Annotated in this window: 398 protein-coding genes, 13 tRNA genes, 2 other RNA genes, 3 pseudogenes, 2 riboswitches and 2 other annotated features (2 of these 420 only partly in view); of the genes and pseudogenes, 276 read left to right on the top strand and 140 right to left on the bottom strand. The window is 50.2% G+C overall.

Annotation, left to right across the window (positions count from 1 at the left end; translation table 11 throughout):
- From pxpB to BSPA111_RS04635, 4 genes are all read left to right on the top strand, one after another.
- Window positions 1-37, top strand: partial view of a 5-oxoprolinase subunit PxpB gene (pxpB, locus tag BSPA111_RS04650; RefSeq protein WP_183269997.1) — the 3' portion only. It extends 620 nt beyond the left edge of the window; only the last 37 of its 657 coding nucleotides appear in the window; the start codon falls outside the window, past its left edge; it ends in the stop codon at window positions 35-37.
- Window positions 31-963, top strand: a complete 933-nt coding sequence (gene pxpC / locus BSPA111_RS04645; protein WP_183269996.1) for a 5-oxoprolinase subunit PxpC — start codon at window positions 31-33, stop codon at window positions 961-963. Before pxpB ends, pxpC begins: the two co-directional genes overlap by 7 nt.
- A gap of 18 nt (window positions 964-981) precedes the next feature.
- Entirely contained in the window at window positions 982-1,773 is a 792-nt protein-coding gene (gene nei / locus BSPA111_RS04640; protein ID WP_183269995.1) for an endonuclease VIII, read from the top strand.
- A 182-nt stretch (window positions 1,774-1,955) separates the two neighbouring features.
- On the top strand, window positions 1,956-2,612 hold the full coding sequence (locus BSPA111_RS04635) for a hypothetical protein (RefSeq protein WP_183269994.1): 657 nt from the start codon (window positions 1,956-1,958) through the stop codon (window positions 2,610-2,612).
- A gap of 93 nt (window positions 2,613-2,705) precedes the next feature.
- Here BSPA111_RS04635 and gltA read toward each other — a convergent pair whose 3' ends face one another.
- Window positions 2,706-3,992 carry a citrate synthase gene (gltA, locus tag BSPA111_RS04630; protein ID WP_183269993.1) on the bottom strand — a complete coding sequence of 429 codons (1,287 nt, stop codon included), beginning with the start codon at window positions 3,990-3,992 and terminating at the stop codon, window positions 2,706-2,708.
- A gap of 645 nt (window positions 3,993-4,637) precedes the next feature.
- Here gltA and sdhC point away from each other — a divergent pair.
- From sdhC to pnuC, 28 genes are all read left to right on the top strand, one after another.
- On the top strand, window positions 4,638-5,042 hold the full coding sequence (gene sdhC / locus BSPA111_RS04625) for a succinate dehydrogenase cytochrome b556 subunit (RefSeq protein WP_183269992.1): 405 nt from the start codon (window positions 4,638-4,640) through the stop codon (window positions 5,040-5,042).
- Window positions 5,036-5,383, top strand: a complete 348-nt coding sequence (gene sdhD / locus BSPA111_RS04620; protein WP_183269991.1) for a succinate dehydrogenase membrane anchor subunit — start codon at window positions 5,036-5,038, stop codon at window positions 5,381-5,383. Before sdhC ends, sdhD begins: the two co-directional genes overlap by 7 nt.
- Window positions 5,383-7,149, top strand: a complete 1,767-nt coding sequence (gene sdhA, locus BSPA111_RS04615; protein ID WP_183269990.1) for a succinate dehydrogenase flavoprotein subunit — start codon at window positions 5,383-5,385, stop codon at window positions 7,147-7,149. The genes sdhD and sdhA overlap by 1 nt, the downstream gene beginning before the upstream one ends.
- A gap of 15 nt (window positions 7,150-7,164) precedes the next feature.
- A complete protein-coding gene (locus BSPA111_RS04610; RefSeq protein ID WP_034497183.1) occupies window positions 7,165-7,881 on the top strand; it encodes a succinate dehydrogenase iron-sulfur subunit in 717 nt (238 codons plus the stop codon).
- 275 nt (window positions 7,882-8,156) lie between these two features.
- Window positions 8,157-10,964: a 2-oxoglutarate dehydrogenase E1 component gene (gene sucA, locus BSPA111_RS04605; protein ID WP_183269989.1), complete on the top strand. Its 2,808-nt coding sequence runs from the start codon at window positions 8,157-8,159 to the stop codon at window positions 10,962-10,964.
- A 14-nt stretch (window positions 10,965-10,978) separates the two neighbouring features.
- Window positions 10,979-12,205 carry a 2-oxoglutarate dehydrogenase complex dihydrolipoyllysine-residue succinyltransferase gene (gene odhB / locus BSPA111_RS04600; protein WP_183269988.1) on the top strand — a complete coding sequence of 409 codons (1,227 nt, stop codon included), beginning with the start codon at window positions 10,979-10,981 and terminating at the stop codon, window positions 12,203-12,205.
- Between the two features lie 121 nt (window positions 12,206-12,326).
- Window positions 12,327-13,493 (top strand): ADP-forming succinate--CoA ligase subunit beta, encoded by a 1,167-nt coding sequence (sucC, locus tag BSPA111_RS04595; protein ID WP_034458764.1) that lies wholly within the window; start codon window positions 12,327-12,329, stop codon window positions 13,491-13,493.
- Window positions 13,493-14,365 (top strand): succinate--CoA ligase subunit alpha, encoded by an 873-nt coding sequence (sucD, locus tag BSPA111_RS04590; RefSeq protein WP_183269987.1) that lies wholly within the window; start codon window positions 13,493-13,495, stop codon window positions 14,363-14,365. The genes sucC and sucD overlap by 1 nt, the downstream gene beginning before the upstream one ends.
- Window positions 14,366-15,318: 953 nt before the next feature.
- On the top strand, window positions 15,319-16,887 hold the full coding sequence (gene cydA, locus BSPA111_RS04585; RefSeq protein WP_183269986.1) for a cytochrome ubiquinol oxidase subunit I: 1,569 nt from the start codon (window positions 15,319-15,321) through the stop codon (window positions 16,885-16,887).
- A 15-nt stretch (window positions 16,888-16,902) separates the two neighbouring features.
- Entirely contained in the window at window positions 16,903-18,042 is a 1,140-nt protein-coding gene (gene cydB / locus BSPA111_RS04580; RefSeq protein WP_183269985.1) for a cytochrome d ubiquinol oxidase subunit II, read from the top strand.
- A gap of 14 nt (window positions 18,043-18,056) precedes the next feature.
- Window positions 18,057-18,170, top strand: coding sequence for a cytochrome bd-I oxidase subunit CydX (gene cydX, locus BSPA111_RS04575; RefSeq protein ID WP_064512614.1), 114 nt, complete (start codon window positions 18,057-18,059; stop codon window positions 18,168-18,170).
- Complete coding sequence (gene ybgE, locus BSPA111_RS04570; RefSeq protein ID WP_183269984.1) at window positions 18,170-18,463, top strand: cyd operon protein YbgE; 294 nt, start codon at window positions 18,170-18,172, stop codon at window positions 18,461-18,463. Before cydX ends, ybgE begins: the two co-directional genes overlap by 1 nt.
- A 147-nt stretch (window positions 18,464-18,610) precedes the next feature.
- Complete coding sequence (ybgC, locus tag BSPA111_RS04565) at window positions 18,611-19,015, top strand: tol-pal system-associated acyl-CoA thioesterase (RefSeq protein WP_183269983.1); 405 nt, start codon at window positions 18,611-18,613, stop codon at window positions 19,013-19,015.
- Window positions 19,012-19,698 carry a Tol-Pal system protein TolQ gene (tolQ, locus tag BSPA111_RS04560; protein ID WP_072009447.1) on the top strand — a complete coding sequence of 229 codons (687 nt, stop codon included), beginning with the start codon at window positions 19,012-19,014 and terminating at the stop codon, window positions 19,696-19,698. Before ybgC ends, tolQ begins: the two co-directional genes overlap by 4 nt.
- A 10-nt stretch (window positions 19,699-19,708) precedes the next feature.
- Window positions 19,709-20,140: a colicin uptake protein TolR gene (tolR, locus tag BSPA111_RS04555; RefSeq protein WP_064544880.1), complete on the top strand. Its 432-nt coding sequence runs from the start codon at window positions 19,709-19,711 to the stop codon at window positions 20,138-20,140.
- 28 nt (window positions 20,141-20,168) lie between these two features.
- Window positions 20,169-21,446: a cell envelope integrity protein TolA gene (tolA, locus tag BSPA111_RS04550; RefSeq protein ID WP_183269982.1), complete on the top strand. Its 1,278-nt coding sequence runs from the start codon at window positions 20,169-20,171 to the stop codon at window positions 21,444-21,446.
- A 128-nt stretch (window positions 21,447-21,574) separates the two neighbouring features.
- Window positions 21,575-22,867 carry a Tol-Pal system beta propeller repeat protein TolB gene (tolB, locus tag BSPA111_RS04545; RefSeq protein ID WP_064544885.1) on the top strand — a complete coding sequence of 431 codons (1,293 nt, stop codon included), beginning with the start codon at window positions 21,575-21,577 and terminating at the stop codon, window positions 22,865-22,867.
- Window positions 22,868-22,893: 26 nt separating this feature from the next.
- Window positions 22,894-23,415: a peptidoglycan-associated lipoprotein Pal gene (gene pal, locus BSPA111_RS04540; protein WP_064544887.1), complete on the top strand. Its 522-nt coding sequence runs from the start codon at window positions 22,894-22,896 to the stop codon at window positions 23,413-23,415.
- A gap of 9 nt (window positions 23,416-23,424) precedes the next feature.
- Window positions 23,425-24,222: a cell division protein CpoB gene (gene cpoB, locus BSPA111_RS04535; RefSeq protein ID WP_183269981.1), complete on the top strand. Its 798-nt coding sequence runs from the start codon at window positions 23,425-23,427 to the stop codon at window positions 24,220-24,222.
- A 164-nt stretch (window positions 24,223-24,386) separates the two neighbouring features.
- Window positions 24,387-24,462, top strand: a tRNA-Lys gene (locus BSPA111_RS04530).
- A gap of 44 nt (window positions 24,463-24,506) precedes the next feature.
- Window positions 24,507-24,582: transfer RNA gene (locus tag BSPA111_RS04525), tRNA-Lys, on the top strand.
- A gap of 44 nt (window positions 24,583-24,626) precedes the next feature.
- Window positions 24,627-24,702: transfer RNA gene (locus tag BSPA111_RS04520), tRNA-Lys, on the top strand.
- 15 nt (window positions 24,703-24,717) lie between these two features.
- Window positions 24,718-24,843, top strand: a non-coding RNA gene (locus tag BSPA111_RS04515) — RtT sRNA.
- A gap of 24 nt (window positions 24,844-24,867) precedes the next feature.
- Window positions 24,868-24,943 (top strand) — tRNA-Val (locus BSPA111_RS04510).
- A 3-nt stretch (window positions 24,944-24,946) separates the two neighbouring features.
- Window positions 24,947-25,022: transfer RNA gene (locus BSPA111_RS04505), tRNA-Lys, on the top strand.
- 15 nt (window positions 25,023-25,037) lie between these two features.
- A non-coding RNA gene (locus tag BSPA111_RS04500) (RtT sRNA) lies at window positions 25,038-25,163 on the top strand.
- 185 nt (window positions 25,164-25,348) lie between these two features.
- On the top strand, window positions 25,349-26,410 hold the full coding sequence (gene nadA, locus BSPA111_RS04495; protein ID WP_183269980.1) for a quinolinate synthase NadA: 1,062 nt from the start codon (window positions 25,349-25,351) through the stop codon (window positions 26,408-26,410).
- A gap of 43 nt (window positions 26,411-26,453) precedes the next feature.
- Complete coding sequence (gene pnuC / locus BSPA111_RS04490) at window positions 26,454-27,170, top strand: nicotinamide riboside transporter PnuC (RefSeq protein ID WP_183269979.1); 717 nt, start codon at window positions 26,454-26,456, stop codon at window positions 27,168-27,170.
- Here the strand turns inward: pnuC and zitB are convergent, their stop codons facing one another.
- Window positions 27,171-28,103: a CDF family zinc transporter ZitB gene (gene zitB / locus BSPA111_RS04485; RefSeq protein ID WP_183269978.1), complete on the bottom strand. Its 933-nt coding sequence runs from the start codon at window positions 28,101-28,103 to the stop codon at window positions 27,171-27,173.
- 123 nt (window positions 28,104-28,226) lie between these two features.
- Window positions 28,227-28,604: a YbgS-like family protein gene (locus BSPA111_RS04480; protein ID WP_183270291.1), complete on the bottom strand. Its 378-nt coding sequence runs from the start codon at window positions 28,602-28,604 to the stop codon at window positions 28,227-28,229.
- A gap of 320 nt (window positions 28,605-28,924) precedes the next feature.
- On the opposite strand from BSPA111_RS04480, the gene aroG reads away from it, so the two are divergent.
- Window positions 28,925-29,977 carry a 3-deoxy-7-phosphoheptulonate synthase AroG gene (gene aroG / locus BSPA111_RS04475; RefSeq protein WP_183269977.1) on the top strand — a complete coding sequence of 351 codons (1,053 nt, stop codon included), beginning with the start codon at window positions 28,925-28,927 and terminating at the stop codon, window positions 29,975-29,977.
- A 63-nt stretch (window positions 29,978-30,040) separates the two neighbouring features.
- Here aroG and gpmA read toward each other — a convergent pair whose 3' ends face one another.
- From gpmA to modE, 7 genes are all read right to left on the bottom strand, one after another.
- Window positions 30,041-30,793 carry a 2,3-diphosphoglycerate-dependent phosphoglycerate mutase gene (gene gpmA, locus BSPA111_RS04470; RefSeq protein ID WP_183269976.1) on the bottom strand — a complete coding sequence of 251 codons (753 nt, stop codon included), beginning with the start codon at window positions 30,791-30,793 and terminating at the stop codon, window positions 30,041-30,043.
- A gap of 209 nt (window positions 30,794-31,002) precedes the next feature.
- Entirely contained in the window at window positions 31,003-32,043 is a 1,041-nt protein-coding gene (gene galM, locus BSPA111_RS04465) for a galactose-1-epimerase (RefSeq protein ID WP_183269975.1), read from the bottom strand.
- On the bottom strand, window positions 32,037-33,185 hold the full coding sequence (gene galK, locus BSPA111_RS04460; RefSeq protein ID WP_183269974.1) for a galactokinase: 1,149 nt from the start codon (window positions 33,183-33,185) through the stop codon (window positions 32,037-32,039). Before galK ends, galM begins: the two co-directional genes overlap by 7 nt.
- Window positions 33,186-33,188: 3 nt before the next feature.
- A complete protein-coding gene (gene galT / locus BSPA111_RS04455) occupies window positions 33,189-34,235 on the bottom strand; it encodes a galactose-1-phosphate uridylyltransferase (protein WP_183269973.1) in 1,047 nt (348 codons plus the stop codon).
- Window positions 34,236-34,244: 9 nt separating this feature from the next.
- Window positions 34,245-35,261 carry a UDP-glucose 4-epimerase GalE gene (galE, locus tag BSPA111_RS04450; RefSeq protein ID WP_183269972.1) on the bottom strand — a complete coding sequence of 339 codons (1,017 nt, stop codon included), beginning with the start codon at window positions 35,259-35,261 and terminating at the stop codon, window positions 34,245-34,247.
- Between the two features lie 223 nt (window positions 35,262-35,484).
- A complete protein-coding gene (modF, locus tag BSPA111_RS04445; RefSeq protein ID WP_183269971.1) occupies window positions 35,485-36,966 on the bottom strand; it encodes a molybdate ABC transporter ATP-binding protein ModF in 1,482 nt (493 codons plus the stop codon).
- A gap of 76 nt (window positions 36,967-37,042) precedes the next feature.
- Complete coding sequence (gene modE, locus BSPA111_RS04440) at window positions 37,043-37,834, bottom strand: molybdenum-dependent transcriptional regulator (protein WP_183269970.1); 792 nt, start codon at window positions 37,832-37,834, stop codon at window positions 37,043-37,045.
- Window positions 37,835-37,962: 128 nt separating this feature from the next.
- On the opposite strand from modE, the gene BSPA111_RS04435 reads away from it, so the two are divergent.
- Window positions 37,963-38,112, top strand: a complete 150-nt coding sequence (locus tag BSPA111_RS04435; protein WP_064544922.1) for an AcrZ family multidrug efflux pump-associated protein — start codon at window positions 37,963-37,965, stop codon at window positions 38,110-38,112.
- 74 nt (window positions 38,113-38,186) lie between these two features.
- Here BSPA111_RS04435 and BSPA111_RS04430 read toward each other — a convergent pair whose 3' ends face one another.
- A complete protein-coding gene (locus BSPA111_RS04430; RefSeq protein WP_183269969.1) occupies window positions 38,187-39,467 on the bottom strand; it encodes a DUF445 domain-containing protein in 1,281 nt (426 codons plus the stop codon).
- A gap of 208 nt (window positions 39,468-39,675) precedes the next feature.
- On the opposite strand from BSPA111_RS04430, the gene umuD reads away from it, so the two are divergent.
- Both umuD and BSPA111_RS04420 read left to right on the top strand, forming a co-directional pair.
- Window positions 39,676-40,047, top strand: coding sequence for a translesion error-prone DNA polymerase V autoproteolytic subunit (gene umuD, locus BSPA111_RS04425; RefSeq protein WP_255459226.1), 372 nt, complete (start codon window positions 39,676-39,678; stop codon window positions 40,045-40,047).
- Entirely contained in the window at window positions 40,032-41,342 is a 1,311-nt protein-coding gene (locus BSPA111_RS04420) for a Y-family DNA polymerase (RefSeq protein WP_183269967.1), read from the top strand. Before umuD ends, BSPA111_RS04420 begins: the two co-directional genes overlap by 16 nt.
- A gap of 46 nt (window positions 41,343-41,388) precedes the next feature.
- Here the strand turns inward: BSPA111_RS04420 and BSPA111_RS04415 are convergent.
- The 3 genes from BSPA111_RS04415 to BSPA111_RS04405 form a co-directional block, all read right to left on the bottom strand.
- Window positions 41,389-41,465 (bottom strand) — tRNA-Pro (locus BSPA111_RS04415).
- 74 nt (window positions 41,466-41,539) lie between these two features.
- A complete protein-coding gene (gene yejM, locus BSPA111_RS04410) occupies window positions 41,540-43,303 on the bottom strand; it encodes an LPS biosynthesis-modulating metalloenzyme YejM (RefSeq protein ID WP_183269966.1) in 1,764 nt (587 codons plus the stop codon).
- Window positions 43,304-43,322: 19 nt separating this feature from the next.
- Entirely contained in the window at window positions 43,323-43,550 is a 228-nt protein-coding gene (locus tag BSPA111_RS04405) for a YejL family protein (protein WP_034458713.1), read from the bottom strand.
- Window positions 43,551-43,885: 335 nt separating this feature from the next.
- Here BSPA111_RS04405 and yejK point away from each other — a divergent pair, with 335 nt between their 5' ends.
- Window positions 43,886-44,893 carry a nucleoid-associated protein YejK gene (gene yejK, locus BSPA111_RS04400; RefSeq protein WP_183269965.1) on the top strand — a complete coding sequence of 336 codons (1,008 nt, stop codon included), beginning with the start codon at window positions 43,886-43,888 and terminating at the stop codon, window positions 44,891-44,893.
- A gap of 49 nt (window positions 44,894-44,942) precedes the next feature.
- Here the strand turns inward: yejK and rplY are convergent, their stop codons facing one another.
- Together rplY and BSPA111_RS04390 are read right to left on the bottom strand one after the other, a co-directional pair.
- Entirely contained in the window at window positions 44,943-45,227 is a 285-nt protein-coding gene (rplY, locus tag BSPA111_RS04395) for a 50S ribosomal protein L25 (RefSeq protein WP_183269964.1), read from the bottom strand.
- A 126-nt stretch (window positions 45,228-45,353) separates the two neighbouring features.
- On the bottom strand, window positions 45,354-47,114 hold the full coding sequence (locus BSPA111_RS04390) for a DEAD/DEAH box helicase (protein ID WP_183269963.1): 1,761 nt from the start codon (window positions 47,112-47,114) through the stop codon (window positions 45,354-45,356).
- A 188-nt stretch (window positions 47,115-47,302) separates the two neighbouring features.
- Here BSPA111_RS04390 and rsuA point away from each other — a divergent pair, with 188 nt between their 5' ends.
- From rsuA to BSPA111_RS04375, 3 genes are all read left to right on the top strand, one after another.
- The gene (rsuA, locus tag BSPA111_RS04385; protein ID WP_183269962.1) at window positions 47,303-48,010 is read left to right on the top strand and encodes a 16S rRNA pseudouridine(516) synthase RsuA; all 708 of its coding nucleotides are present in this window, start codon (window positions 47,303-47,305) and stop codon (window positions 48,008-48,010) included.
- Window positions 48,011-48,025: 15 nt separating this feature from the next.
- Window positions 48,026-49,222, top strand: a complete 1,197-nt coding sequence (locus tag BSPA111_RS04380; RefSeq protein ID WP_183269961.1) for a Bcr/CflA family multidrug efflux MFS transporter — start codon at window positions 48,026-48,028, stop codon at window positions 49,220-49,222.
- A 349-nt stretch (window positions 49,223-49,571) separates the two neighbouring features.
- Window positions 49,572-49,916, top strand: coding sequence for a YejG family protein (locus tag BSPA111_RS04375; protein ID WP_183269960.1), 345 nt, complete (start codon window positions 49,572-49,574; stop codon window positions 49,914-49,916).
- A gap of 16 nt (window positions 49,917-49,932) precedes the next feature.
- Here the strand turns inward: BSPA111_RS04375 and yejF are convergent, their stop codons facing one another.
- The 9 genes from yejF to BSPA111_RS04330 form a co-directional block, all read right to left on the bottom strand.
- Complete coding sequence (gene yejF / locus BSPA111_RS04370; RefSeq protein ID WP_183269959.1) at window positions 49,933-51,522, bottom strand: microcin C ABC transporter ATP-binding protein YejF; 1,590 nt, start codon at window positions 51,520-51,522, stop codon at window positions 49,933-49,935.
- Between the two features lies 1 nt (window position 51,523).
- A complete protein-coding gene (locus BSPA111_RS04365; RefSeq protein ID WP_183269958.1) occupies window positions 51,524-52,549 on the bottom strand; it encodes a microcin C ABC transporter permease in 1,026 nt (341 codons plus the stop codon).
- Entirely contained in the window at window positions 52,546-53,643 is a 1,098-nt protein-coding gene (locus BSPA111_RS04360; RefSeq protein WP_183269957.1) for a microcin C ABC transporter permease YejB, read from the bottom strand. The genes BSPA111_RS04365 and BSPA111_RS04360 overlap by 4 nt, the downstream gene beginning before the upstream one ends.
- Window positions 53,644-53,651: 8 nt before the next feature.
- Window positions 53,652-55,460, bottom strand: a complete 1,809-nt coding sequence (locus BSPA111_RS04355) for an extracellular solute-binding protein (RefSeq protein ID WP_183269956.1) — start codon at window positions 55,458-55,460, stop codon at window positions 53,652-53,654.
- A 179-nt stretch (window positions 55,461-55,639) separates the two neighbouring features.
- Entirely contained in the window at window positions 55,640-57,226 is a 1,587-nt protein-coding gene (locus tag BSPA111_RS04350; RefSeq protein ID WP_183269955.1) for a cyclic di-GMP phosphodiesterase, read from the bottom strand.
- A 243-nt stretch (window positions 57,227-57,469) separates the two neighbouring features.
- The gene (mepS, locus tag BSPA111_RS04345; protein ID WP_183269953.1) at window positions 57,470-58,036 is read right to left on the bottom strand and encodes a bifunctional murein DD-endopeptidase/murein LD-carboxypeptidase; all 567 of its coding nucleotides are present in this window, start codon (window positions 58,034-58,036) and stop codon (window positions 57,470-57,472) included.
- A 421-nt stretch (window positions 58,037-58,457) separates the two neighbouring features.
- Window positions 58,458-59,165, bottom strand: a complete 708-nt coding sequence (locus BSPA111_RS04340) for a phosphatase PAP2 family protein (RefSeq protein WP_183269952.1) — start codon at window positions 59,163-59,165, stop codon at window positions 58,458-58,460.
- 42 nt (window positions 59,166-59,207) lie between these two features.
- On the bottom strand, window positions 59,208-60,188 hold the full coding sequence (locus tag BSPA111_RS04335; protein WP_183269951.1) for a GTP-binding protein: 981 nt from the start codon (window positions 60,186-60,188) through the stop codon (window positions 59,208-59,210).
- 131 nt (window positions 60,189-60,319) lie between these two features.
- Entirely contained in the window at window positions 60,320-61,783 is a 1,464-nt protein-coding gene (locus tag BSPA111_RS04330) for a mannitol dehydrogenase family protein (RefSeq protein WP_183269950.1), read from the bottom strand.
- A 208-nt stretch (window positions 61,784-61,991) separates the two neighbouring features.
- Between BSPA111_RS04330 and uxuA the strand changes: the two genes are divergently transcribed.
- Entirely contained in the window at window positions 61,992-63,185 is a 1,194-nt protein-coding gene (gene uxuA / locus BSPA111_RS04325; RefSeq protein ID WP_183269949.1) for a mannonate dehydratase, read from the top strand.
- 130 nt (window positions 63,186-63,315) lie between these two features.
- Here uxuA and yeiP read toward each other — a convergent pair whose 3' ends face one another.
- Entirely contained in the window at window positions 63,316-63,888 is a 573-nt protein-coding gene (yeiP, locus tag BSPA111_RS04320) for an elongation factor P-like protein YeiP (protein WP_183269948.1), read from the bottom strand.
- 285 nt (window positions 63,889-64,173) lie between these two features.
- Between yeiP and BSPA111_RS04315 the strand changes: the two genes are divergently transcribed.
- Window positions 64,174-64,428 carry a YkgJ family cysteine cluster protein gene (locus BSPA111_RS04315; RefSeq protein WP_183269947.1) on the top strand — a complete coding sequence of 85 codons (255 nt, stop codon included), beginning with the start codon at window positions 64,174-64,176 and terminating at the stop codon, window positions 64,426-64,428.
- Here BSPA111_RS04315 and setB read toward each other — a convergent pair.
- Window positions 64,425-65,606, bottom strand: coding sequence for a sugar efflux transporter SetB (gene setB / locus BSPA111_RS04310; RefSeq protein ID WP_183269946.1), 1,182 nt, complete (start codon window positions 65,604-65,606; stop codon window positions 64,425-64,427). The genes BSPA111_RS04315 and setB overlap by 4 nt on opposite strands.
- Window positions 65,607-66,010: 404 nt before the next feature.
- Here setB and fruB point away from each other — a divergent pair, with 404 nt between their 5' ends.
- From fruB to fruA, 3 genes are read left to right on the top strand one after another with little or no spacing between them, the layout of a single operon-like run.
- Window positions 66,011-67,144 carry a fused PTS fructose transporter subunit IIA/HPr protein gene (gene fruB / locus BSPA111_RS04305; RefSeq protein WP_183269945.1) on the top strand — a complete coding sequence of 378 codons (1,134 nt, stop codon included), beginning with the start codon at window positions 66,011-66,013 and terminating at the stop codon, window positions 67,142-67,144.
- Window positions 67,141-68,079: a 1-phosphofructokinase gene (gene fruK, locus BSPA111_RS04300; protein ID WP_183269944.1), complete on the top strand. Its 939-nt coding sequence runs from the start codon at window positions 67,141-67,143 to the stop codon at window positions 68,077-68,079. Before fruB ends, fruK begins: the two co-directional genes overlap by 4 nt.
- Before the next feature lie 16 nt (window positions 68,080-68,095).
- Entirely contained in the window at window positions 68,096-69,787 is a 1,692-nt protein-coding gene (gene fruA / locus BSPA111_RS04295) for a PTS fructose transporter subunit IIBC (protein ID WP_183269943.1), read from the top strand.
- Window positions 69,788-69,837: 50 nt separating this feature from the next.
- Here fruA and nfo read toward each other — a convergent pair whose 3' ends face one another.
- Window positions 69,838-70,695, bottom strand: coding sequence for a deoxyribonuclease IV (gene nfo / locus BSPA111_RS04290; protein ID WP_183270290.1), 858 nt, complete (start codon window positions 70,693-70,695; stop codon window positions 69,838-69,840).
- A 65-nt stretch (window positions 70,696-70,760) separates the two neighbouring features.
- On the bottom strand, window positions 70,761-71,810 hold the full coding sequence (locus BSPA111_RS04285; RefSeq protein ID WP_183269942.1) for a YeiH family protein: 1,050 nt from the start codon (window positions 71,808-71,810) through the stop codon (window positions 70,761-70,763).
- 104 nt (window positions 71,811-71,914) lie between these two features.
- Here BSPA111_RS04285 and yieE point away from each other — a divergent pair, with 104 nt between their 5' ends.
- The 3 genes from yieE to BSPA111_RS04270 all read left to right on the top strand — a co-directional run bounded on the left by yieE (window position 71,915) and on the right by BSPA111_RS04270 (window position 75,917).
- Window positions 71,915-72,781: a DNA-binding transcriptional regulator YeiE gene (gene yieE, locus BSPA111_RS04280; RefSeq protein ID WP_183269941.1), complete on the top strand. Its 867-nt coding sequence runs from the start codon at window positions 71,915-71,917 to the stop codon at window positions 72,779-72,781.
- Window positions 72,782-73,133: 352 nt separating this feature from the next.
- Complete coding sequence (locus BSPA111_RS04275) at window positions 73,134-74,243, top strand: SDR family oxidoreductase (protein WP_183269940.1); 1,110 nt, start codon at window positions 73,134-73,136, stop codon at window positions 74,241-74,243.
- A gap of 204 nt (window positions 74,244-74,447) precedes the next feature.
- Entirely contained in the window at window positions 74,448-75,917 is a 1,470-nt protein-coding gene (locus BSPA111_RS04270; protein WP_183269939.1) for an amino acid permease, read from the top strand.
- 65 nt (window positions 75,918-75,982) lie between these two features.
- On the opposite strand, the gene BSPA111_RS04265 is transcribed toward BSPA111_RS04270, so the two are convergent.
- Window positions 75,983-76,792: an IclR family transcriptional regulator gene (locus BSPA111_RS04265; RefSeq protein WP_183269938.1), complete on the bottom strand. Its 810-nt coding sequence runs from the start codon at window positions 76,790-76,792 to the stop codon at window positions 75,983-75,985.
- Window positions 76,793-77,020: 228 nt separating this feature from the next.
- On the opposite strand from BSPA111_RS04265, the gene yiaK reads away from it, so the two are divergent.
- The 9 genes from yiaK to cirA all read left to right on the top strand — a co-directional run bounded on the left by yiaK (window position 77,021) and on the right by cirA (window position 87,085).
- A complete protein-coding gene (gene yiaK / locus BSPA111_RS04260; RefSeq protein ID WP_183269937.1) occupies window positions 77,021-78,019 on the top strand; it encodes a 3-dehydro-L-gulonate 2-dehydrogenase in 999 nt (332 codons plus the stop codon).
- 12 nt (window positions 78,020-78,031) lie between these two features.
- Complete coding sequence (locus BSPA111_RS04255) at window positions 78,032-78,499, top strand: YhcH/YjgK/YiaL family protein (protein WP_183269936.1); 468 nt, start codon at window positions 78,032-78,034, stop codon at window positions 78,497-78,499.
- Between the two features lie 112 nt (window positions 78,500-78,611).
- On the top strand, window positions 78,612-79,577 hold the full coding sequence (locus tag BSPA111_RS04250) for a DUF4862 family protein (protein ID WP_183269935.1): 966 nt from the start codon (window positions 78,612-78,614) through the stop codon (window positions 79,575-79,577).
- Window positions 79,578-79,669: 92 nt separating this feature from the next.
- Window positions 79,670-80,998 (top strand): MFS transporter, encoded by a 1,329-nt coding sequence (locus BSPA111_RS04245; protein WP_183269934.1) that lies wholly within the window; start codon window positions 79,670-79,672, stop codon window positions 80,996-80,998.
- 110 nt (window positions 80,999-81,108) lie between these two features.
- On the top strand, window positions 81,109-82,626 hold the full coding sequence (locus tag BSPA111_RS04240) for an FGGY-family carbohydrate kinase (protein ID WP_183269933.1): 1,518 nt from the start codon (window positions 81,109-81,111) through the stop codon (window positions 82,624-82,626).
- Window positions 82,623-83,276 (top strand): 3-keto-L-gulonate-6-phosphate decarboxylase UlaD, encoded by a 654-nt coding sequence (gene ulaD, locus BSPA111_RS04235; RefSeq protein WP_183269932.1) that lies wholly within the window; start codon window positions 82,623-82,625, stop codon window positions 83,274-83,276. The genes BSPA111_RS04240 and ulaD overlap by 4 nt, the downstream gene beginning before the upstream one ends.
- A gap of 2 nt (window positions 83,277-83,278) precedes the next feature.
- Window positions 83,279-84,139: an L-ribulose-5-phosphate 3-epimerase gene (locus BSPA111_RS04230; protein ID WP_183269931.1), complete on the top strand. Its 861-nt coding sequence runs from the start codon at window positions 83,279-83,281 to the stop codon at window positions 84,137-84,139.
- Window positions 84,133-84,828 (top strand): L-ribulose-5-phosphate 4-epimerase, encoded by a 696-nt coding sequence (araD, locus tag BSPA111_RS04225; RefSeq protein ID WP_183269930.1) that lies wholly within the window; start codon window positions 84,133-84,135, stop codon window positions 84,826-84,828. The genes BSPA111_RS04230 and araD overlap by 7 nt, the downstream gene beginning before the upstream one ends.
- Window positions 84,829-85,114: 286 nt before the next feature.
- Window positions 85,115-87,085, top strand: a complete 1,971-nt coding sequence (gene cirA / locus BSPA111_RS04220) for a catecholate siderophore receptor CirA (protein ID WP_183269929.1) — start codon at window positions 85,115-85,117, stop codon at window positions 87,083-87,085.
- 97 nt (window positions 87,086-87,182) lie between these two features.
- On the opposite strand, the gene fghA is transcribed toward cirA, so the two are convergent.
- Complete coding sequence (gene fghA, locus BSPA111_RS04215; RefSeq protein WP_183269928.1) at window positions 87,183-88,013, bottom strand: S-formylglutathione hydrolase; 831 nt, start codon at window positions 88,011-88,013, stop codon at window positions 87,183-87,185.
- Window positions 88,014-88,245: 232 nt separating this feature from the next.
- On the opposite strand from fghA, the gene BSPA111_RS04210 reads away from it, so the two are divergent.
- The 7 genes from BSPA111_RS04210 (at window position 88,246) to mglC (ending at window position 96,430) form a co-directional block, all read left to right on the top strand.
- Window positions 88,246-89,367 carry a YbfB/YjiJ family MFS transporter gene (locus tag BSPA111_RS04210; protein ID WP_183269927.1) on the top strand — a complete coding sequence of 374 codons (1,122 nt, stop codon included), beginning with the start codon at window positions 88,246-88,248 and terminating at the stop codon, window positions 89,365-89,367.
- A gap of 128 nt (window positions 89,368-89,495) precedes the next feature.
- Entirely contained in the window at window positions 89,496-90,161 is a 666-nt protein-coding gene (gene folE, locus BSPA111_RS04205) for a GTP cyclohydrolase I FolE (RefSeq protein WP_064545000.1), read from the top strand.
- 19 nt (window positions 90,162-90,180) lie between these two features.
- Window positions 90,181-91,338: a DUF418 domain-containing protein YeiB gene (yeiB, locus tag BSPA111_RS04200; protein ID WP_183269926.1), complete on the top strand. Its 1,158-nt coding sequence runs from the start codon at window positions 90,181-90,183 to the stop codon at window positions 91,336-91,338.
- A 155-nt stretch (window positions 91,339-91,493) separates the two neighbouring features.
- Window positions 91,494-92,516, top strand: a complete 1,023-nt coding sequence (gene galS / locus BSPA111_RS04195; RefSeq protein ID WP_183269925.1) for an HTH-type transcriptional regulator GalS — start codon at window positions 91,494-91,496, stop codon at window positions 92,514-92,516.
- A gap of 289 nt (window positions 92,517-92,805) precedes the next feature.
- Window positions 92,806-93,804 carry a galactose/glucose ABC transporter substrate-binding protein MglB gene (gene mglB, locus BSPA111_RS04190; protein WP_183269924.1) on the top strand — a complete coding sequence of 333 codons (999 nt, stop codon included), beginning with the start codon at window positions 92,806-92,808 and terminating at the stop codon, window positions 93,802-93,804.
- Window positions 93,805-93,879: 75 nt separating this feature from the next.
- A complete protein-coding gene (mglA, locus tag BSPA111_RS04185) occupies window positions 93,880-95,400 on the top strand; it encodes a galactose/methyl galactoside ABC transporter ATP-binding protein MglA (RefSeq protein ID WP_183269923.1) in 1,521 nt (506 codons plus the stop codon).
- Between the two features lie 19 nt (window positions 95,401-95,419).
- Window positions 95,420-96,430, top strand: a complete 1,011-nt coding sequence (gene mglC, locus BSPA111_RS04180; RefSeq protein ID WP_183269922.1) for a galactose/methyl galactoside ABC transporter permease MglC — start codon at window positions 95,420-95,422, stop codon at window positions 96,428-96,430.
- 156 nt (window positions 96,431-96,586) lie between these two features.
- Here mglC and sanA read toward each other — a convergent pair whose 3' ends face one another.
- The 5 genes from sanA to ldtB form a co-directional block, all read right to left on the bottom strand.
- Window positions 96,587-97,306, bottom strand: coding sequence for an outer membrane permeability protein SanA (sanA, locus tag BSPA111_RS04175; RefSeq protein WP_183269921.1), 720 nt, complete (start codon window positions 97,304-97,306; stop codon window positions 96,587-96,589).
- A 234-nt stretch (window positions 97,307-97,540) separates the two neighbouring features.
- Window positions 97,541-98,425 (bottom strand): cytidine deaminase, encoded by an 885-nt coding sequence (cdd, locus tag BSPA111_RS04170; RefSeq protein ID WP_183269920.1) that lies wholly within the window; start codon window positions 98,423-98,425, stop codon window positions 97,541-97,543.
- Between the two features lie 143 nt (window positions 98,426-98,568).
- On the bottom strand, window positions 98,569-99,264 hold the full coding sequence (locus tag BSPA111_RS04165) for a CidB/LrgB family autolysis modulator (RefSeq protein ID WP_183269919.1): 696 nt from the start codon (window positions 99,262-99,264) through the stop codon (window positions 98,569-98,571).
- Window positions 99,261-99,662, bottom strand: a complete 402-nt coding sequence (locus BSPA111_RS04160) for a CidA/LrgA family protein (RefSeq protein WP_183269918.1) — start codon at window positions 99,660-99,662, stop codon at window positions 99,261-99,263. The genes BSPA111_RS04165 and BSPA111_RS04160 overlap by 4 nt, the downstream gene beginning before the upstream one ends.
- A gap of 197 nt (window positions 99,663-99,859) precedes the next feature.
- The gene (ldtB, locus tag BSPA111_RS04155; protein ID WP_183269917.1) at window positions 99,860-100,780 is read right to left on the bottom strand and encodes a L,D-transpeptidase; all 921 of its coding nucleotides are present in this window, start codon (window positions 100,778-100,780) and stop codon (window positions 99,860-99,862) included.
- A gap of 233 nt (window positions 100,781-101,013) precedes the next feature.
- Between ldtB and BSPA111_RS04150 the strand changes: the two genes are divergently transcribed.
- The gene (locus BSPA111_RS04150; RefSeq protein WP_183269916.1) at window positions 101,014-102,609 is read left to right on the top strand and encodes an ABC-F family ATPase; all 1,596 of its coding nucleotides are present in this window, start codon (window positions 101,014-101,016) and stop codon (window positions 102,607-102,609) included.
- A gap of 98 nt (window positions 102,610-102,707) precedes the next feature.
- On the opposite strand, the gene BSPA111_RS04145 is transcribed toward BSPA111_RS04150, so the two are convergent.
- Both BSPA111_RS04145 and BSPA111_RS04140 read right to left on the bottom strand, forming a co-directional pair.
- Window positions 102,708-105,071, bottom strand: coding sequence for a TIM-barrel domain-containing protein (locus tag BSPA111_RS04145; RefSeq protein WP_183269915.1), 2,364 nt, complete (start codon window positions 105,069-105,071; stop codon window positions 102,708-102,710).
- Window positions 105,072-105,088: 17 nt separating this feature from the next.
- Entirely contained in the window at window positions 105,089-106,390 is a 1,302-nt protein-coding gene (locus tag BSPA111_RS04140) for an MFS transporter (RefSeq protein WP_183269914.1), read from the bottom strand.
- A 296-nt stretch (window positions 106,391-106,686) separates the two neighbouring features.
- On the opposite strand from BSPA111_RS04140, the gene BSPA111_RS04135 reads away from it, so the two are divergent.
- A complete protein-coding gene (locus tag BSPA111_RS04135; RefSeq protein WP_183269913.1) occupies window positions 106,687-107,760 on the top strand; it encodes a LacI family DNA-binding transcriptional regulator in 1,074 nt (357 codons plus the stop codon).
- Here the strand turns inward: BSPA111_RS04135 and moeB are convergent.
- Window positions 107,748-108,509, bottom strand: a complete 762-nt coding sequence (gene moeB / locus BSPA111_RS04130; protein WP_183269912.1) for a molybdopterin-synthase adenylyltransferase MoeB — start codon at window positions 108,507-108,509, stop codon at window positions 107,748-107,750. The two genes, BSPA111_RS04135 and moeB, sit on opposite strands and share 13 nt — an antisense overlap.
- A gap of 2 nt (window positions 108,510-108,511) precedes the next feature.
- The gene (moeA, locus tag BSPA111_RS04125) at window positions 108,512-109,744 is read right to left on the bottom strand and encodes a molybdopterin molybdotransferase MoeA (protein ID WP_183269911.1); all 1,233 of its coding nucleotides are present in this window, start codon (window positions 109,742-109,744) and stop codon (window positions 108,512-108,514) included.
- 223 nt (window positions 109,745-109,967) lie between these two features.
- On the opposite strand from moeA, the gene BSPA111_RS04120 reads away from it, so the two are divergent.
- From BSPA111_RS04120 to gsiD, 5 genes are all read left to right on the top strand, one after another.
- A complete protein-coding gene (locus BSPA111_RS04120; RefSeq protein ID WP_183269910.1) occupies window positions 109,968-110,921 on the top strand; it encodes an isoaspartyl peptidase/L-asparaginase in 954 nt (317 codons plus the stop codon).
- Window positions 110,921-112,774 carry a glutathione ABC transporter ATP-binding protein GsiA gene (gene gsiA, locus BSPA111_RS04115; protein WP_183269909.1) on the top strand — a complete coding sequence of 618 codons (1,854 nt, stop codon included), beginning with the start codon at window positions 110,921-110,923 and terminating at the stop codon, window positions 112,772-112,774. Before BSPA111_RS04120 ends, gsiA begins: the two co-directional genes overlap by 1 nt.
- Before the next feature lie 34 nt (window positions 112,775-112,808).
- Entirely contained in the window at window positions 112,809-114,347 is a 1,539-nt protein-coding gene (gene gsiB / locus BSPA111_RS04110; RefSeq protein WP_183269908.1) for a glutathione ABC transporter substrate-binding protein GsiB, read from the top strand.
- Between the two features lie 137 nt (window positions 114,348-114,484).
- The gene (gsiC, locus tag BSPA111_RS04105) at window positions 114,485-115,405 is read left to right on the top strand and encodes a glutathione ABC transporter permease GsiC (RefSeq protein ID WP_183269907.1); all 921 of its coding nucleotides are present in this window, start codon (window positions 114,485-114,487) and stop codon (window positions 115,403-115,405) included.
- Window positions 115,406-115,407: 2 nt separating this feature from the next.
- Entirely contained in the window at window positions 115,408-116,319 is a 912-nt protein-coding gene (gene gsiD, locus BSPA111_RS04100) for a glutathione ABC transporter permease GsiD (protein WP_183269906.1), read from the top strand.
- Between the two features lie 713 nt (window positions 116,320-117,032).
- On the opposite strand, the gene rimO is transcribed toward gsiD, so the two are convergent.
- Window positions 117,033-118,346, bottom strand: a complete 1,314-nt coding sequence (rimO, locus tag BSPA111_RS04095) for a 30S ribosomal protein S12 methylthiotransferase RimO (RefSeq protein ID WP_183269905.1) — start codon at window positions 118,344-118,346, stop codon at window positions 117,033-117,035.
- A 210-nt stretch (window positions 118,347-118,556) separates the two neighbouring features.
- Here rimO and BSPA111_RS04090 point away from each other — a divergent pair, with 210 nt between their 5' ends.
- From BSPA111_RS04090 to BSPA111_RS04075, 4 genes are all read left to right on the top strand, one after another.
- Window positions 118,557-118,865, top strand: a complete 309-nt coding sequence (locus BSPA111_RS04090; protein WP_183269904.1) for a hypothetical protein — start codon at window positions 118,557-118,559, stop codon at window positions 118,863-118,865.
- Window positions 118,866-118,868: 3 nt separating this feature from the next.
- Complete coding sequence (locus BSPA111_RS04085; protein WP_183269903.1) at window positions 118,869-120,077, top strand: serine hydrolase; 1,209 nt, start codon at window positions 118,869-118,871, stop codon at window positions 120,075-120,077.
- A gap of 143 nt (window positions 120,078-120,220) precedes the next feature.
- A complete protein-coding gene (locus tag BSPA111_RS04080) occupies window positions 120,221-120,604 on the top strand; it encodes a biofilm formation regulator BssR (protein WP_183269902.1) in 384 nt (127 codons plus the stop codon).
- 106 nt (window positions 120,605-120,710) lie between these two features.
- Complete coding sequence (locus BSPA111_RS04075) at window positions 120,711-121,829, top strand: PQQ-dependent sugar dehydrogenase (protein ID WP_183269901.1); 1,119 nt, start codon at window positions 120,711-120,713, stop codon at window positions 121,827-121,829.
- Window positions 121,830-121,832: 3 nt separating this feature from the next.
- On the opposite strand, the gene BSPA111_RS04070 is transcribed toward BSPA111_RS04075, so the two are convergent.
- Window positions 121,833-122,459, bottom strand: a complete 627-nt coding sequence (locus BSPA111_RS04070; RefSeq protein WP_183269900.1) for a glutathione S-transferase family protein — start codon at window positions 122,457-122,459, stop codon at window positions 121,833-121,835.
- A gap of 248 nt (window positions 122,460-122,707) precedes the next feature.
- Here BSPA111_RS04070 and dacC point away from each other — a divergent pair, with 248 nt between their 5' ends.
- Window positions 122,708-123,913 (top strand): serine-type D-Ala-D-Ala carboxypeptidase, encoded by a 1,206-nt coding sequence (dacC, locus tag BSPA111_RS04065; protein ID WP_183269899.1) that lies wholly within the window; start codon window positions 122,708-122,710, stop codon window positions 123,911-123,913.
- 3 nt (window positions 123,914-123,916) lie between these two features.
- On the opposite strand, the gene deoR is transcribed toward dacC, so the two are convergent.
- Entirely contained in the window at window positions 123,917-124,681 is a 765-nt protein-coding gene (deoR, locus tag BSPA111_RS04060) for a DNA-binding transcriptional repressor DeoR (RefSeq protein ID WP_183269898.1), read from the bottom strand.
- A gap of 90 nt (window positions 124,682-124,771) precedes the next feature.
- Window positions 124,772-125,380, bottom strand: a complete 609-nt coding sequence (gene ybjG, locus BSPA111_RS04055) for an undecaprenyl-diphosphate phosphatase (RefSeq protein ID WP_183269897.1) — start codon at window positions 125,378-125,380, stop codon at window positions 124,772-124,774.
- A 199-nt stretch (window positions 125,381-125,579) separates the two neighbouring features.
- On the opposite strand from ybjG, the gene BSPA111_RS04050 reads away from it, so the two are divergent.
- Complete coding sequence (locus BSPA111_RS04050) at window positions 125,580-126,800, top strand: MFS transporter (RefSeq protein WP_183269896.1); 1,221 nt, start codon at window positions 125,580-125,582, stop codon at window positions 126,798-126,800.
- Between the two features lie 89 nt (window positions 126,801-126,889).
- Here BSPA111_RS04050 and BSPA111_RS04045 read toward each other — a convergent pair whose 3' ends face one another.
- From BSPA111_RS04045 to metG, 4 genes are all read right to left on the bottom strand, one after another.
- Window positions 126,890-129,478 (bottom strand): autotransporter outer membrane beta-barrel domain-containing protein, encoded by a 2,589-nt coding sequence (locus BSPA111_RS04045; RefSeq protein ID WP_183269895.1) that lies wholly within the window; start codon window positions 129,476-129,478, stop codon window positions 126,890-126,892.
- Window positions 129,479-129,884: 406 nt separating this feature from the next.
- The gene (locus tag BSPA111_RS04040; RefSeq protein WP_183269894.1) at window positions 129,885-132,230 is read right to left on the bottom strand and encodes an autotransporter outer membrane beta-barrel domain-containing protein; all 2,346 of its coding nucleotides are present in this window, start codon (window positions 132,228-132,230) and stop codon (window positions 129,885-129,887) included.
- 447 nt (window positions 132,231-132,677) lie between these two features.
- Window positions 132,678-133,352 carry a helix-turn-helix domain-containing protein gene (locus BSPA111_RS04035; protein WP_183269893.1) on the bottom strand — a complete coding sequence of 225 codons (675 nt, stop codon included), beginning with the start codon at window positions 133,350-133,352 and terminating at the stop codon, window positions 132,678-132,680.
- Between the two features lie 262 nt (window positions 133,353-133,614).
- A complete protein-coding gene (gene metG, locus BSPA111_RS04030) occupies window positions 133,615-135,648 on the bottom strand; it encodes a methionine--tRNA ligase (protein WP_183269892.1) in 2,034 nt (677 codons plus the stop codon).
- 271 nt (window positions 135,649-135,919) lie between these two features.
- Here metG and apbC point away from each other — a divergent pair, with 271 nt between their 5' ends.
- Complete coding sequence (gene apbC / locus BSPA111_RS04025; RefSeq protein ID WP_183269891.1) at window positions 135,920-137,032, top strand: iron-sulfur cluster carrier protein ApbC; 1,113 nt, start codon at window positions 135,920-135,922, stop codon at window positions 137,030-137,032.
- A 161-nt stretch (window positions 137,033-137,193) separates the two neighbouring features.
- On the opposite strand, the gene BSPA111_RS04020 is transcribed toward apbC, so the two are convergent.
- Window positions 137,194-137,616 carry a GNAT family N-acetyltransferase gene (locus BSPA111_RS04020; RefSeq protein WP_373925615.1) on the bottom strand — a complete coding sequence of 141 codons (423 nt, stop codon included), beginning with the start codon at window positions 137,614-137,616 and terminating at the stop codon, window positions 137,194-137,196.
- A gap of 138 nt (window positions 137,617-137,754) precedes the next feature.
- On the opposite strand from BSPA111_RS04020, the gene BSPA111_RS04015 reads away from it, so the two are divergent.
- The 5 genes from BSPA111_RS04015 to BSPA111_RS03995 all read left to right on the top strand — a co-directional run bounded on the left by BSPA111_RS04015 (window position 137,755) and on the right by BSPA111_RS03995 (window position 141,283).
- On the top strand, window positions 137,755-139,443 hold the full coding sequence (locus BSPA111_RS04015) for a sensor histidine kinase (RefSeq protein WP_183269889.1): 1,689 nt from the start codon (window positions 137,755-137,757) through the stop codon (window positions 139,441-139,443).
- Entirely contained in the window at window positions 139,437-140,165 is a 729-nt protein-coding gene (gene btsR, locus BSPA111_RS04010) for a two-component system response regulator BtsR (protein WP_183269888.1), read from the top strand. The genes BSPA111_RS04015 and btsR overlap by 7 nt, the downstream gene beginning before the upstream one ends.
- 56 nt (window positions 140,166-140,221) lie before the next feature.
- Entirely contained in the window at window positions 140,222-140,485 is a 264-nt protein-coding gene (locus tag BSPA111_RS04005) for a type II toxin-antitoxin system Phd/YefM family antitoxin (RefSeq protein WP_183269887.1), read from the top strand.
- Window positions 140,469-140,738 (top strand): Txe/YoeB family addiction module toxin, encoded by a 270-nt coding sequence (locus tag BSPA111_RS04000; RefSeq protein ID WP_183269886.1) that lies wholly within the window; start codon window positions 140,469-140,471, stop codon window positions 140,736-140,738. Before BSPA111_RS04005 ends, BSPA111_RS04000 begins: the two co-directional genes overlap by 17 nt.
- Before the next feature lie 68 nt (window positions 140,739-140,806).
- The gene (locus tag BSPA111_RS03995; protein WP_183269885.1) at window positions 140,807-141,283 is read left to right on the top strand and encodes a DUF1456 family protein; all 477 of its coding nucleotides are present in this window, start codon (window positions 140,807-140,809) and stop codon (window positions 141,281-141,283) included.
- Window positions 141,284-141,322: 39 nt separating this feature from the next.
- Here the strand turns inward: BSPA111_RS03995 and BSPA111_RS03990 are convergent, their stop codons facing one another.
- Window positions 141,323-142,291 carry an XdhC family protein gene (locus BSPA111_RS03990; protein ID WP_183269884.1) on the bottom strand — a complete coding sequence of 323 codons (969 nt, stop codon included), beginning with the start codon at window positions 142,289-142,291 and terminating at the stop codon, window positions 141,323-141,325.
- Entirely contained in the window at window positions 142,278-142,868 is a 591-nt protein-coding gene (locus BSPA111_RS03985) for an NTP transferase domain-containing protein (RefSeq protein WP_183270289.1), read from the bottom strand. Before BSPA111_RS03985 ends, BSPA111_RS03990 begins: the two co-directional genes overlap by 14 nt.
- 202 nt (window positions 142,869-143,070) lie before the next feature.
- Here BSPA111_RS03985 and BSPA111_RS03980 point away from each other — a divergent pair, with 202 nt between their 5' ends.
- The 4 genes from BSPA111_RS03980 to BSPA111_RS03965 all read left to right on the top strand — a co-directional run bounded on the left by BSPA111_RS03980 (window position 143,071) and on the right by BSPA111_RS03965 (window position 149,719).
- A complete protein-coding gene (locus BSPA111_RS03980) occupies window positions 143,071-145,860 on the top strand; it encodes a xanthine dehydrogenase family protein molybdopterin-binding subunit (RefSeq protein ID WP_183269883.1) in 2,790 nt (929 codons plus the stop codon).
- Window positions 145,857-146,411, top strand: coding sequence for a (2Fe-2S)-binding protein (locus tag BSPA111_RS03975; RefSeq protein ID WP_183269882.1), 555 nt, complete (start codon window positions 145,857-145,859; stop codon window positions 146,409-146,411). The genes BSPA111_RS03980 and BSPA111_RS03975 overlap by 4 nt, the downstream gene beginning before the upstream one ends.
- Entirely contained in the window at window positions 146,408-147,649 is a 1,242-nt protein-coding gene (locus tag BSPA111_RS03970; RefSeq protein ID WP_183269881.1) for a cytochrome c, read from the top strand. The genes BSPA111_RS03975 and BSPA111_RS03970 overlap by 4 nt, the downstream gene beginning before the upstream one ends.
- A gap of 270 nt (window positions 147,650-147,919) precedes the next feature.
- Entirely contained in the window at window positions 147,920-149,719 is a 1,800-nt protein-coding gene (locus BSPA111_RS03965; RefSeq protein WP_183269880.1) for a carbon starvation protein A, read from the top strand.
- A 42-nt stretch (window positions 149,720-149,761) separates the two neighbouring features.
- Here BSPA111_RS03965 and BSPA111_RS03960 read toward each other — a convergent pair whose 3' ends face one another.
- From BSPA111_RS03960 to BSPA111_RS03950, 3 genes are all read right to left on the bottom strand, one after another.
- Window positions 149,762-150,142, bottom strand: coding sequence for a hypothetical protein (locus BSPA111_RS03960; protein ID WP_221200554.1), 381 nt, complete (start codon window positions 150,140-150,142; stop codon window positions 149,762-149,764).
- Between the two features lie 237 nt (window positions 150,143-150,379).
- A complete protein-coding gene (locus tag BSPA111_RS03955) occupies window positions 150,380-152,803 on the bottom strand; it encodes a DUF3772 domain-containing protein (protein ID WP_183270288.1) in 2,424 nt (807 codons plus the stop codon).
- Window positions 152,804-153,157: 354 nt separating this feature from the next.
- The gene (locus BSPA111_RS03950; RefSeq protein ID WP_255459241.1) at window positions 153,158-153,565 is read right to left on the bottom strand and encodes a RidA family protein; all 408 of its coding nucleotides are present in this window, start codon (window positions 153,563-153,565) and stop codon (window positions 153,158-153,160) included.
- A gap of 635 nt (window positions 153,566-154,200) precedes the next feature.
- Window positions 154,201-154,310, top strand: a sequence feature (AL1L pseudoknot).
- Here BSPA111_RS03950 and BSPA111_RS22620 point away from each other — a divergent pair.
- A pseudogene (locus BSPA111_RS22620) lies at window positions 154,205-155,125 on the top strand (IS3 family transposase); the annotation flags it as partial. (Overlaps the previous feature by 106 nt.)
- Before the next feature lie 38 nt (window positions 155,126-155,163).
- Here the strand turns inward: BSPA111_RS22620 and BSPA111_RS03935 are convergent.
- Window positions 155,164-156,056 (bottom strand): annotated as a pseudogene (locus tag BSPA111_RS03935) (IS5 family transposase).
- A 453-nt stretch (window positions 156,057-156,509) separates the two neighbouring features.
- On the opposite strand from BSPA111_RS03935, the gene BSPA111_RS03930 reads away from it, so the two are divergent.
- The 7 genes from BSPA111_RS03930 (at window position 156,510) to BSPA111_RS03900 (ending at window position 168,211) form a co-directional block, all read left to right on the top strand.
- Window positions 156,510-158,582 (top strand): CHAT domain-containing protein, encoded by a 2,073-nt coding sequence (locus BSPA111_RS03930; RefSeq protein WP_183269879.1) that lies wholly within the window; start codon window positions 156,510-156,512, stop codon window positions 158,580-158,582.
- Complete coding sequence (locus BSPA111_RS03925) at window positions 158,579-162,430, top strand: hypothetical protein (protein WP_183269878.1); 3,852 nt, start codon at window positions 158,579-158,581, stop codon at window positions 162,428-162,430. Before BSPA111_RS03930 ends, BSPA111_RS03925 begins: the two co-directional genes overlap by 4 nt.
- Window positions 162,408-163,727 (top strand): hypothetical protein, encoded by a 1,320-nt coding sequence (locus BSPA111_RS03920; RefSeq protein ID WP_183269877.1) that lies wholly within the window; start codon window positions 162,408-162,410, stop codon window positions 163,725-163,727. Before BSPA111_RS03925 ends, BSPA111_RS03920 begins: the two co-directional genes overlap by 23 nt.
- Window positions 163,724-165,181 (top strand): C25 family cysteine peptidase, encoded by a 1,458-nt coding sequence (locus BSPA111_RS03915; RefSeq protein ID WP_183269876.1) that lies wholly within the window; start codon window positions 163,724-163,726, stop codon window positions 165,179-165,181. Before BSPA111_RS03920 ends, BSPA111_RS03915 begins: the two co-directional genes overlap by 4 nt.
- 506 nt (window positions 165,182-165,687) lie before the next feature.
- A riboswitch (TPP riboswitch) is annotated at window positions 165,688-165,784 on the top strand.
- 34 nt (window positions 165,785-165,818) lie between these two features.
- Window positions 165,819-166,607 (top strand): hydroxyethylthiazole kinase, encoded by a 789-nt coding sequence (thiM, locus tag BSPA111_RS03910; RefSeq protein WP_183270286.1) that lies wholly within the window; start codon window positions 165,819-165,821, stop codon window positions 166,605-166,607.
- Window positions 166,604-167,413: a bifunctional hydroxymethylpyrimidine kinase/phosphomethylpyrimidine kinase gene (gene thiD, locus BSPA111_RS03905; protein ID WP_183269875.1), complete on the top strand. Its 810-nt coding sequence runs from the start codon at window positions 166,604-166,606 to the stop codon at window positions 167,411-167,413. The genes thiM and thiD overlap by 4 nt, the downstream gene beginning before the upstream one ends.
- Window positions 167,414-167,464: 51 nt before the next feature.
- A complete protein-coding gene (locus BSPA111_RS03900) occupies window positions 167,465-168,211 on the top strand; it encodes a GntR family transcriptional regulator (protein ID WP_183269874.1) in 747 nt (248 codons plus the stop codon).
- Here BSPA111_RS03900 and BSPA111_RS03895 read toward each other — a convergent pair.
- From BSPA111_RS03895 to BSPA111_RS03885, 3 genes are read right to left on the bottom strand one after another with little or no spacing between them, the layout of a single operon-like run.
- Window positions 168,185-169,165, bottom strand: a complete 981-nt coding sequence (locus tag BSPA111_RS03895) for a PfkB family carbohydrate kinase (protein ID WP_183269873.1) — start codon at window positions 169,163-169,165, stop codon at window positions 168,185-168,187. The genes BSPA111_RS03900 and BSPA111_RS03895 overlap by 27 nt on opposite strands.
- Entirely contained in the window at window positions 169,152-170,168 is a 1,017-nt protein-coding gene (locus tag BSPA111_RS03890) for an ADP-ribosylglycohydrolase family protein (RefSeq protein WP_183269872.1), read from the bottom strand. The genes BSPA111_RS03895 and BSPA111_RS03890 overlap by 14 nt, the downstream gene beginning before the upstream one ends.
- Complete coding sequence (locus BSPA111_RS03885) at window positions 170,168-171,445, bottom strand: nucleoside permease (protein ID WP_183269871.1); 1,278 nt, start codon at window positions 171,443-171,445, stop codon at window positions 170,168-170,170. Before BSPA111_RS03885 ends, BSPA111_RS03890 begins: the two co-directional genes overlap by 1 nt.
- A gap of 278 nt (window positions 171,446-171,723) precedes the next feature.
- On the opposite strand from BSPA111_RS03885, the gene fbaB reads away from it, so the two are divergent.
- Window positions 171,724-172,776, top strand: a complete 1,053-nt coding sequence (gene fbaB, locus BSPA111_RS03880; RefSeq protein ID WP_183269870.1) for a class I fructose-bisphosphate aldolase — start codon at window positions 171,724-171,726, stop codon at window positions 172,774-172,776.
- A gap of 213 nt (window positions 172,777-172,989) precedes the next feature.
- Here the strand turns inward: fbaB and yegS are convergent, their stop codons facing one another.
- The gene (gene yegS / locus BSPA111_RS03875) at window positions 172,990-173,889 is read right to left on the bottom strand and encodes a lipid kinase YegS (protein WP_183269869.1); all 900 of its coding nucleotides are present in this window, start codon (window positions 173,887-173,889) and stop codon (window positions 172,990-172,992) included.
- Between the two features lie 260 nt (window positions 173,890-174,149).
- Entirely contained in the window at window positions 174,150-175,511 is a 1,362-nt protein-coding gene (yegQ, locus tag BSPA111_RS03870) for a tRNA 5-hydroxyuridine modification protein YegQ (protein WP_064545158.1), read from the bottom strand.
- Window positions 175,512-175,707: 196 nt separating this feature from the next.
- Between yegQ and BSPA111_RS03865 the strand changes: the two genes are divergently transcribed.
- The 4 genes from BSPA111_RS03865 to BSPA111_RS03850 all read left to right on the top strand — a co-directional run bounded on the left by BSPA111_RS03865 (window position 175,708) and on the right by BSPA111_RS03850 (window position 181,104).
- Window positions 175,708-176,355 carry a helix-turn-helix domain-containing protein gene (locus tag BSPA111_RS03865; RefSeq protein ID WP_183269868.1) on the top strand — a complete coding sequence of 216 codons (648 nt, stop codon included), beginning with the start codon at window positions 175,708-175,710 and terminating at the stop codon, window positions 176,353-176,355.
- Between the two features lie 374 nt (window positions 176,356-176,729).
- Entirely contained in the window at window positions 176,730-178,985 is a 2,256-nt protein-coding gene (locus BSPA111_RS03860) for an inverse autotransporter beta domain-containing protein (RefSeq protein ID WP_183269867.1), read from the top strand.
- A 52-nt stretch (window positions 178,986-179,037) separates the two neighbouring features.
- Complete coding sequence (locus BSPA111_RS03855; RefSeq protein ID WP_183269866.1) at window positions 179,038-179,925, top strand: SinI family autotransporter-associated protein; 888 nt, start codon at window positions 179,038-179,040, stop codon at window positions 179,923-179,925.
- Window positions 179,926-180,015: 90 nt separating this feature from the next.
- A complete protein-coding gene (locus BSPA111_RS03850; RefSeq protein WP_183269865.1) occupies window positions 180,016-181,104 on the top strand; it encodes an Ig-like domain-containing protein in 1,089 nt (362 codons plus the stop codon).
- 30 nt (window positions 181,105-181,134) lie between these two features.
- Here the strand turns inward: BSPA111_RS03850 and baeR are convergent, their stop codons facing one another.
- The 7 genes from baeR to yegD form a co-directional block, all read right to left on the bottom strand.
- Window positions 181,135-181,857: a two-component system response regulator BaeR gene (gene baeR / locus BSPA111_RS03845; protein ID WP_183269864.1), complete on the bottom strand. Its 723-nt coding sequence runs from the start codon at window positions 181,855-181,857 to the stop codon at window positions 181,135-181,137.
- Window positions 181,854-183,248, bottom strand: a complete 1,395-nt coding sequence (baeS, locus tag BSPA111_RS03840; protein ID WP_183269863.1) for a two-component system sensor histidine kinase BaeS — start codon at window positions 183,246-183,248, stop codon at window positions 181,854-181,856. Before baeS ends, baeR begins: the two co-directional genes overlap by 4 nt.
- Complete coding sequence (locus BSPA111_RS03835) at window positions 183,245-184,660, bottom strand: MFS transporter (RefSeq protein ID WP_183269862.1); 1,416 nt, start codon at window positions 184,658-184,660, stop codon at window positions 183,245-183,247. The genes baeS and BSPA111_RS03835 overlap by 4 nt, the downstream gene beginning before the upstream one ends.
- Window positions 184,657-187,740, bottom strand: a complete 3,084-nt coding sequence (gene mdtC / locus BSPA111_RS03830; protein WP_183269861.1) for a multidrug efflux RND transporter permease subunit MdtC — start codon at window positions 187,738-187,740, stop codon at window positions 184,657-184,659. The genes BSPA111_RS03835 and mdtC overlap by 4 nt, the downstream gene beginning before the upstream one ends.
- The gene (locus tag BSPA111_RS03825) at window positions 187,741-190,875 is read right to left on the bottom strand and encodes an MdtB/MuxB family multidrug efflux RND transporter permease subunit (protein ID WP_183269860.1); all 3,135 of its coding nucleotides are present in this window, start codon (window positions 190,873-190,875) and stop codon (window positions 187,741-187,743) included.
- Window positions 190,875-192,125 carry an MdtA/MuxA family multidrug efflux RND transporter periplasmic adaptor subunit gene (locus BSPA111_RS03820; RefSeq protein WP_183269859.1) on the bottom strand — a complete coding sequence of 417 codons (1,251 nt, stop codon included), beginning with the start codon at window positions 192,123-192,125 and terminating at the stop codon, window positions 190,875-190,877. The genes BSPA111_RS03825 and BSPA111_RS03820 overlap by 1 nt, the downstream gene beginning before the upstream one ends.
- A 457-nt stretch (window positions 192,126-192,582) precedes the next feature.
- Window positions 192,583-193,941 (bottom strand): molecular chaperone, encoded by a 1,359-nt coding sequence (gene yegD, locus BSPA111_RS03815; RefSeq protein ID WP_183269858.1) that lies wholly within the window; start codon window positions 193,939-193,941, stop codon window positions 192,583-192,585.
- A gap of 121 nt (window positions 193,942-194,062) precedes the next feature.
- On the opposite strand from yegD, the gene alkA reads away from it, so the two are divergent.
- Window positions 194,063-194,953: a DNA-3-methyladenine glycosylase 2 gene (gene alkA / locus BSPA111_RS03810; protein WP_183269857.1), complete on the top strand. Its 891-nt coding sequence runs from the start codon at window positions 194,063-194,065 to the stop codon at window positions 194,951-194,953.
- Here the strand turns inward: alkA and BSPA111_RS03805 are convergent.
- A complete protein-coding gene (locus tag BSPA111_RS03805) occupies window positions 194,921-198,253 on the bottom strand; it encodes a diguanylate cyclase (RefSeq protein WP_183269856.1) in 3,333 nt (1,110 codons plus the stop codon). The genes alkA and BSPA111_RS03805 overlap by 33 nt on opposite strands.
- Before the next feature lie 355 nt (window positions 198,254-198,608).
- Between BSPA111_RS03805 and udk the strand changes: the two genes are divergently transcribed.
- The 3 genes from udk to asmA all read left to right on the top strand — a co-directional run bounded on the left by udk (window position 198,609) and on the right by asmA (window position 201,852).
- Window positions 198,609-199,250: a uridine kinase gene (udk, locus tag BSPA111_RS03800; RefSeq protein ID WP_064545187.1), complete on the top strand. Its 642-nt coding sequence runs from the start codon at window positions 198,609-198,611 to the stop codon at window positions 199,248-199,250.
- A 152-nt stretch (window positions 199,251-199,402) separates the two neighbouring features.
- Window positions 199,403-199,984, top strand: a complete 582-nt coding sequence (dcd, locus tag BSPA111_RS03795) for a dCTP deaminase (protein ID WP_183269855.1) — start codon at window positions 199,403-199,405, stop codon at window positions 199,982-199,984.
- Between the two features lie 23 nt (window positions 199,985-200,007).
- On the top strand, window positions 200,008-201,852 hold the full coding sequence (gene asmA / locus BSPA111_RS03790) for an outer membrane assembly protein AsmA (protein WP_183269854.1): 1,845 nt from the start codon (window positions 200,008-200,010) through the stop codon (window positions 201,850-201,852).
- A gap of 110 nt (window positions 201,853-201,962) precedes the next feature.
- Here the strand turns inward: asmA and BSPA111_RS03785 are convergent, their stop codons facing one another.
- Window positions 201,963-203,543 (bottom strand): TerC family protein, encoded by a 1,581-nt coding sequence (locus BSPA111_RS03785; protein WP_183269853.1) that lies wholly within the window; start codon window positions 203,541-203,543, stop codon window positions 201,963-201,965.
- Between the two features lie 736 nt (window positions 203,544-204,279).
- Between BSPA111_RS03785 and BSPA111_RS03780 the strand changes: the two genes are divergently transcribed.
- The 32 genes from BSPA111_RS03780 (at window position 204,280) to BSPA111_RS03625 (ending at window position 241,904) form a co-directional block, all read left to right on the top strand.
- A complete protein-coding gene (locus BSPA111_RS03780) occupies window positions 204,280-205,413 on the top strand; it encodes a polysaccharide export protein (RefSeq protein ID WP_183269852.1) in 1,134 nt (377 codons plus the stop codon).
- Between the two features lie 6 nt (window positions 205,414-205,419).
- Entirely contained in the window at window positions 205,420-205,863 is a 444-nt protein-coding gene (wzb, locus tag BSPA111_RS03775; RefSeq protein WP_183269851.1) for a low molecular weight protein-tyrosine-phosphatase Wzb, read from the top strand.
- Window positions 205,864-205,865: 2 nt separating this feature from the next.
- Complete coding sequence (gene wzc, locus BSPA111_RS03770) at window positions 205,866-208,034, top strand: tyrosine-protein kinase Wzc (protein ID WP_183269850.1); 2,169 nt, start codon at window positions 205,866-205,868, stop codon at window positions 208,032-208,034.
- A gap of 187 nt (window positions 208,035-208,221) precedes the next feature.
- Complete coding sequence (gene wcaA / locus BSPA111_RS03765) at window positions 208,222-209,058, top strand: colanic acid biosynthesis glycosyltransferase WcaA (protein WP_183269849.1); 837 nt, start codon at window positions 208,222-208,224, stop codon at window positions 209,056-209,058.
- Window positions 209,059-209,060: 2 nt separating this feature from the next.
- Window positions 209,061-209,546 carry a colanic acid biosynthesis acetyltransferase WcaB gene (gene wcaB, locus BSPA111_RS03760; protein ID WP_183269848.1) on the top strand — a complete coding sequence of 162 codons (486 nt, stop codon included), beginning with the start codon at window positions 209,061-209,063 and terminating at the stop codon, window positions 209,544-209,546.
- Window positions 209,543-210,760, top strand: coding sequence for a glycosyltransferase (locus BSPA111_RS03755; protein WP_183269847.1), 1,218 nt, complete (start codon window positions 209,543-209,545; stop codon window positions 210,758-210,760). The genes wcaB and BSPA111_RS03755 overlap by 4 nt, the downstream gene beginning before the upstream one ends.
- Window positions 210,735-211,955, top strand: a complete 1,221-nt coding sequence (gene wcaD, locus BSPA111_RS03750) for a colanic acid polymerase WcaD (RefSeq protein WP_183269846.1) — start codon at window positions 210,735-210,737, stop codon at window positions 211,953-211,955. The genes BSPA111_RS03755 and wcaD overlap by 26 nt, the downstream gene beginning before the upstream one ends.
- 10 nt (window positions 211,956-211,965) lie before the next feature.
- Complete coding sequence (gene wcaE / locus BSPA111_RS03745; protein WP_183269845.1) at window positions 211,966-212,718, top strand: colanic acid biosynthesis glycosyltransferase WcaE; 753 nt, start codon at window positions 211,966-211,968, stop codon at window positions 212,716-212,718.
- Between the two features lie 67 nt (window positions 212,719-212,785).
- Entirely contained in the window at window positions 212,786-213,325 is a 540-nt protein-coding gene (gene wcaF, locus BSPA111_RS03740) for a colanic acid biosynthesis acetyltransferase WcaF (RefSeq protein WP_183269844.1), read from the top strand.
- Window positions 213,326-213,520: 195 nt separating this feature from the next.
- On the top strand, window positions 213,521-214,642 hold the full coding sequence (gene gmd, locus BSPA111_RS03735; protein ID WP_183269843.1) for a GDP-mannose 4,6-dehydratase: 1,122 nt from the start codon (window positions 213,521-213,523) through the stop codon (window positions 214,640-214,642).
- A 2-nt stretch (window positions 214,643-214,644) separates the two neighbouring features.
- A complete protein-coding gene (locus BSPA111_RS03730) occupies window positions 214,645-215,610 on the top strand; it encodes a GDP-L-fucose synthase (RefSeq protein WP_183269842.1) in 966 nt (321 codons plus the stop codon).
- 2 nt (window positions 215,611-215,612) lie between these two features.
- A complete protein-coding gene (locus BSPA111_RS03725) occupies window positions 215,613-216,092 on the top strand; it encodes a GDP-mannose mannosyl hydrolase (RefSeq protein WP_183269841.1) in 480 nt (159 codons plus the stop codon).
- Window positions 216,089-217,309, top strand: a complete 1,221-nt coding sequence (gene wcaI / locus BSPA111_RS03720; protein WP_183269840.1) for a colanic acid biosynthesis fucosyltransferase WcaI — start codon at window positions 216,089-216,091, stop codon at window positions 217,307-217,309. The genes BSPA111_RS03725 and wcaI overlap by 4 nt, the downstream gene beginning before the upstream one ends.
- Before the next feature lie 2 nt (window positions 217,310-217,311).
- Window positions 217,312-218,751 (top strand): mannose-1-phosphate guanyltransferase, encoded by a 1,440-nt coding sequence (gene cpsB / locus BSPA111_RS03715; protein WP_183269839.1) that lies wholly within the window; start codon window positions 217,312-217,314, stop codon window positions 218,749-218,751.
- A gap of 73 nt (window positions 218,752-218,824) precedes the next feature.
- Window positions 218,825-220,198: a colanic acid biosynthesis phosphomannomutase CpsG gene (cpsG, locus tag BSPA111_RS03710; protein WP_183269838.1), complete on the top strand. Its 1,374-nt coding sequence runs from the start codon at window positions 218,825-218,827 to the stop codon at window positions 220,196-220,198.
- Between the two features lie 124 nt (window positions 220,199-220,322).
- On the top strand, window positions 220,323-221,717 hold the full coding sequence (wcaJ, locus tag BSPA111_RS03705; RefSeq protein WP_183269837.1) for an undecaprenyl-phosphate glucose phosphotransferase: 1,395 nt from the start codon (window positions 220,323-220,325) through the stop codon (window positions 221,715-221,717).
- A gap of 11 nt (window positions 221,718-221,728) precedes the next feature.
- Window positions 221,729-223,216, top strand: a complete 1,488-nt coding sequence (locus tag BSPA111_RS03700) for an MOP flippase family protein (protein ID WP_183269836.1) — start codon at window positions 221,729-221,731, stop codon at window positions 223,214-223,216.
- Between the two features lie 171 nt (window positions 223,217-223,387).
- A complete protein-coding gene (gene wcaK, locus BSPA111_RS03695; protein ID WP_183269835.1) occupies window positions 223,388-224,668 on the top strand; it encodes a colanic acid biosynthesis pyruvyl transferase WcaK in 1,281 nt (426 codons plus the stop codon).
- Window positions 224,665-225,885 (top strand): colanic acid biosynthesis glycosyltransferase WcaL, encoded by a 1,221-nt coding sequence (wcaL, locus tag BSPA111_RS03690; protein WP_183269834.1) that lies wholly within the window; start codon window positions 224,665-224,667, stop codon window positions 225,883-225,885. Before wcaK ends, wcaL begins: the two co-directional genes overlap by 4 nt.
- A 29-nt stretch (window positions 225,886-225,914) precedes the next feature.
- The gene (gene wcaM, locus BSPA111_RS03685; RefSeq protein WP_183269833.1) at window positions 225,915-227,342 is read left to right on the top strand and encodes a colanic acid biosynthesis protein WcaM; all 1,428 of its coding nucleotides are present in this window, start codon (window positions 225,915-225,917) and stop codon (window positions 227,340-227,342) included.
- Window positions 227,343-227,516: 174 nt separating this feature from the next.
- A complete protein-coding gene (gene galF / locus BSPA111_RS03680) occupies window positions 227,517-228,413 on the top strand; it encodes a UTP--glucose-1-phosphate uridylyltransferase GalF (protein ID WP_183269832.1) in 897 nt (298 codons plus the stop codon).
- Window positions 228,414-229,031: 618 nt separating this feature from the next.
- Window positions 229,032-229,859, top strand: a complete 828-nt coding sequence (locus BSPA111_RS03675) for an NAD(P)-dependent oxidoreductase (protein WP_183269831.1) — start codon at window positions 229,032-229,034, stop codon at window positions 229,857-229,859.
- The gene (locus tag BSPA111_RS03670; RefSeq protein WP_183269830.1) at window positions 229,849-230,853 is read left to right on the top strand and encodes a hypothetical protein; all 1,005 of its coding nucleotides are present in this window, start codon (window positions 229,849-229,851) and stop codon (window positions 230,851-230,853) included. The genes BSPA111_RS03675 and BSPA111_RS03670 overlap by 11 nt, the downstream gene beginning before the upstream one ends.
- The gene (locus BSPA111_RS03665) at window positions 230,846-232,102 is read left to right on the top strand and encodes a lipopolysaccharide biosynthesis protein (protein ID WP_304502613.1); all 1,257 of its coding nucleotides are present in this window, start codon (window positions 230,846-230,848) and stop codon (window positions 232,100-232,102) included. Before BSPA111_RS03670 ends, BSPA111_RS03665 begins: the two co-directional genes overlap by 8 nt.
- On the top strand, window positions 232,095-233,063 hold the full coding sequence (locus tag BSPA111_RS03660; protein WP_183269828.1) for a glycosyltransferase family 2 protein: 969 nt from the start codon (window positions 232,095-232,097) through the stop codon (window positions 233,061-233,063). Before BSPA111_RS03665 ends, BSPA111_RS03660 begins: the two co-directional genes overlap by 8 nt.
- Window positions 233,056-234,126, top strand: a complete 1,071-nt coding sequence (locus BSPA111_RS03655) for a polymerase (protein WP_183269827.1) — start codon at window positions 233,056-233,058, stop codon at window positions 234,124-234,126. The genes BSPA111_RS03660 and BSPA111_RS03655 overlap by 8 nt, the downstream gene beginning before the upstream one ends.
- The gene (locus BSPA111_RS03650; RefSeq protein ID WP_183269826.1) at window positions 234,113-234,640 is read left to right on the top strand and encodes a serine O-acetyltransferase; all 528 of its coding nucleotides are present in this window, start codon (window positions 234,113-234,115) and stop codon (window positions 234,638-234,640) included. The genes BSPA111_RS03655 and BSPA111_RS03650 overlap by 14 nt, the downstream gene beginning before the upstream one ends.
- 166 nt (window positions 234,641-234,806) lie before the next feature.
- Window positions 234,807-236,216, top strand: coding sequence for an NADP-dependent phosphogluconate dehydrogenase (gndA, locus tag BSPA111_RS03645; RefSeq protein WP_183269825.1), 1,410 nt, complete (start codon window positions 234,807-234,809; stop codon window positions 236,214-236,216).
- A gap of 141 nt (window positions 236,217-236,357) precedes the next feature.
- Window positions 236,358-237,425, top strand: a complete 1,068-nt coding sequence (gene rfbB / locus BSPA111_RS03640; protein WP_183269824.1) for a dTDP-glucose 4,6-dehydratase — start codon at window positions 236,358-236,360, stop codon at window positions 237,423-237,425.
- 14 nt (window positions 237,426-237,439) lie between these two features.
- Window positions 237,440-238,309: a glucose-1-phosphate thymidylyltransferase RfbA gene (gene rfbA / locus BSPA111_RS03635; protein ID WP_183269823.1), complete on the top strand. Its 870-nt coding sequence runs from the start codon at window positions 237,440-237,442 to the stop codon at window positions 238,307-238,309.
- Between the two features lie 166 nt (window positions 238,310-238,475).
- Window positions 238,476-239,465: an LPS O-antigen chain length determinant protein WzzB gene (gene wzzB / locus BSPA111_RS03630; protein ID WP_183269822.1), complete on the top strand. Its 990-nt coding sequence runs from the start codon at window positions 238,476-238,478 to the stop codon at window positions 239,463-239,465.
- Window positions 239,466-239,693: 228 nt separating this feature from the next.
- Window positions 239,694-241,904 carry a phosphoglycerol transferase I gene (locus tag BSPA111_RS03625; protein ID WP_183269821.1) on the top strand — a complete coding sequence of 737 codons (2,211 nt, stop codon included), beginning with the start codon at window positions 239,694-239,696 and terminating at the stop codon, window positions 241,902-241,904.
- A gap of 56 nt (window positions 241,905-241,960) precedes the next feature.
- On the opposite strand, the gene hisIE is transcribed toward BSPA111_RS03625, so the two are convergent.
- From hisIE to hisL, 9 genes are all read right to left on the bottom strand, one after another.
- Window positions 241,961-242,572, bottom strand: a complete 612-nt coding sequence (hisIE, locus tag BSPA111_RS03620) for a bifunctional phosphoribosyl-AMP cyclohydrolase/phosphoribosyl-ATP diphosphatase HisIE (protein ID WP_183269820.1) — start codon at window positions 242,570-242,572, stop codon at window positions 241,961-241,963.
- Window positions 242,566-243,342 carry an imidazole glycerol phosphate synthase subunit HisF gene (gene hisF, locus BSPA111_RS03615; protein ID WP_183269819.1) on the bottom strand — a complete coding sequence of 259 codons (777 nt, stop codon included), beginning with the start codon at window positions 243,340-243,342 and terminating at the stop codon, window positions 242,566-242,568. The genes hisIE and hisF overlap by 7 nt, the downstream gene beginning before the upstream one ends.
- Window positions 243,324-244,061, bottom strand: coding sequence for a 1-(5-phosphoribosyl)-5-[(5-phosphoribosylamino)methylideneamino]imidazole-4-carboxamide isomerase (gene hisA / locus BSPA111_RS03610; protein WP_183269818.1), 738 nt, complete (start codon window positions 244,059-244,061; stop codon window positions 243,324-243,326). Before hisA ends, hisF begins: the two co-directional genes overlap by 19 nt.
- A 5-nt stretch (window positions 244,062-244,066) precedes the next feature.
- Window positions 244,067-244,657: an imidazole glycerol phosphate synthase subunit HisH gene (gene hisH, locus BSPA111_RS03605; RefSeq protein ID WP_183269817.1), complete on the bottom strand. Its 591-nt coding sequence runs from the start codon at window positions 244,655-244,657 to the stop codon at window positions 244,067-244,069.
- On the bottom strand, window positions 244,657-245,724 hold the full coding sequence (hisB, locus tag BSPA111_RS03600; protein WP_183269816.1) for a bifunctional histidinol-phosphatase/imidazoleglycerol-phosphate dehydratase HisB: 1,068 nt from the start codon (window positions 245,722-245,724) through the stop codon (window positions 244,657-244,659). Before hisB ends, hisH begins: the two co-directional genes overlap by 1 nt.
- On the bottom strand, window positions 245,721-246,803 hold the full coding sequence (gene hisC, locus BSPA111_RS03595; RefSeq protein WP_183269815.1) for a histidinol-phosphate transaminase: 1,083 nt from the start codon (window positions 246,801-246,803) through the stop codon (window positions 245,721-245,723). Before hisC ends, hisB begins: the two co-directional genes overlap by 4 nt.
- On the bottom strand, window positions 246,800-248,107 hold the full coding sequence (gene hisD / locus BSPA111_RS03590; protein ID WP_183269814.1) for a histidinol dehydrogenase: 1,308 nt from the start codon (window positions 248,105-248,107) through the stop codon (window positions 246,800-246,802). The genes hisC and hisD overlap by 4 nt, the downstream gene beginning before the upstream one ends.
- A gap of 4 nt (window positions 248,108-248,111) precedes the next feature.
- Entirely contained in the window at window positions 248,112-249,011 is a 900-nt protein-coding gene (gene hisG, locus BSPA111_RS03585) for an ATP phosphoribosyltransferase (protein WP_183269813.1), read from the bottom strand.
- Window positions 249,012-249,047: 36 nt separating this feature from the next.
- Window positions 249,048-249,170, bottom strand: a sequence feature (His leader region).
- A complete protein-coding gene (gene hisL / locus BSPA111_RS03580; protein ID WP_139881539.1) occupies window positions 249,146-249,196 on the bottom strand; it encodes a his operon leader peptide in 51 nt (16 codons plus the stop codon). It overlaps the preceding feature by 25 nt.
- A gap of 199 nt (window positions 249,197-249,395) precedes the next feature.
- Between hisL and BSPA111_RS03575 the strand changes: the two genes are divergently transcribed.
- The 5 genes from BSPA111_RS03575 (at window position 249,396) to BSPA111_RS03555 (ending at window position 254,184) form a co-directional block, all read left to right on the top strand.
- Window positions 249,396-250,223: an SDR family oxidoreductase gene (locus tag BSPA111_RS03575; protein WP_183269812.1), complete on the top strand. Its 828-nt coding sequence runs from the start codon at window positions 249,396-249,398 to the stop codon at window positions 250,221-250,223.
- A 38-nt stretch (window positions 250,224-250,261) separates the two neighbouring features.
- On the top strand, window positions 250,262-251,188 hold the full coding sequence (locus BSPA111_RS03570) for a LysR substrate-binding domain-containing protein (RefSeq protein WP_183269811.1): 927 nt from the start codon (window positions 250,262-250,264) through the stop codon (window positions 251,186-251,188).
- A 126-nt stretch (window positions 251,189-251,314) separates the two neighbouring features.
- A complete protein-coding gene (gene gabT, locus BSPA111_RS03565) occupies window positions 251,315-252,613 on the top strand; it encodes a 4-aminobutyrate--2-oxoglutarate transaminase (RefSeq protein ID WP_183269810.1) in 1,299 nt (432 codons plus the stop codon).
- A gap of 154 nt (window positions 252,614-252,767) precedes the next feature.
- Window positions 252,768-252,830, top strand: a complete 63-nt coding sequence (gene yoeI / locus BSPA111_RS22785; protein WP_120063352.1) for a membrane protein YoeI — start codon at window positions 252,768-252,770, stop codon at window positions 252,828-252,830.
- Complete coding sequence (locus tag BSPA111_RS03555) at window positions 252,820-254,184, top strand: APC family permease (RefSeq protein WP_183269809.1); 1,365 nt, start codon at window positions 252,820-252,822, stop codon at window positions 254,182-254,184. The genes yoeI and BSPA111_RS03555 overlap by 11 nt, the downstream gene beginning before the upstream one ends.
- Window positions 254,185-254,250: 66 nt before the next feature.
- Here the strand turns inward: BSPA111_RS03555 and sbcB are convergent, their stop codons facing one another.
- Window positions 254,251-255,678: an exodeoxyribonuclease I gene (sbcB, locus tag BSPA111_RS03550; protein WP_183269808.1), complete on the bottom strand. Its 1,428-nt coding sequence runs from the start codon at window positions 255,676-255,678 to the stop codon at window positions 254,251-254,253.
- A gap of 276 nt (window positions 255,679-255,954) precedes the next feature.
- Here sbcB and dacD point away from each other — a divergent pair, with 276 nt between their 5' ends.
- The 24 genes from dacD (at window position 255,955) to cobT (ending at window position 276,756) form a co-directional block, all read left to right on the top strand.
- Window positions 255,955-257,121 carry a serine-type D-Ala-D-Ala carboxypeptidase DacD gene (gene dacD, locus BSPA111_RS03545; protein WP_183269807.1) on the top strand — a complete coding sequence of 389 codons (1,167 nt, stop codon included), beginning with the start codon at window positions 255,955-255,957 and terminating at the stop codon, window positions 257,119-257,121.
- A 237-nt stretch (window positions 257,122-257,358) separates the two neighbouring features.
- Window positions 257,359-257,829, top strand: coding sequence for a DNA gyrase inhibitor SbmC (sbmC, locus tag BSPA111_RS03540; RefSeq protein ID WP_183269806.1), 471 nt, complete (start codon window positions 257,359-257,361; stop codon window positions 257,827-257,829).
- A gap of 89 nt (window positions 257,830-257,918) precedes the next feature.
- Window positions 257,919-258,977 (top strand): FUSC family protein, encoded by a 1,059-nt coding sequence (locus tag BSPA111_RS03535; RefSeq protein WP_183269805.1) that lies wholly within the window; start codon window positions 257,919-257,921, stop codon window positions 258,975-258,977.
- A gap of 240 nt (window positions 258,978-259,217) precedes the next feature.
- Window positions 259,218-259,538 carry a DUF496 family protein gene (locus BSPA111_RS03530; protein WP_034496514.1) on the top strand — a complete coding sequence of 107 codons (321 nt, stop codon included), beginning with the start codon at window positions 259,218-259,220 and terminating at the stop codon, window positions 259,536-259,538.
- Window positions 259,539-259,915: 377 nt separating this feature from the next.
- Window positions 259,916-260,093, top strand: a riboswitch (cobalamin riboswitch).
- A 157-nt stretch (window positions 260,094-260,250) separates the two neighbouring features.
- Complete coding sequence (locus BSPA111_RS03525; RefSeq protein ID WP_183269804.1) at window positions 260,251-261,633, top strand: cobyrinate a,c-diamide synthase; 1,383 nt, start codon at window positions 260,251-260,253, stop codon at window positions 261,631-261,633.
- A complete protein-coding gene (gene cbiB / locus BSPA111_RS03520) occupies window positions 261,630-262,592 on the top strand; it encodes an adenosylcobinamide-phosphate synthase CbiB (protein ID WP_183269803.1) in 963 nt (320 codons plus the stop codon). Before BSPA111_RS03525 ends, cbiB begins: the two co-directional genes overlap by 4 nt.
- Before the next feature lie 9 nt (window positions 262,593-262,601).
- Window positions 262,602-263,234: a cobalt-precorrin-8 methylmutase gene (locus BSPA111_RS03515; protein ID WP_183269802.1), complete on the top strand. Its 633-nt coding sequence runs from the start codon at window positions 262,602-262,604 to the stop codon at window positions 263,232-263,234.
- Window positions 263,231-264,367, top strand: coding sequence for a cobalt-precorrin-5B (C(1))-methyltransferase CbiD (gene cbiD, locus BSPA111_RS03510; protein ID WP_183269801.1), 1,137 nt, complete (start codon window positions 263,231-263,233; stop codon window positions 264,365-264,367). Before BSPA111_RS03515 ends, cbiD begins: the two co-directional genes overlap by 4 nt.
- Window positions 264,361-264,963 carry a cobalt-precorrin-7 (C(5))-methyltransferase gene (locus BSPA111_RS03505; protein WP_183269800.1) on the top strand — a complete coding sequence of 201 codons (603 nt, stop codon included), beginning with the start codon at window positions 264,361-264,363 and terminating at the stop codon, window positions 264,961-264,963. Before cbiD ends, BSPA111_RS03505 begins: the two co-directional genes overlap by 7 nt.
- A complete protein-coding gene (locus tag BSPA111_RS03500; RefSeq protein ID WP_183269799.1) occupies window positions 264,953-265,531 on the top strand; it encodes a decarboxylating cobalt-precorrin-6B (C(15))-methyltransferase in 579 nt (192 codons plus the stop codon). Before BSPA111_RS03505 ends, BSPA111_RS03500 begins: the two co-directional genes overlap by 11 nt.
- On the top strand, window positions 265,515-266,288 hold the full coding sequence (locus tag BSPA111_RS03495; RefSeq protein ID WP_183269798.1) for a cobalt-precorrin-4 methyltransferase: 774 nt from the start codon (window positions 265,515-265,517) through the stop codon (window positions 266,286-266,288). The genes BSPA111_RS03500 and BSPA111_RS03495 overlap by 17 nt, the downstream gene beginning before the upstream one ends.
- Entirely contained in the window at window positions 266,269-267,330 is a 1,062-nt protein-coding gene (gene cbiG / locus BSPA111_RS03490; RefSeq protein ID WP_183269797.1) for a cobalt-precorrin 5A hydrolase, read from the top strand. The genes BSPA111_RS03495 and cbiG overlap by 20 nt, the downstream gene beginning before the upstream one ends.
- Window positions 267,324-268,049 (top strand): precorrin-3B C(17)-methyltransferase, encoded by a 726-nt coding sequence (locus tag BSPA111_RS03485; RefSeq protein ID WP_183269796.1) that lies wholly within the window; start codon window positions 267,324-267,326, stop codon window positions 268,047-268,049. The genes cbiG and BSPA111_RS03485 overlap by 7 nt, the downstream gene beginning before the upstream one ends.
- Window positions 268,046-268,837, top strand: coding sequence for a cobalt-precorrin-6A reductase (locus BSPA111_RS03480; RefSeq protein ID WP_183269795.1), 792 nt, complete (start codon window positions 268,046-268,048; stop codon window positions 268,835-268,837). Before BSPA111_RS03485 ends, BSPA111_RS03480 begins: the two co-directional genes overlap by 4 nt.
- A complete protein-coding gene (locus tag BSPA111_RS03475; protein WP_183269794.1) occupies window positions 268,834-269,631 on the top strand; it encodes a sirohydrochlorin cobaltochelatase in 798 nt (265 codons plus the stop codon). The genes BSPA111_RS03480 and BSPA111_RS03475 overlap by 4 nt, the downstream gene beginning before the upstream one ends.
- Window positions 269,628-270,341 carry a cobalt-factor II C(20)-methyltransferase gene (locus BSPA111_RS03470; RefSeq protein ID WP_183269793.1) on the top strand — a complete coding sequence of 238 codons (714 nt, stop codon included), beginning with the start codon at window positions 269,628-269,630 and terminating at the stop codon, window positions 270,339-270,341. The genes BSPA111_RS03475 and BSPA111_RS03470 overlap by 4 nt, the downstream gene beginning before the upstream one ends.
- A gap of 13 nt (window positions 270,342-270,354) precedes the next feature.
- Window positions 270,355-271,086: a cobalt ECF transporter S component CbiM gene (gene cbiM / locus BSPA111_RS03465; RefSeq protein WP_183269792.1), complete on the top strand. Its 732-nt coding sequence runs from the start codon at window positions 270,355-270,357 to the stop codon at window positions 271,084-271,086.
- Window position 271,087: 1 nt separating this feature from the next.
- Window positions 271,088-271,369 carry an energy-coupling factor ABC transporter substrate-binding protein gene (locus BSPA111_RS03460; RefSeq protein WP_183269791.1) on the top strand — a complete coding sequence of 94 codons (282 nt, stop codon included), beginning with the start codon at window positions 271,088-271,090 and terminating at the stop codon, window positions 271,367-271,369.
- Window positions 271,356-272,033: an energy-coupling factor ABC transporter transmembrane protein gene (locus BSPA111_RS03455; RefSeq protein ID WP_183269790.1), complete on the top strand. Its 678-nt coding sequence runs from the start codon at window positions 271,356-271,358 to the stop codon at window positions 272,031-272,033. Before BSPA111_RS03460 ends, BSPA111_RS03455 begins: the two co-directional genes overlap by 14 nt.
- Window positions 272,034-272,044: 11 nt before the next feature.
- A complete protein-coding gene (locus BSPA111_RS03450) occupies window positions 272,045-272,854 on the top strand; it encodes an ATP-binding cassette domain-containing protein (protein ID WP_183270285.1) in 810 nt (269 codons plus the stop codon).
- Entirely contained in the window at window positions 272,851-274,386 is a 1,536-nt protein-coding gene (locus BSPA111_RS03445) for a cobyric acid synthase (RefSeq protein WP_183269789.1), read from the top strand. The genes BSPA111_RS03450 and BSPA111_RS03445 overlap by 4 nt, the downstream gene beginning before the upstream one ends.
- Window positions 274,383-274,925, top strand: a complete 543-nt coding sequence (gene cobU, locus BSPA111_RS03440; RefSeq protein ID WP_183269788.1) for a bifunctional adenosylcobinamide kinase/adenosylcobinamide-phosphate guanylyltransferase — start codon at window positions 274,383-274,385, stop codon at window positions 274,923-274,925. The genes BSPA111_RS03445 and cobU overlap by 4 nt, the downstream gene beginning before the upstream one ends.
- Window positions 274,925-275,668 carry an adenosylcobinamide-GDP ribazoletransferase gene (cobS, locus tag BSPA111_RS03435; protein ID WP_183270284.1) on the top strand — a complete coding sequence of 248 codons (744 nt, stop codon included), beginning with the start codon at window positions 274,925-274,927 and terminating at the stop codon, window positions 275,666-275,668. Before cobU ends, cobS begins: the two co-directional genes overlap by 1 nt.
- A 35-nt stretch (window positions 275,669-275,703) precedes the next feature.
- The gene (cobT, locus tag BSPA111_RS03430; protein WP_183269787.1) at window positions 275,704-276,756 is read left to right on the top strand and encodes a nicotinate-nucleotide--dimethylbenzimidazole phosphoribosyltransferase; all 1,053 of its coding nucleotides are present in this window, start codon (window positions 275,704-275,706) and stop codon (window positions 276,754-276,756) included.
- A gap of 640 nt (window positions 276,757-277,396) precedes the next feature.
- On the opposite strand, the gene BSPA111_RS03425 is transcribed toward cobT, so the two are convergent.
- The 4 genes from BSPA111_RS03425 to BSPA111_RS03410 all read right to left on the bottom strand — a co-directional run bounded on the left by BSPA111_RS03425 (window position 277,397) and on the right by BSPA111_RS03410 (window position 281,165).
- Entirely contained in the window at window positions 277,397-278,371 is a 975-nt protein-coding gene (locus BSPA111_RS03425; RefSeq protein WP_183269786.1) for an MDR family oxidoreductase, read from the bottom strand.
- 221 nt (window positions 278,372-278,592) lie between these two features.
- On the bottom strand, window positions 278,593-279,135 hold the full coding sequence (gene cueP / locus BSPA111_RS03420; protein WP_183269785.1) for a copper-binding periplasmic metallochaperone CueP: 543 nt from the start codon (window positions 279,133-279,135) through the stop codon (window positions 278,593-278,595).
- A 111-nt stretch (window positions 279,136-279,246) separates the two neighbouring features.
- Window positions 279,247-280,764, bottom strand: coding sequence for a diguanylate cyclase DgcJ (gene dgcJ / locus BSPA111_RS03415; protein ID WP_183269784.1), 1,518 nt, complete (start codon window positions 280,762-280,764; stop codon window positions 279,247-279,249).
- 325 nt (window positions 280,765-281,089) lie between these two features.
- A tRNA-Asn gene (locus BSPA111_RS03410) sits at window positions 281,090-281,165 on the bottom strand.
- Between the two features lie 515 nt (window positions 281,166-281,680).
- On the opposite strand from BSPA111_RS03410, the gene BSPA111_RS03405 reads away from it, so the two are divergent.
- From BSPA111_RS03405 to BSPA111_RS03375, 7 genes are all read left to right on the top strand, one after another.
- A complete protein-coding gene (locus BSPA111_RS03405; protein ID WP_183269783.1) occupies window positions 281,681-282,802 on the top strand; it encodes a branched-chain amino acid ABC transporter substrate-binding protein in 1,122 nt (373 codons plus the stop codon).
- A gap of 175 nt (window positions 282,803-282,977) precedes the next feature.
- Window positions 282,978-283,892: a branched-chain amino acid ABC transporter permease LivH gene (locus tag BSPA111_RS03400; protein WP_183269782.1), complete on the top strand. Its 915-nt coding sequence runs from the start codon at window positions 282,978-282,980 to the stop codon at window positions 283,890-283,892.
- Window positions 283,893-283,903: 11 nt separating this feature from the next.
- The gene (livM, locus tag BSPA111_RS03395; protein WP_183269781.1) at window positions 283,904-285,196 is read left to right on the top strand and encodes a high-affinity branched-chain amino acid ABC transporter permease LivM; all 1,293 of its coding nucleotides are present in this window, start codon (window positions 283,904-283,906) and stop codon (window positions 285,194-285,196) included.
- Window positions 285,193-286,083, top strand: a complete 891-nt coding sequence (locus BSPA111_RS03390) for an ABC transporter ATP-binding protein (RefSeq protein ID WP_183269780.1) — start codon at window positions 285,193-285,195, stop codon at window positions 286,081-286,083. Before livM ends, BSPA111_RS03390 begins: the two co-directional genes overlap by 4 nt.
- A complete protein-coding gene (locus tag BSPA111_RS03385; RefSeq protein ID WP_183269779.1) occupies window positions 286,080-286,796 on the top strand; it encodes an ABC transporter ATP-binding protein in 717 nt (238 codons plus the stop codon). Before BSPA111_RS03390 ends, BSPA111_RS03385 begins: the two co-directional genes overlap by 4 nt.
- Before the next feature lie 94 nt (window positions 286,797-286,890).
- The gene (locus BSPA111_RS03380; RefSeq protein ID WP_183269778.1) at window positions 286,891-288,330 is read left to right on the top strand and encodes an EmmdR/YeeO family multidrug/toxin efflux MATE transporter; all 1,440 of its coding nucleotides are present in this window, start codon (window positions 286,891-286,893) and stop codon (window positions 288,328-288,330) included.
- Between the two features lie 296 nt (window positions 288,331-288,626).
- A complete protein-coding gene (locus BSPA111_RS03375; RefSeq protein ID WP_183269777.1) occupies window positions 288,627-290,141 on the top strand; it encodes an AbgT family transporter in 1,515 nt (504 codons plus the stop codon).
- A 41-nt stretch (window positions 290,142-290,182) separates the two neighbouring features.
- Here the strand turns inward: BSPA111_RS03375 and BSPA111_RS03370 are convergent, their stop codons facing one another.
- On the bottom strand, window positions 290,183-291,094 hold the full coding sequence (locus BSPA111_RS03370; RefSeq protein WP_183269776.1) for a LysR family transcriptional regulator: 912 nt from the start codon (window positions 291,092-291,094) through the stop codon (window positions 290,183-290,185).
- A 99-nt stretch (window positions 291,095-291,193) separates the two neighbouring features.
- Between BSPA111_RS03370 and BSPA111_RS03365 the strand changes: the two genes are divergently transcribed.
- Genes BSPA111_RS03365 through BSPA111_RS03355 form a run of 3 tightly spaced genes read left to right on the top strand, consistent with a single transcriptional unit; the run spans window position 291,194 to window position 293,205 of the window.
- Window positions 291,194-292,201 (top strand): zinc-binding alcohol dehydrogenase family protein, encoded by a 1,008-nt coding sequence (locus tag BSPA111_RS03365; protein WP_183269775.1) that lies wholly within the window; start codon window positions 291,194-291,196, stop codon window positions 292,199-292,201.
- A 39-nt stretch (window positions 292,202-292,240) separates the two neighbouring features.
- On the top strand, window positions 292,241-292,894 hold the full coding sequence (nfsB, locus tag BSPA111_RS03360; protein WP_183269774.1) for an oxygen-insensitive NAD(P)H nitroreductase: 654 nt from the start codon (window positions 292,241-292,243) through the stop codon (window positions 292,892-292,894).
- A gap of 2 nt (window positions 292,895-292,896) precedes the next feature.
- Window positions 292,897-293,205 (top strand): putative quinol monooxygenase, encoded by a 309-nt coding sequence (locus BSPA111_RS03355; RefSeq protein ID WP_183269773.1) that lies wholly within the window; start codon window positions 292,897-292,899, stop codon window positions 293,203-293,205.
- Between the two features lie 57 nt (window positions 293,206-293,262).
- Here the strand turns inward: BSPA111_RS03355 and BSPA111_RS03350 are convergent, their stop codons facing one another.
- The 6 genes from BSPA111_RS03350 to ompC form a co-directional block, all read right to left on the bottom strand.
- Window positions 293,263-293,973 carry an ABC transporter ATP-binding protein gene (locus tag BSPA111_RS03350; RefSeq protein WP_183269772.1) on the bottom strand — a complete coding sequence of 237 codons (711 nt, stop codon included), beginning with the start codon at window positions 293,971-293,973 and terminating at the stop codon, window positions 293,263-293,265.
- Between the two features lie 11 nt (window positions 293,974-293,984).
- Window positions 293,985-295,673: an iron ABC transporter permease gene (locus BSPA111_RS03345; protein WP_183269771.1), complete on the bottom strand. Its 1,689-nt coding sequence runs from the start codon at window positions 295,671-295,673 to the stop codon at window positions 293,985-293,987.
- Window positions 295,657-296,700 carry an extracellular solute-binding protein gene (locus BSPA111_RS03340; protein WP_183269770.1) on the bottom strand — a complete coding sequence of 348 codons (1,044 nt, stop codon included), beginning with the start codon at window positions 296,698-296,700 and terminating at the stop codon, window positions 295,657-295,659. The genes BSPA111_RS03345 and BSPA111_RS03340 overlap by 17 nt, the downstream gene beginning before the upstream one ends.
- A gap of 274 nt (window positions 296,701-296,974) precedes the next feature.
- Window positions 296,975-297,050, bottom strand: a tRNA-Asn gene (locus tag BSPA111_RS03335).
- Between the two features lie 100 nt (window positions 297,051-297,150).
- The gene (mtfA, locus tag BSPA111_RS03330) at window positions 297,151-297,948 is read right to left on the bottom strand and encodes a DgsA anti-repressor MtfA (RefSeq protein ID WP_183269769.1); all 798 of its coding nucleotides are present in this window, start codon (window positions 297,946-297,948) and stop codon (window positions 297,151-297,153) included.
- 330 nt (window positions 297,949-298,278) lie between these two features.
- Complete coding sequence (ompC, locus tag BSPA111_RS03325; protein WP_183269768.1) at window positions 298,279-299,418, bottom strand: porin OmpC; 1,140 nt, start codon at window positions 299,416-299,418, stop codon at window positions 298,279-298,281.
- Window positions 299,419-300,021: 603 nt separating this feature from the next.
- Here ompC and drpB point away from each other — a divergent pair.
- From drpB to BSPA111_RS03305, 4 genes are all read left to right on the top strand, one after another.
- Window positions 300,022-300,258 (top strand): cell division protein DrpB, encoded by a 237-nt coding sequence (drpB, locus tag BSPA111_RS03320; protein ID WP_183270283.1) that lies wholly within the window; start codon window positions 300,022-300,024, stop codon window positions 300,256-300,258.
- Window positions 300,259-300,402: 144 nt separating this feature from the next.
- Entirely contained in the window at window positions 300,403-301,107 is a 705-nt protein-coding gene (locus BSPA111_RS03315) for a phosphohydrolase (protein WP_183269767.1), read from the top strand.
- Between the two features lie 126 nt (window positions 301,108-301,233).
- The gene (locus BSPA111_RS03310) at window positions 301,234-302,652 is read left to right on the top strand and encodes a DNA cytosine methyltransferase (RefSeq protein WP_183270282.1); all 1,419 of its coding nucleotides are present in this window, start codon (window positions 301,234-301,236) and stop codon (window positions 302,650-302,652) included.
- Window positions 302,653-302,698: 46 nt separating this feature from the next.
- A complete protein-coding gene (locus BSPA111_RS03305) occupies window positions 302,699-303,199 on the top strand; it encodes a very short patch repair endonuclease (RefSeq protein ID WP_183269766.1) in 501 nt (166 codons plus the stop codon).
- Here BSPA111_RS03305 and yedA read toward each other — a convergent pair whose 3' ends face one another.
- The gene (gene yedA / locus BSPA111_RS03300; protein WP_183269765.1) at window positions 303,200-304,117 is read right to left on the bottom strand and encodes a drug/metabolite exporter YedA; all 918 of its coding nucleotides are present in this window, start codon (window positions 304,115-304,117) and stop codon (window positions 303,200-303,202) included.
- Between the two features lie 172 nt (window positions 304,118-304,289).
- Between yedA and BSPA111_RS03295 the strand changes: the two genes are divergently transcribed.
- The 3 genes from BSPA111_RS03295 (at window position 304,290) to dgcQ (ending at window position 307,367) form a co-directional block, all read left to right on the top strand.
- Window positions 304,290-305,204: a DUF808 domain-containing protein gene (locus tag BSPA111_RS03295; protein WP_183269764.1), complete on the top strand. Its 915-nt coding sequence runs from the start codon at window positions 304,290-304,292 to the stop codon at window positions 305,202-305,204.
- A gap of 92 nt (window positions 305,205-305,296) precedes the next feature.
- Entirely contained in the window at window positions 305,297-305,476 is a 180-nt protein-coding gene (locus BSPA111_RS03290) for a YodC family protein (protein WP_183269763.1), read from the top strand.
- Window positions 305,477-305,690: 214 nt separating this feature from the next.
- Entirely contained in the window at window positions 305,691-307,367 is a 1,677-nt protein-coding gene (dgcQ, locus tag BSPA111_RS03285; RefSeq protein WP_183269762.1) for a cellulose biosynthesis regulator diguanylate cyclase DgcQ, read from the top strand.
- Between the two features lies 1 nt (window position 307,368).
- On the opposite strand, the gene BSPA111_RS03280 is transcribed toward dgcQ, so the two are convergent.
- Window positions 307,369-308,190: a mannosyl-3-phosphoglycerate phosphatase-related protein gene (locus BSPA111_RS03280; protein WP_183269761.1), complete on the bottom strand. Its 822-nt coding sequence runs from the start codon at window positions 308,188-308,190 to the stop codon at window positions 307,369-307,371.
- Window positions 308,191-308,506: 316 nt separating this feature from the next.
- Window positions 308,507-308,728, bottom strand: coding sequence for a YodD family peroxide/acid resistance protein (gene yodD / locus BSPA111_RS03275; RefSeq protein ID WP_183269760.1), 222 nt, complete (start codon window positions 308,726-308,728; stop codon window positions 308,507-308,509).
- A gap of 132 nt (window positions 308,729-308,860) precedes the next feature.
- Between yodD and dsrB the strand changes: the two genes are divergently transcribed.
- Window positions 308,861-309,049 (top strand): protein DsrB, encoded by a 189-nt coding sequence (dsrB, locus tag BSPA111_RS03270; protein WP_183269759.1) that lies wholly within the window; start codon window positions 308,861-308,863, stop codon window positions 309,047-309,049.
- A gap of 167 nt (window positions 309,050-309,216) precedes the next feature.
- On the opposite strand, the gene rcsA is transcribed toward dsrB, so the two are convergent.
- The 14 genes from rcsA to fliF all read right to left on the bottom strand — a co-directional run bounded on the left by rcsA (window position 309,217) and on the right by fliF (window position 321,532).
- A complete protein-coding gene (gene rcsA / locus BSPA111_RS03265) occupies window positions 309,217-309,840 on the bottom strand; it encodes a transcriptional regulator RcsA (RefSeq protein ID WP_183269758.1) in 624 nt (207 codons plus the stop codon).
- Between the two features lie 212 nt (window positions 309,841-310,052).
- Window positions 310,053-310,838, bottom strand: a complete 786-nt coding sequence (gene fliR, locus BSPA111_RS03260) for a flagellar biosynthetic protein FliR (protein WP_183269757.1) — start codon at window positions 310,836-310,838, stop codon at window positions 310,053-310,055.
- Entirely contained in the window at window positions 310,835-311,104 is a 270-nt protein-coding gene (gene fliQ / locus BSPA111_RS03255) for a flagellar biosynthesis protein FliQ (RefSeq protein ID WP_064545507.1), read from the bottom strand. The genes fliR and fliQ overlap by 4 nt, the downstream gene beginning before the upstream one ends.
- A gap of 11 nt (window positions 311,105-311,115) precedes the next feature.
- Complete coding sequence (gene fliP, locus BSPA111_RS03250; RefSeq protein WP_183269756.1) at window positions 311,116-311,853, bottom strand: flagellar type III secretion system pore protein FliP; 738 nt, start codon at window positions 311,851-311,853, stop codon at window positions 311,116-311,118.
- On the bottom strand, window positions 311,853-312,245 hold the full coding sequence (fliO, locus tag BSPA111_RS03245; protein WP_183269755.1) for a flagellar biosynthetic protein FliO: 393 nt from the start codon (window positions 312,243-312,245) through the stop codon (window positions 311,853-311,855). The genes fliP and fliO overlap by 1 nt, the downstream gene beginning before the upstream one ends.
- A gap of 20 nt (window positions 312,246-312,265) precedes the next feature.
- Window positions 312,266-312,679 (bottom strand): flagellar motor switch protein FliN, encoded by a 414-nt coding sequence (gene fliN / locus BSPA111_RS03240; RefSeq protein WP_183269754.1) that lies wholly within the window; start codon window positions 312,677-312,679, stop codon window positions 312,266-312,268.
- On the bottom strand, window positions 312,676-313,680 hold the full coding sequence (gene fliM / locus BSPA111_RS03235; RefSeq protein ID WP_183269753.1) for a flagellar motor switch protein FliM: 1,005 nt from the start codon (window positions 313,678-313,680) through the stop codon (window positions 312,676-312,678). The genes fliN and fliM overlap by 4 nt, the downstream gene beginning before the upstream one ends.
- 4 nt (window positions 313,681-313,684) lie before the next feature.
- Window positions 313,685-314,152, bottom strand: coding sequence for a flagellar basal body-associated protein FliL (fliL, locus tag BSPA111_RS03230; RefSeq protein ID WP_183269752.1), 468 nt, complete (start codon window positions 314,150-314,152; stop codon window positions 313,685-313,687).
- 124 nt (window positions 314,153-314,276) lie between these two features.
- A complete protein-coding gene (locus BSPA111_RS03225) occupies window positions 314,277-315,491 on the bottom strand; it encodes a flagellar hook-length control protein FliK (RefSeq protein WP_183269751.1) in 1,215 nt (404 codons plus the stop codon).
- Window positions 315,488-315,931 carry a flagellar export protein FliJ gene (gene fliJ / locus BSPA111_RS03220; RefSeq protein WP_183269750.1) on the bottom strand — a complete coding sequence of 148 codons (444 nt, stop codon included), beginning with the start codon at window positions 315,929-315,931 and terminating at the stop codon, window positions 315,488-315,490. The genes BSPA111_RS03225 and fliJ overlap by 4 nt, the downstream gene beginning before the upstream one ends.
- A gap of 874 nt (window positions 315,932-316,805) precedes the next feature.
- Window positions 316,806-318,164, bottom strand: a complete 1,359-nt coding sequence (gene fliI / locus BSPA111_RS03215; protein WP_183269749.1) for a flagellar protein export ATPase FliI — start codon at window positions 318,162-318,164, stop codon at window positions 316,806-316,808.
- Window positions 318,164-318,868, bottom strand: a complete 705-nt coding sequence (fliH, locus tag BSPA111_RS03210) for a flagellar assembly protein FliH (protein WP_183269748.1) — start codon at window positions 318,866-318,868, stop codon at window positions 318,164-318,166. The genes fliI and fliH overlap by 1 nt, the downstream gene beginning before the upstream one ends.
- Entirely contained in the window at window positions 318,861-319,853 is a 993-nt protein-coding gene (gene fliG / locus BSPA111_RS03205) for a flagellar motor switch protein FliG (RefSeq protein ID WP_183269747.1), read from the bottom strand. The genes fliH and fliG overlap by 8 nt, the downstream gene beginning before the upstream one ends.
- Window positions 319,850-321,532, bottom strand: a complete 1,683-nt coding sequence (gene fliF, locus BSPA111_RS03200) for a flagellar basal-body MS-ring/collar protein FliF (protein WP_183269746.1) — start codon at window positions 321,530-321,532, stop codon at window positions 319,850-319,852. The genes fliG and fliF overlap by 4 nt, the downstream gene beginning before the upstream one ends.
- 218 nt (window positions 321,533-321,750) lie before the next feature.
- Between fliF and fliE the strand changes: the two genes are divergently transcribed.
- Window positions 321,751-322,062 (top strand): flagellar hook-basal body complex protein FliE, encoded by a 312-nt coding sequence (fliE, locus tag BSPA111_RS03195; protein ID WP_183269745.1) that lies wholly within the window; start codon window positions 321,751-321,753, stop codon window positions 322,060-322,062.
- 152 nt (window positions 322,063-322,214) lie between these two features.
- On the opposite strand, the gene BSPA111_RS03190 is transcribed toward fliE, so the two are convergent.
- The 3 genes from BSPA111_RS03190 to yedE all read right to left on the bottom strand — a co-directional run bounded on the left by BSPA111_RS03190 (window position 322,215) and on the right by yedE (window position 324,391).
- On the bottom strand, window positions 322,215-322,727 hold the full coding sequence (locus BSPA111_RS03190; protein ID WP_183269744.1) for a serine acetyltransferase: 513 nt from the start codon (window positions 322,725-322,727) through the stop codon (window positions 322,215-322,217).
- Between the two features lie 216 nt (window positions 322,728-322,943).
- Window positions 322,944-323,180, bottom strand: coding sequence for a sulfurtransferase-like selenium metabolism protein YedF (yedF, locus tag BSPA111_RS03185; RefSeq protein ID WP_183269743.1), 237 nt, complete (start codon window positions 323,178-323,180; stop codon window positions 322,944-322,946).
- Complete coding sequence (gene yedE / locus BSPA111_RS03180; RefSeq protein ID WP_183269742.1) at window positions 323,177-324,391, bottom strand: selenium metabolism membrane protein YedE/FdhT; 1,215 nt, start codon at window positions 324,389-324,391, stop codon at window positions 323,177-323,179. Before yedE ends, yedF begins: the two co-directional genes overlap by 4 nt.
- A gap of 236 nt (window positions 324,392-324,627) precedes the next feature.
- Here yedE and yedD point away from each other — a divergent pair, with 236 nt between their 5' ends.
- Window positions 324,628-325,041 (top strand): lipoprotein YedD, encoded by a 414-nt coding sequence (yedD, locus tag BSPA111_RS03175; protein WP_183269741.1) that lies wholly within the window; start codon window positions 324,628-324,630, stop codon window positions 325,039-325,041.
- A 691-nt stretch (window positions 325,042-325,732) separates the two neighbouring features.
- Here the strand turns inward: yedD and amyA are convergent.
- From amyA to fliD, 4 genes are all read right to left on the bottom strand, one after another.
- Window positions 325,733-327,220, bottom strand: a complete 1,488-nt coding sequence (gene amyA / locus BSPA111_RS03170; RefSeq protein ID WP_183269740.1) for an alpha-amylase — start codon at window positions 327,218-327,220, stop codon at window positions 325,733-325,735.
- Between the two features lie 103 nt (window positions 327,221-327,323).
- Window positions 327,324-327,686 carry a flagella biosynthesis regulatory protein FliT gene (fliT, locus tag BSPA111_RS03165; protein WP_183269739.1) on the bottom strand — a complete coding sequence of 121 codons (363 nt, stop codon included), beginning with the start codon at window positions 327,684-327,686 and terminating at the stop codon, window positions 327,324-327,326.
- On the bottom strand, window positions 327,686-328,093 hold the full coding sequence (gene fliS, locus BSPA111_RS03160; protein ID WP_183269738.1) for a flagellar export chaperone FliS: 408 nt from the start codon (window positions 328,091-328,093) through the stop codon (window positions 327,686-327,688). Before fliS ends, fliT begins: the two co-directional genes overlap by 1 nt.
- Window positions 328,094-328,108: 15 nt before the next feature.
- Entirely contained in the window at window positions 328,109-329,509 is a 1,401-nt protein-coding gene (gene fliD / locus BSPA111_RS03155) for a flagellar filament capping protein FliD (RefSeq protein ID WP_183269737.1), read from the bottom strand.
- A gap of 245 nt (window positions 329,510-329,754) precedes the next feature.
- Here fliD and BSPA111_RS03150 point away from each other — a divergent pair, with 245 nt between their 5' ends.
- The 8 genes from BSPA111_RS03150 to sdiA all read left to right on the top strand — a co-directional run bounded on the left by BSPA111_RS03150 (window position 329,755) and on the right by sdiA (window position 337,406).
- Window positions 329,755-331,425 carry a FliC/FljB family flagellin gene (locus BSPA111_RS03150; RefSeq protein ID WP_183269736.1) on the top strand — a complete coding sequence of 557 codons (1,671 nt, stop codon included), beginning with the start codon at window positions 329,755-329,757 and terminating at the stop codon, window positions 331,423-331,425.
- A gap of 174 nt (window positions 331,426-331,599) precedes the next feature.
- Window positions 331,600-332,319, top strand: a complete 720-nt coding sequence (locus BSPA111_RS03145) for an RNA polymerase sigma factor FliA (RefSeq protein WP_183269735.1) — start codon at window positions 331,600-331,602, stop codon at window positions 332,317-332,319.
- 37 nt (window positions 332,320-332,356) lie between these two features.
- A complete protein-coding gene (fliZ, locus tag BSPA111_RS03140) occupies window positions 332,357-332,908 on the top strand; it encodes a flagella biosynthesis regulatory protein FliZ (RefSeq protein ID WP_183269734.1) in 552 nt (183 codons plus the stop codon).
- An 85-nt stretch (window positions 332,909-332,993) separates the two neighbouring features.
- Entirely contained in the window at window positions 332,994-333,794 is an 801-nt protein-coding gene (gene tcyJ, locus BSPA111_RS03135; RefSeq protein ID WP_183269733.1) for a cystine ABC transporter substrate-binding protein, read from the top strand.
- Window positions 333,795-333,916: 122 nt separating this feature from the next.
- Window positions 333,917-334,903: a D-cysteine desulfhydrase gene (gene dcyD / locus BSPA111_RS03130; protein WP_183269732.1), complete on the top strand. Its 987-nt coding sequence runs from the start codon at window positions 333,917-333,919 to the stop codon at window positions 334,901-334,903.
- Between the two features lie 157 nt (window positions 334,904-335,060).
- Entirely contained in the window at window positions 335,061-335,729 is a 669-nt protein-coding gene (gene tcyL, locus BSPA111_RS03125) for a cystine ABC transporter permease (RefSeq protein ID WP_183269731.1), read from the top strand.
- Window positions 335,726-336,478, top strand: a complete 753-nt coding sequence (tcyN, locus tag BSPA111_RS03120; RefSeq protein ID WP_183269730.1) for an L-cystine ABC transporter ATP-binding protein TcyN — start codon at window positions 335,726-335,728, stop codon at window positions 336,476-336,478. The genes tcyL and tcyN overlap by 4 nt, the downstream gene beginning before the upstream one ends.
- A 205-nt stretch (window positions 336,479-336,683) precedes the next feature.
- Window positions 336,684-337,406, top strand: coding sequence for a transcriptional regulator SdiA (gene sdiA, locus BSPA111_RS03115; RefSeq protein ID WP_183269729.1), 723 nt, complete (start codon window positions 336,684-336,686; stop codon window positions 337,404-337,406).
- Window positions 337,407-337,517: 111 nt separating this feature from the next.
- On the opposite strand, the gene BSPA111_RS03110 is transcribed toward sdiA, so the two are convergent.
- Window positions 337,518-337,742 carry a DUF2594 family protein gene (locus BSPA111_RS03110; RefSeq protein WP_183269728.1) on the bottom strand — a complete coding sequence of 75 codons (225 nt, stop codon included), beginning with the start codon at window positions 337,740-337,742 and terminating at the stop codon, window positions 337,518-337,520.
- A 421-nt stretch (window positions 337,743-338,163) separates the two neighbouring features.
- Between BSPA111_RS03110 and uvrY the strand changes: the two genes are divergently transcribed.
- The 3 genes from uvrY to pgsA are packed head-to-tail and all read left to right on the top strand — an operon-like array spanning window position 338,164 to window position 341,263.
- Window positions 338,164-338,823, top strand: a complete 660-nt coding sequence (gene uvrY, locus BSPA111_RS03105) for a UvrY/SirA/GacA family response regulator transcription factor (protein ID WP_183269727.1) — start codon at window positions 338,164-338,166, stop codon at window positions 338,821-338,823.
- Window positions 338,816-340,648, top strand: coding sequence for an excinuclease ABC subunit UvrC (uvrC, locus tag BSPA111_RS03100; RefSeq protein ID WP_183269726.1), 1,833 nt, complete (start codon window positions 338,816-338,818; stop codon window positions 340,646-340,648). Before uvrY ends, uvrC begins: the two co-directional genes overlap by 8 nt.
- Before the next feature lie 57 nt (window positions 340,649-340,705).
- The gene (gene pgsA, locus BSPA111_RS03095; RefSeq protein ID WP_183269725.1) at window positions 340,706-341,263 is read left to right on the top strand and encodes a CDP-diacylglycerol--glycerol-3-phosphate 3-phosphatidyltransferase; all 558 of its coding nucleotides are present in this window, start codon (window positions 340,706-340,708) and stop codon (window positions 341,261-341,263) included.
- Window positions 341,264-341,663: 400 nt separating this feature from the next.
- On the opposite strand, the gene BSPA111_RS03090 is transcribed toward pgsA, so the two are convergent.
- Window positions 341,664-342,890 carry an anaerobic sulfatase maturase gene (locus BSPA111_RS03090; protein ID WP_183269724.1) on the bottom strand — a complete coding sequence of 409 codons (1,227 nt, stop codon included), beginning with the start codon at window positions 342,888-342,890 and terminating at the stop codon, window positions 341,664-341,666.
- Window positions 342,891-343,048: 158 nt separating this feature from the next.
- Between BSPA111_RS03090 and BSPA111_RS03085 the strand changes: the two genes are divergently transcribed.
- Genes BSPA111_RS03085 through BSPA111_RS03060 form a run of 6 tightly spaced genes read left to right on the top strand, consistent with a single transcriptional unit; the run spans window position 343,049 to window position 348,835 of the window.
- Window positions 343,049-344,590: a PTS transporter subunit EIIC gene (locus tag BSPA111_RS03085; protein WP_183269723.1), complete on the top strand. Its 1,542-nt coding sequence runs from the start codon at window positions 343,049-343,051 to the stop codon at window positions 344,588-344,590.
- A gap of 15 nt (window positions 344,591-344,605) precedes the next feature.
- Window positions 344,606-346,366 (top strand): sulfatase, encoded by a 1,761-nt coding sequence (locus tag BSPA111_RS03080; RefSeq protein ID WP_183269722.1) that lies wholly within the window; start codon window positions 344,606-344,608, stop codon window positions 346,364-346,366.
- A 2-nt stretch (window positions 346,367-346,368) separates the two neighbouring features.
- Entirely contained in the window at window positions 346,369-347,235 is an 867-nt protein-coding gene (locus BSPA111_RS03075; RefSeq protein WP_183269721.1) for an aldose epimerase, read from the top strand.
- Window positions 347,236-347,290: 55 nt separating this feature from the next.
- Window positions 347,291-348,172, top strand: a complete 882-nt coding sequence (locus BSPA111_RS03070; RefSeq protein WP_183269720.1) for a MurR/RpiR family transcriptional regulator — start codon at window positions 347,291-347,293, stop codon at window positions 348,170-348,172.
- Entirely contained in the window at window positions 348,156-348,545 is a 390-nt protein-coding gene (locus tag BSPA111_RS03065) for a YidH family protein (protein WP_183269719.1), read from the top strand. Before BSPA111_RS03070 ends, BSPA111_RS03065 begins: the two co-directional genes overlap by 17 nt.
- Complete coding sequence (locus BSPA111_RS03060; protein ID WP_183269718.1) at window positions 348,545-348,835, top strand: DUF202 domain-containing protein; 291 nt, start codon at window positions 348,545-348,547, stop codon at window positions 348,833-348,835. Before BSPA111_RS03065 ends, BSPA111_RS03060 begins: the two co-directional genes overlap by 1 nt.
- 137 nt (window positions 348,836-348,972) lie before the next feature.
- Here BSPA111_RS03060 and BSPA111_RS03055 read toward each other — a convergent pair whose 3' ends face one another.
- Together BSPA111_RS03055 and lysM are read right to left on the bottom strand one after the other, a co-directional pair.
- Complete coding sequence (locus BSPA111_RS03055) at window positions 348,973-349,368, bottom strand: YidB family protein (protein WP_183269717.1); 396 nt, start codon at window positions 349,366-349,368, stop codon at window positions 348,973-348,975.
- A gap of 85 nt (window positions 349,369-349,453) precedes the next feature.
- Window positions 349,454-349,897 carry a peptidoglycan-binding protein LysM gene (lysM, locus tag BSPA111_RS03050; protein WP_183269716.1) on the bottom strand — a complete coding sequence of 148 codons (444 nt, stop codon included), beginning with the start codon at window positions 349,895-349,897 and terminating at the stop codon, window positions 349,454-349,456.
- A 152-nt stretch (window positions 349,898-350,049) separates the two neighbouring features.
- Between lysM and BSPA111_RS03045 the strand changes: the two genes are divergently transcribed.
- Window positions 350,050-350,220, top strand: a complete 171-nt coding sequence (locus BSPA111_RS03045) for a hypothetical protein (RefSeq protein ID WP_183269715.1) — start codon at window positions 350,050-350,052, stop codon at window positions 350,218-350,220.
- A gap of 26 nt (window positions 350,221-350,246) precedes the next feature.
- On the opposite strand, the gene BSPA111_RS03040 is transcribed toward BSPA111_RS03045, so the two are convergent.
- Window positions 350,247-353,126: an autotransporter outer membrane beta-barrel domain-containing protein gene (locus BSPA111_RS03040; RefSeq protein ID WP_183269714.1), complete on the bottom strand. Its 2,880-nt coding sequence runs from the start codon at window positions 353,124-353,126 to the stop codon at window positions 350,247-350,249.
- A 621-nt stretch (window positions 353,127-353,747) separates the two neighbouring features.
- Between BSPA111_RS03040 and tssB the strand changes: the two genes are divergently transcribed.
- From tssB to BSPA111_RS02860, 36 genes and pseudogenes are all read left to right on the top strand, one after another.
- A complete protein-coding gene (tssB, locus tag BSPA111_RS03035; RefSeq protein ID WP_183269713.1) occupies window positions 353,748-354,242 on the top strand; it encodes a type VI secretion system contractile sheath small subunit in 495 nt (164 codons plus the stop codon).
- 29 nt (window positions 354,243-354,271) lie between these two features.
- Entirely contained in the window at window positions 354,272-355,825 is a 1,554-nt protein-coding gene (gene tssC, locus BSPA111_RS03030) for a type VI secretion system contractile sheath large subunit (RefSeq protein ID WP_183269712.1), read from the top strand.
- A 12-nt stretch (window positions 355,826-355,837) separates the two neighbouring features.
- Window positions 355,838-357,175 (top strand): type VI secretion system baseplate subunit TssK, encoded by a 1,338-nt coding sequence (tssK, locus tag BSPA111_RS03025; RefSeq protein ID WP_183269711.1) that lies wholly within the window; start codon window positions 355,838-355,840, stop codon window positions 357,173-357,175.
- Window positions 357,172-357,825, top strand: a complete 654-nt coding sequence (tssL, locus tag BSPA111_RS03020) for a type VI secretion system protein TssL, short form (protein WP_183269710.1) — start codon at window positions 357,172-357,174, stop codon at window positions 357,823-357,825. The genes tssK and tssL overlap by 4 nt, the downstream gene beginning before the upstream one ends.
- A gap of 3 nt (window positions 357,826-357,828) precedes the next feature.
- On the top strand, window positions 357,829-359,565 hold the full coding sequence (locus BSPA111_RS03015; RefSeq protein WP_183269709.1) for an OmpA family protein: 1,737 nt from the start codon (window positions 357,829-357,831) through the stop codon (window positions 359,563-359,565).
- A 2-nt stretch (window positions 359,566-359,567) separates the two neighbouring features.
- Window positions 359,568-360,059 (top strand): Hcp family type VI secretion system effector, encoded by a 492-nt coding sequence (locus BSPA111_RS03010; protein WP_183269708.1) that lies wholly within the window; start codon window positions 359,568-359,570, stop codon window positions 360,057-360,059.
- A gap of 361 nt (window positions 360,060-360,420) precedes the next feature.
- Window positions 360,421-363,060 carry a type VI secretion system ATPase TssH gene (tssH, locus tag BSPA111_RS03005; protein WP_183269707.1) on the top strand — a complete coding sequence of 880 codons (2,640 nt, stop codon included), beginning with the start codon at window positions 360,421-360,423 and terminating at the stop codon, window positions 363,058-363,060.
- Window positions 363,061-363,144: 84 nt separating this feature from the next.
- Window positions 363,145-363,597: an STM2901 family protein gene (locus tag BSPA111_RS03000; protein ID WP_183269706.1), complete on the top strand. Its 453-nt coding sequence runs from the start codon at window positions 363,145-363,147 to the stop codon at window positions 363,595-363,597.
- Window positions 363,597-363,917 carry a DUF1493 family protein gene (locus BSPA111_RS02995; protein WP_183269705.1) on the top strand — a complete coding sequence of 107 codons (321 nt, stop codon included), beginning with the start codon at window positions 363,597-363,599 and terminating at the stop codon, window positions 363,915-363,917. Before BSPA111_RS03000 ends, BSPA111_RS02995 begins: the two co-directional genes overlap by 1 nt.
- 102 nt (window positions 363,918-364,019) lie before the next feature.
- The gene (locus tag BSPA111_RS02990) at window positions 364,020-366,530 is read left to right on the top strand and encodes a type VI secretion system tip protein VgrG (protein ID WP_183269704.1); all 2,511 of its coding nucleotides are present in this window, start codon (window positions 364,020-364,022) and stop codon (window positions 366,528-366,530) included.
- Window positions 366,531-366,555: 25 nt separating this feature from the next.
- Window positions 366,556-368,841, top strand: coding sequence for a hypothetical protein (locus BSPA111_RS22615; protein WP_255459224.1), 2,286 nt, complete (start codon window positions 366,556-366,558; stop codon window positions 368,839-368,841).
- Between the two features lie 14 nt (window positions 368,842-368,855).
- Window positions 368,856-369,740 (top strand): SUMF1/EgtB/PvdO family nonheme iron enzyme, encoded by an 885-nt coding sequence (locus BSPA111_RS02980; RefSeq protein WP_183269703.1) that lies wholly within the window; start codon window positions 368,856-368,858, stop codon window positions 369,738-369,740.
- Between the two features lie 14 nt (window positions 369,741-369,754).
- Complete coding sequence (locus BSPA111_RS02975) at window positions 369,755-370,648, top strand: SUMF1/EgtB/PvdO family nonheme iron enzyme (RefSeq protein WP_183269702.1); 894 nt, start codon at window positions 369,755-369,757, stop codon at window positions 370,646-370,648.
- A gap of 63 nt (window positions 370,649-370,711) precedes the next feature.
- A pseudogene (locus BSPA111_RS02970) lies at window positions 370,712-371,592 on the top strand (formylglycine-generating enzyme family protein).
- Between the two features lie 20 nt (window positions 371,593-371,612).
- The gene (locus tag BSPA111_RS02965) at window positions 371,613-372,509 is read left to right on the top strand and encodes an SUMF1/EgtB/PvdO family nonheme iron enzyme (RefSeq protein ID WP_183269701.1); all 897 of its coding nucleotides are present in this window, start codon (window positions 371,613-371,615) and stop codon (window positions 372,507-372,509) included.
- A gap of 47 nt (window positions 372,510-372,556) precedes the next feature.
- Window positions 372,557-372,823 carry a PAAR domain-containing protein gene (locus BSPA111_RS02960; RefSeq protein WP_183269700.1) on the top strand — a complete coding sequence of 89 codons (267 nt, stop codon included), beginning with the start codon at window positions 372,557-372,559 and terminating at the stop codon, window positions 372,821-372,823.
- 3 nt (window positions 372,824-372,826) lie between these two features.
- On the top strand, window positions 372,827-374,002 hold the full coding sequence (locus tag BSPA111_RS02955) for a type VI secretion protein (protein WP_183269699.1): 1,176 nt from the start codon (window positions 372,827-372,829) through the stop codon (window positions 374,000-374,002).
- A complete protein-coding gene (locus BSPA111_RS02950) occupies window positions 373,986-377,396 on the top strand; it encodes an ImcF-related family protein (protein WP_183269698.1) in 3,411 nt (1,136 codons plus the stop codon). The genes BSPA111_RS02955 and BSPA111_RS02950 overlap by 17 nt, the downstream gene beginning before the upstream one ends.
- Window positions 377,396-378,991 (top strand): type VI secretion system protein TssA, encoded by a 1,596-nt coding sequence (tssA, locus tag BSPA111_RS02945; RefSeq protein WP_183269697.1) that lies wholly within the window; start codon window positions 377,396-377,398, stop codon window positions 378,989-378,991. The genes BSPA111_RS02950 and tssA overlap by 1 nt, the downstream gene beginning before the upstream one ends.
- A 22-nt stretch (window positions 378,992-379,013) precedes the next feature.
- Complete coding sequence (locus BSPA111_RS02940) at window positions 379,014-381,746, top strand: type VI secretion system Vgr family protein (RefSeq protein ID WP_183269696.1); 2,733 nt, start codon at window positions 379,014-379,016, stop codon at window positions 381,744-381,746.
- Window positions 381,746-383,614, top strand: coding sequence for a phosphatidylserine/phosphatidylglycerophosphate/cardiolipin synthase family protein (locus tag BSPA111_RS02935; RefSeq protein WP_183269695.1), 1,869 nt, complete (start codon window positions 381,746-381,748; stop codon window positions 383,612-383,614). Before BSPA111_RS02940 ends, BSPA111_RS02935 begins: the two co-directional genes overlap by 1 nt.
- An 86-nt stretch (window positions 383,615-383,700) precedes the next feature.
- Window positions 383,701-384,894, top strand: a complete 1,194-nt coding sequence (locus tag BSPA111_RS02930) for a sel1 repeat family protein (protein WP_255459223.1) — start codon at window positions 383,701-383,703, stop codon at window positions 384,892-384,894.
- Between the two features lie 90 nt (window positions 384,895-384,984).
- Window positions 384,985-386,034 carry a DUF6396 domain-containing protein gene (locus BSPA111_RS02925; RefSeq protein ID WP_183270281.1) on the top strand — a complete coding sequence of 350 codons (1,050 nt, stop codon included), beginning with the start codon at window positions 384,985-384,987 and terminating at the stop codon, window positions 386,032-386,034.
- A gap of 26 nt (window positions 386,035-386,060) precedes the next feature.
- A complete protein-coding gene (locus BSPA111_RS02920) occupies window positions 386,061-387,239 on the top strand; it encodes a tetratricopeptide repeat protein (protein WP_183269693.1) in 1,179 nt (392 codons plus the stop codon).
- Between the two features lie 169 nt (window positions 387,240-387,408).
- Complete coding sequence (gene tssF / locus BSPA111_RS02915; protein ID WP_183269692.1) at window positions 387,409-389,172, top strand: type VI secretion system baseplate subunit TssF; 1,764 nt, start codon at window positions 387,409-387,411, stop codon at window positions 389,170-389,172.
- Window positions 389,136-390,233 carry a type VI secretion system baseplate subunit TssG gene (tssG, locus tag BSPA111_RS02910; RefSeq protein ID WP_183269691.1) on the top strand — a complete coding sequence of 366 codons (1,098 nt, stop codon included), beginning with the start codon at window positions 389,136-389,138 and terminating at the stop codon, window positions 390,231-390,233. The genes tssF and tssG overlap by 37 nt, the downstream gene beginning before the upstream one ends.
- The gene (tssJ, locus tag BSPA111_RS02905) at window positions 390,214-390,750 is read left to right on the top strand and encodes a type VI secretion system lipoprotein TssJ (protein ID WP_183269690.1); all 537 of its coding nucleotides are present in this window, start codon (window positions 390,214-390,216) and stop codon (window positions 390,748-390,750) included. Before tssG ends, tssJ begins: the two co-directional genes overlap by 20 nt.
- A gap of 1 nt (window position 390,751) precedes the next feature.
- Window positions 390,752-391,189 (top strand): type VI secretion system baseplate subunit TssE, encoded by a 438-nt coding sequence (gene tssE, locus BSPA111_RS02900; RefSeq protein WP_373925614.1) that lies wholly within the window; start codon window positions 390,752-390,754, stop codon window positions 391,187-391,189.
- Window positions 391,190-391,270: 81 nt separating this feature from the next.
- Window positions 391,271-391,954 carry a CDP-alcohol phosphatidyltransferase family protein gene (locus BSPA111_RS02895; RefSeq protein WP_183269689.1) on the top strand — a complete coding sequence of 228 codons (684 nt, stop codon included), beginning with the start codon at window positions 391,271-391,273 and terminating at the stop codon, window positions 391,952-391,954.
- Complete coding sequence (locus BSPA111_RS02890) at window positions 391,947-392,600, top strand: 1-acyl-sn-glycerol-3-phosphate acyltransferase (RefSeq protein ID WP_183269688.1); 654 nt, start codon at window positions 391,947-391,949, stop codon at window positions 392,598-392,600. The genes BSPA111_RS02895 and BSPA111_RS02890 overlap by 8 nt, the downstream gene beginning before the upstream one ends.
- Entirely contained in the window at window positions 392,597-393,532 is a 936-nt protein-coding gene (locus tag BSPA111_RS02885; RefSeq protein ID WP_183269687.1) for a phosphatidate cytidylyltransferase, read from the top strand. The genes BSPA111_RS02890 and BSPA111_RS02885 overlap by 4 nt, the downstream gene beginning before the upstream one ends.
- 66 nt (window positions 393,533-393,598) lie before the next feature.
- Window positions 393,599-394,210 carry a LemA family protein gene (locus BSPA111_RS02880; RefSeq protein WP_183270279.1) on the top strand — a complete coding sequence of 204 codons (612 nt, stop codon included), beginning with the start codon at window positions 393,599-393,601 and terminating at the stop codon, window positions 394,208-394,210.
- Entirely contained in the window at window positions 394,207-395,262 is a 1,056-nt protein-coding gene (locus BSPA111_RS02875) for a YgcG family protein (protein ID WP_221200552.1), read from the top strand. The genes BSPA111_RS02880 and BSPA111_RS02875 overlap by 4 nt, the downstream gene beginning before the upstream one ends.
- A 65-nt stretch (window positions 395,263-395,327) precedes the next feature.
- On the top strand, window positions 395,328-396,584 hold the full coding sequence (locus tag BSPA111_RS02870; RefSeq protein WP_255459222.1) for a VasL domain-containing protein: 1,257 nt from the start codon (window positions 395,328-395,330) through the stop codon (window positions 396,582-396,584).
- A gap of 123 nt (window positions 396,585-396,707) precedes the next feature.
- Complete coding sequence (locus tag BSPA111_RS02865; RefSeq protein ID WP_183269686.1) at window positions 396,708-396,905, top strand: ANR family transcriptional regulator; 198 nt, start codon at window positions 396,708-396,710, stop codon at window positions 396,903-396,905.
- 34 nt (window positions 396,906-396,939) lie between these two features.
- Window positions 396,940-397,830, top strand: coding sequence for a DUF417 family protein (locus tag BSPA111_RS02860; protein WP_183269685.1), 891 nt, complete (start codon window positions 396,940-396,942; stop codon window positions 397,828-397,830).
- A 66-nt stretch (window positions 397,831-397,896) separates the two neighbouring features.
- Here BSPA111_RS02860 and BSPA111_RS02855 read toward each other — a convergent pair.
- From BSPA111_RS02855 to ttrB, 6 genes are all read right to left on the bottom strand, one after another.
- A tRNA-Asn gene (locus tag BSPA111_RS02855) sits at window positions 397,897-397,972 on the bottom strand.
- 132 nt (window positions 397,973-398,104) lie between these two features.
- Complete coding sequence (locus BSPA111_RS02850; protein ID WP_183269684.1) at window positions 398,105-399,883, bottom strand: aminopeptidase P family protein; 1,779 nt, start codon at window positions 399,881-399,883, stop codon at window positions 398,105-398,107.
- A gap of 10 nt (window positions 399,884-399,893) precedes the next feature.
- A complete protein-coding gene (locus BSPA111_RS02845) occupies window positions 399,894-401,354 on the bottom strand; it encodes an AMP nucleosidase (RefSeq protein ID WP_183269683.1) in 1,461 nt (486 codons plus the stop codon).
- Between the two features lie 177 nt (window positions 401,355-401,531).
- Window positions 401,532-404,597, bottom strand: a complete 3,066-nt coding sequence (gene ttrA, locus BSPA111_RS02840) for a tetrathionate reductase subunit TtrA (RefSeq protein ID WP_183269682.1) — start codon at window positions 404,595-404,597, stop codon at window positions 401,532-401,534.
- Window positions 404,590-405,612 (bottom strand): tetrathionate reductase subunit TtrC, encoded by a 1,023-nt coding sequence (ttrC, locus tag BSPA111_RS02835; protein ID WP_183269681.1) that lies wholly within the window; start codon window positions 405,610-405,612, stop codon window positions 404,590-404,592. The genes ttrA and ttrC overlap by 8 nt, the downstream gene beginning before the upstream one ends.
- Window positions 405,613-406,347 (bottom strand): tetrathionate reductase subunit TtrB, encoded by a 735-nt coding sequence (ttrB, locus tag BSPA111_RS02830; RefSeq protein WP_373925613.1) that lies wholly within the window; start codon window positions 406,345-406,347, stop codon window positions 405,613-405,615.
- 190 nt (window positions 406,348-406,537) lie between these two features.
- On the opposite strand from ttrB, the gene ttrS reads away from it, so the two are divergent.
- Window positions 406,538-408,304 (top strand): tetrathionate respiration histidine kinase TtrS, encoded by a 1,767-nt coding sequence (gene ttrS, locus BSPA111_RS02825; protein WP_373925624.1) that lies wholly within the window; start codon window positions 406,538-406,540, stop codon window positions 408,302-408,304.
- Window positions 408,279-408,884: a tetrathionate respiration response regulator TtrR gene (gene ttrR, locus BSPA111_RS02820; RefSeq protein WP_183269679.1), complete on the top strand. Its 606-nt coding sequence runs from the start codon at window positions 408,279-408,281 to the stop codon at window positions 408,882-408,884. The genes ttrS and ttrR overlap by 26 nt, the downstream gene beginning before the upstream one ends.
- A 167-nt stretch (window positions 408,885-409,051) precedes the next feature.
- Here ttrR and BSPA111_RS02815 read toward each other — a convergent pair whose 3' ends face one another.
- From BSPA111_RS02815 to puuD, 4 genes are all read right to left on the bottom strand, one after another.
- A complete protein-coding gene (locus BSPA111_RS02815) occupies window positions 409,052-410,332 on the bottom strand; it encodes an FAD-binding oxidoreductase (RefSeq protein WP_183269678.1) in 1,281 nt (426 codons plus the stop codon).
- 2 nt (window positions 410,333-410,334) lie between these two features.
- A complete protein-coding gene (gene puuC, locus BSPA111_RS02810; protein ID WP_183269677.1) occupies window positions 410,335-411,822 on the bottom strand; it encodes an aldehyde dehydrogenase PuuC in 1,488 nt (495 codons plus the stop codon).
- A gap of 152 nt (window positions 411,823-411,974) precedes the next feature.
- A complete protein-coding gene (gene puuR, locus BSPA111_RS02805; protein ID WP_183269676.1) occupies window positions 411,975-412,532 on the bottom strand; it encodes an HTH-type transcriptional regulator PuuR in 558 nt (185 codons plus the stop codon).
- A 25-nt stretch (window positions 412,533-412,557) separates the two neighbouring features.
- Window positions 412,558-413,322 (bottom strand): gamma-glutamyl-gamma-aminobutyrate hydrolase, encoded by a 765-nt coding sequence (puuD, locus tag BSPA111_RS02800; protein WP_183269675.1) that lies wholly within the window; start codon window positions 413,320-413,322, stop codon window positions 412,558-412,560.
- 222 nt (window positions 413,323-413,544) lie between these two features.
- Between puuD and BSPA111_RS02795 the strand changes: the two genes are divergently transcribed.
- The 3 genes from BSPA111_RS02795 (at window position 413,545) to BSPA111_RS22610 (ending at window position 416,969) form a co-directional block, all read left to right on the top strand.
- Window positions 413,545-414,963, top strand: a complete 1,419-nt coding sequence (locus BSPA111_RS02795; protein ID WP_183269674.1) for a glutamine synthetase family protein — start codon at window positions 413,545-413,547, stop codon at window positions 414,961-414,963.
- A 358-nt stretch (window positions 414,964-415,321) separates the two neighbouring features.
- Window positions 415,322-416,710, top strand: a complete 1,389-nt coding sequence (locus tag BSPA111_RS02790; RefSeq protein ID WP_183269673.1) for an APC family permease — start codon at window positions 415,322-415,324, stop codon at window positions 416,708-416,710.
- A 91-nt stretch (window positions 416,711-416,801) separates the two neighbouring features.
- A complete protein-coding gene (locus tag BSPA111_RS22610) occupies window positions 416,802-416,969 on the top strand; it encodes a hypothetical protein (RefSeq protein ID WP_255459221.1) in 168 nt (55 codons plus the stop codon).
- A 166-nt stretch (window positions 416,970-417,135) separates the two neighbouring features.
- On the opposite strand, the gene BSPA111_RS02780 is transcribed toward BSPA111_RS22610, so the two are convergent.
- Window positions 417,136-417,993, bottom strand: coding sequence for an SIS domain-containing protein (locus tag BSPA111_RS02780; protein WP_255459220.1), 858 nt, complete (start codon window positions 417,991-417,993; stop codon window positions 417,136-417,138).
- Between the two features lie 248 nt (window positions 417,994-418,241).
- On the opposite strand from BSPA111_RS02780, the gene murQ reads away from it, so the two are divergent.
- Window positions 418,242-419,150, top strand: coding sequence for an N-acetylmuramic acid 6-phosphate etherase (gene murQ / locus BSPA111_RS02775; RefSeq protein ID WP_183270274.1), 909 nt, complete (start codon window positions 418,242-418,244; stop codon window positions 419,148-419,150).
- A 2-nt stretch (window positions 419,151-419,152) separates the two neighbouring features.
- Window positions 419,153-420,595, top strand: a complete 1,443-nt coding sequence (gene murP, locus BSPA111_RS02770; protein WP_183269672.1) for a PTS N-acetylmuramic acid transporter subunit IIBC — start codon at window positions 419,153-419,155, stop codon at window positions 420,593-420,595.
- A gap of 191 nt (window positions 420,596-420,786) precedes the next feature.
- Here the strand turns inward: murP and BSPA111_RS02765 are convergent.
- Window positions 420,787-420,862 (bottom strand) — tRNA-Asn (locus BSPA111_RS02765).
- A 190-nt stretch (window positions 420,863-421,052) separates the two neighbouring features.
- On the opposite strand from BSPA111_RS02765, the gene BSPA111_RS02760 reads away from it, so the two are divergent.
- From BSPA111_RS02760 to BSPA111_RS02710, 11 genes are all read left to right on the top strand, one after another.
- Window positions 421,053-421,418, top strand: coding sequence for a copper resistance protein (locus BSPA111_RS02760; RefSeq protein WP_183269671.1), 366 nt, complete (start codon window positions 421,053-421,055; stop codon window positions 421,416-421,418).
- 47 nt (window positions 421,419-421,465) lie between these two features.
- Window positions 421,466-423,349: a protein-disulfide reductase DsbD gene (locus tag BSPA111_RS02755; RefSeq protein WP_183269670.1), complete on the top strand. Its 1,884-nt coding sequence runs from the start codon at window positions 421,466-421,468 to the stop codon at window positions 423,347-423,349.
- Window positions 423,349-423,960, top strand: a complete 612-nt coding sequence (locus BSPA111_RS02750; protein WP_183269669.1) for a DsbA family protein — start codon at window positions 423,349-423,351, stop codon at window positions 423,958-423,960. Before BSPA111_RS02755 ends, BSPA111_RS02750 begins: the two co-directional genes overlap by 1 nt.
- The gene (locus BSPA111_RS02745; protein WP_183269668.1) at window positions 423,950-424,453 is read left to right on the top strand and encodes a protein disulfide oxidoreductase; all 504 of its coding nucleotides are present in this window, start codon (window positions 423,950-423,952) and stop codon (window positions 424,451-424,453) included. Before BSPA111_RS02750 ends, BSPA111_RS02745 begins: the two co-directional genes overlap by 11 nt.
- Window positions 424,454-424,688: 235 nt before the next feature.
- Window positions 424,689-425,606, top strand: coding sequence for a nitrogen assimilation transcriptional regulator NAC (gene nac, locus BSPA111_RS02740; protein WP_183269667.1), 918 nt, complete (start codon window positions 424,689-424,691; stop codon window positions 425,604-425,606).
- Between the two features lie 118 nt (window positions 425,607-425,724).
- Entirely contained in the window at window positions 425,725-426,672 is a 948-nt protein-coding gene (gene cbl / locus BSPA111_RS02735) for an HTH-type transcriptional regulator Cbl (protein WP_183269666.1), read from the top strand.
- Window positions 426,673-426,895: 223 nt separating this feature from the next.
- Window positions 426,896-426,971, top strand: a tRNA-Gly gene (locus BSPA111_RS02730).
- A 49-nt stretch (window positions 426,972-427,020) separates the two neighbouring features.
- A tRNA-Cys gene (locus BSPA111_RS02725) sits at window positions 427,021-427,094 on the top strand.
- 12 nt (window positions 427,095-427,106) lie between these two features.
- Window positions 427,107-427,193, top strand: a tRNA-Leu gene (locus BSPA111_RS02720).
- Window positions 427,194-427,468: 275 nt separating this feature from the next.
- Window positions 427,469-427,606, top strand: a complete 138-nt coding sequence (locus BSPA111_RS02715) for a hypothetical protein (RefSeq protein ID WP_183270307.1) — start codon at window positions 427,469-427,471, stop codon at window positions 427,604-427,606.
- Between the two features lie 97 nt (window positions 427,607-427,703).
- A complete protein-coding gene (locus BSPA111_RS02710; RefSeq protein WP_183269665.1) occupies window positions 427,704-428,615 on the top strand; it encodes a manganese-dependent inorganic pyrophosphatase in 912 nt (303 codons plus the stop codon).
- 168 nt (window positions 428,616-428,783) lie between these two features.
- Here BSPA111_RS02710 and BSPA111_RS02705 read toward each other — a convergent pair whose 3' ends face one another.
- Window positions 428,784-428,987: a hypothetical protein gene (locus tag BSPA111_RS02705; RefSeq protein WP_183269664.1), complete on the bottom strand. Its 204-nt coding sequence runs from the start codon at window positions 428,985-428,987 to the stop codon at window positions 428,784-428,786.
- A 353-nt stretch (window positions 428,988-429,340) separates the two neighbouring features.
- Window positions 429,341-429,619 carry a DUF1471 domain-containing protein gene (locus BSPA111_RS02700; RefSeq protein ID WP_183269663.1) on the bottom strand — a complete coding sequence of 93 codons (279 nt, stop codon included), beginning with the start codon at window positions 429,617-429,619 and terminating at the stop codon, window positions 429,341-429,343.
- A 77-nt stretch (window positions 429,620-429,696) separates the two neighbouring features.
- Here BSPA111_RS02700 and BSPA111_RS02695 point away from each other — a divergent pair, with 77 nt between their 5' ends.
- Entirely contained in the window at window positions 429,697-429,894 is a 198-nt protein-coding gene (locus BSPA111_RS02695) for a hypothetical protein (protein ID WP_183269662.1), read from the top strand.
- Window positions 429,895-430,488: 594 nt separating this feature from the next.
- Window positions 430,489-435,252, top strand: coding sequence for an autotransporter outer membrane beta-barrel domain-containing protein (locus BSPA111_RS02690; RefSeq protein WP_183269661.1), 4,764 nt, complete (start codon window positions 430,489-430,491; stop codon window positions 435,250-435,252).
- A 53-nt stretch (window positions 435,253-435,305) separates the two neighbouring features.
- On the opposite strand, the gene BSPA111_RS02685 is transcribed toward BSPA111_RS02690, so the two are convergent.
- Window positions 435,306-436,841, bottom strand: a complete 1,536-nt coding sequence (locus BSPA111_RS02685; protein ID WP_183269660.1) for an EAL domain-containing protein — start codon at window positions 436,839-436,841, stop codon at window positions 435,306-435,308.
- 473 nt (window positions 436,842-437,314) lie between these two features.
- Here BSPA111_RS02685 and gntT point away from each other — a divergent pair, with 473 nt between their 5' ends.
- From gntT to BSPA111_RS02620, 13 genes are all read left to right on the top strand, one after another.
- Window positions 437,315-438,631: a gluconate transporter gene (gntT, locus tag BSPA111_RS02680; protein ID WP_183269659.1), complete on the top strand. Its 1,317-nt coding sequence runs from the start codon at window positions 437,315-437,317 to the stop codon at window positions 438,629-438,631.
- Window positions 438,632-438,865: 234 nt separating this feature from the next.
- Complete coding sequence (locus tag BSPA111_RS02675; RefSeq protein WP_183269658.1) at window positions 438,866-439,450, top strand: YecA family protein; 585 nt, start codon at window positions 438,866-438,868, stop codon at window positions 439,448-439,450.
- 322 nt (window positions 439,451-439,772) lie between these two features.
- The gene (locus BSPA111_RS02670) at window positions 439,773-441,188 is read left to right on the top strand and encodes an undecaprenyl-phosphate glucose phosphotransferase (RefSeq protein WP_183269657.1); all 1,416 of its coding nucleotides are present in this window, start codon (window positions 439,773-439,775) and stop codon (window positions 441,186-441,188) included.
- Window positions 441,178-442,464, top strand: coding sequence for an outer membrane beta-barrel protein (locus BSPA111_RS02665; RefSeq protein WP_183269656.1), 1,287 nt, complete (start codon window positions 441,178-441,180; stop codon window positions 442,462-442,464). Before BSPA111_RS02670 ends, BSPA111_RS02665 begins: the two co-directional genes overlap by 11 nt.
- Window position 442,465: 1 nt before the next feature.
- Complete coding sequence (locus BSPA111_RS02660) at window positions 442,466-443,023, top strand: polysaccharide biosynthesis/export family protein (protein WP_183269655.1); 558 nt, start codon at window positions 442,466-442,468, stop codon at window positions 443,021-443,023.
- A gap of 2 nt (window positions 443,024-443,025) precedes the next feature.
- Window positions 443,026-445,161 (top strand): polysaccharide biosynthesis tyrosine autokinase, encoded by a 2,136-nt coding sequence (locus tag BSPA111_RS02655; RefSeq protein WP_183269654.1) that lies wholly within the window; start codon window positions 443,026-443,028, stop codon window positions 445,159-445,161.
- A complete protein-coding gene (locus BSPA111_RS02650) occupies window positions 445,158-446,369 on the top strand; it encodes a lipopolysaccharide biosynthesis protein (RefSeq protein ID WP_183269653.1) in 1,212 nt (403 codons plus the stop codon). Before BSPA111_RS02655 ends, BSPA111_RS02650 begins: the two co-directional genes overlap by 4 nt.
- Window positions 446,366-447,739, top strand: coding sequence for a capsular biosynthesis protein (locus tag BSPA111_RS02645; protein WP_183269652.1), 1,374 nt, complete (start codon window positions 446,366-446,368; stop codon window positions 447,737-447,739). Before BSPA111_RS02650 ends, BSPA111_RS02645 begins: the two co-directional genes overlap by 4 nt.
- 1 nt (window position 447,740) lies before the next feature.
- A complete protein-coding gene (locus BSPA111_RS02640) occupies window positions 447,741-448,730 on the top strand; it encodes a glycosyltransferase family 2 protein (RefSeq protein WP_183269651.1) in 990 nt (329 codons plus the stop codon).
- Between the two features lie 9 nt (window positions 448,731-448,739).
- The gene (locus BSPA111_RS02635) at window positions 448,740-449,951 is read left to right on the top strand and encodes a glycosyltransferase family 4 protein (RefSeq protein ID WP_183270273.1); all 1,212 of its coding nucleotides are present in this window, start codon (window positions 448,740-448,742) and stop codon (window positions 449,949-449,951) included.
- Window position 449,952: 1 nt separating this feature from the next.
- Entirely contained in the window at window positions 449,953-451,065 is a 1,113-nt protein-coding gene (locus tag BSPA111_RS02630; RefSeq protein ID WP_183269650.1) for a glycosyltransferase family 4 protein, read from the top strand.
- A 2-nt stretch (window positions 451,066-451,067) separates the two neighbouring features.
- On the top strand, window positions 451,068-451,475 hold the full coding sequence (locus BSPA111_RS02625) for a hypothetical protein (protein ID WP_183269649.1): 408 nt from the start codon (window positions 451,068-451,070) through the stop codon (window positions 451,473-451,475).
- A 40-nt stretch (window positions 451,476-451,515) separates the two neighbouring features.
- The gene (locus BSPA111_RS02620) at window positions 451,516-452,910 is read left to right on the top strand and encodes a DUF4832 domain-containing protein (protein WP_183269648.1); all 1,395 of its coding nucleotides are present in this window, start codon (window positions 451,516-451,518) and stop codon (window positions 452,908-452,910) included.
- Between the two features lie 69 nt (window positions 452,911-452,979).
- On the opposite strand, the gene galE (BSPA111_RS02615) is transcribed toward BSPA111_RS02620, so the two are convergent.
- The 4 genes from galE (BSPA111_RS02615) to yecR form a co-directional block, all read right to left on the bottom strand.
- Window positions 452,980-453,996, bottom strand: coding sequence for a UDP-glucose 4-epimerase GalE (gene galE, locus BSPA111_RS02615; RefSeq protein ID WP_183269647.1), 1,017 nt, complete (start codon window positions 453,994-453,996; stop codon window positions 452,980-452,982).
- 110 nt (window positions 453,997-454,106) lie between these two features.
- Window positions 454,107-455,030 carry a hypothetical protein gene (locus BSPA111_RS02610; protein WP_183269646.1) on the bottom strand — a complete coding sequence of 308 codons (924 nt, stop codon included), beginning with the start codon at window positions 455,028-455,030 and terminating at the stop codon, window positions 454,107-454,109.
- A 461-nt stretch (window positions 455,031-455,491) separates the two neighbouring features.
- Complete coding sequence (ftnA, locus tag BSPA111_RS02605) at window positions 455,492-455,989, bottom strand: non-heme ferritin (RefSeq protein ID WP_183269645.1); 498 nt, start codon at window positions 455,987-455,989, stop codon at window positions 455,492-455,494.
- A gap of 218 nt (window positions 455,990-456,207) precedes the next feature.
- A complete protein-coding gene (gene yecR / locus BSPA111_RS02600; RefSeq protein ID WP_255459217.1) occupies window positions 456,208-456,501 on the bottom strand; it encodes a YecR family lipoprotein in 294 nt (97 codons plus the stop codon).
- Between the two features lie 212 nt (window positions 456,502-456,713).
- On the opposite strand from yecR, the gene BSPA111_RS02595 reads away from it, so the two are divergent.
- Both BSPA111_RS02595 and BSPA111_RS02590 read left to right on the top strand, forming a co-directional pair.
- Window positions 456,714-456,872 carry a hypothetical protein gene (locus BSPA111_RS02595; protein ID WP_183269643.1) on the top strand — a complete coding sequence of 53 codons (159 nt, stop codon included), beginning with the start codon at window positions 456,714-456,716 and terminating at the stop codon, window positions 456,870-456,872.
- A gap of 105 nt (window positions 456,873-456,977) precedes the next feature.
- A complete protein-coding gene (locus BSPA111_RS02590) occupies window positions 456,978-457,616 on the top strand; it encodes an RpiB/LacA/LacB family sugar-phosphate isomerase (RefSeq protein ID WP_183269642.1) in 639 nt (212 codons plus the stop codon).
- A 64-nt stretch (window positions 457,617-457,680) separates the two neighbouring features.
- Here the strand turns inward: BSPA111_RS02590 and BSPA111_RS02585 are convergent, their stop codons facing one another.
- Entirely contained in the window at window positions 457,681-457,908 is a 228-nt protein-coding gene (locus BSPA111_RS02585) for a hypothetical protein (protein ID WP_183269641.1), read from the bottom strand.
- Window positions 457,909-457,990: 82 nt separating this feature from the next.
- A complete protein-coding gene (locus tag BSPA111_RS02580; protein WP_183269640.1) occupies window positions 457,991-459,409 on the bottom strand; it encodes an MFS transporter in 1,419 nt (472 codons plus the stop codon).
- A 216-nt stretch (window positions 459,410-459,625) separates the two neighbouring features.
- Here BSPA111_RS02580 and azuC point away from each other — a divergent pair, with 216 nt between their 5' ends.
- Entirely contained in the window at window positions 459,626-459,709 is an 84-nt protein-coding gene (gene azuC / locus BSPA111_RS02575; RefSeq protein WP_115628089.1) for a stress response protein AzuC, read from the top strand.
- Between the two features lie 201 nt (window positions 459,710-459,910).
- Window positions 459,911-461,373, top strand: partial view of an ABC transporter substrate-binding protein gene (locus BSPA111_RS02570; RefSeq protein WP_183269639.1) — the 5' portion only. Its footprint extends 133 nt past the window's final position; 1,463 of the gene's 1,596 nt are visible here — the first part of the coding sequence; it begins with the start codon at window positions 459,911-459,913; its stop codon lies beyond the right edge, outside the window.

The following is a 461,373-nucleotide window of genomic DNA, read 5'->3' as shown; positions in this document are numbered from 1 at the left end:
CGTCCGTTTCGTACCTCAAAAGGAGGGCGTGTGCTGAAAATTATTCGTGCAGGAATGCACATGTCGGTGCAGGACACCGGGCGTTATGGATACCGGCAGTTAGGCGTGAGCCGTTGCGGTGCGCTTGATGCTCCTGCACTGCAAATGGCGAATTTGCTGGTAGGTAATGCGCCAGAAAGTGCTGCGCTAGAAATCACATTGGGAAATTGTGTCGTCGAGTTTACGCAGGATGGGTGGTTTGCGTTAACGGGAGCGGGCTGTCATGCGGAACTGGATGGCCATGCCGTATGGACAGGCTGGCGATTGCCGGTTAAAGCGGGTCAGCAATTACGCCTGAAAGTGCCTGAGCGCGGGATGCGCAGCTATCTTGCTGTTGCAGGCGGGTTGGATGTTCCTGAAGTCCTGGGGTCTTACAGCACCGATGTGAAAGCGCAAGTCGGTGGTATCGAAGGGCGGTTGCTCAAAGATGGCGATGAAATCGCTCAACTGCCTGCTACGCGACATTTCCGCGAAGCGCGTGGTGTGAAGCAACTTTTATGGGGAAATCGCATTCGTGCGTTGGAGGGGCCGGAGTATCACGAGTTTACTCAACACGCTCAGGATGCGTTCTGGCGTTTGCCGTGGCAGTTAAGTCCGCAAAGTAACCGGATGGGTTATCGCTTGCAGGGGCAACGCCTGGAGCGCACAACTGACCGCGAGTTACTCTCGCATGGATTGCTGCCGGGTGTTGTGCAGGTGCCACACAACGGTCAGCCTATTGTGCTGATGAATGATGCGCAGACCACGGGCGGGTATCCCCGGATTGCCTGCGTTATCGAAGCGGATATGTTTCATCTGGCGCAGCTACGGTTAGGTGAACCGATCCATTTCGTACACTGCACTCTGGAAGAGGCGCTTAAAGCGCGACGCGATCAGCAAATCTATCTTGAGCAGTTGGCCTGGCAATTGAATAACGAAGACTGATTTTTTAGGGATGATGTGATGCCTGAAGGCCCTGAAATTAGGCGAGCGGCGGATAAGCTTGAAGCCGCCGTTTTAGACAAACCGTTAACCGATGTCTGGTTTGCTTTTACTGAGTTGAAACCGTTTGAACCCACGTTGATCGGGCAAAAAGTCGTGCGTATAGAAACTCGTGGCAAAGCCTTGCTGACGCATTTCTCCAACGGGAAAATCCTGTATAGCCACAACCAACTTTACGGTGTGTGGCGGGTGGTTAATAGCGGCGAAATCCCGCAAACAACACGGATACTGCGTGTAAAACTGCAAACGGCTGACAAAGCGATTCTGCTCTATAGCGCGTCAGATATTGAGATGCTCGATTCGAAGAAACTGGCGGAGCATCCATTTCTAAAGCGAGTGGGGCCGGATGTGCTGGATATGACGTTGACGGCGCAACAGGTTAAAGAACGTTTATTGTCAGCCAGATTTCGCAAGCGTCAGTTCAGTGGCTTGTTGCTGGATCAGGCATTTCTCGCTGGGTTGGGTAACTATCTGCGCGTTGAGATCCTCTGGGCGGTTGAATTACTTGGTCATCATAAAGCGCAGGATTTAACGGCGACACAGCTCGATAAACTGTCACACGCACTGCTGGATATTCCACGGTTTTCGTATAACACGCGTGGCAATGTGGATGAAAATAAACATCATGGGGCGATTTTTAGCTTCAAGGTGTTTCATCGGGCAGGTGAAAAGTGCGAGCGTTGCGGTGGTGTGATTGAGAAGACGATGCTCTCATCAAGGCCATTTTACTGGTGTCCGGGTTGTCAGCTTTAAATAATCTTGAGGATAACGTTTGTCTCATTGGGTGGGGATCAATCAGGGGGGGGTTATCGAAAAATGGATAAAAGTGGATAACAGACTCCTCTGAGTCCGCTGACAGTGCATTCATCTCTCACAGGAGATCGAGTATATTGCGCCACAGATCACAAAAATCCCTTAAAGGAAGACCTCGCATTATGAGTTATCGTTTCACCCTGGCTGCCGTAGCAGCTGCTTTAGCCCTGACCGGATGCGCAAAATCAAAAAACGCCGACCAGGCACCGGCTTTCGATTTCGGCTCCTCGCGGGTGACCGTAACGCATATCCCGACCAAAACCGACGATGGCACCCAAATCTATGTGACCGTTGATGACAAAGATGCCGGCGCGCTGGGAACGGGTGAGAATATTGAGGTGCAACTGCCAGAGGGCAAACATAAAGTCGGCGGCTATGCCCGCTCGCTCATTGGCCGTGTGACCATATCGCCTGTCGAAGTGACAACATCGCGCGATGTTATTAGCCATGTGACCTATTCTGTTGCGAAGGGCAAACCGACATTTATCGTCCGTGCGTCAACTCCGGTTCCGAAACCGAAAGCAGAATCGATTCCGGCAGAACCCGTTCCAGTCATGCCGAACCAAATTGAAGAGCCCGCTACGGTCGAACAGACGCAGCCTGCAACACCTGATGTGCCAGCAGCCACTCAGCAAACGCAAACTATAGCGCCTGACGCGCCAATCGCAACGCCGGAAACGCAGACGCCAAAAGTGACAGAGCTGACGCCAACTGAAGCGCAAACAGCAGCACCGCAAGGCGTGAGCATCACGAATCTGACGGATGACCCGCAGGCCTAAAATGACAAAACCCCGCATTGTGAAGGCGGGGTTTGTGTCTTTTCGTAGGTCGGATAAGCGAAGCGCCATCCGACACAATTACAATCTTAAAAATTACTTCTTCAAATCTGATTTGAAATCACGCTGTGCATAGCCGGTATACAACTGGCGTGGACGGGCAATTTTAATGCCGTCGTCGTGCATTTCGTTCCAGTGAGCAATCCAACCAACCGTACGCGCCATCGCGAAGATAACGGTAAACATGGAAGAAGGAATCCCCATCGCTTTCAGGATGATACCGGAATAGAAGTCCACGTTCGGGTAGAGTTTCTTCTCGATGAAGTACGGGTCGTTAAGCGCGATATGCTCAAGTTCCATCGCCACTTCCAGCAGGCTGTTATCTTTCAGATTCAGCTCTTTCAGAACTTCATGGCAAGTTTCACGCATCACAGTGGCACGCGGGTCGTAGTTTTTGTACACGCGGTGGCCAAAGCCCATCAGGCGGAAAGAGTCATTCTTGTCTTTCGCACGACGGATGAATTCCGGAATGTGTTCAACGCTGCTGATTTCTTCGAGCATCTTCAGAGCGGCTTCGTTAGCGCCACCGTGTGCGGGTCCCCACAGGGATGCGATACCGGCAGCGATACAGGCGAACGGGTTAGCGCCGGAAGAGCCTGCGGTACGAACGGTAGAGGTAGAGGCGTTTTGCTCGTGGTCAGCGTGCAGGATCAGAATTCGGTCCATTGCGCGTTCAAGAATCGGGTTAACTTCGTATTTCTCACACGGTGTGGAGAACATCATGTTCAGGAAGTTACCGGCGTAGGACAGGTCGTTGCGCGGGTAAACGAACGGCTGACCAATGGAATATTTGTAGCTCATTGCTGCCACGGTCGGCATTTTTGACAGCAGGCGGAATGCTGCAATCTCGCGGTGGCGCGGATTATTGACGTCCATTGCGTCGTGGTAAAACGCCGCCAGTGCGCCAGTCACACCACACATGACTGCCATTGGGTGTGAGTCACGACGGAAACCATGGAACAAACGGGTAATTTGTTCGTGGATCATGGTGTGACGGGTGACGATGGTTTTAAACTCTTCGTATTGTTCCTGAGTCGGTTTTTCGCCGTTCAGCAGGATATAGCAGACTTCAAGATAGCTGGAGTGGGTTGCCAGTTGATCGATTGGGAAACCACGGTGCAACAAGATGCCTTCATCACCATCGATAAAGGTAATTTTTGATTCACATGATGCAGTAGATGTGAAACCTGGGTCAAAAGTAAACACACCTTTAGAACCAAGACTACGGATATCAATTACATCCTGACCGAGCGTGCCTTTAAGCACATCCAGTTCCAGAGCATCATCACCGTTATAGGTGAGAGTTGCTTTTTTATCAGCCATTTACGGTCTCCTTAGCGCCTCATTTCATAAGACTGCGGGATACCTGATTTGCATTCAAACACAACCGTGTTCGTTACCCGTTTTTTATTTGCTCGTGGCTCTGTTTTGATTGTGTACAGCCAGGGTACAGAGCGATGGGCGCTTGCAGGTAACATATTCCACGCAGGCGAAAAAATCAGCAAATCAAGGTGTTAGCAGTCCATATCATTCAAACCTGTTTACCACTAATAACTGTCCTAATCGACCGGGTCAATACCGACACACTGTTACATAACTTATTCTCAGGTGAAAGGCTGACCCTATAACTTTTGCGAATTATACGGCTTTTCTGGCTCAGGTTGTAACAAGAATGTTTAACTTTTGTCAAATCAGATGATTAAAATTTAAAATAATGTTGTTATCGTGATCCTGCTCACTGTTCCGACTAAAACCCTTCAAACTATATGTAGGTTAATTGTAATGAATTTGTGAAGCGCCTATACTGCCGCCAGGTCTCCGGAATACCCTGCCACCGGGCGCCACCCAGCGTTGTAGCCAGTTTTTTGGCATCTGGATGTAGCTGTTTTTGCATGACGCACAGTTATAGAAAGTTCACGCTGTCTGACCCCGCCTACAGATCCGGAGGAAGGAAACTATAAGAACAGCATGTGGGCGCTATTCATGATAAAAAATGCGAAAAAACAAAGACCTGTAAACCTCGATCTCACAACGATGAGGTTCCCCGTCACTGCAATCGCTTCCATCCTCCATCGTGTATCCGGCGTGATCACCTTTGTGGCTGTCGGCATCCTACTTTGGTTATTGGGTCAGTCACTCTCATCCCCAGAAGGCTTCCTTGTTGCATCAGCAATAATGGGCAGCTTCTTTGTTAAATTCATTATGTGGGGCATCCTCACCGCGCTGGCTTATCACGTTGTTGTGGGTATTCGCCACATCATGATGGACACCGGTTTGTTGGAAGAAACCCTAATAGCGGGCAAACGATCCGCGATGATCTCTTTTGTTATCACTGTCGTGCTTTCACTTCTCGCAGGAGTCCTCGTATGGTAAGCAATGCCTCCGCATTAGGTCGCAATGGTGTGCATGACTATATTTTAGTCCGTGCCTCCGCCATCGTAATCACCCTGTACATCATCTATATGATCGGGTTCTTCGCTGTTACTGGCGATTTAACCTACGAGGTCTGGAGTGGGTTCTTTGCCTCCGCCTTCACCAAAGTGTTCACCCTGCTGACATTGTTCTCAATTTTGATCCATGCCTGGATTGGCATGTGGCAGGTGTTGACCGACTACGTTAAACCAGTGGCGATTCGTCTTGGTCTGCAACTCGTGATTGTTGTTGCCCTGTTGGTTTACGTCATTTATGGATTCGTTGTGGTGTGGGGTGTGTAATGAGCTTACCAGTCAGAGAGTTTGATGCAGTCGTCATCGGTGCGGGTGGTGCAGGTATGCGCGCTGCGCTACAAATTTCCCAGTCAGGCCAGACTTGTGCCTTGCTGTCTAAAGTTTTCCCAACCCGTTCCCACACCGTGTCTGCGCAGGGGGGGATTACCGTCGCACTGGGTAACACCCACGAAGACAACTGGGAATGGCATATGTATGACACGGTAAAAGGTTCCGACTATATCGGTGACCAGGACGCCATTGAATATATGTGTAAAACCGGCCCGGAAGCGATTCTGGAACTGGAACACATGGGTCTGCCGTTCTCCCGTCTTGAAGACGGTTCCATTTATCAACGTCCGTTTGGCGGCCAGTCGAAGAACTTTGGCGGTGAACAAGCGGCACGTACTGCGGCTGCGGCCGACCGTACTGGTCACGCATTGCTGCACACCCTTTATCAGCAAAACCTGAAAAACAAAACCACCATTTTCTCTGAATGGTACGCGCTGGATCTGGTGAAAAACGCTGATGGCGCAGTGGTCGGTACGACCGCTCTGTGTATCGAAACCGGTGAAGTGGTTTACTTCAAAGCGAAAGCGACTGTACTGGCAACGGGCGGTGCTGGCCGTATTTACCAGTCAACGACCAATGCGCACATTAATACCGGCGACGGTGTTGGCATGGCGCTGCGTGCCGGTGTTCCGGTTCAAGATATGGAAATGTGGCAGTTTCACCCAACGGGTATCGCGGGTGCGGGTGTACTCGTCACCGAAGGCTGCCGTGGTGAAGGTGGCTATCTGCTGAACAAACACGGCGAGCGCTTCATGGAGCGTTACGCGCCAAACGCCAAAGACCTGGCAGGTCGTGACGTTGTGGCTCGTTCCATCATGATCGAAATCCGCGAAGGTCGCGGCTGCGATGGCCCATGGGGCCCACACGCGAAGCTGAAACTTGACCATTTGGGCAAAGACGTTCTGGAATCCCGCCTGCCGGGCATTCTCGAACTGTCTCGCACTTTTGCGCACGTTGACCCGGTTAAAGAGCCAATTCCTGTTATCCCAACTTGCCACTACATGATGGGCGGCATTCCGACCAAAGTGACCGGTCAGGCTTTAACGGTGAATGAGCAGGGTGAAGATGTTCTGATTCCAGGTCTGTTTGCGGTAGGCGAAATTGCCTGTGTATCGGTTCACGGTGCTAACCGTCTGGGTGGTAACTCACTGCTTGACCTGGTGGTCTTTGGCCGCGCTGCGGGTCTGCATCTGCTGGAATCAATCGCTGAGCAAGGCGAACTACGCGATGCAACTGAAGATGAAATCAATGCCGCACTTGAGCGTTTGAATCGCTGGAATGGCAACCGTAATGGTGAAGATCCAGTACAAATCCGCAAAGCCCTTCAGGAATGTATGCAGCATAACTTCTCGGTCTTCCGTGAAGGTGACGCCATGGCGAAAGGCCTTGAGCAGCTGAAACAAATCCGTGAGCGCCTGAAAAATGCCCGTCTGGATGACACTTCAAGCGAATTCAACACCCAGCGCGTTGAGTGCCTGGAACTGGATAACCTGATGGAAACCGCCTACGCGACCGCGGTATCCGCTAACTTCCGCACCGAAAGCCGTGGCGCGCATAGCCGCTTCGACTATCCGGAACGTGACGATGCAAACTGGCTGTGCCACAGCCTGTATTTGCCTGAGTCGGAAAGCATGACTCGCCGTGAGGTGAACATGCAGCCGAAACTGCGTCCGGCATTCCCGCCGAAAGTGCGTACTTATTAATAGCGGAGCAAAGTGATGAAACTCGAATTCTCTATTTATCGCTACAACCCGGATGTTGACGATGCTCCGCGTATGCAGGAGTACACCCTGGAAGGGGAAGAAGGGCGCGACATGATGTTGCTTGACGCGCTAATGCAACTGAAAGAAAAAGATCCGACGCTGTCGTTTCGTCGTTCGTGCCGTGAAGGGGTTTGTGGCTCCGATGGCGTGAACATGAACGGTAAAAATGGTCTGGCTTGCATCACGCCAATCTCTGCGTTGGGCAATGGAAAACAGAAGATTGTGATCCGTCCCCTACCTGGATTACCGGTTGTGCGGGATCTGGTGGTAGACATGGGGCAATTCTATGCTCAATATGAGAAGATTAAGCCTTACCTGTTGAATAATGGACAGAATCCGCCAGCTCGTGAGCATTTACAGTCACCTGAGCAGCGTGAAAAACTGGATGGCCTGTATGAGTGTATTCTTTGCGCTTGCTGCTCGACATCTTGTCCGTCCTTCTGGTGGAATCCAGATAAGTTCATCGGGCCTGCGGGTTTACTGGCTGCGTACCGTTTCTTAATCGACAGCCGCGATACTGAAACGGCCAGTCGTCTTGACGGTATCAGTGATGCTTTCAGTGTATTCCGCTGCCATGGCATCATGAATTGCGTCAGTGTTTGTCCTAAGGGGCTAAACCCGACGAAAGCCATCGGTCATATTAAGTCGATGTTGCTGCAAAAGAGTGCCTAGCTTCTAATTCCCTCTCCTGGGGGAGAGGGTTAGGGTGAGGGCGTCCGAAGTGACACAACCCTCACCCCGACCCTCTCCCTGAGGGAGAGGGGGTAAAATTGCAGGAAATCTTTAAAAACTGCCCTACGTAATTTGATACAGCGACAGTTTTTAAAGGTTCCTTCGCGGGCCACCTGAAAAGGTACCCGTAGTTGTGAACCCCGGTAATGTGTACCACATGTGTACGCAATAGTTATTCACGGCGAAATAAGCATATAAATGCTTAAGGGATCACGATGCAGAACGGCGAAATGAAAGCCTGGCTGGATTCCTCTTACCTGGCAGGTGCAAACCAGTCCTGGATAGAGCAGCTCTATGAAGACTTCTTAACCGATCCTGACTCTGTTGATGCGCACTGGCGCTCAATGTTCCAGCAATTACCTGGAACCGGGGCCAAACCGGATCAATTCCATTCCAAAACACGTGATTATTTCCGTCGTCTGGCGAAGGATGCCTCACGTTATTCCACCGCAATTACCGACCCTGACACTGACGTTAAGCAAGTCAAAGTCCTGCAGCTGATCAACGCCTGGCGTTTCCGTGGTCATCAAGCTGCAAATCTTGACCCGCTTGGCCTGTGGAAACAGGACGCGGTTCCCGATCTGGACCCTGCTTTCCACAATCTGACTGATGCCGATCTTCAGGAAACTTTCAACGTGGGTTCGTTTGCCAGCGGCAAAGAAACCATGAAGCTTGCTGACCTGATTGAAGCGCTCAAACAGACTTACGGCGGTTCGATTGGTGCGGAATATATGCACATCACCAGCACCGAAGAAAAACGCTGGATTCAGCAGCGCATTGAATCGGTGGTGGGTCACTCAACATTTACGGTTGGAGAGAAAAAACGCTTCCTGAGCGAACTGACCGCAGCTGAAGGGCTTGAGCGTTATCTGGGGGCAAAATTCCCGGGCGCTAAACGCTTCTCGCTGGAAGGCGGTGACGCACTGGTGCCAATGCTCAAAGAGATGATCCGCCATGCGGGCAAGAGCGGCACACGTGAAGTGGTTCTGGGAATGGCACACCGTGGCCGCCTGAACGTACTGATCAACGTACTGGGTAAAAAACCGCAGGAATTGTTCGACGAATTTGCCGGCAAGCATAAAGAGCACCTCGGCACGGGTGATGTGAAGTACCACATGGGCTTCTCATCTGACGTTGAAACTGAAGGCGGCCTGGTACACCTGGCGCTGGCGTTTAACCCGTCGCACCTTGAAATCGTAAGCCCAGTGGTTATCGGTTCTGTGCGTGCTCGTTTAGACCGTCTGGATAAACCAGGCAGTAATCAAGTTCTGCCAATCACCATTCACGGTGACGCAGCGGTTGCTGGTCAGGGTGTGGTTCAGGAAACCCTGAACATGTCCAAAGCACGTGGCTACGAAGTGGGCGGAACCGTTCGCATCGTTATCAACAACCAGATTGGTTTCACCACTTCTAACCCGCTGGATGCGCGTTCTACACCGTACTGTACCGATATCGGTAAGATGGTGATGGCACCGATTTTCCACGTTAATGCGGATGACCCGGAAGCGGTGGCGTTTGTGACCCGCCTGGCGCTGGACTTCCGTAACACCTTTAAGCGTGACGTGTTTATCGACCTGGTTTGCTACCGTCGCCATGGTCATAACGAAGCTGATGAGCCAAGTGCAACTCAGCCAGTGATGTACCAGAAAATTAAGAAACACCCGACGCCGCGTAAGATCTACGCCGACCGTCTGGAGCAGCAAAAGCTGGCCACGCTAGAAGATGCCACTGAAATGGTAAACCTCTACCGTGATGCGCTGGATGCCGGTGAATGCGTGGTGAAAGAATACCGCCCAATGAACATGCATTCCTTTACCTGGTCGCCGTACCTCAATCACGAGTGGGATGAGAGTTACCCGAACAAGGTAGAAATGAAGCGTTTGCAGGAACTGGCTAAACGCATCAGCAGCGCACCTGAAACCGTTGAAATGCAGTCACGCGTAGCAAAAATCTACAGCGACCGCATGGAAATGGCGAACGGCGCGAAGAAATTCGACTGGGGCGCGGCAGAAAACCTGGCGTATGCAACCCTGGTTGATGAAGGTGTTTCTGTGCGTCTGTCTGGTGAAGACGTGGGCCGTGGTACGTTCTTCCACCGTCACGCTGTGATTCACAACCAAACCAACGGTTCCACTTACACCCCGCTGCAACACGTTCATAACAGTCAGGGCGAGTTCAAAGTTTGGGACTCCGTACTGTCTGAAGAAGCGGTTCTGGCGTTTGAATACGGTTATGCCACTGCGGAACCTCGTACGCTGACTATCTGGGAAGCTCAGTTCGGCGACTTCGCCAACGGTGCTCAGGTTGTTATCGACCAGTTCATCAGCTCCGGCGAGCAGAAATGGGGCCGTATGTGTGGCCTGGTGATGTTGCTGCCGCACGGTTACGAAGGCCAGGGCCCAGAGCACTCATCCGCACGTCTGGAACGTTATCTCCAGCTGTGTGCTGAGCAGAACATGCAGGTTTGCGTACCTTCTACTCCAGCGCAGGTTTACCACATGCTGCGTCGTCAGGCGCTGCGCGGTATGCGTCGCCCACTGGTCGTCATGTCACCGAAATCCCTGCTGCGTCATCCGCTGGCGGTTTCTTCACTTGATGAACTGGCTAACGGCAGCTTCCTGCCAGCGATTGGCGAAGTTGACGAGTTAGATCCGGCAGGCGTGAAACGCGTGGTAATGTGTTCTGGTAAGGTTTATTACGATTTGCTGGAACAGCGTCGTAAGAACGATCAAAAAGATGTGGCGATTGTGCGCATCGAACAGTTGTATCCATTCCCGCACCAGGCGGTGCAGGAAGCATTGAAACCATTTGCTCACGTACACGATTTTGTGTGGTGTCAGGAAGAGCCGCTTAACCAGGGCGCTTGGTACTGCAGCCAGCACCACTTCCGTGAAGTGGTTCCATTTGGATCAGGCCTGAGTTATGCAGGCCGTCCAGCCTCCGCATCACCTGCGGTAGGGTACTTGTCCGTTCACCAGAAACAGCAGCAAGATCTGGTTAATGACGCGCTGAACGTCGATTAATTAAAGGATAAAAAATGAGTAGCGTAGATATTCTAGTTCCTGACCTGCCTGAGTCCGTTGCCGATGCGACAGTTGCTACCTGGCATAAAAAACCGGGTGATACCGTTACCCGTGACGAAGTGCTGGTGGAAATCGAAACTGACAAAGTGGTACTGGAAGTACCGGCGTCTGCAGATGGTGTTCTGGATGCTGTACTGGAAGATGAAGGTACAACGGTGACATCTCGCCAAATCCTCGGCCGCCTGCGTGAAGGCAATAGCTCTGGCAAAGAGACTTCTGCGAAAGCGGAAAGCAAAGAGTCTACTCCGGCACAGCGCCAGCAGGCTTCTTTGGAAGAGCAGAGCAATGATGCACTCAGCCCGGCGATCCGCCGCCTGATTGCCGAGCATTCTCTGGACGCTAATGCCATTAAAGGCAGCGGTGTGGGTGGTCGTATCACCCGTGAAGATGTTGATAAACATCTGACTCAGGCGAAAGCGGCTCAGCCTGCGACAGCGAAAGCTGCGGCAGAGACTAAAGCACCGGTTGCTCCACTGGCTGGTCGCAGTGAAAAACGCGTACCGATGACACGTCTGCGTAAGCGTGTTGCCGAGCGTCTGCTGGAAGCGAAAAACTCCACCGCCATGCTCACCACGTTTAACGAAGTGAACATGAAGCCGATTATGGAACTGCGTAAGCAGTACGGTGAATCCTTCGAGAAACGTCACGGTGTGCGTCTGGGCTTCATGTCCTTCTACATCAAAGCGGTTGTTGAAGCGCTGAAACGCTATCCAGAAGTGAACGCTTCTATCGATGGCGAAGATGTGGTTTATCACAACTACTTCGACGTTAGCATCGCGGTTTCTACTCCGCGTGGTCTGGTAACGCCAGTACTGCGTGATGTTGATACCCTCGGTATGGCTGACATCGAAAAACGTATTAAAGAACTGGCTGTGAAAGGCCGTGACGGCAAGCTGACCGTGGAAGACTTGACCGGCGGTAACTTCACCATCACCAACGGTGGTGTGTTTGGTTCACTGATGTCTACGCCGATCATTAACCCGCCGCAGAGCGCGATCCTCGGCATGCACGCTATTAAAGACCGACCAATGGCGGTCGACGGTAAAGTTGAGATCTTGCCAATGATGTATCTGGCACTGTCTTACGATCACCGTTTGATCGATGGCCGCGAGTCTGTGGGCTACCTGGTGGCAATTAAAGAGCTGCTGGAAGACCCAACTCGTCTGCTGCTGGACGTGTAGTACCCTACGCCCGGTGGCTAAAGCTATCGGGCCTACAATTATCACCTGCCTTGTAGGTTGGCTTTGCGGCGACAGTTGCGACAACTGACCTACATGTTTTTATGAAGGATGGATAGAACTCATGAACTTACACGAGTATCAGGCGAAACAGTTGTTTGCTCGATATGGCTTGCCGGCTCCCGTCGGTTATGCCTGTAACACGCCGCGTGAAGCGGAAGAAGCCGCGTCCAAAATTGGCGCAGGTCCGTGGGTGGTAAAATGTCAGGTTCATGCTGGTGGCCGCGGTAAAGCGGGCGGCGTGAAAGTGGTAAACAGCAAAGAAGACATCCGTGCTTTTGCTGAACACTGGCTGGGTAAACGCCTGGTGACCTACCAAACTGACGCCAATGGCCAGCCGGTTCACCAGATTCTGGTTGAAGCTGCGACTGACATTGATAAAGAACTGTATCTTGGCGCGGTGGTTGATCGTAGCTCCCGTCGCGTTGTGTTCATGGCGTCCACCGAAGGTGGCGTAGAAATTGAAAAAGTAGCGGAAGAAACCCCGCACCTGATCCACAAAGTTGCACTGGATCCGCTGGCAGGCCCAATGCCTTACCAGGGCCGTGAACTGGCGTTCAAACTGGGTCTGGAAGGTAAACAAGTTCAGCAGTTCACTAAGATCTTTATGGGTCTGGCGAACATCTTCCTTGAGCGCGACCTTGCTCTTATCGAAATCAACCCGCTGGTCATCACTAAGCAGGGTGATCTGGTGTGCCTTGATGGCAAACTGGGTGCTGATGGCAACGCACTGTTCCGCCAGCCAGAGCTGCGCGAAATGCGTGACCCAAGCCAGGAAGATGCACGTGAATCTCAGGCTGCACAATGGGAACTGAACTACGTTGCACTTGATGGCAACATCGGTTGCATGGTTAACGGTGCGGGCCTGGCAATGGGCACCATGGACATCGTTAAACTGCACGGCGGCGAACCTGCTAACTTCCTGGATGTGGGCGGTGGCGCAACCAAAGAACGCGTAACCGAAGCCTTCAAAATCATTCTGTCTGACGACAAAGTGAAAGCCGTTCTGGTTAACATCTTCGGTGGTATCGTGCGCTGCGACCTGATTGCAGACGGTATTATCGGCGCTGTGGCAGAAGTGGGTGTTAACGTTCCAGTGGTTGTCCGTCTGGAAGGTAACAACGCGGAACTGGGTGCGAAGAAACTGGCAGATAGTGGCCTGAATATTATTGCAGCGAAAAGTCTGACGGATGCAGCACAGCAGGTTGTTGCTGCCGTGGAGGGGAAATAATGTCCATTTTGATCGATAAAAACACCAAGGTGATTTGCCAGGGTTTCACCGGCAGCCAGGGGACTTTCCACTCCGAGCAGGCGATTGCATACGGTACGCAAATGGTTGGCGGTGTTACGCCAGGCAAAGGCGGCACCGAACATTTGGGTCTGCCAGTGTTCAACACCGTGCGTGAAGCTGTAGAAGCAACGGGCGCAACAGCGACTGTTATCTACGTTCCAGCACCGTTCTGCAAAGACTCCATTCTGGAAGCTATCGATGCAGGCATTAAGCTGATTATCACTATTACCGAAGGTATCCCGACGCTGGATATGCTGACAGTGAAAGTGAAACTGGACGAAGCTGGCGTGCGCATGATTGGGCCAAACTGCCCAGGCGTTATCACCCCAGGCGAGTGCAAAATCGGCATCATGCCAGGTCATATTCACTTGCCAGGTAAAGTGGGTATCGTTTCCCGCTCTGGTACGCTGACGTATGAAGCGGTTAAACAGACTACCGATATCGGTCTGGGCCAGTCCACCTGTGTGGGCATCGGTGGTGATCCGATCCCTGGCTCTAACTTCATCGACATTCTGAAAATGTTCCAGGAAGATCCGAAAACTGAAGCTATCGTGATGATCGGTGAGATCGGCGGCAGCGCAGAAGAAGAAGCTGCAGCCTACATCAAAGAGCATGTGACCAAGCCAGTTGTGGGTTACATCGCAGGTGTGACTGCGCCGAAAGGCAAGCGTATGGGTCACGCGGGCGCAATCATTGCAGGTGGTAAAGGTACAGCGGATGAGAAATTCGCAGCACTGGAAGCCGCTGGTGTGAAAACCGTTCGCAGCCTGGCTGATATCGGTGAAGCGCTGAAGGCGATTTTGCCTCAATAAATAGTACTAATAATATTGTTCGACATGGTTGGCCGCTCTTGAGCGGCCTTTTTTTGTTCCTGCAATTCCATTTGGCGGTAAGAATCTAAACCGGATGCTTGTGATACGCCGTGGCAACCAGACCGCTTACGATGCTTTCAGCAGGATGCGTACGCAGTACCCTTAAAAAGCTGAGGATTGTGATGTGTTGCAAATCCGCATCTGCACCCCAGATGCGTCTTGCGGCAGGGCTCTCAAGATAGTTTTAATTTTTTCTTAAAGCGGTTCATTCACGTAGCCTTTCTGTTTTTTCACACCAGACCCAACATTGTTAACCTTATCAAAAATAATGAATTGTTGAATAGTGTGGAATAAAAAGTAAATTAATTGTTAATTACGAGCAAGAAAAGAAATAAACCCGATAAATACCGCAAAGTGATTAATACCAGCAGCGACAAAGTCGAAGGAATTTAATTTTTGAATCTCGCTTCAAATAAATAGCTTTTGTTTATAGTTATCATCCTTGTATTAACGATTACGCTTTTTGTAAAACATATCTTTAACAACAAATTCACTACTCATTGTGATGGGAAACTAAATTAACAAACTAAGAATAAATTGCGCTAGATCAATATCTAAAACTAGCAAATGGTATGCGAAACCGCGTAAATTGTTGCAGATCAAGATGGCGGGATGACGACATTTTCGCTATAAATTGATCACTGTCGAGAAACGTAAATAACTCTAAGCAATTACCTGTTTATTGTAGGGAAATTGCAGGGTAATATATTTGCGGATTATTTTTTGTTTTTATTAACGTGTTTGTAACCTTTCATCTTTCTTTGTTACATGTAAATAAAGTCAACGAAGGGATGAAGTCTGGAAGCTAATGTTTTTGTATTAGGGCATGCGTTGTGGCGCACCCTCCGGGTGAGCCATGGTCGAAGTCTTCATGCGAAGAGCAAGGAGTCAAGATGTTGGATATTGTCGAACTGTCGCGCTTACAGTTTGCCTTGACCGCGATGTACCACTTCCTGTTTGTGCCACTAACGCTCGGTATGGCGTTCTTGCTGGCCATTATGGAAACGGTTTACGTCTTATCAGGTAAACAAATTTATAAAGATATGACCAAGTTCTGGGGCAAGTTGTTTGGTATCAACTTTGCTCTGGGTGTGGCCACAGGTTTAACCATGGAGTTCCAGTTTGGTACAAACTGGTCTTATTATTCACACTACGTGGGTGACATTTTTGGTGCCCCTCTGGCCATCGAAGGCCTGATGGCGTTCTTCCTTGAATCCACTTTTGTTGGTTTATTCTTCTTTGGTTGGGATCGCCTCGGTAAAGTTCAACACATGGCGGTGACCTGGCTGGTAGCGCTTGGCTCCAACCTCTCTGCTCTGTGGATTCTGGTCGCGAACGGTTGGATGCAAAACCCAATTGCTTCCGATTTCAACTTCGAAACCATGCGTATGGAGATGGTGAGCTTCTCCGAACTGGTATTGAACCCGGTTGCTCAGGTTAAATTCGTTCACACCGTGGCTTCTGGCTATGTGTGCGGTGCGATGTTCATCCTTGGCGTCAGCTCTTACTACTTGCTAAAAGGCCGCGACGTTGCATTCGCTAAGCGTTCTTTCGCAATCGCTGCAAGCTTCGGTATGGCAGCAATCCTGTCTGTCATCGTGCTGGGTGATGAATCCGGTTACGAGATGGGTGACGTGCAGAAAACCAAGCTGGCCGCAATTGAAGCCGAGTGGGAAACTCAACCCGCTCCGGCAGCCTTTACGCTGTTTGGTATTCCTGATCAGGACAAGCAAGAAAACCACTTCGCAATTCAAATTCCTTACGCGTTGGGCATCATTGCCACCCGTTCAGTGGATACGCCAGTTATCGGTCTGAAAGACCTGATGGTGCAACACGAAGAACGTATTCGTAACGGGATGAAGGCTTATAGCCTGCTGGAACAGTTACGCGCAGGTTCTAATGACCAGGCCGTACGCGATGACTTTAATGCTATCAAGAAAGACCTGGGTTACGGTCTGCTGCTGAAACGCTATACCCCGAACGTCTCCGACGCGACGGAAGAGCAGATTCAGAAAGCAACGAAAGACTCTATCCCTCGCGTTGCTCCGCTGTACTTTGCATTCCGTATCATGGTGGGTTGTGGCTTCCTGATGTTATTCATCATTGCTGCCTCGTTCTGGACTGTGACACGTAACGCTATCGGTACGAAAACATGGCTGCTGCGTGCGGCGCTCTATGGCATCCCGTTGCCGTGGATTGCGATTGAATCCGGCTGGTTTGTTGCCGAATACGGTCGTCAACCATGGGCAGTTGGTGAGGTATTGCCGACTGCGGTTGCTAACTCCTCTCTGACCGTGGGCGATCTGATCTTCTCCATGGTATTGATTTGCGGCCTTTACACGCTGTTTATGGTGGCGGAACTGTTCCTGATGTTCAAATTTGCTCGCCTTGGGCCGAGCAGTCTGAAAACAGGTCGCTATCACTTTGAGCAGTCCAATGTGGCTTCTCAGCCGGCACGCTAAGACAGGAGTCGTCAAATGATCGATTATGAAGTATTACGTTTTATATGGTGGCTGCTGATTGGCGTTCTGCTGATTGGTTTTGCAGTCACTGATGGCTTTGATATGGGCGTAGGTATGCTGTCCCGCATCATTGGCCGTACAGACGTTGAACGCCGCATTATGGTTAACTCCATCGCCCCTCACTGGGATGGTAACCAGGTCTGGCTTATCACCGCAGGTGGCGCATTATTCGCCGCCTGGCCGATGGTTTACGCGGCTGCGTTCTCCGGCTTCTATGTGGCGATGATTCTGGTACTGGCTTCATTGTTCTTCCGTCCGGTAGGCTTTGACTACCGTTCGAAGATTGAAGACATGCGCTGGCGTAACATGTGGGACTGGGGCATTTTCATCGGTAGCTTCGTTCCACCGTTAGTCATTGGTGTTGCTTTCGGTAACCTGTTGCAGGGTGTCCCGTTCAACGTTGATGAATATCTGCGTCTGTACTACACCGGTAACTTCTTCCAGTTGCTGAATCCGTTTGGCCTGTTGGCAGGTATCGTGAGTGTCTCGATGATCCTGGCTCAGGGGGCGACTTACCTGCAAATGCGTACTGTGGGTGAATTGCACCTGCGCGCCAAAGCTGCGACACAAATATCAGCGCTGGTAATGATGGTGTGCTTCGCACTGGCCGGTGTTTGGGTGATGTACGGCATTGATGGTTACGTTGTGACTTCAGAGTTGAATCACCACGCTGCATCGAATCCGCTGACTAAAGAAGTTGCACGTCAGGCGGGTGCCTGGATGGTGAACTTCAACAATATGCCGATTCTGTGGCTTATCCCGGCTCTGGGTGTGGTTCTGCCACTGTTGACTGTGCTGATGTCCCGCATGGAAAAAGGTGCGATGGCATTTGTGTTCTCTTCACTGACTCTGGCGTGTGTCATCCTGACTGCTGGTGTGGCTATGTTCCCGTTCGTGATGCCTTCAAGCACCATGTTGAACGCTAGCCTGACAATGTGGGATGCGACATCCAGTCAGCTGACGCTGAACGTGATGACCTTTGTTGCTGCGGTCTTCGTGCCGATCGTTCTTGCTTACACCATCTGGTGTTACTGGAAAATGTTCGGTCGAATCACCAAAGAACATATCGAAAGCAACACCCACTCTCTGTACTAAGTAAGGAGCTGATTATGTGGTACTTTGCATGGATTCTGGGGACGCTTCTTGCCTGTGCTTTCGGCATCATCACCGCCCTGGCACTTGAGCACGTAGAAGCTGCTAAAGCCGGTAAAGAAGAAATTTGATGGAAGGAATTATCGCAAAGCTGTATGCGGTAATGGATAAGAGCCCTTTAAGGGCTCTTTCCTTGATCATGGCATTAATTCTGGCCGGGTGTATGTTTTGGGACCCGTCTCGCTTTGCAGCGAAAACCAGTGACCTGGCAATCTGGCACGGTTTTTTGCTGATGTGGGCGGTGTGCGCCGGTGTGATACATGGGGTGGGTTTCCGCCCTCGTAAGGTGCTGTGGCAGGGCGTTTTTAGTCCGTTGCCCGCGCAATTAGTCCTCTTAGCTGGACTGGCAATTTTTTTCTTCTGATGATTCTTTAACCTCAAAGTTTTTACACATATTTTATGGGCTTTAACAAGCCCATAAAATATTTACCTAACGTTTAGTGCTACCCATTCCCAACCCCCATCCTCTTGCGTATAGTAGCAACGTTTAATTGCATTACCGGGATGTAAAGTGAGTACAACGCTGTTTCGATGGCCGGTTCGTGTCTACTACGAAGATACCGACGCCGGTGGTGTGGTTTACCACGCCAGTTATGTTGCTTTTTATGAAAGAGCACGCACTGAGATGCTGCGCCATCACAACTTTAATCAACAAGATTTGTTGGCGGATCGCGTCGCTTTTGTCGTTCGCAGGATGACAGTCGACTACCTTGCGCCTGCCCGACTTGACGATTTACTCGAAATCCAAAGTGAAATTACATCGATGCGTGGTACCTCTATGGTATTTACACAGCGAATCGTCAATGCCGATAATCAGGCACTCAACGAAGCTGAGGTTCTGATCGTCTGTGTTGATCCACATCTAATGAAGCCTCGTGCGCTTCCCAAGTCTATTGTCGCGGAGTTCAAGCAGTGACTGACATGAATATCCTTGATTTGTTCCTGAAGGCTAGCCTTCTGGTCAAATTTATCATGTTGATTTTGATTGGTTTTTCCATTGCATCATGGGCAATCATTATTCAGCGAACGCGAATCCTCAATGCTGCTACTCGTGAAGCAGAAGCGTTTGAAGATAAGTTCTGGTCGGGCATTGAATTGTCCCGTCTCTATCAAGAAAGCCAGGGCCGCCGTGACAATCTTGCTGGCTCTGAACAAATCTTCTATTCAGGCTTTAAAGAGTTTGCCCGACTGCACCGTGCTAATACACATGCACCTGAAGCAGTCGTCGAAGGGGCATCTCGTGCCATGCGTATTTCCATGAGCCGTGAGCTGGAAACGCTGGAAACACATATTCCATTCCTCGGAACGGTCGGTTCCATCAGCCCGTATATCGGTCTGTTTGGTACGGTTTGGGGGATCATGCATGCCTTTATCGCACTGGGTGCGGTAAAACAAGCAACCCTACAGATGGTTGCGCCAGGTATCGCAGAAGCACTGATTGCAACCGCAATTGGTTTGTTCGCTGCAATCCCTGCGGTTATGGCGTATAACCGCCTGAACCAACGTGTGAACAAACTGGAATTGAATTACGACAACTTCATGGAAGAGTTCACGGCTATCCTGCACCGTCAGGCTTTTACCAGCAGCGATAAGCAGTAAGGGGTAATTCATGGCCAGACGTGGACGTGGGCGTGGTCGTCGGGAATTAAAGTCCGAAATTAACATCGTTCCTCTGCTAGACGTACTGTTGGTGCTGTTGCTAATTTTCATGGCAACGGCTCCTATTATTACGCAAAGCGTTGAGGTTGATTTACCGGATGCGACAGATTCGCAAACGGTGAGCAGTAACGATGAACCGCCGGTCATTATTGAAGTGTCCGGGGTAGGGCAGTACAGCGTGGTGGTTGAGAAAGACCGTATGGACCAGTTGCCGTCTGAGCAGGTTGTTGCGGAAGCACAGCGTCGTTTGCAGGCAAATCCAAAAACGGTCTTTTTGATCGGTGGTGCTAAAGATGTTCCTTATGAGGAAATTATTAAGGCACTTAACCTACTGCATAGTGCAGGGGTGAAATCCGTCGGTCTGATGACGCAGCCAATCTGATCCATCTCGCTATATTTGGGAACCGATAGTGTCAAAGGCAACCATAGAAAACGATAAGCTCAAGCGCGCGATAATCGTCTCAGTGATCCTGCATATCCTCTTGATTGCAGTCCTGATTTGGAGTTCGTTTGACGAGCACATCGACGCCAGTGCTGGCGGCGGTGGAGGTTCGGCTATTGACGCGGTCATGGTCGACCCAGGTGCTGTTGTTCAGCAGTACAATCGCGAGCAACAACAGCAGGCGAGTAGCAAACGTGCGGCAGAGCAGCGCGAGAAACAAGCGCAACAACAGGCTGAAGAGCTTCAGGAAAAACAGGCTGCTGAACAACAGCGTCTGAAGCAGCTGGAGAAAGAACGCCTCGAAGCGCAGGAACAAGCGAAGCAACAAGCGGAGCAGCAGAAACAAGCGCAAGAAGCAGCTAAAGAAGCGCAAGAGCAACAGAAACAAGCAGAAGCCGCAGCGGCGAAAGCCAAAGCAGACGCAAAAGCTCAAGCTGATGCCCAGGCGAAGGCTGCGGAAGAAGCCGCGAAGAAAGCTGCTGCGGATGCGCAGAAGAAAGCAACTGAAGAGGCGGCTAAACAGGCCGCTGATGCAGAGAAGAAAGCCGCAGCCGTCGCTCTTGCTGCGGCTAAAAAAGCGCAACAAGAAGCTGAGAAGAAAGCTGCGGAAGAAGCCGCTAAGAAAGCTCAACAAGATGCTGAGAAGAAAGCGACTGCTGAAGCTGCTAAAAAAGCAGCTGCCGCAGAAAAGGCTGCTGCTGCGAAAGAGGCTGCGGCAGAAAAAGCAGCTTCTGATAAAGCCGCAGCTGATAAGGCTGCCGCTGCAAAAGCTGCCGCTGATAAAAAAGCGGCTGCAGATGCTAAGAAAAAAGCTGCTGCTGATAAAGCCGCGGCCGATAAGGCAGCAGCTGCAGGTGTTGACGATCTATTCGGCGATTTAAGCTCAGGTAAGAATGCGCCGAAATCTGGGGCAGGGGCGAAAGGTAATAGCGCAGCTGCCGCAGGGAAAGGGAATAATAAAAATAGTGGCGCTTCTGGTGCTGAAATCAATGGTTACGCAGGGCAGATAAAAGCAGCAATTGAGAGCAAGTTTTACCAGGACCCTGCCTTTAGCGGCAAGACCTGCTCATTGCGCATAAAACTAGCTCCTGATGGCCTGTTACTTGATATCAAATCAGAAGGCGGTGACCCGGCTCTTTGTCAGGCTGCCATCGCGGCAGCGCGTCTGGCGAAGATTCCGAAGCCGCCTAGCCAGGACGTTTATGAAGTTTTCAAAAACGCGCCTATCGACTTTAAGCCACAGTAAAATTTTCCTCGCGAAAGTGAGGAAAACTAACCAGGCTGTGTCACAGGGTTTTGGTAGTTTTGTGTATTTGAGTTTGTTAACATTCTGCTAAATTATCGTGGGCTTTGGGTCCAGATAAGGGAGATATGATGAAGCAGGCATTTCGAGTAGCTTTAAGTTTCTTAATGCTGTGGGCAGCAGTACTGCACGCAGAAGTTCGTATTGAAATCACCCAAGGGGTGGATTCAGCACGTCCAATTGGTGTGGCGCCATTCAAATGGGCAGGCCCAGGTGCAGCACCAGAAGATATCGGCGGCATCGTTGCTGCTGACTTACGTAACAGTGGTAAATTCAATCCATTGGATCGTTCACGTTTACCGCAGCAACCTGGCTCTGCTCAGGAAGTGCAACCGGCCGCGTGGACAGCTCTGGGTATTGATGCCGTTGTCGTCGGTCAGGTCACACCAAACGGTGATGGCAGCTATACCGTTGCGTACCAGTTGGTTGATACCTCTGGAGCGCCAGGTACTGTACTGGCACAGAACTCCTACAAAGTGAACAAACAATGGCTTCGTTATGCCGGTCATACCGCAAGCGATGAAGTGTTTGAGAAGCTGTCTGGTATCAAAGGCGCATTCCGTACGCGTATTGCTTACGTAGTGCAGACTAACGGCGGCCAGTTCCCGTATGAACTGCGTGTTTCTGATTACGATGGCTACAACCAGTTTGTTGTTCATCGTTCTCCGCAGCCGTTGATGTCACCAGCCTGGTCTCCTGATGGTAGCAAATTGGCTTACGTCACGTTTGAAAGTGGTCGCTCAGCGCTGGTTATCCAGACTCTGGCGAATGGCGCAGTGCGTCAGGTAGCTTCTTTCCCACGTCATAACGGTGCGCCAGCCTTCTCTCCAGACGGCAGCAAACTGGCGTTCGCATTGTCGAAAACCGGCAGTTTGAACCTGTATGTGATGGATATTGGTTCAGGCCAAATTCGTCAGGTGACTGATGGACGTAGCAACAACACCGAACCAACCTGGTTCCCGGATAGCCAGAACCTGGCTTACACCTCCGATCAGGCTGGTCGACCACAGATTTATAAAGTGAATGTTAATGGCGGTGCTCCACAACGTATTTCTTGGGAAGGTTCTCAGAACCAGGATTCCGATGTGAGTTCCGACGGCAAGTTTATGGTGATGGTGAGCTCCAATGGTGGGCAACAACATATCGCCAAACAGGATCTGGTAGCGGGTGGCGTACAAACATTGTCGTCAACGTTCCTGGATGAAACGCCAAGTCTGGCACCTAACGGCACGATGGTAATCTACAGCTCTTCTCAGGGGATGGGATCTGTGCTGAATCTGGTCTCAACAGATGGGCGTTTCAAAGCGCGTCTTCCGGCAACCGATGGTCAGGTTAAATTCCCTGCCTGGTCGCCGTATCTGTGATAATAAAATATTAAAGGATCAAAGAAATGCAACTGAACAAAGTGCTGAAAGGGCTGATGCTGGCACTGCCTGTAATGGCAATCGCTGCGTGTAGTTCTAACAAGAGCGCCAACAACGAGAGCGGCGAAGGTATGCTGGGCGCCGGCACTGGTATGGACGCTAACGGTAGCAATGGCAACATGTCATCTGAAGAACAGGCTCGCCTGCAGATGCAACAACTGCAACAGAACAACATCGTATACTTCGGTCTGGACAAATATGATGTGAGCTCTGAATTTGCTGCAATGCTGGATGCACACGCAAACTTCCTGCGTAGCAACCCATCTTACAAAGTGACCGTAGAAGGTCATGCGGACGAACGTGGTACCCCGGAATACAACATCTCCCTGGGTGAGCGTCGTGCTAGCGCTGTTAAGATGTACCTGCAAGGTAAAGGCGTTTCTGCAGACCAGATCTCCATCGTTTCTTACGGTAAAGAAAAACCAGCAGTTCTGGGTCATGACGAAGCGGCTTACGCTAAAAACCGTCGTGCCGTACTGGTTTACTAAGAGAACAGCATGAACAGTAACCTCAGACATCACTTGTTGAGTCTGTCGTTACTGGTTGGCATAGCGGCCCCTTGGGCCGCTACTGCTCAGGCGCCAATCAGTAGTGTCGGCTCAGGCTCGGTCGAAGACCGTGTCACTCAACTCGAGCGTATTTCTAACGCTCACAGTCAGCTTTTAACCCAACTCCAGCAGCAACTCTCTGATAACCAAAATGATATTGATTCCCTGCGTGGCCAAATTCAGGAAAGCCAATACCAATTGAATCAAGTTGTTGAGCGTCAGAAGCAAATTTTATTGCAGATTGACAGTCTCGGCAGTGGTGCTGCGGCAGGGCAAACAGCGGGTGCCGCTGATCAAGGTGCAGCAACTACCGCTGCACCGGATGCTGGTGCGGCGGCTAGCGCACCGGCAGCAGCTGCCCCTGCGCAGGGTGGTGACGCTAACAGTGACTACAATGCGGCTATTGCCATGGTGCAGGATAAGTCCCGTCAGGACGAAGCCATTGCAGCATTTCAAAGTTTCATTAAGCAGTACCCGGATTCAACCTATCAGCCAAATGCCAATTACTGGCTCGGTCAGTTGAATTACAACAAAGGTAAAAAGGATGATGCGGCGTTTTATTTTGCCTCCGTGGTGAAAAATTACCCAAAATCACCTAAAGCTCCAGATGCAATGTTTAAAGTCGGTGTGATCATGCAAGACAAAGGCGATACCGCCAAAGCGAAAGCTGTCTATCAACAAGTGATCAAACAGTTCCCAAATACCGATGGCGCAAAGCAGGCACAAAAACGTCTGAATGCGATGTAGTGTGTGCGGCCTGACCAGATATCGCTGCTTTTCTGGTCAAGCCGGACGAAACTCGAGCCATTAGGTGATCTTGATCGAAATTCTTGTTGCGTCAAAATCTTAAATCAGTAATATATGCCGCCGTTGCCAAGGGATATCAAACAAACCCGAAGTGACTCGAAATTGGGTCGTTAGCTCAGTTGGTAGAGCAGTTGACTTTTAATCAATTGGTCGCAGGTTCGAATCCTGCACGACCCACCAATTTCGAAGCTGTCAGTATTTGAAGAAGCAGTAAACCGCATTGCGGGGCGTTAGCTCAGTTGGTAGAGCAGTTGACTTTTAATCAATTGGTCGCAGGTTCGAATCCTGCACGCCCCACCAATTTCAATGCAGTCAGTGTTTGAAGAAGCAGTAAACCGCACAGCGGGTCGTTAGCTCAGTTGGTAGAGCAGTTGACTTTTAATCAATTGGTCGCAGGTTCGAATCCTGCACGACCCACCACTTTTAAAGTGGAACGCAGTAAGTGAATCGTGAAGGGTTTGAACCTGCAGCAGGTTCGAGTGGAGCGTAAGTGACACAGCGTTGCAAAGCAACGACCCGAAGGGTGAGGCCAAAGGCCGAATCATCCTGCACGACCCACCAATTTTTAAAGTAGTACCGAAGTTTGGGTGATTAGCTCAGTTGGTAGAGCACCTCCTTTACACGGAGGGGGTCGGCGGTTCGAGCCCGTCATCACCCACCATTTGGGTCGTTAGCTCAGTTGGTAGAGCAGTTGACTTTTAATCAATTGGTCGCAGGTTCGAATCCTGCACGACCCACCACTTTAAAAGTGGAATGCAGTAAGTTAATCGTGAAGGGTTTGAACCTACAGCAGGTTCGAGTGAAGCGTAAGCGACACAGCGTTGCAAAGCAACGACCCGAAGGGTGAGGCCAAAGGCCGAATCATCCTGCACGACCCACCAATGTAGAAAGGCGCCCTAAAGGCGCCTTTTTGCTATCTGTCATTCAGTATTGAAATTAAATTCCTCACGACAATCCAGTCATAATTCGCTATCTTGTTTAGCATACAAAACAACCTTAGCCGTTTCTGGTCGGTCTTCATCAGAAAAGTGCTAATTTGGTTAAGTCAGTCAAACGAGAAAGCACTATGAGCGTAATGTTCGATCCAGAAACAGCGATTTATCCATTCCCACCTAAACCACAGCCTTTGAGCTCGGACGAAAAGCAATTTTATCGCGAGAAAATCAAGCGTCTACTGAAAGAGCGGAATGCTGTGATGGTGGCTCACTACTATACCGACCCTGAAATCCAGGCTCTGGCAGAAGAGACGGGTGGCTGTATCTCTGATTCCCTCGAGATGGCACGCTTTGGGGCAAATCATCCTGCAACCACGCTGTTGGTGGCAGGGGTTCGCTTCATGGGGGAAACGGCGAAAATCCTGAGCCCGGAAAAAACCATTCTGATGCCCACTCTGCACGCAGAATGTTCTTTGGATCTCGGTTGCCCAATTGAAGAATTTAACGCCTTCTGCGATCAACACCCCGACCGCACGGTGGTCGTCTATGCTAATACTTCTGCAGCGGTAAAAGCGCGCGCTGATTGGGTTGTGACTTCCAGTATTGCGGTTGAATTAATTGAACATCTCGACAGTCTTGGCGAGAAAATCATTTGGGCGCCTGATAAGCACCTTGGCAGTTATGTACAAAAGCAAACAGGCGCAGATGTATTGTGCTGGCAGGGCGCATGTATTGTGCATGACGAATTTAAAACTCAGGCGTTAACGCGCATGAAAGCGCTCTATCCGGATGCCGCAGTTCTGGTACACCCTGAATCGCCGCAAGCCGTAGTAGATTTGGCAGATGCTGTCGGCTCAACCAGCCAGCTGATTGCGGCGGCGCAAACGTTGCCGAATAAACAACTGATTGTGGCGACCGATCGCGGCATTTTCTACAAGATGCAGCAGGCGTGTCCGGATAAAGAATTGTTTGAAGCACCGACGGCGGGCGAAGGTGCCACTTGCCGCACCTGTGCTCATTGTCCGTGGATGGCGATGAACGGCCTTAAAGCTATCGCTGAGGGACTGGAGCAGGGCGGAGAGGAGCATGAGATTCATGTTGATGCTGCACTGCGTGAGGGCGCGCTGGTGCCTTTAAATCGAATGCTCGATTTTGCAGCCGAGTTGCGACGCAATATTAAGGGTAACGCGTAAGTATTTTATCCCCGTTATGTTGGGTATACGTTCAGGAGCGAATATGGATTTTTTAAGCACACAGAACATTTTGGTACACATACCCATCGGGACTGGTGGATATGATTTATCGTGGATTGAAGCGATTGGTACCCTGGCGGGTTTACTGTGTATCTGGTTGGCGAGTTTAGAAAAAATCAGTAATTACGCGTTTGGTTTAATCAACGTCACGTTATTTGCGATTATTTTCTTCCAAATCCAGCTCTATGCGAGCCTTTTGCTTCAGCTGTTTTTCTTTGTGGCCAATATTTACGGTTGGTATGCATGGTCAAGGCAGACGAGCGACAATCAGGCCGCACTCCATATTCGTTGGTTACCTTTGCCCAAAGCATTTGCCTGGATTGCAATCTGTGTGGGTGCGATTGGGTTGATGACAGTGTTTATCGATCCCGTCTTTGCATTTCTGACCCGGGCAGCTGTTTCCGTGATGCAGGCACTGGGCCTGAATGTGACGATGCCGGAGCTTCAGCCCGATGCGTTCCCGTTCTGGGACTCCTGCATGATGGTGTTGTCGATTGTGGCGATGATATTGATGACTCGCAAATACGTCGAAAACTGGTTGCTGTGGGTTGTCGTTAACGTTATCAGCGTGGTGATTTTTGCCTTACAGGGAGTCTACGCAATGTCACTCGAATATTTGCTCCTCACGTTTATTGCGCTCAACGGTAGTCGCATGTGGATCAACAGTGCGCGTGAGCGTGGCTCACGCGCCTTGTCTTAATCAGTGATGATGATGAGCATGATCGTGGTGGTCATGCTCATTTAAATCACAATCCTGGCCGTGGCAAAGCTGATATTCCATTTGCACTGTGGCATGTTCAATCTGATATTCATCTTTTAGAAAATGGTGGATGCGTTCTAGCAGAGCGTCGTGATCGTGCGGTGGCACTACCTGGACATGCAGTGTCATTAGCGGTTTCTCGCCTACGAGCCAGATATGCACGTGATGAACGTTGCGGACTTCAGGAATCGTTCTAATCAGCTTGCGTTGCAAAACGGCAATATCAATGGCGTTAGGCGCGCCTTCGAGAAGTTCATTCACGCTCTCTTTGAGTAAATTCCACGCGCTGCGTAACACCAGACATGAAACCAGAATTGAAAGAATAGGGTCAATAGGTGTCCAGCCTGTCCACAAAATAATGAGCGCCGCGGCGATGGCACCCACTGAACCTAGCAAATCCCCTAGCACGTGCAGAGCCGCAGCACGCACGTTGATATTTTTTTCTTCATTTCCGCGATGCAATATCCAGAACGAAAACAGATTTGCCAGTAACCCTGCAAACGCAATGATCAGCATCGTCCAACCAGCGATAGGCTGCGGGTGATAAAAACGCACGATCGCTTCCCAGACAATCAAAACCGTAATCACTACCAGAGCAATGGCATTCACGAAGGCTGCAAGTGTGGTCAACCGGAGCCAGCCGAAAGTATGGCGGGCATTAGGTGGTCGACGAGCAAACTGCACCGCCATTAACGCGACCAACAAGGCTGCTGCATCAGTCAACATATGTCCGGCATCAGCAAGTAAGGCAAGCGACCCTGAAATCACCCCTCCGATGACTTCTGCCACCATAAATAGCGCCGTGACAATAAACGCCCAGAACAGGCGTTTGGAGTTGGAATTCTCTGAGGAATGTTGATGTGAATGCGCCATGGTTTCTCTGTTTTTGATAAGCAACAATGTGCTAATTATAACCACTAAAGCTGTTTAACTTATTGAATAAAACTCATAAAAAAGGAGAGCCTAAGCTCCCCCTGTTTTTTTACCGGGATGATTTTACTGTGACGTTCCATCCACTTTGGTATTCACGTCATCACCGCTACCGGTTTCAACTTTTTGGTTGGTGTCCGGGCACTTACCGTCTTTACACATCGAATTTTTATGAATTTCATCTTTGGTCATGCCATCGTGGGTCATACCACTATTGCTGGTTGAGCCATTTGGATGGAGCATAGTACCGCCGTCGTTGATATTGCTGTTATCAACACCTTTGGGCGCGATGTTCTGATTCGCATCAGGAGCGACCTGGCCTGCTTCAGCGCTTGCATTCGCCTGGCCGTTATTCATGCCGCTTGTTTCGGCAGACAAAGCTGCACCGCTGGCAAGGGTGAGTGTTGCTGTCAGGAATAAAGTCGTTAATTTGTTCATCATGATGCTCCTGTTATGGTCGTTATTGCTGGATAACTTCTTCCAACAGTGCATGGGTTTTATTCTGATTAAATTATTTCTATCGGCGATACTTGCCGACATTGAGTATCTAATCAGAATACAATTTTGCTAAATTGCAAATTTCTAGTGTTTACAATTAAAAATTGTAGTGGAAAACCGAGTTTTTACCATTTATTGACCGCTTTTAGGTCATTTCCAGGAATATTCCGCCTGAAGTGTAAAAGCCCGTTTACACTTCAGGCTTGAAGCGATAGATTGAAGGGATTGCAACTAAGCTAAATCTAAAGGCCATTCCCGGAAATATCATGAATTATCAGAACGACGACTTACGCATCAAAGAAATCAACGAACTTCTGCCTCCAGTAGCGCTGCTCGAAAAATTCCCTGCCACTGAAAATGCAGCCGCAACGGTAGCTGGCGCTCGCAAAGCGATTCATAAAATTCTGAAAGGAAATGATGATCGTCTGCTGGTTGTCATCGGCCCTTGCTCAATTCACGACGTCAAAGCGGCGAAAGAGTATGGTGCACGCTTGCTGACACTGCGTGAAGAACTGCAAGACGAGCTGGAAATCGTTATGCGTGTTTACTTTGAAAAACCACGCACGACAGTGGGCTGGAAAGGCCTTATCAACGATCCTCAAATGGATAACAGCTTCCAAATCAACGATGGCCTGCGCATTGCACGTAAGTTGTTGTTAGATATCAACGACTCCGGCCTTCCGGCTGCGGGCGAGTTCTTAGATATGATTACCCCGCAGTATCTGGCGGACTTGATGAGCTGGGGTGCCATTGGTGCACGTACTACAGAATCTCAGGTTCACCGTGAACTGGCATCAGGTTTGTCATGTCCGGTTGGTTTCAAAAATGGCACAGATGGCACAATGAAAGTGGCGATTGACGCAATCAACGCTGCTGGTGCGCCACACTGCTTCCTGTCTGTGACCAAATGGGGACACTCGGCCATCGTTAACACCAGCGGTAATGGCGACTGCCATATCATTCTGCGTGGCGGTAAAGAGCCAAACTACAGTGCAGCACACGTTGCTCAAGTTAAAACTGATCTGCAAAAAGCGGGGCTGCCTGCACAGGTCATGATCGACTTCAGTCATGCCAACAGCAGCAAGCAGTTCAAAAAGCAAATTGAAGTCTGTGCCGATGTTTGCCAGCAAATCTCGGGTGGCGATAAAGCCATTACCGGCGTGATGATTGAAAGTCACCTGGTTGAAGGCAATCAGAGCCTGGAAAGCGGCGAGCCGTTGGTTTACGGCAAGAGTGTTACCGATGCATGTATCGGTTGGGAAGACACTGAAACTGTGTTGCGCCAGCTGGCGGATGCCGTTAAAGCCCGTCGCGGATAATCTGCGCGTGGTGCCATAAAAAAAGGCGTGGTTTTTTACCACGCCTTTTTCACATCTTACGAATTACTTCGCTTTACCCTGGTTTGCTACCGCAGCGGCTTTTGCTGCGATTTCATCAGCATTACCCAGATAGTAGCGCTTCAACGGTTTGAAGTTCTCGTCGAACTCATACACCAATGGCACGCCAGTTGGGATATTCAGCTCAAGAATTTCTTCTTCGCTCAGGTTATCAAGGAATTTCACCAGCGCACGCAGGGAGTTACCGTGAGCCGCAACAATGACGCGCTCGCCGCTTTTCATGCGTGGCAGAATGGATTCGTTCCAGTAAGGGATAACGCGATCGATAGTCAGTGCCAGGCTTTCAGTTACCGGCAACTCTTTATCGGTCAGGCTTGCATAACGTGGGTCATGGCCTGGGAAACGTTCGTCATCACGAGTCAGCTCTGGAGGCGTGATCGCAAAGCCACGACGCCATTGTTTAACTTGCTCATCACCGTATTTTTCTGCGGTTTCTGCTTTGTTCAGACCCTGTAATGCACCGTAGTGACGCTCATTGAGCTTCCAGGATTTTTCAACCGGCAGCCAGGCCTGGTCCAGTTCATCGAGGATGTTCCACAGTGTATGGATGGCACGTTTCAGCACAGAAGTGTAAGCAAAGTCGAAGGAGTAGCCTTCGTCTTTCAGTAATTTACCTGCCGCTTTCGCTTCAGATTCACCTTTCTCAGACAGATCAACGTCATACCAACCGGTGAAACGGTTTTCGTTGTTCCACTGGCTTTCACCGTGACGAACCAGAACCAGCTTAGTAACAGCCATAGTTTACTCCTTAATAAGCCTGCGATTAATGATAACGATTATCATTATATTGCCGCAAAGGGGCGAGCGGCAATGCTAATCGTTTAACATAGCGAAAAAGAGTGCGGAGTGTAAGTTGGATGTGAACGGTTGTTATATTTTTGTCGCTAAATGGCGGGAAATCCAGCGATTCGAAGAAGAATCACCCTCCCTGGGGGAGGGTGGGGAACTTATAGCGGAATGAATTCGTATTCCGTAATACTCAGATATTCTTCATTAGGCTGTAACCAACAATCGGGTTGTGGCCATTCAGGATGATTTGGGCTGTCAGGCAGGAACTCGCTTTCCAGCGCCAGGCCTTGATATGCGCGGTAAGTCCCTTGCTCCCGAGCAGGCGTCCCATCCAGATAATTACCGCTGTAAAACTGTAATGCAGGTGCAGTCGTGTAGACCGTCATTTGCAGTTTATTATCGCTCGACCAGAGGTGTGCTGCCGGTTGGCTGGCATCGCCCTGTGCCTGCAACAAGAACGCATGATCGTAACCTTTCACCAGCACCTGATCGTTATCACTCAGGAAATCATCAGCGATGGTTTTCACCGTGCGGAAATCAAAACTGGTGCCTTCCACGTTCTTAAGCCCAGCCTGCGGAATGCCGTTGCTGTCGACGGGTAAATAGCTATCAGCCAGAAGTTGCAGACGATGCTGACGAATATCGTTTTGCTGACCATCAAGGTTGAAGTAGGCATGGTTGGTCAGATTCACCGGGCACGCTTTGCTGGTTTTGGCGCGAAACTCAACGGTGATGCAGTTATCTTCGGTGAGCGCATAGCGTGCCGTTGCACGTAGCTCGCCGGGATAACCCTGGTCGCCATCCTGGGAATCCAGGGTGTACAGCACTTCGTGTTCGTTCTGACGCACAATACGCCAGCGACGTTTGTCGAAGCCGTCAGGCCCACCATGTAGCTGATGTGCGCCCTGGTTAGCCGTCACGCTAACGGTTACGCCATCGCGGCTAAACGTGCTGTTTGCAATCCTGTTGGCATAGCGCCCAACCGTTGCTCCCAGATAAGCCGACTGCTTTAAATAATCTTCCGGTGTTTCACAACCGAGCAACGTTTCGCGCACGGAACCGTCTTTCATCGGCACACGACATGACAGCAAAGTCGCGCCCCAGTCCATGACCGAGACCACTAATCCCGCACTATTGCGCAGGGTGGAGATGCGGAATGGCTGCCCGTCAGGAGCGAGCTGTGGCGTTTCTTTTAGCATTGACCCGCGCCCTCCGAAGCTTTGCAGACATAAAAGGTTTCTTTGATACCCGTTTTCGCTTCGTACTGTTTTGCGACGGCTTGTTGCACCGCTGGAACCAAATCTTCCGGGATCAGCGCAACAATACAGCCACCGAAACCGCCGCCGGTCATACGTACACCGCCTTTATCGCCTATAGTGGCTTTGACGATTTCAACTAACGTGTCGATTTGCGGTACGGTAATTTCGAAATCGTCGCGCATAGAAGCGTGAGATTCAGCCATTAGCTCGCCCATACGGTGAAGATCGCCTTTTGCCAGTGCATCAGCGGCTTCAACGGTGCGGATATTTTCGGTCAGTACGTGGCGCACACGCTTAGCGACGATAGGGTCAAGTTCATGGGCTACAGCGTTGAATTTGGACAATTCCACATCACGCAACGCTTTCTGAGTAAAGAAGCGCGCGCCGGTTTCGCATTGCTGACGGCGGGTGTTGTATTCGCTGCCCACCAGCGTGCGTTTGAAGTTACTGTTGATGATGACAACGGCCACGCCTTTTGGCATTGAAACCGCTTTGGTGCCAAGCGTGCGGCAATCGATCAGCAGCGCGTGATCTTTTTTGCCTAACGCGGAGATCAGCTGATCCATGATCCCACAGTTACAGCCAACAAACTGGTTCTCTGCTTCCTGGCCATTTAACGCAATTTGTGAACCATCAAGTGACAGGTGATAAAGCTTCTGGAACACCGTACCCACAGCCACTTCAAGAGATGCCGATGAGCTAAGTCCCGCACCTTGTGGCACGTTACCGCTGATCACCAAATCAGCGCCGCCAAAGTTTTTATCACGCTTTTGTAGATGTTTAACCACACCGCGAACATAGTTGGACCACTGTTGCGTGTCATGGCTCAGAATCGGTTTATCGAGAGAAAACTCATCGGTTTGGTTGTCGTAATCGGCTGCGATCACGCGCACCATGCGGTCGTCACGTTTTGCACAACTGATAACGGTTTGGTAGTCGATCGCACAAGGCAGCACAAAACCGTCGTTATAATCGGTGTGTTCGCCAATCAGGTTAACGCGGCCCGGAGCCTGAATCGCATGGGTCGCCGGATAACCAAATTTTTCGGCGAAGATGTGTTGGGTATTATCTTTCAGACTCATTTTTTATTCTCCGGATTGGCGAAAGTGGATATCGGAAACGGCACGCAAGCGTTCTGCGGCTTGCTCTGCGGTTAAATCACGTTGGGTTTCAGCCAGCATTTCGTAGCCGACCATAAATTTACGCACTGTTGCGCTACGCAGCAGCGGTGGATAGAAGTGAGCATGCAACTGCCAGTGGCCATTTTCCTCGTCGTTAAACGGAGCGCCGTGCCAGCCCATGGAATAGGGGAATGAGCACTGGAAAAGGTTGTCGTAACGGCTGGTCAGTTTTTTCAGCGCGAGCGCTAAATCACTGCTTTGTTCGGCACTTAAGTCGGTGATGCGCAGGATATGCGTTTTTGGTAACAGCAAGGTTTCGAACGGCCAGGCGGCCCAATAAGGCACCACGGCAATCCAGTGTTCCGTTTCGACCACCGTACGGCTACCGTCTTTCAACTCGCGCTGCGCGTAATCGACCAGCATCGGCGAGCCATTTTTGGCAAAGTATTCGCGTTGCAACACATCTTCACGCGCCACTTCATTTGGCAGGAAGCTGTTTGCCCAAACCTGGCCGTGGGGATGCGGGTTGGAGCAGCCCATAGCCGCACCCTTATTCTCAAAAACCTGTACCCACGGATAGGTTTTTCCTAAATCCGCTGTCTGTTCTTGCCAGGTTTTTACCACTTCTTCCAGCGCAGTCACTGAAAGCTGTGGCAATGTTTTACTGTGATCTGGTGAGAAACAGATAACCCGGCTGGTGCCGCGTGCGCTTTCACAACGTAATAGCGGATCGCTGCTTTCTGGTGCATCGGGGGTATCCGTCATCAATGCAGCAAAATCATTAGTAAAAACAAATGTGCCGGTATATTGCGGATTTTTATCGCCGGTGACACGCGTATTGCCAGGACACAAGAAACAATCCGGATCGTGATCGGGTAATGTTTCATTTGATGGCGTTTCCTGCGCCCCTTGCCATGGGCGCTTAGCGCGATGCGGGGACACCAGAATCCATTGTCCGGTCAGTGGGTTATAGCGGCGATGTGGATGATCCACCGGGTTAAACTGCTCCATCACATTTCCTTAGTCTGGATAACCTTGAGGATGGCGAGACTGCCAGCGCCAGGTATCATCTGCCATTTCTTGCAGAGTCCGGCTGACACGCCAGTTAAGTTCTTGATCGGCTTTGGTGGCATCAGCCCAATAAGCGGGAAGGTCACCATCACGACGCGGCGCGAAGTGATAATTCACCGGTTTACCGCAAGCGGTGCTGAAGGCGTTGATCACGTCCAGCACGCTGCTGCCGATACCGGCGCCGAGGTTGTAAATATGCACGCCTGGTTTACCTTGCAGCGTTTGCATTGCTGCAACGTGGCCATCGGCGAGATCCATCACGTGAATATAGTCGCGCACGCCGGTACCGTCTTCGGTTGGATAATCGTTACCAAAGACGGCCAGTGAATCACGACGCCCAACGGCAACCTGCGCGATGTAAGGCATCAGGTTGTTTGGAATGCCTTGCGGATCTTCCCCCATATCCCCTGATGGATGCGCACCCACCGGGTTGAAGTAACGCAGCAGGGCCACGCTCCAGTTCGGCTGGGCTTTTTGCAGGTCAGCCAGAATCTGTTCAACCATTAACTTACTGCGGCCATAAGGGCTTGCAGGTGTGCCGGTTGGGAAGCTTTCAACGTAAGGGATTTGTGGTTGATCGCCATAAACCGTGGCGGAAGAGCTGAAGATGAAGTTGGTGACATTGGCTGCGCGCATGGCAGAAATCAGACGCAATGTGCCGGTCACGTTGTTGTCGTAGTATTCCAGCGGTTTGCTAACCGATTCGCCAACGGCTTTCAGCCCGGCAAAATGAATAACGGCATCAATCTGGTGATCGTGGAAAATTTCAGCCAGCAGCGCTTCATCGCGAATATCGCCATCGATGAACAGAGGATGCTTACCACCCAGACGTTCAATCACTGGCAGAACGCTACGCTTGCTGTTGCACAAATTATCCAGAATGACGACATCGTGGCCATTTTGTAGCAGTTGCACGCAGGTATGACTGCCAATGTAACCGCTACCACCTGTTACCAATACTCTCATTTTTCGCTCCATTACGCGTATGGTATGTAATAAACATAGCATAACAGAGATGTCAAAAGTGTGACATGTGCTAAATTAGTGGAATCGCTTACACTAATGTTTTAAACACAATCCCCTTCGGAGAAAATGATTATAAAACAAAGAGTCACTACCATGATGCTGCGGGTTGTCTGAAATTAGGGCGGATAAGCGAAACCGCTCTCCGCCTTGTAAGGAAGGGGTGTTATCGTGCAGGCGACACGTCTTCAATCTGATAGCGGTACATCTCGCCATCGGCGACGAAGGTCAGTCGTTTAGTGATGCACTCCGGCGCATCTTCAGCATGGTGAGAGACAAACAGTAACTGGGTTTCTCCTTCACCAATCAAAATATCAATGAAGCGGCGTACTAGCTGGCGATTCAACGGATCCAGACCTTGCAGCGGTTCATCCAGAATCAGCAGGGTTGGGTGTTTAACCAATGCACGTGCAATAAGCGCGAGACGTTGTTGGCCCCATGAAAGGCTATGGAACGGCGCATCGGCGATGGCGTTGTCCATACCGAGCATGTTCAGCCATTGGCGAGCCAGTTTTTGCTGGCGGTCAGATACGGCCTGATAAATCCCAATCGAGTCAAAATAGCCGGAAAGAACCACATTTCGTACCGTGGTGCTGACGCGGTAATCCAGATGCAAATTACTGCTCACGTAACCGATATGCTTTTTGATATCCCAAATGGTTTCGCCGCTGCCACGACGACGGCCAAATAGCGTCAGATCGTTGCTATAGCCTTGCGGATGATCGCCAGTAACCAGACTGAGTAATGTCGATTTACCTGCGCCGTTTGGACCCACGATTTGCCAGTGCTCGCCGGGATTTACCGTCCAGGAGAGCTTATGCAGAATAGGGCGGTCGTTATATTCCACGACACCATCACGCAGAATGATACGCGGCTGGTTTTCTGGAAGTGTATAGCGCGCACTTGGGTCGTCTGCTTCAGGCAGCGCCACGCCCGCCAGTTTTTCGCTGTGAGCCAGTTGTGCAATCAGCGCCTGATCGAGCAATGTTTGTTTCTCACCAACTTCAATCAGCGCGCAATCGGCCAGCACGCCTGCGTGTTGTACAAAGTCCGGAATTTCATCGAAGCGGTTAAGCACCAATATCACGGTGTAACCCTGCATGCTCAGCTCGCCCAATAACCTGGCGAGTTGCTCACGAGATTTCACATCCAACCCGTCAAACGGCTCATCAAAAATGAGCAAATCAGGCTGTGGCATAAGCGCCTGACAGAGCAGCGCTTTGCGAGTTTCACCTGTTGAAAGGTATTTAAAGCGGCGGGTTAATAAGGGTGTGATACCAAAAAGCTCAGCTAATTGCTGACAGCGGGCTGTATCTTTGACTTCTTCCTGAATGATTTCCGCTGTGGTACGGCCGGTATCGTCTTCGTCAGGGCTCAATAAATCGGTGTTATTACGCTGCCATTCATCACTGACCAACTTTTGCAGTTGCTCAAATGAAAGGTGGGCAACGCGTGTAAACGTGCATTGGCGCTCACCTTTTTGCAGAGGTAGAGATCCTGCGAGTGCGCGGGCAAGCGCGGATTTTCCGCTGCCGTTCACACCCACAAACGCCCAGCTTTCACCGGCGTTAATGGTTAAATCATTGAGGTTTAGAGTTCGGATGTCGCTTAGGTGAAATATACCTTGCGAGATGTGCAACACAGACATGTTTTATCCCATGTTTTGCAGTGATAAGTTTCAGATTTACGGATTGCACACTTCGTTGTCAATTCACCGGACGGATTTAGCACAGAGTGGCGATAATCACACGATCGGCATTAAAAAATGCTATGGCTTCAGAACCTTCTACCAGTTTCTGGGTTTCTACCACGTGATTAGGAACCGTTGCACACAGCGTTTGTCCGTCAGGCAGTTGCACCAGAACTTCACTTTGTTCGGCATCTTGTTGAATATTGGTGATAGTGCCGGTGAGCTGGTTGTCTGCGCCGCTGGCGCGTTGGGCGTCAGTGGTAATTTCCACCCATGGCGCTTTAATTAACACCAGTACTTCTTTGCCTTCGCTTAGCCCCAGACGTTCGGCACTTTGGCGTGTAATCGCTGCCCGCAGACGTGTGGTGCCATCAGCCAGTAGAATATCAACGTGCTGTTGTACTTGTTCGCTATCGCGATGCAGAACCGTGCCGAAAAGCTGGTTACGGGCGCTCGTTTGCAGTGAAAAACGGGAGATAGCGGCGAGCAGGCTATCAAGTGGCAGTGCGTCATCACGCAGCACATCGAAAGCTTTTTGTTGGATTTGCGCGAGCAATTCATACAGCTGAATCAGGCGTTCGCCATAGCGCGTAATCACCGCACCGCCGCCGCCTTTGCCGCCCGTCGCTCGCTCAACCAGGGTCTCGTCGCTTAGCTGATTCATCTCATTGATGGCATCCCAGGCACTTTTGTAGCTAATACCTGCGAGTTTTGCGCCCTGGCTAATTGAGCCGGTATGTTGTATTTGTTTAAGTAGCGCGATACGACGTGGATCGGCGAACAGCCGCTGCTGGAGTTTCAGCGTCAGTAAAATTTCAGCTTGCATAACCTCTCCGCAATAGTAAAAAAGTCATTTTCACCTATTGCGAGGGGTTGGGCAAATCGCACAAAAGGAGAGTGCGTTTTTCTGTCAGGTCGTTAGAATACTCGTTCTCACTTTTGTTGGAGGCATCCATGTTAGAGTTATTGAAAAGCTTGGTGTTTGCCGTGGTCATGGTGCCAATCGTAATGGCGGTGATCCTCGGTCTTATCTATGGATTGGGTGAAGTCTTTAACGTCTTCTCAAAAGTCGGTCATAACGACCAACCGAAACAACACCATTGATTTCCTGACGCCCGCTTATGCGGGCGTTGCTTTATTCTTCTCTCAAGAATATTCCCGCCAGTTTCATCTCATCTTCATAGATTCAGTAACGGTAGCGCCGCAGGTATCTGTGATAGCAGGTACAACACCAGCCCGATGGAGCCCCCAACCAGCGTGCCGTTAATGCGGATAAACTGTAAATCCTTACCAATATTCAGTTCAATTTGCCGCGACATATCTTGTGCATCCCAACTTTTGACCGTATCGCTAATGTGGTGAGTGAGGAATGTGGCGAATTCTGGTGCCATTTTTTGCACAGCTTGCTCCAGATGCTCATTCAGTGAAGCGCGCAACGCGCTGTCAGCAACCAACGTTTCCCCCAACCAAAGTCCTGCTTCTGCAATACGCTGTTTCAAGCGTGAGTCTTCAGAGTTAACGTCTGTTTTCAGCCATTGCCGTAAATCCCCCCACAGTTCACCCAGATAGCGATTGAATGCCTCATCTTCTTTTAAATAATTTTTAATGCTGTCAGCTTTTTCAGCCATTTGCGGTGAGTGTTTAAGATTCTCGATGAGTTTTAACGTCGCCCGATCAAACGCCTGCCGGATCTGATGCCCCTGGTCGTGGCTGACGTCATCTAAAAATGAATTTACCGCACTGGAAACCCATTCCGCACTGTGTTCCCCCAGCCACTCTGTTGGCAGCATTTTGGCTTTGCGCGGATGCTCTGTTTCCAGCCAACGCACAATCTGGCGGGCTATAAAAGCACGCGTGTTTTCACGTTTAATCAGCGTGATCATTTGGGCGATAACTGAATCGAGCAGTTCCTGATGGCGGTTATTTTTCGTCAGACTTTCCAGCAGTAGGGCGCTTGAATGCGTCAAATCGACTTTATCAATGGCCTTATGCACGGCCTGGCGGATCAAGCGCTGGATCCGCGCATCGTCGGTCATATCCAAAAAAGCGCTCATCACCTGCAGTAGATGCTGGCCAACCCGCTGAGCATTGTCGGGTTTGCTGAACCATTGGCCAATCATGTGTGCCGGCTCGTGGCGACGAATCAGGGCAATCAGGGATTGAGTATCGAGAAACTTCTCTTGCACAAAAATGCCAAGATTTTCGCCGATCCTGTCTTTATTTCGCGGAATAATCGCCGTATGGCGAGAAATAAAGGGAATGGGTACGCGACGAAACAGCGCCACAATGGCAAACCAGTCCGCGAGAGCCCCCACCATCGCGGCTTCAGCAATCGCTTTTAAGCCGCTAACCCAGAAGTTAGGTGGCAAAAAGAGGGTGGTCACAAACGTTACAGCAGCAATCAACAGTAAGGAAAGCGCAAGGCGCTTGGTACGTTTTAGTTCAGCTATTTTCTCCATCAGATAAGCATAGAACGGTGAAGGCTGAATCGGTAGAACAAATTTGACCCGCGATTAGCTCCACTCATTAACATGTGTATTCCTGCCAACTAAATTTTCCGCCACTTCAAATCGTTATAAGAATCTTCCTGTAAGCGGCTTGATCGGGATGTTTATTTAACGATACTGTATATATGTACAGTTATTAATTGAACCAGGGATCATGAATATGGGAGCATTTCCATCACCGGCTCAGGACTATGCAGAGCAAAGCATCGATCTTCATCAACTGTTGGTTAAGCATCCCACCGCGACCTATTTCGTCCGCGCGTCTGATGATTCGATGATTGAAGGGGGAATTGGTCATGGCGATTTACTGGTCGTCGACAGTGCCAGAACAGCAGCGCATGGCGATATTGTGATTGCGCCAGTTAACGGTGAATTCATCGTCAGGCAATTGCAAACCAGACCCACCATTCAATTAAAGCCACTCAATTGTGCTTATAAACCTATATCCCTTGCTCTTGATGAGGCGCTAGAGGTATTTGGTGTGGTCACTTACATCGTGAAATCGACGAGCCAGTTATGTTCGCCCTGGTAGATGTAAATTCATTTTACGCCAGCTGCGAAACCATTTTCAGGCCAGACCTGAAAGGTAGGCCGGTGGTCGTTTTAAGTAACAACGATGGATGCGTGGTCGCCTGCAATGCTGAGGCTAAGAGATGTGGGGTCAAAATGGGCGGCCCTTACTTCAAGCAGAAAGATCTCTTCCGCCATCATGGCGTTATCGCTTTCAGCAGTAATTACGAGCTGTACGCCGATATGTCGCACCGCGTGATGACAACACTGGAAGAAATATGCCCTCGCGTTGAGAAGTACTCTATTGACGAAGCATTCTGTGATTTTTCTGGTGTGCGTCATTGCCGCAATCTGGAGGATTTAGGACGGGAAATTTGCGCAACTCTTTTGCTGCGAACACATTTAACGGTGGGAGTCGGGGTAGCACAAACCAAAACGTTAGCGAAGCTCGCTAATCACGCCGCTAAAAAATGGCCGCAGCAAACAGGCGGTGTGGTTGACCTTTCGAACATCGAAAAACAACGCAAGCTGATGGCTTATTTCCCGGTGAGTGAAGTGTGGGGTATTGGTCGGCGTATCAGTAAAAAGCTTGATGCGATGGGGATCAAAACCACGCTGCAACTTGCAGATACTGATACGCGTTTTATACGTAAGCACTTCAGCGTGGTGCTCGAACGCACGGTGCGTGAGCTGCGCGGTGAATCTTGTCTGGGATTTGAAGAGTTTGTGCCGACGAAACAGGAAATCATCTGTTCTCGCTCATTTGGGGAGCGTCTTACAGAGTATGAAAACATGCGGCAGGCTGTTTGCAGCTACGCGGTGCGTGCCGCAGAAAAGCTTAGAGCTGAGCATCAGTATTGCCGCCATATTTCCGTATTCGTCAAAACATCACCTTTCTGTGTGAATGAGCCTTACTATGGCAACCAGGCAATGGTGAAACTCCTGACACCTACGCAGGACTCCCGAGACATTATCAGCGCTGCAATGCGTTGCCTGTGTGCTATCTGGAGAGATGGGCACCACTATCAAAAAGCCGGAGTGATGCTCGGCGACTTTTTTAGCCAGGGTGTGGCTCAACTCAATCTCTTTGATGAGAACTCGCCACGACTGAATAGTGAGGCGCTAATGCAGGCGATGGACGGCATTAATAAGAAAAGGGGAAAAGGGACGCTTTACTTTGCAGGGCAAGGCATCCAACAACCGTGGCAGATGAAAAGGGAAATGTTGTCACCACGATATACCACCCGTTTTTCAGATTTGTTGATGGTGGGGTCGCTGGCGAATATGCCTGGAGAATTTCATCATTCGAAAAATTAGCGATATAAAAAAAGCAGCCATAACAGGCTGCTTTCTAAAGTATTTTTGGTCGGCACGGAGAGATTTGAACTCTCGACCCTCGCCACCCCATGACGATGCGCTACCAGGCTGCGCTACGTGCCGACTGAAAAATAATAGTACCTATTTTGCCATTGTTTGCAAGATAATGCGTTGCTAACTGGTTCATAAATAAACAATCAATTGGCGATGAAGCGTTTCTCGTCGGTCAGGACTTGCAGCAATAAACCCAGCTGTGGCTTGGTTTCTTTGATGGTTTCGCCTTTCAAATCGTACATCCGATAGTTGCCGTTGTTATCGAGCACCAACGTCATGGTCGGCAAAGTAATCGCAAGGCTGTTATTGTCTGCACCCACTACCCAGTTATTACGTCGAGTTGCAGCAAACAGGTCTTCACCCTGTGAATACTCATTCGCTGGGTTTTTGACGTGCAGCAGACGTTGCATCAACGTGGTCATCACATCCTGATGATCGGTGAGTTTTGCGATATTTTGCGCTGGAGTGCCAGGCCAATGAATAACCAGCGGCACCTGAATACGCGAGCGCGACCAGGCGAAAGAATCCTGCTCTTTACCCAGCGGTACACCGTGACCAGCGGTAATAATCACCACCGTATTCTGGAGCTTCCCGGAAGCTTCCAACGCATCCAGCACGCGTTTAATTTGCTCATCAACGTTGCCTGCCGCACGGGTATAGCGACGGGTGAAGGCTTGCTGATTGCTGTCTGCTGTGATGTTGGTGCCATTAAAGGCAACCCAGGAGAACCAGCGGTTATCGTCAGATGCGTATTGCGTCAGCCAGTTAATCCATTGTGAGGCCGTTTGTGCGTCAGACTGGCTTTGCGCGGAAGGCAAAGAGAAGTCAGATAACAAAGCCTGGCGATACATTGAAGAATCGAAGCCATCGGAAGCAAAAAGCCCCAATTGATAGCCTTGCTGGTTCAATGCCGTAATCAATGCCGCAGGGGTGCGGGAGGATAAAACACCGTCCATGTAGGCCGGCGAAATACCATAGAACAGGCCAAAGATGCCGTTATCAGTACCATTACCCGCGCTCATATGCTGCGTGAAGTTAATGTTGTTGCTCGCGAATTGGCTCAGGTTCGGCAGATCTTTCTGTGCATGTTCGGCATTCAGACCATCGACAGTAATCAGCAATACATTACTGCCCGTTCCCATATCGCGGAATTGCAGGTCACTCAGTGGATACTGCACCGAAACGGCTTCAGGATTACCCTGTTCCACGAGGCGGCGCTGGTACTCTTTCGCATCCAGCAGGCCATGTTTTTCGAGGAAGCGGCGGGCCGTCATCGGGTAGGAAAGTGGGAGGTTCGCGCGCTGCATGGTAATCGGGCGATAGAAATTCGCATCTGCCCAGATATACATAATGTGGCTGCTGAAGAAGGCGACAAAGAACAGCACGACGACCGGTTTTGCATAGTGCTTGCGACGCCCGAGGCTGCGCAGTTTCTGCCAACTCCAGGTCGCAAACAGCATTTCAATCAGTAAAATCACCGGCACGCTGATAAACATCAGCTGCCAGTCTCGCGCCATCTCACTCTGGTCTGGGTTAATCACCAGTTCCCAGACAATCGGATTAAGATGGAGATGGAAACGAGTAAAGACTTCACTGTCGATAAGCAGCAGCGTCATACCTGCGGTGGCAAGCGCTGCAGAGACAAAACGCATCAAACGTTGTGACATCACAACAAACGTCAGCGGGAAGAGGATCAGCAAATACGTGGCGAAAACCACAAAGCTGAAATGGCCGATAACCGTCAGCCAGGAATAAATACGACCCGTGAGCGTTGTCGGCCAGTCGGCGACAAACAGATAGCGGCTACCCAGCAGCGTTGCCAGCAGGATATTGAACAGGGCGAACCAATGTCCCCAACTGACCATCTGGGAAACTTTTTCGCGGTAGCGCTGACGGTTAGTCACCATAACGTGTAACTACGATCCCTTAATGAGCTTTGTCTTCGCTCACGGAGGCTTGTAACGCCTCAGCGAAAGAGCGAGCCAGCGAGCGGCGCTGAGCAGAAGCTACGCTGGTATTAATCAGGTTGGTGACCATATTTCCCAGTACCATCAGGGAAAGATCGGTTGGCGTTTGGTGCTTTTCCAGCACGCTTGCCAGTTCACTCAACAGTTCTTCGACGCGTTCGTCACTATAACGGGATATTTGTGGCATAAATTAACAATCAATTAGAATCGGGAAAGGGCGTTATCTTACCGTAGCAGGCGCGATTTTTCTGCTTTTTTATCTCCCCGTCATACTTTGAGTCACAGGTGCGTTGGCTGCTCTCTTATTCGGCCCATCGTGGGCCTCACCCCTTCGGGGCCGCTGCAAGCAGCGTTCAAATCTGTTCCTGACAGATTTGTCACCCGAATCACTTACTAAGGTAAGCTCATCGGGATTTACTCAATTGCCGCCTTCCTGAGCCTCAAATTATTTAGGGGATGGAGATGTTGCAGAAGGCTTCTGGCAATGGTTGAATACCGCCGAGTCTAAAAGGAGAGTTTATCATGAGTCTGGATATCAACCAGATTGCCTTACACCAGTTGATCAAACGCGGCGAACAGACACTTGAAGTTGTGCTGCGCGATTCTCTGTTGGCAACGAACGGCGCCGTAGAAGAAATGATGGCCGAATTGCACCGCGTCTACAGTGCAAAAAATAAAGCATATGGTCTGTTCAGCGAAGAGAGTGAATTAGCAGAAGCGTTGCGCTCGCAGCGTAAAGGCGATGAGGATTTCCTGGCGTTCAGTCGTGCTGCGACGGGTCGCTTACGTGATGAGCTGGCGAAGTATCCTTTTGCTGACGGCGGCATCGTGCTGTTTTGCCAATACCGTTATTTGGCCGTGGAATATTTGCTGGTGGCGGTGCTGAATAATTTAAGCAGCATGCGTGTCAACGAAGAGCTGGATATCAGTTCCACCCATTATCTGGACATCAACCACGCAGATATCGTGGCGCGTATTGATTTGACCGAATGGGAAACCAATCCTGAGTCCACTCGTTACCTGACTTTCCTGAAAGGGCGAGTAGGGCGCAAAGTTGCCGATTTCTTTATGGATTTCCTGGGTGCCAGCGAAGGTTTGAACGCCAAAGCGCAAAACAAGGGCCTGTTGCAGGCGTTAGATGATTTCACTAACGAAGCGCAACTGGATAAAAACGAGCGTCAGGCTGCACGTCAGCAGGTTTATGCGTATTGCAATGAGCAGCTCCAGGCGGGAGAAGAGATCGAGCTTTCTTCACTTGCGGATGAGTTGCCGTGGGCAGTCGATGATAAAAACTTCCAGCAGTTCACTGCTGATAAAGGCTATGAGCTGGAAGAGAGTTTCCCGGCTGACCGTAGCACGTTGCGTCAGTTAACCAAATTTGCCGGTAGCGGCGGTGGGTTGACGATTAACTTTGATTCGATGTTATTAGGCGAACGCATTTTCTGGGATCCCGCGACCGATACGCTGACCATTAAAGGCACACCGCCGAATCTGCGCGATCAGTTGCAGCGCCGGAGCTCTGGTAAGTAACCATAAAAAAACCCGCCGAGGCGGGTTTTTTTTCGAGCTAAATTCGCGATTAAGCGCGAACGAAGTCGATGTGGCTCAGTTTTGGCTTGAACGGGTGACGCTGAACAGCCTGAACTTTAACCTTAACTTCTTTACCGTCTACAACCAGAGTCAGAACTTCTTCGTAGAAACCTGGTTTAGTTTGCAGGTTCATTACGTTGTCGTGATCCAGTTCGATAGAGATCGCAGCTTCGGAACCACCATAGATGATTGCCGGGAATTTGTTAGCTGCACGCAGGCGGCGGCTCGCACCCTTGCCCTGCTCTTTGCGTTCTACTGCATTGATAGTAAACATTAACTGTTTCTCTCTTAAATAATCCTGTTACAGGCGACCCAGCAACAGGTAAGTGATCTGCCTTGCGGATGCAAAAGCGGGCGGGATTATAGCCATATCTGCCCCAGGCTTCAATGAAAAGTACCTTTAGCCGCGCAATTCATTCGCACGGCGGAAGCGGCCTTCGTAATCAAATACCTTTTCCCGCACGTTCCAGAAGTTGCCGTTCTTACGCGCAACGACAAAATCTGGATGACGGAGAGCGGACTGTTGTGCCACGACATCAGCGGCGTTTATCCAGCGTAGCGGTACGCCGGGGGTACGGCTGTGTGGCCGAATAAAGATCTGTTCAAACGCCATTCGCTGGGCGGGCGTTTGCAGGCGGAATCGCTCGCTGACATCCGCGCCATCTTCATCAAAGTAGGTAATCTTTAGCCACTCGCCTTTGTCATCACCGCCATGTTGCAGCGTCATGCCACCACAGCGCAGCACCAGTGCATCTTTTAATTTCAATGCGGCTTTCAACATATCATCAGGATCGACCAGAACCTGGTCGCACTGGTGGCAGCGGCGCGCAGCAATATCATTTTCAGCATTACATTGTGGGCAATTTTTAAAGCGGAAGCGGAAATCGCATTGTTCACGCGTACCTTCGTCATCTTCAAACCACCCCTGGCAGCGGCGGCCAAAATGTTCAATCAATGTGCCATCGCTGGTGGTTTTGCCCCAGAACGTGTTGGCAAAACCACAGGATGGACAGAATACCTGCACTGGCACATTGTCGCTTTTGCCTTTCGCTGCCCCGACTTCAGGGGTGAATAAATCATGAGGATTACCCGCGTAATCCAGAATCAAACAATCTTTTTTCCCCGGTGCCAGACGCAACCCACGACCCACAATTTGCTGATACAGACTCACGGACTCGGTCGGTCGTAAAATAGCAATCAAATCGACATGAGGAGCGTCAAAACCGGTGGTGAGCACCGAAACGTTGACCAGAAAACGGAATTGCTGGTTCTTAAATGCTTCTATTAATGTATCGCGCGCAGGGCCTGGGGTATCGGCGGTAATCAGTGCTGCATCGGTTGCGGGCAGCAGAGCGGTGACTTCTTTGGCATGTTCAACCGTCGAGGCAAAAATCATTACGCCGCGTCTGTCGGTCGCAAATTCAACAATCTGACTGATGATGTGCGGCGTTATGCGCTTTTGCTGTTTTAACTCGCGATTAAGATCCGCTTCGCTGAACAAGCCGTTAGATTGCGCCTGCAAACGGCTGAAATCGTACTGCACGACGGGCATATCGAGCCTTTCGGGCGGCGTTAAATAGCCGTGCTTAATCATGTAGCGCAGCGGGAGCTCATATATGCAGTCACGGAACAGGGCATTTTCGTTACCCCGGACCATGCCGTGATAGTGAAAATGGTAAATCCAGCCTTTCCCAAGGCGATAAGGCGTGGCGGTTAGCCCTAGCAGACGCAGCTTAGGATTTGCCGTGCGTAAATGGGCAAGGATTTGCTGATACTGGCTGTCGTCGGAGTCGCCGATGCGGTGGCATTCGTCAACAATCAGTAAGGAAAACTCACCGTGGAACTGCTCCAGATTACGCGCCACCGACTGTACACTGCCAAAAACCACTTTGCCGTGGCTCTCTTTGCGTTGCAGACCCGCTGCAAAAATGTCGGCTTCCAGTCCAAGCGCACAATATTTAGCGTGGTTTTGTGCGACCAACTCTTTGACATGCGCCAGGACCAGTACGCGCCCACGAGCCACTCGGGCGAGTTCGGCAATCACCAGGCTTTTTCCGGCACCCGTCGGCAACACAATGACCGCAGGCGTAGTGTGTTTGCGGAAATAGTGCAGGGTGGCGTCCACAGCTTCTTGTTGGTAGGGGCGTAAGGTAAAAGACATTGTCACTCAATCTGAAGAAAAATAACGCGTTCAATTATGCCATGGTAAGCGTTTTACCTTGAGAGAGTTTTTGTTGCCGCTATACTGGCAAACTAATTAACAGGCGAACGATTTTTACCACTTGAAAACGGGCTTACGCCCTGTCGGCTATTTCGTGCTGGCACCTCTTTGAAACAGGCAATATTTTAATGCGACTCGATAAATTTATCTCTCAGCAGCTTGGCGTGAGCCGTGCTATTTCTGGCCGTGAAATCCGTGCGAGCCGTGTCACCATTGATGGTGAAGTTGTGCGTGACGCTTCTTTCAAACTGAACCCTGAACATCAGGTTGAGTTTGATGGCCGTTCGTTGACTCAGCAAAATGGCCCTCGCTACTTTATGCTTAATAAGCCGCAGGGGTATGTTTGCTCCACCGAAGACCCGGATCATCCAACCGTGCTGTATTTCCTGGATGAGCCGATGGCGCATAAATTGCACGCTGCCGGGCGTCTGGATATCGACACTACAGGCCTTGTGCTGATGACCGATGATGGCCAATGGTCACACCGTATTACTTCTCCGCGCCATCATTGCGAAAAAACCTATTTAGTGTCGCTTGAGAATCCGATCTCCGATGACACGGCAGAACAATTCGCTGCTGGAGTTCAACTGCATAATGAAAAAGATCTGACGCTGCCTGCGGTACTTGAAGTCATTACCCCGCAGGAAGTCCGTCTGACCATCAGCGAAGGGCGTTATCACCAGGTAAAACGCATGTTCGCGGCAGTGGGCAACCATGTGGTGGGTTTACATCGTGAGCGTATTGGCGCCATTGCCATGGATGCGGATCTCGCGCCGGGTGAATACCGTCCATTAACTGAAGAAGAAATTGCCAGCGTAGGCTTACCGCCGCGTTGATTCCAGGAGGATGTGTTGAGCAGTAAGCAAAACTCGTCAATCGGTATTGTGGTGATACTTGGCCTGCTGGCCATGTTGATGCCGTTATCAATAGATATGTACCTGCCAGCGTTACCGGTCATCGCCTCGGAATTTGGCGTGCCAGCAGGCAGCGCACAAATGACGCTAAGTACATATATTCTTGGCTTTGCTATTGGTCAGCTCTTTTATGGCCCGATGGCAGACAGCATTGGCCGTAAACCGGTTGTGCTGGGAGGTACGTTAGTCTTTGCGGCGGCGGCGATTGCTTGTGCACTCTCACAAACGATTGATCATTTGATCGCGATGCGCTTCCTGCATGGTCTTGCTGCGGCTGCCGCAAGTGTCGTTATAAACGCTTTGATGCGCGATATTTATCCAAAAGAAGAGTTTTCACGCATGATGTCGTTTGTCATGCTGATTACGACGATTGCGCCACTGGTGGCACCCATGGTCGGTGGGGCGGTGCTGGTGTGGTTTAGCTGGCATGCCATCTTTTGGATTCTGGCGTTGGCAGCACTGCTTGCCTCAGCGATGATTTTCTTCCTGATCCATGAAACGCTACCGGTAGAACGGCGGCAGAAGTTTCATTTGCGCACGACGATAGGCAACTTCGCAACACTGTTCCGCCACAAACGTGTGCTGAGCTATATGTTGGCGAGTGGCTTTAGCTTTGCGGCGATGTTCTCATTTTTGAGCGCCGGGCCATTTGTTTACATCGAGCTCAATCACGTCGCGCCGCAGCATTTTGGTTACTACTTTGCGCTTAACATCGTGTTTTTGATCGTGATGACACTGATCAATAGCCGCTTCGTGCGCCGCTTTGGTCCACTGGCGATGTTCCGCTTTGGGTTGTTTGTGCAATTTGCTATGGCAATCTGGCTGGTTGTGAGCACAGGACTGGGGTTAGGTTTTTGGTCAATGGTGCTGGGAGTGGCCGTATTTGTTGGCTGTGTGTCGATGGTGTCGTCAAATGCGATGGCGGTCATTCTTGATGAATTTCCCCATATGGCAGGGACGGCGTCTTCGCTGGCGGGCACGTTCCGCTTTGGTATCGGTGCATTAACCGGCGCGCTTTTATCTATCGCAACCTTTAACTCCGCGTGGCCAATGATTTGGTCGATTGCGGTGTGCGCAACATGCTCGATCGTTTTCTATCTCTACGCCAGCCGTCCCCGACTCGCCACTAATTAGTCCTAAAGTGTAAAAACGGGTATCGCCAGATACCCGTTCTTTAATCTAAATCAACGAAAATTCCCTTCGAATGCCTACAATTTGTTTCTCAAATGTAAACGCATCAACAACAAAAAGTCATATTCTTGTAGTTAAAAAGGTTGAGTTAGATCGAAGAAAGCGTTACATATAGCGCCGAAACGTGTGCAGCACCACAAAAGTAAAACGTTAAAAATGAAATGGTAGACAAATAATTACAACGGATGTAAGCGGTTTTCAACTGTGTTTACACACAAGTAATCAACATTGTGTTAACCTTTATGTAAATCGTTTGTGAAAATATTTTGAGTTTTTCCAGGGGAATACCATAGTGAATACGTTACAACTTTCCATCGTTCATCGTTTACCGCACAGGTATCGTTGGCTGGCGGGTTTTGCAGGGTCCAGAGTTGAACCGATTCCGCAAAATGGGCCGAATGCTGAAAATTGCCTGATTGGTCTAAAATTGCTGAGCGACACCAGCGATGCCGCATGGCCGACGATGCACAAGCTAAGCCTGGCCTTGCGAGATATTGAAGTGGATTGTTCTGTTGTGGAATGTGAAGGCGAGCCGTGCTTGTTTGTAAATCGCCAGGATGAACTTGCCGCAACGTGCCGACTGAAAAATTTTGGCGTCGCCATCGCGGAGTCTTTCTCCAGCGCGAATCCTTTTTAACTGTAAAACCTGCGTGTCAGGCAAGCGCAAGTAACTGGCGTGTGTATTCCGCCTGAGGTGCAGCGAAAATCTGCTGACATGCCCCTTGCTCGACCACTTCTCCCTGCCGCAGTACCACAATCTGATGGCACAACGACTTCACCACGCGCAGATCATGGCTGATAAAAATGTAGGCCAGCTGATGCTTTTCTTGTAACGATTTCAGCAATGCCAGAATTTGCGCTTGCACGGAACGGTCAAGAGATGACGTCGGCTCATCCAGAATAATCAATTCCGGTTGCAAAATGAGTGCGCGGGCTATGGCGATGCGCTGTCTTTGCCCGCCTGAAAATTCAGCCGGATAGCGGTGCATTGTTTGCGGATCTAACCCCACTTCTTGCATAGCGACGATCACTTTCTGCTCACGTTCAGCCGCACTTAACGCAGGCTGATGGACGCGCAAACCCTCTTCAATGATCTGCAAAACATCAAGCCGCGGATTGAGCGACGAATTGGGATCCTGGAAGACCACTTGTATACGGTTGCGCAGCGGCAGCAGTTTTTTGCGATTAAGGTCGTGCAACGGTTTACCGTCAAACCAAATCTCTCCGCTGGAGTGAATAAGGCGTAACAGTGCAAGTCCCGTCGTGCTTTTCCCGGAGCCTGACTCTCCAACCAACCCGATGCTTTCACCCGCACGCAGCGCAAAACTCAGATTTTTTATCCCATAGTTAAAGCCGACTGTTTTCCTGAGCAGCCCGCGGCGAATCGGGAAAGCGACCTGTAAATCATGAACCGTTAATAGCGGCGTGTTGGTTTCATCGACCGGGCGCGGAGTCCCCACTGGTTCTGCTGCCAACAATTGTTGGGTATAAGGGTGCTGCGGTGCCGCTAACAATATGGTCGTCGAGTTTTGTTCAACACACTTTCCGTTACGCATCACGGCAACGTTATCAGCCAACTTTTTGACGATATTCAGGTTATGAGTGATAAAGAGCAGGCCCATATTCAGCTCTTGCTTGAGTTCTTTCAGCAATTGCAGGATCTGCGCCTGAACCGTGACATCCAGTGCCGTTGTGGGCTCGTCGGCAATCAGTAATTCCGGGCGCGTCAGCAACGCCATAGCAATCATCACGCGTTGGCGTTCCCCCCCAGAAAGCTGATGCGGAAAGTCAGTTAAACGGCTTGCCGCGTTGCGAACACCGACTCGATCAAGACAGGTCAGCATTTCAGCGCGAGCGGCTTCCCGGCGCATCCCCCGATGGAGCGATAACACTTCGTAAAGCTGCTTTTCGATATTGTGCAGTGGATTAAGCGAAACCATCGGTTCCTGAAAAATCATGGCAATTTTATTACCACGCACGCTGCGCAGGGTGCGCTCAGGCGCATGCAACAGCTCCTGGCCTTTAAAAAAAATCTCCCCTGACGGATAAATCACCGGCGGAGCAGGCAACAAACGCAGCACTGATAGCGCAGTAACGCTTTTCCCGGAACCCGATTCCCCGACTAATGCCAGCGTTTCACCGGCATTCACTTCAAGGGATAAATCGTCCACCACTTGCCGGACGATATTACCGCTACGGAAGGCGACAGACAGATGATTGATGGACAGCAATGGAGTTGTCATCTCAGTACACCTTGCTTGGGTCGAAGGCGTCGCGCACGGCTTCACCAATAAAAATGAGGAGTGTCAGTAAGATGGCCAGCGAGAGGAACGCGGTGATGCCAAGCCACGGAGCCTGAAGATTATTTTTGCCTTGCAACAGCAGTTCACCCAGTGACGGTGAGCCGAGCGGTAAGCCGAAACCGAGGAAATCCAGCGAGGTGAGGGTGGTAATCGAACCGCAAAGGATAAATGGCAAAAATGTCAGCGTAGCGACCATGGCGTTGGGTAGCATATGGCGGATAATTATCGATCCGTCACTCACGCCCATCGCCTGGGCTGCCCGAATGTAATCGAAGTTGCGGGTACGCAAAAACTCAGCGCGCACCACACCGACCAGACCCATCCAGCCAAACAGAACCGTAATACCGAGTAGCCACCAGAAATTCGGCTGGATGACGCTTGAAAGCAGAATGATGAGGAAGAGTGTCGGCATCCCCGACCACACTTCAATAAATCGCTGGCCCCACAAATCCACTCGTCCGCCGTAATAACCTTGTACTGCGCCAGCCAGTATTCCAATGACGCTGGATAAAATCGTCAACATCAGGCCGAACAGAATGGAAATACGCGTGCCATACAAAATCCGCGCCAGCACATCGCCGCCGTTGGCATCAGTCCCAAGCCAGTTTTGACTGCTCGGGGGGGAAGGGAAGGGGACAGTGGTGGCAAAGTTAATCGCATTGTAGCCAAAGCGGATCGGTGCCCACACCACCCATCCTTTTTGGTTCAGGCGTTCTGCAAGCCAGGGATCCTGATAATCCGCAGGTGTCGCCAGAGGGCCACCAAAATCACTTTCGCTGTAATTGGCAATAAACGGAAAATAGAGACGTTCCTGATAATGCACGACCAACGGGCGATCATTCGCAATCAGTTCTGAACCCAGAGTGAGTAAAAAAAGAATGGCGAAAACCCACAACGACCAATAGCCGCGCTTATTATGCCGAAACCGTGCCCAGCGGGCTTGATTAACAGGACTTAAATGGCTCATCCACGGCCCTCGAAATCAATACGTGGATCAACCAGCGTATAAGTAATGTCGCTCAGAATATTCAGCAGCAAGCCAATCAGGGTGAAAATGTACAAGGTCCCAAACATCACCGGATAGTCGCGAGAAAGGGTCGAGTCATATCCCAGCAAGCCCAGTCCGTTTAGCGAAAACATCACTTCGATAAGCAACGAGCCGGTAAAAAACATACTGATGAACGTGGCAGGAAAACCGGCAATCACTAACAGCATTGCGTTGCGGAATACATGGCGATAGAGAATTTTACTTTCATCCAACCCTTTGGCTCGCGCAGTGACCACGTATTGCTTGCGAATTTCATCCAGAAACGAGTTTTTGGTCAACATCGTCAAGGTCGCAAAGCCCCCGACCACGGTCGCCAGCACCGGTAATGTAATGTGCCAGAGATAATCCATGATTTTGCCGTACCACGGCAGGGTATCGAAATTCGTTGATACCAGGCCACGCAGCGGGAACCAGTCCAGATAACTGCCGCCAGCAAACAACACAATCAGCAAGATAGCGAACAAGAATGCAGGGATCGCGTAGCCGATGATAATAAACGTGCTGCTCCAGACATCAAAAGCACTGCCATTGCTGACGGCTTTTCGGATTCCGAGCGGGATCGACACCATGTAGATAATTAAGGTGCTCCACAAACCAATTGAGATAGACACCGGCAAGCTGTCTTTAATCAGATGCAGAACGGAAGCGCTGCGGAACAGGCTGTTGCCAAAATCAAAACGTAGATAATCCCCGAGCATTTTGAAATAGCGTTCATGAATCGGTTTATCGAAACCGTAGCGGTGAGTAATTTCGGCAATGACTTCCGGGTCAAGGCCACGAGCGCCGCGGTACTGGCTGTCGCCAACATTTCCGACACCGACTCGGGCATGACCGCTTCCCATAGAATCCGTCGTTAAACCGGGGACTCCTGCGCCGTGGCCAAATTGAATCGCCGCGATCGCCTGATCTACAGGGCCACCAGGTGCAATCTGTACGATGAAAAAATTGATGGTGATAATTGCCCACAGTGTCGGGATTATCAGCAGCAAACGACGTAACAGATAGCTTCCCATAGATACCCTTAACGCCGGTTTGCCGGTAATTGAGCGGCTTTGTTAACGTCATACCACCAGGTGTCAAAGCCTGTGGTGTATAACGGATGAATGGCCGGTTTAGAGAATTTACTCCACCAGGCGAAGCGGTCTGCTGCCATGTACCACATCGGAATCATGTAATTATTCCATGTCAGTACCCGGTCTAGCGCGCGCCCCAGTGGTAGCAGTTTTTGTTTGTCACCCTGATGAGCCACAATCTGAGAAATCAGTTTATCGACCACCGGGCTTTTCACTCCCGGTGCATTGTAAGTCGAGTCGACGTATTCCGAAGCCCACGAAATTTGCACATCCGCACTGGGATAAGGCATGGCGCTGTACAGTGTTGGCATCATGTCATAGTCGCGGGAACGCAGGCGGTTGGTAAGCTGCGAGTTATCCACCTGACGAACCTCCATCGTGATACCCAGTCGTTGCAAATTATGCTGGAACGGTAAAACCCACTGTGTGTTGCCGGTGGAGCCAATCAACAACTCGAAACTCAACGGTTTACCTGTTTTAACATTGACGAGTTTTTGGTCTTTTAGTTCCCACCCCGCATCTTTCAACAAGTTCAGGGCTTTGAGCAGATTGTTGCGGTCAAACCCATCCCCGCGCGATTTTGGTGGGTTGTAGATAGTGGTAAATACCTCTGGCGGTAAATCTTTCTTCATGGGGGCAAGGATTGTCAGCTCATCAGCATTTGGATAATCCCGCGCGGCATATTCCGTGTTCTGGAAATAACTGTTCGCCCGATTGTATGCGCCATAAAACAGCGCTTTGTTCATCCATTCAAAATCGAACGCCAGGCCAATTGCTTCACGTACTTTTCGGTCTTCAAAGATGGGACGCTGGATGTTAAACGCCAGCCAGCGTGTGTCCTGAGCGGCATCGTTGGGCTGCTCTTCTTTTACAATAAAACGATTCGAAAAGTTCTTTCCGGTATAACGCGTCGCCCAGTTCTTTGCGCTGACTTCGAGACGATAATCGTAGGCACCAGCCTTAAAGGCTTCAAAAGCGACATTGTCATCGAGATAGTAATCGTAACGGATAGAATCAAAATTCCAGCGGCCACGGTTTACCGGTAAATTGGCGGCCCAATATTCACTGACACGGGTGTAAGTAATATATTGCCCCATGCGCCATGCCGTTATTTTATACGGGCCGCTGGCTGGAGGAGGTGCAGACAGTGGGTCGCTGAGCTTATGATCTTTCCAGAATTTTTCAGGAAATACCGGAAGCGAGAATAACCCTAACATCCGTTCTTTACTGGGTTCCGCCAGTTCGATACGTACCGTTAAAGGCGAGATGCTTCGCACCTTTGCACCTTTATAAACCAGGCGAAACTGCGGCACACCTTCAGTCATGAATTTATTAAAAGTGAAAGCGACATCACTGGCTTTGATGGGCGCCCCATCATGAAAACGGGCACGCGGATTAATTTCGATTTCAGCCCAGGCAAAATTGGCAGGATAGCGCGCCATTTCGCCGATCAGTGGGTAATAGCTGCCAGGCTCATCATCTGAGGTGGTAAAAAGCGTGTCATACAATGCTTCGGTACGTACACCGGGATTGCCACGTAGCGCATAACGGTTGAAGTTATCAAAGGTGCCAATCGCCGACAGGGTGATGTTCCCACCCTTTGGTGCTGCAGGGTTGACGTAATCAAACTGCGTGAAGTTGACGGCGTATTTAGGTTCACCTAAAACGGCAAAGGAATAACTTTCCTTGATGTTTTCAGCCTGACTTGACGCAGCAATCAGGCAAAGGCTCAGTAGGGCGAGGGTGCGGGAAAACATCGTATAGGTCATTCCTTGTCAGGGAGGAGATTACCTTATTGTTTCATCCCGAAACAATATCAATATCCAGGTAATGTACCACCGCATTATAACGTCATGATGGTAAATCATAAGTTAAGCACGTGATACTTCAAGCTGCATCTTTGCAGGCAGTGGATATTGGTTGTCAGACAGAGAAATTAACGGCGGATAACCAACTCATCGTAATCTTTTTGCTGGTTTTCCCATTCCTGCAATTGCACAAGAGTAAGAGGGCGGGCGAAATAGTAACCCTGTAAATAATTCACGCCCTGGTCAATCAACCATTTGGCTTGCTCGCGGGTTTCAACGCCTTCCGCAACGGTGGTCATGCTGAGTTTGCGTGCCAGCGTAAGCACGGCATCGAGCACCGGAGAGGTGACTGTCTCAAAGCCAATCGAGTTAACAAAGCCACGATCAATCTTGAGATAGTCCAGCTTAAAGCGTTCGAGATAGATAAGCGCACTGTGCCCGGTACCAAAATCATCGACAGCAATTTCATACCCTTGCTCGTGCATCCAGGAAAACAGGCAGCTGGCTTCGTTTTCCTTAATCATATCGCGTTCGGTAATTTCAAAAATGAGTTGGAAATGATGGGGCGACAACGAGGTGGCAAAAGCTTGAATATCTTCTTTGAAAGTTGGGGAGTGCAAATGGCTGGGCGCCAGGTTAACACCAAGTCGTGCACCTGGCGGTAAAACATGCTGGAGCTTTTTGGCATCACGCGCAATCAGTTCAAACAAGTGGCGGGTGAGGGGAACAATCAATTGCTGGGCTTCTGCAAAGGCGATAAACGCATCCGGAGGAATAGGGCCTGCAATAGGATGATTCCAACGCATCAACACTTCGACACCAGACATTTTTAGCTCTTTGGCATTCACTACCGGTTGATACACCACATAGAACTGCCCGCGTTTAATACCGGTCAGGATCTCTTTGCCTGAGCGTAAGCGTACCGTCAAAAAATAGGCGCACAATGCCCCGCAGAGAATGCCGAAAACTAAACCTGTAAGAATGGAAATTTGAATGTCTTCCACAGGCCAGGTTTCACCGTACAGCTCTATCTTAATGGGATAACCCGGAATAGAGATGACGCGAGTAGGGTGAGTGGGGAGCTCTGACACATTCATCACGCTGTTGGATATCGTTGTTAGCGCTTTATCGCCCGCGATAATGGCCATCGACACCCGATCATTCTGGCGTGTGGTGAATAATAAATAGGGGGTGAGATTGACATTCAGGGTGGCGAAAACACCCCGGCCTTCCATTACGGGATTTTTAAACCACGCGGCAATAGTCGGCTTGCCTGGCACCATCGGCGTGCCTTGCATAATAGTCAGGTCGATATTTTCATTGATGTTGATATCAGGCACCAACTGGTCCATGCCCATCAACATGCTTCCGGTCGCCGATGAACAGTAGGCTTCATCGTTACGGACTAATACAAAGGCGCGGATATTGGCATTAAAGGCAGCGCGCGAAGTCAGTTCACTTGAGACTTGATGGCAATCAGAGAGAGTTAACGGTTGAATGCTGGTGGCGGTGGACTCAAGTTCATCGAAAAAGGCATTGAGATAATTGCGTACGTCATCAGTGAGTGTGTCATAACCCGTCTCACGCTTACTGTGCAATGTCAGGCTGGTCATACCACTAATCAGTAGCGCGGCAAGGATGCCCGCCAAAATACTGAAGGTGGTTATTTGCCGGACTGAGGTAAAGTAACGTGAAAATATATTTTTAGAAAACATGGATAACGGGTTCCTGCAGGCGCAAGAGACTTATTGTTTATTTGTATTTTTTTGGACTATAACGCAAAAACTACCATTGAGTCATAAAGTTTCGAACGAAAGTTATAATCATTGTGGAATCGTTTATTTATTGCACTCAATGAAATTCAGGCAATAAAAAAACGCTGTATAAACAGCGTTTCTTGTCTCGTCGAAGTGTTGTCTTGCAAACAGCCAAGGGAGTAACTGTTTGCAAGAACCGCATTAACTGCGGCTCAGTACGCGTCGTGCTTCGTTATAGCGCTTCTTCCAGTACGGCTCGTCCATGCTTGAAATCGTCACACCACTGCTGGTGGAAGCATGTACAAACTGATTATTGCCGATATAAATACCAACATGTCGACCGGTTGAACCTGCGCGGAACAGAACTAAATCGCCAGTACGTAATTTATTGCGTGAAATCGATTTACCTGAATCCTGTTGTTCAGAAGTTGAACGAGGCAACTCTAAACCAAATTGTTCACGGAATGTACGCTGCACGAATGCAGAACAATCAATACCGCTTTTATTGCTGCCACCAAGACGATAACGAACGCCTTTCCAGCTTGCATATTGATCCATGAGACGTGATTTCACATCTACATTACGGACCATCTCTTCGAATTCATCCTGAGAAGCTTGCAGTAAAAAACCATCTTTATTGCCGACTGCATGCGTCTCAGAATGCATATTTGCGGTGTTTGTCGAACTACATGCTGACAGCATCACTGCCACAGCAACGGCGGGAATTACCCGCAAGATATATCTCAAAATAGGCTGAGATGTGACCATTATGTTTGTTATCCCTTGATGTCCTTAACGATAAATATCGTTATACAAAATGCCAACGTGACGAGACTAATTACCTGAGCGTCATGAAACAATTGCTTATGCACAAAACTGTGGTATGACGCACAAATTTATTCACACTGCGAATGATTTGGCTTTAAGCACAAAACGTATTCGAGGGTACCCTATCAGCACTGGCGTGGCGAGAGCTTTTATCTGATTTTTTATAATAAATTGTGATGTTAAGGAATGATAAGAAATATTGCGTATTTGTTAATCGAAATTGCTGCTTAAATGTGCAAATGCTTCTTTTGTCTGGAGAAGCGGAAAGGTTAAATATTAGGCGGTTTTGGCGAGGAAATGAAAAATCACCAGAGATCATTCCGTTCTCTGATGATTAAAATTTAATCGTGTTTATCAGATGTTAATCATTTGCTTTGTGCAGTTGAGGTAAATAGCGGTCCAGGAGGTTAATTAACCCGTCACTTATTGGGGTTAAAAGCACCCATGGCAAGCAAACAAGCGCAATAGATAGTGAACCGACAAAAATATCAGTAAACCAATGTGCGCCTATCATCATGCGCGGCATCATGAAAATCAGGAAAATAATAACGGCAATGGCGAACGCTTTTTTGCCGAAATATCGCAGCATGAAGCCGGTGTAAATCAGTAGCATTAATCCATGGTCGCCAGGGAAGCTGTCTTTAGAAGCATCCTTTGTCGGAAAATGCAACAGGTCGCTGACCCGATAAATATCGGTGAAATACAGCGTAGGGCTGACGTGAGATTCCGGAATCAGATGGCCGAGTTGATTAATAATAATTGCGCAAAATAACATCACGATGCCCATGATAACCATGCGGCGGCGACCGGTTGCTTGCTCTTTGTGCCAGTAGAAGAAAAACAGCGAACCCATCGCTAATAACGAAATGCCATCAAACACCCGATTATTGGTCACAGCGACAAGTACCAGGAAGGCATGGCTCTTAACCAGTTCACGGTTAAAGAAATTGAAGATGTTGGAATCAATAACGAACCAATAGCCGTGCCCTGAAGGCAGATACCAGCTAAAAAAGAGTGCAAATCCCAGTGCGTTCAGCACCAGGATAAGAGGAAGTCGAATAATATTCATACAATGTCACGAGATTTTTTAACAAAGGGCGAAAGGGTAGGCTTACAAACTTAAACGTAACTTCAACAACGATGATTGCAACGTATTCCAGTCAACTTCACCGCTATGGATCAACTCAATACGGCTATCTGGAGGCGCAACGTTTTGTGTTTCGATATGGAAATCAAGACCCTGACGATTAACTCGTACTAAGCCTTCCGCAATACGCAGGACACCTTTAACGCGGTCGACTGGGGCAAGCCTGGCCCATTCCAGAATCCCAACGGTGTCAAAGACAGTGTCTGCATCAAAAATCCAGCCGCAACCGACATAACCCTGGCCACTATTAATGCTGCGTCTCCAGCGTTGATGCTCGGGCAGACTTAATGCAGCAAGCCCCTTAGATACGGCGTGGCTATGATTATGATCGGGGCTGGAAGGTAGTTCGCGTAGATTTTGACGCGGTTTATCGAGGAGACTGCTGTCGATGTTGCCGTTATGAGCGGGAATAATTTCACGGCCCGCGGCTTCGCGCTGTTGCCATTCGGCCAATGCACGGCGGCTTTCATCGCTGGCACGGTCTTCTTTGTTCGCAATGATAATATCGGCAGCGGCGAGCTGATCGCGGAAATTATCATTATTCACAGCCCGTTCATCAAGCAACTGGCGCGGGTCGAGCAAACAAATCGTGGCGTTGAGTTCTATCCACGGTTGGTAAACCTCGGCGGTCAGCATGTCGAGAATTTGTTTAGGATGACCCAGACCGGTAGGTTCGATGAGCAAGCGGTCGGGTTTACCCTGGCGCAGAAGCGTGTTCAGGCCAACTTGCATCGGCAGCCCATTCACACAACACATACAGCCACCGGGGATTTCTTTCAATAATGCACCACTGTCAGCTAATAACGCGCCGTCGATACCGACTTCACCAAATTCATTGACCAGCACAGCCCATTTTTCATGCTCGGGTTTATTGGCCAGCAAATGTAAAATGGTGGTGGTTTTTCCGCTACCGAGAAAACCGGTAATGAGGTTGGTTTTAGTCACAGGCGCTCCGGACAGGTTAAGTGAACCTTACGTGATTGATTATCACAATCCTGAACAACATTTGCGAGAAAAGGAAGCCTGAGTGGGCATCACATCCTTGTGAAGCACGCTTAAAGGCATTGATTGTTAAATTAACCGACCCGTTTAGCGACGGCTGCGCGTGCGCCATTGCTACATAATTCGTTCCATGCGGCACAGATGTTTTCGACAAATTGTTCATCAGCAGGAAGGTCACTACCGAATATTTCTTGCAGGCTGAGCAAAGCGTGAACACGTTCTTCAGGAGCGCTGCCTTCAACCAACGCTTTTATCTTCCCGGCCAACGGATCGCGAATATCAATCTCGTTGCCAGCGTCATCGGTGCCGCTGACATAGCGCATCCATCCGGCAATACCCAATGCCAGGCATGGCCATTCATCACCTTGTTGCAAGTGCCAGCGTACACTTTCCAACATGCGCTGCGGCAGCTTCTGGCTACCATCCATCGCGATTTGCCAGGTACGGTGTTTTAGCGCCGGGTTTTCGAAACGCTCAAGTAAGTTATGCGCATATCGCTGCAAATCAACGCCCGCAACGCGGAGTGTTGGCGCTTGTTCGTGCATCATTAAACGATGCGCGGCCTGGCGGAAATTTTCATCAGCCATGCAATCATTGACGTGCTGATAGCCCGCGAGGTAGCCGAGATACGCGAGGAAGGAGTGACTACCGTTAAGCATGCGCAGCTTCATCTGTTCCCACGGCATCACGTCGTCGACCATTTCAACGCCCACTTCTTCCCATGCCGGACGGCCAGCAACAAAGTTATCTTCAATAACCCATTGGATAAACGGTTCACCTGAAATCGCACACGGATCCTCAACGCCTAGCGTTTCAGTGATTTCGCGTAAAGATTCTGGCGTTGCAGCAGGGACAATTCTGTCAACCATAGTGCTTGGGAAGGTCACGTGCTCTCGGATCCAGTCGGCTAATTCCTGGCTGCGGGTTTCTGCCATGCCAATTACCGCATTGCGTACCACATGGCCGTTGTCAGGAATGTTGTCGCACGAAAGCACGGTAAAGTGGCGTAATCCTCGTTCGCGGCGGCGATTGAGGGCTTCCACCAAAATACCGGGCGCTGAATGTGGCTCGGTGGGATGCTGTAGATCGTGAATAATCCGTTCGTTATTGCTGTCGAGTTTTCCGGTCGCGGGGTCGATGCAATAACCCTTTTCGGTCACGGTCAGGGAAACAATCGCCACCTGCGGCTCGCAGAATTTCTCAATAATTGCATCAAGGCCATCGAGTTTTGCATTCAGGCATTCGTTAACTGCACCGACAACAATCGCCTGATTACCCTCGCGACCTTTTTCCAGCACGGTATAAAGGTGGTCCTGGTCTCGCAACGCGCTCATCAACTTGTCGCCGCTAAACAGGCTTATCTCACAAATGCCCCAATCACCCCCCAATTTATTGAGCACCCGATCGGTCAACAATGCCTGGTGCGCGCGGTGAAACGCCCCAAAGCCAAAATGGACGATGCGGGTTTTTAACGCCTGGCGATCATAGCGTGGTTGCTGAACATCGGCAGGGAGCGTGACCGAAGCAATTGTATTCATAAATGTAAATCCTGATTAACGAATTAGTAACATTGCGCAGTCTAAAGTTATATGACAGCAAATTAAATTGGTGTGCCGTCTTTATCCATTTAATGTGAGCTGGATCAACCAATGTAACCGCAAAATTTGACCGAAAAGAAGAATTCAGTATGGTAGTAGTCAATGTGGTAAAAAGAATTGGTATGACAACTTAACTGAGGAACTGTCGATGGAACAAACATGGCGTTGGTACGGCCCAAAAGACCCGGTATCTCTGGATGATGTGCGTCAGGCGGGCGCGACCGGTGTCGTTACTGCTTTGCATCACATCCCAAATGGTGAAGTGTGGCCAGTTGCTGACATTAAAGAGCGTCAAGCCGTGTTGGCAGCGAAAGGACTGACCTGGTCAGTAGTTGAAAGTATTCCGGTGCATGAAGAAATTAAAACTCACACCGGTGAATACGATAAGCATATCGCAAACTACCAGCAAAGCATTCGTAACCTGGCAGAATGCGGCATCGACACCGTGTGCTACAACTTCATGCCAATTCTGGACTGGACGCGTACCGATCTTGAGTATGAATTGCCAGATGGTTCAAAAGCGTTGCGCTTTGACCAGATTGCTTTTGCAGCATTTGAGTTGCACATCCTTAAGCGCAAAGGCGCTGAGGCAGATTACAGCGAAGAAGAGCAGCGTCAGGCGCTGGACTACTTCAACAGCATGTCAGATGCCCAAAAAGAAAAACTGACGCGCAATATCATCGCGGGTTTGCCGGGCGCGGAAGAGGGTTACACCCTGGACCAGTTCCGTGCGCGCCTTGCTGAATACGACGGCATTAATAAAGAGCAACTGCGCGAGAACATGGCGTACTTCTTACGTGCGATTGTTGCGGTAGCGGAAGAAGTCGGTGTGCGTCTGGCGGTTCACCCGGACGATCCACCGCGTCCTATCCTCGGTCTGCCACGCATCGTATCGACTATTGAAGATATGCAATGGCTGAAAGAAACCGTCGATAGCATTTATAACGGCTTCACTATGTGTACCGGTTCTTATGGCGTTCGCGCGGACAACGACCTGGTACGTATGATTGAAACCTTTGGCGATCGTATTCACTTCACCCATCTGCGTGCAACATGCCGCGAAGAAAACCCGAAAACCTTCCATGAAGGCGCGCACCTGCAAGGTGATGTGAACATGGTTGCGGTGGTAAAAGCGATTCTGACTGAAGAACAGCGTCGTAAAAACAGAGGGGATGTGCGTCCGATTCCAATGCGCCCGGACCACGGACACCAGATGCTTGACGATCTGCACAAGAAAACCAACCCAGGTTATTCAGCGATTGGTCGCCTGAAAGGTCTGGCTGAAGTTCGCGGTGTGGAACTGGCTCTGAAGCAGACGTTATTCCCGGATTTGCTGAAGTAACGTTAAGTTATTGCTGGATGGGCGAGCGTTGTGCAGCCCGTCTTAACCGCAGATCGGTGTGTTTGCTTAAACAGTAAAACACCATAAAAAAACGCGCCTTCCGGCGCGTTTTTACATTCTTAGTGGCAGATTAGTCTGCACGACCCATAGAACGCTTTTCAGCGATATGAATACGGATCTTCTCACCCGTAACCATATATTCTGGAACCTGAATCACAAGCCCAGTAGACATGGTTGCAGGTTTGGTGCGGGAGCTTGCTGACGCGCCTTTGATGCCAGGTGCGGTTTCAATGATTTCTAAATCCACAGTCTGTGGCAATTCCAGCGCCAGCAATTGGCCATCCCAGGTCAGGACCTGCATGTCAGGCATGCCACCTTCAGGAATGAATTGCAGCTCTTCTTCAATCTGATCTTTGGTGAAGATATACGGGGTGTAATCTTCTTTATCCATGAACACGTATTCGTTGCCATCGATGTAAGAGAAATCAACGTAACGGCGGGTCAGAGTAATGGTGTCGACGATATCGTCGCCTTTGAAGCGCTCTTCAACTTTCTGACCAGTACGGACATCAGAAAAACGCATTTTGTAAAGCGTTGCTGCGCCACGTGCGCTGGGTGCCTGAATATCAATATCTTTAACAATCAGCAGCTTGCCGTTGTAATTCAGTACCATACCTTTTTTGACTTCGTTAGCTCTTGCCATCGATGTTTCCTGTAAAAAATTGAGGAGCGAAAATATTGCGTCAAATTACTCGCGGGGCGCTGTTCAGGCAAGCAGATTTCGCTACCCTTCATACTTCAAGCTGCCTCTTTGTTGGCTGCGTTCACTTACCCGAATCACTTACTTTAGTAAGCTCATCGGGATGCGTTCACTTGCCGCCGCGATGCAACCTGAATTATTTTGGGCTGGAGTAATGTAGTTAACGTAGTAAAGCCGCGTTGCTACTGCTACAGTCCAGATCCTTGTCAGCCCACCGGAGCATTGCAGATGGACTGTCGTCCCGATTGCGGCGCATGTTGCACCGCGCCTTCCGTATCCAGCCCAATCCCCGGCATGCCAAATGGCAAACCGGCTAATACGTCATGCGTTCAGCTTGGTACCGACATGCGTTGTAAAATCTTCCTTTCACCGCTAAGACCCAAGGTCTGTGCAAGCCTGCAAGCCTCGCGTGAAATGTGTGGCACGACGCGCCAACAAGCCATGGATTACCTGATTTATCTCGAAGCGGCGACCGCCCCTTAGATGTCTTTGATTTTCACCATGCAAAAAGCGGTGATGGCTATCATTCCTAACGCGATATAAAACACGGTGTGGTAATTCCAGATTTCAGCCACGACACCGGCCATCGACCCCGCGATAATCCAGCCGACACGCGTGGTATTGGTATATAGCGTGGTTGCCGCTCCCGCCTGGCCTGGCATTAAATCCTGAAAATAGAGCATGCCGATACCCGCCAAAATACCGATGAAAATCGCGTTCAGCAGTTGTAACCCCAGCAGCATGATTTCGTTGTGCAGCGTCAGCATCCCAATGTAGAACATCAGACCCGCAACTGCGGCAATACGCATCAGGAAACGCTTACCGAAGCGTTTGGCGTAATAACCGGCGATCAGCATGGTGGGGATCTCAAGGCCGGCAGCCGTCCCCATCATCACGCCCGCCAGTTTCTCCGGCAGATGTAATTCATGAATGATGTAGAGCGGCATATTAATGATATAGAGACTATTACAGCCCCACATCATGGTGCAGGCGACAAACAACAGCAGAGCGTCACGGCGATTACGGCGGGGAGCCTCAAGGGTGGTTGTTTTCGTCACCACCTCTTTTCGCATCGATGGTAACAACATCCGTACCATCACACTGCAAACCACAAACGCCAGCGCGGCGCTAAGATACATCGTGGTAAATCCAAAACCTAACGCAAGGGCGTAAGCGATAGGTGGGCCAATCACCCAGGCAAGCGATACCTGCGCACGCAGAATCGAGCTGAACATGACGGCCTCGCGACCGGTACGGTCGGCGTGTTCACGCGCCAGGGCAAACATTTGCGGGTTAGCGGTTGAGCCAAAACTGCTGAGAAAAACCCCGACGAACAGCAACACAAAATAGTTACGGTTCCAGGCAAATAGCACGCAAGCGAGCGCGCCTAATAAGCAGCAGACAAAAATGAGTGCTTTCCGATCGCCTTTCCGGTCAGAGCGGCCCGCAAGAAACTGGCTGACAGCAATGCCAATAATTGCGCTGCCGGTGAAAAAGAAACCCACCATTGCTGGACGAACATGAACTTCTTCGGTCAGAAACAGGCTCAGCGTTGGAGTTTGTAATGCACCTGCAATCCCGGTTAGAAAAGCGACAATCAAAAAGGCGGAAGACGTTAAATCAAGGGGCTTACGGGTTGCTGCTATGGGGGAGTTTTGCATGCTCTCGGCGTCGCTAATCAATGAACGCGCGGAGTTTACGCGCCTTGTTAGTAAATAAACAGTTGATCAAATCAAAGGCGGCACGAAAAGCCCCTTCGGATCACCATCACAGTGGGGAACTGCCGTTTAGCTTTTTATGAAACTGCCGCCATACTTAGTAAAAGAGAAAACGGTTCAATAGACGAATCCGCTTTAACTCGTTCAGCTTTTACATCCTGGTTTGAGTGAAATGTGCGGAAGCTCTAAATTTCAGTAACGAAACATCAACATGTCTTGCCTGAATCATGATGAATATGCACACTAATTGAAACGTTTCAGCGTCGTCTTATTTGGTTTCAGGAGTGGGATGGCGCATTTTTTCTCATTACAGCTGAATCGTTTCAATTCAGCAGGAGAGGAGACCCATGTTCCAGTTATCTGTGCAGGACATTCATCCGGGGGCGAGCGCCGGAAATAAAGAAGAAGCCATACGTCAGGTTGCCGCAGCACTCGCGCAAGCGGGCAACGTCAGCATTGGCTACGTGGAAGGTATGCTGGCTCGCGAGCTGCAAACTTCCACTTACCTGGGTAATGGTATTGCCATTCCACACGGCACCACCGATACCCGCGATCTGGTGCTGAAAACGGGTGTTCAGGTATTTCAGTTTCCGCAGGGAATTGAGTGGGGCGAAGGCCAAACCGCCTATGTTGCTATTGGCATCGCCGCGAGCTCTGACGAGCACCTTGGTTTACTGCGTCAGCTGACGCATGTGCTTAGTGATGACGACGTTGCTGAACAACTCAAAAACGCAACTTCAGCAGAAGAGCTCCGTGCGTTGCTGATGGGCGAAAAACAGTCTGCATCGTTGCTTTTTGACAACTCATTACTGGCACTTGATGTGACTGCCACCGACCTGATGACGCTTCAGGCATTAAATGCCGGGCGCATCAAACAGGCAGGTGCGGCAAACACGGCGTTTGTAAGCAATGTCATTTCCAACAAACCACTTTACTTAGGACAGGGTATTTGGCTAAACGACAGCACTGAAGGCAACCTTGCCAGTGCTGTGGCAATCAGCCGTCCTGTTAGCGCGTTTGAAACTGAAGGCCAACCGGTATCGCTTTTGATGACGGTTGCAGTGGCCGACGATCAACCATTACAGGTGCTTAACCGTCTGAGCGACATGCTGATCAACAATACAGCTGACCGCTTGCTGAATGCGGATGCGCCCGCGTTGCTGACGATGCTGACCAGCGACGTTGCACCAGAGCAGAACAGCCTGAGCGCAGATTTCCAGATTCGTAATGAACACGGTTTACATGCTCGTCCTGGCACCGTGCTGGTGAACACCATCAAACAATTTAATAGTGAGATTACCGTGACCAACCTTGATGGCACAGGCAAACCTGCCAATGGACGCAGTTTGATGAAAGTGGTGGCACTTGGCGTGAAGAAAGGCCACCACCTGCGCTTTACTGCACAGGGCGACGATGCTGAACTTGCGCTGAAAGCGATTGGTGAAGCTGTTGCAGCCGGTCTGGGCGAGGGGGCAGCATGAGTCGTCGCGTCGCAACCATTACGCTAAACCCGGCGTACGACCTGGTCGGTTACACACCGGAAATTGAACGTGGTGAAGTTAATCTGGTGCGTACCACCGGCTTACACGCTGCTGGTAAAGGCATTAACGTTGCTAAGGTTCTGAAAGATCTCGGTATCGATGTCACTGTTGGCGGCTTCCTTGGGAAAGACAACCAGGATGGCTTCCAGCAACTGTTCAGCGAGTTGGGAATTGCCAACCGCTTCCAGGTTGTACAGGGCCGTACTCGTATCAACGTAAAACTGACAGAAAAAGACGGTGAAGTCACCGACCTGAATTTCTCCGGTTTTGAAGTGACTCAGTCGGACTGGGATCGTTTTGTTGCAGATTCACTTAGTTGGCTTGGTCAGTTTGACATGGTCTGCGTCAGTGGCAGCTTACCGGCAGGTGTCTCCCCGGAAGCGTTTACCGACTGGATGACCCGTCTACGTAGCCTGTGCCCGTGCATCATCTTCGACAGCAGCCGTGAAGCGTTAGTTGCGGGTCTGAAAGCGGCGCCGTGGTTGGTGAAACCGAATCGCCGCGAGCTGGAAATTTGGGCTGGCCGTAAGCTTCCGGATATGAAAGATGTGATTGATGCCGCCCATGCGCTGCGTGAACAGGGTATTGCTCATGTAGTTATCTCTCTGGGTGCCGAAGGCGCACTTTGGGTTAACGCCTCCGGTGAATGGATAGCGAAGCCGCCAACGTGTGAAGTCGTCAGCACCGTCGGTGCCGGGGATTCCATGGTGGGTGGGCTTATCTACGGCCTGTTAATGCGTGAATCCAGTGAACATACTTTACGTCTGGCGACGGCAGTTGCGGCGCTGGCGGTAAGTCAGAGCAACGTCGGTATCACCGATCGTACTCAACTGGCGGCCATGATGGCTCGTGTTGATCTGAAACCTTTTAACTGACAGCAGGAGAGGAACAATGAAAACGCTGCTGATTATCGAACCTGGTCTGGGGCAAGCTCGCGCATACCTTGCGAAAACGTTGCTCGGCTCCGCGGCGCAGAAAGCGCACTTGCAGATTATCGACAATCCGAACGAAGCTGACATGGCGATTGTGGTGGGTACCGCGATTCCTGCTGATAACTCGCTGAATGGCAAAAATGTATTCCTCGGTGATATCGACCGTGCGGTACAACATCCAGAACTGTTTTTAAGTGAAGCAAAAAGCAAAGCCAAACCTTACAAGGCACCGGTAAATATAGCGCCAGTGGCTGCAGCTAAAGGTCCAAAACGCGTCGTTGCGGTGACAGCGTGTCCGACAGGTGTCGCGCATACCTTTATGGCGGCTGAAGCGATTGAAACCGAAGCTAAAAAACGTGGCTGGTGGGTAAAAGTCGAAACACGTGGTTCAGTTGGTGCGGGTAATGCGATTACACCAGAAGAAGTGGCTGAAGCTGATTTAGTGATTGTCGCTGCGGATATCGAAGTGGATCTGGCTAAATTTGCTGGTAAGCCGATGTACCGCACTTCAACAGGTTTGGCGCTGAAGAAAACCGCACAAGAGCTGGATAAAGCGGTCGTTGAAGCAACGCCTTTCGTTGCGAACGCCCAGAGTGCTTCGAACGCTAAAGAAGGCAAGAAAGAGGCGGCGGGTGCTTATCGTCACCTGTTAACCGGTGTTTCATACATGCTGCCGATGGTTGTTGCGGGCGGCTTGTGTATCGCACTGTCATTTGCTTTCGGTATTGAAGCGTTTAAAGAACCCGGCACGCTGGCAGCAGCACTGATGCAAATCGGTGGCGGTTCGGCCTTTGCGTTGATGGTGCCAGTTCTTGCGGGTTACATTGCGTTTTCCATAGCAGACCGTCCTGGCTTAACTCCTGGTCTTATCGGCGGCATGTTAGCCGTTAGCACCGGATCTGGTTTTATCGGCGGTATTATTGCGGGCTTCCTCGCAGGTTACATCGCGAAGCTGATTAGCACTAAGCTGAAACTGCCAGCCAGTATGGAAGCGTTGAAGCCAATTCTGATCATCCCGCTGTTCTCAAGCCTGATTGTTGGCCTGGCGATGATTTACCTGATTGGTACGCCGGTTGCGAAAATCCTCGAAGGTTTGACTCACTGGCTGCAAACTATGGGCACCGCGAATGCGGTACTGCTGGGTGCAATTCTTGGCGGCATGATGTGTACCGACATGGGTGGCCCAGTGAACAAAGCAGCTTACGCATTTGGTGTCGGTCTGCTGAGTACCCAAACCTACGCACCTATGGCCGCGATTATGGCCGCAGGGATGGTTCCACCGTTAGCCATGGGCCTGGCAACATTTGTCGCGCGTCGTAAATTCGACAAGGCGCAGCAAGAGGGCGGTAAAGCGGCGATGGTTCTGGGTCTGTGCTTTATCACCGAAGGGGCAATCCCGTTCGCTGCCCGTGACCCGATGCGTGTACTGCCGTGCTGTATCGTAGGCGGAGCGGTAACTGGCGCAATCTCGATGGCGGTAGGCGCAAAACTGATGGCTCCGCATGGCGGTCTGTTTGTTCTGCTGATCCCAGGTGCGATTACCCCGGTTGTGGGTTACCTGATTGCGATTGTGGCGGGTACGTTGCTGGCGGGTCTGTCTTATGCCTTCCTGAAGCGTCCGGAGACAGAGTTAGCGGTTAAAACTGCATAATTTATCGGTCATTCGCTAAGCTCCCTGCATTGCAGGGAGCTTTTTTTTGTTTAAGCCGTGGCTTCTTCATGTTGCTGAGCTTTTAGCCAGGCAATCTCTTCGGCCCAAATATCCGGGTTAGTCGTTTCCAGAATCATTGGGATCCCGTCAAAGCGACTATCGCGCATGATCCAGGCAAACGGCGTATGGCCGATATTGCCTTCACCCAGGCTGTTATGGCGGTCGACACGACTCCCAAAGGCACTTTTCGCGTCATTCAGGTGCATACCGCGCAAATATTTAAATCCAACAATACGGTCGAATTCAGCAAAGGTTTTTTCGCAATCGGCTTCAGTACGTAGATCGTATCCCGCTGCAAAGGCGTGGCAGGTATCGATACAAACGCCGACGCGAGATTTATCTTCTACGCCCTCAATGATCGCTGCCAAATGCTCAAAGCGGAAACCGAGATTACTGCCCTGGCCCGCAGTGTTTTCAATCACCGCCGTCACGCCTTCAGTCTTATCCAGTGCAATGTTTATCGACTGCGCGATACGCGCCAGGCACTCTTCTTCAGGGATTTGCATCAGGTGGCTGCCAGGATGGAAGTTCAGCAGGGACAGACCCAGCTTCATGCAGCGTTCCAGCTCATCAATAAAGGCTTCGCGGGATTTTTCCAGCGCTTCTTCGACGGGATGGCCGAGGTTAATCAGGTAGCTATCGTGTGGAAGGATTTGGCCTGGACCGTAATTGTACTTTTCACAGGCACGTTTGAATTGACTGATAACTTCTTCACTCAGCGGCGCGGCGCGCCACTGGCGTTGGTTTTTGGTGAACAGGGCAAAAGCAGTGGCTTCAAGCTCATGCGCGCGAATCGCAGCATTTTCCAGACCACCAGCGGCACTGACGTGTGCGCCAATAAACTTCATCATTCTTCTCCTGTCGTAACCCGCTACCGGGAAACCGTCAATGATAGCGGGTTAGACAGTAAATATCAGGCCATTAAATGATGTATGCCGAGGTTAATCGCGCCACCACCGACGATAAGCCAGATAAACAGCACCAGAGCCATCAACAGTGGACGCACACCGGCTTTTTTCAGCGCGCTGATGTGAGTCGTTAAACCCAGCGCCGCCATCGCCATGGCTAGCATGAAAGTATCCAGGGTTATCAGGCCATTAACCGCCCAGGTTGGCAGCAGGTGCAATGAGTTAAACATCGCCACAACAATGAACAGCACTGCAAACCATGGAATCGTAATTTTACTTTTCTGTGCCTGACCTGCAGGAGCCATCTGTTTAACGCGCGCTGCCAGGAAAATCAGGAACGGTGCCAGCATCATGACGCGCAGCATTTTCGCAATCACCGCAGCATTTTCAGTCTCAGGGCTAATGGCATGCCCAGCAGCCACGACTTGCGCCACTTCATGCATGGTCGAACCGGTATAAATCCCAAACGTTTCCGGCGTGAACCACTGCGCGACATACGGATACATCATCGGATAAATGAAGATAGCCAGCGTACCGAAAATCACTACCGTTGCGACGGCCACGGTCACTTTGCTGGCTTCAGCTTTGACAACCGGTTCCGTCGCCAGAATCGCCGCGGCACCACAAATACTGCTACCCGCACCAATTAACCAACTGGTCTGTTTATCCAGACCAAATACTTTTTGACCCAGCCAGCAGGCGAGGGCAAAGGTGCTGCTTAATGTCAGAATGTCGATAATGACGCCGCTGACACCGACATCTGCAATTTGCGAAAACGTCAGTCGAAAGCCATAAAGAATAATGCCAAGACGCAATAAGTGTTGCTTGGCAAACAGCACGCCGCCATCACAGTGCTGCCAGATTTTCGGGTACAGCGTATTGCCGATGACCATCCCGCACAGAATGGCGAGCGTCAATGCTCCCAGTCCAAGGCCGGCAACGGAAGGAATGTTACCCAACCACAGAGCCAGTGCAGTAATGCTCCCTGCCAGCGCAAGGCCAGGCAGAAAATGCCACAATGAATGTCGATGAGTGGGAATTGATAACGTAGCCATAACCTTCTCCTTTGTGTTGGCGAAAGTGTAGGGTCTGCTGGTTTAAAAATAAAATTGATTATATATTTATAACCAATCTGAATAAGTGTTAAGGCGTAACCACCATGCATATCACACTGCGGCAGCTTGAAGTTTTTGCCGAAGTCCTCAAAAGCGGCTCCACTACCCAGGCATCCCAAATGCTGTCGCTGTCGCAATCAGCGGTGAGTGCCGCACTGTCCGATCTCGAAGGGCAATTGGGGGTGCAGTTGTTCGACCGCGTCGGTAAGCGACTGGTGGTCAACGAACATGGCCGCTTGTTATATCCACGCGTCGTGGGTTTGCTGGAACAGGCTGCGGAAGTCGAACAGCTTTTTAAAGAAGATAACGGCGCCATTCGTGTTTTCGCCAGTAGCACCATTGGTAACTATATTCTGCCGGAAATGATTGCCCATTATCGCCGCGATTTCCCGACACTCCCCCTGGAAATGAGCGTCGGCAATAGTCAGGATGTGATAAACGCGGTGGCGGATTTCCGTGTCGATATCGGCTTGATTGAAGGGCCAAGCCATATGACCGAATTGGTCACAGAACCCTGGCTTGAAGACGAGCTGGTTGTCTTTGCACCGCCCAGCGCACCTTTCTTGCAACAGCCGATTACCCTGGAAATCCTGGCAGAACAACCGTGGATCCTGCGTGAAAAAGGCTCTGGTACCCGTGAAATTGTTGATTACTTGCTGCTTTCGCATTTGCCGCAGTTCCAGCTCTGCATGGAGTTAGGTAATTCGGAAGCGATTAAACACGCAGTGCGTCATGGTCTGGGCATTAGCTGCTTGTCACGTCGCGTGATTGAAGAACAGTTAGAAGCGGGGTCGCTGGTGGAAGTGCCTGTGCCATTGCCGCGACTGGTGAGGACTCTGTACCGCATTCATCATCGCCAGAAGCATATTTCGAACGCATTACAGCGCTTTTTAAAATATTGCGACGAGTAAGGCCCATGTTTGCAGGAAGCCCAACACGCAGCAGTGGTGCTGGGTTTCCAGACGTGATTGACTCCCTTCAGGCCGTATCAACGCCTGGCTGTCGAACAACGAATTTAATAATCGGGAAGACATTATATTTAATTCGTTAATTTAATGTTGCCCATTGGGTTACGCATAGTATTAATGATAAATAAACTCAATACACCGTCTCTAAACGGATGTTAATTTATTTTTCTATTATTTTTGCGAAATGTAATTAACTTCAAATAATAATCATCATTTCTTTTTTCTGTCCGGTTTATTGACGCGGTGTTTAAAAATCGCCCCTTAATATGGCATTTTTAAATTCAGAGTATTTCTAATGAGCAAACTACTGATTACCGGTGCAACAGGCTTTCTGGGCGGTGCTGTGTTAGCGCGGGCGCTTTCTGATACCTCTATTGAATCAATTCTGCTGTTAGTAAGAGCAGACAGCGCTAATGAAGGTGTCGCTCGAATCAAAAATAATCTGGCTAACTTTGGTTGTAGTGAAGCATTACTCTCTAAAATTAATGAAAATAATATATTACTGGGAGATCTGGCTTATTCAGAAAACTTTTTGAATGACGAAAGACTTTCCTCTGTGACGCATGTGATTAACTCCGCCGCCGTCGCGTCATTTGGTGATAATGCGTTAATCTGGAAAGTGAATGTTGAAGGGACACTGAAGTTTGTAAAACGTATGGCTGATGTTTCTGGTTTAGTGCGTTTTGTGCATGTGGGAACCGCCATGTCGTGCGTGCCAGAAGCTGGAACCTTAGTCACTGAGAGCATGGCGCGCAAACCGGAAGAAGAACATTTAGTTCAATACACCTGGTCTAAATCCACCATTGAGCAATTAATGATGGAACACTGCCCGCAGCTGCCATTGGTGATTGCACGCCCATCGATTGTCGTCGGACACAGCGAAGAAGGGTGTCGCCCGTCGAGCAGTATTTTTTGGGTCTTCCGAATGGCGTTAATGCTCGGGAAATTCATGTGCTCGATGGAAGATAAGATTGATGTTATTCCGGTCGATTATTGCGCTGAAGCTCTTCTGCTACTCGCCAGGCGTTCTGAACTGACCGAAAAGGTCTACCACATTTCCGCTGGAGACGCCGGGAGTACCCAGTTTGTTGAAATAGACCGAGCGATGGCATCTGCATTGAATCAAAACCCTATTTATGCAACTTATCAGCAGGTTGATTACAGCGAGTTGGTAAGAAATCGTAGAAATTTCAAAGAGATTTATGGCCCGTGCAACGAGCGCCTGATGCTAAGAGCGATGCGTTTGTACGGTGAATTCTCCATGCTAAATGTGCGTTTTTCCAATAAAAAACTGCTGGATTTAGGCATGTCGCCGCCGCCGCGTTTTGTTGACTACATTAGTCGCTGTGTAGAGACGACCCGCGATTTCAGTATCCCTGAATTAATGAAGGTGGATTTTAAGTAGCAGATCCTACCAGACCGCGTGGGGAAAGGATTCCCGCACATCACGGCAGATTTACCCACTCCCGCCAGCTCCCCCTATCATAAGTGCCTTACTTATAATTCTTCCCCGATCATGAAGCTCTCTTATATTTTCGTATTTCTACTATATGTATAAGACTGTTTTGCTACAATCTCGCCTCATTTTTTGGAAGGACCGCAATTTTCTATGGTTTCTCAAGATAAAACAACACAAGCGCCTGGCTTACGACGTGAGCTAAAAGCGCGCCACCTAACGATGATCGCCATTGGCGGATCCATCGGAACCGGGCTATTTGTTGCCTCTGGTGCAACCATTTCTCAGGCGGGCCCTGGCGGTGCGCTACTCTCCTATATGCTGATTGGTCTGATGGTGTACTTCCTGATGACAAGCCTGGGTGAGCTTGCGGCATACATGCCGGTTTCTGGTTCTTTTGCCACCTACGGGCAACAATACGTTGAAGAAGGCTTTGGCTTCGCGCTGGGCTGGAACTACTGGTACAACTGGGCGGTCACTATCGCAGTTGACCTGGTCGCCGCACAGTTGGTGATGAACTACTGGTTCCCTGATACCCCAGGCTGGATCTGGAGTGCGTTGTTCCTCGGCATCATGTTCCTGCTGAACTACATCTCCGTTAAAGGCTTTGGTGAAGCAGAATACTGGTTCTCACTGATTAAAGTGACGACGGTTATCATCTTTATCATTGTCGGCGTGATGATGATTATGGGTATCTTCAAAGGTGCGCAACCTGCGGGCTGGAGCAACTGGACGATTGGTGATGCACCCTTCGCTGGTGGATTCTCCGCCATGATAGGCGTGGCGATGATAGTCGGCTTCTCCTTCCAGGGGACTGAGCTTATCGGTGTCGCTGCGGGTGAATCGGAAGATCCAGGTAAGAACATTCCACGTGCTGTGCGTCAGGTGTTCTGGCGTATCCTGCTGTTCTATGTGTTCGCGATTCTGATTATCAGCCTGATCATTCCGTATACCGATCCGAGCTTGCTGCGTAATGATGTGAAAGACATCGGCGTAAGCCCGTTCACCCTGGTATTTGAGCACGCAGGTTTACTGTCTGCAGCGGCTGTCATGAACGCCGTAATCCTGACTGCGGTACTGTCTGCGGGTAACTCCGGGATGTACGCATCAACGCGTATGCTTTACACCCTGGCCTGTGATGGCAAAGCGCCACGCATTTTCTCTAAGCTGTCTGTGGGCGGCGTGCCGCGTTATGCGCTGATCGCGACAACAGTCGTTGCGGGTTTGTGCTTCCTTACATCGATGTATGGCAACCAGACCGTTTACCTGTGGCTGCTGAACACCTCCGGTATGACGGGCTTCATCGCGTGGTTAGGTATTGCGATTAGCCACTACCGCTTCCGTCGTGGCTATGTGAAACAAGGGCTTGATCTCAACGATTTGCCGTACGTTTCAGGCTTCTTCCCTGTGGGCCCAATCTTTGCCTTCATTCTGTGCCTGATTATCACACTGGGTCAGAACTACGAAGCCTTCCTGGCCGATAGAATTGACTGGGCTGGCGTAACCGCAACCTACATCGGTATTCCATTGTTCCTGGCGATTTGGTTCGGCTACAAGATAACTAAAGGTTCTCGTTTCGTGAAATACAGCGAAATGACGTTCCCAAAAACGTTTAAAAAGTAAGATTGAAAAGGGCGCGATTATCGCGCCCTTTTTTTATTGTTATGCCTCGTCCTGATGACCGCACATTAACCGTTCAATCCCAATTCCCGCGAAATAGCGGCAGCGGTTTCCTGTAACGGCTTCAACAACTTCTTCTCTCCCACCTGGCGCAACTTGGCCGTTGAAAGCGAAATCGAAATCGAATAACTCACGCGATGGTGAATATCAAACACCGGCACCGCAATACATGAAACGCCCAACTCGTTCTCTTCCCGATCCATCGCCATTTTCTGCTCGCGGATCTGCTCTAACTCCTGATACATCTGCTCAACGTTGGTGATGGTATTGCGGGTTAAAGGCTGGATCTCCTGCTGATGGCTCTCCCAGTATTGCTCGACATACTCTGGGTGGCCAAAGGCCATATAAATTTTCCCCATTGCCGAGCAGTACAGCGGCATATGCTGGCCGATATAGGCTCTGGTACGCAGCATTCCCGTGGTGGGCTCGAGCTTATAGATCAGAATGGCATGATCGTCTTCGCGACTGGAAAAGTTTACCGTCTCGCCGGTGACGATATTCAGCGTTTCCAGATGCGGAGCTGCGACGTGAATGATATTTAACGACGAAAGTGCTTTTTGCCCAACCGAGATAAACTTGGTCGTCAGGCGATAGCTCCCCGCTGCGGGCGCTGGTGTCACGTATCCGCAGGACTGTAACCCCTGTAACAGGCGGTGCACGGTACTTTTATTCAATTCTGCCAACTCAGATAAATGCGCCAGCGGGCAACCGTTGGGGTAATTACTGAGGATCTCAATGAGCTGCAGCCCTCGGAATAAACTCTGGCTGCCAGCCGGTCTGTCCTTTTCTTTGGTCACATCACTTTCTTTATCGCTCATCTCTCATTTCCCTAAATGTCACCGCGCTCTGATGGTAGCGCAAAGTGTGGCTTAGTTCACGATCTCAACAGACAAATATTAACACATTGATTTAAATGATTTTTAAAAAATGCTCATGCTTTGACTTGTTAAAAATTGAACTGTATATTTTTGAAATCAGATTTCGCATAGTGAAATTTAAGGTTCTAAATTCACTCACGTCACCCGTGAGTAAACCAGGAGTCAGGCATGAAAGTGACCTTTGAGCAGTTGAAGAAAGAGTTCGAAAGAGTATTGCTTGCACGTGGCGTAGCCGCAGAAACGGCGAGTGACTGCGCACAGATGTTTGCCCAAACAACCGAATCTGGCGTGTATTCACATGGCGTAAACCGTTTCCCTCGATTCATCCAGCAACTGGAAGCGGGCGACATTATTCCGGATGCCCAACCAACGTGCGTCACTCGCCTGGGCGCAATTGAGCAGTGGGATGCTCATCGTTCAATCGGCAACCTGACCGCGAAAAAGATGATGGATCGCGCGATTTCGCTGGCTTCGGATCATGGCATTGGCCTTGTGGCGCTGCGTAATGCGAACCACTGGATGCGTGGCGGAAGCTACGGTTGGCAGGCGGCAGAGCAGGGCTACATCGGTATTTGCTGGACTAACTCGATTGCGGTGATGCCACCGTGGGGTGCCAAAGAGTGTCGCATCGGGACGAACCCGTTGATTGTGGCCATTCCAGGCAAACCTATCACTATGGTTGATATGTCGATGTCGATGTTCTCCTACGGAATGCTTGAAGTGAACCGTCTGGCGGGGCGTCAGCTTCCGGTCGATGGCGGCTTTGATGATGAAGGCAATCTCACGCGTGAGCCGGGTATTGTTGAGAAAAACCGACGTATCTTGCCAATGGGATACTGGAAAGGATCAGGGTTGTCGATTGTGTTGGATATGATTGCGACGCTGCTTTCTAACGGCGCATCCGTGGCTGAAGTCACGGAAGATAATAGCGATGAGTACGGCATCTCGCAGGTCTTTATTGCCATTGAAGTTGATAAGCTCATCGACGGTCCAACACGAGACGCCAAATTGCAGCGCATTGTTGATTATGTCGTTAGCGCTGAACGTGCAAATCCCGACGAAGCGGTGCGCCTGCCAGGCCATGAGTTTACCCGGTTGCTGGCTGAAAACCGCAAAAATGGTATCACCATTGACGACAGCGTATGGGCAAGAATTCAGGCGCTATAGCGGAGAAATACCATGATTTTTGGACATATCGCGGATCAAAATCCATGTGTTTTCCCGGCGGCTATTACGCAGGCACTGGACTTTTTGCGCACGACTGATTTTAGGACCGTTCAGCCGGGAGTGATTGAAATAAAAGGTCGTGATATTTACGCACAGGTGTTGGATTTAACAACCCGTCCGGCTCACGAAAATTCTCCAGAAGTGCATCGCCGTTATATTGATATTCAGTTTCTGGCATGGGGTGAAGAGATAATTGGTGTAGCGGCAGACAATGTCCAGAATGTTATTTCAATACCCTATCAAGAACAGCGCGATATTACTTTTTACCAGCAAATGGAAAATGAGTCTTTTTTAACCATGGTGCCGGGAAGTTATGCCGTATTTTTCCCGAAGGATGTCCACCGCCCAGCCTGTAATAAAAATAAAGAAACGCCAATAAGAAAAGTTGTTGTTAAGGTGGCGTTAACGGAACTGAATTAAATATACACATCGCTCTTCTATATGCAGGGGTATTGGCTGCTCTCATTCATCTGATTGCCACCTGGCTGCATATAGAAGTTGCTCTGTATATCAAAAGGATAAAGGACACACAATGAAAGAGAACAACGCCGGTTTTATTATTGGCGCGTATCCTTGCGCACCTTCGTTTCATCAACAAGGAGAAGAACAAGAAACGCTATTCTGGCGCAGATTAGCGGATGTCCCAGGGATTCGCGGTCTTGAGCAACCTTGCCTTGAGAATTTACACCCTTATGGCGATGAATATCTGTTTAAACATACGCCGGATGACTGGCAAATCGTCGTTACCGCCATTATGGAAACGATGCGGCGACGCGGTGCAAATGGCGGATTTGGCCTGGCATCGAGCGATGAAGCACAGCGTAAAAGTTGTGTGGATTACTATCGCCATATATGGGAAAAAATTAACCGTACTAACGATCGCTTCGGTAAACAAAAGGTGATCGCACTGGAATTGCAGGCCGCGCCGCTGGCGGGGGAAACCGATGTTTCGTCTATGGCTGAGTGTTTCGCTCGATCGCTTGCTGAACTACAAAGTTGGGACTGGTCGTGCGAATTGGTTGTTGAACATTGCGATGCCATGACACAACCAGCAGCACGCAAGGGTTTTCTCCCGCTGGAAGAAGAGCTCAAAGCAATCACTGACCGAAATGTGGGAATGTGCATCAACTGGGCCCGCTCCGCCATTGAAGGCCGCAACACAACACTTCCACTGGCACACGCAAAACAGTGCCAGCAAGCCGGGAAGCTTTCCGCACTGATGTTTTCAGGCACTGCACCTCGTGGTGAGTACGGTGAATGGCAGGATTCGCATGCCCCTTTCGCCCCATTTAATGGCAGCGAAGCGGGTTGCATTGAAAGTCTATTAACAGTGGAACGTGCCAGAGAAATGCTGAAAGATATTTCGCCTGCATCGTTGAGTTTTATCGGCATTAAACTACTGGAAATAAATCCAATTGCTTCTGTGGAACACCGTGTAGCTATTTTAAAAGATGGTGTCGCGGCATTGCGTTCTGCATTAAATAGCACGTTAACATAATAATAAAAGTCATTATTCGCAGATGTAAAAAACATTCTTTTCCTATATGGAAAGGCGTGCCAGGTTCTGTTTATTTTAATCGAGAATAAATTATGAATACTCACTCTGTTACCCAAAAAAATGACATCCCGCGCCAGCGTTGGCTAAGGATTATTCCGCCAATCTTAATCACTTGTATTATTTCTTACATGGACAGGGTGAATATTGCCTTTGCTATGCCGGGAGGAATGGACAGTGATTTAGGTATTTCTGCCACTATGGCGGGGCTTGCTGGCGGTATCTTTTTCATCGGTTATTTATTTTTGCAGGTGCCCGGCGGGAAAATTGCCGTTCACGGTAGCGGCAAAAAATTTATTGGCTGGTCGCTGGTGGCCTGGGTCATTATTTCGATTCTTACAGGATTAATTACAAACCAGTACCAGTTGTTGTTTTTACGCTTCGCGTTAGGTGTTGCTGAAGGGGGGATGTTGCCTGTGGTGCTGACAATGATCAGCAACTGGTTCCCGGACGCTGAACGTGGGCGTGCTAATGCCATTGTTATCATGTTTGTGCCGATCGCCGGGATTATCACTGCACCGCTTTCCGGCTGGATTATCTCGGCAATGGACTGGCGCTGGCTGTTCATTATCGAAGGTTTGCTTTCAGCTGTCGTATTAGTGCTGTGGTCGTTGACGGTCTGTGACCGCCCACAAGAGGCACGCTGGATAGATGAAAGAGAGAAAAAATGGCTGATTGCCACGCTCAGTGCTGAGCAAAAACAACTCGCCACGACCGCCGTCAAAAATGCTTCGTTACGTACCGTGCTTTCAGACAGAACCATGTGGCAACTCATCGCACTCAATTTCTTCTATCAGACCGGGATTTACGGCTACACCCTGTGGTTGCCGACCATTCTCAAAGAGTTAACCCATAGCACCATGGGGCAGGTGGGGATGTTAGCCATTCTGCCGTATGTCGGAGCGATGGGCGGCATGTTCCTGTTCTCCTCACTTTCTGACCGTACCGGTAAACGCAAACTGTTTGTCGCGCTGCCGCTGATGGGCTTCGCACTGTGCATGTTCATGTCTGTTGTGCTCAAAGAACACATTTGGCTCTCCTATGCGGCGCTGGTCGGCTGCGGTGTGTTCTTACAGTCTGCTGCTGGGGTGTTCTGGACGATCCCGGCTCGTCTGTTTAGCGCAGAAATGGCCGGTGGTGCGCGAGGCGTAATCAACGCGCTGGGTAATCTCGGTGGGTTCTGTGGGCCTTATGCCGTTGGTGTATTGATTACCTTCTACAGCAAAGATGCGGGTGTTTACTGCCTGGCGATTTCACTGGCGATAGCTTCGCTGCTGGCGCTGTTGTTGCCTGCGAAATGTGATGCTCCGAACAGCATTAACCTGGCTGAACCTGATGCACCGCTAACCCGCACCGCACACTGAGTTTTTATCTGATGACGCTTCGCTTATCTGACCGGGAATGGGGTCGTTCTTGTCAGGGAATAAGCGTTAGCGTCATCCACCAGCAGGTTTGTACTGAAAAGAGAAAAACAATGAAACAACTATTCTGGCTGGGCATCGACTGCGGAGGAACCTATCTCAAAGCAGGGTTGTACGACCAGCAGGGCCGGGAATATGCCATCCATCGTCAGGCTTTAGCGACTCTCTGCGAGCAACCCGGCTGGGCAGAACGCGATATGCACGCGCTGTGGCAATGTTGTGCCGACACGATTGCCACATTGCTCAAGCGCTGTGGGATCGGTGGCGAACAGATCAAAGGTATTGGCATTTCGGCTCAGGGTAAGGGGCTGTTTTTGCTTGATAAAAATGATCGTCCGTTAGGGTATGCGATGCTTTCCTCCGATCGTCGGGCGCTGAATATCGTCAGCGACTGGCAGCGGGATCGTATTCCTGAACAGCTTTACCCACACACACGTCAGACGCTGTGGACAGGGCATCCCGTTTCGTTGCTGCGCTGGATAAAACAGCATCAACCGGAGCGTTATCAACAAATTGGCACCGTGATGATGGCCCATGACTATCTGCGCTGGTGCCTGACGGGCGTGAAGGGATGTGAAGAGAGCAATATTTCCGAGTCCAATTTCTACAACATGAACACGGGAGAATATGACCCGCAGCTCCTGTCATGGTTGGATATTGATGAAGTTTTTCCGGCGCTACCGCCAGTGGTGGGGTCGAGTCAACTTTGCGGGGAAATCACATCGGATGTTGCCGCCTTAACCGGTCTGGCGGCGGGGACTCCCGTTGTTGGCGGCTTGTTCGATGTGGTTTCTACCGCACTTTGTGCCGGTCTGCATGATGAAACCGCACTTAACGCAGTAATGGGAACCTGGGCGGTCACCAGCGGTATTGCCAATGGCATAAGCCAGCAAGAATCCCATCCTCATGTTTATGGGCGTTTTGTCTCCCCCGGCCAGTTTATTGTTCACGAAGCCAGCCCAACATCGTCAGCCAACCTCGAATGGCTGACCGCGCAGTGTGGAAGTCTGAGTTTTGACGAAATCAACAGTGCGGTTGCAGCTCTCCCCAAAGCGGGTAGCGCCGTGATGTTTCTTCCCTTTTTGTATGGCAGCAACGCAGGGCTCGAGATGACCAGCGGTTTTTATGGTTTGCAGTCCGCGCACCATCGCGGGCATTTGCTTCAGGCGGTGTATGAAGGCGTGGTGTTCAGCCATATGACGCACCTCAACCGGATGCGTGAACGTTTTCAGACTGCCAAAACGCTGCGCGTGACCGGCGGCCCGGCACATTCTGACGTCTGGATGCAAATGCTGGCGGATGTCAGCGGCCTGCCCGTAGAGCTGCCGCAGGTTGAAGAAACCGGTTGTCTGGGGGCGGCACTGGCCGCGTTGGTCGGTACGGGGGAGTTCGCCAGTTTTGCGCAGGCGCAGCAGCAACTCACTCACGCTACGCGCGTTATCCAACCCGATCCTGCAGCCTGGCTGGCTTACCAGGAAAAATACCAAAAATACCAATTACTTGTTGAATCGTTGCAGAGCTACCACGCTCGCTGCGCATCGCTTAAACCCCTCAAGGAATCCACATTATGAGCCGTCCTTTGTTACAGCTTGCTCTTGACTACACCGAGCTCCCACCCGCATTGAGCGACGCCCTGTTGTTGCGCGATAGCGTCGATATTATCGAAGCGGGAACGCTCTTGTGTTTGACCGAAGGCCTGGAAGCGGTGCGCCAGCTACGAAAACTCTGCCCACATAAAATTATCGTCGCCGACTGGAAAGTGGCTGATGCGGGAGAAACGCTGGCCAAACAAGCGTTTGATGCGGGTGCCAACTGGATGACGGTCATCTGTGCCGCGCCGCTGGCTACGGTTGAAAAAGCACATCAGGTAGCAATGGATCGGGGAGGGGAGATCCAGATTGAGTTGTTTGGCAACTGGACTTTTGACGACGCCCGCGCCTGGCATAAAGCCGGGATCCGCCAGGCAATTTACCACCGAGGGCGTGATGCACAAGCCAGTGGGCAAACCTGGGGTGAAGCCGATTTAGCGCGCATGAAAACTCTGTCGGATATTGGGCTTGAACTCTCGATTACCGGCGGCATCACACCGCAGGATCTACCGCTGTTCCGCGATATCAAAGTGAAAGCGTTTATCGCTGGACGCGCACTGTCAGGTGCTGCAAATCCGCAGCATGTGGCACAAGATTTCCAGACGCAAATTCGTGACATCTGGGGGGCATAACGATGAGAGTCCATCCATTAGGTATCTACGAAAAAGCTCTGCCGAAACACCTCTCCTGGCCGGAACGTCTGGCGCTGGCAAAAAGCTGTGGTTTTGATTTTGTCGAAATGTCGCTCGACGAAACTGACGAACGCCTTGCACGTCTGGAGTGGAGCACCACCCAACGCGCTTCGTTAGTGGAAGCGATGCTGGAAAGTGGCGTCACTATTCCGTCGATGTGCCTTTCAGCACACCGTCGCTTCCCGTTTGGCAGCCACGATGAAACTGTGCGCGAGCGAGCCCGCGAGGTGATGAGCAAAGCAATTAAGCTGGCCCGTGATTTAGGGATCCGCACCATTCAGCTCGCAGGTTACGACGTCTATTACGAAGAGCGTGACGAGGGTACACAGCAACGTTTTGCTGAAGGGCTGGCGTGGGCGGTAGAACAGGCGGCAGGTGCGCAAGTGATGCTGGCGGTCGAAATTATGGATACCGAATTTATGAATTCGATAACCAAATGGAAAAAGTGGGACAACCTGCTTTCGTCGCCTTGGTTCAGCGTTTATCCCGATGTCGGCAATCTCAGCGCCTGGGGCAATGACGTGTCGGCAGAGCTTACTCTTGGCATTGACCGTATCGCGGCCATTCATCTCAAAGATACTCAGTTAGTCACAGCAACCAGCGCAGGGCAATTTCGCGATGTGCCCTTTGGCGAGGGTTGCGTCGATTTCGTTGGCGTGTTCCGCACATTAAAGCAGCTCAATTATCGTGGGGCATTTCTGGTGGAAATGTGGACGGAGAAAGCGAAAGAGCCCGTGCTGGAGATCATTCAGGCGCGGCGCTGGATTGAAGAGCGCATGCAGGAAGGGGGATTCGTATGTTAGAGCAATTAAAGCAGCAGGTGTTGGAGGCTAATCTTGCCCTGCCTGCCCATCATTTGGTGACGTTTACCTGGGGGAATGTCAGCGCTATCGACCGCGAACAGGGTTTGGTGGTGATTAAGCCATCGGGCGTGGAATACGACGGAATGCGCGCCGAGGATATGGTCGTGGTGGATTTGCAAAGCGGTGCGGTGGTGGAAGGCTGCAAAAAACCGTCATCGGATACCGCAACGCATCTCGCGCTATACCGCCGTTTCCCGGGCATCGGCGGCATTGTTCACACCCATTCACGTCATGCCACTATTTGGGCTCAGGCCGGGCGTGATTTACCGGCCTGGGGCACCACACATGCGGACTATTTCTATGGCACGATCCCCTGTACGCGCTTGATGACGCAGGAAGAAATTGCCGGAGAATATGAGCATCAGACAGGCGAAGTGATTATTCAGACGTTTATTGAGCGGGATATCGACCCGTTGCAAGTTCCAGCGGTGCTGGTCAATGCCCACGGCCCGTTTGCCTGGGGGAAAGACGCTGCAGATGCGGTGCATAACGCGGTGGTTCTGGAAGAGTGCGCCTACATGGGGCTGTTTTCCACGCAATTAACCCCACAATTGGGTGATATGCAGCCGCAATTGCTCGATAAACACTATTTACGCAAACACGGTAAAAGCGCCTATTACGGTCAGTAACAATCACAAGCCCTCATCCAAACCAGGTGAAAAATGGATGAGGGCTGATTCTTGCAACATCAAACCTCAGCAAAATTCCCCGGTTACAACTCCACGCGATACATTACAAAATTTAACAATTTGATTGATAACCATTCTCGTTTAATTTATGGTGTCGCCACGCTTTTCCTCGGCTGGATGTCGATGAGTTAAGCCTGCCGTCTGTGGCCAAAGTAGCCTGAGACGCATCAAGGAATGTGAGCGTAGTCCATTGTTAAAGTTTGCTATTCACCTCATGGAGAAAGGAATGTTAAGGTTGAATCCCATCGTCCGGGGAGGACTTTGCGCGTCAATAATCACAGTTGCGTTTCCGGTCATTGCCGAAGAACGTGAAGACACTATGGTGGTTACTGCGTCTGCTACCGAGCAAAACCTCAAAGATGCCCCAGCCAGTATTAGCGTGATTACTCAAGAAGATCTGAAGAAAAAGCCTATCCAGAACCTGAAAGATGTCTTGCAGGAAGTCCCGGGTGTGCAACTGACCAATGAAGGGGATAACCGTCAGGGCGTCAGTATTCGTGGTCTGGACAGTAGCTACACGCTGATTTTGGTTGATGGCAAGCGTGTGAACTCGCGTAACGCCGTATTCCGTCACAATGATTTTGACCTTAACTGGATCCCGGTTGATGCGATTGAACGTATCGAAGTGGTGCGTGGGCCGATGTCATCGTTATACGGTTCAGATGCATTAGGCGGCGTGGTAAACATCATTACGCGCAAAGTCGGTAAGGCCTGGCACGGCACCGTGACGGCGGATACCACTATTCAGGAAGACCGCGATCGCGGTGATTCTTATAACAGCAACTTCTTTGCCAGCGGCCCAATCATTGATGATCTCCTTGGGGTCAAAGTTTACGGCAACCTTGGTAAGCGCGAGAAAGATAAGCAAGAGCCGTCCAGCACCAGTGCTACGGGCGAGACGCCGCGTATTGAAGGTTTCACTACGCGCAGCGGCAGTGCTGAATTTGCCCTGACGCCGACTGAAAACCAGGACATGAGCTTTGGTTATGGATTTGACCGCCAGGACAGGGATTCAGATTCCCTGAACAAAAACCGCATGGAGCGCCAGGATTACTCGATTTCCCATAATGGGCGTTGGGGTTACGGCAATACCGAACTGCGTTTCTATGGCGACAAGATTGATAACCTTAATCCAGGAAACAGTTCACCGATCACCTCGCGCAACAACAGCCTCGACGGCAAACTGGTTCTGCCTTTAGGCGACATTAACCAGTTGCTGACCTTTGGCGGTGAATGGCGTCACGATAAGTTAACTGACCCAGTTAACCTCACCGGCAGCAATAGCACCGAAACATCGGCCAGCCAGTACGCCCTGTTCCTGGAAGATGAATGGCGGATTTTCGAACCGCTCGCGTTGACCACCGGCGTGCGTATGGATGACCACGAGACTTATGGCGATCACTGGAGCCCACGTGCCTATCTGGTGTACAGCGCGACCGATACCATCACCATGAAAGGCGGTTGGGCAACGGCATTTAAAGCGCCATCGTTGCTGCAACTTAGCCCGGACTGGACCAGCAACTCTTGCCGTGGCTCTTGTAAGATTGTCGGTAGCCCCGATCTAAAACCGGAAACCAGTGAAAGCTTCGAGCTGGGTTTGTATTACGCAGGTGATGAAGGCTTGCTGGATGGGGTGTCAGGCAGTATCACGACCTTCCAGAATAATCTCGACGATATGATCGATATTAACCGGACATCAAGTCGTACTCAGGCACCGTCTTATCCTAACTTCGTTGGTTTTGATAGCGCAGGACGCCCGATCTTCAAATACTACAACGTCAACAAAGCACGCGTACGCGGTGTCGAAACCGAGGTGAAAGTTCCGTTCAACGATCAATGGAAATTGACGCTGAACTACACCTATAACGATGGTCGTGATTTGAGTGGCGGTGGCAATAAGCCTCTGGCTTCGCTGCCATTCCATACTGCAAACGGTACAGTGGATTGGGCTCCACTGGATGACTGGTCATTCTATGTTTCCGCGAACTATACCGGCGAGCAGCGTGCAACAACCGACGGTGCAGCAACGCCTGGCGGTTATGTGGTGTGGAATACCGGTGCTGCGTGGAAGGCGACGAAAAGTGTCAAATTACGTGCTGGTGTGCTGAATCTGGGCGACAAAGATTTGAGTCGTGATGATTACAGTTATAACGAAGATGGCCGTCGTTACTTTATGGCGGTGGATTACTCGTTCTAGTTTTTCCCCTCACCCCGACCCTCTCCCAAGGGGAGAGGGAGAACACCGGGCTATCCCCTCTCCCCTTGGGAGAGGGCTAGGGTGAGGGCAAAATCAGCTAAGCCAAATGCTCCGCATGGAATCGCAAATGATCTTCAACAAATGAAGATATGAAGTAATAACTGTGATCGTAACCAGGCTGCACGCGCAACGTTAACGGCCAGTTTTTCTGGCGCGCAACTTCAGCAAATTGCGCAGGTTGCAGTTGATCCGCGAGGAATTGATCGGCATCGCCTTGATCAATCAGCACGGGAATCGCCTGTGCGCTATCGGCCTGCATCAGTAAACAGCAGCTATCCCACTCGCGCCATTTCTCTTCGTTCTCACCTAAATAAGCGGCAAAAGCCTTTTGCCCCCACGGCACGCGGGTTGGATTCACAATAGGTGCAAAGGCAGACACGGAACAATAACGTCCTGGGTTTTTTAACGCGATGCTCAATGCGCCATGCCCCCCCATCGAATGGCCGAAAATAGAGGCTTTCTTGCTGATGCTAAAATTATCGGCAATCAACGCAGGCAGTTCATCGTTAACATAGTCGTACATGCGGAAATGGTCAGCCCAGGGCTGCTCGGTCGCATTCAGGTAAAAACCTGCACCCTGGCCGAGATCGTAACTTTCATTATTTGGCACGTTCTTACCGCGTGGACTGGTATCCGGCATGACCAGCACAATACCCAGTTCTGAAGCAACACGCTGTGCGCCCGCTTTGGTGGTGAAGTTTTCATCGTTACAGGTTAAACCGGAGAGCCAGTACAGAACCGGTGGAGGAGTGGTGCGTGGCGTTGGCAGAAAAATACTGAACGTCATCGGGCATTTCAGCACTGTGGAATCATGGCGCCAGCGCTGCTGCCAGCCTTCGAAACAGCGGTGTTCTTCTAGAAGTTCCATCCAGAGGTTCCTTATTTATACCCTTCATACTTCAAGCTGCATGCGCGTTGGCTGCGTTCAGTCACCCCAGTCACTTACTTTAGTAAGCTCCCGGGGATTCGTTCACTTGCCGCCTTCCCGCAACTCGAATTATTTTGGGTAAATACTCAATATCAATGAACAAGTTTCACTTCTCCTCAGTCTAGCCATGCGGCATCATGCTGGCAACGAAATCGTAACAATTGGGGGTTGCGTGGCGGCACGTATCGCATTGACGGGATTTCTGGTGTTGGTCGTCGCAATGGGCATTGGCCGTTTTGCGTTTACGCCACAAGTCCCGCTGATGATTGCGGAGGGGCAACTGACCCTAACCAGTGCGGGTTTGGTCGCGGCAATTAACTACCTCGGTTATCTGGTGGGGGCGTGGGATGCCATGCGTGCGCATCGGCGTGTCGAGTTACGTTTAATGCTCGGTGTTTGGGGCGCGGTGATATTGACGCTACTGTCTGCCACCGTGGATGCGGCATTGTGGCACGCACTGATTCGTTTTCTGATTGGCGCAGCAAGCGGCTGGGCGATGGTATTAATTGCCGCCTGGAGCAACGAGCAACTGGCTCATTTAGGCAAACCCGGATTAAGCGCTGCGGTCTTTGCAGGCCCGGGTGCCGGAATATTTATCAGTGGTTTGTTGGCGGTTGCGATTCACAGTTACGGTTTATCCGCAAGCCTTGCCTGGCTGGTCTACGGTTTTCTGGCGCTGTTTTTCATTGTGTTGATTGCCCGCAACTTGCCGCGAAAAGGGGAGTTGCATCGACCAGAAACGGCACCTGAGCCGTTAGTCTTAACGGTGCCGCTCAAACGCCTGGTCTGGAGCTACAGCCTGGCCGGATTTGGGTATATTCTGCCCGCAACGTTTTTATCGCAGATGGCCAGCGTCCGTTTTCCCGGTAGCGCATTTGCACAATTCGTCTGGCCAATATTTGGTGGGGCGGCGGTGTGTGGCATTTTACTTGGAATTGCCGCACGTCGCTGGCTGCAAAGCAATCAGCGGCTGGCGTTGGTGCTCTGGTTACAGGCGCTCGGCGTGTTTGCCTCAGAAATGATCCCGGGTATGACAGGGCTGGTTCTGGGGTCGTTGCTGGTTGGGGGCGGGTTCTTATGTGCAGTGCAACTGTCGTTACAATATGGCCGTGAACTGGCTCCGCAGCATACTCGTTACATGGCGGGATTATTGACCACCGGATACGCGATGGGGCAATTAGTCGGGCCGATGTTATCGGCGATATCCACGTCGCTAACCGGTCAACTCGAGCCCGCATTATACATCGCCGGATTTGCATTATTGATCGGCGGCGGTTTGGTTTGGCGTAAATAATTAAGCTTTCGACGATTTCAATAATTATCGTTCGCACTACTGGATTATGCGACCGCGCTCACGCACAATGAGCGTACACTTTGCCCCACGTAGGGCCGAGGTCAGCCACACCTGCAGGAGAAAATAGTATGCCATCATTAAGTCCAGAAGCCGCATTGGTTCACGAAGCATTAGTTGCACGCGGCCTGGAAACCCCGCTGCGTCCGCAATTGCGTGAACTGGATAACGAAACCCGCAAACGTCAGATTGCCGAGCATATGACGGAAATCATGCAGTTGCTGAATCTTGATTTAAGCGACGACAGCTTGATGGAAACACCGCATCGCATTGCCAAAATGTATGTCGATGAGATTTTCTCTGGCCTCGATTATGCCAATTTCCCGAAAATCACCGTCATCGAAAATAAGATGAAGGTCGATGAAATGGTCACTGTGCGTAACATTACGCTCACCAGTACCTGCGAACACCATTTCGTGACTATCGACGGTAAGGCGACGGTTTCTTACCTTCCGAAAGACACCGTGATTGGTCTGTCGAAAATTAACCGCATTGTGCAATTCTTTGCACAGCGTCCGCAGGTTCAGGAGCGCTTAACTCAGCAAATCCTGATTGCTCTGCAAACATTGCTTGGCACCAACAATGTGGCGGTATCTATTGATGCGGTCCATTATTGTGTGAAAGCCCGTGGCGTGCAGGATGCAACCAGTGCGACAACCACCACATCGTTAGGCGGATTGTTCAAATCCAGCCAGAATACACGTCAGGAATTTCTGCGCGCTGTGCGTCATAACTAACATTAATTAGGCAGGGTGTATGGAGAGAAACGTTACGCTGGATTTTGTCCGTGGCGTCGCTATTCTCGGCATTCTGCTGCTTAATATCGTGGCCTTCGGTTTACCGAAGGCGGCGTATCTTAATCCCGCATGGTCCGGTACGATTACCGACAGCGACGCCTGGACATGGGCCATTCTGGATCTCTTCGCTCAGGTTAAATTCCTCACCTTATTCGCTCTATTATTTGGCGCCGGCCTACAGATGTTGTTATATCGTGGCAAACGCTGGATCCAGTCACGTCTGACGCTATTAGTCCTGCTCGGTTTCATACACGCTATCTTCTTGTGGGAAGGCGATATATTGCTGGCCTACGGGCTGGTAGGACTGGTGTGTTGGCGCTTGATTCGTGACGCACCGGGCATTCGTTCGCTGTTTAACACTGGCGTTTTGTTGTATCTCACCGGCATTGGTGTGCTGCTGTTGCTGGGCTTTATCTCCGGGGACGCGCCAAACCGTTCGTGGGTTCCTGATGCGGCTAACTTGCAGTATGAGCAATGGTGGAAACTCAATGGTGGCAGCGAAGCCATCAGTAATCGCATTGACTTGCTCTCCTCGAATTTGGTGGCGCTAGGCGCACAATATGGCTGGCAACTGGCCGGGATGATGCTGCTGGGTGCGTCATTAATGCGTAGCGGCTGGTTGCGCGGGACGTTCAGTTTGCATCATTACCGCCGCACTGGTTTGTGGCTCATCATCGTCGGTATGTTAATCAACATTCCGGCTATTTACGCCCAGTGGCACCTCGGCTGGACGTATCGCTGGTGCGCTTTCTTGTTGCAGGCACCGCGTGAATTGAGTGCGCCGTTTCAAACAATCGGTTATGCCGCGCTGGCATTTGGTTATTGGCCGCAGCTTTCGCGCTTGCGCGTCGTCAACGCGGTGGCACATGTTGGGCGCATGGCACTGTCGAATTACCTGCTGCAAACACTGATATGCACCACTTTCTTCTTCCATATGAATGGGTACATGAAGTTTGACCGCCTCTCCCTGTTGGCGTTTGTACCGTTCGTCTGGGCGATGAATATTCTGTTCTCTCTTCTGTGGTTGCGTTACTTCCGTCAGGGGCCGGTTGAGTGGCTGTGGCGACAGCTAACCGCCCGCGCTGCCGGGGTCTCCCTGAAGCATCCAGCAAGATAATGATATACATCACAAACGTTAACGAATTGTATGTAACCGTTTTCATTGATGTGATCATCCTCACGTAGTCATTCCTGAGTCGCTGCCAGAATACTCACCTAGCCAAATACAGGGTGTATTCATGAGACTAACTCCTCTTTCGACTGGTGAAAAAAATGATCACCATTCGTGACGTTGCCCGCATCGCCGGTGTCTCAGTGGCGACCGTTTCCCGTGTACTTAATAACAGCGCGCTCGTCAGTGCAGACACCCGTGAAAATGTCATGCAGGCGGTGTCGCAACTGGGATATCGGCCAAACGCCAACGCCCAGGCGTTAGCAACGCAGGTCAGCGACACCATCGGCGTCGTGGTTATGGATGTGTCTGACCCGTTCTTTGGCGCACTGGTTAAAGCGGTGGATGTTGTGGCGCAGCAACACAACAAATATGTGCTCATCGGCAACAGTTATCACCAGGAAGAAAAAGAGCGTCATGCCATTGAGGTGTTGATTCGTCAACGCTGTAACGCATTGATTGTTCATGCTAAAGCACTTAGCGATCAAGAGTTAGGTGAGTTCCTCGATCACATTCCAGGCATGGTATTGGTTAACCGCATTGTTCCGGGCTACGAGCACAGATGCGTGGGGCTCGATAATGTCAGCGGTGCGTTGATGGCAACACGAATGCTGTTTAATCAAGGTCATCAACGCATTGGTTATCTGGCGTCCAGCCACGCGATTGAAGATAACGCACAGCGCCGGGAAGGGTGGATGCGCGGCATGACGGAGCAGGGGATTACGCCGCCAGAAAGCTGGGTGGGCGTGGGCTCGCCGGATATGCAGGGTGGTGAAGCGGCAATGGTGGAATTACTGGGCCGTAACCTGCAACTCAGTGCGGTGTTTGCTTACAACGACAGCATGGCTGCTGGCGCATTGACCGCCTTGAAAGACAACGGAATTATCGTGCCGCATCATGTTTCAGTGATTGGTTTTGATGACATTCCTATCGCGCGTTACACCGATCCGCAACTCACCACGGTGCGTTACCCCATTGTTTCAATGGCTCGACTGGCGACCGAACTGGCGTTACAGGGCGCAGCAGGAACGCTCGATAATGGTGCAACACACTGTTTTATGCCGACTTTAGTCCGTCGCCATTCAGTGGCTCCACGGCAAATTGCGGCACCGATCACTCTCTGAACAAAGTCTTTGATGTAACCGGTTTCAATTTGTGAGTAAATTCACAGTTAATTAACATTACGATGACTATGATGTCAGCGTTTTATCAGCTGAAACTATATGTAACGGTGATTAATCGGTTTATCTATAGGTGTTCAGCAAAAACTATCAATAAAAGCAGTTATGGATCGTTACCGAACACGGAAGAGTTTTTTTAATATAGAAAATTTTCGGCATTCAGTAACGTTTTTATAACAGCGCTGCCTGCCTGAATACCCCTTGAACTACCCTGCAAAAAACCGGAGATACCATGAATAAGAAGGTTTTGACCCTGTCCGCCGTTATGTCTTGCATGTTGTTTGGTGCAGCCGCTCATGCAGCTGATACCCGTATTGGTGTGACCATTTACAAATACGACGATAACTTCATGTCAGTAGTTCGCAAAGCGATTGAGAAAGACGCAAAAGCTTCACCGAACGTAGAACTGCTGATGAACGACTCCCAGAACGACCAGTCCAAGCAGAACGATCAGATTGACGTGCTGTTGGCAAAAGGCGTTAAAGCGCTGGCAATCAACCTGGTTGACCCAGCTGCAGCGGGTACGGTTATCGAAAAAGCACGCGGCCAGAACATTCCAATCGTGTTCTACAACAAAGAACCTTCTCGTAAAGCGCTGGATAGCTACGACAAAGCTTACTACGTAGGTACTGATTCTAAAGAATCAGGCATCATTCAGGGTGACCTGATTGCTAAACATTGGGCGGCTAACCCAGCATGGGATCTGAACAAAGATGGTCAGATTCAATTCGTTCTGCTGAAAGGCGAACCAGGCCACCCGGATGCTGAAGCACGTACGACCTATGTTATTAAAGAGCTGAATACCAAAGGCCTGAAAACCCAACAGCTGCAGTTAGACACCGCAATGTGGGACACCGCTCAGGCAAAAGATAAGATGGACGCATGGCTGTCTGGCCCGAACGCGAACAAAATCGAAGTGGTCATCGCCAACAACGATGCGATGGCAATGGGTGCAGTTGAAGCGCTGAAAGCGCACAACAAATCTTCTATCCCAGTATTTGGCGTAGATGCCCTGCCAGAAGCTCTGGCGCTGGTTAAATCTGGCGCAATGGCCGGTACCGTTCTGAACGATGCTAACAACCAGGCTAAAGCAACCTTCGATCTGGCTAAAAACCTGGCCGATGGTAAGCCTGCCGCTGAAGGCACTAAGTGGAAGATCGATAACAAAATCGTTCGCATCCCTTATGTCGGTGTTGATCAGAGCAACCTGGCTGAATTTACTGGTAAATAAGTAATGTAGTTGGTTTACACCGGGCGCGTTATGCGCCCGGATTTGGGCCTGATACTCAGTGACATAGGTATAACTATGGTCGACAATACTATAAATTCGTCGTCGGAATATTTGTTGGAAATGACCAACATTAATAAATCATTCCCCGGCGTTAAGGCACTGGATAATGTTAATTTAAAAGTCCGTCCTCACTCCATTCACGCATTAATGGGAGAGAACGGTGCAGGTAAATCAACATTATTAAAATGTCTATTTGGGATCTACAGCAAAGATTCCGGCAGCATCCTTTTTCAGGGAAATGAAGTTAACTTCTCCAGCACCAAAGAAGCGCTGGAAAACGGTATTTCTATGGTGCACCAGGAATTAAACCTGGTTTTACAACGTACCGTAATGGATAACATGTGGTTGGGTCGTTACCCTACCAAAGGTGTCTTTGTCGACCAGGACAAAATGTACCGCGATACCAAACATATTTTCGATGAACTGGATATTGATATTGATCCGCGCGCCCGCGTTGGCACGCTGTCAGTTTCGCAAATGCAGATGATCGAGATTGCTAAAGCGTTTTCTTACAATGCCAAAATTGTCATCATGGATGAACCAACATCCTCGCTGACAGAAAAGGAAGTTAACCACCTTTTCAAAATCATTCGTAAATTAAAAGAACGTGGCTGCGGTATCGTTTATATCTCTCACAAAATGGAAGAAATCTTCCAACTGTGTGATGAAATTACTATTTTACGTGACGGACAGTGGATTGCCACCCAGCCATTAGAAGGGCTGGATATGGATAAGATCATCTCCATGATGGTTGGCCGCTCGTTGAACCAGCGCTTCCCGACAAAAGAAAACGTGCCGGGTGAAGTGATTATGGAAGTTCGTAATCTCACCTCTTTGCGTCAGCCATCGATTCGCGATGTTTCCTTTGATTTGCATAAAGGGGAAATTCTCGGAATTGCCGGTCTGGTCGGTGCAAAACGTACTGATATTGTTGAAACACTTTTTGGTATCCGCGAAAAGTCAGACGGTACTATTACGCTGCACGGCAAAAAAATTAATAACCATACCGCGAATGAAGCTATTAACCACGGTTTTGCGTTAGTTACTGAAGAACGTCGTTCCACCGGTATTTACGCGTACCTCGATATTGGCTTTAACTCGCTGATTTCTAATATTCGCAATTATAAAAACAAAGTTGGCTTGCTGGATAATTCGCGCATGAAAAGCGATACCCAATGGGTAATCGACTCAATGCGTGTCAAAACACCCGGTCACCGCACTGCAATTGGTTCACTGTCAGGTGGTAACCAACAGAAAGTGATTATCGGCCGTTGGTTATTAACCCAGCCAGAAATTTTAATGTTAGATGAGCCAACTCGTGGGATTGATGTTGGGGCTAAATTTGAAATTTATCAGCTCATTGCTGAACTGGCCAAAAAAGGGAAAGGAATCATTATTATTTCGTCCGAAATGCCAGAGTTGTTAGGGATTACAGATCGTATCCTGGTAATGAGTAATGGTCTCGTTGCCGGAATTGTAGACACTAAAACAACCACGCAGAACGAAATATTACGTCTTGCGTCTGTGCACCTTTGATAATTTAGGGGCTATTAAAATGAGTGCGTTAAATAAGAAAAGTTTTCTAACTTATCTGAAAGAAGGCGGCATTTATGTCGTATTGCTGGTGCTACTGGCGATTATTATTTTCCAGGATCCAACGTTTTTAAGCTTAATGAACTTAAGTAACATCCTGACTCAATCTTCGGTGCGTATCATTATTGCACTGGGTGTGGCAGGGCTGATTGTGACTCAGGGTACTGACCTTTCAGCAGGTCGTCAGGTTGGCCTGGCCGCGGTTGTTTCTGCGACCTTCTTGCAGTCGATGGAAAACGTGAACAAAGTTTTCCCTGACATGCAAACCATGCCAATTCCGTTGGTTATCCTGATCGTGTGTGCTATCGGCGCAATCATTGGTCTGGTTAACGGCATTATCATCGCATACCTGAACGTGACGCCGTTTATCACCACATTGGGTACGATGATCATCGTTTACGGTATCAACTCCCTGTACTACGACTTTGTTGGCGCATCGCCAATTGCGGGGTTCGATAGCGGGTTCTCGACCTTTACCCAGGGCTTTATCAAGATGGGTAACTTTAAGCTTTCGTACATTACGTTCTACGCGTTGATTGCGATTGGCTTTGTTTGGGTCCTGTGGAACAAAACGCGCTTTGGTAAGAACATCTTTGCCATCGGTGGTAACCCTGAAGCGGCTAAAGTTTCTGGTGTTAACGTCGCACTGAACTTGATCATGATTTATGCGCTGTCTGGTGTGTTCTACGCCTTCGGCGGGATGTTGGAAGCAGGACGTATCGGTTCTGCAACCAACAACCTTGGCTTCATGTACGAACTGGATGCGATTGCAGCGTGCGTAGTTGGCGGCGTGTCATTCAGCGGCGGTGTGGGTACGGTAGTGGGTGTGGTGACCGGTGTTATCATCTTCACCGTAATCAACTACGGCCTGACGTATATCGGCGTGAACCCTTACTGGCAGTACATTATTAAGGGTGCGATTATTATCTTCGCGGTGGCACTGGATTCACTGAAATACGCGCGTAAGAAGTAATACCCTTCATACTTCAAGTTGCATGTGCGTTGGCTGCACTCACTCACCCCAGTCACTTACTCAAGTAAGCTCCTGGGGATTCCTGAGTTTGCCGCCTGCCTGCAACTCGAATTATTTTGGGTATAGATTGATAGCCTTCCGATCTGGAAGGCTTTTTTATTTCTTCTCTTCTTTCTGCAATTCGAGCAATTGCTCGGGCGTCACTGCCGGATAAGCTTGCGCATCTTCCGGTACTTCATGCATTGCAGGGATCGGCACCAGAGGCCCAAGAAAACGCGGTTCACGCTTGAATATGTACAAATCCGCCAGTGCCCCTAAACGAGCGCCAAACTCGCGAACACGCACAGTCATCATATTTTTCGGTGAAGGAACGGCATAACACTGCGCCTGGATCCCCATATGCAGGGCGATAAACAGCGCACGTTCGCAATGGAAACGCTGAGTGATAATGATGAAATCGTTGGTATCAAAGACCTTGCGGGTACGAACGATGGAGTCCAGAGTTCGAAATCCGGCGTAATCCAGCACGATATCGGCCGGGTCAACACCACCGGCAATCAAATCTTTACGCATGGTCATGGGTTCGTTGTAACTCTGTAGCGCATTATCGCCACTTAACAGCAGGTAGTTCACTTTACCGCTGTTATAAGCATTTAACGCACCCTGGATACGATATTGATAGTACTGGTTAATCACACCCGTCCGGTAATACTTGGCGGTTCCGAGCACTACACCGACCTGGCGATACGGTAAATCTTGTAAATCGTCGTAGACATAAGGTGCGGTTTTCCAGCTTATCCAGCGGTCAAGACAAAGCGCAGCTACCACAGCCAATCCGATTATGACCAACAGGCTATAAAACACGCGCTTCAACATGGACTTGCGGCTCAATAAAGGGAGGGAATTTATTCCAAGGCTACTTTACCTGGTGGTGAAGAGCAAGAGTATACCCGTCGTCTTTCAAGCTGCATGTGCGTTGGCTGCGTTCAATCGCCCAAATCACTTACTCAAGTAAGCTCATTGGGACTCTTTCACTTGCCGCCTTCCTGCAACTCGAAATCCATTGGGTATACCAGCGTTGCGGGCGGTTTCGCGCCCGCAACGCACTTATTAATTTAGCAGTGTACGATCGAAATTCATGCAGCCCAGCGCTTTGAGCGTGGCAGCGGTGGCATCCCACTGTGTCAGTGGTGCTTCAGCTTTTTCAGCAAGGATGGCACGCTGAATATCGTTATAGTCGTAACCCGACAGACTTAACAGATTAAGCGCTGCTTGTAGTGGCGGCAGGGAGGGGTTGAATGCCGCATTTTCTGCATAGCTGCCTTTGAAAATCGTTCCGTCACGCATTTCCAGCGCAACACCTGATGGTGCATTGCTGTACGGCGCATGGCTACGGTTTGCTGCCGCAATGGCTGCCTGGCTCAATTCATCGCCTTGCGATGCAAAGCCATGATCCATTTCATCAAGTAACAGGGTTTTGATTTCTAAATCACGTGGGCCAAATGCATCAGGCAGATAATCGCCGAGGGTGGCAGGATTACGGCCTGGCAAATTAATGCGCAGTGTCACGCCGCTATTCAGTTCATTCATAAACTGGCGGCAGTGGCCACACGGCGTGTAGTTAACGGTAATGGCGGAAAGTGCTTTTTCACCGCGCATCCACGCGTGAGTAATTGCGCTCTGCTCGGCATGAACGGTCTGCTGCATGGTGGTGCCCGGAAACTCCATATTGCCACCAAAATAAAGATTACCGCTTACACCGCGAGCAACGGCGCCCACGTAGAACTTTGATAAATCAGCACGGGCACATGAAGCGGCGAGTGGCAATAATGCAAAAGCCAATGCATCGTCATCCAGCCCGGTCTGAGCTTTCAGTGATTCGACTTCTGAAGCACTAAACATTGCCGGGAAATGAGCATCAGTAAGCAAAGGTTGCAGTGCGGCTTGCAGTGAAGCCGGGAGTTGTGCGAGAGCTGCCTGAAAACGTGAGCGCATTGATCGAGCCTCATAACAAGTAATTGAGCTGTCTTTATTGATCGACAGTTTACGGGTCTGTATAGGCTTTATATGTGATCTTTATCTAATTACAAATGCAACATATGAAATAAAGAATGAAAATGCGCGATCTCTCGCAAGTTTTAACCTACAACCGACAAAATAACAGGGAACAGGAACGGGGCAATCAGTGACGTGATGATGCCGCAAATCACAAGTGCCAATGAGCTAAACGCACCTTCCTGGAAATCCACTTCCGCGCAACGAGCGGTGCCCAGGGCGTGGGAAGCAGCCCCCATCGCTAATCCTCGCGACGATTTAGTTGTAATACGCATCAGATTTAACAACGTATGACCAAACACGGCACCCAGAATACCGACGAAGATCACGCAAACCGCGCTAATTGCCGGAATACCGCCAATGCTGCCGCCGACGGCCATGGCAATTGGTGTTGTGACTGATTTAGGCAGGATTGATGCGGCAATTTGTGGGGTTGCGCCCATCAGCAGTGCCACAGAAGTACCGGTAATCATCGCCACTATGCTGCCAATAAAGCAGATAGTGATAATTGATTTCCAACGTGCGCGGATCTGATGAAGCTGTTCGTAAAGCGGGAAGGCGAGAGCAACAACCGCGGGTTGCAGCAAGTCATTCAATATTTTACTGCCTTCGAAATAATGTTCGTAAGGCGTACGGGTGAATACCAGGATTGGAATTATCACAATCATGGATATCAGAAGCGGATTCAGGATCGGCGATTTATAATGTACAGCGACCTGGCGGGCGAGGAAAAAAGTCACCAGTGTTAAGGGTAAAGACCACCAAATATGATGCATCATTTTTTATCACTCTCGCATTCACCCACTACTTTACGTTCGCCATGAATTAAATGGGAACACCAACTCACGACCACTAACACCACCAACGTACTGATTAAACATGACACGACCACAGGGCCAAATTGCTGCTTTATCACATCGACATATTGCATTACGCCTACGCCAATCGGCACAAACAACAGCGCCATATTACGAATCAATAACTGACAACCGGGCTTAACCCATTTGGCAGGGACGATTTGCAGTGATAGCAAAATAAACAGAATTAGCATGCCAATAATACTGCCGGGAATAGTAATAGGAAGCAGTGATGAAATAGCAATGCCTGCATATAAGCATATGTAAATTAAGATAAATGCCCGCAGGTACTGCCATATTGCGGTAAATGAGTTACGCATAGTGATTACCTTTTAGGAAACGCATTCATCATACAATTAAACTCAAAAATGTGCTACCGGTCACATCATGAATTATTAGCATACCAAACATTCCAGATTGGAACGTTCCAGAAAGCTTTGGGCAATATCACAGCACTGCATTTTACAGGTATAAAAAAAGCGGCCCGAGGGCCGCTTTTCAAAAGGATAATCTTCGCTTAGTTCAGGCGTACCGGCATACCGGAACGGCTCTGAATAGCTTGATCCAATACGGTGCTGTCAACGTCTGGCTGAGCAGTGATTGCTGTCACGTTGTTTTTCAGCGTGATCGGAACAATTTCACGAGAGTTAAACTGCGCTTCGGTCGTAGACAGTGGGTTATGCACTTCGATGTAGCGCGTACCATCTGGCTCAACGGTGGCTTTAACCGGTTCGTTGATGAACTGAACACGAGTACCGACCGGCACTTTTTCGAACAGGAACTTAATGTCTTCGTTACGCAGACGCACACAACCGTGGCTCACGCGCAGGCCGATACCAAAGTTCGCATTGGTGCCGTGAATCGCGTACAGACGACCAATATACAGCGCATACAGACCCATAGGGTTGTCTGGGCCTGCTGGAACAACGGCTGGCAGTGGCGTACCGGCAGCAACATATTCCGCATGCATTTTCGCCGTTGGCGTCCAGGTTGGGCCTGCTTTCTTACGTTCTACTTTTGTCGTCCAGTTCATTGGGGTGTCTTTACCCAACTGGCCGATACCGATTGGCAGCACGATAACCGTGTTGGTGCCAGCAGGGTAATAGTAGAGACGCATCTCAGCACTGTTGATGACAATACCTTCATGAACGGTGTCCGGCAGAATCAACTGCTGAGGAATGTTCAGGATAGTGCCCGCTTTTGGCAAGTACGGGTCAACCCCAGGGTTGGCTTCCAACATGTTGGAAAGGCCCATCTGGTAACGTGCGGCGAATTCTTCCAGCGGTGCGGTGCTACCTTCAGGAATGGTGACAACCTGGTTTTGACCAATCAAGCGGCTGCCATCAGTAGGCAGAGGATAGGTCACGGCAGAAGCTGTTTTGCTAAAAGACACGACAGCCACAAATGCCAGTAAAATAGTGCGTAGTTTCATATTCATGGTATGCGAAGTATTTATGGCCATGCAGGCTAGTTAGTGAAGAAACGGAGCGGTTTAGCCGCGCATTATATGTGCATTCGCTCGACCTGGGAAATCAGATGTGGATTAAATCACATTTTTTTCCGCGTTGATTATTTTGTGACCAATGCATAAGCAGAGCGATCTGCACGTTGAGTTATGGCATAATGTGCCCGATCTCACATCTTAAATAATTCTTTTACCAGGACATCTCTGTGCTAGTTTCCAGTAACGTCACAATGCAGTTCGGCAGTAAGCCGCTGTTTGAAAATATTTCTGTCAAATTTGGCGGCGGCAACCGTTACGGCTTGATCGGCGCCAACGGTAGCGGCAAGTCTACCTTTATGAAGATCCTCGGTGGCGATTTAGAGCCAACGCTTGGCAACGTATCGCTCGATCCGAACGAGCGCATCGGTAAACTGCGCCAGGATCAGTTCGCCTTTGAAAAATTCACCGTACTCGACACGGTGATCATGGGCCACGCAGAACTCTGGGAAGTGAAAGAAGAGCGCGACCGTATTTATGCGCTGCCAGAGATGAGCGAAGAAGATGGCTACAAAGTTGCTGATCTGGAAGTTCTGTACGGCGAAATGGATGGTTATACCGCTGAAGCACGTGCGGGCGAACTGCTCTTAGGCGTCGGCATTCCTGTAGAACAGCATTACGGCCCGATGAGCGAAGTTGCTCCAGGCTGGAAACTCCGCGTATTGCTGGCGCAGGCGCTGTTCTCAAACCCTGATATTCTGCTGCTCGATGAACCGACGAACAACCTGGACATCGACACCATCCGTTGGCTGGAAACTGTGCTCAACGAGCGCAACAGCACCATGATCATCATCTCGCACGACCGTCACTTCCTGAACATGGTTTGTACGCACATGGCGGATCTGGACTACGGTGAACTGCGCGTGTATCCGGGTAACTACGATGAATACATGACGGCTGCGACTCAGGCTCGTGAGCGTCTGTTGTCTGACAACGCGAAGAAAAAAGCGCAGATTGCTGACCTGCAATCCTTCGTTAGCCGCTTTAGCGCCAACGCATCGAAATCTCGCCAGGCAACTTCTCGTGCTCGTCAGATTGATAAAATCAAGCTTGATGAAGTGAAAGCTTCAAGCCGTCAGAACCCGTTCATTCGCTTCGAGCAAGACAAGAAACTGTTCCGTAATGCTCTGGAAGTTGAAGGGCTGGCGAAAGGTTTTGATGACGGCCCGCTGTTCAAAGGCGTCAACATGCTGCTGGAAGTGGGTGAAAAACTCGCTATCCTCGGGACGAACGGCGTGGGTAAATCTACCCTGCTTAAAACGTTGGTGGGCGAACATACTCCAGATGCTGGTACGGTGAAATGGTCTGAGAACGTACAGATCGGTTACTACGCGCAGGATCACGAGTACGAGTTTGAAAACAATCTGACCGTGTTCGACTGGATGAGCCAGTGGATGCAAGAAGGTGACGACGAGCAAGCGGTGCGCAGCATCCTGGGTCGTTTGCTGTTCAGCCAGGACGATATTAAAAAGCCTGCGAAGGTGCTGTCCGGTGGTGAAAAGGGCCGTATGTTGTTTGGTAAGTTAATGATGGAGCGTCCAAACGTTCTGGTCATGGATGAACCAACAAACCACCTGGATATGGAATCTATCGAGTCGCTGAACATGGCGCTGGAAATGTACCCTGGTACGTTGATCTTCGTTTCTCATGACCGTGAATTTGTGAGCTCGCTGGCTACGCGTGTGATTGAGATTACGCCTGAGCGCGTGATTGACTTTACCGGTGGGTATGAAGATTACCTGCGTAGTAAAGGCATTGACGGTTAAGTTTTAGAAAGCCCCTCACCCCGGCCCTCTCCCTCAAGGGAGAGGGAGAAAACCGTCGATCCCCTCTCCTGGGGGAGAGGGTGAGGGCAAAACATTGACTACAGCACGAAGCAATCCTGCTCTTTCCCATCAACGACCAAACGGCGTTTCTCCCCTGCAGGCAGCGTCAACTTCATCTCTTTCCAGGCCGGTAGATAATCACCTTTACGGCTAAACACCACCTGAATCTCATCCGCCGTGCAGCGAATTTCCCAGTTTAGCCACAGCGCATTGCCTTGCTGGTATCCCCATGATTCGCCGTCATCTTCAAACAGGCTACCGTGTGAAACGCCAGTTCCTTGCAGCGGATACACCTTCAGCTCGCGCACACTATCCGCTTTTGCATCCACATGCGTAATGCGAGCACTGTGCGGCAGGGCTGCACCTGCGCGTACCAGTAGCGGCAAGCGCTCCAGTGGCGCATCAACCACAATCGTCTGGCCGCCGCTATACCATTGGCCGGTGTAGTAGTCGTACCAACCCGCGCCGTTTTCAGGCAGCCACACTTCACGCTGACGTTGACCCTCTTCGACCACACTTGCGACCAGCAAATCGCGGCCCAGCATGAAGTCGTCGCACTCCTCGAACGTTTTTTCGTCGTGCTCATGGTCGAGGAAAGTGGAGCGCAGCATCGGTTCATCATCCGCATGCGCCTGCCACAACAGAGTGTAGAAATACGGCAGCAGGCGATAGCGCGTTTCAATCGCGCTGCGAATGGCGGGAGTCACACTTGCGTACATCCACGGTTCATTCACCGTCTGATCGTCGTTCCATGAATGGATAGTGAAACGCGGATGCATCACGCCGTTTTGTACCCAGCGCACAAACAGTTCGGCATCCGGTTTATCGCCAGAGAAACCGCCGACATCGTGCCCCACGTTATACAAACCAGATAAGCTCATGCCCACGCCCATGCGAGTGTTGTAGCGCAGAGTATTCCAGTTGGTACGGTTATCGCCGCTCCAGGTCTGCACATAACGCTGCATCCCGGCGCAACCGGAACGAGAAATCAGATACGGCCGTTTTTCTGGCGCAAAGGTCTGCTGGGCTTCGAGCGAGGCACGCATCATCAGCAGCGGCATCACCGGGCGGATATTTTTAATGGCAATCTCTTCGCCAAAACCGTGGCAGCGCGCTTCACCATCCCACACTTCAAACTCGTTATTGTCATTCCACGTTGAGCCGATGCCCATCTCCAGCAGCTGCGTGGTGACGCCATTTTTCCACCATTTCACCGTTTCAGGATTGGTGAAATCAAGATGCGATCCTTCATCATCCCAGAAGCTTGAACGCTCTGGACTGTCTTGCTCGGAATCCTTAATAAACAGCCCGTTTTCTGCCACTTCTGAATAGCGCGGATGATCCTGCAACAGGCACGGCTTGATATTTGCCGCAAGTTTGATCCCAGCATCAAGGAACGCCTGGCTCATCACCTTCGGCTGCGGCACTTTGTCGTAGTTCCAGTTAAACACGTAACGCTTGTTGTTAATCGACGTGTAACCCGATGACAGCTGGAACGAATCGCAAGGAATTGCATGTTCGTTGCACAGACGAATAAAACTCATCAGCTGGTTTTGCGCGTCCGGTGCATCGGTGTAATGCATGGTTGAACCGCTGTAACCGAGGCTCCATTTTGGGCCAAACAGCGTTTTACCGGTCAAACGCACAAACGCTTTGGTGACGTCTAAAACCTGAGGGCCGAGGAATAAGTAGTAATCGACGTCGCCAGATTCTGCCTGCCAGCGGCGATAGGGCTGGTGATAGTTGTCAATTTCGTTGCCTAAATCCAGCCAGCAGTTGCTCAGGTTGTCGTAAAACATCCCGAAACTCACGTCCGGACGGCGCGTAATGGTGAATGGAATATGCTTGTACAGCGGGTCAGTGGACTGCGCGTTGTAGCCCATCGCATCCAGGTTACGCATTTCATAGCGCTTACCGGTACGCTGAAGTGGGCCAGCTTTCTCGCCCAGGCCGTAATAGCGTTCATCTTTATATCGACGCTGATAATGCGCGACGCCGTCGCCATGGGCATTCAACAGATAAGCGCTGGTTGGGCGGTCACTTGCCAGCAATTGCCACTCAGAAGCCTCATTGAGATATTCCCACTCCAGCCACAGCGGCTGGTGGACAGTTACGCGCAGCTTATCGGTGCTGATGCGCAGGGTTTCATCAAGCTCTTCTACCGTGAAACCTGGCAGGGCGAAACCTTGCAGACTTTCACGGTCGCGGCCTTCCCATGGCACATCATTTTCTGGTGCGATACTCCAGGTGCGGTTTAACGCCAGTTTGTTTTCGCGTTTAATCAGCACGCGGAACATGCCTTGCTCCAGCACGAACACATTCAGGCGATGCTTCCCATCCACGCTTAACTCAACGTGGTTGGCATCAGATTTTAACAGTGTCCAATTTTTCAGGGTTTTCATCGTTCACAATCCATCTATCAGGCGCGCTTAGTGCGGCGTTCAGCAATAAAAGAAACCAGGAATACAGCGCCAATCAGGTCAAAGAAGCCCATGGCGATAAACAGGGGGTTGTAGCCAATTTTGTCGGCGGTTACACCAATCAACAGTGAGAACAAGAAGCTGGCTATCCAGGCTGCGGAACCACGCATACCGTTAACCGTCGCCATCTGGCCTTTGTCGAAGGAGTCCACAACCAGGGCGCTCAACATGCAGGAGATAATCTGGTGCCCGAAGCCACCAACAGAAATCAGCGCAATGGTGACATACGGGTCTTTGGTGATGGCAACCAGTGCCAGGGAAATCATCAGGAAAGCCCCCGTCACTGAACTTGCCACGATGGAGTTGGTACGTGAGCAGCCAAACCAGCGGGTATAAACCTTAGTCAGATAGCCACTAGCTACGCTGCCGAGATCAGCGGCGAGGAACGGCAGCCAGGCGAACATGGCAATTTGTTTGAGATCCATACCGCGTTCATTTGCCAGGTACAGCGGAACCCAGAAGCTCAGCACCGCCCAGGCCGGTTCGGCCATAAAAGCCGGAATAGCGATACCGTAGAAACGCTTGTTTTTACCGACGGTTTTCAGTGCAGTCAGGAAAGGCAGTTTCACCGCAGCAGGCTCGTTATCCTGTTTGATGAATTCCAATTCTTCTTTGCTGAGGTTCGGGTGTTGTTCCGGGTTGTGATAGAACACCCACCACAAAATGACCCATAACATGGCCAGCACACCGGTAAACATGAACGCGCCCTGCCAGCCGAAGGAGGCATGGGCGAAATAGACGATTGGCGGTGCGAGCATGGCACCAATCGAGAAGCCAACGCCAGCCCAGCCTGCGGCAATAGGGCGTTCTTTTTTCGGGAACCATTCGCCAATCGTTTTGGCGTTAGCGGGGGTTGCTGCGGCTTCCGCGCCACCCATAAAGAAGCGCAAAATAGCCAAATGCAGCCAGCTACCGGCTCCAGCGTGCATGATACACACCACCGCCCAAATCCCTGCGCAAATCAGGAAGCCCAGCTTGAGGCCAATCACATCAATCAGCCAGCCGCAAATTGGTTGGAAGAGGGTATAGGCAAGCTGGAATGAGGCGACAATCCATGAATATTGTTCAGTGGTAATACCCAGACTGGATTTAAGCTCCGGGGCCAAAATACCTAACGAGTTGCGGGTAATGTAGTTAACAGTAACGCCTAGTAAGAACAGCACCAGAACCCACCAACGCAGGTTACGGACGGTGCGTTTGGCCTTAACGGCAGTTGCACCTGGATTTATGCTTTGACTCATTTTGTTCTCCACCTGGATTCGCTATCTTTCGGAATAGTTGCTACTACCTTGTAGCTGGAATGTATTTATCTAATTGATTAATAATTATTTTTATAACGTACTGCCGTAGATGTGCAGGTTCAGATACGGCGATGGAAAGAGCGTAAAACAGTCAGAAAATGCCAGGTAGCGACTTTGGTGAAAAAATTTTCATATGTAAGCGAAAATCGTGCGTTCGATAACGAAAAGCTCAGCCATTAAGCCATACACTTTGGTATGAAAATTTTTTCATGGCCGAAATGGGCGCAGATCACAAAATGAGTAAAAAGCTAAAAATCGCCGAAATTGCTGCCGAAACAGGGCTTTCAATCAGCACGGTTTCACGTGTGCTGGCGGGAAAATCGAACACCAGCGAACACGCCCGGCAGCAGGTTCTGAATTGCGCCGGGCAAAAAGGGGTGCTTGAGGGCATGGCTGCCGGGCGCATGCTGCTTAATAGTTTGGTCGTTTTTGCTCCTCAACGCGCTTTTGATGAGCGGTCTGATGTCTTTTATTATCGTGTGATTCAGGGGCTGACCAAGGCGCTCTTACCCCATGAAGTTCGGCTGCGTTACTGTGCACTCGAAGAGAACGACAGTGACGCAAATATGTTCCTGAACAAAATGAATGAGGTGGAAACGGAAGCCGCGATCTTGCTGGGAATTGACGATCCCCATATTCACGATCTGGCGGTGGATCTCGGTAAACCTTGCGTGTTGATTAACTGTCGGGATCGCAAAATGCGCCTGCCAGGTGTTGCACCGGATCATCAGTTAATTGGCGACTTTGCCGCGAGTTATCTGTTTGAGCAGGGACATAAAGAGGTTGTTACCTTGCTGTGCTTGCGGCGTTACACCATGGAGTTGCGTCTTGCAGGGATACGCGATGCCTGGGACGCCAATAATCTGCAATTTGATGATTCGCGCCATCTGATTACCGCTCAAAGTTTTAGCGCCAAAGAGAGTGAAAAATTAATCAGCGATTTTCTGGCTGCAACTCCCCGTCATTTGTTGCCAACAGCGTTGCTGGTGGGAGGGGATTTTATGGCGGCTGGGGCGGTAAGTGCGCTGCAAAATGCAGGATTGCGTGTGCCGCATGATATTTCAGTCATGAGTATCGACGGCTTTAACCTGGCGGCGATCCACGATGTGCCGCTGACATCGGTGCATGTTCCACGTGACCAGTTGGGCGAAGAAGCGGTGCATATTCTCCAGCAACGCTTAATCCGCCCGGATGCACCCGTTGGGAATTTACTGCTAAACGGTACGCTGATGGTGCGTGATTCAGTGCGCCGCATTCGCCCAAACAAAAGCCATACGGCGGTCAGTAGCGTGGGGCTTTATGACGAGTGAGACCCGCATACTTCACATTGCGGATTGCGTGGCAGTTTCATCTCGCGGAACTGGCAGGTCATCGCATCGTACATCACGATTTTGCCCGCGGCAGGTGTGCCGTAATGTGCCAGCAGTTTGATGGCTTCCATCGCCTGCAATGAACCGATTACACCCACGAGCGGTGCCATGACGCCAGCCTCCACGCAGGTCAGCGCGTTTTCACCGAACAGACGGCTCAGGCAACGATAACAGGGTTCACCATCCTGATAAGTGAAGACGCTGATTTGCCCTTCCATACGAATTGCCGCACCCGAAACCAGCGGTTTTTTCATCGTAAAGCAGCACTGATTGAGCTGGTTGCGGATCGCCACGTTATCGGTGCAATCCATCACCAGATCGTGGCTGGAGATAAGCTCCAGCAGTTGCGCCTCATCAAGTAGCGCATTGATCGTTTCAATCTGAATATGCGGATTGATCGCCGCCAACGCAGCTTTAGCTGAATCCACTTTCGGCTGCCCAACAGTGGCGTCATGGTGAAGTGTCTGGCGCTGCAAATTGGACAGCGCCACGGTATCAAAATCTAACAACGTAAGATGCCCGACACCCGCCGCAGCCAGATACGGCGCGGCTCCACAACCGAGACCGCCGAGCCCAACAATCAAAACACGCGCTGCCTTCAACGCTTCCTGGCCGTCAAAATCAAAACCGCGCAAAATAATCTGCCGGTTGTAGCGCAGCATTTCCTGATCGCTAAGTTCAGCGTGCATGGTTAGCCCCCAAACAGATGATTGAATGGCTCAACGTCGACCCAGTCGCCCGCATCAACGTTACCGCGTTCGCGCTCCAGGACGATAAAACAGTTGGCCTGGCTAAATGAGCTGAAAATATGTGAACCCTGATGACCGGTGCTCAACACTTCTAATTGCCCATCAGCGCCAGTACGCATAATCCCACGCTGGAAGTCGAGGCGGCCCGGGGATTTTTTCAGTCTGCCAACCGTACGCGCACGCTGGCGTGGCGGCAGGGCATTATCTTGCTGGCCGCTTAATTTCGCTAATAACGGCTGAACCAGTTGATAGAAAGTCAGTGCCGCAGAAACCGGATTGCCCGGCAGGCCGCAGAACCAGCTATTGTTCAGACGTCCAAAAGCAAAGGGTTTACCCGGTTTGATTGCCAGTTTCCAGAAACCGACTTCTCCGAGTTCTTCCAGCAATTGTTTGGTGTAATCAGCCTCGCCAACGGAAACGCCGCCGCTGCTGATCACCACATCGGCCTGACTGTCTGCCTCAACAAACGCAGCACGTAGGGTTTCAGGATCATCACGAATAATACCTAAGTCGATGACCTCACAGCCCAACTGCTCGAGCATGATATGCACCGCCAGACGGTTGGTATCGTAAATTTGCCCTTCGCCAAGTGGGGTGCCCGGCAGTTGCAATTCATCACCCGTCGAAAATACCGCAGCGCGGACTTTGCGTAACACGGCGACGTCGGCGATGCCCAGTGAGGCAATCAGCGGCAACTCAGCGGCGGTGAGTTTTTTCCCGGCAGGTAACACGCTGGCACCCTGACGAATATCTTCCCCACGCAGACGAACGTTTTGCCCGTTTTTTACTGCTTCGTTAAAGCGTACGCCGCTTTCGGTGACGGTGGTTTCTTCCTGCATAACCACGGCATCAGTGCCTGCGGGTACAGGCGCGCCTGTCATGATGCGAATACAGGTGCCTTCGGGCCAAACCCCTGCGAAGGGTTGTCCGGCAAACGCTTTTCCCGCCACTGACAGAGCCACGCCCAGTGCTAAATCTTTCAGGCGAACCGCGTAACCATCCATTGCTGAATTATCAAAACCCGGGACATCGATCGGCGACGTGACAGGGTGCGACGTAATGCGCCCAGCAGCCTTCAGCAAAGGGATAGATTCAGATTCGGTGACAGGAACAATACGCGACAGCATCTGTTCCATTGCGGTTTCAAGCGGGATAAGTCCGGCGGTAAATTCCATGAAAAGCTCCAGCGGCGCGGGGAAAAAATATGTCGGACATTATGTCAGAGAAAAGTGCATCACAGAACGCTTCAATAGGGGTATTCAACTGCACCAATTTCCTTTACATCACATTTACATCTTTCTATATTCGAAAATCGTATCAACTGGGTTTAACTATTCTGATATTTATAGAGAAAGTGAAAACCGGAATTCCCTAACTCTCTGACAGGGCTACGTCGACATGCATAAAGCAGTAATCGCTATTCACGGTGGTGCGGGCGCTATCACTCGTGCGCAGCTCAGCCCCGAAAAAGAACGGCTTTATATTAACGCCCTATCGGAAATCGTCGAGGCAGGCCAGGCGTTGCTTGAAACCGGTGGTAGCGCACTGGATGCGGTGACCGAAGCGGTGCGCATGCTCGAAGAATGCCCCTTGTTTAATGCCGGGATCGGCGCAGTGTTTACCCATGATGGCACCCACGAACTGGATGCTTGCGTGATGGACGGTAACACCCTGGAAGCGGGTGCAGTGGCGGGCGTTAGCCATATTCGTAATCCTATTCTTGCCGCCAGACTCGTTCTGGAACGCAGTCCACATGTGCTGTTAATCGGCCGTGGAGCAGAGAATTTTGCCCAGCAACAAGGGCTTGAACCGGTCTCACCCGATATTTTCTTCACTCAGGCGCGCTGGGATCAATTACAGCGAGCCCTGGCAAATGACCAAACCGTGCTTGATCACGATGGCGATGACCCCATCAATCCGGATACCAAATTTGGCACTGTCGGTGCCGTCGCGCTCGATCAATATGGCAATCTGGCGGCGGCAACGTCCACGGGCGGCATGACCAATAAAATGGCAGGACGGGTCGGTGATTCCCCTATTATTGGCGCCGGTTGTTACGCCAATAACGCAAACGTAGCGGTTTCTTGCACCGGTACGGGTGAAGTGTTTATGAGAACGCTCGCGGCATATGATATTGCGGCGTTGATGGAGTATGGCGGGCTGAGTCTGCAACAGGCCACGGAACGCGTGGTCATGGAAAAACTTCCGGTGCTGCAAGGCAGCGGAGGGGTCATTGCTATCGATTGCGAAGGCAATGTGGCCTTGCCTTTTAACAGCGAAGGGATGTACCGCGGCTACGGTTATGTCGGGGATGCCCCAAACGTCGGAATTTATAACAGCCAGGAGCATTAATGCCCCACAGTCATGAACTGCCCGGCGACGAGGTGCTGTCTGTTAGCGCTCTCAATGTTCTCTTTCGCCAGGAAAAAGTTGATACCCGCGCGGTGTCCGACCTGTCTTTTTCGCTAAAACGCGGCGAGACACTGGCGATTGTCGGGGAGTCGGGGTCCGGGAAATCGGTCACTGCGCTGGCTTTAATGCGCTTGTTGGATAAGAACGCGAGCGTTGTTGACTGTGAGAAAATTTTGCTGCGCCGCCGCAACGGCCAGGTCATTGAACCCGCCACGCTGAGCTCATCGCAAATGCGCCATGTGCGTGGTGCGGATATCGCCATGATTTTCCAGGAGCCGATGACGTCGCTCAATCCGGTGTTTCCGGTGGGCGAACAAATTGCCGAATCTATTCGATTACATCAAGGGCTGGATAAACAGGCGGCGATGGAGGAAGCGCGTCGCATGCTTGATCGCGTGCGTATTCCAGAAGCGAAGGCCATTTTGGGACGTTATCCGCACCAGCTTTCTGGTGGCATGCGCCAACGTGTGATGATTGCTATGGCGCTCTCGTGTCGCCCGGCAGTGTTGATTGCCGATGAACCTACCACCGCGCTGGACGTGACGATTCAGGCGCAAATCCTCCAGCTTATCCGCGTGTTGCAAGATGAAATGCAAATGGGCGTGATTTTTATCACCCATGATATGGGCGTGGTGGCAGATATTGCCGACCGGGTGCTGGTGATGTATCGCGGCGAGGCGGTCGAAACCGGTCGCGTTGAACAGATATTTAACGCACCTGTTCATCCTTACACCAAAACGTTATTGGCTGCGGTACCGCGCCTTGGGTCGATGAATGGCCGTGACTTACCGCGCAAATTTCCCCTGGTGGACCCAAAGCATCCTGACCAACCTGAAGCCGAAACCGAACAAGATACGGTTGCTCCAGGTGCGGTGCCGGTGCTGCAAGTGCGTGACCTGGTGACGCGCTTTGATATTCGCAGCGGTATTTTTAACCGGGTCACCCGTCGGGTACACGCGGTTGAAAACGTGAGTTTTGATTTATGGCCCGGTGAAACGCTGGGGCTGGTGGGGGAGTCAGGAAGTGGCAAATCCACCACCGGGCGTGCGCTGTTGCGGTTGGTTGAAACGCAGGGTGGCAGCATTCATTTCAACGGCCAGCGTATCGACACGCTGTCAAATGCCGATATGCAGCACGTCCGCAAGGACATCCAGTTTATTTTCCAGGACCCGTATGCCTCGCTCGACCCGCGTTTGACCGTCGGTTTTTCGATTATGGAGCCGCTGCTGGTGCATAACGTGATGTCCAAAGAACAGGCGCAACAACGGGTGGGCTGGTTACTGGAGCGAGTCGGTCTGCTGCCTGAACATGCGTGGCGTTATCCACATGAGTTTTCTGGTGGGCAGCGGCAGCGAATTTGTATTGCTCGTGCGCTGGCGCTCAATCCAAAAGTGGTGATTGCCGATGAATCTGTTTCCGCATTGGATGTCTCGATCCGCGCGCAAATCATCAACTTACTGCTCGATCTCCAGCGCGAATTTGGCATCGCCTTTTTGTTTATTTCTCATGATATGGCGGTCGTTGAGCGTATTTGTCACCGCGTGGCGGTGATGTACCTCGGGCAAATTGTTGAAATCGGCCCCCGTCGCGCAGTGTTTGAAAACCCGCAACACCCGTATACCCGGAAATTAATGGCGGCTGTGCCGGTTGCTGATCCTGAGCATCGTCGGCCAAAACCCGTTTTGCTTTCTGATGACATCCCCAGTACCACGCATAAATTGGGGTATGAACCACACGTTACAACGCTTGTGAATGTCGGACCCGGGCACTTTGTGGCCCGGGCACAAAGATAATCATATTTTGGCCAAGGATAATCAGGAGAACATCATGACAGCAATAAAAAGTAAAAAGTGGCTGTTGGCGGCGGGTCTTGCCACCAGCGTCATTGCCTCACCGGCATTTGCCGCTAAAGATGTCGTCGTCGCTGTAGCATCCAATTTCACGACTCTTGACCCGTATGATGCCAACGACACGCTTTCGCAAGCGGTGGCAAAGTCGTTTTATCAGGGGCTGTTTGGCCTCGATAAAGAGATGAAACTGCAAAACGTGCTGGCAGAAAGTTACACCGTTTCTGACGATGGCTTGGTCTACACCATCAAACTGCACCCGGGTGTGAAATTCCAGGATGGCACTGATTTCAACGCCGAGGCAGTAAAAGTCAACTTAGACCGCGCCAGCAATCCAGAAAACCACCTCAAACGCTACAACCTGTATAAAGCGATAGCGAAGACCGAGGCCGTTGATGCCAACACGGTGAAAATTACTCTCAAGCAGCCATTCTCTGCGTTTATCAATATTCTTGCCCATCCAGCAACGGCGATGATTTCGCCAGCGGCGCTGAAAAAATACGGTAAAGAGATTGGCTTCCACCCGGTCGGCACTGGCCCATATCAGCTAGACACCTGGAATCAAACCGACTTTGTGAAGGTGAAGAAATTCGACGGTTACTGGAAACAGGGGCTGCCTAAGCTGGATACCATCACCTGGCGTCCGGTAGTGGATAACAACACCCGTGCGGCAATGCTACAAACCGGTGAAGCGCAGTTTGCGTTCCCCATCCCTTACGAGCAGGCCAGCGTGCTGGAGAAAAACGACAAGCTGGAGCTGGTGGCATCGCCTTCCATCATGCAGCGCTACCTCAGCATGAACGTCACGCAAAAGCCGTTTGATAATCCGAAAGTCCGCGAGGCTATCAATTACGCCATCAACCGCCAGGCGTTGGTGAAAGTCGCATTCGCCGGTTACGCGACGCCAGCAGAAGGGGTTGTGCCACCGTCTATCGACTTCGCGCAAAAGTACAAACCATGGCCCTATGACCCGGCAAAAGCGCGTGAGCTGTTAAAAGAAGCGGGCTATCCGAATGGATTCGAAACCACGTTGTGGTCATCGCATAACCACAGTACCGCGCAGAAAGTCTTGCAGTTTACCCAGCAGCAACTGGCGCAGGTAGGCATCAAAGTGAAAGTGACGGCGATGGATGCCGGGCAACGCGCCGCTGAAGTAGAAGGTAAAGGGCAAAAAGAGAGTGGCGTGAGAATGTTCTACACCGGCTGGTCGGCGTCGACGGGTGAAGCGGATTGGGCTTTATCGCCGCTGTTTGCTTCAGCTAACTGGCCACCAACGCTGTTTAACACCGCTTTCTACAGCAATCCTCAGGTTGATAAAGATCTGGTTGAAGCGCTGAAAACCACTAACCGTGATGAAAAAGCGAAACTGTACAAAGACGCGCAGGACACCATCTGGAAAGAATCCCCTTGGGTGCCGTTGGTGGTTGAAAAACTGGTATCCGCGCACAGCAAAAGCCTCAGCGGTTTTTATGTGATGCCTGATGCCGGATTTAGTTTTGATGATGCGGATTTGAAGTAAGGTGGCGGTTTTTGCCCTCACCCCAGCCCTCACCCTAACCCTCTCCCCCATGAGAGGGGACTGTCCGGTTTTCACCTTCACGGCAGAGGGCGGTTTTCTCCTTCTCCTGGGGGAGAAGGCCGGGATGAGGGCCTGCCATGTTTAACTACTTCCTCAAACGCCTGTTAGGCCTGATTCCCACACTGCTGATCGTCGCCGTGCTGGTATTCCTGTTCGTCCATATGCTACCGGGCGACCCGGCGCGTTTGATTGCCGGGCCGGACGCAGACGCCACGGTCATTGATATGGTGCGAAAACAGCTGGGGCTTGACTTGCCGCTGTGGCAGCAGTTTTTGCACTACATCTGCAACATTGTGCAGGGTGATTTTGGTACCTCGATGGTGTCGCGTCGTCCGGTATCTGAAGAGATAGCCAGCCGCTTCATGCCCACATTTTGGCTGACGCTGACCAGCATGAGCTGGGCGATGGTTTTTGGCCTGTTCACCGGCATTATTTCCGCAGTCTGGCGCAACCGTTGGCCGGACAGAGTGAGCATGACCATTGCGGTTTCCGGCATTTCTTTCCCGGCGTTCGCGCTGGGCATGTTGCTGATGCAGGTGTTTTCCGTGGAATTGGGCTGGCTGCCGACGGTGGGGGCGGATAGCTGGCAGCATTACATTCTGCCATCAGTCACACTGGGCGCGGCGGTCGCGGCAGTGATGGCGCGTTTTACTCGCGCCTCGTTTGTCGATGTGCTGCAAGAAGATTACATGCGTACCGCACGTGCAAAAGGGGTGAGCGAAACACTGATAGTGATCAAACACGGGTTGCGTAACGCGATGATCCCGGTGATCACCATGATGGGCTTGCAGTTCGGATTTTTACTCGGTGGCTCCATCATTGTTGAAAAGGTCTTCAACTGGCCAGGGCTTGGGCGCCTGCTGGTGGATTCGGTCGAGATGCGTGACTACCCGGTGATTCAGGCGGAAGTGTTACTGTTCTCGCTCGAATTTATTGTTATCAACTTAGTGGTGGATTTGCTCTACGCTGCCATTAACCCGGCTATCAGGTACAAGTAAGGATGCGACTCTTTAACTGGCGACGCCAGGCAGTACTGAATGCGATGCCGATGGTTCGGCCAAATCAGGTGCGCACCCCATGGCACGAATTTTTGCGTCGCTTACGCAAACAGCCGGTGGCGATGTTCGCAGGGACATTTGTGCTTTTCCTGATTGCCATCGCACTGATTGCACCGTGGATTTCGCCATTTGATGCGGAAAACTATTTTGATTACGACCGGCTCAATGATGGTCCGTCGATGCTGCACTGGTTTGGTGTGGATTCGTTAGGGCGTGATATTTTCAGCCGCGTGTTAGTGGGCGCGAAAATTTCGCTGGCGGCAGGGGTGTTCTCGGTACTTATTGGCGCGTTAATTGGCACCTTTTTCGGTTTGCTGGCCGGATACTTTGAAGGCTGGTGGGACCGCATAATTATGCGTATTTGCGATGTGTTGTTCGCCTTTCCGGGAATTTTGCTGGCGATTGCCGTAGTTGCGGTGATGGGCAGTGGGATGTCGAACGTGATTATCGCGGTCGCCATTTTTAGTATTCCCGCGTTTGCCCGGCTGGTGCGCGGTAACACGCTGGTGCTAAAACACCAAACCTTTATCGAATCGGCCCGCAGTATTGGTGCATCAGATGCGACAATTATCTTCCGTCATATTCTGCCGGGGACGGTTTCATCGATAGTGGTCTATTTCACCATGCGCATCGGCACGTCGATTATTTCGGCCGCCAGCCTGTCGTTTTTGGGGCTAGGCGCACAACCGCCAACGCCGGAGTGGGGCGCGATGCTCAACGAAGCCCGAGCGGACATGGTAATTGCACCCCATGTGGCCATTTTCCCAAGTCTGGCGATTTTCCTGACGGTGCTGGCGTTTAATTTACTGGGGGATGGGCTGCGGGATGCGTTGGATCCGAAGATAAAGGGGTAATTGGAGTTCTTCTTCTCCAGGGGCTGATTCTGGTCATATCTTTAAGTTCAGGTGCTGATGGTACTTTGTCAGTGCCGGAAAGGTTCCGTTCACCAGGCGTTATGTGATTTATGCAGCCACCGAACCGGTGAACGTCATAGGGGAGCCGCCGTCGCTCCCCTATGGACCCCGACTCCCGGCAAATAAATCGCCGCTGCGCGGTAAACACCGTTTTTTACCCAACATTCGCGGTCGTTCGCGATTCGCTCCCGGCGATCGCTCTCTTTCGCCGCTCCCGGCGGCTCAACCACGACTGAAGGGCAAAAAACGGCGCGATTTAAGCCGGAACCAACGTCAACGTCAAAACCTAAGGTCAAATGCCAAACCGCTTTTGACCTTGTCCCCGGTATAAATTGCCCCAGTGTTCCCCATAAGTCAGGGTGGCGTGGTCGGGAACCACGCCAGTGAGCGATCGCCGGGAGCGAATCGCGAACGACCCTGAACGTTGGGGATAAGCTGGGGTTTACCGCGAAGCGGCAATTTAAAACCGGGCGCCGAGGTTGCCAGGAGGGTGGCGTAACCCTCCTGGCACGTTCACCGTTAGCAACGGTTACAGGGATAACCAGTTGCACGGGGGAACGGAAAATAGCGGAATGACAGATCTCGCCTTGGCAGATTGACAAAGCGAGGTCTCTCTAAGAGACAGTAGGAGAGTGTGGATGAAAAGTGAAAACTTAAACCACCGTTCCCCACAAATCATATTCGTCTGCGTTCTCAACTTTCACACGCACCACATCACCCGGTTTCAGCTTGGTTTCGCCATTCAGGTAAACCGCGCCGTCGATTTCTGGAGCATCAGCCATGCTGCGGCCAATCGCGCCTTCTTCATCAACTTCATCAACGATCACCAGAATTTCGCGGCCCACTTTCTCTTGCAGACGTTCAGCAGAAATTTGCTGTTGCAGCTGCATGAAACGGTTCCAGCGTTCTTCTTTCACCTCTTCCGGTACAGGATCTGCCAGTTCGTTGGCGGTCGCACCTTCAACCGGGCTGAACTTAAAGCAGCCAACGCGATCCAGGCGCGCTTCTTTGAGGAAATCGAGCAGCATCTGGAAATCTTCTTCAGTTTCGCCAGGGAAACCGACAATGAAGGTTGAACGCAGCGTCAGATCCGGGCAAATTTCACGCCATTGCTTAATGCGTTGCAACTGACGGTCAACACTGCCAGGGCGCTTCATCAGCTTCAGAATACGCGGGCTGGCGTGCTGCAAAGGAATATCCAGATAAGGCAGGATCTTACCTTCGGCCATCAATGGGATCACATCATCAACGTGCGGGTACGGGTAAACGTAGTGCAGACGAGTCCAGACGCCGAGTTTTGCCAGTTGTTCACACAGGCTCACCATGCTGGTTTTAACCGGCTCACCGTTGTAGAAACCGGTGCGATGCTTAACATCCACGCCGTATGCCGAGGTATCCTGAGAGATAACCAGCAGCTCTTTAACACCCGCATCAACCAGGCGTTTTGCTTCAGACAGCACATCACCAATCGGGCGGCTATCGAGATCGCCACGCATTGAAGGAATGATGCAGAACGTACAACGGTGGTTGCAGCCTTCAGAAATTTTCAGATACGCATAGTGACGCGGGGTCAGCTTCACGCCTTGTTCTGGCACGAGGCTCAGGAACGGGTTGTGTTTTGGTTTTGGCACATAGTGGTGAACGTGCTGCAAAACTTGCTCGTAGCTATGTGGGCCAGTGATTTCCAGAACTTTAGGGTGTACTTCGCGGATTTGATCTTCTTTGGCCCCTAAACAGCCGGTCACAATCACTTTGCCATTTTCGTTCAGCGCTTCGCCGATCGCTTCGAGCGACTCTTGTACGGCGCTGTCGATAAAGCCACAGGTGTTAACGATAACCATATCGGCATCATCATAGCTAGGCACTACATCGTAACCTTCGGTGCGCAGCTCAGTCAGGATCCGTTCAGAATCAACGAGGTTTTTTGGGCAGCCGAGGGAGACAAAGCCAATACGGGGTTGTTGCATACAGGTCACGCTCACAAAGTAAACAGAAAATAAAAACCGGGCGATTCTACACGTGTTTGGCGTGAGGCTCTACTGGTTGTTTTTCCCGGAGCACAAGTTGAATTTTCGGAATCATTGAAGTGCCTTAGCTTTTGCTTACCAGGGAAGCAGGCTCTATTATCTTTGCGCTTCACATCATCGTAACGTCCCGCTCAAAGAGAGAACCGCATTATGCGCAAGATTTTAGCCCTTTCCGGGATGCTGACGGGTGCCTTGTTGGTATCAGCCTGTAATGTCATCCCTACACCGCTCAACACGCCACCGGCCTCTGCATTAAAGTTTGTTTGCGGCAGCAGCGATAAACTGGCGTTAGAGGGCGATTATGCCTGGCTCAACGGCAATCGCTACTCCTACCAAAATATGACCGGTGGTCAGGCATTTTACCGCTATCACAGCAGCAACTTCGGCCTGAAGAAAGTCGGTGAAAATCGCACGTTGATGATGGGTCTGGATGCCAGGCCTTGTGTTGCGGTGAAATAGTTGATGAATACGCCCCGTCGCCTGAGTGCGCCACTGCTCGGTTTTATGCTGGCGGGGTGCGGCACGTTGTCTAACGTGGCACCTGTTGCTGAGGTGCCGCAAAAAGCACAGCGTGTGTGTGGTTTTCCTGCGAGCCACGACATTAACCATTGGTTGCCCACGTTGGTTGAACAGCAATCGCCCGGAATGGTTGTTGGGGTCATTGACGCAAATAACCAACGCCATTACTGGCAATTTGGTGTCACCGATACGACGCACAAACATCCCGTCAATGAACAGACGCTATTTGCTGTCGGTTCACTGAGTAAAGGTATGACCGCCGAAGCGACAGCGGTATTAGTGGCGCAGGGGCGGTTGCATTGGTCTGATACGCTTGAAACTTTAATGCCGCCGTCGGTGCCGTTAAGTGCCGATGCAAAGAAAATCACGCTTCTGCAACTGGTCACCCATACCTCCGGTTTGCCCCGGCAGAATATGGATTTACCCATGTTGACCGCTTTTATTCGTTATCTGGGGAATGGCGAGAATTTTTACTCGCATCTCGACAGTGACGAAGTGGTGGCCGATCTGGCTGATTTTTCAAAGCCAGGCAGCACCGAACCCCATTATTCGAACCTGGGTTATGCGGTGCTGGATTATGTTTTGCGTTATCAAACCGGGCAGCGTGCCGACCAACTGGTGCAAACGCTTATCTTCGATCCGTTAAACATGCACAACAGCAGTTTTACGCCGCAAAAACTCAAAAGTTACCCGTTGCGTGCCATTGGCCATGCGGGCAGCCAGCCAAAGTTTATTCCGCGTGGGCAAGTGGTGCCTGACTGGCAGTTCTCCGGCAACATGCTCGGGGCGGGTGGTTTGTATACCGACACGGCCGATTTGCTCACTTTTGCCGCCGCGCATCTTGAAGACACCGGCAATGCCACGCTGGATAACGCTATCCACGAAACGATGCAAATCTATTACCCGCGTGACAAAGAGGCCGCCAATATTGCCTGGGTGACGGATACGTATGGCGAGCAAACCATCACTTTCCAGGTCGGCTACATTGGCGGCTACTCCAGTTACATTGGTATTGATCGGAAGAATCATTTCGCCGTCGTTGTTTTGCAAAATAGTTTCACCTGGCAAAACAACCTTGGACACAGTGTGTTACGTCAAATGTTCGAGGAACAGCATCAAACCGCGATGTGCCGCGCGCCAGTTTCAATCTAACGCTTTGTTATTTTTGTGAATTTTAGTGATTGTAAAACTTGTTGCGGAAGATCAAAAAACACGGTGAAAAAGCCCGTCTAGCCTATTATTTATCCATACTATAAGTGTGTGTTATCAGTTCTCATCACACGGGGGATAAATGTATGACTGGGGAGTCACTCAAGCGCGATCTCTTGAAAAAGATGATTATCGCCAAAATAGACGTAGCTGCTTATCTCTCATTGAGAAAAGCGAAAGGCTATATGTCTGTGAATGAAACCGAGCATCTGCGGGATAACTTGTTCGACTTGTCTACTGAGTACCGTGAAAAGTCTTTACGCCTCAAATCCCATCTTAGCGAACAAGAAATGGCGAGCATCCATCAGGGAATAAATGCGGTATCGTCAGCCGCCGTTTGCCTGATGACCGGGTGTCACGATTGCCCGCAATATATCGCCATTGATGCCGATAAACTGGAAAACTGCCTGCAGCAACTTTCCGCCAGCTTGAAAGATATTATGGGTCACCAGCTGGCAGTCGAAAGTTGAAATTTCGAGGGGAGGCAACTCCCCTCTGGTAAAGTTTTTGTAAAACTCCCATTTCTGAATGTCTTGAAAGCTAACCTTATCGGGTAGAACCGAAAAGGAGAAAGCTATGCCACGGCTGCCGTTCCGCTCATTCATTACCGCGTCTTTACTGCTCTGCGCAAGCGTTACGCTGGCCGCTGACGTTAAGGTGCAGGTGCTGCAAAGTAAGCTCGACCATCCCTGGTCGTTAGCTTTTCTGCCCAATAATCAGGGGATGTTGATTACGCTGCGCGATGGGCAATTACGTCGCTGGCAGCCCGGTGAAGGGTTAAGTGATCCGATTGTCGGTGTGCCAAAAGTTTGGGCGCATGGGCAAGGGGGCTTGCTGGATGTGGTTTTGGCGCCAGACTTTGAAAAAAGTCGCCGCGTCTGGCTGAGTTTTGCTGAGGCCAACAGTGATGACAAGGCCGGAACGGCCGTTGGCTACGGCACGCTGAGCAACAATATGCAGCGTCTGGAAAACTTCAACGTCGTCTTCCGCCAGATGCCAAAACTTTCTACCGGTAACCATTTTGGCGGACGGATGGCGTTTGATGGCAAAGGTTATTTGTTCATCGCGTTGGGTGAAAACAATCAACGCTCGACGGCGCAGGATTTGGATAAGCTACAGGGCAAACTGGTGCGTCTGACGCAAAACGGTGATGTGCCACCCGATAACCCCTTTGCCGGTAAACAGGGTGCCAGAAGTGAGATCTGGTCGTATGGGCACCGTAATCCACAGGGCATGGCGTTTAATCCCGCTAATGGGGAGTTGTGGCTCAATGAACATGGCCCGCGCGGCGGAGATGAAATCAACGTGGCGATGCCGGGCAAGAACTACGGTTGGCCAATTGCTACGTGGGGCATTAATTACAGCGGATTGCCGATCCCTGAAGCAAAAGGTGAAATTGTGGCGGGCACCGAACAACCGCTTTATTACTGGAAAGTCTCTCCCGCTGTGAGCGGTATGGCGTTTTATCACGCCGACAGATTCCCGCAGTGGAAAGGGAAGCTGTTTGTGGGGGCGCTCAAAGAGAAAAACCTGATTGAGCTGACGCTCTCTGGTGACAAGGTTCAGGCCCAAAAACGGTTACTTGATGACAGAGGGGAGCGAATTCGTGATGTGCGCGTCGGCCCGGACGGTTATCTGTATGTCCTGACCGACGAATCTGACGGGCAATTACTGAAACTCAGCCCTGCGAGTTAGTTTTTAACTCAATGGAATCATGACTATTTTCTTGAACGCCGGGCGCTGGGTCAGTTGCTGATACCAGTGTCTCAGGTTAGGGAAATCATTCCACTTGATATCGAGATTAAGCAGGTTGTAGACACTCGGCGCCAGCGCAATGTCGGCAGCACTGAATTCATCGCCACCCAGCCACGGCTGCTTTGCGAGCTCAGCATCTACGATGGCAAACAGTGAATTACACTGAACGATGCTATCGGCAATCAGCTTTTCATCGCGTTGCTCAGGTGCGACGCGTACCAGGCTGATAAAGACGCCACGATGCGGGCCAGCAAGCGAGGTTCCCGCCCAGTCCATCCATTTTTCACCGCGCGCACGTGCCGCAGGTTCTGCAATCCATAGCGACTCTTTGCCATACTGCGCCGCCAGATAACGCACGATGGTATTGGACTCCCACAATGTCAGGTCAGTGGCGTCGTCGTGAATACACGGCACCAGCGCATTTGGGTTCATCGCCAGATATTCCGCATCATGAGTTTTGCCAAACTTACCGCCAGCCGGAATCGAGCGATATTCCACGCCCAGCTCTTCCAGGCACCACAATACTTTCTTCACATTCGTTGAATTGTCTCTGCCCCAAACTGTGATCATTTTGTTTCCTCATTGTTAGTTTGCACCTCAGTATGCCGTGCGCTGGCGAAGAAAACAGCACGTAAGCTCAACAGCGGGTAAAAATCTTATCAACGTGGCGGCAAGTCGCGCAGTTATCGAATAAACTTAAAAAACTTTACCAACGTTATGTTTCTTTAAGCGATTCCACAGGCTAGTTTACTGGCAACTTGAATTTTCGGGTAACGACGCGCGTCGTGACTTTTTTAGAATGGATACTGGGTGGTGTTATGAAAACTTTGCAAATCCCTGCTTCGCTACGATCATTACTCGCAGGTACGACCCTGCTGTTGATAGCCGCGCCTGCGGTGAGTGCAGAACAGACTGCTGACGCACCGCAAGTTGATGCTAAAGCCTGGATCTTAATGGATTACGCCAGTGGCAAAGTGTTGGCGGAAGGAAATGCCGACCTCCAATTGGATCCGGCGAGTCTGACTAAGCTGATGACCAGCTATGTGGTTGGCCAGGCCATCAAAGCGGATAAAATCAAACTGACCGACATGGTCACCGTCGGAAGAGATGCCTGGGCTACCGGTAACCCGGCGCTGCGCGGTTCTTCGCTGATGTTCCTCAAGCCGGGCGATAAAGTCTCGGTTGAAGATTTGAATAAAGGCGTGATCATCCAGTCCGGCAACGATGCCAGTATTGCGATTGCAGATTATGTCGCGGGCAGCCAGGATTCGTTCGTCAGCCTGATGAACAACTATGCGCAGAAGCTGAATCTCAAGAACACCACCTTTAAAACCGTACACGGCCTGGATGCGCCAGGGCAGTTCAGTACCGCGCGTGATATGGCGTTGCTGGGTCAGGCATTGATTCACGACGTGCCAGAAGAGTACGCCATCCACAAAGAGAAAGAGTTCACCTTTAACAACATCAAGCAGCCGAACCGTAACCGCTTGCTGTGGAGCTCGAACCTTAACGTTGACGGTATGAAAACCGGCACCACTACGGGCGCAGGCTATAACCTGGTGGCATCCGCAACCTCTGGCGACATGCGCTTAATTTCCGTGGTACTGGGAACCAAAACCGACCGTATTCGTTTCAATGAAAGTGAAAAATTGCTGACGTGGGGCTTCCGCTTCTTTGAAACGGTCACGCCGATTAAACCGGATGCCACTTTTGTTACGCAACGCGTATGGTTCGGTGACAAAAGCGAAGTGAATTTGGGGGCAGGTGAAGGTGGTTCGGTCACGATTCCGCGCGGCCAACTGAAGAACCTGAAGGCCAGTTTCACCCTCAATGAGCCGCAACTTACCGCTCCGCTGAAAAAAGGCCAGGTTGTGGGCACTATCGACTTCCAGCTTAACGGCAAATCAATCGAGCAGCGCCCTCTGATGGTGATGCAGGCCGTGGAAGAGGGTGGTTTCTTTAGCCGTATGTGGGACTTTGTGATGATGAAGTTACACAGCTGGTTCGGTTCCTGGTTTGCTTAATATTTACCAGTTGAGTTCAATATTCTCTGACGCGGCGTAGTCAACAAACGCCGCGTCAGGTTTTTCGTTGCTGATAATCAAGTCAAAAGCAGAGACGGGCCCCATGCATGCGGCGCGGACTTTGCCAAATTTGCTGCTGTCCACCACCAACACTCGCTGCTGTGCCATCGCTAACGCCCAGTGTTTTACCGGCAATTCATCCAGATTAAAACAGGTCGCCCCATGGCGAATGTGGATCCCTGCTGCGGAGAAAAAAGCGATATCCGGGCAAAAGTTATTCAGGCATTCCTGGAAATTAATCGGTTTGAAAATCGCATTGCTGGCGTGAAATTCACCGCCGCTCAAAATAACCCGGCAGCCCGGTTTGTCCTGCAACGCCAGAAAAGTGTTTAACGAATAGCAAACCCCGGTGAATTGCAGATCGTCATCTATGGCTTCAATGATGTACGGCGTCGTGGTGCCACAGTCAAAAAATACCGTTTGATGCGGGCGCACCAAAGCCGCTGCCAGACGCGCAGCATGGCGCTTTTCCTCGATGCGGCGGGTTTTCTGATCGCTTAACAGGTAGTGATTGGCGGTGACGCTACGGGGTTCGAGAACCACATAACCGCCTAACAGGACAACCGGCCCAGCGTCATTGCTCAGGTCACGGCGAATCGTCATTTCAGAGACACCCAGCAAAGCAGACGCTTCTTTCAGGTGAATTTTGTCGCTGCGTTTAAGCGCCTGAATCAGGCGGTTGATGCGTTCGTCGCGCCGGGTTTCCATAATGTGCAACTAAACCTTTTTGTTCCCTCTCCTGGGGGAGAGGGCTAGGGTGAGGGCGTTATTAAACGCATATTACCTTTGCAAAAACACTTAGTCACGCACCCAACCCTTGCGGATGAACGGGGCAAAACAGAAACGATATGCCTGATGCAGGCGCGCGTATATCTGCTTACCGAACAGGTTCCATGTTATTTGAGCCAGCAGACAAGAACACAGGCCCACCAGTAAACCCCCGAGCATATCCAGCGGCCAGTGTACGCCGAGGTAAACACGTGACCAGGCAATGGCGCAGGCGAGGACAAACAACACCAACCCTGACCACACTCGGTGCCAGAGCAAAAATGCCAGTGCGAAGGTGAAAATCACCGTGCCATGGTCGCTTGGGAAAGAGTCGTCCGGGGCATGATGGAGAAAGTTGTAGCCAAACCCGCTAACAAACGGCCTGTCATGCGGAAAGATATGGCCAATAACCCAGGATAGCGACACGCAAATAAGTAGGGCCATCGCGGTCTTGATGATCATCATTCGTTGGGCGGTCATTTGTTTGCGTTCGCCCCACAGCCACAGAATGGCAATCAGCAGCGGTACGATGCTTATCAAATCTTTGGCGATAAAAATCGCAAGTTTTATGAGCCACTCAGGGGATTGCGGCGTGGCGTTAATCAGCAAGAAAAGTGTCTGATTGAGTTGTTCGATCATAACGTTATGAGTTCCTTAACCCGTCAAATGAAGATGATGCCGTACACCCTGCATCGTGACCATAGGACGACAGCCTACTTTGGGCTTCTTAATAAAACCTTAAACAACTCAACGATTGCCCTGGGTAAATAACAATTCACTATCTACCCCGAAGACAATTTATTACACTTCGAACGTTTTCTTTTCTCTTGAGTTTCTAATGCAAAATAATAAGCGACTGGGTCGCCAGGCACTGCTGTTCCCGCTGTGCCTGGTACTCTATGAATTTTCTACGTATATCGGTAATGACATGATCCAGCCAGGCATGCTGGCGGTGGTCGAGCAGTACAACGCGGGAATCGAATGGGTGCCGACATCCATGACGGCCTATCTGGCGGGCGGCATGTTTTTACAGTGGCTGCTTGGGCCGCTATCAGACCGTATTGGCCGTCGTCCGGTGATGTTGACCGGCGTGGTGTGGTTTATCGTCACGTGTCTTGCCACGTTGCTGGCACAGAACATTGAACAATTCACCTTCCTGCGGTTCTTGCAGGGGGTCAGCCTGTGCTTTATTGGCGCGGTGGGGTATGCCGCAATCCAGGAATCCTTTGAAGAAGCGGTGTGTATTAAAATCACGGCGCTGATGGCGAACGTGGCATTGATTGCGCCTCTGCTTGGCCCGCTGGTGGGGGCCGCATGGATCCACTACGCACCGTGGGAAACCATGTTTGTGCTGTTTGCGGCGTTGGCGGCGTTTTCGTTTTACGGATTGCACCGTGCTATGCCGGAAACCGCGACGCGTCTGGGCGAGAAGCTGTCGCTGCGTGATTTAGGCCATGATTACAAACTGGTGCTGAGCAACGGGCGTTTTGTCGCAGGGGCACTGGCGATTGGTTTTGTCAGCCTGCCGCTGTTGGCGTGGATTGCGCAATCGCCGATTATCATCATCAGCGGTGAAAAACTGTCGACCTATGAATACGGTTTACTGCAGGTGCCGATCTTTGGCGCGTTGATCCTCGGGAACCTGGTGTTGGCGCGTTTAACCTCACGCCGTAGCGTGCGTTCGCTGATTATTATGGGCGGCTGGTGGATTGTGCCGGGTCTGGTGGTGGCGGCTGTCGCAACCGTTGCGTCCTCTCATGCGTATCTGTGGATGACCGCCGGGCTGAGTATTTATGCCTTTGGCATCGGCCTTGCCAACGCAGGTCTGGTACGCCTGACGCTGTTCGCCAGCGACATGAGCAAAGGCACGGTATCCGCCGCGATGGGCATGTTGCAGATGCTTATTTTCACCGTCGGCATCGAGGTGAGTAAGCATGCTTATCTGTTTGGTGGCAACGGTTTGTTCAGCCTGCTGAATTTGCTGGGTGGCGTTATCTGGCTCGGGTTGATGTTTGCTTTTTTGAAAGATAAAAGTGTCGGTAACAGAAACGATTCTTAAGATAGTTTCGAGAAAAAAATACCCCAGCTTGTAGTTGGGGTATTCCGGCAAAAGGTGTTGGGAAAGCCTTAGGTTTTCGACGCTATAGGCTAGAACGTAAATTCGGCACCCAGATACGCGTGGACTTCGTTGCTCACGTCACTGGCCACTAACGTATCGACTTTGGCGGTGGCGCTCCAGTTTTTGCTCAGGGTGGCGTTCACCCCTATGCCGATGCTGCCACCGTTCAGGTTCTGGCCGTTGAAGTTATAGTCTGACGTATTGAAATGCGTATCATCGGAGAAGCGCCCGACGTAAGCCGTTTCGATGTATGGGCGTAATATCTGGCCGCTTTTCAATGTGATCGTTTTACCCGCTTTCACGCCCGCACCGGCAAAACCTGTGCTGTATTTGCCTTCGGACACATGGCTGTACCCGTCGCTGTATGCATCGGTTTTCGTCTGGCTGTAACCTAAAATGCCGTACGGCTGAACCCACCAGTCATTCGCCAGATTAATCTGCGCACCGACGCGTGCCTGCCATAACCACGATTTACCGTTGTAATCGCCACTGGCACTAACATTGCCGTCTTTACCGGAAGCGGAATAGGTCATGTCGCCGTAAGTCGCGGTGGTATCAGCAAACAGGTGCCAGTTTTTGCCTTCCGCCTGATGTTGCGTCCAGCCGGCATACAGGCTGTAGTAATTACCGTCGATGTCATTGCTGCCGTTGCTGCTGGTGACATCCAGGTTGTTATGCAGATAACCCAGACCCGCACCGACGGTGACTGCATCACCGTTAGACAGCGCCCATGAAGTATCAGCGCCTAACTGGAAGCCGGAAATTTCGTTGCTGTACTGTGTGGTGCCCGCTTTACGGTCGCCGCCGGAATAAATGCCGTCCATCCAGACATTGTTGCCTGACGCCTGTGGGCCGTTTTCACCCATATGACGGGCGTCCAGATGCTGGGTCACGCTGTTGGCGATGCGGTGGATCATATCGTCACTGGCTAACAGACCAGCCTGTGCAGCCTGCAAATCCGCAGCAACTTTCGGTTCAGGTGTTGGTGCCGGGGCTGGAGCGGGCGCTGGGTCTGGCGTTGGAGCTGGATTTGGCTCAGGCTCAGGATTGGGATTAGGCGTTGGGTCAGGAACAGGATCCGGGATCGGGTCAGTGCTGAACGCGATGCTGTAATAACCTTTATCCGTCAGTCCTTGTTTGCTGCTTTCATCGGTGACCTGATAATTAATGTGGTCCAGAATGTAAGAGCCGCTGCGCACAGAATCCAGAACAGAATTCGCGCCGACTTTGTTGGCGATAGTGACGTCTTCGCCGTCGTTGAAGAAGAAGTAGGACGATTTGCCAGTATTCACCAGTGACGGGTCGACATAATTAATATAGGCATTGACCTGGTTAAAACCGGTAATGCGCTGGGAGCTGTCGATATCTTCCCCGCCGATAACGCCGCCGCCGTTCACATTGAGCGTTAACGAATCGTCAGCCGCGTTATCGTGAGAGGTGATATTCCCGCGAAAAGTGGTGTTGGCGATATTCACCGTGGTGTTTGTCACATCACCGGCACTGTCTGCGGCGCTGTCGACATTGATATTGCCGTTCAGTTGGGCATCATCAATATTCAGCAACATATTGGAACCCATCAGATCGGCGTTGCCATTAATGACAGAACCGTTCGTCAGATTAATAGCGGCGTCACCTTTATTCATATCCATCGCACCGACAGCCCCGTTAATCTGGCTGTTGGCGATATTCAGCTGCGCTGAACCTGTGGCGCCACTTTGATTGGAAGCGGTAGTCGCTAAAACCATATATTTCTGGTCATCTGCGCCAGCAATACCTATCTGGCTATCGGCAATATTTATTGTTGCAGTTGCACCGGCACCCGTATTCGCAATGTACATCTGAGCGGCATTTGAGAGCCGTGAGTGAGTGATATTCAGCGTGCTGTCTGTTGCTGTGGATACTTGCACGGATGATGACTTATCAGGCGTGGCGGAATCGATATTGTCGAGTGAGACAGATGCAGAGCCATGAAGTGACTGAACATTAAGCTGGTCATTAAAGGTGCTGTTTTTAATCTCGGTATTAAAGTCACCATTTTGGACATCAAATAAACCACCGTCAAAATGACTGTTGTCGGCGTAAAGCGACAGGTTCGCATTGGCGTTGATCGACACTTTATTGCTGAAGTGCGACCCGACGAGGCTCGCTTGCCCGGGAGCATCACCTTGTTGCACCACATCTAAAGAGTTAAAACCGCTTTCTGTTTCAAAATCGCTGTCGGTGATATTGACGTTTGTTGTATCGCCATTAACCGAAACGCTCCTTCCCTGGAATTGCAGATTATCGGCATTAAATGTTGCTGTTCCGCTATCTTTATTGGCCTGAACAACAATGGAAGATGACGCTGATTTTGTATTATCGGTAACGTGGGTATTTGTCAGATCAACGTCGGTGTTACCGTCGGTTGAGGTGGCATTAATAGTATTATTAAATGTGGTGCCGTCTGCATTTAATTGCAGATTGTCGGGGCCAGAGTAAATAACAGAATCGTTGACAGTTTCATTACCATAATTCAAAGGTTGTGTTTGAGCATGAGCACCATTTGCGATAGCCAGAGATATTAAAGAAGCCAGGATTAACCTTTTAGACTGGCACGAATAACGTGTTAAGTTTTTCATTGCGTTAATTATTCCTTCACGAATGCATTATCCATTCGTTGTTCACCGATGGATTAAGTTCGATTAATGACAGAAATTGAATTGCGCACGTTTTCGCTTTCTTTAGCAGGTTAAAGCGGTATTGGCGCTAAAATGAAATCCCACATTCGCTGAGGGATTTCATGGCGTCAGAATAGCCACTTTCTCTTTTCATTTCCCGTCCACTATTGGATGGCAATGAACGCGAACAAATATGCGTGGGTTATTGAAAATTAGCATTGTATTGATGTGGCTTATGTTTTTATGGGGTCCGCGAGCAGAACAATTCGGTTTTATGTGAGGCGTTAAAAAATAAATTTTCTATAGCCATACTCAAGAAGCAGACACAAAAAAGGCCGCTTTCGCGGCCTTACTGTTTTCGATGTTATTAAAACTTAAGCTCTGCACCCAGATACGCATGCACTTCATTATTCACGTCACTGGCAACGATCGTATTCACCTTCGCAGTCGCGCTCCAGTTTTTGCTCAGGGTGGCGTTCAGGCCTGCGCCAATGCTGCCGCCGTTAAGGTTCTGGCCGCCGAAGTTATAGTCTGACGTATTGAACTGCGTATCATCGGAGAAGCGCCCGACGTAAGCCGTTTCGATGTACGGGCTTAATGTCTGGCCGCCTTTCAGGGTGATGTTTTTACCGGCTTTCACGCCAGCACCTGCAAAGCCTGTGCTGTATTTGCCTTCAGAAACATGGCTGTACCCGTCGCTGTAAGCATCGGTTTTCGTTTCGCTGTAACCGAGAACGCCGTACGGCTGGACCCACCAGTTGTCGGCCAGATTCACCTGTGCACCGACACGCGCCTGCCACAACCATGAATTACCGTCGTAATCGCCGCCCGCTTTCAGCGTGCCGTCTTTGCCCGACGCGGAATAGGACATGTCGCCGTAGGTTGCAGTGGTATCAGCGAACAGGTGCCAGTTCTGGCCTTCGGCCTGATGCTGTGTCCAGCCGGCATACAGGCTGTAGTAATTACCGTCGATGTCGTTGCTGCCGTCGCTGCTGGTGACATCCAGGTTGTTATGCAGATAACCCAGGCCCGCGCCCAGCGTTAACAAATCACCGTTAGACAGCGCCCATGAAGTATCCGCACCCAACTGGAAGCCGGTGATTTCGTTGCTGTATTCCACGCTGCCCGCAGTACGGTCGCCGCCGGAATAAATGCCGTCCATCCAGACATTGCTGTTGGAGGTTTGTGGGCCGTTTTCACCCATATGACGGGCGTCCAGATGCTGGGTCACGCTGTTGGCAATGCGGTGGATCATATCGTCACTGGCTAACAGCCCGGCCTGCGCAGCCTGCAAATCCGCGGCAATTCTTGGCTCCGGTTTTGGTGCTGGTGCTGGCGGAGTAACAGGGTCCACCGGAGTGACAGGTGTCACCGGGTCTACGGGATCAACAGGCGTCACCGGGTCCACTGGATCAACCGGGTCTGGGATGGGGTCGGCGCTAAACACAATGCTGTAATAGCCTTTATCCGCCAGCCCCTGTTTAGCACTTTCATCAGTGACCTGATAATTAATCAGGTCATTAATATAAGAGCCGCTGCGCACCGTATCCAGAATGGAATTGGTTCCCACTTTGTTGGTAATCGCGACTTCTTCGCCGTCGTTGAAGAAGAAGTAAGACGCTTTACCGGTGTTCAGCAGCGTCGGGTCAACATAATTAATATTGGTACTCACACGGTTAAAACCGGTAATTTTTTGGGAAGTGTCTACCGTTTCACCGCCGATAATGCCGCCATTGTTGACATTCAGCGTTAAAGAATCATCAGCAACATCGTTAGTTGAGGTAATATTCCCGCGATATGTGGCGTTGGCGATATTCACCGTCGTATTTGCTGTATCCGTTGCCGTGTCTTTAGTATTACCTACAGAAATATTTCCAGCGATAGCAGATTTATCAATATTTATCTCTGTCGTCGCGCCCTTTGCGCTGATATCACTGTTAACCAAACTGCCATTTGACAGATTAATACGTGTATCACCAACACTGTCCACCTTGAGAGGGGCCATAATTTGATAATTATCGATATCGATAGCGCTGTCTGTGCCAGAGGAAACAATGACAGACTGAGCAGAACCTTTTGGTTGTTCAACGCTGGTATTGCTAAGTGATAATGAGGTAGCAGTACCACTTACAAAATTCAGCGCACCTGTGAAGGTGGTATCTTTAATATCAGCCGTCGTTTCCCTTTTACTCGTGCTTGTAATACTACCAAACTGGCTATCGCTGACGGTCAATAACTGGTGTGATACGCCAAATCGTGATGCACCGGCAAAGCTTGAACCGGTGATATTCGTGGTTGCGATCTGTGCGTCAACGTTAACAACGTCTTGCTTGATATCTAAGGAATAATATGCCCCTGTGCCTACAGTGGTATTGGAAATATCGACATTTGTTGCACCATTGGCATAAACGTATAATACTGATCCTATTGTAGACGTTTTTTTGAAATCACTGTCGGTGATTTTTACATTAGATATTCCATTATTCAGATCTCGACTCGTCCAACTGCTGGTAACACTCAATGAATTATTAAAAGTTGATTTATCTACTGTGACATTTTGCACGCCTATACCGTTTAAATAAACAGAATTATTAACAGTCTGATTATTATAGCTGTAATCTTGCGCATGCACATGATTGGTTGCCGCCACGGATATTAAAGAGGCGAGCATCAGTTTTTTGGTGTGACGTGGGTTGGGTGTTCTTTTTTTCATGATTTAAATCCTTCTATATTTGCTATTCGACAGCTAATTAATCTCATGCGCGCTAAGTTTTTATTTACAGGAGATAAATACAGAGTCAGACAGGGTTTATTGTCATTCCTTATAGGGAATATACCCGTCATACTTCAAGCTGCTTATGCGTTGGCTGCATCCGCTCACCCCAGTCACTTACTTAAGTAAGCTCCTGGGGATTCTCAGATTTGCCGCCTTTAAGCAACTCGAATTATTTTGGGTATAAACAATAAAAATGCCTGAAATTAGCTGGCGCGTCCTAAGATTCTATGCGCCTAGAATACCCTTTTTTTTATTTGAATAAGTGTCCAGTTTTGGACGGAATTAGAATATTTTCAAACAACGGGTTTATTGTTTGATTGTGTTGTATAGAAACAATTAAATAACATATCGCAAACAATTATTGTTGTAATACTCAACCTACCATCAGGCTTTATTCGTAATAATTCCCTGTTCACTGGCATTGGTTTGCATAGGAAGGTTTTTAATTAATTGAATTAATTTGCCATTTTCAACTTTGATAAACCCTTCTTCGCGCAGGGTGGCGATAATTTTCATGACTCCACTGCGCGCCAGATTACTGCGGTCCAGCACGTATTTTGAAATGCTAATTTTAACTCTTTCTTCAGGCTTTAATCTGGCCAGTTCTTCAATTAAGCCACAAACAATATGAAAAGATGTTCTGTGAATCAACAGGTTATTGCGGCTTGCCTGATATTCATTAAGGTAGGTTTGGTACGCCAGTGTTTGTGGGAAGGCATGGTGTTTAATAATGATTTTCAGTGCTTTTTCCCGAGGGAGTACGCTGATTTTTGCGTTTTTCAATGGCTGAAGTTTAAAGAGGGTGTACTGGAAAAGTGACCCTTGTAAACCAAAAATAAAAGGGGCTTTAGCATTGGTCAGCAGCATCATATTCGAACGGTGATAGATGTTAACTTCTCCCTCAGTCACCAGCGCCACTAACAGTTGGTCATTGTTATATAAATGTAAGCTGTCGGCATTTTTCTCCTGAATGGGTTTTGCATAAGGAAGGAGGAGAGAAATAAGTTCTTCCAGTATTAACAGCGGTTTTTCCATTGGCACCAGGGCTGGTATTGTCATTCTGCTAGCATCCATTCTTATAAATATAATAGTCCGGTAAGTATTTTATGAATAACGCGAACCATTATTAAAACAAAACGATTATCAAGCAAGAACATAGACTATCCATATTTAGACAGCTGTAAGATTTTGCTAAAAGCGGATCGCAAGATATGGAAAAACAGGAGGATATAAAGATTTTAAGGGAAGAATTTTAGCGGAGAATATCTTGCGATACTCTCCGCTCATTAACGCGGGATACTGGGGGAGGGCTTTGCTGTTGTTACTTAACCGCCATACCTGCTTGTGCACCGCTATCCGGGCTTAACAGGAAGATATCTTTCCCGCCAGGGCCTGCCGCCATCACCATCCCTTCAGAGATGCCGAAGCGCATTTTACGCGGTGCCAGGTTTGCCACCATAATGGTCAAACGGCCAACCAGCGCCGCAGGATCTGGATAGGCCGAACGGATACCAGAAAACACGTTACGTTTCTCGCCGCCAAGATCCAGCGTCAGGCGCAGCAACTTGTCAGAACCTTCAACAAATTCTGCGTTTTCAATCAGTGCAACTCGCAGATCCACTTTGGCGAAATCATCAAAGGCGATGGTTTCAGCAATCGGGTCATCAGCCAGTGGGCCCGTAACAGGCGCGCTTGTAGCTTTCACTTCTTCTTTCGACGCTTCAACCAGAGCTTCAACCTGTTTCATGTCAATGCGGTTATACAGCGCTTTGAAAGTGTTCACTTTATGGTTCAGCAGCGGGGTGTTGATGCTGTCCCAGGTCAGTTCACAGTTCAGGAAGGCTTCAGCACGTTCAGTCAGCGTCGGCAGAACCGGTTTCAGCCAGGTCATCAGCACGCGGAACAGGTTAATGCCCATGGTGCAGATGGCTTGCAGGTCGGCATCACGGCCTTCTTGTTTTGCCACAACCCACGGTGCTTGCTCATCCACATAACGGTTTGCAACATCGGCAAGCGCCATGATTTCACGGATTGCGCGACCGAACTCACGGCTTTCCCAGGCTTCGCCAATGGTTTGCGCGGCGTCGGTAAAGGTTTTGTACAAGGCAGGATCGGCAATTTCTGCAGAAAGTTGGCCGTCAAAACGCTTGGCGATAAAGCCCGCGTTGCGCGATGCCAGGTTAACCACTTTGTTGACGATATCGCTGTTCACGCGCTGCACGAAATCTTCCAGATTCAGGTCGATATCGTCGATGCGTGAAGACAGTTTTGCGGTGTAGTAGTAACGCAGGCTGTCGGCGTCAAAATGGTTCAACCAGGTGCTGGCTTTAATGAACGTACCGCGCGATTTAGACATTTTCGCGCCGTTCACCATCACATAACCGTGGACAAACAGGTTGGTTGGCTTGCGGAAACCGCTGCCTTCCAGCATGGCTGGCCAGAACAGGCTGTGGAAGTAAACGATGTCTTTACCGATGAAGTGATACAGCTCAGTCGTGGAATCTTTCTTCCAGTATTCGTCAAAGCTCTCGGTATCGCCGCGTTTGTCGCACAGGTTTTTGAACGAACCCATATAACCGATTGGCGCATCCAGCCAGACGTAGAAATATTTACCCGGCGCATCAGGGATTTCAAAGCCGAAGTACGGCGCATCACGGGAGATATCCCACTGTTGCAGGCCAGACTCGAACCACTCCTGCATTTTGTTCGCCACTTGCTCTTGCAGTGCGCCAGAACGCGTCCAGGCTTGCAGCATTTCGCTAAATGACGGCAAATCAAAGAAGAAGTGTTCGGAATCACGCATTTCAGGCGTTGCGCCAGAGACGACTGACTTCGGTTCGATAAGCTCGGTTGGGCTGTAAGTTGCGCCACAGACTTCGCAGTTATCGCCGTATTGGTCTGGTGCTTTACATTTCGGGCAGGTGCCTTTAACGAAACGGTCTGGCAGGAACATGCCTTTTTCCGGATCGTAAAGCTGAGAAATAGTACGGTTTTTAATAAAACCATTCTCTTTCAAACGGCCATAAATCAGCGACGCCAGATCGCGGTTTTCATCGCTATGCGTGGAGTGGTAGTTATCATAGCTAATGTTAAAACCAGCAAAATCAGTCTGATGCTCCTGACTCATTTCGGCAATCATCTGCTCTGGAGTAATGCCTAACTGCTGTGCTTTCAGCATGATAGGTGTACCGTGTGCATCGTCTGCGCAGATGAAGTTAACCGTGTTTCCGCGCATTCGTTGGTAACGGACCCAGACATCAGCCTGAATGTGCTCCAGCATATGACCGAGGTGGATTGAGCCGTTAGCGTACGGCAGAGCGCACGTTACCAATAATTTTTTCGCGGTATGAGCCATAGTAGAAATTGCATCTTCTAAAGAGAAAAGGGCTTTGATGTTAACCGAAAGGCCGCCTCGTGGTAAACCACACAAGGCTATCAGCGAAATTTTATACCCTAAATAATTCGAGTTGCGTGCAGGCGGCAAGTTTGTGAGTCCCTGGGAGCTGACTAAAGTCAGTGACCTGGGTGAGCAAACGCAGCCAACGCACATGCAACTTGAAGTATGACGGGTATCTTCTGGTATGCTTAACACACTGCAATGTCCGACAAAAAAATAAGGAGTCGGGATGAACTCTCAATCCCAGGCAAGCAAATCCCCCGAGCAGCTACGTGCTATGGTCGCAGGGACACTGGCTAATTTTCAGCACCCAACCCTCAAACATAATCTGACCGCCTTAAAGGCCCTGCATCACGTTGCGATGCTCGATGACACTCTGCACGTCGAGTTGTTGATGCCGTTTGCCTGGCGCAGTGGTTTTGAGGCTTTGCAAGAGCAATGCAGCTCAGATTTATTGCGTATTACCGGTGCGAAAGCGGTGGACTGGAAGCTGAGCCACAATATCGCCACGTTAAAGCGTGTGAAAAACCATCCTGGCATTAACGGCGTGAAGAATATTATCGCCGTCAGTTCTGGCAAGGGCGGAGTCGGGAAGTCGAGTACTGCGGTGAATCTGGCGCTGGCGCTGATCGCCGAAGGGGCAAAAGTCGGGATTCTGGATGCGGATATTTATGGTCCATCCATTCCTACTATGCTGGGTGCTGAACACGAACGTCCAACCTCACCAGACGGCACGCACATGACGCCTATCATGGCGCACGGCCTGGCAACGAATTCCATTGGTTATTTGGTCACTGATGAAAATGCCATGGTGTGGCGCGGGCCGATGGCCAGCAAAGCGCTGATGCAAATGTTGCAGGAAACGATGTGGCCGGATCTCGATTACCTGGTACTGGATATGCCACCGGGTACAGGCGACATTCAGTTGACGCTTGCACAAAACATCCCGGTAACCGGCGCTGTGGTAGTCACCACCCCGCAGGATATTGCGCTAATTGATGCACGCAAAGGCATTGTGATGTTTGAAAAAGTCGATGTGCCGGTACTGGGCATCGTTGAGAACATGAGCATGCACGTTTGTAGCAATTGCGGTCATCATGAAGCGATTTTTGGCACCGGTGGCGCGCAGAAACTGGCGGACCAGTACCACACCAAACTGCTTGGGCAGATGCCGCTGCACATTACGCTGCGTGAAGATCTTGATGCCGGTAAGCCGACCGTGGTCAGCCGCCCGGAAAGCGAATTCACTGCGGTTTATCGCCAGCTGGCAGGAAGCGTTGCGTCCACGCTTTACTGGCAAGGTGAAGTGATTCCGGCGGATATTGCGTTTAGGGCTGTTTGATTTGGATTGCCCCTCATCCCGGCCTTCTCCCTGAGGGAGAAGGAGATAACAGAACTGTTCCTTCTCTCAGTAGAGGAGATAACAGAACTGTTCCCTCTCTCAGTACAGAAGATAGCTGAACTATTCCCTCTCCTGCGGGAGAGGGCCAGGGTGAGGGCGATTTACCCCCCAAACCCCATCAAATAATACTCCCCATCCTCGCTATCCCCACGCGATTCAACCAACCAGCCGTGGCGTTGATAAAATTCAAACGCAGACACGTTTTTCACCAGACATTTCAATGTTCCGTGGGAGACAAACTCTGCTTGAACCTTCTCCAGCAACGCTTTGCCGACTCTTTTTCCCTGGTGAGCGGGGGCCACATACAAGCTATGCAGGAAATCATCAACCACCCACACCGAGGCAAATCCCAATAGTTCACCATCCTCTTCTGCCACCCAGATTTGCTCATCCTTCGTGACGCTATCGAAATCCTCTGGCCGCCATGCGCTGCTATCCAGCCATGTCCAGGCGTGTAGACGTGTTTGTAAATAGAGGTCGCGCAACGGCAGACGATCGTGTTCTTCAAAAGATCGAATCAACAAATTGCCTGTCTCCATGGTCAAAAATGCGATGAAATATCTGATTGTGAAATCCAAATCAAAAATTATTGAAACCCTTCAAAGAAAGTTATCACGCATCGTTGTATGTTACGCGCCCATTATTATTCAACGGCAGACGCAATGTACGAATTTAATCTGGTGTTACTGCTGCTTCAGCAGATGTGCGTCTATCTGGTTATCGCCTGGTTGATGAGTAAAACACGGCTGTTTATCCCGCTGATGCAGGTCACAGTCCGGTTACCTCACAAGCTATTGTGCTACGTCACATTCTCCATCTTCTGCATCATGGGCACCTATTTTGGCCTGCACATTGACGACTCCATCGCCAACACGCGCGCCATTGGGGCGGTTATGGGCGGGTTGCTCGGTGGGCCGCTGGTTGGCGGTCTGGTCGGGCTTACGGGCGGGCTGCACCGTTATTCAATGGGCGGCATGACCGCATTGAGCTGCATGTTTTCAACCATTGTTGAAGGGCTGCTCGGCGGGTTGTTACACCGCTTACTCATTCGCCGTGGGCGAAGCGATCTATTGTTTAATCCGCTGACAGCAGGTGGCATTACGCTGGTGGCAGAGATCTTCCAGATGGGCATTATTCTGCTGATTGCGCGCCCATTTGCTGACGCCCTGCATTTAGTGAAAAGCATTGCTGCGCCAATGGTCGTCACCAACACGGTGGGGGCCGCGCTATTCATGCGTATTTTGCTCGACAAACGCGCGATGCTTGAAAAGTACACGTCGGCATTTTCGGCTACGGCACTGAAAGTCGCCGCGTCCACCGAAGGGATTTTGCGCCAGGGCTTTAACCAGGAAAACAGCATGAAAGTGGCTCAGGTGCTGCATCATGAACTGGATATCGGTGCGGTCGCTATCACCGATAATGAAAAGCTGCTGGCGTTTACCGGTATCGGTGCCGATCACCATTTACCCGGCCGTCCCATTTCTTCTGATTACACCTGGCAGGCCATCGAGCGCGGCGAAGTGGTTTATGCCGATGGTAATGAAGTGCCATACCGCTGCTCGCTGCATCCCCACTGCAAACTTGGTTCGACCCTGGTTATCCCGCTGTACGGCGAAAACAGCCGTGTGATTGGCACCATTAAACTGTATGAGGCGAAAAACCGCCTGTTCAGTTCGATAAATCGCACCCTCGGCGAAGGCATCGCGCAACTGTTATCCGCGCAGATTTTAGCGGGGCAGTATGAGCGGCAAAAACAGATGCTGACGCAGTCAGAAATCAAACTGCTGCACGCGCAGGTCAATCCGCATTTCTTATTTAACGCCCTGAATACGCTGGTGGCCGTTATCCGCCGGGATAACGAACAGGCGTGTCAGTTGGTGCAATATCTCTCGACCTTCTTCCGTAAAAACTTAAAACGCCCAAGCGAGATAGTGACGCTTGCCGATGAAGTCGAGCATGTGAACGCCTATCTGCAAATCGAACAGGCGCGTTTTCAGACCCGCTTAAAAGTGCAACTTAATGTGCCACCGTCGCTGGCACAGATACGATTACCGGCTTTCACTTTGCAGCCCATTGTCGAAAATGCGATTAAACACGGCACGTCACAATTGCTGGGCGTCGGCGAAATCACGATTAACGCCTGCCAGGCGGGTGAATATTTGCATCTTTCTATTGAAGACAATGCCGGTTTATACCAACCAAACACCCAAGCCAGCGGGTTGGGCATGAGCCTGGTGGATAAGCGCCTGCGTGCCCGCTACGGCGATGATTGCGGTATTAAAGTGGATTTTGAGACCGACCGATTTACCCGCATTACCCTACGTTTACCTCTGGAGGAAACCCCATGTTAAAAGTGCTGATTGTCGATGACGAGCCGCTGGCGCGTGAAAACCTGCGCATCATGCTGCAAAACGAGCCTGACATTGAAATTGTGGGGGAGTGTGGTAACGCGGTCGAGGCGATTGGCGCGGTGCATCGTTTGCACCCTGACGTGGTGTTTGCGGATATTCAGATGCCACGCATCAGCGGACTTGAAATGGCGAGCATGCTTGATCCTGAGCAGCGGCCCTACATTGTGTTTCTTACGGCTTTCGACGAGTACGCGGTGCGGGCATTTGAAGAACACGCGTTTGATTATTTGCTCAAACCCATTGATAGCAAACGTCTGGAGAAAACGTTGCATCGCTTACGCCATGAACGCGTCGATCAGGACATGACGTTGCTGACGCCGAACCAGGAAGATCTCAAATTTATCCCTTGTACCGGGCAGAGCCGAATTTACCTGCTGCAAATGGACGACGTGATGTTTGCCAGTAGCCGGATGAGCGGCGTGTATGTTACCAACGCGCAGGGTGCTGAAGGGTTTACTGAACTGACGTTGCGCACGCTGGAAAGCCGCACGCCGCTGGTGCGCTGTCATCGGCAATATCTGGTGAATATGGCGCATCTCAAAGAGATCCGCTTTGAAGAGGGTGGCCAGGCAGAATTGATGCTACGCGACGGACAGTTCGTTCCGGTCAGCCGTCGTTATTTAAAGAGTTTGAAAGAGGCGCTGGGGCTGAAAGCGGTGTAGTTTTTATCCAGTAGTTGCCCTATACTTGTACCGTAAATAGCACAAGTGGAGTGGTTATGCAGGTTATTACATTTTCAGAAGCACGCAATCGACTCAAAACCGTTCTTGATGAAGTCGTGGATAATGCCGACATTACGGTTATCACGCGCCGGGATGCAGAAGACGCCGTGGTGATGTCACTGGATTACTACAACTCCTTGATGGAAACCGTTCATTTGCTTAGCTCGCCGGCGAATGCAACGCGCCTGATGGAATCAATGGCCCAGGTCCAGGCAGGAAAAATCTCACGGAGAGAGATTATTGATGAAGACGACGAATAGGTTACTCACATGGACAGATCACGCCTGGGATGATTATCTCTGGTGGCAAATGCAGGATAAAAAAACGTTAAAACGTATTAATAAACTTATTGAAGATGCCAGGCGCTCTCCATTTGAAGGCCTGGGGAAACCGGAACCTTTACGTGAAAACCTGAGTGGTCTGTGGTCCAGGCGCATAAATGACGCGGATCGTCTGGTCTATAGCGTCAGTGACGAATACCTCACTATTTTTCAATGCCGTCTTCATTACTAAATCTGCGCACGGCTTCAGAACGCTATATACTCCCCGCTTTCAAGATTTAGAACGAGAGAATCACCACTATGATGAATAACGACGTATTACGCAGCGTGCGCTACATGCTGAATTTGGGCAATGACGATATGGTGAAGATCTTCGCCCTGACCGACACTGCCGTGACTGCTGAGCAGATCGTCACCTGGACGAAAAAAGAAGACGAAGAGAACTTCAAACTTTGCCCGGATATTCTGATGGCAAACTTCCTTAACGGTTTGATTTACTTCAAACGCGGTAAGGATGAAAGCAAGCCAGCACCAAAAATTGAACGCAAGATGACCAATAACATCATCCTGAAAAAGCTGCGTATTGCGTTTGATTTGAAAACTGATGACGTACTTGAAATTCTGACGACTCAAGAATTCCGCATTTCAATGCCAGAAATCACCGCGATGATGCGTGCACCTGAGAACAAAAACTTCCGCGAATGTGGCGACCAGTTCCTGCGCTATTTCCTGCGTGGGTTAACGGCTCGTGTTCACGTTGAGAAAAAACCAAAGTGATCGTTGGGCGGGTAAGCGCAATGCGCAGCCCGCCATAAATCATCCCCGCGCTTCGTTTTTCCTCTTCACGATATCCGCCATCACCGCCAGGGCAATTTCTGCCGGTGTCTTACTGCCTAATGGCAAACCGATCGGCGCGTGAATGCGTTGAAGCTGAGTCGGGTTCAATTCCGCAATGTTCTGCAAACGTTCCAACCTGCGCGCACTGTTCTTCTGCGACCCCATCGCGCCAATGTAAAACGCGGGCGTATTCACCGCTTCCATCATCGTCAGATCATCCATACGTGGATCGTGCGTGAGCGCGACAATCGCCGTGTTGGCGTGGCAAGCGTGCTGTTCGAGATAGTTCGCCGGAAATTGTTTGAGCAGCGTAATGTCAGATTTTAGAGAGGCGGCGAAATTCTCGAGTGCCTCCGGGCGATTCTCGCAAACCAACACTTCGAAACCCAACGAACTGGCAAACTCAGCGCAGTACAACGCCACGCTCGACAGCCCGGCAATCAGCAGGCGCGGGGCGGCGGCAACGTGCACTGTAACCTGTTGCCCGTGGCGTTCTACCTGAGTGATATCGGCAAATTCGGTGACTTCAAGATGGCGGCAAGGGTCGGGAAGGGTGAGGCATTTTTGCAATGCAAAATGGCCCGTCAGTGCGTCAGCCATTTTTTCGAGATACTGCACATTACCGACTGTGGCTGGCAGATATTCAACCAGAATATCCAGAACGCCACCGCACGGCAGCGCGATACCCGGTTCCAGCCCGCCTTCGCCATAACGCACAATCTGGCTGGCTTGCTGATACTCACCCTGCGCAATACGCTGCAAAAAATCCTCTTCCACGCAGCCACCGGAAAGCGAGCCGCAAAAACGCCCATCGGCGGTTGCAACCATCAATGCGCCAGGTGAACGGGGCGATGAACCGTAGGTATTTAAGACCGTACAAAGCCAGACCGGTTGTTCGGCAAGCCAGGCGCAAGCCTTGCGAATCACACTGATATCAAGATGCTGCATGATTTTTCTCATTCTGTTGAGTCAGCTGTGAAGGAAGGTCGATGTCACGCTGTGATTCGACATCGCTAACATTGATGAAATGCATGTTTTCACCGCGTAGTAACTCACGCGCGCCATTATCGCCGGTTAACTGACAAAGCTTACTAAACCAGACGTGGGAAAAACCCACCGGATGGCCCGGCTGCGCGTTTGCGCAAGGACGTACCAACGGGTGAAACGCCAGAGCCTGCGCCACCTCGACAAAGACCGTAGGTGTGACAAACGGCATATCCGCCAGATGAATCAACCAGCCATCCCAGTGAGGCGTTGCGCCAACACCTGCGGCAATTGACTCACCTAAGCCGCTGCTCTCGATAAGCGTAACGGGAACCTGTTGTGCGCTGCACAACGCTTGAATTTGAATGTTTTCCGGCCGAGTCACCACGTGAACCGCAAGATCTGAGGCCCGCGCATGGCGCAATGTTTGCGCAAACACGCTGTCATCGTTGAGCAACGCATCGAGTTTGTTGCCTTTTCCACCCGCTTTTCGATAGCGTTCTGCACGCCCAGCGGCGGCGATGATAATGCCCGGCTTCATGCTCAAGACTGATTCCTCGATACTTTTTTGTTGCGCTGAGGGAGTTATTATTTGCGCAACAATGTTTTTTTTATGAAAATGAGATGTTAATTCTCACATGATTTACCTTAAATGCATATACTTATAATCACTACGGAGATGTATTAAAAACACTCCAGGTAGTTCAAAAAAAAGACAATAATAATTTTTAACGGGATGTTTTATGAGCAATTTCAATCCATCACGGCGCCTCTTTATTAAGCGCGCTGTGGTCGCAGGGGTCGCAGTCTATCTTGCTCCTCTTTATAGCCGTGCCTATGCCGCGCTATTCGAACAAAAAATCCTCCAGTCTCCAGAGTGGGATGCTAAAAACAAACGCGTCCGCTTCCGTATTGATGGCCGCTCGAAAGTCATGGGGCAGAAAGTCTTTGCGCGTGATATCCGTGCTGTCGATATGCCGCACTGGCCGCAAAAACAAGCGCACGCCTTTATTTTGCGCACCACCAAAGCGGACAGGTTGTTCAGCGGTATTGATCTCTCCTTACTCGGGGATGACCTGAAACCTGACCGTCTGGTGACAGCTGAAGATTTGGCGCGTGATGGCCTGGCATTCCCGGCGTTTTACGGTGAAGACATGCTGCTGCCAACAGGCAAAACCCCGGCGTATCTCGGCCAGGCTGTCGCTATTCTGATTTACCATGATTTTGCACGCTTCCGTTTTGCCAAAGACAAACTGAAATTCAAAGACGAAGTTATCCAGTATGGCGCTGAAACCGGGCCGCTTGAGCGCGATCCGTGGGGAACCTTCCGCTTCGTGCGTGTCGGCGGCGCAACTTCCCAGGACGACGACAAATTCTCCAGCCTGAAAGATATGCCGATTTTCCCTACATCAATGAGAAAGCATTTGCCGGTCTGGCCGGAAGGGCGTGAAGGCGGCAAGCTGGATGAAGAAGGCATGTATTACGCGGGCATGATCGCCGACGAGCTGAAGAGCCCGCCGGAAGACTGGCTGGTGATGTCACGTCGTTACACCACTCAATCTATTGATACCGCGGCCCTTGAGCCAGATAACGCCAACGGCTGGTTTGATGAATCCACGCAAACTCTGCATCTGGTGGCGCCAACGCAGTCCCCGCAGGAAGTTGCTGAAAACATGCCGCCGATGTTGGCAAAACGCACTCAGCCGGTCAAACAGCTGATACTGCATCCGTGTTACACCGTCGGTTATGGTTCCAAAGACCATTACAACTTCCCGTATTACGGCGCAGTGGCGGCGATGTATGGCGACGGGCATCCGGTGCGCCTGGCCAACGACCGTTACGAGCAGTTCCAGAGCTCACTCAAACGTCACGCCTTTGACATGAATTACACCATCGCGGTGAACAAAAAGACCGGCATCATGCAGTCGTTCCTGGGTGACATGACGGCCAACGGGGGCGGGCGCAGCAACTTTACGCCGTCTGTAGCGATGGTCGGCGCAACGGCTGCGCAATCCATTTATTACTTCCCGAAAAGTGATTTGTCGGCGGTGGGTGTGGCCTCTCGCGCCATTGATGCCGGTTCCGCTCGTGGCTACGGCACGTTGCAAAGTATGGCGGCCACCGAAATGATGGTCGATGAACTTGCTGCTGAACTGAATATCGACCCGATTGAATTCCGCATGCGCAACGCGCTGAAATCTGGCATGAAAAACACTCAGGGTGCGATCCCTGCGGGGGCGATTCGTGTAGATGAAGTGCTGGCAAAAGCCGCAAAACATGACATGTGGCTGAAGCGTGCTGAACGTAAAGCCGAGTTTGAAATGAAAAACCCGGGCAAACGCTTTGGTGTGGGCTTCGGTTGCGTGCAAAAAGACTTTGGTACAGGGGCAGAAACCTCGTTTGCGCGGGTGGAAGTCAGCGCTGAAGGCCGTATTAGTTTACACCACAGCGGCGCAGAAATGGGCACCGGGATGTCAACGTCGCAATCGGTATTGTGTGCGCAGTGGTTGGGTAAACCAGCTGACGAATCGCATTTTTCAGTGACCGACTGGACATCACTCCCGGTAGTCACCAGCGGTGATCCGTACATTATGTCGCAGGAAGAACAAGACAAACTGGCGGCTAATCCTTCCTGGTCTCCGTCTTATTGCTCGCCTTCCAGCGCCAGTAACTCCGCCTATTACTTCTCTCATAGCACGCGCGAAGCAGCACGTTTGGTGTTTGAACACGGCTTGTGGCCTGCGGCGATGTCTATCTGGACCACCGGTATTGGCGGCGGTCAGGCTGCACCATTGGTTGTGCGCATCGAAGACGCCCGTTGGGTTGAAGGCGGGTTAACCGCTGCCGGAATGGAAATTTTAAGCCTTGAGCTGTTGGCGAAAAAAGCGCATGAAATGGGCCTGATGACGGGTGCTGTCGTGCACGTATTTAACCGCTGGCAGTGGGCTGAAGCTGATTTCATGCTCAACCAACAAAACAAACGCCTGCCGATTGATGCCCTGGCGGTGCGTAACGGCAGCGGCGAATTTACCCCGCTTGCGCGCACCAACGTGTATTACCCACCAACGCAGCGTAATAACGCATCGGTAACCTATTACAGCGCCGTCGGCACGCTGGCAGAAGTGGCAGTGAGCCTGGCGACTGGCGAAGTCGAACTGTTGAATCACCACTCCATTATGGAGTGCGGCAACTTAATCGTACCGGAACTGGTTTCCGGGCAGTTGCAGGGCGGGCTGGCGATGGGTATCGGCCACGCGCTACACGAATATTTACCTCTGTATGAAGACGGACCAGGTAACGGCACATGGAACTTCAACCGTTATCACATGCCGCGTGCCAGTGACGTTGCTGTCTGGAAACAGACTGGCGATGTGCTGCCTGCGCTTTCGGAAACCGACCCGCCAAAAGGTATGGCTGAAGTCGTCATGATCCCGGTCGTCGCCGCGTTGGTTAACGCGATTGCTGACGCAACCGGCCACCGTTTCCGTGATTTGCCCGTCCGTGCTGAAAATATTCGTGAGGTATTACCATGAGCATCAAAACTAAACCAATGACCCTGACCATCAACAACAAACCATACGGCCCGATTGATGTGCCGGAAGGGTTGATGATGATCGATTTCCTGCACGAATATGTCTATTTGACCGGCTCACGTCTGGGTTGCGGGCAGGGCATTTGCCACGCGTGTGTGGCGATTGTTGATAACCCAAGCGGCACCAGCGAAGAAGTGCGTACCTGCATTACGGGTGCCCATTTCTTTGACGGCAAAAAAGTCCGCACCGTTGAAGGCCACGCCAAAGTCGATGAGCAGGGCGAAGTCGTTGAACTTTCGCCGATTCAACAATCGTTCCTCGACCATTACAGCTTCCAGTGCGGCTACTGCACACCGGGTTTTGTGAATGCCGCGACGATTTTCGTCGAAAAACTCAAGCGCGAACCTATCGAACGTGACCAACTGGAAGAGGCGATTTCAACCGCGCTGGAAAACCACATCTGCCGCTGTACCGGATACGTGCGTTACTACGAAGCCGTGCGCGACGTGGTGCTGAAAACGCCGGGACTGGTGAAGGAGGCGGTGAAATGAAAAAGCGTCTCGCGCTCATTGTTCTGGCGATTATCGTCATTATCGTAGCGATTCTTTATTGGCGGGAATACCGCACGTACGATGGTCCGGTACAGAAAGTGACGGCAAGCTCTGCGCAAATCGAGCGGGGTAGTTACCTTGCGAAAGCCGCTGACTGCGCGGCTTGTCACACCGCTTCTGGCGGCGCGCCGCTGGCGGGTGGCTTTCCTCTGGAATCCCCTTACGGCACCATTTACGGCAGCAACCTGACGCCTTCAGCGGATTACGGTATTGGCCGCTGGACGAAAGATGATTTCTATAAAGCGCTGACCGAAGGCGTGACCCCAACCGGGCGTCACCTATTCCCGGCGATGCCTTACACCTCATATAAAAACATCTCGCGTCAGGATTCCGACGATATTTATGCTTACATGATGACGCGCCCAGCCGTTGATGTGGCGACGCCAGATAATGAAATGAGCTTCCCGTTCAACCAGCGTATCGCGCTGATTGGCTGGAATATCTTGTTCCATAGCAAGGATCCACTACCGGCGATTTCAGCAGGTAATTCAGCAGACTGGCATCGTGGCCGTTATCTGGCCGATGTGCTTGGGCACTGTGGCGAATGCCATACCGAGCGCGGATTGCTGGGCCAAATGAAGCTGGATAAAGCGATGCAGGGCGGTGAGTTAGGGCGCTTTATGGCACCTGATATTACGCCAAAAGCGTTAGCCCAACGTGGCTGGACGCCGCAGGATGTGCAGCAATTCCTCAGCACCGGTTTTGCGCCACAAGGCAGCGCATTTAGCGAAATGCACATGGTGGTTGACCTCAGCACGCAGCACCTGACGCCTGCCGATCAAAAAGCGATGGCGACGTATCTGATGGGGGAAGCGCCTCCGGCTGCGGTTCCGGCGCCTCTGGGCAAAGGAAACGAAGCAGGGCGCATGACTTATCTCGACCAGTGCGCCGGTTGCCACGCGCGTGAAGGCGAGGGCAAGCCGCACGTCGCGGTTTCGATGCTTAACAATGCGACGCTGCGCCAGCCTGATGCCAAAAACCTGATTGTCTCGGTGCTTGACGGCCTCCCTGCGCAGAATTTCCCGAACGGGGAAAGCATGCAAAGTATGCCTGGCTTCGGCTCCCGCCTGAACGATGAGCAAGTTGCCGAACTGGTGAACTACCTGCGCGTGACCTGGGGTGGATTGCCTGGCGATGTGACGGCTGAACAGGTGAAGGCACTGCGTTCGGAGAAGTAAAACGCATTGAAAGGAAGGGTGTTCCGGTCTTCTCCTTCTCCTGGGGGAGAAGGTTGGGATGAGGGCGATCCGATGCTAAAGATAGCCCTCACCCTAACCCTCTCCCTCAGGAGAGGGAACAGTCAGGAATTATCCTCCCCAAAACCACTCATTCCCCAAATCCAACCGCTTAACTCGTGATTTGACCGCTCACTCAAACGCCCGTCTATTGCGTCTCAAACCTATGCCAGCATATCCATGATCTTTTTATCTATGGCACTGGAGTGGGTTATGCAACACGCACTAACTTTTGTTATCGCGACCCTGTGTATTCTGGCTATCTGCTATCGCCTTTACGGGGTGTTTTTCGTCCGTAAAGTCTTGAATGCTGATGACTCAGAAATCACACCGTCACATATTCTTGAGGACGGCAAAGATTACGTCCCGACAAAAAAATGGGTTAACTTCGGCAGCCACTTTGCCGCCATTGCAGCCGCAGGCCCGTTGGTTGGCCCGGTTCTGGCAGCACAATACGGTTATCTGCCAAGCTTCTTATGGCTATTAATTGGCTGCGTAGTGGGCGGTGCGGTACACGATACCGTGGTACTTTTCGCCTCCATGAAACACCGTGGTAAGTCACTCTCAGAAGTGGCAAAAGCGGAGCTTGGGCCAGTGGCTGGCTGGTGTACTGGCCTTGCGATGTTGTTCATCATCACCATTACCATGGCGGGTTTGTCGATGGTGGTGGTTCACGCGCTGGAACGTAACCCGTGGGGTACATTCGCGGTGTTTATGACCATCCCTGTGGCGATTTGCGTCGGTCTGTGGGAGCGCTTCACTGGCAGCATGCGTGGTGCCACCTGGGTGGGCATTATCGTCATTTTCGGCTGCGTGATTGCAGGGCCTTATATTCAGGAGTCTGCATTCGGTGAATGGCTGAGCTTCCGTGCTTCTACGGTTAGCCTGGTGCTGCCGTTCTATGCGTTCTTTGCCACCGCGCTGCCGGTGTGGATGCTGCTTACGCCGCGTGGATACCTCTCCAGCTTTATGAAAATTGGCGTCTTCGGTGCGCTGGTGATTGGCGTGGTGTTCATTAACCCGGAAATCCAGTTCCCGGCAGTGACCCAGTTTATCCATGGTAACGGCCCCGTGCTGGCTGGTCCGGTTTGGCCATTTATCTCTATCACCATTGCTTGTGGTGCAATCTCTGGTTTCCATGCGTTTATCGGTTCCGGCACTACGCCGAAGCAAATTGATAAATGGAACGATATTCTGCCGGTTGCTTTCGGTGCGATGCTTGCTGAATGCGTCGTGGGTGTGATGGCATTAATCGCGGCGACAGCACTGCATCCAGCGGATTACTTCGCCATTAACGCGACGCCTGAAGTCTTTGCGGGCCTTGGCATGGACGTGGTCAATCTGCCACAACTTAGCGAATCTATCGGCCTGGATTTATACGGACGTACCGGTGGGGCGGTAACCCTGGCGGTGGGGATGGCAGATATCTTCACGCGTATCCCATGGTTTAGCCATTTAGCCTCTTACTTCTTCCAGTTCGTCATCATGTTCGAAGCAGTGTTTATCCTGACCGCAGTGGATTCCGGTACCCGCGTTGCGCGCTATTTGCTGCAAGATTTCCTCGGCGATATCTGGGCTCCACTGAAACGCACCAACTGGATGCCTGGCGCAATTGGTTGCAGCATCGTGGCCTGTGTGCTGTGGGGTTACCTGTTGAACTCCGGCGATATCAACTCCGTGTGGGCGCTGTTTGGGGTATCTAACCAACTGATGGCCTCCATCGGCCTGATGATCGGGACAACCATTATTCTGCGCATGTCGGAAAAACGCTGGTATGCACTGACCTGCCTGGTTCCGCTGGCGTATCTGTACGTGACGGTAAACTATGCCGCGTACTGGATGGTTAAAAACGTCTACTTCAATAGCGCCGCTAAAGGTTTCAACATCTTCAACGGTACGATTTCGATTGTGATGGTCGCGCTTGGGCTGGTGATTATGGTTGCGTCGATTCAACGCTGGTTTGTGTTGTGGCGTGCTCGCGGTAACGACGAGCCGATTGAATTGTTGTCGTAATTTGAGATGTGCTAAAAGCCGGTCCTCCGTGACCGGTTTTTTTTATTGGCAGGCTTTCATTTCTGCGTTGGTCAAATCTGGGCGACTGCAATCCAGGTCACGACCCGATGGGCCTTTGGTGGCTGCGGCCTGGTTGGCTGGCGTGATCTCACCGTGAGCACGGTTTTTACCAGTCCAGCTTACTGATGGGGTGCCGTCTGGCATGATAGCGATAGACAACACCACACCCTGGCCTGTGGCTTCATAGAAGTTGTCATTGATTTTCTTGAGCTTCATCTCTTTACCGTTCAGATACACCGGGCCGTTCTGATCGATATGCACATCGCCTGGGTGACCTTTGCCGTTAAACAGCGGTAGTGCAGCACTGGCGGAAAAGGCGACAAAACCCAGAACCAGCGCGATTGTTTTCAGTTTGTTCATCATTAACTCTCTTATCGTTATCTTTCCCAAACCTCACCGTAGTGACGATGAGAAGTGGGCTATTACAGGGGCGAGATAATGCTGCCGTGTGCCTGGACTGATATTGACTTATATCAAATCCGTGAATGAGTTGAATGGGTAAAAAGTCTTAAATAGTGGGATGGGTACAAATGGATTGTGCTGCTTTCAACCGTTCAGGTTGAGAAGCCGCAACCCGTTTCGAGGATTGCGGCGAGTCTCTTACTCTTGAGTAGTGAGTTTACTTACGGGTTGTTCCAGGACCATCGTTTGTGTCTGGCTCAGGCTGATCTCCGCAGCGCGCAGCATTTTAAGGATCTCATAAAGCAGATCGCTACGCGTCGAGCTGACCATACGCGGGCTATTCACATAGCCGGTGACACTCAGCACAATCCCGCTTGGCCCCAGCTCTTTAAAGCTGACTGACGGCGGTGGGTTCTCCAGAATTGATTCATGCAACTTATAGGCTTCAAGCAGCAAATTGCGCACTTGCTCAGGATCGATATCGAGTGGGAAAGTCAGGGCGATGGTCGCCACGCCTTGCGCATTACCCATCGTGGCGTTACGCACGTTCTGCGAAATGAGCTGTGAATTGGGCACAATCACCGTGGATTTATCACCTAACTGGATCTCAGTTGCGCGCACGTTGATGCGGCGGATATCGCCTTCAACGCCGCTGATACTCACCAAATCACCAACTTTCACAGGGCGCTCGGTTAACAGAATCAGCCCGGAGATAAAGTTCTTCACAATCTCCTGTAAACCAAAACCGATACCAACCGACAAGGCGCTGACTATCCAGGCCAGTTTGTTCCATTCAATGCCGAGCATCGACAGCGTCAGCATGATAATCAGCACGTAGCCGACGTTGGTAAACAGCGTCACCAGCGAGGCACGCAGGCCGCGATCCATATTGGTTTTTGGCAGGAAATCGTTATCCAACCAGCGGCGTGTGGAACGTAATACATACCAGCCGATAACCAGGCACAACACCGAATTGACTGCGTGAGCAGGGATAATATTCATCCCTTCGAGGCCTTTTCCGCCCCACATCTCCGCAATTTTGATGAGCAATTCCATCGGCGTTGTGGTGCCGAAGGTGCCATTAAGTAGCGCAACGGCGGCCATTAACAACAGACTGGTTTTCCCCAACGCGGAGAACAACGTCGCTGCAAGGGAAAGATGGCGATCATTCAGGCTCAGCGTGCTTTTGAGGATTTTCCCGGTATGGGTGGCAGGTGAAAAGACCGTTTCACAGAGATCCACCACGAAATGAATCAGCAGATACAGGCTGCAAACAACCAGGCCAATCCACAGCAATTCGAACGTGACGAAGCGCGCCAGCGGAATGTAGCCAATCAGCAATGCCAGCAAGATAACGAATGCGGTCAGGCTGATGACCAGATGGATCAGACCGGCAACCGTGGATCGAGCCTCGGTTTGCTCGCCCTCGGCACTCATTTTCCGGCGAATCCTGTTGACCCGAATCGGGGCAATCAGGCAATTGAGCGCCACCAGTAAAGCTGCCAGACCGTTGCCAAAAAGCGTGGCGGCAATACTCGCACCGACCAACGCATTAAGCTGTTCGATGATGCCAAAGATAAAGATGAAGGTTGCCAGCAAAATCGGGAATGAGGACAGCGTTTTCGCAAGCGGGTCTGCAATGCCTGGCAGACGCCAGGACGGATGGCTATTTGACAGTAACGCGATACCCAAACCGGCAATCACCGCTGAGAAATAGGTGAGCTCGACCAGTTGGTCGGCAAACTCCATCACCCATTGCGAGGTGTCGGGCAGGCGGGTAAAGGTATAACACAACAACTGCATGCAGATACCCAGCGTCAACGTGGTGCTTAACGTGGTAAAGCAGGCGAGGAAACTGCGACGAAAACGCCCTTGCGGCAGCCAGCGAGGCAACACCCAATTCAATGGCCTGTCCATTGCGCGGCGGCCAAATAATCCAATACCTAACGCCAGCAGCAGATAAATCGTGCTTCCCACGCGCCAGTCTTCGCTCCAGGCCTGATGCCAGGCATCGCTGACCTGTGTTCCAAATTCGTCGAATCGCGCCGCATCTTTATCGCTTGGGTCAAATACCGGCGACCAGAAGCTCTCGCCCAGAATACTGCCGGTGTTCAGTGCGATTTGCGTCTTTAACGCGTCACGACGCAGCCCGGCAATTTGTGATGAAAGGTTTTGCGCACCCACGACAATGGCTTTCGCTTGCTCTATCTGCATTGTGAGCAACGCTTTGCTGCTGTTCAATTGTTTGCGCTGACTGATGACCTGCGGTGTTTCCGTCAATGTACCCGGTGCCGGAGCAGGGCCCAGGACATCCAGTTGCGCCTGAACCTGCGCTAACTGTGGGGCTAAAGATACGGAAAGTTTATCCGCTTCAGCGACCAGTTTTTGCGCGTCGTCATTAAGGAGGGTGAACTGTTTGTCAGCTTTTGCCGCTGAGACTCGCTGCTTAAGCGAATCCAGGCGCTTTTGCAGTGCAGGCAGTGCTGTGCTGGCGTTAACCTTAACCGGTTCTTCAGTGGCAGATTGCCCAGTAGCCTCCTCCGCCTGAGAAAGGAGGGGGGTCATCAACAAACAAGACAACAATGCCAGCAACAACAGCGGCACTCTTAATGGTTTACGCATCGTACGCATAGAAAAATAATTCCGGGATTTCGAAAAAAATGAAATAAAGGACAATCGGCTAGGATACCTGTAATTCTCCGGATTCCAACCAGGGTTAGTCTGTTTCTGTTGTTTATGTGCAAGCAGGTAGTCCGGGAGCGCGATGGATCTTGCTACCGGGCGCGGAGAGAACCGAGTGTTGAGATGAGGAATGGTTGATATCCCAGTTTATCGGGTTCAACAAAGTAAGAGAATCTGGTCTGAAAACCTCACAGAAATTGAGTATTCAGCTATATACCCGTTATTCTCCATGTAGTTTATGCGTTAGTCGCACCTGCACACCCCAGTCACTTACTTGGGTAAACTTCCGGGGATTTATGGATTTGCTGCCTTTAAGCAACGCAAATTACTTTCTGTTGAGAGATGAACAGGATTTAATGGAGGCGTTCCCTCGGAGTTAGAAACAATAACGTCGATTTGAATGAGTGCATCTTTAAGTAAAGCGGATATTCCAATGGTTCTTTGCGCAGGAATACCGCCAGGGAAGTATTTTGAATAAACCTCTTCTACCGCTTTAATATCTGAGAGGTTCTTAAGATAGATATTAACCTTAACAACATCGCCCAGAACGTGGTCGATATGTTCTACAATCGCCTTGATATTGTCTAAACACTGTTGAGCCTGTTCCTTTACACCGCCAACGATCAATTCTCCTGTTTTTGGATAGATAGGTAATTGTGCTGATAAATTATTATAGTGAGAAAGGCTACGGTTTGTGAATATTTGCCCGTGGCTTGGTGGGCGTTTTTTGTATTTCTTGCTAATACTTCGTTATAACTTCTCATAATAATGTTATCTCTCCAGTATTGATTTATCTAATAGATATAGAAAACTGCCTGTGTGCAGTTCAGCACTTTTAGTGCTGGCAAAAGTCATGATTAGGCCAATGTTTTAAGTTTTTATCTATCTGGAGTGAAAATGTGAGGAGAGTCTAATTAAGTTAGTTTTTTCTTGCCGTCACTCGTCAGTTAGTGAGAGCTATTATCAACGGAATTATCGCAGAACCGAATGGAATCGCCAAAGTATGATGTCATTATCACGACCCGATGAGGAATATCGCTTTGATAATATAATGGCTAACGGGTGGTGCTGGGATTAATATCATCTTCGTTCATTGATAATGTACCAGACCGTGAAGAAGGGTCATCGGACCGACGTTGCTTTAGCAAACGGCTTCCTCTATTCTACTAATATTATTGAACCTTATGTAACTATGACTCGGGGTGTCCTTCTTTGCGAAGGCTGAGAAATACCCGTACCACCTGATCTGGATAATGCTTGTTCCAGTATTCATGTGTTTTGTAGCGATTATGTACCATTTTGTGTACCCAAATAGATTATTTTCTGCGTTAGGCTTAAGTGTATTTTGCCCAGGCGGAGATCGACCGCCACTGGAATAAATAATGCCGCTTCTGGAAAGTCTGAGTGGTGAGTACGGGGTCGGGCCAGTCAGCCGGATATTGCCCCGTCAACGTACTAGTGGCATCAGCAACGGTGGAAGCCTCCTGGACGATAACGTTGTCGGAATAAGCGTGATGCCACACTGATACCTGAGATACAGCGCGTATACGAAGAAAACTACAGCGTTTATGGTGTGCGTAAGGTCTGGCGGCAGCTAAAGCGTGAAGACGTTACTGTTGACTGGTGTACCATTGAGCGCATTATGAAAGCTATGAAAATACATGTAGTTACACGTGGTAAAGGAGTCAGAGCCACCCGCGGCAGTAGAACCGAAACACCGCAGGATCGGGTAAGCTGTCAGTTCGTGGTTAAACGCCCCGATCTCCTTTGGGTGGCCGATTTTACCTACGTCAGCACCTGACAGGTGTTCGCGTATGTGGCGTTCATTATTGATGTGTTCGCCGGTGTCATCGTGGACTGGCGAGTCTTATCCACGATGGAAACGTCGTTTGTCCCGAATGCACTGGAGCAGGCGTTGTGAGCCAGACGCCCGAGCGGGACCATCCATCACAGTGACAAAGGTTCACAATATGTGTCGCTGGAGTATAAGCAGCGGCTGACTGACGCACAGTTGCTGGCCTCAACAGGCAGCAAGGGCGACTTGTATGATAATGCGATGGCAGAAAGTATCAACGGCTGTACAAAGTGGATGTGATCCTCAGGCAAAGCTGGAAAACCCGGCAGAATGTGGAGCTGGCTACGCTGAAATGGGTGGACTGGTACAACCATCACTGGTTAATGGAGCGCACTGGATATTCTCCGCCAGTGGAGGCAGAAAAAGCGTATTACGCTTCACTGAACAACTGGGATGTGGCAGCCTGAGTACTCAAGCAAAATACTTCCAGGAAAACCGGGGCGGTTCACAGAAGCGGCATTCGGTTAATGGTTTTGACCATAGCCATCGTTTCACCGACTTGCGCATCATAACTGTGCAAGCTTAGGTGATCACCAAAAATTGTCTTAATACGGAACATCGCTGTTCAGCCAGTGAAGGACGGTGATAGCCCACTCTATTTTTCAGGGCATCGTTACCGCTACTCAGATGTTGGTTAGCTACAGCATAATTACGTTTTTTGTATTTATCAGGCCAGTATTGAGTACCTTTTCGTTTGGGGATTGGGTCTGAGTTTCTTTCTGAGCAAAGCGTCATGGCAGTACCTTACGTCATACACGCCATCAGTCAATACTTACCTGATTTTACTGTGAGTCTGATTGAGTAGCCCAGGCAAAGCATGAGCATCTGTCGTGCCAATGAACGACAAATACGCACAGATAATCTCATGTGTCACGCTCTCCGCAGCCAAGAGGAGCTTACGCCAAACTCTGCGTTTTCCAGCGTCATGCTGCCGAACTTTCCATTCCCCTTCAACAAAGACTTTTAGTCCAGTAGCATCAATGAACAGATGGGGCAATCTCACCACTCGTTTGCGTTTTAATACTGATTTTTACCGTCTTAGCTCGTTGCTCATGACAGAGTAATCTGGGCATCGTAGAGGAAGGTTAGTGAGGTGTAAAATGGAGTCAACAAAACTCTGTAAACCTCTAAGAGAGAGGTTAAATACTCGCTTCATCATCAGAACTGTCGTGATAGCCATATCCGTGTTGTGGTGTGGTCATCTACGGCGTTCAGGCTGGCATTGTCAGTCCACGCAGTAATGGCAGACTCATCAAGCCATACAGTTAGTGAACCACGTTGTCTAAGTGCTCTGTTGTAGGTGGGTAAGTTGGTGATTTCAAACTTTTGCATTGCCATGGGAGTTTGATGTGGAAGAAATTGTCGCGATCAGATCCTCGGATTGCCTAAAAGTTCATTTATTCAACAACGCCTTGTTTAACTTTACCAATACTTCACTCTGTAATAAACGGCATTTTACATGGCTATCAAAGTTTTGAATACTTGACCATTTGACCGAATAATGATTTCGTATTATTGCTATTTTCTTTTGATGAAAAGTGGGAATAATTAATTTGTAAAATTGACATCTTTAATTTCAGCAGCTAAAAATAAAATATCTCATTTATTTTAATCTGTCACAGATAAATTTCTGCGTCTTTATATTAGCCAATAATTAATTTTATTTCCGCAGCTCACATGGTATTTCTGTTAAGTTGTATACATAGTTGATTACTCTGACGACGGCGTTTACCTATTTACATAGGTAGTAGTCACCATCACGAATCTGTTATGAGTTGCAGAGGAGACCAGATGGGCAATTATTCCGAACTCGAGCTGCTTATTCAGCAGGATAGCCACGGTGTCTTGCAGGCACAGATCCGATACCGGCTAAACGAAAATTATATTCAGACGCCAATGAGCGCGTTCATGCTCGATCCTGAAGACCCGCAGTTACGCGATCCGCAACAGGCCGGTGTAATTTTGCGCGACGCATTTTTTAGGTCTGACAATATTAAGAATGAATTTGTTCGGGTAAGGACATTATCCAACGATAAACGACAACCGCTGCGTATTCGTTTATGTCTGGACGCATCAGACGACAGATTACACGGCATTGCGTGGGAGACGATTAACGATCCCCAACACTCGGTTAACGGAGAGGAAGTGCCGCTGCTGCATAACCGCGAATGCCTTTTTTCCCGATATCTCTATTCAACTGTGGCTAATCGTTCGCGGTTACGTAATCAGAAGGCTATCCGCGCTTTGGTAGCCATTGCCAATCCGAGGGGACTCAAATCCGAGTTTTCTTCGATCGACATTGTGGCGATGCAAAATCTTGCTTGTAATGCGTTACACCCCCTGCAAACAGGGGGGCTGGGTGATAAGGCTGTGTCGCTGAAGGCCATCGTCGAGGCCATGAGTGATGGAGTTGATATTCTCTATCTCGTTTGTCATGGAGTGCTCAGCAATGGGGAAGGTGTGTTATGGCTGGAGGATGAGCAGGGTAACGCTGCTCGGGTAAGCGGCGAGGTTTTTGCCAGTGCGCTGAGCGGTTTGGAGCATCCACCAACTCTGGTTGTACTCTGTTCCTGCCAGAGTGCAGGGAATGGAATGGCATCACGAAATACGCTGGCAGCCGTGGGACCTGTACTGGCACGGCAGGGCATTCCAGCCGTGCTAGCGATGCAAGGTAATATAATGTTGAGTACGGCAGAAAAATTTTTGGCCGCTTTTTTCTCTCAGTTAAGAAAACATGGCGAAGTTGATCGCGCCGTGGCGTATGCCCGGCGGGAGGTGAGACAGGAGCCTGATTGGTGGATGCCAGTTATTTTTACTCGTTTGGATAATGCGCGTATCTGGTATCAGCCTGGCTTCTATTCGGCGAACGCGGAGGAAACCGAAGTTAGCGTCTGGGGTAAGATTATTCGCAATATAACTAATGACAAATGCACACCTATCATCGGTTCGATGCTTAATGAATCTAGCTTGGGATCGAGGCGAGGGTTAGCCCGACGCTGGGGGGAGCTATATAACTACCCGCTGGATGATCACGATATGGATGACCTTCCGCAAGTAGCGCAGTTTCTGTCTGTCATGGAACAAGAGGTCTTTCCACAGGAAGAGTTTTATAAAGCAACCTACCAGTTTCTTTGTGAACAGCACTATGACGATATCCCATATGCGTCCAGGAAATTGAGCGAGGCAGAGATTATCCCACAATTGAATACCGTGATTTCAGATATCGGTAGAAAAGTTCGCCAACGCGATAACCGTGACCCACATTTACTACTGGCAAAACTGGGATTTCCTATCTACATCACCACAGACCCTAGTGATTTGTTAGTGGATGCGTTGATTGAGCAGGGACGAAAACCACGAGTGCGTTTATTTCGTTGGAACATATTTTCCGCGAAGCTTGATCGACAATACATGAAGTCTTCATTGGTACCTTTGGCAGAAAAAGCTAGTAAGGATTTTCCAGTTATCGTCAAGCTTTTTGGCGATTTAAGAGATAAATCAACTCTGGTAATGACTGAAGATCACTATTTCGAATATCTCGCCAAGGCCTCTACCTCTAGCGTCAGCCTACCGCGTGAAGTACGCAGTTGCCTGAATGATAGTGGCTTGCTATTTGTCGGATTTCAGCAGGATTCTTGGGAATTTCGCGTTTTGTTTCGCAGTTTACTGGCACTAGAAGGTAAAGAATTACGCGTCCCCTATGAACATTGCTCCGTACAAATCGATCCCAACAGTCTGATCGATGTTGTAAGAGCCCGTTATTACATTGAGAAATATTTGGAACAGGCGAAATTGCGCCTGTATTGGGGGGATGCTGCAACCTTCATCAGAGAACTGGATACACAGTATCGGAGGCGCATATGAATTCCCCCTTTATTGGGCCTAGCCCCTTAGGAGATTCGTATCTAATCTTTGGTCGTGATAAGGAGTTGTATGATTTGCAGTGTCAACTTTTTGGCGATCGAATTATTGTGCTTTATTCTCCATCCGGTGCAGGTAAAACCTCGCTATTGATGGCGAAGAATGGTTTGTTGGCTAGAATCAGGACGCGTTTTAACGTGCTCCCTGTTTTGCGTATCAACGGTGCCGCGTCACAAAGCCCGGTGGCGGTGATCCTCTCTCAATTAAATGCCGGTACTGATGACTTGGTTGGTCATTTCCACTCAATGTGCCCTGCAGAAAAGGACAAACCGTTTTTACTGGTAATAGACCAGTTTGAAGAGATCTTTAATGAGCGCTACACCCATGCACAACGGGATACTTTCTTTGAACAACTCGGCGAATTGCTAGAAGAGGAAAAATCCCCGGTCTGGCTGATCTTGAGCATGCGCGAAGAGTACTTCTCGTCGCTGGATATGTGGCGAGAATTTATTCCTACCGGTCTTAATAACACCTTCCGCTTGCCATTGTTATCAAAAACACAAGCACTAGATGCGATCAAAAAGCCTATTCAGGCTCTGGACATTACATTTCCATCACAGGATAGTCCCGATGCGGCTGAGTACATTGTCGATGAGTTATGCCAGTATCGTGCCCACACGAAGGTAAAAGCAGAAGGTCGCACAAATTCGGCAATTGAACCGGTTTTACTACAGGTTGTGTGTTCCAGACTGTGGGAAAAATTAAGTACGAATGGAACTTGCCTGATTAAACAGATTACGCTAGATGACGTAAAAGAGCTGAAGATGGATGATATTCTGCTCAGTTACTGTAATGAAGCTCTGCAGCGTGCGACCCCAAACTTGGCAGGGGGACGCTCACTTCGTGAATGGATAGACAGCAAAATGTTCACAGAGAGCGGATATCGCCTGCTGGCAATTGCCAAATCCGATGACAATGACCATCCTACCGATGAACAGATAGATACGTTGCTATCAACTCACCTGATACGCCAAATCAATCGAGATGATGGTGTTTGGTATGAACTGGCGCATGAACGACTAGTCGAGCCAGTACGTCAAAGCATACATCAATGGCGGGAAGCGAATCTTGAGCCGTGGCAGTTACAGGCGAGAAAATGGCGATTAAGCCAGAACCATAAAGAATTCTTCTCTCGTCTGCCTGTGAGTTTACGCCATTTCCCGGGACCTCGAAAATTTAACGCAATAAACCCGTTCACTGATAAAGGATATACCGACACGGAAAGGTTGTTTGTCGAGGCGTATAAAGGCTATACGCGATCCTGGTGGAAAATTTTTTTAGTGGGAGTTTTTGCAGTGGTTGGCCTGTGTTTCTCTATCGCATGGGGACAGTATGAACGTATTACGAGGCTACAAGAAGAAATTACACGTGGGGATAATGATATTTACCAGACTGGTTTGCTGAATATTCTGAACGGGAAAACGAGTCTTGAAAATCGCGCTATTGCCGCAGTGGGGGGGGTCGAACTCCAGCTAAAGAATCCTCAAGTGGTGCGTTCGGGTTATATAGGATATTTGAGTAATTTGTTATTCGACGCACGGCAAATCGATTCAGTAATACCGGAGAAAACAAATAAATTCACGATAAATACGACTACCCCCACGACGATAGTTACGACTAGCCCCACATATACTGTCTTGGCGCAAATTGGGCGCGGTCGCTGGTCTGCCAAAGTCAGGGACAATGCAAACCAGCGTGTGCTGTGGGGGTGGGATAAGCATCCTGGTGTGGATGTGCAACTGACTGATATGAGGTCAGTGCTCATTTTTAAGGATGCATTCTTGGCAATTGGAGACAGTGGAGGGCGGATTGGAGTCTGGGAATTGCGGACGAGGAAAAGTGTTCCTCTCCAATTTGATATAAACCGACAAGGACTGTCGAATGCACTGACACTGAGTAACCACGAAAAATGTGATTCACAATGCATGGAATTGCAACTGGACAAGGCCCAAGCTGGGCTGTCTGGGCCTATAAAATCAATGCTCTATAGTGATGGCAAACTGTATGTCGGCTATGACACAGGCTATCTGGTTGCTTGGGATCTGGGTGAGTTGAAAGTAGGCATGCAGGTAAAACCGTTGATGATCACTGTGGTAAGCAAAGGCAACCGGGTATCAGCGCTGGCGAAAAATCCTGATGTTCCTTGGGTCGCGGCGGTAGATATTTCCGGAGATGAGTCCGTCAAGCTAATCGGTGGTGGCAAGCTCACTAGGTTGCCAGTGGATAAATCAGCGCAAGAGACGTCGAAAGGGTGGGGGGCGGAATCATTTTATAGCGTTGCTGTAAGTCCAGATAATCGCTATATAGCCGCTGGTACCTTTAACGGTAAAATCCATGTCTGGCAAATGCCATCGAAGGGAAAACCGGTATGGCGTTTTACACAGCGTGCACATACTCAAGCTGTTTCACAGTTAAGTTGGCTACGCGATGGCACGCTGATTTCTGCTGGCTGGGACGGACAGCTAATTGCTTGGATGCCTCAGATAATAGGCAACGGCGAGGTTCGATCTCTGCAAGGACGAACCCTGCTGGAGCTTCCTCATCAAATAATAAGTTTTGCGCCTGATTCGCAGCAGAAAATGGCGGTTGTTACTACAGAAAAGGGCGACGTACTGAATCTCTATCTGACAAGGGAAAACAATCTTATTGGAGAGATGGTGCCAGAAAAACCTGTGGCGGTGAGTGTGAGTTCCCTTGTCAAACAGCAGGTATCGGTTTTTGAGGCTGATAGCCAGTGGTTATTTCGGCCAAAAATTGCGTCACCAAATGGGCAAGTTCCCGAATCATCAACTCTCTTAGTCACGTTTCTGCGAAATGCGCTTTTTCCGCGTAGTGTGGTCGTAGGTCCACAAAAAAACGTGTTTTATACGACCCGACAGGGAGCTGTATCCGATCGCCCATTACCCGACTTCCTGCTACCCAGCGACACTATTCAATCGATAAGTCATTCGTACGATGGTTCGCTGCTGCTGGTACAAACAACGGTCAGCCCGTCTACGTTTCGTTTGGCGTCTCTGTCACCAGACTACCAAATGCTTACGGAATGCACACTTCCGGAAGAATTCAATGGTTCTTCATCGCTGGCGGTATTTCGTCCGCAAAGTAAGGATTTATTGCTGATTAACCGAGTTATTCCACAAGCGATACTCTGGCATGCTGTCTCATTTACGCCATCGGGTTGCCCGGTTTACGTGAAGGAAATAAAATTTGTTGGCGGCGATAAAAACAATAACGGCCGACAGATTCCTTTTCCGGATATGCATATGCCACGGGGATATATTGGGGCAGTTAGTTTTAGCCCAGACGGCCAGAATATCTATCTCAGTAACGCCATGGGAATGCTTTACAAATTGGCGCTCGGCGGTGTGGATGATGCTACTGTCATTAACGATTATGCTAAAGCCGTGGGGAGTGTGATAGCGGTGAGTGGCAATAATACTGTTGCAATGGGTGACGTGAATGGACATATCTGGTTATTTTTTAAAAATAATAGCTTACCTGTTGAGCTCAGGCAGCAATATCATCATTCTGCCATTACTGAAATCGCCATTTCCCAGGATGGTCACTGGCTAGCCACGCAATCTGCGGAGGGGATGGCGCTCTGGGACCTACGCATCAGTACGTGGATTGAGCGCGCGTGCGCACTTGCTCCGGGTTTGGGATTCACCCAAAAAGATGTTGCTTACTTCTTTCCGGATATGCATCAACAACCGACTTCCTGTCCCACCAATCGGAAATCAATGGCTACATCAAGTGAGGAGTATGCTTATGCCATACCGTCGCATCAGTGATGACATCGCCTATTACATGGTAACGGTTAATGAAAAGGGGACTGAATCCTCCCTGGATTCGGATGGTGTTCATGGTGTGCTCAGTCAGAGAATCATCAGTAAGTTGCAGAGTGATAACGTAACAGATCTGTTTATTCAGGTACATGGCTGGAAGGCTGCAATGGATGAGGCATACCAACAGTTTGACCAGTGGTTTTGCGCATTTGCCGCCTGTGAGCGTGACCACCAAACGATGAAAAAACATCGTGAGAATTTCCAACCGTTGTATGTGGGGTTTCACTGGCCAAGCCTGCCGTGGGGAGATGAGTCTCCCAAGAACGGGGTGAGTTTTACAGTGAGAGAAGCTGCACATTATACCGCAGCAACGTTTATTGATTACTTCTCCAGCCAGCTTACAGATACTCCCGTGGTGCGAAGCCTGCTGAACACGATCTTTGAGGAATGGCGGGATAACGCAGGCGCTGATGAACTGTCGCCACGCGCTATAGAGGCTTATCTTGCCCTCAACGAGGCGTTATTGCTAGGCGAAGAAGGGCAGGCAGGCGACGGTGCGTCAGATCGGGAGCCATTTGATCCAGAGGTCGCCTTTGAAAATGGTCTCAGTTTCAGTAGCTTTGACTCTAATACCTTGCAGGATGCGTTGCTATCGCCACTGCGGCAACTCTCATTCTGGAACATGAAAAAACGGGCGAAAACGGTCGGTGAACAAGGGCTGTACCCTTTATTGAGGGCGTTACAGCAGGCTATACCGGAGTTGTATATCCATCTGATGGGACACAGTTTTGGTTGTATTGTGGTGATGGCTGGAATTGCCGGGCCGAGAGGTAACAGCCCGTTAATCCGTCCGATAAACAGTGCTGTCTTGGTTCAGGGAGCGATGTCGGCTTGGTCGTTTGTGACCACCATCCCAGACACGAACAGTTTGGGGGGCTATTTCCATAGTGTAATTCAGGACAATAAAATAGAGGGGCCGCTGGTGTGTACCTTGTCGATGTCAGATATGGCGGTCGGCTGTCTTTATCCTCTGGCTGCTGGTATTGCCGGGCAAACCTCCTTTACCCGCGACGATCCTCCTAAATATGGTGCAATTGGCGCATGGGGCATTTCTCATATCCTGACCTCATCCATGTTACCGCTTAATGAGGATTACGCATGGCAACCGGGCGGTGTTTACAACATTGAAGCCAGTGGTTGGATTAAAGAAATAAAGGGGATCTCGGGATCGCATAATGATATCGCCAAACCTGAAGTGGGTCATTTGCTATGGCAGGCCGCATTAAAGGGAGATAAACCATGAACCTAGATGATCAGCCTCTGGTCTTCGGTATAAATGCCAGTACGGGCAAGCCGCTGGAGATGATTCCGTTGCAGGACTGTCCGCCTATTTTACTGCAGCAGGAGGACATTTTTTGTCGTCATCTCGGAACGGCTCTTACTCATGGGCGACCACGAGCAGGGGTTGTATTTGATGTTAATCCGGATGATCTTCGAGATGCAGGATGGGGCATTATTTTTCCAGCTAAAGTCGATCCAAAACCATGGCTGGAGGCTCTAGACCCCTTACTGGCACTGCGCCAGTCACAGGCTTGCGAACGGTTTCGTATATTTTCAGGCGAACAGGGCTACAAATACGGTGAGACGGCTAATCAGTGGCTGAATCGCCATGGTGCCGCATTAATGCTGATTGATCCGGCCTGCGGTGTTCCATTTTACTTGACTTTGGTGGGGCCTCCCACAGAGATCCCGTTTTGTTTTCAGTATTCGTTAGATATTGTCGCAGGAGTTGGACGATTGGATTTCCCTGCGCTGGATGACTATCGGTGCTACGCTACTAGTGTTGTTGCATTTGAACGGGATAATACGCGTACTACTAGGCGGGAAATTGAACTTTTTGCTACCTGTCACGACTTTGACCGAGCTACTCAGCTTTTTACGCATAAAGTAGCTGTGCCATTTGCTTATGGCGACGATAAACATCCGCCGTTGGGCAGTAAATATGGTTTTCACATGTGTACGGCGCTGAACGGCCAAGCTACTAAAGCTAAATTCAGGCAAGTTCTTTGCCATCCAGTGCAGGCACCATCGCTACTCATAACCGGAACACATGGTATAGCGTTTGATTATGACGATCCACGGCAGACCAAACTGCAGGGGGCTATCGTCTGTGACGACTGGCCAGGTTATGGTGTGATTAATGACCAGCACTGGTTTAGTTCGGAAGATGTACCGGATAATGCCAATTTGCATGGGGCATTACTTCTACTTTTTGCCTGTTATAGCGCGGGCACGCCGCAGTATGACGACTTTCAGTTTTCTGAAAAAAATCGACAAATAGCTTCTATTCCGGTGACCTCTCGTCTGCCGCAAAAATTAATGACGATACCTAACGGTGGTGTCCTGGCGGTGCTCGGGCATGTTGACCGGGCATGGGCATCTAGTTTTCAGACTCGAAGGGGAACTGCGCAACCTCAAGGACTTGGTGATGTAGTTTCACGTGTCCTTTTTGGGCAACGGGTTGGGTTGGCAACTGACGAGTTCAACAGCCAGTGGGGTGTATGGAGTGCTGAGCTTGTGGATTTATTGCGTAGGGCGAATGACGGAGAGGCGATCAAAGATGCCGATCTGTTAGCGTTGCGAACGATGCGTGACGACTGCCGTAATTATGTTGTCCTTGGTGATCCAGCTGTTCGTCTCAGAGCCCAATCACAACCAGAAAATGAGGAGGCAGCAGGGTTGAGGAGAAATTTGTAGTGATGATATCTCTTATTGATAGTGGTGAATCGCCAGATGATGACCAATAATTTTGTCATGCCACTTCGTGGGGGCGATATAATTCCTCTGCCCCACTTTGCCTAAGGTATATTCCCGTCTCGCCATAACAAATTGATCCATCTGTGTAAAATTTTGTTGTCGTTCTCACGCAGCGCTTCTACGTGCCTGCGATATCCCGATTACTACTCAGCGGTGAACTTTGGTCATGGTTGCAGTGCGTTCTGCTGCAATAGACTACGTGATTACTAAAGGTCCTCAGCCTCCCGCATGTACGGTATGCATGACTAGTTGTTATGTGTGTGTAGCTGAGGGGACTGTTTCATGTCAAAGAATCAGATCCAGTTCTAAAAGGGTCACAGACTGTTCGATTTCTTGAGCCACTATGGTACAAAGTGAGGTACAGCGTGAAGAAGCAATAACCGGAAGGGCGGGCTTGCATCAGTAAGAAACTTCCCCTAACCTAGTAAAAAGTAAAGAGATGTAATCTAAATGACTCGGGGTGCCCTTCTTTGTGAAGGCTGAGAAATACCCGTACCACCTGATCTGGATAATGCCAGCGTAGGGAAGTCAGATGCCTGTCCGGCATCCCTTCTTCGCGCCGGACAGGAGCTTTATGATGCAACCTGACCTGCTACCCGGCCATATCGCCGCGTCGATTTTACTGCAACTTCGCACAACTTCCCCTCTTGTTCACTGCATGACTAACGATGTGGTGCAGAGTTTTACGGCTAATGTTTTGCTTGCCATCGGTGCCGCTCCGGCCATGGTGATTGAAGCGCAAGAAGCCGCTCAATTTAGCCCTGTTGCCCATGCGCTGCTGATCAATATTGGCACTCTGACCGCTGAACGTCGTCACGCCATGCTTGCAGCCATTCATGCTGCAAATGAATCCTCCACACCCTGGGTGCTTGATCCGGTTGCTGTTGGCGGCCTGACGTTTCGTACGCAGTTTGCCCATGAGGCGCTCGCCCTAAAACCGGCCGTTATTCGCGGGAATGCGTCGGAGATCCTGGCGCTGGCGAGTGGCCATTCCGGTGGGCGCGGTGTGGATAGCATCGACGATGCACTTTCTGCACTTCCCGCCGCACAGGCTCTGGCACAACGGGTGGGGACGATTGTTGTGGTAACCGGTGAGCGAGACTACATCACAGACGGTGAAAATAGCTGGAGTGTTGCGGGTGGAGGCGTTTTGATGACGCGTGTGGTCGGCACTGGTTGTGCGTTATCTGCTGTGGTGGCTGCCTGTTGTTCATTGCCTGGCTCGCGGCTTGATAACGTCGCCGCCGCCTGCCAGTTTATGAAGATTGCGGGTCAACAGGCCATCTCAGAGAGCCGTGGCCCAGGCAGTTTTATTCCAGCCTTTCTCGACGCGCTTTACGGGCTTCATGTGGAGGCTCTGGCATGAAAGGATTAAAACGAATCAATGCGCTGACCATTGCCGGAACCGATCCAAGCGGTGGCGCGGGCATTCAGGCCGACCTGAAAACTTTCTCGGCGTTGGGCGCGTATGGCACCAGTGTGGTTACCGCGCTCGTGGCGCAGAACACGAGTGGCGTGCAGTCGGTCTATCGCATTGAGCCCGCGTTTGTTGCCGCCCAGCTGGATTCAGTGTTGAGTGACGTGCGCATCGATACCATAAAAATCGGCATGTTAGCTGAAACCGATATTGTTGAAGCGGTAGCGGAGCGGCTGGCGTTTTATCACGCGCAAAATGTGGTGCTCGACACGGTGATGCTGGCGAAAAGCGGCGATCCCTTGCTTGCACCTTCGGCGGTTGACAGCTTACGTCGCAGGCTATTACCGCAAGTGGCATTGATTACGCCGAACCTGCCGGAAGCCGCAGCACTGCTGGATGCGCCCCATGCACGCAATGAGCGGGAAATGAAACAGCAGGGTGATGCTTTGTTAGGGTTGGGCTGCCAGGCCGTGCTGATGAAAGGCGGTCATCTTGATGATGCTGAAAGCCCGGATTGGTTATTTACCCGTGACGGCGCGCAGCGCTTTACCGCACCGCGTGTGCAAACCCGTCATACTCACGGAACAGGTTGCACATTATCTGCGGCACTCGCTGCACTTTATCCGCGCTATAACAACTGGCCGCAAACCATCGATGCTGCGAAAAAATGGCTATCTCAGGCGTTGGAGCAGGCGGATTCACTGGAGGTCGGAGGCGGAATTGGGCCTGTACATCACTTTCATGAATGGTGGTAATCCGGTATATACTTGGGCTCTTTCTCTTCATCTTCCGGATACTTGCGCGACATGGAACAGGTTCACACTCAGCTCATTGAACAGCTTATCCAGCGGTTTTCGCAGGCCGATAACACACCGTTGTATTTGAAATTCGCCGAAACGGTGAAGGCGGCTGTGCGTAGCGGTATTTTGCCGCAGGGCAATATTCTGCCGGGTGAGCGCGATCTCAGCCAGTTGACCGGTGTTTCGCGCATCACGGTGCGCAAAGCAATGCAGACGCTGGAAGATGATGGGGTGGTAACACGTTCGAGAGGTTACGGTACGCAAATTAACACCACTTTTGAGTATTCGCTCAAAGAGGCGCGTGGATTTTCTCAACAGGTGGTTTTGCGCGGTAAAAAACCGAACACACTGTGGGTCAATAAACGGGTGGTGAAATGCTCGCCGGAAGTTGCTGAACAACTGGATGTGGCGGCGGACAGCGACGTGTTCTTACTCAAACGCATTCGTTACGTTGATGAAGATGCGGTATCAGTCGAGGAATCGTATGTGCCTGCGCAATTGATTGCAGATGCCGATGATATCGGCGTCTCGTTGTATGACTATTTCCGCAGCCAGAATATTATTCCGCAGCGCACCCGCAGTCGTGTGAGTGCCAGAATGCCGGACAGCGAATTCCAGTCGCATATCAAACTGGAAACACCTGTGCCGGTTCTGGTGATCAAACAAGTCGCCTTTGATCCCCAAAACAGGCCTATCGAATACAGCATCAGCTACTGCCGCAGCGATTTATACGTTTTCGTCTGCGAGGAGTAGCGCTTCATTGAGTTGTTCAAGGTGCGGCGCGCAGTCTCCGCCACGATGACTGACCACGTAAGACGCGACCGCATTACCAAGACTTACCGCATCTGCCAGACTCCATCCCGCGGCAAGACCTGCCAGGGTGCCACCCGCATGGCTATCGCCCGCGCCTATGGTATCGAGGACGATTGCCGGGAACGGAGCCACGCGCCCAATTGCCGTATGTGAGCCGTACCACGCGCCTTGTTTATCGAGCCGCACAATGAGTGGCGAATCATAACGTTCAAGCCAGGCGCGGCAAATGCCTTCAATGTCGTCGCCAGCCACCTTCAACCCTTCGGCGGCAACGGCGGCCTCCTGGCGATTAAGCGAGACGATCGGTTTACAGGCCATAATCCGCGCCAGCAGAGCTGCTGGAATATCGGCAATGCGTGGCCCGAAGTCGATAAATGCTGTGACCGCATCGAGCGATTCAAGCCAGTTCACTAATAAGTCTGCGCACGGGCCAGCCAGTTGATACCCTGAAAGCGAAAGCAGAGTGCCTGGCGCGAGCTGAAGTTTATCCAGCCATTGCTGATTCCACTGATGCTCAACGCCACGAAATGACATAAACGTTCGTTCGCCGTCTGGCTCAACCAGCGCCAGACACCAACCGTTATCGCCGCTGTTCGTGTGGATTTCACTCGTGATGCCTTGTTTATTAAGGCTTGCACGAATGATATCCGCCCAGGTTCCCTGGCCAATCGGCAGCGCATTTTTCGAGGCAACACCCAGACGTGAAAGTGTCAGCGCGATATTCAACGCGCAGCCACCGATATTCACGCTTTGCTGTTGCAGTTCGATATCGCACCCGCGCCACGGCAGGGAATAAGCGTCGGCGATAACATCAATCACCGCCGAGCCCAGCACGCATACCGGGCGCTGCGCCACCAATGTTGGCAAGCGAGAATGTAATTCACTGGCTGTCATAATTTGCCTCCCGCTGCTGGCGATACGCCATAAACAGGCGGCTGTAACGCGTAAAGTCGAGCTGGTTAACATCATCAAGCTGCTGTTTTAGCTCGACATCAATGCTTTCTACGCCGTGGAGTGCACCACAAATCGCCGTCGCCATCGCACCGATGGTATCGGTATCGCCACCGAGGTTTGCGCATAAAATCGCGCAGCGATTTGGATTGGTTTGCGCCAGTTCCACCATCGCAATCGCCGCAGCAACAGACTCAATGGTGCTGGTGCCTGTACCGACCAGTTGATAAACCTGCTCCATGGCGGACTCCGTTCCGCGCGCGTTTCTGACAACGTTCAGCGCCAGTTCGATACGGGCACCGAGGGACGCATTAAATGTTGTGACCCGTTTTTCCTGAGCATGGCGGGCGATCGAAGGCAATTCGTCGCAGATGGTTTCCCAGCTAGCACCTTCAATAGCTTTTGAAATAGACCAGGCGATAACTACGGCACCGGCCAGGGCGAGATCGGATTTGTGCGTAGGGCTGGATGCAAGCGCCACTTCATCAATAAAAGCATCGAGATTGTGCGTCGGCAGTAGGCAACCCAGCGGTGAAGCGCGCATTGCCGCTCCGTTGGTCACGCCGTTGTTTTCTAGCTCGCTAACCGGTGTACCTTGTTTTATCGCCTTCAGGGCAATTTTGGATGTTGGGCCGAGCACGTTCTTATTGAACGCATCAAACCCTTCAGCCCAGGTCAAAATGTGGCGACCAATGGTGTCTGCGTTAATCGCGCCATCGTGCTCAATAATCGCATCCGCCAGCGCCAGCGCCATCGAGGTATCGTCGGTAAACTCTGCGCGGTTGAAATAACAGGCGGCGTTGTTTTCCGCAGGCCCAGGCAGGAAACGGTCAATCCAGCCGAAGTGCGACTTCACCCGCGAACGTGGCCACAACTCCGACGGCATTCCCATCGCATCACCTAACGCCTGGCCGTAAAAGGCTCCAAGAATTCGATTTTCCATCATTATGCTTCCTTTAAATCTTTTTCAGATTGATTGCCTGCAACGTCAATAGGGGTGATCTCTTTATCCGACTCACGGAAAAACACCAGGAACAGTACGGTAATCACCGCGATCATAATGGCACCGAAGCCCCACATTCCGGCCCAGTTGAACGTCTGGCCGTTGACCGGAGCAGGGAGGGCGAACATTTTTTCCATTAGCTGTGCGCCGATGCGATAACCGAGCAAACTCCCGAAGCCCTGGCAACATAGCGTGATAAGCCCTTGTGCCGCGGTGCGCATATGGACGGGCGTTTTTTTATCCACGTAGATATAGGCGGTGACATAGTAAAAGTCGTAACTCACGCCGTGCAGCAGAATGCCAAGGAACAGCAGACCGTAAGTAAAGATATGATCGGCCCCACCGTAGACGAAGAAACCGTAACGAATTGCCGCGGTGATAAGACCAAGCAGTAATACCTTTTTAATGCCAAAGCGCTTAATAAAGAAAGGAAGCGCCAGCATAAAGAAGATTTCGGAGAACTGTCCGAGCGTCATCCATCCAGTGGCGTTATGCATACCCACTTCGGTCAGATAACCGTTGGCAAAGATGTAATAGAACGCCAGCGGCATAGCAAACAGGAATGAGCAGAAGAAAAAGACCAGGAAGTTTTTATCTCTTAGCAACACGATAGCGTCGAGACCGAGCATCACTTTCAGGCTCATTTTACCGGTACTTTTCGGCGGCGTATTTGGCAGCGTCAGGGCAAAGACACCCAGCAGTGCTGAGCTAGCGGCGGTGATAAGCAATGGAACGTTGGTCGGTGAAATATCGCTAAAACCCAACATTTGCGGCAGGAAACCGCACACCAGGCCGGAAGCAATCCAACCGATAGTCCCCATGACCCGAATGCGCGGGAAGTCGCGCTCAACGTCCTCAACATTGGAGAATGCGATGCTGTTGGTTAGCGCAATTGTCGGCATATAAGTCAGGGAATAGGCCAGCAATAGCGGGAAAAAGTAAACGAACTCCGTTTGCTGAGCGGCCAGGTACATCAGCACTGCGCCGACAAACATCAACAGTGCCAGCACCTTTTGCGCGGCAAAGAAACGGTCAGTCAGCGAACCGACGAGAATTGGCGACAAAATAGCTGCGATCGCAGTACAGGCGTAAGACCAGCCGATTTCGGTTGGACTAAAACCACTTTTACTCAGGAATAGCCACAGAGGAACGAACCAGGCGCCCCAGATAAACCATTCAATAAACATCATGAATGAAAGACTAATAGTTGTACGTTTCATACTTAGAACCTTTCATGATTGTGTTGGGTACACCTTAACCATACCAATCAATAATACCTTTTAAATACCTTTACGTTGATTCTTTGAGCGCCGTAACAAAAATACCTCTTATAGCGGCAAAATGTTACACCGTAAAAGCAACCAAAAGTGCTCACCGAGTGGCGAAGCAGACCAGTCACGACCAGGATTAGGACTGCCTGTTTGCATCTACTTTCAAGCAGGTCAGGAATATCCATTCTCAGTGGGCAGGGGGCTCGCTGAAATAACGGGAGCGTATTATGACTGATATTGCGCAGTTGCTTGGCAAAGATGCCGACAGCTTGTTACAGCATCGTTGTATGACTATTCCGGCAGACCAGTTGTATCTGCCTGGCTCAGATTATGTAGACCGCGTAATGGTGGATAACAACCGTCCGCCTGCGGTGTTACGTAATATGCAGACGCTATATAACACCGGTCGTCTGGCTGGCACCGGTTACCTCTCTATTTTACCCGTAGACCAGGGCGTTGAGCACTCCGCCGGAGCATCATTTGCGGCAAACCCGCTCTATTTTGACCCTAAGAACATTGTTGAACTGGCGATTGAAGCGGGTTGTAACTGTGTGGCTTCAACCTATGGCGTGCTGGCTTCGGTATCGCGTCGCTACGCGCATCGCATTCCTTTCCTCGTCAAACTGAACCACAACGAAACGTTGAGTTACCCCAATACCTTCGACCAGACTTTGTACGCAAGCGTTGAGCAGGCGTTCAATATGGGAGCCGTGGCAGTAGGCGCGACCATTTACTTTGGCTCACCGGAATCACGTCGTCAGATTGAAGAAATTTCTGTGGCATTTGAACGTGCACATGAGCTGGGGCTAGTGACGGTGCTGTGGGCGTATCTGCGTAATCCAGATTTCAAAAAAGAGGGAGTGGATTATCACGTCAGTGCCGACCTCACAGGCCAGGCGAACCATCTGGCGGCCACGATCGGTGCGGATATCGTGAAGCAGAAAATGGCGGAAAATAACGGGGGCTACAAAGCGGTAAACTTTGGTTATACCGATGACCGCGTTTACACCAAACTGACCAGCGATAACCCTATCGATTTGGTGCGTTATCAACTGGCAAACTGCTACATGGGACGCGCCGGTTTGATTAACTCTGGTGGCGCTGCAGGAGGTGAAACCGACCTCACGGACGCAGTTCGTACTGCGGTAATTAACAAACGTGCGGGCGGTATGGGGTTAATTCTGGGGCGCAAAGCCTTTAAGAAATCCATGTCTGAAGGCGTGAGGTTAATCAACGCGGTCCAGGATGTTTATCTGGATGGAAAAGTCAGTATCGCCTGATCAATCGCCCTCACCCTAACCCTCTCCCACAGGAGAGGGGATAGCTTTGTTTCTCCCGTGGGAGAAGAGATCGTTGTGTTTCTCCCGTAGGGGAGGGAACCATGATTTTTCTCCCTATCCCCGAGGGAGAGGGTCGGGGTGAGGGCATTCCTGCACCAGAACACGTAACCAAAACCTCCCCCCGCCACCTTCTTTATTTGCAGTAAATAACCGCTAGCCCAACAGCGGGCAATTTGGTGGCAGCCGGCAACTGAGCGCATTGGGGTGGATATCAATACGGAATTTCTGTCCGGTCAGCGGCTCGCCATCCAGGTTAAACGTAATATCATGCGGGGCTGTTATCTCAAACCAGGATGAACGCCCATCAATAATATTCGGGCTGTCATCCGGGCGCGTAAGCGTGTTAAAAATGGCTGGCAGTAGTTCTTCGCCAGTAAAAATACGCAGCTCCAACAGCCCGTCATTAATCAACGCTTGCGGGCAAAGTTGTTGCCCACCACCAGCCTGGCGACCATTGCCAATACCAATAACCAGCGCGTCACCTTGCCACTCGAAATCTTCCCCGCGAATTTCGCAACGGTCTGGTTTGAGTGTATCCATGCGAATCAGGCCGTGAATAAAATAGGCGATACCACCGAGTGCGGCTTTCAGTTTTTCTGGTGTTTCGGTCGTAATGCGTGTGCCAAATCCACCGGTAGCCATATTAATAAAGAAGGAGGATTCGTTAACCTGAACCAGGTCTATTGCCACGCCTTTGCCGACAATCGCCAGTTGTAGCGCTTTATCCAGTTCCTGAGGAATGCCGACGCTGGTGGCAAAATCGTTCGCGGTGCCCAGCGGTAAAATCCCCAACACCGGACGGTGTTCCGGGGCAAGCTGTGCAAGTGCGGTCGCCACTTCGTTGATGGTGCCATCGCCACCACCTGCGACGACAGTCGCCACTCCCATACGCCAGGCCTCTTCGACATAACGTATCGCATCCCCTTTTTCCCAGGTTACACGGATATGCACTGTGTATCCCTCTTCACGCATGACTTTCACCGCGCTGCGTAAGGTGTCGTTTTCTGCACCTTTACCGTTCAGGATAACAAGCGTTACTGGTAACTGCTCCATGGCATACCTCAGGAATTATCGTTGAATTGAGAGTGTATCTTATGCGTGGTGTTTACGGTTAAGAACGAGATGAGTCTGAGGGCTTGAGCAAAAAAGAAGGCCTGTGAAAGGGAGATTTCACAGGCCAATGAGGTGGTTCCTGGTATAGCTAGCATTTATGGGTTATGTTTTTCAGCGCTGAGATAATAACCGCATCTAACGAAGCGGTGTGTGATCGGTTTCTAAGAATTTTCTCAGCGCGAAAAAATAACGCAAATTAACTATTTAGCGTGCGGATCTCGTGAGGTCTGACCTGCCAGGTTACGCATTAGCAGAGCATAATCCAGCGATACATCTTCCGGCACAGGCATCCATACGGTATGACCATCCCCAGGCGCGACATCAATCGGCTGCGCTTTGGTGTTTTCCAGCACTTCGAGAGTGAAAGTGACGTTACCTTGCGGCGTCATTAACTCCAGGCTGTCGCCCAGCAGGAATTTATTCTTCACTTTTACCGCTGCCAGTTCGCCACGACGTTCCCCGGTGAACTCACCCACAAACTGCTGAGTTTCAGAAACCGAGTGGCCGTAGTCATAGTTCTGATAGGAATCATGATTATGGCGACGCAAGAAACCTTCGGTATAGCCACGATGAGCCAAACCTTCGAGTGTGGTCAGAAGTGTTGGGTCAAACGGTTTGCCTGCTGCTGCATCATCAATCGCACGGCGATAGACCTGAGCGGTGCGCGCGCAGTAGTAATAGGATTTGGTACGGCCTTCAATTTTCAGCGAATGCACGCCCATTTTAGTCAGGCGTTCAACGTGTTCAATCGCCCGCAGATCTTTCGAGTTCATGATGTAGGTGCCGTGTTCGTCTTCGAACGCGGTCATGTACTCACCTGGACGCTTGGCTTCTTCCATCATGAATACTTTATCGGTCGGTGCACCTGCGCCAAGCGTAGGTTCGATGTTTTGCACCGGAATCGGCTCGTGAAGATGCACGATATTGCCCACATCATCTTCTTTGCCTTCTTCAACTTTGTATTCCCAACGGCAAGCGTTGGTGCAGGTTCCCTGGTTTGGATCGCGCTTGTTGATGTAACCAGAAAGCAGGCAACGGCCAGAGTAGGCCATGCACAATGCGCCGTGAACGAAGATTTCCAGCTCCATGTCCGGTACTTGCTCACGGACTTCAGCAATTTCTTCAAGGGAGAGTTCGCGAGAAAGAATGACGCGAGTCAGCCCCATTTGTTTCCAGAACTTCACGGTCGCCCAGTTTACGGCGTTGGCCTGCACGGACAGGTGAACATCCATTTCCGGGAACGCTTCGCGCACCATCATGATAAGGCCTGGATCGGACATTATCAGAGCGTCTGGACCCATATCGATAACCGGTTTCAGGTCACGGATAAAGGTTTTCAGTTTGGCGTTGTGCGGGGCAATGTTGACAACCACGTAGAATTTTTTACCCAGTTCGTGGGCTTCGTTAATACCCAACTGGAGATTTTCGTGATTGAACTCGTTATTGCGCACGCGTAAGGAGTAGCGCGGCTGGCCCGCGTAAACCGCATCGGCGCCATAGGCGAAAGCGTAACGCATATTTTTCAGCGTTCCGGCTGGGGAAAGAAGTTCTGGTTTAAACATGATGTTCTCGTTCTGATATCAGGTCAGAACCGCCTCACCTGATGAAGCGGCTTGGAAAAGTGGGATTGCCACAATTTTAGGGTGGGAATTGTAACGTTATGGGAAAGGGGAGTAAACCATCGTTGCCGGTGCATGCTCTTATACCTTGAATTATTTAGGGTATACTTAAGGAAATTACAATGAATTTGGCTATTTTATGAATGATTTGAATAACCGAAGTGTTATAGAAAAGCCTCTGGAAAGCCTGAATCGCCTGATTGCTGCTTTTATCAATATTGCTAAACCTTTCCCTCTTGATGGCAAGCACACGGAAGCACGCTTAAAAGATAAAAAAGCGGGCTTTGAGATTTTCATTGTGACGAAAGGGCGAGTGGATATATGGCGTGAGGTGGATAATCGCCTGGTCGAAACCGCTTTTGCACCGACAATACTCGGGTTGCAAGGCTCTGCGTATCGATCCCAATATTATCACTTACAGTTCCCGGCAGGCTGCGAAGTCAGTACGCTCCCATTGCAAACGGCACTAGAAGTAATCGAGCAGCAGTCGTTGTGGCGTGACGTGTTTTACTACCAGGGCTATCTCAATGATCGACAACTGCATCATGAATCAATGCTGATAAACAGCTCCACTTATGAAACGGTTTGTTTATTTCTTAAAGAGTTAGCTCAATATGCGGATGACGAACGAGCAAAGCTAAGTGTCGCTGATTACATATTGCAGCGTTCAAACCTTGCGAGGAGCGGGGTAATGAAAGTGCTGGCAGATCTGCGTTTTGGTGGTTATATCGAAATTCACCACGGGAAACTGATTAAAATCCTCAATAACTTCCCCAAAAGTTATTGAAAAATTTCTTGTTTTTCATTAGCTCAAACTCTCCCGGACTGATTGTATTAATACAAACAGTCCACCTTCTAACACTTCAATTCGTGATCGGTTCATCGTCCAGGAATTAACTTGTTTCATATGCTTTATCTATATGAAAAGTTAAATCATATAAATGATTAATTATTTAGTCTGTTGTATTTTCAGGGTTTTATATTTTTTGTAGGTTGAGTTATCGCTTGTTAACGTTTATAAAGTGAAAATTCTATCCAGTTTTGGATATTTCAATGGTCAATAAACACGTTCATAATTTATCTCATTCGTAGCTTGGGAAGAGATTCTTATTTATTAACTCTATAAAGATGACTCTTTGCCGCTAATGCTTTTCGGTGCATATGAAAAAGATTGTATTTTATTTCCTGATGATGCCATCGTTAAGTATGTTATTTCCAGGGGTTAGTCATTCTGCTAATAACATCGCTTTGCCTGACCTGGGAAGTAGTGATTCCTCTATGAGTGAGCATAATTTATCCACAGTTTCACCTTCAAGCGATAAAAGTAATCTCGTTGAGAAAAAGACTTCTGAAATTTTGGTCAATGAAGCTCAGAGTAATTTCTATAATTTGACACGAGAAGGAATGAAATCTGAAGCATTGCAGTATGGTAAAAACCTTGCCACAGACGCGGCACAATCAAAAATTGAGTCGCTACTTTCACCTTATGGTCATATTGCAACAAGTTTAAATATTAATGATAAAGGGAATCTTGATGGTTCCTCGCTGGATTATTTAATTCCATGGTATGAAGGAGAAAGCGACCTTTGGTTCAGCCAATTTTCAGTCCACAAAAAAGACGGGCGTACTATTGCAAATATGGGGGCGGGCGTTCGCCACAATATTTCTAAAGAGTGGATGCTGGGTTCCAACGTTTTTTATGACCACGATATCACTCGCGGGCACCACCGCGCGGGCTTCGGTGGCGAAGCCTGGACAAATTATTTGAAATTGAGTGGAAACTATTATCTCCCACTTTCTTCATGGAAAGACTCACCGGATCTAGACGATTACGAGGAACGTCCTGCCCGTGGCTGGGATTTGCGTATGCAGGCTTATTTGCCTGCTTATCCGCAGTTGGGTTCATCGTTAGTGTATGAAAAATACTACGGCGATCAGGTCGCGTTATTTGGAACCGATAATTTGCAGGAAGACCCGTCTGCGGTGACGGTAGGCATTGATTACACGCCGGTTCCGTTGATTACCCTGCAAGCCGGCTACAAAAAAGGGGATGCGGAGACAAACGAAGCAACGGCAAATTTGAGCCTGGATTATCGCATCGGTGTCCCTTTATCAAAACAACTTGATGGCGATGAAGTCGCGCAAATGCGTACTCTCGCCGGTAGCCGTATGGATTTTGTCGATCGTAACAATGACATCGTGCTGGGATACCGTGAGAAAAACGATCTTGATGTAGGGCTTTATCTCAAACCTACCGGGACAGCGGCTGCCTGTATTCTGGCTGATGACCCCGATAGCGCTGAGGCTTATGAAGGCTGCCACTGGACAGTCAATGCTACCGTGACCTCGCATCTTAAACTTAAGAGCGCGCAGTGGGTACCGATGAGTAGCTTCAGCCCAGAAAACACACTGGGATTACCCGCTTTAGCACCAGGAAATATCAGTAACGGGCAGGACAACCATTGGAAGTTGACGTTCCCGGCATGGGGGGATTCAACCGATCCTAATGCGAATAAATACAGACTCGCGCTGACACTGGTGGATGATAAAGGGCATACGAAACAATCTAATGCCGTGAATATCATCGTGACAGAGGCGCCGATTAATTATCAGTTAGTGATTGATGATAGTGGTGAAGCGAAAAAGGCCACCAGGCTACTTGCCAATGGTAATAGTTTTGCAAATCTTGTCGCCAGTGGTGCCAAAGTTTCAGGTCTTGCTGGTGAAACGACGCCAGTAGATGCCCAGAACCTGGGGTTAACCTTCCATGCTTATAAAATGGAAGATAAATCGCATTCTCAGGAAGTCACGATTCACGCTTCAAAAAGTGAATGTTCATCAGGTACGGAGTGTCTTTTTTATAAAGAACCCCCATCGAGTGCTCAAGCCGTATTAGGCAGTACGATGAGCGGTGTCTTTTCGGTAATAGCGTCGAAGGATGATGATAATACCAAGAAAACGAACGCGGTATTAGTCGATTTTAGTCCGGCAAGCACCATGATTTATACCGCTATCGTTGATAGTGAAAATCCAACCGTTAATTTAACGGCGACAAAAGGCAATGTGCTTAAGTTGGGCCATAAATACCAGTTCAAAATTGCCTATGACAGCAATAATAATGGGCAGTGGGATGCGACAGACCGTGAAACCGTTTCGGATAGTAACCCGACGCCATTAATTTCGTTGGTCGATTATAAATGGTTATTTGATGGTCATTCATCTGACGGAACCAAAGGCGGTTACGCAGTGAATTCGACGAATAATAATATGATTTTCATTCCTGAAACTAACGCGCAAGCAAGCCAGGTATTTGCTAATGCAGGCGCTGATGGTGTGCAGGGATATGAACTGAAAGTTGACTATCAGTTAACACCATCAGGGCAACAAATTATGAATAATCTGCGCGCAGAAAAATAGGCTCAGAATATTCAGGTAATAGTTAATATTAACTTTATGAGTCAATATCGATATGAAAATATTTAATAAAACACTGCTTGCAACCATGGTCTTCGTCAGTTGCAGTCCTCTGTCGATGGCGACAGTAACAGACTCGGCGGGTACGCTTAACGGTACCGTTCCTGTTATTACATCAGGCCCTGGCGGCCCAGAACATAGTGTTTCTTTCACCAATGATCATGCCGGTGGTTCTACTGACGGGATGGTTCCGGGTGACAAAATCTCGATGGGTTATCTGGAGCACGATGCTGAAGGGGATACTAATAACAGTGCTGCTTCTATTAAATGGTTTACCACGACGGATGGCGTGGGGGCGAATAAAACGATGTTGTCGGGAAGCGATGGTAAAGGTTTTTATACCATTCAGAATACTGATGCCGGGCTCTATTTAGGAGCGGAAATTACTGAACAAACCTCAACAGGGGTGCCAACGACCGGACAAACCATCGTTATTAATGACGTCAGTAAAAACGAGAGTTCGGATAATATTCCTGATGGTCCAATTGTCGGCGGCACAATCGGCACCGCAATTGTCGATACCGCAGAACCAACGGTTAACCTGATTGGTAAATCGAACAGCGTGCTGCATGTTGGCCATACCTATCAGTTCCAGGTTTGGTATGACGTTAACAGCAACGGTAAGAAAGATGCTGGCGAACTCGACGCATCGGCTAACTATACCTACAAATGGGTCTTCGATGGCAACAGTGCAACAACCAACACTGCGGGTGGTTATGCTGTAAGCACTACGGATAACAAAGACCTGACTATCCCGGCAACGAACGCTGAAGCGAAAAATGTGTTTGCTTCTGCGGGGGCAGATGGTGTTCAGGGTTACGGTCTGAAAGTTGATTACACCGCGAAGGTTAAAGCGGTACTGAAATCGACCAAACGTAATTAATCGGTGTGAAGAGTGGGAATTGAGCTCTTTGGTGCTCAATTCCCACTGCAAGGATGCCACTTATTCATTGAGCCATTGCATGGTGAAGTTATGAAAATAAAGTATCTCAACTGCCAGGCAGTGGCATTTATTTTGTTTATATCTTGTGGGGTAATTAGCAAAGCCTATGCGACTGATTTAACCGGCAGTGCAGGGGTGGTTAATGGTACGCCTCCTGTTATTTATAATGATAACAATGAAACCGGGAAAGTGAGTTTTCATCGTGTCAATCAAACGATGAGTGTTGACGACGAGTTGGATATCACCGATATCATTAAATTATCGTGGACAGTTGCTGATGCTGAAGGCGATGAGGAAGCTTCACTCCCAACAGTAGAATGGATTTGTACCGATACAAGTAATAATAAGCGCGTGCTGGCTACGGGTATTAATCAATATGTCATTCATCCTGGTGATAAAGGTTGTACCGTTGGGGTCAACATAATTCCCACAACAATCACTGGCCTCCCACGGGAAAATATCGCGCTCTCTATCAAGGATATATCGACTTACGACGTTAATGATAATATTCCCAATGGTCCTGTTAACCCCCACTTGTTAAATATAATTAGCTATACCATCGCGCCTTCAAATCAAAGTGCAGCATATCATGTACCTGCTGAAAACAAACTCAACACTGCGTTTTCTGGTGCCCAATTCCAATTAGAAACGGATAATGTGGCCGAGCAAATTGATGAATGGACGACGAGTAATCCAGCGATTGCTACAGTGAGCGATACTGGGCTTGTGACTATCAAGGCAAAAGGAGCATTCAGAATTACAGCCCGGCATAATGAGTCGAAAGGATCAATTATCTTCAATCCGCAGAAATTCTTTATTTTTAGCGAAAATACCAAAATGAACTGGTATGACGCGAAGAAGTGGTGTGAAAACCAGGGGTATCGCTTGCCAGCTATTGATGAGCTGACAACAGCGACAAATACACGTGAAGTACCAAGTGATTCACTGTGGCAGGAATGGGGAAATAGTCTGAATGACGTCCCGCACGCGGGTTCCGTGTACTGGTCTTCTGATGAAATGGTTGCCGCTGAAGATGCTTATGCGTACATGTATCTTTCAGATGGTCATCGCTCGTCGAATGGGGCTGAAACACCAGAAGGCGTTGCTTGTATTGAGTAATAAATATGCGGGGTAAATTACCCCGCAGTTTCATGCAATACGGCAGGCGTCCGCTTCCCAACGGTATCCCACACCATAAACCGCGCGAATAAACGATTGTTCTTCATCTAACGCTTCGAGCTTGCGGCGCAGGTTTTTAATATGGCTGTCAATCGTGCGGTCGGTGACCACGCGATAATCGTCATAAAGCTGATTTAACAATTGTTCGCGCGAAAACACTTTGCCCGGTTCGTGAGAAAGGGTTTTGAGCAGGCGGAACTCTGCTGGTGTTAAATCTAACAGTTTGTCGCGCCAGCTTGCCTGAAAACGGCCCTCGTCGATAATCAGCGGGCTGATTTCGTCAGCAAGAATCGGATCTCGCTGGCGTTTGCAGCGGCGCAAAATCGTTTTGACACGCGCCACCACTTCACGCGGGCTGTAAGGCTTGCAGATGTAATCATCGGCACCAATTTCCAGCCCTAACAGGCGGTCAATTTCTTCGATTTTCGCTGTGACCATCACAATCGGCACTTCAGAGAAGCGTCGGATTTCGCGGCACAGCGTCAGCCCGTCGGTGCCGGGCAGCATCAAATCGAGCAGGATCAGGTCTGGCGGAGTCTGACGCACAAACGCCAGCACTTTATCGCCGTGGGTAATGAGTTCCGGCGCGTAACCGGCAGCGCGTAAGTAATCAATAAGCAACTGCCCAAGCTTTGGCTCGTCTTCAACAATTAAGATGCGCGGTGTGTTTTCGTCAATTGGTAACTCGATCATACAGGTCTCAAAGATTCTGACTGTAGAGGTATCTCTACTGTAATGCTAACCCCACCGAAAGGCGAATGCGTAGCGTATAGCTTGCCGTTATGGGCCTCGACAATGTTCTGGCAGATGGACAGCCCAAGCCCTGAGCCTCCACTGGCACGGTTGCGCGAGCCTTCGGTGCGGTAGAAACGTTCAAACAACATGGCTAGCTGTTCGTCACTCACGCCCGGTGCGCTGTCGGCGAAATGCATCACGAAACGCTGCTGGACAACTTCACCGGAGATAACCAATTGGCCACCCGTATCGGTGTAGCGCAGGCTGTTTTCCAGCAGATTATTGAATAACTGCATTAAACGGTCGCTATCCCCAAAAATGGTCACGCTGTCCGGTAGGGCAAGGCTAATGGTTAACCCGCGTGAATTGAAACGCTCACGAAACGCACCCGCCGCAATTTCCAACAGGTTAATGATATCCAGCGACTGCTTCTGATAAGCCAACGCCCCTTCGTCGGACATCGACAACTGGTGCAGATCGTCGACAAGTTTGGTTAGCGTGGCGACTTCCATTTGTAACGACGCCACAGATTCGGGCGTGAATTTGCGTACCCCATCCTGAATCGCCTCCAGTTCGCCGCGTAAAATTGCCAGCGGAGTACGCAATTCATGTGAAATATCAGCCATATATGCGCGCCGCATATTGTGATTTTTCTCAAGCGTGCTGGCGAGTTGGTTAAAGTCTTGCGCCAGTTTGCCCAGCTCATCCTGGCTGGTGGAGTCGACGCGGGTTGAGAAATCGCCCGCCGCCAGTTTATGCGTACCTTCAACCAGGCGTTTTACCGGTGCAAGTAAACCACGAGCCAGCAAGAAGGTGGCTGCTGCCGCCAGCAGCGAGGAAAGGGCGACGATAATCCAACTGGTGCGGCGTTGCTGCCTGTCGAAATTAATATCGGTATTGCGCGTTAATCGCTCAACGGGTGAGGCGACCACCCATCCGGCATCACGGCCATTGACGTTAATTGAACGGCGCATGCCGTCTGTCGGCACGGGGCCACGCGGGCCTACCAGCACTTTGTAATCCTGATCGACCACCCAAAACTGCGTACGCCAGCCATGCGGTGGCAAGTTACGGTTTTCTTCATCGCCATGCTCAAAAGAGCGCAACAGTTTGAACATAAAACGGTCGTTATTGCGCAGAAACTGCCAGTTACCGTGCTGGGCATATTGTTCGCCAAGTGCGTCACTTAACATTTCCAGGCGCTGTTCATTGCCGCGTTTGATGTAATCAATAAACCCATGTTCGAAGCTGAGCCGCACGCCCCAATGCATAATGGCCAATACCAGTAAACAGGTGGAGAAAATGGCCAAAAATAGCTTGCCGGTAATGCCTGGACGCCAGAGCTTCATGAGCTCCTCCTTTTACGCCGTGCAATCACGACATTTTTTGTGGTGTCTTTCGGGACGCGAGCAAAAATCAAAGCGGGGAGGGCGATAACCAGCGCCATGCTCAGATAGGTATACATAAAGACGCTATGGACCACCGTGCTATCCGCTGTCAGTTGATGATGACCGTACATCCCAAGCAGCATCCCGGCGATGGTGACGCCGATACTCATAGACAGTTGCATCACCATCGACAGCATACTGTTGCCGCCGCTTGCGAGGTCATCAGGCAAATCTTTTAGCGTCAGGGTGTTCATCGACGAAAAACGGGTGGAGTTCACCATGCCGAGCAAGAACAGCACCACCGGCAGCAGGTAATACCAACCCATCAGAGCGGTGCCCATGAACATCAGAATCACCAACGCTAAGCCCAGTGTGGTGGTGACTAACACATTGCGATAGCCAAAGCGGTTAACGACCTGCACCACAATACGTTTCATGCCCATACTGCCGAGTACCATTGGCACCATCATCAAGCCCGCATGGAATGGCGAGAATCCAAGACCGATTTGCAGGAATACCGGCGTCATAAAGGGGATCATGCCGCTGCCGATGCGCCCGCAAAAACTCCCCAGCAGACCGAGTGAGAAGGTTTGAGTCTTAAATAAATTGAGGTTGAACAAGGCGCTGTCATTGGCTTTGGCATGCCATAAGTAGAGCGCTAGCGCTGCGGCACCACCGCCAACTAACAGCCAGAGCGTAGATTGTGGGATGCCTAAACCTTTGGCACCATCCAGTGCGATGGTCAGTGCCGCCATGCCAAACGCAAGAAATACAAAACCCATCATGTCGAATTTACGTGTCTGCATGGTGTAATTCGGCATCAGCCACAACGTCGCGATCGCACCGATAATGCCAACCGGTAGATTGATCAGGAAAATCCAGTGCCAGGATGCATACTCCACCAGCACGCCGCCTAACGCCGGGCCGAGCAATGGGCCGATTTGCCCGGGCAACGTAACGAATGTCATTGCCGCCATATACTGTTCGCGTGGGACAATTTTCATCACCGTCAAACGCCCTACAGGGACCATCATCGCCCCGCCAATCCCTTGCACCACTCGCGCCATGACCAGTTCGTTAAGTGTCGATGCATGAGCACAAAACAATGAGCCAATAGTGAACAGCACGATGGCGGTGAAAAAAATATTGCGCACGCCAACCCGGTCAGCCAGCCAACCGCTGGCAGGCAGCATCACCGCCACTGTCAGCACATAGGCAACAATCACCGAGTGCATGTGTAACGGGCTCTCCCCAAGGCTTGCCGCCATAGAAGGGAGGGCGGTGTTGACGATGGTGGTGTCGAGCGACTGCATGAAGAAGCCGAAGGCGACAATCCACAGTTGCCAGCGGACGGCGGCAGGCAATTCGGTCATGGGTTCAATACCTCATCTTTACGAGCTTTTCGCACAAACCGTATCCGCAAACGATCAAAGAAAAGATAAACCACCGGCGTGGTGTACAGCGTCAGCAACTGACTGACGACCAGACCGCCAACAATCGTAATCCCAAGCGGTTGGCGAAGTTCCGCGCCGTCACCGCTGGTCAGCACTAATGGCAATGCACCAAACAGCGCCGCTAATGTCGTCATCATGATGGGTCTAAAACGTAATAAACAGGCCTGGAAAATCGCATCTTCCGGCGACAAGTTGCCGTTGCGCTGCGCGTCGATGGCAAAGTCCACCATCATGATGGCATTTTTCTTCACGATGCCGATTAACAGCATGATACCGATGAGCGCAATCAGGCTAAACGGGGCTCCAAATAATTCCAGCGCCAGCAGTGCTCCGACCCCTGCTGAAGGCAGAGTAGACAGAATAGTCAGCGGGTGAACGTAACTCTCATACAAAACCCCCAATACGATGTAAACCGTGGCAATGGCGGCGATAATCAGCATCACCTGGGATTTCATTGTGTCCTGGAAAACTTGCGCGGTTCCGGCGTACATGCCGCGCACTGTTGAAGGCACGCCGAGTGCGGTCATGGTGCGGTCAATCGCTTCGCTTGCTTCCGATAGAGACACGCCAGTTGGCAGGTTGAAGGAGACCGTTGAGGCCGCAGATAACCCCTGGTGATTGACCGACAGCGGAGCATTAGCAGGCTGCCATTTCGCAAACCACGATAACGGAATCGCCTTGCCGTCTTTGTTAATGACGAACATTTGATCTAACGCACTGATGTCCTGGGTGTAGCGCGAGTCAACTTCCATCACCACTTTGTACTGGTTAAGCGGTTGATAGATTGTTGAAATCTGACGCTGCCCAAAGGCGTTATTGAGCAAGGCATTGGCGTCTTCGACGCTAATGCCCAGACGTGCCATGGATTCGCGATCATAAATCAGATCCATTTCCGCACCGTTGTTCTGGCTGTCTGAGTTGACGTCAGCAAGCTGCGGCAGTTTTGCCAGCGCCTGGCGAATTTTAGGCTCCCAGGTTCGCAGGTCGGCTAAATTATCAGAAAGCAGGGTGTACTGATAACTGGCGTTGGCCTGCCTGCCGCCAACGCGAATATCCTGTACCGCCATCAAAAACAGACTGGCACCTGGCTCTTTCGCCAGCGATTTACGCAGGCGGTCAATGACCTGCTGCGCCGTCTCTTTACGCTCAGAAAGCGGCTTGAGCGAGATAAACATCATGCCGCTGTTGACCCGCGAACCGCCGGTGAAACCGGTCACATTCTCTACGGCAGGATCATCGCGAACAATTTTCATGAAATCCTGCAATTTACCGCGCATCGCCTGGAAGGAAATGCTCTGGTCGGCCTGAATATTGCCCATCAATCGTCCGGTATCTTGTTCCGGGAAGAAGGTTTTTGGGATGGCGATATACAACCAGATGTTAAGTGCAATGGTCGCTAACAGCACCACACCCACCAGTTTAGTGTGATTGAGCACCCATTTAAGTGAGCGTCCGTAGCCCTGCTGCATCGCCACTAACAGGCGTCCAAAACCACGGTTACGGGCAGGTGTATGCTTCGGTTTGTTCTTTAACAGCCAGCCGCACATCATTGGCGTAAGGGTAATCGACACCACCAGCGAAATCCCAATGGCTACCGACAACGTGACGGCAAACTCTTTAAATAATCGCCCTGGCAACCCGCCCATCAACAGTAGCGGCAAGAACACCGCCACCAGCGACAGGCTCATCGACAGCACGGTAAATCCGACTTCGCGTACCCCTTGCAGTGCGGCCTGTAACGGTTTCACACCCGCTTCGAGATGGCGCGAAATATTTTCCAGCACCACGATGGCGTCATCCACCACAAAACCGGTGGCGATGGTTAACGCCATCAACGACAGGTTATTCAGGCTGAAACCGCACAGATACATGGCGATAAAGGTCCCGATAAGCGATACCGGAACGGCCACCGCAGGGATAAGTGTCGCCCGACCTGAGCGCAGAAACAGGAAGACCACCAGAATCACCAGCGCGACTGAGATAACCAGCGATTGCTCGACTTCAGCCAGCGACGCACGAATGGTCGGCGAGCGATCCTGCGCAATTTGCAAATCTATTGAAGCCGGAATGGTTTCACGCAGTTCAGGAAGTTTCGCCCGGATCCTGTCCACCGTTTCGATGATATTCGCTTCCTGAGATTTACGAATCATCAGCAAAATAGCCGGTTTCGCATTGGCCATCCCGGCGTTGCGCACATCCTGAACGGAGTCGGTAACGGTGGCGACATCGCTCAAATGCACTGCACCGCCGTTGTTGTAATGGATGATTAACGGCTGATACTCCGCCGCCGTTTTCAGTTCATCGTTTGTCTGTAACTGCCAGCGCTGTGAGCTATCTTCCAGCGCACCCTGTGGGCGACGCACGTTGGCATCACTAATGGTTTTGCGCACCGCATCCAGTGAAACGCCCTGGTTAAACAGCGCTTGCGGATTAAGCGCCACGCGCACCGCTGGTAGCGAACTGCCACCGATGTCCACATCGCCCACGCCATCAATCTGTGCGACGGTTTGCGCCAGTTGCGTGGAGGCGAAATCATATAATTGCCCCTGAGAAAAGGTGTCGGAGGTCAGCGTCAGGATCATAATGGGCGCATCTGACGGGTTGGCTTTGCGATAGGTCGGACGGCTTGGCATCCCGCTGGGTAACAGACTTTGCGCGGCGTTGATGGCGGCCTGCACGTCACGAGCAGCACCGTTGATATCACGATCAAACGTAAATTCGAGAATAATGCGGGTGCTGCCGAGTGAACTTGATGAGGTCATCTCGTTAACCCCCGCAATGCGCCCGAGCGCACGTTCAAGCGGTGTGGCGACTGACGAGGCCATGGTTTCCGGCGAAGCGCCCGGCAGTGAAGCACTGACCATGATCACCGGGAAATCTACCTGCGGCAGTGGAGCAACCGGCAGCAGACGGAAGCCCAACACGCCACACAAGGTGATGGCGACCGTCAGCAAAATGGTGGCGACCGGTCGATAGATGAACAGTGCGAAGAATTTCACTTACACTTCCTCTTCACGATGATCTTCACGACGACCAAAACGGCGGCGCACAGCGTGCGACAGATTATCAAACAGTAAATAGATAACCGGCGTGGTGAAGAGCGTCAGCACCTGGCTGACCAGCAACCCACCGACCATGCCAATCCCCAGCGGGCGGCGCAGTTCAGCACCGGCACCCGTTGACAGCATCAGCGGTAACGCCCCCAGCAGAGCGGCAAGTGTAGTCATCAGAATCGGGCGAAAACGCAGCAAACAAGCCTGATAAATCGCATCGTAGGGTTTCATCCCTTGTTCACGCTCGGCCGCCAACGCAAAGTCGATCATCATGATGGCGTTTTTCTTGACGATACCGATGAGCAAAATAATACCGATGATGGCAATCACATCCAGTTCGGCACCCGCCAGCATCAGTGCCAGCAAGGCGCCGACCCCAGCTGTCGGCAGCGTGGACAAAATGGTTATCGGGTGAATAAAGCTCTCGTATAACACGCCGAGTACGATATACATCGCCACAACGGATGCGATGATGAGCCAAATCGTGTTGCCTAATGCGGCCTGGAAGGCGAGGGTGCTGCCCTGGAATTGGGTGGACATATCTGTCGGCATCGCGAGATCTTTTTCCGCAGCCGAAATCGCCTCCACCGCTTCTCCCAGCGAATGGTCACTGGTTACGTTGAAGGAGAACGTGGTCGACGGGAATTGGTCGAGATGGTTGATTGTCAACGGCGCAAAACGCTGCTCGATTTTGGCAATCGCGCTGAGCGGGACGCTGCCGCCATCAGTGCTGGCAAGACGGATGTTATCCAGCCCACTCAGACCTGGTGTTGCTCGGGTATCGTGTTCAAGAACAACGCGATACTGATTGGCTTGCGTATAAATAGTGGAAATCAGGCGCTGACCAAAAGCGTTGTACAGCGCGTTGTCCACATCTGACATCGAAATACCCAGACGGCTGGCGCTGGCCCGGTCAACATTCACATACGCCACCAGACCTTGATCCTGCCAGTCGCTGCTGACATCCGCCAATTCTGGCAAAGCCCGCAGTTTTTCGGTTAGCTTCGGCACCCATGTGCTGAGTTCGTCAAGGGATGTGGCCTGCAAGGTGAACTGATATTGCGTGCGGCTGACGGTGGTATCAATGGTCAGGTCTTGCACCGGCTGTAAATAAAGCTCAACGCCCGGCACTCGGGCTACGGCATTTTGCAGTCTTTCGATAACGACCGGAATACGATCGTCACGGTCACTGAGCGGCTTGAGGTTAATTTGCAAACGCGCGCTGTTTAGCGACGGATTCGTGCCGTCTACGCCTATAAACGACGTCAGGCTTTCTACCGCCGGATCTTTCATCACCACATCGGCAACTTGCTGCTGGCGCTGCGCCATACTGGCAAATGAAACCGATTGTGGCGCTTGTAACGTTCCCTGAATAATGCCGTTATCCTGAATCGGGAAGAAGCCTTTCGGAATGAAAATCCACAGCACGATGGTTAATGCCAGGGTGCCAAAAGCTACGCCCAACGTCAGCCACGGATGGTGTAATACGCGGGCTAAAAGGCGACCATATCCGGCAATGACACGGTCAAAGAAACGCTCGCTGGCGCGAGAAAAACGGTTCTGTTTGCGTAGCGATTCGTGGCTTAACATGCGGGCGCACATCATCGGCGTCAGCGTCAGCGACACCACCGCTGAGATCAAAATGGCGATAGCCAGCGTGACAGCAAATTCACGGAATAAGCGCCCCACAATATCGCCCATAAATAACAAGGGAATCAGCACTGCGATCAGCGAAAAGGTCAGAGAGATAATCGTAAAGCCAATCTCGCCAGCCCCTTTTAGCGAGGCGGCCAGCGGTTTTTCACCTTTTTCGATGTAACGCGAAATGTTCTCGATAACCACAATCGCATCATCAACCACAAAGCCGGTGGCTATCGTTAATGCCATCAGCGTGAGGTTGTTTATTGAGAAGTCGAGAAACACCATGACGGCGAACGTCCCAATCAGCGACAACGGAACCGCCACCGCGGGAATAATGGTCGCCGGGACATTGCGCAGGAACAGATAAATAATCATCACCACCAGTGCGATGGCGAGCATTAACTCATGCTGCGTGTCGGTAACAGAGGCACGAATATTGGTGGTGCGATCGCTGAGTAATTTGACCTCAACCGATTTCGGCAGACTTTTGGTTAATGCGGGCAACATCGCACGAATACTGTCGGCGGTGTCGATGATGTTCGCGCCAGGTTGACGTTGCACGTTCATCACAATGGCGGGCTGCTTGTTGGCCCAGGCTCCGAGCCAGGTGTTTTCGGCACCTTGTTCAACGGTTGCCACATCGCCAAGGCGAATTGGCGCACCGTTTTGGTAAGCAATAATCAGATTGCGATATTCTTCGGCCGATTGCATTTGGTCGTTTGCCGAAAGCGTCACGGCACGCTCCGGGCCATCCAGGCTACCTTTTGCCGAGTTCACGTTGGCGCTGGTAATGGCGGTACGCACGGTTTCACTGGTTAAGCCAAGGGCGGCAATCGCGGGCGCGTTCAGTTTCACGCGTACGGCAGGGCGCTGGCCGCCAGAAAGCGTCACCAGACCGACGCCGGAAACCTGTGAAATTTTCTGCGCGACACGCGTTTCCACCATATCTTCGACTTGCGTCATCGGCATCGCGGTTGAGGTCACGGCGAGTGTCATAATCGGCGGATCGGCAGGGTTAACTTTGCTGTATACCGGAGGATTTGGCAGATCGGTTGGCAGCAGGTTAGTGGCGGCGTTAATGGCTGCCTGAACTTCTTGTTCGGCCACGTCGAGCGGCAGCGTGAGCTGGAATTGCAGCGTCACAACCGAGGCACCACCGGCACTTTGTGAGGACATTTGTTTGAGTCCGGACATCTGCCCAAACTGACGTTCAAGGGGCGCGGTAATCGCCGATGTCACGACATCCGGGCTGGCGCCCGGATAGAGCGTAACGACTTGAATCGTCGGGTAATCGACCTCGGGCAGTGCTGAAACCGGCAGGAAGCGATAACCGATAATCCCGGCAATCAAGATAGCCACCATCAAAAGCGTGGTGGCAACAGGCCGCAGGATAAACAGGCGTGATGGGCCTCCTGTGGCGCTTGGTGGTAGCACCTGCATCAGGACGTCGCTCCGTTACGTTTGTGTTTTGGCTGTGTTTCAGGGCGAGTTTCGGGAAGCTCGGAGGCTGTTGAGTGCGCCTCGACCACTTCCACTTTCGCTCCTTCTGTCAGGCGGTCAATACCGTCTGTGACCACACGGTCACCGGTCGAAATCCCGGCGGTAATCACGACTTTCTGGCTATCCTGAATACCGACCGTTACCCGATGTTTACTGACCTTATCTTCGCTGTCGAGAACCCAAACGAAGTGACCTTCGTTGCCCATTTGCACGGCAGCCGTGGGGATGACGACCGCGTTTTGCTGGGTATCAACCAACATGCGCGCATTAACGAACTGATTGGGGAACAAGGCGTCATCTTCGTTATTGAAACGCGCTTTGAGTTTGATGGTGCCGGTTGTGGCATCAATTTGGTTATCGAGGCTCAGCAAAGATCCGCTGCTAAGTTTCTGTGTGTTGGTGCGATCCCAGGCTTCAACGCTCAGCGTCAATCCTGCTTTCTGCGCTTTTACCACGGTGGCAATATCATTTTCTGGCAGGGTAAAAATCAGATCGATAGGATGTGTTTGGGTCAACACAACAATGCCCGTGGTGTCGCTACTGGAAATCTGGTTACCAATATCAACTTGTTTCAGACCGACACGGCCATCAATCGGCGCGGTGATGCGGCTCCAGTCGAGTTGTAATTGCGCGCTGGCCACGGCGGCTTCATCGGCCTTGATCGTTCCGACAGATTCATTGACTAACGCTTGTTGCGCGTCCAGTTCCTGGCGTGATACCAGGTTGGTTTTGACCAGTTGCTGAAAACGCGCGAGGTCGCGGCGAGCATTTGCCAGAGTAGCCTGATCTTTTGCGAGTTGCCCTTGCGCCTGAGCCAGCGCAATTTTGAATTGGCTAGGGTCAATTTCTGCCAGCAAATCACCGGCTTTAACTTGTTGTCCTTCCTGGAAATGAATCGCCAGCAGTTGCCCGTCGACACGGCTGCGAACCGTCACGGTGTTCGCGGCGGTAATCGTTCCAAGCCCTGTCAGGTAGCGCGGCACCGATTCACTGGTCGCCGTTGCCGCCTGAACCGGAGCCAACGCACCGCCGCGCATCCCGCGGCTACCGCCAGCAGTGCGTTGTTGTGCAGATTGCGTACCCGAGGTGTCGTTACTTGAACTCGTGCTGCGCCAGTAAAAAACGGCGGCGATAACGACAATGACTGCGGCTGCAATCCCTATCCAACGTGCGGTGAAAGTGCCTTTCATATGTGTCCGTCTTCTCTTCCTGAAACGAGTAGGCTTAATGATATACCCGTCATACTTCAAGCTGCATCTTTGTTGGCTGCGTTCGCTCACCCGAATCACTTACTTATGTAAGCTCATCGGGATTCGTTCCCTTGCCGCCGCAATGCAACTCGAATTATTTTGGGTACTCTAGTGTAGTGAGTGAGGGCGGCGGAAAAATGGAGGAAATATGAAGTACTGTATGGATAAGTCTTAATGGGGGCTTTTCTGCGTGGCTCCTCGTAGGAATGTGATGACAGAGTAGCCAGCCAGACTCTTCGAAAATAAACTGTGGTTTATAACGCTTTTACGGCGATCTGATAAGGCATGCAGAATTGAGGCAATGGGAGGGAAACTTTCTTTGTTAGTTCAGCTACCGGAAGGGAATAAAGTGTTCCGAATTTAAGCAAAGCCGTGAGTTTCCCCACGGCGTTGCATTTTAGTCTTTAAAGACGACATCAGCCCAGCGCGCAAGGCCTGCGGTCACCGATCCGAAATCATCGCCACCGGCCAGTGGAATCCCCGGCAATTGTTGAGCCAGAGCCTGTTTTAGCAACGGCGAGCGAGCGCTGCCGCCGGTGAGATAAATCACGTCAGGTTTCACGGCGCTGTTTTCCAGTGCCAGGGTGACTTGCTCCATAATCCGCTGCAACGGCTGGCTAATTGCACTTTCCAGCTCGGGTTGGCTGATATCGCAGCCCAACTCTTTACTGATAAACGGTAACAGCGTGGCGACCTGCTTACTGTCTGAAAGGGCAATTTTGCTCTCTTCAGCGGCACGCACCAGGCGATAGCTCAGGCGCTGACGCCAGACTTTTTGCAAGTGTGCGACTTTTTCCGGGTCACGAGAATCGCGTACCAGTTCATTGAGCATGCGGCCATTGGCGCTACTGTAAAAATCGTTTTGCGCAGGGACATCGTTTATCGCCACAGCATTCCACCATGGCAATACCGGCAATGCGATGCCTTTTTCGGTTTGACCACCCATCCCCAATAACGGGGAAAGCTGTTTGAATGCCAGCATAATATCGAGGTCATTACCCCCCACTCGGCAACCACTGTGGCCGAGCAGACTCTGTTCGCGGTCACGACGAGCGCGCCATTGTGGCCCCATCAGTAAAACTGAGCAGTCCGTTGTACCGCCACCGATATCGACTACCAGTACCTGTTTTTCTTCGGTTAACGTGGCCTCAAAATCCAGGCCTGCGGCAACCGGCTCAAACTGAAAGACCACGTCTTTAAAGCCTGCACGATGTGCTGCGCGATCGAGGATCCCTTGCGCCTGCTGATTAGCCTCGTCTCCGCCTAAACCCTGGAAGTTTATCGGACGGCCAATGACGGCCTGAGTGATGGGGTCGTCAACCTGGCTTTGTGCCTGATTACGAATGTGCAGCATCATGGCGCAAACCAAATCTTCAAACACTGCGACTTGCTGTGGCTTTAAGCCTGTCGCGCCGAGAAAGGATTTCGGTGATTTAACAAAGTAAACCTCTTCCGGATCTTCCATATACTGGCGCAACGAACTCAGCCCGAACTGCACGCTGCCTGGCAACACGTCGATATCTTCTTCGCGGTTAAAAGAGACCGCACGGCGCAGCAAGGCCTGAGTTTCAGTCCCTGTTGCCGGAACGTCGTGATGGCGATATAACCACTCACTGACCGATTCACGCGTTGGCGCACACAACATCGACGGAAGCAACGTTGAACCGTTTTCCATCTCCAGCGCCACTGGAACACCATCGCGCATCACTGCTACAGAGCAGTTTGCAGTACCATAATCAAAGCCTATAAATTGCATAACGTCCCCATGCCGGTGAAGAAGGGGGGCGACTTTAGCGGAATGTTTCGCTTCGGGCAATAGAATTACCCTGCATAATTCAAGCGGTATTCATGGCGAGACTCAACGACAGGACGAAAAAATGTATCAGTTGGACTACAAGCCACCCTATGACTGGAAGTGGATGTTTGGTTTTCTCGCAGGCCGCGCAGTCAGTGGGATTGAGACGGTCAGCGAAACACATTACTGCCGGAGTTTTGCATTCGATAACCATCAGGGATTACTGGCGCTTGTGCCTGACGAAGCCGCTTGTCAGTTGAACGTGACTTTGAGCGCGGGTTTGCAACCGGTCGCCAGTGAGGTTTTGCAGCGAATCAAACAGCTGCTTGATCTCGACTGCCAGCCCCAGACCATTCTTGAAAGCCTGGGAGATTTATCGGCAGCACGCCCAGGCCTGCGTTTGCCGGGCTGCATGGATACGTTTGAGCAGTCGATACGTGCCATTTTGGGCCAACTGGTGAGTGTGGCAATGGCGGCAAAACTAACCAGTAAACTGGCACAAGCTTTTGGTGAGCCGTTGGCACAAGACCCTGACTGGCGGCTTTTTCCTACGCCTGAACGCCTGGCATTATTACGCCCGGAACAGCTAAAAGCGTTGGGAATGCCGCTTAAGCGCGGTGAAGCGATCATTCATATGGCGCGTTTAATGGTGGAGGGGAAGTTTGCGCACAACCGTCCAACGGATGTTGAACACGGGGTAAAGGTGTTGACCACTTATCCAGGCATTGGCCGGTGGACGGCAAACTACATCGCCTTACGTGGATGGCAGGCAAGTGATGTGTTCTTGCCCGATGATTACCTGATTAAGCAACGATTTCCAGGCATGACGCCCGCGCAAATCCGCCGTTATGCGGAGCGCTGGAAACCCTGGCGCTCCTATGCGTTATTACATATCTGGTATAGCGACGGCTGGGTGCCGTCGACGTCAGAGACTTCAGAGTTAGTTAATGGCGAAATAACCGGTATTCAATAATGTCTCCAGTGGAATCGGTTGGGAGACGGCTTCACCATAAATCAGGTCGAATCCGATACCGGAAAGCGTATCCATCACCAACGGCATATCGGCAGGTCCTGCAATGGCTTGCAAGGATTGACGATGCGCGTGTCCATGGATGATGGTCACCATCATTTCGTCCATCAGGTTGTTATGCACGTTTTGAATCAGTTCATCATCAACAATGATGTAGCTGAACTTTTGGCGTGAAATTCGTTTAAAGATGTCGAGATCACGGCCTACGTGGCTGAGAATTAAATGGCAGCCGCTGTCGCGCAGGCGTTGCAGATTGTTGTCGATCTTCTCATCTTCGATGAGCAGCGCTTCGCTATGGATATTCAAATGTAATAATCGTGCAGGCAGCGAACTGCGCGCTAAACGAGCCAGTATTTCATCGATAACCTTGTCATTAGCGAGGCCATGGAAGGAGAGGGGAAGCGCCACGCCAAAACCTTTGTTGGCCACCTGAAGCGCAAATTTACTGAAGAATTCATTGAAAATTCGCAGGTCGAGCGCGCATTGCAGCTCTTTGTCTTTCACTGTGGTGCGGAACATCGATTCATCCAGTACCACGTCGTCATTCTCTTTGAAACGTAATGACAGCAGATAGAAACTGGTTGATTCCGGAATGCGTGGCGGGGCAACGGCTTTTGCGATCATCAGGATAGGATTCTCGTTGATGATGCGTTTTTGCTCGTCTGGCGGCAGATTCTGGTTTTCTTTGCGAATGGCATGCTGAGATGATTCAAACACAGTCACCCGACCACGCCCACCGTTTTTCGAGGCGTAGCAGGCGATGTCAGCCTGAGACAGGACTTCAGGTGCGATGCGGTTATCGGCATCAATTTGTGTGATACCCGCGCTTGCGCCAATGCGATGTAAACGCCCGTTCCACGTAAAGTGGTAGTCGTTAATACTTTGGATAATACGCTCAGCAATATGTCGCGCATTATCCGACGAGCAATCCGGAAGCAACAGACCAAATTCATCGCCGCCCAATCGAGCGAGGAAATCGCCGGTGCGTAACATGCTGAGCATCAAAGAGGAGAGTTCACGCAGTAACGCGTCACCCGCAGCGTGGCCAGCGGTGTCATTCACCGCTTTAAAACGGTCAAGGTCGATGAACACCAGGGCGTGGCGCTGATGGTTTTCACCGGCACTTTGCAGCAAACGTTTGAGATGATTTTCGAAACTGACGCGGTTTGCCAGGTGGGTTAGCCCATCGTGTGAAGCGCTATAGCTCAACTGTTTGAGCATTTTACGCGATTCGGTCACATCCTGAATAACCAGCACTGAGCCAATACTTTGCCCATCAAGCGTGGTCAGTGGCGTTATGCTGTAATGGATATCGTGGCTACCGCCGTTGCGACAATGCAGGACTACATCATGTTCGATGGTGGTGCGGGAATAATCACCGCTATGAATATTCTCCATTATCGGGCCAGTGTCGCCGAAAGTGATGTGGAGAATCGTCAGAATATGTTGGCCGATTGCCTGCTGTTGCGGCCAGCCGCTGAGCTTCTCGGCAATGGGGTTCATAAAGGTGATGTTCATATCAACATCGGTACAAATAACCGCTTCACCGATGGAATCCAGCGTGATGTGCAGGCGTTCTTTTTCCTGATACAGCGCTTCGTTCAGCAGTTTGACTTCTGTCATATCCATGTTGATACCGAGCAGGCGCTCAACATCCCCATTTTTATTCAATACGCGGTTGGCGAGGGATCGAATATGACGAATGCCATCTTTAACGTGAATGCGGTATTCCATTTTGAAGGGAATACGGGCGCGTAGGGCATCGTGAACGGTTTTCTCCGCGGCCGGTGCGTCATCGGCAACAAGACAATCAAGCCACAAAGCGTAGGTCGGTTTCACATGTGCCGGGATTTCGTAGAGATCAAACATACGTTTATCCCAACTGATGACATCGCTCCCCAGGTCCCATTCCCAAATGCCAATGCCGCCTGCTTCATTGGCAAGCGTGATGCGCTCCATCAGGCGCTTATTCACCCACTCGGTATGTTTGAGGTCATTAATATCTTCTATTTGTGCAATCAAATAGAGTGGGGAAGCGTCGATATCACGCACGATAGATACGGCGAGTAACGCCCACACCACATCGCCTTTACTGGTGTAATAGCGTTTTTCCATCGAGTAACTATTAATACTGCCGCTTATCAGCATATTGAGTTGCTGCAAATCACCGTGTAAATCTTCCGGATGAGTGATTTGTTGGAAGGTCAAAGAACGAAGCTGTTCTGCCGTATAGCCCAGGAATTTACTTAACGATTTATTGACTTGCAGCCACTGGCCGTCTATCGAAACCAGGGCCATCCCAATGGCGGAATATTCCATCGCATTACGAAAACGCGCTTCGCTTTCCGTAATGTGTTTACGCTCTTCGCGGAACGAATACATCACCATCGTCATCACGTTAGCAGGCAGTAAAATCAGCAGGAATGGCAGCCACGGAGCATTGTTCATCACGGTGGTATGAGGCTGTACAATAGACGAACTGTTGGTTGCTACCATCAACGAAACAACCATCAGCGTGGAGAGGAAAATAATGAAGGCTTCCAGGCGCGGCAGGCGGATCGCGCTCCACATCAGAAAAACGATAATAAAGGTAAATGGCCACGGCATATAACGCAGGGCCAGATAGCTAAGTAATAGAGTAATAACAAAAGTGAGTATTGTTTCTATGAATAGTTTTGGGTTTTTATGCCGCAATAAATAGCTAGGTTTGAACAATAATGCGATGGGAACCAGTGCCAGGGTGCCAATAGTTTCAGACAAAACCCAGACGAAAAATGTTTTTGCAATGCTTTCACTGGCCGAACCGGTAAGAACTATCGCCAGTAAACCGCCAATCAACGGCGGAATCAGCGCACTACAAACGACCAACTTAGCCCAATTATTTAGGTTTTGTAATGGGTTATGCTGCGTGATAAAACGCCGCATTAACGATGCACCCAGTAAAGCTTCAGTAATATTGATAGCCGTAAAAATGAGGTCTATCTCACCGACGGGCAGTAATACTGCCGAAGCACACAAACTCCCCGCAGAACAAACAACGATGACCATCGGCCATTGGCGCAAAGGGTTACGGAACAGCGCTACCATCATCAGAGCAGTTGGGAACCATAGCGGTGCTAAAACAGTTCCTACCAGAGATAATTCCAGGGAGTAAAAGGTGAATATAAAGCTTAAAATCCCCAACCCCACCGGCAGTACGAAGGAAGGTATTGCGATTAACTCTTTTGTGCTTTGTTTGATCATTACCGCAAATCCGTTAAGGCGTGCCGCCAGGTGACATGCCCGGATGCAAATAAAAAGATAATTTCGGTTTATGCTAGTACAAACAATTTACATTTCCTATGCAGTTCGGTCATAAATTAACATCAAGAAGTCACAAAAAGTGATATTTGGCAGACTTATTTTCCTCACCTGTTACTCGGCACGTGTTCAGGGGGGACATTCGCGCCACGCCTTCAGCCCAACAGCCCTTCAGCTAAAATCACCCGCCAGAGCGCATTACTCTGGTATCAGAGGGCGGATCTCCCTATAATTGCCGCGTTTGACGTCTTTCGCGTCGCCCTTCCTCAACATTTAAGTCAACAAGGCTCGTTACAACATGACTGACAAGTCCCATCAATGCGTCATCATCGGGATAGCCGGTGCGTCGGCTTCAGGAAAAAGTCTTATAGCCAGCACACTGTATCGCGAACTGCGTGATCAGGTTGGTGATGAACACATTGGTGTCATTCCAGAAGATAGTTACTACAAAGACCAAAGCCATCTTTCGATGGAAGAACGAGTTAAGACGAATTACGACCATCCCAACGCGATGGACCACAATTTACTGTTCCAACATCTGCAATCTCTGAAAGCCGGTAATCCGATTGAACTGCCCGTTTATAGTTATGTGGAACATACCCGTACCGGTAACACCGTTCACTTAATGCCGAAGAAAGTCATCATTCTGGAAGGGATTTTGTTGCTGACGGATGCCCGTCTGCGCGAAGAGATGAATTTCTCCATTTTTGTTGATACGCCGCTGGATATTTGTCTGATGCGCCGTATGAAACGTGATGTTAACGAACGTGGCCGTTCGATGGATTCCGTTATGGCCCAGTATCAGAAAACCGTTCGCCCTATGTTTTTACAATTCATCGAACCTTCCAAGCAGTATGCCGATATTATCGTGCCGCGCGGGGGCAAAAACCGTATCGCCATCGATATTCTGAAGGCGAAAATTAGTCAGTTCTTTGAATAACCATCAGGCATAACCGCCTCTGGACGAGCGCGTTCTTCTGGCCCGCTCGCAAAAAATAATGTAACCCCAGAGTTTACCTGTCTTAGCGTGGCTATATTAGCCCCGCTGTGGCAGGGTAAATAAAACTGAGCATGAGATAAGGAGCATCACTGATGCGTTTGTGTGACCGCGATATAGAAGCCTGGCTTGATGACGGGCGCTTAACGATTACCCCTCGTCCGCCAGTTGAACGCATTAGCGGTGCTACCGTTGATGTCCGTTTGGGTAACAAATTCCGTACTTTCAGTGGCCATACCGCGCCGTTTATTGATTTAAGCGGCCCTAAAGATGAAGTCAGCGCTGCGCTGGATCGCGTGATGAGCGATGAAATCGTTCTCAATGAAGGCGATGCCTTCTACCTGCATCCGGGCGAGCTGGCTCTGGCAGTAACGCTTGAGTCCGTTAAGATCCCTGCTGATTTAGTCGGTTGGTTAGATGGCCGTTCATCTTTGGCTCGTTTGGGCCTGATGGTGCACGTCACCGCACACCGTATCGACCCAGGCTGGCATGGCTGCATCGTTCTTGAGTTCTATAATTCCGGTAAGCTGCCTTTAGCGTTACGCCCGGGCATGATGATTGGCGCTCTGAGCTTCGAGCCACTCTCAGGCCCGGCTGCACGTCCTTACAACAGCCGCCAGGATGCGAAATATCGCGATCAGCAAGGTGCGGTTGCAAGCCGTATTGATAAGGACTGAGTTCCCATCTGTATGAGGGCTGTATGAAACGATTTTTAACCACGCTGATGATCTTGCTGGTGGTACTAATAGCCGGCCTTTCTGCGTTGGTGCTATTGGTTAACCCCAATGATTTTCGTGAATATATGGTGCGCCAGGTTGAATCCCGCAGCGGCTACCAGTTGAAGATAGAGGGTTCGCTGCGTTGGCACGTCTGGCCGCAACTCAGTATTTTGTCCGACCGTATGTCTCTCACAGCACCTGGGGCTAGCCAGCCTTTGCTCAGCGCTGAAAATATGCGTCTTGATGTGGCGTTAATCCCGCTAATATCCCACCAATTACACGTTCATCAGGTGATGCTCAAAGGGGCGGTGATTCAACTCACGCCGCAAACGGAAGAGCGTCGACCGAAAGATGCCCCTGTGGGGCCATCAAGCAGTATCCCTGAACCTGGCGAAGAGCGCGGTTGGTCCTTCGATATTGCCAAATTAAAAGTGGTCGATAGTGTTCTGGTGTTCCAGCATGACGGCGACGAGCAAATTACCGTACGCGATATCAATCTGGGCATGGAGCAGGATGATAAAAAACAGGCGCATATTGAACTCAGCAGCCGTATCAATCGCGACCAGCGTGATTTGAATCTCTCAGTGGTGGCTGATTTGAATGCCGCTGATTATCCGCAGCAGCTTGTTGCCAATATCTCTCAGCTCAATTATCAGATTCAGGGGGCCGATCTTCCCGCGAATGGGATTTCCGGCACCAGCACGCTGACGGCTCGCTGGTTTGAACCCGAACGTCGAGTCGAACTCAGCCAGTTGCAAATGACGGCAAACGACAGCGATTTACAAGGTAATGCGAGTGTAGTGCTGAAAGAGAAACCCCAGTGGGTACTCGATCTGCGTTCCAGTAAGCTGAATCTTGATGCTCTGGTCGCTGCGAATGCCGTGACCAGCACTCAGGCGGTACAGAAGGCGCAGCAGCAACCGACGTTGCCACGCCCGATAATTGCGTCAGGTGGCGAAGATACCGCTTACCAGAATTTGCGCGGCTACAGCGCGCAGGTGAGCATTGCCGCTTCCAGTGTGCGCTGGCGCGGGCTGGATTTCACCGATGTGCAATCGGCGATGACCAACCAGTTCGGCCTGCTGACGGTATCTGAACTGACAGGGAATTTGGGTCAAGGCAGTATGTCGTTCCCCGGTCAACTTGATGCGCGTAAGAATCAGCCGCAATTAACCTTTAATCCTAAAGTGGATAACATTGAAATTGGGCCGATTCTCACCGCCTTCGACTATCCCATTGCGTTGTCGGGTTTGCTGTCGATGGAAGGGGAATTTAGCGGCGACAAACTCAATGCCGAAGCTTTCCGCCGCAGCTGGCAAGGGAATGCGAGCATAACGATGTCGCATTCCACGATGACGGGGATGAACTTCCAGCAGCTGATTCAACAAGCGGTAACTCGCAGCAATGATGACGTGAAGGCAAAAGAAAATTACGACAATGTCACGACCCTGGATAGCTTCTCGGCACAGGCAACCCTCGACAACGGTGACCTGGCGCTGAAGAAAATGGAGGGTAAGTCTTCCGTGCTGGCGCTGACCGGGCAAGGTTCGTTAGATTTGGTCAAACAGCTTTGTGATACCCAATTTAATGTCACCGTGCTGGGCGGTTGGGAAGGGGACAGTAAGCTGATTGACGTGCTGAAAACCACGCCTATTCCATTGCGCGTTTACGGCCCGTGGCAGAAGCTTAACTACTCATTACAAGTTGACCAGGTCTTGCGTAAGCAGTTGCAGAGTGAAGCGAAACGTCGCCTGAATGAGTGGTTAGAGAAGCATAAAGACAGCAGCAAATCGAAAGATGTGAAGGAGCTGCTCAATAACCTGTAATGCTAAGAAGCGTTGAGTGATTGGGTGGATGCCGCGGTTGCGGATCCACCCAACAACTCCATTGCCCAGGTCGGATTAGCGGTAGCGACGTCCGACCCTATCTTCTGTACTCATACCTCGTAATCCGCCTTATCATCGGTCTCCAACGGCACAATCTGCACTTTCTGCACTCGGTGGCTTTCCACCTGCAGGGTGCGTAACAGGAAATTCCCCACCTCAACCGTTTCGCCTGTCACCGGAATATGCTGTAGCGACTCCATCAATAACCCGGCAATAGTGTGATAGTTGCGTTTGTCTTCCAGCGGCAACGGCACGTACTGGACTAAATCATCAAGCGGCATGTGGCCGTTTGCCGTCCAGCTTCCATCCGGATTTTTCTGGATGTCATGGCGCGCGTCTATCTCTTCCACTTCATTTGGCAAATTACCGGCGATGGTTTCCATCACGTCACTTAACGTCACCACCCCTTCGACTGAACCAAACTCATCCACGACAAAGGCAAAGTGTGTTCTGGCATTACGGAATTGCTCCAGTGCAGCCAGCAAAGGCAGTGTCTCCGGGAAAATCAACGGCTGGCGTATCAGCACTTCAAGATCGAACGGCTCACCTTTTAACGTTTGCTGTAGCAGATCAATGACGTGCACCACACCCAAAATTTCATCGCCGCTGCCGGTTACCACGACGCGGGTATGTTGGTTTTTATCCAGCAGCACACGGATTTCAGCTTCTGGGGAGCTCAAGTTGATGTACTCGACGTCATGACGCGAGGTCATGATGCTGCTCACCGTTCGCTGGTTCAGGTTCAGCACACGTTCAATCATCAGCCGCTCTTGCGGGTCAAAGATTTCATCTTGTGGCGTATGATCGGCAATCAACGATGCGGTTTGCGGATCCAGCTCCGCTTCTTCCTTTTTACCGTTCAACAAACGCAGCACCGCTTCGGCAGTGCGCTGGCGTAACGATTGATCGGCTGATAAGAAGCGGCGGCGATTGAAAATGGCAAGTTGATTGAGGCTTTCAATCATCACTGAGAAGCCGATGGCCGCGTACAAATAGCCTTTCGGGATATGATAGCCAAAGCCATCCGCCACCAGGCTAAAACCAATCATCAGCAGGAAGCTCAGACACAAAATCACAATAGTCGGATGGTTATTCACAAAGCGTGTCAGCGCTTTGCTCGCCAGCAACATCAGGCAAATGGCAATAATCACCGCGGCCATCATGACGGCCAGATGGTCAACCATCCCCACTGCGGTAATCACTGAATCCAGAGAAAACACCGCATCCAGAATCACTATTTGTGCCACAACGGGCCAAAATCGTGCGCCGCGCCGCTGGGAGTGCGTTTCGCTGTCTTTGCCCTCAAGTCGCTCATTGAGCTCAACGGTGGCTTTGAATAACAGGAACAAACCGCCGAAAAGCATGATCAGGTCCCTTGCGCTAAAGGCGAGTTCACCGGCATGAAAGAGTGGGCGAGTCAGTGTGACAAGCCAGGAGATTGAGGCCAGAAGCAATAAGCGCATCAACATGGCGAGGACCAGCCCAGTGACGCGGGCGCGGTCGCGTTGCGCCGGAGGCAATTTTTCGGCAAGGATGGCGATAAACACCAGGTTATCAATACCAAGGACTAGCTCAATAACCACCAGGGTTATGAGGCCTGCCCAGATCGATGGGTCGGCAATCCATTCCATAAATCGTTCATAACCTTTTATAAGATGACAAATGTCACAATGAAATGATGGATAATCGAGTGGGAAATTGCAATATTCGCGCGGGATAAATCCTGCATGGATTAATGTTGGTGTTTAAACTTGCTCAATCCCGCTTAATAACCAAGGTAAATAATTAATCATTTTCCGAATTGTCATGTCATTTAATTTTCCAGTAATGAAATTCACATGAGATAGTTCTGTATATTATTTCCGGACGTATCAGTAATTAATTTTCTGTCAATATAAAGAAATTCCTAAAGCTGTCTAATTGTGTTGTTAATACTATTCTTAAAAGTCTCGGTATTGTTGGAGGGTGCCTTGCCTGATATAGGGTTAACTGCAACAATCCGTATCGGTGTCTGATATTAGATGTATTTTTTATATTCGCTGAAGCCATGATATTTAACCTGGTGGTGGGGTTTTTTGTTCCTCAGATAATTCTTTGGATTTAACCCCTGCCATTGCTACTCCTTATAAATTGTCTCTTTTCAGTAGGTTGGTGACTGTAAGCCAGGGGCGGTAGCATGCTCAAAGGCCAGAGAATAAGCCTCAATTATTCTGTCAATAGGATGTCGGGAAATAAGCGTTTTTTTAGGATTGATGCCAGTTATTTCAAACGGCAAGTAGGTTTCAATTCATGCCTCATTCAAAAACCTAACGAGTCACTTATTTTATTCGTTCAGGATAATTACTCTGCCATAGTGATAAATACTCAATGATAAAATACAAACTTAAATTGATGCCTTTATTGGTATCGGTAGCCCTTATGAGTGGTTGCACAGTCCTCCCCGGTAGCAATATGTCGACGATGGGGAAAGATGTGATCAAACAGCAGGATTCAGATTTCAATCTGGATCGCATGGTTAACGTGTATCCATTAACACCACGCCTGGTTGAACAATTACGTGTTCGCCCCGCGGTCGCGCAGCCAAATATGTCTCTCGACCAGGAGATCGCTGCTTACCAATATCGTGTTGGTCCGGGCGACGTTTTGAACGTCACGGTCTGGGATCACCCTGAACTGACGACGCCTGCAGGCCAGTACCGTAGCTCAAGCGATGCTGGTAACTGGGTACAGTCGGACGGCACCATGTTCTATCCCTACGTTGGTAAAGTGAAAGTCACCGGCAAAACACTTTCTGAAATCCGCAGTGATATTACCAGCCGCCTTGCGACGTACATTGCTGACCCGCAGGTGGACGTTAATATCGCTGGGTTCCGTTCCCAAAAAGCCTATGTCTCAGGCCAGGTCAACAAATCCGGCCAACAGCCCATCACCAACGTGCCACTCACAGTACTGGACGCCATTAACGCCGCGGGTGGCCTGACTGATGCAGCCGACTGGCGCAACGTCGTTCTGACACACAACGGCAAGGAAAAACGGATTTCCCTGCAAGCGCTGATGCAAAACGGTGACCTGAGCCAGAACCATCTGCTTTATCCCGGTGACATCCTGTTTGTTCCGCGTAATGACGACCTGAAAGTGTTTGTGATGGGCGAAGTGAAGAAACAGACCACCCTGAAAATGGACTTCAGCGGTATGACGCTGACCGAAGCGTTGGGTCAGGCTGAAGGTCTGGATATGACCGCATCGAACGCCAGCGGGATATTTGTGATTCGCCCACTCAAAGATAAGCAGAGCGGCAAGATTGCCAACATTTACCAGCTTGATATGTCGGATGCGACATCGCTGGTCATGGGTACCGAATTCCAGTTGCAGCCATACGATGTGGTTTATGTGACTACCGCACCGATCACACGTTGGAATCGTCTGATTAACCAACTGCTGCCAACCATCAGTGGCGTTCGTTATATGACGGATGCAGCCAAAGATATCCATACCTGGTAGGGCGCTATGTTCAACAAAATTTTGGTTGTCTGTGTGGGGAACATCTGCCGTTCCCCAACCGCTGAGCGGTTACTGAAAAGCTATCACCCGGAACTTACCGTGACGTCTGCGGGGCTCGGGGCGCTCGTGGGGAAAGGGGCTGATGTCGGTGCCATTCGTGTGGCGCAGCAGCATAACCTCTCTCTTGAGGGCCATTGTGCAAAACAGGTCTCCGGCAAAATGTGCCGCGAATACGACCTGATCCTCGCCATGGAAAAACGCCACATCTCCGCAATTTGCGAAATGGTTCCAGAGATGCGCGGCAAAGTGATGCTGTTTGGTCACTGGGATGCGGAACGGGAAATTCCCGATCCGTATCGCAAAAGTCATGACGCTTTTGAAGCGGTTTACGGTCTTCTGGATCTCAGTGCCCAAAAATGGGCTCACGCACTCAACGCTCATCAGGGATAACAATGACAGAAAAATCAAGCCGTTCGAGCGCCCTCACTGAGGGCAATGATGAAATTGATATTGGCCGATTGTTTGGTACGGTGCTCGAAGCCCGTTGGTGGGTTTTGGGGATTACGGCCATTTTTGCTTTATTGGCCGTGGTCTATGCCATGTGCGCCACGCCAATTTATAAAGCCGATGCGCTGGTACAAATCGAACAAAACGCCGGTAACTCGCTGGTCAATAACATTAGCTCTGCGCTCTCTAACAAACCGCCTGCTTCTGCTGCCGAAATGCAGCTGATTCAGTCGCGCCTGGTGTTAGGTAAAACTGTCGACTCTCTCAACCTTGATATCTCGGTCGATAAAAACAGCTTCTGGCTGTTGGGTGCGGTCTGGGACATGCTGCAAGGCCGTCAGAACGACACTGTTGTGGTCGATACCTTTAATCTTCCGGCAGGCCAGGGCAAAAACGTCTTTACCGTGGAAGTGCTTAGCCCAACGCAGTATTTACTGACCAGCAATAACGGTTTTAGCGCCAAAGGGCAGGTTGGACAATCGCTGAATAAAGATGGCATCGCGATGACCGTAAGCGCTATCAAAGCGCAAGTGGGCGATACTTTTACAGTCACCAAATACTCAACGCTCGGCATGATTAACCAGCTTCAGGGCAACCTGACAGTGGCTGAAAATGGCAAAGACACCGGGGTGCTGAGCCTGTCTTATACCGGTGAAGATCGCGACAAAATCCGCAACATTCTCGATAGCATCACCCGTAATTATCTTGAGCAGAATATCCAGCGTAAGTCAGAAGAGGCGGCGAAAAGCCTGAAATTCCTCGCCGAACAGTTGCCGGAAGTGCGCTCCCGCCTTGATGCAGCTGAAAACAAACTCAACGCTTATCGCCAGCAACAAGACTCAGTTGACCTGTCGCTTGAGGCTAAATCTGTCCTCGACACCATGGTGAACATCGATGCGCAACTCAATGAGCTGACCTTCAAAGAAGCTGAAATCTCCAAGCTGTACACCAAAGTTCACCCGGCGTATCGCACGCTTTTGGAAAAACGCCAAACCCTGGAAGAAGAGAAAGCCCGCCTGAATGGGCGTGTGACGGCGATGCCGAAAACCCAGCAGGAAATCGTGCGTCTAACGCGTGATGTGGAATCTGGCCAGCAGGTTTATATGCAGCTGTTGAATAAACAGCAGGAGCTGAAAATCACTGAGGCCAGCACCGTCGGTGATGTGCGTATTGTCGATGCGGCGATTGCTCAGCCGGGTATGGTCAAACCACAGCGTGCGCTGATTATCCTCGGCAGCATAATCCTCGGTCTGATGTTGTCGATTATGGGCGTGCTGTTACGTTCACTGTTTAATCGTGGCATCGAAAGCCCGGCGGTACTGGAAGAGGCGGGAATCGGCGTCTATGCCTGCATCCCACTGTCCGAATGGCAGAAATCCCGCGACAACGGCACGGTGCGTAATGTCAAAGGGGCCAGGCGTAACAAGCAAAGCCAACTGCTGGCCGTCGGCAACCCGACGGATCTGGCCATCGAAGCGATTCGTAGTCTGCGTACCAGTCTGCACTTCGCCATGATGCAGGCGCCAAACAATGTCCTGATGTTAACGGGTGTGAGCCCATCCATCGGTAAGACGTTTGTTTGCGCCAACCTCGCCGCGGTGATTAGCCAGACCAACAAACGGGTGCTGCTTATCGACTGCGATATGCGCAAAGGCTATACCCACGAACTTCTTGGCACCACCAACACCAATGGTCTGGCGGATGTGTTATCCGGCCACGCTGAAATCAGCCGCTGCGCACAAAAAACCTCCGTGCCTAACTTTGACCTCGTACCGCGCGGAGTCGTGCCATCCAATCCTTCGGAACTGTTGATGAGCGATCGTTTTGCTGAACTGGTGGCATGGGCAAGCAAGAGCTACGACCTGGTATTGATTGATACCCCGCCAATTCTTGCTGTCACCGACGCCGCTGTCGTGGGTCGTCATGCAGGCACCACGCTGATGGTGGCGCGTTACGCGGTCAATACGCTGAAGGAAGTCGAAACCAGCCTAAGCCGCTTTGAGCAAAATGGCATCAAGGTACGTGGCGTAATTCTCAACTCTATCTTCCGCCGTGCCGCGGGATATGAGGATTACGGTTACTACGAGTACGAATATAAATCTGATGCTAAATAGCCTTCGCCCTCACCCTAACCCTCTCCCCCAGGGAGAGGGGATTAAAACGGCTTCTCCCTCAGGGAAAGGGATTTGTTTTCTCCTTCTCCCTCAGGGAAAGGGATCGGTTTTCTCCTTCTCCCTCAGGGAGAAGGCCGGGATGAGGGTGGGTTAACTTGCCATCAACGAGACTTCTTTGGGGAACGCCATGAATAACCCACTTATCTCTATTTATATGCCGACATGGAACCGTCAGCAGCTGGCGATCCGCGCCATCAAATCGGTGCTTCGCCAGGATTATGAGCACTGGGAAATGTTAATCGTTGATGACTGCTCTTCCTCATATGAGCAGTTGCAGCGTTTTGTTGAAGAACTGGGCGATGTGCGAGTTCGATACGTCCGCAACGATTTCAACTCCGGCGCATGTTCGGTGCGGAATCAGGCTATCAGCCAGGCAACAGGTGAGTTGATTACAGGTATTGATGATGATGATGAATGGACGCCCAACCGCCTGTCGGTATTTCTGGCGCATCAACACCAGTTGGTTACCCACGCCTTTTTGTATGCCAACGATTACGTTTGCGAAGGGCAGGTTTACTCGCAGCCCGCCAGTTTGCCGTTGTACCCAAAATCTCCATTTTCATTAAAGCTGTTTTATAAGCGCAATATTATTGGTAATCAGGTGTTTACCTACGCAAGCCGTTTCAAAGCCTGCCTGTTTGATACTACGCTGGCAGCCGCTCAGGATTACGATATTTTCTTGCGTATGGTGGTGGAGTATGGCCAACCGTGGAAAGTGGAAGAGGCGACGCAAATTCTGCATATCAATCACGGCGAAATGCAGATAACTAAATCGCCCAAGAAATTCGCGGGGTACTTCCATTTTTATCAAAAGCACAAGGACAAATTCGACCGGGCCAGCAAGAAATACCAACTATTTACGCTTTATCAAATCCGCAATAAGCGCATGTCTTTGCGCACCTTATTAGCGTTGTTAAGTGTGCGAAACACCAAACGCCTGGCCGATGGATTACGGGGGAAATAACGGTGCTTGAAGATCTTCGCGCAAACTCCTGGAGCTTACGACCTTGCTGCATGGTGCTGGCTTATCGCATCGCACATTTTTGCTCGGTGTGGCGAAAAAAAAGCGTCATCAACAATCTTTGGGCGGCTCCGATCATTCTGCTGTATCGCTTTTTCACCGAGTGCCTGTTTGGTTATGAAATCCAGGCAGGAGCAACGATTGGACGGCGTTTCACTATTCACCACGGTTATGCCGTGGTGATTAATAAATTTGTGGTCGCCGGGGATGATTTCACCATCCGTCATGGTGTCACCATCGGCAATCGCGGCAAAAGCCTCGCCTGTCCGGTTATCGGCAATGGCGTCGAACTGGGTGCCAACGTGGTGATTATTGGCGACATCACGCTCGGCAATAACGTCATCGTCGGAGCTGGCAGCGTGGTGCTGGATAACGTTCCCGATGATGCTCTGGTGGTGGGGCAGAAAGCGCAGATAAAGGTTCTGAAATGAATATTATGCAATTTAACGTTCGCCTTGCCGAAGGCGGTGCTGCGGGTGTGGCGCTCGATCTTCACCAACGCGCACAAGCGGCAGGTTTTAATTCACGTTTTATCTACGGGTACGGTAAATGGGGAAAGAAAAGCGCCAGTCACGATAAATTCTCTGGTGTTGAAAAACACACGCCGCGTTTGACGTCGATTGCCAACATTGTGTTATTTCGCTTTTTTAACCGCGACCCGTTCGGCAACCTGAATAATCTGTATCGCAAAGTGACGCGCGCCACAGGCCCGGTAGTGCTGCATTTCCATGTCGTTCACAGCTATTGGTTGAATCTTGAAGAAATGGTGACGTTTTGCCAGCGCGTGAAAGCGCATAAAGCGGATGTCACTTTTGTCTGGACGCTGCACGATCACTGGAGTATCACCGGACGCTGTGCGTTTCTCGATGGGTGTGATGGCTGGAAAACAGGCTGCCAGAAATGCCCTTCTTTGAATAACTACCCACCGGTGAAACGAGATCGCGCTCATCTGCTGGTGGATGCAAAGCGCCAGCTGTTCCGTGAAATGCTGGCGCTGGGTTGCCAGTTTATCTCCCCAAGCCAGCACGTGGCCGACGCCTTTAACCGAATTTATGGGGCAGGGCGCTGCAAAATTATTAATAACGGAATTGATGTCGCAACCGAGACGATCCTCGCGGAACTGCCTCTCACGCAAGCGGCGGGCGAAAAGCCAAAAGTGGCGATCGTTGCCCACGACCTGCGCTATGACGGCAAAACGAATCAACAACTTGTGCAGGCAATAATGGCACTGGGCGATGAAATCGAATTGCATACCTTCGGTAAATTCTCGCCATTTAACGGCCCGAACGTCGTGAACCACGGCTACATGACGGATAAAAAAGCGTTGATGAGCCAACTCAACCAGATGGACTCGCTGGTGTTTAGCTCACAGGTGGATAATTACCCGCTGATTTTGTGCGAAGCGCTGTCGATTGGCGTGCCGGTGATTGCCACTCAAAGTGACGCCGCAGATGAAGTGCTACAAAAAGTGGGCGGTAAAACCTTTAGCAATGCGCGGGTGCTTGAGTTGGTGAAAATGCCAAAAGAGCAGTTGGCGCAGCAGATGTTTGGCAAAGCGTTGCAGGCGTTCAAAAACGCCAATCGCCAGGCTTTCAGTGGACAACAGATGCTGGAGGAGTATGTCTCGTTCTATCAAAATCTGTAGTTATCTGCTGTTACCGTTCATCTATCTGGTGGTCAACGTCAAGTTGGCCTCACTCGGAGAAAGCTTCCCCGTTACGATAGTCACCTTCTTGCCCGCAATCCTCTTTTTGTACATCGAACGTATCAGTGTCAAAAAATTGATGATTGCGTTAGGCATTGGTGGGGGGCTGACGGCATTTAACTACATCTTTGGCCAATCCCTGAATGCCAGCAAATACGTTACCTCTACATTATTGTTTGTTTATATCGTGCTGATTCTGGCGATGACCTGGAGCTGCCGCTTCAAAACTATTTCACAGCATAATCACCGTAAAATTTTAAGGGTATTTTATTGTGTGGTGGGCATTATCGTGATGCTGGCCGCAGCCGAAATGGCACAGATTATTCTTACGGGCGGTAGTAGCCTGATTGAGAAGATTTCGAAGTTTCTTATATACAGTAATAGCTATGTTCTGAACTTTATTAGCTTTGGTGGTAAGCGAACGACTGCGCTCTATTTTGAACCCGCATTTTTTGCTCTGGCATTAATCTCAATTTGGCTCAGCATCAAACAGTTCGGTATCAAAACACCAAAAATTGATGTTATGATTCTGTCAGGGATAGTTCTTTCAGGATCGTTTTCAGGAGTAATGACATTTATTCTGTTTTATCTTCTTGAATGGGCATTTCAGTACCTTAATAAAAATGCCATCAAGAAGAAGTTGCCTCTGGCAATTATTTCTCTGTCCGTATTTTTAGTGGGGTTAGTATTCGCGTTTCCTTATATTGCTACACGCTTGGGTGATTTAGGAACCGAAGGTTCGTCATCGTATTATCGTATTATTGGCCCGTTAGCAATGGTCGGATATTCATTGAGCAATATCGATGGGGTAGTACGTTTCGGATCTTTATATGAATATGTTGCATCATTCGGAATCTTTAACGGTGCGGATGTCGGTAAAACAGTAGACAATGGTTTGTATCTTCTGATTATTTATTTTTCTTGGTTCGCTGTATTACTGACAATATGGTACATGTGGAAAGTCATTAAAATGATGCGCACGGCATTTGGCAATAATGAAAATTTCCGTGTGCAATTATGGCTTTTTACACCGCTGTCACTGTTTTTTACCGGCTCAATTTTTAGCCCTGAATATGCGTTCTTAATTGTGTGTCCATTTATTCTGCGTAAGGCACTCAATATTACCCGCAACTGAGGTTTATACAATGCTCTTAAGTGTCATCACTGTTGCTTATAAAAATCTCGCCGGAATTGAAAAAACCTGGCAGTCGCTGGCTCATTTAGCGAAGGCACCAGGCATCACATTTGAGTGGATTGTGGTTGATGGGGGTTCGCAAGACGGTACGGCAGAATTCCTGAAAAATATCAATGGGAAGTACAACTTACGCTATGTCAGTGAACGAGATAACGGCATCTATGATGCCATGAACAAAGGGATTGAAATGGCGCAGGGCCGTTATGCCTTGTTCCTCAATTCAGGTGATATTTTCCACCCGGAGATAGCAAACGTCGCACATCAGCTCGCTGTAATGTCCTTGACTGATAATGCGATGGTGATTGGTGATGCTTTATTAGATTTCGGTGACGGGACAAAAATAGCGCGCCGTGCAAAGCCCGGTTGGTATATTTACCACAGCTTACCGGCCAGCCATCAGGCAATATTTTTCCCGGTTTCTGGTTTGCGTAAACATCCTTACGATCTGCAATATAAAGTTTCATCTGATTATGCTTTGGCTGCGAAAATGTACAAAAGTGGTTACGCCTTTAAACGTATTAAAGGCCTGGTCTCTGAGTTTTCCATGGGCGGCGTGTCAACATCGAATAATGTTGAATTGTGTCATGATGCAAAAAATGTGCAACGTAAGATATTAGGCGTGCCTGGTTTTGTCGCGGAATTATCATTCAAATTTCGTTTACGTACCACCGGAAAAGCAAAAGCACTTTATAACAAGACATAAATTTTCGGCTGAGTCCGTAGATCGAATTCGCACAAGCGATATCCGATAAAATCCTCAAGAGGATAATATGCAGGAATTAAATGGCTTCTCGGTACCGAAAGGTTTCCGGGGTGGGAACCCTATTAAAGTACAACTGTGGTGGGCAGTGCAGGCAACATTATTTGCCTGGTCACCGCAAATATTCTATCGCTGGCGCGCATTCTTATTACGTTTATTTGGCGCACAAATTGGTAAAGGTGTTGTGATTCGCCCCTCGGTCAAAATTACATACCCATGGAAGTTAACGTTGGGTGATTATGCCTGGGTAGGGGATGACGCGGTGTTATATACGCTGGGTGATATTACCATTGGTGCCAATTCTGTGGTGTCACAAAAGTGTTATTTATGTACCGGCAGTCACGATTATATGAGCAAGCATTTTGATATTACCGCTTCACCGATTGTTATTGGCGAAAAATGCTGGCTGGCAACAGATGTATTTGTTTCACCTGGTGTGACGATAGGTAATGGCACCGTCGTCGGTGCCCGCAGCAGTATTTATAAATCATTACCGGCGAATGCCGTTTGTCGGGGAAATCCGGCGGTAGTGATTCGGGAGCGCGCATAGAACTTTCGCCCTCGCCCTCACCCTAGCCCTCTCCCCCAGGAGAGGGGATCGTACGGTGTTCTCACTCAGGAGAGGGGATCATATGGTTTTCTCCCTTCTCCCTCAGGGGAAGGGGATCGTATGGTTTTCCCCCTCTCCCTCAGGGAGAGGGCCGGGGTGAGGGTGGTACAAAAATGTTAACAGAGGAAAAACATTATGACTAAAGTAGCTCTCATCACGGGTGTTACCGGACAAGACGGTTCATATCTTGCGGAACTGCTGCTGGAAAAAGGTTACGAAGTTCATGGCATCAAACGTCGTGCTTCTTCATTCAATACTGAACGTGTTGATCATATTTATCAGGATCCGCATGCCAGCAATCCAAAATTCCATCTGCACTACGGTGATCTGACGGACAGCTCAAACCTGACCCGTATTCTTTCCGAAGTGCAGCCGGATGAAGTGTATAACCTGGGCGCCATGAGCCACGTCGCGGTTTCTTTTGAATCCCCGGAATACACCGCAGATGTTGATGCAATGGGAACGTTGCGTCTGCTGGAAGCGATTCGGTTCTTAGGATTAGAGAAGAAAACCCGTTTCTATCAGGCATCCACGTCCGAGCTTTACGGTCTGGTGCAGGAAACTCCGCAGAAAGAGACCACGCCTTTCTATCCGCGCTCCCCATATGCGGTTGCGAAACTTTACGCCTACTGGATCACCGTAAACTACCGCGAATCCTACGGCATGTACGCCTGTAACGGCATTCTGTTTAACCACGAATCCCCACGCCGTGGTGAAACCTTCGTGACCCGTAAAATCACCCGCGCTATCGCCAACATCTCTCAGGGCCTGGAAAAATGTCTGTACCTCGGCAACATGGACTCCCTGCGTGACTGGGGCCATGCCAAAGATTACGTGAAAATGCAGTGGATGATGTTGCAACAAGACACGCCAGAAGACTTCGTGATTGCTACCGGTGTGCAGTACTCCGTGCGCCAGTTCGTGGAAATGTCCGCCGCGCAACTCGGTATCAAACTGCGCTTTGAAGGCACCGGCGTTGATGAGAAAGGCATTGTTGTTTCCGTGACCGGCCATGATGCACCGGGCGTTAAACCAGGCGATGTGATTGTTTCTGTCGACCCGCGTTACTTCCGTCCTGCTGAAGTGGAAACCTTGCTGGGTGACCCAACCAAAGCACATGAAAAACTGGGCTGGAAACCAGAAATCACCCTCAGAGAAATGGTCGGCGAAATGGTCGCTAAAGACCTGGAAGCGGCGAAAAAACACTCGTTGCTCAAATCACACGGTTACGAGGTTGCCATCGCGCTGGAGTCTTGAGCATGAATAAACACCGTATCTTTGTTGCTGGCCATCGTGGGATGGTCGGCTCTGCCATTGTCCGTCAGCTTGAACAACGTGCTGACGTTGAGCTGGTGCTGCGTGGCCGTGATGAACTGAATCTGTTGGATGGTGCCGCGGTAAACGCTTTCTTTGCCGAACAGCGAATCGATCAGGTTTATCTGGCGGCGGCGAAAGTGGGCGGTATTGTTGCGAACAATACGTATCCTGCTGACTTCATCTACGAAAACATGATGATCGAGGCGAATATTATTCACAGTGCCCATACGCACAACGTGAATAAGTTGCTGTTCCTTGGTTCATCGTGCATTTATCCAAAGATGGCCAACCAGCCGATGGCGGAAAGCGAGCTGCTGCAAGGCACACTTGAAGCCACTAACGAACCGTATGCAATTGCCAAAATTGCTGGCATCAAACTGTGCGAGTCATACAACCGCCAGTTTGGTCGCGATTATCGTTCGGTGATGCCAACCAATTTGTATGGCCCGCACGATAACTTCCACCCGAGCAATTCACATGTGATCCCCGCTTTGCTGCGTCGTTTCCATGAAGCGACTGAGCAGAACTCTCCTGACGTCGTGGTGTGGGGGAGCGGTACGCCAATGCGTGAATTCCTGCACGTTGATGATATGGCGGCAGCCAGCATCCACATTATGGAGCTGGCGAGTGAAGTGTGGGCCGAAAATACCCAGCCCATGCTTTCACATATTAACGTCGGTACCGGGGTCGATTGCACCATCCGCGAGCTGGCGCAAACCCTCGCGAAAGTGACGGGCTACCGTGGGCGCGTGGTGTTCGATGCCACCAAACCGGACGGCACGCCGCGCAAACTGCTGGATGTGACGCGACTGCGCCGTCTGGGTTGGTATCCGGAGATCACACTCGAGCCGGGTCTTGCCAGCACTTACCAGTGGTTCCTCGAAAACCAGCAACGGTTCCGGGGGTAAGCATGTTCCTGAGTGCTGAAGACTTCGCAACGGTCGTGAGTTCCACACCGCTTATCTCCATCGACCTGATTGTTGAAAATCAGGACGGCGAGTTCTTGTTGGGGCAACGCACTCAGCGCCCGGCGCAGAACTTTTGGTTCGTGCCGGGTGGCCGGGTACAAAAAGATGAAACGCTGGAGCAGGCTTTTGCTCGCTTAACCGAAGCTGAACTGGGTAAGCGTTTCGTGATGGCCGACGGCGAGTTTTACGGCGTTTGGCAGCACTTCTATGACGACAACTTCTCCGGGACGGATTTCTCAACGCACTACGTGGTGCTGGGATTCCGCCTGCGTGTTGATGCGAGAGCGCTGCAATTGCCAACCGCGCAGCACAGTGCATATCGCTGGTTAACGTCAGAGTCGTTGTTAGCGCGTGACGATGTCCACGACAACAGTCGCGCTTACTTTCTCTCCGACAAGACAGAAAAGGTCATCGGGTTATGAAGATTCTGGTCTACGGCATTAACTATTCACCGGAACTAACCGGCATCGGTAAATACACCGGCGAAATGGTTGAGTGGATGACGCGCCAGGGCCATGAGGTGCGGGTGATCACCGCACCACCTTACTATCCGGTCTGGGAAGTGCATCCCGAATATTGCGCCTGGAAGTATAAAAAAGAAGTCGGCGCGGCCACCGTCTGGCGCTGCCCATTATATGTGCCAAAACAGCCGTCAACGCTAAAGCGCCTGATCCATCTCGGCAGCTTTGCACTGAGTTCATTCTTCCCGCTGCTGGCACAACGTCGCTGGAAGCCGGATCGCATTATTGGCGTAGTGCCTACGCTGTTTTGTGTACCAGGTATGCGCCTGCTCGCGAAACTCAGCGGCGCACGTACGTTGCTGCATATCCAGGATTACGAAGTGGACGCCATGCTCGGCCTGGGAATGGCAGGTAAAAAGCAGGGGAAAGTAGCCCGACTGGCTCAACGTTTTGAGCAAAGTGGTCTGCATAACGTCGATAACGTTTCGACCATTTCGCGTTCGATGATGAACAAAGCGGTGGAGAAGGGCGTGGATCAGCAAAAAGTGATCTTCTTCCCTAACTGGTCGGAAGTTGAACGTTTTCGCGGTATTTCCCACGAGGATGTTCTTGCGGTGCGCACCCGTTTACAACTGCCTGTTGATAAAAAAATCATTCTCTATTCCGGCAATATCGGGGAGAAGCAGGGGCTGGAAACCGTCATTGAGGTGGCTGCACGTTTCGCTCATCAGCCATGGTTATTTGTGATTGTCGGCCAGGGCGGTGGCAAAGCGCGCTTGCAAAAACAGGCGCAGGAGAAGGGTTTGCAAAACGTGGTGTTCCATCCGTTGCAGCCTTACGACGCACTGCCAGCGTTACTGCATCTCGCGGATTGCCACTTGGTTATTCAGCGTCGGGGTGCGGCAGATGCAGTGTTGCCTTCCAAGCTGACTAATATTCTTGCCGTGGGCGGCAATGCGGTGATTACCGCAGAACCGGAAACCGAGCTCGGCCAACTTTGCGAGGCATATTCCGGCATTGCCGTGTGCGTCGAACCTGAATCGGTTGATGCGCTAGCGGATGGCATCGAGCGCTGCCTGCAATTGCCGGTACTCAATACAGTGGCATGTGAATATGCCGAGCGCACGCTGGAAAAAGACAGCGTACTGAATCAATTTATTACTGACATTCGGGGTTAAAAATGAGCCAACTTTATCCGGTGATCATGGCTGGCGGGAACGGTAGCCGTTTATGGCCGTTGTCCCGCGTGCTTTACCCGAAACAGTTCCTGTGTCTGAAAGGGGAACTGACCATGCTGCAAACCACCATTAGCCGTTTGAACGGTGTGGCGTGCGAAAGCCCGGTGGTGATTTGCAACGAAGAACATCGTTTTATCGTGGCTGAACAGCTACGTGAGCTAAACAAGCTGACGGAAAATATCGTTCTGGAACCAGCAGGCCGTAACACGGCCCCCGCTATTGCGCTGGCAGCCCTCGCGGCATTACGCAATCAGCCGGAACACGATCCGCTGATGCTGATCCTCGCGGCCGATCATGTGATTCAAAACGAAGAGGCATTTCGCGAAGCGGTTCGCAGCGCGCTGCCGTTTGCCGAAGCGGGGAAACTGGTGACGTTTGGTATCGTTCCTGACCTGCCGGAAACCGGTTATGGCTATATTCGCCGTGGGGAAGTCGCCAATCCCAATACGCCTGATGTCGATGCCGTTGCGTTTAGTGTCGCGCAGTTCGTGGAAAAACCAGATTTATCAACCGCACAGGCGTACGTCGCCAGCGGTGAGTATTACTGGAACAGCGGCATGTTCCTGTTCCGCGCCGGGCGCTACCTTGAAGAACTGAAAAAATTCCGCCCGGATATTCTCAGTGCCTGTGAAAAAGCGATGGCAAACGTAGACCCGGACCTGGATTTTGTCCGCGTGGACGAAGCGGCCTTCCTGAGTTGCCCGGATGAGTCTATCGACTATGCCGTGATGGAGAAAACCGCTGATGCCGTCGTCGTGCCGATGGATGCAGGCTGGAGCGACGTGGGTTCGTGGTCATCGCTGTGGGAAATCAGCACCAAAAACCCACAGGGCAATGTGCATCACGGCGATGTGATCAGCCACGATACTGAAAACAGCTATATCTATGCGGAGTCGGGGCTTGTCACCACCGTTGGCGTGAAAGATCTCGTCGTCGTGCAGACTAAAGATGCGGTACTGATTGCCGACCGCGACCACGTGCAAAGCGTGAAAAAAGTGGTTGAGCAAATCAAGTTTGATGGTCGTCACGAACACCACAACCATCGCGAAGTGTATCGCCCGTGGGGAAAATACGACTCCATCGATGAAGGCGAGCGCTACCAGGTGAAACGCATTACCGTCAAGCCAGGCGAAGGGTTGTCTTTGCAGATGCATCACCACCGTGCTGAGCACTGGATTGTGGTGGCGGGCACCGCAAAAGTCACGCTGGGTGAAGAGACAAAATTGCTGGGCGAGAACGAGTCCATCTACATTCCTCTGGGCGTGACGCATTGCCTGGAAAACCCCGGAAAAATCCCGCTCGATCTGATTGAAGTGCGTTCCGGCACTTACCTCGCAGAAGACGATATCGTTCGTTTCGAAGACCGTTACGGGCGTATCTAACCCCATCACAATTTAATCATTCCCGCAGCCCGCGAGCCTGCGGGTTGGGTAACTGTTGCCCGAAGGAGTGGATATGACACAGAAATTAACCTGTTTTAAAGCCTATGACATCCGTGGTCGCCTGGGCGAAGAGCTGAACGAAGAGATAGCCGAACGTATTGGCCGCGCCTATGGCGAGTACCTGAAACCAAAGACCATTGTGCTGGGCGGTGATGTACGCCTGACCAGTGAAACGCTGAAGCTGGCGCTGGCAAAAGGATTGCAGGATGCGGGTGTGGACGTGCTGGATATCGGCCTGTCCGGCACCGAAGAGATCTATTTCGCTACCTGGCATCTGGGCGTGGACGGTGGCATTGAAGTGACTGCCAGCCATAACCCGATGGACTACAACGGTATGAAACTGGTGCGCGAAGGGGCGCGCCCCATCAGTGGTGACACCGGCCTGCGCGATGTGCAGCGTCTGGCGGAAGCCAATGACTTCCAGCCCGTTGATGTAACTAAACGTGGTCGCTACCAGAAGATTTCCGTGGTTGAGGCTTACATTGACCACCTGTTCTCGTACATCAATGTCAACAATATCAAGCCGCTGAAGCTGGTGATTAACTCCGGTAACGGCGCGGCGGGCCCGATTATTGATGCCATCGAAGCACGCTTTAAGGCACTCAACGTGCCGCTGACGTTTATCAAAGTCCATAACACCCCGGACGGACATTTCCCGAACGGTATCCCGAATCCACTGCTGCCGGAATGCCGCGCCGACACTCGCAACGCGGTGATTGAACACGGCGCGGACATGGGGATTGCCTTTGACGGCGATTTTGACCGCTGCTTCCTGTTCGATGAGCACGGGCAGTTTATCGAGGGTTACTACATCGTTGGCCTGCTGGCAGCGGCGTTCCTCGAAAAACAGCCGGGGGCGAAGATTATTCATGATCCGCGTCTGTCGTGGAACACGGTGGATATCGTGGAGCGCGCAGGCGGTACGCCAGTGATGTCAAAAACCGGTCACGCTTTTATCAAAGAGCGTATGCGCCAGGAAGATGCGATTTACGGCGGCGAAATGAGTGCCCATCACTATTTCCGTGATTTTGCTTACTGCGACAGCGGGATGATCCCGTGGCTGCTGGTGACGGAGCTGTTGTGCCTGAAAGGGAAAACCCTGGGTGAGCTGGTGCACAACCGTATGGCGGCGTGGCCGGCGAGTGGGGAAATCAACAGCAAGCTGGCGGACCCGAAAGTAGCCATCGCTCGGGTGCAGCAGCATTTTGCGCCGCATGCTACAGAGGTGGACCACACCGACGGCGTGAGCATGGCGTTTGCGGACTGGCGCTTTAACCTGCGTAGCTCCAACACCGAGCCGGTGGTGCGCCTGAACGTGGAATCTAAGCGCAATGAACAACTGATGCAGGCGCGAACACAAGAAATTATGGAACTGTTGAATCAGTGATTTGATTGTCACAGGTCGCCCTCACCCTAACCCTCTCCCCCAGGAGAGGGGATTGACGGTTTTCTCCCTCTCCCTCGAGGGAGAGGGCCGGGGTGAGGGGCAAATAGTGAATAAAGGTAAAACGATGACAAACCTAAAAAAGCGCGAGCTACCAAAAACGAACGCATCGTTAATCTCTATGGTGCAACGTTTTTCTGACATCACCATTATGTTTGTTGGGTTATGGATTGTGTGTCAGGTCAACGCGTTACCGTTTTTGTACATGCATTTACTGATGGCCTTACTGGCCCTTGTGGTTTTCCAGATGATTGGCGGCATGACCGATTTTTACCGTTCATGGCGCGGGGTGAAGATTTCCAGCGAACTGATGTTGTTGCTGCAAAACTGGACATTGAGCCTGATTTTTAGTGCCGGTTTACTGGCCTTTAATCCTGATTTTGACGGGTCTTTCTGGGTCTATCTCGCCTGGTATGTGTTAACCAGTTTCGGCATGATGTTCTGTCGCTCGTTTATCCGCCTGGGCGCCGGTTGGTTGCGCAATATGGGGTACAACACGCGCCGCATTGCAATCGCAGGTTCGATGCCCGTGGGCTATGCGCTTGCCGAGAGTTTCCGCAACGAGCCGTGGTTGGGATTTGATGTCACCGGTGTGTATGACGACCAACAGCCGGAATCACCCCATGGCGATTATGCGGGCTGTTTCGCAGATTTGGTGGAACAAGCGCGGGCAGGCCGCATCGATAATATCTATATCGCGATGACCATGAGCGAAGAAGCGCGGATTAAATCACTGGTGCGTGAACTGACCGATACCACCTGCTCAGTGCTGCTGATCCCGGATGTTTTCACCTTCAATATTCTTAACGCCCGCACCGAAGAAGTGAACGGTGTCCCGGTTGTGCCTCTTTTTGAAACCCCGTTAAACGGCATTAACCGTGTTCTGAAACGTCTCGAAGATATTGTGCTTGCTTCGCTGATCCTGCTGTTTATTTCGCCGGTGCTGTTGTGTATCAGCGCGGCGGTGAAACTGACCTCTCCTGGCCCCGTTATCTTCCGCCAGACGCGCTACGGCATGGACGGGAAGCCGATCAAAGTGTGGAAATTCCGCTCTATGAAAGTGATGGAAAATGACGCGGTCGTCACTCAGGCCACCAAAGGTGATAAGCGCATTACGCCAGTCGGTAACTTCTTGCGTCGTACCTCTCTGGATGAATTGCCGCAATTTATCAATGTGCTGATGGGCGAGATGTCGATTGTCGGGCCGCGCCCGCATGCAGTGGCGCATAACGAGCAATATCGATCGCTGATTGAAGGCTACATGCTGCGCCATAAAGTGAAACCGGGCATCACGGGCTGGGCGCAAATCAACGGCTGGCGCGGTGAAACTGACACGCTGGAGAAAATGGAAAAGCGTGTTGAGTTTGATCTGGAATACATCCGCGAATGGAGCCTGTGGTTTGACATCAAAATTGTCTTTCTGACCATTTTCAAAGGCTTTGTTAACAAAGCCGCCTATTGAGTGAATCCACAATGAGTCTGAGAGAAAAAACCATCAGCGGTGCCAAATGGTCTGCCATCGCCACGGTGATTATTATTAGCCTTGGCCTGGTGCAGATGACTGTGCTGGCACGGATTGTCGACAATCACGAGTTTGGCCTGCTGACGGTTTCGCTTGTGATCATCGCGCTGGCCGATACGTTGTCAGATTTTGGCATTGCCAACTCGATTATCCAGCGCAAAGAGATAAGCCACCTCGAGCTAACCACGTTGTATTGGCTGAATGTCGGTCTTGGGCTTGCGGTTTTCGCGGTGGTGTTTTTACTCAGCGATGTTATCGCTTCGGTACTGAATACCGCAGCACTTGCACCGCTGATTAAAACACTGTCGTTCGCTTTTATCGTTATCCCACACGGGCAGCAGTTCCGCGCGCTAATGCAAAAGGAAATGGAGTTTTCAACGATTGGCTCGATTGAAACGGTATCAGTGTTGGCGGGCTTTACCGTGACGGTTGGGGCGGCGATGGTATACCCGTTCGCCATGACGGCGATCATCGGTTATCTGGTTAACACCGTGGTTCGCACCTCGCTGTTTGGTTTCTTTGGCCGCAAGATTTATCGCCCTGGCCTGCACTTTTCACTGAAATCTGTCAGCTCGAATCTGAAGTTTGGTGCATGGCTAACGGCTGACAGCATGATCAATTATGTGAATACCAATCTCTCAACGTTAGTGCTGGCGCGAATTCTTGGTGCCAGCATCGCTGGGGGCTACAACCTCGCCTATAACGTGGCGGTGGTACCACCGATGAAGCTGAATCCGATTATCACCCGCGTGCTGTTTCCTGCTTTTGCCAAGATTCAGGACGATACCGACAAGTTACGTATCAACTTCTACAAATTTCTGTCGATTGTCGGGATTATTAACTTCCCGGCGCTGCTCGGCCTGCTGGTGGTTTCGAATAATTTTGTGCCGCTGGTGTTTGGTGAGAAATGGCAGTTTATTACGCCGATCCTGCAATTGCTGTGTGTGGTTGGCCTGTTGCGCTCCATTGGTAACCCGATTGGATCGCTGTTGATGGCAAAAGCACGTGTCGATATCAGCTTTAAATTCAATGTATTCAAAACCTGCTTGTTTATCCCGGCGATTATTATCGGCGGCCATATGGCGGGTGCGCTGGGCGTCACGCAGGGTTTCTTGTTGGTGCAGGTAGTGAACACCGTACTGAGCTATTTCGTGATGATTAGGCCGGTGCTCGGCGCAAGCTTCCGCCAGTACATTCAAAGTATCTGGCTGCCGTTTTACCTTTCTATTCCAACCATTGTGATCAGTGGCTCGCTGGGCTTTGCCCTGAAAGGGCAGCTCTCGCTCGGCTTGTTGTTGGGCGTACAAATTGCGGCTGGAGCATTGGCCTTTATCGGGATGCTGGCGCTTTCGCGCAATGCGCTAGTGGTAGAGATGAAACGCCAGTTTATTCGAACGCCCCCTCACCCTAACCCTCTCCCTCAAGGGAGAGGGGACTGACCGTTTTCTCCCTCGCCTGAGAGAGAGGGGACTGAACGGTTTTCTCCTTCTCCTGAGGGAGAGGGGACTGATCGGTTTTTTCCTTCTCCTGAGGGAGGGCATTAATCGGTTTTCTCCCTCTCCTGGGGGAGAGGGCAGGGGTGAGGGCATACATTAAAGAACGAGGTCTGTATGAAATTATTGATTCTTGGCAACCACACGTGCGGCAACCGTGGTGATAGCGCCATTTTGCGCGGACTGATTGATGCGATTACTACCATTGATGACACCGTGCAGGTTGATGTGATGAGCCGCTATCCGGTGAGTTCCGCGTGGCTGTTGGGTCGCCCGGTTCTGGGTGACACCCTGTATAAGCAGATGAAGCAACATAACAATGCGGTTGGGTTGATGGGGCGGGTTAAAAAAGTTCTGCGCCGCAAGTATCAGCACCAGGTTTTGCTGGCGAAAGCCACTGATAACGGGCGGCTGCGTAATATTTCCATCCCACAAGGATTTATCGATTTCGTCAAGTCGCTGCAAACTTATGACGCGATTATTCAGGTCGGCGGTTCGTTTTTTGTCGATTTATACGGTGTTTCGCAGTTTGAACATGCGCTGTGCAGCTTTATGGCGAAAAAGCCGGTTTACATGATTGGCCACAGCGTAGGGCCGTTCCAGGATCCGCAGTTTAATCACCTGGCAAGCTATGTATTCGGCAATACGGAGTCGCTGATTTTGCGTGAATCCGTCAGCCTCGATTTGATGAAAAGAAGCAATATTGATTGCAGCAAAGTGGAGCAGGGTGTGGATACGGCCTGGCTTGTAGAACATCACAACGACAGCTTCGTGCCGAGCTACGCCGTGCAGCATTGGTTCAATACCATCAAACGCAAGAAAACGGTGGCGATTACGTTGCGTGAGCTGGCGCCTTTTGATAAGCGCCTGGGCACCACTCAGCAAGCCTATGAGCAGGCATTTGCCTCCGTGGTGAACCGCATTATTGAACAGGGTTATCAGGTGCTGGCACTTTCGACCTGTACGGGCATCGACAGCTACAACAAAGATGACCGAATGGTGGCGCTGAATCTTCGCCAGTACATCAATAACCCCGAGGAATACCACGTGGTGATGGATGAGCTTAATGACCTTGAAATGGGCAAAATTCTCGGGGAGTGCGAGCTGACAGTCGGCACGCGCCTGCATTCAGCCATTATTTCCATGAACTTTGGTACGCCTGCCATTGCTATCAATTATGAACACAAATCCGCGGGCATCATGCAGCAGCTTGGCATGCCGGAAATGGCAATTGAAATCCGCCAGCTTCTGAATGGTTCACTTCAGAGCGTGGTGGCCGACGTCTTAGGGCAACTACCGGCAATCAATGAACGCCTCGCTTACGCGGTACGTGCTGAACGTGCCGATGGTCGGCGCATGGTGGAGTCAGTTCTGGCGCGGGTGAAGGGGGCTAAATGAAAGTCGGCTTCTTCTTGCTTAAATTCCCTGTGGCATCCGAAACCTTCGTGCTCAACCAGATCGTTGCATTTATTGATATGGGTTATGAGGTGGAAATCGTCGCTATCCAGAAGGGGGATTTGACCCATACCCACTCGGCATTCAAAGAGTACAAGCTTGCGGAAAAAACCACCTGGCTGATGGATGAACCCGCAGGCAAGGCGGCAAAACTGCAATCCCGAGCGCTGAACACGCTGCGTGGTGCGCTGCGTCCACGAACCTGGAAGGCGTTGAATGCGAAACGCTATGGCGAGGAAGCTCGCAATTTAATTCTCTCCTCCATTTGTGGCCGCAACCCTCAGCCTGTGCAGGCTGATGTCTTTATTGCTCATTTCGGCCCTGCCGGAGTGACGGCGGCAAAATTACGCGAGCTTGGCTTGCTGACAGGCAAAATTGCCACGGTATTCCATGGGATTGATATTTCAGGACGTGATGCGCTGGCGCACTACACCCCTGAATATCAAAAGCTCTTTGCCCGTGGTGATTTGATGCTGCCGATAAGCGAATTGTGGGCAGGACGCTTACAAAAGATGGGCTGTCCGGCCAACAAAATTACCGTCTCGCGCATGGGCGTGGATATGGAGCGGTTTTCGCAACGCGCCGTTAAAAAGCCGGCGAAAACGCTGGAGATTATCTCGGTGGCTCGGTTGACCGAGAAGAAAGGATTGCATGTGGCGATTGATGCCTGCGCGTTGTTAAAAGAGCGAGGCGTGAGTTTTCGTTACAACATCCTTGGTATTGGTCCATGGGAAACGCGGCTGCGCACGCTTATCGAACAAAATCAACTTGATGATGTGGTGTTTATGCCGGGCTTTAAGCCGAATCACGAGGTAAAAGCGATGCTTGATGAGGCTGATTTGTTCCTACTGCCATCGGTCACGGGCGTTGACGGCGATATGGAAGGGATCCCTGTGGCCCTGATGGAAGCGATGGCGGTCGGTATTCCGGTTCTGTCTACCGTGCATAGCGGTATCCCCGAGTTAATCGATTCGGGACGTTCTGGCTGGTTGGTGCCCGAAAACGATGCGGGAGCGCTCGCCGATAGCTTACAGGACTTCGGCCATATCGATGAAAGTGAACTCAAACCCATGTTGCAACTGGCGCGTGAAAAAGTTGAAACCGAGTTCAATCAGCACGTTATCTATCAGCAGTTAGCACGTCAGCTACAGACGCTGTAAACCCATTTAGTGAAGCTTCACGGGGATGTATGCGCAAAAAATTTGAATTGACCAACCCTTCATTTTCCTCCACCCGTCGCAAGTTACTCAAAGCCAGCTCTGTTCTGGCTGCGGTTCCCTTCATCTTGCCCCGTAGTGTGTTAGCTGGGGCAGGCAAAAGCGAGGTTAGTGTCCAGAAATTCTATAGCGGTGACTGGATTGCCGCCTTCAAACAAGCTTTCTCAGCCGCTGATGTCGTGTCTGTTCCTGCCGATTTAGTCTGTGACAACATCAATACCGCCATTTTTATGCCACAAGGTAAAACCTTACAGGTTGCTGGTGGCTTAAAAGGAAATGGTAAAGGGCGTTTTGTGATGCAGGACGGCTGCCAGATTTTGGGGGAAAAGGGAGGGCGGTTTCACAATGTCATCCTTGATGTGCGGGGCTCAGACTGCACTATCAAAGGTATTGATATGAGCGGTTTTGTGCCGGTGAGTCAAATCTACATCGGCGGAAAAGATAAGCGCACTATGCGTAACCTGGTGATTGATAACATTAGGGTGCACGATGCGAACTATGCCATTTTGCGGCAAGGGTTCCACAATCGCATGGAGAACGTCAGGATAACCAATGGTCACTTTAGCCGTTTGCAGGGTGATGCTATTGAATGGAATGTGGCGATAAACGATCACGACTTGCTTATCTCCGACCATGTGATTGAAAACATTGATTGCACCAATGGAAAGGTCAACTGGGGGATCGGTATTGGGCTTGCGGGAAGTACCTATAACAATGACTATCCCGAAGATCAGGCTGTTAAAAATTTTGTTGTTGCCAATATTACCGGCAGCAACTGCCGCCAGTTGGTCCATGTCGAAAACGGCAAACACTTTATCATTCGCAATATAAAGGCGCGGAATATCAATCACACGTTTAGTAAGAACGCGGGGATCGATAACGCGACAGTCGCAATTTATGGGTGTGATAACTTCGTCATTGATAATGTTGATATGGTCGACAGTGCGGGATTTCTGATCGGTTATGGTGTTATCAAAGGTAAGTATCTGTCTATTCCACAAAATTTTAAGCTAAACGACATTGCGCTGGATAACACCCAAATGCCTTTTAAGAGTCGGGGTATCCAGATTTCGTCAGGCAATGCGACCTCCTTTGTGGCAATCACCAATGTGGCGATGAAAAGAGCAACGCTTGAGCTGCATAACAAACCGCAACACTTGTTTCTGAGAAACGTCGACGTGATGCAGTATTCTGATGTGGGACCCGCGTTGAAGCTAAACTTTGACCTGCGCAAAGATGTGCGTGGCCGTTTTATGGCCAAAGACGACACGTTGCTTTCGCTTGCCAATGTGCGGGCTGTGAACGAAAAAGGGCACAGCTCGGTAGACATCGACAGGGTGGATCAGCAGCATGTGAATACCCATGGGTTGAATTTTGCTCTACCAATGGTTAATAAATAAATGGTCAAGTCACTTTGCGATTTATCTGAGGGTCCAGGTGTATTAAAAAAAGGTTTTTAGTTTTGTAGGCTTTGTTGAGGAAGTTAAAATGACGTACTACTTTGGCTCAATTCATGCTGGCATCAAAGCACGAAAAGACTATAATCCTCCAACCATTTCGAGGTGGGTTTGAATATGATTAATTTGAAAGCAGTTATTCCGGTAGCAGGTTTGGGTATGCATATGTTGCCCGCAACAAAGGCTATTCCAAAGGAAATGCTACCGATCGTTGATAAGCCGATGATTCAATACATCGTCGACGAGATCGTAGCTGCAGGAATCAAAGAAATCGTATTGGTGACGCACTCTTCAAAGAATGCGGTTGAGAACCATTTCGACACCTCCTATGAACTGGAAGCTCTGCTTGAGCAACGCGTGAAGCGCCAGTTGCTTGCTGAAGTCCAGTCCATTTGCCCTCCGGGCGTGACCATCATGAATGTGCGTCAGGCTCAGCCCTTAGGCTTGGGTCATTCTATTTTGTGCGCCCATCCGATTATTGGCGACAATCCATTTGTTGTTGTATTACCTGACGTTATACTTGATGGCGCCAGCGCTGACCCATTGCGCTATAATTTGGCGGCAATTGTTGAGCGTTTCAAAGAAACTGGGCGCAGCCAGGTGCTGGCAAAACGTATGCCGAACGAAGACTTGTCCGAGTATTCGGTTATCACCACTGAAGAACCGTTAAACAATGATGGGCAGATTGGTCGCATTGTTGATTTCGTGGAGAAACCCGATCAGCCACAGACTTTAGATTCTGACCTGGCGGCTGTGGGCCGTTATGTTCTGTCTGCTGATATCTGGCCTGAGCTTGAGAAGACAGAGCCAGGTGCATGGGGACGAATCCAACTGACAGACGCCATTGCTGCATTGAATCAAAAGCAAGCGGTTGAAGCGGCTTTGATGACTGGCGAAAGCTATGACTGCGGTAAGAAAATGGGTTACATGAAGGCGTTTGTTAATTATGGTTTGCGTAACCATAAAGAAGGCCAGAAGTTCAGGGACAGCATTCAGAAATTACTGGCTCGTTGATTTGTTCAATCAATGATGACCAAAGTCTGATGAAAAGAACGGCAGTCAAAAGTAGCAGTACGGTTACATATTTGTAATTGTGCTGCTGCAGACTGCCGTTTTTTTTGAGATGATTTTGAGACAAAAATTTTACGGGCAGCAGTATCACATTCCAATGAAAGACATAAAAACACTGGTTAAATAATCAGTTTCTAACAGTTGAGTTCATTCGAATGTGTTGCAAAAATTTAGCCATGTGCCAGCCTACTCGGTGGCATGTGAAAAGTATCAGTACACTGGTAGCTGTTGAGCCAAGGGCGGTAGCATGGCTAAAATGAAATCAACCCAATATGGATTATTAATTTCTCCCTTCCGTTAGAACCTCATAGCAAGCCACGTTTGTTAGAATAATGCAATTGAATGCACATTTTGCTTAAATATTAAGCATTAAATATTGTTCGCCAACTTAACTCTTTCGAAATGACTTATAATTAAAGAATAATATTTTAGGAGAGGAAATGTTTATTGTTAGTTGAAAAAAGGAACCTAGTATTTTTTCCCGAATTATATTTTTTAAGGGAAGGTTTTATTTTCACAGTTCAGTCAGTCATGTCTGCAAACATATAAGGTTATATTAGTATGAAGTATACAATTGTAGGTGCTACTGGGTTTATTGGTTCTCATATGTTGTCTTTTATGAAATCTATGAATGTAGAAATTTTTTGCCCTGAGAAAAATTATGATTATAACCAAAATGAAGATTTGGGGGTGGTTTTTTATTGTGCAGGTTATGGTGATTGTAAAAATGATGTAAATAATGTTGTGGATGCCAATGTCAATAAACTAAAAGAAATTCTTACTGCAGGTAATTTTAGTAAATTAATTTATGTTTCTTCAACAAGAGTGTACATAAACGCTGATACATCATCTGAAAATTCTGATCTAATCATCAGTTTTAATGATGAAAGGAAGTTATTTAATCTTTCAAAATTAGTGGCTGAAGAGTTGTGCAGGTTAAGCTCTAAAAAAGTTATAATTGTAAGGCCATCAAATGTATATGGTCTTGCTATTAACAGCCCACTGTTTTTACCTCAAATAATTAAAAATGCAATTACAAATCATCATGTTGATATGTTCATTAATCCGGATTATGAGAAGGATTATGTATCAGTAGATGATGTTGTGTATATTATGTACCAATTATCATTGCGAAATGATATTTGTGGCGAGGTTTTTAATATCGCTTCTGGTTACAATATTTCGGCAGAAAATATCGCTGAAGTGTTAGCGTCAACAACTGGTTGTAATATTAAATGGCATGCTAACAACACAAAAGAAATATTTCCAGTAACAAATATGGAAAAAACAAATGCAATAATTCCTCATAATTATAAAAATATGTTAGACGATTTACAGGATATGATTGAAGAATTTAAGATTTATCAAGGGCAACAAAATGGAAGGTAAATCTAAAAGAACAATTCTATTTATCTCACCTTCATTTTTTGGTTATGAAAAAGAAATACGTAATGAACTTGAGAAAAGTAACGACGTAATCTGTTGGGATGAGCGCCCAAGTAACAGTACTATTTATAAAATATTTCTTAGGTTGAATATAAGAATATTAATAAATAAATATAATAAAAAATATTATGATTCACTGCTGGTTGCTCTGAAAGAAAAATGTATTGATGTTGTTTTTATTGTCAACCCTGAAGCTATAGATTCAGTTATTTTAAATGAATTGAAGCGTGTAACAACAAAAAACAATCCTTTCTGTAAATTTGTAATGTATTTATGGGACTCAATAAATAACAAACCTGGTGTCCGTAAAATAATACAGGAGTTTGATTCCGTATTCACATTTGAGCGTAGTGATGCAGATGCTTGGGGCGTGGGGTTCCTACCATTATTCTATTCAGCAAGATATAATAAACCACAGCAACCAACTAAAAAATATGATCTTTGCTTTATTGGAACTGCGCATTCAGATCGTATTTCTATCGTAAATGATGTTATCAACAAAATTGAGAAAATAAAAAAAATCACTGTGTATACTTTTTTTTATTTTCAAAGTGAAATGATTTTTCGTTTAAAAAATTATTTACGTGGGAAAGTCGTTAGTGTAAAAGTGAATTTTAAGCCTTTAACACAAGCTGAAGTATTTGAGTTAATTCAATCATCGGAAATTATAATAGATATACATCATCCAAAGCAGAATGGTCTAACGATGAGAACGATTGAGTGTGTTGGCTTAAATAAAAAAATAATAACTACTAATAAAGACATTGTCAGCTATGATTTTTATAATCCAGACATGATTTGTGTTGTTTCAAGAGAAGATATAGAGATTCCAGAAAGTTTCATTATAGGGAGTAATTTAGGCTACCATAATCGTGAAAAATATTCATTGAGTCATTGGGTGAACACAATCATTCCACCGGCAGGTGATCGTGAATAAAAATATAATAACAGGATTATCTGTGTTGTTCCTTGAAAGAGGTGTGCAGATAATATCAGCTATTTATGCCAATCATTTGATTTCTAAAGCGCTTTCAATAGAACAGTTTGGTGTATGGCAATATGCATTTACATGTTCAAATATAATAATGTCTTTAAGTTGGATGTGCGGTTCAGAAGCAGTCGTGCCACAACTAACGCGTCTTACGCTGAAGGAAAAAGTAGCATATTGTAACACTATTTTCTTTGCTCGAATTTCAATATCATCTCTTGCTGCATGTATTTGCATCATATTTGCTATTGTTTCGGATGAACAAATCATTAAATATTATTTATTAGGTTCTTCGCTGGCTATTTTTGTTCGAGAACCACTTATGGTTGGTTTTGCAAAATGGCAAGCAGAAGGTAAGTTATATTACTCAGGCGTAATTCAAATTACTGGTTGTATTATAAGGATTCTGACTCTTTACTTATTATCTTCAACCTTAGGTTTTGATAAGAAATTGCTCTCACTGCCATGGGTTCTAGAAAGTATATTTGTCGGTGTTATGATATACTCTTTTTCAATAAAGAAAATTCCTGTTTTGCATATTGTAAAACGAGATGATTTACTTTTACTTCTCAAAAGAAGTATCTTCATATGGGGAGGTGTTGTTGCATATTCTTTTTTTATAAAACTTGATAGGGTTTTGTTGAAGAGTAGTTTGTCATCAAGCGACTATGGTATTTATAGTGCCGCATCTCAGATTAACGAAAATACTGCGTCAGTAACAATGATATTAATTCAAGTGCTTGCACCAATACTACTATATAAGCATAAAACATGGTCGGTGTTTAATAGAAATTTGTCAATTCTGGCTATTGTAATGTTTATTGTTTTCATGCTTTTCTCACTTTTACTTATTCCCTTCTCACCAAAAATATTTGCATTCATTTTTGGTGAGAAATATGTATTTGCAGCAAATTATTATAATGTTTTGATTTTTTTATTGCCACTTTACGCAGTTGATAATTTGGTTAATGCTGCAAATTTAGCATCTAAAAGTTTTTATTACTATAGTGTAAAATGGTGTGCAGTATTCTTACTGTGCTTTGGTGTTTTTACGTCATTGCAATATTTCCTAACAAATAGCCCTGTACTAAATGTGTATATTTCAATGTATGTGTCATTGATTTTCTCAATTGCTATATCTATTTATTGGTATTTGGCCATCACAAAAAAACATATAATGGATCATAAAGATGATTAGCATTATTACACCTATTTTAGGCACAAAAGACAAGGTCATTAGTTTTATAAGTTCCTTACTAGAAATATCATCTCTCGAACCTGTTAAATTAAATGATATTGAACTAATTGTAATTGATGATGGTTCTGAACTATCCTTGAAAAGTACAGTTGAGTTTTTTTATGCTGCATTTCTTGAGAGAAACTGGAGTGTGAAATTTTTGAGGAATGAAGTAAATCAAGGTAGGGCTTACTCCAGAAATAAGGCTGCAAAACAAGCAAGCAATGAATGGTTGTTTTTTGTAGACATTGATAATTTGATCCAGCCAGGGTGCTTATCAAATCTGATTTCGATGATTGATAAAAACAACGAGCCATTTGTTGCCAGAGCCAATGTCCGTTGTTGGCCAGCATTAACAAAAAAGAGTAATTACTTACATTACTTTGATTCAAGATATCTTGGTAACCGATATAAAGATAGTGTTACTATAGATTATAGGTATTTTGCAAGCGATGCATTTATTATCAGCAGAACTCAATTTAATATCTTGAATGGCTTTGATGAATCCTTCCGACATTATGGATGCGAAGATGAAGAATTTGGAGTAAGACTTAAATTATTTAACATTCGATTTCTTTTCTGCCATGATGCTCTTCTTTTCGATAACGATAGTCCGACGTTAAATCGTGCATGTGAGCGAATGGTTCCATATGCACAATATTCTGTTCCATTGCTTCTGGAAAAACATCCTCAGATTATAGATAGTATACTTTTCCCATTAGCGGAAAAACAGACTGTTAAGGCTATTGTTGTTAAATTAGGGTTATCAATACTAGTATACTTAAAAATACACCAAATAATTAAATTTATCTTGAATAAGCTGGATAATAAGAAAGGAGTTAGAGTGGCATCTTTTCTTTATAAAATCTTACTTGCTCAATATTATATCGATGGTTACCTTCGCAGGAAGAAAAATGGCTAGCGTATATTTTCTTTTTGGAACATTATTTATTTTTAGTCCTGTTTTTTTTGCTGTGCAATTCATTGTTTTTTTATTAGCATTTATTTCCGGCGGTTATAGAGCTACTAAGTATGGGTTGATATTTATCACGATTGCAATAATATCTCTTCTGCTTCATGAAATTAATGGTGTGGTTGATAAAATTTATATTTTCACCATCGTTTGTTGTTTTTACGCATTAACCGTTCCATCAATTTATGCCAATTGTAAAAAAGCGATAGGGAAAGATGGATGGCGCGGGTTTGTTAATTTTTGCATAAAATTTCACATTATTACATTCTTACTACAGTTTTTTGCATTTAAGTTATTTAACATTGATATAGATTATGGAAAGTTGCTACTAGGTCCACCTCATCGTAGTAGTTATGACGGTTTTGATTATAGAGCAACCGGTGTTTTTGCTGAGCCGAGCATTTTTTCTATTCATATGCTGACTCTTTTGGTAATGAAATACATTCTTGAAAATAAAAATTCAATAATGGTATATATTGCTCTCGCATGCATGGCTATATCTGGTTCAACATTCTCAGTTATTTGTGTTGCTTTATTTTTTATATTGACGATAAAATTCACAATAAAATGGGTGGTGGGTGGAGTTGCTACATTCTTTGTACTTTCGCCTATTGTTTATGAAAATATATTATGGCGAATGTCGTATGTAGCCTCGGGAAATGATGGTAGTACATCGTATAAATTAAATTTATTAAAAACATTATATGAAGATGCAACTGTATTTAATATTGGTCATGGAATGGTGGGGTATTATGAAAACGCCCCTGATTATTTACAGTCACTTTTTGACATGACTCTCTTTGGCAGTAATATTTTAGTTTTTGGTTTTTGGTTGGGTGGGGTTTTAAGTATCATATGGGTAACCTATTTTATTCGTTTTCAAAAAATTTCTTTAAGGATGATGATATTGTGTTTGTTACCATGCTTAAAATTGACATTCCTGTTTCCAATTTTTTGGTTGTACTTGGCATTTTTAGCTGGGTATTTTGGTGGCAAAAATGAAAAATATTAAAAAAGATATCCAAAGATATAAGTCATTAATTGGCGATAATTCTGAATTTAAATTTAAAAATTATTTTAAAATATTTAACCCTCGACTTATTCCAAATGTTTTATATCGGAGTGCATATTACTTTAATAAAAAAGGATTGCGTAGATTTTCAAAAATATTTTCATTCATTAATGTTGTTGTTTTTAATGTTGAAATAGCAACGGAATGCGAAATTAAAGGTGGACTATTCATGCCGCATACATTTGGAATTGTAATTGGCGCTGCACGTATAGGTGAAAACTTTACTGTCTACCAAAATGTTACAATTGGCGCAAAAAATTTAGATATGCACTACGATAGAAAAAATCGGCCAGTTATAGAAGATAATGTAGTGATTTCTACTGGTGCCGTTGTAATTGGAGCCATTATTTTAAAAAATGGATCTAAAGTTGCAGCTAATGCCGTAGTTATAAAGGATGTTGAGGCTAATGAGTTAGTCGGGGGTATGCCGGCAAAACGGCTCAAATTGAATTAGTATTATTAACCATTATTTCAATCAGTTACAAGTAATCGACTGTTCTTGTTAACTCATAATCACAAATTAAGGGATATGCTATCCATACTTTTCATCATGAGTTAACATCCAAGCTACAAAATACTGCGCTTAAGTCGTAGTAACCATCCAAAGACAGGAGTACGTAATGTCCAAACAGCAAATCGGCGTCGTCGGTATGGCAGTAATGGGGCGCAATCTTGCGTTAAACATTGAAAGCCGTGGCTATACCGTTTCCGTGTTCAACCGTTCAGGCGATAAAACTGAAGAAGTTATCTCCGAGAACCCGGGCAAGAAGCTGGTTCCTTACTATACCGTGCAAGAGTTTGTCGAATCTCTGAAAACTCCACGTCGTATCTTATTGATGGTTAAGGCGGGTGAAGCTACGGACAAAACCATCGACTCCCTGAAACCGTATCTTGAGAAAGGCGATATCTTGATTGATGGTGGTAACACCTTCTTCCACGATACTATTCGTCGTAACCGTGAGCTATCTGCTGAAGGGTTCAACTTCATCGGTACTGGCGTATCGGGTGGTGAAGAAGGTGCACTCAAAGGCCCATCCATCATGCCTGGTGGTCAGAAAGAAGCATACGAACTTGTTGCTCCTATCCTCAAGCAGATTGCTGCTGTTGCAGAAGATGGCGAACCCTGTGTGACATATATCGGTGCGGATGGCGCTGGTCACTATGTGAAGATGGTTCACAACGGTATCGAATATGGCGATATGCAGTTAATTGCTGAAGCCTATTCACTACTCAAGCATGGCTTGAATCTTTCCAACGAAGAGCTTGCTACTACTTTCACAGAATGGAATGAAGGTGAGCTAAGCAGCTATCTGATCGACATCACCAAAGATATCTTCACTAAGAAAGATGAAGACGGTAAATATTTGGTTGATGTGATTCTGGATGAAGCTGCTAACAAAGGTACGGGGAAATGGACCAGCCAGAGCTCTCTTGACCTTGGTGAACCGCTGTCCCTGATCACTGAGTCTGTTTTCGCGCGTTATATCTCCTCTTTGAAAGAACAACGTGTGGCAGCATCTAAAGTGTTGAGTGGACCACAGGCTAAGCCGTTTGCTGGCGATAAAACTGAGTTCGCTGAGAAAGTTCGCCGTGCTTTATATCTGGGTAAAATCGTTTCTTATGCGCAGGGGTTCTCGCAGCTTCGTGCCGCATCTGAAGAGAATAACTGGGATCTCAACTATGGTGAGATTGCTAAGATCTTCCGTGCTGGCTGTATCATTCGTGCTCAGTTCCTGCAAAAAATTACTGATGCTTACGCAGAGAATGCGGCAATTGCAAACCTGTTGTTAGCGCCGTACTTCAAGAAGATTGCCGATGAGTATCAGCAAGCGCTTCGTGATGTGGTTTCTTACGCAGTGCAAAATGGCATCCCAACGCCGACCTTCTCCGCTGCTATCTCTTACTACGATAGCTACCGTGCAGCAGTGTTGCCTGCGAACCTGATTCAGGCACAACGCGACTATTTCGGTGCGCATACTTATAAGCGCATTGATAAAGACGGTATATTCCATACCGAGTGGATGGAATAGTACAGTTCTCATATCATTACGCTTTACCAGTGGTGGGTTACTATCACTGGTTTTTTATTAATGTTGCTAACATTTTTTGTATTGCCACTTTATCGATTGCGATAGGGGCATACTAGGAAATTTTATAGAGTCTGAGGTGTTATGAAAATTATCGTAACGGGTGGTGCTGGTTTCATCGGTTCTGCCGTGGCCCGCCAGATAATCAATGAAACAAATGATGAAGTTTTAATAGTCGATAAACTAACCTATGCTGGAAATCTTGAATCGCTTGAATCAATATTCAACAATCCACGCTTTTCATTTCGGCAGGTTGATATTTGCGATCGTGTGGCTTTAGATTCTTTAATTATGGATTTTCAACCAAATGCAATAATGCATTTGGCTGCTGAGAGTCATGTTGATCGTTCAATTGATGGTCCTGCTGCATTTATTGAGACCAATATTGTTGGTACTTATGTGTTGCTCGAAGCTGCACGTCATTACTGGAGTCACCTAGACACAAAGTCGAAACAGGATTTTCGCTTTCATCATATTTCTACTGATGAAGTTTACGGCGATTTGCATGACATGACTTCGTTGTTTACTGAGAATACGCCGTACGCGCCAAGCAGCCCATACTCAGCATCTAAAGCTTCTAGTGACCATCTTGTGCGTTCATGGTTTCGTACCTATGGTTTACCTACCATAGTAACTAATTGTTCCAATAACTATGGACCATACCACTTTCCGGAAAAACTGATACCTTTGGTTATTCTCAATGCAATAGAAGGCAAACCACTACCCATATATGGTGATGGAAGTCAGATACGCGACTGGTTATATGTTGAGGATCATGCGCGAGCACTTTATAAAGTCGTTTCAGAAGGTAAGGTTGGTGAGACATATAACATTGGCGGTCATAATGAACGAAAGAATATTGATGTGGTGACCACTATTTGTCGCTTGTTAGATCAAATGGCTCCCCAAAAACCTAATGGTATTTTACATTATGAAGAATTAATTACTTATGTAACTGACCGTCCTGGCCATGATTTGAGGTATGCGATTGATGCTTCGAAAATTGATAAGGAGCTAGGATGGAAGCCATTGGAAACATTTGAAACTGGAATTAAAAAGACGGTGGAATGGTATCTATCAAATGAAGTATGGTGGCGCCGGGTAAAAGATGGATCCTACATTGATGAGCGTTTAGGTTTAAGAGCTTTATAATAAGAGGGTATACAATGAAAGGGATTGTACTTGCTGGTGGTTCTGGAACTCGCCTTTATCCTATTACACGCGGGGTATCAAAGCAGCTTTTACCAATTTATGACAAACCGATGGTTTACTACCCTATTTCGGTTTTAATGTTGGCCGGAATACGTGATATATTATTAATTACAACACCAGAAGATATGCCATCTTTTCAGCGTTTATTAGGCGATGGTAGTCGTTTTGGTATTAACCTTCACTATGAAATTCAACCGAGCCCGGACGGTCTTGCGCAAGCATTTATCATTGGTGAAGAGTTCATCAATGGTGATGATTGCGCCCTCGTACTTGGCGATAATATTTTCTTCGGACAAAGTTTTGGACGAAAACTCGAATCGGTCGCTTGTAGAAAGACCGGAGCAACGATATTTGGGTATCAAGTGATGGACCCGGAAAGGTTTGGAGTAGTAGAGTTTGACAATGAATTTCGTGCCTTATCGATTGAAGAAAAACCTGCTCAACCGAAATCGAACTGGGCGGTAACAGGATTATATTTCTACGATAAACAGGTAGTCGAACTTGCCAAGATGGTTAAGCCTTCCCATCGTGGTGAATTGGAGATTACTACTCTAAACCAAATGTATTTAGAAATGGGTACGTTGAATGTTGAATTGTTAGGACGTGGATTTGCCTGGCTCGATACAGGCACGCACGATAGCTTGATCGACGCTTCTCAATTCGTACATACCATTGAAAAGCGGCAAGGATTCAAGGTTGCATGTCTGGAGGAGATTGCCTTTCGCAAAGGATGGTTATCTGAAGAACAGGTTTTAAATGAGGCCAAAATAATGGCAAAAACTCTTTATGGTCAATATCTTCAGCAATTGGTTAAAAATAGCTAGTTTGGCTTATGTTTCTCTATTTACTAATAGTGATATTAAACTCAGTTTTTTATTATTCTTCTATATAGAGTGAGAAGCACAATACCATAACCTGTTTACAGCTATGCTATAATAATTAATTACTGTATTTTTGGAATCATAATAAATATATTTTCCAAGGGTGAAAATGGAACGAAATAATAGTTCAAATAAAAGCAATGCTACATTAACATCAGATAGTGTTGATTTGATAGATATTTTAATGCAAATATGGAGAGATAAATTAACAATTCTTGGTTTCGTAGGTTTAGGTATATGTATTGCTATCATATATTTATTTGTTGCAAAAGAAAAATGGACATCGGAAGCTATTGTTACGCTTCCTGATTCAGGACAGATAGCAAACTATAATAATGCAATGGGGGTTCTATATAGCCAGAATCCAGCAAGTGCACCCAGTGTGGTAGATGTACAAGAGAGTTTTTTTGGGCGATTTAACTCAGCATTAGCAGCATTATCTGAACAGTTGGAAAATCAAGATAAACGTGAGAGTTTAATAATTGAACAATCTATAAAGGATCAGCCCGTACCTTTGAAAGTGAGCTATGTTTCTACAAGTGCAGATAAAGCACAGAAAACATTAACGGCTTATATTCAGAAAATTAACAAACATGTAGTTGCAGAGCTTAGTGATGACTTAAATACAAGCATCAATTCAAAAGTCGACGATCTCAAAGTCGACTTGGCTATTAAAGAGAAAATTGCGCAGGAAAAGAAGGATAAACGTCTGGAAATTTTGAATCAGGCACTGATTGTTGCGCAGCAGTCCAACATAAAGAATACACTAGTTCAACAGGCAGAAACGCTGTCTGAAGATACTCTGTTTGTACTAGGTAGTGATGCTCTTTCTTCAATTATCAAGAATGAATCAACGCGGCCGCTACCATTAGATGATACCTACTTTAATGCACGGCAATCGTTGCTATCAATTTCAGCGTTGAAATCAAAACCAGATATGACTTACTCCTTTCGTTATGTTATGAAACCAACGCTACCAATCCGTAAGGATAGCCCTAAATTAGCTTTAGTCCTCTTAGTTGCAATACTACTTGGTGGTATTATCGGTTCTGCTTTTGTTTTAGGGCGTAATGCTATAAAAGTACATTTAAAACAATAATAGTTATTCATTTATATCAGAATTAAATATTTTGGATTCTCCGAGTTGTCCGGGAATCCAAAATAAATAATCATCACAAACATTATAATTTTTATGTTAATAATTTCTACTCTATAGTTTAGATTGCATAGTGAAGTATAATAAATTATTGGTAAAGGTATTGATTGCCACATGGAAAGTTCAACTATATAAGTTTTTGACTTTAAATAAGAGAGCGTAAGTCTGTAAATGGATTATTTATTCGTTTTATTATTAATATTAACTACATTACTATCGCGAAAATTTATTGTAATAAAATCAATTATTACATCCATGTGTTTATTTGTTTTTGCATTCTGGTATGTTTGCAATCAGTTTACAGGACAAGGCATCACTGATGCTGTTTATTATCATATAGTGAACTCCTCAAGAGGAGTTTCATTAGATGATATTAAATGGAAAGTTATTTCCAGTGTTATTTTTATTTTGTTTATAGTTGTGTTTCTTTGTCTTTCGTTTTGGTTGAAAAAGCATAAGAAAACCCCAGCTAATAGTGCTGCTACTATATTGTTTTTTATTGTTTTGCTTTCATCGAATTTCACTAACTTTATCCCTAATGTAGTACAATCAATAAAAAATCTATCTCGCGGGAATGGAGATGTGGTTGCAGATAACTACAACCCACTGAATGCAGTAGGAAGTAAGAAGTATAATTATATTTTTATTTATGCTGAAAGCCTCGAGAGAACTTTTCAAAACTTAGATGGAAATAATTACACCCCATATTTAAAAGAAATTGCTGATAAAAATATTGAGTTTACAGATATCCAGCAAACGCCAGGTATGGGGTGGACTATGGCTGGAATTGTGAATACACAATGTGCAATCCCATTAGTCTTAGCACAAGGAAATGCGGGGAATAATATATCACATTTCCTTAGTGGTGCAGGGTGCGTAGGATCTTGGTTTGCAAAAAATAATTATACAACAGAGTTCATCAGAGGCAGCGATAAAGAATTTGCTGGTGGAGATAAATTTTTTTCACAACATGGATGGGAAGTCCAGCATGATAAAGAATATTTCATCTCGAATAATCTTGCTAAGCCAGATCAAATTAGTGGTTGGGGTGTACATGATGATGCATTATTAGAGCATGCTTATAATGAGTATGAACGTCTTGTTAACTCTGAGCAACCATTTGTCCTGTCATTTCTAACTGTAAATACGCATCCGCCATCTGGAACATTTCTCAGTACTTGTGACCGGCATATACCTGATACCATAAAAAACGATATGTTGCGTTCTGTTGCGTGTTCTGATTATTTGTTATCGAACTTTATAAATAAAATTACTCATAGTAAAGGGTTTGAAAACACTATTATTGTGCTAGTTTCAGATCACTATATGATGTCTAGTGATGCAAGTGATATCCTAGATTCAAGCGATGATTCCCGTAGTAATCGTTTTGTTATTATTAAGAAAGGTGTTACGCCTAAAAAAATAGATACTGAGGGATCTTTAATTGATGTGTGGCCAACAGTATTAGATATGGCTAATACTAAGAATTCGTCATTTGGTTTTGGTGTAAGTTTGCTAAATAAACATTCGAGCGCATTAATAAAAGAATTTAAAGCAAATGGGAATATTAACGACTATCTAGATTATGCATCTAGGTTATGGGAGTTGCCATCGTTAAGAAATAAAATATGGTATACTCCGGGTAAACTGAATATTAATACCCAACAATACAATTTGCCATTCTATGCGGTTATTGATAATAATGATAATATAAAGGAAGTATATTTCGAAGCGTTTGCTAAAAATATGCCATTATTATCTATGAAGAGTGATGGTGTATTCTATGCTAATGTATGTAAAGATATAGATATTAACCGTGAAAATGTATGTGCATATAAAATATCTAATGGTAAGGTTGAGCAGTTTACAATCGATGGCAAAGGGATACATCATATTAAAGATGTGTACAAGAAATCTTCTCTTTATAGCCAAAACTTACTTGGTATTTCCACTGGTGCTTATACACTTGATTCAGGTATTTCATCTATAAGTGATAATACGCCATTGAAGAGGGGGGTATCCCTTCTGAAAGGTGAGGATGGATTTGAACCCTCTAAAGCACTCTCTATAGACACTTGCTTGAGTGAGCATGCAAATCCGCAGGTTATTCAGAATATTGCAACTAAATCTAAAAAGCCTTTAATATTCGCTTCAAATGATTCTGCATTTTGCGGTGATAAACCAGCATTGTCATCATTATCTTCCGCTCTGGGTATCAATGAAGTTGACCAACTTGGATTTCGCCAGCAAATCATTGGTGTTTACTCGAAGGATAAAAATAAATTTGTCATTGGAAAGCCGGGAGTTCCATTGGATGCCTTTGTTGATATGAAATCCTTTGATTTAATTACTGTATGCGAAATATTTTTTGACTGTAATTGAGTCTACAAAAAAGGCCGCATCAGCGGCCTTTCTCACATCAAAACGTCCGCACAACCCTACTTATGCCTTTCCCTTAAATTCTCAATCACCGCGCTTAAATCCAACTCCTGATCCTGCAACAACACTAGCAAGTGATAAACCAAATCCGACGCTTCGTTTTTCAGTTCATGGCGGTCATTAACCGTCGCAGCCAGTGCGGTTTCCACACCTTCTTCACCCACTTTCTGAGCAATGCGCTTGGTTCCACTTGCATACAACTTCGCAGTATATGAACTCGCTGGGTCGGCACTTTTTCGCGAGGCCAGCAGTTGCTCAAGCTGATACAAGAAGTGCCAGTCGTGATGGGTTTCACCGAAACAGCTTGATGTGCCGAGATGGCAGGTTGGGCCAATCGGGTTTGCCAGAACCAGTAGCGTGTCGTTATCGCAATCAGGGGCGATTTTTACCACGTTGAGGAAATTACCGGAGCTTTCGCCCTTGGTCCACAAACGCTGTTTGGTGCGCGAGAAAAATGTCACTTTCCCGCTTTGTTCAGTCTGTGCCAGTGCTTCAGGATTCATGTACCCCAGCATCAACACTTCACCTGAAACAGCATGCTGGACGATGACCGGCATCAGGCCATCGGTTTTTTCCCAGTCCAGTTGGTCTCGTTGCTCTTGTGTTAGCACACTCTTATCTCCACGCCTTGTTGAGCCAAATACTGCTTCAACTCACCAATATTAATAATTTGCTTATGAAATACCGATGCTGCCAGCGCGCCGTCGACATCCGCATCACGAAATGCTTCGAGGAAGTGTTCCATGGTTCCCGCACCACCTGAGGCAATCAACGGGACATGGCAAACTTCACGCACTTTCTTTAACTGCGCCAGATCATAGCCATTGCGAACACCGTCCTGGTTCATCATATTAAGTACGATTTCTCCGGCCCCTCGCTTTTGCACTTCCTGCACCCAATCTACCGTTTCCCACGTTGTTACACGCGTACGGCTTTCATCGCCAGTATATTGATTGACGTGATATTTCCCGGTTTCGCTATCAAACCAGGTATCAATACCCACCACAATACACTGCACGCCAAAACGATCGGCCAGGCGAGTAATGAGTTCAGGGTCGGCCAGAGCAGGGGAGTTGATAGAGATTTTATCCGCGCCAAAAGAGAGGATTTGCGCCGCATCTTCAATCGACTTAATACCGCCCGCCACGCAGAAAGGAATATCGATAACTTCAGCTACGCGCGATACCCAGCTTTTATCCACCACGCGTCCATCGCTTGAGGCGGTGATATCGTAAAATACCAGTTCGTCTGCGCCTTCTGCCGCATAACGTTGTGCAAGGGGGACGATATCGCCAATGATTTCATGGTTGCGGAACTGCACACCTTTCACGACTTGCCCATCGCGTACATCCAGGCAAGGAATTATCCGTTTTGCCAGCATGAGATCGCCTCCGTTACGTTGAATTTCCCTTCCAGTAATGCACGCCCGACAATCACGCCTTGTACGCCAGTACCGCGTAACGCGGCGATATCGTTGATGTCGCCAATACCGCCGGATGACTGGAACGCCACTTGCGGGAAACGTGCGCAAATTTCTTCATACAGCGACACATTCGAACCTGCCAGCGTGCCGTCGCGCGAAATATCGGTACACAGCACGTGTTTGAGTCCGACCGGTAGATAGGTTTCTACCAGTTCTTCGAGTGTTACGCCGGAGTTCTCTTGCCAGCCGCTGACGGCGACCTGTTTATTGCCTTGCTCGTCAATGCGCACATCCAGCGCTAATACCAGAGCATCTGCGCCAAAACGTGCAAACCAACCTTTTACGACTTCCGGCGATTTTACGGCTGTTGAACCCACGACGACACGCGCAACACCTGCTTCAAGCAATGCGGCAACATCTTCTTCAGTACGCACACCACCGCCGACTTGCACCGGTACGCTGATGCCTGCAACCAGTGATTTGATCAGTGGGATTTGGCGTTTTGCCGGGTCTTTTGCCCCGGTTAAATCCACAAGATGTAATACCTGCGCACCTTGCGCTTCATAATCTTGCAAACGCGGTAGTGGGTTATTGCCGTAATCGCGCTGCTGGCCGTAATCCCCCTGATGGAGGCGCACCACTGTGCCGTCTATTAAATCGAGAGCAGGAATAATCATGGTGCTTACATCTCCAGGAAGTTTTTCAGTAATTTTGCGCCTGCTGCACCCGAACGCTCCGGGTGGAATTGCACGCCAAAGAAGTTATCTCTTTGAATGGCTGCGGTGAACGGTTCGCCGTAGCTGGCCTGGGCGATAGTATTCGCACACACTGGCATGGCGTAGCTGTGCACAAAGTAAAAATAGTCGCCATCGTCGATACCCCGGAACAAGCGGTCGCCTGCTTTTGGATAAACGCGGTTCCAGCCCATGTGTGGCAAAGGCAAACCGTGGTCGACCATTTTCAGCACCGGTTCTTCAATGATGCCGAGCATTTCCACGCCGTTGCTTTCGTCGCTGCGCGAGCCTAAAAGCTGCATACCAAGACAAATCCCCAGCACCGGTTGGGTACATGCCTTAATCAGCTCGACCAGATCGCGCTCGCGGATTTGGTTCATTGCCGCCTGAGCTGTGCCCACACCGGGCAAAAAGAGTTTATCGGCACGCAGTACCACTTCCGGATCACGGCTCACCACGGGTTCATAGCCGTGACGTTGAATAGCCGACTTTACCGAGTGCAGGTTGGCGCAGCCGGTATCAAGGATCACGACGTCCATTACAACACTCCTTTCGAGGAGGGCAGCGTGTCGCCTTCAACCCGAATCGCCTGGCGTAATGTGCGACCAAAGACTTTAAACAGGCTTTCGACACGGTGATGGTCGTTTTTGCCTTTGGTTTTCAGGTGGAGAGTCACCCCCATGGTGTAAGAGAGCGAACGGAAGAAGTGTTCTACCATTTCGGTGCTCAAATCGCCCACGCGCTGGAAGTTGTACTCCGCTTTATATTCAAGATGCGGACGGCCAGAAATATCCAGCGCACAGCGGGCCAGACATTCGTCCATCGGCAAGGTAAAGCCAAAGCGTGTAATACCGCGTTTATCACCCAGCGCGATTTTCAGTGCTTCGCCGAGTGCCAGGCCGGTGTCTTCTACAGTGTGGTGATCATCAATGTAAAGGTCGCCTTTTACGCTAATGTTCATGCGGAAGCCGCCGTGGGTGGCAATCTGGTCCAGCATGTGGTCGAAGAAACCCACGCCGGTGTTAATTTTGCTGCCACCTTCGCGGTCGAGCCACACTTGCACGTCAATTTGCGTCTCTTTGGTGGCGCGTTCAACGTGCGCGTAGCGGTCGCGTTTGGTTAACTGGTCGCTGATCATCGGCCAGTTCAGTGTTTCACCGTGGTAGCGTAAACCCTGAATCCCCATGTTTGCGGCCAGTTCGATGTCGGTCGCACGGTCGCCGATCACATAGCTGTTTGGCTTATCCAGAACGCCTTCTTCCAGGTAGCCTTTCACCATCGCCAGTTTTGGCTTGCGGCATTCGCAGTTATCTGTTGGTAAATGCGGGCAAATCAGTACGTCATCAAAACTCACGCCCTGAGAAGTAAACACCTGCATCATCAAGTTGTGCGGACCGTCGAAATCTGCTTGCGGGAAACTGTCGGTCCCCAAACCATCTTGATTGGTGATCATCACCAGCTTGTAGCCCGCTTTTTGTAATTGAAGCAGGGCGGGGATCACCGCAGGCTCAAAGGCCAGTTTATCCATACGATCCACCTGAAAATCTGAAGGTGGCTCGGAAATTAAAGTACCGTCACGGTCGATAAAAAGAATTTTCTGGCTCACACGCCCTCCGTGGCCGTCAGGCCGGGTTGTTCACGCAACGCAGCAATGGTGCGCTCGCATTCAGTACGAGTGCCGACGCTAATACGCAGGCAGCCGCTTAACGATGGTTGTTTATTCTGGTCTCGTAAGATAATGCCCTGATCCCACAGAGATTTAAATACAGCACTTGATGCCGTGAAACGCGCCAGAACGTAATTAGTTTCAGAATCGAAAACCTGCTCAACGCAGTCAACGTTCTGCAACGAAGTGATCAGATACTGACGATTGACAAGGATCTCCGCCACGCGTTCGCGCATGGCATTAATACCCTGCGGGCTTAATGCCTGAGCGGCGATATCGGCAACCGGCGTGGAAAGTGGATAAGGCGCGATGACTTTCATCAGCAAATTAATCACTTCTTCATTTGCCAGGGTGAAGCCGCAGCGCAGACCCGCCAGCGCAAAGGCTTTGGAAAGCGTGCGCAGGATAACCAGGTGCGGATACTCATTTAACCAGCCAGCCAGTGTCGCCTGTGGGCAAAACTCAATATAGGCCTCGTCGGCAACCACCAGTGCTTTTCCACGCGCCATCTCCAGCAATACACGAAGATCTTGCGGGTTAATCAACTGTCCGGTTGGGTTGTTTGGACTGCAAACGTAAATCACTTTCACGCCATCAAGATTTTCTGCAATGGCCGGTAAATCGAGCTGCCAGTCTTTAAGTGTTGGCACGGTGCGGCATTCCACGCCGCTGGCTTCAGCGCTCACGGTGTACATACCATACGTCGGCGGGCAGTAGAGCACCGCATCTTTGCCGGGTTCACAGAAAACGCGGATTAACAGTTCGATACCTTCATCCGCACCACGACTGACTAACACCTGTTCTGGTTTTACGCCTGCATATTCAGCGTAGCGCTCAATCACAAGCTTTGGCTGGCATTCAGGATAACGATTCAGTGTCTGTTGCTTCAGCTCATACTCAACAGCAGTTGGATATTCGTTGGCGTTCAACCACACATCGCCATTACCACCCAGACGGCGGGCCGACTGATAAGGGGTCAGGGCGCGGACATTTTCGCGGGCTAACTCTATAATGCTCATTGCATCTCCTTGAGCGCAGCAAGGCGCAGGGTAACGGCGTTTTTGTGGGCATCCAGCAGCTCGGCAGCGGCCAGCGTTTCAATGGTTTTAGCAAGACTTGCGAAACCTTGTGGCGAGAGTTCCTGAACCGTCATGCGTTTCTGGAAATCAGCCAATCCTAGGCTTGAACAGGTCGAAGTGTAGCCATAAGTCGGCAGCACATGGTTAGTACCCGAAGCGTAGTCGCCTGCGGATTCCGGTGACCAGTCACCGAGGAACACCGAACCGGCGCTGGTAATGCTATCAACTAAATCACGGGCATTGCGGGTCTGAATAATCAGATGCTCGGGACCGTACTGGTTAGAAATTTCAATACACTGCTCAAGATCGCGAGCAACAATCAAACGGCTACTTTCCAGTGCTTTACGCGCCGTTTCGGCACGTGGTAATGCGGCCAACTGGCGTTCAACGACTTCGGCGACGGACTGCGCCATCGCACTGTCCGGCGTCAGTAGAATCACTTGTGAATCTGGGCCGTGCTCAGCCTGGGAAAGCAGGTCGGAGGCTACAAAATCAGGTGTTGCGCCGCTATCGGCAATCACCAAAACCTCCGAAGGGCCGGCGGGCATGTCGATAGCCGCTCCATCAAGACGCTGGCTAACCTGGCGTTTTGCTTCAGTCACAAAAGCGTTACCAGGTCCAAAGATTTTATCCACTTTCGGAATGCTTTCAGTGCCCAGAGCCAGTGCGGCAATCGCCTGCGCGCCGCCAACCTGAAACACTTCCTGCACGCCACAAAGCTGTGCGGCATACAAAATCTCATCAGCAATCGGTGGTGGTGAGCACAGCACCACTTTTTTGCAGCCTGCAATACGTGCCGGTGTGGCAAGCATCAATACAGTTGAAAACAGCGGCGCTGAACCGCCAGGAATATAAAGGCCGACAGACGCAACCGGGCGAGTCACCTGCTGGCAGCGTACGCCAGGCATGGTTTCGATATCCACCGTTGCCAACTGCTGAGCGACGTGGAATTTTTCGATATTCGCCACCGCAACGGCCATCGCGTCTTTAATATCAGAACCCAGGCGTGCCACAGCGGCGTCAATTTCGCTCTCGCTGACTTTGAGTTGATCAACGATCGTTTTATCAAATTTCGCGCTGTATTCGCGCAATGCCGAATCGCCGCGAGCTTTCACATTATTAAGAATATCTGCGACCGTGCGGGTAATGCTTTCCGACGCCGAAATCGCCGGGCGAGTCAGCAATGCTTGTTGCGCCGCCTCATCACATTCATTCCAGTTAATCAACGTATTGAAGTTTGCCATGGTGTTACTCCATCATCTTCTCAATTGGTAACACCAGAATGGAACTGGCACCCAGCGCTTTCAGTTTTTCCATGGTTTCCCAGAACAGGGTTTCGCTACTGACCATGTGCATCGCGACGCGCTGCTGGTCGCCTGCGAGCGGCAGAATTGTTGGACGTTCAGCACCTGGGAGCAGAGCAACGATTTCGTCCAGACGCTCGCTTGGTGCATGGAGCATGATGTATTTCGATTCACGCGCCTGAATCACGCCCTGAATACGGGTCATTAACTTGTCGATAAGCTGTTGTTTCGCCGAGTCCATTTCTCCATCACGCTGAATCAGGCACGCTTTGGAGCGGTAAATCACTTCAACTTCACGCAGGCCGTTGGCTTCAAGCGTTGCACCCGTAGAAACCAGGTCGCAAATAGCGTCAGCAAGACCGGCACGTGGAGCCACTTCAACAGAACCGTTTAATAAGCAGGATTTAAATTGCACGCCTTTACTATCAAGATAGCGCTTGAGGATGTGAGGGTAAGAAGTCGCAATGCGCTTATTGTTAAGGCTTGCTGGACCATCCCAAGGGTCATCAACGGAAATCGCCAGTGAAAAACGACAGCCACCGAAATCAAGACGACGCAGGGTGAAGTAACGCGGGTCATCGCCCTGAGCGCGGCGGTTCAGTAGCTCTTCTTCCAGTACGTTTTCACCAATGATGCCGAGGTCTACAACACCGTCCATCACAAGCCCTGGGATGTCGTCATCACGCACACGCAGAATATCAATAGGCATGTTTTCTGCCATGGCAATCAGGCGCTGCGTGTGCAAGTTAATTTTTATGCCGCAGCGAGCCAGTAATTCGCGTGAGTCATCGCTCAAACGGCCAGATTTCTGAATAGCTATGCGTAAACGGTTGTTGTCTAACATGGGTAGATTCCTCTTATAAATTCTTTTCTGACGCCCAAAAAAAAGCCCCCGGAAGAAATCTTCCGGGGGCTTTTTGACTCGTTCATGCACCAGTGGAAGATTTTTTCATCTTCCAGCACACATCGCCTGAAAGACTAGTCAGGGTGATGGTGATGATGGTGGATAGTAAATTGAACGCGTGTCATAAAATTCTCGTATAAATGAGTATTCATTGTCTGTGCAAATAACCTAAACCAGATTCGCCTTTCAGTGCAAGGGCTTTTTATCCTCTCAATTAATATTCTGTTTAGCGCCACTGATTGTTAGTTGTCGTAACGTGGCGTAGCCTTATTACAGGGTTCAAAAGTACAGCAGAGAGATATGCTGCAATCCAGGAGAGAAGGCATGAAAAAGGTTGCGATTGTCGGGTTAGGGTGGCTTGGGATGCCGCTTGCGATGTCTTTATCAGCGCGCGGCTGGCAAGTGACAGGCAGTAAAACCACACTCGACGGAGTAGAGGCTGCACGGATGAGTGGAATCGACAGCTATCAATTGCAGCTGACGCCTGAACTGATCTGCGACAGTGACGATCTCGATGCGCTGCTCGATGTTGATGCGCTGGTGATTACTCTGCCCGCTCGCCGTACGGGTGAAGGCGACGATTTCTATCTGCAGGCGGTGCAGGAAATTGTCGATAGCGCGTTAGCGCACGATATTCCGCGCATCATTTTTACTAGCTCCACCTCGGTGTATGGCGAAAGAGAAGGGGTGGTGAAAGAAACGTCTCCGCTTGAGCCGGTTACCGCCAGTGGCCGCGTACTTAAAGAGCTCGAAACCTGGCTGCATGATTTACCGGGAACGTCGGTCGATATTCTGCGTCTGGCGGGTTTGGTCGGGCCGGAACGCCATCCAGGACGCTTTTTAGCAGGAAAAACGGATGTGGCGAATGGGGCGCATGGCGTCAATCTGGTGCATCTGGAAGATGTCATTTCAGCAATTACACTGTTGTTACAGGCTCCAAAGGGCGGTCACATCTATAATTTATGTGCGCCCGATCACCCATCGCGTGCCGAATTCTATTCTTTGATGGCGCGCCAGATGAATCTCGATGCACCAAACTTCCGAACTGAAGCGCAAAATGGCCGCGGTAAGCTGGTGGATGGCAACCGTATCTGCAACGAACTTGGGTTTGAATATCAGTATCCAAACCCGCTGGTAATGCCCATGCAGTAACCGCTGTGGGGCATTACTCGTGACTGTCAGGAACGAGTATGAAACCACTGCTGGATGTGTTGATAATTCTCGATACCCTCGATAAAGAAGGGAGCTTTGCTGCGGCGGCAACAAAGCTCTTTAAAACCCCTTCCGCGCTCAGTTACACCGTGCAAAAACTCGAAAACGATCTCAATATCCAGATCCTCGATCGCTCTGGTCATCGTGCGCGATTTACGCGAACGGGTCAGCTTCTTCTGGAAAAAGGTCGGGAAGTGCTGCATACCGTACGCGAACTTGAACAACAAGCCATCAAGCTTCATCAGGGATGGGAGAACGAACTGGTAATCGGGGTGGACGATTCATTTCCCTTTTCACTGCTGACACCTCTCATCGAAGCGTTCTATAAAAGTTACAGCGTGACACGGCTGAAATTCATCAACGGCGTATTGGGTGGTTCATGGGAAGCCCTCACCGAAGGGCGAGCAGATATTATTGTGGGTGCAATGAGCGACCCTCCATCCATCAGTGGCTTCGGGTTTACCTTGCTCGGCCAGCTCGAAAGCGTGTTTGTCGTCGCCCCGCACCATCCGCTGGCTGACGCCGAAGAGCCGTTGAATCGTCGCGTGATAAAACGCAGTCGCGCAGTCATCGTGGGGGATACTTCCCGCCTTGAACCGTCACGTTCGATGCATTTACTCGAAGATCAAGATGCTATCACGGTCTTTGACTTCAAAACCAAGCTCGAATTGCAGATAAGCGGCATCGGATGCGGCTACGTTCCCCGTTACATGGCGCAGCGTTTTATTGAAAGTGGAGTGCTGGTCGAAAAACAAGTCATTTCCCATGTGCCGTTTGTCCCAGTGTGGATTGGCTGGAACGAGCAAACTGCAGGCCTTGCCAGCGAGTGGTGGCGGGAGCAAATCGTCAATAATCCTGAAGTCGCCGTGGTATACGGAACCTCGAAAAATAATACGAATGGGTGAGTGGCGCGGTTTTCCCGTCACATCTATGGTTAATACTGGGTCTGTATCTCTTCTTAAAATGTCTTCGCGTTTAAATTCTCTCCTCTGCTTTGTTTTGCAGAGGTTTTTTGTGCGCAAGGAGTCTCTATGAAGCAAACCAATCAGCAATGGCAGTCACGGCGTGAGCAAGCAGTTCCGCATGGAGTCGGCAATGCGTTGCCGGTCTATATTGAAAAAGCGAAAAATGCGGAAATTTGGGACGTTGAAGGCAAACGCTATATTGATTTCGCTTCTGGTATTGCGGTGCTGAATACCGGGCATAACCATCCCGCAGTGATTGATGCTGTGCGTCAACAGCTAGAACAATTTACCCATCCTTGTTTCCAGGTCACGCCTTATGGCAATTATATCGAGCTTGCCGAACGGCTTAATCAACTGGTGCCGATTAGCGAGCCTTGCCAGACTTTGTTCCTGACAACGGGGGCGGAGGCGGTCGAAAATGCCATCAAAGTGGCACGTATTGCGACCGGGCGCTCGGCTATAATTGCGTTTCGTGGCGCGTTCCACGGCCGCACTCTGCTGGGCATGGCATTAACCGGTAAAGTTCAGCCCTATAAAAAAGGCTACGGCCCATTCCCGGCCGGAATTTATCACGCTCCTTATCCTGCGGCTTATCTCGGTGTGAGTGACACTCAGGCACTGGCGTCACTGGCGGGTATTTTTGCCGCGGATGTCTCTCCTGACGAAGTTGCCGCCATCATTATTGAACCGGTGCAGGGGGAAGGGGGCTTTTATGCAGCCTCAACGTCCTTTATGAAACAACTGCGCACCCTATGCGACAAGCATGGGATCGTATTGATTGCCGACGAAATTCAAAGTGGTTTCTGCCGGACCGGTAAAACCTTTGCCATAGAACACAGCGGCGTGGAACCGGATCTCGTCACCATGGCGAAAAGCCTGGCCGGAGGCTTCCCGCTGTCTGCGCTAGTCGGCAAGAAATCGCTGTTTGATAAAGCGATGCCGGGCGGTCTGGGCGGTACTTATGCCGGGTCGCCTGTGGCGATTGCGGCGGCGCTGGCAGTCACTGACATAATAGAGAAAGAAAATCTCAATCAACGCGCGCAGGTCATTGGTGAGCAAATCACCCATCGTTTACAGGAAATGGCAGAGCAATTTGACTGCATCGGCGATGTGCGTGGATACGGCGCGATGATTGCGATGGAGCTGGTCGAAGAGCGTGACAGCCATCGTCCGAATAAAGAATTAACTCAGGCACTTGTCAAAGAAGCAGGCAAGCAGGGGCTGGTTTTATTGTCCTGTGGCGTGCGTGCGAATGTGATTCGTTTTCTTGTCCCATTAACAGCTGAAAAAGAAATTGTTAATGAGGGCCTCAACATCTTGTCTTCTTGCCTCGAATTAGTGCAAAATACGCGCCTCACTAAATGAGAACAAAAAACCGACGTTAAACGCGTCGGTTATTTTTTTGCATTAAGTTCAAGCAGTCAAACAGGCATCCGCCAAAAAAACCAAGAGGCCGGGCTTCGTACCGGATAGATACTAGCTTTTAAAAAACGACAGTCGTGTCGCCGAGGAAATTTAGATGGGGCAGCTTTTTGCTTTTGCGCATGTATTCGCCGTTTGGGGGAATGACCATGTCGCTTAACGTCACCGCAGGTGCAAAATCTCGTGTTGAACTCCGTAAGAGCCTTACGCTCATTCCGGTAGTTATGATGGGTCTGGCTTATATGCAGCCGATGACCTTGTTCGATACATTTGGGATAGTATCTGGCCTTACCGACGGACATGTCGCTACGGCTTACGCGTTTGCCCTTGTGGCAATTTTGTTCACCGCGTTAAGTTATGGAAAGCTAGTACGCCGCTTCCCGTCTGCGGGTTCCGCTTATACCTACGCTCAAAAAGCAATCCACCCGGTGGTTGGCTTTATGGTGGGCTGGTCGGCGTTGCTTGATTATCTGTTTATGCCGATGATCAACATTCTGCTGGCTAAAATCTATTTTGAAGCCTTAGTACCGTCTATCCCGTCGTGGATTTTCGTGGTGCTTCTGGTTGGCTTCATGACTATCTCCAACCTGCGCGGCATTAAAACCGTGGCAAACTTCAACAGCCTTATTGTTGTATTGCAGATGGTTGTGATGGTTGTGATTACCGGTCTGGTGATTTACGGCGTTGCCAATGGCGAAGGTGCCGGCACGTTAGCCAGTACACGTCCATTCTGGTCTGAGAACGCAAACGTGGTGCCGATGATCACCGGCGCGACCATATTATGCTTCTCGTTCCTCGGATTTGACGGTATTAGCTCGCTGTCTGAAGAAACCAAAGATGCAGGCCGTGTCATCCCGAAAGCGATTTTCCTGACTGCCCTGATTGGCGGCGTGATCTTCGTTGTGGTGTCTTACTTCCTGCAACTGTACTTCCCGGATATTTCTCGCTTCCAGGATCCGGATGCGTCACAGCCAGAAATTATGCTGTTCGTGGCAGGCAAAGCCTTCCAGTTCGGTATCCTGATTTTCTCCTGTGTTACCGTTCTGGCTTCAGGTATGGCGGCACATGCGGGTGTATCTCGCTTGATGTATGTTATGGGCCGTGATGGCGTGTTCCCGGAGCGTTTCTTCGGTTACATTCATCCGAAATGGCGTACTCCTGCGCTAAACGTGGTTCTGGTGGGTATCATTGCGCTGTTCGCCGTGAAGTTTGACCTGGTAACCGCAACGGCACTGATTAACTTTGGTGCGCTGGTGGCGTTCACCTTCGTTAACCTGTCGGTGATTTCCCAGTTCTGGATCCGCGAAGGCCGTAACAAAACTATCAAAGATCACATCAACTATCTGGTGCTGCCAACATGTGGCGCACTGACAGTAGGTGCGTTGTGGATTAACCTGGAAGAAAGCTCGATGATTCTGGGCCTGATTTGGGCGGCTATTGGCCTGACCTATCTGGCATTCGTGACTCGTCGCTTCCGCAACCCGGTTCCACAATTCAACGAAGACTTAGCGTAAAGCTTATGTCGAAAAAAAGGCTCTCGATTCGAGAGCCTTTTTTGTATCTGTCTTCCCGCCAGGTTGTTAACCTACCAGAAACTGCGCGTACTCAAACAATGCCTTAAGTAACGCGGTCTTTTCTTTATCATCTTCATGCAGGTTATAGAGCGCTTCCAGTTCTTGTGCGTAGGCTTGCAACGCTTCCTGAGACAACACATCACGACGGTGCTGCAACCAGCGCTGCTGTTCGGCCTCATCCAGAGTGCCAGGGAAGTTACGCGCACGATAATTGAACAGCAATTTTTCAATACGCTTATCGGCAAACGTAATATCCAGCGCAGGCAAATTCTGCGGATCGGTCTGCAGCACAATGCGCATGGCTGCGCGGTCGGCGTCGCTGAAAAAGCCATTGTACAGCTGCGCATCGACATTATCTGAAGGCACAAAAGGCTCTGCCTCAGCAAAAATAGCCACGGCTTTTTCGCGCACTGAAGGGTGCTCACGCAACAATTTCAGGTTTTCCAGGCAATGTTGGCGATCGATACCTAAACGTTCTGCATCTTCTGGGCGGAGGGTGTTGGCCACTGCCAGCACCGGACATTTATTAAGATGCACCAGTTTGATAGGTACGGCCGCCGTATCGCCCAGTGCGGATTTCGGCGTATACAACCGCTCGCGCAATGCATCAGCATCCAGTTCCAGCAGCGGTGAAATATCACCCGCCAAATCGACCATTATTACTGCATTTCGATTATCAGGATGCCAGGCAAGTGGGGCAATCCAGCTGGTGTTACCGCGCCACGCGCCAAACATGCCCGAAACATGTACCAGCGGTTTCATCTGCACAATATCAATCAATGTGGTGAGTTTGTGCTTTGAGCGGTGGCTGTAGAGATAATCAAACAGGCGCGGTTGGCGAGTTTTGACCAGTTGCGCCATTGCGATGGTGGCGTACACGTCCGACATTGCATCATGTGCGTTAGCATGTTCAATACCGTTGGCCTTGGTCAAATGTTCGAGGCGGAAACTCGGCAACCCTTCATCGTTCTCCGGCCAGACAATGCCTTCCGGTCGAAGCGCATAGCAGGCGCGCATGACATCGAGCAAATCCCAGCGCGAGTTATCGTTCTGCCAGCTCCAGCCATACGGATCATAAAAGTTACGATAGAAAATATTGCGCGTAACTTCGTCATCGAAACGCACATTGTTGTAGCCGACAACACACGTCTTCGGCAGGGTAAAAATAGAGTGGATGCGCTTTGCAAAATCCGCTTCATTTACGCCACGCGCCAGGGCTAGTTGCGGCGTTATACCGGTAATCATTACCGCTTCAGGCTGAGGCAGATAGTCATCCGCCGGTTTGCAGTAAAAGACTTCCGGTTCGCCAATAACGTTAAATTCAGAGTCAGTGCGGATGGCCGCGAATTGCGCAGGGCGGTCGAGTGACGGGCTTTTACCGAAAGTTTCGTAGTCATGAAAAAGGAAGGTCGGTTGTTGCGTTGTATTGTCCACGGTTTACTTCCGCCCTTGAGTGTTGTTTAACGTGCTGTTATTAAACTGAAATCCCACTAAAACCCTCTCCATGTGTCAATCATTGATGTCGGGTGTTGCATAAGCCAATGGTAAACCATTAACAGCCTTGCAAGAAGTCTCCGCAATGACTGAATAACGTATTCGTCAACGGTATGTGAGTGATCGCATTCATATCTTTTTGCAATTTAATTGCGAAAAAAGTCACAAACTGCAGTAAAAGAGGCGGCTGAATTAATTGTTACCGAGGATATATCGTTGAAGATCCGTCTGTTTGCTGTTTGTACCTTGCTGTCATTTTCTGTTCACTCCGCTTTTGCCGACGACACCTTTGTTAATGCACCACCTCCACCACAAATTCAGGCGGGCTCGTGGGTATTGATGGATTACACCACCGGGCAAATTCTGGCTGCGGAAAATGAGCATGTGCGACGCAATCCAGCGAGTCTGACCAAACTGATGACCGGCTACGTGGTCGATCGTGCGATTGATAGCGGCCGGATCTCGGCAAACGATATGGTGACCGTCGGTAAGGATGCCTGGGCAAAAGGCAATCCGGTATTTGATGGCTCGTCGCTGATGTTCCTGAAAGCGGGCGACCGCCTGACCGTGCATGACTTAAGTCGCGGGCTGATTATTGACTCCGGGAATGATGCCTGTGTTGCGCTTGCCGATTATGTGGCCGGTGGGCAGCCGCAATTTGTGGCAATGATGAATAAATACGTGCAACAACTCCACCTGCGCGACACCCATTTCGAAACGGTTCATGGCCTGGATGCCCCAGGCCAGCACAGCACCGCTTATGATCTTGCTGTACTTTCACGAGCGATAATCCATGGCGAACCCGATTTTTATCACATGTACAGCGAGCGCAGCCTCACCTGGAACGGCATCACGCAACAAAACCGTAATGGCTTGTTGTGGGACAAAGGGCTGAATGTGGATGGACTGAAAACCGGCCACACCGCGAGTGCTGGTTTTAACCTTATCGCCTCGAGCGTCGTCGGCGAGCGCCGTTTGATTGCCGTGGTGATGGGGGCGGAAAGTCCAAAAGGGCGCGAAGATCAGGCGCGTAAACTGCTGCATTGGGGCCAGGATAACTTCGATACCGTGCAGGTTCTGCATAAAGGCAAAAAAATTGGTACTGAAGCTATCTGGTATGGCGATAAAAAGCAGATCGAAGTCGGGACCAATCAGGATGTTTATTTAGCTCTGCCAAAATCTGAAGTCCCGAACATTAAAGCCAAATATATTCTCGATAATCAGGAGATTGAAGCGCCAATTGCTGCCAACCAACATGTGGGGGAAATCGAGCTCTTTGATCGCGACAAACTCATTGCGCACTGGCCGTTGGTGACGCTAACTGACGTCAAAAAGGGCAGTACCTGGTCGCGCCTGGGTGACTACATCAGCCACAAACTGTAATTCATCACACGCGTACACAACGGGCCGGCAGGAATGTCGGCCCGTTTTTATTGGCTGTACTATGCTCTACAACGATGCTTTACGACGGCGCTCAACCAACGATGACTAAACGGTCGGAAGTTTTGCGAAAAGCGATCATGCTCGCAAAGTAACCACATCACCCTGACAAAGGATTGTTTCCCTGCACTAGAGTGGTGTATAAATATACAGTGTTTTTTAATCAGGTCAGGAGGTCATATGGAATTTAACGTACAACAAGTCCACGAGCGTAAAGTTGCTGGTTTTCATATGGTTGGGCCGTGGGAGCAAACGGTTCATCAAGGTTTTGAACAACTTGCCCTGTGGGTAAAAACCCACAAAATCGTCGGTGAGGAGTGGCTGGCGGTTTATTACGACAATCCCGATTTGGTGCCTGCAGAGAAATTGCGTTGCGACACCGTTGTCTCGGTGAGCGAAAACTTTACCGTGCCGGATAACAGCGAAGGCGTCATCGTCACCGGTATCCAGGGGGGGCAGTATGCGGTGGCCCGTGCCCGCGTTGATGACGGCGATTTTGCGAAACCGTGGAATCTCTTTTTTGACAGCGTTCTTGCCAGCAATAGCTACCAGATAACCGGTAAACCCTGCTTTGAACACTATCTGAACGACGGCTCAGAAAGTGGCGTGTGGGAAATAGACATGTATATTCCGGTGGCAGATCAAGTCTGATGCTAAAGGGGGCATATGCCCCCTAACTTTGTGATGTCCGCTCAAAAAAAACAGGTACAATCCCGTTTTTATTTCCAGGGGAGCTGAGTGTGCGTCCAGATAAATCACTAAGCCCATTTGAGATCCGCATTTACCGCAACTATCGTACAGTGCATGGTATCCGCATCGCGCTGGCATTTGTTCTCACATTTTTGATTGTTCATCTTCTGAAAGTGCCCGAAGGGACGTGGCCGCTAATCACACTCGTGGTTGTGATGGGGCCGATCTCTTTCTGGGGTAACGTCGTGCCCCGCGCCTTTGAGCGTATTGGGGGAACGATTTGCGGTGCTGCCATGGGGCTTGTGGCGCTGAAACTTGAACTGTTTTCGCTCCCGCTCATGTTGGTCTGGTGTGCAATCGCCATGTTTATCTGCGGCTATCTGGCTTTGGGGAAGCGTCCGTACCAGGCGCTGCTAATTGGAATCACCCTTGCCGTCGTGGTGGGGGCTCCAGCGGGGGACATGGAGATTGCCCTTTGGCGTAGCGGCGACGTTATCTTTGGCTCACTACTGGCCATGCTCTTTACCAGCATTTATCCCCAGCGTGCCTTTATCCACTGGCGCATACAAATGGCGAACTTCGTCACCGCCTTTGGCCGGGTTTACAACGCCGGATTTTCACCTAACTTATTAGAGCGCCCGCGCCTTGAAAAACACTTACAGAAGGTGCTTGGCGATGTGGTGAGAATGCGGGCGCTGATTGGCCCGAGCAGTAAAGAGACGCATATTCAAAAGTCGATTTTAGAGGCGATTCAAACGGTTAGTCGCAATATGGTGTGCACACTCGAACTGCAGGTCAACGCTTATTGGGCATCCAGGGAAAGCCATTTTCTGATGATCAATGCTCATACTTTGCGCGAAACGCAACAAATGACCCAGGGCACGCTTGCCGCTATCGCTCGGGCGTTACACGATGGCAACCCGTCGCCAATATCGGCAAACAATGAAAAACTGAGTGAAATCGTCAGTGAGCTGCACGAGCTGATGCAAAATGGCCAAAATGGGAAACTTCAGGAAACACCGATTCATGGCTACGTCTGGTTGAGTCTGGAGCTTGCTCGTCAACTAGAATTGCTTTCGCAGTTGATCTGCCGCGCGTTACGTAAATAATTGCTTAACCTGAGGTGAATTGCTGGTTTCGATTCAGCAGCTTTTGAGGTTAAGATAGCGAAATAGACCAATCGCCTGTACTGTTCGGGTTGTCGCCTTGTATCACGCAGCTTGAAGTCGTACGGAGCATCCCCAAGTATGATGGGGTAAAAGAATTGTCAGCGGCCGCCGCTACCATTAAAGTAATCTGATGGCGGCTGTCTTAACGAATCCGAGTATGAAATTAGCAGGGGTATAAAAATGGAACCAACCAAACCATCTTTCCAGGACGTGCTTGAGTTCGTGCGTCTGTTCCGTCGCAAAAACAAACTGCAGCGTGAAATCCAGGACGTTCAGAAAAAGATCCGTGATAACTCAAAACGTGTTCTGCTGCTTGATAACCTGAGCGACTACATCAAACCAGGTATGAGCATCGAAGCGATTCAGGGCATCATCGCCAGCATGAAGACTGACTATGAAGACCGTGTTGATGACTACATCATCAAAAACGCAGAGCTCTCCAAAGAACGTCGTGAAATTTCCAAAAAACTTAAAGTCATGGGCGAAATCAAAGCCGACTGATATCCGTCATCGTTCCGCTGCCACGATGCAGTTCGAATGATTTAGGGTATAAATGATTTATTGTAAAAACCGCCGCTTTGGCGGTTTTTTTTATCGCGAGAAAGCGTGCGCTGCCCTCAATCCTTCCCTGAATCAACTCACCACGAGATGCCCGGCTGCGTGTGACAGCTATCATGTTGGTCACTGACTTTCATCGTGAAATTCCTTTTATCTTCTTCAGACAGGGTTAAAAAATCAGTAAAAATTGTTATAGCGCAACATAGGATTTCTTATAGCTTTTACACTGTGTCCGCGTTTATGTATTCATGCACATGATTTTTTAGTCATCATGTGCCAGGCCGGTAAATATATCCGGCACAAAATTGTATCGACAACTGACTCGTTTATGCCACGCGATTTACCCAAATAATCCGTGGCTGGGAAGGGGGTGAAAATCCCCCGCAGCCCCCGCTGCTGTAATGCCGACGAACCCGCGTAACCACTGATCTGTTGATTGGGAAGGGCGGGTGAGAATGACGCTTAGCCAGAAGACCGACTAGTCAGATTTACCCGTCATCCTTCAATTTGCAGGTGTGTTAACCGCACCTCGAATTTTTGGGTATGACACTAAACAACTCCTTCGGTGGGAAGTCAGTTGTCATCAGATACGTGCAGCCTCAGGCTGCGCGTACGAGCTGACATCCGCGCTTTGCCGAAATGTAATAAGGCAACTATGGCAGCGGTAGCGAAACACGCATTCGTCATTGCAGGCACCAGCAGCGGCTGTGGCAAAACCACCGTTACGCTCGGATTGCTCCGCGCCCTCATGCAACGCAGCCTTCGCGTTCAACCTTTCAAAATTGGCCCCGATTATCTCGACAGCGGTTGGCACAGCGCCGTGACCGGCATTGCCTCGCGTAATCTCGATGCTTTCATGCTGCCGACGGCCACGCTAAACGGCCTGTTTTCAAAACAGATGCAACAGGCGGATGTTGCCGTCATCGAAGGTGTGATGGGTTTGTACGACGGCTACGGAACCGACCCGAACTATTGCAGCAGCGCGGCAATGGCAAAACAGCTGGGTTGTCCGGTGATTTTGCTGGTGGATGGTAAAGCGGTATCCACTTCTATTGCCGCGACGGTGATGGGGTTCCAGCGCTTTGACCCGCGGCTTAACATCGCGGGCGTGATCCTCAATCGTGTCAACAGCGACAGCCATTATCAACTGCTTGCCGAAGCCATCACGCGTTATTGTGGGCTGCCCGTCTTAGGGCGTGTGCCAACAATGGCGGATGTGGCTTTGCCGTCACGCCATCTCGGGTTAGTTCCTGCGCAAGAAAATGTCCAGCATGATGAACGCTGGCAGAATCTGGCACAACAGCTTGAACAAACCGTGGATATTGACCGCTTACTCGCGCTATCTCATCTGAATTCTCTGCCACAGGGTGAAGCGCCCGCGATCCCTGATCCCGCGCTGGCTGAAGGTCTAACACTCGCTCTCGCGGAAGACGAAGCCTTCAACTTTTACTATCCCGATAACCTCGAAATGCTTGAGCAAGCCGGAGTGAAAATCCAGCGCTTCAGCCCGCTGCATGACACAAAAGTGCCTGACTGCCAGATGATTTGGCTCGGTGGCGGTTATCCCGAAGTCCATGCCACAAAACTCGCCGCGAATATCCGCATGCGTGAATCCCTGAAAGACGCCCATCAACGTCGTATCCCGCTTTACGCCGAATGCGGCGGCTTAATGTATCTCGGGGAATCTCTTGCCGATGGCGAAGGGGAAGTTCACGCCATGTGCGGAGTGCTACCAGGCCACAGCCAAATGGGCAAACGCCTGACCCGTTTTGGCTACTGCGAAGCCACCGCGATTCAAAACACGTTGCTGGCCAAAAAAGGTGAAACCTTGCGTGGCCACGAGTTTCATTACTCCGATTTCAATGGCCCACTACCCGCCGCATTCGATTGCTGCAAATGTCGTGACGGCGTCGCTGTTTCCCGCTGGCAGGGTGGCGTCCAGCATCAGGCAACATTTGCCAGTTATCTCCATGTGCATTTTGCCCAACGTCCTGGTTTGCTCAACCAGTGGTTATCTTTTGCGAGGAACTCTCTATGACATTGCTTGCCTGGGGGGCGGCCTGGTTATTGGATTACTGGCTCGGCGATCCACCGCACTGGCCGCATCCGGTTCGCTGGATTGGCAACTTGATTAATTTCATGCAGCGCAAGATACGACAGCTTTGTAAAAGCGATCGTGCGCTCAAAATCGGTGGTGGCGTGCTTTGGCTGGTCGTCGTGGGCATGACCTGGGGCGTGAGTTGGGGGGTATTACACCTCGCCAATCTGGTGCATCCGTGGCTTGGCTGGTTGGTGGAAGTGTGGATGATTTACACCGTGCTTGCCGCCCGTTGCCTGAGCGATGCCGCACTCGAAGTGTATCGCGCCTTGAAAGAGGGAACGCTTGCCGAAAGCCGGGAAAAACTGTCGTGGATAGTTGGGCGCGATACATCGCAACTGGAACGCCCGCAAATTACCCGTGCGGTTGTGGAAACCGTGGCGGAAAACAGTGTCGATGGCGTGATTGCACCGCTGTTTTTCCTGATGCTAGGCGGCGCACCGCTGGCGATGGCCTATAAAGCGGTCAATACGCTGGACTCGATGGTGGGGTACAAAACCGAAAAGTACCGCGCGATAGGTTATGTCAGCGCCCGTCTTGATGATCTCGCCAACTATATTCCTGCTCGCCTGAGTTGGCTGCTGCTGACCCTCGCCGCTTTTTGCTTACGCGCCAACCCGCGTCAGGCCTTACGCATTGGCTGGCGTGATCGCTACCAACACAGCAGCCCAAACTGCGCCTGGCCTGAAGCGACGGTCGCAGGTGCGCTTGGGATCAGGCTCGGCGGGCCGAACACCTATTTTGGCGAACGAGTAGAAAAACCGTGGATGGGGGATGAGCAGCGTGGCGTTGCCATTGACGACATAACCCGCGCCATTCAACTCATGATGTTGGCGTCCCTGTTGGCCTTGCTGCTGTTTGCCGCAATGCGCTGGCTGACGCTTGGCATAGGCTCTTAAGGACTCCCGATGAATTACCTGCAGCAACCCCAGCTTATTGAGCAACATAGTTTTGAAATCATCAGCGAAATCATCGCACAACAGTATCACGAATACCGTTTTCACGATGCGATTCAGGAAGCGATGATCAAGCGCGTTATCCATACCACCGCCGATTTTGAGTGGCTGGATATTTTATGGTTCTCGCCGGATGTCATCGAACAACTTAGCCGCAGTTTGCAGCGTGGCTGCACCTTGTACACTGACACCACCATGGCGTTATCGGGAATTAACAAAACCTTGCTGGCGCAATTCGGATGCAGCTGCCGTTGCTTTATCAGCGACCCGCGCGTGGTGGCCCATGCCAAAGAGCAGAGCATTACCCGTTCGATGGCGGCGGTAGATCTCGCATTGCAGGAAGAAGGCGAGAAGATCTTCGTCTTTGGTAACGCGCCGACAGCCCTGTTCCGGCTGCTGGAAAAAGACGCGAAACCGTCTGCTGTTATCGGCGTACCGGTCGGTTTTGTCGGTGCCGAAGAGTCTAAAGAAGCGCTGATAGAAAGCGGTTTACCGGCAATTGCCGCTCGCGGGCGCAAAGGCGGCAGCAACGTCGCGGCGGCCATTGTCAACGCGCTGCTTTATCGCTTACGGGAGGCTCAGTGAGCGAACAGCAAGCCGACTGCATCTGGCATAAAGGCAAAGCTTACCGCAAAGGATACACCACTGGATCCTGCGCCACCGCGGCGGCCCGCGTCGCGGCGCTGATGGTGTTGCGCCAGCACGTCATCGACCAGGTTTCTATTGTCACGCCTTCTGGCGTCACGCTGCATCTCAATGTCGAAATGCCGATGATTGAAGGCCAGCAAGCGACGGCGGCCATCCGTAAAGACGGCGGTGACGACGTTGACGCTACCCACGGCATGCTGATTTTCGCCCGCGTGCAGCTCAACGACAGCGGGATTATCACATTGCGCGGCGGCACGGGGATTGGCGTGGTCACGCGCAAAGGAATTGGTTTGCCGCCAGGTGAGTCTGCCATTAACCGTACACCGCGCCAGACCATTGTTGCCGGGGTGCGTGAAGTCATCGGCGCGGAGCGCGGTGCAGAGATTGAAATTTTCGCCCCGGAAGGCATCGAGCGGGCTAAAAAAACCTATAACCACCGTCTCGGTATTCTGGGTGGCATTTCCATTATCGGCACCACTGGCATTGTGATGCCGATGTCCGAAGAGAGCTGGAAACGCTCGCTAGCGCTGGAACTTGAAATGAAACGCGCCGCAGGCCTCGATAAAGTGATTCTGGTGCCAGGCAATCACGGCGAGCGCTTTGTGCGCGAACAACTTCAGTTGGACAGTGAATGTGTGGTGACGATGAGCAATTTCGTTGGCTACATGATTCAGGAGGCCGTACGCCTGGAGTATCGCCACATTGTTCTGATTGGCCACCCGGGCAAACTGGTGAAAGTGGCCGCCGGAATATTCCACACCCACAGCCACATTGCCGACGGGCGCATGGAAACGCTGGTCGCCCATCTGGCCTTAATGGGCGCACCGTTTGCACTGCTCGAAGCCGTCAGCCTTTGCGACACCACTGAAGCGGCACTCGAAATCATCACAGAACAGGGCTGGCAAGGGGTGTTTGAACGCCTGGCATCACGCATCTGTGAACGCGTTGAAGAGATGCTGCGCTTTACTCAATCGCCACCAAAATGCGATGCCATTTTATTTTCATTTGATAACCAGGTTTTAGGCAGCAGCCGCCCCGTGGCTGATATTGCGCAGGCGTTGCGATGCTAACCGTGGTGGGCATAGGCCCAGGCGCTACTGAACTCCTGACCGTCCAGGCGCGGGCTGAGATTGATGACGCGGAGATCCTGGTGGGCGGTGCCAGACAACTTGCGCTGTTTAATGATTTTCGTGGTGAAACGCGTTTGCTGACGGGCGATCTTGACGAGCTTATGGCCTGGATTCGGGAACGCCTCAACCAGCAAATTGTTGTGCTGGCTTCGGGCGACCCGCTGATCTACGGCATCGGCAAACGTCTGGCGGCGAACTTCCCCCCGGAACACCTGCGCATTATTCCGGGCATCAGCTCGATTCAATATCTGTGCGCCAAAGCGGCGGTCGATATGAACGACATATGGATAACCAGCAGCCATGGCCGCGAGCCAGATTTTCAGGCGATTGCCGCGCACCAAAAGGTGGCAATGGTGACTGACAACATCATCGGGCCTTATGCCATTGCTCAGGCTCTGCTGGCACGCGGCCTGAATCCCACGCTAATTATTGGCGAGAATCTCACGTCGGCAGATGAACGAATCCATCGCCTGGCGGCCTGCGATGTCGCGCAACGCTACGCGATGAATGTGGTGGTGATCCTGAATGAAAGATGAGCTTTTCTTACGGGGTGCGCGCGTTCCGATGACCAAAGAGGTGGTGCGAGTTCAGGCACTGGAGCGCTTGCAATTGCAGAATGCGCAACGGTTTATCGACATCGGTGCGGGCACTGGCAGCGTGTCGCTTGAAGCGGCCATGCGTTACCCGCAATTACGCGTCACGGCGATTGAACGCAATCCCGACGCGCTGGCGTTAATGGCAGAAAACCGCGAGCGTTTTGCTTGTCCAAATATTGAGATTATCAACGGCTATGCCCCCATTGAGCTCGATGCGATAGCCGATGCGATCTTTATCGGTGGCAGCAGTGGGCAGTTAACCGAGCTTATCGACTGGTCGCTGGCACATTTGCACCCCGGCGGGCGTCTGGTGATGACCTTTATCCTGCTGGAAAATTTAACCTGCGCGTTAACCCACCTCGAGCAGTGCGCCATTCACGATTTTGATTGCCTGCAACTTCAGGTTGCAAGCCTCTCCACGCTTGGCAGCGGCCACTACTTCAAACCGAACAACCCCACATTTTTGATTTCTTGCCTCAAGGAGGGAAGCCATGACTCAAATTTATGATACCCGTAAGGTCTGGTTCGTCGGTGCCGGCCCTGGCGACAAAGAACTGATCACCCTCAAAGGCTATCGCATCTTGCAGCAGGCGGAAGTGGTGATTTATGCCGGTTCGCTCATCAACCCTGAACTGCTGGATTACTGCCCGGAAGGGGCGGAGTGCCACGACAGCGCTGCGTTAAACCTTGAGCAAATTATCGAGCTGATGGAAAACGGCGTGAAGGCAGGCAAGCTGGTGGTGCGCTTACAAACCGGCGACCTTTCACTGTACGGCTCGATTCGCGAGCAGGGTGAAGTGCTCACCGAGCGCGGTATTGGCTATGAATCGGTGCCGGGCGTCAGCGCATTTTTAGGTGCCGCCGCGCAGCTTGGCGTGGAATACACCGTACCGGAAGTCTCACAAAGCCTGATCATCACGCGCATCGAAGGCCGCACGCCGATGCCACCGCTTGAACAGCTTGAATCTTTTGCCCGGCATCAGACCTCTATGGCGATTTTCCTCTCGGTGCAGCGTATTCACCGCGTGGCTGAACGCCTGATTGAAGGCGGTTATCCCGCGGATACGCCAGTCGCCGTGGTTTACAAAGCTACCTGGCCGGATTGCCAGACTGTGCGCGGCACGCTTGCAGACATCGCAGAACAAGTGCGGGAAGCGGGCATTCGCAAAACGGCGCTCATCATGGTGGGCGCATTTCTTGGCGAGGAATATCACTATTCCAAACTCTACGATGCAGGATTCAGTCATGAATACCGCAAGGCCTGATTCGATAGCACTGTTTTGCCTGACACCCGGTGGCGTGGCATTAGCGCAACGTCTGCGCGACCTGGTACCGCTCACCTGTTTTACCAGTGAAAAGCTGTTGCAACCGGGCTTTATTCCGTTCGGTGGCAGTTTTGCACGGACCGTAGAACAGGCATTTAGCGAATATTCTGCGCTGGTGTTTATCGCCGCCACGGGCATTGTGGTGCGCGTAATTGCTCCATTGTTGAACGACAAGCTGCACGATCCTGCGGTTGTTGTAATGGATGAACGCGCGGAACACGTTATCAGCCTGCTTTCCGGGCACCTGGGCGGTGCCAACGAATTAACCCGTCAAATTGCCCAACTGTTAAACGCCGATCCGGTGATCACCACCGCGACCGACGTTAACCAACTGGCGGCGCTGGATACGTTGGCGGCGAAACTTGACGCCACTCTGTTGGATTTTCGTCAGACGGTGAAAACCATTAACCAGATGCTGGTGAGCCAGAAGCGCGTAGGGCTGTGGTGGGACAGGGATTTTACCCAGAACGCCGAACGTTACGACACCCGAGGTTTTATCCCCGTCGACAATCTCGACGCGCTGCCAGCGCTTGATGCCCTGGTGTGCGTCACGCTGCGTGATGTTCTGCCGACACAAGCTATTCCGCTTTATAAGCTGGTGCCAAAGCGCGTCGTGGCGGGAATAGGCTGCCGCCGGGATACACCGCCGCAAACCGTGGCGAAGCTATTAAATCAGCAACTGGCTGAGAACCACTTTGACCCGCTGGCCTTGCGCGCCATTGGCAGTGTGTCCCTCAAACAGGACGAACCGGCGTTACTTGAATTGGCACAACGTTGCCAAATCCCATTCAATATTTTTAGCGTTGACCAACTTGCGGAACATGAAAAGCGCTTTCCGGCATCCGAATTTGTGCGTCAGACCGTGGGCGTGGGCAGCGTGTCACAACCGGCTGCGTGGCTGATGAGTAACGGAAATCTGGTTGGCAATACCCTGCGCGAACAGGGCGTCACTATCACTTTAGGAGTTTCAGACAGATGTTAACGGTAATCGGGATTGGCCCCGGCAGTGAAGCCATGATGACTCAGGAAGCGATAGCTGCATTGCAGGAAGCTGAAATTGTGGTGGGTTATAAAACCTACACCCACCTGGTGAAGCCCCTGACGGGTGACAAGCAGGTTATCAAAACGGGCATGTGCAAAGAGATTGAACGCTGCCAGACCGCCATCGAACTGGCGCAGGCCGGGCACAACGTGGCGTTAATCAGCAGCGGCGATGCCGGAATTTACGGCATGGCGGGTCTGGTGCTGGAACTGGTGACATCGCAGCAACTGGATATCGAAGTGCGCCTGGTTGCCGGGATAACCGCCAGCATTGCCGCCGCGTCATTGCTCGGTGCGCCGCTGATGCATGACTTTTGCCATATCAGCCTCAGCGACTTACTGACGCCGTGGCCGGTTATCGAAAAACGCATTATCGCCGCCGCTTCTGCCGACTTTGTTATCTGTTTCTACAACCCGCGCAGCCGTGGCCGCGAAGGACATCTGGCGCGTGCATTCGAATTAATGCGCGAATTTACCCAACCACAAACGCCCGTTGGCGTGGTGAAAGCCGCCGGGCGCAAAAAAGAGCAAAAATGGCTAACGACATTTGGCGAGATGGACTTCGAACCTGTTGATATGACCAGCCTGGTCATTGTTGGCAACAAAACGACCTATGTTCGTGATGGCCTGATGATCACCCCGCGAGGTTATGAACTGTGAGTGAGTCGCAGGTGCTGGTGTTTGGTGGAACCAGTGATGCCCGGTTTATTTGCCAGATCCTCGATGAACAGCGCATTACCTACACGTTGTCGGTAGCGACGGCGGTCGGCAAAGAGCTGGCGGGTAATATCAGCGGCAAGATCCGCGTCGGGCGTATCGACGCCGACGAAATTGCCGACTTGTTGATGAGCAGCGCCGTGCGCTGGGTGATTGATGCCTCGCATCCGTATGCAGAGTTGCTTGGGCGCAATATTCATCAGGCCTGCGAAACCGTGGGTGTGCCCCTAAGCCGTTATCAACGCCGCAGCGAACTCAACGACCTGGAACACCCGCAGTTGCACAAAGTGGCGAACCTGCAAGCCGCGTGTTCCGTGGCTTTGCAATATGGCCCGCGCGTACTGCTGACCACCGGCAGCAAAGAGCTTGCGGCCTGGCAGCAAGGTTTGCCTGGAAAAATGCTGCTGGCGCGGGTGCTGCCAACTAGCGAAGTCATCGCTGAATGCGAAGCGCTGGGTCTTGGCGTGGATAACATTTTTGCGCTGCGCGGCCCGTTTAGCGCCGAGTTTAACGACGCTATCTATGCCTTTTGCTCGCCGGATGTGGTGATCACTAAAGAGTCCGGCGCAGAAGGGGGGTATCTCGATAAAGTCACTCCGGCGTTGGCGCGGGGCATCCCCTGTATCGTTGTGACGCGCCCGCAGCCTCGGGTCAGTGGCGCTGAATTATTAGCAAGTCGTGATGATGTGAGCCGCCGTGTCACACGCTGGCTGCAAGAGAGGAAAGAATGAAGAAAGCTCTATTGGTTATCAGTTTTGGCACCAGCTACCACGACACCTGTGGCAAAAATATTGTCGCTTGTGAAGAACAACTCGCCAGCACTTTTGCTGACCGCGACCTGTTCCGCGCATTCACCTCCGGCATGATTATTCGCAAATTAAAAAGCCGCGATAATCTGGATATCGATTCACCTGCGCAGGCGTTACGCCGCCTGGCCGAGTTGGGATATCAGGATGTTGCCGTTCAGTCGCTGCACGTCATTAATGGCGACGAGTACGAAAAAATTGCCCGTGAGGTGCAAGCCCATCGTCACCTGTTCCAGCGCCTGGCATTAGGTAACGCATTATTGAGTGATTTCAACGACTACGAATGGTTACTTAGCGCGTTGCAAAGCCAGATGCCACCGCTTGATGCCGACGAACGCGTGGTGTTTATGGGCCACGGTGCCAGCCATCACGCGTTTTCAGCCTATGCCTGTCTCGATCATCTCATGGTGGCGCGCCGTATTCCTGCTCGGGTTGGCGCAGTAGAAAGCTATCCAGAAATCGACCTTATCGTACGCGGTTTGCAGCAAGACAATGTCCGTAAAGTCCACCTGATGCCATTAATGCTGGTGGCCGGTGATCATGCGATTAATGACATGGCGTCTGACGAAGATGACTCCTGGAAAACGCAGTTGCAGGAAGCAGGAATAGAAGCCCAACCGTGGTTACAAGGACTGGGAGAAAACCCGCAAATTCGCGCGATGTTCGTGAACCATTTGCAGCGTGCACTGGAGAAATCAGCAAACGAGGTGGCAGCATGAGCGGCCGTTTATATGCCCTCGGCACCGGCCCGGGTGCCAGCGACCTGATCACCGTACGCGCGGCGCGCATCATCGGAAAACTGGATGTTTTGTACGCCCCGGCTGGCCGCAAAGGCGGTGACAGCCTGGCTCTTTCGATTGTGCGCGAATACCTCAGCGACACCACCGAAGTGCGCACCTGCCACTTTCCGATGAGCGCCGATAACGACGAAAAAGCGCTGGTGTGGGATGAAACCGCTGCCGCCCTACAACATGAAGTTGAACAGGGAAAACAGGTCGGGTTTATCACGCTCGGGGACTCGATGTTATTCAGCACCTGGGTGTTTTTGCTGGCGCGAATGGGTAACCCGGAATGGCTGGAAATTGTCCCTGGCGTCACCTCTTTTGCCGCCATTGCCTCACGCGCACAGCTGCCGCTGGCGATGGAGCAACAATCGCTGGCGGTGATGTCTTGCACTGCTTCGCATCAGGCGTTGACGGAGGCGTTGCGCTCGCATGACTGCGTGGTGCTGATGAAAGTCTACGGGCGGTTCGCGCAAATCAAAGCGTTGCTGCAACACCTCGGGCTTATCGACCATGCGCTGTTAATGGCAGAAGCAACATTACCAGGTGAGCAATGTTTCCGAAATCTGGAAGAGGTGCCGGACGACCAAACGCTGCCGTATTTCTCGACCATTCTGGTGAATAAACAGTGGAGTCCTCGCCGTTAAGCAAGGGAAAACCATGGAAAAATTACTTAAAAAACTCTCGCTAAGTGGCCTTGGCATGGGGATGTTGCTACTGATCGTGCCACAAGAAGCGTTCGCCATGCACATCATGGAAGGATTCTTACCGCCAATGTGGGCGCTGGCGTGGTGGATTTTATTCCTGCCATGCCTGTATGTCGGGCTGGTTCGTTTGCGCCAAATCGTTGCGCACGACAGCAACCAGAAAGTGCTGCTGGCGTTATGCGGTGCCTTTATTTTTGTGCTCTCGGCGCTAAAAATTCCCTCGGTCACCGGAAGCTGTTCGCACCCGACTGGCGTGGGTCTGGCGGTTATTTTGTTTGGCCCAGGTGTCGTGGCAGTGCTGGGCGCCATCGTGCTGCTGTTCCAGGCATTGTTACTGGCACACGGCGGCCTGACAACGCTGGGTGCCAATGGGATGTCGATGGCGGTGATTGGGCCGGTGGTGGGGTATCTGGTCTGGAAACTGGCCTGTAAAGCGGGCTTTCGCCGTGACGTCAGCGTCTTCCTGTGCGCAATGGTCGCTGACCTGATGACCTATTTCGTCACTTCAATTCAGCTCGGCGTGGCGTTTCCTGACCCGCACTTTGGCATCACCGGTTCGTCGTTGAAATTCATGAGCATCTTCTGCCTGACGCAAATCCCGATTGCGATTGCTGAAGGCCTGCTGACGGTCATGATTTACGACCAACTCACGAAGCGACAACTGCTACCAGCCCGGAGCCAATAACATGAAAAAAACGCTGATTTTGCTCGCCCTGGTGGTGGGATTAATGATTGTGCCGTTTTTTATTCCTCACGGCGGCGAATACGGTGGCTCAGATGACCAGGCGGAAAGCCAGATTTTGGTCGTCGACCCACACTACAAACCGTGGTTCCAGCCGCTTTATGAGCCGGCCAGCAGCGAAATTGAAAGTCTGTTGTTCACCTTGCAAGGTTCAATCGGTACGGCGGTGATTTTCTACATTTTGGGCTTCTATCGAGGCAGACGCGAAGACCATGCTGGGGATTGATAAACTCAGCTACCAGAGCCGCTGGTGCCGGGTCTCCCCGCTGCGCAAATTCGCACTGTATCTGGTGATGTTGGTGCTGGCGTTTGCGCTGCAGCCCATCGGGCAGGCCGCTTTATTGCTGGTGATTGCGGTTTTTACCTGCTGGCTGCTGCGCGTCGGCCCACGGCGATATTTACGCTGGCTGGCGGTGCCGCTGGGTTTTTTAGTGATGGGCGTGGGGACGATTATCCTGAGCGTTGCGCATCACCCGCAATCATTGTTGTGGAGCGTACCGATCGGCTCATTTTATCTCGGCATTGATGCGCAAGGGCTGGTGATGGCGAATCAGACTTTCTGGCGCAGCCTTGCCGCACTGGCCGCAACTTACTGGCTGGTGCTGAACCTGCCGTTTGGGCAATTAATCATCCTGTTGCAGCGCTTAAGAGTGCCACGATTATTAATCGAGCAAATCCTGCTCACCTGGCGTTTTATTTTTATCCTGTTGGACGAAGCGCAGGCCATTCACCGTGCTCAGACATTACGTTTCGGTTATCGTACCTTGCCCGGCGGCTACCGCTCGTTTGCTATGTTGGTGAGCATGCTGTTTTCCCGTGTGCTGCTGCGTTACCAACAAATGGTCACCACGCTGGATATCAAACTTTACCAGGGGGATTTCCACCTGTGAGAACCGCACCGATGCTGACTACCCAGAATGTCTCTTTTTGCTACCAGGACGATGTTGTTCTGCATGACTTAACCTTCGATTTTGGCGCATATCCGGTGACGGGCATCGTCGGCAAAAATGGCTGCGGAAAATCCACGCTGTTCATGAATCTCAACGGCGTTTTACGCCCGCAAAAAGGCGCGGTGTTATGGCAGGGCAAACCCATAAACACCAGCAAAAGTGGGTTGATTGAGCACCGCCAGCGCGTCACGACCGTATTCCAGGATCCCGAACAGCAAATCTTTTATACCGATATTGATAGCGATATTGCGTTTAGCTTGCGTAACCTTGGCGTCAACGAAGCCGAGATTGCCCGCCGTGTGGAGCAGGCGATTCAACTGGTGGATGCGCAGGCTTTTCGCCATCAGCCGATTCAGTATTTAAGCCACGGGCAAAAGAAGCGCGTGGCGATTGCCGGTGCGCTGGTGATGGAAGCCGACTACCTGTTGCTGGATGAACCGACGGCAGGGCTTGATCCAAGCGGGCGGCAGCAAATGATCGAAATCATTGCGCGCATTGCTTCACAGGGTAAGCATGTGGTTATCTCAAGCCATGATATTGATTTGATTTACGAAGTTTGCGACGGTGTGTACGTCCTGAAAGACGGGAAAATTATGGCCGCGGGTGCGCCCGGTGACGTTTTCAGCCAGGCCGACATGCTACGCGATGCCGGGTTGGTGCAGCCGTGGTTAGTGAAGTTGCACAGTGAACTCGGGTTCCCGCTGTGTAAAACCGAAACTCAATTGTTCAACGCCTTACGCGTTTCAAAGGAAGCATTATGAGCCTTGCGATAATGATTCAGGGCACCGCTTCAGATGTCGGGAAAAGCATGCTGGTGGCCGGATTGTGTCGGATTTTTGCCCAGGACGGCCAGCGCACCGCGCCGTTTAAATCCCAGAATATGGCGCTTAATTCTGGCATTACGCCCGATGGCAAAGAGATGGGCAGGGCGCAGATTTTCCAGGCTGAAGCGGCAGGTATTGCCCCTGATGTGCGCATGAATCCGGTGTTGCTCAAACCGACCAGTGACTGCAAAGCGCAGGTGGTGCTGATGGGCAAAGTCGCGACAAATATGGATGCGGTCACTTATCACAACTACAAACCGCAGCTGAAAGCGCAAATCCGCGAGGTTTACCAAAGCCTTGCGTCAGAGCACGACGTGATGGTACTGGAAGGGGCTGGAAGCCCGGCGGAGATCAATCTGCGCGACCGCGATATCGTCAATATGGGCATGGCGGAACTGGCTGAATGCCCGGTGGTGCTGGTGGCAGACATCGATCGCGGCGGTGTTTTCGCCGCGATCTACGGCACCATTGCGTTGCTGCTTGAGCATGAAAAATGGCGCGTAAAAGGGGTCATCATCAATAAGTTTCGCGGCGATGTGGCGCTGCTTTATTCCGGCATCGAGCAAATCGAAGCGTTAACCGGTGTGCCGGTTTTAGGGGTAATGCCGTGGCTGAATGTCGATCTCGAAGATGAAGACAGCGTGGTACTGGATCGTGGGAAATATGATTCGGTTAGCGCAAAAGATCTGGATATTGCGGTGCTGCAACTGCCGTACATGTCGAACTTCACCGATTTTAATGCGCTGGCGGCGCAACCGGACGTGCGCCTGCGTTATGTCGTCAAACCTGATGAGCTGGTAAACAGTGACCTGGTGATTGTGCCGGGGAGTAAAAATACGCTCGGCGATTTGCGCTGGGTGCGAGAAAACGGTCTTGAGCAGGCGTTACTTGCGCACCATTGGCGCGGCGGTGCAGTGCTCGGGATTTGCGGCGGCTATCAGATGCTCGGGCAGCATATTTACGATGAAGTGGAGTCGGGGCTTGGCGAAATGCCGGGCATGGGGCTGCTGGATGTCATCACCCGTTTTGCCAATGAAAAAACCACCACCCGCGTGTCCGGACACGTTCAAACGTCGCTGCCTGGTGTGTTTTCCGCAAGCTCAGGCCGTGCGCTTGCGGGTTATGAAATCCACATGGGGGAGACTCAGCGCGGAGCAAAAACTTCTCCTTTTGCAACGTTTACTGAGTGTAATACTCAGCCTTATCATAACCTTGATGGCGCGGTCAGCGAGGATGGGCGCGTGCTGGGGACGTATCTTCATGGCTTGTTTGATAGCGGTGAGTTTACCCGCAGCCTGCTGGACAGTTTACGCCTGCGCAAAGGGCTGAACCCGTGGGAAGGCGAGCGCTTCGACTATCAACAGCATAAAGAGCAGCAGTTTAATATTCTGGCTGACGCGATGCGCAAACACATCGATATTGCACGGATTTACCAGATTATGCGGGAGCATCAGGAGCAATCGGTATGAAGTTAGTCACGGGCGGTGCCCGTAGCGGGAAAAGCCGCCATGCAGAACAGCTGGCGGCAAATTTCGAGCGCGTACTGTATATCGCCACCTCGAAAATTTTCGACAGTGAAATGGCGCAGCGTATTCAGCATCATCGCGACAGCCGTCCTGCACACTGGCGTACCGTCGAACAGTATCGCGATTTAAATACCGTGATTACGCCAGATAACGAGGCACATGAAGCCGTGCTGCTGGAGTGTATTACCACATTGATTACCAACGTGATGTACGATGCTGCCGGGGAAAAGCCAGAGGACGACTGGGATTTTGCCGTGATGGAACAGGTGGTGAATCAGCAGATCGATATTTTGCTGGACGCCTGCGCGGCAAGTCCGGCGGAAGTGATTTTAGTGACGAACGAAGTGGGAATGGGCATTGTGCCGGAAAACCGCCTGGCGCGGCATTTCCGCGATATTGCCGGACGTATCAATCAGCGTCTGGCGCAAAATGCAGATGAAGTCTGGCTGGTGGTCTCAGGGATAGGAGTAAAAATTAAATGATCTTCCGTTTGTTCTTCGCCACGTTGCAGTTTATGAGTCGCATTCCGGTACCGGTGCGTTGGGCCGAAGGGATTGAAACCCATCAATATGTGCGCGGTATTGTCACCTTCCCGTTTGTCGGTCTGGTGCTGGGCGCATTAGCGGGCGTGGTGTTCACGCTGTTGCAGCCTTGGGCAGGATTACCCCTGGCAGCACTCGGTTACGTGCTCGCCCTCGCACTGCTGACCGGTGGTTTCCATCTTGATGGTCTGGCTGATACCTGCGACGGTATTTTCTCGGCTCGCACTCGCGACCGGATGCTGGAAATCATGCGCGACAGCCGTCTCGGGACGCACGGCGGCCTGGCGCTTATCTTTGTGATTGTGATGAAAGTGCTGGTGGTCAGCGAGTTGGCACTGCGCGGGGGTAGCATGCTGGCGGTATTAGCCGCGGCATCCGTAGCCGGGCGCACCGCCAGTGTACTGCTGATGTATCACCATCAATACGCCCGTGAGAAAGGGCTGGGGAATCTGTTTATCGGCAAAGTGACGGGAACACAAACCTTCCTGACGCTGCTCGGCGGGGCGGTGTTATGTACTATTTTGCTGCCAACCACTGGCCTTATCGCGTTGGTGTTAACCCTGCTGGCTGTTTTTGGCCTGGGCTGGATGTTGCGCCGCACCCTCGGCGGGCAAACGGGCGACACGCTCGGTGCCGCCATCGAACTGGGCGAAGTGGTTTTCCTGCTGGCGTTACTGCGATAACCCCTCATTTTCATACCTGTGTATCAGAGAAAAAAATGCAAACACTGAATTCTTTACTGGCAATGATTTCCCCGCTTGATAGCGAAGCAATGGCACGTGCGCAGAAGCATATTGATGGGCTGCTAAAACCATTTGGCAGCCTTGGGCGTCTGGAGTCGTTAGCGGTGCAATTGGCGGGTATGCCGGGCATGAAAAACGGCCTGACGACTCAGCGTAAAGCGATCCTCGTGATGTGCGCTGACCACGGTGTTTATGCCGAAGGCGTGGCGATTTCCCCGCAAATTGTTACGGCCATTCAGGCGATGAACATGACGCGTCATAACACCGGTGTCTGCGTATTGGGTGCGACAGTCGGTGCCGATATTCATGTGGTTGATGTCGGTATCGACAGCGACGCATTGCCGGGCGTGCTGGATATGAAAGTGGCACGAGGCAGTGGCAACATCGCCCAGGGCCCAGCGATGAGCCGTGAGCAGGCAGAAAATTTACTGCTGGCGACCATGAAACTCACCATGGAAAAAGCGGCTGAAGGCGTGACGCTGTTTGGCGTTGGCGAATTAGGGATGGCGAATACGACGCCTGCGGCGGCGATGGTCAGCGTGTTGACCGACAGTTCACCAGATGATGTGGTTGGGATGGGCGCAAACTTCCCAGCCGAGCAGATGAACCACAAAATCGCCGTGGTGCGTGAAGCGATTGCGACCAACCAGCCGGATGCCACAGACGGTATCGATGTCTTAGCAAAAGTCGGTGGTTTTGACCTGGTCGGCATGACCGGCGTGATGTTGGGTGCCGCCGCAGCAGGTCTTCCGGTGGTGCTTGATGGCTTCCTGTCTTACGCCTCGGCACTCGCGGCCTGCCAGATTGCGCCAGGCGTACGTGATTATTTAATCCCGTCGCATTTGTCTGCTGAAAAAGGCGCGGTGATTGCGATGAATAAGCTCGGGCTTGAGCCGTATTTACAGATGGGTATGCGTCTGGGTGAAGGGAGCGGCGCGGCGCTGGCGATGCACCTGGTGGATGCAGCATGTGCAATGCACAATGAAATGGGGTCGTTGGCGGAGAGTAATATTGTGTTGCCGGGGTGATTCAGAGGTAGGTTTTTTGGGATGGCAGACTCTGTGGGCTTGAGTTTGTTACGTTCACTGAGCGTTCAGTGTTCCCTGAACTTACCGAAACGGTGAACGTATCAAGGGTGCTACCGCAGCACCCTTGATAATCCCGGCTCCCGGCTCTAAATCGCCGCTGCGCGGAGACCTCCATTTTTCCTTCACCGTCCTGGGTCGGTTGTGATTCGCTCCCGGCGATCACAACCTCACGTCGTTCCCGACGACGTGACCCGTCCGTTAAAGTAAAAATGAAGGCGATTTATGCCGGACTAAAGGTCAAAAGCCAGATCGGTTTTGACTTTGTTCCCGGTATAAATTGCCCCCGCGTTCCCCATAAGTCGGGGTGGCGCCGTCGGGAACGGCGCCAGAGAGCGATCGCCGGGAGCGAATCGCGAACGACCCTGAACGTTGGGGAAAAGCGGGGGTTTACCGCGAAGCGGCAATTTAAACACCGGGCGACGGGGTTGTCAGGGGGATGTCGTAATCCCCCTGACACGTTCACCATTAGCAAGTGCTTAATGAATAGCTGAACGCAAAGGTGAACGGAACTACTTCCAGCTAGCAAACGGAACCCTTCCCAGCTAGCAAAAGCTCCCCCATTATCGACTGCATAATCAGATCAACGAACCTTCACCAGCGTACGTCCCTGAATCTCATTACTCATAAAGCTCTTAGCCACAGCAGGAGCCTGCTCCAGGCTGATTTCCGTTGTCGCTCTCTCGTAGAAACTCTCTGGCAGCAACTCGGCCAGGCGTTTCCATGCGCTAATGCGACGCTCTTGCGGGGCGCTGACGGAGTCCACACCTTGCAGGCGTACATTACGCAGAATAAATGGCATTACCGTCGTTGGCAGAGCGAATCCGCCCGCCAGACCGCATGCGGCGACACAACCGGAATAATTCATCTGCGCCAGCAGTTTGGCCAACACATTGCCGCCCACGGTATCCACCGCACCGGCCCAAACCTGTTTTTCCAGTGGGCGTGTTTCGGCAAATTCGCTGCGCGGCAAAATACGGCTGGCACCTAACTGGCGTAAATAGTCGTGAGTGGACTCTCGGCCAGAAACGGCAACAACCTGATAGCCCAGAGCGTGGAGCAGGGCGATTGCCGTGCTGCCTACGCCACCGCTGGCACCGGTCACCACTACTTCACCACTGGCAGGCGTAACACCCGCTTCTTCCAGCGCCATCACACACAACATGGCGGTAAAGCCTGCGGTGCCGACGATCATCGCTTTGCGTGCCGTTAAACCCGCGGGCAATGGAACCAGCCATTCGGATTTCACTCGTGCCTGCTCGGCAAGGCCACCCCAATGGTTTTCACCCACGCCCCAGCCGGTTAACACCACTTCCTGACCTGCGACAAATGCAGCATCGTGGCTTGTGTTTACACGTCCAGCGAAATCAATCCCAGGCACCATCGGGAAATTACGGATGATTTTCCCAGTCCCGGTAATCGCCAGCGCGTCTTTATAGTTCAGGCTTGACCACTCAACATCGACCAGCACATTTCCCAGGTCTTCGGCCGGCGCAGCGATTTGCTTTATCTCTGCCTGAGTCTGGCCTTCAACTTGTTCAAGTACGACTGCTTTCATAGTAAATCCTCATTCTTTGAACCGAGCGTTTCGGTTGAGATGTTTCTAATGCCCAACACGGTATACCCGAAGCTCACGAGAATAAAGAACACCAACGCTATTCAAGCGTAATAACCTGCTTTTTAGCAGGTTATACGATTTTCATAATCTAAGGAGTGTGACAAAAGTTTCACAACGGACCGCCGGAATAGCGTAAGCGTCATCCGGCTTAAAAAGAACGCTTAGCTTTGCAAAGGCAGGGTGGTCAAACAGGTCTGGCTGCTTTGATAGGTCGCAATCGGTGCGCTGGCTGTTTTGCCCTGATAGCTCACTTCAATCTTGCCTTCTATATCGCGCGGTAACCACACGCCGACAAAACCATTCGCGTGGCTGGTCATGCTTTTCTGCACGATGACTTTGCCATTTTTGTCGGTGATTTTTACATCAAAAGGTGTATTGGCTAACTCGCCACGGCAACCAGACAGGCTGTGATTAAAACATGGATGGGTTTGCGTCAGATAAGGGGCGAACGACAAATAGAACTTATCGCCCAACGGATAGCTAAACTGCTGCTTACCGTCAGACAATTTCAGCTCTGTGCTGGTGATGCCTGCGTTGTACGGCAAAGGACGCGCCTGTGGCGAACCGTCGATGGCTTCTACCATTTGCTCAGTGGTTTTGCCCGCTAAACCGTGTGCTGCGAGAAAATCCGTATCCGACTGCGCCGCGAATGCACTGCCACTGATGCCCAGTGCCAGCAAAGCGAAAAGCATATTTCGTTTCATCAATGATCCCTTTCTGAAAGATAAAATTGGCTTGCGCAGACTCTAAACCTTACCGTAAGGGGAGGGTCAAAAGGATATGCAATTCTTTACAGATTGGGCGCCAATAAACCTTTATTGGCGTTCATTAAATTTGCTGCGTTTATGCTGATAGAGTAAATCGTCTGCTCTCAGCATGGCCGCATCCAGCGTATCGTCCTGATTTAGCTGATACGAACCCCAGGAGAATGCCACCAGTTTATCTTTATCAATGGCGAGTAAATGCTTTTGCACACGAGCAATAACATCACGGGATTTTTTCAAAGAATAATCAATAAGGACCAAACAGAATTCATCACCCCCAAGTCGTATGCCGTAATCGCTTTTGCGAATAGCATTACGCAGCGCTAAACCCAGATATTGTATTGCTTTATCACCCATGTGGTGGCCGAGGGTATCATTTATTTTTTTCAGCCCATCGCTATCAATGGCAATAACCGTAACGGGAATATTCCTGTCAACAAGAGTCCGAATTTTTTGCTCAAACTCAGGCGTGATGACTTTTCTGTTGTACATCCCGGTCATCGCGTCCGTAACGTTATCCCTGGATAGCGCTTCTTGCCTCATGAGTTGCTTACGGGCATATCGACATAAAATCCATGTCGTCATAACGTAAAGTAAGACCAGCCAGAGATTAGCAATAATGACATAAATAGCATCCAGCTTAATATGCAGGGTGTAATACTGGGTGATGGTGCCTTCATAATTAATTAAATCAAAAGATTTTATAATCGGCTCATGGAAAATGATATTTGACCCGGTGGCATTGTCAGTCACATATAAAGAAAGAAATTTCCACAGCAGTGGCCGATCTACCGTTTTAAACGAAACAGCAAGATCATTAATGTTGACGTCAGTAATCAGGATGCCTTTCACTTTATCATTCAGAAATACCGGAGTAAGCATGCTGATGATATTATTCTTTGTGTAACCATCCTGGTAAATATGAGAAACAATGGTTGCTCCCTGGAAGAGATCATTCAGTGCATTGTCATCAATGGTTATAGTGTGTCCGCTACGGACGATATTGATTCCGCTGCCATTATTCTCTAACCAGTTACTGAAGGTATAGTCGCGCGTATTGACCAGCTGGTTGATGTAAATATAGTTATGTGAAAGATCGATGTAGTATCTGATATTCCTGAAGGCGTAACCCGTATAGTTTGAAAAACTGTATTTTGGTAATGCGCCGTTTTCAGCTTCATGAATAATGGATAAAGCACCCGTGTCTTTGCCCCATTCCTCACATGAAGGGTTTCGTGTCTGAAGCGTTCCTTCCAGATTTTTCATGGTTTTTGCCACAAGGTTAAATCCGGAAATATCCCCTACGGTTTCAACATGCTGACAGACTTCTGGCCGTTCATTCTCGCCAGGATTACCTGAGTATTGCCCGGAAAAGAATGCCCGTGAAAGCCGGTTGGCGATATTCTGGTTGATGGACTCTTCATGGAAAAGGGCTGATTTGCCATTCTCGGCAACATATTCCATATAGTTCTGCAAATTGCGAGCTTCATGGAACACCAGCGCGGCGAAAAGTGAAGTGGTGCAAGCCAAGATTAATACAATCGCACTAATATATTTTTGCCTGGACAAGATGGTTCACTCCCTGTTTGACCACCACGAAATAACGGCAAGTATAGCACTTGTTCACCTCGCCTGGGGGGGCTGTATTGGCGGGAGCTCATTATCTGAGCCTTTGAAATAAAGCCTTATTTCTTCTGCTGTTATTTGTTGCTTCGCTGGATGAATGAAAAATATACACCAATGCAATGATGAGTAGCACGGTACTGTTTAGCTTTCTTCTTCAGGAGAGCGATTACCTGAATAGAGGTTAACGTCTGATTTTCTCTCTTTGGCGGGCGTCAAAAACAGCAAACACAAAAAAGCCCGCTTAGTTTCCTAAGCGGGCTCTCGAATTTGGCTCCTCTGACTGGACTCGAACCAGTGACATACGGATTAACAGTCCGCCGTTCTACCGACTGAACTACAGAGGAATCGGTTAACGGGGCGCATATTAGCGATTCGCGGGGGGGATGTCAAAGGGTTCACGAAAAAGATTTTTGTTTGCTCTATTTATAGTCAACTTGTTGAGTTTTAAGACGAATTATTATGCTAAGAATCATTAAGCACTTATTTCACGCAAACCCATTGCGTTAGCAAATATTAGCCCTTCTTTATATGTGTTCTTTATTGGTGCAAAGCGTCCAATATCTCAACTTATTTGCTTTATTGTTAAGCAGATGTGATCGCCGCTGTAATTTCATTGCGTTATCCCTGGCCGCTTACAACGGCGCTCTATACTGACATATGTCGAAACATTGGCATGCAGTCAGTAACGTTGGCAACTATTTTGCTTAATGTATGGGCTGTGAAAATGTAGGGAAACCCCGCCACAGGAATTTGTCAGGATGTCATCCATTTAGTGCATTTTGTTCGCGTTTTTGCTTTTGAAATGGCTCTTAAACCGTTGTGCATAAACCTCTTTGCTTTTTTGCTAAGGAACATTCAAATGTCGCTGAAATTAATCAGAAGTCCTCTTTCTCTTGTGTTGGCAGGTTGCCTGGTGACGGCGTTCTCCGCCCAGGCCGATATTGTTATTGGTGTCGCGGGGCCGTTCACTGGGCCAAATGCGACCTATGGCGATCAATACTGGCATGGTGCGACGCAAGCCGCTGAAGACATTAACGCCGCAGGCGGGATCAACGGCGAAAAAATCAAACTGGTTCAGGGGGATGATGCTTGCGAACCTAAACAGGCTGTCTCCGTGGCTAACCGCCTGGTTGACCAGGATAAAGTCAAAGCGGTGGTAGGCCACTTCTGTTCATCATCCACCATGCCGGCCTCTGAGGTGTATAACGATGCGGGGATCATCGCCATCACGCCAGGGTCAACTAACCCGCTCATTACCGAACGCAAGATGAATGACATGTTCCGCATGTGTGGGCGCGATGACCAGCAAGGGCAGGTCGCCAGCGATTTCATCATTGATAAGCTCAAAGCCAAACGCGTCGTCATTATTCATGACAAAGATACCTACGGGCAGGGGCTGGCGGATGCTACCAAAGCGGCACTGGCAAAACGCGGTGTGAATGACGTGATGTACGAAGGTTTGTCTCGCGGTGAAAAAGACTTTAACGCGCTGGTGACCAAAATCAGTGCGCAAAAACCTGATGTGGTGTTCTTCGGGGGATGTCATCCGGAAGCAGGGCCGCTGGTTCGTCAGATGCGTGAGCAAGGCGTCCAGGCTAAATTCTTCTCCGGCGACTGTATTGTCAACGAAGAGATGGTCACGGCTGCCGGTGGCCCGCAATACACTAACGGCATTTATATGACCTTCGGCAAAGACCCGCGTTTACTCCCGGAAGGCAAAGCCGTTATCGACAAATTCCGCGCCAGTAAATTCGAGCCAGAAGGCTACACCCTTTATTCCTACGCGTCAGTCCAGGCCATTGCTGCGGCATTCAAAGCCACCGGCGGCACCGATTCAGCGAAAGCCAGTGCCTGGCTGAAAGCCAATCCGGTTGATACCGTCATGGGCAAAAAAGCCTGGGATAACAAAGGCGACCTGAAAGTCTCGGATTATGTGGTTTATCAGTGGGATGATAAGGGCAAGTACACCGAAGTCCAATAAGGCTTGTTTTATTTGCCATTTTGAACCCGGGCAGTGCTCAGAATCCTCACGTACTTTATGTACGCTGCGGTTCTTGCGCGCTGGCCGGGTCCAAACTGACTGCAACAACTACGCCTTATACCCTGCAACTTGAAGTATGAAGGGTATACGCAGCCACTAAAAGAGACGCCTGATTATGGACGCATTCTTCCTGCAACAGTTGGTAAATGGCGTAACGCTGGGCTCTGTCTACGGGCTGATAGCCATCGGCTACACCATGGTTTACGGCATTATTGGCATGATCAACTTCGCGCACGGCGAAGTGTATATGATCTCCGCATACCTGTGCGCCATTGGGCTAGCGCTGCTGTCATTCTTCGGGTTGCACTCGTTTCCGTTACTGATCCTCGGCACTCTGGTGTTCACCATTGTCGTGACGGGGGTGTACGGCTGGACGATTGAACGCATCGCCTATAAACCACTACGCAACTCCACACGTTTGGCGCCGCTGATCTCCGCAATCGGCATGTCGCTCATCTTGCAAAACTACGCACAAATCAGCCAGGGCCCGCGCCAGCAAGGGATCCCTACCATGCTCGATGGCGTTTTCCGTTTTCATATTGGTGAGGGTTTCGTGCAAATCACCTACACCAAAGTCTTTATTTTGATTGCCTCGTTTACGGGGATGTTGCTGCTCACCTGGGTTATTGGCAATACGCGCCTCGGACGCATGTGCCGCGCGGTGCAGCAGGACCGGAAAATGGCCTCGATTTTGGGGATTAATGCTGACCGTATTATCTCAACCGTGTTTGTTATCGGCGCGTCGATGGCGGGGCTAGCAGGGGTGCTTATCACCATGAACTACGGCACTTTTGATTTTTACGCCGGTTTTATTATCGGTATTAAAGCGTTCACCGCGGCCGTGTTGGGGGGCATCGGTTCGTTGCCAGGCGCGATGCTGGGGGGCTTAATCCTCGGGATTGCTGAGGCGCAATTCTCCGGGATGGTGAATTCAGATTATAAAGATGTGTTCTCGTTCGGGTTACTGGTGGTGATCCTCATTTTCCGTCCTCAAGGGCTGCTTGGCCGGCCTATGGTAGCCAAAGTATGAGGGAGCAAAGCATGGTATCTGAAACGGAATTACGCGAGAGTTTCCCTCTTAAACGCTGCCTGCTGGATGCGGTTTTTGCGGGCATGGTCGCGTTGATAGTCTTTGGTCCGATTGTCGGCGTGGTGCTTGATGGTTACAGCTTTAACTTTAATGGGCGGCGTCTGCTCGCCATCATTGCGGTGGTGATGGTCGGACGTTTTTTGTTGAGTGCGTTTTTGACAACGGCGACGGGGGAGCGTTTTCTCAGCCGTTTTGAAACGGATAACTCGGGTGTCTATGTGCGACCGCCGGAGTACAAAAGCCGCATGCGCTGGATCATTCCGTTAGTGATTGGACTGGCGATTTGCTTTCCGTTTGTCGCGACTAAATACGTGTTGACGGTGGCGATCCTCGGGCTGATTTATGTATTGCTCGGCCTGGGTTTGAATATCGTGGTCGGCCTCGCCGGTTTGCTGGATTTAGGTTACGTCGCCTTTTATGCCATTGGTGCGTATGGCCTGGCGTTGGGGTATCAGTATCTTGGGCTGGGCTTCTGGACAATGTTGCCACTGTCGGCGTTGATGGCGGCAGCGGCTGGGGCGTTACTCGGCTTCCCGGTGTTACGTATGCATGGCGATTATCTGGCGATTGTGACGCTGGGGTTTGGGGAAATCATCCGTCTGGTGTTGAACAACTGGCTGACGTTTACCGGCGGCCCGAACGGGATTTCGGCGCCTTCACCCACGCTTTTTGGCTTGGAATTTGGGCGGCGTGCGAAAGAGGAGGGCGGCATCCCTTTCCATGAGTTCTTTAACCTCACCTATAACCCCAACCTGAAGTTTATTTTTATCTACACCATTTTGGTGCTGGTGGTGTTGGTGGTGCTGTATATCAAACACCGATTGACGCGCATGCCGATTGGCCGTGCCTGGGAGGCATTACGCGAAGACGAAATTGCCTGCCGCTCGATGGGTCTTAATCATGTTCTGGTTAAGCTGTCGGCCTTTACGCTGGGGGCGTCCACTGCGGGGATCGCAGGGGTGTTTTTTGCGACTTATCAGGGTTTTGTTAACCCGACATCGTTCACCTTCTTTGAGTCTGCATTGATTCTCGCCATTGTCGTACTGGGCGGGATGGGCTCAACGATTGGCGTGGTACTGGCCGCGTTTGTGCTGACGGTGACACCGGAACTGCTGCGCAGCTTCGCCGAGTATCGCGTGTTGCTGTTCGGCATGTTGATGGTGGTGATGATGATTTGGCGGCCACGCGGCCTGATTCGCATTAACCGTAGCGGTTTTACGGTGCGCAAAGGAGTGTCGCCATGATCAACGCCTCAGTCAGCGAAATGATTTTAAGCGTCGAGCATTTGATGATGCACTTTGGTGGTATTAAAGCACTGAACGACGTGAACCTTGAAGTGCGTCGCGGCTCGATTACTGCGCTTATTGGCCCCAATGGTGCAGGAAAAACCACGGTCTTTAACTGCCTGACCGGTTTTTACAAAGCCTCTGGCGGCAATATTTTGTTTAACACGCATGACAAAACCACCAATGTGATACAGGTGCTGGGACAGAAATTCCAGCCCGGCGACTGGATTAATCCGGCACAGCTCGGGCAGCGTCTGTTTTATAAAATGTTTGGTGGCACGCATCTTGTGAACCGTGCAGGGCTTGCACGAACCTTTCAGAATATCCGTTTGTTCCGGGAAATGTCGGTGGTCGAAAACCTGCTGGTGGCGCAACACATGCAGGTGAACCGCAATTTGCTGGCCGGTGTGCTAAATACTCCTGCGTATCGGCGGGCTGAAAGCCGTGCGCTGGATCGCGCGTTTTACTGGCTGGAAGTGGTGGAACTGGTGGATTGTGCCAACCGATTAGCGGGGGAAATGTCTTATGGACAGCAGCGACGGCTCGAGATTGCCCGCGCGATGTGTACCGCACCGGAAATGATCTGCCTTGATGAACCGGCGGCGGGTCTGAATCCGGTTGAAACGCGTACGCTCAGTAAAATCATTCGTTTTTTGCGCGACCATCACGACATCACGGTGTTACTCATTGAACATGATATGGGCATGGTGATGGAGATTTCCGACCACATTATTGTGCTCGACCACGGGGATGTGATTGCGCAGGGGAAACCTGAAGAAATACAACATAATGAGAAAGTCATTGCCGCCTATCTGGGCACCGACGAAGACGAGGTCACTGTATGAGTGAGGCGATGCTGGAGTTTCGTGGTGTAGATGTTTTTTATGGCGCAATTCAGGCGCTAAAACAGGTCTCATTGCAGGTTAATGAAGGCGAAACCGTGGCGCTGATAGGGGCGAATGGGGCAGGGAAATCGACGCTGTTGATGTCAATTTTTGGCCAGCCGCGCATTCGTCACGGGCAGATACTGTTTCGCGGTGATGACATCAGCCACAAGTCTACGCATTTTGTCGCCTCGGGCGGTATTGCTCAGGCCCCTGAAGGGCGGCGAATTTTCCCCGATATGACGGTCGAGGAAAATCTGCTGATGGGCACTATTCCTATTGGTAACCAATTTGCCGCCCAGGATCTGCAAACGATGTTCGACCTTTTCCCTCGTTTAAAAGAGCGCCGCAAACAGCGAGCGATGACGATGTCCGGTGGTGAACAGCAAATGCTGGCGATAGCCCGTGCGCTGATGAGTCGCCCGAAACTGTTGCTGCTCGATGAGCCCAGTCTTGGGTTAGCACCTATTGTGGTGAAGCAAATTTTTCAGACGCTGCGCGAACTTGCGCAAAATGGCATGACGATTTTCCTCGTCGAACAAAACGCGCACCATGCGTTGAAACTGTCCGACCGTGGTTATGTGATGGCAAATGGGCAGATTCGCCTGAGTGGCAGCGGCGAGGAGTTGTTAGGGAATCAGGAGGTGCGCAAAGCCTATTTAGGTGGGGTATAGAAGAATGAAGGATATATACAAAAATACTTTGCAGGATCATGAAGACTAAATCATTATTTGAAATGTGGTTTCACTTTCCTCCCCAAGGTCAATCTTGAACTTACAAGCAGCACTACGCCAGCGCGTGGCTAACACGCGTTGGTATACCAAACGAAAAAGCTATCGAGTCCTGTTCTGGCGCGAAATTACCCCGCTCGCCGTACCTATTTTCATGGAAAACACCTGCGTTTTACTGATGGGGGTGTTGAGTACTTTCCTCGTGAGTTGGTTGGGTAAAGAGGCGATGGCGGGCGTAGGCCTGGCTGACAGCTTCAACATGGTCATCATGGCATTCTTTGCCGCAGTCGATCTCGGTACCACAGTGGTGGTGGCGTTCAGTCTTGGTAAGCGTGACCCAAAACGTGCGCGTGACGCAGCACGTCAGTCGCTGATCCTGATGACGATTATTGCTATCGGGCTGGCGGTAGGGATTCACCTTGCGGGTGAACATGTGGTCAATATTATTGCCGGTGCAGCCACCCCAGAAGTGAAGGCGCTTGCGCTCTCTTATCTCCAGACGACGGTGTGGAGTTATCCGGCGGCGGCCATTGCGCTTATCAGCAGCGGTGCGTTGCGTGGGGCAGGAAATACCAAAATCCCGTTACTGATTAACGGCGGGATGAATATTCTCAACATTATTATCAGTAGCGTATTGATTTACGGCGCGCTCGGCTGGAACGGACTGGGCTTTTTTGGCGCGGGATTAGGGCTGACCATTTCGCGCTATATCGGTGCGCTGGGCTTTATTTACGTGCTGGTGGTGGGGATTGCCCCATCGTTGCGTATCTCGCTGAAAAGTTATTTCCGACCGCTCAAAATCGGCATTTTGTGGGAAGTGCTGGGGATTGGTATTCCCGCCAGTATCGAATCGGTGTTGTTTAACGCCGGTAAATTGCTGACGCAAATGTTTGTTGCCGGAATGGGGACCAACGTCATTGCCGGTAACTTTATCGCTTTCTCGATTGCCGCGTTGATTAACTTGCCGGGGAACGCCCTTGGCTCGGCATCCACCATTATTGTCGGCAAACGTCTTGGCAAAGGGCAAATTGGCCAGGCAGAACGGCAACTGCGTCATGTATTTTGGCTTTCTACGCTTGGCCTGACGATTATTGCCTGGGGAACTGCGCCGTTTGCGGGACTGATGGCGTCGTTCTACACCCACGAAGATGATGTCAAAGAAGTCGTCAAAATTCTGATTTGGTTGAATGCCGCATTTATGCCTATTTGGGCGGCCTCCTGGGTCTTACCTGCCGGGCTGAAAGGGGCGCGTGATGCCCGCTTTGCCATGTGGGTTTCCATGGCGAGTATGTGGGGTTGCCGGGTCGTGGCAGGTTACACATTAGGCATTGTGTTGGGAATGGGCGTGGTGGGTGTCTGGATGGGGATGTTCTTCGACTGGACGGTGCGTGGCGTGTTGTTCTACTGGCGCATGGTAAGTGGCCGCTGGCTAAAAAAATATCCGCGTCTTAAAAAAGAACCTCTTCCTAAAACGTAAAGGGGATGTTGCTGCGCAAACTCTCCTGTTACCGCTTTTTTCGATCGGATGATTAGCGCAGCAGCATCCGATTTTTATTCTGTGTTTTTCGTTGTTTTCCAACTCAATATCTGGTCATTTTTTAAAAAGTTGATATCTATCACCTGTCGATATCTCGTTTTGACTATTAACGTAAAGTTAGTCGCTGTAAATTATTCTAAAATGTTATTAATTGCGATGAGCAATCACTTTTATGAATGTAACAGCGAGAAGAGGTAGGAATGAGTACAACGACAAGGAACACGGAAGGTCGTCTAATGACAGGATTTCTCAACGCTGTTGAGAAAGCAGGGAATAAATTACCCGAACCCGCTTTGATCTTCTTCTATTTTTTACTGGTGGTGATGGCGATGTCTGCGGTGCTTTCTACCGTCGATTTTGATGTCATCAATCCTGTCACCCACGAAGCCGTTAAGATTAATAACCTGCTTTCACCGCAGGCATTAACGGTCACCCTTTCTTCGATGGTCACCACGTTTACCAGTTTTGCACCGCTGGGTATCGTACTAGTTGCGATGCTGGGTGTGGGCGTGGCGGAAAGCTCAGGTTTTATTAATACCGGCCTGAAAAAAATGCTGCGTGTGACGCCGAAGAAACTGCTAACCCCAATGATTATCTTCGTCGCAATGTTTAGCCATGTGGCTGCGGATGCGGGTTACGTGCTGGTTATTCCATTGGGCGCGATTATTTTTATGTCTGTCGGACGCCACCCGTTAGCGGGGATTGCGGCGGCATTTGCCGGGGTATCGGGTGGTTTTGCTGCGAACATGGTGCCAACCGGTAACGATGCGTTGCTGCAAGGTTTTACCCAGACGGCGGCACAATTACTGGATAACACTTATACCGTCAACACGCTGTGTAACCTGTTCTTCGGCATCGGTTCTACGGTGATGATTACCCTGGTCGGCTGGTGGGTTACGGAACGTATTGTTGAGCCGCGCGTGTCAAAGCTGGAAATTGACGGGGATTATCAGCATAACGAAGATATGAGTTCTTACAGCGTACAGGAAAGCCGTGGTTTTAAAGTGGCAGGCCTGGTGATGATTCTGGGTCTGGCGGGGCTTGCGGCTCTTGCATGGCCTGAAACGTCACTGCTGCGTGCAAGCGATGGTTCACTGACCAGCTACGGCGCGCCGATCATGAAATCCATCGTGCCATTGATTTTCTTGATCTTTATTATCCCTGGCATTGTTTACGGTTTTGTCGCCGGGACATTCAGCAGTGGTAAAGATGTTATCAATGCGATGAATGAGTCCATGAGCAAAATGGGTTCGTACATGGTAATGGCATTCTTCTGCGCCATGTTCATCAAAGCGTTTGGTGATTCCAATATTGGTACGTTGATTGCGCTGGCGGGCGCGGATGTGCTGAAGACCATGGCATTGCCGGGTGAAGCCACCATTATTGGCATGATCCTCCTGACGGCGATGGTGAACATCCTGATTGGTTCGGCATCGGCGAAATGGGCGCTGTTGTCACCAATAATGGTGCCAATGCTGATGGCGGTTGGGATCTCCCCGGAACTGACGCAGGCCGCGTTCCGTGTGGGTGACTCGACCACCAACATTATTACTCCGCTGATGGTGTTCTTCCCGCTGGTGGTGGTGTATTGCCAACGCTATGTGAAGTCCACCGGTGTGGGTACGCTGGTTTCGATGATGATGCCGTACTCGGTGATCTTCTTTACCTGCTGGAGCATCTTCTTGTTGGTGTGGTGGGCTCTTGGCTTGCCGTTGGGCGTAAACGCGCCGTATACCTATCCGATTCAGTAATTGCGTGAATCTCACCGGCCACGATTGTGGCCGGTTTTCTTTTAAGCGGGTCGCAAGTTTTGCAGAATATCGCAGCGCTGCTTTACCGCTTCATGTAACAGCCTAACCGTGGCCGAAAGCTGTTTACGGTGTGGGCAAATCATCGTAAGCGGAACGCTATCGCCTTGATACTGAGGCAAAATAATCTTCAGACGACCTTCGATAACGTCTTCACTGACATCCAGCCAGGATTTATAGGCAATCCCTTCACCTGCGACGGCTAACCGGCGAATCACTTCCGCATCATCACTCATCATCGCGCTTTTCACCGCGACATGGTGTGCGTCGCCATTCAGGCTGAGCGTCCATTTATCATAAACCCGCCCACGGATCGCATAGGTCAGCGCGTCATGCGACACCAGATCGCTGAGGGTTTTAGGCTCGCCGCAACGTTCGAGATACGATGGCGCTGCCACGATAACCCGGTGGTTATGCGGGGCAAGCGGTAATGCCACATAAGAGGCGTCGTCGTTATTGCCATAACGGAAAGCCACATCCACCGGATCTTTAAACACGTCTGTCACTTGGTCGGAGAACAATATTTTCAGTTGCAGCGCCGGATGTTCGCGGCGAAAGGCTTGAAATACCGCCAGCAACAGATTGCGCCCGAGGTCGGAAGGAACGGCAATTTGCAGCACGCCACGCACTTCGTCACGTGCAGGTTGGATTTGCTCAAATCCCGCTTCCAGAGTTTGCAGGGTGCTGATGGCGTACGGCAGCCAGATTTCACCTTCTGGCGTCAGTCTCAGGCTGCGCGTTGAACGGGCGAAGAGACGGATATTCAGCGATTGCTCAAGGCGTTTGATGGCGGTGCTGACCTGCGCAGGCTGCAATCCTGCTTCGCGCGCGGTGTCGCTAAAACTGTTTAAGGCGGCGGCCCTGACAAACAAAGTGAGGTCTTCCAACCTGAGCATTTTAACTCTCCGAGTATAAGTGTTGTTTTCCAGGGACTATTTTTCGCCCGCAACACACCTTGTACCATGAGTTTATTCATTTAGTCTCTGGAGCACCCAATGAAAGCTATCGCTATTACTCAGGCCGCGCAGGCGGGCAGCAATGTAGATTTTCTCAGCGAGGTCACTTTACCGACACCTGTCGCCTCAGGCCATGATTTACTGGTCGAAGTGAAAGCCATTTCGGTGAATCCGGTGGATACCAAAGTTCGCGCGGGTTTTAAAGCTGATCAGCCACGAGTGTTGGGCTGGGATGCGGTCGGTGTGGTGGTCTCAACGGGTGAAGCCGTCACCCTGTTTAAGCCGGGTGATGAAGTGTGGTACGCCGGTTCGTTGACTCGCCCTGGAAGCAATAGCGAATTCCAGCTGGTGGATGAACGCATCGTGGCACTGAAACCTAAATCCATTGATAACGCGTCTGCCGCCGCACTGCCTTTAACGGCGATCACGGCATGGGAAATGTTGTTTGACCGTCTGGGGGTAAAAGAAGGCGGTAGTGAAAACGATGTGCTGCTGATTGTTGGCGCGGCAGGTGGCGTGGGTTCAATTTTGACGCAGCTGGCGCGTCAGCTCACCAACATCACCGTGATTGGCACGGCGTCACGTCCGCAAAGCCAAAAATGGGTCACTGATTTAGGCGCGCATCATGTTATCGACCACAGCAAACCGCTGACGGAAGAACTGGCACGTATTGGGGTGAAACAGGTTACCCATGTTGCGAGCCTGAATCAGACTGAGCAGCATTACACGCAGTTGATTGAGGTGCTGGCACCACAAGGGAAACTGGCGTTGATTGACGACCCTGACACGCTGGATGCGCGTCCGCTGAAGGTGAAAAGTATTTCATTGCACTGGGAATTTATGTTTACCCGTTCAATGTTCGAAACTCACGACATGGTTGAGCAGCACCACCTGTTGACTCGCGTGGCTGAATTGATTGACCAGCGCGTGCTGCAAACGACCCTTGGCGAACATTTCGGCACCATTAATGCCGCAAATCTGCGTCGGGCCCATGAATTAATTGAAACCCATCGCGCGGTCGGTAAAATCGTGCTCGAAGGTTTCTAACTTCATAATAATCATAACGAAAAATATACAGGTAATATGATGGATATCATTCAATCAGCAGCATCACGCTATTCAACAAAAGCATTTGACCCAAGCAAAAAAATCAGTGACGAAAACATTGAAAAAGTGAAGGAGTTACTGCGCCTGAGTCCGTCCAGTACTAACTCACAGCCGTGGCATTTTATTTTGGCCAGCACGCCAGAAGCTAAAGCGCGCATTGCTAAGGCGACAGCGGGTTTTTACGTCTTCAACGAACGCAAAGTACTTGATGCTTCGCATGTTGTGGTGTTCTGTGCCAAAACCAGCATTGATGAGCAGCATCTCTCCACGCTGCTGGATAAAGAAAATGCGGATGGCCGTTTTGCCAGCCAGCAGGCAATGGAAGGGCAACACAAAGGCCGTTCTTATTTCGTCAATATGCACCGTTTTGATTTGAAAGATGCGCAGCATTGGATGGAAAAACAAGTTTATCTCAATGTCGGGAATTTCCTGTTGGGTGTATCCACGCTGAACATCGACGCCGTGCCGATTGAAGGTTTTGACGCCCGTACTCTGGATGAAGAGTTTGGATTGCGTGAAAAAGGCTTCACCAGCCTGGTCATCGTGCCTATCGGTTATCGCAGCGTGGAAGACTTTAACGCCGCACTGCCAAAATCACGCCTTGAGTTCAGCGAAATCTTAACGGAGTGCTAAGCATGGCCGATAACACGCTGTCGATTATTGCGGTGCTGAAAGCAAAAGCGGGGTGTCGCGAGTCGCTTAAATCAGCCTTGCAGGCGTTGATTGTACCGACGCGGCAGGAAGAGGGATGCCTGGATTACGCATTATTCCAGCTTCAGGAAACACCTGATGTGTTTTATATGCGCGAATCCTGGAAAGGGCAGGAAGCCCTGGATGCCCACATCGCACTGCCGCATTTTCAGGCGTTTGTGCAGCAGATGGATGCGTTACTGGCAGAGCCTTTGCAGTTAGTGCGTTTGAATGCCATTGAGCCGCAAATTTAGTTAATACCGGATCGCTGCGCTAATTGTTTGTACAACGTCGGGTTAGCGCAGCGTTTTTTACAAGGTGGAATTCACTTCAGTACTCACCACTTTCAGCGTTTTTTCACCCGCACGAAACTGACCCTGTCGCACATAACCGATATGGTCAGCCATCAGATGGGCTTCATGTTCACTGTGAGTGACCAACAGCGCTGTTTGCCCCGCATTGCGCAAAATATCCCGCACCTCGCGGCCAAGGCGTTCGCGCGTTTGTTTATCAAGACTGGAAAACGGTTCATCGAGCAGCAGGATCTCGGGATTCGGTGCCAGTGCTCGCGCTAATGCAATACGCTGTTGTTGCCCGCCGGATAATTCGTGTGGGTAGTGGCTGGCATGGCTGTGTAAATCCACCATTCTGAGCAGTTCAGTGACACGTGCATGTTGCTCATCGCGTGGCAGGCGACGCAGGCCAAATGCCACGTTTTGCTGCGCAGTCAGATGCGGGAATAACGCGTATTCCTGAAATACCATGCCAACATGGCGTTTCTCAGGGGGAAGATGAATTCCAGGCGCCGCGACGCGTCGTTGCGAAACATAAATTTCACCGTGTTGCAGCCGTTCAAAACCGGCAACAGCCCGCAGAACGGTCGTTTTCCCACAGCCGGATGCACCCAGCAGGCAGGCCAGTTCACCCTTGCGCACCGACATCGAAAACCCTTTCAGAACAGAATGTTGGCTGTTGCCGTAGGCAACGTGCACATCCTGAAGACGTAACGCAATTTCTGACATAAATCGTTCCTCTAGCCCTGACGCGTCATCTGGTGACGCACCAGTAAAATAACCGGTAACGTGCCCGTGAGAACGATCATCAAGGCGGCGATAGCCCCTTCTTCGTAGGTTCCCCGCGCCGCTTCTGCGTATAACAGTGTCGCTAATGTCTCAAAGTTTACCGGGCGCAAAAGTAAGGTAGTCGGCAGTTCTTTCATGGCATCGGCGAACACCAATAATGCACTGCTGACCAGCGCTGGGCGCAGCAACGGGAAATGAATTCTGGCAAAGGTTCCCGCGCCATTTTCCCCGAGCAATCTTGATGCCTGTTCCAGAGAAGGGGGAATGCGGCTAAGCCCGGAATCCAGTGCGCCAATGGCAATGGCCTGAAAACGCATCGCACAACAGATGACCAATAAGATACCGGCAGACATGAGCGGTAAACCGCGAATCTCGAGCAAGTCCGCCAGCCATCGATCCACGGCCATCGCTGGAGTGAGAAAACCAATGGCCAGTATGGTGCCTGGAACCGCGTAACCCAATGACGCAAGACGCATGACACCACGGCGAAAGCCTGACATCGTGTTGTCTGCTGCACTGTGGCGCGCGCTCCATGCCACCAGTAAACTGACACAAACCACTACCAGCGTGGTTCCCGCAGCCAGCGACAAGGTATTTTGTAACGCAGAAAGCAATGAAGGTGAGAGCGGGTTTTGTTCACCCAAACGTTTAATACTCTCCCACGCCAGAAAAATCACCGGCGCAACAAAGCCCAGAATGACGGGCAGGGCGATAACAGCGCCAAGCAACCAACCCCGCCAACCGCGTATCGGTGTCGGTTGAATCTCACGTAGGTTTCGGCTGCTAAACCCTTGCTTTTTACGGCCATAAAACTCAAGCGTCAGGATGCAGAAAATAAACATCAGCATCATGCAGGCGATTTGCGCCGCCGAAGCCAAATCTGAACGCGAAATCCAGGTGGTATAAACCGTGACGGTTAAGGTTTGAACGCCAAGAAATTCAGATGCACCAATATCATTGAGCGTTTCCAGAAGCGACAGACTGATTCCGACTGCCAGAGCCGGGCGGGCCATCGGCAGTGCCACACGAAAGAAGGTGCCTGCCGCGCTGCATCCTAACGTGCGAGCCGCCTCCAACAGATGCGCAGGTTGGCTGATAAACATGGCGCGAGTGGTCAGATAGACGTACGGATACAGCACCAGCCCCAACAGAATAATCGCACCCGGAAGTGAACGTAAGTCAGGAAGGCGGAACTGTCGCGGGCTGTCATATCCAAGTAAAAAGCGGAGGAATGTTTGCAGTGGGCCGATGGGATGGAGCAAATCGAGCCAGGCGAAGGCCACGATATAGGTCGGCATGGCCAGCGGCAATAACAGCGCCCAATTGAGGATTTTGCGCCCCGGGAAATCCCAGGCAGTCACGGCCCATGCGCTTCCCACACCAATCACACCCACGATGACGGCGACACCTGCCAGCAACAGCACGGTATTTTTTAGCACCGAGGGAAGGACAAAATTGACCAGATTTTCCCAGTGCGAAAAATCAGCCTGTGTTGCCTGCCAGATAAGCGCAACAATAGGCATCAGCACACCTAACGCGATACATAATGCGGCAAGGTGCAGAGGCGTTAAGAGTGACTGCGGCCCGGAAAACAGGCCGCGTAACGTCGGAAGACGAAGTGTTTTATTGATCGAATCCAACTTTATCTACCAACAGGCTCGCTTGTTTACGATGTTTCACGATCTCGGTTAACGGGATTTTATCGACGTCAATTTCACCGATAGTTGCGCTAATGACCGGGTCAAGATTCACCCCTTTCAGAACCGGATACTCAAAGTTCGCTTTGGCATAAATCTGTTGGGCAGGAGCAGAAACCAGGTATTCCATCAGTTTCACTGCTTCGGCTTTATTCGGTGCATAGCGGGCCACAGCAGCCCCACTGATATTGACGTGTGTGCCACCTTGTTCGAAGGTGGGTTTCACCACTTTAATCGCATCGCCCCACTTGCGTGCATCGCTGCCTTCTTTGGCGTTTTTCATGTGGCCAATATAGTAGGAGTTAGCCAGGCCGATATCGCAAATACCCCCGAGAATGTCGCGCGCAACATCACGATCGCCACCCGTGGCTTTACGTGCCAGATTTGCTTTCACACCGCGCAGCCACTCTTCTGTTTTTGCTTCACCATGGTGAGCAATCATCGCGGCAATAAGAGCTGTGTTATACGGATGTTGTCCGGAACGAATACAAACTTTGCCTTTGTATTCAGGGTTTGAAAGTTGCTCGTAATGCCAGTTATCAATGGGCAGGGATTTATCTGCATAGAGCACACGGGCACGCATTGAAAGCGCGAACCACTGGTTATCTTCGCCACGAAGGTTTGCCGGGATGGCGGTTTTGAGCATGGCAGAGTCCACTGGCTGCGTGACACCTGCTTCAACTAAATCAATGAGATTACCCGCATCGACGGTCATCAACAGGTCGGCAGGGGAGTTTTTCCCTTCCGCTTTGACGCGCTCAAGCATGCCGTCTTTGATGTAAACCGTATTGACTTTCACGCCGCTGGATTGTGTCCAGCTATCCAGCAATGGCTGAATGAGGCCGGGTTCGCGGGTGGTATAAAGCGTCAGATCGCCTTGTGCGAAAACGGGCAGACTAACGGAGAAAACCAGTGCGGATGCAAGCGTGATACGTCGCAGTCCAGTGCGAGGCTGAGCAAACTCATTCATCGTTATATATCCCTGAGTGATTTGAACTTATCGGATTCAGAGCAGAGAGGCATCCCTGCAGGCTGGCGCAAGATAAATGATAATCACTATTGTTTACAATCGCAGAAGTGCACAGAACGTCCGCATTTACATAACTTTAACTGGAAGGGTTTGCTGGATCACACAGATTGATACAACGGAGATTTCACGGACAGGAGTGTTGTTTCCAAAAAGCAAAAAGCAAAAAGCAAAAAGCAAAAAGCCCGCTTAGTTTCCTAAGCAGGCTTCTTAAATTTGGCTCCTCTGACTGGACTCGAACCAGTGACATACGGATTAACAGTCCGCCGTTCTACCGACTGAACTACAGAGGAATCGTTTGAACGAGGCAAATAGTAACGTCACGTTCAAAAAGAGTCAATAACAAAAATAACATGTTGATTCAGATGATTAAATTAAGCTCAACTTGTTGAATTAATGCACCGTATTTCCGTTAGATGCTGGCCTGTTTTCACTCTCGCGTAACCGTAACAACGGGTTTTGGCCGTAAAACTGGCAAAATCGCTGATAAAGTGAAGGAAAACGCGGGGCGAAAAGCTCAGGTGCGCTGAAAAAATACTCTGAGAGCACTGCAAAACATTCTGCAGGTTCCGACGCTGCATAGGCATCAATGCTGGCGGCGTTTTCGCCCACCAGGTCGATTTCGTCCTGAATGTTGCTCATTGCTGCTTGGAGGTCATGCTCCCAGCCGGCGACCTCACGCAGGGCAATTAACGGAATCCCACTGGCACGATCGCCGTTGCGCATATCCAGTTTATGAGCCACTTCATGGACGACCAGATTAAATCCGGAGGCGTCAAAGGAGTCCTGCACGTCAAGCCAGTTAAGCACAATAGGGCCTTGCTGCCAGCTTTGGCCGGACTGAACGACGCGCTGATTATGAACAAGGCCAATGTCATCTTGCCATTCGTCATCCACCACAAAAGGAGCGGGGTAGATGAGGACCTCATGAAAACCATCAAGCCACTCAATACCTAGCTCCAGCACCGGCAAGCAGAACAGTAGCGCGATACGCGCACTTTTTAGATCATCAAGCTCAAAGCCTTGCAAAGGCACCAGGCGTTTTTGCTGTAAAAAACGGTCCGCAAGACGGATCAGTTTATCTTGCTCGGCAGGCGTGAGCGTTGCCAGAACAGGAATGGACAAAGCCTGCTCCCACGGCAGTGCTGTGACAGCAGATGAATCACTTGCTTTCCAGGGCCACTTAATCATGTTACTCGCTCGCAAAGTCATCTCTTGAACGGAAAACTACTATACCGTGACTGTGAAAATGCCGCACTAGTGGGGCACATGGCAGCGACCTGAACAGGACCGCCCGAGAAAACGATTAGAACGTGTTCTCTGTGCCATTATTCAAACACTTACCAAAAAACCTTTCAACGACACGAGTCACAGTTGAGTGGATGGGCTTAATTTATTTCTTTTCTGAATGGTTTTAAGAACGATTAGGAATGAAATCTGTGCACGAAGGATTATCGAAGCGGTAAAGCAAAAAGCCCGCAGTGCGGGCTTTGGATTAACAAGCAACCAATTTGTTTGAGATTAGAACTGGTAAATCATACCAATGCCAACGACGTCATCAGTGGAAATACCCGCTGCTTTGTAGAAGTCATCATCGTTGTCTAGCAGGTTGATTTTGTAATCAACGTAGGTAGAGAAGTTTTTGTTTAGGTAATAGTTCGCGCCAACAGAGACATATTTAACCAGGTCTTTGTCATTCCAGTCGCTATTGTCGTTACTCATTAAATCTTTACCTTTTGATTGCAGGTAAGAGATTTCTGGACGCAGACCAAAGTCGAACTGGTATTGAGCAGTGACTTCAAAGTTCTGAGTTTTATTGGCAATGTAGGTATCACCATCACCAAACGGGGTCATGTTACGCGTTTCGGCGTACATCGCTGCCAGATAGATATTGTTGGCGTCATATTTCATACCAACAGTCCAGACATCGGCTTTTTCGCCACCAGCAAGGCTGCCACTTTGCTGTTCGTTGGTACGATCTGAGGAAGCATATGCAGCACCGGCGTTGAAGCCCATACCGAAATCATAGGTAGTAGAAATACCCCAGCCATCGCCGTTATCTTTACGCATGGAACTGTCATCCCCACTGCGATTACCGGTACCTTCCTGGTCAAACAGACCATTTTTGCCTTCGTTAGCCCCCTGGTACTGGATAGCGAAGTTCAGACCGTCAACCTGACCAAAGAAGTTATTATTACGATAAGTCGCCACGCCATTTGTACGGCCGGTCATAAAGTTGTCGGTATAGGTATAGGAGTCACCACCAAACACAGGCAACATATCGGTCCATGCTTCAACGTCGTAGACCACGCCGTAGTTACGACCGTAATCGAATGAGCCGTAGTCACCAAATTTCAGACCTGCGAAGCCCAGACGAGTTGCACTCTGATTGCTGCTGCCTTCAGTATCATTAGCTTGAATGTTGTATTCCCACTGACCGTAACCGGTCAGTTCGGAGTTGATCTGAGTTTCACCTTTAAAACCAAGACGGACATAAGTCTGATCGCCATCATCGCCAGCGTTGTCAGAGAATTGATGGCGCGCATCAACCTTGCCGTATAAATCAAGCTTATTACCATCTTTATTATAAACTTCCGCCGCGTGTGCAGTACCCATTGCCAATAATGCAGGGATCACCAATGCCAGTGCTGTTCTTTTCATTTATATATTCCTTTAAATCATAATCATTATCAATAATTAATCGTATGGCTTCCTCAAAAAACGCATTAATCTTATTACAGGTAGTTCAATATATTTATCTGCAATCATGTAACTGTATTGGTTCAAATAATACAAAATGTGTCTGGATTTTTGTTTGTAAAATGTTGATTTTTAAGGGTATTAATATAAATTAAGACTATTCTAATTTAGCATTAATATGCATTTATAAAGTTTTATATGAAATTGTAATTCCTTGCTTGTTGTATTATTTCTGATTGATTAAGTTTTATTTAATATAAATTTTCGCGAATCTTAAATATGGATTTTAATTGTGATAACTTTTATTTTATAAACATTATTATATAATATGAAGCGCACTTTATTTTTCGTGAATATACATGGGTTAATAAATGCTCAAATGTATCTTTATTGTTAATGTCATGAAAAACAACATTATATCTTACAATTTTAAGACTCATCCTAATTAAAACGAGCACTTTAGCCTGTCAAAAAACAGCAAAAATGTGATAAAAATCACGTAAGGGAGATGGGACACCCATCACATAAACAAGCTAAGCAATTGAGAGACTTATGTCAGACGTTATGGACGCGAAACCGACCCGCACACCGGGTGGGAAATTGGCACTGTGGTTGTTTTATGGATTTTGCCTGTACACGGTTTGGGCTGTACTGCGTTACTTCTGGGTGGTGAGCGATGTCACCGGCGGGGATATGGGCTCGCTGGGGGGGAAACTTCTCGGAGCATTAATGGGTTTATTGGTTCTGGGATCGGTTGCGGCATTATTAGGTTGCCTTGCCTGGTACACGCGTGCCAGATGAAAATCCCCGTTGTCTTTCGAAGTACTCGAAATACAAAAGGTATAAATCGTGCCAGGGTGAGCTATTGTCAGGGCAGAACTTGCTAATTCTGTGATCTTGTACTCATATTAAGTACCGGGTCCAGCTACGAAGTAAGGAGTACGTATGCCGATAGCCCTCTGGCAAGCGCGTTTTGAAGAGTATTTGCACCACAACTGGTTGCAGGACGATAAAGCCCACGATGTGGCCCATTTCCGGCGAGTATGGAAAACCGCGCAACAAATTATGGAAACGACAGAAGCCGACCGGCTGGTGGTACTCACCGCGTGTTACTTCCATGACATCGTCAATTTGCCGAAAAATCATCCTGAGCGACACCTTGCTTCCACACAGGCAGCACAAGAAACGCTGCGTATTCTTGATGCGCATTTTCCCGATTTTCCTCATCCGCTATACGATGCGGTTGCTCATGCGGTGCGTGCGCACAGTTTCAGCGCTGCCATTACCCCGCAAACCCTTGAAGCGAAGGTGGTGCAAGATGCTGACCGTCTGGAGTCATTAGGCGCAATAGGGCTTGCTCGCGTGTTTTACACTTCAGGTGCGTTAGGTCGCCCCTTGTTTGATAGCGAAGATCCACTCGCATATGGCCGTGAACTGGACGATGCCACCTACGCACTCGACCATTTCCAGAAAAAACTATTGAAACTTCCTGAAACCATGCAAACCGAAGCGGGACGAAAACTGGCCCATTACAATGCTGATTTTTTAGTGCATTACATGGCTAAGCTGTGCGCTGAACTCAAAGGCGATTACTACGGCATTGAAAGTAAGGTCGTCGAACAATTTACCTCCAACAAACGCTCTTCATAAAAATTTCGTTCTAAAAATTTCGTTCTAAAAATAAAAGGATGCCCGCATTGCTTGCGGGCCGTTCTGTTTTTCTCTGGGTCAAATCAGTGATAGAGTTGCACTCTATTTTCCCTGAATTGGTTCATGATGAACGACTTCGACGCTATTGCCGAGCAACTCTCACAACAATCGCACCACCAGCAACAACAGCAACTGGAAGAAGACTACGCGTTAGTGAGCCGTATTCTGGAAATCTATGACCAGAAAACCGTGGCTCATCATTTGCGCCAGGTCAGCGGTGACTGGACGCGTGAATCGCTAAACCGTTGGGTTAACCGCAAGTCCTCGCCTCGCATTCTGACTTCCGCAGAACGTGCAATGCTGAAAAATATGTTGCCTCCGCTACCTGCGCACCACGGAAAGTACGCGTTTAAATTCGTCGATTTATTTGCGGGCATTGGCGGTATTCGTAGCGGATTCGAAGCGATTGGCGGGCAATGCGTGTTTACCAGCGAGTGGAATAAATACGCGGTGCGCACTTATAAAGCCAACTGGTACTGCTGTCCTGAAAGTCATCAGTTCAATCAGGATATCCGTGATGTCACCCTTAGCCACCGGGATGATGTCAGCGATGAGCAAGCCACTGCGCATATTCAGGCAACGATGCCCGATCACGATGTGCTGCTGGCCGGTTTCCCTTGCCAGCCGTTTTCTCTTGCTGGTGTGTCGAAGAAAAATGCTCTGGGCCGTGCTCACGGGTTTGCTTGTGAAACGCAGGGTACGCTGTTCTTCGATGTTGCTCGCATCATTGACGCAAAACGACCCGCCATCTTTGTGCTGGAAAACGTTAAGAATTTAAAAAGCCACGATAAAGGCAACACCTTCCGCATCATCATGGAAACCCTGGATAACCTGGGTTATGAAGTTTCTGATGCGGCAATAATGGGCGCTGGCGATCCTAAAATCATCGACGGTAAAAATTTCCTGCCGCAGCATCGCGAACGAATTGTGCTGGTCGGTTTCCGCCGGGATCTCAATCTGCATAACGATTTCACGCTGCGTAAACTAAGCGAGTGTTACCCCAAACGTCGTCCAACATTTGGTGAATTACTTGAACCCGCGGTGGACGCGAAATATATCCTGACGCCGACGCTCTGGAAGTACCTCTACAATTACGCGAAAAAGCACCAGGCTAAGGGGAATGGTTTTGGTTACGGCTTGGTTGACCCAACGAATCCAACGAGCGTGGCAAGGACTTTATCCGCGCGTTACTACAAAGACGGCGCAGAAATCCTTGTGGATCGTGGTTGGGACAAATCGCAGGGAGAGGCCGATTTTGATAATGCAGATAATCAACTACGCCGCCCACGCCGTTTAACGCCGCGTGAATGTGCACGTCTGATGGGTTTTGAAACGGTGCAGGGGAGTGCATTCCGTATACCGGTATCTGATACTCAGGCTTACCGGCAGTTTGGTAATTCGGTGGTGGTACCTGCTTTTGCTTCGGTGGCAAAGCTACTTGAGCCGAAAATCAAGCAGGCGGTCAAAAAGCGCCTGACCAAGTAACTCAACAATAGCGCGCGTTCTTTGCGTGTACATATAAGGAAAACCGATGGTTGATGTACACAGCAAAGCGATTCGTAGCAAGAATATGCGTGCTATTGCTACACGCGATACGGCAATTGAAAAACGGCTCGCCGCGTTATTGTGCGAGTGCGGATTTTCCTTTCGCGTACAGGATGCAACGCTTGCCGGAAAACCCGACATGGTTATTGATGAGCAGCGTTGCGTTATTTTTGCGCACGGCTGTTTCTGGCATCACCATCATTGCTACTTGTTCAAGGTGCCCGCTACACGTACCGAGTTTTGGCTGGATAAAATAGGTAAAAATGTCGAACGGGATAAGCGCGATGTTCAGCGTTTATTAAGTGAAGGGTGGCGAGTGCTTCTGGTATGGGAATGTGCACTGCGTGGCCGTGAGAAACTGAATGATGTCGCGCTTTGCGAACGTCTTGAGGAGTGGATTTGTAGCGGCGGGCATCATGCACAAATCGACACCCTTGGAATACACGAGCTTAAAGACGACGGGTGGCAGCCACCACCCGAGAGCTGATTACTTTTCTATCTCACAGGGTGTCACCATCGGCTTTGGGGGCAGAAGATATTTCCCCAGTGTGACCAACACAACGGCAAAGATAATCACGCCAAGAGCCAGCCATTCCACAGGGGATAAACTTTCCCCGGCAAAACCCGTTCCCAATAACACCGCAACGACCGGATTGACGTAGGCGTAACTGGTGGCAACCGCGGGCGCGACATTACGAATCAGATACATGTATGCGCTGATGGCAATAATCGAACCAAACAGAGAGAGATAAGCCACTGCCGCGAAACCCGCTGGCGTTGGCATAGAGGTCAGACGCTCGCCGGTTAACGCCGAGGCCGTCAGCAAAACAATCCCTGCGGCCAGCATTTCAACGGCTCCCGCCATTAAGCCAGTCGGCAATTCAATGCGTGACCCGTAGACTGAACCGAAGGCCCAGCTTAATGAGCCAATCAAAATCAAAATTGCACCCCAAGGATTCCCGCTCAGGTTTCCTCCGCTGTTAAGCAACACGATACCGCCCAGGCCAATGGCGATACCAAGCCATTCCAGCTTACGGGTCTGAATACCAAATAAGCGGCTAAAACACAGCGTAAAGAGGGGAACCGTGGCTACCATCACGGCAGCAATGCCAGAAGGAACATGTTGATGCTCAGCAACCGTAACAAAACCGTTGCCCACCGCCAGCAATAATACGCCAATTAACGCAGCGTTAAGCATGGGGCGCAGGGCGGGTAATTTATGGCCCCGCAGCAACAAAACCGCCATGAGAAGGATACCTGCGACCATGAATCGCACACCGGCCATCATAAATGGAGGCCAGCTCTTCACCCCTATGGCGATGGCAAAGTAAGTGGAACCCCAGATGATATACAACGCAAACAATGCAGCAACAAGCGGCAGCAATTGACCCGAACGAACGCGCATACTTCCTCACGGCTTTTTAGTAATAAGGCTAATAGTTAACGTCAAAACAGTCGTTCTGGCGAGGATTTTACTTGTTGTAAGATTGTTAATTTTTATTGACAGCGGACTTTGATTTTCGTGAGCGACCTTTTGTTCCATACTGAGTACAAACTAACAAAGAAGGATACTTATTTTGGCTGGAAGTAGCTTACTAACACTGCTGGATGATATCGCCACCTTACTGGACGATATTTCGATGATGGGGAAACTGGCTGCGAAGAAAACGGCCGGGGTGCTGGGCGATGATCTGTCGCTCAATGCGCAACAAGTTTCTGGCGTGCGGGCTAACCGCGAACTACCGGTGGTCTGGCAGGTGGCGAAGGGTTCCGCCATCAATAAGGTGATCCTCGTTCCGCTGGCGTTAATCATCAGTGCTTTTGCACCCTGGGCCATTACACCTTTATTGATGATTGGTGGGGCATTTCTTTGTTATGAAGGTGTGGAGAAGGTTGTTCACTCCCTGCATGCGCGTAAACACAAAGAAACACCGGAAGCCCGACAACAGCGACTGGACGATATTGCCGCCCAGGACCCGCTCATTTATGAAAAAGATAAAGTCAAAGGGGCCATTCGCACCGACTTTATTCTCTCGGCCGAAATTGTCGCGATTACATTAGGGATTGTGGCAAGCGCTCCTTTGCTTAACCAGGTGCTGGTGCTGTCAGGGATTGCAATAGTGGTAACCGTCGGGGTTTATGGTCTGGTAGGCATCATCGTGAAACTTGATGACCTCGGTTTTTGGCTGGTAGAAAAAGGCTCGATGGTCGCACGCGGCATCGGTAAAGGGCTGTTAATACTGGCGCCGTGGCTGATGAAATTCTTATCGGTCGTTGGGACACTGGCGATGTTTTTGGTCGGCGGCGGTATTCTGGTTCATGGCATTCCGGTTCTTCATCACGCCATTGAAAATTGGGCACAGCAGTTGGGCGGTATCGTGCATTTGCTGGGGCCAACGGTTGCTAATCTGATTATCGGATTTATCATCGGGGCCATCGTGTTGGCAGTGGTAAATGGGGTAAATCGCCTGCGTAACAACACAGTTCACTAATTTTTTGTCATTATTTTCATTTAAACCCAGGCAAAACGGCAGGTCATTGTCTATAACTGTAGAAGTTTTCACCCCTGATACAGGAGGCAGTTATGGTCTTTGTGGTCAGCGATGAAGTCCAACCTAAGAATGGTGGCCCAAGGATGATTGTTACCGGGTTTTCCAGCGGTATGGTGGAGTGTCGTTGGTATGATGGTTATGGCGTAAAACGTGAGGCCTTCCGAGAGGATGATTTGGCCCCACTGACAACAGGGAGCGTGTCACAAGGATAACGTTGAATCGCCCGGTCATTACCGGGCGATTTTTTTTCCTGGCACCCGCCCGCCTGGTGAGTGGTATACTTTTCCCGAATATATTTACCCTTGAAAATCACTCAGGGTGATAATCTACGACACTATTACTAAGAACCGCCCCATGTCTTGCGAGAAAAAGACTACGGCAGCTGTGACTGGCGATAAGATGATTGCGGTATCAGGGAGAGTGTGAGTGTTTGGCGAGGCAATTCAGCGCGATTTCAGCCGTTTCAAAAACCCACGAAATATAGTTAACCTTTGTTTTATAGTGGTTTTTATCTTTTCCACGGTACTGACGTGGCGTGAAGCTGTGGTGCTTGAAGGGGCATACGTCGCCAACCAACGCAACAGCCTCGATAACGTCGCAACTTTGCTGGACAGACAACTTCAGCACAACATCGATAATTTGCTGTTTTATCGCAATACCATGTTCTACGCGCTGCAATCCCCGATCTCAACGGACCGAACCCGAAAATCCCTCGCCGAGTTTGATCTTTTACGCACCGAAGCGTTCTGGCAACTGCGCCTCGATTTAAATCGCAGCTTGCCGGTAAATGGCGTTTCGGACGAGTTTGTTAACAGCAATCCGTTGCTCGACCGCAATGATCAGACGGTTCACACGGAACTCAGTTCAGCACTCGAATTAAGCTATATCATGCGCTTATCAGACCGGTCACGAACGTTACCGCAACGGATATTCTATGCTTCGCGAAGCGGCTTTTTCCTGACCAACACCCCCTCAGCCAACGACCCGAAGATCATTTCTTTGTATCAACGTTTAATCTCGCAACCCTATTTTTCCTCGCAATCGCCACAAAATAATCCCTCACGGGCATTGCGCTGGACACACACATTTGATGCGAACAGCACCACCGGGCAGATCATTACGGCGGCGATTCCCCTGGACTTCAATGGCCGCTGGTACGGTATTCTGGCATTCGATTATCCGATTGACTCACTGCATGATTTTTTACAACAAGCCAAATATGACGATCATGAAGGCACGGTGTTGCTCTATGACAACGAACTCAACCCTATCGCGACGTCGGCTAAACAGCTGCCGAAACATGAATTATTTACTGCGCCTCAGCTGGCACAAATTGCCAGTGTCGTGACGGCAGCAAAACCTGGGGAGCAGGGCGAATTACGCATGGACAGCCGTTTTATCACGTGGGCGAAGCTCAACAACTTTGACGGCTTGCTGGTAAAAGTTCATACCCTGGAAGAGGGAGTGCAGGGTGAGTTTGGCCGCATCAGTATTGTGCTCAGCATACTGTGGATGCTGTTTACGCTTATGTTGGTTGTTTCCTGGATTGTGATCCGCCGCCTGGTGAATAACATGTTCAGCCTGCAAAAAACGCTGACCTGGCGTGCGAATTACGACACATTAACGCGCTTATACAATCGCGGGGCTTTCTTCGAGATTGCGCAAAAATTGTCGCAGGAATGCAAGCAGCAAGCCCAACCATTCTCGGTTATTCAGATGGACCTTGATCTCTTCAAAAGCATCAATGACCGTTTTGGACACAACAGTGGCGATAAAGTCCTGGCCCATGCAGCAGCGATGCTCAGTGATGCGTTTCGTCAGGGGGATGTTGCCGGGCGCGTTGGCGGAGAAGAGTTTTGTATCGTACTGCCTGACACGACGCTTGAAGAAGCGGTAAAAGTGGCTGAACGCATCAGAGTGCGTATCAATACTAAAGATCTGCTGTTAAAGCAGGGCAATATCACGAGGATCAGCGCATCCTTCGGCGTCAGCAGCGCTCAGGAATTCAACGATTACGATTTTGAACGGCTGCAATCCCACGCAGATCATCGCTTGTACAAAGCGAAACAGGACGGGCGCAATCGGGTCTGTAGCCACGATTAAGTCAGCGCGATTTTATCGTAATAAAGTGGTCAAGACCCTCTCTCCATCCTTCAGGGCCATAGTTCTGGCTGCGATACACGCGCTGCGGATTGTCATTTTTCAGCGTGATGGGTTGGCGGCTGTAGCCTTTCACGACAACCGCATAATCGACGCTATCCAGCAATAAAGCATCACTTGGGCTGTCGCCGAGCCCAATCGTTATGTGCCTTTTCCCTTCACGTTGCTGATATTGCTGTTGCAGCCAATGTACCGCGTGATCTTTACCCGCCTGCATATCGAGCACATGCCAGAATCGTCCGCCTTGTAACATCATTAAACCAAGTGATGCGAGCTGCTCGCAAAATGCTGTCATCATGTCGTCGCTATCGCGCCAGATTAATGTTTCCGATGCTTCGCTGAGCTTAGCAAGGCTTGCCTGCTTTCGTGTTAGCCCCGTCAGTTTGCAAAGGGTATTCTCGTCGACATCGGCAAAACAGGTGAATTTAAAGCCAAATTTCTGCCGCAGCTTATCAAGCAGAGAAAACAGCTCTTCATGGCGGATTCCGGTAAACAGGCGAGGGTAGTCGTCACTGCCACTCCATCGCGTATCAAGCTGGATAACCGCGCCGTTTTCCGCGATAAATGCCTGCCCCGTTAATGACAATTCATTTTGCCATTCCATAATCTCAGCGGCACTTTTTGCGCTGCATAAAATCAAGGGGATGTCGTGTTGCCGCAACACGCTGATCCACTGACTAGCGGCTTCCCACCGATAGGAGTGATGCTCCAGCAGCGTGCCATCCAGATCTGAAATGATTAATAACGGATCGTGCAAATATGGCATGGAGCGTCTCCTGAAATTCAAAAATGAAGATCCTGATGGTTAAGATTTTTCTCAATTGGATCAATAACACTAATCACATATAGGTACGCAAATTTTTACCGGAAGCCGCGTCAGGCAAGAAATGCCTGCGCTTTTTAACCTGGCCATAGTCGAAATCTAAATATACATATGGTGAATAATTCATTGTTTTGAAATAAAACTGAGGTATGGTGAACGCACATCAGATTTCCTGGTGTAACGAATTTTCAAGTGCTTCTTGCTAACGCAAGTTTAGTCCCGGCTTTCTCGCCGGGATTCTTTTATACCCGTTAGGTATCTAGCGGTTCACTTCATTAACGCTAAAGTCGTGTATATCCAGTTCAAAGGCTTCCGCGAGTTCGGAGTAGGTATGCCATGTGCGGCCATCGATACTCACCCGATGGGGATCATCGCTATCGCTCGCACGCGTAACTTCACTTTCGCTTATCTCATTGATGGCTGCCAGCAACGCATCGACATCGATACGTGCCGTGTCATTGAGGTCTTTCGCGCTCTTCATGCCGTCGTCCTCCAGGGGTGTACCCGAGATTAAGTATAGACGCTTAAATAAACCCTTAAGGTTGGGCATCACCCGATGCGAATGAGTCGTTTTTGATCTAAACTGGCACAAAGCAACTGGAGGGATTTTGTTATGAATATCAACGATCGCGTCACAGTAAAAACCGATGGTGGCCCTCGTCGGCCAGGCGTGGTGTTAGCGGTAGAACAGTTTAGCGAAGGTACAATGTATCTGGTGTCGCTTGAGGAGTATCCGTTAGGAATCTGGTTCTTTAACGAGTTAGGGCACCCGGACGGTATTTTTGTGGAGCATTCAGAGTAGCCTCCTGGGGCGGATTAGCTTGTGCTATCCGCCACTCATACCCGTCATACTTCAAGTTGCATGTGCGTTGACTGCGTTTGCTCACCTCAGTCACTTACTTGAGTAAGCTCCTGAGGACTCACAATCTTGTCGCCTGCCTGAAACTTGAATTATTTTGGGTATGACATTTAGCGCAAATTAACAAAAATACCATTGGTCACATTATCCGTCAGTCGGACCACATGGTATATCACTTGCTTATTATGTGTTTTTATCTTCCGCTTTATATTTCCCTTATGCGATGACACCGTTTTAGCTTTTATATTCATCTGGTCTGATATTTGAATTGTGCCTTGCCCGGACATCCACATTTTGAGCATATTCGACTCAGTTCGACTTAATGATAACGTGGGTAAATTAATATGACCGATGCAATGCGCATTTTTTGCCAAATATTCAGAAAGAATTTCATCTAAGGACTCTGGCTTTATTGATTTGGAACTGATTAACAGATTACTCCGAACCAAAAGATATTCATCAAAATGAACGTTCGCTATCGCCATAAAGACCAGGAATAAAGTATTGGGATGCTGATTAATGATCTGCTTAATTTTCTCGCTGCTTTGAGCATCATGGATGAAACAGTCTTCATTAATAAACACCACGTTGGGCGTCTGAGACTCGCAGGCTTGCGTCAGTTCCTCGATAGTCTCCACGTTGGTCATCTGTCGTTTTCGTATGCCACGACTGGTCAAATATCCTGTTAATCCTAGCCGGGTATAACTGCATAAATCCATAATGATTGTTGACATAACCCCCCCTACCCGTAATTAAGTATTTTTAGGCGTAATAACTATCCAGTAAAGCCATGTATAATTTGCTAAGAAAGTTCTCAAAGTAAAGTGAATATTACATTTTGTGAGATAGCTAAAAGCATATAAGCCGCGCCGGATATATCCTGGTGGATGTTATTTAAGAAATCTTTTAGGAATATCCTCAGTAAGACTCTACAAAGAATGTGGAATTAATTTGCAGGTATTTCACTCACAATATCTGCGAGCAAATTAAATACTTCGCTAAATAAATGTTCAGTGAATGGAGCCATCAATGGAATTAAGGCCGTCATGACTAACATACCAACGGCAAGGGTGAGTGGAAAACCAATGACGAACACAGAAAGTTGAGGGGACATACGGTTAAGTAAACCGAGGGCGATGTTCAATGTCAGCAGTAATGTAATCAGTGGAAGCGCCAACATTAAGCCGTTAATGAAGATTAAACCGCCTGCGCGCGTCAGCGCCATAAAGGCATTACTGTTAATCGGATTTCCGCCGATGGGCAGGGTGTGAAAAGTGTCGACCAGCATCGAAATCAGCCATAAATGGCCGTTAAACACCAGAAATAACAACATTGCCAGCATGTCCATAAAACGGGCCAGTACCGGCATGTTCAGGCGGCTGCCAGGATCAAAGAAGGTGGCAAAAGACAAGCCCATCTGTAGACCGATGATTTCCCCGGCGGTACGAATGGCGGCAAAGGCAAACTGCATGGTGAAGCCCAGCGCAATGCCAATCAAAATTTGCTGTGCCCCAAGCCAGAAACCAGCAACCGAGAAAATGGTCACATTCGCTGCGGGTATCGTTGGGGCAATTATCCAGGTGATCATTATCCCAAGGCCAATTTTCACCTTCTTGGAAATTGATCGTTCGCTCAGAATCGGGGCGGTAGAGATCAGGGCCATAATGCGCAGAAATGGCCAGAATCCCATGCTCAGTAATGTGAGCCACTGCCCGCTATCAACATGAATCATCCAATGTTCATCGGGATGTTTGTGAGCAGCGTGCGCATGTAATCCAGCAGCAGATTGAGCATCCATGGCCCAGCCACGATAATCGTGACAAAAACGGCCAGAATTTTAGGGATGAACGAAAGGGTCATTTCGTTAATCTGCGTGGCGGCTTGTAGCATGCTGATGATAAGACCTGTGACCAATGCCACCATCAACAACGGTGCCGCGAGCGCCAAAGCCACTTTCATCGCTTCGGTGCCCATCATCATGACTGACTCAGGAGTCATCTTTTTCCCCTCTAACTGTAGAAACTCTGAGCCAGCGAGCCGACCAGCAGTTGCCAGCCATCCACCAACACAAACAGCATTAATTTAAAGGGCAGGGCAATGGTTGCCGGTGGCACCATCATCATCCCCAGCGCCATCAGCACGCTGGCGATCACCAGGTCGATAATCAAAAACGGAATGAATACCGTAAAGCCAATCTGGAAGGCCGTTTTCAGCTCACTGGTGACATAAGCCGGAAGCAATATGCGCATTGGCACCACTTCCGGACCTTCGAGCGGTGGCGTATTCGCCAGACGGGCAAACAGCGCCAGATCGGCTTCACGGGTTTGGCGCAGCATGAACTCGCGCAGGGGCTGAGAACCTTTTTCCAGCGCTTCATCCATCTGGATTTTGTTCTCGCTAAACGGCTGATAAGCATCGGTATAAATTTTATCGAATACCGGAGCCATAATGAAAAAGGTCAAAAACAGCGCCAGCCCAAGCAGCACCTGGTTTGGCGGTGCTGACGGGGTGCCTAACGCACTGCGCAGCAGACCAAAAACAATAATGATGCGCGTGAAGCTGGTCATCATCAGCAGGATGGCCGGTAAAAAAGTCAGCGAGGTAATAAAGACCAGCGTCTGAACCGGCAGCGTCCAGCTTTGACCTCCGTTGGACATCGGCTGGCTGATAAGACCCGGCAGTTGAGCAAAAGCGGCTGGCATCACAAACAGCAGGCCGAGCAACGAGAAGGGGATCCAACGTTTCATCAATCTTTCCCGTTACGTTTAAGCAGGTTTTTCATCAGACTGTGTTTCATCAATTCACGGAAATCAGCAGGGGCCGCAGGAGACACAGCTTCAACCACGGGTGCGGCTGGCAGGGTATGCAAATGGGTGATTTGCCCGGCGGTGACGCCGAGCACCAGACGCGCATCTGCTACATCCACAATCACCACGCGTTCGCGCGGGCCAACGCTGCAACTGGCGCTGACTTTCATCTCTTTGCTGGAACCCGTTTTGGGAGTGAAACCAAAACGTTTTGCCACCCAGGCAGCCAGCAAGATAAAAATGATAATCGCCGTTAACGCGCCACTGACTTGTACCAAAGGAGAGCCAGTGTTGGTGGCGGGTTGCTGCTGAACAGTTGCCTGGTTTTTCATTGCATTAACAGCTCATTGAATTAACGACTCAGACGACGCATACGTTCAGATGGCGTAATGATGTCAGTGATGCGCACGCCGTACTTGTCGGCCACCACCACCACTTCACCTTGCGCAATCAAATATCCGTTGATCAGGATATCCAGCGGCTCGCCTGCAAGGCCATCGAGTGCCACGACCGAACCTTGCGATAAACGCAGCAGTTCTTTAATGGTCATACGCGTACGGCCCAGCTCCACGGTCAGCTTGACCGGAATGTCCATAATCAGGTCGATGTCCTGCATCGCACCGGCAATGTCATTGCCTTCCAGCGCACGGAACACGCTATCTGCGGTACTTTTGCTGGTGGAGACTTTTTGTTCGTTTAACGCATCAGCCCACAGATCGTCCACGGAGCCGGCATTGTCGTCGGACGGTTGATTAATATCACTCATTTGGGCTGTTCCTCGTTCAGCGAATTCAGTATCGGGTTGATCAAATGTTCGACGCGCAAAGCGTACTGACCGTTAAGCGTACCGTACTGACTGGTCAGCACCGGAACACCGTCAACGTGTGCCAGAATTCTGTCCGGTTTATCAATCGGCAGCACGTCACCAGGTTTCAATTTTAAGATTTGCGACAAACGTAGCGGAATGTCAGCGAAGTTGGCAATCAGCTCCAGCTCGGAATGCTGTACTTGACGCACCAACGTATCGCGCCAGCTTTGGTCTTCCTGGCGGGAGTTTTCCAGCGGCGGATTCACCAATAGCTCGCGCAACGGTTCAATCATGCTGAACGGCAGGCAGATATTAAATTCGCCGGTCAGGTTGCCTATCTCTACATGGAACGGGGTATTCACCACGATGTCGTTTGGCGACGTCGTGATATTGGTAAATTTCACCTGCATTTCGGAACGCACATATTCCACATCAAGCGGATAAATGGCTTTCCACGCGTCGCTGTATGATTCCAGTGCCAGCTTCAGCATGCGGTTAATCACACGCTGTTCGGTATGGGTAAACTCCCGGCCTTCCACTTTGGTAGGAAAACGCCCATCGCCACCAAACAGGTTATCAACGGCGATGAAAACCAGGCTGGGTGAAAACACGAACAAACCTGTACCGCGCAGCGGTTTTAGGTGCATCAGGTTGAGGTTGGTGGGTACCGGCAGGTTGCGGGCAAATTCGTGATAAGGCTGAATGCGAATCGCCCCGACGGTAATGTCCGGGCTACGACGTAACAGGTTAAACAGCCCCATACGGAACTGACGGGCAAAACGCTCGTTAATGATCTCCAGTGCCTGTAGACGTTCACGCACCACGCGACGCTGGGTATTGGGATCATACGGACGAATGTCCGTTTCCGTCGATGCACCCGCAGTCGGTTCATCGCTACTGTCACTGTCGCCATTTAACAGTGCATCAATTTCGGCCTGTGAAAGAATGCTATCGCCCATGGGATTACCGCAAAATAAAGGCGGTATACAGCACGTCGCTGACTGCCTGTTGTGGTTGCCCGGCGACAAGCGGCGGTGCCAGCGTATTCTTTATGGCTTCAACCAGCTTTTGTTTGCCTTCATCGGTCGCCAGAGCCGCGCCGTCCTGACGAGAAAACAGCAGCAGTAAGCGGCTGCGCACTTCCGGCAAAAATTCGCTCAGACGTTGGCGCGTGCCTTCATCCTTCAGGCGTAATGTGACACCGATGTACAAAACGCGGTCAGCATCACCGAGGTTAACGGTGAAAGTATCCAGTGCATAAAACACGGGTGCTGGCGGTGGCTCAGGCGCCTTAGTCTGAGCGGAAGCGGGTTGCTGCTTCATACGCCAGTAGCTGTAACCTGCGGTAGCACACGCAGCAAGAGTAATCAGGACCAGTAACATCATCCAGATGGAGCTCTTGCGGCTTTTTGGCAAAGCGGTGTCAGTCATAAAACGCATCTTTCCTGTATCGGTACTGCATATTGGTTGATTATCACGTGTCTGCGGGCGTTCAAAGGCCCGAAAACAGGTGATTTTTGTTGTTACCTTTCTCGTTTAGCTTAGGGAAAACGGCTCAGGCAAAGATATCCACCGCGTTATTACCCGAGGCTAAACGTTGAATACTGGCGGGAACGGCCAGTGATTCAGACTCACCCAACGATGGGAAGCTGCCTGATGAACGCTGTGTTTGTTGTTGCTGTTGGCCAGATTGTTGTTGCTGCTGGGCAAAACTTTCGCTGCTGATACTGCTTTGCCCCAGCTCAATACCGCTTTCAGCAAGCGCAATCCGCAGGTTAGACAATGTGGCTTCAAGCGCTGCACGCACATGGCTATGGGCTGAAACCATCTGCAATTGCGCCTGGTTATCATCGAGTTTCATGCTGATTTGAATTTGGCCGAGATCTTCAGGATGCAGACGTAATTCGGCAGTTTGCTGGCCCTGGCGTGTAAACATGGTGATGTGCTGGCTCACCGCCTGCTGCCACTCCTGGCTTCCCAACTGAGCGCTAATCTGGGGGGCGACAGGCACAGCAATTTGTGTCGAGGCCGGTGTCGCTACGGTCGCCGAACTGAAGACAGGCGTTGTCACCGTCGATGCGGGAGCCGTATTGTTTGCCGCACCATCACGGCTGCCATTGTCTGCATTGTTTAAAGAGGCGAAAGTTTTAGTCTCCGCCAGGGATTCGTTGCTGGTGGATTGTGCATTTTTCGCCGCAAGAGACTTATCCAGCCCTGCGGATTTGTCCAACACGCTGGACGTGTCACGTGCATCAGGAGAAAGGGTGTTCTTGATCCCGCAGCCCGTGAGCAAAGCATTTAGCGTATTTGCGCTATCGCCATCTGTTTTTGCCTGGAGATTCAGAGTGCTGGCGGTTGGCGTTTGCTGCGGCAACATGGCAAAAAGCGCGCTCAATGCCTGCATATCCGCAAGACTATGCGGATGGGTTTGATCGTTTTGCGCTTCAATTAGTGAGACTTTATCGTCGCTGCTGGCTTTCTTCATATCGGAGAGCAGAGCAGATAGCGCTTCCGGTGTATCCAGATTGTCTAACAGCGAGGCGAGGGACGCTTTTTCATCGCCTGTGCTGGTGCCTTTACCGGCAGCTTTATTCAGTGCGGCTTCAAGCGACACCGTTTTGCCATCTGCCAACGTCACCTGGCCAGGTAATGCCTTACCGAGTAGGCTCAGAAAATCTTCACTGAAACCTTTATCCGCAGCGGTTTTGCTACCTGAAGTCGAGCTGCTTACACCATCTGTAGACGTTATCATCAGGGGCTGTGTCATCATTCTGCTTTCCTCAGTGTTGCCCGCTGGGCATATTCATCCATCATTTTTTGATCGAGTTTGTTTTCAGCCAATAACACCTGTGCCGCTTTGCGGTCTTGTAACGTTTGCCAGGCTTGTAATCTTTTTTGCTTCTCTTGCCAGAAATTGAGTGCCTGGCTGACCTTACTGTTCCACTGCATTAATTGTTGGCGATGTTGGTCAATGGCTTTCTCAAGAGTCTGAATAAACTGCTGATAGTTCTGCCAACGGTTACTGGCAATGCCCTGACTCATACTGTCATTCAGGCTGGTGCTGTATTCAAACTGATAGTTAATCAGCATGTTGAGTTGTTCTTCTGCCTGCATGCAGCCACGGCGCATTTCCCCTAAGCGTACTGCAGCGTCGTCGACCTCTTTCTCTGCGAGATCGCGCAGGGTATCCAGTGCGGTGCTTTGGTTCATGATGTCTCCTGACGCGTAAACGCGAGCTCCTCTATTGTGAAGGGAGGTCAGGTTTTTGATGGGTGAAATAGGTCTGTTTAATGGGGCTATTTGTGGTGATGAGACTGGGGTGGGGCGGTCTCGTAACCAGCTCTCTCTCAGGTAATCTGCCAGGATGAGATCTGTAAGCTCGCAGGTTTTCCGTTCACCCGTGCGTTGGGTTATCACTGCAACTGGGGTAAACGGTGAACGTGCCAGGAGGATTACGCCATCCTCCTGGCGACCTCGGCGCCCGGCCAATAAATCGCCGCTAAAGCGGTAAACCCCAGTTTTCCCCCAACATTCAGGGTCGTTCGCGATTCGTTCCAGACGATCGCTCTCTCACGTGGTTCCCGACCACGTGACCCTGACTGAAGGGGAAAAACTGGAGCGATTTAAGCCGGGAACAAGGGCGTCGCTGTAAGCAGTGGAAAACAATGCATCTCTTGTGTTGCTGAAAAATCTAAAGCGATACCGTGCACACGTAGTCATGCGAAATGGAAGCGAGGGATTCTGGTCCGGCTTAAATCGCCTCCATTTTTCCTCATTTTTAGGGTCTCGCCGTCGGGAACGGCGAGAGGTTGTGATCGTCGGGAACGAATCGCAACCGACCCTAAAAATGAGGAAAAATGGAGGTTTACCGCTTGCGGCGATTTATTGCCGGGAGTCGGGGTCCATAGGGGAGCGACGGCTCCCCTATGACGTTCACCGGTTCGGTGGCTACATATAACGCAAGACTTAGGGTGAACGGAACCTTCTTCGTTTCCGACATAAACAACCCTTCCTAATCTCAAAGAGGTGACTAACAGACAGATGGTGGTGAGAGCAGCGGAGTGAATACTTCCATCTACCATGATCAAATACTCGGGAAAATAATCTCCAGTGACTGACAAGCCTCTTCCCAGCCGCTGCGTTCAAAAATCCCTTGTTGTAAAAAGGCTTCCAACTGGGGCCACAACACAATCGCTTTGTCGAGCTGCGGATCGCTGCCTTTGGCATAGGCCCCGACACTGACTAGATCGCGGTTACGCTGGAAGCTGGATAACAGTTGCTTGAAATGACGAACTTGCGCGTAGTGCTTATCGGTAATTAATGACGTCATGGCGCGGCTAATGGACGCTTCAATGTCGATAGCCGGATAGTGGCCCGCTTCCGCAAGACGGCGCGACAAGACGATATGGCCATCAAGAATGGCGCGTGCCGAGTCGGCAATCGGGTCTTGTTGGTCATCACCTTCGGTCAACACGGTATAAAATGCGGTGATTGACCCGCCGCCATGAATGCCGTTACCCGCACGTTCAACCAGTGCCGGGAGTTTGGCAAAGACCGACGGTGGGTAACCTTTGGTTGCCGGAGGTTCGCCGATGGCGAGTGCGATTTCACGCTGCGCCATCGCATAGCGGGTGAGGGAGTCCATAATCAGCAAAACATGCTGACCACGGTCACGGAAATCTTCGGCGATCCGCGTCGCATAGGCCGCACCCTGCATACGCAATAACGGTGAGACATCCGCAGGGGCGGCAATCACCACTGAGCGGGCGCGGCCTTCAGGGCCAAGGATATTCTCGATAAAGTCTTTGACTTCGCGCCCGCGCTCACCGATTAAACCCACGACTATCACATCTGCCTGGGTATAACGCGCCATCATGCCTAGCAGCACGCTCTTGCCGACGCCGGAACCGGCGAACAGCCCCATACGTTGCCCACGTCCGACCGTCAACAGCGCGTTAATCGGGCGTACGCCGACATCCAGTACGTGTTCGATGGGGGTACGTTGCAATGGGTTGAATGGAGCAGCACCCAGCGCACCCATTGTGGTGGTTTCGGGGGCGGGAAGGCTGTCGAGCGGGCGGCCGCTGCCGTCAAGCACACGTCCCAACAGTGCCGGGCCGAGGGGTAATTGCTTCCCGCTGTGCAGGCCACCGTCGCTGGTGGCACGGGCGTAAACGCGCGCGCCAGGCAAAATACCTTCGACCTCTTCAAGCGGCATCAGGAACAGTTTTTTGCCGTTAAAACCGACGACTTCACACTCGATGTCTCTGGAGTGCTGTTCGATAATGCACGTCGCACCCAGGGGCAATTGCAGGCCGGTGGCTTCCAGCACCAGACCGGTGGCACGTGTCAGTCGGCCGTAACGGCGAACGGAGGGTAACTGTGTCATTCGCGCTTCGAAACTGTCGAGCGTGTTGAGCCAGCGCGTTAAACGGGCGGTCATCACAACACTCCTGGTGCGGCAAGGCGGCAGAGTTCCTGCCAGCGTGTTGCTACGCTTGCGTCCAGGTCACCTTCGTCAGCGGTAACTTTACAGCCGCCCTGGTGCAGACTCGGGTCACCGCGTAATCGCCAGCCATGCAGACTGAGCGTTGCGCCAAGCATCTCTTCAACGCGTTGTAAATCATCAGGATGCACGCGCAGTTGCGGTTTGCCACTGAACAGCGGTTCCTGCTGGAGAAGCGTCTGAATCTGTTTAATCAGCGCGCTGTTATCAATGCCTTTTGACTCGCCGATAACCTGGCGTGCCGCTTCCAGAGCCATTTGCATCAGACGCGAAGCGATGACGCTATCAAGGGCGTCGAGCGTGTACTGAAATTCGCTGACCAACTGCTGCATCCGCGCGTGAACCGGGGCTTGCTGCTGTTTAGCTTCCGCCAGACCCTGTTCAAGACCCTGCTGAAATCCGGCTTTGCGACCTTCCTCCGCGCCAGCGGTGTGTCCAGCGGCGTAACCCAATTGGTGGCCTTGCTCGTGCGCCTGCATCTGCATTTGGGCCAGTTGTTGTTGCAAATCTGGCTCACTCTCCTGCGGCGGACTTTCGTCCTCGGCTGCGTCAGCATCGGACGAGAACAATGGTTCGAATGACTGCGAGGGAGGCGCCAGATCGTCTGGCGTCCAGATTTTCCACGAAAGCCCGTTAGACATAAGTATCCTCGCTGGTGCCAATTACCATCTCGCCGGTTTCCGCCAGACGACGAACAATCAGCAGAATCGCTTTCTGTTCGTTTTCCACCTGCGACAAGCGCACCGGGCCGCGGTTGGAGAGGTCGTCGCGCAGAATATCGGCGGCACGTTGCGACATGTTGCGCAGGAATTTCTCGCGCAGCGGCTGCTCGGCCCCTTTGAGTGCGATAAGCAACGATTCGGACTCCACTTCCTGCAACAGGCGTTGGATGCTGCGGTCGTCGACTTCCACCAGGTTTTCGAACAGGAACATTTCGTCGATAATTTTTTGTGCCAGTTCGCCATCGAAGTCGCGCACGGCAGAGATAACGGCTTCTTCCTGCTGCGTTTTCATCAGGTTGATAATTTCGGCTGCCGTCCTCACGCCGCCCATTTTGCTGCGCTTGAGGTTTTGGCCATCGAGCAGGTTGTTGAGCACTTCGGTCAGCTCGGCCAGTGCGGCTGGCTGGACGCCGCCGAACGTAGCAATACGCAACATCACGTCATGGCGTAAACGTTCGTCGAACAACGCCAGAATATCTGCCGCCTGGCCACGTTTGAGGTGTACCAGGATGGTGGCGATAATTTGCGGATGCTCGTCGCGAATGAGGTCCGCAGCACTCTGCGGTTCCATGAAGTTGAGCGTTTCCATGCCCGAGGTGGTTTCGCGGGTTTCCAGAATATCTTCCAGCAGGCTGGAGGCGCGTTCTTCGCCCAGCGCTTTCACCAATACGGAACGCAGATAGTCGTTGGCGTTGACCGACAGAGCCGCATACTGCTCGGCTTCTTGTTCGAACTCGGCCAACACGTCGGTCAGTTGTTTATTTGATATCTGGCGAACACTGGCCATCGCGGCGCTGAGATGCTGCACTTCGCGTGGGCTGAGATGTTTGAACACCTCCGCCGCACGATCTTCACCAATGGTCATCAACAGAATGGCGCTCTTCTCTGTTCCGCTCATACTCATAGTTCGTTACTCATCCATTGGCGTATAACCAGCGCGACCACGCGCGGATCGTTATCAGACATCTCGCGAATACGTTGACTCATCACTTCAGCACTGAGACGTTGGTTCACTTTGCGTTGTTGCTGTTGCTCGTCTTTTGTCAGGCGTACAGAAACCGCTTCTTCCTCTTCCACTCGCAGGCGTTGCGCTTCAACCTGAGCTTGTTGTGCCACTTCTTTGCGTTGCAGTTGTGGACGAACCACTTTGCGCCACAGCAGCCAGGCCACAATCAACACCAGCAACCAACGTCCCGCAGACATCAACATTTCGAAGAAGGCTTGTTGTTTCCAGAATGGCAGCTCCGCACTGGATTCTTCGGTGGCGCTAAACGGTGAGTTAACAACATTGAGCGTATCGCCGCGTTTATCGGAGTAACCCATCGCTTCACGCGTCAGATTCTCAATTTGCTTCATCTGCTCGGCGGTCAACGGCAACGGTTTGCCATCGGTCAGTTGGCGATAGTTAACGACCACCGCGACCGACAGACGCTGAACATCACCGACGTTCAACTTGGTATGAAGAATGGTGCGGTCAACCTCGTAGTTGGTGGTTTCGTCACGCTGGGTGTTACTCGAGCCAGTCTGGGCTGATGTTGACGTTGCCTGTGATTGCTGTGGCTGGCCATTAGCAGGAGTGGCTTGCGGAGGCGTTGAAATTGGCGCGTTATTTGGCGGAGCGGGTTGGTTTGACAGCGCACCCGGCACACCGCCTGGGTTACGGCCATTCACTTGCTCGCTTTGGTTGAGCTGGCGAGAACGCACGGCGGCCTGCGAGGGATCGCTGTTCGGGCGATATTGCTCTTGAGTTTGTTCTTTATTCGAGAAGTCGATTTGCGCGGTGACCTGCGCGTGAACATTATTACTGCCTACAATAGGGCCAAGAATGGCTTCGATGCGGCGCTGGTAGCGGTTTTCGACATCCATCGCATATTTAAGCTGCGCATCGTTCAGGTCGCGGCCTGCGGTATTAGATTGAGTCAGCAGGTGTCCACCCTGATCGACCAACGTCACATTACCGGGTGGTAGCCCGGCAACTGCACTCGACACCATATGCACGACGGCACTGACTTGTCCTTCATCTAACGCACGCCCCGGCTCAAGGCTGAGCGTGACAGAAGCAGAAGGGGATTTTTGTTCGCGGACAAACAACGAAGGTTTTGGCATCGCCAGATGCACACGTGCTGTTTTTACCGGGCCAAGCGTTTCGATGGTTCGGGCGAGTTCACCTTCCAGTGCTCGCTGGTAGTTCACCTGCTCACTAAACTGGCTGATACCAAACTTTTCTTGATCCAGTAATTCAAAACCGACCGCGCCGCCTTTCGGCAACCCTTGTTGCGCCATGCGCAAACGTAGGTCGTAGACTTTTTCTGCCGGGACCAAAATGGCGCTGCCATTATCTGAGAAACGATACGGCACATTCATCTGGGTGAGCTGAGTCACGATGGCACCGCCGTCCTGCTCCGCCAGATTGCTATAAAGCACTTTGTAATCAGGCGTTTTGGCCCACAGCACCAGGGCGAAAATAATAGCGATAGCCGCAGCACCAGCGACCATCAGCGGGATTTTAGGATTTGCGCGAATACGGGACAGCCACTCCTGGGTTTTGTTTTGAGGCGTTTGTGCCTGGCTCGCTGCGGTCATTGAGCACCTCGCAGCTGAACGTAGACAACATATTTAATAGACAGAGTGAACAAAACGAGCTCCCACAACAAAAGTTCCACAAAGATGGCACCGTTATTATTTTCTTTCTCAAAATTTTCGATGGCTGAATTAGCTCTATTTATTGATGCTATTTAGCGCCTTTATCCTATTGACAAGGTGCTAATCTTGCCGCGTTAAAAATCACCAGGGCAGAGGAAATGGCAATTCAGGGTATTGAAGGTGTACTTCAGCAGTTGCACGCAACCGCGCTGTCAGCGGGGAATCCGGTTCAGAATTACGAACCAAAAGTGAGTTTTGCGGGTGAATTACAGGCAGCGCTTGGCCGTATCAGCGAAACACAATCCTCTGCCCGTACGCAGGCTGAAAAATTTGCCCTCGGTACACCTGGGGTTGCGCTCAATGATGTGATGGTCGATCTGCAAAAATCGTCGGTTTCGTTACAGATGGGTATCCAGGTACGGAATAAGATGGTGGCGGCGTATCAGGACGTCATGAACATGCAAGTCTAAATACCCGTCATACTTGAAGCTGCATCGGCGTTGGCTGCGTTCAATCTCCCAAATCGCTTACTTTAGTAAGCTCATTGGTTTTCTTTCACTTGCCGCCTTGATGCAACTTCAATTATTTAGGGTATTACTTGGGAAATTGTTCGATGTCTAATTCAAATAGTTACGGTTTCTTGTTTTTCAAGAATAACCATTTTATTACTTGAAATTACGGTGCTATTTGACGGGACGCTTTTTAAAACCAGCGTTCCAACACCAATTGTCACGTTGTCACCTATCTCTATATCGTCGCCAATGATGCATGAATGGGCGCCCATATTGACGTTATTTCCCACTTTAAATTTGATATCGACGCCATTCTTATTGCTACCCAGGGTACAAAACTGCCTGACGGTAAAATTTTCACCAATCACACAATTTCTGTTGATAATCATCGAGTTGCCATGCCAAATCTTAAAACCTTTTCCAATTTTTAAATGATAGTTAAGCTCAACGCCAAATAGCCCTTCATTAATAAGCCGGTTGAGTATCACAAATGTCAGAGAGATCGGATAAAGCGCCTTTGTTTTGGCGTGAATCGTTGCCATTCTGAAAATTAAAATAATGAGCTTGGATTTGGCGGTATTGATTTTTAAGTCATATTTTAATGTGGACAAGAAATCACGCATGGCGATGTTCCTTTTTGGATTTATGAGAATAATCTTAATTCATAATTTGTAACTCGCCATTGAGTTGAGGAAACTTTTCTCAGGTTGATAAGCAGACCACATTCAGCTGGACTGTCGGGAGTGGCAATAGCGTGTAATTAGTAGAAAGCCCGGTAAACCGGGCGATATTCAAATAAAATAGCTGAGCGCGAGTGTTTTATCTCTCGCGCTGAAGGTTTAGCGTTGAATTAAATAGCGAATTGTGGGGCCGTCTTGCTGAATATCCAGCACGGTGTACCCGTGGTTTTGGGCATCTAATGGAATGTTGTTTATTGACTGCGGGCAGTCACTCACCACTTCGAGAATTTGCCCCTTCGCTAATTGCGGCATGGCTTCCAGCGTAGCAACTGCCGGGTAAGGGCAGGGTTCACCGACCATATCTAATCGGAAGTCCGGTACATAATTGTGGCTCATACGTTTTCCTTAACAGGCTGGCTGATGTACAAATTTTTACGGCGAAAGAAGTGCTTTTCCCATCCGACAATGAGTAAAAATGCGGCCAACAACAGCAAATAGGTGACCAGCAATCCGCCCAATGGACCAAAGGTGTTGAGCAAATTGACTTTGTCCCAGTGCGTGGCAAGTGCAGGGGAAATATCGTCCCAGTAGTACGCCAGAAGAGTGGACCCGATAACGTTGCCTAAACCAACCCACCAGTAATGAACCTGCCCTTCGACGGCGCGATACATCCAACCGGTTTCACAGCCGCCAGCCAGCACAATCCCAAAACCAAACAACAGACCGCCGATGACCGCGTTAGGGCCAGCCCACATAATTTTTGGGGCAACGCCTAACTGAACATAGCTGAAGATACCAATAGCACTGACCGCCATACCCAGAATGATCGCTTTCGCCATATGGGTGCGCCCGGTTATCCACATATCCCGGAATGCCGAGGTGAAACAGATTTGTGCACGCTCAATCAACAAGCCAAATCCAATGCCAAACAGCATGGCGATGCCGAGTTTCGGTTGATTCATCGCGGTCAACGCTCCCCAGCCCACCATGCCCACGAATATCAGCATACCGATGCGGAAGCGGCGTTTTGCCTGCTCGGGTTTCTGGGTGAGTGGTGAGGCGGCAGAAACTTTTTGCAGCTTGATGGGAATGCGGAACATCGGGAGAAGGGTGAATTTTGCACCGAACCACGATCCCATGGCGGTCGCTAATGCGAAGAACCAGGCATGCAAAGAAAACTGAGGGATCCCCGTAAAGAACGCGGCCAGATTACAACCCATAGCCAGACGCGCACCAAAGCCTGCAATGATTCCACCCAGAACCGCCTGAATAATACGTATGCGATGTTGGGGCAAACGCAGTTTTACGTTATTCGCCCACAGGGCGGCCGCAAAACATCCACCGAACATACCGATGATCATCATGCCGTCAATGCGGGTCAGGGGGTTGCCATCCAGATGAATGAGTTTGAAATATCCCCATTCTTCTGTGTGGACGCCCATTAATTGCAGGAGTTGTCCACCCCAGCGAGTAAATTCACCGGTGACCGCCCAGAACGTTCCTGTCAGGCCGAAATAGTAAGTTGAAAGGATGCCTGCTGCGATAACCGCAGGCATGGGGGCCCAGAATTTAACAAGGTAATTTAATTTGAATTGTTGCCAGTACATTTTTTCGCCTCTGAACTCAGAAGGTTTACAGCATTTTTAGAGGGCTGTATTTAAACATCTTTGCTTTAGCGTTTCGCACACATCCCCTGGTTTTGATGATTACCATCAAACAATTCATCTTGTGAATCTCTCATGTGCTGCGCAAATGCGCCGCTATCTTCCCCGGCGCAGAGAAACACTGGCGAGCTAAGTGCTTTAATGCGAAAATTATTTTTTCTCCGCAGTCAGGATAAATGATGAAGAAGATTGCATTATTGACAGTGTTGCTGGCATTGAGCGGCTGTGTGCAGGTTGATGATTACCGCGAAGTGGTGAAAACCCCGGCACCTGCGGGACTCGCTGGGTACTGGCAATCGCAAGGGCCGCAAAGTGAAATGGTGAGCCCTGAAGCCATAGCGACGCTGGTGGTCACACCTGCTGGGGATACGCTGGATTGTCGCCAGTGGCAGCGTGTGATTGCTCTGCCTGGTAAACTGACTTTGCGCTCAGACGACTGGTACAACGTCACCAACAAGCGCGATGTTTATAGCGTTGAGCGCATCGGGGATACGCTGGAATATGCGGGGATGACGCTGAAACGTGTTGAGCAGCCAACGCAAGAATGCGCCGATTTCTTGAAGAAGAACCCTCTGGAAACTAAGTTACCGTAAGGGGGGCGTCTCAGTCCCTTAGTCGCAACTTTGAAATTAGGTTTAGATGTTTATGTTGGAAATAGTGAAAGTTCCGTTCACTAAAAGTATTCCTTCATATGTAGCCACCGAACCGGTGAACGACTTAGGGTGGCCACCGTCGCCACCCTAAGAACCCGGACTCCCGGCAAATAAATCGCCGCTGCGCGGTAAACACCGTTTTTTACCCAACATTCGCGGTCGTTCGCGATTCGTTCCCGACGATCGCTCTCTTTCGCCGCTCCCGGCGGCTCAACCACGACTGAAGAGTAAAAAACAGTGCGATTTAAGCCGGAACCAAAGTCAACTTCAAAAACAAAGGTCAAATGCCAAACCGGTTTTGACCTTGTCCCCGGTATAAATTGCCCCAGTGTTCCCCATAAGTCAGGGTGGCGTGGTCGGGAACCACGCCAGTGAGCGATCGCCGGGAGCGAGTCGCGAACGACCCTGAACGTTGGGGATAAGCTGGGGTTTACCGCAAAGCGGCAATTTAAAACCGGGCGCCGAGGTTGCCAGGAGGGTGGCGTAACCCTCCTGGCACGTTCACCGTTCACAACGGATACAGAGATAACCCAACGTACGGGTGAACGGAAAACCTGCGAAGCTTACAGATCTCACCCTGACAGGCTGTCAGATGTCTGTAGAAGAGACAGCCTAGGGTTTAGGGCTAAACCTATAACACTTCCTCAATCACCCACACGCTGACACTCCCACCATTACAGGCGAAGGTTGCGTTACCATTGGCATCCGTCGTGACGATTTCATCGCGATTTCCAAGATAATCCCGCCAGTTCTTACCGCCGTAATTATCGCCAAGGGTAATGGTTTTTTCGCCGTCATCACCGTTGGATAGCACCACCACACAGCCGGGGTTTTCATCCGTACCGCTGCGGCTAAACGCGATGCAATTAGGATGATCGAAATAGAGGGTCTGCACGCCGTGGGCAAAGCGCTCGCGGGCATGAATCAAGTCATCCAACTGTTCAATGACGGGCATGTCGATGTGATAAATCTCGCCATCGCCACCTTCATCATCGTAACTGGCGCCGAATAAATCCGGGTAAAACACGCTCGGCACACCGTTCTCGCGCAGTAAAATCAGCGCATACGCCAGAGGTTTGAACCACGGTTCAACGGGGGCTTCAAGAGATTGCAACGGTTGCGTGTCGTGATTGGCAACGAGCGTCACGGCATGGAACGGGTCAGCTTCGACCAGTGTGCCGGTGAAAATCTGGCTCATGTCGTATTCACGACCTTGCTTTGAGGCCTGGTGGAATTTCATTTGCAGTGGTGCGTCAAACAGCATTGTTTTGCCATCAACCTGGGCAATATATTCCTGAAGTGTATCCACTTCGTGCGACCAGTATTCTGCGACGATAAACAGCGGTTGTTCAGCCACTTCCTGAACGTGCTCAATCCACTCTTTGTAGAACCACGCCGGAATATGTTTGACCGCGTCTAGCCGGAAACCACTACAGCCGGTTTCATCCATCACCCAGCGCGCCCAGTATTTCAACTCTTCTGTCACCGCATGATTGCGAAAATCGATATTTTCGCCCATTAGATAGTCGAAATTACCGAGCTCATCATTAACCTGATCGTTCCAGCCGTCGCCAGTGTAGTCGTTGATGATTTTAAAAATGCCGTCTTCTGTCGGATTTTCGATGTGGTCGACACCGCTAAAGCATTTGTAATCCCAGATAAACTCAGAATATTTACCCGCGCGGGCCGGGAAGGTGTAGCGTGTCCAGGCTTCACATTCGAGTACTTCGTCGTCTATCTCATTACGATTTTCTTCGTTGACGCGATTCACGCGAATGCGCTCTTTTTCGTCTGCCCCCATTTTGTGGTTAACCACCACATCGAGCAGCACGGCGATGTCATTTTCTTGTAGGGCTTTTATCGCCGCCAGTAATTGGTTTTTATCGCCGTATTTGGTCGCCACCGATCCTTTTTGGTCAAATTCGCCAAGGTCAAAAAGATCGTAGCTGTCATAACCTACCGAGTAGCCACCGGAGCTGCCTTTATACGCAGGCGGCAACCACACCATATTGACGCCAATATCATTGAGCGTTGTTGCACGTTCAGCAACTTCCGCCCATAACTTGCCCCCACCGGGGTAATACCAATGGAAAAATTGCAACAAGGTTGGGTTTTTCATCGAGTCCACGCTCCAGGAGTCATTTAGCTGACCTCTGGAGTATGGAAGATTTTTGAACTAACGAAGGGGTAACTTGCTGATTGTTGCGTTACGCGAGTCAAGATTACTGTGGCGCATCTGGCACAAGTAGCATGCCAGATAACCGACCATAGGTATTATTGAGCGTCTGCTGACGAGAGGATTGCCCGATTAACGAACTGAGTTCATCCAGGCGCTGTTGTAAAAGATTTTTCAGCGCCTGCTCGTTATCCAGAATCTGTACGAGATTTTGCTGCAACATATCCTGCACGCTTTTCGCGGTCCCTGGTGGAATTGGGTTCGTATTGAGTATTTCAATACTTTGCAGGTAGGCAACTTCTTGTTCCAGCAATAAATCCCATTCGCCACGTTGTGCCAGTTCCAGCAACGACTGACTAAGCAGAACAGCGTTCTGCCAGCGGCTGATCAATTCTACATACGGCGACATTAGGCTGGCTCCCGTATAGTGTTCTGCGGTGATATCTGTTTCCACGCATCAGCAATGTTGGTTAATAGCCCTTCAACTTCTTCTATGGCTTCAACATCATTGCGCAGATTGGCCAGCATCAGACGGCGAATCATATAGTCATACAGATTCGATAAATTCTCTGCGATTTCGCCACCTTTTTCATTATCTAAACCGGCCTTTAGGCCATTATCGATAATGTTGATCGCTTTGCTCAGTGCCTCACCCTTTGCAGCCAATTCGCCTTGCTGCATAAACAAACGAGCTCTGACCAGGGCGCTTAATGCTCCATCAAAAAGCAAAACAATCAGTTGATGAGGACTCGCGCTCATGACGGCGCTTTCCACACCGATTTGTGCATATGCTTGTGTACCCCGCGAGCTGTACATAATTACCTCTTGTTATCAGGAACTGCTGGATGAGAATTGTTGAGTCAGATAATTGCTGGTGTTGTTGAGCTTGCTCATCATGGTGTCGAGCTGCGTAAACTGAGCTTTATATCGGGCTATGGTGTCGTCAATGCTGGAGCTGACAGCAAGATACTGTTTGGTCAGGCTTTTTAGTGTGGAGTTAATGCTGTCTGTAGCGCTGTCGATAATGCCGTCATCAGCCAGATAGCTTTTTACCAGTTTAGCCGTGGTCGTAGTGATGCCGGTGGTTTTACCGTCACCGACCAGTAATTTTTGAGTATCAACTGAGTTAGTTGTGAGGGCCGCTTTTAATTTGTCGTCATCAATTTTCAACTTGCCAGTAGTGGGGTCCTGAGCAATGCCGATTTGTGAGAGGGTGCTGAATTTTGAATCTGTGTCGCCGGTTGTAAATTGGCCGCGAATGCCTGTCTGAATTGTGCGCACTACGCTGTCGCCCAGCAATACACCATTACCTGAGCTTTGGTCGGCACCGGCTTCTACCGCGCTGTATTTTGTCAGAGAGCTGAAGGTGTCCAGCATCGAGTTATAGGCATCAACCCAAGTTTTGATTGCTGCGGTCGCTTTATCATTGCTTTTGGTAACAGTAACGGTGGCGTTGGTGACTTCTTTGTTCAGAGTCAAAGTGACGCCTTCTGGCGTGTCTTTAACGGTATTACTGCCGCTCTCTACTTCAATATTATTGATAGTTAACAGGGCATTTTGCGGAGGTATCGTTTGGGTTAACTTGCCCGATTTGGCTGTCGAATCATAATTCAACAGGTCATTGAGTTCGCTGTCGCCATTGACGCTAATCGTCATCGCTTTATCTACACCGGTTTCAGCCGATGAAATAACTAACTGGAATTCACCACTTTTATTCTTAATGACGCTTGCAGAAACACCACCATCGGCGGCGTTGATAGCATCACGAATACCATTAAGTGAGGTCTGGTCGTCGGTGAGTTTAATTTCCAGTGGTTCTTTACGACCCGGCTGGTTAATCACCAGTGTGCGGTCGGTCGATGAAACAGTGCTTTGCTTATCGGTGGCGCTGGCGATCCCGCCTGTAGCCAGTGATTGCGCCTGTGCAAGTTGAGTCACGCTAATGGTGTATTTGCCTGCTGCGGCTCCCGCACCGGTGCTAACACCCAAATCAGTTGAACTACTAACGGCGGTGCTGCTTTTGAAAAGGGTAGCGTCATTGAGTGCGGTATTCGCCGTCTGGAATTTTTCAATTGCGCTTTTAAGCGTGCCATAAGCCGTTAATTTTGAGCTGTAGCTGGACTGCTGGGCAGTAATCGGTGTGAGTCGACCTTTTTCCGCAGTGCTGAGGTTTGCCAATAAAGTATCCAACGGCAGGTTGGAGCCGACCCCTAATGAAGAAACGCTAGCCATTATTATTCCCTTTTCATTACTAACAATTATTCACAGTGGTATCGGCAACAGGAACGCAAAGTTTAATGATATTTGCAGCAGATTAATGGCAGGAATAATGAAAGGGTTGCGGGTTATTTCGGCGGCTAGAGAAAAAGTGAAATTATTCTAAAGTTCGAAAATAGTGTGCCGATACATGGGTAGACGGTGAGAAACCCGTGGGCAACAGCCCAACCACAAAATGTGAATTGATAAGGAATAAAATCATGGCACAAGTTATCAACACTAACAGCCTGTCGCTGTTGACCCAAAACAATCTGAACAAATCTCAGTCTTCTCTGGGCACTGCTATTGAGCGTCTGTCTTCCGGTCTGCGTATTAACAGCGCTAAAGACGATGCAGCGGGCCAGGCAATTGCTAACCGTTTCACCGCGAACATCAAAGGTCTGACTCAGGCTTCTCGTAACGCCAACGACGGTATCTCCATCGCTCAGACTACTGAAGGAGCGCTGTCTGAAATCAACAACAACTTGCAGCGTGTACGTGAACTGTCTGTTCAGGCAACCAACGGGACTAACTCCCAGTCTGACCTGGATTCAATCCAGAATGAAATCACCCAACGTTTGGGCGAGATCGACCGCGTTTCTGGTCAGACTCAGTTCAACGGCGTGAAAGTTCTGTCTGCTGACAGCTCTATGAAAATTCAGGTTGGCGCAAACGACGGCGAAACCATCACTATCGACCTGAAAAAAATCACTTCTGATACGCTGGGTTTAAACGGCTTTAATGTAAATGGCAAAGGGACTATTGCTAATAAAGCAGCAACTGTTAGTGATTTGACTGCGGCGGGTGCAACCCTTGCAGGTAATACCTATACGGCAACAACGACTTTCGACAAACTGACAGCGGAAAACGCATTCTCCAAGTTAAACAATGGCGATAGTGTAACAGTAGCAACGGGTGCTAATGCTGGTACCTATACTTACGATGCGGGCAACAAAAACTTCACCACTCAAAAGACTGTTGCAACGGGTGCAGCATCTGAAACTTATGGTGACACCTTAAAAGCCGCTGCAGGTACGACTAAATCTGGTACCTACACATCCAGCACTGGTTCAGTGAACTTTGAAACTGATGCCAATGGTAAAGTGACTATTGGTGGTCAGGCTGCGTATATTGTTGGTGGCGCATTGACCACAAACAATACCGGTGGTGCGACCCAAGCAGACATGGGTGATTTGTTCAAAGCCGGTGATCTGACGACTAACGCTGCAACAATTAAGTTTGATGATAAAACTTATAAATTTGCTGGTAGTGCTGCTGGTTTCACTTATACAGACACCGTATCCTCGGATACCTTGCTGGCAAATGTTAAAGCTAACACTACAGCGAACGATGTTAGCATCAAGTTTAATGATGGTATTAAGACTGCAACCGCGACATTCACTTCAGGTACATCGACTAACACTAGCGTTGATGGCGACAATGAAATGACTACAGTTGCGTCTTACACTACTGCTTACTCTGTAGATAAAGATACTGGATCAGTTAGCGTTACTGGCGGAAGTGGTACCGGCAAATATGCAGCTGATGTAGGTGCAAAAGCTTATGTTTCAGCTGACGGTAAATTAACCACTAAAAACACTAGTACTGGCACTGCAACCTCAGATCCACTTAAACAACTCGATGATGCCCTGGCACAAGTCGACGCACTGCGTTCTGACCTCGGTGCGGTACAGAACCGTTTCGATTCTACCATCACCAACCTGGGTAACACCCTGGGCAACCTGACCTCTGCTCGTAGTCGTATCGAAGATGCTGACTACGCGACTGAAGTTTCCAACATGTCCAAAGCGCAGATCCTGCAGCAGGCTGGTACTTCTGTTCTGGCACAGGCTAACCAGGTTCCACAGGGCGTTCTGTCTCTGCTGCGTTAAGTTTCATAAAAAACGCAAAAACCTGACCAAACCCCGCGCTCGCGGGGTTTTTTCTTTCTGATAGTGACCCATAACTCGAAATAACCCCTCATTTCGCCCACTATTCTTGCGATTAAAAACCCTCCAGAAACGGATAATCATGCCGATAACTCAACTAACGCAGGGCTGTTTATCGTGAATTCACTGTATACCGCTGAAGGTGTAATGGATAAACACTCGCTGTGGCAGCGTTATGTACCATTGGTGCGTCACGAAGCATTGCGCCTGCAGGTACGCCTGCCCGCGAGTGTGGAGCTTGACGACCTGCTACAGGCGGGCGGCATCGGGTTGTTGAACGCAGTGGACCGTTATGATGCCCTGCAAGGAACGGCATTTACTACCTACGCGGTGCAGCGCATCCGTGGGGCGATGCTTGATGAGTTGCGCAGCCGTGACTGGGTGCCACGCAGCGTCAGGCGTAACGCCCGTGGTGTTGCGCAGGCAATTGGTCAACTGGAGCAAGAGCTGGGCCGTAATGCTACCGAGACAGAAGTGGCAGATCGGTTGGATATCCCGCTCAACGAATACCGCCAGATGTTGCTCGACACGAACAACAGCCAACTCTTCTCATATGACGAGTGGCGTGAAGAGCATGGCGACAGTATCGAACTGATTACTGAAGAGCATCAGCAGGCGAACCCATTACAACAATTGTTGGAGGGGAATCTTCGCCAACGCGTGATGGATGCGATAGATGCGTTACCGGACCGTGAAAAGATGGTGCTGACTCTCTATTACCAGGAAGAGCTAAATCTCAAAGAGATTGGCGCGGTACTGGAAGTGGGGGAGTCGCGCGTCAGTCAGTTGCACAGCCAGGCGATTAAACGCTTACGCACAAAGCTCGGTAAGTTGTAGGGAGTGCCGCACATTATAAGACGACCGGGATAACATCATGACGGTACAGCAATCCAAAAAGCGTCCATTGAGCCGCTATTTAAAAGACTTTAAACACACACAGACTCATTGTGCCCATTGCGCAAAAATACTCGACAGGATCACGCTGACGCGTTGTGGTGAAATTGTCAGCAAAACTGCCATTGCACAGCTTGATTCGCTTATTGATGAAAACAGTTGGCAGACCGAGCGCCAGTCCTGGGCGGCGCTGTGCCGTTTCTGCGGCGATTTGTATTCCAAAGAGCAGCAGCACTATTTCGATATCATCGGCTTTAAAGAGTACCTGTTCGAACAAACTGAGATGAGCCATGGCACCATCCGTGAGTATGTGGTGCGCTTGCGGCGACTCGGTAACCATTTGTCTTCACAGAATATTCCTCTTCCTTCTTCCCCTGTCGCCTACCTCGACGATTCATTTGACGCGTGGTTGCCGCCAACCAGTACCAATAATTACCGTATTGCTCTGCGCAAGTACGGGCAATTTCAAACCCTGAATCAAAATATGGATGCTCATTTCCAGGAAAATAAATCAACTTCTGATATATATTAAAATGGCATAAGTTGTAGCACAGTGGTTTTGATTGATTATATTAAGTCGTTACAATACAACCAAAATATAAACATTCGGGGTAACTATGAAATTAGCAATGGTGGGGCGTCAGGCGCTGATGGGCGTACTGGCTGTGGCATTGGTAGCGGGTGCGAGTGTTAAAACGTTCGCCGCCGAAAACTTACTGGCGAAAGTGAAAGAGCGCGGCACATTGCTGGTTGGGCTGGAAGGGACTTATCCTCCGTTCAGCTTCCAGGGTGATGACGGCAAACTGACCGGTTTTGAAGTGGAATTTGCAGAACAGCTGGCGCAGCATCTGGGCGTAAAAGCAGACCTCAAACCCACCAAATGGGACGGTATGCTGGCGTCGCTGGACTCTAAACGCATCGACGTGGTGATTAACCAGGTGACCATTTCTGATGAGCGTAAGAAGAAATACGATTTCTCCACTCCTTATACCGTTTCTGGTATCCAGGCGTTGGTGAAGAAAGGCAACGAAGGCAGCATTACTGGGCCGGACTCCCTGAAAGGTAAAAAAGTCGGCGTCGGTCTTGGGACTAACTACGAAGAGTGGTTACGTGCCAATGTGCAGGGCGTTGATATCCGTACTTATGACGATGACCCAACGAAGTATCAGGATCTGCGCGTAGGTCGTATTGATGCGATTCTGGTCGACCGTCTGGCGGCATTGGATCTGGTGAAGAAAACCAAAGATACCCTGGCGGTAGCGGGTGATGCGTTCTCACGTCAGGAAGCCGGTGTAGCCGTACGTAAAGGCAACGAAGACCTGGTCGAGGCGATTAACAAAGGCATCGCTGACATGCAGAAAGATGGCTCTCTGGCTAAGCTTTCTGAGAAGTGGTTTGGTGCTGACGTAACCAAGTAATATCCGATAATCTGAAAAAGGTGCTGATTCCAGCACCTTTTTTATTTGTATCTGCGGGCAAACCGCCAGGCTGGTGCATAATAAATAAATCTGGAATTTTTATAAGTGTAACGGAGTCGCTCATGTCACTGCATAATCTGACGCGTTTCCCGCGTCTGGAATTCATCGGCGCCCCGACGCCTCTCGAATATCTGCCGCGTTTTTCCGATTATCTCGGCCGCGAAATCTACATCAAACGTGATGACACCACGCCAATGGCGATGGGGGGAAATAAGCTTCGTAAACTTGAGTTTCTGGCCGCCGATGCGTTGCGTGAAGGGGCTGATACGCTGGTGACGGCGGGGGCGATTCAGTCAAACCACGTGCGCCAGACCGCGGCGGTTGCCGCAAAACTCGGCCTAAAGTGCGTAGCTCTACTGGAAAATCCCATTGGTACGCAGGCTGAAAACTATCTCACCAACGGCAACCGTTTGATGCTCGACCTGTTCGATACTGAAATCGAAATGTGTGACGCGCTGCATTCGCCGGACCAACAACTCGAAGAGATTGCCGTTCGCCTCGAAGTGCAAGGTTTTCGCCCGTACGTGATCCCTGTTGGTGGCTCGAATGCACTGGGCGCGTTGGGTTATGTTGAGAGTGCGCTGGAAATCGCGCAACAGTGTGAAGGTGCGGTCAGTGTTTCATCGGTAGTCGTGGCTTCGGGAAGCGCAGGAACGCATGCTGGGCTGGCGGTAGGCCTTGAGCAAGTGATGCCGGATGTCGATTTAATTGGCGTGACGGTTTCGCGCACTATCGCGCAGCAGTTGCCAAAAGTAGAAGCGTTGCAGCAGGCGGTCGCACAATCGCTGAGTGTCAGCGCGTCAAACCCGATCCATTTATGGGATGATTATTTCGCACCGGGGTATGGTCAGCCTAACGAAGAAGGGCTTGAAGCCATTAAATTGTTAGCGCGTCTGGAAGGGATCTTGCTCGATCCGGTTTATACCGGCAAAGCGATGGCGGGATTAATTGATGGTGTGGCGCAGAAGCGTTTTAAAGACGACGGCCCAATTATCTTTATTCATACGGGCGGAGCGCCTGCGCTGTTTGCGTATCATCCGCACGTATAATTACCCGTCATACTTGAAGTTGCCTCTGCGTTGGCTGCACTCACTCACCCCAGTCACTTACTCAAGTAAGCTCCTGGGGACTCCCGAGTTTGCCGCCTGGATGCAACTCCAATTATTTAGGGTATAGCTAATAATAAAAAACAGGGTACATCTAAGTATGCAAGAAAGTATTCAACTGGTGCTGGACTCGGCACCGTTTCTGCTCAAAGGTGCCGTCTTTACGCTGCAACTCAGCATCGGCGGTATGTTCTTTGGGTTGATACTCGGCTTTTTGTTGGCGTTGATGCGTTTGTCATCGTTTTTGCCGTTTCGCTGGTTATCGCGTTTTTACGTGTCGATTTTTCGCGGGACACCGTTAATCGCTCAGCTCTTCATGATCTATTACGGCTTACCGCAGTTTGGCATTGAACTGGATCCTATTCCGGCGGCGATGATCGGTTTGTCGCTCAATACCGCCGCCTATGCATCCGAAACCTTACGTGCAGCGATTTCGTCTATCGAGAAAGGGCAGTGGGAAGCCGCAGCCAGTATCGGGATGACGCCGTGGCAAACGTTACGTCGGGCGATTTTGCCGCAGGCAGCGCGTGTCGCGTTACCGCCGCTGAGCAACAGTTTTATCAGTCTGGTGAAAGACACGTCCCTTGCGGCAACCATTCAGGTTCCGGAACTGTTTCGCCAGGCACAGCTTATTACCTCCCGTACTCTTGAGGTATTTACCATGTATCTCGCGGCGTCCTTGATTTACTGGGTAATGGCAACGGTGCTCTCGTCGTTGCAAAACTACTTTGAAAATCAGCTAAACCGCCAGGACAGGGATCCAAAATGAGCGCAATCGACGTAAAACAACTGGTCAAAAAATTCCACGGGCAGACCGTGCTGCATGGTATCGATCTGGAAGTGAAAGCGGGCGAAGTGGTGGCGATCATCGGGCCAAGTGGTTCCGGTAAAACCACCTTGCTGCGTTGCATTAATTTACTGGAAGAGCCCGAATCTGGGACCATCAAGGTCGGTGAAATTTCCATTGATGCGGCGCAGTCACTCAGTAAACAGAAAAATCGCGTGCGGGAATTGCGCCAGCACGTGGGATTCGTGTTTCAAAGCTTCAACCTTTTCCCCCATCGAACGGTGATTGAGAACATCATCGAAGGGCCGGTTATCGTGAAAGGTGAACCGAAGGACGAAGCTATTGCGCGGGCACGTGAATTGCTGGCAAAAGTCGGCCTGAGCGGTAAAGAAACCAGCTATCCGCGTCGTCTTTCCGGTGGACAGCAACAACGTGTGGCGATTGCACGCGCGTTGGCGATGCGACCAGAAGTGATTTTGTTTGATGAGCCAACGTCAGCGCTCGATCCTGAGCTGGTGGGCGAAGTGTTGAGCACTATCCGCCAACTCGCAGAAGAAAAACGCACGATGGTCATCGTGACGCATGAAATGAGCTTTGCGCGTGATGTTGCTGACCGTGCCATTTTTATGGATCAAGGCCGCATTGTTGAGCAGGGGCCTGCACGTGAATTGTTTGCCAATCCTAAACAACCACGCACGCAACAGTTCCTGGAAAAATTCCTCACCCAATGATCGGTATGGCCCCATTCGGGGCCATTAACCGTTGCGTGTGATGGATAAATCATAAGCTAAATTAATGAGGTAATGGCCATTTAGCGCGATTTTTCAATATTCTGCGCCAATGGCCGTTTTATCATATAAATAATATTGATAAATGTGATAGCGTTAGGCATTACATTTGTAAATGATTTCCGTGTCAGGAGAATCGCCAGACATAATGGACGATCGCAACTTTTTTATCTGGCGGCAGGATGCGCTGAATATCTTCCAGTCTGTGACTCAGGCTGACGAAATAACGAAAATACTTCATCAGCAAACGGCATTGCTGGAATTTGACTATTACTCCTTGTGCATTCGTCACCCGGTGCCCTTTACGCGCCCGAAGACGTCGTTAAAGTCGACATATCCCCAGCGTTGGCTCGACCATTATCATGCAGAAAATTATTTCGCTATTGATCCGGTTTTACGCCCTGAAAATTTCATGCGCGGGAATCTGCAGTGGAATGATGAGCTTTTTAGTGACACGCAGGATTTCTGGGATGCGGCAAGAGATCACGGTCTGCGACGCGGCATAACCCAGTGCGTGATGGCGCCTAATCGTGCGCTGGGCTTTTATTCGGTCTCACGCACGGTGGGAAAAGGCAAAGTTTTGCCTGAGGATGAACTGCATATGCGTCTGCAATATTTGGCGGAACTGAGCTTAATGACGTTAATGCGTCTTAATGACCCATCAATGGCAGCGATGGCATTAAAACTTAGCAAACGTGAGCGAGAAATATTGCAATGGACTGGCGAGGGGAAAACATCAGCTGAGATCGCAATTATTTTGTCGATATCAGAAAATACAGTGAATTTTCACCAGAAAAATATGCAAAAGAAATTTAATGCACCTAATAAAACACAAATTGCCTGTTATGCAGCAGCGATAGGGATTATTTAATATTCCCGATTACCTGCATCTAGAAATTCTTGGGCATATAAAGAAGGTCTTGTGGGGCTTGTGCAACGAAACGGCTGGAGAACCTGAGCTCATCCAGCCGTCGCGATTCGATTACTGACGGTATGCCTGTTTAATTTGCTTAACAGTATTACCAAAAACGTCTGCGTGGGCCGAGTCTTCCATTTGAGCGATTTGCTTTTCCATTTTGATAATAACCTTGCCTGCATCGGCTTGGCCCATGGCTTTCAGCATCTGAGTTAGCATTGCCTTCAGACAGGTGACTTCAATAGCCAATTCACTACTGTTGTCTGCGGTGGAAAAATCAGGAGTGCTCATTCGTGTTCCTCGGTCTCGGTTGGTACACCGTTGTTTCGTGTAACGGTTTCGTAAGGCGGCGGAGTATAGCACAGTCGTAAACCATTTTATTAGTGGTTACGTGAAGGTGCCAGCGTGGTCACTGTACAATGCGAGTGATTGTTTTGAATTTGTTTATTTATAGTTAAAAAAACGTAACGGCGCGATCATTATTTAATATTTCTATTATAAGTGAATTTTGGTTTTTTTTAATATGAAAAGCATTTTTACTATTTATATCGATGAATCAATCTGTTTTCTGTCTCTGCCTCCTGTGTACAATTAAATTTCCAAACAGGTGTAAGTTCTGAAAATCTGTTTTTATATTTTAAAGTTGCCTGAAAACCCGTTAATATGGTTTAGTAATTTTCAGCAGCGTTATCCCTATTCTGGAGAGGTCCCCTTGATCAACGTACTTCTTGTTGATGACCACGAACTGGTGCGCGCAGGGATACGACGCATTCTTGAAGATATCAAAGGGATCAAGATATCAGGTGAAGCAAATTGCGGTGAGGATGCCGTAAAGTGGTGCCGTAGTCATCCGGTTGATGTTGTCCTGATGGACATGAACATGCCGGGTATTGGTGGCCTTGAAGCAACACGCAAAATCGCACGATATTCAACCGATATCAAAGTGATTATGCTGACGATTCACACCGAGAATCCGTTACCTGCGAAAGTTATGCAAGCGGGTGCCTCTGGTTATTTAAGTAAAGGTGCCGCGCCACAAGATGTGGTAAATGCGATTCGTTCGGTCAATGCGGGGCAGCGCTACATAGCGTCAGATATTGCCCAACAAATGGCATTAAGCCAGATTGAACCTGAAAAAACAGACACGCCGTTTGCGAGTTTGTCTGAGCGTGAATTACAGATTATGCTGATGATCACCAAAGGCCAGAAGGTCAATGAGATCTCAGAGCAGCTTAATCTCAGCCCGAAAACGGTCAACAGTTACCGTTACCGCATGTTTAGTAAACTGAATATCAGTGGCGATGTTGAGCTGACACACTTGGCCATTCGTCATGGTTTATTTAGTGCGGAGACGTTAATCAGTAGTGAGTGAAATCTTTGACCCGCGAGCTTTTCTTAAAACCGTAACCAGTAAACCTGGCGTCTATCGTATGTATGACGCCAGCGAAACGGTCATTTACGTTGGTAAAGCAAAAGACCTGAAGAAGCGTTTGTCGAGCTACTTCAGGAGTAATCTTGCAAGCCGTAAAACAGAAGCTCTGGTTGCCTTAATCCAGCATATTGACGTGACGGTCACTCACACCGAAACCGAAGCGTTGTTGCTGGAACACAACTACATCAAACTGTATCAGCCGCGTTACAACGTGCTGCTGCGTGATGACAAATCCTATCCCTTTATTTTCCTCAGTAGCGACACTCACCCGCGACTTGCAATGCATCGTGGGGCGAAACACGCGAAAGGGGAATATTTCGGGCCATTCCCGAATGGCTACGCAGTGCGCGAAACTCTGGCGTTATTGCAGAAAATTTTCCCGATTCGCCAGTGCGAAAATAATGTCTATCGCAATCGCTCACGCCCTTGTTTGCAATATCAAATTGGGCGTTGTCTGGGGCCATGCGTGGCAGGTTTAGTCAGTGAAGATGACTATGCTCAGCAAGTGGAATATGTCCGTTTGTTCCTGTCCGGTAAAGACGATCAGGTGCTGAATCAACTGATTGCCAGGATGGAAGAGGCGAGCAAAAATCTGGCGTTTGAAGAAGCCGCGAGAATTCGCGATCAAATTCAGGCGGTGCGTCGTGTAACTGAGAAACAGTTTGTTTCCAATACGGGCGATGATTTGGACGTGATTGGCGTGTCGTTCGATGCGGGTATGGCATGCGTGCATGTGCTTTTTATTCGCCAGGGCAAAGTATTAGGCAGCCGAAGTTATTTCCCCAAAGTGCCAAACGGCACCGAACTCTCAGAAGTGGTTGAAACATTTGTCGGTCAGTTCTATTTGCAAGGCAGTCAGATGCGCACCTTGCCTTCTGAAATCCTGCTCGATTTCAATCTGCCGGATAAAACCTTGCTGTCAGACTCTTTGACTGAGCTGGCTGGGCGGCGAATCAACGTGCAGACCAAGCCTCGCGGCGACCGTGCGCGTTACCTCAAACTGGCCCGAACCAATGCGGCAACGGCGCTGGTGACGCGTCTTGCGCAGCAATCAACCATCCATCAGCGATTGACCGCCCTGGCCAGCGTGCTTGAATTGCCCGAAATCAAACGGATGGAGTGCTTTGACATCAGCCACACCATGGGCGAGCAAACCGTTGCCTCCTGTGTCGTTTTTGATGCCAATGGCCCGCTGCGTGCCGAATATCGACGCTACAACATTGAAGGCATTACGCCGGGCGATGATTATGCCGCGATGAATCAGGTGCTGCGTCGTCGCTATGGTAAGGCGATAGATGAGAGCAAAGTGCCCGATGTGATTCTCATTGACGGCGGGAAAGGGCAACTCGGCCAGGCGAAAGCAGTATTTGCGGAGCTTGATGTTCCCTGGGACAAACATCATCCTCTGTTGCTGGGCGTGGCAAAAGGGGCTGACCGTAAAGCCGGGCTGGAGACATTGTTCTTCGAACCGGAAGGTGAGGGGTTCTCACTGCCGCCAGATTCCCCTGCGCTACATGTTATTCAGCATATCCGTGATGAATCCCACGACCATGCGATTTCTGGTCATCGCAAAAAACGTGCAAAAGTAAAAAATACCAGTGCGCTGGAGACCATCGAAGGCGTTGGGCCAAAACGTCGTCAGATGTTGTTGAAATATATGGGTGGATTGCAACCATTAAAGAATGCATCCGTGGAAGAAATCGCAAAAGTGCCGGGTATCTCGCAAGCGTTGGCAGAAAAGATCTTCTACTCGTTGAAACATTAAGGGCTCTGTAGCAACATAGAGACAATTTCCACTTACGACAGACAGTTAACCAGCACTATGCAATTTAATATCCCAACATTGCTTACTCTGTTTCGTATCATCCTTATCCCATTCTTTGTGCTGGCTTTTTATCTGCCGTTTAGTTGGGCGCCATTCCTATGCGCGTTTATCTTCTGGTTTGCCGCTATCACTGACTGGTTTGATGGTTATCTGGCGCGTCGCTGGAACCAAAGCACGCGTTTTGGCGCCTTCCTTGATCCTGTAGCGGATAAAGTTATGGTCGTCGTCGCACTTGTGCTGGTGGTTGAACACTATCACGCATGGTGGGTGACGTTACCTGCGGCCACCATGATTGCTCGTGAAATTATTATTTCTGCATTGCGCGAGTGGATGGCTGAGATCGGCAAACGCAGCAGTGTTGCTGTCTCCTGGATTGGTAAATCCAAAACCATGGCCCAGATGCTGGCATTGATCGGTATGCTGTGGCGTCCCAATATGTGGGTTGAATATGCGGGGATTGGTTTGTTCTTTATCGCGGCAGTGTTAACGTTCTGGTCAATGTTCCAGTACCTGAAAGCGGCCAGTAAAGACCTGCTCGACAACTCCGGCGTTTAATCTTTCCCAGAAATCTGCCCCACTTTTTTACTACACGAGAGTTATCTATCCTGACGGTAACTCTCGACCTTCTCCTTAGCGTTTCCCAAAAAGCAAAAAGCCTGCTTAGTTTCCTAAGCAGGCTTCTTAAATTTGGCTCTGACTGGACTCGTCTTTGTCAGTAACTGACTGAATAATAATTTAAAGAAAAATTTTAATTTGTCGTGACCACCAAATTGACCACCTTTTTACAGTGAAGGTCCTTTGCTTTCTAAAGTGCAATCATCAGGTGACAAAGTGCCAGGTCTGTTTAGCGGCAAGCCTGACATGGCGGTTTTGTATTACGGTTTTCCAGCGACTGCCATCGTTACCGAGCCGTTAATTAGAATTTTTTTCTGGTCGTCAACTGCGACTATCCTGGTCAGATACTCGAACTCTGCGTAATGTCCGCATTGAACCCAACATACATAATGCTGGCAGGAGGGCGCTGCTGCTGAATTTGTTCAGCCATGTAGCGCATGTAGGGATTGATATGACTGAATATAGCCTTGTACCCTGCGCACAGATGGTTATGCCAGCGCTCGCCGCTTTTATGGATACGGTGTTTTGGGCATCCGCCGTGACAGGCAAAACGCCACTCGCACTGCATGCATTGCGCGCTGACTTCCGTTTTTGCCAGCCCAAATTTTCGCTGCTGTTTGCTCCCTGCCATTTTTGCCAGACTGTCGCGACGAACATTCCCTAATCGATGTTCCGGGTAAACGTAATGGTCGCAACTGTAAACATCCCCGTTTTGTTCGACCACCAGGCCAAAGCCGCACGACGACTGCATCACGCATAACGACGGTTTTTCACCCAGCCATGCGGCTAACGCACTGTCAAACATCTGTATATACACGCGACCAACGTCCTGCCTGACCCAAAGGTCAAAAACGCCATTGATGAATTTTCCCCATTGTTCCCCTGAGACAGACCATTCGGTCACTGAGCGTCCTTCCAGGGTTTGCGGGTAGAGGAGTTCGCCGAATTTTTCATTGACGGGGCGTTGTTCTACCGCCGGGATAAACTGGATGAACTCCGCTTTCAGTTCCTGACTTAGGTACCGATAAATCTCCTGTGGATGTTCTGCGGTGACATTGTTCACCACCGTCAACACGTTAACATCCACGTTGTATTGTCTGAGCAGGGCCATGGCGCGGGTCACTTTGTCAAAGACGGATTGTTGACTGCGTGTTTTCCGGTAGCGGTCATGTAACCATGCCGGGCCGTCAATGGATAATCCGACCAGGAAGCGATGTCTGGCCAAAAACTCAGCCCACTGTTCATCAATCAGTACGCCATTGGTCTGCATGCTGTTGCTGATGCGTTTACCACCCGCATATTTTTTCTGAAGCTGAAGTGCCTTTTCATAGAACGCAATACCCGCAAGGGTGGGTTCGCCACCTTGCCAGGTAAATTCAATGTCCTGGCCAGGATTGGCGTCAATATACTGACGAACATAGGCTTCAAGCGTCGCGTCATCCATGTGCCGCGCCGCTTTTTTGGGCTTCAGCGTGCCCTGTTCCTTCTCAAGGTAAAAGCAGTAATCACAGGCGATATTGCACTGGTAACTGACCGGTTTGGCCATCAGATGAAAGGGTCGGCTCATGAGCGCTCCTGAAAAAATACACACAGAGAATTTAGTGATTCTGCTCACTTATTTATCAATACCTTTTGACTTTAAGTGAAAAGGATCGAAATATAGATTTCACAATTAATCATAATACATGAAATTTAAATTTCATAACATCAACATCAGGGGTCTTTATGAGCAAACTGTTTGCCGGAGCACAGAACCTGGGCAAATCGTTTATGTTACCGATTGCCGTTCTGCCCGCTGCGGGCCTCCTTCTGGGATTTGGCGGTGTTTTCACCAATCCAGTGACGATATCAACCTATCCGGTCCTGAACAGTGAATTCATTCAGGCAATATTCACCGTGATGAAACTGTGCGGCAGCGTGGTCTTCGATAACCTGTCGTTGCTGTTTGCGGTGGGTATTGCTGTTGGGATGGCGCGTAGTGACAAAGGAACCGCGGGTCTGGCTGCAGTGCTGTGTTTTATCGTGATGAATAAAGCCATTAATGCCTCTTTATTGCTCTCAGGGACGCTGGCAACTGAAAATTTGGCTGCAGCCGGGCAGGCGAGCGTAATGGGCATTACCACGCTGCAAACCGGTGTCATGGGCGGCATCATGAGTGGCCTGCTGGCTTTCTGGGTGCAGAAGCGTTTTGGTAAAACAGAACTTCCCAACCTGCTGGCCTTTTTCAGTGGCTCCCGTCTCGTGCCGATTATGAGTTCGTTTTTCGCCATTTTCCTCGGTGTCGCGCTGTTCTGGGTATGGCCGCATATCCAGTCAGGGATCACTCATCTCGGATGGCTGGTTGAAAAAACCGGTTATATCGGGACGATGATCTACGGCATGATCCTTAAATGTCTGATTCCTCTCGGGCTTCATCACTTGTTCTATCTCCCATTCTGGTTGACCAGCGTCGGAGGAGAGGCTGTGGTGAACGGTCATCTGGTGCAGGGAACGCAGAAAATCTTCTTTGCGCAGTTAGCCGACCCTTCTGTGACGCACTACTACATCGGGGTGTCGCGCTTTATGGCGGGTCGCTTTGCTGATTTCATGTTTGGCCTGCCGGGGGCGGCACTGGCGATTTACCATTCGGCTCGCCCGGAAAACAAGAAAAAGGTCGCCAGCCTGATGCTCTCTGCGGCACTGACCGCTTTTGTCACCGGGATTACTGAACCACTGGAGTTTGCCTTTATGTTCTGTGCGCCATTGCTGTACGGCGTACACATAGTGCTGACCGGCGTGGCCTTCATGCTGACCCATATTCTGCAAATCACCGTTGGGCAAACCTTCTCAGGTGGCCTGATCGACTTCCTGCTTTTCGGGGTGTTGCAGGGCAATGCCAAAACCAACTGGTTGCTGATGTTACCGCTGGGTGCGGTGATGTTCTGCCTCTACTACTTCTCCTTCCGCTTCCTTATCAACTGGCGTCAGCTAAAAACACCGGGTCGTGATAATGAGAGCGAAGAAGAGGAGGCGGAAGCGCCCGTCAGCGGAAATGCGCGTGCGGCAGGGATCGTGCAGGCACTGGGTGGGCGGGACAATATTGTCGATGTGGACTGCTGTGCAACCCGACTGCGCATTACCGTCAAAAACCCACAACACGTCACGGTAGATGCCTTTAAACAACTGGGCAGTCGCGGAGCTTTCGTGCGGGGTGAAGGGGTGCAAGTGGTCTATGGCCCACATGTCACACTGATTAAGAACGAAGTTGAAGAATTTATCGGTTCATAGAAGAAGAGAAATCTAATGAAAGCTGTAATGCTGATGTTTGATACGCTGACCCGTAATCACCTTGCCCCTTACGGCGGGGATGCGATTACGCCGAACTTTACCCGTCTGGCACGGGAATCGGCTCAGTTTGATAATTTCTATGTTGGCAGCATGCCTTGTATGCCAGCTCGCCGGGAATTACACACCGGTCGCTATAACTTTTTGCACCGTAGCTGGGGCCCGATTGAGCCGTTTGATTTTTCGACCTTCCAGGCGCTGCATCAGGCTGGTGTCCACACGCATATGGTGACGGATCACAAGCACTACTGGCGGGATGGTGGCGCAACTTACCATACCCGTTACTCCACGTTTGAATTTATCCGTGGCCAGGAAGGAGATTGCTGGAAAGGGCAGGTTGAAAAGCCCGCCATCAACTGGCAAGGGATGGAGGACGAAGAGACGCTGCGCCGACGTAGCGGGCGAATGACTCAGGATCTGATCAACCGTGCCGCCATGCCGACTCAGGAAGAGCACTTTACGCATCGCACAGTCAGTGCCGGGCTGGAGTTTCTGGAAACCAACCAGCATCAGGACAACTGGTTCCTGCAAATCGAATGCTTTGATCCACATGAACCGTTTTTTGTGCCGGAAAAATACCTGGCCCAGTATGGCTGCACGGCTGAAGAGTTTGACGGTTGGGTGCCCTATTACTGTGGTGCGCCGGGCGGTAAGGATGACGAAAAAGTCAGGAAGTTTTACCAGGCCCTGGTCACCATGTGTGACGACTATCTTGGGCAGGTGATGGACAAGCTCAAAGCGCTGGATTTGTGGGAAGACACGCTGTTTATCGTCTGCACCGACCACGGCTTTTTGCTTGGCGAACACCAGTGGTGGGGCAAAAACATCATGCCGGTGTATAACGAAATCGCCAATACACCGTTTTTCATCCGTGATCCGCGCAGTAAAACACAAGGGGTTCGACGCAGTGCTCTGGCGCAAACTGTCGATATCCCGGCAACGTTGTTGGACTATTTTGACGTCCCGCTCCCGTCTTCCATGACCGGTAAACCTCTACGCCCGGCGGTGGAAAACGACACCCCCATCAGGGATCACGCGTTGTTCGGCTATTACGGCGGGCATATTAATATCACCGACGGTGAATATGTCTACATGCGTTGCCCGCGTGAAGAAGGCAAGGGGAATCTGTTCGAATACACCCTGATGCCTACCCGAATAGACAGCATGTTCAGCGTCAGGGATTTGAAAGATATCCGCATTCATCCGGGGTTTGATTTTACCCAGGGCGCACAGGTGATGCAGATCCCTGCCTCGTTTGGTTATCTGAACCCATGGCGCTTCGGCGATAAACTGTTTGATCTGAAATCCGATCCTGGCCAGATGCAACCTTTGCATGACAGTGAACGCGCATTTCACTACGCCCTGGCGATGAAAGGACTGATGCAGATCCACGACGCTCCGCCAGAACTCTATACCCGTTTTGAACTGGATTCGCTGACGCGAGAAGGCGAACAGGCGTTTGCCGAACGCTGGGCCCGACATAACACGTGGACAGAAGAAATGTATCGCTGCGTGCACCATGGCGTGGAGGAGGCGCTGCGTTTTGTGCTGAGTGCGGCACGGGAACAGGGGCTTTCTCAGGAAGCAGTACTCGGGCATTTACCGCCAGGCCATACGCTGACGAAAACCGATATCTTCACGCTGATAGATGCTTGCTTCAGCGGCGACAAACATAAAGCGCTGGTCTACCAGTCTCGCCTGTTGCTGAGAACGGAGTAACTATGACGGTCTGGCGTCTGGAAAATGAGCGGTTTCAGGTTGAAATAAGCGAAACGGGTGGCGAGATTTCTCATATTCGAGACAAGAGAGAGAGTCGGGAGTGGATGTGGCAACCTCGCGCAGATGTCTGGAATAACTCGGCCACGCAACTGTTCCCGGTTGTGGGGCGGTTAATCCACGAGGGGGTGTGGAGCGAGGGGCAATTTCTGCCGTTACCCGCCCATGGTTTTCTCCGTCGCCAGCCGTTTCACCGCATTAACAACAACAGCGACCAGCTTGTACTTGAAGCCAGATCCACACCAGAAACGTGGGCTGTCTGGCCGTGGAAATGGCGGGTGCAGGTGCACATTACGTTGCATGACGAGGGGCTAACGTTCAGCCAACACATTTTCAATGATGATACCCGTCCCTTTAGGTATTCCGTTGGCTGGCATCCCGGTTTTGCGCTGCCGGTGGCACCTGAAACGGGATGGTGGGTCGATTTTGGGGAAGAGGGGGTTAATGGACCCTTTCCGACCCGCGAGCGGACGCTGGAAATCAAGAATGCTACGCCGCTAACCACGCAGTTTCCCCTGACGAGCGAGGCTTTTCAGGACGGCGCGGTCTATTTTGGCGTCAGTCAGCAGCGGCAAATTCATATTCGTAGGCCTGATGGCGTGACCGTACTGACGATGGAAACCGGGGCTCATGACTGGCTGGCGCTGTGGGGAGTGCCGGGGGAAGATCTTCTGTGTATCGAACCGTTGGCCGGAACAACCGACGCCCCTGATTTTGATGGACAAATCCAGCATAAGCGGGGGTTTCAGCAACTGATGCCAGGCAACAAGCAGACGTTTGACGTCAGATTGCGGTTTGCGATGGACGCGTGAGCGGAGGAGCGCCAGAATACAACCTGCCATTATCGCAGGGGAGCAGAGCACAGTTATGAGTGTTAACCGGGAAAACGTACGGGTGTACATCAGCAATATTCTGGGGGGACTGGGTGAAACAGACAGGCACATTGCAGAGTTTATTCTGCAACAGCCAGCTAAAGTCGCCCAGATGCCAGTGCGAAAATTGGCGGAAACAGTGCAACTTAGTGAAGCGACCATCGTCCGTTTTTGCAAAAAGATTGGCTACACAGGTTTGCTGGAGCTGAAAGCTGCACTGAAACGCGAGTTGCTGGAGGAAAGCGACCTGCTTTTACCTTCATCGCCGGATATTTTTTTAGATGACACGCGTAATGATGTCGCACAGAAAATTGCCCTGACGGTGGATACCACCATGAAGGAGACTATCGGGCTGCTCGACATGAAAGTGGTCAAACCGGTTGTGGAGCGTTTTTTGCGGGCAAATCGGGTGCTGTTTGTGGGATTTGGCGCATCGGGACTGTCTGCGATGGAAGCGCGCGACAAAATGAACCGCCAGGGCATCGACTCTGAAGCATATACCGACCGTTTCACCATGACGTTGAAACTGGCCAACCTGAAACCCACTGACCTCGTCGTGGCCTTTTCCCATTCCGGTGAAACACCAGAAGTGGTGAATGCATTCAGGCTGGCTAAAAAGGCAGGCGCGGAATGTCTTGCTATTACCCACAGTCCGCAGTCGCCACTGACGGAGCTTGCGGATAGCTGGTTGCTGACCTGTGGGAGTGCAGGACCTTACCAGGGGGACTCTATTGCCACACGTATTTCGCAACTGTTCATCATCGAGTTTTTGTGCACTGAAGTGACCAGACATAACCTGCGCGACAGTGTATCAACTGGGCTATCGATTAAAGAATTACTGATAAAAGAAAGGATTAAGCATGAATCGACAGGATAGTTTTCCATCCTCTCAGCCTCGGGGTAAATGGTGGCTTGCGGGAAAAATGCCGGATTACCGATTCACTCTGGCCAATGAAAGAACGTTTCTGGCCTGGATACGTACTGCGCTGGCGCTGATGGCGGGAGCGGTGGGGATTGAGCAATTTTCACCTCAACTTTCGTCTGATGCACTCCGAATGACGCTCTCTTTATTACTCCTGGGTGCCGCTTCCTGTATGGGATTTATTGCCTGGCGGCGCTGGCGTAAAAATGAATATGCTATGCGGCTGGAGCGTGATCTGCCCTACACCCGAACACTGGTGGTGCTGGCCGGATTTATGTTTATCATCGCGGTATTGCTTGCGGTATTACTCTGGCAGGGACAGGCATAATGAGCAGAGACCCCGGATTACAACCTGAACGGACCCGATTGTCCTGGCACAGAACGGGATGGTCGATGTTGTTGCCAGGGTTGCTATGTCTGCGTGGCTGGACGCATTCTGGAGACATCTTTTACATGATGGGTGGGATGTTGTTATTAAGCGGTTCTTTAGCGATGTTTTGCGGTTTGGTTCAGCGTCGGCATTACATTGTGTCCTTCACTGTGGTAGCAACGGGCATATTGCTTTTGCTAATGATTGTTTTGAAAATCAAGATATTGTTTCCCATCATAACGGTGTAATGGGAAGACCAGGGAAAGGATTGCTAGTCAACCTGTTTCAGGTAACTGCACGGTATTTTATAGGTTATCTCCGTAGACCCTTTAACCCCCAGACAAATCACTTTCTAAAATGTTTGTCCGGAGGAAGTCAATCACGACTAGCCGAACAATTTACCCTTTAACATACTTAATCCGGTTGAGACTAAGTCATTATTTTCATCCAGATGACCATTCGGAGAGAGGCCATCAACAATTTTTGGCAAATACTCTGCGATTAATCCTGATGCACTCTGCGCATCAATCCCTAACTTTGTTGCCAGCCCAGCAATAACTGGGGAGCCCAATATCGAAGCAATTTGTTCGGAAGAAATAGGCAGGTTGTTGCCACTGCTGACCCAAGAATCAACGATGCCACTGAGCCCAGACTGGCGGAATTTTTCCAGCAATCCAGAAATCCCACCCTCTTGCTGACACCATGAAAATATCTCCTGATATGCGCCCATATTTTCACCCAGGTTGCCAGACATACCTGCCATTTGATCAAATAAACTCACGACATTACTCCTTGTTTGTATTAATTTATTTCACTATAGAAAATCCTCATTTTTGATGAAAGCAATGAGGAGGTGAAGTGTATTTTTATGGGATGATTAGAGTCTGACCCACATAAATTTTGTTTGGATCTTTCAGCATCGGCTTATTGGCTTCAAATATACGTTGATATTCATTGGGTGTTCCATATTCAGTTTTTGAAATAGAACTTAACGTATCACCTGATTTTACGGTGTAATAGCGGCTTTCAGTCCCCGACGACGCTGCTGAAATATTATCGATAACTTGACTAATACCAGCAACGTTACCGATGGCGACCAGAATTTTTTCTTTAGCTTCCTGTGACAAACCCTCACCATCAACTGTGGCTGTGCCATCTTCGGCAACCTGGACTGCCACGTTTTCTGCACCAGGGATCCCTAAACCTTTGATATGGTCTTGCAGATTCGTGCCGAGTTCGTCGCTATTTTTTCCTGCTACAGAATCCCATAATTTGACGCCAGCTTCAGTTACAAAACTAAACAGACCCATTTCATTATTCCTTTGTGTTGAATAAAAATATAATAAATAACGGCAATAATTCAGAGTTATTAATTATAGAACACCGGGAGTCATTAATTCCTGGACTTTTACAAGATTTAGTATTTTCCAGAATTTACTTGGAGGCTAGCTCTGGATTTAAAATGGCAACCAAAATGTCATTTTTAGTGAGCCTGGCAGGGTTACTACTTGCTCTGATTCGCAAAGGACAATATCAGCATTCGGCTATAGCGCGTTTATCGGCAGCGGACGATTTTGTCGATTGGCTGCCTGAAAAACAGGCAGCGCAATTTCTTCCGGTTCGCTGTCGTTAATGCGACAGCCCATTAAGAATGAAAACTCAGAAGTTAATTCTGAATCCTACATTCCCGCCAATGGGAGATTTAATATTATTCCCGTCTACATACTGTGCTTCTGCATAGACTTTGGCATTGGGGGTCAGTTGAGCGGAAATCCCTGCACCCACTTCTGTCCGATTGCCCGGTAACTCACTGTCAAGGCGATAACCGTTAACCCGGACAGAACTGTTGTTGTTACTGGCGGCAATATAAGACGCTGTTACATAAGGCTCGAGCGGCATATTCATCAGCTCAACGTTGCTGCCAATGCGGGCACCGACACGACCCTGAACAATATCCATGTTGTCACCCTGAACAGACAGACCGTCATTTTGGGTATAACTGGTACCTTCAACGTGTGTCACATAAATTTGGGTCTGCGGTTCAATGAACGTATGGCGACTCATTGCAAAACGCTTACCCGCTTCAACGCTTATCCCATACCCGTTGGTGCTGCCACTGCTTTTGATTCGTTCACCGACATTACTGTTAAACTGTGTATCGGTACCAAAGCGGTTATATTTCAGAATAGTATCGACGTAGAAGCCACTTTCATGGAAATACGTGGCATAGGCACCCAGCGTGGTGCTGTCAATATCACTGGATACCCCTTCATTAAAGTTCTGGCTGGAGCTGGTTTGCCCCACCAGTCCGCCCAGATAGAGTGTACCGTTTGACAGAGCAATGGCTTTATCCGCACCAAGTTCCAGACCGCTGATATTCTGGTCAAAGTCACGGCTCGTACGCGTGGCGATGTTGTAGTTTCTGGTCACGCCGCGCGCCCAGACACCTGCATTCACACCCTCTTCCAGACGGAGTTCACCCATACGCTGAACGAGGGTGCCCATTTCTGCATCAGCCAGGACAGCCAGTGCCGCCTGGTTACCCACCGCTGCGTTAGCCCCTTTACTCAGGTTGTCAGGTTTAATGACAGGTGGCGCAATTGGGCCTGACGGGACTTCAGGATTGACTGGCGTTGCAGGTTCAACACCCGGAATTTCGGGGACAACATCCGGTGTTTCAGGGGAGACAGGGAGGGGCTCAATGAGAGAATCCAATGCCAGATTCCAGTTATTTGCGGATTTGACCAGGCCGTAACGGAATGCACCGGCATCAACATATCCCCCGGCCAGGGTAAATATTCCTTTTCCTCCGCCAGTGGTGACCAGGGTTAATTCACCCTCTGAGGTTTTAGGCTCATTACCGCTATCAGCAATCAGCAAACTGTGGTTGCCAGAGACATTACCTGTGATATTCAGCAGATCGCCTTTCAGGGCCGCGATATCGGTGCGCATCGCGAACTTACCATTTCCCTCCAGATTACCTGCAACAGTGAACGTTGTGCCGAGATCATCAGCGTCCGTTCCAATGGTTACCAAACCGTTGTTATTTAAATCCGCCGTCAGCGTGTGACTTCCCTGCGTAACAATCAGATTACTGGTATCATCGATACTCATCACCGGAGTAAGCTGGACTTCTTGTTTACTCCCGGTATCAAAATTAAACCCAGTATATTTTCCCAGATCCAGATCTTTATTTAACGTAAACTGCGTACCTTCAATTAAATCAACCTTGGCAAAGTAATATATATCGGTGTATTTTTGAGAAGAAAAAGTTGTATTTTTAAATACAAGGGAGTTAATCTCTCCGGGAGTGTTACCGTCATCTTTATATCTATTTCCACTGATCGTTCCCGATACTGAAGACGACCCTTCAATAGTGATTTGATCATCGCCACCTTCACCAAAAATAACCTGAGTGGATGAGTTTTTAAACGTTATATTATCATCGCCAGGTCCACTATCAATATGATAATCAATTCTGGAGTCACTGACATCAATAACATCATCACCATATCCCGCACTAATACCTGCACCGATATCGGAATTTTTAACTACAATATTATCATTGCCACCAATAATAATAGTGCCATCAACGAGGTTAGATATGTGATCATCGAATATCCAGAAGACTGTTGAGTTTGATACTAATAATGAGGAACTTCCCAGGTCAATCACACCAACCTTCATCGTTGGATTATAGTCAGCATCTCTTCCATCTGCGGAGATATTGCTGAAACTTACATTATTAATTTGGGCTCCATCCATAATTTTGATATTATTATTGCCGGTATGTATAGCACTTACATAACCATTTGATGATGTAGAGGTTAATTGTATGTCGACACCATAAACGTTGGGCCTGGAGTATTCATCCTGCGAGCCGTGTATTTCAATATTGTTGCCACCCATATTGATTTGTCCGCCGTCGGAACCAGAATATGCAACATAGCTTCCTCTCAAACTTCCAAGCGTTGAATTGCAAATATGAATATTATTTGTTGCAGTAGTGATGTCGCCTGCCGCACCACGTATAACATTACCATATACTGTGGCGGAACCGGTTATATTATCAAGAGTGATATTGTACCCTCCTGAAGTGATGCTGTCATTGAGGCCGAAGGTCGGAATGGCCGCATTTTTATCGTATATAAAACCCGCGATCTCACCATGTTCTATGTTATTATTTTTTAAAGTAATGCTCGCGCCTTCTGTTACAATATTGACAGGGTTTTCACCTGGGATAATAAGGTCGGCTGCAATAACACGGTGCTGAGTTAAATCAATATTTGCTGTGATGTCATTATATACTGGATGCCATTCAGATGAGTTCGATGTATATTGATTTCCTGCCCAAACACCACCGTAATAGTTTTCAACATTCATTTCCCCAACTTCCAGTTCAGCCGCAAACGCCGTTCCTGCTACAGGCAGTAGTGTCGCGCAAACAACTCCGACCTGGACACCGCCTTTAGCGAGTTCAGAAGCTGCTGATTTTATTTTAGTTATGTGATTATATACAACCTTAAACACTTTATTCATTTCAAATCCTATGAAAAATAATTTAAAAAAACTTATAAATTGTAAAAGGTTAGTCTGGGAGTGGCATTTAAATAGGTGTTTTCAATAATCAAAATTCATATCTGAAGGGGAGGGGGGTTAAATATCGAGTCGAATCGATACATCTCACGCTGTGCATGGCGCTATTAATAATGAGCAAGCGAAAAACAACATTGAGCAAACTACAGAAATGACCATCATCATTTGATGAAGACCTTGCATAGCAAAAATTGATGGTGGAAATGAATCCATGCAAAGATATTTTTGTAGTGAATGTAATTATTTGCATAACTACGTTTAATATTTTTTGTGATATTGATGATGGCGGATGATTACAATTAATTTCTCATGTCGTACAAAGTAAAAAAACATTTAATTTCAATTGGTTATGTTTGATTTGTTTTTCTGGTTATCACTTTTAGTTATGTTTTTATGGGTAGGCGAGAATTCTTAAAATACTCATTTTTAAAATGAAACTATTACATTTTCCATTTTTCAATGATACTTTCTCTGAAACTTCCCGTCCGTTTTAGTGCTTTACATTCCTGAAGTGAGCGAATGACGCTCACCGTATTCTATCGCCCTTCATAAGGATCTAATGACGTGTCAAATTCCTTTCAGAATGAAATTCCAAAAGCGCGTGTAAATATTAAACTCGATGTGCATACCGGTGGCGCACAAAAGAAAGTGGAATTACCCCTGAAGCTGGTGGTGATGGGGGATTACAGTAACGGTAAAGAAAATCGCCCCCTGTCTGAACGTGAAAAAATTAATATCAACAAAAATAACTTTAACAGCGTACTGACCGAATTCTCGCCTTCCGTCAATCTCACTGTAGAAAATACCCTCGCCGGTGACGGTTCTGAAGAGAACATCAAACTTGCTTTCAGTGAAATGAAAGATTTCGAACCTGAACAAGTGGCCCGCCAAATTCCACAACTGCGCGCCATGCTCGCGATGCGCAACCTGTTGCGCGACCTCAAATCCAACCTGCTTGATAACGTCACTTTCCGCAAAGAGCTCGAAAGTATCCTGAAAGACCCGTCTCTCAGCGATGAGTTGCGTGACGAACTGAATGCCCTGGCGCCGAAGGCGTAACTCCTCTTTTAACGGATTAATGCGAGATAATGCTTATGTCAGTCAATAACGAAAACGCCTCTTCTGCCACCGGCCAGACCACCGTGCTTGAGCATGCACAACCGGGCGGCGTGTATGCTTCTCTGTTCAGTAAAATCAACCTGACCCCAGTGTCTGCCCTTAACGATCTGAACGATTATCAGGATACTGCGGCCCTGGCCGATGTCACTGCCGATCAGCGCGTGAGCGCGGCAATCCAGGTCTTTATGGCTCGCCTGAAAGAGTCCGGGCAAACCGTTGAACGTCTGGACAAAACTCTGCTGGATCACCACATCGCCCAGCTTGATCATCAGATTTCCCGCCAGCTTGACGCTGTTATGCATCACGAAGCCTTCCAGAAAGTGGAATCCGCGTGGCGTGGCCTGAAGCACCTGGTGGACCGCACTGATTTCCGCCAGAACGTGAAAATCGAAGTGCTGGATGTCTCTAAAGACGATCTGCGTCAGGACTTCGAAGACTCCCCTGAAATCATCCAGAGCGGCCTGTATGCGCACACCTATATTGCCGAATATGACACGCCGGGTGGTGAGCCGATTGGTTCGGTTATTTCCAACTACGAGTTCGATGCTTCCGCTCAGGACGTGGCGCTGCTGCGTAACATCTCCAAAGTGTCTGCGGCGGCACACATGCCGTTTATCGGTTCAGTCGGCCCGAAATTCTTCCTGAAAGACTCGATGGAAGAAGTCGCCGCCATTAAAGATATCGGTAACTACTTTGACCGCGCCGAGTACATCAAGTGGAAATCCTTCCGCGATACCGATGACTCCCGCTATATCGGCCTGACCATGCCACGCGTACTGGGTCGCCTGCCGTATGGCCCGGACACCGTACCGGTGCGCAGCTTCAACTATGTGGAAGAAGTGAAAGGCCCGGACCACGAAAAATACCTGTGGACCAACGCATCATTCGCCTTTGCCGCCAACATGGTACGCAGCTTCATCAACAACGGCTGGTGCGTGCAAATCCGTGGCCCACAGGCCGGTGGTGCAGTGCAGGACCTGCCTATCCATCTGTATGACCTCGGCACCGGCAACCAGGTGAAAATCCCATCAGAGGTGATGATCCCGGAAACCCGCGAGTTTGAATTCGCCAATCTCGGTTTCATTCCGTTGTCGTACTACAAAAACCGCGACTACTCCTGCTTCTTCTCTGCCAACTCCGCGCAGAAACCCGCGCTGTACGACACCGCTGATGCCACCGCCAACAGCCGTATCAACGCACGTCTGCCGTACATTTTCCTGCTGTCGCGCATCGCCCATTACCTGAAACTCATTCAGCGTGAAAACATCGGTACCACCAAAGATCGCCGTCTGCTTGAGCTGGAACTGAACACCTGGGTACGCACGCTGGTCACCGAAATGACCGATCCGGGCGACGACCTGCAGGCATCTCACCCGCTGCGCGATGCGAAGGTTCTGGTGGAAGACATCGAAGACAACCCGGGCTTCTTCCGCGTGAAACTGTATGCCGTTCCGCACTTCCAGGTGGAAGGCATGGACGTCAACCTGTCGCTGGTTTCGCAGATGCCGAAGGCGAAGGCGTAACCGGGAGACGGAATGAAAATCTATCGTCCGTTATGGACTGACGGGGCCTTTCTGGCCCCGCAACAGTTTCAGCAACAGGCCCGCTGGGATGCCTATATGGCAGACGGCGTGGCCCATATGGCGCTGGCGAATCCGTGGGGCGTCATTGATGCCGCCTTTGACAACGGGTCGTTGGCGCTTTCGCGTCTCAATGCCCTGCGTCTGATTGTCCGTTTTCAGGACGGTACGCAGATTGATACTGAACTGGCTGATAACCTGCCGCCCGCCTGTGACCTGTCCACAGTCACTGACCGTGAAAGCGTGGATATCGTGCTGGCACTGCCACTGTTATCCGCCAACGGCGGCAATCTCGACGATGGTCAGGACAGTGAGCGCCCGCGCCGCTGGCAGCAGCAATGGCACACGGTGCAGGAGCTGGCCGGGCATGAGCGTACAGAACTGGCAGTGATGCACCACGCCATCACCCTGCGGTTTGCCCATCAGGAAAACGCGGCATATCTGACCTGTCCGGTGGTGCGTCTGATACGCAGCGCCCAGGGCCAGTGGATGCAGGATGCGAACTTCATTCCGCCAATGCTTTCACTTGCCGCCAGCCCGTTGGTACTGAGTGAACTCGGCGATCTGCTGCACCGTCTGCAGGCCCGCCGTCGTCGCCTGATGGCTATGCGCCGGGAAAGCAACGAGCGCATGGCGGATTTTGCCGTCGCCGATGTGTCGCTGTTCTGGCTACTCAATGCGTTAAACAGCATTGAGCCGGTACTGACAGAGCTGATTCAGGCCCCATCGCGCCATCCGGAGCTTTTCTACCGCGAGCTGGTCCGTCTGGCGGGCAGCCTGCTGACCTTCTCACTTGAGCATAAAGCGGAGGATATCCCGCTGTATCAGCATGACGCACCGGAACGGGTCTTCCCGCCGCTGTTTACCTTGCTGGATAAACTGCTCGAAGCGAGCCTGCCGTCACGCATGGTGGCGATTGACCTCAAACAGGATGGTCAGTTCTGGACCGGCTCGCTGCACGATGCTCGCCTGCGTGAAGGGGCGGACTTCTATCTCTCGGTTCGTTCGTCATTGCCGAATCACTTACTGCAGACCCAGTTCCCGCTGCTGTGCAAGGCGGGCAGCTTCGAGGCGGTTTCCGATGTGGTGAACGTCGCGCTCAGTGGTGTTGCGATGAAACCGCTGTCTCACGTGCCAGCGGCTATACCACTACGCCTTGAGAACCAGTACTTCGCCCTCGATCTGAACAGTCCGGATGCGAAGGCAATGCTGGAGGCGGGTAACTGTGCCTTCTATACGCCGGGCACGTTGGGTGAGGTGAAACTCGAACTGTTTGCGGTGCTGCGCTCATGAGCAAAATAAATCCTTCACTGATTGATGAAATCTTTTATCCCTGCTGGCTGATGGTCAGCCAGTTGCGTAATGGTCAGGAAATTACCGACGGGGAGGCGCTGTATCGCCAGGCCTGTGGCTGGATGGACCGCGCGCGTGAAGCATTAACGCGGGCCGGATTCAGTGAGGCGAGCTGCGATCACATGCTTTACACCCAGTGTGCGCTGCTGGATGAAAGCGTGATGAACCGCCAGAAGCCTGATAGCGGCTACAGTAAATGGCTCAAAGACCCACTGCAGGCGCGTTACTTCAACACGCTAAACGCTGGCGAGGAGTTGTGGGAGCGTATTCGTACCGTGTTGCAGGAGCCTGCACCGGATACTGCGGTGCTGACCTGTTTTTACCGGGCGCTGACGCTGGGCTTTGTCGGTCGTTATCGCGAACAGGGGGATGAGCGTCGCGAAGATGTGGTTCGCAAGCTTAATCAACTGGTTCCTCCGTTCACCCAGACCCTGGAGACACCGGTGGTTTCGCGTTCTTCACGGCTGCGCGCCGGGCGTAAAACGTACTGGTTTTCCTGGGTGCTGGGTGCTGCCATCCTGGTTGCGCTGTGGTTTTTGCTATCGACCATGCTTGCAAATATGGTGTCACACCTGACAGGGACGCACTGACGGATGCGCGGAATTACACAGTTAATACTGCTGCTCCTTGGGGCTTTCCTGGCGCTGTGGCTGATTATCGGCTTCTGGCCGTTGGGCACAGCCAGCCGTGTGACGCTCAGCATCATGGTGCTGCTGGTTTGCGGAGCGGTGGGGTATTTTCACTGGCGTCGTGACAGTCGCAACAAAATCGCCCATGCGCACATTGCGGATGCGAACCTGCCGCCGGAGGACTTTCAGGGTGCTGTGGTGCTGGTCTGTGGCGACAGTGCACCATTGTTTTCCGGTGGCACGCCGTTCCGTGAAACCCGTCAGGGCTGGTATCTGCCCGTTGCGTTGCCGGAGCAGCTTCCACTGCTGGCACAGCATCTGGCCGCTGAACGCCCGGCACTGGTGGCACAGATTTCCGTGCTGCTGGCGGTCATCCCGGAACAGCATCAGGACAAGGACGATTTCACCCAGAAACTGCGCGCCTGGCATCGCGCCATCGTGCAGTGCAAAAGCGGGCTGTCGGGTATTCCTCCGGTCTGGATAAGCACCTGGCTTTCACCGCCGCGGCAATCCGATGCGCAGGTTGAGCGCTGGTATACGGTCACGCCAGGCCTTACGGGCATCCAGGTGCGTGAAACCGGCGCGGGCGTGATGCCGCTGACGGAATGGGGTCGCGAACTGAATGCCGGCACCGATCTCGAGCGGCTGAGCAGTGTGTTCTGGATGGAGAGCCTGCTGACCTGGTGTGATACCCACATTCGCGAGGTCATCAGCAAGCGGCAGGGCGATTTACCGGCTCTGACGCCGTGCGTCTGGGGGAGTTGTTTTACTCCCGTCACGGGCAGTCGCGATAACCTTTGGCAGGCCCATGTCGCGGGTATCACTACGCTGCAACCAACCCTTATTCGTACCCAGGAATGTCTGCCGTTACCGGATGTGTTGCTGCCGTATCTGCCCCGTCGTCGTGGTGTATCGCGTCTGATGCAAACCTGGCAACTGGCAGGACTGATATGTGGTCTGTTCTTGCTGTTTGCCATGCTGGCGTCGTTCATCAATAACCAACGCCTGATTCAAAGCGTGGGTGACCACCTCGCACTCTATAACCGTCTGACGGGCACACCTCCGGCGCCTAAAGTCCAGGCGCAACAACAACTGCGCAGTGATGCAGATTTACTGGACGGCTGGCTACGTAGCGGCGCGCCGATGCGCCTGTCGCTCGGCTTGTATCAGGGGATGCGTCTGATTGCACCGCTGCAAAGTGCCATCAACAGCTGGTCGCCACCCCCTCCGCCACCCCCGGTCATCAAAAAAATTATCCAGGGACCGAAAACCATCCGTCTGGACAGCCTGTCGCTGTTCGATACGGGCAAATATCTGCTGAAAAACGGCTCCACCAAGGTGTTGATTAATGCGCTGGTCGGCATTAAGGCCAAACCCGGCTGGTTGATTGTGGTGGCAGGGCATACCGACGATACGGGTGACGATAAATCCAATCAGATTCTGTCGCTCAAACGTGCGGAATCGGTGCGGGACTGGATGCGCGATACGGGTGATGTGCCGGAAAGCTGCTTTGCCGTACAGGGCTATGGCGAAAGCCGCCCATTGAAATCCAATGACACGGAAGTGGGCCGCGCGGCCAACCGTCGTGTCGAAATCAGTCTGGTACCGCAGGCAAATGCTTGTCTGCTACCAGGCGCAAAAATGGCCTCACCGGATCCAACGGAAGATGGTGATGCCCCAACTGAAGAAATGGAGAACTAACCATGGCAATTCCTGTTTATCTGTGGCTGAAAGACGACGGCGGTGCGGACATTAAAGGTTCTGTAGACGTTAAAGACCGCGAAGGCAGCATCGAAGTGGTGGCGCAGGAGCACAACCTTTATATCCCGACTGACAACAACACCGGCAAGCTGACAGGCACCCGTATTCATACGCCGTTCCTGTTTACCAAGGAAATCGACTCCTCCAGCCCGTATCTGTACAAAGCGGTGACCACCGGCCAGACCCTGAAATCCGCTGAATTCAAGTGGTACAAAATCAACGACGCGGGCCAGGAGGTTGAATATTTCAACACCAAACTGGAAAACGTGAAGCTGGTGAAAGTGGCACCAGAAATGTACGACATCAAAGATCCGGCGAAAGAGAAACACAACCACCTTGAGCGCATTGAACTGCGCTACGAAAAAATCACCTGGACTTACAAAGACGGCAACATCATTCATTCCGATTCATGGAACGAACGTACCACTGCCTAAGTTACTCGTCATATTCCGCGCTGTAGCGGCGTTGGCTGCAGCACGGGCTATTTAGGGTAAAGGTTTGATGCGGACAGGACTGTCTGTCCGCAGTTTTTGTTTTCTGAGTCGTTTAAAAAATCAGACGGCTGAGCAAACAAAATCCCTTACAGCCTTCCGACCTTATGCGCTTTGGTATACAGCGATGGGCGGTAGCGTGTCTGAAACTCTGAATACGAGGGCTCTAAATAATTCGGTCTGCAGGAAGGCGGCAAGTTTGTAAATCCCCAGGAGCTTACTTTAGTAAGTGACTGGGGTGAGCAAATGCAGCCAACGCACCTGCAGGCCGAAGTATGACGAGCGTTAAAAAGGAACAACGTCTATGGAACACCAGTCCGCTGTACTACTTCGTCGTCTTAACCCGTACTGCGCAAAAGCGCTGGAAGCCGCTGCCACGCTGTGTCAGACCCGTGCCCACGCTGAAATCACCATCGAGCACTGGCTGTTAAAACTCCTTGAACTGGGTGAGGGCGACATCACCGTACTGGCGCGTCGCTACGAATGGGACATGGACAGTTTGTGGCAAAGCCTGCTGGAGCACCTCGATGCGCTCCCACGTTCCGTGTCGACTCGTCCGCAACTGGCGACAGACCTTGAAGCGCTGATGAAAGGCGCGTGGCTGGCGGCGTCTTTGCAGGATGACAACCAGACCATCCGTAGCGTGCACCTGCTCGAAGCGCTGATTGCCAAACCGAAACTGCTGCGCTGCGAAGGGTTATGGCCACTGTTCTCCTTAAGCGAAACGCAGATTAACCGCCTGAAACCGCTGCTGGATGCACAGTCCGATGAACGTCCGGAGCTGCAACAGCAGGAAAGCCTGAGCCAGTCGCCTTCCACGCTGAGTGAATCGCCACGCGAGGCCAGTGTTTCCGGCAATACCTTAAGCGAAGCGCTACAGGCCGCACTCGACAAATTCACCCTCGACGTCACCGCCAAAGCGAAAGCGGGCAGCATTGACCCGGTATTCGGTCGCGACAATGAAATCCGCCAGATGGTGGATATTCTCTCCCGTCGGCGCAAAAACAACCCCATTCTGGTCGGCGAGCCGGGCGTCGGCAAAACCGCGCTGGTCGAAGGTCTGGCACTGCGTATTGCCGAAGGTAACGTGCCGGATAGTCTGAAAACCGTCAGCCTGCGCACTCTCGACCTGGGCCTGTTGCAGGCGGGTGCGGGCGTGAAGGGCGAGTTTGAACAGCGCCTGAAAAACGTCATTGATGCGGTGCAGAACTCCCCGACGCCGGTTTTACTGTTTATCGACGAAGCACACACCATCATCGGTGCAGGCAACCAGGCGGGCGGTGCGGATGCCGCTAACCTGCTCAAACCCGCGCTGGCCCGTGGCGAACTGCGCACCATCGCGGCCACCACGTGGAGCGAATACAAACAGTACTTCGAGCGCGATGCCGCGCTTGAACGCCGCTTCCAGATTGTGAAAGTCGACGAACCGGACGACGAAATGGCCTGTCTGATGCTGCGCGGCCTGAAATCCCGCTACGCCCAGCACCACGGCGTACACATCACCGATGAAGCGGTGAAAGCGGCGGTCAGCCTGTCACGCCGCTACATCACCGGCCGCCAGTTGCCGGACAAAGCGGTCGATCTGCTCGACACTGCCTCTGCTCGCGTGCGCATGAGCCTCGACACCCTGCCGGAAGCGCTAACACAGCTGAAAGCACAAATCAGTGCGCTGGAAATGGAAGAACAGGCGTTGCTGGAAGATATCGCACTCGGGAGCAAAACCCACGGCGAACGTATTGAGCAGATTGAACAACAGTGCGCCACACTGGAAGAACAGCTCGCCGCCCTGGAAACTCAGTACCACGCCGAAAAAGCGCTGACGCAACAACTGTTGGACGTGCGTCAGGACATCAGTCGCCAGGAAGAAATCAACAGCCTGCAACAGCAACTCAGCGACCTGCAACACAGCAACCCGCTGCTCTCGCTCGATGTGGACGTGCGCACCGTCGCCAACGTGATTGCAGACTGGACCGGCGTGCCGCTGACCAGCCTGCTGAAAGACGAACAAACCGATTTATTGATGCTGGAAAACCATCTTGCCACCCGCGTCGTGGGCCAGGACCACGCGCTTGTCGACATGGCCCAGCGTCTGCGCGCTGCCAAAACGGGCCTCACGTCAGAGAACGGCCCGCTGGGTGTGTTCCTGCTGGTTGGTCCGAGCGGCGTGGGTAAAACTGAAACCGCGCTGGCACTGGCCGACAGCCTGTTCGGTGGAGAAAAATCCCTCATCACCATTAACCTGTCCGAATACCAGGAAGCGCATACCGTTTCCCAGCTCAAGGGTTCCCCTCCGGGCTACGTCGGTTACGGCCAGGGCGGCATTCTGACCGAAGCGGTACGTAAACGCCCGTACAGCGTTGTGCTGCTTGATGAAGTGGAAAAAGCCCACCGCGACGTGATTAATCTGTTCTACCAGGTGTTCGACCGTGGTTTTATGCGTGACGGTGAAGGGCGTGAAATCGACTTCCGTAACACCGTCATTCTGATGACCGCTAACCTCGGCTCCGACCACATTATGCAGATGCTGGATGAGCAACCGGAAGCGACCGACGGGGATTTACAGGAACTGCTGCGCCCGATTTTGCGTGACCACTTCCAGCCCGCGCTGCTGGCCCGCTTCCAGACGCTGATTTACCGCCCGCTGAACGCCACCGCGCTGCGCACCATCGTTGAGATGAAACTCACCCAGGTGGCGAAGCGCCTGAACCGCCATTACGGTCTGCAGACCACTATCGAAGAGAGTCTCTACGACACGCTGGTTGCCGCCTGCCTGCTGCCGGACACCGGCGCGCGCAACATCGACAGCCTGCTTAACCAGCAGATTTTGCCAGTGCTGAGCCAGCAGTTGTTGCAACGTAAAGCCGGGCAGCAAAAGACGACCTCACTGGCGCTGGGCTGGGATGAAGAGGACGGGATTGTGTTGGAGTTTGACGCCGAGATGTAGTGGTTTAACGCCAGCGGCTGCGTATGACTTCAAATGCAGCCTGCTATATCCGTTCATTGAATCAGAACCTGGAAAGTGACATCGATGGATACAGTTGAAGAGCTTAACGGCACCTATTTTTTTAATGGCTTAAATAATCTGACCGCATATGAGTTGCTGTTTTGGATTCTGGTGGATGAAACAGAAAAGCAATTGGGCATCAAGGATATTATTGGTGTCGCTTCATTGATCCTTGGTAATAATAGTATTCATATTCCGGGCAAGCCCCTGACGGCAACACCTGGCACATCGCATGCATCACTTTTTTTCCGCAAACATCTCAGTTATAAATTTAAGAAACGTATTCTGCCAACGCTGACAAAAAAGTCTTTTTCATTACGCGGCGTTAAAGTGTTCTGGGTTAATAATTTGGGGGCGTTTGCCGGCCGGGCGGTTCCTGTTTTAGGCTGGGTTATACTGGCCTATGACGTCAGCATGATAAGTTTCAATACTGTCAGCAGATACAACACTATTGCCCGGCCGGAGGATAAATTCTGATGCATGCAACGATCGAAGATAACGTCAGGATTTTTATCAAAAATGAGCTACCGCTGGTAACCAGCCTGCTGATGAAAAAAATTGATATCGACGATAACGCGCCTTTACAGGATCTATATGAGGCCGATGATGTTGCAGAAATGGCCGAAAAGTTTTTTACCTTTTTTAAGGTTAATTCGGCTGGATTCTCTCTCAGCAGTTATTATCCCTGGAAGGTTAAATCCATCTTTTCACGCAAAGCTGTCAATCAACATAAAATACCATTAACCATTGAAATGTTTATTGCGTCGGCAAAGGCCGGGCACTGGTTATATAGCTAAATCGAGAACATTCATTCCCTTCTCAATAAACCTGACTGTCATTAGCTGGCTATGGTGTGTGCACAACCATGGAGAGCCGGTTATTACCACGGAGTAACATTCATGAGTCTTCCTGATACGTTGCAAAATACATTGTCAGCCATTACGGGAAACACCCTTAATCGCTACCGTCTGGATATTCCTTCTTGCTCGTCCCTTCTTGATGTCGAGGATTTTGCGGGTACGGAAACAATGAGTGAACTGTATTGTTACACCATTCATTTTACCAGCCCGGATAAGGACATTGATGCCAGCCAGTTGTTGCGTAAATCGGCCAGCCTGACAATGGGTACGGGTTTGTTGCAGAGTCTGAAAGAACAAAAAGTGGTTCACGGAGTGGTGACAAATTTTGAGCGGATTAGTAGCTCAAAAGATCAGTCTCTGTATCAGATAACGCTGTCACCTTTCCTGGCATTACTGAATAACCAGTTCCGTACTCACCGCTTCTTCGTGAATAAATCTGTGCCAGATGTCGTGAAGCAGATCCTTGATGAGCATGGCCTTAAGGGCTGGGAATATGAGTTTACCCTTAAGCAGACCTATCCGAGACGCGAGCAGATAAACCAGTATCAGGAAAGTGATCTGGCGTTTATTCAGCGCCTGCTTTCCGAGGTGGGGATCTTCTATTTCTTCACCCTGCAACCGGACACCCAGACTGAAGTGGTGCATTTTGGCGATAAACAAAGTGCGTATCAATTCGGCAAAACGCTTCCACTGAACAGCCCATCGGGCATGAGCGACAGCGGCGCTGAATCAGCATGGGGGCTGAATGTGCAGCACAATGTCGTTGAGGCCGCCGTGACCGCCAAAGACTACAACTATCGTGAAGCCCAGAAAGTCCTGCAGTCCGCCAAAGCCGATGTGACCAGTGGTGACGGCGATAGCGTGAACTATGGTGAAGTTTATCACTACAAACCCCGCCACCTGGACACTGGCGCTAAAATCGACCCGGCGGCCGAGACCGGTAACTTTGTGGTCCGTCTGGATCATGAGCGCTTTTTATCGAATCAGACACTTATCGTCGGTTCTGCGAATGATGCAACCCTCAGTCCTGGTCAGGTATTAACGATCACGGAAACGGTCATCGTGCCGACATTACCTGCCGCTCTGAATAATGGTGTGATCATCACTGGAACTTTTTTCAGTGCCAGCCGCAAGAATGCATTAGTGGTGGACTGGATGGCTATCCCCTTCAGCGAAACCCTGTGCTGGCGTCCGGCACTGAAACCACGTCCAAAAGTCAGCGGCACCATGATGGCACGCGTCACCAGCGCGAAAGCCAATGACATCTACGCCTGGCAGGATGCCTCCGGCCTGTATCGCGTGAAATTTGATGCCGACCAGGATGATAAAACGCAGGGCCAGGAAAGCATGCCGGTGCGCCTCGCCAAACCTTACGGGGGTGACGTTTACGGTATCCACTTCCCATTGATTCAGGGCACGGAAGTGGCGATTGCCTTCCACGACGGTGACCCGGACCGCCCGTATATCGCCCATGCGCTGCACGACTCACGTCATGTCGATCATGTGACGGAAAAGAACAACACCCGCAACGTGATACGCACACCTGCGCTGAACAAAATTCGCCTGGAAGATAAGCGTGGCGAAGAGCACATCAAGCTCAGCACCGAGTACGGCGGCAAAACCCAGCTTAATCTTGGGCACAATGTGGATGCCGAAAGGGCGTTGCGTGGGGAAGGGGCGGAGCTGAGGACAGATAAATGGGTTGCGGTTCGTGGGGGAGCGGGCGTGTTTATTACTGCTGATGCGCAGTCATCAGCCAGTGGAATGATGCTGGGGATGAAGGAAGCGATTACTCAACTGGAAAGTGCGCTGAGTATTGCGAAAAGCTTATCTGCAGCGGCTGAAGGTGCTCTGGCATTACCATCCGATACCCAAAGCCAGCAGGCGCTGACCACGGCCCTCAAAGAGCTGGTCCAACCGGGAATGGTTCTGAATGCCCCTCAGGGCGTGAGCATCAGCAGCCCACAAGCCGTTCGTCTGGCATCGGGCAGTGCCAGCGTAGGGATCATGTCGCAGCAAAACACCGACATCAGCGCGATGAAGCGTTTTACCGTTGCCGCCGGAGAAGCCATCAGCATGCTGGCGCGTAAGACGGGCATGAAGTTGTTTGCAGCAAAAGGGAAAGTAGAAATCCAGGCACAGGACGACAACATTGAAGCGCTGGCAAAAAAGGACATCACCGTTACCAGTGTGGAAGGCAAGGTGGAAATTACAGCTGCAACAGAGCTGGTGGTGAATTGCGCAGGGGCATATATAAAACTCAGCGGTGGAAATATAGAGTTAGGCTGCCCGGGTAATATTTTGCTTAAGTCTACAAATGTGCAAAAAATGGGGCCAGCGGATTATGATGTTGAAATGCCTGAATTGCCAAAGGGATACGCTGAGAACTTTATTGCTCGTAGTGAAGATGATGGCGAAATTATGCCCAACGCTTGTTATCGGATAACAACAGGCGAAGGAAAAATTTATGAAGGCAGAACTGATTCGGAAGGAAAAACAATCGATATTTTTACTTCGCTACCCGATGCACTGAAAATAGAGTTACTTTGACTGACCTGTAAAATAGGAGAAAAATATGGCCAGCGGCGAACAGGAAAGTAAGACAGCTCAGGAAATTAAAAGTACTGAAGTAAAGGGTAAACATGCGCCAGAAGTTTATTTCCATCCTGGAAGCGCCACATTGCTTTGTGTCGATGCCTCTGGTAGCAAAGTACTGGAACAAGAGCATGACTTAATGGCCAGTTTACTGGAGAAATTAAAGCAAGCCCAAAAAACCTTAGATGATGTAAATTTCGAAGCTCTAAGCCAGGCTGGGCGTCAACCAGAAAGAAAAGGGCAAGATAAAATTCAAAAAGCGTATGATGACCTGAATAAAGCGAATAAAGCACTACGTAATGAATTAATGTCTTTAACTAAAAATCCACCAGAGGGTGAGCTTCTGGATGATAAAATGAAAGACACAGCCATTGGAATAATGGAGCTCATACCTCTTAAAAAAAACTCAGTTACCGGGTTTAAAAGTACTTATGTTCGTTCAGACAAAATAAGTAGCCACTGGCGGAGATATCAGCTAAGCGAAGTGGATAAAAAAAGTGGTGAAGCCAGTTTTATTAAATATGAAAACAAAAGTATTACCACGCAGGATGCAGAGGGTAATAATGTCACGCGAACAGTTCGCAAAGCCAAAATAGATACTCAAGTACTGAAAGAACAGTTAAAAGAAACAGAAAAAAAAGTAAAGCTTGAGTTAATTGAAGACAGTAACGTCATTTTGACGAACTGGGCAACAGAGATGAATAAATCTCTCTCCTGGCCGAAAGACGGTGGGAAAGGGGATGAGTCGGTCTACGATCAATATGTTGATATCGGTGCGCAGGCTCAGCTAATGCGTTATAGCCAGGGAGCGGGTCTGGAAGGCGAATTTAATCCGCTAAAGGGTAAAGTTAAAGGAAAAATCGAGGGGCATGCCAGCTTTGCGCTAGGCGAGGCAAAGGCAGAGGCCTCGTTGTACCTACCCGATCGTCTTGGCATCAGTTTATTGTTCCCCGGCAAAGTGACACCAGAAACTCCGGACGGTATCTGTAATATGGGTGCTTTGCGGTTTGCAATTAAAACAGTCCTGTCCGGAAGTGTGGGGGCAAGCCTTGGTATTGAACTTGGCGTGGAAATGGACTGGAGTGGTGAAATGGGGAAAGGGTATGGTATTCGTGGGCGTTCAACTACATTGCCACCACCTCCACCGCCGGGGCAACGACGGGTTAATCTGGTGAATCCCAAAATTCCGGAAGCGCAGGCTGGGGGAGAGATTGGGGCATTCGTTGGTATACAAGCCGGGGGAAACATCAGTGGTGCTATAGAATGGTTTGACCCTCACCCTGATGACACCAGTTCTATAGAAGCGAAAAACATAAAGCATGACGACAAGAGTGCCATTGTCCCTAAAGAGAAAAAATTCGCTGAAATAGCAAAACTGGAAATGGGTGTCACTGTCCAGGCTGGTGCCGGGGGAAGTGGAGTCTTTTATGTAACCTATATTCAGGGGCGTTTTCGTATCTATTGCAAAGCCGCATTTTGTTGGGGGGTTGGCGCAAAAGGCAGCGTAGGTTTTGAAGTGGACGGCGGAACTTTCGCAGCGTTCATGAAAAGCTTTATGTATATGCTTAGGAATGTTGATTATCAAAAATTAGAACAGATGATGGAAGGTGATTCATTTAAAACGTTATGCACGATTCCTTTGATAATGGCAGCGCAAGGGATAGAGGCTGCCGCTGTAATGATTGGAGAGGTTGATGATATCATCGGAAGATTAAAACTGGATTTGAAAAATGAGAATAAACGAGTTGCTTTAATGAATAGCATCCGGGACAACCCCAACCAGTTAAAATATTCTCCACCTGAGACAAAAGGTGCAATTATTGCCCAGCTAATGGATATTAGCTGGGTTGATTCAATTGATCCACGCAATCAAAATCTTAACCCATTCACCTTTAACTACTGGAAGCGTGGCCCAATAAAATTACGTAAGCAGGCTATATTTAAGGCACTGAAGTGGGTACAAAGCAAGGCTGATTATGATAATGTTATGCAGCATTTAAGTAAAACTCCAGGGGAAAGAAAAGGAGATAAAACTATTAATGAAAAAATTCTAATAGATTTCTTATCCTACGGAGAGGTGAAGTATTTAACATCAACCAACTACGGCGAAAAACTAGCATGGTTATACGAAAGTTTACCCAATCAGGTCGACCCTGACGCGCCTTTCGTGCCTATCTCTGAACAACTAATGGATGAATATTTGGCGATGATCGATAGTCAGCATTCCAATGATGTAATGGACGATGACAAAACGATAATGGCATAATTATGGTAGACACTATGAAATACAAATTTATTTTTTTATTATCAATTACATCGATTGCTTTAGTTGGTTGTGATAATGACCAATCGACTGAAAACAAGAAACAGGCACAGGAACTTGTTAAGCACTCACTGGACAATATGGTTCTAGTTAAAGGCGGTGAGTTTTTGATGGGGGATTTTGGTCCTCTTGTCGGAGACAAAATACCATTCAGCATTAATAGTGATGATAAAAAATTACATAGAGTGGTTCTGGATGATTTTAAAATCAGCAAATACAAAGTCACTAATAAAGATTTTAATAGCTATATAAAAATAACCAACAAGGAAAAATTACCGCCATCGGCGTGGGGAAAAGATGTATTAGCCGATAATGTGTCAGTTAGTATTCCTTGGGAAATGGCTCATAGTTACTGTTTATGGTTGGGTGTGATGTCTGGTAAAAATGTGAACTTACCTACAGAAGCTCAATGGGAATATGCAGCACGATCCAGAGGAGAGTATTTCCCTTTCGCTACCAACAATGGTAAGTTGGAAAAAGGTGTGAACATCCCTACTTATGAAGAGAAAGAACAAATGACGGGGGGGCTGGGGTTACCTTATTATCCTATTGGGAAATACCCACCCAATCCTTTAGGGTTATATGACATGGGATTGAGCGGAAAAGAATGGATATATGATTGGTATGCTGCAGATTATTATACCTACTCCCCGCAAAAAAATCCTACTGGTCCTCAATCTGGGAAGAAAAAAGTACTTCGAGGTTATGCAGGTGGTGATTATCAATCCGCATTGACTATGTTTCGTCAGTCCTCACTTCCTGTCCCGGTGCTAGATGGAAGCAAGTATGAAGAAGATGGTATTACCCCAAGCTATGTTTTCCGTTGTGTAGTGAATAATTAGTCTGAGAGTGGTTCATGAATAATAAATATATAATCCTCTTTTTGATTTCCCCTCTCTTGCTTGCAGGTTGTGATAACAGCCAGTCGACTGAAAATACGCAACAGTCACAGAAGGTCGTTAAACGTTCACTGGATAATATGGTTCTGGTAAAAGGTGGTGAGTTTTTGATGGGGGACTTTGGTCCTCTGGTTGGAGAGAAAATCCCATTTAGTATTAACAGCGATGATAAGACATTGCATAAAGTTATACTAGATGATTTTATGATGAGTAAATATAAAGTCACTAATGAAGATTATAATAACTATGTTAAATTAGCTGGAGGTGAAAAATTAACTACGAGTGCTCTGTATCGGCAGCATTCTAAATTATTGGATGGGAATATCTCTGTTAATATACCATGGAAGATGGCCAAGGATTATTGCTTATGGCTGGCTAAAGTGTCAGGCGAAAAGATAGATTTACCGACAGAGGCACAGTGGGAATTTGCAGCCCGCTCTCGGGGGAAATATCTTCCTTATGCAACTAACGACGGAACTATTATTAGGGGGGAGAACATCCCTACATATGAAGAAATAGATATTGAGAGCGATGGATTATCTTTACCTATTTATCCGATCGGAAAATACCCACCAAATCCATTAGGGTTGTATGACATGGGATTAAGTGGTGCAGAATGGACTAATGACTGGTATGCAAAAGACTATTACGCCCACTCACCAGTGAAAAACCCCCAGGGCCCTGATACGGGTGAAAAGAAAGTTCGACGTGGCAATATTGGTGGTGATATGCAATATGCTTTAACTATGTTCAGGCAGTCAGCATTGCCTGTTCCCGTTTCAAAGGGTAGAACTTATGAAAAAAATGGTATACCTCCGGGTTATGTCTTTCGCTGTGTAGTGAATAACTGATCTCTAATTGAGTTTTATGGCTGAGTAATAACTGAGTATAATGAGTCAATCAGGAATGACCTTATGAAATATAAGTTTGTTTTATTGTTGTCAGTTGTATCAACTTTTCTACAGGGTTGCGATAATAGCCAGTCAACGGAAAATAAAAAACAAGCACAAGAGTTGGTTAAGCGTTCATTAGACAACATGATCCAGGTCAGTGGTGGTGAGTTTTTAATGGGTGATTTTGGGCCTTTAGTCGGGGAGAAATTGCCTTTCACGGGCAATGACGATGATAAAGATCTTCATAAAGTCGTGCTCAGTGATTTTGCGTTGGGGAAATATAAAGTTACTTATAAAGAGTATGATGAATACTCTGCAATAACTCATTCAAATAAAATAACTCCATTAGAATTTTGGATCAAAGATTACCCTAAACTTCGTAGCCCAGATATGCCCGCCGTGACCACATGGCAGCAAGCCAAAGACTATTGCCAATGGTTAGGAAAACAATCTGGAAAAAAATAGACCTGCCAACAGAGGCACAATGGGAATATGCCGCACGTAATAGGGGCCAGTATATTGTATATGCAACTGATAACGGTAAGTATGAGTCTGGGAGAAATATCGCAAACGGGGAGCAAATCGAAGCTCTTACTGGCATATATACCTTTAGTTATACGATAGGTAAATTTCCACCAACTGTTCTGGGTCTATATGACATGGCAGGTAATGGAGTCGACTGGATGAATGACTGGTACGCTGAAAATTATTATTCCAAATCACCAGAGTTAAACCCTCAAGGACCAGATAAAGGGAATTACAAAGTTATACGCGGGTATCTTGGTGGTGGAGGACCTTTTACCAACCAGACCGTATATCGCCAGTTTGTTAAACCGGATCCAACAGATAAAGAAACTGGAATTGCGCCTATATACAATTTCCGCTGTGTAGTTAACAAATAACGATGTGCAATGGAGTGCAAATGAATAATTTTTTCCGGTTACTTATTCTTGTTTCTATCATTAGCGGCTGCGATCAAAAGCCTTCAGAAAAATCCATTGACCAAAAAGCAGTAGATACTCTGGTGCAACACTCTCTGAACAATATGGTCGACATTCATGGCGGCAATTTTATGATGGGTGATTTTGGGCCTTTAGTGGGGGAGAAATTACCTCTCACCGGCAATGATGATGATAAAGATCTTCATAAGGTCACACTCAGTGATTTTGCGATGGGGAAATATAAAGTTACGTATAAAGAATATGATGAATACACGGAAATTAATGGTTTTGAGAAAATAACACCACTTACACGGTGGGTCACGCGTTACCCGAAAATACGAGCCCCTTATATGCCTGCAGTCGTATCCTGGCAACAAGCAAAAGACTATTGCCAGTGGTTGGGGGAAATGTCAGAGAAAAATATTGATTTACCAACAGAAGCTCAATGGGAGTATGCGGCTAGGAATAGAGGTGAATATGTTATATTCGCAACTGATAATGGTGATTATCAATCAGGAAAAAACTTGGCAAATAGTGACCAAAAAGTTGAGTTGTCAGGTAATTACGCCTTCAACTATACAATTGGAAAGTTTCCTCCTACACCGCTAGGTTTATATGATATGGCAGGAAACGGGGTTGACTGGATGAATGACTGGTATGCGGAAGGTTATTATTCCAAATCTCCTGAAATGAACCCGCCATGCCCTGATTCAGGCCAGTATAAAGTTATCAGAGGATATCTGGGCGGCGGAGGTCCCTTTACCAACCAGACCGTGTATCGCCAGTTTGTTAAACCGGATCCAACAGATAAAGAAACCGGAATTGTTCCTATATATAACTTCCGCTGTGTGAAAATAAATAATATCACCAAAATATAGGTAGTCCAAAATTACCGCTGATACTTACAAAATAAAAAGGTATTTCCATGCCAAAAGGCTTCGTATTACTCGGCGATAAAACCACGCACGGTGGTGCCGTTATTTCTGCTTCTTCCTCGATGATTGTTAATGGCAAAAAAGTCGCTTTAGTTGGCGATAAAGTCAGTTGCCCAATTCCGGGACATGGAACCAATCAAATTATTGAAGGCTCTCCGGAATGGATGTCAGACGGTAAAGCGATTGTTGTGGATGGGTGTAAATGTCAATGCGGCTGTCAGGTTATCTCCAGCGCACCGGATTGTGTCATAGGATAAAAAATGGGCTGGGAACGTCAAAAACCTTTTACTGTTGAACCACCGGTGCCGCCATCGTCTGGTGCCTGGTTACTAAGTGGTGTGCTGGCGGTGATCACCGCTGTTCTGCTGTTTATTCTGCATGCTTCCGGCAGGTTGAGTCTGCTCAACGTCGTGAATATCTGGCTGTTTTCGCTGACTCCGGTGCTGCTGTGGCTGATTATTTTCAGTCTTCGCGGCTACTTTTACGGGCGTGACCTGGATCGCTATCAGTTTCTGCAACATGAAGCACAGCACGCGCAGCAGCAGTGGACTGCGTGGGCCGAGCGTTACCTTGCCGTGATGGCGAGTTGTGTGATGCTGCCGGACCATATATCCGCCGCGTTGTTACAGCAGAATGCAAAGGGACTGACTCAGTACCGGGATCTGGTCCGGCGTATTGATTATCTGCCACCGGATAAACCTGTATTTTCCACAGCGATGACCAGCCTGCTTGCTGGTGTTGAAGCAGCTGTGCTGGCTCTGCCAGCCGAATTGCCTCTCCAGGTCACGGTACTTGCCGATGTGCCGAAAACATCCCGGCAAAATTTGCATGCGCAGTTTGCGGATGGCTGGCAGGCAATGTTTCCGGCGCGTCCTGGTCCATCATCGCTGACCATTGTCGATAAGCTTTCTTTCCACACGATCGATGAGCGCATTAAGCAACCAGAAGAAACGGTTCAACTGGTTCTGGTGTTGCAAATGCAGGGGCAGGAAAGTTATTCCGATGGTCTGGCCGCGTTGCTGTTTACCAGTGATGACGTTGCCCACAAATATTCGCTTTTTCATCCGACTCGTCTGCTGCGACCGATGCAGTGGGATGTGGCCCACGTAGCTCAGGAGCTGGAGCTGTTTCTGACCACGCAGACCGAGGCCCTACGAACGGTGGGCATTCTTGGTGATGCTCAAAAATGGACAGAGTCATCCTCTGAACTGCTCTCCACCGGCAATGCGCAGGGTACCTCCTGGGGGCCGGATGATATCCGCACTATTGAAACATTTTGCGGTATTCAGGGGCCATTCTCGCCCTGGTTGACTGCCGCATTGGCGGCTGATTTTGTTCGCATCGGGCGGCAGTCCTGGCTTGCGCTGTCCACATCAGACTCAGAACATTTTATCTGTACCATCACATCAGGGAGTGGGGATGAACCTGCTAAGTAAAATAGGGCGTATCGGCGGGCTGACATTTTTGCTGCTGCTGTTACTGGGCGCGCTGGGCTGGTTTATCTGGCATCACGGGGAGCTTATCTGGCTGGATACGAACAGCAAGAAAGTGCTCGGTTTCATGCTGGTTTGTGCGATTGCCGTGGGGTTACGTTACGGCTCAGTGCTGGGCGGACTGGTGAAGCAATGGCGTCACCGTGAAACGGAAAAACAGCAAAACGTCCTGCCAGAAGACGAAAATCGCCTGGCACAGACGGCCCCGCGCCATGTCACGGTCACTGAACTTCAGCAGGCCCTGCGCAGCACCTACGGTCGCTTCTGGCCCCGTAAAGTCCGCATCCTGCTGCTCAGCGGTAGTGCGGCCGATGTGGAGCAACTCGCCCCAAACCTGACCACACAATTCTGGCAGGAAGATGCCGGTACTGTTTTACTCTGGGGCGGTGATTTAGGTGCACAGGCAGACAGCGCCTGGTTTGGCGCGCTGCGTAAACTGCGCCGCTGCCCGCTGGATGGTGTGGTGTGGGTGAGCTCTGCGCTGGCGAAGCAGGCCTCACTCGGTCAGATAAACACAAAAGCCACGCTCACCACCGACATGATGGACAGCGTCGGGCAGGCGTTTGCTGCCCGTTTCGCGTTACTCGGCTGGCGGCTGCCGCTGTATGTCTGGTCGCTGCATAATGCGGAAGGCGCGCAGACGGAGCGTGTCACGCAGTCTGTCGGTTGCCTGTTGCCCGCGAATTGCAAAGCGGACGAGCTGAGCACGCAGCTTTCTGGTCTGGTGCCTGGCCTGATAGAGCAGGGCACACAGCAGGTAAGCACCAGCACTGCACACCAGTTTTTACTGCAACTTGCCGACCAACTCTCGCGCACGCCGGATTCGGTGGCCGGACCGCTGGGTACGCTGTTGAATCCATACCGTCCTTCGCCGCTGGCGGGGGTGATGTTCAGCCCGGCTTCCGTGGATGCAAAACGCACCGTCAAAAATCACTGGGGCAAAGACAACCGCTGGGATGTGCTGCTGGATTCTCTGCCGTCACTGCCCGCAGGTTTAGCCCCGAAAAAGCTTGGTTTTGCCTGGCGCAGACTGTTAGCGATGTGCGTCGCAGGGGCGATGGTGCTGTGGGGGGCAGGCATGGTGATGGCCTTTCTGGTTAACCGCGACGCAATAAATACTTCCGAAACACAGGTGAAGCTTGCCGCGAACGTGAAGCAACCGCTCCCGGCACGTCTGAAAGCACAACTTGATTTACAGCACACGCTCGACCGCCTGCAATATCGCCAGCAGGATGGCGCGCCGTGGTACAGCCGATTTGGCCTGAGTCAGAACGATGCGCTGTTAACCGCACTCTGGCCGCATTACGGGGCCAGCGCGTTGCCGCTGCTGCGTGATGCCGCCTCCAGACACCTTGAAGAACAACTGGAAACCCTGGTGCAGTTGCCACCGGACGACCCTAATCGCAACAAACTGATTAAGCCGGCTTACGACCAGCTCAAGCTATACCTGATGCTGGCGCGTCCGGAGAAAATGGATTTTGCGTGGTTTAGCAAAACCCTGATTACCGACTGGCCGCAGCGTGAGGGCGTGCCGGATGGTGTGTGGCAGGGGAGTGGCCCGGCGCTGCTCGATTTTTATGCCCGTAACCTGGCCCGTCACCCGGAGTGGCGTCTGCTGCCGGATGAAAATCTGGTGAATCAGGCCCGCACCCTGCTGGTGCGCCAAATGGGGGCGCGTAACAGTGAATCGTCGCTCTACCAGAAGATGCTGCGCCAGGTGGCAAACCAGTATGCCGATATGCGCCTGTCCGATATGACCGGTGATACCGATGCCGACCGTATCTTCACCACCGATGCGGTGGTGCCGGGGATGTTCACCCGCAAAGCCTGGGAAGAAGCGGTCAAACCGGCCATTGAAAAGGTGGTCAGCGAGCGGCGTGAAGAGATGGACTGGGTACTCAGCGATATCAAAAGCACCGTGGTGCAACAGGATTCGCCGGAAGCACTGCAGGCGCGTCTCAAAGAGCGTTACTTTGCTGATTTCTCCGGCAGTTGGCTGGAGTTCCTTAACAGTCTGCACTGGCAACAGGCACAGACGTTATCTGACGCTATCGATCAGCTCACGCTGATGGCCGACGTGCGCCAGTCGCCGCTGGTTGCCCTGATGAACACCCTGAGTATTCAGGGGAAAACCGGGCAAACCGGCGAGGCGCTGTCCGACTCGCTGGTCAAGTCCGCCAAAAACATGTTAAACCGCGACGAGCAACCGGCGATTGACCAGCAGGCCGGGGCGCAAGGCCCGCTGGATGCGACCTTCGGCCCGGTGCTGGCACTGATGGACAACAAAGGCGGCGGGCAGACCAACCTCAGCCTGCAGACGTTCCTGACACGCGTCACCCAGGTGCGTCTCAAACTGCAACAGGTGGTGAATGCTGCCGACCCGCAGGCGATGACCCAGACGCTGGCGCAGACGGTGTTCCAGGGCAAAGCGGTGGATTTAACCGAAACCCGTGATTACGGCAGCCTGGTCGCTGCAAGCCTCGGCCAGGAGTGGAGTGGCTTCGGGCAGACGGTCTTTGTCCAGCCGATGGAGCAGGCCTGGCAGCAGGTGTTAACCCCTGCCGCCGAAAGCCTGAATGCCCAGTGGCAGGCGGCCATTGTGGATGACTGGAACAGCACCTTTGGCGGACGTTATCCGTTAAAAGATACCAGCAGTGAAGTCTCTCTGCCGTTGCTGGCGCGTTATCTCAACAGCGACAGCGGGCGAATCACTCGTTTCCTACAGACGCGTCTCAACGGCGTGTTGCATAAAGAGGGCAGCCACTGGGTGCCGGACAGCATCAATGCCCAGGGGCTGACCTTCAGCCCGGCATTCCTCAAAGCGGTCGATACCCTGAGTTACCTGTCCGATGTGGTATTCACCGACGGTGAAGCGGGGATGCGCTTTGAGCTTCGCCCGGGCACAGCCAAAGACGTGATGCAGACGGACCTGGTGATCGACAGCCAGAAACTTAGCTACTACAACCAGCTTCCTGCCTGGAACCGTTTCACCTGGCCGCACGATACCGAAGCGCCAGGAGCGAGCCTGAGCTGGATAAGCACCCAGGCGGGTACCCGCCAGTATGCGGATCTGCCGGGAGCGTGGGGCTTAATTCGTCTGCTGGATAAAGCGTCTGTGACCCCAAATCCGGGAGTGAACAGCAGCTTCAGTCTCACCTGGAAAGCGCAGGACGGACGGCCCCTCAACTACACCCTGCGTACCGAAGCCGGGGAAGGCCCGCTGGCGCTGCTGAAATTGCGTAACTTCACGTTGCCGGCACAGATATTCAGTGTTGATGCACGAGCCTCCGCAACTGCCGTACAGACTGCAGACACTGAATTCGGGGGTGACAACTGATGGCCACGCTGAACACGTTACTCAATGCCTGCCATGCCGAGCAGACGACACTGGCACAACAGGCGCAGTTGCACATTCCGTTGTGGGAGAAATGGCTGACGCCCTTTTCCGAAACTCTCCCGGTCGGGGAAGATCCTGGCTATGACGACCATTTCCAGCAGATGCGCGAGGAGGTCAACAAGCTCTCCGGTGCTGATACGGCACGGGTCTGCGAGCTGGCCGAAACACTGCTCACCACCACCTGCAAGGATGTGCGCGTTGCCACCTATTACATCTGGGCGCGGCTGCATACCGACGGCGAAAGCGGCCTGGCAGAAGGGTTGACTTTGCTTGCCGGGCTGCTGCAGCGCTTCGGGGATGCTTTGCATCCGCAGCGTGCCAACAGCCGCAAACTGGCGCTGGAATGGCTGGCGGGCAGCCGTGTGCTGGACAGCCTGTCGCTCTACCCGGAAGTGGTGAAAGCGGATTTTGAGCGTATCACCGGTGCACTGGCACTGATTGAAGAGTGCGTGACTGGTTGGGATGACGCGGCTCGCCCGCAGTTCAGTGGCCTGTACGCCGCGCTGGAAAACCGCCTCGCGCAGTCCGGCGGCCCGGATGCGGTTATCCCACAGAACAGCGGCACCCCTACTGTCAGCAACACGTCGGCAGCCGATGCGCCATCGTTGAAAGCAGTCACTTCGGGACGAGATTTACTTGACCAGGCCAGGTTGCTTGCGAAGTACCTGCACGACCAGCCAAACGGCTGGCTTTCCGGGCATCACCTGATGAAAAGTATTCGTCTTGACACTCTGCATGAGCTGCCTGCGTTGGATGCAGTCGGGCGTACGCGCCTGGCGCCACCAAAACCGGAAAACCGCGCCTTGCTTAAACGCCTGTATCTGCAACAAAGCTGGCTGGAATTGCTGGAACAGACCGACAGCCTGTTTGCTCAGGGCGTCAACCACCTGTGGCTGGATTTGCAGTGGTATGTTCATCAGGCGTTGACCAAAGCCGGTGCGCCATACGAAGGCTGGGCAGACATTATTAAGCAGGATCTGAATGGTCTGTTGGCGCGCCTGCCGGGCCTTGAAGGGCTGGCATTCAGCGATGGTACGCCGTTTGCCGATGAAGTGACGATGAACTGGATACACCAGCAGGTCACGATGTCCGCAGGCTGGAGCGACAACTCTGCCGCGCCTGCCAGCACTGCAGGCGACGACGATATCCTGCAACTGGAGCCGGAAGCGCTGGCCCAGGCCGACAGCGAAGGGATTGAAGCCGCACTCAACTGGCTGCAGAACCGCCCCGGCACCCGTACCCCGCGTCACCAGTGGCTGCTGCGTCTGCTGATGGCGCGCGTCGCCGAGCAGTACGGCAAAAACGACATGGCGCTGCATCTGCTGAATGAACTGGATGGCAACGCGGCCCAAATCACCCTCACGCAGTGGGAGCCGGAACTGCTGTTTGAAGTGAAAGCCCGCCGCCTGAAGCTGCTGCGAATGAAAGTGACGCGCGCCGAGTCCGATAAACCGCGTATTCAGGGCGAAATGGATAACTTGCTGGCGGGATTAATCAGCCTCGACCCGGTCAGGGCGGTGGTGCTGTGTGGGTAATAATAAATAAGGACATGTTCACATGATTGACAATCTGAAAGATGTTGCTGCTTCCCTGCTGACGAATACCCTCAATCGCTACCGTCTTGATATTCCTTCCTGCACTTCAGCTTTAGATGTTGAGGAGTTCAGTGGTAATGAGGGGTTAAGCGCTACGTATCGCTATTCTGTGATTTTCACCAGCGCCGATAAAGATATTGACGCGACCCAGTTGCTGCGTAAAAACGCCAGCCTGACGATGGGCACGGGGACGCTACAAAGTCTCGTCGATCAGAAAGTTGTGCATGGTGTGATTACCGGTTTTCGCCGGATCTCAGGTTCAGCCGACGAGGCCAAATACCAGATCACGCTGGAGCCTTTCTTCGCCTTGCTGAGCAAACAGTTTCGCACCCACCGCTTCTTTGTGAATAAATCGGTGCCGGATGTGGTGGCGCAGATCCTTGATGAACATGGTTTCAAGGGCTGGGAATATGAATTTGCGCTCAAGCAAACTTACCCAAAACGCGAGCAGATAAACCAGTACCAGGAAAGTGATCTGGCCTTTATTGAGCGCCTGCTTTCTGAAGTCGGGATATTTTACTTCTTTACCCTGCAGCCGGACACCCAGACTGAAGTGGTGCATTTTGGTGACAAACAAAGCGCGTATGAATTTGGCAAAAACCTGCCGCTGAACAGCCCGTCAGGCATGAGTGATTCTGGTGTCGAGTCGGTCTGGGGGATCAATGTCCATCAAAATGTGGTTGAAGCGAGCGTAACCGCTAAAGACTACAACTACCGCGAAGCCCAGAAGATCCTGCAGTCTGCCAAAGTCGATATAACTCGCGGCGACGGTGATGGCATCACCTATGGCGAGGTCTATCACTACAAACCTCGCCATCTGGATACTGGCAGTAAAAGCGAGCCGACTGCGGAAACCGCGAACTTCCTGGCCCGTCTGGATCACGAGCGCTTTTTATCAAAGCAGATACAGGTCACAGGCGTTGCTAATGATGCGAATCTCAGTCCCGGTCAGGTATTAACGATCGTTGAAACGGCGATTGTGCCAACACTGCCCACAGTCCTGGATAACGGGATTGTCATTACCGGAATGCATTTCAGCGCCAGCAGGAAAACGGCATTAGTAGCACAGTGGTCTGCCATCCCCTTCAGCGAAACCCTGTGCTGGCGTCCGGCACTCAAACCTCGTCCGAAAGTCAGCGGCACGATGATGGCACGCGTCACCAGCGCGAAAGCCAATGACATCTACGCCTGGCAGGATGCCTCCGGTTTGTATCGGGTGAAATTTGATGCCGACCTGGACGACAAAGCGCAGGGCCAGGAAAGTATGCCGGTGCGCCTCGCCAAACCTTACGGCGGCGACGTTTACGGTATTCACTTCCCATTGATTCAGGGCACGGAAGTGGCGATTGCCTTCCATGACGGCGACCCGGACCGCCCGTATATCGCCCATGCGCTGCACGACTCACGTCACGTTGACCCTGTGACGGAAAAGAACAACACCCGCAACGTGATACGCACACCTGCGCTGAACAAAATTCGCCTGGAAGATAAGCGTGGCGAAGAGCACATCAAGCTCAGCACCGAGTACGGCGGCAAAACCCAGCTTAATCTTGGGCACAATGTGGATGCCGAAAGGGCTATGCGGGGTGAGGGCGCTGAGCTCAGAACGGATAAATGGGTGTCCATCCGTGGTGGTGCTGGCGTGTTCATTACAGCGGATACGCAGTCATCAGCCAGTGGAATGATGCTGGGGATGAAGGAAGCGATTACTCAACTGGAAAGTGCGCTGAGTATTGCGAAAAGCTTATCTGCAGCGGCTGAAGGTGCTCTGGCATTACCATCCGATACCCAAAGCCAACAGATGCTGAACGAGGCGCTAAAAGAACTGGTGAAGGCAGGAATAGTGCTGAATGCTCCTCAGGGCGTGAGTATCAGTAGCCCACAGGCCGTTCGTCTGGCATCTGGCAGTGCCAGCGTAGGCATCATGTCGCAGCAAAACACTGACATCAGCGCGATGAAGCGTTTTACCGTAGCCGCCGGTGAAGCCATCAGCATGCTGGCGCGTAAGACGGGCATGAAGTTGTTTGCAGCAAAAGGGAAAGTAGAAATCCAGGCGCAGGATGATGGTCTGGACGCGATTGCTAAAAAAGACATCACTGTCACCAGTGTGGAAGGCAGGGTGGAAATCACAGCCGCGACAGAGTTGGTAATAAATTGCGGCGGCGGCTACATCAAACTCAGCGGCGGCAACATTGAAATCGCCGACCCGCAAAACATCCTGTTCAAGTCAGCTAACTGGCAGAAGATGGGGCCTGCGAGTTTAAACCCAACTACGCCCCCAATGCCGAACGGTGAGATGTTTATCGCCGATCCAGACGTTGCCCCGCAGCCATTACGTATCAGTGTTCCACAAGCGCCTAACGCCCCTGGTTCAAGCTGGGCGGGGATGCCTTATACGTTGTATGCCGATGGAGCACTGTTCCAGAAAGGTGTGCTGGACAAAACCGGCCATCTGGACATTGAGCATCAGACAACGACCAAACATTATCGTATGGAAATGGCGAATGGTATCAACTATCAGATCCCTGTCGTCAGCGCTTACCGCAATGCAGAGCAAGGAGAGATGGCTAACCGTGGGCTGCAGAATCATACCTCTGACACCAGTCCTGATGTGAATCAACCCGCCTCACATACCGAGCACCGAAATCTCTATGATGAACTCCTGAAAGGCTTCAGCGATAAGGAAGAGAGCTAATGAGCCAACATGAAGTTGTTTCCCCCGTCGCAACTGTCGATACAGACCAGTGCACAATCACTCCTCCGTGGTTTGTTCAGGACACTGAATATCACCCCACGCAGGCGACTTATATGCCGCTGGTTAATGGCGAAGAAGCTTTCAAAGCTGTACATGAAGCTATCGCCAATGCAAAGAAAAGCGTCGATATCATCTGCTGGGGGTTCCAGCCTTCGATGTACTTTATTCGTGATGGTAAAGAGCCCTGTATTGGTGAGTTGCTGAAAAATATAGCAAAAGAAAAAAAAGTAGAGGTCCGTATTTTGGGGTGGGAAATGCCCCTGAACTCATCTGGTGTTGCTGGTGAGGCTAATTTGCCTGGGAAGGGGCCCATCAGTATTAAAGATAAGGCTGGGCAAACTTCCACAGATGAGCAATATGCTTTCGACCGGGAATGGTATAGAGAACACTCCTACGAAAGTAAACTGCAAGGCGTGAGTAGTGCGGGAATGAATATCCTCGGAGGTAAGGAGACTCGCGATGAAAAAGCGATTAATAAAATTCTAACCGAAACGCCAGTATTTGCTGGTCGGGGATTTAATGCAAAAAATCGGACAGAGATAGCCTATCAAACGTCCTATCAAAGTGCGGATCCGAATCTCAGTGTTTCCGCTATTTCGACGATGGCAGGTACCGTCACTCACCACCAAAAAACTGTACTGGTTGACTATGAATTACCAGAAGATGCAGTTGGTTTCGTGATGGGGCATAACATGCTCGACGAATATTGGGATACTGATGGACACTCGTCACAGAAGCGGCCAGGCACCAGTGATGACCGATGGGCACCCAATTTAGGGCCACGCGGCAAGCTTCCACGGCAGGATATGTCCAGCCGGGTGACAGGGCCGATTCTCGAACACTTGCATGAGAATTTCGCGACTGCATGGCGGAGGGCAACCGGACAAGATTTGCTCACAATGCGCAACGCCAAAGAAGTCGCTAAACAGCTCAAACCGCGGGCTGACCTCGGCACACCAATAATGGCCCAGCTTCTACGAACTCAGGTGCAGGAGGGAAAACGTGATATCGAAAAGCTCTATCTGAAAACAGTGAATAATGTTACGCAATTTATTTATATCGAAAATCAGTATTTCCGCTGGCCACCACTGGCTGAAGCGATTAAGAAACACGTTTCAACTCTATTTGAAAACGGGCGTGACCCTAAAAAACATGGCTATGTTCATCTGTTTGTTGTGACCAATGTAACGGATGAAGGCATCGGGGCTGGCACCGTGAACACACAGCGCATGCTCGAAAGTCTCGGGCGTGCAGATACCATCCCTAATGTGACAAAACAACTCAAAATTGCAGAGGTTTTAAAGCAGTTACCGACCGTATATTACGACCCTATGAACCCTAACAACAGGTCACGAGAAGCAGAAATTATCAAAGAAATAAACGATATAGAGGACAGTAAAATTGCAGAGGTAAATATTACAGGCCTGAAAGTCCATATTTGCTCTCTTGTCGCGCCTGACTCTCCTGAGAATAACTGGATGCCAGTCTATATTCACTCAAAATTGATGATTATTAACGACGTATTCACCACTCATGGCTCCGCCAATATCAACACACGCAGCATGCAGGTCGACAGCGAAATGAATATTGCCCACGAATGGGCCGATGTAACAAAAGCATTGCGCCAGCGACTTTGGAATTTGCATACCAATGGGATAGGTGTACAGGATGAACCCGATAAGGCGTTCAAAGCCTGGGAGTATCTTCTAGGTAAGAATGAAGCGCTCCAGGCTAAAGGGAAATACACGCCTGAGGCGTCATTAATTAAGTTTCTCTACAACCCAGTAACGCTGACGGATCTGGACTGATGCGCAAAATATTATTGTTATCCTGCCTGCTGCTGGTGGCTTGTGATCAAAGCAGCACTATGAATGCTGTAAAAAAGGATGTTCCCATGGATTCACTTAGAGATATAAATGCCAGTCTGGTCTTTACCTGCAAACACGAAACCTTTCCGGAGCCTTCTGCCGATTCGGATGCGTTGTTTAAATACGCCCGCTGGTTACAGAAAAATAACCTGCTTAAGCAGGACAAAACAGTAGATGCGCAAACCGAGCGCTTATACCGCATTGCAGCGACAAACGGGCATGTTAAAGCCAGTATCAACCTGCAAAATGGTGCGATACGTGGCCAGTTCAATCTCAGTTCAGACGAACGTCTGCGAATGAGCCAACAACTGATAGATGCGAAAGTGGCGACCGGTTACTACTTTATCGCTATCTATCTCGAACGTGGCGCGGCTGGGCTACAGCAAAATCCGGACATGGCATTGCGTTACTACCGCAAAGCAGCGGATGAAGGAAATCCTCAGGCACAGGCTTATGTTGGCCATAGGCTAGCTCCAGCTAAAATGTCACCGGAAATTGCCCGTCAGATGCGTCGTTGTGCAGCTGAACAGGGGAATGGAGAAGCCGCACAAGCTCTTGGGATTGATCTTCAAATTGATGGAGTATATAAGGAGGCGATCGAGGCATTTCAACTTGGAATTGCTGCTGGTGATGAAACATCGGCCTATGCTCTAGAAAAAGGATTTGGTGGGCCGGAATCCGAAAGTATTTACTATCTAGGTCAGCAGAAAGATCCTGAGCGCGCCCGTCGTTATGAACAAATCGGCGATGTGCTGAGCAGAGCCTCTTATGCAAGCCCTAAAGTTCCTGAAATCAACGATATTGTCCCTCTGCCCCCCGCTCAGCTGCCCGCCTGGGACGGCAAGCTGAAATGGGTCGAAGCCGATGATGCCAATATAGCGCCACCAAAACCCAGCGAAGCCCTGATTGAGCAACTGGCGAAAGACAAACAGCTCAACCCGGAAACCGGCAGGCCGCTGCCAACCTCACCGGATTTTAATAAAACTGCCGCAGTTCATTTGCTGTGTAAAACCGGTGAACCCTGCCCGAAAAGTGGCTACTGGCAGATTGCCTGGCTGCCTCATAACGGCATCAGCCAGAACGCGATTTTGACGCTCAAAGAGGGCGACATAATGCCCACCGACGTCGTGGATTTTTATCGCCCGCGTCCGTGGCCGTTCAGCGACAAACATTATCAGCAGGAACAGCATGTCGACTGGCGATTTTTAGGCGAGGTGTAATTCCACTTCACGGCAAGCCAGCAACAGTCACTCTCAACGGACATAAAGCAAGGAATGCAGAAGATGAACCTGTTTAACAAAGCTCGAGGGATGTACCGGTTACTGCTGCTGTCATGCCTGCTGCTGGCAGGTTGCGATCAGGGAAAAGCCCCGACGCCAGTCAATAAAAGTGCGGCGATGGACCCGCTTTCCACTATCAATGCCCGTCTGGCCTTTACCTGCAAACACGAAACCATCCCGGAAGCTTCAGCAGATGCTGATGTGTTGTTCAAGTACGCCCGCTGGTTGCAGGTGAATAACCAGCTTAAGGAAGATAAAACCGTGGATGTGCAAACCGAGCGCCTGTATCGAATAGCTGCGGCCAACGGTCACTATAAAGCCAGCATCAACTTGCAGAATGGGGCATTGCGCGGGCAGTTTTCACTTAGCCGCACGGAGCGCCTGCGTATGAGTCAGCAACTGATAGAGGCAAATATTGCTACTGGTTACTATTTTATCGCCATTTATCTCGAGCATGGTGTAGCCGGACTGCAGCAGGATTCTGAGATGGCGTTACGTTACTACCGTAAAGCGGCGGATGAAGGAAACCCGCAGGCTCAGGCTTATGTGGGCGATAAGCTCATCCCATCGAAAATGGCACCAGTTATTGGCCAACAAATGTTGCACTGTGCTGCTGAGCAGGGCGAGGGTAGTGCGGCGAAATCGTTGGCAAATGTATTTATGATTGAAAAGAAATTTCAAAAAGCCGTTGAAGCCTTTCAATTAGGCGTTGCTTCTGGCGATGATACTTCTGCAGGTATGATGAGCGAGGCATTTATTGGTCCTGAGCCCGCTAATTCATTGTATTACATGGGGCAAAAAAAGGACTCTGAACGCGCCCGTCGTTACAAAGCTATCTGGAAAATATTGGCAAATTATTCCTATGCCCATCCCACCGTCCCGGAAATCAATGAGATCGTTCCGCTGCCGCCAGCTCCTTTGCCCGCCTGGGACGGCAAACTGAAATGGGTTGAGGCCCGTGAAGCTAACGTTCCACCCACCAAACCCAGCGAAGCTCTGATTGAACAACTGGCTAAAAACAAACAGCTCAACCCGGAAACCGGCAGACCGCTGCCAGCTTCAATTATTAATGAAAACTAGAAATACGTTATTAACTGAGGGGATAAATGAAAAAGGTATTAAATTTTAGTTTGTTGTCAGTTTCTCTGGCAACGTCTTTCATCACCTACGCAAATCAGACCAGCATTGAAGTATTGAGTGCCACAATAAAAGACCAGAAAATCTCCCAGGCCCAGGTTGTTATTCAACGTAATGGCGAACAATCACTCACGGCTACGAGCGATACAGCAGGAAAAGCGAGTATTGATACGCCTTATTCTGATACCAGCGATAATTTGGTGCTGATTAAAAAGGAAGGTTATTCCACTCTGGTAGCAAAGTGTCCATGTAATGGGATGAGTTATGCATTAAGTCCTGCCATGAAAGGGCTGGATAGTATGCGTGTTGTTTTAAGTTGGGGGCGCACGCCTTCCGATCTTGACTCACACATGGTTTATCCGGGAAACCACTTGTTCTTTAGTCATAAAGAAGGGCGTAACGGTAACCTGGATGTTGACGATATTGACAGCTATGGGCCTGAAACCATTACGCTCACTAAGCGCGAAAACGGGCAATCTTATATTTATGCGGTCCATGATTTTAGTGACCGTGAACAGCCAGGCACAATGAACCTTTCTGACAGCCAGGCAAAAGTGTTTGTGTATGTTGGTGAATCATTAGTTCGAACCTATTATATCCCGACCGGGAAAGCCGGAAATCTGTGGACGGTGTTCCGGGTGAATAAAAATGGTGATATTGAAGATATTAATAACGTGAAAGGCACCACGTTAGATGCCGATGATATGGCTGGCGAATTACAACCCTTGCTGAGTAACAGTGCAGCTATTGATGCGCAAATCTGGAATAATGAGAGTATTAATATTTCAAAAGCGCTGAATCTTCAGGGGGAGGCCGCTTATAATAATAAACAATATGATGCAGCCATTAGCTTGTTTACGGATGCAGTCAACAACTATCCGGAAAACGGTAAGGCTTACGGCAATCTGGGGCTGGTCTATCAGAAAGCAGGACGTACGGCGGAAGCTATCTGGGCAAACCGTAAGGCTATTGCATTGGCTTCGGGTAATGGAGCTAATACCATTCGTGCAGGCGCTAATTACAATATCGGTAAAATTTACGAAGCCGCAAATCAATATGCAGATGCCCTGATTTATTATAGAGCCGCGAAAAGTGAAAAACAGAATCCTGTTTATGATAACGCGATTGCCAGAGTAAGTGGAAAATAAACTAAACATCAGTGTGCTGCAAAAAATATATGGGTGACGAACCCATATATTCCCTCGGTATGTTAATCATTCAGTTTTTATTAAACGCTAATAGTATTCTAAAAACACAAGGCCGATTCTTTTACGGTTGTATTCAAACGATCGAACTTCGTTGCATCGAATGGAAAATATGAAAGACTTAACCCTGCGTTATTACGACACCGAATTGCGCTATCTGCGCGAGGCGGGAAAAGAGTTTGCTCAGACGCATCCCGATCGGGCGGCGATGTTAGACCTCGATAAACCCGGCACACCGGACCCTTATGTAGAGCGCATCTTTGAAGGTTTTGCCTTCTCAATGGGGCGGTTGCGCGAAAAGATTGATGACGACCTGCCGGAGTTCACCGAAGGGCTGGTGAGCATGCTGTGGCCGCACTATCTGCGCACCATTCCGTCGTTGTCGATTGTGGCGCTCTCCCCGGATGTTCCGGCGATGAAAATCGCCGAAGTGGTCCCTGCGGAGATGGAAGTGTTTTCCCGTCCTGTCGGGCCGAAAAATACCGTCTGCCAGTACCGCACCACCCGCGATATGGTACTCAACCCGCTTGAAGTCGCCAAAGTGGTGATGGCGACCGAGCCGGACGGGCGTTCGGTGCTGCGCGTGCGCCTGGCGTGCAGTACACAGGCGGACTGGTCGCAGGTGGATTTGAAGCGCCTGAGCTTTTATCTGGCGGGTGATGCGCCGGTCAGCAGCGCGTTGCATTTAGCACTGACCCGTCGCCAGGCGGCACTGTATCTGCGTCTGCCGGGGCAGACTGACCGCATTCGGCTCGATGGCTGGTTCTCACCGGGCGGTTTTGCCGATGAAGATTTGCTGTGGCCGAAAGGGGAGAGTGCGTTCAGCGGTTACCAGTTGCTGCTGGAGTATTTCACCTTCCGCGAGAAGTTTATGTTTGTGAACCTCAACGGGCTGGAGAACATCACCCTGCCTGCGGGCATTGAGTGGTTCGATATTGAAGTGGTGCTGAACAGCCAGTGGCCTGGTGATTTACCGGTGACTGACGATGTGCTGCATCTGCACTGTGTCCCCGTCATCAACCTGTTCTCCATGGAAGCCGACCCGCTGATTATTAACGGGCTGGAAAGCGAATACCTGTTGCGTCCGCGTCGTTTGCAGGACGGGCATACCGAGATTTATTCGGTGGATTCGGTGACCGGTTCGAGCCGCACGTCGGAAGCCTCCTACGTACCCTTTACCAGTTTCCGACATCGAGGCGGGATGCAGCGCCGTCATGCGCCGGAGCGTTACTTCCATACCCGCGTCAAGCGAGGAGTGACCGGACTGCATGATACCTGGCTTATCCTCGGAGGCGTGCATTGGGAAGCCGATCGTGAGTTTGTGCGCGAGGCGGTGTCGCTGAAAATCACCGGGACCAACGGCCAGTTGCCGCGCAAGGCGCTGCAAAGCACGCTGCTCGACTACTGCGAAGCGGTGCTGCAGACGCCACTCAAAGTGCGCAACCTGTGTAAACCGACGCTGCCCGCCTATCCCCCTGCGGAAGACCGTTTTCAGTGGCGGGTGCTAAGCCACCTCGGTTCCAGCTACCTCAATCTGATGAGTAGCGCGGAAGTCCTGCGCGGCACGCTGGAGCTGTACAACTGGCAGGGTGATGAGCTGAATAACCGCCGTCTGGACGCCATCCTTGAAGTGCGCCATCACCAGGTGCAGCGTTTCGAGAAGGGCTTTTTGCTGCGCGGTATTGATATGGAAGTGACGATTGACGGCAATGGCTTTACCGGCGAAGGAGATATTCACCTGTTCGGCGAAATGCTCAACCGTTTCCTGGCGCTCTATGCCGATATTCACCTGTTTAACCAACTCACCCTAATCGTTCAGCCCAAAGGCAAATGTATCCGATGGAAAGAGAACCACAATCAGCGTCTGCCCGGCTAATTGAGCAGATGCGCGATAAGCTGCCGTACACGCAGTTTTATCGCTTCTGTCAGTTGCTCGAGCAGAGCCAGCCGGACGCGCCCGCACTGGGCAGCCACTGGCAGGTCAAACATGATCCGGTGCGTTTTCGTCCGCATCCCGGGATGGGGTTTCCGGCCAGCGAGTTTAAACGGGTGGAATTCCCGGACCAGCCGCACCTGCCGCCGACCATTCGCACCACCTTTATGGGCCTGTACGGCGTGGAATCACCGCTGCCGACGGCCTATATCGACGACATCACCCAGCGCCGGGAAGGGTACGAAGCGGTTAGTGATTTTCTGGATATTTTTAATCACCGGATGATCACCCAGTACTACCGCATCTGGCGCAAGTATTCGTATCCCGCCACCTTTGCACCAGGCGGTACGGACAGAACCTCGAAATATCTGCTGAGTCTGTGCGGGTTGGGGATTGAGGGGAGCGCGAAGCATATTGCCACGCCGGTTTCCCGTTTCCTGGCGCTGACCAGCATGATGCGCCTGCCGACCCGCACCAGCGAAGGTGTGGTGGCACTGGTTCAGCTACTTGCGCCGGATACGCAGGCTACCGTCATTGCGCACGACCGGTTGCGCATCCCGTTGCGTAACCAACTGGCCATGAGCGCGCGCCAGCCCGTCAGCATGCGCAGCAGCCCGGTGATGGGGACCCACGCGGTGGATGTGAACAGCCAGATATTACTGAGTCTGAAAACGAACAATGCAGATGAAGCCCGTGAATGGCTGCCCGGTGGGCAACTGCATACCGATTTGCTGGCCTTACTGCATGTTTACCTCGGCTCGCGCCTGCATGTGCGCCTGCAACTCTCTGTTTTACGCAGCCTGTTACCGGATGCACAGCTTTCCTGTCAGCCGCAAGACAGCGGCGTGCTATTGGGGCGTACCGCGGTAATGCGCACGCAGCGCGCGGTTGCCACTACAAAAAATAACGATGAACTTATTACGATTAACCTGGGCCGCTGGCAGCGCGTTCAGGAAAATCTTCACCGGAGGGAGACCGATGAACATGGCGACTATCGCTGGTAAAACTTGTTACATCCTGTTGGCGCTGGCCATCACGGCAACCCTGAGCGGTTGCGGGCTGACCCAGAAAGTGACCGACAGCACCGTCGCGGTGACGAAATCCATTTTCTACAAGCAGGTAAAAACGCTGCATCTGGATATTCGGGCGCGCGATGCGGTGAACAACAATGCGAACGGTGCACCGCTGGCGACGGTGGTGCGCATCTACCAACTCAGAGACCGCAAGGTGTTTGACGGTACGGATTATCCGTCGCTGTTTGCTGATGACAGCCAGGCGATTAAAGCTGACCTGGTGGCGGAGAAAGATATTCGTATTCGTCCGGGCGGTGCCGTCAGCTTCGATGTACCTCTGGATGAGACAGCCCAGTATGTGGCAGTGGCAGGGCTGTTTCTGGCACCTGATGTCACCAATAACACCTGGCGACTGGTGCTGAGCCGTGACGATCTCGACCCGGATAAGGCCCGCCAGATTGAGCTCAATAATCAGGGGATGACCTTGCTGCCCCTGAAGGATAAATGAGATGGCACAACCTTCTGTCTACGAAATGCTGACCGGTAATTTCGCCGGAGGCCTCGAGCTGCGCGACATCAGCGAAGAGAATCAGGTCATTATGTCGGTGCTCGATAACATGCAGCGTATTCTCAACTGCCGGGCGGGCAGCCTCAGCCATCTTCCGGATTACGGTCTGCCGGATATGAGCAAAATCCTGCAGGGAATGCCCGGCACCGCGCATTCGCTGCTGACCATGCTTTCGGGCACGCTGCTGAAATACGAACCACGCCTGAAAAGTCTGAACGTCATTTTGTTGCCACAAAGCGAACCGGGACATCTCGAATACGCGATTGATGCGGAATTAAAAGGTGTTGGTCTGGTGCGCTACGGCACAGCGTTTATGCCAGAGGGAAGGGTGCTGATGCGACACCTTAAACAGCAGAGCTACATTAATACCCGGATGTAATGGGCTGTGTCAGCCAGGAATCGATGGAAGACTGGCTGTAAGGTACCAGTACCAATCCTACCCGCAACGAGTACAGAACTTATGGCAGTAAATATTAACGATCGCCGCCCCATCGCGACTCGCGATAAACCGTGGGCAAAAAAAAGTGCACTGTGGCTAAAAAACAAGGGCATCACGCCAAACCAGATTTCACTGGCCAGTTCCGGATGCGCGCTGCTTTCCGGCCTGTGCTTTTTACTGGCCTTTAATTTTTCATCCTGGTTCATCAGAGACGGCCTGTTGCTGCTGGCGGCGGCTTTGATTCAGGGGCGACTTATTTGCAATCTGCTGGATGGCATGGTGGCCGTAGAAGGAGGGCTGGCGACACCCGCCGGGCCGGTCTACAACGAACTTCCGGACAGGCTGTCCGATACGCTGATTTTCGTTGGCGTTGGGTATGGCCTGAATGAACTCCCGTTCGCCGGAACACTGGGCTGGATTGCGGCATTGCTGGCGCTGATGACCGCATATCTGCGCCTGCTCGGAGGAACCTGTGGTCTTCGCCAGCACTTTTTAGGGCCGATGGCGAAGCAGCACCGGATGGCATTACTGTACGGTTGCACTCTGCTGGCGCTTTTTCTCCCGACTCACTACGGGCAAAAACTGCTTTTCCTGTGTCTGGCGGTTATTAGTCTTGGTTCGCTTTTCACCTGCTGGAGGCGTGGGAAACGCATTCTGGATGAGTTGCATCAGAACGCGGTGACACAGGAGAAAACAGATGAGTAATGTTGCGAAGTCCAGCCTGGATAGTCGACTGGTGGCAGGATGTCTGATTCGTGTCTGCCGTTTGCTCACGGGCGTGCGTGCCCGTTGGCTTGCTCCTGTACCGGATAAGAGCCTGGTCAGAATTTATTATGCCAATCACACCAGCCATCTTGATGGCATTGTGATTTGGGCCAGTATGCCTGCTCAGTTGCGATCTGCTGTTCGTCCGGTTGCCGCGGCGGATTACTGGCTGGCAACGAAACTACGTCGCTATATCGCCCGGCGTATTTTTAATGCCGTCCTGATTAAGCGTCTCCCTTCCGCAGAGCAGGGGAGTCAGCCCAATAACGCACTGGCGCTGATGAGTGAAGCGCTCAATAACGCGCAGTCGCTGATTATTTTCCCGGAGGGGACGCGGGGAAATGGCGACGAAATTTCAACGTTCAAAAGTGGTCTCTTGCATCTGGCTCGGATGAATCCCGATGCACAACTGGTGCCTGTCTACCTTGAAAATCTGAATCGCGTGCTGCCAAAAGGTTCCCGTCTGGTGGTGCCGGTATTGTGTTCCGCCACTTTTGGTGAACCCATCTGTTCGCCGCAGGAAGGGGAAGAAAAAGCGGCATTTTTGCAACGCGCCAGGGAAGCACTCGAGGAACTTAAATCATGAATTTTCAGGACAAGGCGCTGGTCTATCTGCTGGCGGGATTATTTGGGTTGCTGGTCTTTGCCAGCATCACTGGGTTCATTATTGAAAAAGCCAAAGGCCGAACGCCGGTTATTGTGAACCTCAATGCCCGCATTCGTGCCTGGTGGATGATGTGTCTGCTGTCGGTGGCGGCGATGTGGTTTGGACCCATTGGGTCAACATTGTTGTTCGCGATAATGTCACTGTTGGCTTTAAGGGAGTGCGTCACGCTGACCCCCACCCGACGTGGAGACCATGAAGCACTCTTCTGGTGTTTCTTCATTATCCTGCCGGTGCAATATTTACTGGTCGGCATGCAGTGGTACGGTGTCTTCGCCATTTTTATTCCGGTGTATGCGTTCTTATTTATTCCGACCCGAATGGCTCTGGCCGGAGATTCGCATAACTTCCTCGAGCGAAGCGCCAAAATACAGTGGAGCATGATGATTGCGGTGTATTGCATCAGCTATGCGCCCGCCTTACTGATGCTGCCGATCCCGGGGTATGAACATCAGAATATTAAGCTACTGTTGTTCCTGATGATTGTCGTACAGATATCGGATGTTTTGCAGTATGTCTTCGGCAAACTGATGGGGAAACGGCCCATCGCACCTCGTCTGAGTCCCAATAAAACCATTGAAGGATTTGTCGGTGGCATTGCCTCGGCAACGCTTGTCGGCACGCTGCTCTGGTGGGTAACGCCTTTTGCTCCGTGGCAGGCGGCACTGATTTCTCTGGTGATAACTCTGCTGGGATTCGCGGGCGGGCTGTGCATGTCTGCCATTAAACGCGACCGTGGCGTAAAAGATTTTGGCGCCATGATTGAAGGCCACGGCGGCATGATGGACAGGATTGATTCGCTTTGTTTTGCCGCGCCGGTGTTTTTCCATCTGGTCCGGTTTCATTTCACCTGAAACCTGTGTTGAACCGCTGTCTTTACCCCCCTACCTCCCTGTTTTTAATAAAAGGATGTTGCTTTGATGATTCGATTTTTCCAGTGGCTGACGGTGTGTGCCAGTGTGCTGTTCTTGTCCGGCTGTGGCTATAACGATATCCAGGCCAGCGATGAAGCGGTCGATGCGCAGTGGTCGGAAGTTCTCAACCAGTATCAGCGTCGGGCTGATCTTATCCCGAGCCTGGTGGCCACGGTGAAAGGCTACGCCAGCCATGAAGAGTCTGTTTTTAAAGATATTGCGGATGCCCGGGCAAGAATTGGCAGCGTCAGTCAGGGGCAACATGCGCCAAAAAACGCTCAGAATATGCAGGCCTACCAACGCTCGCAGCAGGAGCTAAGTTCAGCTCTCTCCCGCCTGTTGGTCATCAGTGAACGCTACCCGGAGCTGAAAGCCGATACGATGTTCACCAACCTGATGGTTCAGCTCGAAGGCACCGAAAACCGTATCGCGGTCGCGCGTCATCGCTATGTACTGGCGGTGCAGGAATATAACCTGCAAATACGCCAGTTTCCAGGGGTGATCCTCGCCCGGATCATGGGCTATGAAAGGAAACAAAATTTCCAGCCGAATGATATGGCAAAAGTGACGACTGCCCCGACGGTTGATTTTTCAACTCCGCGTCCGGTGCAGCAATGAAGCGCCTGATGTGGGTTGCACTGGCTCTTTTGTGGCCTCTGATGACTCAGGCAGAACGGACGGTGGCTTCTGATATTGCCCTGCCAGCACAGGTGGCAGTTCCCCAAATGACACAGACAGAACAGGGGGCTGTTCCTGAGATGTCACCGGAACAAGAAGAGGTCGCGGCGCCTGAGATATCCCAGGCAGAAGATGTCTCTGTCCCTGAACTATCACCTTCAGGCCAGGTTGCTGTTCCTGACCTGCGTCAGCGGGTGACGGACACCACGGGTACGTTATCTGCCGAGGCCAGCGCTGCGCTGACGCAGTCACTCGCACAGTATGAGCAGAGTACAGGGCATCAGCTTGCCGTACTGATGGTGGAGTCGACGGGGGAAGAGACCATTGAGCAGTATGCGACCCGTGTGTTCGAAAGCTGGAAGCTGGGCGATAAAAAGCGTGATGACGGTTTGCTGCTGATTGTGGCAAAAGCTGACCACACGCTACGTATTGAAGTGGGCTACGGACTGGAAGGTACCGTGACGGATTTGCAGGCAAGTCAGGTGATCAACCGCGATATCGTGCCGTATTTTAAACGGGACGATTATGCCGGGGGGATCGAGTCGGGCGTGGACTCGCTCATTCAGATGTCGACGGATCCGGCATTTGCCGCATCCTATGCTGATGTCGGGGAAACGTCGGACTCAACGGAGAGTGGCGTTGATTCTATAGGCGCATGGTTATTCGGCGGGTTTATGCTGATGCCAATAGTGCCAGCGCTGTTTTTCCGCAAGTTTAGTCCTTTTAAGCGATCGCTCTTCAGTAGCCTGATGGTGGCCGCTGCCGTGCTGGTGATTAGCCGCGATGTTGTCATGGCGGGTATCGCCTTTCTGGTTTGCCTGGTGCTGTATATCGGTATGACGCGGGGCGGTCGTTCAGGCGGAGGCAGGGGCGGTGGCAGCAGTGGTTCGGGTCGTTCAGGAAGTGGATTTAGCAGAAGAGGCGGCAGCGGTGGAGGATTCAGCGGGGGAGGAGGGAGTAGCGGAGGCGGTGGTGCATCAGGCCGCTGGTAACTCACCCTGTTCATCCTCGTTTGCCCTTTTTCAGGTAACACACGGCCAGTTTTTCTATTCTGACGATGAGTCCCATTATGCACGACGTACAACCCCGCCCGGTAAAAACCGGCAGTGACCCGCGCACGCTCGCGGATTTTATCGCCCTGCGCGAAGAGATGGCGAAACTCTCGCATCCGGCACGCCCGGATGTGGACTGGAAACAGGCGGAAGCACTGTCGCTCTCGCTGTTCGAACGTAATGGCGTGGAGTTGCAGACCGGCGCCTGGTACACCCTGGCGCGTTGCCATCTGGCCCGCGTCAGTGGGATGAACGAGGGGCTGGCGATACTCAACGCGCTGCTGAACTATCAGTGGGCGCAGCTCTGGCCGCAGCCGGTGCACGCGCGGGCTGAAATCCTCAATGGCCTGTTTCAGCGCCTGCAGACAACGTTCCGTACCTTTTCACTGAGCCACAGCGATGTCCCTTCGCTGATGCAGGCGGAAAATCTGCTGGCGACACTCGACGATGTGCTGACCCGTCAGGCGCTGAAGCATGCCTGCCAGACTGTGCCGCTGATGCAACAGGTACACAATGCGCGGGTCCGGCTGGAAAACAGCGCGTCACCGGAAGAGGCAACGGCGGCCATCGCGTTGCCGCCGCATGCGTGGGTTTCGCCGTCCGCGCTGGATACTGCGCCGCACATCAGCCGTCAGGTGTATGTGTTACGCCCGGAGCCGGAAGTGAAGGTGGAAGTGGTGCGCGAAACGCTTCCGTCGCCGAAGCGCTGGCCGGTTTTTGCCGCCGGGGTCGTCTCGGCGCTGGTGTTCGGCGCGCTGGCGCTGTGGGGCTGGTACACGCTGCATCCGGCTGATAATACTCTGCCTGTGACTTCCAACGACGCTGCGCTGACCGGGCTGGGGCAACAGTCACCCGTCTGGCTACAGGACTACGGCTTTGCGCTGGCCGCAAAGGCAGCACCTGAAGAGCGCGACAGACTAAAAGCGCAGTGGCAGCAGCGTATCGCCGGAAATGCTTTGCCTCCCGAGGTGCTCTCCGGCTGGCATCAGGGGATGGAAGGCTTAAATGAGATGACCCGCCGTCTCAATGAGCTGGATGAACGCAAGGGAAAATACCTGACTGGCTCGGAGCTGAAATCAATGGTGTTTGCGATAACTCAGAACTTTGGGAGGTCAGTTCCTGCGGAGGAGCAATTATACTTACTGAGCCAGACGCCGCAGGGTACCACGTTGCCCCCGGCGTTGGTTTCGCAGACGGAACAGCATCTGGAACAGCTACTTAACCGTTATACCCTGATTAAACAGCAAGTCGAAACACCATAACCCTCCTGCCTCAGGCACCACAGAGCATCTGTATAAACTCCACTTCACGCTGTAACGGCTCTATGGACATTGTCATCATTATTGCCGGGATATTGACATCCCGGGTGCAAAGGAAAATGCATTATGAAACCCAAAAATAAGCGAAGCGCGTATCACCTGGTCGCTGAGGAAGCGCGTGCTGAAGAGCGGCTGCGCAATTACCGGCAGGCATATGGACTGTGGACGACCGCGTCCTCACTGGCGGTAGACGAAACCAACCGGGTCTGGGCTGATGCCCGCAGCGAATATTGCCGCCAACGAATGTCATTAGTCAGCAAATAGTCCGTACTTCCATTTTGAGTTAAAAGGAAATTTTATGAACGAACGTGAATTACCGGTCGCGGGCCAATCCGTCTGGCGACTCATCTCTGTTTTGCTGGGGGTGGTGATGATGTGGTTTGGCGCGATGCGCTTCTGGCCCTTTATGACCGACACCATGGCCGCCTTGCTGGCGCAGTATGACTGGTTGCCCGCGGCCTCCATGGCCCATTCCGTGAGCATCGGCGTCGGTGCGATTGAGGTCGCGATTGGCCTGATGTTGCTGGTCCCTCATGAGACGGTTCGGCGCTATGCCGGGCTGGCGGCGGCGCTGTTCTGGTTCTCCGCACTGTTCTTGTTGATTGGCAAGCCGATGTATCAGCACACTGATGTGTATTCCGGTTTCCCGGTGATTGGTGGCGGGCAGACGCTGCTCAAACATCTGGGTATCGCGGCGTTAGGGCTGGGGATTTTTGCTTTTCAGCGTCATGCTCGTTTATATCGCGCGGCGGTACTGGGCCTGTGGCTGGGGCAACTGCTGGTGTTGTTGTGGATAGGGGGCATGAAATTTACTGCCGTGGAAGCGACAGGTGTCAGCCATCTGATGAAAACGAGCCCGTTCTTCTCCTGGCTGTATAACTTCTGCACCATTCAACAAGCCTCCATTGTTATCGGGCTGACTGAACTGGGCACAGCGGCACTGATGCTCTTCTGGCCATGGCGTCCGAATATTGCGCGTCTGGGTTTCCTGGCGGCGATCTGTACCTATCTGCTGACCAACACCTTCCTGTTCAGCTTACCCGGCTGGCAGTCGGGTTACGGCTTCCCGTTTATTGGCCGTACCGGGCAGTTCCTTATCAAGGATGAATTATTATTACTGGGGGCGCTGGTGCTGTTCCTGACGCCATTCGCCAGCATCTGCTGCAAGAATGTAAAGTCAGGCACCTGAGTCCTGGTGAATGCTGCACGCAAACAAAAAAGCCCGCTTAAGTTTCCTTAAGCGGGCTCTCGAATTTGGCTCCTCTGACTGGACTCGAACCAGTGACATACGGATTAACAGTCCGCCGTTCTACCGACTGAACTACAGAGGAATCGGTTAACGGGGCGCATAGTAACGAGCGCCCACTGGGTTGTCAAAGGCTGTTTAGATGAAACGTGTTTGATTGCTGATTTAATCAACAAAAAGAAGAAAAGAGCCGCAAATGCGCGGCTCATAAAGGGTTTTATGCCCGTTGTGCCCTGACCGGTGCAGTCGCTTCAATCAACCACGGGCGAGCGTCACTTGAGACAAGCGGCGATAATGTTTCGCGTACTTGCTGGTGATAATCATCAAGCCAGGCAATGTCTTGTTCGCTCAGCAGGGATAAATCGACCGCGCTTAAATCGATCGGGATCAGCGTCAGCGAGGCAAATTTACAGAAGCCTGGTCGTGAGGCGACAACTTCAACCTGGTTTTCAATGCGAATACCGTGGCTTCCGGCGAGGTAATATCCAGGTTCGATAGTCAGAACATTGCCGGGTAACATCGGCCATGGATTCACTTTCTTCGCCATACGATGTGGGTTTTCATGAATGAGCAAGCAGTGGCCGACACCGTGACCCGTGCCATGGTCATAATCCAGACCCAGTTCCCATAATGGACGACGAGCAAACGCATCGAGTTGATGCCCTTGCGTGCCTTGAGGGAATTGCAGTGAAATCAGCGACAAGAACCCTTTTAACACGGCGGTGTAATGCAGGCGACGTTGACCGTCAAGTTGCCCGAAGTTCAATGTCCGCGTGGCATCGGTGGTGCCGTTGTAATACTGGCCACCTGAATCATTCAGGTAAAACTCTTTACTGGTGATCGCAAAATTGGTTTCTGGTGCGCTGTGGTAGTGGCACATTGCTGCATTACTCGCAGCCGCGGAAATCGTACCAAAACTTTGTTCCCAGAAGTTTTCACACTGCTGGCGGAAAGTCAGCTGCTTTTCCTGGGCTTCGAGTTCTGTAATCGGGTTGCCTGCGGCTTCACGCAAGGGGACTTCATGACTCAACCAGGCGAGGAAATTCACCCATGCCGCGCCATCTTCCACGTGGCTTGAACGATACCCTTCCAGCTCGACGCTGTTTTTATTCGCTTTCATCAGCGTAACAGGATCGGCCAACCATTCGATTTCACCCCCTCCTTGTTCAACGGCAAAGCGTACCGCAACCGGAGTATTATCACCATCAAGTAAGAAGCGTTTTCCCGCCGCAAGCTGCTTACAACGCGGCAGAAACGCATCTGCACTGTGTGTCTTAAGCGAGTCCAACAATCCGCTATCAAGCTGTTGCAGCTTGGCTTCATCGACAAACCACTCTACGGCACCGTCGTTTTTAATCAGGGCGAAAGAGAGTGGCACTGGGCTCATGGCGATATCTGAACCGCGAACATTCAACAGCCAGGCAATGTTGTCAGGCAAGGTGAGGGCAAGGTAGTCCACACCTTCACGCGTCAGGGCTTCCGCGACACGTGCACTTTTGGACGCGGTTGATTCACCGCTAATCTCAACGGGCATAGGATGAATCACGCCGCGCGGTGCTGCCGGGCGCTCGGTCCAGATTTTATTAATAGGATCATCGTTGACGGCCACCAGGTCACAGCCGCTGGTGCGCAGTTGTTCATACTGGTTGTTAACGATAAGCATCGGTTCAAATGCAATACGTTGACCAGAAGGTAAGTTTTCGCGCATCCAGAGGTGGATGGGTTCATCGTGCAGGTGATGAATTTCAAACTCGCTGAGGTTAACTTGCTGGTGCGCCTGAACCTGGTAGCGACCATCAACAAACAGCAGTGCGCGGTCGGCCAAAATCAGAGCCAGCCCCGCTGAGCCATCAAAACCACTGATAAATTCAAGCTTTGCGTCAAAGGGGGCACAGTATTCACTTTGATGCGCATCGGCACGAGGGATAAGCATGCCATCAAGTTCGCGCTCTTTAAGCAGGCTGCGTAACGCAGCCAGAGGTGATGTGTGTTGCATTTTTATTCTCTTATCGGAAAGGTGGCTCGTTAAAGGTACGTAGTTTGCGCGAGTGCAGGCGTTCGCCTTCAGCTCGCAGGAGGTCAATGGCGCATATACCGATTTGCAAATGCTCCGAAATCGCCCCTTCATAGAATCGATTGGCCTGACCCGGCAGTTTAATTTCGCCGTGCAGCGGCTTATCTGAAACGCACAGCAATGTGCCATAAGGGACGCGGAAGCGATAACCTTGCGCGGCGATGGTGGCACTCTCCATATCAATAGCAACCGCACGGCTCAAGTTGAAACGCAAGGCTGAAGCTGAATAGCGTAGCTCCCAGTTACGATCGTCAGTGGTGACGACTGTTCCTGTACGTAAGCGCTGTTTAACTTCTTCACCCGGCATTCCACTCACCAGTTTGGTGGCGTCATACAGTGCGCGTTGTACTTCAGCGATGCTTGGAATCGGAATGTCGGGTGGCAGCACGGCATCGAGAACATGATCGTCACGCAGATAGGCGTGAGCCAGCACATAATCGCCAATTGACTGGCTTTCACGCAGGCCGCCGCAGTGGCCAATCATCAGCCAGGCCGCTGGGCGCAATACCGCAAGATGGTCGCAAATATTTTTGGCATTCGATGGCCCAACACCAATGTTAATCAGCGTGATACCTGTACCGTTGGCATCAATCAAATGCCATGCTGGCATTTGGTGTTTTTTCCAGGCGAGATCAGAAATGGCCTCTTCAGGTGCCTGGCTGTCGGCCGTTAACCACACGCCACCGGCGCATGAAAGCGCGACATATGGGCTTTCCGGATCAAGAATTTGCTGGCAACCCCAGCGTACAAATTCATCAACATAGCGGGTGTAGTTGGTGAACAACACGAATGACTGGAAGTGCTCAACCGGTGTGCCGGTGTAGTGACGCAAACGGGCCAGCGAGAAATCGACTCGGCGTGCATCAAAATGCGAAAGCGGATAGTACTCAGTCGGATGGAACAGACCATCCGCCGTTTCATCACCAATTTGCGACAGTTCGGTTGTCGGAAAATGACGAGGCAAACCGGCGCTCATCGAACGGTCTAACGACAAGCTTGAGCCATCAATCACATACGGATACGGAATTTCGTGCAGCGATAAACCTACTTCAATCTGCGCACCATAATCTTCATACAGTAGGGTTAATTGTTCGGCGAGATAATGGCGAAACAGTGCAGGGCGGGTGACGGTGGTTGTGTAGCTGCCGGAATGGGTGAAGCGGGCATAAGCGCGTGTTTTGTTGGGATGGTGAATAGTGCCATCCCAGCTGACGCGTAATTCCGGGTAGACAAATAATCCTGCGGCACGTTTTTGTATTTCGGGTAAGGTGCCGTTTTCAACGTACTGGGCAATGGCCTCGCGCAATGCGTTGACCGAAGCATCGTACAGCTCCTCTAATTTATCGAGGGCCTGATTCGGGGTAAGGGCAGTGTCGGCTGTCTGATGCGTCATCTTATCTCCTTATCCTGCTGATTATACGCAGGGCTGTTTCGATAGTATGTCATCGACGGGAGAGAACGGAAGGGGCGGGAAGAGAAAAGCAAGAAGCCTGCTAAACCAGGCAGGCTTCTGAAATAGGGCCACTGACAGCATGCGGGATGCAACTGTCAGTGTTTTCCGGGATATGAATTATATCCGTTCAACTTTTGCCGGAAGCCCCTGCCTTACCGCTGCCCCAGAGACCCAATCCAGCCAGGTGTTGGCTACCTTACGCGTAGGGTCGGCAAACCCCAGATCGTTAAGGTTAATCCCTGCTTTTATCTGTGCATCAAACGGCATGGGTTCACCGTCCAGATAGTGTTGAGCAGCACCCATCTCCCGGTGCCCATATCCGTGCTCAATGGCAATGACACCAGGCATCACGCCGTTAAGCAAACTGATCTGCGCTTCAACCTGCCCACCCGGTGTGGTGATGCGAACAGTGTCGCCATGGGCCAGACCGTAGCGCTTGCCATCTTCAGGATTCAGCGCCACCAGGTTAGTGGGTTTGAGATGATGTAACCGTGGGATCACGGTAGAAGCGCTGGCCATGGTATTGGATTTAAAAGAAATCAGCTTCAGTGGCCACTGCTGCACCGGGAAAATCTCCTCCATAGCGCGCCCATCAGAAAGCCGTGAAGGATACCAGGCAGGACATCCACTATAACGTTCACCGGTTATCGCGTGACGATGAGCGGCGACGTCCGCATTCCAGATTTGCAGCGGTTTTTGCCAAATATTGCCGACACTGTTGTCCACGCGCCCGCTGCTGTCCGGCGCAAAACGCCCGCCTCGGGAATAGATAAAGGCGACGCGACTGACTTCATCCGGTTTTAGCGTCTGCTCAATCACCGGCAGAATACGCTGCACACCCGTCAGCGTCACATCCTCTTGCCTGGCTTGTGCGACGGGCGTTTTGCCCATATACGCGATGTTTGCGGCAATGCGCAGATAGTAATCTTCCGCACGATTGAGCGGGTAACCGTTGCCCTGCGCATCGGTAATCGCATTGTCACCGAAACCAGGCAGTTTCAGGCGCTTTGCCACGGCGATGCAGAAGGCTTCCATTGATACTGGTTGCCCATCGGCGGTTTGGCTTGTCGCGCTAGCAACGATAGGCCAACGGGCGGTGGTGGCTTTACTGGCGACACCCGCCCACGGAGCGCTAAATCCCCAGCTTTCAAAATTGTGCGTGTCCGGAACGATATAATCCGCCAGAGCCGTGGTTTCATTCATGAATGCGTCAATGGCGATAAACAGCGGCAGACGTTTGGGATCTTTCAGCTTCTCTTCCGCCACGGCCCGTAACCCAGGAATGCCATAGAACGGGTTGGTCATATTGGAGATCCACGCTTTTAGCGGGTAAGGGTAGCCCTCCAGCGCGGAGGTGAGGAGTTCGGTCAACTGCCCTGCAACGAAGGGGTACCACGGTGCTTTGGCCGGGAACGGGGAAACCCCAGCAGCCAGCTTATCCTGATACTCTTCGGAGGATTCATAGGCCGTTTTGCTGCGCGCGATACTCAGCCCCTTCGGTTTTACCTTGCCGGGGAAGCTGTCCATGTTATAGCGCGGGCCATCGGTCGCACCGTTAAATTTACCGCCCCCGACAAAGACGCCGCCTTCCAGACTGAGATTACCAATCAGCGCGTTGAGCATCATGACGGCCCAGGCGTTGTAAAACCCGTTGCCAGCCATCATGCCGCCATGGGTAATAACGGCTGCTTTACGTCCGTGGCGGGTAAAGGTATCTGCCAGCGCCGCAATTTTCACCTCTGACACGCCGCATTGTTGGCTGTATTGCGCCAGTGTGAGTTTATTGGCCGCCTCTTTAAGCAACTGAAATCCACTTTTTACGGTGACGATTTTGCCGTCAGTCAGCGTGACCTGTTGAGCAACAAACAACTGCGCGCGCGGGCAACCGCTGGCGGCAACAATCTCGTTGTCTTCGTTCAACACTACAGGTTCGTTTGCACCATCAGCCGACAGGTGAGCCAGAGTCAAATGTTGCCCGGCAAGTTGCGGGAGTTCATCGGTGATCACCAGATGCGTGGCGTTGGTCCAACTTTTTTCGCCTGCCTGCTGCATGGCTGTTGCATCAGGAATCGCAAGGTAATCTGCGTTATAACGTTGTTTTTCGATGATCCAGCGGATCAACCCCATAGCCAGCGCTGAGTCACTGCCGGGGATAACGGGCAGCCAGTGACCGCGATCGTCAGCCAATACCGTGGTTAGCGGTAGAGCTGGGGCGACGACAACATACTGAAAATTATCACGCAAACGTGCGCTGGACAGTTGTCGGGCCTGGCGTTTAAAAGGGTTCCCGGACTGTGCCGGAGAGGTGCCCATAAATAGCGCAAATTCGACATGATCCCAGTCAGGTTTGACGTGCGGGTTTTTATCCAGATCGCCCATCAAGGCACCGGAACCGGCCCGATAGGCCAGGCCGCAATAGGCACCGTGCGCCCCGAAGTTTTTGCTGCCGAAGCTATTAAGAGCAAAACGGCGAAGGAACGTATCGCGTCCGTCATCACTGGTATTGGTGACCAGCAATTGGTTCGTTTTCGGGCCAAACCCAGGGTGTTTTGGGTCTATAGGCGTCGTTGGAGCATACAGATCCCGCAAACCCTCTACATGCCCCTCGCCAAACAGATCGCCACCTTCCACGACCTCCTCAATCAGCTGCTCAAAACTGATGCGCTGCCATTTACCTTCCCCACGTTTTCCGACGCGTTTCATCGGTTCCAGAATACGCAGCGGGCTGTACAGGCCTTCCATCAAAGTCGCACCGCGTGCGCAGGCGGTGGAGCGGGCGTCGAGGCCGCTTTCTCCCGCCAGCTTTTCCATCGCTTCGGCAAACGGGACGGAGGCATTAATGTGATGTTCATGGGATAACGGGTGATAAGGATTGCCTGCAATTCGCAGTACTTTTCCTTTTTCGCAATCGACCCTGACCCGCACGCCGCACTGCGTCCAGCAGCCAAAGCATTGCGTCATGGAGATCACTTGTTGCGGATTTTGCTGCCATTGGGGTTGTGCGTGAGCCTCGGGAATCAGCGCATTAGCAAAGATGCGGTCGCGGGTTATCTTGCCGGAGGTTCCGTTTCGCAAACCGTCAATGGCACGCTTTGCAACATCCCGATAGCTCAGTCCAAAGGTCACCATTCCGCCCAGAGCAAGGCCGACTTTAAGCCACTGACGACGGGTTAAATTAGCCATGTTGCATTCTCCTTGCGAGTCCGTTCACGGTTTCACGAACAATAATGAGTAGCACTATCCACAAACCAAAAGTGCCGAGGATGGCGAGCCAACCGTCGGTGCCTGCGGGCAGTGAATATGGATTAAATTGCGCGTTAAATTTTGGTACGGTCTGTACCTGAATCAGTAAGGTCCAGCGCATCAGCCAGCACAACGCCATTGCACTCAACGCCTGCAAAATACGTAATGGCATCGATAACGGCTGGTACAAAGCCACGCAGCCAATTCCCAGCGATATCAACCCAAGTACGGCCCACCCGGCTGCGTAGTATCTGGCTGAGGACGACACGGTAAGCCAGTCGCGGATAGCCACCCCGGACAACGTATCGCCGGTAACCCAAATAGTGACAACGATAGCAAGTAGCCCCAACGTCCAGATCTGCGCCAGAGCCAGTTTTCGCTGTAACGCCCGTTCATCACCAAGTGAAACGACGAGCAGGGCAAAAAAGGTCTGGAAAGCACTGAGGAACATAACGAACGGAAACGCGTAGCTAAACCAGATGGGACGGGCATGCACAACCGAGACTTCACGACCGGTATACGTCAGCAATCCTACTGCGAGTAAAGCGCTTGCCAGCGCCAACCATTTCGTCACGCGGTAGCTTTTTTGAGTAAAACGCTTGAGTTGTTGTGCAAGAAACCACAAGCCCAGAACCCCGGTAAAGAGCGGCAGAAACAGTGCGCCCCACGGCATCCACGACCAGGGCGTTGGATAAGCGTAGAAATGCCAGAAGCGGGCGGTTTGATGCAGATCCGCCGTGAGCGCCAGAGGTGCGGTGATGGAACACGTTAAGGCAATCAGCAGTGTCAGGTTTTCAAGTGTTGCCGACTCTTTTTTACGCCAGTGAAGAACGCAGGCAAACAGGGCGGCACAGGTGGCAATGCCGATGAAAAAGAAATACTGCACCGCCCAGGGAAGCCAGCTTATCTCCTGCGGACGTGTCAGCACTTCCTCGATAATCAGAGAAGGGTTCATTTAAACCTCCTGCCAGAGTGCGGATTGCGCGCGTCCCATCAATGGGGTGACGAAGGCTTCATCCAGACCTAAATAGAAAACATGGGGCTGGGTGCCGCTTTCGGGCTTCAACACCTTGATGGCGTCGTGGTTTGCGTGAAGCATTTGCGAGATACGACTGTTGGGATCCTTCAGGTCGCCGATAATACGAGCGCCGCCGACGCAAGACTCCACACAGGCGGGGAGCAATCCGGCTTCCAGACGGTGGACGCAGAAGGTGCATTTATCGGCGGTTTGGGTTTCGTGATTGATAAAGCGTGCGTCATAGGGACAGGCTTGCACGCAATAAGCGCAGCCGACACAACGTGTGTTGTCAACGACCACAATGCCGTCTTCCCGCTGAAACGTCGCCTGAACGGGGCAAACGGGCACGCAGGGCGGATTATCACAATGGTTGCACAGGCGGGGCAGCAGCACGTTGGTGACGCTCTGTTCGCCTTCAAGTCGCACCTGATATTGATTTACATGGGTGCGAAATTCGCGCTGTGGTGTCTGGTTTTCAATAGCACAACTGACCGTGCAGGCCTGACAACCAATACAGCGGCGCAAATCGATGAGCATGGCATAACGATGGTGTGCGGACCCTTCATGTCGTTCAGGAGAGAAGGGGAATTTCGCATGAGCCAGCGGCACCAATGAGGCACCCGCACTCAGAATGCCCAATTGCTGGAGAAACTGCCGTTTACTACTGTCCATATTTTCCCCCGTCGTGATGCAACAACAAAACATTGGTCACGTCATTGACTGACTAGTGATGTATAAAAAATGTCTATGATTTACAGTGTAAAAATCATGGAGGGGCGGCTCTATTGTGGTTAACCACATACCCGGCTTGTTGTTGATCTAAAACATAATCAACAAGGATATTTCGGTGAACGGCATACAGATGAGATGCCTGGCATTATTGATGTCAGCTGTCATGATGAGCGGTGTGGCATGGGCGCAGACGTGGAGTATTGGCATTCTGGCGATGCGTGGAGAGGTGTTGACGCGAAGCCACTGGCAACCGTTAGAGAGACTGCTCAATCAACAAATACCCGGCGAGCAGTTTCATATCCAGGCGCTGGATTTGCATCAAATGCAGGAAGCGGTTAACCGCAAAACGGTACAGTTCGTGGTGACCAATCCGGCGCAGTTTGTGCAACTGAACAGCCATTCACCGCTGCGTTGGCTGGCTTCTTTGCGTTCTGGTCGCGGTGGTCAGGCTGCGAGCAATGTTATCGGCAGTGTTATCCTGACCCGGCGCGACAGTGGGATCGAAAACGTACACGATCTGATCGGCAAAACCGTAGGCGCGATTGATGCGCAGGCTTTTGGCGGCTATTTGCTGGGGTATAAGGCGCTCAGTGATAACGGCATTCGCCCGGAGCGGGACTTGAATTTGCGTTTCACAGGTTTCCCGGCCGATGCGCTGCTCTATTTGTTACGCGAAAAAGCCGTTCAGGCGGTGATTGTACCGGTATGCCTGCTAGAAAATATGGATGAAGAGGGACTGGTCCATAAAGAAGATTTTGTCGCGGTGTTAAACCATCCATCCTCAATTCCCTGCTTAACCAGTACGCCGCTTTATCCCAACTGGTCATTTGCGGCACTGCCGAGTGTCAGTGATGAACTGGCGGATCGCGTCACGAAAGTTTTATTTAATACACCGCAGGACTCGCCTTTTCATTGGGGGGCCCCGGCTTCTACAAGCCAGGTCGAAACGTTGTTACACGACGTGCGTCAGCACCCACAGCAGCGGCATCTGTGGCTGGATATCAAAAGCTGGCTGATACAACATCAATGGGTGATGGGCACAGTGGCGCTGGTTCTGCTCATGCTCACGCTAAATTATATCTGGGTCATGCTACTGGTACGGCGGCGCGGTCAGCAGATAGAGCGTAATAATGTTCAGCTTCGCCAACAGGAGCAGGCGTTGGAAACGGCAAGGCAAATGAGCGTGTTGGGGGAGATGACCTCCGGTTTTGCCCACGAACTGAATCAACCGCTTTCTGCTATTCGCCATTATGCCGAGGGATGCCTGATCCGCCTTGAATCTCAAAATGAACACCACCCGCTACAGACGGCACTGAAAGAAATTGCTAGTCAGGCCCAGCGAGGGGGCGACACACTGCGAAATCTGCGCCATTGGGTTAGCCAGGCGCAAGGTAACCCGGTCATGACGGAAGAGTGGCGATGCGTCAACATTCGTGACGCTATTTTGCACGTCTGGCAATTATTGCGCATGGCGCAGCACTTTCCGGCGGTAACGCTGGAGTTGGACGTGAATGCAAGGCAGACCCTGTATTTGCCGCCAGTTCTGCTTGAACAGGTGTTGGCGAACCTTATCCTGAATGCGGCACAGGCAGGTGCAAAAAAGGTGTGGATTGTGGTGGAGCATAAAGACGAGGGTGCGCGAATCACCTTACAGGATAATGCCGGAGGAATGGATGACGAGTTATTACGTCAGGTTTTCCAACCCTTTATGACGACCCGCGATGAGGGGATGGGGCTAGGGTTGGTGATTTGTCAGCGTTTGGTTCGTTATGGCATGGGAGAAATCACTATCAAGAATCAAAGGGCCGCAGATGGTCAAATGGGTGTGGCTGTAATGTTAGATTTTCCGCGCAGGGAGGAGCAAAAACGCGATGGCGAGAATTCATTTACTGGATGACGATGTGGCGGTAACCCAGGCCTGCGCATTTTTGCTTGAAAGCCTGGGGTATGACGTTTTCTGCTGGAATGAAGGGGCGAAGTTTCTGTCTCAGGCTGATCTGTATCAGACGGGGGTCTTGTTGTTGGATATGCGTATGCCGGGTATGGATGGTCAGGTTGTGCATGAGGAAATGTTGCAACGCGGCAGTACGCTGGCGGTGGTATTCCTCACCGGTCATGGTGATGTCCCAATGGCTGTGGAGCAGATGAAACGCGGCGCGATAGATTTTCTGCAAAAGCCCGTTTCTGCAAAACCGCTTCAGGTTGCGCTGGAACGTGCGCTGCTCGCTTCTGCGCAGACGTTCGATAGGCAAAAGATTGTCGCTTGTTATCAGCAACTCACACCAAAAGAGCGAGAATTAGCGGGGCTGGTGGCAAACGGGTTAATCAACCGTGAGATTGCCAACGCAATGAACATTGCGGTACGAACGGTGGAGGTACACCGCGCCAGAGTGATGGAAAAAATGCAGGCGGGCAGCCTGGCTGAACTGGTGAATCGACTTCAACAGGTACGGGAGTCATTTCTGTTGCTGAGTTGAAGGGGGATAAAACAGTTAAATCTGCACAAACAAAAAAGCCCGCTTAAGTTTCCTTAAACGGGCTTTCGAATTTGGCTCCTCTGACTGGAATCGCCTTTGCCAGTGGCCTTTGCGTGATAGGTATCGGTTGTTGGGGCACTCACTTTCGCCAGTAACCCCTGTTTATTTTATACCCCAAGACGGTCGCGCAGGCTGTAGTAAGCCGCCCCCATTGCGGTAAATGGAATGCGGAAAGTGCGGCCACCCGGGAACGGGTAGTGCGGCAGATTCGCAAAGGCATTGAAGCGTTCTGCATCACCGCGCAGCAATTCGGCTATCAGACGGCCCGCCAGATGGGTATAGGTGACACCATGGCCGCTGCAACCCTGACTGTAATAAATATTGTTATCCAGACGGCCAACCTGTGGCAGGCGCGACAGCGTCAGCAGGAAGTTGCCGGTCCAACTGTAGTCAATTTTCACCCCTTTCAGCTGCGGGAAGGTCTTCAGCAGATTTGGCATCACCAGACGCTCAATGTCTGCCGGATCGCGAGCGCCGTACACCACACCGCCACCGTATAGCAGACGGTTATCTGCGGTCAGACGGTAGTAATCCAGCAGATAGTTGCAGTCCTCCACGCAGTAATTATTTGGGATAAGCGAACGCGCAACTTCCTCGCTCAGCGGTTCAGTGGTCAATACTTGCGTACCACATGGCATACTGCGTTTCGCCAGTTCCGGCTCCACTTTATCGCCCAGATAGGCGTTCCCCGCCACAATCACATATTTCGCCGTCACTTTGCCTTTAGCCGTATTCACCACCGCCGGGCTGGTGTGCTGAATGTTAGTCACCGGTGATTGCTCAAACACCCGGCCACCGTTCAGGCGGATGGCGTTCGCTTCGCCAATCGCCAGATTCAGCGGATGAATATGGCCGCCGCTGTGATCGAGCAGTGCGCCGACGTATCTGTCGCTGTTCACTTCACGTTTCAACTCGTTAGCATCCAGCAGCTCAAGATGGGTGTTGCCGTAGCGCTCCCAGTTGGCTTTTTGCTCTTCCAGCTTTTCTAACTGCTTATGATTCATCGCCACAAACAGGCCGCCCGGGCGATAGTCGCAATCAATCTGGTAGCGTTTGATGCGTTCACGAATAATTTCGCCACCTTCGAACATCATGCTGCCGAGCATTTTTGCCGCGTCAGCACCATAGGTGCGCTCAATGACATCGATGTCGCGGCTATAAGAGTTAACTAACTGACCGCCGTTGCGTCCGCTGGCACCGAAGCCGATGCGCGCGGCTTCGAGCAGCACCACGTCGTAACCCATTTCAGACAGCTGCAGCGCCGAAGACAGCCCTGTGTAACCACCGCCGACCACACACACGTCACAAGTGACGGATTCGGAAAGCTGAGGAAAAGGCTCGTACTGATTGGCGCTTGCCGCGTAATAACTGCTGGTATGTTCAGTCATGATTAAGGCTCCAGTGAAATCCAGATGGTTTTCAATTCGCTAAATTTTTCTAATGCGTGCAAAGACTTATCGCGCCCGTTACCGCTTTGTTTGTAACCGCCAAACGGCACCGTCATATCGCCATCGTTATAGTTATTGACGAAAACGGAGCCTGCTTTCAGGCGACGGCTCATGCGGTGCGCCCGCGACAGATCGCGAGTCCATACGGCGGCTCCGAGGCCATAATCGCTGTCGTTGGCGATTTCCAGTGCTTGTGCCTCGGATGTGAAGCGGGTGATGACCAGAACCGGCCCGAAGATTTCATCACGGCTCACGCTGGCGGTGGGGCTGGTATCGAGGAAAATCGTCGGTCCAATCGCGGCAGGGTGTTGACCGCTCCGGCCATCCAGCGCCAGTTTTCCCTCGGTTTCGCCGTTACGAATAAAACTGTGTACGGTATCAGCGTGGGCGTTATCGATCAGCGTACCCATGGTGGTATTCGGGTCGAGTGGGTTGCCTGGCTGCCAGTTTTTTGCCTGCTCTTTCAGGAGTTCGATAAACTCATCGGCAATGCTTTCTTCCAACAACAGGCGCGTCCCGGCGATACACACCTGGCCCTGGTTGTAGAAAATCCCCGCAGCAGCCGTGGCGGCGGCTTTTGTTAAATCCGGGCAGTCGGCAAACACGATATTGGCGCTTTTACCACCGGCTTCCAGCCAGACACGTTTCATGTTGCTATCGCCTGCGTCTTTCAGCAGTTGCTTACCGGTGCGGGTAGAACCTGTAAAGGTGATAACGTCCACATCCGGATGCAGGGACAACGCCTGGCCTGCTTCGTGGCCAAATCCTGGGATGACGTTAAACACGCCGTCGGGCAAACCGGCTTCTTTCGCCAGTTGCGCCAGGCGAATGGCGGTCAAAGGGGATTTTTCGGAAGGTTTGAGAATCACGCTGTTACCCGCAGCCAGCGCCGGGCCGAGTTTCCAGCAGGCCAGCAGTAATGGGAAGTTCCACGGCACGACGGCGGCAATAACACCCACAGGTTCACGGACGATCAGCGCTAAATCATTAACCCCCGTGGTGGCGACTTCACCGTAAACTTTATCAATCGCTTCGGCATACCAGCGGATGGCGCGGGCACTACCGGGAATATCATCACGCAGGCTATGGCGAATAGGCTTGCCGGTATCCAGTGTCTCCAGCAGCGCCAGTTCCTCGTGATGCTGTTCCATTAAATCTGCCAGCTTATTTAATACGGCTTTACGTTTGGCGGGCGAGGCCTGCGACCAGTCGCCGCGCTCGAAAACATCACGTGCCGCGCGAACGGCAATATCAACATCGGCTTTTTTACCCCGCGCAACCTGTGCCTGGGTGCGTTGTGCTGCCGGGTCGAAAATGTCGAAGGTACTATTATCCTGAGTCGGACAATATTCACCGTTAATAAACAAACGGGTTTCTATCGCGATATTTTTCGCTTTTTCCTGCCAGTAGTTCAGATTCTGAAAGTCCATGCCAACTCCTTATAACTCAATAAGATAATCGATTTTCCTTGGTTGCAGTCGTCATAATCTGGCTGCAAGATGCCCCAGGAAATAAATCCTGTAAAAAGCATCGTATTAAGGTGGCCTGAGCAACTCAGGCCGATTAAATCAGCGTATAGAAATCAGAACGTGGTGGGGGTATGGGCACTGATAATGCGGCAGATGCCTGCCGAGGTGTTGCTGAAGCTGTGAGGTATGCCGGTATTGATGGCATAACTTTGCCCTGCAACGAGGTGATATGTCTGCCCGTTAACGGTCAGTATCACTTCACCTTCCAGTATCGTGCCTATTTCCTCACCCTGGTGTTTGATCCTCTCACCGGTTGTTGTTCCCGGTTGGTAAGTCTCGAAGATCATGGCCAGTGTACGGTTCGGGTTTCCGTTATGTACTAGCTTCATTGACACACCCTGACTGCCGATCTCAATCAGGTCATCCTGATTAATAATCACCTGCGGCTCATCAGGTTTTTCCGGTTCTGCGAAGAACTCGGAGAGCGACAGCCCATAAACTTTCAGCAGCTTTTGCAGCGAACTGATAGCAGGACTCACTTTGTCCTGTTCTATGGTGCTGATGGCGCTATGCGTTAATCCAGACAGTTCGGCGGCACGACGTTGTGAAAGCCCCAATTGTTGGCGGATCTCTGACAAACGTTTACCCGGCGCCAGGCCGTCATCGCTCATAGTTGCTTTTCCTTAACAGTAGTGGTCAGAGCCGCTGCTTTTCAGCGAGGTGGTTCTGACAAGCGGTGATAAAACCTTCAAGCAACATACGCGACAGCGCGTATTCGCTACTGTTCCATTCAGGATGCCATTGCACACCCAGAGCGAACGGGTGATCGTGAATACTGGCCGCTTCAACCAGACCATCCTGTGAGCGTGCTTCCACGCGCAGCAATGGGCCCAGTGTTTTTGCGCCTTGTCCATGTAACGAGTTCACCCAAAACGTGTTGCAACCCGGTATTAGCTTTGAAAGCAATCCTCCTTGCTGAACCTGGACTTCATGAGATGGAGCGTACTGTTGCTCCACCGAAAGCTCTGGATCTTCACGGTGTTCCAAAAACTCTGGTTGATCGCACAGGCGACGATACAGAGTCCCTCCCGTTGCAACAACAAGTTCCTGCAATCCACGACAGATGGCGAAAATGGGGATGCGCCTTTCCAGACCCGCGTTGATTAACGCCAGGCTCAGTTCGTCACGCCCGGGATCGGCGTCAGGCTCATCGCCGTTTTCACCATACAGGTGCGGCTGCACGTTACTGGGGCTGCCTGGCAGGAAGATGCCATCGAGTTTGGGCAGCAAAGCATTCAGGAGTTCCGGCTCCGCCAGCGCATGTGGCAGAGCAATCGGCAAACCGCCGGCATTCAATACGGCATTAAGGTACTTTTCTTGCAACGTCTGGGTCTGGTGACCCTTAAGCCTGTTCCTGCACATCACTACACCGATAACCGGCTTGTCAAATATATTGCCCATGATCGACCTCACATTCTGGACTAAATTATTGCCAAACTAACCCGTATTACTCTTTTTTGCTCAATATCGTTCAATATATTTTCAATCTAGCAGTGTGATAACCTATTTGCAAACTCACGTTAACATTTGACAAACATTTAAAATGGAGCCATTGTCGAAAAGTGGACATTATATTTAACGGTCGAAATCAGCGACTGGCATCCAAAGCAACGGCGGTGAATCATGGAAACCAATATCGTAGAAGTTGAGAGTTTTGTTCAGCATTCCGAAGAGAGACGAAGTAGCGCGTTTGCCCGTGAAGTAAAGACGTACCTCGAACGCTATCCAAATACCCAATATGTTGATGTTTTGCTCACTGACCTGAACGGTTGCTTCCGCGGAAAGCGCATTCCGGTTTCCAGCCTGCGTAAAATAGAGAAGGGCTGCTACTTCCCTGCCTCTGTTTTTGCGATGGATATTCTTGGCAACGTGGTTGAAGAAGCAGGGCTGGGTCAGGAATTAGGTGAACCGGATCACAACTGTGTACCGGTGCTGGGTACCTTAACCCCGTCAGCGGCGGACCCGGAATTTATCGGTCAGGTGCAGCTGACGATGCTTGATGAAGATGGCGCTCCCTTTGACGTTGAGCCGCGGAACGTGCTTAACCGACTCTGGCAGCAATTGCGCCAGCGCGGTCTGTTCCCCGTGGTAGCGGTAGAGCTGGAGTTCTATTTACTTGACCGTCAACGTGACACCGAAGGGTATTTGCAGCCGCCGTGCGCGCCGGGCACCAATGACCGTAACACTCAGAGCCAGGTTTACTCCGTTGATAACCTTAACCATTTCGCCGATGTATTGACCGATATCGACGATCTGGCGTGCCTGCAATTGATTCCGGCCGATGGTGCGGTAGCCGAAGCATCTCCAGGTCAGTTCGAAATTAACCTGCATCACACCGATAACGTGCTTGATGCCTGCGACGATGCGCTGGCGTTAAAACGCCTGGTGCGCACGGTGGCGGAAAAACACAAAATGCACGCCACATTTATGGCGAAACCGTATGAAGAGCACGCCGGCAGCGGGATGCACATTCATATCAGTATCCTGAATGCGAAAGGTGAGAACGTGCTGGCCGATGCCGATGGCGAAGATTCAGTCCTTCTCAAGAAAATTCTTGCCGGGATGATAGACCTGATGCCTGCATCTATGGCGTTGTTAGCGCCAAACGTAAACTCCTACCGTCGTTTCCAGCCCGGTATGTATGTGCCAACTCAGGCTTCATGGGGGCATAACAACCGTACTGTTGCACTGCGCATCCCTTGTGGCGATCGTGACAATCACCGTGTCGAGTACCGCGTTGCTGGTGCAGATGCCAACCCTTATCTGGTGATGGCATCCATCCTCGCGGGCATTCTGCATGGTCTTAATAACGATTTGCCGCTGCATGAAGAAGTGGAAGGCAATGGGCTTGAGCAGGAAGGGCTGCCGTTCCCGATTCGCCAGAGTGATGCACTGTGGGAGTTCATGCAAAACGATAGCCTGCGCGAACTGATGGGCGAGCGCTTCAGCCATGTGTTCCACGCCTGCAAGAACGATGAGTTGATTCAGTTTGAGCGTTTGATCACAGAAACTGAAATTGAGTGGATGCTGAAAAACGCTTGATACCCCGTTTCTCCGGAAGCCTAAGCAGCTTGAAGTATGACGGGTATACAGTCTGAGCGGAGCCTGACTGGACATTTGCAGGGCAACCTGCCATTCCCCGTAGCCGCGTAATGGATAACAGGCGGTAACGGGTCTTCAGTTAAACGACAGTGTGTATGACGAGGAAATGAGATGATGCAGATGTTCAAATACCCGCATGGCGAAGGCGAATGCCGCTGCCGTATTGATTATGACGGACCGGTTACCGGTCATTGCCCGACGTTATTACCCCGCGATTCATTTCCTACCCCCAGGCTAAGCAGGTTTGCAGTCACATCGTTACTATCGCAAACCTGTACACGCATGGGGGGACTTCATCATGGCGACTAACTCACCTGTCGAACTTCCATCACAAGCGGGTAAACCGCAACTGCGTAAATCTTTAAAACTGTGGCAAGTGGTGGTGATGGGCCTGGCCTATCTCACGCCGATGTCAGTGTTTGACACCTTCGGCATTGTCTCGGGTATCAGCAATGGGCATGTGCCGGCCTCTTATATCCTTGCCCTGGCAGGCGTGTTGTTTACCGCTGTGAGCTACGGCAAACTGGTTCGCCAGTTTCCGCAAGCAGGCTCCGCCTATACCTACGCGCAAAAATCCATTAGCCCACATGTTGGTTTTATGGTGGGCTGGTCGTCGCTACTGGATTATCTTTTCCTGCCGATGATCAACGTGCTGCTGGCAAAAATTTACCTGTCCGCACTTTTCCCTGAGGTTCCACCGTGGATTTGGGTCATCGGTTTTGTGGTCATTCTCACGGTAGCAAACCTGAAAAGCGTGAATTTGGTGGCAAACTTTAACACGCTGTTTGTACTGGTTCAGGTTTGTATCATGGTGGTGTTTATCATCCTGGTGGTGCAAGGGCTTCATAAAGGGGAGGGCGTTGGAACCGTCTGGACGTTACAACCTTTTATCAGCCAGAACGCGCATTTGATTCCGATAATCACCGGGGCCACGATAGTCTGCTTCTCGTTCCTGGGTTTTGATGCGGTCACGACACTTTCGGAAGAGACTCCGGATGCGGCACGCACCATTCCAAAAGCTATCTTCCTGACTGCCGTCTATGGCGGGATTATCTTTATTGCAGCTTCGTTCTTTATGCAGTTGTTCTTCCCGGATATCAGCCGCTTTAAAAATCCAGATGCGGCGCTACCGGAAATTGCATTGTACGTGGGTGGCAAGCTGTTCCAGTCGATCTTCCTGTGTACGACCTTCGTCAATACACTGGCTTCTGGGCTGGCGTCACACGCCAGTGTTTCACGTCTGTTGTATGTGATGGGGCGTGACAACGTCTTCCCGGAAAAATACTTCGGTTACGTACACCCGAAATGGCGCACGCCAGCGCTAAATGTGGTGATGGTTGGCATCGTGTCTCTGTCGGCGCTGTTCTTCGACCTGGTGACTGCTACAGCATTAATTAACTTTGGTGCGCTGGTGGCGTTTACGTTTGTGAACCTTTCAGTATTCAACCACTTCTGGCGTCGGGAAGGCCGCAATAAGACCTGGAAAGATAAACTCAACTATCTGATTATGCCGCTGATTGGCGCGGCGACGGTGGCGGTGCTGTGGATCAACCTTGAACAGACGTCATTGACGCTGGGATTGGTTTGGGCGGCGGTCGGACTTGTGTACCTGGGCTGGCTCACGGGTCGTTTTCGCAAGCCGCCACCGCAGTTCGACGGGGCGAAAGCGGAACGGGTATGGGAGTAATATGAGATAGCCAAAGCGATTGATGCCCCTTTTTTCGACCATCTATTTCGGTGGTCGAAGATATGGTCAGTAAATCGTTGCTACTCAGGAAATGGAACTGTTGAATGCGCAGTGTGGGGAAGTGGTCCAACTGTGTGGACGCGATAACGATGCCATGGTGGTACTGGCCATGGCGGAGGGTCACGACCATTCAACGATTATCGGTGCAGGCTGGAGAGTCCGACTTTTCTGTAGCCTGCATTGCCGCAACGGTATGTGATACGAATGGAGCCTGCCAGATTACCGTTTCCATTGTGGTGCCCTTTAGCAAGCTGGAGCAGACCACTCCTGATCTTCGCCAACTGGTGCAACTGAGTGCGGAAAATATTGAGACTCGTCTGGGTTGGCGGAAGCCCTGAGGTTTTTCAGGTTCAAATTCAGTCCACTCAGGTTAATTTATCGACCAGATTACGACTCTGCTCGATCATCTTCATCCCTTCACTTTCGTTACGCTGAAGCAGAGCCATGAACAGTAAATCGGTCACGCATAGTTGTGCGCTGCGAGATGAAATGGACGAACTGCGCCAGCGCTGTTCGTCTGCAACCGTGTCGATACAGTAATCGGCTAGTTTTCTCAGTTCACTCTCCTGCAGGGACGTTATCGCCACCACAGCGGCACCTTTCGATTGGGCAACCTCAGCCGCAAGCAGCACTTCCCTACGTTGGCCGGAGAAAGATATCGCCAGCATCACATCCTGATGAGTCAGGGCTTGTGCAATGGTGAGTTGTACGTGGCTATCGGTTTCAATCAGGACATTAAAGCCAATTTTCATCAGCTTCCAGGCGAGGTCTTTTCCCACAAGAGAAGAGCCCCCGATGGCAACGATGTGAATGCGTTTCGCAGCCTGTAGCAGCCCAATAACCTTTTCAAGCTGATTGATATCAAGGCTGTCCGTTGTTTTTTGGATGGCGTTAAGCTTTTCATTGAGAAGCTTATTTGCCACGTCGAGAAGGGGATCCTGGCTGCTGATATCGTTGTGCAAATGGGATGAGTGCTGCTTACGTTCGGTTACCTGTTTCCCCCATTCTTCCGCCAGCGCCACTTTTAACTTTGTGAAGCCCTGAAGCCCGAGCTTTTGGGCAAATTTGACAATGGCCGACTGGCTAACGCCGAGCGTTTGGGCCAGTTGTTGCGAAGAAAGCTCTTTTAAGGCATCGGGACTATCAATGATGAAACTTGCGATCTTGCGCTCACCTGGGGTGAAACGTTCCATATTTTCGATCAATTTTTGACGGTACAGCACGGCGTTTCTCCACAAAAGATCGCTCGATCATTACCTTCTCGCGATTGAAAGGCAACCTTCATTAAGACGGATTTGAAGGAATTTCTGAATAGTGTTCGCCCTATAAAATGTATGAACCATGTCACATTTAACTGCAAGGAATTAAATATTCCTTTTAATTGATTGTTGAATCATTAATTATTCCATTTAAAGGCTGGGCACTGGAACTTTAACGTTGCCATTTGGCATGAACAAATAGCGAGACAATGATGAAAATCGATTTAACAACCCTGACTACCGAAGGTCGCAATACTCACAGTGAAAACATCGACATGCTGTCAACCGAAGAGATGCTGCGGGTAATCAACCAGGAAGACCAAAAAGTGGCGCTGGCCGTTGAAAAGGTGATTCCGGCTATCACTCAGGCAGTCGATGTTATCGTTGCAGCTTTCCAGGAAGGGGGGCGCTTAATTTACTGCGGTGCGGGCACTTCAGGTCGCCTTGGAATTCTGGATGCCAGCGAATGCCCTCCAACCTACGGCACGCCGCGCGAGCAGGTTGTGGCGCTGATTGCTGGTGGCCACCAGGCCATTCTTCAGGCCGTTGAAAATGCAGAAGATAGCCTGACGATGGGCGTGGAAGATCTAAAAAACCTGCAATTTAGTCAAAAAGATGTACTGGTAGGGATTGCCGCAAGCGGTCGTACACCTTACGTCGTCGCAGCACTCAACTATGCCAACAGCCTGGGCGCAACCACCGTTGCGCTGACCTGCAATGCGGGCAGTGAAATCACTCAAATAGCAAAGATTGCCATCATGCCTGTGGTGGGCGCGGAAGTGGTTACCGGGTCTTCACGTATGAAAGCCGGTACCGCACAAAAGCTGGTACTGAACATGCTGACCACCGGAGCGATGATCCGCAGCGGCAAGGTCTACGGCAATCTGATGGTGGACGTGGAAGCAACCAATCTGAAGCTCGTTCAGCGTCAAATCAACATCGTTATGCAGGCTACGGATTGCGACCAGCAGACGGCCTCGGATGCGCTGGCTGCCTGTGATGGCCACTGCAAAACCGCCATCGTTATGGTGCTGGGTAAGTTGACCGCCGCGCAAGCTAAACAACTGTTAAATGATAACAATGGCTTTATTCGCAAGGCGTTAGCCAATACGGAGATCTAGCAATGGCGAAGATTACGGAACAATTAATTGCCACGATCCTGCAGTTGGTTGGCAATAAAAATAATATTCAGACCTGTGGGCATTGCATGACTCGCCTGCGTTTGACACTCAATAACGACCAGTTGATTGAGCATGACAAACTCAAGGCGCTGGCTGGGGTGCTGGGAGTGGTTAACGGTGACGATCAGTTGCAAATCATCCTTGGGCCCGGCAAAGCGCAAACCGCTGCTGAAATGATGAACACGATGCTGGCTAACGGAGCGGACGCAGCCTTTGAGCAGCCGAGCGTGGGTTCCGTTGCCAGTGACACCAAACAGAAGATGAAGGCAAAACAAAACAGCGTAGTGCATCAGTTCCTCGCTAAGTTTGCCACCATCTTTACGCCACTGATCCCGGGCTTTATCGCCGCGGGTATGCTGCTGGGTTTTGCGACGCTGATCGAACAAAGCCTTCTTGCGGACGCCGCCGTGAAGAATGCAACCATCGTGCATATCGTGGGTTACATGAAGATCTTCGGCAAGGGTTTGTTTACCTTCCTGCCTATTCTGATTGGTTATAACGCACAGAAAGCTTTTGGTGGCTCGGGCGTAAATGGGGCGATTATCGCTTCTTTATTCCTGCTGGGTTACAACCCAGAAGCGACGGTGGGATATTTCTCCGGCATTGATAACTTTTTCGGCATGGGCATTGATCCGCGCGGCAACATTATTGGTGTACTGATCGCGTCTATTCTGGGCGCGTGGATCGAGCGTCAGATCCGTAAAGTTGTCCCTGATAACCTGGATATGATTGTCACTTCACTGCTGACGCTGCTGATCACCGGGGCGTTGACCTTTACGCTGATTATGCCTTTTGGTGGCGAGCTGTTTAAAGGGATGTCCTGGCTGTTCCTGCACTTGAACGGTAACCCGTTTGGCTGTGCAATTCTTGCTGGGCTGTTCCTGATTGCGGTGGTGTTTGGTGTTCATCAGGGCTTTATCCCGGTCTACTTTGCGCTGATGGACGTGCAGGGCTTTAACTCGCTGTTCCCGATTCTGGCGATGGCTGGCGGTGGGCAGGTCGGTGCAGCACTTGCGCTTTACTATCGCTCAGCTAAGCATTCCATGACACGTAATCAGGTGAAAGGGGCGATTATTCCTGGCCTGCTGGGCGTTGGCGAACCGCTCATCTACGCCGTAACTTTGCCACGCGTTAAGCCATTCGTCACGGCCTGTCTCGGCGGCGCGTGCGGCGGTTTCTTCATCGGCCTGGTGGCATGGCTTGGTCTGCCGATTGGCCTGAACACCGTATTTGGCCCGTCCGGTCTGGTTTCTCTGCCGTTGATGACATCCGCCCAGGGTATCTATGCCGGTATGGGGGTTTACGCAGCGGGAGTGCTTATCTCCTACGCTAGTGGCTTCATCATTACGTGGTTCTTTGGCTACAAAGACGTTGATTTGACATAAGTTCGAGGGCAGGCGGCATCCCCCAAAACTCACGTTGCCGCCTGCTTTTTTTCGAGGCCATTTGCACCTCACCTGTTGGCACTTCAGCGATATCTTTCACCAGAGGCTGTCGCCGCATCATTACTGGGGTGCCCCAGGATGCACGCAAACAAAAAAGCCCGCTTAAGTTTCCTTAAGCGGGCTTTCGAATTTGGCTCCTCTGACTGGACTCGAACCAGTGACATACGGATTAACAGTCCGCCGTTCTACCGACTGAACTACAGAGGAATCGGTTAACGGGGCGCATATTAGCGAGGCGTTTCAGGCTTGTCAAAGCCTCTCATCACGCTGTTGGTTCGTTTGCTGATAAAACAAGCAAACTGCTTCATTTGACGCTACAGACATATCTTTACAGCGCATTAGTTGCCAAACGGAGGTGACGGGCTAAGATATGCGGTTCAAATGGAGTGAAGAATTCATGTTAAAACAGCAGCAAATCGCAAAGTGGTTTTTGTTCCTGGCTTGTCTGGCGGTGTTAGTGTGCACCGCGCAGCGCATGGCCGGGATGCATGCTTTGCAAATGAAAGCTGCTCAGAGCGTGATGCTGACTCAAAACAGTGTTTCCGATGCTGATGAAGCGTCAGCGGTGACACCTTGTGAATTGAGCGCTAAATCGCTCCTTGCCTCGCCGCCGGTGCTGTTTGAAGCTGCGCTGTTTATCTTCAGCCTGATCGTGACGCTGCTTGCACCATTGTTGTCGAGATCTTCCTCCCTTGTCCCCGTTCGAGAATTTTCCTCCCCCACGCTCAGAGTCCATCTGAGATTTTGCGTATTCCGTGAATGAAACCGGCTGTTTAACACAGTTCGATAATTCATTTATGGAGAAAAAATATGTTGAGTCTTTTCAGGCAGACATTGATCTGTCTATTGCTGCTATGGGTGCCAGTCAGTTGGGCTGCACAATCCGCTTGGCTTCATTCCGCCGATAATAATCATGCGAGCGTGCGCCTGCGCGCTGACACTTCCGTGCAAGGCGAAACTCAGGTTTTACTGGATGTAAAACTTGAGGATGGCTGGAAAACATACTGGCGTTCACCTGGCGATGGTGGCGTTGCGCCCACCATTACCTGGAATGAACCAGTAAAAGCAGCCCAATGGTTTTGGCCAGTACCGCAACGGTTTGATGTAGCGGGGATCACCACTCAGGGTTACCAACACCAGGTCAGTATCCCGATAAAACTGGCAGACAAGCTACCGACAAAAATAGCCGGTGTGCTGACGCTTTCGACTTGCAAAGATGTCTGCCTGTTGACCGATTTCCCCTTTGAAATCACACCGATGCAGGGTGATGCGACCTTTGCCCATGACTATGCGCAAGCAATGGGCAAGGTGCCGCTCCCAAATGGGCTGATGGATGTTCTGAAAGCCGGGTATCACAATGCAGAGTTAGTCGTGCAAGCCACTCGCAGCGCAGGCTGGCAGAAGCCCGAGCTGTATCTGGATACGCCGGATGATGCCAGTTTCGGCAAACCAAAAATCCGTGTAGACGGTGAAACCCTGTGGGCAACGATACCGGTAAGCGATGGCTGGGACGGTGTCGGTCCCGATCTGCGCGGGCGTCATTTATCACTGGTTATCGCCGATAACGGTGTCGCTCAGCAAAGCAGCGTTACGATAGATGCCGCGCCAATGGTGCCTGATGCGGGCGATGATTTAGCACTTTGGCAGGTGTTGCTGCTTGCCCTGTTGGGCGGATTTATCCTCAACCTGATGCCGTGTGTTTTGCCCGTGCTTGGCATGAAATTAGGCTCGGTGCTGCTGGTGGACAAGCAAGACCAGCGGCAGATACGTCAGCAGTTCCTCGCCTCGTTTGCCGGGATTCTGACTTCGTTTATGGCGCTGGCATTGTTGATGACCGTACTGCGCTTAACCCATCAGGCGGTGGGTTGGGGTATTCAGTTCCAGAACGTCTGGTTTATCGGCTTTATGGTGTTGGTGATGATGATATTCAGCGCCAACCTGTTCGGATTGTTTGAGATTCATTTGTCATCGAAAGTGACGACGAAACTCGCCACGCAGGGTGGAAGTGGCTTGAGCGGGCATTTTTGGCAGGGTGCGCTGGCGACGCTTTTGGCGACTCCCTGTAGCGCACCGTTTCTTGGAACTGCGGTCGCCATTGCATTGGGTGCCTCATTGCCAACGTTATGGGGAATTTTCTTCGCCTTAGGCGTGGGGATGAGCTTGCCGTGGCTGTTAATCGCCATGCGCCCATCACTGGCACTACGCCTTCCGAAACCTGGGCGTTGGATGCTTTGGCTGCGCCGAATACTGGCGGTGATGATGCTGGGATCGGCGTTGTGGTTGGCCAGTTTGTTACCGGTGCATTTTAGCGCAACAGCCAACGGCCCAGCGGAAGAGAAGATCGCCTGGCAGCCGTTAAGCGAGCAGGCCATCCAGGATGCACTTGCTCAAAATAAACGTGTGTTTATTGATGTCACTGCCGACTGGTGTATCACCTGCAAAATAAACAAGTTAAATGTCATTGCTCGAGATGATGTGCAGGCCGCATTGCAGGAGCCTGATGTGGTTGCATTGCGTGGCGACTGGACGCTTCCTTCGAAGGAAATCACGGATTTTCTCAAGCAACGTGGCCAGGCCGGTGTGCCGTTCAATCAAGTCTATGGGCCAAACTCTCCCGTAGGGAAGCCGCTCCAGACACTTTTAACGCGTGATGTTGTCCTGAATTCGCTCACTGAAGCAAAAGGAAATCAATAATGAAAATGCTTATGACGCTTTTGCTGTTTGTGGCGACGACTTTTGGCGCAAACGCCGCGACCCCATCCGACGAAGATCAGTTACAGGAAATGATTTACCAGGCTTTGTACCACGATCCGGCCAGCCCTCGGATGGGTGCTACGAATGCAAAACTGACCATTATCTCTTTTACTGATTACAACTGTCCGTACTGCAAACAGTTCGACCCGATGCTTGAAAAAGTGGTGCAGAAATATCCAGATGTGGCGGTGGTGTTCAAGCTGCTGCCTTTTCGCGGTGAATCTTCGTCGCTTGCCTCTCGAGTGGCTCTCACCACCTGGCGGGAACATCCGCAGGAGTTTCTGGCGCTGCATCAAAGCCTGATGTCGAAAAAGGGCAATCATACCGCGGCCACCATTGATGCTGCGGCCACAAAAAGTGGCTCAACGCGCGTCGAGCCGGATGAACTGAGCAGGGAAACGCTGAGCCTCAATCTGCAACTGGCGCGGATTGTCGGTGTGCAAGGAACACCGGCTACGCTGGTTGGCGATACGTTTTTGGCGGGTGCAGTGCCGTGGGAATCTCTCGACGAACTGGTACAAGTGAAACGGGAGCAGGCTAATGACAAGTAAGCTGCGACGTTGGGGGCGTAAGGTGCTGGTCATCGCGCTGATCGTTGTCACGATGGTGGTCCTGATGGATTGGTGGCGTGCGCCAAAAATGCCAGGTTCCTTCGACAGCACACCGCTGCATACGCTGGATGGTCAAACCATTACCCTGAATGCACTGAGTGAAGAACGCCCGCTGCTACTCTATTTCTGGGCGAGTTGGTGTGGCGTGTGTCGCTACACCACGCCATCCATTGCGCGCCTGGTGGAAGAACAGTCCAATGTGATGTCTATCGCTTTGAGATCGGGCGAACCGCAGGAGGTGGCGCGTTGGCTTGCGCAGAAGAAGATAATGATTCCGGTGATCAATGACCCTTCGGGCGAGTTATCCCGCAACTGGCAGATTGGCGTTACGCCTACGCTGGTGGTGCTTTACAAAGGAGAGGTGGTTTCTTCGACGACTGGCTGGACTAGCTATTGGGGGATGAAGATCCGCCTGTGGTGGGCTGGCGTATAAAGGAGAGTTCCACGTTTATCTGAATGTGCGCACTGTAATGGTGCGCACATACCTCTTATGGGGCATAAGAGAACCCTTGTTTCAATCTTCATTCCCGTGGTTTCAATCACTTTCGCTTATTATCCAGCTTGTTAGCTCATCTGGTCGGATGTTTCTCAAAAGTGGCAAGTATATTGCAATTCTTAGAGTGACATCACTGCCGAAACTGGCGTTGGCATTCCGTGTAGGAGGCAAAATGAATTTAAGACGACTGAAGTACTTCGTAAAAATCGTCGATATTGGTAGCCTGACTCAGGCCGCAGAAGTGCTGCATATCGCGCAGCCAGCGCTGAGCCAACAAGTTGCTACCCTTGAAGGTGAAATGGACCAGCAGCTGTTAATTCGCACTAAACGCGGCGTAACGCCTACAGAAGCAGGAAAAATCCTTTATACCCATGCGCGAACGATTCTTCGCCAGTGCGAACAGGCACAGTTGGCGGTTTGCAATGTGGGTCAAACAATCGGCGGGCAGGTTTCAATTGGCCTGGCGCCAGGTACAGCGGCTTCATCTATTACCATGCCTTTATTGCAGGCAGTACGTGCGGAGTTACCCGACGTACTGGTCTATCTGCATGAGAACAGTAGTTCTGTCCTGAATGACAAGCTGTTAAGCGGCCAGCTTGACATGGCGGTCTTGTATGACCGTTCTCCAACGGCAGGCATCATTAGCCAACCGTTACTTAAAGAGGAGTTGTTTCTGGTCGGCACCCGCGACTGTCCAGGTCAGACAGTCGATCTCTGTGCGGTGGCCGAAATGAACCTATTCCTGCCGCGTGATTATAGTGCGGTTCGTAAACGAGTGGATGAAGCGTTCTCGTTGCGTCGCCTGACGGCAAAAATCACCGGCGAGATTGATTCTATCTCTACCCTGACGGCCGCAATTGCCAGCGGCATGGGCGTAACCGTGTTGCCAGAATCAGCGGCGCGATCGCTGGTGAGTTCCGCAAATGGTTGGATGGCTCGCATTACGAGCCCATCACTGAATTTACCGCTCTCGGTGAATTTGTCGGCGCGCACCGCGTTGACGCCCCAGGCGCAGGCGGTAAAAGACATTTTAATGTCTTTAGTGGTTCGTCCTGTGCAAGAAAATCGCGAGCTGCTGTTAGTCGGCTAAGCCTGTGGGTAAATAGCGCTTATTGCTAAATCGAATAAGTTGCTGGTTTTTATTATTTGGTATCTCGGGGCCGCCACTTTAACAATAGTGTAAAGAACGGTCATGCCCTGGGGGCAATGTGAACTTCCAGCAACTAAAAATTATTCGTGAGGCGGCTCGGCGGGACTACAACCTGACCGAAGTCGCCAACATGCTTTTTACCTCTCAATCTGGCGTCAGCCGTCATATCCGTGAACTGGAAGAAGAGCTTGGTATCGAGATCTTCATTCGCCGTGGAAAGCGATTATTAGGTATGACGGAACCTGGCAAAGCCTTGCTGGTCATTGCCGAACGTATCCTTAATGAAGCCAGTAACGTACGGCGCCTGGCCGATGTATTTACCAATGACGCCAGCGGCGTGCTGACGATTGCGACGACGCATACTCAGGCGCGCTACAGTTTGCCATCCGTCATTAAATCCTTCCGTGCGTTGTTTCCTGAAGTCCGTCTTGAATTAATTCAGGGCACGCCTCAAGAAATAGAAACCTTGTTGCACAACGGTACGGCGGATATTGGTATCGCCAGTGAACGATTGAGCACCGATCCGTTAGTGGTTGCCTATCCCTGGTTTCGTTGGTTCCACACCTTGCTGGTGCCGCACGGCCATCCATTGATTCATGCCAATCCCCTTACGCTCGACGATATCAGCCGCTGGCCGATTATTACTTATCGGCAGGGGATAACAGGGCGGGCGCGTATTGATGAAGCATTTTTACGCCGCGGGCTAACGCCTGATATTGTCCTGAGCGCTCAAGATTCTGATGTGGTGAAAACCTACGTTGAATTAGGGCTGGGTATTGGCCTGGTTGCGTTTCAGGCCAGCGGCGATGAAGGAGGGGAGTTGGTTCGGCTGGATACGCGTCATTTATTTGACGCCAACACGGTTTGGCTTGGACTCAAACGCGGGCAGCTCCAGCGTAATTACGTTTGGCGCTTTATCGAATTATGTAACCCGGAGCTCTCTGTTGCGGATATTAAGCGATTAGCACTTGAGCCAGAAGAAACCGTACTGGATTATCAAATTTGATGCTTTTATCCTTTTGGTGAGCTAATTTTTAGCCGTTTTGGGGCGCTAATTGCGTGAAGCGTGATCGGTACGGTGCAAAATTCAGCAAACGAAGCGCGGTGACCGAAAATTTCATTGACTCACCGCGTCAGGTAAGTAGAATGCAACGCATCGAACGGCAGCACAGCTTGCCAGAAGATAGTAAAATCAAATGATTAGCTTTAAGCTTCATTAAAATGATTTTGCGGGAATAGCTCAGTTGGTAGAGCACGACCTTGCCAAGGTCGGGGTCGCGAGTTCGAGTCTCGTTTCCCGCTCCAAATTTATGTAGCAGAGTTTCTGTTACAGCCTGCAAAGGTGAAAGGTTTTGGCGCGTTAGCAAAGCGGTTATGTAGCGGATTGCAAATCCGTCTAGTCCGGTTCGACTCCGGAACGCGCCTCCACTTTCTTCCCGAGCCCGGGTGGTGAAATCGGTAGACACAAGGGATTTAAAATCCCTCGGCGTACGCGCTGTGCGGGTTCAAGTCCCGCCCCGGGCACCATGGGAAACATCAGAATAATCAAAGCAATAAGCAGTGTCGTGAAACCACCTACGGGTGGTTTTTTTATGCCTGAAATTCACGTCCTGTGCATATCCTGTGCTCACGGGGTGCAATGAAGTGCTAACTTGAGCCATTCAATGCGAAATTCCCTTCTTTTTCTCTAACATTCTCATGGTCAGGTTATCCCGATTCTTCCTGTCTGTGTCCTGTTAATTCAACCAGATCAAAAACGGTTGTAACCCACGGAAAAGCTAGGTTAAGTACAGCAATGCGTGTTGGAGCGCGTTGTTGTTGAGAATAACTCGCTTAGCGATGATGATGACGAGCACGACCGTGAAACCGGTAATCGTCCTGGCTATACAGGTGCTTTGCTGGATGCGGATGGTATCCGAATAAAGCGGCTGGAGGGCTGATAGCCATGCTATTGCTAACCGGTAACTTGAAAAGTGAGTCGGCGTGGACCACGATTCACTTCAGGCAGCATAGACTTCCCTACACAGGATATGAGCGATGATACATGTTATTGGCCATCTTCATCCGGACAGTGATTCGGTTTGTACTGCATTTATGACCGCCCGCTGGCTGACGCTTCGTGGGCAAGAAGCACAGGCATGGCGCACTGGCGAAATAAATCGTGAAACGCAGTTTATTTTTGAGCATGCGGATCTGCCGCTCCCGGAATCTCTGCTTTTCTCTTTGGCTGATCGCGCGGTCTGGCTGGTTGACTTTACCGAGCCGGCCCAAGGCCCCGAATCACTGGTTGACAGTAACATCGTCGGGATTATTGACCATCACCGCCTGGGAGGGCTGATAACCCGACTTCCCCCGGAGGTTTGGATAAAACCTGTCGGCAGCAGTGCAACAGTGTTATGGCAACTGATGTCACCATCTGTCAGAGACAATATTACACCTGCAGAAGCGATTCTTATGTTGGGTGCGGTCATGAGCGACACTGTGGACCTGCGCTCGCCGACAACAACCGAAGACGACCGTACGGCAGTAGATGAACTCACCGCACTGGCAGGACTTGACCGGAGCTCATTTGTTGCCAGCCTCTTGACGGCCAAAACTAGTATTGAGGGCATGACCGCCAGACAGTTACTCAATAAAGATATTAAAACATTTGAGATTGATGGTATCCGGGTGCGCGTTGCCCAACTTGAACTCTACTCTCTGAGCCAGACAGAACAGGTCCTTGATGCGCTTCGCCGGGAAATGGAGCAGCATGTCATAGAAACAGGTGTGGAACTGGTTGTTCTGATGCTGACGGATATAAACGCCAGACGATCAGAACTCTATTTTTCCGGGGCTGCACTGATTAAGGAGCCACAACCCTGTGTGGTGAACGGCATGTTAAGCCGAAAAAAACAGCTTCTCCCCTGGCTACAAAAGCACCTTCATCAACACCGGGGTAAATCATAACTGGCGGCTCACCCTTCCTCTTTATCGCTCATTTTTAACACGGTAGGCTGGGTTGATTTGATAACGTTCAAACGTGCCCAGCCCTTTTACATTCGCGTCAGGGGATGAAACGCATAAGGTGCTGTTGTAAGTGCCAGAACCGGGTAGCTCTCACTACCCGATTAATGATTACATCGCTGCGGCTTTTTCCTGTAACAGTTCATAGCAGGTTGCATAATGTTTAAGAAACCACGTTTTGCAACCTTCATCCATATTTCCTGTGATTGCATCCGGACAAAGGTATCGACCCTGAGAGCGCATCCGGGCAAAACTTAATGCAATAAAATCTAAATCTTTGGAAGATACAATAGACTTATTATTTACTAGCTGCATGCATTTCTCCTGTATTGGCCTGTGTTGGGCAAACCAGAAAATGAATATGAAGCTGTAGTAAGTATGGTTCAAAAAAACACTGAACGATATTATTTCACTCTCAGAAAGAGAGCCGAAATATCAACGTGTTGTATCAATAGCCAGGATGAGACATCCAGGTCTGCCCGCTATTTAGGTGGTCGCTGAAGATCATTGGTATGTTTATAGCGTATTGGACAGGTGCTTACTGGCGTGGTTGATTTGCCCGGAACCGACTTTATCGTAGGGAGGGACGTTATTCTCATCACTCGTTAACGGCACCCTCAGAGGAAGCCGTTAACTTATAAGGTTTAGTTCTACATTATGGATGACTACTATTTGTAGAGGACTGCAGTTCCGTATGTCTGGTCTCCAAAGTTACTCTCAGAAATTATTTTATAACCTGTCGCGCCTTTATGAGTGGCTTCTTTACCAATGAAAGCCTCTACATCTTCAGAGGAATCTCCCCAGACAGAGATAGTACCTATCTGTTGCTGATGAGTGGCTCCAGGTGCTAACTCTTTGGCTGGCGTAATTGTGGCTGCAGCCATGGTCACTATAGGAAGTGCCATAAGAGCCGCTATTACAGAAAAACACATTAGTCTTTTCATCATGACTTCCTCGTAAGCCTCAAGCTGCTGAGAGCTCAGAATCAATTAGCATTTTAAAGTGTAGATGCTAAGAGAGGAGAGTGAAAAAACTATGGAATGTGCTCAGTTTTATACCCATCACATGTCCTGTGTTCACTGGCGAAACATTAACGGGCTGGATTGACCCGACTGACGTTTCTATAGACAACTCCAGTACCTGGAACATGACGGCGGATTCCCTGGTCGATGACGTCTCGCTGGTACTCTCAACGTTGTGGCACCTTCCACGCAGCCAATGACGGCCGGGCGCACACTGACCGCCACCAACGGGAATGGGCAGGGCGGTACTGTCGTGCTAAATACGCTTTCCATCAGTGAATTATCCAGGCCTTACCACTGCCTCTTAAACTTCCGACTTTCTCGCTGCTCGGGTGAAATACGCCTTTAAGAATTATTAAATTATTTATGGAAATTATTAACCAATAATATCATGAACGATTGATGTTAAAAAATTAATGTCAATAATTGAATGTGTATTTTGGGGGTTGTGAATAAATTTGTGAGTCATAAATAAATAAATGACGTCTTCGTAATGTTTTTCCAACGATTTATCATAAATCTATGCACAACTCATGCCGTTACGATGCATATGCTGGTGATGTAAGCTCATTATATTTAAAGATATTTGCGCGTTGTTTTCTCACGACCATTCTGGTTGTCGATGTGAGTCGATGGCTGGAAACCCCCTGCAGTGCCGCATATCTACAACCATAAATATTATGGCATCAACCACATCACTCTTTGGGTTGTCATTAAGTCATTTAATCTTTTTTGTTAAATGAATAACAACCCGTTCATGCAAAAAAATAATGAACTACAAAAAAGGTTCCATTATGAATAAGTTTCTTTATCGACTGATTTTTAATAAAGCTCGCGGGATGCTGATGGCCGTACCTGAGTATGCATCCTCCTGTTCATGTCGATCAGACCGAATGACTACTGAAGCCGTTGCGCCGAAAAATGTTCCCGGTAAAACATCCTCGCGTTCCCTGAAAAAAACGCTCATTGCCCAGGCTATTGCTGTTGGGTTGCTGGTTCCTTTGACTTCCTGGGCGAGCACCTCAGTGTCATTGCTTCCGCTGGCGATTGACCAGGCAGAGGATAACAACCTGGTGGTGGCGCAGGGTGTCACGAAGGACATGAACGATGGCAGCACGCAAACCTACGGTGAAGTGACGGTCGATGGAAATCTCAACATCACCGAGGGTAGCGATTTGGTCAGTGGGGTTGTGGATGGTGCCAAAACATACAACGCCATTATCGGCGATGCAGCGGGAACGTCTGGCACGGTAAACGTCAGCGGCGAAGGCTCAACCTGGATACACAATGAAGATTTCATCACTGTCGGGAGCTACGGTTCCGGGCAGTTGAATGTATCAAATGGTGGTTATGTCGAAAGCGGGTATCTCTCCATCGGCAACTACACCGGTTCTACAGGCACGGTAAACGTGAGTGGCAGCGGCTCGGAACTTAAGGTCCACGACAATATTTATCTGGGAAGACGCGGTGGTGCCAGCAATAACGGTGAAGGAGGAGAAGGGGTTCTCAATATTACCGAGGGCGCAATCGTTACCGCTGGCGGGACCTATGTTGGGTACGAAGGCACCGGTACTGTTAATATTTCGGGAGGCAGTACCCTTACCAATGGCGATGGTGTGATTGGGCATCAATCCGGTTCCACCGGTACCGTCAACGTCAGTGATGGTTCGACCTGGAATAACACAGGCGATCTCATTCTTGGCTTTACGGGCCAGGACGACACCCAGGGACTTGGCGCTGCGGAAGGTGTGCTCAATATCTCAGGTGGCAGCACGGTCACCGCGGCAAATCTCTATGTTGGGAATGGGGGGACAGGCGTCGTTAACCTTACGGATAACAGCCAGCTCATCACGGGCGGACCGAGTTCACTGGGTTGGTATGACAGCTATGACTCACAAACTGCCGGGTCCGGTACGGTCAATGTTGACGATTCGACCTGGACGAACAACGGAGATCTCCTTGTTGGGCAAGCAGGCTACGGTGAGCTCAATATCACAAATGGTGGCAAGGTGTCGGCAGCTAATCTCTATGTCGGGGAATGGTCTACAGCCACGGGGGTGATTACCGTTACGGGTGGCAGCCAGTTTGAGACGGCCAACGCGCAGTTGGGTCTCGAACACGGTTCCACTGGCACCGTCACAGTCAGCGGTGCAGGTTCAAGCTGGAATAACACGGAACACATTACGGTCGGCAGCCATGGGGAAGGAACACTCAATATTTCAGATGGCGGGACGGTGACCACGGGCGGCGACCTCTATGCTGGGTATTATTCAGATGGTACAGGGACGGTCAACATCTCAGAGGGCGGCTCTCTGCACACAACCAATGGCTTCATTGGGACTCTCGATTCTACGGGTACGGTCACCGTCAGTGGTGACAATTCCACCTGGCAAAACAGCGATAATTTATTTGTTGGCTATGGCGCAAGTCAGGGCTCCCTGGTTATCACCAATGGCGGAACGGTCACTACCGGGTACGCCACCGTAGGTACCAATGGCACGCTGATCATCGACTCTGATTCCACGCTGGATGTGAATAACTCCTTCACCATGAATGAGGGGGCGACGCTCAACGTCATGCTTGACGCCAACGCCAGCGGGCCGCTTATCACGGCAGATTCAGCAACGCTTGATGGCAATCTGGTGTTTGAAGGTTTTGCCGCAGGTGAAACCATCATGACGTCCTCTTCGGCGACAACGCATGAATTTGTGCTGATCGACACTGATAACACCATTAACGGTGATTTCGATAACCAATCAACACCGACGGATGATGGCATTGATTACCTGGTGTCCAAAGGCTATCTCTCCGAAGACGGAACCGATTACAACCTTGGCTTTAAGCTGGCCTGGACTGACGGCGGTGCGCAGCAGGGTACAGGCACCTTTACGCTGGCTGAAGGTACTGCTTTTGATGTGGATGTGGTGCTGGCGGATCAGGATCCCTCTGTCAATTATGCAAGCGGCTGGGATGGTAAAAGTCTGACCAAAGAAGGTGATGGATTACTGGTTCTGTCAGCGGCCAATACTTATACCGGCGGCACGACGCTTAATGGTGGCACGCTGCAATTGAGCGGCGAGGGGACGTTGGGGGATATCAATAACACCACGACTGTCACCAACGGTACGCTGGACCTGGGAGGAACGACCCAAACTCAGGCTACGCTGAATCAGTCCGGCGGCACGGTGCAGAGTGGCACGATGGAAGTCGGCACCTATCAACTTACCGGCGGCACGCTGGCGACAGATGCCACGGTATATGCCAGCACTTACGATTTCCAGTCTGGGACCGTGAACGGGCAGATACAGGGCGGTGATGTAACCAAAACCACCGACGGCACAGTGACTCTCGCCGGAGCCGGTTCATCTGTGGATAGCGTGGACGTGCAACAGGGAACGCTGGTGTTCGTGCAAAATGAAAGCGCGGATGCCTCGCAGAACGCCATATTCAGCACGACTGGCAATTACACCACCCAAAGTGGAGCCACTACGGATGTCGGACAAGGCGGTTCGACCCTGAATGTGGGTGGCGATCTTGTTCAGGAGGAGGGTTCGACCCTGGCCGTTACGTTGAATGACGGTGCCCCTGTCGTGAATGTCACGGGGACCGCAACGCTTGATGGTGAAATCGCTATCTCAGGTTTTGCCGTGGAGCAGGATGGGTCAATGGTCAGTTCCAGCGAGCTGACCGGGACGTCATACGGAATAATCCATGCTGATGGGGAGATCACCAGCGGTGCTGAAATTTCGGGTGTTCCGGATTATTTAACAGGAACCACCGCTTTATCATCGGATAACAAAGATTACAGCGTCAGCTTTGACCTGGCCTGGGACTCCGGCAGCAGTGGCTCGTTCACCGTTGAGGAAGGCACCGGGTTTGAAGTCGATACGGTTCTTGCCGATCAGTCCGGCGAAACTTCCGAGAGCTGGGATGGCAAAAGCTTGACCAAATCGGGGGATGGGATTTTGGTGCTCTCGGCCCAGAATACTTACACCGGTACGACGACGGTCACCGACGGGGTATTGCGTACTGATGTGGAGAACGCGTTCTCCAGCAGTAGCGAAGTATCAGTGACGGGCGGTGTGCTTGACCTGAATGGCTATGACCAGCAGGTGAATGACATGTCAGTCGCGCAGGACGGCCAGGTGCAGTTGAACGGTGCTGACTTAACGGCAGACACCTTGACGCTTGCCGGTGATATCTCCTTCGGGGCACCCACGACGCCTGCGGTGATGACTGAGAGCACCTTGACGGAAGGGCGCACAATAACGGTCAACAACTGGGTCGGCGAGGGGGGCTCGGTTGAGCTTTACACCGTATTTGGTGGCGATGATTCGGTGACAGACAAGATCGTGATTGATGGCGGTACGGCTACCGGAGATACCGGGCTGGTTATTCGTCACGGCGGCGGTGAAGGTGCGCAGACGGACCAGGGGATCCTGGTTGTTGATGCCATTAATGGGGCGACGACGGACGACGCGTTCTATCTGTCCTCGGAATCTGACGGTTATCGTTCAGGTTACGATTCGATTGCCGCAGGAGCCTATGATTATCAACTGGTTCAAGGGGGTAATGGCGGCGAAGCGGATGACTGGTATCTTACCTCATCAGGTTCTGATTCAGGCGATATGACCCATTATCGCCCGGAAGTGGGCGCGTACCTGAATAACAAACATATTGTGTCGAAACTGCAGACCCACACGCTGCACGACCGTCAAACCCCAGGCATTGCAGTAGACGCCCCTGAATCAGAAGGCATATGGGTGCGTATTGCCGGAGGTGGCACTGAGCGTACCGGGGCGGGCGGCCAGGAGCTGTCTGAGTCGTATTCTCTTATTCACGGCGGCGGTGATTTCCTGAGTATCAGCGATGGAGGTGATGGCATCTTCCGTGCGGGGGCGATGGGGCAGTATGCTTCGTCTCGTAACGACTCGAAAAACCAGGAAGGCATCACGGCAGACGGCGAAGTCAGTGGCTACAGCGTGGGTCTGTATGGTACCTGGTATGGGCAGGCTGATGGCCGGACCGGGCCATATGTCGACACCTGGCTGATGTATGGTCAGTTCGATAACGAAGTGAAAGGGCAAGGTCTGGACAGTGAAAATTACGACTCGGAAGACCTGTCGCTTTCACTGGAAGCTGGCTACGCATTCCAGGTTGGCGAGCAGACGTTCCTTGAGCCGCAAGCGCAGATTATTCACTCTAATTATCAGTCAGATACTTACACCGAACATACCGGTACCGTGGTATCGGATATGTCGGATAAAACAACGACGACCCGACTGGGGGTACGTCTGAGTCATGATCTGACGGAAAGTAATATGCAGCTGAAATTGTACAGTGAAGCAAACTGGTGGCATGGCCCTGGTTCGCAAAGCATGACATTCGATGGTGTCACGGTACAAGACTCCCTGCCGGATGATCGTTTCGAAGCGAAGTTCGGCGTACAAGGCCAGATTAACAAATCGGTCAGCGTATGGGGGACGGTGGGCTTAGAAGCCGGTTCTGAGGATTACCGTGCGGGCACGGCGTTGGTCGGTGTTCGTTACACCTGGTAAGAGTTGGTACAAAGGGGCGGCAACGCCCCTTTTAAAGAAAAGATGATGTAGATTCAGTCGTAAAATTGAAGGGCAAAATCTTCCATGGGTACAGGCTTGCCGTATAAATATCCTTGCAGAAAGGTGACGTTACGCGCTTTCAGATAGGATGCCTGTTCTTCATTTTCCACTCCTTCCGCCACTGTCTGCAGATGCAAGCGGGCGGCCAGATCGATGATGTTATCGACAATATGGACGGAGTGCGTATCAATACCGATCTTGCTGATAAAGCTCTTGTCGATTTTGAGGGCATCAACTTTGATATGTTGCAGATACTTCAGGCTGGAATTACCGGTCCCAAAATCGTCGATGGCAATCATAACCCCCAGTTTATGCAGTTCGTTAACCAACCGTTCAGTCACTTCATCGATAACCAGCAGTTCTCGTTCTGTTAATTCCAAAACCAGCTTAATAGGGTTATCACCGAATGCGTTGATAAAGGCCCGGCAATCCTCCACCAGATTGAAGTCCCTGAAATGGCTGGCGGTGATGTTGAAGGCGAAGTGATAGTCCTTCGGTAACAGCTGCGCCATGGGGGAAAATTGCTTGCGGACTTGAGTCATCAACGCCTGGGTCATTGGGATGATGAGGTTACAGTTTTCAGCCATCGGGATGAAATTATCCGGGGGAATGATGCCCATAGTGGGGTGCGCCCAGCGCATCAACACTTCGCATCCTGTCTCGCGCATCAGATGTCCGGATACCACCGGCTGGATATAGGGAATGAACTCCTGATTTTCCAGTGCCTGACGTAACTCATACTCGGGCGAGATGGTGCGTCCTGACCAACGAAATACGGCAAAACCCACGATGACGCTCAGCAGTACCCAGGCGATTAAACTGAATCTGGAGAAATACCAGATATAGCTCAGATAATTGGCCGGAGAAATGGCAGCGACAATCTTGAAGGGGTAGTGGGTCGATGGCAGTTCCATATAGCCCGGCATGTCGGGGGAGATGAGCTGGGTGGAAGGCGTCTGTTGGTGCTGCCATTGCTGTTGGCCTACGATCAGGCCCAGGGGTAAATCAATACTCAACACACTGAGTTCAGAGAGGATATGATCACCGTATAACCTCACCACAATACTGTCTTTACCGACAACCTTCCGGTAGATAATGAGCTTCTGGTCCTTCTTTACCCTGTTGTCGTTCACGAGATAAAGCGTGCCATCGGTATAGCTATCGAAGTTAATTTCCTCTGCATAATGGCCATAGAGGGATGAACAATAGATTTGATTACCCTTAACCAGATTGACGCTGCGGACAGTCTGGAAATACGCCACTTGCATTCTGAGTTGCAACAGCACAGAGGAGAGACACTCTTTACCCAGGTCTTCTATGACCGCCGTGGCCGCTTGATTGGCGCCGTCCAGGGCTCCTTCCGCCAGACGTTGGGCATGGGCCATGCGCATCAGGGTTGTCCGCTTCAGGTTCGATGTTGTCTGCCCGATAGTACTGATAGCCCCTAGCAGAATGCAAAGCGAGCCAACAAGAATGGCGCGCACCAGCCGGTGTTTGAATTGACGCTTTTTTAACATACCAAACGGCATGAAATTCCCTCTACATCACAGTTTGAACGTTCAACACGGGTTGGTAACACCCCAAATCACACAATAGATCTTATGAATTGCTTTCGTTATGAAACTATTCATATGTCGCACATTAACCCATACAAAAAGACATGTCATTTGAAATGGTAGAGCGCGGGAGGTGTATTTTTACACGTCCCGCTTTCGTCTGTTCTTGTTCAATAGCATGACGCTTACCCGACATCCCGCCCACTTTTAGAATGTGAGTTACATCTCATAATTCACATTTCCCATGCCAGGGTGATTCTCAATCGTGCAATGTTACCCGTATCATATGTGTGGGCACTTAATCACAATAATAACTACCGACAAAACTGATAAGTTTCGAAGGTGACCGGTATTGGTGCTGCTAATACGACATGTTCCCACCAGGGAAAAATTAAATTGTCATTCAAAAATGACGTTACCCATAACAAATACAGGTCAGGTTATTCATGCCATTAGTCATTGTTGCTATCGGTGTTATCTTGTTGCTGCTCTTGATGATCCGCTTCAAATTGAACGGATTTATCGCATTGGTGCTGGTGGCGCTTGCAGTCGGTTTAATGCAAGGCATGCCGTTAATTAAAGTTATCGCTTCCATCAAAGCGGGTGTGGGCGGAACGCTTGGCAGCCTGGCGCTGATCATGGGCTTCGGTGCCATGCTCGGCAAAATGCTGGCAGACTGCGGCGGCGCACAGCGTATCGCGACCACGCTGATTGCCAAATTTGGTAAACAACACATTCAGTGGGCGGTGGTTTTAACCGGTTTTACCGTCGGTTTCGCGCTGTTCTATGAAGTCGGCTTCGTGCTGATGCTGCCGCTGGTCTTCACCATCGCGGCGGCGGCAAACATCCCGCTGCTGTTCGTGGGTGTGCCGATGGCCGCTGCGCTGTCCGTGACCCATGGCTTCTTGCCGCCACACCCGGGCCCAACTGCTATCGCGACCATCTTCCACGCGGATATGGGTAAAACCCTGCTGTTCGGTACGATTCTGGCGATTCCAACTGTTATCCTGGCGGGTCCAGTCTTCGCTCGCTGCCTGAAAGGTATCGACAAGCCAATCCCGGAAGGTCTGTACAGCGCGAAAACCTTCACCGAAGAAGAGATGCCAAGCTTTGGTGTCAGCGTCTGGACCTCACTTGTGCCAGTGGTGCTGATGGCGATGCGCGCTGTGGCAGAAATGGTGCTGCCGAAAGGCCACGTGATCCTGTCCGTAGCAGAGTTCCTCGGCGACCCGGTAATGGCGACGCTGATTGCGGTTCTGATTGCACTGTTCACCTTCGGTCTGAACCGTGGTCGTAATATGGATCAGATCAACGAAACGCTGGGCTCTTCCATTAAAATCATCGCCATGATGCTGTTAATCATCGGCGGCGGCGGTGCATTTAAGCAGGTTCTGGTAGACAGCGGCGTGGATAAATACATTGCGTCGATGATGAATGGCAGTAACGTATCGCCAATTTTGATGGCCTGGTCTATTGCTGCCGTACTCCGTATCGCGCTGGGTTCCGCAACTGTGGCAGCAATCACCGCAGGCGGTATCGTTGCTCCACTTATCGCTACCACGGGTGTTAGCCCTGAACTGATGGTTATCGCGGTAGGTTCCGGTAGCGTGATTTTCTCTCACGTTAACGACCCTGGTTTCTGGTTATTCAAAGAGTACTTTAACCTGACTATCGGCGAGACGATTAAATCCTGGTCGATGCTGGAAACGATTATCTCGGTCTGTGGCCTGGTAGGGTGTCTACTGCTGGGAATGGTCGTGTAATGTGAAACAAGCCGGGTAGACCTCCGTTTACCCGGAATACCAGAATCAATGATAAGCAGTTTCATATAAACCACCTTCGGGTGGTTTTGTTTTTTCCGCCATTTATCCTGGCATCCTTTATCAAAAACACTCATTTTTAGGGTAAAGTCACTGCATATCGCAGGCCGAACAGATTATAAAAAGTCTTCCTGTAAAATTCGGCGTAAAAATTGAACATATTTTGGAGAACACAGCATGAATCAAGGGCCGCTAAACGAAGAAGAACTGGAATGGCTGGATGACACGCTGACTCAGTACGGTAATGATGATTCTGTGTTGGATGTTTCTGAATTAGACGGGATGCTGACGGCGATTCTCTCCGCACCGACCATGATTACACTTGCTGACTGGCAGGCCGCAGTGTGGGGCGGTGAAAAACAACTTCCTCACTGGGAAAGTGCGCAAGAACAACAACGCTTTTACGATCTCTGCTCTCAGCATATGAATGATATTGCAGAACGTCTGTGCCATGCGCCTGACCAGTTCGAACCGCTGTTTGGTTATCGCGAAGTTGATGGTAATGACTACACGATCGTCGAAGAGTGGTGCTTTGGTTACATGCGCGGTGTTGCGTTAAGCGACTGGACCGCTTTGCCAGAAACGTTGCGCACCGTGCTGGAGGCGATTGCCTTACATGGTGAGGAAGCCAATATCGCGAAGCTTGAACAGATGACCGAAGAGGAATATGAAACGAGCCAGGCAGCAATTGGTCCAGCTGCACTGGAATTACATCGTTACTGGAAAGAACAACCTCAATCTGAGACAAAAACGGTTCATTAATCACACTTTGAAAAGTATTTATCTCAATAACCAGGCATTCGTTCGTTGAATGCCTCATTGACATCATCTCCTGCTAAACCATTCCTCTGGATGCGCCTAAGTTAAATCCCAGGCAAAAACACCGCTCTAACTTCTTTAAGCAAAACAAATAGCTACCTGTTCGTGAAGCACAACATCAGACAAAAGCAAAACCCTCAAGACATACTTAAGAGGTATTTTACAATTCATAACAATCTTACATCGTATTCTTTACACTTATGATATAATGATGATGGGAAAGGACTGCATCATCATTATAATTCGATTAATAACGAGTCTAACAATGCTGAGAAATTCACTGAAGTTTACCCATGGAGGGTACCCAGTATTTATTAAGTTAGCGGATTTCATTCTTATTAACTCGATTTTAATATTGAGTGCATTGCTATTATCAATGGAATCGACTAGCACTGTATTAATGTTCAGTTTTCTCTTCTCTACCGCATTCTTGCTGTTTGGCGAATATACTGAGCTTTATCTCCATCGACCCAAAAACTGGAGTGTACGAGGTCAGTTGCGATTGATCTTATGCTCATTTCTCACGGTGGTTTTTGTTGAGATTGTCAGACTTTTAGCGGGTGGGTGGCAGTCAGTTGGGTATCTAAACACGCTGGAAAATAAGTTTATCCCCGTTACCTTATTCTGGTACGCAATACCTCTTTTTTTGCTCTATTTAGTCCATTTAATTTTCCTCAAATACTCAACGAAAAAGAACATTCGCGTCGCTATTGTTGGGGTGACATCTAACGGTCTGGCGGCAGAAGCGGCGCTACTCAAAGAATATTCCAATGTGAAGCTAGATTTGGCGTTCTACGATGAACGTGATGCTTCGAGATTTAGCGAATTGATTGACCGAATCAACAGCCCATTTAAAGGTTCAGTTAGCGGTCTGGTTGAAGAAGCGCAAGCAGGTAGAGTCGATGAAATCTATATCGCTTTACCGTTAGTTGCGCTGGAAAGGATTCGTCATTTCCTTGCTGTGATGTCCGACACCACGGTTGATACTTACATCGTGCCAGATTTTAACTCCTACAGTTCTCATATGTCGGAGCTGCGTTCGGTCCATAACTTACAAACTATCAGTATTCTAAGCTCCCCCTTCGAAGGTTTTGGCTCCTTTATCAAGCGCGCCGAAGATTTGGTTCTGGGCAGCATTATCATGGTGCTGATTTCATCACTGTTGTTGGTGATTGGTATCGGGATAAAACTGACCTCTCGTGGGCCAGTCTTTTTCAAGCAAGACCGTTATGGTTTGAGTGGACAACGAATTAAGGTCTGGAAATTCCGTACGATGAGCGTTATGGAAAACTCAGATACCGTCGTGCAAGCGACGAAAGGCGATCCACGTGTCACGCGCTTTGGCGCTTTTTTACGTCGCACGTCGCTTGATGAGCTACCGCAATTTTTTAATGTGTTACAAGGCAGTATGTCGATTGTTGGCCCAAGGCCACATGCCGTCACCCACAACGAGCAATATCGTAAACAAGTGGAAAACTACATGATTCGCCACAAAGTTAAGCCTGGGATCACAGGATTAGCGCAAATTAACGGCTATCGTGGAGAAATTGATGCACTTTATAAAATGGAAAAGCGCGTTCAGTACGATATTGAATACATCCAAAGCTGGTCGTTGTGGCTAGATATAAAAATTATTATAAAAACTATTTTCAAAGGATTTGTTGGGAAAAATGCATATTAAATATATTTTCGTAGCCGGAATCGTTTTATCACAACCGGCCCTGGCGGACTTAACACCGAAATCTCATATCGGCTTTGCAGGTATTGATTTTCAAGGCAAAGTGGGTGCGAATTACGGTTACGAAGATAATGTGACTTATCAGCCACATGATAGTGATGCTATTGGCTCAAACTTTCTGAGTGCCGCGCCAGTCTTGAGCATGGAGGGGAAACGCGGTGAGGACAAATACCTGATAATGTATTCAGGTGATTATCGCAATTACACTAATGACTCAGCTGATAACTACAATGATCATTTCTTCCGTTTTAATGGGGAGTGGCGTTTTGGGTTAAAGCATGGGCTTGCGTTTAACATTGAAGATTCGATCGGGCATGAGGATCGTGGCCGTGGTGTAACAGAAGGCTTCGTACCTGAGCAATTTCAAGAGTTTGGTATTAATTCCCCCCTTAGCACCAACCTTTTGAACAGTGAGCTGCGTTACACTTACGGGGCTCTTGAAGGACGCGGCAAAGCTGCACTCGCTGTGCATTATAAAAGACTTCGTTTTGGGAATACCCAGGAAGTGCAGAAAACGGACGATGACTTTTACACGTACATTCAGGAGCAGGAATGGTATGAAAATGGCCTGGTTGCCGAAATATTCGACCAATACTCCCCGAATACACGTTTCCGTTATAGCTTTATTACTAACCAGCAGCATTATGACCATGCCACTGCAAAAGACAGTAACGAATATTATTTGATGTATGGAATCAAGTCCCAGGTTACGGGTAAGACCAATATCGATATGAATGTGGCCTGGTTGTATAAAACGTTTCAAAACAACCCTAACTCGCAGGATTTTAATGGACTAAACTGGGATATTCAGGGCGAGTGGAAACCACTCAATCAGTCTATTTTTACAGCACATACCTCGCAGCGTATTAAAGACCCTTCAGAAGTGGGGGGATATATTCTGGTTTCGCAATACGGTATTTCGTATCAACAGTTTTGGATAAATGATCGTTTCTCTACCTTGTTAGATTACTCCTACACCACGGAGGGTTATAAGAAACAAGATAAGGATAGAACGGATAAAGATGGTGTATTCACTTTCTCCATGAGCTACGACTTCAGACCTTCTGTTAATTTTGAACTGAAATATCAAATAGATACATTGCGCTCTACCAAAGAAACCGATTCGTTCTTTATCGGTGCTGACGACGACCGGGAAGTTCTGAGAACGCTGGGCTATGACAATTCGCTGATTATGTTTACAGCTAAGGTGCAGATTTAAAATGAAAATAATGAAACTCTGGGCATTTTTATTATTCACTGTGCTTTTGGCCGGATGTACAGCATCTCAGCCACCACTCATGGATAATCCTGATGCTGAATCAACGGGATATCTTCTCGATTCAGGTGATACCGTCAGTATTAATGTGTACGGAGAACCTGATATGGCGATGAAATTTATTATCGATAAAAGTGGATCGATTACTTTCCCTTATATTGGGAAAGTCGTCCTGAAAGGAAAAACACCCGATCAGGTCAGTGCCGAGATAACGAATCGCCTGAACGGGGATTATCTGCAAAACCCAATGGTGACCGTAAATATCGCTGAATTCCGTAAGTTCTTTGTTTCAGGCGAAGTGAAGATCCCTAATGGTTTTGCGTGGGAACCTGAGCTAACGGTAGAAAAATCTATTGCAATGGCAGGAGGTTTCACCGACAGAGCGGATCGCGAAGATATTAGTATCCGCCTCGCGGGTACCAACCAATTGCTTGAGAACGTGGACGTAAGACACTCCGTTCACCCCGGTGATATCGTTATAATTGGCATGGGCTTCTTCTAACTATGAAACTATCAATAGTAGAAAATGGCATGAAGCGAGAAAGCTCTATCGATTTCTCCCGGTTTGCCAAAGAAATTAAAAAGAACAGTTGGAAAATCCTCCTCGCCGGTGTGATTGCGGGGGCGGTTGCCTGGCCATTAATCAGCATGATGACATCTAAGTATGTCTCGACGGCAACCGTGCTGATCAAAGCACAGCCGGATAACGTTTCTCCCTTCCCACAAGTAGACGGTTACGACTCGACACGCAACGGGTATTACGAGACTCAGTATGCGCTGATGCAGTCACGTATTGTGCTGGAGCAAGCGGTGCGGAATTTGAAACTGGATGAAAATCCTGATTTCAATGGCGCCAAATCCGACAGCAAAATTACGAACACCCCCGAGACTCAACAGGTGCGTATTGATAATGCGCTGAAAAAGCTGCTGAAAAATCTCACCATCACCAGTGTTCGCACCACGCATCTGGCCTCGATTTCCTACGAGTCATCTTCTCCGGAACTTGCGGCTCAGATAGCCAATGGTGTCGCGCAGGCATTTATTGATTACAGCGCGGCGCAGAAACGAGGCAATACGCTCAAAGCTCGTGAAATCAACCAGAAGCGAATGGACGAGCTTCAAAAGCAAATCGCCGAGCAGAAACTGGCCATTGATGACTATCTGAAGAATCAGGGCTTGTTGACTTTCCGCGGAGTGGATGGCTTTGAGACAGAGCAGTTAAGCATCGTCACTAATCGCCTGGCCGATGCGACTCAGCGCAGAGTGGCGGCGCAATCCCTGTACAACGAAGTCCGTCAACGCCCAGGGCGTTCGCTCGACAATGTCATCTCGCTGCCGGTGATTTCGGATCATGCTCAGATCCAGCATTTACGTCTTGCACTGATACAGGCTAGAAGTAATTTGTACGAACTGCGCAAATCCTATGGTCCAAAGCACATCAAGATTCAGGAAGCCCAGGCGCAAGTTCAGGCGATTCAGGATCAGACCAATAGTGTGCTGCGTGAGCTGGAAACCGGTCTGCGTCAACAATATGAGGCAGCGTCGGCTGACGAAAATAACTACCAGAAACAGCTGGATGAACAAAAAAATCTCTTCCAGAACCTGGCATCCAAACGTGACGGCTATAACGACTTAAAACTGGCGCTGGATAAAACGGAAGATTCGTACAAAACGCTGTATCAGCGTACTCAGGAACAGTCGCTCTCAGGAAGTGATAGCGATTCAGATGCCGTACTGTATGACCCGGCAGTGCCTGCTGAACGCCCAGCTAAACCGAACAAGCCTTTGTTGCTGGTTATGGTGGTGCTGTTGGTTCTGGCCTTCAGTATTATGTACTTCATCGTCAAATCCGCGATGGACAGTTCCATCAATAATCTGAGCCAAATGAAGAAGCGCCTGAACCTCGAGGCATTAGGTGAGATTCGTCGCTTTAATGGGCTGGGGAGTCGTGCGCAAATTCGCGATGTAATCGCCAATAATCCGATGAACGCCGACATTATTCACAGCATTCGAACCCGTATCATGCTTGATAATCGCCATCTACAGGCGGTGTCAGTGACCTCGGCGGATCATGGCGAAGGCCGGACGTTGCTGGCGAATCTGTTGGCAAACTCATTCAGTTTTGACCAGAAAACACTGCTTATCGATCTCGACTTCTCCAATAAAGACGGCTTATCAAGCGAATTGGCCAATCCGTCGGCGCATGGGGTTGCTGAGTTGCTGCGTGGTGAAGCGACGCTTGAGAATCTGTGCGTCAAAGTGAATGAAAATCTGGATTTCCTCGCCCGAGGCAATACCTCGATCTCATCACTATTGATGCTGTCGTCTGAAAATCTGGAACATCTGATGCGTGAGTTGCGTAGCCAATATCAACGCATAATCATTGACGTTGCTGCGGTGAATCAGAGCCAGGACAGCCAACTGATTAGCCGTGTCATTGACGGTCAGATTTTCATGCTCAAAGCCGGTGCGCCTGCGGAACATATCACCCAGGCGTTGGATAAACTCGAATCTAATCATTCGGTTGTTATTGGTGCCGTGATTAACCAAGTCGTTGATAAAAATCTTGAAACGAAAGAGGGATTACGCTCACTCAACCTTCAAACCAATGAATTGATGAACGGTACAGGCCGTCTATGAGTTTACTGAGAAGCGCGTCCACCATTGCGGGGTCATCAGTCATTTCACAACTGATTGGTGCGCTGTCTATTTGGTTAATTTCACACAAATATGACCTGGCAGAAGTGGGGCTTTACGCGCTTAACTACAGTATTGCGTTGATTGGCGCTCAAGTTTGTACCTTTGCTTCACAGTTGTTAATTCCTAAGCAGCACGATGATGAACTGGCGCAAAACGTGGTGTTTTGCTTATTACAAAGTCTGATTATCGCGCTGCCTTATGCACTCCTTACCGCGTGGCTGTTTAACCAAAATATCTTCTTCCTTTATCTGCTCACGCTGTCCAATACGTGGATTTTGATATCGGAGAACTTGTCATTACGTACGGCTAATTTTGGTTTTTTGGTCTTCCAGCGTATTTCTGTTTCCGTGGTCGTGGTGCTCTCCGTGCTGCTTACCACGCATGTTCAGGCATTTTACTGGGCGTGGGCAGGTTTGATGATGGTACTCACCATTGGCTGCATTCTTCGAGCCTTTGATATTCGCACTGTGCAACTGGAACATTTGAGTCCCAAAAATAACCTGGCATTCTTTAATAAGCACGTTCATCACCTTACCAAGGTGGGCAGTGCGGAAGTATTGGCAATGGCGAACAGTAACTTGCCGATCATGCTGATTAATTTTTGGTTCTCAGCGCTTACCGCGGGTTATTTTTCAATTGTGAGCCGCTTTTGCCTGGCACCGGTTGTTATCGTCGGGAACGCGGTGCGTAACACCATATTCTCAAAATGGTCGATAGATTTCCGACATAATACGTTTAACTTTGAAGAGTATAAAAAGGTCCGTTTGCTGCTTCTGGTGTTAGGCGTTGTGTGTACATTTGGGGTGTTTATTTTCTATCCTATCGTCATGCATCTTGGTTTTAGTGAAGATTGGATAAACTCGATCCCAACGTCACGCTATATGTTGCCTTATTTATTCCCGGCGCTGGCGGTTTGTCCGTTGACCGTGATTGAGCTGATCTTTGGATCTCACCGTTATTTCCTGCGGATCCAGTTTGAACAATTAGCGATTGTACTGATTGCATTTGTCATTGTGCCTTATTTTTATAACGACTATGCCACATCGATTATTCTGTTCTCTGTACTCACTTTCGTTCGTTATGCCTTTATTTATCTCAAAGTAAATAAACGCGCCAATCTTTTGAAAGACAGGCCGGTCGTATTATGAATCTCAATACTGGGAATTATTTACAGACATACTCCTTCCTTACCCTGATGATTTGCGGGTTGGTTCAATATTTCACCGGTGTGTTGGCGGTGTTGTGGATCCCATTCTTCCTGACGTTGCTGATGTTCATGCTGCTGGTGATGCAAACCCGCTACGAAAAATTACAGCTGGATAAGCAAGAAATTGTGGTGCTGACACTGTATCTCATTTTCCTGGTATTGGCGGGAGTGTCCACCCTATTGCAAGAAGGGGTAACCGATGCGATTGTTGGCTTTAAAAATGAGATAGCACTTTCGCTGGTGATGGTCTGCCTGTTATTAGGATTCTGCCGTGAGTCGCAGATTTATCGCGTAATCCGTTCTTTATATTGGGTGTTTTACGCTCAATTCCCGGTCGTTCTTTATCAGTTGCTGTTTGTTGTACCCCAGCGTGTTGAGGTGCGTGGTGAAGAAGATAAATGGGACTCCGTAGTAGGAACCTTTGGTGGCGACCCACTGGGAGGCGGGAATACCGCAGCGATGGGGATGTTTTGCCTGTTGATTATGCTGTTAAAAGTCTCCGAATTTAAGCACGGTTTAACCAGTTTCAAATCGATGGCCCTACACGTCATTCTGGGTTTTGGCTTGTGTATTGTTGGTGAAGTGAAATTTGTCATTCTGTTGTCACCCATACTGCTGGCGTTGCTTTGGGTCATGCCCAGCTTCGTCAAAGGGGTGAACAAAGTGAATATCAAAGCACTGCTTTTTATATTCTCGGGAATGGCATTACTAATTGCGCTGGCTATCGTTATTTTAGCCTCTGGTTATTCCACGGCCTTTGGAAGCGACCCTACGCAAAGCTCACTGGCTGTTTTTATTGATTCACTCAGTTATATTTTTGACCCGAATTATATTCTCCCTTCAGGTGAAGTGGGGCGCTTTACCACACTGATCTTCTGGCTGAAGAATAACGACCTGTGGGGACTTTCCGGAACGTTGTTTGGTTACGGACTGAATGCGACAAACAGCGGAAGTATCGTTTCGCCAGGCTTCTTGAATCTCACTTATAATCTGATTCTCGATTCAACTTCTTTAAGTATGTTCCTCTGGGAAGTGGGCGTGGTGGGAACGCTGTTATTTATCGGTTTAATTCTCTACATCCTGAAAATTGTGCAGCCTAAAGCTCTGTTAGCGCGCGAGCAATTAGACACACAAGACCTGCAATTACTCAGTTTTGCACCTGCATTTAGTGTTTTTGCTATCAGTTGCTTATTGAGTTTGCCCTACAGTCAGATACTCACGATCACGCCAATGTTACAATTTTTGTTCTATCTGTCACTGGGCTCCAGTCTGATTATTCGTCGATCCGTTTATCGTTTTGCGGAGCAGTAATATGAGCAATAAACCCTTTATCTCCGTAAGTATTAAAACACTTAACGAAGCCGAATGTATTGAAAAAACGATTGATAGTATCCAGCAACAGATTGCTGAATATCCTCATAAAATTATTGTTGCCGATAGTTTATCCACCGATAGCACTCAGCAACTGGCCAGTAATAAAGGTGTCACCGTGGTGTCGTTAACGCAACCTGCGGACCGCTGTTGTGGCGTCGGGCACCAACTTGGCTATCTGTACAGCGAAGGGGAATATCTGCTGTTAATGGATGGCGATATGGAGTTGGAAAAAGGGTTTATCGATAGCGCTATTGCTTTTCTGGAAAGTCATCCTGAATACGCGGGCGTGGCGGGTACAGTGGAAATGGATGAAGCCACCAACTATGAATTTAAATCGCGTAAACAGCGACTACATGAAATTTATCCCGTTGGGGATTGCGATCATTTAGGCGGCGGGGGGTTATATCGCCGCTCGGCAATTGAAAAAATTGGCTATCTGACCAATCTCAACCTTCATGCGTATGAAGAGGCTGAACTTGGGATGCGCCTGGTCGATGCCGGTTATAAATTACACCGCCTGAATGTGCCTTATTTCAGCCACACTTCACACGACATGCCAACACTTAAATTGCTTATCTACCGTTGGAACAGTGGATATAACCAGGCGCCCGGCGAATTGTTGCGCAGCGCCTGGGGGAAACCCTATCTGCGAAATGCGATAAAAATGGTTAAAAATGAGGTGATTTTTGCAATTTATTTGTTGTTATTACTGATTGCTATTTTGACCTTCAATATCGACATTATTGCGCTGGCTTTGCTGCCGCTGATGGCATTTATTATCCTAAAAACGATTAAAAATCGATCATTACTTAATGGCTTGCAAAGTGTACTTAATTTAGCCGTGCTTTCCGTCGGATTACTCAAGGGACTGACTCACTCGATGCGAGATCCAATGACTCCACCCGACAGCAAAGTCATTCAAGAATAGGTTTCTATGATGAAAATTTTACTGGTGAATAAGTTTTTCTACATCAAAGGTGGTGCAGAAACGGTTTACTTCCAGGAACGCGAAATGCTGAAACAGGCTGGCGTCGACGTTATTGATTTCTCAATGCAACACGAAAAAAACTTCCCCTCTGACTATGCGGACTATTTTGTCAGTAATGTCGATTATCATAAAGGAAGTAACCTGCTTGGTGGGATTAAGACGGCGGTAAACTTTATTCACAACGCTGAAGCCTGCAAAAAAATGAAGGCACTGCTTGAGAAAGAACGCCCAGATATTGTTCACTTTCATAACATCTACCATCAGCTAACCCCTTCGATAATAAAGATTGCCCGGGATTTTGGCTGCAAAACGGTGTTAACCGCCCACGATTATAAGATTTCCTGTCCTTCCTACGCGATGTTGCGTGATGGCAAAGTCTGCGATGCCTGTATCACGGGGTCAGTCTACAATGCGTTTAAATATCGCTGCTACGAAGGGTCAGCATCCAAAAGTCTTCTGCTCTCTTTAGAAGCCACCTGGCAATTTATCGCGAAGAATTATCAGGCTCTGGATGTCATTATTTCGCCCAGTGAATTTTTGCGCGGAATCATAAGACATACGTTGCCCAATTCACGTATTGACGTGATTGTGAATGGTATTGATGACAGCCAGCCGTTCCAGGATATTGAAGACCAGGGCTATATACTCTTTGTCGGACGTATCAGTCCTGAAAAAGGGATACAAACATTAGCGCAAGCACATCAGCTTATGCGCAATAAAATACCGCTGAAAATCGTGGGTAATGGTCCAATTTATAATGACCTGGTGACGCAATTTCCGCAGGCAGAATTCCTCGGCTATGTCCAACAAGGCGAGGGATTAGATGCATTAATTAAGCACGCAAGAGTAATTGTTGTGCCTTCTGAATGTAATGAAAATTGCTCGATGTCAGTGTTAGAAGCCATGTCATTTGCGCGTCCCATTGTGGGTTCGCGTATTGGTGGGATCCCTGAACAAATACGTGACGGCGTTGATGGCGCTTTATTTGAGCCGGGAAATGCTCAGGAGCTGGCCAATATACTCGACGATCTGGCTGAAAATCCGGAGAAAGCGCACCACATGGGATTAAATGCTCACCAGCGACTCTGCGATAAATACGCCATGCGTAATCATATGGAAGCGTTGATCAATTTGTATCAAGAATTGTTGAGCAAACCTTAATATGGCCAAAAAAATTACTGTTATCGGCACGCGTGGCATACCCGATGTGTTAGGGGGGGTGGAAACCCATTGCCAAAATCTTTATCCCGCCATCAAACAACAGTTCGATGTGGATATTTGCGTCATCGCTCGTGCACCTTATGTTGGTTACAGTAAATCGCAGTACAAAAATATTGAAACCGTGGCGCTGTGGGCGCCCAAAAAACGGTCGCTGGAAGCGATTGTTCATTCTGTTTTAGCGGCGTTTAAGACCTGTTTTGACCAATCCAGTATTGTTCATGTACATGCTATCGGGCCGGGTCTGGTCGTGCCACTGCTGCGCTTACTCGGCAAGAAAGTGGTGTTTACGCACCATGGACCTGATTATGAACGCCAGAAGTGGGGCGGTATTGCAAAGAAGGCTTTACTGCTGGGCGAAAAATTCGCTGTAAATTATGCCAATGAAGTCATCGTTATTTCTGAAGTGATTAATCAGCTGATTCAGAAGAAACATGGCCGCATGGATGCCCATCTTATCCCTAACGGTGTGAATATACCGCCAACGTTTACCCCTGAAATCATTCATAAAACACTTGACCGTTATGCCCTGAAGCCTAAGAGTTATCTTGTTGCGGTGGGGCGTTTTGTGGAAGAGAAGGGGTTTCATGATTTAATTACGGCCTACCAACAATCCGGAGTATCCGAGCCGTTGGTTTTGGTCGGTGATGCGGACCATCCTTCCGACTACAGCATACGTCTGAAGGAATTAGCCATAAAAACGCCGAATGTTATTTTGACCGGTTTTTTAAAAGGTGACGCACTGAAAGTGGTATTTTCTCAGGCAAAGCTATTTATCATGCCTTCTTATCACGAGGGATTGCCAATCGCGCTGCTGGAGGCCATGTCATATTCGCTGCCCGTGGTGGTGAGTGATATTCCGGCAAATCTTGAAGTCGGGCTGCCAGCGGACGCCTATTTTAAGGTAAGTAATGTGATTGATTTAGCAGAAAAAATGAAGGAAAGACGCGTGTTAACTGGCGCGGATTACAGCAAATTTCTGCAAACCTATGACTGGAGTGAAATTGCCAGGAAAACTGTAGGTGTCTACCATTCAATAGATAAATCAATAGGTTAAAATTGACGAATTCAACCCGACGCCCAATCGTCATCGACAGATTCTACGAAGTGCTTGATGAACAAACTCAGGCACAGCTGACTCCCGAACAAAAGCAGGAGATAGAGGGCGCGCTCGTTTCTATCACTCTTTCATCACACCACCGGATCGATATTCGTAAGAGCTTTCCCTTTTTTGGGACGCGCTACTATATGGTCTTTTTGTTGGGACGAGACTTACGTAAACGGCTGCGTAAAGAATCGACTCTGGTGCGAATTGTTGTGACGTTACTGATTCTTTGCGGTTCTATCTTCGCCGTATTATGCCTGCTATTGACGCTGTATATGATCAAATCCGCAGTGGGAATCGATCTGATTCGTAATTTCCATGTGGGGATTTGGGACTGGTGGCTCAGCTTGCGTAACAACTAGTCTTGGGCGAGTTAACGCCCCAACACAAATCGGAAATACTATGAATATAAAAACGTTAGTTTCATTGATGTGCATGGTTTTTCCGGGGGCGGTCATGGCCGTACCGATGACAGTTGTAACGCCAAAAGCACTTTCTGGCCCAATAACGAATCCGGGAACGGGGATCGCCAGCTTTCATCAGGGATATGGAGATCAACTGACGCAGGCGCAATATCCCGATACCGGAATTGAATACGAGCGTTTTTACTGGTCAGAAGTTGAGCCAGTTGAGGGGCAGTACAACTTTGCTCTCGTGGATGAGGCTTTTAAGTTTGCAGCGAAGCATCAACCGGCGATGAATGTCGGACTGCGATTTATGGTGATGGATGGGCCAGAAAGCGGGAGCAAAATCCCTGACTGGCTGATTAAAAAAGGGGTGAAAGGCGTCTGGACATCGGACAATAAAACTTTCGCGCCGGACTTAGATGACCCTATTTTCCTTGAATATAGCCAGCGTCTGCTGAACGCGTTTGGGAAGCGGTACGATGGTAATGAAAACCTCGCCTACATCGATATTGGCATGGTGGGTTCCTGGGGCGAATGGCATAACAGCAATTTCCCTTCAATGACTCCGCTTGAAAAACGCTACACGCCTGCTCAACTAGAAAAGTACGTCACCATGCACTTTACTGCGTTTCCTAAAACGCCAAAAATCATGCTGATTGCCGGTGGCGATAATCTCGTGAGCGCCACGAGACGCGGTGCTGGCTGGCGTGCAGACTGCCTGGGCGACTGGCGAAACTTTTCGACAACCTGGAATCTGATGGAAGATGACTACCCGCAACGCATAGAGGCGGCACAGGCGGCCTGGTCAGGTTTTAAAGATGCGTGGAAACGCGCGCCGATTAGTTTTGAGATCTGCGGCCATATGGCCGAGTGGAAAACCATCCAGCATTATTCCCTCGAAGAAGTACAAAGGACCTTTGACTGGGCCGAAGCGCAGCATGCCAGCACGATTAATTTGAAGTCCACGGAGGTGCCAGCGATGTATCGCGGCATCGTCGATAAGGCGCTGACAAAACTGGGCTATCGTTTTCGTTTAGCCTCGTTAAGCCATGATTCTGTCGTTTCAAAAGGCGGTACTCTGACGCTAAATAGCCAGTGGAAAAATGAGGGTGTCGCGCCGATTTACCTGAAATACGATCTGTCGTATCGCCTGGTAAATGATGCGAACAAGGTTATCGCCCAAGGGAGAACCTCCGATGATATTCGCAGCTGGCTACCTGGCGAGCGCACGGCGAGTTATCGTCTGGCACTGCCTGCGACATTAGCGAATGGGCAATATTTTGTTGAAGTGGCGATGCTGGACAAGCAAGGAAAAGCGAGAATTAATCTGGCTAATGAAGGCAAACAAAGTGACGGTTGGTATCGAGTGTCGAAGGTTCGCGCTCAGTAATTGAATAATACCCTTCATACTTCAAGCAACTCGAATTATGTAGGGTATATCAGAGTCTTAGAAACAGAATTAAGAACTGAAACCGTTCGGATTATTTTTCTGCCAGTTCCAGGTGTCGCGCATCATTTCGTCAAGAGAACGGGTCGCTTGCCATCCCAGTTTTTGTTTGGCTAAGGATGAATCTGACCAGCATTCCGCAACATCACCCGGTCTTCTGTCGACTATTTTGTAGTTAATTTGGGTTTGTGCGGCTTTTTCAAAAGCCTTTATCAGGTCAATCACGGAATAACCGACACCGGTCCCCAGGTTGATGGCTTTGAAGGCTGAACCCTCAGCTTTATGATCCAATGCCGCCAGATGCCCGCTTGCCAGATCCAGCACATGAATATAGTCACGCACTCCGGTTCCATCGGGTGTTGGATAATCGTTGCCGTAAACCGACAGGCATTCGAGTTTGCCAATTGCCACCTGAGAAATATAAGGGACCAGGTTATTAGGAATACCGTTAGGATCTTCACCAATACGGCCTGATGGATGTGCGCCCACCGGGTTGAAATAGCGTAAGCAGGTAATGCGGAATTCAGGTTGTGCGTGCGAAAAATCACGCAAAATTTGCTCAACCATTAATTTCGACGTCCCGTACGGGTTAGTGGTTCCCCCTGTCTGGCACTCTTCGCTTAGCGGGACTTTTTCTGGATTGCCATATACCGTCGCAGATGAGCTGAAGATCAAGCTATCTACGCCTGCAAGCAACATTTCATTGAGCAAAACCAGCGTCCCAACGACATTGTTTTCATAATATTCCAGAGGCTTTCTAACCGACTCGCCGACAGATTTTAAGCCAGCGAAGTGGATAACATCGGATATCTCGTGATTTGAGAAGATCTCTTTTAGCGCATGTTTGTCTAAAATATCGGCAACATATAATGTCGGTACTTTTCCGGTTAATTCTGCAACCCTGTCCAAAGAGGCTTTAGACGAGTTAGAAAGATTGTCGATGACGACGACATCATCACCTCTCTCCAGTAATGCCAGTACGGTATGTGAGCCAATATAGCCAGCACCACCAGTTACAAGAATTGCCATAGTATCTCCAGAATAATATTGAAAAATGAGTGTATCGAGTCTGTGTCGACCTCATTCTCAGTCTAGTTGATCAATAGTATCAGCAAACACCCGGCCATTCATCTGCTGTTTCAGGCGAAATACTGTTTCCTGTATTTGACAAAACATTTAAAGATTATCTTTTTAAATGGCGAGAAGAAGCTGAATATCAAGTTTTTGGTGTCGTAGACAATATAACTTTTAGAAAAATTAAAAGTATGAATACCGGCGCTTTTATTAATTGCTGGAACAATATTAGCCACCAGTCGCTCTTCGAATGCTGATGAGTTTAAGTTAATTAACTCTTTGATATAGATTGATTTTCCATACAGCCCCGGCAGGCATTCCTGAGTGAGAATATAATTTTTGTTATTGGTTGAATAAGGCATTCCGGCACCGCGATGGTGGTAATTACACAATGTTAACGAAGGCTCAATTTTTTCCCAGTTACCGAACAAGTCACTTGCAGTGTGAATAACCATTTCATTATCCAGCGTAGTGGAAATAAGATAGCTGACGCCATCCAAAGTAAAGTAGACATTATCGGTATATTCGACATTGGAAAGTAACACTTTTACTTTTTCCCAACGCGCCGGGAACTCAGTGGATTGAAAGAGAATGACTTCCTTTCTTTCTGATGATTCCGGAATCATAAACAGTTTATCATCATGGAAAAAAACAAAAGGAAACGACAGGTGGCATCGCAAATCGTCAAAGCCTTGCAGTTTGATATCTTCAATCTCTTCCATATTACTATTCAGAACACGGCACTTCAGTACTCCCTTTGAGTTAAGGAAACTAAATGCTTCATAGAAGATAAAAAGCTTATCTTCTTTTTCGATAATAAAAGGGTCGGCCTGAAATGTGTATTTTTTATTAAGCAGCTGTGCTTTTGAATGACTGAGAATATCCAGTGTATTATCAGGAAATGAATGCATGCTATTTTTAATGACCATGATGTCCCAGGACTCATGGAAAAATAACTTTTTAATTAATTTATTGTTTTTGTTTAACATTTTTTCATCTTATCCATGTTAGTCATCACCAGATACAGGAAGAAAATGTTGCTTATTATTTTTACTCTTAAGTAAAACCTAACGTTATAATTTCTTTTCGAAATAGTCTCTAATGAGATTTAATATCGCTCTCTGGTTTGCCATAACCCACTGAGTTGAGCTTAGCTATCGCCGATAGCAAACACGAGAAAGCTACTGCTTTGGAGTATAGACGTTCAGGCAATATTCGCCTTTCTGAATAGAAGAATATGGGGGATTTTGTGCAGCAGAAAATATTCACAAACATCATCTTCAGAATATGTTGACGAAAATGTCTTAACCAACAGGTAGTTATATGCAAGTGTTGCGGTAAAAAAGATGCATGGGATCTAAGGAAAAGAGGTGTTTTGCAGGGTAGGGCAAGGAACACTTATGAAAACGAGAACCGGTAAGCATAAAGCATGCTTACCGGTTAGAATTTATTAAGCTTGTGTATCCAGGGTAGAAAGTTCTTTATCTACGAAATACAAACCTTCACCGCTTTTACCCACCAGACTTAATTTATCCAGTACAGATTTAAACAGTTTTTCTTCTTCGTGCTGCTCAGAAACATACCATTGCAGGAAGTTAAAGGTCGGATAATCCTGAGAGGTCATCGCCGCATGAGCCAGTTCATTAATCTTGCGAGTAATTAACTGTTCGTGCTCGTATGTTGCGCTAAACAAGCTATCCAGAGAAGTATAATCATGGTCTGGTGCTGGAATAGCATTGATACGAGGCAAGCTTCCGGTATCCGTTAAATAAGCAAACAGGCGCTGCATGTGCTCCATCTCTTCCTGAGCATGGCGACGCAGGAAAGCGGCAGCCCCTTCAAAGCTATGGTAGCTGCACCAGGCACTCATTTGTTGATAAAGCAGGGAAGAGTAAAGCTCAAGATTCATTTGTTCGTTAAGTTTTTCGATCATTTCAGCTTTAAGCATGAGGCGCTCCATGAGAATTAGGACTTTAACAATGGCGCTACTTTAATTTTATTATTTCTATAATGCAAAGGAATTGTTAATTATATTATTGTAATGAGAATGGTTGCTAATATTATTCTTTTTTAAAACAATTATTACAGGCCAATAGGAATGATTATTATTTAATTAATAGGGTGAAGCATAATATATTGTCCACCCCATGAATACATTCTCTCCCTTCACTGGACGGCTATTTCATCCCTAAGGTATTTCTCCATTCCGATGCCCCGGCACTGATACTCAAGCGTAACGGTTTGGTTCAGGCACAACGCGCCGCTGGTCAGGGAGCAGGTTCTGATTGGCTCCCCATAGGGGAATGCAGCGGTATAACCCCATTGTTGGCACTGGTGGCTGGCTGCTGACTGTGCAACGTAGGTATCAATTTTCGCTCTTTGTAATGGGGCAATATCAAAACCCAGACGCACAACCCCTGCAACTTCGCTTCCTTTGACGGGCTGTGGGGTTTTATTCATGGTGCAACCGCTTAATAACGCAGCCACTAAAAGCAAATAAACAGATTTCATATGCTGAGGCTCAAATGATATTTCTTATGATTTTAGCATGCAGCAAAACAGAATATTACCAACAGCACAAAGCTGCATAATTTCCTTTACGTTAATGAATAGAGCGCCTTCTAAGCTAAATTTAAGATAATAATCGGGTGATAATTTACTGCCGAAATCATATGCGTGCCGATTCCATTGTGATTGAAAGTTTTGAACAGGAAAAGCAGGCGCATCAGCTTAACGATAGTGTGGCGCTGTTTCGTAATGCCAAATCGGCATCAACAGACGGCTCTTCATCGGGTAAAACGCAGAAGTGTGAGCCCATCTTTATTTTTTAAAACTAAATTTCATTAAATTTGAAAGTATGTTTGCTAGATAGTATCGTTACTGCAGACCTAAGCTTTTCACCGCGGGAAATCCCGTGACCCAATCAGGAGACGGAAATGAAAATAGCACTGATGATGGAAAACAGTCAGGCTGGCAAAAACGCAATCATTCTTAATGAGTTGCAAGCGGTTGCTGCTGAGAAAGAGTACCCGGTTTACAACGTCGGTATGAGCGATGAGCAGGATCACCACCTGACCTACATCCACCTCGGTATTATGGCGAGCATTCTGTTGAATTCTAAAGCCGTTGATTTCGTTGTGACCGGTTGTGGCACAGGCCAGGGTGCAATGATGTCCCTGAACATCCACCCGGGTGTGGTTTGCGGATACTGCCTGGATCCAGCTGATGCTTTCCTGTTCTCCCAAATCAACAACGGAAACGCGCTGTCACTGGCATTCGCTAAAGGCTTCGGCTGGGGTGCAGAGCTGAACGTACGTTACATGTTTGAAAAAGCATTCACTGGCCGTAAAGGCGAAGGCTACCCAATCGAGCGTAAAGAGCCACAGGTTCGTAACGCGGGTATTCTGAATCAGGTTAAAGCTGCGGTGGTAAAAGAAAACTATCTGGACACCCTGCGTTCTATCGATCCTGAGCTGGTGAAAACGGCTGTGACGGGTGAGCGTTTCCAGAAGTGCTTCTTCGAAAACTGCCAGAACAAAGAAATTGAAGCGTTCGTTCGCGAAATTCTTGCCTGATAGTATTTAATCGCAAATAAAGATGGTCAGCCTTTGCTGACCATCTTTATTTGCGTCAAATCGCTTAATCCACGGCGTGCTGCGTCTGACGTGCAGCGTCAAGATGCTGCGCATCCCAGTGTTGATGGTTGATATCCGCCTGCGGCGCTTCCGGCCATCGCTGTTGAATGCCACCGTGCAGGCTCGGTTTATGTAGCGTAGGGAAGTTTAACGAGGGTGAATGTTCGGCGGGTTCAGCGGCTTTTGCCTGAAAACTGATTAGCGCCAGAACCAGCATTACTCTAAACGTCATATGTTTCATCACGACCTCAACGACACCCGATCACTCGCGTTAAGTATAATTGAGACCTGAAGAAACCTGTTGGCAGACCGCATTATTGCTTTTTGGACACACTGCTCCCGGCGTTATGCGGCAGTCGCAGTAAATCAATCAGCCCGAGCAGGCAAATCAATGTAATCATCACAAACGATATTTTGATCGACATCCCTGGAATCGACGCGACATCGAACCACTGGCTTATTTTCTCTCCAAGGCGAATCCCAATCGCGCCCAGCGTAATTCCCAACCCAACAGACAGCTGTGTCGCGGTGCTAAAGAGCGTATTGGCGTAGCTCATTTGTGAGGATGGCACATCTGAAAAGGCGAGGGTGCTGATGCCGGTAAATTGCATTGAGCGGAACATCCCGCCAAAAAACAGGATGGCTATCGTCAACCAGACAGCAGTATGCGGAGTGAGAAATGCGCAGGCCAACAGAGCCGCGACATTGAGCAGACCGTTTAAAATCAGCAGTTTTTTGAAGCCTAACGCTCGAATCAGCGACGTGGTGGCGGGCTTCATGGCAAGGTTTCCGGCAAATACCGCTAAAACCAGCATGCCCGAATGAAAAGCATCCATACCGAAACCGACCTGGAACAGCAGTGGCAATAAAAAGGGTACCGCGCTGATAGAGGTGCGGAAAAGCGATCCCCCGTACATTGTCACGCCAAAGGTTTGTACCTTTAAAGCCTCAAGTCGAATCATCGGATGTTGGGCATGTTTAAAATGCCAGAGTGAAAACCATAACGATGCGGCGCCTAATAGCAGCAGCCCCAATGTTGGCAGGAGATTAACCTGCGATTGCCCAAGCATTTCCAGACCGTAGACCAGGCTAATCATCGCCACGGCGGTACCGGTAAATCCGATACCATCAAACGGACGGCGTTCGTCATCATGAATATCAGGAATCAAACGCCACGCCAGCGCCATTGCAATCAGTCCAAGCGGCAGGTTGATATAAAAAATCCAACGCCACGACGCATAACTGGTGATGAAACCACCCAGCGGAGGGCCAATTATCGGCGCAACCAGTGCAGGCCAGGTCAGCGTGGCGATAGCGGTGATCAGTAAATGTTTAGGCGTGGTTCGTAACACAGCCAGTCGCCCGACGGGCACCATCAGCGCACCGCCAACCCCTTGCAAGATGCGCATTGCGACAAACTGTTCCAGCGTATTGGCAATCCCGCACAGCACGGAGGCAAAGGTAAAGATCCCGAGAGCGAGGGTAAAGACTTTGCGTGCGCCAAAACGGTCGGCAATCCAACCGCTTGCCGGGATCAACACGGCCAGAGTCAGCAAATAAGCACTCATACCAATATTCAGATCAACGGCATCGACACCAAACGTTTTTGCCATTTCCGGCAGAGCGGTAGCAATAACCGTCCCATCGAGAAATTCCATAAAAAATGCGCCAGCAACCAACAACGCCATGCCAGAAATGCCACGTTTTGGTGTCTGAGAAGGGGAGTTTTCCATGAATGAAACTCAGAATTAAAATAATGTTTTAAAAATTAATTTAGCCAATTAACCAGTTAAGTATTGGATTTGCAAGCCATTTCATGTGACGAACTTGTAAAGTCCACACGAAAAATGTGTGATGCGCGTCACATATCTATTGATTTATGTGACGAATGTCATATTATGAGCCCCATAAAGAGCAACACCTGTAAAAAGAAAAAACTGGAGCACACAATGAAAATGCGCAAAATCCTGAAAAGCATGTTTGAGCAGTACTGCAAAACCTTTAAAGATGTACCGCCAGCTGGCATGTTCTGATCTGCCTGACTGAAGAAAAACCTGCTACGGCAGGTTTTTTTATGCCTGAAATTTGAATTTTTACCCTCTATATTCCCTTATATATCGACAATTTATGCTTTAGCACTTTTTCGCATATCGTTATGCGTTTTACACTTATTTACATTGTGGGTAAGGGTGGTGCACTATGCGGGCTCTATTTGAGATGGAGTCCGTGATTAAATGCGTAAACCCCTGTTGTTATCTGCGCTGTTTGCTTCTTTGGCCCTGGCTCTTTCAGGCTGTGATGATGCGAAAACTGAAACTGCGGCAAGTCCTGCCCCGGCAAAACAAGCTTCCCAGGATGGCGGCAATTTGATTGTTGGTATTACCAGTGGTGATCCGTTAGCGATGAACCCGCTGTATGCCAGTGACCGTACTACGCTGACGATTATGCAAGCGCTGTATGCTCCGCTGTATAGCTTCAATGGCGACAAAATCGAATGGGGCCTGGCAGAAAGCCTGACACCGTCTGATGACAACCTCTCATACCTTCTTAAACTTAAACCAAATCTGAAATGGCAGGATGGCAAAGCCATCACCGCTGACGACGTGGTGTTTACCTTCAACAAATTGCTCGATGAGAAACAGCACAGCTTCTTCCGCAGTATGTTCGTGTATGGCGGCAAGCCGATTCAGGTCAGCAAAATTGATGACCAAACGGTGAAATTCACGTTGCCACAGGTGAGCGCTGCGTTTGTCGGGACGCTGGTACAGATTTACCCGATCCCACAGCATGTGTTTGCTGATGAAAATGGTGACATGGAAAAGAGCACCAAAAACGATGCGCCAGTCGGTTCGGGTCCGTTCAAATTTAAAGAATATCGTGCCGGGCAGTATTACGCGCTGACACGTTTTGATGACTACTGGAACGGTAAACCGAAGCTGGATGCCGTCACCTACCGTTTTGCGAAAGACAGCAACTCCGCAAACCTTGCGCTACAAAACGGCGAAATCAACATGAAGATGGTTGATCCGCAAGATGTCACGCGCCTGAAATCGAGCGGTAAATTCGACTTCGTTATTTATCCGGAAGGCCGTCTGGCGTATATGACGTTCAACCAGAACATCGATAGCATGAAGAACAAAACGCTGCGCCAGGCTATTGCCTATGCCATCAATAAAGATGAGCTGGTTCAGGCGGCATTCTCTTCGCTGGATTACGCGCAACCTGCCGCGTCTATTTTGACGCCAGATACGCTATATCAAACCAACGAGGTTGAAACCTATAAATTCGATGTGGAAAAAGCGAAAGCGTTGCTTAAAGAGTCTGGTGCTCCAGCCAATCTGAAGTTACGTCTTGCCTATATCAACAGCAACAAAACCCAGGAAAGCATGGGGCTGTATATTCAGCAACAGCTGAAAAACGTGGGAATTGCGGTTGAATTGATGCCTCTGGATGCTAACGCGATGTCACAGCGTAGCCTGGATATGAAAAACATCGCTTATGAACTGAGCCTTGGCGGTTACATCATGGGTATGGAGCCTGACGGTTATAAGTCGTTGTATATGAGCAACGAAGCTTATAACTACGCGCACTACAAAAACCCAGCGTTCGATGCGTTGTGGAATCAAGGCGCGACCGAAACAGATAAAACCAAACGTGCTGATATTTATAAGCAAATTCAGCAGACGGTGGCAAACGA

This window comes from Buttiauxella sp. A111 (assembly GCF_014189855.1).
GTDB classification, from domain to species: domain Bacteria; phylum Pseudomonadota; class Gammaproteobacteria; order Enterobacterales; family Enterobacteriaceae; genus Buttiauxella; species Buttiauxella selenatireducens.
The sequence above is the reverse complement of the archived record's forward strand: the minus strand, read 5'-3'. Positions and strand labels throughout refer to the sequence as shown.

Excerpts from the sequence above, each read along its gene's own strand:
- btsR (WP_183269888.1), top strand. The coding sequence starts at position 139,437 with ATGTTAAAAGTGCTGATTGTCGATGACGAGCCGCTGGCGCGTGAAAAC.
- fliS (WP_183269738.1), bottom strand. The coding sequence starts at position 328,093 with ATGTACAGCTCGCGGGGTACACAAGCATATGCACAAATCGGTGTGGAA.
- BSPA111_RS03495 (WP_183269798.1), top strand. The coding sequence starts at position 265,515 with ATGACTCAAATTTATGATACCCGTAAGGTCTGGTTCGTCGGTGCCGGC.
- moeA (WP_183269911.1), bottom strand. The coding sequence starts at position 109,744 with ATGGAATTTACCGCCGGACTTATCCCGCTTGAAACCGCAATGGAACAG.
- fliE (WP_183269745.1), top strand. The coding sequence starts at position 321,751 with ATGGCAATTCAGGGTATTGAAGGTGTACTTCAGCAGTTGCACGCAACC.
- BSPA111_RS03370 (WP_183269776.1), bottom strand. The coding sequence starts at position 291,094 with ATGCTCAGGTTGGAAGACCTCACTTTGTTTGTCAGGGCCGCCGCCTTA.
- BSPA111_RS03960 (WP_221200554.1), bottom strand. The coding sequence starts at position 150,142 with ATGATGAACAAACTGAAAACAATCGCGCTGGTTCTGGGTTTTGTCGCC.
- cydB (WP_183269985.1), top strand. The coding sequence starts at position 16,903 with ATGATCGATTATGAAGTATTACGTTTTATATGGTGGCTGCTGATTGGC.
- cydX (WP_064512614.1), top strand. The coding sequence starts at position 18,057 with ATGTGGTACTTTGCATGGATTCTGGGGACGCTTCTTGCCTGTGCTTTC.
- cpsB (WP_183269839.1), top strand. The coding sequence starts at position 217,312 with ATGAGCCAACTTTATCCGGTGATCATGGCTGGCGGGAACGGTAGCCGT.
- BSPA111_RS04250 (WP_183269935.1), top strand. The coding sequence starts at position 78,612 with ATGAAAGAGAACAACGCCGGTTTTATTATTGGCGCGTATCCTTGCGCA.
- BSPA111_RS03485 (WP_183269796.1), top strand. The coding sequence starts at position 267,324 with ATGTTAACGGTAATCGGGATTGGCCCCGGCAGTGAAGCCATGATGACT.
- yegQ (WP_064545158.1), bottom strand. The coding sequence starts at position 175,511 with ATGTTTAAACCAGAACTTCTTTCCCCAGCCGGAACGCTGAAAAATATG.
- BSPA111_RS03780 (WP_183269852.1), top strand. The coding sequence starts at position 204,280 with ATGATAAAATACAAACTTAAATTGATGCCTTTATTGGTATCGGTAGCC.
- BSPA111_RS03045 (WP_183269715.1), top strand. The coding sequence starts at position 350,050 with ATGGCAACCAAAATGTCATTTTTAGTGAGCCTGGCAGGGTTACTACTT.
- gsiA (WP_183269909.1), top strand. The coding sequence starts at position 110,921 with ATGCCCCACAGTCATGAACTGCCCGGCGACGAGGTGCTGTCTGTTAGC.
- BSPA111_RS03865 (WP_183269868.1), top strand. The coding sequence starts at position 175,708 with ATGAATGATTTGAATAACCGAAGTGTTATAGAAAAGCCTCTGGAAAGC.
- BSPA111_RS02760 (WP_183269671.1), top strand. The coding sequence starts at position 421,053 with ATGTTAAAACAGCAGCAAATCGCAAAGTGGTTTTTGTTCCTGGCTTGT.
- BSPA111_RS03365 (WP_183269775.1), top strand. The coding sequence starts at position 291,194 with ATGAAAGCTATCGCTATTACTCAGGCCGCGCAGGCGGGCAGCAATGTA.
- yieE (WP_183269941.1), top strand. The coding sequence starts at position 71,915 with ATGCATATCACACTGCGGCAGCTTGAAGTTTTTGCCGAAGTCCTCAAA.
- BSPA111_RS03625 (WP_183269821.1), top strand. The coding sequence starts at position 239,694 with ATGGATTATTTATTCGTTTTATTATTAATATTAACTACATTACTATCG.
- BSPA111_RS04145 (WP_183269915.1), bottom strand. The coding sequence starts at position 105,071 with ATGAAAACCCTGAAAAATTGGACACTGTTAAAATCTGATGCCAACCAC.
- yejM (WP_183269966.1), bottom strand. The coding sequence starts at position 43,303 with ATGGTGACTAACCGTCAGCGCTACCGCGAAAAAGTTTCCCAGATGGTC.
- BSPA111_RS03460 (WP_183269791.1), top strand. The coding sequence starts at position 271,088 with ATGAAAAAAACGCTGATTTTGCTCGCCCTGGTGGTGGGATTAATGATT.
- BSPA111_RS02755 (WP_183269670.1), top strand. The coding sequence starts at position 421,466 with ATGTTGAGTCTTTTCAGGCAGACATTGATCTGTCTATTGCTGCTATGG.
- BSPA111_RS02920 (WP_183269693.1), top strand. The coding sequence starts at position 386,061 with ATGAAAAAGGTATTAAATTTTAGTTTGTTGTCAGTTTCTCTGGCAACG.
- BSPA111_RS03555 (WP_183269809.1), top strand. The coding sequence starts at position 252,820 with ATGTCGCTTAACGTCACCGCAGGTGCAAAATCTCGTGTTGAACTCCGT.
- BSPA111_RS04610 (WP_034497183.1), top strand. The coding sequence starts at position 7,165 with ATGAAACTCGAATTCTCTATTTATCGCTACAACCCGGATGTTGACGAT.
- BSPA111_RS02845 (WP_183269683.1), bottom strand. The coding sequence starts at position 401,354 with ATGACGCATCAGACAGCCGACACTGCCCTTACCCCGAATCAGGCCCTC.
- BSPA111_RS03730 (WP_183269842.1), top strand. The coding sequence starts at position 214,645 with ATGAATAAACACCGTATCTTTGTTGCTGGCCATCGTGGGATGGTCGGC.
- BSPA111_RS04240 (WP_183269933.1), top strand. The coding sequence starts at position 81,109 with ATGAAACAACTATTCTGGCTGGGCATCGACTGCGGAGGAACCTATCTC.
- fliF (WP_183269746.1), bottom strand. The coding sequence starts at position 321,532 with ATGACCGCAGCGAGCCAGGCACAAACGCCTCAAAACAAAACCCAGGAG.
- BSPA111_RS04090 (WP_183269904.1), top strand. The coding sequence starts at position 118,557 with ATGCGCAAGATTTTAGCCCTTTCCGGGATGCTGACGGGTGCCTTGTTG.
- ybjG (WP_183269897.1), bottom strand. The coding sequence starts at position 125,380 with ATGATCGAACAACTCAATCAGACACTTTTCTTGCTGATTAACGCCACG.
- BSPA111_RS02890 (WP_183269688.1), top strand. The coding sequence starts at position 391,947 with ATGAGTAATGTTGCGAAGTCCAGCCTGGATAGTCGACTGGTGGCAGGA.
- fliD (WP_183269737.1), bottom strand. The coding sequence starts at position 329,509 with ATGGCTAGCGTTTCTTCATTAGGGGTCGGCTCCAACCTGCCGTTGGAT.
- hisA (WP_183269818.1), bottom strand. The coding sequence starts at position 244,061 with ATGATTATTCCTGCTCTCGATTTAATAGACGGCACAGTGGTGCGCCTC.
- BSPA111_RS02850 (WP_183269684.1), bottom strand. The coding sequence starts at position 399,883 with ATGCAACACACATCACCTCTGGCTGCGTTACGCAGCCTGCTTAAAGAG.
- BSPA111_RS03470 (WP_183269793.1), top strand. The coding sequence starts at position 269,628 with ATGAGCGGCCGTTTATATGCCCTCGGCACCGGCCCGGGTGCCAGCGAC.
- fruB (WP_183269945.1), top strand. The coding sequence starts at position 66,011 with ATGTTCCAGTTATCTGTGCAGGACATTCATCCGGGGGCGAGCGCCGGA.
- amyA (WP_183269740.1), bottom strand. The coding sequence starts at position 327,220 with ATGAAAAACCCAACCTTGTTGCAATTTTTCCATTGGTATTACCCCGGT.
- modF (WP_183269971.1), bottom strand. The coding sequence starts at position 36,966 with ATGTCTGTGTTGCACATCTCGCAAGGTATATTTCACCTAAGCGACATC.
- BSPA111_RS03080 (WP_183269722.1), top strand. The coding sequence starts at position 344,606 with ATGAAAGCTGTAATGCTGATGTTTGATACGCTGACCCGTAATCACCTT.
- tssF (WP_183269692.1), top strand. The coding sequence starts at position 387,409 with ATGAAAGACTTAACCCTGCGTTATTACGACACCGAATTGCGCTATCTG.
- BSPA111_RS03450 (WP_183270285.1), top strand. The coding sequence starts at position 272,045 with ATGCTGACTACCCAGAATGTCTCTTTTTGCTACCAGGACGATGTTGTT.
- BSPA111_RS03655 (WP_183269827.1), top strand. The coding sequence starts at position 233,056 with ATGGCTAGCGTATATTTTCTTTTTGGAACATTATTTATTTTTAGTCCT.
- BSPA111_RS03070 (WP_183269720.1), top strand. The coding sequence starts at position 347,291 with ATGAGTGTTAACCGGGAAAACGTACGGGTGTACATCAGCAATATTCTG.
- BSPA111_RS04265 (WP_183269938.1), bottom strand. The coding sequence starts at position 76,792 with ATGAGCGATAAAGAAAGTGATGTGACCAAAGAAAAGGACAGACCGGCT.
- BSPA111_RS03305 (WP_183269766.1), top strand. The coding sequence starts at position 302,699 with ATGGTTGATGTACACAGCAAAGCGATTCGTAGCAAGAATATGCGTGCT.
- pal (WP_064544887.1), top strand. The coding sequence starts at position 22,894 with ATGCAACTGAACAAAGTGCTGAAAGGGCTGATGCTGGCACTGCCTGTA.
- BSPA111_RS22615 (WP_255459224.1), top strand. The coding sequence starts at position 366,556 with ATGGCCAGCGGCGAACAGGAAAGTAAGACAGCTCAGGAAATTAAAAGT.
- gabT (WP_183269810.1), top strand. The coding sequence starts at position 251,315 with ATGAAGCAAACCAATCAGCAATGGCAGTCACGGCGTGAGCAAGCAGTT.
- BSPA111_RS03670 (WP_183269830.1), top strand. The coding sequence starts at position 229,849 with ATGGAAGGTAAATCTAAAAGAACAATTCTATTTATCTCACCTTCATTT.
- wzc (WP_183269850.1), top strand. The coding sequence starts at position 205,866 with ATGACAGAAAAATCAAGCCGTTCGAGCGCCCTCACTGAGGGCAATGAT.
- tssA (WP_183269697.1), top strand. The coding sequence starts at position 377,396 with ATGGCCACGCTGAACACGTTACTCAATGCCTGCCATGCCGAGCAGACG.
- BSPA111_RS04405 (WP_034458713.1), bottom strand. The coding sequence starts at position 43,550 with ATGCCACAAATATCCCGTTATAGTGACGAACGCGTCGAAGAACTGTTG.
- BSPA111_RS02610 (WP_183269646.1), bottom strand. The coding sequence starts at position 455,030 with ATGTTAAACAAAAACAATAAATTAATTAAAAAGTTATTTTTCCATGAG.
- fruA (WP_183269943.1), top strand. The coding sequence starts at position 68,096 with ATGAAAACGCTGCTGATTATCGAACCTGGTCTGGGGCAAGCTCGCGCA.
- cirA (WP_183269929.1), top strand. The coding sequence starts at position 85,115 with ATGTTAAGGTTGAATCCCATCGTCCGGGGAGGACTTTGCGCGTCAATA.
- BSPA111_RS02885 (WP_183269687.1), top strand. The coding sequence starts at position 392,597 with ATGAATTTTCAGGACAAGGCGCTGGTCTATCTGCTGGCGGGATTATTT.
- BSPA111_RS03700 (WP_183269836.1), top strand. The coding sequence starts at position 221,729 with ATGAGTCTGAGAGAAAAAACCATCAGCGGTGCCAAATGGTCTGCCATC.
- BSPA111_RS02655 (WP_183269654.1), top strand. The coding sequence starts at position 443,026 with ATGAAACTATCAATAGTAGAAAATGGCATGAAGCGAGAAAGCTCTATC.
- folE (WP_064545000.1), top strand. The coding sequence starts at position 89,496 with ATGCCATCATTAAGTCCAGAAGCCGCATTGGTTCACGAAGCATTAGTT.
- BSPA111_RS02950 (WP_183269698.1), top strand. The coding sequence starts at position 373,986 with ATGAACCTGCTAAGTAAAATAGGGCGTATCGGCGGGCTGACATTTTTG.
- BSPA111_RS03355 (WP_183269773.1), top strand. The coding sequence starts at position 292,897 with ATGGCCGATAACACGCTGTCGATTATTGCGGTGCTGAAAGCAAAAGCG.
- BSPA111_RS04120 (WP_183269910.1), top strand. The coding sequence starts at position 109,968 with ATGCATAAAGCAGTAATCGCTATTCACGGTGGTGCGGGCGCTATCACT.
- BSPA111_RS02980 (WP_183269703.1), top strand. The coding sequence starts at position 368,856 with ATGAAATACAAATTTATTTTTTTATTATCAATTACATCGATTGCTTTA.
- BSPA111_RS03785 (WP_183269853.1), bottom strand. The coding sequence starts at position 203,543 with ATGGAATGGATTGCCGACCCATCGATCTGGGCAGGCCTCATAACCCTG.
- BSPA111_RS03965 (WP_183269880.1), top strand. The coding sequence starts at position 147,920 with ATGCAACACGCACTAACTTTTGTTATCGCGACCCTGTGTATTCTGGCT.
- cbiB (WP_183269803.1), top strand. The coding sequence starts at position 261,630 with ATGACATTGCTTGCCTGGGGGGCGGCCTGGTTATTGGATTACTGGCTC.
- fghA (WP_183269928.1), bottom strand. The coding sequence starts at position 88,013 with ATGGAACTTCTAGAAGAACACCGCTGTTTCGAAGGCTGGCAGCAGCGC.
- BSPA111_RS02940 (WP_183269696.1), top strand. The coding sequence starts at position 379,014 with ATGATTGACAATCTGAAAGATGTTGCTGCTTCCCTGCTGACGAATACC.
- BSPA111_RS03885 (WP_183269871.1), bottom strand. The coding sequence starts at position 171,445 with ATGAAACGTACAACTATTAGTCTTTCATTCATGATGTTTATTGAATGG.
- setB (WP_183269946.1), bottom strand. The coding sequence starts at position 65,606 with ATGCAAAACTCCCCCATAGCAGCAACCCGTAAGCCCCTTGATTTAACG.
- BSPA111_RS02660 (WP_183269655.1), top strand. The coding sequence starts at position 442,466 with ATGAAAATAATGAAACTCTGGGCATTTTTATTATTCACTGTGCTTTTG.
- BSPA111_RS03850 (WP_183269865.1), top strand. The coding sequence starts at position 180,016 with ATGAAAATAAAGTATCTCAACTGCCAGGCAGTGGCATTTATTTTGTTT.
- BSPA111_RS02595 (WP_183269643.1), top strand. The coding sequence starts at position 456,714 with ATGCGTGCCGATTCCATTGTGATTGAAAGTTTTGAACAGGAAAAGCAG.
- uxuA (WP_183269949.1), top strand. The coding sequence starts at position 61,992 with ATGGAACAAACATGGCGTTGGTACGGCCCAAAAGACCCGGTATCTCTG.
- BSPA111_RS02960 (WP_183269700.1), top strand. The coding sequence starts at position 372,557 with ATGCCAAAAGGCTTCGTATTACTCGGCGATAAAACCACGCACGGTGGT.
- nei (WP_183269995.1), top strand. The coding sequence starts at position 982 with ATGCCTGAAGGCCCTGAAATTAGGCGAGCGGCGGATAAGCTTGAAGCC.
- fruK (WP_183269944.1), top strand. The coding sequence starts at position 67,141 with ATGAGTCGTCGCGTCGCAACCATTACGCTAAACCCGGCGTACGACCTG.
- cobU (WP_183269788.1), top strand. The coding sequence starts at position 274,383 with ATGAAGTTAGTCACGGGCGGTGCCCGTAGCGGGAAAAGCCGCCATGCA.
- galT (WP_183269973.1), bottom strand. The coding sequence starts at position 34,235 with ATGGAGCAGTTTAACCCGGTGGATCATCCACATCGCCGCTATAACCCA.
- ulaD (WP_183269932.1), top strand. The coding sequence starts at position 82,623 with ATGAGCCGTCCTTTGTTACAGCTTGCTCTTGACTACACCGAGCTCCCA.
- BSPA111_RS02895 (WP_183269689.1), top strand. The coding sequence starts at position 391,271 with ATGGCAGTAAATATTAACGATCGCCGCCCCATCGCGACTCGCGATAAA.
- BSPA111_RS04390 (WP_183269963.1), bottom strand. The coding sequence starts at position 47,114 with ATGTCTTTTACCTTACGCCCCTACCAACAAGAAGCTGTGGACGCCACC.
- rfbA (WP_183269823.1), top strand. The coding sequence starts at position 237,440 with ATGAAAGGGATTGTACTTGCTGGTGGTTCTGGAACTCGCCTTTATCCT.
- BSPA111_RS03280 (WP_183269761.1), bottom strand. The coding sequence starts at position 308,190 with ATGCCATATTTGCACGATCCGTTATTAATCATTTCAGATCTGGATGGC.
- rimO (WP_183269905.1), bottom strand. The coding sequence starts at position 118,346 with ATGCAACAACCCCGTATTGGCTTTGTCTCCCTCGGCTGCCCAAAAAAC.
- BSPA111_RS03375 (WP_183269777.1), top strand. The coding sequence starts at position 288,627 with ATGACAGGATTTCTCAACGCTGTTGAGAAAGCAGGGAATAAATTACCC.
- lysM (WP_183269716.1), bottom strand. The coding sequence starts at position 349,897 with ATGGGTCTGTTTAGTTTTGTAACTGAAGCTGGCGTCAAATTATGGGAT.
- BSPA111_RS03065 (WP_183269719.1), top strand. The coding sequence starts at position 348,156 with ATGAATCGACAGGATAGTTTTCCATCCTCTCAGCCTCGGGGTAAATGG.
- BSPA111_RS03930 (WP_183269879.1), top strand. The coding sequence starts at position 156,510 with ATGGGCAATTATTCCGAACTCGAGCTGCTTATTCAGCAGGATAGCCAC.
- cdd (WP_183269920.1), bottom strand. The coding sequence starts at position 98,425 with ATGCGCTCACGTTTTCAGGCAGCTCTCGCACAACTCCCGGCTTCACTG.
- mglA (WP_183269923.1), top strand. The coding sequence starts at position 93,880 with ATGGTCGACAATACTATAAATTCGTCGTCGGAATATTTGTTGGAAATG.
- BSPA111_RS03975 (WP_183269882.1), top strand. The coding sequence starts at position 145,857 with ATGAGCATCAAAACTAAACCAATGACCCTGACCATCAACAACAAACCA.
- fliN (WP_183269754.1), bottom strand. The coding sequence starts at position 312,679 with ATGAGTGATATTAATCAACCGTCCGACGACAATGCCGGCTCCGTGGAC.
- rplY (WP_183269964.1), bottom strand. The coding sequence starts at position 45,227 with ATGTTTACTATCAATGCAGTAGAACGCAAAGAGCAGGGCAAGGGTGCG.
- BSPA111_RS03970 (WP_183269881.1), top strand. The coding sequence starts at position 146,408 with ATGAAAAAGCGTCTCGCGCTCATTGTTCTGGCGATTATCGTCATTATC.
- BSPA111_RS02930 (WP_255459223.1), top strand. The coding sequence starts at position 383,701 with ATGGATTCACTTAGAGATATAAATGCCAGTCTGGTCTTTACCTGCAAA.
- BSPA111_RS04230 (WP_183269931.1), top strand. The coding sequence starts at position 83,279 with ATGAGAGTCCATCCATTAGGTATCTACGAAAAAGCTCTGCCGAAACAC.
- BSPA111_RS03855 (WP_183269866.1), top strand. The coding sequence starts at position 179,038 with ATGAAAATATTTAATAAAACACTGCTTGCAACCATGGTCTTCGTCAGT.
- yejF (WP_183269959.1), bottom strand. The coding sequence starts at position 51,522 with ATGACAACTCCATTGCTGTCCATCAATCATCTGTCTGTCGCCTTCCGT.
- BSPA111_RS03400 (WP_183269782.1), top strand. The coding sequence starts at position 282,978 with ATGGACGCATTCTTCCTGCAACAGTTGGTAAATGGCGTAACGCTGGGC.
- BSPA111_RS03890 (WP_183269872.1), bottom strand. The coding sequence starts at position 170,168 with ATGATGGAAAATCGAATTCTTGGAGCCTTTTACGGCCAGGCGTTAGGT.
- nfo (WP_183270290.1), bottom strand. The coding sequence starts at position 70,695 with ATGAAGTTTATTGGCGCACACGTCAGTGCCGCTGGTGGTCTGGAAAAT.
- yegD (WP_183269858.1), bottom strand. The coding sequence starts at position 193,941 with ATGCAATTTATAGGCTTTGATTATGGTACTGCAAACTGCTCTGTAGCA.
- azuC (WP_115628089.1), top strand. The coding sequence starts at position 459,626 with ATGAAAATGCGCAAAATCCTGAAAAGCATGTTTGAGCAGTACTGCAAA.
- BSPA111_RS02875 (WP_221200552.1), top strand. The coding sequence starts at position 394,207 with ATGAAGCGCCTGATGTGGGTTGCACTGGCTCTTTTGTGGCCTCTGATG.
- thiM (WP_183270286.1), top strand. The coding sequence starts at position 165,819 with ATGCAACCTGACCTGCTACCCGGCCATATCGCCGCGTCGATTTTACTG.
- gmd (WP_183269843.1), top strand. The coding sequence starts at position 213,521 with ATGACTAAAGTAGCTCTCATCACGGGTGTTACCGGACAAGACGGTTCA.
- BSPA111_RS03390 (WP_183269780.1), top strand. The coding sequence starts at position 285,193 with ATGATCAACGCCTCAGTCAGCGAAATGATTTTAAGCGTCGAGCATTTG.
- BSPA111_RS04635 (WP_183269994.1), top strand. The coding sequence starts at position 1,956 with ATGAGTTATCGTTTCACCCTGGCTGCCGTAGCAGCTGCTTTAGCCCTG.
- BSPA111_RS04285 (WP_183269942.1), bottom strand. The coding sequence starts at position 71,810 with ATGGCTACGTTATCAATTCCCACTCATCGACATTCATTGTGGCATTTT.
- BSPA111_RS04140 (WP_183269914.1), bottom strand. The coding sequence starts at position 106,390 with ATGAGTCAAAGCATAAATCCAGGTGCAACTGCCGTTAAGGCCAAACGC.
- hisD (WP_183269814.1), bottom strand. The coding sequence starts at position 248,107 with ATGGCAAACTTCAATACGTTGATTAACTGGAATGAATGTGATGAGGCG.
- BSPA111_RS04080 (WP_183269902.1), top strand. The coding sequence starts at position 120,221 with ATGACTGGGGAGTCACTCAAGCGCGATCTCTTGAAAAAGATGATTATC.
- tolB (WP_064544885.1), top strand. The coding sequence starts at position 21,575 with ATGAAGCAGGCATTTCGAGTAGCTTTAAGTTTCTTAATGCTGTGGGCA.
- BSPA111_RS03575 (WP_183269812.1), top strand. The coding sequence starts at position 249,396 with ATGAAAAAGGTTGCGATTGTCGGGTTAGGGTGGCTTGGGATGCCGCTT.
- ompC (WP_183269768.1), bottom strand. The coding sequence starts at position 299,418 with ATGAAAAGAACAGCACTGGCATTGGTGATCCCTGCATTATTGGCAATG.
- BSPA111_RS04340 (WP_183269952.1), bottom strand. The coding sequence starts at position 59,165 with ATGAATATTATTCGACTTCCTCTTATCCTGGTGCTGAACGCACTGGGA.
- yegS (WP_183269869.1), bottom strand. The coding sequence starts at position 173,889 with ATGGAGCAGTTACCAGTAACGCTTGTTATCCTGAACGGTAAAGGTGCA.
- BSPA111_RS03895 (WP_183269873.1), bottom strand. The coding sequence starts at position 169,165 with ATGACAGCCAGTGAATTACATTCTCGCTTGCCAACATTGGTGGCGCAG.
- BSPA111_RS02675 (WP_183269658.1), top strand. The coding sequence starts at position 438,866 with ATGAATCAAGGGCCGCTAAACGAAGAAGAACTGGAATGGCTGGATGAC.
- tssG (WP_183269691.1), top strand. The coding sequence starts at position 389,136 with ATGGAAAGAGAACCACAATCAGCGTCTGCCCGGCTAATTGAGCAGATG.
- BSPA111_RS02860 (WP_183269685.1), top strand. The coding sequence starts at position 396,940 with ATGAACGAACGTGAATTACCGGTCGCGGGCCAATCCGTCTGGCGACTC.
- hisG (WP_183269813.1), bottom strand. The coding sequence starts at position 249,011 with ATGTTAGACAACAACCGTTTACGCATAGCTATTCAGAAATCTGGCCGT.
- sucD (WP_183269987.1), top strand. The coding sequence starts at position 13,493 with ATGTCCATTTTGATCGATAAAAACACCAAGGTGATTTGCCAGGGTTTC.
- fliT (WP_183269739.1), bottom strand. The coding sequence starts at position 327,686 with ATGTCGCCGTATGTAGAATTGATCAGCCGCTGGCAGAACGCTGTTCTG.
- BSPA111_RS03925 (WP_183269878.1), top strand. The coding sequence starts at position 158,579 with ATGAATTCCCCCTTTATTGGGCCTAGCCCCTTAGGAGATTCGTATCTA.
- modE (WP_183269970.1), bottom strand. The coding sequence starts at position 37,834 with ATGCAAGCTGAAATTTTACTGACGCTGAAACTCCAGCAGCGGCTGTTC.
- fliM (WP_183269753.1), bottom strand. The coding sequence starts at position 313,680 with ATGGGCGATAGCATTCTTTCACAGGCCGAAATTGATGCACTGTTAAAT.
- BSPA111_RS02645 (WP_183269652.1), top strand. The coding sequence starts at position 446,366 with ATGAATCTCAATACTGGGAATTATTTACAGACATACTCCTTCCTTACC.
- yedD (WP_183269741.1), top strand. The coding sequence starts at position 324,628 with ATGAAGAAGATTGCATTATTGACAGTGTTGCTGGCATTGAGCGGCTGT.
- BSPA111_RS03010 (WP_183269708.1), top strand. The coding sequence starts at position 359,568 with ATGGCAATTCCTGTTTATCTGTGGCTGAAAGACGACGGCGGTGCGGAC.
- cbiG (WP_183269797.1), top strand. The coding sequence starts at position 266,269 with ATGAATACCGCAAGGCCTGATTCGATAGCACTGTTTTGCCTGACACCC.
- BSPA111_RS04135 (WP_183269913.1), top strand. The coding sequence starts at position 106,687 with ATGAGTAAAAAGCTAAAAATCGCCGAAATTGCTGCCGAAACAGGGCTT.
- dsrB (WP_183269759.1), top strand. The coding sequence starts at position 308,861 with ATGAATATCAACGATCGCGTCACAGTAAAAACCGATGGTGGCCCTCGT.
- ldtB (WP_183269917.1), bottom strand. The coding sequence starts at position 100,780 with ATGAATATGAAACTACGCACTATTTTACTGGCATTTGTGGCTGTCGTG.
- gndA (WP_183269825.1), top strand. The coding sequence starts at position 234,807 with ATGTCCAAACAGCAAATCGGCGTCGTCGGTATGGCAGTAATGGGGCGC.
- fliQ (WP_064545507.1), bottom strand. The coding sequence starts at position 311,104 with ATGACTCCTGAGTCAGTCATGATGATGGGCACCGAAGCGATGAAAGTG.
- BSPA111_RS04075 (WP_183269901.1), top strand. The coding sequence starts at position 120,711 with ATGCCACGGCTGCCGTTCCGCTCATTCATTACCGCGTCTTTACTGCTC.
- BSPA111_RS03955 (WP_183270288.1), bottom strand. The coding sequence starts at position 152,803 with ATGCGTAAACCATTAAGAGTGCCGCTGTTGTTGCTGGCATTGTTGTCT.
- puuD (WP_183269675.1), bottom strand. The coding sequence starts at position 413,322 with ATGGGCAATATATTTGACAAGCCGGTTATCGGTGTAGTGATGTGCAGG.
- sdhC (WP_183269992.1), top strand. The coding sequence starts at position 4,638 with ATGTGGGCGCTATTCATGATAAAAAATGCGAAAAAACAAAGACCTGTA.
- sanA (WP_183269921.1), bottom strand. The coding sequence starts at position 97,306 with ATGTTGAAGCGCGTGTTTTATAGCCTGTTGGTCATAATCGGATTGGCT.
- sucA (WP_183269989.1), top strand. The coding sequence starts at position 8,157 with ATGCAGAACGGCGAAATGAAAGCCTGGCTGGATTCCTCTTACCTGGCA.
- BSPA111_RS03060 (WP_183269718.1), top strand. The coding sequence starts at position 348,545 with ATGAGCAGAGACCCCGGATTACAACCTGAACGGACCCGATTGTCCTGG.
- mglC (WP_183269922.1), top strand. The coding sequence starts at position 95,420 with ATGAGTGCGTTAAATAAGAAAAGTTTTCTAACTTATCTGAAAGAAGGC.
- wcaE (WP_183269845.1), top strand. The coding sequence starts at position 211,966 with ATGCTCTTAAGTGTCATCACTGTTGCTTATAAAAATCTCGCCGGAATT.
- sucC (WP_034458764.1), top strand. The coding sequence starts at position 12,327 with ATGAACTTACACGAGTATCAGGCGAAACAGTTGTTTGCTCGATATGGC.
- gsiD (WP_183269906.1), top strand. The coding sequence starts at position 115,408 with ATGCGACTCTTTAACTGGCGACGCCAGGCAGTACTGAATGCGATGCCG.
- wcaI (WP_183269840.1), top strand. The coding sequence starts at position 216,089 with ATGAAGATTCTGGTCTACGGCATTAACTATTCACCGGAACTAACCGGC.
- BSPA111_RS02620 (WP_183269648.1), top strand. The coding sequence starts at position 451,516 with ATGAATATAAAAACGTTAGTTTCATTGATGTGCATGGTTTTTCCGGGG.
- BSPA111_RS03315 (WP_183269767.1), top strand. The coding sequence starts at position 300,403 with ATGCCGATAGCCCTCTGGCAAGCGCGTTTTGAAGAGTATTTGCACCAC.
- pgsA (WP_183269725.1), top strand. The coding sequence starts at position 340,706 with ATGCAATTTAATATCCCAACATTGCTTACTCTGTTTCGTATCATCCTT.
- tcyN (WP_183269730.1), top strand. The coding sequence starts at position 335,726 with ATGAGCGCAATCGACGTAAAACAACTGGTCAAAAAATTCCACGGGCAG.
- BSPA111_RS02710 (WP_183269665.1), top strand. The coding sequence starts at position 427,704 with ATGATACATGTTATTGGCCATCTTCATCCGGACAGTGATTCGGTTTGT.
- BSPA111_RS03530 (WP_034496514.1), top strand. The coding sequence starts at position 259,218 with ATGGAACCAACCAAACCATCTTTCCAGGACGTGCTTGAGTTCGTGCGT.
- BSPA111_RS02955 (WP_183269699.1), top strand. The coding sequence starts at position 372,827 with ATGGGCTGGGAACGTCAAAAACCTTTTACTGTTGAACCACCGGTGCCG.
- BSPA111_RS03075 (WP_183269721.1), top strand. The coding sequence starts at position 346,369 with ATGACGGTCTGGCGTCTGGAAAATGAGCGGTTTCAGGTTGAAATAAGC.
- BSPA111_RS02585 (WP_183269641.1), bottom strand. The coding sequence starts at position 457,908 with ATGACGTTTAGAGTAATGCTGGTTCTGGCGCTAATCAGTTTTCAGGCA.
- BSPA111_RS03525 (WP_183269804.1), top strand. The coding sequence starts at position 260,251 with ATGGCAGCGGTAGCGAAACACGCATTCGTCATTGCAGGCACCAGCAGC.
- BSPA111_RS03425 (WP_183269786.1), bottom strand. The coding sequence starts at position 278,371 with ATGAAAGCAGTCGTACTTGAACAAGTTGAAGGCCAGACTCAGGCAGAG.
- BSPA111_RS02665 (WP_183269656.1), top strand. The coding sequence starts at position 441,178 with ATGCATATTAAATATATTTTCGTAGCCGGAATCGTTTTATCACAACCG.
- tssL (WP_183269710.1), top strand. The coding sequence starts at position 357,172 with ATGAGCAAAATAAATCCTTCACTGATTGATGAAATCTTTTATCCCTGC.
- yedF (WP_183269743.1), bottom strand. The coding sequence starts at position 323,180 with ATGAGCCACAATTATGTACCGGACTTCCGATTAGATATGGTCGGTGAA.
- fliR (WP_183269757.1), bottom strand. The coding sequence starts at position 310,838 with ATGATTCATGTTGATAGCGGGCAGTGGCTCACATTACTGAGCATGGGA.
- BSPA111_RS02705 (WP_183269664.1), bottom strand. The coding sequence starts at position 428,987 with ATGCAGCTAGTAAATAATAAGTCTATTGTATCTTCCAAAGATTTAGAT.
- hisH (WP_183269817.1), bottom strand. The coding sequence starts at position 244,657 with ATGGACGTCGTGATCCTTGATACCGGCTGCGCCAACCTGCACTCGGTA.
- gpmA (WP_183269976.1), bottom strand. The coding sequence starts at position 30,793 with ATGGCTGTTACTAAGCTGGTTCTGGTTCGTCACGGTGAAAGCCAGTGG.
- fliI (WP_183269749.1), bottom strand. The coding sequence starts at position 318,164 with ATGACCGCCCGTTTAACGCGCTGGCTCAACACGCTCGACAGTTTCGAA.
- tcyJ (WP_183269733.1), top strand. The coding sequence starts at position 332,994 with ATGAAATTAGCAATGGTGGGGCGTCAGGCGCTGATGGGCGTACTGGCT.
- ftnA (WP_183269645.1), bottom strand. The coding sequence starts at position 455,989 with ATGCTTAAAGCTGAAATGATCGAAAAACTTAACGAACAAATGAATCTT.
- tssE (WP_373925614.1), top strand. The coding sequence starts at position 390,752 with ATGGCACAACCTTCTGTCTACGAAATGCTGACCGGTAATTTCGCCGGA.
- BSPA111_RS03015 (WP_183269709.1), top strand. The coding sequence starts at position 357,829 with ATGCGCGGAATTACACAGTTAATACTGCTGCTCCTTGGGGCTTTCCTG.
- BSPA111_RS02935 (WP_183269695.1), top strand. The coding sequence starts at position 381,746 with ATGAGCCAACATGAAGTTGTTTCCCCCGTCGCAACTGTCGATACAGAC.
- wcaJ (WP_183269837.1), top strand. The coding sequence starts at position 220,323 with ATGACAAACCTAAAAAAGCGCGAGCTACCAAAAACGAACGCATCGTTA.
- gltA (WP_183269993.1), bottom strand. The coding sequence starts at position 3,992 with ATGGCTGATAAAAAAGCAACTCTCACCTATAACGGTGATGATGCTCTG.
- BSPA111_RS03090 (WP_183269724.1), bottom strand. The coding sequence starts at position 342,890 with ATGAGCCGACCCTTTCATCTGATGGCCAAACCGGTCAGTTACCAGTGC.
- asmA (WP_183269854.1), top strand. The coding sequence starts at position 200,008 with ATGAAACGATTTTTAACCACGCTGATGATCTTGCTGGTGGTACTAATA.
- BSPA111_RS03985 (WP_183270289.1), bottom strand. The coding sequence starts at position 142,868 with ATGAAGCCGGGCATTATCATCGCCGCCGCTGGGCGTGCAGAACGCTAT.
- gsiC (WP_183269907.1), top strand. The coding sequence starts at position 114,485 with ATGTTTAACTACTTCCTCAAACGCCTGTTAGGCCTGATTCCCACACTG.
- galS (WP_183269925.1), top strand. The coding sequence starts at position 91,494 with ATGATCACCATTCGTGACGTTGCCCGCATCGCCGGTGTCTCAGTGGCG.
- BSPA111_RS02580 (WP_183269640.1), bottom strand. The coding sequence starts at position 459,409 with ATGGAAAACTCCCCTTCTCAGACACCAAAACGTGGCATTTCTGGCATG.
- BSPA111_RS03310 (WP_183270282.1), top strand. The coding sequence starts at position 301,234 with ATGAACGACTTCGACGCTATTGCCGAGCAACTCTCACAACAATCGCAC.
- BSPA111_RS04165 (WP_183269919.1), bottom strand. The coding sequence starts at position 99,264 with ATGATGCATCATATTTGGTGGTCTTTACCCTTAACACTGGTGACTTTT.
- ttrR (WP_183269679.1), top strand. The coding sequence starts at position 408,279 with ATGGCGAGAATTCATTTACTGGATGACGATGTGGCGGTAACCCAGGCC.
- BSPA111_RS02640 (WP_183269651.1), top strand. The coding sequence starts at position 447,741 with ATGAGCAATAAACCCTTTATCTCCGTAAGTATTAAAACACTTAACGAA.
- nadA (WP_183269980.1), top strand. The coding sequence starts at position 25,349 with ATGAGCGTAATGTTCGATCCAGAAACAGCGATTTATCCATTCCCACCT.
- BSPA111_RS03445 (WP_183269789.1), top strand. The coding sequence starts at position 272,851 with ATGAGCCTTGCGATAATGATTCAGGGCACCGCTTCAGATGTCGGGAAA.
- BSPA111_RS03385 (WP_183269779.1), top strand. The coding sequence starts at position 286,080 with ATGAGTGAGGCGATGCTGGAGTTTCGTGGTGTAGATGTTTTTTATGGC.
- BSPA111_RS02990 (WP_183269704.1), top strand. The coding sequence starts at position 364,020 with ATGAGTCTTCCTGATACGTTGCAAAATACATTGTCAGCCATTACGGGA.
- BSPA111_RS03920 (WP_183269877.1), top strand. The coding sequence starts at position 162,408 with ATGCCATACCGTCGCATCAGTGATGACATCGCCTATTACATGGTAACG.
- yejK (WP_183269965.1), top strand. The coding sequence starts at position 43,886 with ATGAGTCTGGATATCAACCAGATTGCCTTACACCAGTTGATCAAACGC.
- tcyL (WP_183269731.1), top strand. The coding sequence starts at position 335,061 with ATGCAAGAAAGTATTCAACTGGTGCTGGACTCGGCACCGTTTCTGCTC.
- BSPA111_RS03350 (WP_183269772.1), bottom strand. The coding sequence starts at position 293,973 with ATGTCAGAAATTGCGTTACGTCTTCAGGATGTGCACGTTGCCTACGGC.
- rcsA (WP_183269758.1), bottom strand. The coding sequence starts at position 309,840 with ATGTCAACAATCATTATGGATTTATGCAGTTATACCCGGCTAGGATTA.
- puuC (WP_183269677.1), bottom strand. The coding sequence starts at position 411,822 with ATGGACTTTCAGAATCTGAACTACTGGCAGGAAAAAGCGAAAAATATC.
- cydA (WP_183269986.1), top strand. The coding sequence starts at position 15,319 with ATGTTGGATATTGTCGAACTGTCGCGCTTACAGTTTGCCTTGACCGCG.
- BSPA111_RS03110 (WP_183269728.1), bottom strand. The coding sequence starts at position 337,742 with ATGAGCACTCCTGATTTTTCCACCGCAGACAACAGTAGTGAATTGGCT.
- odhB (WP_183269988.1), top strand. The coding sequence starts at position 10,979 with ATGAGTAGCGTAGATATTCTAGTTCCTGACCTGCCTGAGTCCGTTGCC.
- puuR (WP_183269676.1), bottom strand. The coding sequence starts at position 412,532 with ATGAGCGATGACGGCCTGGCGCCGGGTAAACGTTTGTCAGAGATCCGC.
- dcd (WP_183269855.1), top strand. The coding sequence starts at position 199,403 with ATGCGTTTGTGTGACCGCGATATAGAAGCCTGGCTTGATGACGGGCGC.
- baeS (WP_183269863.1), bottom strand. The coding sequence starts at position 183,248 with ATGAAGCTCTGGCGTCCAGGCATTACCGGCAAGCTATTTTTGGCCATT.
- BSPA111_RS04270 (WP_183269939.1), top strand. The coding sequence starts at position 74,448 with ATGGTTTCTCAAGATAAAACAACACAAGCGCCTGGCTTACGACGTGAG.
- BSPA111_RS02750 (WP_183269669.1), top strand. The coding sequence starts at position 423,349 with ATGAAAATGCTTATGACGCTTTTGCTGTTTGTGGCGACGACTTTTGGC.
- ttrA (WP_183269682.1), bottom strand. The coding sequence starts at position 404,597 with ATGGCTAATTTAACCCGTCGTCAGTGGCTTAAAGTCGGCCTTGCTCTG.
- ttrB (WP_373925613.1), bottom strand. The coding sequence starts at position 406,347 with ATGGACAGTAGTAAACGGCAGTTTCTCCAGCAATTGGGCATTCTGAGT.
- BSPA111_RS03190 (WP_183269744.1), bottom strand. The coding sequence starts at position 322,727 with ATGCGTGATTTCTTGTCCACATTAAAATATGACTTAAAAATCAATACC.
- BSPA111_RS03820 (WP_183269859.1), bottom strand. The coding sequence starts at position 192,125 with ATGAAAGGCACTTTCACCGCACGTTGGATAGGGATTGCAGCCGCAGTC.
- BSPA111_RS04070 (WP_183269900.1), bottom strand. The coding sequence starts at position 122,459 with ATGATCACAGTTTGGGGCAGAGACAATTCAACGAATGTGAAGAAAGTA.
- BSPA111_RS04275 (WP_183269940.1), top strand. The coding sequence starts at position 73,134 with ATGAGCAAACTACTGATTACCGGTGCAACAGGCTTTCTGGGCGGTGCT.
- BSPA111_RS02975 (WP_183269702.1), top strand. The coding sequence starts at position 369,755 with ATGAATAATAAATATATAATCCTCTTTTTGATTTCCCCTCTCTTGCTT.
- BSPA111_RS03475 (WP_183269794.1), top strand. The coding sequence starts at position 268,834 with ATGAAGAAAGCTCTATTGGTTATCAGTTTTGGCACCAGCTACCACGAC.
- fliZ (WP_183269734.1), top strand. The coding sequence starts at position 332,357 with ATGACGGTACAGCAATCCAAAAAGCGTCCATTGAGCCGCTATTTAAAA.
- fliL (WP_183269752.1), bottom strand. The coding sequence starts at position 314,152 with ATGACTGACACCGCTTTGCCAAAAAGCCGCAAGAGCTCCATCTGGATG.
- BSPA111_RS02745 (WP_183269668.1), top strand. The coding sequence starts at position 423,950 with ATGACAAGTAAGCTGCGACGTTGGGGGCGTAAGGTGCTGGTCATCGCG.
- moeB (WP_183269912.1), bottom strand. The coding sequence starts at position 108,509 with ATGCACGCTGAACTTAGCGATCAGGAAATGCTGCGCTACAACCGGCAG.
- BSPA111_RS03455 (WP_183269790.1), top strand. The coding sequence starts at position 271,356 with ATGCTGGGGATTGATAAACTCAGCTACCAGAGCCGCTGGTGCCGGGTC.
- BSPA111_RS03505 (WP_183269800.1), top strand. The coding sequence starts at position 264,361 with ATGCTAACCGTGGTGGGCATAGGCCCAGGCGCTACTGAACTCCTGACC.
- tssJ (WP_183269690.1), top strand. The coding sequence starts at position 390,214 with ATGGCGACTATCGCTGGTAAAACTTGTTACATCCTGTTGGCGCTGGCC.
- tssC (WP_183269712.1), top strand. The coding sequence starts at position 354,272 with ATGCTTATGTCAGTCAATAACGAAAACGCCTCTTCTGCCACCGGCCAG.
- BSPA111_RS04420 (WP_183269967.1), top strand. The coding sequence starts at position 40,032 with ATGTTCGCCCTGGTAGATGTAAATTCATTTTACGCCAGCTGCGAAACC.
- BSPA111_RS04355 (WP_183269956.1), bottom strand. The coding sequence starts at position 55,460 with ATGTTTTCCCGCACCCTCGCCCTACTGAGCCTTTGCCTGATTGCTGCG.
- yedA (WP_183269765.1), bottom strand. The coding sequence starts at position 304,117 with ATGCGCGTTCGTTCGGGTCAATTGCTGCCGCTTGTTGCTGCATTGTTT.
- BSPA111_RS03980 (WP_183269883.1), top strand. The coding sequence starts at position 143,071 with ATGAGCAATTTCAATCCATCACGGCGCCTCTTTATTAAGCGCGCTGTG.
- BSPA111_RS02965 (WP_183269701.1), top strand. The coding sequence starts at position 371,613 with ATGAATAATTTTTTCCGGTTACTTATTCTTGTTTCTATCATTAGCGGC.
- wcaL (WP_183269834.1), top strand. The coding sequence starts at position 224,665 with ATGAAAGTCGGCTTCTTCTTGCTTAAATTCCCTGTGGCATCCGAAACC.
- BSPA111_RS02870 (WP_255459222.1), top strand. The coding sequence starts at position 395,328 with ATGAGTCCCATTATGCACGACGTACAACCCCGCCCGGTAAAAACCGGC.
- wcaA (WP_183269849.1), top strand. The coding sequence starts at position 208,222 with ATGAATAACCCACTTATCTCTATTTATATGCCGACATGGAACCGTCAG.
- rfbB (WP_183269824.1), top strand. The coding sequence starts at position 236,358 with ATGAAAATTATCGTAACGGGTGGTGCTGGTTTCATCGGTTCTGCCGTG.
- BSPA111_RS04430 (WP_183269969.1), bottom strand. The coding sequence starts at position 39,467 with ATGGAGAAAATAGCTGAACTAAAACGTACCAAGCGCCTTGCGCTTTCC.
- hisF (WP_183269819.1), bottom strand. The coding sequence starts at position 243,342 with ATGCTGGCAAAACGGATAATTCCTTGCCTGGATGTACGCGATGGGCAA.
- murP (WP_183269672.1), top strand. The coding sequence starts at position 419,153 with ATGGCGAAGATTACGGAACAATTAATTGCCACGATCCTGCAGTTGGTT.
- BSPA111_RS02995 (WP_183269705.1), top strand. The coding sequence starts at position 363,597 with ATGCATGCAACGATCGAAGATAACGTCAGGATTTTTATCAAAAATGAG.
- baeR (WP_183269864.1), bottom strand. The coding sequence starts at position 181,857 with ATGATCGAGTTACCAATTGACGAAAACACACCGCGCATCTTAATTGTT.
- BSPA111_RS04160 (WP_183269918.1), bottom strand. The coding sequence starts at position 99,662 with ATGCGTAACTCATTTACCGCAATATGGCAGTACCTGCGGGCATTTATC.
- BSPA111_RS02880 (WP_183270279.1), top strand. The coding sequence starts at position 393,599 with ATGATTCGATTTTTCCAGTGGCTGACGGTGTGTGCCAGTGTGCTGTTC.
- BSPA111_RS04350 (WP_183269955.1), bottom strand. The coding sequence starts at position 57,226 with ATGTTTTCTAAAAATATATTTTCACGTTACTTTACCTCAGTCCGGCAA.
- tssH (WP_183269707.1), top strand. The coding sequence starts at position 360,421 with ATGGAACACCAGTCCGCTGTACTACTTCGTCGTCTTAACCCGTACTGC.
- drpB (WP_183270283.1), top strand. The coding sequence starts at position 300,022 with ATGGACGCGAAACCGACCCGCACACCGGGTGGGAAATTGGCACTGTGG.
- mepS (WP_183269953.1), bottom strand. The coding sequence starts at position 58,036 with ATGGTCACATCTCAGCCTATTTTGAGATATATCTTGCGGGTAATTCCC.
- BSPA111_RS02925 (WP_183270281.1), top strand. The coding sequence starts at position 384,985 with ATGTACCGGTTACTGCTGCTGTCATGCCTGCTGCTGGCAGGTTGCGAT.
- BSPA111_RS03990 (WP_183269884.1), bottom strand. The coding sequence starts at position 142,291 with ATGCAGCATCTTGATATCAGTGTGATTCGCAAGGCTTGCGCCTGGCTT.
- yiaK (WP_183269937.1), top strand. The coding sequence starts at position 77,021 with ATGAAAGTGACCTTTGAGCAGTTGAAGAAAGAGTTCGAAAGAGTATTG.
- BSPA111_RS02815 (WP_183269678.1), bottom strand. The coding sequence starts at position 410,332 with ATGACTGAACATACCAGCAGTTATTACGCGGCAAGCGCCAATCAGTAC.
- mglB (WP_183269924.1), top strand. The coding sequence starts at position 92,806 with ATGAATAAGAAGGTTTTGACCCTGTCCGCCGTTATGTCTTGCATGTTG.
- dacC (WP_183269899.1), top strand. The coding sequence starts at position 122,708 with ATGAAAACTTTGCAAATCCCTGCTTCGCTACGATCATTACTCGCAGGT.
- alkA (WP_183269857.1), top strand. The coding sequence starts at position 194,063 with ATGTATCAGTTGGACTACAAGCCACCCTATGACTGGAAGTGGATGTTT.
- fliO (WP_183269755.1), bottom strand. The coding sequence starts at position 312,245 with ATGAAAAACCAGGCAACTGTTCAGCAGCAACCCGCCACCAACACTGGC.
- BSPA111_RS03290 (WP_183269763.1), top strand. The coding sequence starts at position 305,297 with ATGGTCTTTGTGGTCAGCGATGAAGTCCAACCTAAGAATGGTGGCCCA.
- wcaD (WP_183269846.1), top strand. The coding sequence starts at position 210,735 with ATGTCTCGTTCTATCAAAATCTGTAGTTATCTGCTGTTACCGTTCATC.
- BSPA111_RS04365 (WP_183269958.1), bottom strand. The coding sequence starts at position 52,549 with ATGAGCCATTTAAGTCCTGTTAATCAAGCCCGCTGGGCACGGTTTCGG.
- nac (WP_183269667.1), top strand. The coding sequence starts at position 424,689 with ATGAATTTAAGACGACTGAAGTACTTCGTAAAAATCGTCGATATTGGT.
- BSPA111_RS03835 (WP_183269862.1), bottom strand. The coding sequence starts at position 184,660 with ATGACCGAATTGCCTGCCGCCGTCCGCTGGCAACTGTGGATTGTCGCC.
- BSPA111_RS03150 (WP_183269736.1), top strand. The coding sequence starts at position 329,755 with ATGGCACAAGTTATCAACACTAACAGCCTGTCGCTGTTGACCCAAAAC.
- ttrS (WP_373925624.1), top strand. The coding sequence starts at position 406,538 with ATGAGATGCCTGGCATTATTGATGTCAGCTGTCATGATGAGCGGTGTG.
- BSPA111_RS04045 (WP_183269895.1), bottom strand. The coding sequence starts at position 129,478 with ATGAAAAACTTAACACGTTATTCGTGCCAGTCTAAAAGGTTAATCCTG.
- mtfA (WP_183269769.1), bottom strand. The coding sequence starts at position 297,948 with ATGATTAAGTGGCCCTGGAAAGCAAGTGATTCATCTGCTGTCACAGCA.
- BSPA111_RS04245 (WP_183269934.1), top strand. The coding sequence starts at position 79,670 with ATGAATACTCACTCTGTTACCCAAAAAAATGACATCCCGCGCCAGCGT.
- BSPA111_RS03570 (WP_183269811.1), top strand. The coding sequence starts at position 250,262 with ATGAAACCACTGCTGGATGTGTTGATAATTCTCGATACCCTCGATAAA.
- BSPA111_RS03900 (WP_183269874.1), top strand. The coding sequence starts at position 167,465 with ATGGAACAGGTTCACACTCAGCTCATTGAACAGCTTATCCAGCGGTTT.
- galE (WP_183269647.1), bottom strand. The coding sequence starts at position 453,996 with ATGGCAATTCTTGTAACTGGTGGTGCTGGCTATATTGGCTCACATACC.
- BSPA111_RS03755 (WP_183269847.1), top strand. The coding sequence starts at position 209,543 with ATGAATATTATGCAATTTAACGTTCGCCTTGCCGAAGGCGGTGCTGCG.
- BSPA111_RS03825 (WP_183269860.1), bottom strand. The coding sequence starts at position 190,875 with ATGCAGGTGCTACCACCAAGCGCCACAGGAGGCCCATCACGCCTGTTT.
- ybgE (WP_183269984.1), top strand. The coding sequence starts at position 18,170 with ATGGAAGGAATTATCGCAAAGCTGTATGCGGTAATGGATAAGAGCCCT.
- BSPA111_RS03225 (WP_183269751.1), bottom strand. The coding sequence starts at position 315,491 with ATGATGACACAGCCCCTGATGATAACGTCTACAGATGGTGTAAGCAGC.
- cobT (WP_183269787.1), top strand. The coding sequence starts at position 275,704 with ATGCAAACACTGAATTCTTTACTGGCAATGATTTCCCCGCTTGATAGC.
- BSPA111_RS04315 (WP_183269947.1), top strand. The coding sequence starts at position 64,174 with ATGGACTGTCGTCCCGATTGCGGCGCATGTTGCACCGCGCCTTCCGTA.
- tssK (WP_183269711.1), top strand. The coding sequence starts at position 355,838 with ATGAAAATCTATCGTCCGTTATGGACTGACGGGGCCTTTCTGGCCCCG.
- BSPA111_RS02690 (WP_183269661.1), top strand. The coding sequence starts at position 430,489 with ATGAATAAGTTTCTTTATCGACTGATTTTTAATAAAGCTCGCGGGATG.
- galE (WP_183269972.1), bottom strand. The coding sequence starts at position 35,261 with ATGAGAGTATTGGTAACAGGTGGTAGCGGTTACATTGGCAGTCATACC.
- BSPA111_RS04435 (WP_064544922.1), top strand. The coding sequence starts at position 37,963 with ATGTTAGAGTTATTGAAAAGCTTGGTGTTTGCCGTGGTCATGGTGCCA.
- BSPA111_RS03660 (WP_183269828.1), top strand. The coding sequence starts at position 232,095 with ATGATTAGCATTATTACACCTATTTTAGGCACAAAAGACAAGGTCATT.
- BSPA111_RS03650 (WP_183269826.1), top strand. The coding sequence starts at position 234,113 with ATGAAAAATATTAAAAAAGATATCCAAAGATATAAGTCATTAATTGGC.
- BSPA111_RS04005 (WP_183269887.1), top strand. The coding sequence starts at position 140,222 with ATGCAGGTTATTACATTTTCAGAAGCACGCAATCGACTCAAAACCGTT.
- hisC (WP_183269815.1), bottom strand. The coding sequence starts at position 246,803 with ATGAGCATTATAGAGTTAGCCCGCGAAAATGTCCGCGCCCTGACCCCT.
- rsuA (WP_183269962.1), top strand. The coding sequence starts at position 47,303 with ATGCGACTCGATAAATTTATCTCTCAGCAGCTTGGCGTGAGCCGTGCT.
- BSPA111_RS04330 (WP_183269950.1), bottom strand. The coding sequence starts at position 61,783 with ATGAATACAATTGCTTCGGTCACGCTCCCTGCCGATGTTCAGCAACCA.
- yecR (WP_255459217.1), bottom strand. The coding sequence starts at position 456,501 with ATGAATAAAACCCCACAGCCCGTCAAAGGAAGCGAAGTTGCAGGGGTT.
- BSPA111_RS03805 (WP_183269856.1), bottom strand. The coding sequence starts at position 198,253 with ATGATCAAACAAAGCACAAAAGAGTTAATCGCAATACCTTCCTTCGTA.
- cpoB (WP_183269981.1), top strand. The coding sequence starts at position 23,425 with ATGAACAGTAACCTCAGACATCACTTGTTGAGTCTGTCGTTACTGGTT.
- deoR (WP_183269898.1), bottom strand. The coding sequence starts at position 124,681 with ATGGAAACCCGGCGCGACGAACGCATCAACCGCCTGATTCAGGCGCTT.
- BSPA111_RS03500 (WP_183269799.1), top strand. The coding sequence starts at position 264,953 with ATGAAAGATGAGCTTTTCTTACGGGGTGCGCGCGTTCCGATGACCAAA.
- BSPA111_RS03860 (WP_183269867.1), top strand. The coding sequence starts at position 176,730 with ATGAAAAAGATTGTATTTTATTTCCTGATGATGCCATCGTTAAGTATG.
- sbmC (WP_183269806.1), top strand. The coding sequence starts at position 257,359 with ATGGAATTTAACGTACAACAAGTCCACGAGCGTAAAGTTGCTGGTTTT.
- galF (WP_183269832.1), top strand. The coding sequence starts at position 227,517 with ATGATTAATTTGAAAGCAGTTATTCCGGTAGCAGGTTTGGGTATGCAT.
- araD (WP_183269930.1), top strand. The coding sequence starts at position 84,133 with ATGTTAGAGCAATTAAAGCAGCAGGTGTTGGAGGCTAATCTTGCCCTG.
- cpsG (WP_183269838.1), top strand. The coding sequence starts at position 218,825 with ATGACACAGAAATTAACCTGTTTTAAAGCCTATGACATCCGTGGTCGC.
- BSPA111_RS04015 (WP_183269889.1), top strand. The coding sequence starts at position 137,755 with ATGTACGAATTTAATCTGGTGTTACTGCTGCTTCAGCAGATGTGCGTC.
- sdhA (WP_183269990.1), top strand. The coding sequence starts at position 5,383 with ATGAGCTTACCAGTCAGAGAGTTTGATGCAGTCGTCATCGGTGCGGGT.
- BSPA111_RS03340 (WP_183269770.1), bottom strand. The coding sequence starts at position 296,700 with ATGAATGAGTTTGCTCAGCCTCGCACTGGACTGCGACGTATCACGCTT.
- wcaF (WP_183269844.1), top strand. The coding sequence starts at position 212,786 with ATGCAGGAATTAAATGGCTTCTCGGTACCGAAAGGTTTCCGGGGTGGG.
- BSPA111_RS02670 (WP_183269657.1), top strand. The coding sequence starts at position 439,773 with ATGCTGAGAAATTCACTGAAGTTTACCCATGGAGGGTACCCAGTATTT.
- BSPA111_RS02590 (WP_183269642.1), top strand. The coding sequence starts at position 456,978 with ATGAAAATAGCACTGATGATGGAAAACAGTCAGGCTGGCAAAAACGCA.
- livM (WP_183269781.1), top strand. The coding sequence starts at position 283,904 with ATGGTATCTGAAACGGAATTACGCGAGAGTTTCCCTCTTAAACGCTGC.
- BSPA111_RS03725 (WP_183269841.1), top strand. The coding sequence starts at position 215,613 with ATGTTCCTGAGTGCTGAAGACTTCGCAACGGTCGTGAGTTCCACACCG.
- BSPA111_RS03405 (WP_183269783.1), top strand. The coding sequence starts at position 281,681 with ATGTCGCTGAAATTAATCAGAAGTCCTCTTTCTCTTGTGTTGGCAGGT.
- fliH (WP_183269748.1), bottom strand. The coding sequence starts at position 318,868 with ATGTCTAACGGGCTTTCGTGGAAAATCTGGACGCCAGACGATCTGGCG.
- yeiP (WP_183269948.1), bottom strand. The coding sequence starts at position 63,888 with ATGGCAAGAGCTAACGAAGTCAAAAAAGGTATGGTACTGAATTACAAC.
- pnuC (WP_183269979.1), top strand. The coding sequence starts at position 26,454 with ATGGATTTTTTAAGCACACAGAACATTTTGGTACACATACCCATCGGG.
- BSPA111_RS03085 (WP_183269723.1), top strand. The coding sequence starts at position 343,049 with ATGAGCAAACTGTTTGCCGGAGCACAGAACCTGGGCAAATCGTTTATG.
- sdhD (WP_183269991.1), top strand. The coding sequence starts at position 5,036 with ATGGTAAGCAATGCCTCCGCATTAGGTCGCAATGGTGTGCATGACTAT.
- metG (WP_183269892.1), bottom strand. The coding sequence starts at position 135,648 with ATGGCTCATACCGCGAAAAAATTATTGGTAACGTGCGCTCTGCCGTAC.
- yedE (WP_183269742.1), bottom strand. The coding sequence starts at position 324,391 with ATGTACTGGCAACAATTCAAATTAAATTACCTTGTTAAATTCTGGGCC.
- wcaM (WP_183269833.1), top strand. The coding sequence starts at position 225,915 with ATGCGCAAAAAATTTGAATTGACCAACCCTTCATTTTCCTCCACCCGT.
- BSPA111_RS03515 (WP_183269802.1), top strand. The coding sequence starts at position 262,602 with ATGAATTACCTGCAGCAACCCCAGCTTATTGAGCAACATAGTTTTGAA.
- BSPA111_RS02650 (WP_183269653.1), top strand. The coding sequence starts at position 445,158 with ATGAGTTTACTGAGAAGCGCGTCCACCATTGCGGGGTCATCAGTCATT.
- BSPA111_RS02700 (WP_183269663.1), bottom strand. The coding sequence starts at position 429,619 with ATGATGAAAAGACTAATGTGTTTTTCTGTAATAGCGGCTCTTATGGCA.
- aroG (WP_183269977.1), top strand. The coding sequence starts at position 28,925 with ATGAATTATCAGAACGACGACTTACGCATCAAAGAAATCAACGAACTT.
- BSPA111_RS04035 (WP_183269893.1), bottom strand. The coding sequence starts at position 133,352 with ATGACAATACCAGCCCTGGTGCCAATGGAAAAACCGCTGTTAATACTG.
- BSPA111_RS02630 (WP_183269650.1), top strand. The coding sequence starts at position 449,953 with ATGGCCAAAAAAATTACTGTTATCGGCACGCGTGGCATACCCGATGTG.
- cueP (WP_183269785.1), bottom strand. The coding sequence starts at position 279,135 with ATGAAACGAAATATGCTTTTCGCTTTGCTGGCACTGGGCATCAGTGGC.
- BSPA111_RS04040 (WP_183269894.1), bottom strand. The coding sequence starts at position 132,230 with ATGAAAAAAAGAACACCCAACCCACGTCACACCAAAAAACTGATGCTC.
- BSPA111_RS04050 (WP_183269896.1), top strand. The coding sequence starts at position 125,580 with ATGCAAAATAATAAGCGACTGGGTCGCCAGGCACTGCTGTTCCCGCTG.
- sdiA (WP_183269729.1), top strand. The coding sequence starts at position 336,684 with ATGGACGATCGCAACTTTTTTATCTGGCGGCAGGATGCGCTGAATATC.
- apbC (WP_183269891.1), top strand. The coding sequence starts at position 135,920 with ATGAACTCTCAATCCCAGGCAAGCAAATCCCCCGAGCAGCTACGTGCT.
- BSPA111_RS22610 (WP_255459221.1), top strand. The coding sequence starts at position 416,802 with ATGGAACTGTTGAATGCGCAGTGTGGGGAAGTGGTCCAACTGTGTGGA.
- cbiM (WP_183269792.1), top strand. The coding sequence starts at position 270,355 with ATGGAAAAATTACTTAAAAAACTCTCGCTAAGTGGCCTTGGCATGGGG.
- yodD (WP_183269760.1), bottom strand. The coding sequence starts at position 308,728 with ATGAAGAGCGCGAAAGACCTCAATGACACGGCACGTATCGATGTCGAT.
- BSPA111_RS04360 (WP_183269957.1), bottom strand. The coding sequence starts at position 53,643 with ATGGGAAGCTATCTGTTACGTCGTTTGCTGCTGATAATCCCGACACTG.
- wzb (WP_183269851.1), top strand. The coding sequence starts at position 205,420 with ATGTTCAACAAAATTTTGGTTGTCTGTGTGGGGAACATCTGCCGTTCC.
- BSPA111_RS03995 (WP_183269885.1), top strand. The coding sequence starts at position 140,807 with ATGATGAATAACGACGTATTACGCAGCGTGCGCTACATGCTGAATTTG.
- gsiB (WP_183269908.1), top strand. The coding sequence starts at position 112,809 with ATGACAGCAATAAAAAGTAAAAAGTGGCTGTTGGCGGCGGGTCTTGCC.
- fliP (WP_183269756.1), bottom strand. The coding sequence starts at position 311,853 with ATGAAACGTTGGATCCCCTTCTCGTTGCTCGGCCTGCTGTTTGTGATG.
- BSPA111_RS03675 (WP_183269831.1), top strand. The coding sequence starts at position 229,032 with ATGAAGTATACAATTGTAGGTGCTACTGGGTTTATTGGTTCTCATATG.
- murQ (WP_183270274.1), top strand. The coding sequence starts at position 418,242 with ATGAAAATCGATTTAACAACCCTGACTACCGAAGGTCGCAATACTCAC.
- BSPA111_RS02795 (WP_183269674.1), top strand. The coding sequence starts at position 413,545 with ATGGAAACCAATATCGTAGAAGTTGAGAGTTTTGTTCAGCATTCCGAA.
- thiD (WP_183269875.1), top strand. The coding sequence starts at position 166,604 with ATGAAAGGATTAAAACGAATCAATGCGCTGACCATTGCCGGAACCGAT.
- BSPA111_RS02865 (WP_183269686.1), top strand. The coding sequence starts at position 396,708 with ATGAAACCCAAAAATAAGCGAAGCGCGTATCACCTGGTCGCTGAGGAA.
- udk (WP_064545187.1), top strand. The coding sequence starts at position 198,609 with ATGACTGACAAGTCCCATCAATGCGTCATCATCGGGATAGCCGGTGCG.
- BSPA111_RS03915 (WP_183269876.1), top strand. The coding sequence starts at position 163,724 with ATGAACCTAGATGATCAGCCTCTGGTCTTCGGTATAAATGCCAGTACG.
- galK (WP_183269974.1), bottom strand. The coding sequence starts at position 33,185 with ATGAGTCTGAAAGATAATACCCAACACATCTTCGCCGAAAAATTTGGT.
- BSPA111_RS02685 (WP_183269660.1), bottom strand. The coding sequence starts at position 436,841 with ATGCCGTTTGGTATGTTAAAAAAGCGTCAATTCAAACACCGGCTGGTG.
- BSPA111_RS02635 (WP_183270273.1), top strand. The coding sequence starts at position 448,740 with ATGAAAATTTTACTGGTGAATAAGTTTTTCTACATCAAAGGTGGTGCA.
- wzzB (WP_183269822.1), top strand. The coding sequence starts at position 238,476 with ATGGAACGAAATAATAGTTCAAATAAAAGCAATGCTACATTAACATCA.
- nfsB (WP_183269774.1), top strand. The coding sequence starts at position 292,241 with ATGGATATCATTCAATCAGCAGCATCACGCTATTCAACAAAAGCATTT.
- yeiB (WP_183269926.1), top strand. The coding sequence starts at position 90,181 with ATGGAGAGAAACGTTACGCTGGATTTTGTCCGTGGCGTCGCTATTCTC.
- fbaB (WP_183269870.1), top strand. The coding sequence starts at position 171,724 with ATGACTGATATTGCGCAGTTGCTTGGCAAAGATGCCGACAGCTTGTTA.
- dcyD (WP_183269732.1), top strand. The coding sequence starts at position 333,917 with ATGTCACTGCATAATCTGACGCGTTTCCCGCGTCTGGAATTCATCGGC.
- BSPA111_RS04000 (WP_183269886.1), top strand. The coding sequence starts at position 140,469 with ATGAAGACGACGAATAGGTTACTCACATGGACAGATCACGCCTGGGAT.
- galM (WP_183269975.1), bottom strand. The coding sequence starts at position 32,043 with ATGCTAAAAGAAACGCCACAGCTCGCTCCTGACGGGCAGCCATTCCGC.
- umuD (WP_255459226.1), top strand. The coding sequence starts at position 39,676 with ATGGGAGCATTTCCATCACCGGCTCAGGACTATGCAGAGCAAAGCATC.
- wcaK (WP_183269835.1), top strand. The coding sequence starts at position 223,388 with ATGAAATTATTGATTCTTGGCAACCACACGTGCGGCAACCGTGGTGAT.
- zitB (WP_183269978.1), bottom strand. The coding sequence starts at position 28,103 with ATGGCGCATTCACATCAACATTCCTCAGAGAATTCCAACTCCAAACGC.
- gntT (WP_183269659.1), top strand. The coding sequence starts at position 437,315 with ATGCCATTAGTCATTGTTGCTATCGGTGTTATCTTGTTGCTGCTCTTG.
- tolR (WP_064544880.1), top strand. The coding sequence starts at position 19,709 with ATGGCCAGACGTGGACGTGGGCGTGGTCGTCGGGAATTAAAGTCCGAA.
- fliG (WP_183269747.1), bottom strand. The coding sequence starts at position 319,853 with ATGAGTATGAGCGGAACAGAGAAGAGCGCCATTCTGTTGATGACCATT.
- BSPA111_RS04085 (WP_183269903.1), top strand. The coding sequence starts at position 118,869 with ATGAATACGCCCCGTCGCCTGAGTGCGCCACTGCTCGGTTTTATGCTG.
- BSPA111_RS04255 (WP_183269936.1), top strand. The coding sequence starts at position 78,032 with ATGATTTTTGGACATATCGCGGATCAAAATCCATGTGTTTTCCCGGCG.
- BSPA111_RS03000 (WP_183269706.1), top strand. The coding sequence starts at position 363,145 with ATGGATACAGTTGAAGAGCTTAACGGCACCTATTTTTTTAATGGCTTA.
- fliJ (WP_183269750.1), bottom strand. The coding sequence starts at position 315,931 with ATGAACCAAAGCACCGCACTGGATACCCTGCGCGATCTCGCAGAGAAA.
- BSPA111_RS03040 (WP_183269714.1), bottom strand. The coding sequence starts at position 353,126 with ATGAATAAAGTGTTTAAGGTTGTATATAATCACATAACTAAAATAAAA.
- ttrC (WP_183269681.1), bottom strand. The coding sequence starts at position 405,612 with ATGAACCCTTCTCTGATTATCGAGGAAGTGCTGACACGTCCGCAGGAG.
- BSPA111_RS02790 (WP_183269673.1), top strand. The coding sequence starts at position 415,322 with ATGGCGACTAACTCACCTGTCGAACTTCCATCACAAGCGGGTAAACCG.